This is a genomic window from Roseomonas gilardii (genome assembly GCF_001941945.1).
Classification (GTDB): Bacteria; Pseudomonadota; Alphaproteobacteria; order Acetobacterales; family Acetobacteraceae; genus Roseomonas.
Genome location: NZ_CP015584.1, coordinates 171,070 through 632,442, shown reverse-complemented (window position 1 = coordinate 632,442; position 461,373 = coordinate 171,070). Strand labels below are relative to the sequence as shown.

Here is a 461,373-nt window from a genome sequence, read left to right as displayed (position 1 = left end):
ATCATCATGTTGAATTATCGCTTTTAGGAATATAATTTACCGAAGGCAGTGGGTCCAGGCCGTGCCGGCGTGACACTCCTGTCGCCTGGGCGGTGCTCAAGCCCAGCGGATGGGGTCCGAGAAATTGCAGGTCGACCTTGCGATGTTCGCCAGGGAATCGACGACGTTGCTGGATTCCGTTCCGCGAAACATTAACGCGTAGGTGACTGCGGGGAGCGGCGGGTCAGTCGAGATGACCCACAGCCTACCCTGTTCCACCAAGCCACCGAAGCAACTCTGCGGCAGGTAGCTGACCCCTACCGCCGCCAGGGTCAGGCCCACCATGGCCATGAGACTGTTGCTGGTCAGCAGACGCGGGAACTCGACACCGTTCTCCTCGAGCCATTTGCCGAAGACCAAGCCCGAACCGGAGCGTCGCCCTTGCGTCAGGATATTGAAGCGGGCCAGCTCGCGCAGCGGTAGCATGCGACGGTCGTGAAACAGCTCTGGGCTACACATCCAGGCATTCTGCACATTGATCAGCGGCACGCGCCGCAGGCCAGGCGTCCAGAAGGTGTCCGGGACGATAATGAAGTCGAGGCTGCCCTTCCGAAGGGATTCCACGAGGTCGGCGCTCATCTCCACCTCCGGCTCCAGTGCGATGTTGGGATAGGAGGCGCGCAGCTCGCTGACGAAGGCAGGAAGCCAGGTCATGGCCGTCAATTCGGTCACTCCGAAACGCAACTGCCGCATCGCGATGGCACGGCTGGTGCCAACGGCGAGGATGCGGTCGCGCACCGATAGCAGCTCCTCGGCCAGCGTCATGATGGCCTCGCCCTTCGCCGTCAGGCGCGAGCTACGCTGCGCCCGGTCGAAAACCGGCGTGCGAAGCTCGGCTTCCAGCTCCTGGATCCGCTTCGAGATGGCGGACTGCGTGGTGTGCAGGCGCTCCGCTGCCTTCTCGAAGCTGCCCAGCGCCACGATCCAGCGCAACGCTTCCAGTTGCTTGATGGTGGGCATGTCCTGGGCACTCCCCTGCATGAGACGACCGCTGGTCCATACCATTCCCTAAAGGAATGACCTAACAGTAGATCAAATCCTTTTTTTCTGAATTCCCGCTGTGGCATCTCCCGGACATCGGAGGTACCGCCATGCCAGCCACGACCACTTTCCAGCCGATCCTGCCGCCTACCCTGACGCCGGCGGAGGACGCTGCTCTCCGTGCTCTCGCCACACCGTTGCTCAGCGACAACATGGATCGCCTCGTCGGCGCGACCGGCCTCAACAAGTATCATCGCCAGGGGATGCTGGTGGGCACGGCACTGACCGTCCGCTCGCGTCCGGGCGACAACCTCGGCATGTATCAGGCCCTGGCGCTGATGCAGCAGGGCCATGTGATCGTCGTCGATGCGGGGGGCGATCTCAACAACGCCATCTGCGGCGACCTGATGCGCGCCTACGCCGTCTCGCGCGGCTGCGCCGGCTTCGTGGTCGATGGCGCCATCCGTGACGTCGCCAGCTTCGCCAACGGCGATTTCCCTTGCTACGCGCGCGGCGTCGTCCATCGCGGCCCGTACAAGTCCGGCCCCGCCTTCCTGAACCTGCCGGTCAGCATCGGCGGTCAGGTGGTTCGTCCCGGCGACATCGTCGTGGGCGACGAGGACGGGCTCGTCTTCATCGCGCCAGACCGCCTCGCCGATACGATTGCTGCAGCACAGGCGAAGCTGCGCGCCGAGCAGGCCATCATGGCCGAGATCGAAGGTGGCGCCGAGCGCCAGAGCTGGCTGCACGGCCTGCTCGGCCAGATGGGCATCCAGGTCTGAGGAAGGCACCAGACACCATGACCGACATCACCATCGCCCGCCGTCCGGCGGCCATCAAGCCCTCGCCCAGTATGGCCGCGCGTGCCCTGGTCCTCAAGCTGCGTGCCGAAGGTCGCAGCATCGTTGACTTCACACTGGGCGAGCCGGATTTCAACACCCCCGCCCACATCACTGAGGCCGCCTTCGCCGCGGCGCGCAAGGGCGAGACGCGCTACACGGCCCCGGCCGGCACCCAGGCGCTGCGCGACGCCATCGCCGCCAAGTTCGGCCGCGAGAACGGGCTGGACGTGCCGGCGGACCGCATCGTCGTCGGCAGCGGCGCGAAGCAGCTGATCGCGACCGCCTTCGCCGCGACGCTGGACGATGGCGACGAGGTGGTGGTGCCGGCGCCGTACTGGGTCTCCTATCCGGACATGGCCGTGATGAACGGGGGCGTGCCGGTCTTCGTGGATTGCGCTGAAGCGAATGACTTCAAGCTGACGCCGGAGCAGCTTCGTGGCGCCATCACGCCGCGAACGAAGTGGCTGGTGCTGAATTCGCCCAACAACCCGAGCGGCGCCGTCTATTCCCGTGCGGAGATGGCGGCGCTCGCTGAGGTGCTCGCCGGTCATCCGCAGGTGCTGGTGATGACGGACGAGATCTACGAGCACTTCATCTACGACGGCGCCACCATGGATTCCTTCGCCGCCGTGGCACCGGCACTGGCCGGCCGGACCCTGACGATCAATGGCGTCTCCAAAGCCTATGCCATGACCGGCTGGCGCATCGGCTACGCTACCGGGCCGGCGGCGCTGGTGCGGACCATCGTCAACCTGATCTCGCAGAGCACCTCCTGCCCCTCGGCGGTGAGCCAGGCGGCGGCCGTGGCCGCGCTGACCGGCGACCAGGGTATGGTGCGCGAGGCGAATGCTCTCTACCAGGAGCGCCGCGACCGCATCGTGGCGCTCCTGAACGGGATCCCCGGCATCACCTGCCGCACGCCAAGCGGCGCCTTCTACGTCTATCCGAATGTCGGTGGCCTGATCGGCCGGCGCACGCAGGACGGCGCGGTGCTGGGCAGCGATGTCGAGATCGGGCTCTTTCTGCTGCGAGAGGCCGGGGTCGCCGTGGTCGATGGCAGCTCCTATGGCCTCAGCCCCTATCTCCGCATCTCCTTCGCCACCTCGATGGACGAGATCAAGGAAGGCTGCGACCGCATCCGGCGCGCCTGCGAGAGCCTGCGCTGAACGAGAGGCAGGCCCCGCTGCCTGCGGGGCCTGCCTCCCCCGATACCCCACCCCGTCACGAGGAACCGATCCATGCGCTTCGCCACCGTGGCTTTGACTGCCTTGCTTGTCCTTGGTGTCTCCGCCGCCCGAGCCGACCAGTTGGATGACATCCGCCAGCGCGGCACACTGGTCTGCGCCACATTGGGCACAGCCGAGCCCTTCAGCTTCCAGGATCCCGCGACGCGGCAGACCATTGGCTACGATGTCGATTTCTGCCGGCGTATCGCCGAGCATCTGGGCGTGAAGCTGGAGCTGAAGCTGCTGGCGGTGGAGGCCCGCATCCCGGAGCTTTCGCAGGGCCGGGTGGATGTGGTGGCGGCCAATCTCGGCTATACGCCGGAACGCGCGCAGCAGATCGACTATAGCCACTTCTACTATGTGGGCCAGCAGAAGCTGCTGGCCCGCGCCGGCGACAGCATCCGGGTCGCAAATGATGTGGGTGGTCGGCGCGTCAGCACCATCAAAGGCTCCACCTCGGAGCTGGCGGTGCGCGAGAGCGTGCCCACCGCCCAGACGGTGACGTTCCAGGACGCGCCCTCCGCCTTCCTGGCGCTGCAGCAGCGGCGTGTCGTCGCCTTCGCCGCTTCCGAGATCATGCTGGTCCGCTTCCGCGCCCAGTTGCCGGATGGGACGCTGACCATCCTCGAACCTTCGCTGATGCGCGAGCCCTGGGGCATCGGCGTGCGGCGCGGCGAGGCACGGCTGCTCGCCGCCGTCAACGAGGCGCTGACGGGAATGGAGCAGTCGGGCGAGGCGGCTTCGATCTTCGATCGCTGGCTCGGCGCCGGCTCGGCCTATCACATGACCCGCGAGTTCCGGATCGAGCCGCGCGGCTGACCGGGCCGTAACAGGGCGAAAGAGGGAGGATGGGCCAGATGCTCGACATGCTCAGCATCGTATCCGCGGATGGCGGCACCTGGGTCTGGATGGGGCTCGCGACGACGCTGGCCCTGACCATCTTCGCCGGAGCCATCGCCTTCGGCCTCGGCACGCTGCTCGCCGTCATCCGCGTGGCGGGAGGACGCGGCGCGGAAGCCGCGGTCACCGCCTATGTCGAGTTCCAGCGCAACGTGCCGATGCTGGTACATATCCTGTTCTGGTACTTCGGCATCGCCGCGCTGCTGCCCGACACGGTGGCGGACTGGATCAACGAGCGCGGCAGCGAGTTCGCCTTCGCCGGCATCGCCATCGGCCTCTGCATGGCAGCCTATATCTCCGAAGATCTGCGCAGTGGCCTGCGCGCGGTTCCGAAGGGGCAGTACGAGGCGGCGCAGTCGCTCGGCATGACCTATCCCGACCTGATGCAGAGGATCATCATGCCGCAGGTCTTCCGCGTGGCAGCACCCGGCCTCGTGAACCAGGCGCTGCTGCTGTTCAAGAACACCAGCCTCGCCATGGCCATCGGCGTGGCCGAGCTGACCTACCGGACGCGCGAGATCGAGAGCCTGACCTTCCGCACCTTCGCCGCCTTCGGCGTCGCGACCGCGATCTACCTCGCCGTCTCCTTCGTCATCATGGGCGCCGGCGCGATGATCGGCCGCCGCCTCGACTTCCTGCGGCGGTGAGCATGCTCGACATCCTTCGCGACAACTGGGTGCTGCTGCTGATCGGCCAGTACCCGAACGGCCCGCTCGGCGGGCTGGCGATGACCCTGATCCTGGCAGTCAGCGCCATCGCCGCGGCCTTCGTCCTCGGCACGCTGATCGCGCTGGCGCGGACGAGCGGCATCGCGCTGCTGTACTGGCCGGCCACGGCGCTGGTCTATGTCGTGCGCGGCCTGCCGCCGGTCATGGCGGTGTTCTGGGCCTATTTCGCCCTGCCGGCGCTGACCGGCCAGGCAATCCCGGGCTTCTGGACGCTCCTGGTCGCGCTGATCCTCTACGAGAGCACCTATCTCTCGGAGATCATCCGCGCCGGCATCCAGTCGCTGCCGAAGGGACAGGTCGAGGCGGCGAAGGCGCTCGGCTTCGGCTACGGCCGCATCACGCGCGACATCGTGCTGCCGCAGGTCTACCACACCATGCTGCCGAGCATGGTCAGCCAGTTCGTCTCGACCATCAAGGAAACCTCGCTCGGCTACATCATCGCGGTGCAGGAGCTGACCTTCGCCGCCAACCAGATCAACAGCCAGCTCCTGACCCGGCCCTTCGAGGTCTTCCTGATCCTGGCAGCGATCTACTTCCTGGTCTGCTTCACCCTGACCTCGGCCGCCCGCTTCCTGGAGCGGCGCGTCGCGAGGCAGCGCAACGCTCCCGCCCTGAAGGTGCAACCGGCATGATCACGCTCCGCAAGGTCAACAAGTGGTACGGCCAGTACCACGCCCTGAAGTCGGTCAGCGCGGAGGTCGCGCCTGGTTCGGTGGTCGTCGTCTGTGGTCCCTCGGGCTCCGGCAAGTCCACGCTGATCCGCACGATCAACCGGCTGGAACCGATCGGCGACGGCCAGATCCTGGTCAACGGCGAGGACGTGCATGCCGCGAAGGGCCGGGAAATCAACCGGATCCGCAGCCATATCGGCTTCGTCTTCCAGCAGTTCAACCTGTTCCCGCATCTCAGCGTGCTCGACAACGTGGCGATCGCGCCGGTCCGCATCCTCGGCCTCTCCTGGCACGAGGCGCGCGAACAGGCCCGCGCGCTCCTCACCCGGGTTGGCCTCGCGGCGCGGATCGACCGCTACCCGCACCACCTTTCGGGCGGGCAGCAGCAGCGCGTCGCCATCGCGCGGGCGCTCGCCATGAAGCCTCCGGTGATGCTGTTCGATGAGCCCACCTCGGCGCTCGATCCGGAGATGGTCGGCGAGGTGCTGCAGGTGATGCAGTCGCTGGCCGCCGAGGGCATGACGATGATCTGCGTCACCCACGAGATGGGCTTCGCGCGCGAGGTGGCGAGCGAGGTCTGGTTCATGGACCACGGCGAGATCATCGAGACCGGCAGCCCGGCCGGGTTCTTCTCCGCGCCCCGCTCGGAGCGCGCCCGGAAGTTCCTCGCCGAGATCAGGCACTGAGCCACCGCCCCGGCAACGAAGCGCAAACCGCATCAGAGGCGACAGCATGTCCACCTATTCCGGCCCCGTCTTCGAGATGGCGCGCAGCCAGTTCGAGACCATCGCCGACCATATCGGCATTCCGCAGCACGAGCGTCCGCGCATCCTGATGCCGAAGCGGGCGATCACCGTCGCCTGCCCGATCCATCGCGACGATGGCAGCATCGCCGTCTTCGAGGGCTACCGCGTCCAGCACCACCTGACCTTCGGTCCGACCAAGGGTGGCACGCGCTATGCCGCCAATGTCGATCTCGGCGAAGTCGCGGCGCTGGCGATCTGGATGAGCTGGAAATGCGCCCTGGCCGGGCTGCCCTATGGCGGCGCCAAGGGGGGCATCGCGGTCGACCCGCATTCCCTTTCGCGGCGTGAACTGGAGGCGCTCTCGCGCCGCTACATGCAGGAGATGATCCCCTTCGTCGGGCCGCAGACCGATGTGCCCGCGCCCGATATGGGTACCAATGAGCAGGTCATGGCCTGGTTCATGGACACCTACTCCATGTACCAGGGCCAGGCGACACCCGAGGTGGTGACCGGCAAGCCGGTCGCGGTGGGCGGCACGGTCGGCCGGCGCGAAGCCACCGGCCGCGGCGTCGCGCATCTCGTCGGACGGGCGATGGAGCAGCTCGGTATCGATCCCCGTGGCGCGACGGCCATCGTACAGGGCTACGGCAATGTCGGCTCCGTCTCCGCGCTGACGCTGGCCGGGATGGGCATCCGCATCCTGGGCGTCAGCGACCACACCGCGTGCTACCACGATCCGCGCGGCCTGGATCTCACGGCGATCGAGCGGCATGTCGCGGCGCATGGGGTGCTCGCCGGCTTCTCCAGCGAACTGGCCTGCGACCCGGCGGCGCTGCTGGTGCAGCCCTGCGACATCCTGGTGCCGGCCGCGGTGGAGCGGGTGATCGATGCCGATGTCGCGCGCCGGCTGCGCTGCCGCATCCTGGCAGAGGGCGCGAACGGGCCGACCACCCCGGATGCGGACCGCGTGCTGGAGGAACGCGACGACATCTTCGTGCTGCCCGACATCCTCTGCAACTCGGGTGGCGTGATCGTCAGCTATTTCGAGTGGGTGCAGGATATCCAGCGCCTCTTCTGGGAGGAGGACGAGGTGAAGAGCAGGGCCAATCAGATCCTCGACCGGGCCTTTCACCAGGTGCAGGAGCGCGTGCGCCGGGAGCGGATCTCCCAGCGCGTGGCAGCGATGGCCATTGGGGTCGAAAAGGTGTTGGACGGCAAGCGTATGCGAGGGCTGTTCCCTTGATAGCAGGCGTTTTTCGTACGGACTGACAGCCACTGCAACCGAGGGCGGAGTTTGCCAACGCAACTCCGCCCCCCTCTGTCCGTCAGGGAGCTTCGCGGAGCGAACGGAACGCTGGCTGTGGTTGATGGCCATAACCGGGCATTTCAGGAGGCGTCTGGAAATTTTATTGCGTGCTGCCAGGGCGCGCATGCAGCCGGGGCATCAACCATCTGGCTCGCATATGCACCTTACCCTAAGCGCTGTCCTGATGAGGCCTCACCTGCTGCGAGCCAAGGAACTGCTCGGCGACAAGGGTTACGACAGCAGCCGATTTCGTAAGGCCCTCATCGCCCCCTGCATCCCCTCGACCCGCAGCCGGAAGATCCCGATCCCCTACGACAAGGCACTCTGCCGCCAGCGCCATCGCATCGAGAACATGTTCGGCCACATCGACGATCGGCACCGCGTCGCCGTGCGCTACGGCCGCTGTACCCGTACCTTCCTCTCGGCTATCTGCCTCGCCGCCACCGTCCTCTTTTGGATCAATGCATCCTGAGCCTAGTCGGCGGGGCCCAGCCGGTAGCCGACACCTGGTTCCGTCCGGATCAACGTGCCGGCCTCGCCGAGCTTCTGACGCAGATGTCCGATATAGACGCGCAGATACTGCGGGCTCTCGGCGTGCCCTGGCCCCCAGACCGCCGAAAGGAGCTGGCGCTGGGTCACCACGCGGCCCGCCCCGGCCCTTGCCAGAGCAGCCAGCAGGTCCCATTCACGGGGCGTTAGCTTGATGGCTGTGCCGCTCACCGTCGTCGTCCTCGTCGCGAGATCCATCTCGATCTGACCGATACGGATCAGCGCTGTCAGCGCCTCGTGTCCGGCTGCTGCGGTGGCACGGCGAAGTGAAGCCCGGAGACGGGCGAGCAGCTCCGCGAGCGCGAAGGGCTTCTCGACGAAATCGTCCGCGCCGGCATCCAAGGCCGCCACCTTGGCCATTTCCCCGTCGCGAGCGGACAACACGATAATCGGTGCCGCGCTGAAGGCACGGAGTCTGGGAATCACGTCCTGCCCGTCCAGATCAGGCAGTCCGAGATCGAGCAGCACGGCGGACGGCGATTGCGTGGCTGCGAGATGGAGCCCTGTTGCTGCATTCTTCGCCTGCAGGGGCGCATAGCCAGATGCAGCGAGTGCCGGCCCCAGGAAGCGATGGATCTGCGGCTCGTCGTCGATCACCAGGATACGGGGGGAGGAAAGATCGGGGGCAGAATTGATCATGCAGGAAACCGTACCGTGATGCGTGTGCCGTGCCCGCCCTGAATGGGGCTCTCGGCCAGGATCGCTCCGCCCATGGCCTGGGTCAAACCCCGTGCGATGGCAAGGCCCAGGCCGCTGCCGGCCACGATCCGGTCGGTGCGCGAAGCACGGAAGAAGGGATCGAAGATCCGCGCGAGATCCTCGCGCGGGATGCCGGGCCCGTCATCCTCGACGGAGATCGATACATTCGCGCCGAGGCGCCGCGCGACAACGGCAACCTGCCCCTCTGGGCCCGAGAACTTCATCGCGTTGTCGAGCAGGTTGCCAAGGATCTGGTCGAACAGGACCGGGTCCAGGGAGGGCTCCGGCAGGTGCTCGGCGATGCGCCGCTCCACCTTGCGCCCCACCACGTGTTCCGCCCGCGCCACTGCAGCCTCCAGAGCGGAAGGCAGGTCCACCGCTTCGCGCCGCAGCGGAACCTGCCCGCTTTCCAGCCGGACCATGTCGAGGATGTTGGATGTGAAGCGGCCGAGGCGCACCGTTTCCTCCTCGGCCGCGAGGATGAGATCCACCCTGGCCGCCGGGGAAAGTGCATCGCCCATCGTCCGGAGCGTTTCCAGCGACCCCCTGATGCTGGTCAGCGGCGTGCGCAGGTCGTGGCCGAGCGAGGTGAGCAGCGTCGTTCGCAATGCATCCGCTTCCGCCCGCATGGCGCTTCGCGCCCGGTCCTCCGTCAGCTCCGCCCGTTCGAGCGCGATGGCCGCCTGGTCGAGAAGCGCGGTCAGGGTTCGCGACCTCTCGCTGTCGAGCGGTTCCGAGCGGTCCGCGAAGCGGATTCCCACCACCCCCGCGATCCCCTGCCCGCTGGGCAAGGGCTGGAACTGCCAGAGCGCCGTCGGAAGCGTATCCGTCCCCCACCCTGTCGGCTTCCCCTTGGCGTAGGCCCAGCGCGCGGCGGCCATGGAGGCGTCGTCGGGCTCGGCCGTGGACGGCACCGCCGCCCGGAGGATCAGGTCGGTATCGTCCGGCCTGCGCTCCCGCGGCAGGCCCAGACCCGGCAGGTCCTCCCCGGAAAGGGGCACGAGGACGCAACAGGAGCAGCCGGAAACCCGCCCGGTCTCTTCCGCGATCAGGGACAGCAGGGAGCCCCGGTCCATGGGGGCACCGAGACGACGGCTGAACTCCACCAGGCGCCGAAGCCCGAAGACCCGGGCCTGGGCGGTGCGGGCGGTCCGCCCGAGCCGTCCCGCCGTCCCCGCGAGCAGCAGGGCCACCAGGCCGAAGACCAGGGCGCCGAGCACTTCCTGGGGGCCGTCGATGGTCAAGGTGTAGCGCGGTTCGATGAAAAGGTAGTTCCAGAGGAGGAAGGACAGGAGCGCGGTGGCGAAACCGTGCAGGGGGCCGAACCCGACCGCCGCGGCCACCGTGGTGGCGAGGTAGACCATGCCGAGCGACCCCTCGGTCACCCGGCCATCCAGGGCAAAGGCGATCCCTGTCGCGGCCAGGACGCCGACGGCCACGCTGGCCCAGCCGAGCCAGGCGGGGTAGCCGCGCCGGTCCGCGACCGGTTTCGGACGACCCGCCTCGGCAGGGCTTGGAACAAGGTGCAGCGTGAATTCCGGGGTGCGCCGCATCAGGATCGTCGCGAAGGTGCGCCCCGTCAGGCGCCGCCAGAACGACGGCCGGCCACGACCGATAACGAGATGCGTGACGTTGCGCGATTGGGCCACCCTCAGGATGGCACGGGGCAGATCGGTCTCGACCACCGTCTCGGTTTCGGCACCGAGCGACTCCGCCAGACGCAGCGCCTGGGACGGGTCTCCTCCTGCCCTGCCCGATCGTTCGATGTGCAAGGCCACCAGGGGCGCCCGCAATGCGTCCGCTATGCGGCGGGCCTGCCGGACCACCGTCTCGGCCTCCGGCCCACCGCCCACGAGGACCATGACCCGGTCGCCTGCCGGCCAGGGGCCCGCGATGGCATTGGCCCGCATGTAGCCCGTGACGTCGGCATCCACGCGTTCGGCCGTCCGGCGGAGTGCCATCTCCCGCAAGGCTGCGAGGTTGCCTTCGCGGAAGAAGCCCTTCAGGGCGCGCGCCGTCTGGTCAGCGCGATAGACCTTGCCCTGCCGCATCCGCTCCAGCAACTCGGCCGGCGGGATGTCGATCAGCTCCACCGCATCCGCGCCGGCCAGCACATGGTCCGGGACCGTCTCGGCCACGCGCACGCCGGTGATGCGCGCCACCGTTTCCGACAGGCTCTCGAGATGCTGGACATTCATGGCGGTCCAGACCTCGATGCCGGCCGCCCGCAGTTCTTCCACATCCTGCCAACGCTTCGGATGGCGGCTGCCGGGCGCATTGCTGTGCGGCAACTCGTCGAGCACCAGGATGGCGGGATGGCGTGCGAGTGCCGCGTCCAGATCGAACTCGCTCAACATCTGGCCGCGATAGGGCAGACTGGCGCGCGGCAGAACTTCCAGCCCGGCGAGCTGGGCCGCTGTCTCCGCACGGCCATGGGTTTCCACCAGACCGACCAGCACGTCGGCACCCCCCAGGGCACGCCTGCGGGCTTCCGTCAGCATCTCGTAGGTCTTGCCGACGCCTGGCGCCGCACCGAGGAAGACTTTCAGCCTTCCCCGTTGCTCCCGCTTCGCCAGGGCCAGCAGTGCATCGGGATCGGGCCTGACAGGCTCACCGTTCGCTGCCCCCGCCTCTCTCGTCATCCGGGATGCCGGCCCGGGGAGCGTGCCGTGCCGAAGATCACTCGTCCGGCCGCGCCAGCACAAGCAGCTCGATCACGAAGCCACCCAGGACGATGGCCATTGCCACGACGGCCCACAGCATGGCCAGGCGCGGCTGGGTCGTCACCGGTGTCCGCAAGCCCATGAGCAGCGACCCGACGAAGCTCCAGGCGAAGAGCAGGCACAGGGTCGCCATCACCACCGCACCTCTGCCAAGCCATCGCGGGGAGTTGCTGGCGAGACCGGCGATGTCCTGGTGGCGGCGTGGAAACGATTCCCCGGCGAGATGCTCCGGCTCTTTCGAAATCATGGATGACATGGCGACCGTTCTTGAACCCTGGCCTCCCACCTGCCTGGGACGAAAAGTGTAAAAGCGCGATCATCCATTCCTCCCAGGGCCATAAAAAACCCATAAAAATCCTGGCCGTCCCGGTCAGTGGCCGCGCGTGTTTATGCGCTTTTTATGCGCTCCGGCGAAATCTCGGATGGCCTCTTTACGCCCGTTTTTCCATTGACTTCCCAGGTGTCGGCCGTGAGCCGACCAGGGAAGTCTGGAACATGAACGATCTCGTTGCTCTTGCCCTCGGCCTCGGCCTTTTCGCCCTGCTGGCGGCCTATGTGCGCGGTTGTGACCAGGTCTGACGCGCCATGCTCGACCTGATCCTGGGCGGCGCCGTTTCGGCCGGGCTGCTGGCCTATCTGCTATGGGCGCTCCTGCGCCCCGAGGACCTCTAATTCCATGACACTCATCGGCTGGGCGCAGATTGCGCTCGTCCTCGCATGCATTCTCGCCTCCGCGGTGCCGCTCGGGCGCTACATCGCGGCCGTTGCCGATGGCCGCGCGACCTGGCTGCGCCCCCTGGAGACGGTGTTCTATCGTGCCGGAGGCATCGATCCCGGACGTGGCCAGGACTGGAAAGCCTATGTCCTCGCCATGCTGTCGGCGAATGCCGCGGGCTTCGTGCTGCTCTTTGCCATCCTGCGCCTGCAGGGCCTGCTGCCGCTGAACCCGCAGGGCTTTCCCGGCATGTCTTCCTCGCTCGCCTTCAACACAGCGGCGAGCTTCGTGACGAACACGAACTGGCAGGCCTATTCGGGCGAGACGGCCGCCTCCTACCTGTCGCAGATGGCCGGCCTCGCCGTGCAGAACTTCCTTTCCGCCTCGACCGGCATCGCCCTGGCGCTCGCCGTCTCCCGTGCCTTCGCCCGTGGAGGTTTGCGCGAACTCGGGAACTTCTGGGCCGACTTCGTCCGTATCACCCTCTATGTGCTCCTGCCCCTGGCCATCGCGCTGGGTGCGGTCTTCGTGGCGCTCGGCGTGCCACAGACTTTCGCGGATTACGCCACGGCGACCACGCTGGAGGGCGCCCGGCAAACCATTCCCCTGGGTCCGGTGGCCTTCCAGATCGCGATCAAGCATCTCGGCACCAATGGCGGCGGCTTCTTCGGCGTGAACTCGCTGCATCCCTTCGAGGGGCCCGACGCCCTGGTCACCGCGCTGCAGATCTGGGGACAGGCCGTCATTCCCTTCGCGCTCTGCCTGACCTTCGGACGGATCGTGGGCGATATCCGCCAGGGTCGCGTGCTTCTGGCGGTGATGCTGGGCTTCGTGGTCGCCGCCACCGCAGCCATCTATGCGGCGGAGGCCGCGGGCAACCCCCTGCTGACCGCGCTGGGCGTCGATCCGGCCATGGGCAACATGGAGGGCAAGGACGTGCGCTTCGGCCTACCGCTCGTCGCGCTCTTCACCGCCACCACCACAGGCGCTTCCTGTGGCGCGGTGAATGCCATGTTCGACAGCTTCATGCCGCTGGGCGGTCTGGTGCCCCTGTTCCTGATCCAACTGGGCGAGGTGCTGCCGGGGGGCGTCGGATCGGGCCTCTACGGCATCCTGGTCTTCGCCCTGCTCGCCGTCTTCGTGGCGGGGCTGATGGTCGGACGCACGCCGGAATACCTGGGCAAGAAGGTACAGGCGCGCGAGATCAAGCTGGCGATGCTCGCCGTGCTGATCCTGCCCACGGTGATCCTCGGCTTCACCGCCGTTTCGCTGGTGCTGCCGGCTGCCATGGCCTCGATCGCCAATGCCGGGCCGCATGGGCTGACCGAGATGCTCTATGCCTATTCCTCGGCGGCCGGCAACAACGGCTCGGCCTTCGGCGGCCTCGCCGCCGATACGCCCTGGATGGACCTGACGCTTGGCATCGCCATGATGCTCGGCCGCTTCGCCTATGTCGTGCCGGTCATGGCCATCGCCGGCTCGCTGGCCGCCAAGCCGCGCGCTGCGGAAGGCGGGGGAACCTTTCCGACGCATGGTCCGCTTTTCGCGGGCCTCCTGGCCGGCGTGATCCTGATCCTGGGCGGCCTGCAGTTCCTCCCTTCCCTCACCCTCGGTCCGATCGCCGAGCACTTCACCCTGCTTGCCGGCAAGACCTTCTGAGGCACACCCTGATGCTCGACACCACCACCGGCCCGGGCGAATCCACGCGCACCCGGCCTGTTCTCCTCGACACGACGCTGCTGCCGCGCGCGGCCGCGGATGCTTTCCGCAAGCTGAACCCTGTCACGCTGATCCGGAACCCGGTGATCTTCGTGACGGAGGTTGTCTCCATCCTCGTCACGCTGCTGGCGGCCCGCGCCGCCTTCGCGGGGGAGCCATGGGCTTTCCAGGCAGGCATCGCGCTGTGGCTCTGGTTCACCGTCCTGTTCGCCACCTTCGCCGAGGCGGTGGCAGAGGGCCGCGGCCGCGCACGGGCGGAAAGCCTGCGCAGGGCCCGCACCGAGACCCAGGCGAAGCTCCTCCTGCGGGCCGATGACCGCAACCTCTGGCAGCCACGCAGCGCGGCGGAACTGCGGGTGGGCGATCTGGTCCTGGTCGAAGCGGGCGACCTCATCCCCTCGGACGGCGAGGCGGTGCAAGGCATCGCCTCGGTGAACGAGGCCGCCGTGACCGGTGAGAGCGCGCCCGTGATCCGCGAAAGCGGTGGCGACCGCTCGGCGGTGACGGGCGGAACGCTGGTGGTGTCCGACTGGATCGTGGTGCGCATCACCGCGGCGCCGGGTTCCACCTTCATCGACCGCATGATCTCGCTGGTCGAAGGTGCCGCGCGCCAGAAGACGCCGAACGAGATCGCGCTCGACATCCTGCTCGCCGGCATGACGATCATCTTCCTGATCGCCGTGGCCAGCGTGGTGGGGCTTGCGAGCTGGAACGGCGCCCCGCCCTCCGTGCCCGTGCTGGCCGCGCTGCTGGTCACGCTGATCCCGACCACCATCGGCGGCCTGCTTTCGGCCATCGGCATCGCGGGCATGGACCGTCTCGTGCGCTTCAACGTCATGGCGACGAGCGGGCGCGCGGTGGAGGCGGCGGGCGACGTGGACGTGCTGCTGCTGGACAAGACCGGCACCATCACCCTTGGCAACCGCCAGGCCGCTGCGTTCCACACCGCCCCGGGCGTGAGCACGCGGGAACTGGCCGAGGCCGCGGTGCTTTCCTCCCTGGCCGATGAGACGCCGGAGGGCCGCTCGATCCTCGCCTTCGCGCGCGAGGCGCACGGCGTGGTGCCCCCTGCCCTGCCGGCCGGGGCGAAGGTGGTGCCCTTCACGGCCCAGACCCGGATCTCCGGGCTGGACCTGCCGGATGGAAGCTACCGCAAGGGGGCGGCCGACAGCATCACGCGCGTGCTCGATGCCGAGGCGCCGTCCGCCCTGCGCGAGGCCGTGGAGCGTATCGCGCGGCAGGGCGGCACGCCGCTGGTGGTGGCCAGGGACCGCCGCCTGCTGGGTGCGATCGAGCTGAAGGACATCGTCAAGCCCGGCATGCGGGAGCGCTTCGCCGCGCTGCGCAGGATGGGCATCCGCACGGTGATGGTGACGGGCGACAACCGTTTGACCGCCGCCGCCATCGCGGCCGAGGCCGGGGTGGACGACTTCATCGCCGAGGCCACGCCCGAGGACAAGCTCGGCTATATCCGCAAGGCACAGGGGGAAGGTCGCCTCGTGGCCATGGCGGGCGACGGCACCAACGACGCGCCCGCCCTGGCGCAGGCGGATGTCGGCCTCGCCATGCAGACGGGCACCCAGGCGGCCCGTGAGGCCGGCAACATGGTGGACCTCGACAGCGATCCGACCAAGCTGATCGAGGTCGTCGAGATCGGCAAGCAGCTCCTCATCACCCGGGGGGCGCTGACGACCTTCTCCATCTCGAACGATGTGGCGAAGTACTTCGCCATCCTGCCGGCGATCTTCGTGACCCAGTATCCGGAACTCCAGGCACTGAACGTGATGCGGCTGGCAAGCCCGGAGAGCGCCATCCTTTCCGCCGTGATCTTCAACGCCCTGATCATCGTGGCCCTGGTGCCCCTGGCGCTGCGTGGCGTGCGCTACACGCCGTCCGGAGCGGCGGCGCTGCTGCGACGGAACCTCCTGATCTATGGGGTGGGCGGGATCGTCGCGCCTTTCGCAGGGATCAAGATCATCGACCTCGTACTCCAGATGCTGGGGATCGCCTGAGCCATGTCTCTGCTTCGTCCCGCCGTGACCGTGGTCGCCGGCTTCACCCTGCTCCTCGGTCTGGCCGTGCCGATGGCCATGACGGGCCTCGCGACCACCTTCCTGCCGAATGCCGCCGGGGGGTCCCTGATCGAGCGCGACGGGAGGGTGGTCGGCTCGGCCCTGATCGGGCAGAACTTCACCGGGGAACGCTATTTCCATGGCCGCCCCTCCGCCACCACCGCATCCGATCCACAGGACGGCGGCAGGACAGTGGATTCGCCGTACAATGCCGCATCATCGGCAGCCTCGCAGCGCGGGCCATCCAGCCAGGTCCTGGTCGATGGGGTGCGCGAGCGCATCGCAACGGCCGGGCCCGCGCCCGTGCCCGCCGATGCCGTCATGGCCTCCGGCTCCGGCCTCGACCCGGATATCAGTCCGGAGAACGCAGCCCGTCAGGTGGGGCGGGTTGCCCAGGCTCGCGGCATGCCGGAGGAGCGGGTCCGTGCGATCCTGCGCGAGAACACCGCGGCGCCGATCCTGGGCTTCCTTGGCGTACCACGCGTGAACGTGCTTCGCCTCAATCTCGCACTCGACGCCGCAAGCTGACCGATCGATGGCAAGGAATCCGGCGGCGGTTCCGGAAGCGGCGCTTCCTGGCGCGGACGGCGCCGCCGCCGATGGCCTGGGCCGGGATGCCGTCCGATATCGGCCATGGCCGAGCGGCACGGCGCCGGAAGCGCGTGTCTTTCCACCTTCGCCGGCAGGGGCATCCGGCCATCCATGCCATTTTAGGGCTTTAGTATTTTAGGATTTTAGTCCTTTACCCGGCTGGATGATGGCAAGGGCTTCGTCCAGCGTGGCGAATGGTGGCTGATCCGGCTTTCGCTCCGGAGGTGGTGTCACCCTGGCAGGCGGTGCGCGAGTCATCCGGCGGATCGGGGCATTTGAAAAGGTTGGTCGGAGCCATGTCCGGCTGGCCGGAGATCGCCTGGGGCCTGCTCTGGAAGCGCCTTGGATCGCGCAGTTACGGGGCCGGTTGCTGACTTTATTCCTATATCCCGGGGCGGGTGAGGAAGCAAGAGTCCTTGTTCGACTTCCCGCATTGCCGGCCGGGCCAGCGGCGTGCCGCCGCTGCGACGGCAGCACCGCCACCTGCCCCCACCGGCAGAGGCCGGCTGTGGCCAGCAGGGCCGGCGGCGTCCGGCGCCGGATGTATCAGACGGTCATCCGGTCCGGGTCTGCACGATCCACTCGTGATCGGGATCGTTGTGGAAGCGCCAGCTCCGCACCGGGCCGGCCATGACGTTCAGATAGTAGAGATCGTAGCCGTGGATCGTGGCGCAGGGATGGTAGCCCCTGGGCACGAGGGTCAGGTCCCCGTCCTCGACCAGCATGGTTTCGTCCAGGCTGCGGTCATCCGTATAGACACGCTGGAAGGCGAAGCCCTGCGGCGGGTCGAGACGGTGGTAGTAGGTTTCCTCGAGGAGGGTCTGCCGCGGCGGATCGTCCTCGTCATGGCGGTGCGGCGGGTAGCTGGAGGTATTGCCGCCGGGGGTGATCACCTCCACCACCAGCAAACCATCCGCCTCCGCCGTCTCCGGCAGGATGTTGGTGACATGGCGGGTGTTGCTGCCCCCGCCCCGCACCTCCTGCGTCACGTCATCCGGCGCGATGCGCCGGGCTGCACGCCTGCCCGGTTCGCCCGGCGCAGTGCAGACGGCCAGCACGGCCTCCTCCGGCCCCTCCCCCACCGCGTTCCAGGCGGCGCCCGCCGGGACATAGACGGAATCGGGCCGGCCTTCGAACGGCGAGGGCCGCCCCCCGACGATCCCGAAATCCTGCCCCGCGGCGGTGATGCGCGCCTTTCCGGAAACCAGGACGAGGCAGGCCTCGCGCCCCGGCTCGCCGCCCGTCGCCCCGGCACCGGACCGCAGCCGGTGGAGATCGAAGCCGACATAGGTCCAGCCGGCGGTTTCGGGCGTCACATGGAGCACGCGGCCGGAGCTTCCCTCTGGCCGCAGGCGCAGTCTGGACATGCCTTCCCTCCCTTCAGGCGGCGCGCGATGTCGCCGGCCTGGACAGGCGCGGGCCGAAGCCGGCCTCCTTCAGGAAGCCGACGAGACTGTCGAAGCCCATGCGAACATAGGTCTCCGGGGGTGCCTTCAGCGGATCCTGCTCCGCCTCGATGACCACCCAGCCGTCATAATCGGGGATCGCGCGGAAGACGGAGACGTAATCCACCGTTCCGTCGCCCGGCACGGTATAGACCCCCTCCATCACGGAACGGAGGAAGGACCAGCCTTCCGCCATGGCCCGCCCCGCGACCGGAAGGCGCACGTCCTTCGCATGGACATGGGCGATGCGGTCGCGGTGACGCGAGGCCAGGACCGCCGGATCGGCGCCGCCCCAGGTCGCGTGCCCCGTGTCGAGCAGCAGATGCACCGCCGCGCCCGTGCCTCGCATCAGCCGGCCGATCTCCGCCTCGGTCTGCACCACCGTGCCCATGTGGTGGTGATAGGCCAGGGTCAGGCCCTCCGCCGCGATCATGTCGGCGAAGCGGGTCAGCCGGGGCAGGAAGCGCTTCCATTCGGCCTCGTCCATCACTGGCCGCGCGGAAAGAGGGGTGTCTTCCAGCGGATGCACCGTGCGGGTGCATTCGCAGGCGATGAAGACCTTGCTGCCGAGGGCCTTCAGCTTCGCCAGATGCGCCTGCGCCGCGGCGAGTTCCGCCTCCGGCTCGCGCTCCAGCAGGAAGGTCGAATACCATCCACCGACCAGGGCCAGGCCATACCGGCCCAGCACTTCCGCCAGTGCCCCGGGCTCGGCCGGGAACTTGTTGCCGAGCTCCATGCCTTCCAGCCCGATCTCCCTGGCCTGGGCCAGGCATTGCTCGAGGGTGATGTGGCCGCCGATCTCCGGCTTGTCGTCATTCGACCAGCAGATCGGGTTGGCGCCGATGCGGATCATGCATGTTCTCCCTGGCGTCCGCTTCTTGCGGCGGGCGCGATGCTTGTGGATCTCAGTCGAAACGCTGGCCCTGCCGCGCGGCGTCGTAGCGGGCGCGGGCGGCCGCGACCTCCGGGCGCTGGCTGACCTCGGGCACCGCGACGTCCCACCAGTGGCCGCCCTCCCGCGTGATGATGGCGGGATCGGTGTCGATGACGATCACCGTGGCGCGGGACGCGTTCCGGGCCTCGCGCACGGCCCGTTCCAGCTCGGCCAGCGAGCGGACATGCCGGGCCTCGGCGCCCAGGCTGCGCGCATGGGCGGCGAAGTCGATCTCCGGCAGAGTGTCGTGCCGCGCATCGGCGAGCAGGTTGTTGAAGGCCGCCCCGCCGCATCCGGCCTGCAGCCGGTTGATGCAGCCATAGCCACGATTGTCCAGCAGCACGACGGTGAAGCGCAGTCCCAGCATGACCGCGCTCGCCAGCTCGGAGTTCAACATGAGGTAGGAGCCGTCGCCGACCATGACGACGACCTCCTCCTCGGGCCGCGCCAGCTTCACGCCCAGCCCGCCGGCGATCTCGTAGCCCATGCAGGAGAAGCCGTATTCGAGGTGGTAGCGGCCGGGCGCGGTCGGGCGCCAGAGCTTGTGCAGCTCGCCGGGCAGGCCGCCCGCGGCGCAGACCACGGTGGCATTCCAGTCGAGCGCACGACCGACGGCGCCGATCACCTGCGCGTCGGAGGGCAGGGCCGCATCGTCCGTCGGGGCCATGGCGCGGTCCGCTGCCGCCACCCAGTCACGCTTCAGCGCCTCCGCGCGCTCCCGCCAGGCCGGGGGGGCGGCATAGTCCGGCAACCCTTCCTCCAGCGCGGCGAGGCCGGTGGCGAGGTCGGCGACCAGGGGCACGGCATGGTGCTTGCTGGCATCGAAGGGCTGGATGTTGAGGCCGAGGATCCTCCGTCCCTCCCCTCGGAACAGGGACCGGGATCCGGTGGTGAAATCCTGCAGCCGCGTCCCGGCGGCGATGATGACATCCGCCTCCTCCGCCAGCGTATTGGCCGCTGAGGTGCCAGTGACGCCGATGGCCCCCATGGCCAGGGGGTGCCCGAAGGGCAGCGAGGACTTTCCGGCCTGGGTTTCCGCCACCGGGATTCCGTGCCGCTCGGCGAAGCCGGCCAGATCCTCCGCCGCCCCGGCATAGAGGACACCGCCCCCGGCCACGATCAACGGCTTGCGCGCGCCCCGCAACAGGGCGACGGCGCGGGCGGCCTCGGCCTCGCAAGGGCGTGGCCGCCGCCCGTGCCAGACCCGGCGCTCGAAGAACGCTGCCGGATAGTCGTAGGCCTCGGCCTGCACGTCCTGGCACAGGGAAAGCGTGACCGGGCCGCATTCGGCGGGATCGGTCAGCACCACCATGGCGCGTTCCAGCGCCGGGATGATCTGTTCCGGCCGGGTGATCCGGTCGTAGAAGCGGGAGATCGGGCGGAAGCAGTCATTGGCCGAGACGGTGGCATCGCCGAAATCCTCGACCTGTTGCAGCACCGGGTCGGGGCGGCGGCTGGCGAAGACGTCGCCGGGCAGGAGCAGCAGCGGCAGGCGGTTCACATGCGCGACGGCGCAGGCGGTGGCGAGGTTCAGCGCCCCCGGGCCGATGGAGGTGGTCACCGCCATCATGCGGCGGCGGAAGCTGGCCTTGGCGAAGGCGATGGCCGCATGGGCCATGCCCTGTTCGCTATGCCCGCGCAGGACCGGCAGGCGTTCGCGTTCCTGGTACAGGGCCTCGCCGAGGGCGGCGACATTGCCATGGCCGAAAATGGCCCAGACACCGGCGAAGAGCGGCAGTTCCCGGCCATCGACCTCGGTGAACTGGTTGGCCAGGAAGCGTGTCAGCGCCTGTGACATGGTGAGGCGGATGGTGCTGGTCATTTCCCCTCCGGATGGTCTTCCGATGTTTCCCGGAGCGGACACCTTGCTCCGGCGCATGACGTCAGGCCGCCTGTTCGTGGCGCAGGGCCTGCCAGCCCTCCACGAGCCGTCCGAAGCGCGCGGCCATCTCGGCCACGGCGTCCTCGTCGCCGATCCGGCCCGCGAGCCAGTTCTCCGCGGCTTCGGCGAAGATGGTGCGGCCGACCGCGAAGCCGCGGACAAGCCGCGACAGGCTGGCCTGCCGGAAGGACTGCATGAGCTCGGCCTCGGGCGCTTCGAGGCCAAGCAGCAGGACGCCGCGGCAATAGGGATCATTCGCCAGGATGGCCTCGTCGATGGCACGCCAGGCCGCCGGACCCTGGTTGGCTTCCAGCTTCCACAGGTCGGGCCGGATGCCCAGCGCGTAGAGGCGCCGGATCGCCGAGGCGACGGTGTCGTCGCCGAGCGGACCGGCCTTGGCGGCGATGATCTCGACCATCAGCTCCAGCCCGGCGCTGCGCGTGGCTTCATGGAGCTGGACCAGGGTCTGCTCCTGCTGCCCGCGCAACTCGGCTGGATCGTCCGGGTGATAGAAGCAGAGGCATTTGACGGCGTGGTTCACCGGCCAGGCGCGCAGGTGGCTGCCGAGATCCGTCATGCCGTCGAAGGCCAGCGGGCGCGAGCCGGGCTTCTCGACGGGCCGCCCGATCCAGAAGTTGCGCGGCACCTTCGCGAAGGCCTCGGTGCCGTAGGTGCCGTCGATCAGCACGCCATAGCCGTCCCGCCCCCCGGCGACACGGGCGGCGGCCTCGACGGCGAGCGCCTTGAACCTGTCGATGCGCTGGCGCGGCACGCCGAGGCGGTCGGCCAGGGCCTCGATCTGGGCGCGGTGGTCGCAGGCCAGGGCGAGGATGCTTTCCGATTGCGGCCGGCGGGTCGTGGCCCAGTGGATGTGGTTCAGGTCGGCATCGCGGCGCAGGGCACGGTGCGGGCTGCCGTGCCGCAGGAAGTGCTGCAGTTCCGGAAAGGTCGGGATCTCGGGGGAGCAGAGCAGGCGCGACACGGCGAAAGCGCCGCAGGCATTGGCCCAGGTGGCAGCGGTGGACCAGCTTTCGCCGCCGAGCCAGCCGCGCAGGAGCCCGGACATGAAGGCATCGCCCGCGCCCAGCACGTTGTAGACCTCGATCGGAAAGCCCTGACCGAGGATGCCGTCCTCCAGCCTGTCGCTGATCGGGCCGTCATAGACGATGCAGCCCATGGGGCCACGCTTGAGCACGATGGTGGCGGCGGAGACCGCGCGGATCGCCCTGAGGGCGGCCAGCAGGTCCTCCGCCCCGGAAGCGATCAGGATCTCCTCCTCCGTGCCCACGACCAGGTCGCATTCGGAAAGGACCGGCCGGAGTTCGGCGGAAACGCGGTCGGACTTCACGTAGCGGGCGAAGCCCTCCGCATGGCCTGCGAGGCCCCAGAGATTGGGGCGGTAATCAACATCGAGCACGACCCGCGTGCCGGCCTCCTTCGCGGCGCGGATCGCCTTCCATTGCGCCGCGCCGGTATTCGGGCGGGAGAAATGCGTGCCGGTGACAACCAGGGCACGGGCGGAGGCGATGAAGTCGGGGGCGATGTCCTCCTCGGAAAGCGCCATGTCGGCGCAGTCCTCGCGGTAGAAGATCATCGGCGAAGTGTGGTCCGCCTCCACCGCCAGCAGGACCAGCGCGGTCAATCGCTGCGGATCGGTCACGACGCCTCGCGTCTCGACACCTTCGCGCGCGAGCTGTTCGCGGATGAAACTTCCCATCTGCTCCGCGCCGACCCGCGTCACCAGGGCCGAGCGCAGGCCCAGCCGGGCCGTGCCGATGGCGATGTTGGCAGGGCAGCCGCCGACCGACTTGGCGAAGGAGGCGATGTCCTCCAGCCGTGAGCCGATCTGCTGTCCGTAGAGATCCACCGAGGAACGGCCGATCGCGATCACGTCGAGCCAGCGGGTTTCGCCTGTGTCACCCATCGTAGACGTTCCGTTCCATCCTGCTTGTTTCGGAGGGACATGACCGCAATGGGGTCATCGCCCTGAAGGATATGGAAACCCGCCAGGAGCCTTCCTGGATCAGGCGCTCCGCCGGACCTCCGCCACCATCACGGTCAGCGTCATGGCCAGGGTGAGACTGGCGGAAAGGAGGCGGAAGCCGTGGAGATCGGCTTCCACCACCTCGAACCACAGCGACGATTCCGCCACCAGCGGGCTGAAGGGACTGTCGGTGATGGCGATCAGCGGGGCCTTGCGCTCCGCCACCATGCGCGCATGGGCGACCGTGGCGGAGGCATAGGGCGAGAAGCTGATGGCCACGGCCGCGTCGCGTTCCGTGACGAAGGAAAGGGTCTCCTGGTCCGTGCCCGCCGGGGAGCCGATCAGCACGGTCTTCACGCCGAGCTTGCCGAAGCTGTAGTTCATGTAGGCGCTGATCGGGAAGGAGCGGCGCTGTGCGATCAGGTAGATCGTGTCGGCGGCCGCGAGAAGCTGGGCCGCGCGCTCGATCTGGGAGACATCGATCCGATCGTGCAACTGGGTCAGGGACCGCGTGGCAGCCTGGAAGAAGCCGTCGAGGATATTCGCCGCGAGCGAGTTCCGTCCCTCCGCCTGTTTCAGCGAGAGCAGGCGTTCGTCATAGTTCGAGACCTGGCTGCGCAGCCGGTCGCGAAACAGGAGCTGGAGTTCGGAGAAGCCGCTCAGCCCGACGGACTTGGAGAAGCGCACCAGGGTGGATGGCTGCACCCCTGCCCGCTCCGCGATCCCGGCCGCGGTGCCGAGGGCGACTTCCTCGGGTTCCGCCACGACGAAGGAGGCGACCTGAGCCAGTCGCTTCGGCAGCTTCACGCGGCCTGACAGGAGCAGGTCGCGCAGCTCCTGATAGCTCCGCGGCGGTGCCGCGGCCCCGAGAAGCGTGCCCGTATCCTCCGCAGCATCGGGTTCGTCCCGGTTCATGATGAGGTACCCGCCCGCTTCTGCATGCCCGGACCCATCGGCCACCTGCCCATCCCTTGTGCCCGTCAGACCCGCACGGGGGTCCCTGCCTGCCATGATGCCGTCGCGGCATCCGCCAGGCGCTGGGCGAGAAGACCGTCCCGCCCGGATGGCGCGGGCGGGGTTCCCGACCGGATATGCGACAGGAAGGCGGCCAGTTCCTCGCGATAGGCATCGGCATAGCGCTGGAGGAAGAAATCCTGGACCGGATCGGCCAGGAAGCCGGCGCCGGTCGCAATCTCCACGGTGGACCTGTGGATGTTGCCGGCACGCAGCATGCCCTTGGACCCATGCACCTCGATGCGTTGGTCATAGCCGTAGCTGGCGCGGCGGGAGTTCGAGATCTGGCAGATGCGTCCCCTGGCGGTCTTCATCAGCACAGCGGCGGTGTCGGCATCCCCGGCCTGTCCGATGGCCGGGTCCACCAGGGCCGACCCGATGGCATGGACCTCCACCACCTCGTCGCCGCCGAGAAGGAAGCGCGTCATGTCGAAGTCGTGGATCATCATGTCGCGAAAGATCCCGCCCGAGGAGGCGACATAGGAGGCCGGGGGTGGCGCGGGATCGCGGGAGATCACGGTCACCATCTCCACCTCGCCGGCCACGCCCTCCACGAGGCGGCGGCGTAGTTCCGCGAAGTTCGGATCGAAGCGGCGGTTGAAGCCTATCATCAAGGGCACGCCCGCTTTCTCCACCACTTCCAGGCAGGCGGCGATCCTTTCGGACGACAGGTCCACCGGCTTCTCGCAGAAGATCGCCTTGCCGGCGCGGGCGGCCCTTTCGATGCAGTCGGCATGAGTGGTCGTGGGCGTGCCGATGATGACGGCATCGACATCGGGGCCTTCGATCGCGTCATCCACGTCGCGAACCTCGGCCCTGGTCATCCGCGCGAGCTTCTCGGCCGCCGGCCGGTGCGGATCGGCCACGGCAACGAGGCGCGCGGCCGGCGAGGCCGCGACGTTCAGGCCATGGATGGTGCCGATGCGACCGGCACCCAGAACAGCGATCCTCATCCCTGGTCCCCCGTGGCAGGCTTCGTGGGTCAAGCCAGCCGTAACTTATCTTCCGTTGCAGGCACAATGGAATGAATATGCCGAATCAGCAAGCCGGAAGATGCGTACTAGATAGCCTTTCCTCGCACTGGATGGTGTATTTCCGGCCGCGGATCAATTGGGATACCGAGAAAATTCTACCGGAAGTTCTTTGGAAATAATGACTTAACTGGGTAATTTTGTCGTGTGATGAAGTTGGAACAACGGCGCCACCGTTCGACATATTTGTTCCCAAACATGGAAAAATGGAATTGACAGTCCACAAAGCCGGACGGACAGTGATGCAGAGGGAGTGCCCTGCACATCTCGGGGCCCGCGTTCATGGATGGAGAATGTCCTCATGACCCATGCGGAAACGCGGCACGATCGTGTCTTGGCCAACGACACAGCGTAAATCCGGAACCGCACACACGAACCGGCATACCAACATGGTGCTTCACGGCCGGGATCAGGCACGCACTCGCTTGCCCCAGGCGTCTTCCAGCCCGGGTTTGTTCTTCCCCGGCACCGGGAATTTCCGGACTGCATCAGAACTGCGCCTGGGCGCGCGACTTCGCCACTGAACGCAACATCACAACAGCAAAACAACCGGTTCAGAAAAAATAACTGGGAGAGACGGACAGATGCTCAAGAACACGCTGAAGGCCTTTGTCTTCCTGGGCGCGCTCACGGCGGGAGGTGGCGGTCTTCATGCCCAAAGCGGCAGCTTGGTCATGTATTGCGGCGTGAACGAGCAGTGGTGCCGCGCCGCCGCGAACGCCTTCCAGGGAGAGACAGGCATCCGCGTGGACATGACCCGGCAGAGCGCCGGGGAGATCTATGCGCGGCTGCGCGCCGAGAAGAACAACCCACGGGGCGATGTCTGGTTCGGTGGTACGGGCGATCCGCATCTGCAGGCTGCTTCGGAGGGAATCTCGGAGTCCTACCAGTCCAGGACTCTCGACCAATTGCAGGACTGGGCACGCAAGCAGGCGGAGCGATCCGGATACCGGACGGTCGGCCTGTACATGGGGGCGCTTGGCTATGGCTATAACGAGACCGAGTTGCAGCGCCGGAAGGTCGCCGCACCCAAATGTTGGGCCGATCTTCTGAAGCCGGAGTTCAAGGGAGAGATCCAGGTTGCCGATCCGAACGCATCGGGGACCAGTTGGACCATGCTGGCGACGCTCGTGCAGCTGATGGGCGAGGACCCGGCCTTTGCCTACCTGAAGAAGCTGGACGCGAATGTCGACCAGTACACCAGCGCGGGCGCAGCCCCGGCGCAGGCCACCGCACGCGGCGAGACCATGGTCGGCATCGCCTTCCAGCACGATGTCATCGATGCGGCCAAGCAGAACCCCCATGTGAAGGTGGTCTCGCCCTGCGAAGGCACGGGCTACGAGATCGGCTCGATGAGCATCATCCAGGGTGCGCGCCATCCGGAGGAGGCCAGGCGCTTCTACGAATGGGCGCTGACGCCGGCGGCGCAGAAGATCGCGGCCAGCAACGGCTCCTTCCAGGTTCCGTCGAACAAGGCGACGCCCGTTCCGCCGGAAGCCCCCGATATCAGCCAGATCAAGCTGATCAACTATGATTTCGAGAAGTACGGCTCCTCGCAGGAGCGCGGGCGGCTCCTGTCCCGATGGACACGCGAAGTCAAGAACGCACGCTGACCGCCATCATCATGGGAAAGGCGCCGATAGGAGCGCCGCGTCGCGGCGCCGCATGGTGGCTGGCGGCCCTGGCCGCCGCCCTGTTCCTCCTGCCCTGGTACGGCCTGGACAATGGCCTGCTTGGCGGCCGCTGGAGTTCGCTGCCGGCCATGGCGGAGGCTGTGCTGAAGGGCCGTGTCTGGCTGTGGCCCTTGCTGCTGCCCCTGCTGTCGGCCGCCTGGGGCATCCGGCGACGGGCGTCGGAGCCCCTGGTGGTGGCGGGTGTTGCCGGCCTGGGCTGGCTGGTCCTGGAGGCTTTCGGCCTGCGGGAGCACGGCCTGCATCTCGGCGGGCTGTCCGCGTTGCTGGAGGGAAGCGCGAGCCAGCCGGCGCTGGGCTGGGGCGCGCTGCTCTATGCCGTGGCCGCCATGATGCTCCTGGCCTATGGCCTCGCGTGGCGGGGCTGGTGCAGGGGTGAGGTCTTCACCGTCGGCGCGATCGGCCTCGTCTGCGGCTCCATCCTGGTCTTCGTGGGCTATCCGGTCCTGTCCATCCTGATTTCCGCCTTCCAGGACAATGACGGGCGTATCGACCTCATGCTCTTCGCCCGGAAGTTCACGGATGAATCCATCTGGAGCCTGGATTGCCTGGCGGGTGGCCGTAGCTGCGGCGTCGCATGGAACTCCCTGGCCCAGGGTGTCCTGGTCGGCGTGCTGAGCACCCTGCTCGGCCTGGCCTTCGCCCTGGTCGCGACCCGCACGCGCTTTCCCTTCCCGCGCCTGCTGCGCGTCATGTCCGTGCTGCCGGTCATCACCCCGCCCTTCGTGATCGGCCTGTCGCTGATCCTGCTCTTCGGCCGTGCCGGCATGGTCTCCAACCTGTTGCAGGACTGGTTCGACCTGCCACGCTCCCGCTGGATCTACGGCATGCCGGGATTGACCATCGCACAGCTCCTGGCCTTCACGCCGATCTCCTTCCTGGTGCTCCAGGGCGTGCTGCAGGGTGTCAGCCCCAGCATGGAGGAGGCCTCGCAGACCCTGCGCTCGGGGCGCTGGCGCACCTTTCGCCATGTCACCTGGCCGCTGATCCGGCCGGGCCTCGCCAATGCCTTCCTGATCGCCTTCATCGAGAGTCTCGCGGATTTCGGCAATCCGATCATGATCGGCGGCAATTTCCGCGTCCTTTCCACCTCCATCTACTTCGCCGTGGTCGGGGCCGCGCATGACCAGGGGCAGGCGGCGGTGCTGGCGATCGTCCTGCTTGTCTTCACCCTGTCCGCCTTCCTGCTTCAGCGCTTCTGGATCGGCCGCCGTTCCTACGTGACCCTTTCCGGCAAGGGGGATGCCGGGCTGCCGCTGCAACTCCCCACGGGGCTGCGGCGCCTGTGCCTGGCCGTCGTCATGCCCTGGGTCCTGCTGACGGCGGCCGTCTATGCCATCATCCTGACCGGCGGCTTCGTGAAGGCCATCGGGAACGACAACAGCTTCACCTTGCAGCACTTCCTGACCGCCTTCGCCATCCAGCACGGCGCGGCCGGATGGTTCCTCGCCGGCTCGGCCTGGAACTCGCTGCTCACGACGCTGATGGTGGCCCTGCTGGCGATGCCGCTGACCGCGGCATTGGGTATCCTGACGGGCTATCTGCTCAACCGGCAGAGCTTCGCCGGGCGGGGGGTCTTCGAGTTCCTGACCATGATGAGCTTCGCCATACCCGGCACAGTGATCGGCATCAGCTATATCCTGGCCTTCAACGTCCCGCCGCTGGAGCTTACCGGCACGGCGCTGATCATGGTGGTGGCCTTCGTGTTCCGGAACATGCCGGTGGGCATCCGGGCCAGCATCGCCAATCTGAGCCAGGTGGACCGCTCGCTGGACGAGGCCTCGCTGACGCTCGGGGCGCGTTCGGCCTCGACCCTGTGGCGGGTGATCCTGCCGATCCTCCGGCCGGCCGTGGCCACCTCCATGGTCTATTCCTTCGTGCGGGCGATCACCTCGGTCAGTGCGGTGATCTTTCTGGTCAGCGGCGAATACAACCTCGCCACGGTGTATATCGTGGGGCGTGCGGAATTCGGGGAGTACGGCATCGCCATCGTCTATTCCGCGGTGCTGATCGTCATCATGGTCGCCGCGCTGATGGCCATCCAGGCGCTGGTGGGTGAGCGCCGCATCGGACGGCGCAAGGCCGCGGAGGCAGCCGCCCCGGCACGGCCCGCAGTGGCAGGAGCATGAGCTTGAACCAGATCCGACGCGACCAGCCCAGCCGGGGGACCGGGAGGATGAGCGGGCATCCGGCCCTGGAGTTCCGTGGCGTGGTCAAGCGATACGGGCCGGTCACAGCGGTCCAGGCGGCCGACTTCGCCATCGCGCCCGGAAGCCTGGTGACGCTCCTGGGGCCGTCCGGCTGCGGCAAGACCAGCACGCTCCGGCTGATGGCGGGACTGGAGCACCCGTCGGAAGGGCGCATCCTGATCGATGGCCAGGACGTGACCCACCTTTCCGCCGCGGAACGCGACGTGTCCATGGTGTTCCAGTCCTATGCGCTTTTCCCGCACATGACGGTGATGGAGAATGTCTGCTATGGCCTGCGCGCTTCCGGCATGCGCCGTGCCGAGGCCGAGGCGCAGGCGGCGGACAAGCTGCTGGCCGTCGGCCTTTCGGGATTCGAGAAGCGGCTGCCCTCAGAGCTGTCCGGCGGGCAGCAGCAGCGCGTGGCGGTGGCCCGCGCCATCGTCCTGAAGCCGAAGGTGCTTCTCTTCGACGAGCCCTTGTCCAACCTCGACGCCAAGCTGCGCCGGCGCGTGCGTGCCGATATCCGGGACCTGCAGCAGTCGCTGGGGCTGACCGTGGTCTATGTGACGCATGACCAGGAGGAGGCGCTGGCCGTTTCCGACCGGATCATCGTCATGCGCGGCGGCGTGATCGTCCAGGATGGCGATCCGCGCGCTCTCTACGAGCGTCCGAACAACCGCTTCATCGCGGACTTCATCGGCAATGCAAATCTCCTTCCGGTGACCCTCCTGCGCCGCGACGGAGGGCTGGCCGACGTGACTCTGGATTCGCTGACGCTGGCCCTGCCGCACAGGGATCTGCCGGACGGCGGCGCCTTGTTGGCGGTTCGTCCGCAAGGTGTGGCCCTTCGCCCCGGCGCAGCCGGAAGCGACGAGTTGCCGGGGCATCTGCGCAAGGCGGCCTATCTGGGAGAACACATGGAATACGAGGTGGTGCTGGATGGCTCCGGGGCGGAGCTTCTGGTCAAGACATCGGATTGCGCCCTGGTGATCCCCGAGGGTTCCAGCGTGGCGGTGAGGATCGATCCCGCCGGGGCGGTGGTGGTGCCGGCATGACCGACGGGATCGCCCGCCGCCTGGAGGTGGCCGTGGAACTCGCACGCGAGGCCGGCGCGATCGCGCAAGGCATGCGGGCGACGCTGGGGCCGGTCGAGACAAAGAATCCGATCGACTTCTGCACCGCCGCCGACCATGCGGTGGAGGAGATGCTGCGCGCCCGTCTCACCACGGCCTTCGGAGACAGCATGATCGGCGAGGAGGACGGCGGCGAGGATTCCGACAGCGTCTGGGTGGTGGATCCGATCGACGGCACGGCGAATTACATCCACGGTGGCCCGCGCTGGTGCATCTCCCTCGCCTATCTCCGTGCGGGGCGCGTCGAACTGGGCGTGATCCACCAGCCGGGGGAGGACCGCCTGTTCACCGCACGGCGCGGACATGGTGCTTTCCTCAACGGGAAGCGTCTGGATGTCAGCCATCTGTCCCACGGCGCCGCACCGCTCGTGGAGGTCGGATGGTCGGCACGGAGGAGCCTGGCTTCCTATGGCGCCTTCCTCGGCCGGTTGACCAAGGCGGCCTATGAGTTCCGGCGGCACGGATCAGGGGCGCTCGGTCTCGCGGATGTCGCTGCCGGGCTGAACGACGCCTATGTGGAGCTTCACATCAATGCCTGGGACGTGCTCGCCGGCCTGATCCTGGTGCAGGAGGCCGGGGGCGTGACCAACGACTTCCTGGCCGGGAGCGGGTTGGCCCAGGGCAATCTGGTGCTGGCTGCCACGCCGGAGATCGGAGCGTCCCTGGCCGCGATGCTGGGGACCAGCCTCCTGCCGCGGCAGGAGCGCCGGGATCCGGCGGGCGGTGGCCCTGCCTGAAACGGGTTGCGCGGCCGCGGCGCCGAGGACCTGCTGCTGGCCGTGGTGGACGGGCTGAGGAGCTTTCCCGAGGCCATCCTGGCAGTGTTCCCGGAGGTCGTGGTGCATTTCCGCCTCCCGCGCCAAAGCCTGGGCTTCGTCGCCTACAAGGACCGCAAGGCGGTGGCCGCGGCGCTGAAGGCCGTCTGCCAAGCCGTGAATGCCGCCTCGGCCGGAGCTGGGCCGTGCCTGGGGCGAAGGGGTGCCCTTCCATGTCTTCAGCATGGAAATCCGGCACGTCCTGGACGCCACCAGTGCTATCGAGGCGCTGAACACCTTCCAGACCGGTCTCGTCAACTCCATCCCCTACGGTCTCGCTGCCGCGCTCATGATGTTCTGGAACGCGCATTCCGACCGTACCGGGGAGCGCCGCCGGCACACGGCGCTGCCGCTGCTTGTGATCGCCAGTGGGCTGGTCGGCGTAGCCTTCACCGGCAGGTCGCTGCCGCTGACCGTCGCGCTGCTCAGCTGCGTGCCCGTCGGCTACTCCTCGTTCAAGGGCCCCTTCTGGGCTTTCACCTCCGGCGCCCTCCGCCGGCACGTATAGCCTCGCCCTGCTGCCGATCGTGGCCTTGGCCTTCGCAGGCGCGCCGACCGTCCTGCTCATGGGCAGGCCGCGGGTGCCCCCGAAATCCGGCGTCGTCGCGGCCGGGTAGGATCATTGGGTGCCTGGTTTCTTCGGGCAATCGGACGCCCGATGCAAAGAGGGTTTTGACGCCGGCCAGTGCACCGGCCAAGCTCCGACCCGGTGCCGGCTCCATGACGTCACCGCGTCGTATCGGATACGCTGCCGAACAAGAACAAGCGCCCGCGACAACGGGCTCGCCCGGAGGAATCATCCATGTTAAGGCGTCAATTTCTCGGCAGCGTGTCCGCTGCCGCCCTTGGCCCTCTTGCCGCGCCCCGGATCGCCCAGGCGGAAGCGGCCAGCGTGCTGCGCTTCGTACCGTTTGTCGATCTGTCATTGCTCGATCCGATCGCCACCACGGCGACACCGACGCGCAATCACGCCTTCCTGGTCTTCGATACGCTCTATGGCCTGGATGGCCATTTCCAGCCGCAGCCACAGATGGTGGACGGCCATGTCGTGGAGGATGACGGTCGCCGCTGGACGCTGAAGCTCCGCGACGGGTTACGCTTTCACGACGGCAGTGCCGTGAGGGCGCGGGACTGTGTCGCCAGCATCCGACGTTGGGCAGTGAGGGATTCCTTCGGCCAGGCCTTGATGGTCGCCACCGATGAGTTGTCCGCCGTTGACGACAGGAACATCCTGTTCCGCCTGAAGAAGCCCTTTCCCTTGCTGCCAGCGGCTCTCGCCAAGGCATCCCCGAGCATATGCGCCATCATGCCGGAACGTTTGGCTTCCACGGATCCGGCGAAGCAGGTGAGCGAGATGGTTGGCTCCGGCCCCTTCCGCTTCCTGGCCGACCAGCACATGGCCGGCGCCCGTGCTGCCTATGCGCGGTTCGACGGCTATGTGCCCCGGCCGGGCAGCGGGCCCTCCGGCACCGCCGGTGCGAAGGTGGCCCATTTCGAGCGGGTGGAATGGACGACCATGCCGGATGTCTCTGCGGCCTCCTCGGCGTTGCAGGCGGGAGAGGTGGACTGGTGGGAGACGCCCTCGCCCGATCTGGCGTCGATGCTAAAGCGCGACCGCAACCTGAGGGTCGAGGTGAAGGATCGACAGGGGCTGACCCCCATCCTGCGCTTCAACTGCATCCAGCCCCCCTTCGACAACGTGGCCTTGCGGCGTGCCGTGTTGGGAGCGGCGAGCCAAGCCGATTTCATGCAGGCCTATAGCAGCGATCCCGGGACCTGGCACGTCAAGCTCGGCATGTTCTGCCCGGGCACGCCGATGGCCAGCGATGTGGGGTTCGACCGGCTGTTCGGAGAAACCAACCTGACCGCCGCGCGCAAGGCCGTGAAGGACGCGGGCTACAAGGGCGAGAAGGTGGCGTTCATGCTGCCGATGGATCATCCGGTGAGCGCGCCGCTGGGACAGGTCGGCATCGACCTGTTCAAGCGCATCGGCCTGAACGTCGAGGTGCAGGCGGTGGACAGCGGCACCATGTTCCAGCGACGGAACTCGCGCGAGCCGGTGGAGAAGGGCGGGTGGAGCGTATTCCCGTCCATGGTCTCGGGCCTGAACATCCTGGACCCCGCCGTGACGAGCGTGGCGCGCGGCAACGGGTTGAATGGCTGGTACGGGTGGCCCGAAAGCCCGGAAGCCGAACGGCTGCGCAATGCCTGGCTGGATGAGCGCGACCCCGCGCAGCAGAAGCATCTGGCCGAGCAGATCCAGGCTCAGGCCTGGTCCGACGCAAGTTTCATCCCCACGGGCCAGATCTTCCAGCCCATGGCGTGGCGCCGTACCATCGATGGCGTGCTGGATGGCTTCGTGAAGTTCTGGAATGTGAGGCGGATATGATGGCGATGCGTCAGGTCAGGGTCGGGCTGATCGGCTATGGCGAGGTGGGGAGCACGCTGGGCGCTGGGCTGCGAGCCCGTGGACTCGCGGAGGTTGCCAGCTACGACACAGGGGCTTTCGATGGACCCTACGCCGCCCTGATCCAGGAGCGTGCCGCCAGCGCGGGCGTCACGCTGGTGCGTTCGCCTGCCGAGCTGGCCGAGCGGGCGGATATCGTGATCGGCGTGACCCCTGGCTCTGCCTCGATCGAGAGTGCCGCGGGCTTTGCGGCGGTGCTGCGGCCGCGGCATGTGTTCATCGACATCGCCTCCGCCACGCCGAAGGTGAAGCAGGCCATGGCGGCCGAACTGGCGGGCACGGGAAGTCAGGTCGCGGATGGTTCGATCGTTGGCACGCCGCGTGACGGGCTAGGGTTGCCCATCCTGGCCAGTGGTCCTGCCGCCGAGAGGGTGAGCGAAGCGCTCGTGCCCTGGGGCATGAAGATTGATCCGGTAGGAGCGGAACTGGGCACGGCCTCTGCCATCAAGATCCTGCGTTCCGTGTTGATCAAGGGGATCGAAGCCCTGCTGGACGAGATGATGCTGGGCGCCCGTCGCTACGGCCTGGACGACGTTGTCCTGCAATCAGCCGCGCGGACGCTGATGTCACGGCCTTTCCCGGATTTTGCGGGCAACCTGATCTCCACGGGGGTCATCCACGCGCAGCGCCGTTCGGAGGAGGCCGCCATGGCCGCCGACGCCCTGTCCGATGTGGGGATCGAGCCGATCATGACGCGTTCCACCGCCGCGCGGCTGCGATGGGTGGATCAACTGGCGTTGAAGGAGCATTTCGCAGGCCGCATCCCGGAGGACTACCGGGAGGCTCTGGCGGCGATCGAGGCGCGGATGGTGCCATACTCTCCGCGCTGAGCCATGACGGTCGGATACTTCAATCAAAAGCTAAAGATACTCTGCGCAGCGCGGTGACGAAGTTGGCCAGCGGCGTCGCGGTTGCGGCGGCGAGGACGTCGTCGAGCGTCTCGCTGCTCCGCCGCCGCAGCACGGCGGCGGAGCCGCTTTGCCGCGGTGATCGTCGCGGCCAGGGTGGGCACTTCCTCCAGCAGTCGCGCGACGAAGGCCTGATCCGGCTGGACCTGGGTCTGGGCATCGGCCAGCAGGAGCCGGGCGGTGTTGTGGAAGCCCTCGGTTCAGCGGCGCTCCAGGTGGTCACTACAGGGATCGAGCAGGCTGCCGCGGCGCGGCTGCTGCCAGGTCGGGATGGTGCCGGCCCGCAGCCAGCGCCGCAGCGTCTTGCGATCGGCATCGAGATGCCAGGAGATGGCGCTGAGCGAGGCGCCTGCGGCATGCAGGCGGGCTGCCTCCTCGAACCGGGCCTGCCGGTGGACATGGGTGGCCGTGATCCGCTGCCCAGCCGTGTCGGCTGGCACGCCGACTACCTCACCCGGCGTCACCAGGTCCGGCACCTGCGTCCTCACCGCTTTGCCGGCCCGGCGAACCGCGCCGTGGTGGCGCTGCGTGCAGGCATGGACGGCCTCGCCGAGGTTGCGGAGCAGGTGATAGCGATCCGCGACCTGGACGGCACCGGGTGCACCCTGGCGCGCGCCATCCGCACAGACGCCGGCCCGGTCGCGGGCGACGATCGCGACGCCCGGGTTGACCTGCAGTCACGCCGCCTATGGCCAAATTCAAGGTAAGCATGCGTTGCGTTTTTTCAGGCGAAACATGGATTTCATCGGGGTATTAGAATCGAGACAGCGTGTAATATCCTCCATCTTATTCGGATAATTTCAGAAATACCTTTGCATTTCATTGTCTTTGTTCGGAAATTCTAGCAAATTTTGCCGCTCAGTATTTTTTACTGAACCCATAAATTCGGGCTTTAGCTTTTTCACGCAGGGTCTGGACCCCGACATAAAGCGCCGGGATCATCACCAAACCGAGCAAGGTTCCTACCAGAAGGCCGCCGAATAACGTCATACCGATGGAACGACGGCTTTCCGCCCCGGCACCACTTGCGATGACCAGCGGCATAACGCCCAGAATCGAACTGAAGGCGGTCATGACTATCGGCCGGAAACGCTGCCTCGTCCCATCCAGGGCAGCCTCCAGTATGCCCATCCCATCGTCCCGGCGTTCCTTGGCGAATTCCACGATGAGGATGGCGTTCTTCGCAGCGAGACCCACCAGCAGCAGCAGACCGATCTGGGCATAGAGATCGATCGGCCTGCCGGTCAGAGCCAGGGTGCCGAGGGCCCCCAGCACGGCGATGGCGACCGACAGCATGACGGCGATGGGGACGCTCCAGCTCTCGTACTGGGCCACGAGGAAAAGATAGGTGAAGACCGTGCCGATGACGATGATCAGGATCGTCTCCGTCCCCGCCTGCCGCTCCTGCAAGGCCAGCCCGGTCCACTCGAAGCCGAAGCCTTCCGGCAGGCTTTCCCGCGCCAGGACCTCCATGTGATCCAGCGCCGCGCCACTGCTGGTCCCGGCTGCCGCCTGTCCGTTGATGGAAACGGCGGGGAAGAGGTTATAGCGGCCGATGGCGTTCGGGCCGAGCGCGTCCGAGGTGACGATCAAGGCACGCAGCGGTACCATCTCGCCCGCGTTGCTGCGGACATGCAGGCGGCCGATATCGGCCACACGCCCACGGAAGCGCGGCTCGTCCTGAATGCGGACCTGGAACACCCGGGACAGGATGTTGAAGTCGTCCACATAGGCCGAGCCGAGATGCGCCTGCAGCGTCTCGAAGATGGCGCCCGGCGTGACACCGAGCAGTTCCGCCCGGCGCCGGTCGATCCGCAGGTAGATCTGGGGGGTGTCCGACCGGAAGGTGCTGAACACGCCGGTCAGTCCCGGCGCCTGGTTCGCGCGGAAGATCAGGCCGCGCGTCGCTTCGGCAAGATCCTCCTGGCTCTGCCCGGCGCGGGCCTGAAGGCGCATGTCGAAGCCGCCCGTGCTGCCGAGCCCGGGGATGGCGGGCGGCACGAAGGCCACGGCCGTCCCGGCCGTCATCTCCGCTAAACGGCTCCGGAGATGCGCCAGGATGCCATCGACGCTCTCGGCAGGGTCCCTGCGTTCCCGCCATGGCCGGAGCGAGGCGATGACCATGCCCGCATCGGAACCGCCGCCACCGATCAGGCTGCTGCCAGCGATGCTGATGACACCGCCGACGCCCGGCGTGTCGCGCACGGCGCGGACCACATCGTCCAAGGCGGCCTCGGTCCTGTCGAGCGAGGCGGCGCCGGGTAGTTGGAGGTTCACGAAGATGTAGCCCAGATCCTCCGAAGGGATGAAGGCTGTCGGTAGCATGCGGAACAACCCGAAAACGCCGGCCAGCACCGCCACCATGATCACTCCGCCGATGGCCAGCCGCTTCCCGAGCCGCGCCAGCAGCGCCAGGCAGCCCTGTCGTGACCGGTCGAGGGCCGTATCGAGCGCCGAGAAGAACCGGCCCTGCCGTCCGCCTGGTTGTTTCAGGAGGATCACGCAGAGGGCCGGGCTCAGAGTCAGCGCATTGACGGTGGAGAGGACGATCGTCGCCATGATCGTCACGGCGAACTGTCCATAGAGTTGGCCCGTGATGCCCGAGAGGAAGCCGATGGGCAGGAATAGCGCGGCGAGCACGAGCGTCGTGACCACGATGGGCGCGGTGACCTGCCGCATCGTGTCCAGCGTGGCCTCGGTGACGGGCAGGCCGTGCTCCCGCATCACCCGCTGAACACCCTCGACCACGATGATGGCATCGTCCACCACCAGGCTGATGGCCAGCACGATGGCGAAGAGGGTGATGGTATTGGCCGAGTAGCCCAGCGCATAGAGGATGACGAAGCCGCCCAGCAGCGAAACCGGGATCGTCAGCATGGGGATCAGCGTGGCGCGCCAGTCCTGCAGAAAGACATAGGTGACCAGGACGACGAGGAGGAAGGTGATGCCGAGCGTCACGGCGATCTCCCGGATCGTCTCGTTCACGAAGGCTGTCGTGTCGAACACGACCGTCTCCGCGAGGTCGTCCGGGAACTGGGCGGCGGCACGCGAGAGCTCCGCCCGCACGGCCCCGGCGACGTTCAGGGCGTTGGCGTCGGGGGAGGCATAGACGACGACCGTGGCGCTCGGCTGGCCGTTGAAGCGGGAGCGGATATCGTAGGATTGGGCACCGAGCTCGATACGCGCCACGTCGCGCAGGCTGACGATCGCGCCATCGGTGTTGGTGCGGATCACGATATCCCCGAACTCCTCTGGCGTCGCCAGCCGGCCTCGGGCCATGATGATCATCTGCAGCTCCTGCCCGGCCGGCGCGGGCGGCGACCCGATCAGCCCTGCGGATGCCTGGGCGTTGTGCGAGCGGATGGCCGCCGCGATGTCGGCCGCGGTGATGCCCAAGGCCTGCATGCGATCGGGGTTCATCCACACCCGCATGCTGTAGGCGGGGCCGAAGACGCCGACCTCGCCCACGCCGGGAATGCGGGCCAGCGTGTCGCGCAAGTTGACCGAGGCGTAGTTGCTGATGAATATCCCGTCCCGCGTGCCACGTGGCGAATAGACCGCGACCCCCAGCAACATGCTGGTGGACCGGCTGCGGACGGACACGCCCGTCTGCGTGACCGCGGGCGGCAGCCGGGCCGTGGCCTGGGCGACCCGGTTCTGCACGTTCACCTGGGCGATGGCCGGGTCCGTGCCCACGCGGAAGGTGACCGTCAGCGAATAGCTGCCGTTGTTGCCGCTGGAGGATGACATGTAGAGCATGTCATCGACGCCGTTGACCTGTTCCTCGATCGGGGCGCCGACACTGTCCGTCAGGACATCGGCGCTGGCCCCTGGATAGCTGGCGCTCACCTGGATCTCGGGCGGCGTGATCGGCGGGAACTGCGCGACGGGGATCATGGTGAGGGCGAGCAGCCCGGCGATCGCTGTCACGACGGCAATGACCATCGCGAAGCGCGGCCGCCGGATGAAGATGGCGGATATCATGGGCGCGGTGTTGTCTCGGGCGCCTGCCCCTGGGCCGGGTCGGCCGTGGTGTCCGGAGCCTGCACCACCCGCACCACTGCCCCGGGCCGTGCGTTCTGGAAGCCCTGGACGATGACGCGTTCTCCGCCCTTCAGCCCCTCCTCGACGATCCAGTTCTGCCCGATCTGGGCGCCGACACGGATGCGCCGCAGTTCGACCTTGCCGTCGTCGCCCACCAGGAGAACGAAGCGGCCCTCGCGATCCAGCTGCACCGCCCCAAGCCGGATGACGGGGCGCACGGACGGCGACGCGGGATGCAGCGCCAGCGTGACGAACTGTCCTGGAACCAGGAGGCCATCCGGGTTCGGGAAGCGCACGCGCACCGGGATGGTGCCTGTCCGGGGGTCGAACTCGTTCCCAAGGAACTCGATCTCGCCCTGGTGGGAATAGTCCTGTCCTGAGGACAGGACGAGCCTCGGCACGAACTCCTCGCCCCGTTGCCCTGCCAGAGATCTGCTGCGGTGTTCCAGGATGCTCTGGTCGCTGACCGAGAAGACGACGCGGATCGGATCGATCTGGACCACCCGGGCGAGCGCCCCGGAGGAGGGTGCGACGAGACTGCCGACCGCGAAAGTGGTATGGCCGATCCTGCCCGGGATCGGCGCCCGGATCGTGGTATAGTCGAGATTGAGCTCGGCGCGGCGGACTCCGGCCTCCGCCGAGAGGACATTGGCACGGCCCCGGTCGCGTGCGGCCTGGGCTTCCTCCAGGGCGGCCTGGGAAGCGGCCTGGGTTCGGCGGAGTTGCTCGCTGCGCTGGAAGCGCCCTTCCGCGTCGCGGAGATCGGCCTGTGCGCTGGCGAGACTTGCCCTGGCCGCCACCAGGGCGGCCTCGTATCCGGCGCTTTCGATCTGGAAGAGGACCTGCCCCTGCTGGACGACCTGACCCTCGTCGAAGTGGCGCGCCTCGACGAAGCCCTCGACGCGGGAGCGGATATCGACAGCGTTGACGGCTTCCACGCGCCCGAGGAAGTCAGCGCTCGGCAAAACCTTCTCGACAGACACGAGCATGACGGTCACTGCAGGTGCTTGTGCGGCAGCTTGAAAAGTCAACAGGACAAAGGGGATAAGAACGACTGGAAGCAGAGAACGGAGCCAGATGGAAAGAATGCTCATAATCATGTGATGCATTTCCGATCTTCGCGGTATTTTACCATGCTCTATCACTGCAACCTCAATAGGAAGAATTTCGGGCTCAGTAGGCAGAACCCCCGCCGCTCATCCTACCCCAACCGCTATGAAACGGCCTCTCAAACTGGATAGCGTGGCTCCCCCTATCCTCCTGGGTAAAGGAGTGGGGACAGCTCAGGGACGTGAAGTGGACTACCTGGATGGACGGCACCGGTTACGCTTTGATCAGCCGGGTCGTGATCGGTGATTTCGATGGCTTCAGTGTCAATCCGCGCTCATCCGCCTCTACCTCTGCCCTCGGATAGACCGCGCAGGCTAGCTTTCCGGTTGCGAGACGTCTTTGGCGGCTTCAGCGATTTGGCGTGCCAGGGACGATGTCGTCTGGTCCAGCGCGACCTTCGGGCATGCCGCAGGCGAGCTTGCGACGGGCCTTGAGGCGTTCGGCGACGGCCTGGTCGGGTGTCTTGCCATCGAGCACGCGCTGGCGGCGGGCGTTTTAGGCGGCGTTGAAACCGCGCAGTAGCTGCTCGAGATCGCGGTGCGACCAGATGGTGATGCCCAGCACCTCGCCGCCGATCCGGCCGTTGAAGCGTTCCACCATGCCGTTCATTTGCGGCGTCCGCGGACGGGTGTGGCGATACTCCGCCCCGAGTGCGGCGCAGGCTGTGGCGAAGGTGGGCGCGGAGGAGCGCGAAGCCGGCCCGGCCATACATCGTGCGCGTGATCATCTTGAGGCGGTTGATCTGTCCTTCGGCAGGGTTGGTAGTCCAGGGCAGGTCGAGTGCTGTCTGCACTGCCGCGAGGTCGCGATGCAGACCGGTGGCATTGGCCGAGCTCAGCACATCTTGAAGCGGATCGTCACCGTCCCGGTGCAGCACGCGGCGCCGGTGCCGCTCCGAGGCGCGGCGCGGCGAGGAGCCTGCCGTCGCCATGGGGCCTGGTCCATGCTACTCTATTGTCATGGATACCAAGCCTCCCGTTCCGCCCGCCGTCCTTGTCGGCATCCAGAAACCGGAGGTGGACGACGTGGCGCATCAGGCCAGCCTCGAAGAGCTGGGACGCCTGGTGAAGACACTGGGCTATGAGGTGGTGGGCACGGTGTCGCAGAGGCGCGAGGGCACCGGCGCTGGGGCGCTGCTCGGAAGCGGCAAGCTGGCGGAACTCGCGGCGCTCACGGGCGGCACTGGCGTGGTGGGCTCGATGGCGCCGCCTCCGCGATCCAAGGCACGACAGCGCTTCGAGGGAGCTGCGGAGGGGACACCCACCAGAGATCCGGAGGCGGCCATCGCCCCGGCCCGCAGGCCCGAATTCGTCATCGTCGACCACGAGCTCTCCCCCAGTCAGATCCGCAACCTGGAGTGGGCGACCGGGGCCCAGGTGCTCGACCGCACCGGCATCATCGTCGAGATCTTCCACCGCCATGCCAACACCCGCGAGGCGAAGCTGCAGGTGGAGATGGCTCGGCTGAAATACGTTGCCCCGCGGTTGCGGGAGTCCTCGGGTGGCGGCGGGCGCCAGCAGGGCCCGGGCGCGGGCGAGAGCAACCTCGATCTCGACCGCCGCAAGATCCGCGATCGGCTGGCGGAGCTGAAGGAGCAGCTGGAGGCGGTGCAACGCGACAGCGACAACCGCCGCGCCGCCCGGCGGGACCAGCTGCGGGTGGCGTTGGTCGGCTATACGAATGCTGGCAAGTCCTCGCTGATGCGCGCCCTCACGGGCAGCCAGGTGCTGGTGGAGGACAAGCTCTTCGCGACCCTCGACACCACCGTCCGCATCCTGCAGCCGGAGACGCGGCCGCGCGTACTTGTGTCCGACACGGTCGGCTTCATCAAGCAGCTGCCCCACGACCTCGTCGCCTCCTTCCGTTCCACCCTGACGGAGGCGCTGGAAGCCTCGCTGCTGCTCTATGTCGTGGATGCGTCGGATCCCACCTACGAGGCGCAGCTGGAGGTGAGCCGCGGCGTGCTGCGCGAGATCGGGGCGGATGTCGTTCCGTCCCGCCTGGTGTTGAACAAGATGGACCGGGTGGACGCCGCAGGGCGGGCGGCCCTGCGCGAGAAGCATCCTGACGCCATCCTGCTTTCTGCCCATGTGCCCGAGGATGTCAGCGCCCTACGGGACACCATCATCTCCTTCTTCGAGGCGGAAATGGTGGAGGATGTCTTGGTGCTGCCCTATGCGAAGCAGGGGCTTATCGGCGAGGTCTACGAGAGCGCACGGGTCCTGTCGGAGGAGTATGACGAAAGCGGCCGGGTGCTGAAGGTCCGCGGCCTGCCTGGGGCCATCGCGCGGCTGCAGCGGAGCCTTGCCGCGAGCTGAGCCGTGCCATGCCCTGGGACGTCCGGACTCACTGATCAGCGGCAGGGAAGCCGGACTCTCTCCTTCGCAATGGCCGGAGCGGTCAGTCTTCCGTAAATCCTTGAAAGGCAAGCAAGCGCCTCTGCTATCCTTGCCCTCCGGTCCCATGCGATCCGGCATCCTGACCGAAAGCGGGCGGCCCCGAACGAGGGACGCCCGCACGCCGGGCCGTCTTCGCCCGAAGGCACCGGGCGAGCTTGTTCCGGGGCGACGTGGATGTCGTCAGGGCAGGAGACCGCGCGTACTGGTACGGCGCTCGCCGCGCCTACGGACAGATGGCATGCGGTGTATCTCCTTTCATGGCGAAAGCCATTTCCGGGGCCGGATCCGGCTGCGCACCGGAAGGCTCCACGGCCCGATTCAATAGGATTTCGGCAAGCCCAGGACCTTCTCGGCAATGAAGCAGAGGATGAGTTGCGGGCTGACCGGGGCGATACGCGGGATCATGACCTCCCGCATGTAGCGCTCGACATGGTATTCTCGTGCATAACCGAAGCCGCCATGTGTCATCACCGCCTGCTGGCATGCCTTGAAGCCTGCCTCCGCCGCCAGGTACTTCGCGGAATTGGCCTCGGCGGCGCAGGAAAGCCCCTGATCATAGCGCCAGGCGGCATTCAGGATCATCAGCCGTGCCGCCTGCAGCTCCATCCAGCAAGCTGCGAGCGGGTGCTGGATCGCCTGGTTCTGACCGATGGGCCGGCCAAAGACCACGCGCTCGCCGGCATAGCGCGTGGCCCGCTCCAGCGCGACGAAGCCCAGGCCGACGGCTTCGGCGGCGATCAGGATGCGCTCCGGGTTCAACCCGTGCAGGATGTACTCGAACCCCCTTCCCTCCTCCCCGATGCGGTCTTCGACCGGCACTTCGAGATCATCGAAGAAGACTTCGTTGGAATCGACCGCTTTGCGGCCCATCTTCTCGATCTCGCGGACCTGGACGCGTGCTCGGTCGAGCGTGGTGTAGAAAAGACTCAACCCCTCTGTGCGACGCCGGACCTGCTCGACCGGTGTCGTGCGCGCGAGAAGCAGCACCTTTTCCGCCACCTGCGCCGTGGAGATCCAGATCTTCTGGCCGTTCACCACATAGCGGTCGCCGCGCCGCTCTGCCCGGGTGCGGAGCTGGGTCGTGTCCAACCCCGCATTGGGCTCCGTGACCGCGAAACAGGCCTTCTCCCGCCCCTCGATCAACGGCGGCAGCATGCGGCGCTTCTGTGCCTCAGTGCCGAAGACCACAACGGGATTCAGGCCGAAGATATTCATGTGCACCGCCGAGGCCCCGGTCATGCCGGCTCCCGACTGAGCGATCGTCTGCATCATGATGGCCGCTTCGGTGATGCCCAGCCCGCCGCCGCCATATTCCTCCGGCATGCAGATGCCGAGCCAGCCGTCGCGGGCCAGAGCCTGGTGGAAATCCGTGGGGAAGACACCGTCATGGTCACGCTGCAGCCAGTACTCGTCGTCGAAGCCGGTGCAGATGCGCGCGACCGCTTCCTGCACGGCCTCCTGGTCGGGACTCATCGCGAAGTTCATGACCGAATCTGCTCCATGCCAGTGCTCTCCGTTCCCCGAGCCGGCCGGTGCCGTTCATCCTCGCTTCCTGTAGCGGCGACACGGAAGGCGGGTGGCGGCCCAGGTGGGCCCGGCGGTGTGGCGGACCATCGGCCAAACGGCGCCGTGGTCCGAAGCAGGGAGCCATCCGGCAACGGCACCTGCCGCCAGAAGCCGGTGGCGCGCAGGTGCGGGTCCTGAAGCAGGTCCTCCACATCGTTCACCAGGGAAACGGGAATGTCCGTGGCGGAAAGGATGCGCATCCATTCCTCCGTGTCGCGATGCGACAGCGCCTCCGCCACACATCCATAGGCGTGATCGATGTTCGCCTGCCGTGCCACATGGTCGCGCAGGCGTGGATCGTCGGCCAGTTCCTGTTCCCTGCCAAGAAGGGTGAAGAACCTTTCCCAGTGCACCTGCGTGTAGAGCAGAACGGCGATCCAGCCGTTCCGCGTGCGGTAGGGCCGACGGTGCGGCGACATCAGCCGGGGATAATAGGGCCCGCCTTCCGGGGGATCGAAGCTCAGCCCGCCCAGATGGTCGCTGGCGACGAGGTCGGCGAAGGTCTCGAACATCGGAACCTCCACCTCCTGCGCCACGCCAGTCCGCGCGCGACAGGCAATGGCCGCCGCGACGGCGAAGGCGAGATGCGCGCCGACGACCCGGTCCACCAGCGTCATGGGCACATAGGCAGGGGCCTCGCCGGAAGCGCGACCCATTGTTGCGGCGAGACCGCTGGCGGCCTGGATCAGGTCGTCATAGGCCGGGCGTCCGGAGAACGGGCCGCCGGCTCCGTAGCCATAGGCGCTGGCCACGATCAACCCGGGATTCACGGCGTCCAGATCAGCCTTCCGCAGGCTCAGCCGGGCCGCGGCTTCGGGTCGCATGTTGTGCACCAGAACATCCGCCTCGGCGGCGAGTTCACGCAGATGCCGCTGCCCCTCGGCGGATTTCAGATCCACGACCGCACCGCGCTTGCTTCGGTTCAGGTGGGCGAAGATCGCACCGCCCTGGCCGGCCCGGCGCATGATGTCGCCTTCCGGTGGTTCCAGCTTCAGCACATCGGCGCCGAGATCCGCGAGCAGACGGGTCGCGTAGGGGCCCATCACAACCGTGCTGGCATCCAGGATGCGGATGCCCGAGAGTGCCGTCATTGCCGGGTCACTCCTTCTCGATCCCGGCAGCCTCGATCAGCTGCCTCCACTGGACCAGTTCCGTCTGGACGAACTGCCCCAGATCCTGCGGCGTGCCGGAGAAGGCCTCGAAGCCGATATCCCCGAAGCGCTGACGGACCTCGGGCCGCTCTATCGCACTGCGGATGGCGGCGTTGAGAGTGGAAGTCGCGGCGGGCGGCATGCGCGCGGGACCGAAAACGCCGTTCCAGGAGGTAATGTCGAAATCGGGCAGCCCGGCCTCCGCCATGGAAGGCGCATCCGGCATCAGTGTGGAACGGCTGCGGGTGCTCATCGCCAGGACCCGAAGCTGGCCGGCCTGGATGTTGGACAGGCCGGCGGCGATATCCACGAACATGCAGGTGACACGCCCTGCGATCACATCGGTCATCGCCGGCGGCGTGCTGCGATAGGGCACGTGCAGCATCTCGACGCCGCCCATGCGGGCCATCGTCGCGCCCGCCACGATTCCCGTGCTGTTGCCGCTGGCATAGGTCACTTCCCCCGGCTTGCGGCGCGCCATGGTGAGAAGTTCCTGCAGGTTCCGGACCGGCACCTGCTCGCCCACGACCAGCATGAAGGGCAGGTTTCCCACCCGCGCCACGGGCGTGAAATCCGCGACCGGGTCATAGTCGATGCGCTTCATCAGCGACGGATTGGCGGAATGCGTCGTGTTGGTCGTCACGAACAGGGCTGTGCCGTCGGGCGCGGCTCGCGCGGCGGCCATGGCGGCGATGCTGCCATTGGCGCCCGGGCGGTTATCGACCACCACCGGCACGCCGAGTTGCCTGGCCAGCAGATCCGCCAGGATGCGAGCCACCGCATCCGTGCCGCTGCCGCCGGCGAATGGCACCAGGAGCGTGACGGTGTGTGCCGGACGCCAGGCTTGCCCCCAGGCTTGCATCAGGGGAAGCGCTGCGCCGGCCGCGCCCAGAAAGGTCCGCCGGGCGATCATGCCCGCACCTCCGCGTGTCGGACGACCTTGTCGGGATTCTCGCCATAGGGCGGCGAATAGATCACCAGCACATGCACAGGGTCGTCGCTGACAACGGTGAAGACGTGCTCCTCACCTGCCGGGAAGAAGCACATCTCGCCGGGGCCGATCTCACGGCTCTGACCGGCGATCCCGGCCCGTGCCCGGCCCTGGAGAATGTAGCAGGCCTGCTCCATGCCGGGATGCGCATGCGGCAATGCGCCGCTGCCCTTCTCGATGATGCCAAGCAGCACTTCCATCCTCTCCGCGCCAACCGTTTCCGGTGCGATCAGACGGCGGTTCACAGTGCCGGTGTGGTTGGCGGGGCTGTAGGCACGTACCTCATCGGGTCGCACGAAATAATTCCGTGGCGTCGTTCCGGACATCTTTCACTCCCTGGGCGCCTCGTTCTCGGGAGGCGTCCTTGTCGTTGGATATCGAAGCCGACCCGTTGATAAATCAATTGAATATTTTTGCTCGTGTTATAAATTTTTTCTATGAGCATTACCTTGAAGGGCCTGCGCGCTTTCGTCACCGTGCTGCGATATGGCAGCTTCACGCGCGCCGCAGGTTTGCTGCACGTCACCCAACCAGCACTCACGGTCCAGATCCGGCAACTTGAGGAGGCGCTGGGTCTGAAGCTGCTCGATCGCACACCCCATGGTACCGAGCCCACGACGGCGGGGCTGGAATTCGCCCGGTCCCTGGAGCCCCTGCTGCAGGAGCTGGAGCATAGTGTCATCAACCTGCAGGACCTTGCCGCTCGGCGGCGGGGTCTCGTGCGCGTTGCAGCGCTGCCTTCCGTCGCTGCCGGCCTTCTTCCCATGGCCATGGCGCGGCTCAAGACCACACATCCCAATCTCAAGATCCGGCTACGGGAGGCAGTGACTCGCCAGGTCTACGAACAGGTCCGCTCCGATCAGGTGGATATCGGCATTGCCAGCGATCTCTCACCGGGCGAGGCGTTCACGATCGAACCTTTGTTCCGCGATCAGATCGTGGCTCTTCTGCCACCGAGGCATCCTCTGGCGCGGCGCCGAAGCATTGCGCTGACGCGCCTGGCCGAGGAGCCGCTGCTGCTTTTGGAAACGGACAGCAGCATCCGGCAATTGGTGGACGACGCCTTCGCACGCATCGGGAAACTGGTTACGCCCGTTCAGGAAGTTGCCTATTCCAGTACACTCGTCGGCATGGCGAGGGCAGGCCTCGGCATCGCTCTTCTCCCGTCGAGCGCGGCCGAGTTGCGCATGGCCCCGGAGTTGGCCGCGCGGCCGCTGGGACCACCGGCAGTTGGACGCAAGGTGACCTTGATCCGGCGGGCCGGACGTTCACTTTCCCCTGCCGCAGAGGCCTTTTCCGAGGCCCTGCGAGAGGAGGTCAGGCGGTTCGAAGGGGCCGTGCCCCTGAAGGAATGTTGATGCCGTTCCGCGTTCGCCAGCACACGGATCGGTGGTGGCCACCATGGAGGCCGGCCTTGACATGGGTTCCGTTTGGCAAGTCCAGTATTCGGGCTGAAAACCACAACGTGGCATGTCGTCTGCCGGATTTCCGGAGTGGGGATTTCCGTTGATTTTTGCTGAGAACTGAACCGTGCGGGGGTATGTCCCGCCGACATTGGCCGCGGGTCAAGTAGGCGCTTTGGCCCTCTTGGTATTAGCGGTTTGAGTCAGAAGTTCTCTTACACCTCGGCGGTCTCGGCGTGGCGCGAGCCCCAGGCGGCGACAAGGACGAGTCCTGTGTCCGAGGGGCAGTCGACAAGTTACGTGGAGAGTTCCGGTGAATCGTTCCAACCGTTACACATCACTTGAAGTAGAGCGCTGCCATCGAGCTCGGCCAATGGCTCGGTTGGACAATATTCCGGGAGGTGGTGTGTGATATGAGCACCATCAGGGCCCGGCGATGGCTATGATCACCAAGCTGACTGCACTAGAGTGATGAGTTGCATCCTAACCATCTCTTGAAGGTAGAGGTTTGTCCGATCCCGTCCTGACCCCGTCGCGCCGCAACCTGCTGGTTGGTGCTCTCGGCCTCGCCAGCCCAGTCCTGTTCGGCGATCTCGCATCGCGTCCCGCCTGGGCGGACCCGGCAACGCCGCGTGGCGTCTATACGCCGACCTTCTTCACCGGGCCGGAATGGCGTGTGCTGAATGCGCTGGTGGACCGGCTGATCCCCGCCGACGAGATGGGCCCCGGGGCGCTGGAGGCCGGTGTCACCGAGTTCATCGACCGCCAGATGAACGAGCCCTATGGCCATGGCTCAATCTGGTATCTGGAGGGCCCCTATCGCGAGGCGCCGCCGGAACTGGGCTACCAGCTCGGCCTCACGCCGCGGGACCTCTACCATCATGCGCTGCCGGAGATCGACCGGCAGGCCCGGGCGAAGCACGGCAGGCAGGTCGCGGACCTGGATGCCCCCGCGCGGGACGCCCTGCTGCAATCCCTGCAGCACGATGAGCTCCGGCTCGGGGATGTTCCTTCCGGCACCTTCTTCGGCCAGCTTCTGCAGAACACGCGCGAGGGATATTTCTGCGATCCCGTCTATGGCGGGAACCGGCAGATGGCGGCCTGGCGGATGATCGGCTTTCCCGGGGCGCGCGCCGACTTCATGGACTGGGTCGAGCAGTATGGCCGGCACTATCCCTATCCCCCCGTCTCCATCCGCTATCGCTGAGTGCCCCGCCATGGCTGATATCAGGATGCCCCACACCGATGCGGTGGTCGTCGGCTTCGGCTGGACCGGCGCCATCATGTCGAAGGAGCTGACCGAGGCGGGGCTGAAGGTCGTCGCGTTGGAGCGCGGCGAATTCCGCGACACCTATCCCGACGGCGCCTATCCTGAGACGATGGACGAGCTGGCCTATGCGCAGCGTCTCAAGCTCTTCCTGAGCCCCCGGCAGAACACCGTGACCTTCCGGCATGGAATCGACGACCAGGCGGTGCCCTATCGCCAGATCGCGGGGTTCAAGCCGGGCGTCGGCGTCGGCGGGGCGGGGCTGCACTGGTCGGGCGTGCACTGGCGCGTGCTGCCGGAGGAGCTGCACCTGCGCTCGCGCTACGAGGAGCGCTATGGCCGCAGCTTCATCCCCGAGGAGATGACGATCCAGGACCATGGCGTCCGCTACGAGGATCTGGAGCCGCATTTCGACTTCGCCGAGAAGGTCTTCGGCACCTCCGGCGCGGCCTACCGCGTCGGTGGCAAGGTGGTGAACGAGGCCCAGGGCAACATCTTCGAGGCCGATCGTTCAGGCGACTTCCCGCTGCCACCGCAGAAGGTGCCGTACCAGGCCGAGCTGTTCCGCAAGGCGGCGAAGGAGGTGGGGCTGCATCCCTTCAACCTGCCTTCCGCCAATGCCTCTGGGCCCTACACCAACCCCTATGGATGCGGCATGGGCGTCTGCAACTTCTGCGGCTTCTGTTCCGGCTATGCCTGCTACAACTACTCCAAGGCTTCGCCGAACGTGAACATCCTGCCGGCGCTGCGGCGGGTTCCGCATTTCGAGCTGCGCGCGAACTGCGAGGTGCTGCGCGTCAATCTCGACGCCACGGGAAAGCGGGCGACGGGGGTCACCTATGTCACGCCGGACGGCAAGACCGTGGAGCAGCCGGCTGATCTCGTGATCATCGGCACCTTCGCCTACAACAACGCCCGGCTCCTGCTGCTCTCCGGGATCGGGACGCCCTATGACCCGCGCAGCGGGGAAGGCGCGGTCGGCAAGAACTTCACCTGGCAGACCATGGCGACGGTCCGCGCTTTCTTTCCCGAGGGCAAGAACGTCAACCCGTTCATCGGCGCGGGCGGCACGGGCATCGGCCTCGACGACTTCAACGGCGACCACTACGACCACGGGCCGCTGGGTTTCGTCGGTGGCTCGCCCGTCTGGTGCAACCCGGCCGGGACCAAGCCGATCGGCGGCATTCCCGTGCCGGACGGCACGCCGCAATGGGGCGCCGGCTGGAAGAAGGCGGTGAAGGAGAGCTACCTCAACGCGATGGCCTTCGACATCCACGGCACCAACATGGCCTATCGCGACTGCTACCTGGACCTCGACCCGGACTACCGGGATTCCTACGGCCAGCCGCTGCTGCGCATGACCTTCAACTGGCACGACAACGATGTGCGCATGAGCCGCTACATCACGGAGCAGGTGACGGCGGTGGCGAAGGCCATGAATCCGTCCTCCGTCCAGGTCAGCGTCAAGAATTTCGGGGCGAAGGCGGATCTGCGCTCCTACCAGACCACGCATCTCGCCGGCGGAGCCATCATGGGCGAGAACCCGCGCACCAGCGTGGTGAACCGGTACCTGCAGAACTGGGACGTGCACAACCTCTTCTGCGTCGGCTCGGGCGCCTTCCCTCAGGGCATCGGCTACAACCCCACCGGGATGGTGGCGGCGCTCACCTACTGGTCCGCCAGGGCGATCCGGGGGCAGTACCTGAAGAACCCGGGCCCGCTGGTGCAGGCATGAGGAGGCCCGGCATGTCCCGCCTCCGCGCGTTGCTCAGCGCCGGAGCCGTGTTTCTCGCGATGGGCACGGCCCGTGCCGCCGGTCCGGCAGACGCCCCCACGGCCCCTTCCCTGGTCGAGCGCGGCGCCTATCTGGCGCGGGCCGGGGATTGCGTGGCCTGCCACACCGCGCCGGGCGGCAGGCCCTTCGCGGGCGGGCTCTCCATGTCGACGCCGATCGGCACGATCTATTCAACGAACATCACGCCCGACCGCGACACGGGGATCGGCGGCTGGAGCTTCGAGGAGTTCGACCGGCTGATGCGCCGGGGCATCCGGCCAGAGGGCGGCACGGTCTATCCGGCCATGCCCTATCCTTCCTATTCGCGCCTGGCCGAGGCGGATATGCAGGCGCTGTACGCCTATTTCACCCAGGGCGTGGAGCCGGTGCGGCAGGCGAACCGGGACAGCGACATCCCCTGGCCGCTGTCCATGCGCTGGCCGTTGGCGCTCTGGCGTACCTTCTTCGCCCCGTCGCCGCAGCCCTTTCAGCCACAGCCGGGGCAGGACCCGCGGGTGGCGCGCGGCGCCTATCTGGTGGAGGGGCTGGGCCATTGCGGCGCCTGCCACACGCCCCGCGCCCTGACCATGCAGGAGGAGGCGCTGACCGACGGGAAGAGCGTCTTCCTGTCCGGCGGCGGTCCCGTCGATGGCTGGACCGCGCCCTCGCTGCGCAACGAGCATGGCGGCGGACTCGCGGACTGGAGCGAGGCGGAGATCGTCGCCTTCCTGAAGACCGGCCGCAACGCGCATACGGCGACCTTCGGCGCGATGAACGACGTGGTGGTGCATTCGATGCAGTACCTGACCGACGAGGATCTTGGCAGTATCGCCGCCTATCTGAAGTCGCTGCGGCCGCACCGGCCGGAGGCGCCGCCCTACCGCTATGACGAGACAACGGCGACGGCGCTGTTCAACGGCGATGCCAGCGCGCGCGGAGCGCAGATCTATGTGGACCGCTGCGCCGGCTGCCATCGCACGGACGGAAGGGGCTATGCCAACGCCTTCCCGGCCCTGGCGGGCAATCCGGTGCTACAGACGGATAACGGGACCTCGGCCATCCACATCGTGCTGTCGGGCGGGCGGCTGCCCGGGACGCGCACGGCGCCCTCGGCCTTCACCATGGCGCCCTATGCCGGGCTGCTGAGCGACGAGCAGGTGGCCGATGTGGTCAGCTTCATCCAGACCGGATGGGGCAACCGGGGCAAGCCGGTGACGGTGGAGGATGTCCGCAAGATGCGCGAGCAGGCGGAGCCGGTGAAGGCCGAGGGCTGGACCTCCATTGCTCCGGCCACGCAGACAGCGGCCCCGCAGGGTGCGGACAGAGCCGCCAAGCCACCGCCGCCCACGCAGCGGTAGCAAAAAGAGCCCTCATGGGGTGATGGTATGGGTTTGGGAGGCGAACGGATTTTGAGGCCGTGGCAGGCGACGCTCCCTCTCACATATTGATTCAGGCGTGCCGCTGGCGTCCTGCGGCAGCGCCACCAATAGATGGCGTCCATCAAGGTCAATTCAGTGAGGTCCGAAAAATCCCCTGTGGAATTCCAGGTTCAACCGGGACATGAGGATGAGGCGGCACGGCTTGTGACACGTCTGGCCGAGGCGGTGCGGCGGGAGCCGGGAAATCTTCTGCTGCTGTCCTACCGAGGTCTGGGCCGTGGAGCCGGAGGATTTCGATGATCTGGCTCGCAGCCTGGCCAGCGGTCGGCGCGAGAGCAACGACATGTCGGGGCGTTCCATCTGCGATGCACTCGTGGCCAAGACGACGGGCGATCTGACCTTCTCGGTTGCGCAGCGCATCTTGCATGGCGTGCTCAAGGTCAGCGATGCAGAGGTCATGCAGGCGATGCATCTGGCGTTCAATGAATTCCGCATCGTCGTAGAGCCGGGCGGCGCCGCAGCTCTGGCAGCCGTCATGGCAGGGCGCCTGCAAACAGATGGGAGAGTGCTGGCCGTCCTCGCTTCCGGCTCCAATGTGGACCCGTCGCTCTTCCGACAGGTCCTCTCCTGATGGTCTGAGCTGGAACTCCCCCCGCAGAATGGTCCGACGGCGGTTTAGCCGGGATGCGATCCGCGGTCCGAGTGGTGGATGCAGATACAGGTCTCATAAGGCGGCGTTCACGGTGCGCCGGCGGCGCGGCGCGAGGTCCGCGGCCTGGCGGAGCGCCTCGACGAGGCTACCGTCATCGGCGATGCCTTTGCCCGCGATGTCGAAGGCCGTGCCGTGATCGACCGAGGTGCGGATCACCGGCAGGCCGATGGTGATGTTCACCCCTGCTTCCAGCCCCATCACCTTCACCGGCCCGTGGCCCTGGTCGTGGTACATCGCCACGACCAGGTCGAAGTCGCCCCGCGCGGCGCGGAAGAACAGCGTGTCGGCGGGTAGAGGCCCCTCGACCTGCCATCCCTTCGCGCGGCATGCCTGCACGGCGGGGATGATCTTCTCTTCCTCCTCGCCCTGGCCGAACAGACCATTCTCGCCGGCATGCGGGTTGATGCCGCAGACGCCGATACGGGGCTCGGCGATGCCAGCCTTGACCAGCGTGGCGTGGCCACGGGCGATGACGCGCTCCACCAGTCCGGGCTCGATCCGCCGGATCGCGTCCATCAGGCCGATATGCGTGGTGACGTGGATGACGCGCAGCTTCGGCGCCACCAGCATCATCGACACCTCTGGCGTGCCGGTCAGATGGGCGAGGAGCTCTGTGTGCCCCGGATACTTGTGCCCGGCGGCGTGCAGCGCCTCCTTGCTCAGCGGCGCGGTGCAGATCGCATCGGCTTCGCCCGCCTCGACCAGCCGCGTCGCGCGCTCGATGTAGCGGTAGGCGCCCTCGCCGGACAGCGGCAGGACCTTGCCGAAAGGATGCCCGGCGGGGATCAGGCCGAGGTCGATCACATCCACCGTGCCCGGCTCGTAGCGCGCGCCGGAAGGCTCGCTCAGCTCCCGCACCGCGAGGCCGGTCCGGGCGATCTCGCCTGCCTCGCGCAGCCGCACCGCCTCGCCCACCACCAGCGGACGGCACATGGCATGCACCTCCGGCCGGCCCAGGGCCTTCATGATGATCTCCGGCCCGATGCCGGAGGCATCGCCCATGGTGATGGCGATGATGGGCCGGTCCTGGGCGGTGTTGTCGTGGTTCTGGGTCATGTCCGGTTTCCGAGTAGGTCGTGCATTCTGGCGAGGCTGTTGAGCAGGCTGCGGTCGTGGCCGAAGGCCCCGGCTTTGGTCATCACCGGGATGCGCACCGCGCCCTGGGTGATGCCGAGCGGCACGCCGGGCTCCACCTCCTCCAGCAGGCGGATCCCGTGCACCCCGAGCCTGGTAAGCAAGGCGCAGGCAGTCTCCCCGCCAGTGGCGAAGAGCCCGGCCATACACGCCCCCGCCGGGGCGAGGAGCAGGGCCAGGGACTCGGCCAGGGCGGCACCTTGGCGGAGATCCGCCCCGGCGTCGGGGGCGATCTGTACCAGCGTGTCACGTCCCCGTGCCAGGGCGGCGGCGATCTCCGCGGACAGCGGCGCCCAGTCGCGGGCGGCCGGCCCAGCGCGCAGCAGGGCGGGCGCGACGGGGAAATGCGTGACCGCGTCCTCCGCCGCCAGCCGCGCGGCGGCGTCGCGGGACGCCTCGGCGACGCTGCCCACCACCAGCAGCACGCCCTGGCCGCCGGTGGGCGAGGCCGGAATGGGGGTGCGGACGGGGGCGGCCCCACCCGGCGCCATAGGCTGCGCCGCGGCCAGGGCAACGGCGATGCCACCCGAGCCGACCCAGAACACATCCTGGGCGAGCGGCAGACTGGCAAGGGCAAGGCGGTCGAGATCTGCAGGCGTCTCGGCATCGCAGACTACCGCCTCCAGCCCTTCGGCCAGCGCCTGCCGCAGCGCCCCGGCCAGGGCTGCCTCGTCCCGCAACATGGCCAGCGGCAGCGCGGTGTTCCGCAGCCCTGCCTCGTGCAGCACGGTGGGAAGATGGGCGCTGGCATAGCTGTGGTCGCGGGCCCAGAGCGACGCCCGTTCCAGCGGCCTGCCATCCAGGTGGATGCGGCCCCCGCTCGTGGTGCGGCCGGTGCCGGGAAACGCCGGGGCCACGATGGCCAGGCGTGGGCCGGAGGCCTCTCGCGACGCCTGCAGCGTTGCGGCGAGTTCGGCCACCGGCTGGCCGCGCAGGGTGGAGTCGATCTTCTTGATCAGCCCTTGCGCCGGCCCTTCACCAAGCGGGTGCAGGCGGCGGAACAGGGCCGCGTGACGGGCGGCGGCTTCCGCAGCGGGCAGGCGGCGGCTGTCGGCATCGACTGCCAACACCGCCCCGCCCGTTGGCATGTCCCAGCCCGGCGTGACCCCTTGCGGCGCCGCGCCCGCGTGCCAGCCGACCGTGGCGTCCAGCCCGCGCCGGGCGAAGGCGATGGCGCAGTCCGCCGCCCCCGTCAGGTCGTCCGCCAGGATCAGCCAGTGCATCATCGGGACCTCAATGCTCAGGCAGGGCCGACACGGAGGAGCGCGCCGGGAAGAGGCCGCTCAGCACGCGCTCGGCGACCAGGACGGCCGCTGGGACAATAGCCGCCACGTACATGTTGTCGATGCCGTAGGGGTTGTTGAGCAGGTACCAAGCCGTGGTCGCGATGGCGGAGGCGATCAACCCCATCGTCGCGCCGCGGTTGCTGCGGAAGTAAGGCAGGTAGAAGCCCATGACCGCCACGATGGAGATCGACAGGCGCAGGGCGCGGGTGAAGAAGGACAGCTTCAGGATCTCCGGCACGAAGAAGACGAAGATCAGCGGCGCGAAGCCGATCGCCAGGGAGATCCAGCGCGTCATCTGGAATTCGCGCTCCGGCGTCGGCTTCGCATAGGGGACGTAGAAGTCCTTCACGATCAGCGAGGCCATGGCGAGCGCCACGGTGCTGACGCTGACGAAGACGGACGCGACCAGCGAGGTTGTCACCAGCCCGGCGAGCCAGGGGTTCATCGCCTGCAGGAACATCGGCAGGGCATAGAGGCTGTTGCCGGAAGGCTGCAGGAACTTGGCCGCGACGCCGATCAGGCCGAGCGCGATGCCGAGCGGGAAGCACCAGGCGGCGGCATAGAAGGCGGAACGCTGCGCGGAGGCCTCGTCCTTGTTGGAGGAGATCGCTTGCATGATGAACTGCGTCGAGAAGATCGCGCCGACCGTGCCAATGATCCAGGCCAGGATGGTGGGAACGCCGATCCTGCCAGTCATGCTGAAATACTCGGGCGGCAGCGCCTCGACCATCGGGCGGATGCCTCCGGTCATGTGCAGCGCGATGCCCAGGATCAGCGAGATGCCCAGCACCTTCACCGCGCTGTGCAGGACGGTGACATAGGCCACACCCTTCAGCCCGCCGAAGACGTAGTAGAACGTGCTGACGATGGCGATGATGAACATGCCGAGGGTGAGATCGACCTTCAGCACGGTGGACAGCGCCGCCGCGCCGGAGACGTAGTTGCCGACATTCACCAGCAGCAGCGCATAGATCATGATGATCGAGACGGTGAGCTTCGTGGACCGGCCGAATTTCTGCTCGATGGCGCCGGAGATGGTGAACTCGCCAGATGCATAGAGCCGCCGCACGAAGAAGAGCCCGTAGAGCAGGAAGCCGATCGCCGCACCGATCACCGACCAGGCGGCGGCGATGCCGTAGTTGAAGGCTTCCTGCGAGGTGCCGACCGTGGATTTGGCGCCGATGAACTCGCTCATCAGCAGCACGCCGATCACCGCCGCCGGCATGGCGCGGGAGCCGACCATGAACTGCGCGCTGTTGCGGCTGCGCAGCCGCAAGGTCAGCCAGGATGTGAGAGCGATGTAGACGACGATGATCGAGATGATGATCGCGCTCTCGCCGGTGTCGAACTGGTGCATTCCTGCCTCCCATGTTGCGCTGCCCAGTGCCACCGGCGCCGGCCAGAGGATCCGAGCCCCCCGTCGGGGATGGGGAAGGCTGGCGGCATCGCGCCACCCGGCTCCCTGGCATCCCTTCCGGCGAGGCAGGTTCGTCTCCTGAGTTTCCTGTAAAGTTCGGATTGCGAACTTTAGTTCTCTCTTATACAAGCTTCATATCGGCGCCCCGGCATGGCCGTCAACAGCGCATTGCGCACCCCTTCGCCCACCTCCGGGATCGCCAGCAGCAAGAGGAGGTCACGACATGACGACAACCGTGGAGGACGCGCCGCACGCCGTCGTCACCGGCGCCAGCTCCGGCATCGGGGAGGCCATCGCTCGCCGCCTGTTGGCCACGGGCTGGCACGTGACCGGGCTGAGCCGGCGCAGCCCGGCGATCGAGGACCACCGCTTCGCGCACCGGGCGGCCGACCTGTCCTCCCGCGACGGCGTGCTGGCCGCCGTCGAGGGCCTCTCGGCGCGGGCCTTCGTGCACGCGGCCGGGCTGATGAGCACGAACCCCCTGGGCGTACTGGACCCGGAGGCAGGGGCGGCGATGTGGCAGGTGCATGTCCAGGCCGCCAGCCTCCTCGCCGACCGGCTGCTGGCGGAGATGCCGCGCGGGGGCCGCATCGTCCTGGTCGGCAGCCGCACCGCGACCGGCGCTGCGGGGCGCAGCCAGTACGCCGCCACAAAATCCGCGCTGACCGGCCTGTCGCGCTCCTGGGCGGCGGAGCTCGCGCCGCGCGGCATCACCGTGAACCTCGTCTCCCCCGCGGCCACGGACACGCCCATGCTGAACGATCCCGCGCGCCGCTCCTCCGCGCCGCGCGTTCCTCCGATCGGCCGGCTGATACGCCCGGAGGAGGTCGCGGCGACCGTGGCCTTCCTGCTCTCGGAGGAAGCCGGCGCCATCACCGGCCAGAACATCGTGATCTGCGGCGGCAGTTCGCTCTGAGCGCCGTGCGCTGAGAATGGTTGACAGGCGGCAAGCAGAAAGGTGACTGTATGATCAGACGAACACAAGTTCGCAATCCGAACAAGGGAAGCGAAACATTGGGTACCGCCCTGGCTACACAGCCCGCCATGACGGCAGCGGCCCCCGCCCCCGTGCCGAAGCCCCGCGCCGAGAACCCGAAGAACATGGTGCAATCGGCCGCCAAGACCTTCGCGGTGCTGCGCGCCTTCACGCCCGAACACCCGGAACTCACCCTGGCGGAAGTCGCCGCCCGGGCAGGGCTCGACCGCGGCACCGCCTTCCGGCTGATCCACACGCTGGAGGCGCTGGGCTACCTGCGCGGCGTGCCCGACACCCGGCGCTTCCGGCTGACCCTGCAATGCCTGGAACTGGGCTTCAGCGCGCTCTCCGCGAATGGCCTGCCGGAACACGCTGCGCCGCTGCTGCGCGAACTGGTGCCGGAAATCGGCGACGCCGCCTCGCTCGGCGCCATCGAGGCGGGCGACGTCGTCTACCTGGCCCGCGTCCAGACCGGGCTCGACCGCTACAACATGCGCCGCCACCCCGGCACGCGGGTCGGCGCCTACGCCACCGCGTTGGGCCATGCGATGCTCGCCTACCTCCCGCGCGAGGAGCAGATCGCGCACCTGGAACGGCGTGAGCGCGTCAAGCTGTCGGAGCGCACCATCACCGACCTCGACCTGTTGCTGGAGCGCCTCGCCGAGGTCCGCACGCGTGGCTTCGCCGTTTCGGACGGCGAGAACGCCTACGGCCTTCGTACCGTCGCCGTGCCGATCCTGGACGAACAGGGCCGCCCCGCCTCCGGCATCAGCCTGACCATCGACGCCGGCCGCAGCCCGCTGGACGCCTTCGTCGAAACCGGATTGCCCCGCCTGCGCGCCGTGGCCGGGGAACTGACCCGCGCCACCAGCCTGCTGCGCCGCACGATGCAGCTCCGCCCCGGCTCCGGCCAGCCGGCGGAACCATAGAAATCACCCGCGAGAAACGAGCATGAACGACCTCCTCACCCCGATCGAGACCGCCCGTCCCTCCATCATCGAATTTGGCGGCGGCTTGGTCTCCGCCACCGGCCGCTGGGCACGGGCCCGCGGCTACTGCCGCCCGCTGGTGGTGTCGGACGCCTTCAACGCCGGCCGCGTCGGTCTGCTCGACCTGCCGGGTGAGGTCGCCGTCTTCGGCGAGGTGAAGCCGGAACCCGACCTGCCCAATCTGGAAAAGGCCCTGGCCCTGGCGGAACAGGTCCGGCCCGATCTGGTGGTCGGCTTCGGCGGCGGCAGCGCGATGGACCTCGCGAAGCTCGTTGCGGTGCTCCCGGGCAGCGGCCAGTCCTTCGCCGAGGTCGTGGGGCCGGAGAAGGTCGCCGGGCGCAGGATCGGCCTGTTCCAGGTGCCGACCACTTCGGGCACCGGCAGCGAGGGCGGCACGCGCGCCCTGGTCACCGACCCGGCCACGCAGAACAAGGCCGCGGTGCAAAGCCGCCACATGCTGGCCGACATCGCCATTGTCGATCCCGACCTGACCCTCACCGTGCCGCCCGCCGTGACCGCGGCCACCGGCGTCGATGCCATGGCGCATTGCGTGGAAGCCTTCACCAGCCGCAAGGCCCATCCCCTGATCGATCTCTACGCGCTGGAGGGCATCCGCCTGGTCGGACGCTTCCTGAAGCGGGCCGTGACGGATGGCGCGGACCGCGAGGCCCGGGCCGGCCTCGCCCTGGCCTCGATGTATGGCGGCTTCTGCCTGGGTCCGGTGAACACCACCGCGGGCCATGCCGTCGCCTACCCGCTCGGCACGCGCCACCACATCCCGCACGGCCTCGCCTGCGCACTGATCTTCCCGCACACCCTCGCCTTCAACGCGCCCGTGATGGCGGAGAAGACCGCGCTGGTTCTGGAGGCGCTGGGCCTGCCGGCGAGCGCGGAGGAAGCAGCGGTGCGGGAGGCGACCCACCGTTTCTGCGCAGGGCTCGGCATCGAGATGCGGCTCTCTGCCCTCGGTGTGCCTCGCAACGATCTGGAGAGCATGGCGCGGGAGGCCCACGCCATCCGCCGCTTGCTGGACAACAACCCGCGCGAGCTGAGCCAGGACCAGATCCTGGCCATCTACGACGCGGCCTACTGAGAGACGCCGGCGATGATACGGACGAACGAGAGTGGCAGGCTTGACCTGGGCGAGGTCGGCCACGTGCGCCCCGCCGAGGGGGACCCGACAAGGCGGGAGGCCTTCCTGCCGCCCGCCACGGTACAGAGCCACGCCGCCAACCTGATGCCCCTGCCGGATGGCGCGCTGGGCTGCGTCTGGTTCGGCGGCACTCAGGAAGGCGTGCCGGATATCTGCGCCTATTTCTCCCGCCTTGAACGCGGCTCGGACCAGTGGTCGGCGCCGGTGCGGCTGTCGGAGGACCCGACCAAATCGGAGCAGAATCCGCTCCTCTTCCCCGCGCCCGACGGTACGCTCTGGCTGATCTGGACGGCGCAGATCTCCGGCAACCAAGACACCGCGATCGTCCGCAAGCGTATCTCCACGGACAACGGCCGCAGCTGGGGGCCCATCGAGACCCTGTTTGGCCCCCGCCCTGGCGGTGGTACCTTCATGCGCCAGCCGGTCGTGGTGCTCGACAACGGCGACTGGCTGCTCCCGGTCTGGATCTGCACCAGCACGCCGGGCAAGAAATGGGTCGGCGACGACGACACCAGCGCGGTGATGATCTCCTCCGACCAGGGGCGGAGCTGGACCGAGGTCGCCGTGCCGGACAGCCTCGGCTGCGTGCACATGAGCATCGTGGACCTGCGCGACGGCACGCTGGCCGCCTTCTACCGCAGCCGCTGGGCCGATAGCGTCTACGTTTCCCGCTCGCACGACAACGGGCGGAGCTGGACGGCACCGCGGCCGACCGAGCTGCCCAACAACAATTCCTCGATCCAGGTGACGCGGCTGGAGAACGGCCACCTCGCCATGGTGCTCAACGAGAGCAGCGCGGCGGACGCCACCGAGCGCCGCCTCTCCCTCTACGACGACATCGAGGATGACAGCGACGACGGCAAGATCGTGGCGCCGATCGACCACAGCCGCCGCAGCACCTTCTGGGGCGTGCCCCGTGCGCCGATGACGGTAGCGATCTCCGAGGATGGCGGCCGGACCTGGCCGGTCCGGCGCAACCTCGAAACCGGCGACGGCTATTGCATGACCAACAACTCGCGCGAGGGGCTGAACCGCGAGTTCTCCTACCCCAGCATCGTTCAGGGCCCCGATGGCCGCCTGCACATCGCCTACACCGTCTACCGGCAAGCCATCAAATACGTGACCGTCACCGAGGACTGGATCAGGAGCAACGACGCATGAGCACCACTCTCGACAAGCCCGCCACGGCCCCCGCCGGAACCTTCCGGGGGCCGACCGGCGTGTTCAGCGCCGCGCTCACACCGCTGGACGCCGACCTGGCGCCGGACCACGCAACCTTCGTCGAACATGCACGTTGGCTGCTGGAGGAAGGCTGCGACGGCATCGCCCTGCTCGGCACCACGGGCGAGGCCAACTCCTTCTCGGTCGGTGAGCGCAAGGCTTTGCTGGAGGCCGCGGTCGACGCCGGCATCGCGCCGGAACGCCTGCTGCCCGGAACCGGCGTCGCTGCCCTGACTGAAGCGGTGGAGCTGACCCGCCACGCCCTGTCCCTGGGCGTGCGGACCGTGGTGATGCTGCCGCCCTTCTACTACAAGAACGTCTCGGATGACGGTGTGTTCGCAGCCTATGCCGAGGTGATCGAGCGCGTTGGCGACGCGCGGCTGCGCGTCGTGCTCTACCACATCCCGCAGATGTCGGCCGTCCCGCTCTCCCATGCCTTGATCGAACGCCTGATCGCCCGCTTCCCGGACATCGTGGTCGGTATCAAGGATTCCGCCGGCGACATCGGCAACATGCTGGCCATGGTGGAACGCTTCCCGGGCTTCTCGGTCCTGGCAGGCGCCGACCCGTTGCTGTTGCCGCTGCGCCGCCAGGGCGGCGCGGGCTGCATCACCGCCACTTCCAACCTCGTCGCCCGGGACCTGGCCTTCATCTACCGCCATGCCCTCGACGAGAGCCGCGCCGGCGAGGTCGAATTGGCGCAGCAACGCGTGGTGGCCATGCGCAACCGCGCCTCGCGCTTCGCACAAATGGCTTCGCTGAAGATGCTCACGGCGCAGCGGACCGGTCACGAGGGCTGGGCCCGGATGCGGCCGCCGCTCCTGGCCCTCGACGCCGCGGAGAAGGCCTCGCTGCTGAGCGCCTGAAGCAGGGCGCGTCGGCACGCGCGCCCTCGCCTCCCGTGCCGCGCGGTACGGGAGGCGGACGACAACCGGCCGTGAAGGCCGGCGAGAAGAAACATCAAGACTGGAGGAAATGTCGATGAAAAGACGTGGCCTGATACTGGCCGCCGGCGCCAGCCTGCTGCGCGCCCCTGCCATCCATGCCCAGGCCCCTTGGCCGCATGGCAAGCCCATCCGGGTCATCATCCCCTGGCCGCCCGGCGCCGCCAATGACACGCTGGGGCGTCTGCTGGCGCAGCGCCTGCAGGAGAAGCTGGGCGCGGTCGCGGTGGCGGAAAACCGCACCGGCGGCGCCGGACTGGTGGGCACCAATGCAGTCCTTCAGGCGCCCAATGACGGCTACACACTGCTCGCTTCGGCCTTCAACACCGCGGTCATGCCGCTGGTGCTCAAGGGCGCGAACTTCGACCCGCAGCGTGATTTGGAGGTCGCGGCCCGTACCGCGAAGGCACCGCTGGTGATGGTCTCCTCCGGCACCCGTCCGCAGAAGACCCTGACGGAGATCATCGCCGCAGCGAAGGCGAAGCCGCGCGAGTGGAACTTCGCCATCTCCTCCCTGGGCTCCGCCGGTCACCTCGCCACTATCGAATTCCTACGTCGCACTGGGCTTGATCTCGACATGGTGACCTATCGTGGCACCCAGCCGGCCCTGACCGATCTGATGGGTGGCAGCGTGCAGTTATTGATCGACCCTTGCTTCGCGCTGCTGCCCGCCCGCGGCGACGGCAAGGTCAACGCGGTCGGCATCGCCACGGCGGAACGCTCGGGGCTCGCGGCCGACGTGCCGACCATGGCGGAGGGTGGGCTGCCGGGCTATGAGTTCCAGTCCTGGTACGGCGTCTGGGCGCCTCGCGGCACATCCGCCGACATCTGCCAGCGCATCAACACGCTGATGCAGGACACGATGCGGGAATCCGAGATGGTTCAGCGGCTGACGAAGCAGGTGCTGGAACCGGTCACAGAAAGCATCGAGAGCAGCCGGGCGTTCATCGCGAGCGAGATCCAGCGGGCGGGCGACCTGCTCCGGAGCGTGAACTATCAGCCGGAATAGGACGATCGGCGTCGGTCCCGGCCTTCAAAACCGACTTGACCAGAGCGCAAATTTGCTTCGGACCGTGCCATCATGGCTCCCGACCGGTCAAACTTGATCGGGTGGTCAGGTTAGATGTCAATATTGTGGGAAGCTGCTTGGATCCCTGACTAACGCCGTCCTGTGCGCTTCCCGTCGTCCGGCACCGTCTCCGCCACGTCCTCCCCATGCCAGCCGAGGGAGCGGCCGATCTCGGCAGCGGTGGCGCGCACCTCGCCAGACAGCACCTCCATCCGCTCCGGCTGCATATAGGGCAGCAGGCTGGACACACTGACTGCGGCGACGATCTCGCCGCCCGCATCGCGGATGGGGGCGGCGACGCAGAACAACTCCGGCTCGTTCTCCCCGAGGTCGAAGGCCACTCCTTGCGCCGCATAGAGCCGCATGCGTTCCAGCCACTCCAGCCGCGCCTTGCCGCTGACCGGTACCGGGCCAGCACGGCCACGGCCGACGAACCCTTCCCACTGTGCTTCCGGCAGGTCGAGGATCAGTGCCTTGCCCAGGCCCGTGCTCCAGACGGGATGGCGGTCGCCGGCCGCCGAGCGGATCTCGAACGGGCGGCCGCCCGGCACCTTGTCGAGGTAGAGCACGGTCCCTTCGTCGAGGATGCCAAGCTGCACCGTGTCCAGCGTCTGCGCCGCGAGCCGGGCGAGGAAAGGCTGCGCCGCCTGGTGCAGCGGAAGGGCGCGGCGGAAGCGCAACCCGAGCTCACCGAGCTTGGGGCCGAGGTTGTAGCCGCTACCGGGCGAGAAACCGAGATAACGCCGTGCCACGAGGGCCGAGGCGAGCCGGTGGGTGGTGGTCCGGGTGGTGCCCAATGCTTGCGCGAGGGCGGCGAGATCCGCCGCCCCCGCCGCCACCGCCTCCATGACGTCGAGGCCGCGGAGCAGCGTCTGCGCCCCCTCCGTTGCCGGTGTGGTCCGGGGCCTGCCGGGATGCCGTTTCTTGCCGTCCATGATTCCTTCGCCGCGGCGCGTGCCCGCTTGACACCTGCAAGCATGGGCCGTCAGATATCCCACATAATAAGTTATTATACCATATTATGGTATACAAGCAAATGGGAGCGGTCCATCCGATGCGTTTCTGCGCACGTCCCGTATCCATCGCACGCACGCAATTCGGCCTCGACCGGGGGACGGTGTGATGGCGGATGACACCCGTTTCGCCGGCCGTGTTGCGGTCGTCACCGGTGGCGCTGCCGGCATCGGCCTCGCGGTCGCCCGGCGCATCGTCGCCGAGGGCGGCAGGGTGGCGATCTGGGACCGCGACCCCGCCGCGATCGAGGCGGCGCGAGGGGCGCTCGGCCCAGAGGCGGTCGGTATCGCGCTGGACGTGGCCGACTGGCCCGAGGTGGACGCAGCGGCCCATGCGACGGCCGAGCGGCTCGGGGGCATCGACGTGCTGGTGGCGAGCGCCGGGATCACTGGGCCGAACACCACCACCTGGACCTACCCGGTCGAGGAGTGGCGGCGGGTGATGGCGGTCAACCTCGACGGTGTCTTCCATTGCGACAAGGCGGTGGTGCCGTTCATGCTGGAGAAGGGCTACGGCCGCATCGTCAACATCGCTTCCATCGCCGGCAAGGAGGGCAATCCCAATGCCCCGGCCTACAGCGCATCCAAGGCCGGTGTCATCGGGCTGACCAAGTCGCTGGGCAAGGAACTCGCGAAGACGGGGGTTACGGTGAACTGCGTCACCCCCGCCGCGGTGCGAACCGCGATCTTCGAACAGATGAGCCAGGCGCATATCGACTTCATGCTGTCCAAGATCCCGATGGGCCGCTTCGGGGCCATCGAGGAGGTGGCCGCCCTGATCTGCTGGCTGGCCTCGGAGGAATGCTCCTTCACGACGGGAGGCGTGTTCGACGTCTCGGGCGGGCGGGCGACCTACTGATCCCGTCCGCACGGGCGGCCCAACAGAACAAAAAGGAGGAAACCAAGTGTCGTCCTTAGAGATGGTCCCCGGATTTAGGACAGTTGGATAAGCTCGGTTCGGCCTGAGAAGGACGAACCCAATGACGGGGAAGCGGACGCGGTATTTAGCGGAGTTCAAGGTCAAGGTGGCGCTGGAGGCGCTGCGTGGCCTCACGGTCGCGGGTGTCGATGGCAAATGCCAAGGCAGGCGACCTCGCCGTCCCAACAGGGGATTTCCAGCCCGTCCGAGGACCAACGCAGGCGCGCGACCGGGGCGATCACAGTGTCCTCGTACGCCCGGATCGGCCGCCGGGTGCCGTGTCGCTGCAGGAGTAGCCCACCCTGCAGCATCAGCCGGTAGACCCTTTTATGATTCAGGGGCTCGACCCCCGAGGCACGATGAGTCCCCGGCGGGTGATGCCAGGATCAGACGGCGGCGAGCGGCAGGCCGGCAGAAGCGGGCAGCATGCCCCCTCCCACATGGCGCGGCGATTGAGCGTGGATGGGGCTGATGGTAGAGCATCGCCCATGTCCGCATCCCGTCCGGTCCAGAGCTTCATCGCCGGTCCCGCCGGCCAGATCCAGCTCACTACCACCATGCCCGCCATGCCACCCATCGGCGTGGTGATGATCAGTCACCCTCAACCGCTGCTCGGTGGGTCGCCGCAGCACGTCGTCCCGCACAGGGCGGCGTGGCGGCTCAGCGAAGCCGGCTGGATCGCGGTGCGGCCGAGCTTCCGCGGCGTCGATGGCTCCGAGGGCGAGTATGCCGAAGGAACCGGCGAGGCGGAGGATGGGCTCGTGATCGCCGCCCATCTGCGGGAGGCATATCCGGGATTGCCCCTGGCCCTGCTCGGCTTCTCCTTCGGCGCGCATGTCTATGCCCGCCTCGCCTGTGCCCTGGAACAGGACGAGCCCGCCGCGGCCGTCGTGCTGATGGGTCTTCCGGTCGGGCGCGTGCCCGGCGGCCGGGACTACGAGGCCATGCCCATCCCTGAACGGACCCTGTTGCTGCATGGTCAGGACGACGCGATGGCGCCGCTGCCCTCGTTGCTCGCATGGGGCCGCGCGACCCATCATCCTGTGACCGTGTATCCAGGCACGGATCACTTCTTCAAGGGGTGCCTGGACAAGGTGCTGGATGTCGTGGCCCGGCATCTGTCCGATCTGCCCCGGGGGTGAGTGACCGGCCGACGGAGGACGCGATGCAGGGCCGGCTGAAATCGCTGTGGCAGAGCGTCGCTGCCTTCTGGGCCGGCATCATCGCCGAGTTTCGCGCGCCCGAACGGATCTGGCCACGCGCGCTGGACGAGGCGGAAACCCTGGCTTCCGTGCTGCTGGCGATCCTGTTCGCGCATCTGCTGCAGGCCGAGAATGTCGGATGGGCTGCCTTCAGCGGCTACATGGTTATGCGCTCCTCCCTGGCCGAAAGCACGGTGCGGGGTGGGATGCGTATCCTGGGCACGGTGTCTGGCGCTGCCCTGGCTTGTGCGGTGGCGCTTCTGCTCGGCCATTCCTGGCTGGCCCTCAGCGTCGCCCTGTTCTTGGTCGGGGGCGTCACGCTGTATGCCGCGCTGACGCGCCAGCGGAGCTACGCCTGGCTGTTCACCGGTCTCACCTTCTGCATGGTGCTGCTGGATGCGCAGGCGCAGCCACTGCGCCACGTCGCGCATTTCGCCAGCACGCGCATCCTGGAGGTCACGGCGGGGACCCTGGCCTGTCTCGTCATTAATCTCCTGTCGCACCAGACGTTGCGGCCGAGGCTGGGCCTGCCCAATGCCATGCCGGCCATGTCGTCCGCCGCCAAGGCGCAGGAACGCGGCGATGCCGCCCGCCATGCGATGCAGGCCGGTCTGGCGCTTGCCACCGTCCCCTGGCTGATGCCCCTGCTGGACAGCGGTCGGCTCAGCCAGGCGGCCGTGACGATCATGGCGCTGATGATGGTGCCGCTCTCCAGCCTGCGCGGCAATCGCCACCTTGTCTCCGTCCGCGTGGCGCACCGCCTGGCGGGCTGCATCACCGGCTGCCTAGCCGCGACCGTGGCCTTGAAATTGTTCGGTGGCTCGGTAAGCGCCATCATCCTCTGCATGGCGCTGGGCGTGGTGGCTGGGCGCCATATCGAGAACAGCATGAAGCCCTTTGCCTATGCCGGGAACCAGTTCGTGCTGGTGTTCCTGGTTGTCCTCGTGCCAGATTCCTATGCGATGATCAGCGCGGAACCCGGGTTGGAACGTGTCGCCGGGGTATTCGCGGGCATCGTGGTCCTGCAGATGATCCGGCTGCTCTCGCGCCCGCTGTTGCATATCCCGCCGAGATAGCGGGCCAAGCCTCCGGGGCCCAGGGCGAAAGCCATTCCGCGCATCGAGGAACCGCGCGGAATGGCGATGTCCGGCGCTGGCCGCTATTGGCTTGATACGCAGGCGAAGCTGCCGGCGGCGTTCATGTCGCCCTCGCCCTGCCGCCGCGGATAGCCGGGATAGGGGCAGAGCGGACGCGCGCGGCCGGCGGTGGCTGCGTTCACGTCGCGCCCCACCAGGACGCCCGGCGTGGTGCCCTTGGTCACCCATTCGTCCAGCGCGCCGACCGCATCCCAAGACGGCACGAAGGTGCCGCGCCCATGCCCGAAGCCGGGGACCATGTAGAGGCGGAAGAAGGCATCCACCTTTTCCTGGCCGTAGCGGGCGACCTGGTCGCGGTAATAGGCCTCGGTTCCATTCGAGCTGACGGCATCGTCCGCAAGGCCCTGCAACACGATCAGCTTGCCGCCGCGCGCCTGGAAGGCCGTGGTGTCCGGGTTCATCGCTCCGATCAGGCCGGACAGCTCCACGAGGCGGTCCTGGTAGCGGCCCGGATGGGCGAGGTCGAATTCCAGGGCGTCGGTAGACATGTCGCCGGTGACGAAATAGCGCAGATAGGCGTCGCCCTGAGCATAGAGGTAGCCATGCTCGGCGCTGTTCGGCACGGGCGCGCGCGCCGCCGTGCTGCCCATCCCGAGACCACGGGCGAAATCCGCGCCCTGAAGCAGGGTGTAGCCGGGATAGCGGGTGACACCATAGGCGAGCGGATAGGGAAGGACGAGGTCATCCTCGATCGCGCGGACCGTACCGATCTCCGGCTCGGTGAGGCAGCGGGCGGTGTCGTTCGCGCCCGGCTTGCAGCGCAGCGATGCCAGGATCTCGTCATGCCGGCCACGGCAGGATGCAACGTCGCTGACCATCCCGTCGGCAGCGCCATCCTGGGCATCGCAGGCCTGCAGCACCGCCTCGCGGAGCAGGTCGAACTTCGCCGTGGAGACATAGCCGTGCGATGGGCCATAGGCCGCCTGGCCGATGCGCACGCCGATCAGCCGCATGCCCCAGAAATAGATGGCCGGTGCATTCGCGATGACGCCGTCATAATCCGCAGGGAAGCGCTGGACGACGGTCATCCCCTCCCGCCCGCCGGTCGAGGCGCCGCCGAAATAGGAGCGGTCCGGCCGGCGCCCGTAATGTGCCTCGATGAGCGCGAAGGCGGCATCATGCGTCTTCTTCAGGTGCTCGTAGGCGAAGTTCCGCAGTGCCCCGGCATTCGCCCCGAAATCGCCGCTGGTGCTGAGACCGACATGGCCGGAATCCGAGCCGTAGGTCGCATAGCCCTGGTAGAGCGGCGGGGTGGATCGGGTGAAGGACACGGAGGTGGTACCGGTCACGACCGTGCCGTTGTAGCCGCCGCCGCCCATCTGCAGGGCCTTGCCATTCCAGCGTGCGGGCAGGTTGAGCTGGAAGTTGATCTCGGGTGTGCCCGTGGTAGCCGTGGCCGCGTCGGGCGTGATCCGGCCCAGCACGCGACAATAGGAATCACCCGGTCCGCCGGTCTCACCGGTCTGCACGAACTGGGCGGAAAGCACCGTGGCCCCACCGGTCGGCAGGGCGATCGCCGAGGCGGGGATGGCCATTCCGGTGAGCTTCGCGCATTCCGTCGCGCTATCCGCCGCCGTCGCGGGGGTGGCGCCCAGGGCCAGCACGCCTCCCGCCAGCAAGACACCGAGACATCCCGGAAGGAAGGTCCGTCCCACCTTCCCGGAACCCGTCCGGCCGCCAGGGCCTTCGGAGGTCTCCGGCGCCGCCATGTCTTTCTTCACGATTGCTTTCCTCCCAGTCCGGGGCTTGCCGCCCCTGTCACACCCGGTCTGCCGTGCCGTTACGAGGCGGGCAGGCCGACGAACTCCTCGCGAATCATGCCACTATGCTCGCCGATGGCCGGGACCGGACCCAGTTCCGGCGCCAGACCGTCACGCAGCGCCGGGGGCGCGACGATTGAGGCCTCGCCCCCCGGCGTCGCGACCGGCACGCGGCGCAGCGCCGGATGGTCGGACAGGGCCGGCAGTTCGTTGACGAAGCCATAGGCCGTCTTCGCGCGGTTCAGGCGCTCCGCCGCCTGCTCGCGCGTCAGCCCCGCGAAGGCGCGCGCCACGCGGGCATCGACCTCGGGTCGGTTGGCGACGCGGGCGTTGTTGCTCTCGTAGCCCGGCTGGCGCGGCAGTTCCGGCTCCTCCAGCACCACGGCGCAGAAGGCGGCCCATTCCCGCTCGTTCTGGATTGAGATCAGCACGAGGCTGCCATCGGCCAGGGCAAAGGCGCCGTAGGGGCAGATCGAGGGATGCGCGAGGCCAACGCGCGGCGGCACCTTGCCCGTGCCTTCGTAGTAGAGCAGCGGCACGTTCATCCAGTCCGCCATGCCGTCGAACAGGCTGACCTCCAGCCGCGTGCCCTCGCCGGTCAGGGAGCGGGAGATCAGGGCCTCCAGCACCGCCGCATGGGCCGCCATGCCGCAGGCGATGTCGCAGGCGGAGACGCCCACCCGCCCCGGCCCCGCCGGATGCCCGGTGATCGAGGCGAGGCCGCTTTCCGCCTGCACCAGCAGGTCGTAGGCCTTCATGTCCTGATAGGCGTTGCCCGAGCCGTAGCCGGTGATGTCCACGGTGATCAGGCGCGGATAGCGCGCTCGCAGTTCCTCGGCGCCGAAACCGGCGCGCGCGGCCGCACCGGGCGCGAGGTTCTGGATGAAGACGTCGGCTCGCGCCAGCATGCGGTGCAGCAGGGCGGCGTCGCCAGGGTCCTTGATATCCGCGACGAGGCTCTGCTTGCCTCGGTTCAGCCAGACGAAATAGCTCGACAGCCCATGCACCGCAGCGTCGTAGCCGCGCGCGAAATCTCCCTCCGGCCGCTCGATCTTGATGACCCGCGCGCCCGCATCGGCGAGGCGGGATGAGCAGTAGGGCGCGGCCACCGCCTGTTCCAGCGAGACGACCAGCAGCCCTTCAAGGGGTTTGCGTGGGGCTGCCCGGCCGGCGAGAGGGCCCGTCATGCGAAACGTGCCTCCGCGCGCATGGCCAGCCCGCCCTGGGCATTGGTGGCCCAGAGTTGCGACGCGCCATCCGCGCCGGGCGGCGAACCATGCAGGTGCAGCGGCGCGCCGTCGAAGATCGGCGAGACAGCGCGGAAGGAAAAGGCGGCCACCCGCGAATCCGGCGCCTCGCGCCGCGTCAGGTCCAGCAGCAGCGTGGCGATCAGCGGCCCGTGCACGATCAGGCCAGGATAGCCCTCCTCCTGCGTCACATAGGGCCGGTCATAATGGATGCGGTGGCCGTTGAAGGTCAGCGCCGAGTAGCGGAACAGCAGCACCGGGTCCGGCACCAAGCTGCGCTGCCACTGCCCGGGTGGCGGTGCCTCCGGCGCGGCGCGGGCGGCCGGGGCCTCCAGGCCGCGATAGACGATGTCGTGCTCCTCGCGCAGCAGCACCTCGTCCCGGTCCGCCTCGCGGATCTCGTGGCGGACGGTGACGAAGACCAGCGGTCCCGCACTGCCCTCGCGGCGCTTCACCTGATCGATGGTGGAGGTACGGCTCAACAGGCTGCCCACGCGCAGCGGCGCGCGGAACTCCAGGCGGCCGCCGGCCCACATGCGGCGCGGCAGGTCGTTGACCGGTGGCAAGAAGCCGCCCCGCGCCGGATGACCGTCCGGCCCGAGCTGCGACTGGCGCGCATCGGGCAGAAACATCAGCCAGTGCGACAGCGGCGGCACCGCATCGCCGTCGCGCAGCGGCGGCTCCTCGCGGTCCAGCGTGGCGGCGAGGCGCTCCACCGGGCCGGCGGCGAGATAGTCGGTGCGTGCCTCGCTCCGGCCGATCCAGGATTCGAGGTCCAGTTCTTCTGCCATCCTTGTCCGCTCCCTTTCTTCGTTCCTGGTATCGCGTGCTGGGGTCGTCCGCTTCCCCGCTCAGCCCTTGCCGAGAGCGGCTTCGAGTTCCGGGACGACGGAGAAGAGGTCGCCGACGAGGCCGTAGTCGGCGACCTGGAAGATCGGCGCCTCCTCGTCCTTGTTGACGGCCACGATCACCTTGCTGTCCTTCATCCCCGCCAGGTGCTGGATGGCCCCTGAGATGCCGAAGGCCATGTAGAGCTCCGGCGCCACGATCTTGCCGGTCTGGCCCACCTGGTGGTCGTTGGGCGCATAGCCCGCATCCACCGCGGCCCGGCTCGCCCCCACCGCCGCCCCCAGCCGGTCGGCCAGCTTGTCCAGGATCGCGAAGTTCTCCGCCGACCCCATCGCCCGGCCGCCCGAGATCACCACCCGCGCCGCCGTCAGCTCCGGACGCTCGCTCTTGGCGATCTCGGCGCCCACGAAGGACGACACCCCCGGATCGGCCACCGCCGCCACGCTCTCCACCGACGCCGTGCCGCCTTCGGCCGCCACCGGGTCGAAGGAGGCCGCCCGCACCGTCACCACCTTCTTCGCATCCGCCGAGCGCACGGTTGCCAGCGCGTTGCCCGCATAGATCGGCCGCACGAAGGTTTCGGCATCCACCACGTCCGAGATGTCGGAGACCGGCTGCACGTCCAGCAGCGCGGCCGCGCGCGGCATCACGTTCTTGCCCACCGCCGTGGCCGGGGCCAGCAGGTGCGTGTAGCCCGGCGCAAGCTCCACCAGCAGCGCCGAGAGCGGCTCGGCCAGCATGTGCCCGTCGCCCTCGGCATGCAGCACCTTCGCGATGCCCGCGATCGCCGTGGCGGACTGCGCCACCGCCGCCGCCCCCGAGACCAGCAGGTGCACCTCGCCGCCCGCCGCCTGGGCCAGCTTCCGGGCCGCCGCGATCGCCGAGCGGGTCGGCTGGTTGACGTGGCTGCCGTCATGGTCGGCCAGGACCAGGATGCTCACCGGGATACTCATCTCAGATCACCCCCGCTCAAATGACTTTTGCTTCGTTGCGCAGCTTGTCCACCAGCTCGGCCACCGAGCCCACCTTCACCCCCGCCTGGCGCTTCGCCGGCTCCTCCACCTTCAGCACCGTCAGCCGCGGGCTCGCATCCACCCCCAGATCCGACGGCTTCACCGTCTCGATCGGCTTCTTGCGCGCCTTCATGATGTTGGGCAGCGAGGCATAGCGCGGCTCGTTCAGCCGCAGGTCCGTGGTCACCACCGCCGGCAGCTTCAGCGACACCGTCTCCAGCCCGCCATCGATCTCGCGCGTGACCTTCGCCACGCCGTCGGCCACCTCCACCTTGCTCGCGAAGGTCCCCTGCCCCCAGCCCAGCAGCGCCGCCAGCATCTGCCCCGTGGCGTTCATGTCGTCGTCGATCGCCTGCTTGCCCAGCACGATCAGCCCCGGCTGCTCGCGCTCGGCCAGCGCCTTGAGGATCCGCGCCACCGCCAGCGGCTCCACCGCGCCCTCCTGCTCCACCAGGATACCGCGGTCAGCCCCCATCGCCAGCGCCGTGCGGATCTGCTCCTGCGCCTGCGCCGGGCCCACCGAGACCGCCACGATCTCGCTCGCGATGCCACGCTCCTTCAGCCGCACCGCTTCCTCGACCGCGATCTCGTCGAACGGGTTCATCGACATCTTGACGTTCGCCGTCTCGACGCCACTCCCGTCCGACTTCACGCGTACCTTCACGTTGTAGTCCACCACCCGCTTCACGGGCACCAGTAGCTTCATCGTGTTTCGCTTTCTTCCCTACGGCCGCGGTCCCGCCCGGTAGCGGCAGCCCTGCCACCTGCACTCTGCCCCGCTGGCTAGAACCGCCTCAGTAGCTGCGCGGCATCCCCAGCACATGCTCGCCCAGATAGGACAGGATCAGGTTCGTGCTGATCGGCGCCACCTGATACAGGCGCGTCTCGCGGAACTTGCGCTCGATGTCATATTCCTCGGCGAAGCCGAAGCCGCCATAGGTCTGCACGCAGGCCTCGCCGGCCGCCCAGCTCGCCTCGGCCGCCAACATCTTGCCCATATTGGCTTCCTCGCCCGGGCGCTCGCCTGCCTCGAACTTCGCCAGCCCCTTGTGCACAATGGCCTCGGCGGCGCGCATCTGCGCATAGGCGCGAGCGATCGGGAACTGCACGCCCTGATTGGCACCGATGGGCCGGCCGAACAGCACGCGCTCCTTGGAGTAGGTCACAGCCTTTTCGATGAACCACTTGGCGTCGCCGATGCACTCGCTCGCGATCAGCAACCGCTCCGCGTTCATGCCGTCCAGGACGTAGCGGAAGCCCTTGCCTTCCTCGCCAACGAGGTTCTCGGCCGGGACCTCCATGTTATCGAAGAACACCTCGCAGGTGTTGTGGTTCATCATGGTGCGGATCGGCCGAATGGTCAGGCCTTTGCCCAGCACCTCGCGCATGTCCACGATGAAGGTGGACAGCCCCTCGGTCTTCTTCGCTACTTGGTCGCGCGGCGTGGTGCGCGCCAGCAGCAGCATCAGGTCGGAATGCTCGGCGCGCGAGGTCCAGATCTTCTGGCCGTTGACGATATACTTGTCGCCCTCGCGCCGGGCCACGGTGCGCAGTGCCGTGGTGTCGGTGCCGCTGGTCGGCTCGGTCACGCCGAAGGCCTGCAAGCGCAGACTGCCATCGGCGATGCCAGGTAGGTACTTTTGCTTCTGCGCCTCGTTCCCGTGCCGTAGGATCGTCCCCATAATGTACATCTGCGCGTGGCAGGCCGCGCCGTTGCAGCCCTGGTGCTGCACCTCCTCCAGGATCGCCGCCGCCGCCGAGAGGCCGAGCCCGGCTCCGCCATATTCCTCGGGAATCAGCGCACCCAGGTAGCCCGCCTCGGTCAGCGCTTGCACGAACTCGGTCGGATAGCCGCGCACCTCGTCCAGCTTGCGCCAGTACTCGCCGGGAAACCGCGCGCAAAGCTTGGCGACCTCCTCGCGGATCTCCGAATGGGAATCGATCTGCATCTCGTTCATGGCGCTTCCACCCTGTTTCCAGCGGCAACTGGCTAGGCGGCCATCATGCGCGACGGAAGACCCCCTTCCAACGATAATTCTTTTCGAACATCTATACCAAATCGCTATATCATCCCAGGAGCTTTCCCTCCCAGACATTCTCCTCGACCATCAGCGCCACCTCCCGCCGCAGGACCTTGTCGAAATGCTGCACCGCGATGGAGGCCCGACGGCCCTGTGGTAGGGCGACGACCAACTTCCGCGAGAGATGCGGGTCTACGACCGGCGATGCCGCGAGCAGCCCCGCCGAGACCTCCTGGTGTACGGAAGCGAGGGGCAGCACCGTCGAGCCGAGTCCCCGGGCCACCAACCCTTTGAGGATCTGTAGCGCATCGGCTTCCACTGGGATGCGCAAGGAAAGGCCCCTCTTCCCCGCCTCCCTCTCCAGCAGGATGCGCAGCCCGTGCTGCGGGCCGGGCAGGATGAGGTCGTGGCTGGCGAGCTGGTCGAAAGGCACCGCATGATGCGGCAGCGTTCCGCCTTCCGCGGCGGTGATCAGATAGAGATTCTCCATCAGCAGAGGTGTGAAGCGAATATTCGCGCCCTGCTCCGCCCCATAGACCACGGCGATGTCCAGATCGCCGCTGTGCAGCCATTCGAGCAGATAGCCGCTGAAGGCCGTCACCACGCGCAGTCGGACATCGGGATAGAGCCTGAGGAAGCTCTCGATCAGCCGCGTGGCAAGCACGTCACCCACGGTCGGAGGGACGCCGAAGATCACCTGGCCGCGCACCGCCTCCGCTTCTTGCAGGAGATCCGTCCGTGTCTCCTCGATCTGCCGCAGGATGCCACCGACACGGTCGCGCAACATCTCTCCCGCCCGGGTCAGCACCATGCCGCGTCCGTGCCGGATGAAGAGCGGTACTTTCAGCTCCTCCTCCAGCAGCCGGATCTGCCGGCTGAGCGCCGGCTGGGCGATCCGGAGCCGGTCGGAGGCCTTGCTGAGGCTGCCGAGTTCGGAAACATGAATGAAGGTATTGAGCTGACGGAGGTCCATGATGGATATAAATCCGCTATATCTCCTTGCATCACATTATAATTCTGTAAGGTCTACATGATCCTCTAGGAAGGCGGGAGAGAAAGGGCGCCTTCCGCCCGAGAGGAGGAAACGATGGGTTCCGAAGCGCCGGCCTGGCAGAAGGACGTGTTCGACGTCCTGAAGGCCGCGAAGATCCGGCACCTGGTCTATGTGCCGGATGCCGGCCATGCCACCGCCATCCGCATGGCCGAGGCCGACGAGACGATCCATTCCGTCGTGCTGACCACCGAGGAGGAAGGCATCGGCTACCTCGCCGGCGCCTGGCTCGGCGGCGAGCGTGGTGCACTGCTGATGCAGTCCAGCGGCGCCGGCAACTGCATCAACACCCTGGGCCTCGCGGCCTGCGCCCGCTTTCCGCTGCTGATGGTCGTGACCATGCGCGGCGACTGGGCCGAGTTCAACCAGTGGCAGAATCCGATGGGACAGGCCACCGAGGCCGCGCTGCGGCTGATGGGCGTCATGACCTGGCGTGCCGACGACCCCAAGGATGTCGCGCCGCTGCTGCGTGGTGCGGCCACCATGGCTTTCGAGGGCGATTCCTCCTGCGCCGTCCTGCTCGGCCAGCGCCTGATCGGTGAGAAGGAGTGGGTGAAATGAGCCCCGGTGGAACCCTCGACCGCCGTGCGGTCGTCAGCGACCTGCTGCAGGACCGTGGCGACCTGCTCGTTGTCACCGGCCTCGGCTCGCCCTCCTACGACGTGATGGCGGCCGGCGACCACGACCTTAACTACTATCTTTGGGCCGCGATGGGCAGCGCCATGACGGTGGGGCTCGGCCTCGCCATGGCGCAGCCCGAGCGCCCGGTGATGGTCGTGACCGGCGACGGCGAGGCGCTGATGGGCTTCGGCGCGCTGGCCACCATCGCACTGCGCAAGCCGCGCAACCTCTCCATCGTCATCCTCGACAACGGCCATTTCGGCGAGACGGGGATGCAGCCGAGCCATGCCGGCCAGGGCATCGAGTTCACCCAGGTCGCCCGGGCCTGCGGCTTCCCGCTGGTCGATCTCGTCACTGAGCGCCAGGGCGTGGAGCCGCTGCGCCGCCGCGTCCATGCGCGGGAGAGCCTGAACCTCGCCGTAGTGAAGATCGCCGCGGTGAACCTGCCGCGCGCCCTGCCGCCGCGCGACGGTGTCTATGTCAAGAACCGCTTCCGGATGGCGCTCGGCCACCAGCCGGCCTGAATCCGCCTGGGCTCGGGGGCCTGCCGCATCGGATGCCGGCGGGCCCCGGCCCCAGGTAGTGCAAAGCTGGAAACAAGGAAGGGAAAATCCGGGATGAGCGATGTCCTGCGCTACCGCAACACCGTGGATGGCAAGGCGCGCGAAGGTAGCGGCGGCGACTGGATCGCCTCGCAGAACCCCTTCACCGGCGAGACCTGGGCGGAGATCCCGCGCTGCACCGCCCAGGACGCGACGGAGGCGGTGGAGGCCGCGCACCGCGCCTTCCGCCAGGGTGCCTGGCCGGCCCTGACGGCGACGGCGCGCGGCAAGCTGCTGCGCCGCCTGGGCGACCTGATCCTGCGCGACGCGGAGACGCTGGCGCGGATCGAGGTACGGGACAACGGCAAGCTCTTCGCCGAGATGCACGGCCAGCTCCGCTACATCCCGGAGTGGTTCCACTACTATGGCGGGCTGGCGGACAAGATCGAGGGCGGCGTGCTGCCGCTCGACAAGACGGAGATGTTCGCCTTCACGAAGCACGAACCGCTGGGCGTCGTCGTTGCCATCACGCCCTGGAACTCGCCGCTTCTGCTGCTGGCCTGGAAGCTGGCGCCGGCCCTGGCGGCGGGCTGCACCGTGGTCATCAAGCCATCGGAGTTCACCTCCTGCTCGACCCTGGCGCTCATGGCGCTGATCGAAGAGGCGGGCTTCCCGCCCGGCGTGGTGAACACCGTCACCGGCTACGGCGCGGAGATCGGCTCGGCGCTGACCGAGCACCCGCTCGTGTCCAAGGTCGCCTTCACCGGCGGCGACGCCACGGGGGCCGCCGTCTACGGCTCCGCCGCGAAGGGGCTGAAGCACGTCACGCTGGAGCTGGGCGGCAAGTCGCCCAACATCATCTTCGACGACGCGAGGATCGAGGATGCGGTGAAGGGCGCGATCTCGGGCATCTTCGCTGCCTCCGGCCAGACCTGCATCGCCGGCTCGCGCCTGCTGGTGCAGCGCTCGGTCTACGAGGAGGTGGCGAACCGCGTCGCCGCCTTCGCCGGCACCGCGCGGCTGGGCGACCCGATGGAGATGGAGACCCAGGTCGGCCCCATCACCACCCTGCCGCAGCGCGAGAAGGTGCTGTCCTATATCGGCATCGCGCAGGATGAGGGGGCCCGCTGCCTGCTCGGCGGCGGCACGCCGAAGGCGCCCGGGCTGGCCCAGGGCTGGTTCGTGGAACCCACCATCTTCGCCGACGTGACCAACACGATGCGCATCGCACGGGAGGAGGTGTTCGGCCCGGTGCTGTCGATCATCCCCTTCGAGGACGAGGCGCATGCGGTGGAGATCGCCAACGACACGATCTACGGCTTGGCCGCCGGCGTCTGGACAGGCAGCACGCGGCGCGCCTTCCTGATGGCCGACCGGCTGCAGGCCGGCACCGTCTGGGTCAACACCTATCGCGCCGTCAGCTTCATGGCGCCCTTCGGCGGCTACAAGCGCAGCGGCATCGGGCGGGAAAGCGGCCAGGACGCGATCTACGAGTACCTCCAGACGAAGACGGTCTGGATGAACCTTGCCGAAGGTGTGCCGAATCCCTTCGTGCTACGCTGACAAGAAACAAGGCCAACGAGCCGGGGGGGATAGGTGGGTTCCAGCAAGATCGTGGCGCGTTTCGACCTCTGGTACCATCCGGCCATGGCGGAACGCTTCGCCGCCGAGCCGGGGCTGGAGCTCCTGACCCTGCCCCTGGCGGGCGAAGACTCGCTCGCGCAGCTTGCCAGGGCGCATGCCTACCAGATCTCCTCCGCCAAGGACGAGCTGCCGCGCCGGTGGTTCGCGGATGCGGCACTGCTGCGCGAATGCCCGCGCCTGCTCTGCGTCTCCACCAATGGCGCCGGCTACGACACGGTGGACGTGCCCGCCTGCACCGATGCCGGCGTGCTGGTGGTCAACCAGGCGGGGGCCAATGCCCAGGCCGTGGCCGAGCACACGCTCGGCCTGATGCTGGGCCTGACCAAGCGCGTCGTGGAAACGGACCGGATGCTGCGGACCGAGCGCGGCTTCTCGCGCGAGGATCTGATGGGGCGGGAGCTCGCGGGGCGCACGCTCGGCCTGGTCGGGATCGGCCATGTCGGGCGCCGCGTCGCGGCCATCGCCGCGGCCTTCGGCATGACGGTCCTCGCCACCGATCCGGGCCTCCCGCCCGAGGAGATCGGCTGCCGCGGCGCCGAGCCCGTGCTCTTCGGCGAGCTGCTGGCGCGGGCCGACATCGTCTCGCTGCACTGCCCGCGCGGACCGGAAACGCTGGGGCTGATGGACGATGCCGCTTTCGCCCGCATGCGGCCCGGCGCGCTCTTCGTCAGCACCGCCCGCGGCGGCATCCATGACGAAGCCGCGCTGGAGCGAGCGCTGCGCTCCGGCCATCTGGGCGGCGCCGGGCTCGATGTCTGGGAGGTCGAGCCGCCACCCATGGACCATCCGCTACTGGGCCTGCGCAACGTGATCGCAACCTTCCACACGGCGGGTGTGACCGGCGAGGCCCGTCGCAACATGGCGCTCTCGGCGGCGACACAGGTGATCGCGGCGCTGCACGGCGAACGGCCGCCGCATGTGGTCAATCCGGAAGTCTGGCCACGCTTCCTGGAACGACGCGACAAGGTCCTGGGGGCCTGACGCGACAAGCAGCGACAAAAACGGGGATGGAGGAAACAACATGACGGTCCAACGACGCAGCTTTCTGCAACTGCCCGCCGCATTCGCCCTCGCCGCCCCAGCGGTGGTGGCCATCACCGGCACCGCCGCCGCGGCCGATTCCTGGCCCAGCCAGCCCATCCGCTTCATCTGCCCCTTCGCGGCGGGCGGTCCCACCGACGTCGCGGCCCGGATTGTTGCCGATGCGCTGGGGCCGGTGCTCTCGCAGCGCGTTGTCGTCGAGAACCGGACCGGTTCGGGCGTGGTCATCGGCACCGAGGCGACGGCCAAGGCACCGCGCGACGGCTACACTTTCCTCTACAGCACGGTGGCGCATGCCGTGCTGCGGCCGCTCTTTCCCAATCTCAGCTTCGATCCGGTGAAGGACTTCCAGCCGGTGGCGCTGGTCGGCACCATCCCCATGCTGCTGATGGTGAACAACGACGTCCCCGCGCGGAATCTGCAGGAGCTGATCGCGTTGTTCCGCGCCTCACCCGGCAAGTACAACTACGGCAGCTCCGGCGCGGGCGGCGCGGTGCATCTGGCGACCGAGCTGTTCCTGCAGCAGGCGGGCGGGCTCAAGGTGAACCACATCCCCTATCGCGGCGCGGCGCCGGCCATGCCGGACCTGCTGAACGGCAACCTCACCATGTTCCTCAACGTCGCCTCGGACGGCGTGGCCAGCGTGCAGCGCGGCCAGACCCGCGCGCTCGCGATCAGTTCGGCCCGCCGCATGCCACAGCTCCCCGACGTTCCAACCTTCGCCGAGGCCGGGCTCGCCGGCTTCGAGGCCTATACCTGGCACATGATCTTCGCCCCGGCTGGCACGCCGGCAGAGATCGTCCAGCGCATGAACGCGGCCATCAACCGCGTGATGGGCGAGGATCGCGTGCGCAACCGCTTCATGGAAATGACCATCGACCCGAACTCCACCTCGACACCGGACAGCGCCGCGCAGTGGCTGCACGCCGAGATGGCGAAATGGGAACCGCTGGTGCGCGCGGCCGGAATCACGGCAGGCTGAGGAATTCCGGCGAGACCGGACGGCATGAAGAGCCATGCCGCCCGGCTGCGCCCAATCGAGAAACACGGGAGGTCACCCATCCATGCAAAGACGCAGCCTACTCGCCGCCCTGGCCCTCGCGCCAGCGGCCCTGCCCCGTCCCGGCTTCGCGCAGGGGGCCACCAGCGGCTGGCGCCCCTCGCGCCCCGTCACCATGCTGGTGCCCTTCGCCGCGGGCGGGCCGACCGACGTCATGGCCCGTCTCCTCGCGCTCCGCATGTCGGAGCGCCTCGGGCGGCCGATCGCAGTAGAGAATGCCGGCAGCGCCGGCGGCATCGTGGGAACCCAGCGCCTGGCTCGCGCCGCGCCGGATGGGCACACCTTCGGCCTCGGCCATATGGGCACCCATGCTGCCAACGTCTCCTTCTATCGCCGCCTCCCCTATGACCCGGTCGCGGATTTCGAGCCGGTCGGGCAGTACGCCACCAATCCAATGATCCTCGGCGTGCACCCTTCCATAGGAGGCAACGCGCAGGAGGTGTCGGCCTGGATCGCCGCTCATCCCGGCGAACTGACGGTGGCCAATGCCGGAAATGGATCCGTCTCCTATCTCGGCGCCCTGCTCTTCAACCGGGTCTTCCAGGCGAAGGCGACACTGGTGCCCTATCGCGGTGCCGGCCCGGCGCTGCAGGACACGGTGAACGGCGTCACCCATGCCGTGGTGGACCAGGCGCTGACCGTCATCCCCCAGGTGCAGTCGGGTGGGCTCAAGGGGATCTGCGTCACCGTGCCGAGGCGCTTGCCGCAGGTTCCCGACCTGCCCAGCTCGGCCGAGATCGGCAAGCCGGATTTCGACATCGCCGTCTGGAACGGCGCTTTCGTACCCAAGGGGACGCCCGCCGAGATCGTGCGCTCCCTGGCCGCGACACTGAACGAGACGCTGGAGGACCCGCTCATCCGGGAACGCTTCGCCGCCCTGGCCGTGGAGATCCCGCCCGTGGCAGAGCGCGGCCCAGAGCCGCTGCGCCGCCTGATCGCGAGCGAGATTGCTCGCTGGCGACAGGTCGCGAGCGATGCAGGCGTGGTACCGGAGTGATGGAACCGGAAGGAATGCAAAGCATGAAACTGCGCGCCCTGCTCTTCGCCCCTGGGGATTCGGAACGCAAGGCCGGCAAGGCCCTTGGCTCCACGGCGGATGCCGTAATCCTGGATCTGGAGGATAGCGTCGCCGCAGCGGAGAAGACAGCCGCGCGCGAGGCCACGGCGGGGCTGCTGGCTGGCTCGCATGCCCGGTCCGGCCGCGTCGTGCGCGTCAATGCGCGCGACAGCGGCTGGTACCTGGCCGACCTCGCCGCCGTTGTGCCGGCGCGGCCCGACGCGGTGATGCTGCCGAAATGTACCAGCGCGGAGGATCTGCGGGCCCTCGACCACCATCTCGAAGCCATGGAAACGGCGGCAGGTCTGCCGGTCGGTGGGATCGGAATTCTGCCGATCGTCACGGAGACCGCGGCCTCCCTACGCGACATGCGCTATGCCGGCATCACACTCCGACTGCGGGCCCTGGTCTTCGGGGCCGAGGACCTCGCGGCCGATCTCGGCATCGCCCCACGCGACGCGGATGGCCGACAGACGGCTGCCATCCAGGCAGCCCGCGCCTCCCTGCTCCTCGCCGCGGCGGAGGCACAGGTGCCCGCGATCGATACGCCCTGGCCCGATCCGCGCGATCCCGACGGGCTGGAGCGGGAGGCGACGGAGGCGGCGCGCGACGGCTTCGCCGGCAAGCTCTGCATCCATCCCGCGCAGATCGATCCCGTCACTGCCGCCTTCACCCCCTCCCCCGAACGCATCGCCTGGGCGCAGGCCGTGCAGCTGCTCTTCGCCGAGGCATCGGGGGCCGGCGTGCTGACGCTGGATGGGAAGATGATCGACCGGCCGCATCTGCGCCTCGCGGAACGAATCCTCGCCACCGTGGCAGTCTGATCCGGACGAGGATGACGGGGGCGTTGGCTGGTCTTCTCAGCTATCCAGGCCGGATGTCCGCCTGAGGCGGAAGCCTTGCTATGAGACCTTCCTCTCCGGAAGTTCCATGAGGCGCCTGGGCTTCTGCTATTGTCACCGCGCCGGATGAACCAAACTGACCATGGCGGCACTATCGGCCGCCATGGGATCAGTGCATCGCCATGTTGCGAGACCGGATGGACCCGGCCCGGAATTCAAACGCCCGGGATGGATCGCTTCTGAAGACCCAGGCCGGTATTCTCCTCGATCATCCCATCGCCATCCAGGTAGCCATGGCGGCTGAGGTCCGGCATCAGGCAGGCCGCGATGAAGCCCACCACCGCGAGAGCGGCAACATAGACGAAGAAGACGCTCTCGACGCCGCTGGAGCGCAGCCAGAGGGCGGTGTACTCTGCCGTGCCGCCGAAGATGGCGTTGGCGATCGCGTAGGGGAAGCCGACGCCAAGCGCCCGGATGGCCGGCGGATACAGGTCGGCCTTCACCAGACCAGAGACCGGCGTGTAGAAGGACGCGATCAGCAGGCCTGCGACCACCAGAGCGAAGGCACTGTAGGGGCCGGAGACGCGCTGGATCCCGGCGAGGATCGGCACGACGCAGAGAGCTGCCAGCCCCATGAAGAGCAGCATATGGGCCTTGACGCCGATCCGGTCGGCCAGCATGCCGAACAAAGGCTGGCAGAGCATGAAGACAACGAGGGCAAGGGTCATCACGATGCTGACGACCTCGGGATCAAGGCCGGCGGAGACCACCAGGAACTTCTGCATATAGGTGGTGAAGGTATAGAAGTAGAGGGAGCCCGCGCCGGTGAAGGCCAGCACCAGTGCGACCGCGCGCTTGTGCTGCATGAGGCCCTTGATCGAACCGGCCTCCTTGCGGTGCATATCCTTGTCGGATGCCGTCTCGGTCATTGCGCGGCGCAGATAGACAACCACGATGGAACCCAGGGAGCCGATGAGGAACGGAATGCGCCATCCCCAGGCCCGCAGTTCCTCGGGGGAGAGCGTGTGCTGCAGCACGACGACGACCAGCAATGCCAGGAGCTGTCCAGAGATGATCGTGAAATACTGGAACGAGCCAAAGAAGCCGCGCCGCCCGGGGGTTGATACTTCGCTGATATAGGTGGCACCGGTGCCATACTCGGCGCCGACGGAGAGGCCCTGCAACAGGCGCGCGGTCAGCAGCAGGATGGGCGCCGCGATGCCGATCGTCTGATAGGTGGGCAGCACGGCGATCATGAAGGAGCCGAGCGACATGATGATCACGGAGATGATCATGGACGTCTTGCGACCGCGCGTGTCCGCGATCCAGCCGAAGAGCCATCCGCCAACGGGGCGCATGAAGAAGCCGACCGCGAAGATCCCGGCCGTGGCGAGGAGCTGGCTTGTCTGGTTCCCGGAGGGAAAAAAAGAGGAAGCGAAATAGATCGCGGTGTAGGCGTAGACGAAGAAGTCGAACCACTCGACGAGGTTTCCGGAGCAGGCGCCGATCAGCCCCCGTATGCTGGCGCTCCTTCTGGCATTCCCGTTGGTATCCACGCCGGTCTCTTGGCTGCCGCCCATGTTCACGGCTTCCGGGCCTCTCATGAACTCTTTCTCCCTTTTCCTCTTCTGGTGGACACCCCGCCTCGCGGAGACCCCGATGGCCGCTTCTGCCGCTGGCGTAACATTCGTTGGAATTCGCGAATGAAAGCGCGATGGCACTCGCACAAGCACAAGTTGCTTCAGCCAGCCCGGACCCATGGAACACGCGGGCCGCAAGTCATCCGGTTTCCACCTTCGACCGGGAACTTGGCTCTAAGACAGCAATCAGCAATATCAAGCGGAGAGGCTCATGGGCCCCTTGACTTCAGCCGCAAGGAACATGTGGCACACGTTTCTTTGCCGTGTCCCGCTTCCACCACGTCAATGCAGGCAATAATCAGGATGGACACCCCGATACTGCGCTTCCGCGGCGTTCATATCCCATTTCAGTTGGCGCATGCACATGGGCTTGATTAGGCCGCATGGATGACCAAGCCTGCCGCAAGGCTCGATGCAAAGCTTGTCGGCTCCAATGCGGAAGTCTGGATAGATACCTTGTTCCCGCCTTGTCACGCCTGCCTCCCGTCCAACCCAATGACTGGACTGCTATTTGTTATATGAGTGGGGTATAGTTGGCCCCGTGCCCCAGACGCAGAACAATCCTGTTTGAACGTCTATGCCAGTTTTCTAACGCTTCGCTTCCGAGCCCAGAATGCGGCCGCAAGCGGTCCTCTGGACCGAACGCCCCACAACCCACGAGAGAGCCAGGAAAGGGGCGCACGGCCGTTGAGCCGTGATCTGGGCTGTCGAAGCGGATCAGCGCTGATCCTGAAGGAAATCGAGTGCCTCGGTGATGGCTGGGGCCAGCATCGAGCCATGGCTCTCTTCGTCGAAACGCGTGGGCATGACTTCCAGATCGAGCAGCCGGCTGATGATGTGCATCCTCTCCTCCAGTAAAACAGGATACCAGCCAGAGCGCCGCTCACTTGATCAAGCGGTTCGCCCACCCCAGAATGCGTCCACCTTGAACAGCTTCCGCTTTCTCCACGCCGCCGACCTGCATCTGGACAGTCCGCTGCGAGGCCTGGGGGCCGACGCTCCGGCGACGCGTATCCGCCAGGCAACCCGCGACGCCCTGACCAACCTCGTTGACCTTGCCATCCGGGAGCAGGTCGATTTCGTCGTGGTGGCCGGCGACCTCTACGATGGCGACTGGCCCGATTTCCGGACCGGCCAGGCACTCGTGGCCGCCTTCGCCCGACTGACCCGCGCCCGGATCCGGATCATCGCCATCCGCGGGAACCATGACGCCGAGAGCGTGCTCACCCGCTCGCTCAGCTTGCCCGAGGGAGCGACGCTGCTGCGGGCCGATCGGCCGGACACGGTGGAGTGGCCGGAGTTCGGAGTCGTCCTGCACGGCCAGAGTTTCCAGACCCGCGACGTCCAGCAGAATCTCGCCCAAGGTTACCCGACACCCACCGCGAACCGCTTCAACATCGGCTTGCTGCACACCGCCGCCACCGGCCGCCCCGGCCATGCCTCCTACGCACCTTGCACGGTCGAGCAACTGGCCTCGCACGGCTACGACTACTGGGCACTTGGTCACATCCATGCCCGCGAAGAGGTGCTGCAGGACCCCTGGATCGTCTTCCCCGGCAACCTTCAGGGCCGCCATGTCAACGAGAGTGGCGCCAAGGGCGCCAGCCTTGTCACCGTGCGGCACGGGCGCGTGGCCGGCGTGGAGCACCGGGCCCTCGACGCCGTGCGCTGGACACGCCTCACCGTGGACTGCGATGGGGCGGCCGATGAGGAGGCCGTGCTGATCCGCTGCCGCCGCGCCATGGGCGAGGCCGTGGACGCCGCCGAGGGCCGCCTGCTGATCCTGCGCCTGCGGCTGGAGGGCGCCTGTCCCGCCCATCTCGTCCTCGCCCGGGACCCGGCCGCTCTGCGCCAGAAGCTTCTGGCCGCCGCGCTGGAGGTGGCAGAGGCCGACATGGTCTGGATCGAGGACGTGCGTGTCGCCACCCGCCCCATGCAGGACATCGGTGCGCTGCGGGCGCGGGACGATGCTGTCGGGCGGCTCGTGCGGGCGATCGATTCCCTGGCCGAGGCCCCCGAGGGGGCGACCGGCCCCGCCGCTGCGGCACAGGGCTACGCCACGGCGATGCTGGACCGCGGCCTGGGCGGACTGCGTCAGGCACTCGGGCCGGATCATCCCGCTGTCCAGGCCGCAGTGGGGCGCCTGTCGCCCGAGTTGCTGCAACGGGCGCGGGACCTGCTGCTCGCCCGTCTTGCCCAAGGTTGAGGCGCCATGCGTCTGACGGGTCTCGCCCTCCGCCGCTATGGCCCCTTCGAGGACATGGCGCTCGTCTTCGATCCCACCCCGGGGCGCATCAACCTTGTCCTGGCGCCCAATGGCGCCGGCAAGTCCGTCCTGCGCCAAGCCTTCAATGACCTACTCTTCGGCATCGGCGCGCAGACGCCGATGGGGTTCCGGCACGGTTACCCGGGTATGCAGCTCTCCGCGACAGGCATCGGGCCTGACGGCGGATCCTTCGCCTTCACCCGGCGCAAGGGAAATCGGAACACCCTCACCGGCGAGGGCGACATCCCACTCGACCAGGCCTGGCTGGATCGCCTGCTGGGCCGGGCCGACGGGAAGCTCTTGTCCCAGCTCTTCGCGCTCGACACGGAGCGGCTGCGTCAGGGTGGCCGCGAACTCCTGAACTCGGGCGGCATCCTGGCCGATGCGCTGCTGGCCGCAGCCGGAGGGCTGCGGGAGGCCTCAGCACTGCACCGCGCCCTGGAGCAGGAGCGCGACGTTCTGGCACCCACGCGTAGGACGGCCTCGCGCCCCTTCTACGTTGCGCTCGACCGTTGGGCCGAGAGCCGCCGACAGCTCAAGGATAGTCTGGTGCGGCCACGGGAATGGGCCGAGCGCGAGAAAGCGCTGCAGGACGCCCAGGCTTTTCGCGACAGGAGCAACCGCGCTGCGACCGAGGCGGGCGGGCAGTTGCGCCGGCTGGAACGCGTGCGCCGCACGCGACCGCTCCTGATGGCGCATGCCACGGCCACGGCCTGGCTCGAAGCCAATCCTCATGCACCGAGGCTCCCACCGGAGCTTGCCGAGCGACTGCCGGCCGCGCGCGGCACCGTGGCCAAAGCAGGCCATATTCTGGAGACGGCCCACGCCTACCTCGCGCGGCTGGATGATGACATCGCCGGGATCGTGGCCGACGACGCCCTGCTGGCCATGACCGGGCAGATCCAGACCCTGGCCAGGATGGTAGGCCTTGTCGAGGAGGCCATGGCCGGGCTGCCGGGAGCGGAGGCAGCGCTCAGGAATGCTCGGGACCGGGTGGCGGCTCAGGCCAGGATCCTGGGCCAGGCCGATATTGCCGATCCCGCCTCGCTCGTCCCGCCGCCGGCCCTGGTGGCGCAGCTTCGTCGCCTGACGGCGGAACGGGCGGCCCAGGAGACAGCACTCGCGAGCCTTCCTCGGCGCGCCGCGGAGCAGGAAGCGCGCCGCGCCGAGGCAGAGCGGGTCATCGCCGTGCTGCCACCGCCGGAGGACGTGCGCCAGTTGGAGGAGATTCTCGGAGAGATCCGACGCGAGGGTGACCCGTCGCGTAACCTGGGGGCGGCCCGGCGTGCGGTGGAGGAAGCAGAGGCGCAACTCGCGAGCGTATTGGCCCGTCTTCCCGCTCCGCTACGCGACCCGGAAGTGCTGGCCACACTGGATCCGCCAGCAGCGGCGGAGCTGGAACGGCTCGCGGCCGCACGGGATGCCGCACGACGTCTTCTGGAGCGCCGGGATGAAGCCGTTCGCCAGGCCGGGGAAGCCCTGGCCGCGGCGAGGACCGAGCAGGCAGCACTTGAGGCGGGCGGCGTGCCGCCGACAGAGACCGAACTTCTTCAGGCTCGGAAACATCGGGAGACGGGGTGGGACCTCGTGTTCCGCCGCCTCTCCGGCGAAAGCCCCGCTCGGGAAGAGGAGCGGGTCTACGGAGGTGGTCGTTCCTTGCCGCTGGCCTATGTCGACGCCGTCAACGCCGCGGACCGGATCGCGGATGCACGTTGGTCCGATGCGGAGCGGGCAACGAGCGCCGAGCGGCTGGTGCGCGTGGTGGCTGACCGCGAGGCTGCGCTCTCGGCTGCATGGGATGGGGCGCGCCAAGCTCGGGAAGCCTTGGAGGCAGCCCAGGTAGATTGGGCCATGGCCGTTCACCCACTCGGGATGGATGGCGCGGCAGGGCTGGCCGAGGTCCAGCGTCTGCTCGCCGCCCGAGAAGCTGGACTGGCCGCGCGCCAAGCCCTTGCCGTCACCACCGCCAGCCTGACCGAAGTGCTGGTGCTGCAGGACGCTGCTGCGAACCGGTTGCTCCAGATACTCGGCGAATCCGGTCCAGGGGAGCTGTCCCTGCTCCTTGACCGGGCCGATACCGCAGTCCGGCGACGACGCGCAGCACAGGACCAGAGGCGGGAACACGAAGCGGTTGCACTGGCCGCGCGTGATGCGCTTCGGGACATCAGGCAGGAACACGAGGTGGCGTCCGAGCGTCAGGTGCGTTGGCAGGCCGAGTGGGGTGCCGCGCTGAAGCGCCTGGGGCAGGCACCGGACCTGCCGCCGCAAACCTTGGATAAGGTACTGGACGCTAGCGACGTGCTCGCGCAGAGCTTGCGGAGCGTTGCTGACCTGGAGGTTCAGGCTTCTGCATGGCGGGCGACATTGAAGCGGTTCCAGGCCGGCTACGCAGCACTCTGCGAGCGCCTCGGTGTCTCGCCCGGGGCGGATGCCCTCGGCGGGCTGCGCGAGATGGATCGCCGTCAGCGGGACGAAGCGGCCGTGGCAGAGCGCCGCGCCGCGTTGCGCGACCAGCGCGAGAGGGAACTGATCGCGCTACGCCAGCACGAGGCAGCCCTTGCTGATGCCACGGCCGCACTCCAGGCGGTGATGGCCGAGGCCGGCGCCACAACGGCAGAGGCGGCAGAGGATCGTATCCTGCTCGGTGCCGAGCGGGCCCGGCAGGAGGGGTTGCGCAGCGCCGCTGAAGCCGATCTCCTGGCCGGAGGTGACGGACTGGACTTGGACACGCTGAGGACCGAGGCGGCGGCATATTCTGCGGACGACCTGGAGTTGGCGCTACGGGAGGTCGAGGAGGCGCAGCGTGACCATGCTGTCGCAGCACAGGAGCAGGTGGCCATCGTGACGGCGCTCGAGCTGGAACTACGACAGCTCGCAGGGGACGATGCCGCCGTCCGGGCAGCCGCAGACGAAGCCTCGGCCGCGGGCCAGATCGGCCAGACGCTGGAGGACGCACTCGCCATGCAAGTCGCGGCCGGGCTGCTGGAGGCCGCACTCGGGGCTGTGCAGGAGGGCGGTGACGACGCCTTGCTCCGCCGCATCGGTGAGGCTTTCTCGGAGTTGACCGACGGCACCTATGCCGGCGTCGCGTCCCGCGAGGACGATCGTGGGATGGCGCGGCTTGTGCTGCGCATGCGTGACTTCCCCGAGGATGAAGTGGATGTCGATCAGCTTTCCGAAGGCACCAGGGACCAGCTGTTTCTCGCCCTCCGCCTGGTCGCCATCGCCGACCAGGCGGCCAGCGGCACCGTGTTGCCCTTCGTCGGCGACGATATCCTGCAGAGCTTCGATGGCCGACGTGCGGCAGCAGCCTTTCGCGCCCTGCTCCGCCTGAGCGAGACGACCCAGGTCATTCTGCTCACCCACCATGAGCACTTGCTGGACATACTGCGGGATATGGGTGCTTCGCCGGACATCCATTTCCAGCACATGGCCCGGCCATGACGTGGCCGGGCTGAGCCATGCTTTGCGCTACTCTGTGCCGAACATCATGCAGCTGCGCGGAAGACGATGCAGACCGGGCTGCCGGTGCGCGCAGCCAGCCCGTCAGCGGTCAACTGGCCGGTGATAGCGTCAACACGGAATCGCTGGATGGTGTCGTCATCCTCGTTCGCGACGAAAAGGAAGCGATCGTCGGGAGAAAGAGCGAAGAAGCGCGGCGTGCGTCCGCCCGATGGTGCCCACTGGACTGGCGTGAGCCGTCCGGTGCCTTCGTCCACCGCGAAGGCGGCAATGGTTTCGGACCCTCGGTTGGATGCATAGACGAAGTGCCCATTGGCAGAGATGGCAATCTCGGCCGCACGGCTGTTGCCGGTGAAGGTATCAGGGAGCGAGGAAACGACCTGCACCGGATCGAGTGCTCCGCTCTCGCTGTCGTAATGGTAAGCCGTGACAGTGGAATCCAACTCGTTCACCACATAGGCGAATCCCGCGCGAGGGTGTAGCACCACATGGCGCGGCCCGGAGGTTTCGCGCGCTGGCACCGAACCCTGTTCACTGGCCACCAACTTCCCGGCGTCCGCGTCCAGCCGGCAGGTGAAGACGCGGTCCAGCCCCTTGTCCGGCACGATGATGAAACGGCCCTGGCAATCGAACTCCACCTGGTGCGGCTTGGCGAAGGGCTGCTCCACCCGGTGCGGCCCGATCTTGCCGGTGAGTGTGACAAGGTCGCGCACCGGGCCGATCGTGCCTTCCTCCGGGTCGATCGGCAGAACGGCCAGGGTGGAAGTGATGTGGTTAGCGATCACCATGAATCGATTGGTGGGATCGATCGCGAGATGGACGGGGTTCTTCCCCTCCGTGGACTGGCGGTTGATGAAGGTCAACTGGCCACTTCGCGGGTCAATCCGGAAGGCACTGACCTCCGTGCCGTCGCCATGTACCGTGTAGAGAAAGCGCTGCTGCCGGTCGAAGCAGAGGAAGGACGGGTTGAACAGATCTCTCACCAGTTGCTCCTGAGTCCAGGCACCGGTCTCCGCGTCCACACGGTAGAAGCCGATGCCATCGCCACGCGCATTCCGCGCCCGCGTCGTGCGGCAGCCGACATAGGCGTGGAAAATCTTGGGGGTATTCGGCATCGCGGAAAAACCTTTGCTGGACACGGACGGTACTGCGTGGGCGGGGCCTCTTGCCACGGCAGAAGCGGCGAGCGCCGCAAGGATGGCACGCCGATGGTGCGGGATCATCCCGTGCACCTCAACGGCTCTGGCCGACGGTGTGCAGGGCGGAAGGCACCTCTTCGCCTTGCTCCGACCGCAGGCGCATCGCCATCATCATGACGAAGGAGATGAAGAGCAGCGCCGCCAAGAAGTAGAGTCCGGCCAGCGCCGATCCAGTGCTGTCCTTCACCAGCCCGATGGCATAGGGGCCGACGAAGCCGCCCAGGTTGCCGATGCTGTTGATCACGGCGATGGAGATCGCTGCCGTGGAGCGCGTTAGGAAGAGGTTCGGCACGGCCCAAAAAGGCGACTTGAAGGCATAAAGCCCTGTCATGGCCAGGGTAATCATCGCCATGGCCAGCACAGCCTGCTGGAACACCGCCGCAGCCAGCAGGCAGACCCCGGCCAGCAGCAGCGGCAGGGCGGAGTGCAGCTTGCGTTCGGCCCTGCGGTCGGAGGAACGCGACCACAGGACCATGCCCACGGTGGCGACCGCATAGGGCAGCATGGCCACCAGCCCGACTTGCGTGTTGGTCAGCGTGCCCGAGAAGCCCCTGATGATCTGCGGCATCCAGTAGCCGACACCCAGGCTACCGCACTGGTACACGAAGTAGATGGCGGCCAGCAGCAGGACCTTCGGGTTCCGCATGGCGTCCCAGACCCCGAGATGCTGCACGCCTTCGCGCCGGGCATTGTCCCGCGCCAGTTCGGTGGTTAGCCAAGCCTTCTCGCGCTCGTCCAGCCAGCGCGCCTGCTCCGGACGGTCGGTGAGGAACAGGAAGACCGCGATGCCGCCGAGGATGGCGGGCCCGCCCTCCAGCAGGATCATCCAGCGCCAGCCGGACAGTCCCAGGCCATGGACATTGTCCATGATCCAAGTGCTGAGGGGCGCGCCGATCAGGTAGGAGACGGGAATGGCGGAGGTGAACCAGGCGACGGTGGTCGCGCGTTCCTTCGCCCGGAACCAGTAGGTCAGGTAGACGATGATGCCAGGAAAGAAGCCGGCCTCGGCGACCCCTAGCAGGAAGCGCAGGATGTAGAGCTGCGTGGCGGTCTGCACGAACGCAGTCAGGCAGGCGATGATGCCCCAGGTGACCAGGATGCGCGCGATCCAGATCCTGGCGCCGAAGCGCGTCAGCATGGCGTTGCTCGGCACCTCGAACAGGAAGTAGCCGATGAAGAAGATGCCCGAGGCGAAACCGAAGGCCTCGCTGGTCAACGCCAGCTCACGGTTCATCTCCAGCGCCGCGTAGCCGATATTGGCCCGGTCGAGATAGGAGATGATGTAGAGCACGAAACAGAAGGGAACGATGCGCCAGAAGACCTTGCGCGTGGTACGGGTCTCGATGTCAGGCTGCGAGGGGTTCTGCATGGTGATGCTTCCGAGTGGGCGTGATGTCATTCCGCGGTGTTGTCACCGTTCCCGGCGATCCTGACGAATGTCATGGTCCCGGCTTCCGCGAAGGCACGAAGGGCTTCGCGCCTCCTGGTTCCGATACGCATGGCCTCTTCGGGCCTAGCCGGAAGCATGCGCGACCGGCCGCTGCCACCCTGTGGCATCGTGAGAGCATCGTTCCTGTCCTTTTCCGTCCCCTGCCGGTCGTGGCCGGCGAAACCCGCTAGGCGATGGCGGGGTACATCTTTCGACTGCGGGCCAGCGCCTGACGCAGGATCAGCGGGATCATGCCACCCGCCTGCATCAACCGGACTTCGCGCGCCGTTTCCAGCAGTGCCGTGGCCTCCGCCGGTATCGTTTCGCCCCCCACGCGTCGGAGCAGGAGCCGGACCGGCGCACGAGGGGCGAGGGTCTCGGGGTTCCAGTCGATCTCGATGGTGTCGCCCGATTGCAGGGCCAGTGCCTCAGGCCTCCAGCCCGCCGGTAGCTTCAGCGGCAGCACGCCCATGCCGACGAGGTTGGCACGGTGGATGCGCTCGAAGCTGTTGGCCAGCACGGCACGCGCGCCCAGCAGTTGTGCACCCTTGGCCGCCCAGTCACGGGAGGAGCCGGTGCCGTAGCGCTCGCCCGCCAGGATCACCACCGGCAACCCGGCTTCGGCATATCGCGCGGCGGCCTGCCAGACAGGCAGGACCTCGCCCGTGGGCGCGAAGACCGTGAGTCCCGCCTTGTGGCCGGTCCCGAGGAAGTTCGTCACTGTCCTGTTGGTGAAGAGGCCGCGCAACATGACCTCCCAGTTGCCCCGGCGTGAGGCATAGACGTTGAGGTCGCCCGGGTTCTCGCCACGCTCGACCAGCCACGCTGCGGCGTCGCTACGCGCAGGGATGGCACCGGCCGGCGAGATGTGGTCGGTGGTGATGTCGTCCCCCAGCACCAGCAGGGGGTGCGCCCGCAGCGTGCCCGGCTCCTGCGCCTCCGGGCCGAAATCCACGAAAGGCGGTGGGCGGAGATAGGTGGAGGCGGGATACCAGGGAAAGCGCGGCGTCGTCGGCGCCTGCAGTGCCGCCCAGGCGGGGGAGCGGTCGGCCTCCTGTCCGGCGAGAGCGATGTCGGCTGGGTCAGTCCCGGCGGCCACCGCTGTCTCGATCTCGGCCGGGCGTGGCCAGAGATCGCTCAGATGCACCGGGCGTCCCCCGGCATCGGTGCCGAGCGGTTCACGGGTGATGTCGAACCCGGCCCGGCCTGCGATGGCATAGGCCACCACCAGAGGCGGCGAGGCGAGAAGAGCGGATTCGATCTGCGGATGCACGCGCCCTGGAAAATTACGGTTGCCCGACAGGACAGCGACCGGCTTCAGCCCCCGTGTCTCGACGGCCTCCGCCACCGCCGGCAGCAACGGTCCGGAATTGCCGATGCAGGTGGCGCAGCCATAGCCGGCGATGCCGAAGCCCAGCGCTTCCAGGTCGTCCAGCAGTCCGGCCCGGCGCAGCCGCCGCTCGGCGGCCGGCGAGCCGGGGGTGAGCGAGGTCTTGACCCAGCCGGGCACACGCAGGCCCAACGCCCGCGCCCGGCGCGCAACCAGCCCGGCCGCGACAAGCAGGCCGAAATCGGAGGTGTTGGTGCAGGAGGTGATGGCGGCGATTGCGACCGCATCGGCCGGCATGCCCGCCACGGGGTTGCCGTCAGGGGACGTACCGGCCTCGGCCAGCGCTTCCGCCACCTGCGACAGGTCCAGCCGATCCTGCGGCCGGCGCGGCCCGGCGACCGAGGGGCACAGCGCCGACAGGTCGAGATCCAGCACCTTGGTATAGCGGGGCTCGTTCGCCGGATCGTACCAGAGCCCCTGTGCGCGGGCGTAGGCCTCCACCAGTTCGATCTGGGCTGCGCCGCGACCCGTTGAGCGCAGATAGTCGAGCGTGTGCCCGTCGATCGGGAACATGCCCGTCGTGGCGCCGTATTCAGGCGCCATGTTCGACACCACGGCGCGCTGACTGGCGGTGAGGGTGCCGACGCCCGCACCGAAGAACTCCACGAACTCGCCGGCGACGCCTGCCTCGCGGAGAAGCTGCGTCACGGCCAGGGCCAGATCGGTGGCGAAGCTGCCTTCCGGCAGGGCCCCGGTCAGGCGCACACCGTACACCTCGGGCACTCGCAGCGAGACCGGCACGCCGAACATCACCCCCTCGGCCTCGATGCCACCGACGCCCCAGCCCAGTACGCCGATGCCGTTGATCATCGGCGTATGGCTGTCCGTACCCACCAGCGTATCCGGCACGGCCCAGAGAGTGCCGTCGCGCTGCTCGGTGGCCACCACCGTGGCCAGGCGCTCCAGATTGATCGTGTGCATGATGCCGGTGCCCGGTGGAAAGACGCGGAAGCCGCTGACGCTGCCGGCTGCCCACTTCATGAAACGGTAGCGTTCGGCGTTGCGGGCCATCTCGTTGGCCATGTTCGCACCAAGCGCATCCGGCCGCGCGGAAACGTCCACCGGCAATGAATGGTCTGTCGAGGTCGCGACCGGCACGGCGGGATTCAGCAGCGCCGGATCGCCACCTGCCTCCGCCAGCGCGTCACGCATCGCGGCGATATCGACCAGGGCCGGGCCGCAGGTCGTGTCGTGCATCAGGATGCGAAGCGGCGCGAAGGGGATCTCGGCCTCGGAACGTCCGGTGTCGAGCCAGCCCAGCAGAGCCTTTTGGCCTGCCTCCCGGATCTCCGGTTCGGGCTGACGCAGCACGTTCTCCAGCAGGATGCGATGGCACCAGGGAAGACGCATGAGGACGTCCTGCCCACCTGCAGCAGCCGGCAGATCGATGGCTCGGCGTTGGCCGAAGCTGCCTCGGAGCGTGATCCAGGAAGGGCGAACGGCAGTCGGCATCGGAAACATCCCCTGACCTTTTGGCGGGCGGCAGTCATGTATCATATCGAAATATCGAACCGCAAGGATGATTTGCATAATATGACTATATAAAACCAATCACGGTCCTGGGGTTTGGCCGATATCATGCTATTCTCCTGCCATGCCCCGTCCCCCCGCCGCCGACCTGCATCGCGACCTCGCGCGCGCCATCGTCGATTACCTGCGCGCTTCGGGTGCGGAACCTGGGATCCCGCTGAGCGAGACTATCCTAGCGAAGGCGGTCGGCACCTCCCGCACGCCTTTGCGGGGCGCATTGCCGATCCTGTTGGAGCTTGAGGTGCTGGAGCGGTGTCCCAATGGCCGGTTGCGCCTCCAGCGGCTGCCAGGCGCCGGCGAGGAGATCGGTGCCGCCGATGGCGAGGCTGGCGATGCGGAGGAGCTCTACTGGCGGGTTGCCCGGGACCGCATTGGCGGCGCCCTTCCGGATGTGTTGGGAGAGGCCGAGCTGATGCGGCGCTATGGCGCGCCGCGCGGCATCGTGCATCGCGTGCTGTTGCAGATCATGGGCGAGGGCTGGATCGAGCGCGCCCCGGCAGGAAACTGGCGTTTCCTGGCGCTGATCGACGGACCGGAAAGCTACGACGAATCCTATCGCTTTCGCCGGGCCATCGAGCCCGCCGCGCTGCTGGACCCGGCCTTCTCGATGCCCCCCCTGATACTGGCGCGGCTGCGGCGGGAGCAGCAAGGCCTGCTGAAGGACCCCAACTCCGCCACGCCGCGCGAAGCGTTCGAACTGAACTCGGGCTTCCACCTCGCGTTGACGCAAGCTTCGAACAACCGCTTCTTCGCCGATGCCGGATTGCGGGTGACGCGACTACGCCGGGTCGTTGGTTATGTCATCGCGCTGGATCGAGGACGGCTCGCCACCCAGTCGGCTGAGCATCTCGCGATTCTGGAGCACATCGAAGCGAGGGACCGGGAGAAGGCGGCCGAACTGCTGGTGCGTCACCTGGATGCCGGACGCGCCTCCAAGGCGAAGCTGTTGGAGAAGGTCCAGCTGCAGGCACTGGGGCTGGCATCGATGCAAGGCGATGGGACAGCTACCTCCGTCTCCACGTCTCCACCGGACCAGGCTGCCTGAGAGCCAAGGGGCATCACCCGGTCGGACGGGCCTATCGTCATGCTGCACGTTCGCCAGGACAGGAACAGATGGCTATGCGTCGGAAGCTGCGGTGTGGCCGTCGTGCTGGCGAAAAGGCCGGGCTACACGATCTACGATGCCCTGATCCTGACGTCGCTCCGATGCGGGCTGTCTAGGGTCGAAAGGACCCCCACTCGCGTCCGGGCGCCAGGACCACACGCTTGGCAGCGGCGCTGATGCCCTATGCGACCATGCCGGCCTGTTCGCGATGCGTCCTCTCATCGGCCGGATGCTGGCGGACTGCGTGGAAGCCGAGGATCCCCGTTGCCAGCAGAAGCGTCGCGGAGAGGCCGGCACGTGTCCTGCCGGCTCGGCCCCCCCGCATAGGGCGCATCTGGCCGGGCAGCTGGTCACCCTGTCGGCCGCCGTCGTGGTGCTGAGCATGGATGCACTGACCGGTGCATTCTGCCCTTCCGCGTCAGACCTCACTGTCCATCGCAGGCACGCTGTAGACCGTTGCCAATCAGCTGCGACTGCGTACCGCGCCCGGAACTTGGGAAAGGTGCAAGCGGCCCAAGGGGGATACTCGAGCCGCCCCCCGGTGGTTGGTAACGCCCGCCGCCGAGGGTGAGGAAGCAGAAGTTCTCGAAGGGCACCGGCGGAGCCAGCGGCGGCAACCGGCCGACGCCGAACAGCGTCGCCTCGGGATAGATGTACTCGCCGATCGGCGCAGTATAGGTGCCAAAGGCCAGTCCCAGGCCGTTGCTGCCCCAGCCGGTGTTGTTCTGCCCGCCTACGATGCGCACGAGCACGTCGCGCCGCACCGCCCGCGCATTGTCCTTGGCCGGCCAGGTGTTGCGAAACCGCCCGAGCTGCGGCCCGTTGGACGGCGTGAGCCCGACCGGGCCGGTCATCGACGCTCCCATCACCGGCGGCGGTGGCACTGCTCCCGAAGGCAGCGGAGGCGATGCCGGCCGCGCGCGGTCGCTGTCCACCAGCCAGACCTCGACATTGCGGGACGGATCGGTGGTGAAGCCGACGATGCGGAAGCGCGTCGTCTCCTCCTGCGCGATGTCCGGGAAGGGCTCGCCCTTGGTGCCCTGGATCGCCTCCTCAACGAACAAGTAGGCGGGATCGACACCGGGCGAGGTGTAGATGCCCAGTTCCGCATCGAGCCCGTGCGCCGCGATGACATAGCCACGCTTCGCCGGGTCCGGGTTCTGCAAATCGGCGACAATCATGCCGACATAGGTGACATGGTCGCCGGGTTGCAGCGCCACGGGCAGGCGGGGATCGCAGGCCACTGCCAGCGCATCGGCCACGGCGGGGATCGTGCCACAGGTAAAGCGGTGTGGGTTTCCAGCCGGACGGTTCACCACCTGGCAGCGCTGCGCGTTTTGCCCGGCCCTCAGGCAGACGGGAAAGCCGGTTCGGGCGTGGACCGGGGCGTTCCCGTCATCCACCGCGAAGCGCGCATCGAGTCCCGTGCTGGGTGGCCCGAAGATCCCGGTCGGATCGTTCAGCCGCACCCGCACACCGCCGGTGCCGCCATGGATGCCGACGCGCATCTCCCCGGTCTGCGGGTCGATGGACTGGATGTAGCCGGCGCCAGCATGCAGCGCCCCCTGGCTGATACGCACCACGCCGGCGATGTGGCGCGCGCCGACCTGGTTGCCGATGACCTCGGCCTCGAAGGGCACGAACCGTGCCTGCTCGGCGGCGGATCGCGTGTCGCGCAGCGCGAGGCCGCTCTGCCCCCGCACCGTCGCGCCGAGCCCCGGCCCACGGAACAGGTCGCTCGCGGTCAGGTAGCGCCCGGGCATGGTGATGAGCAGGTTGCGCGGCAGCGTCACCGCAATGCCGCGCACCGTCATGGTCGCCTCGGACAGCGGATCGGTGGCATTGGCGAGGCTGAAGGCCTCGATATGCCCGATCAGCGTGAAGCTCGTCGTCTGCGCAGCGGCGGGCACGCCGGCGAAACCCGCCCCGCCCAGCAGCACCATGGTCAGGAAGTGGCGGGACGCCGCCCGCAAGCCGGTCGGAACGCGCATCTCAGCCTCCCTCATGCCGATGGGCGGATGGCCGCATGCCAGCCGCTTCGGGCCGGGCGGCAGGGGTCAGGTCCATCACCTCGGGGTCCCAGCCATGGCGGCGGCGCGGGGCGAAGCGCAGCGGTGCGCCGGGCAGCGCCTCGAAGGCCGTGGGAAGGGCGTCGAGCGGCGCGTGCTCATGCAGTGCCGCGCCCGCCTGGGCGAGCGTCTCCAGGGCCAGCCGCGCCGCCGCCAGGCCCAGCCGCTGCCACGGGCCGTCCGCCTCGACCAGCATGGCGGGGAAGGGCAGCACGACCTCCCAACGCCAGCCGGGCGGCAGGGTGATGCGCCCCGCCCCCGCGAGACCGGTGCCGAGGCAGCCCACAGGCCCGGTCATCTCGGCCGCGAGTGCCGCCGGAGCATCCTGCCAGGCAATCGCCATGTGGCCAGGCTCCGGCGGTGCGACCGGCATGCCGACGCGCGCTCCCTGCGGGCAGGCGTCGAGTGCGGCGGCCAGCACCGCCTGCTGCGCCCGGCGGGGCGCCAGCAGATCCGCGACCCAGGGCCCGGCCTCACTGTCCCGACGCGACAGCAGCGACCCGAGATGGGGCACACGCGCCTCGGCGAGAGCCTGCTCCGCCTCCGCGCCGTCCAGCCATAGCCCGCCCACCACCAGGAAGACCGGCTGGTCCAGCAACCGCCGTACCGCCATGGCGGGCCCGGCCGCAGCGCCATCCTCGGCCTGCAATTCGACCCGCCGGCCATGCACCACCGCGCCGGCGAGACCAGCCTGGATTCCCGCCAGCACCGCCCGCCCGGTCGGTGCGGCGGCCCCGCTCAGCGGCAGCACGGTGCCCAGGGCGATGCGGTCCTCCGCCACGCCCGGCGGCAGATCCCGCGGCGTTCCGGCAATGGTGAGATAGTCGAGCAGCGCCGCCATCTCCGCCGCCTCCAGCCGGTAGCGTGGCATGGCGGGATCGAGCGCCCGCCCGTCCCGCCCCACGCCGTCCGCAATGGCCCCGCGCAGCGCCGCGTCGTCCGCATAGGCCCCGGCGCGCCCCGCCGGACGGGCCAGCGCGGCCCAGGTGACCGGGGGTGCTACCACGCCACCCTCCCGCCGGCCCGCCGCGGCAGGGCCGTGGCAGGACGCGCAGGCGGCATAGGCTGCCGGCAACCGGTTGGCGGTCGCGTCGCGCCCGGCGGCGAAGGGCTGATGGCCCTGGAACAACGCGCGGCCGGGCGGCTCCGCCACCGCCGCGCCGCCCGCCAGCAGCGTGGCGAGAGCAAGGGCGGCGCGGTGGATCATGGTGCCATCTGCCGCAGCATGGCAGCGAGCCGATCCGGCGGCGTCAGCGCGCCGACCCGCCGCCAGTCCCGCCCGCCCGGTGCGCCAAGCCAGATCTGCGCCGCATGGTCCTCCGGCTGGCTTTCCGGCTGCTCGAAGGCGCGCCAGACGCGCAGCAGGGTGCGCGGATCGCCGCCCAGTAGCAGCCAGCCCTTGTCCAGCCCGAGTTCTAGTCCGAAGCGGCCGGCATAGGCGCGCATCGCCTCCGGCGTGTCGCCGAAGGGGTCGAGGCTGACCGATAGCAGCAGCGGCCGCGGCTCCGGCCAGCCCGCGAGTTCCTCCTGCAGCGCCTGCATCGCCGCGGTCTGCGGCGGGCAGATGGTGGTACAGCCGGTGAAGAAGAAGCTCAGCACCAGCGGCCGCTGTGCGGCGACGGCCCCGAGGTCGCGCCGCACGCCCGATTGGTCCACCAGCACCACCGGCGGCAGCCGCACCCCCTGTGCCCATGCGGGCGCCGCGACGAGCAGGCCCAGCAGGACGCGCCGCCCGATCATGGCCTGCCCACTTCGGGCAGTGGCCCGACACGCCCCGCGGCGAAGGACAGGTCGCGCGAGATGCTGGCCACCATCGCCTCGGCCCGTGCGCCGGCCGGCAGGTCGATGCGCGCGGCATATTCCCCCGCCGCACCGGCCGCGCGCATCGGCGCACGCGCCTCCCAGGCGGTACGGCGGTCGAAGACCAAGAGTTCGAGATCGGCCACACCGTCGATCAGGCGCGGCGTCTCGCCTCCGATCTCGCTCAGCCGCACCCGCAGCGTTGCCGGTCCGGCTACCTCCCGCGTCAGCCCGGCCAGTTCCACGCGCAGGGCGGTATCCGGCAGTATCGGCGCCGCTGCCGTCGCCGGCAGACGCAGCGGCACGCAGAGCGCGAAGCGCGGCGAGGCCCCGGCCAGCACCAGATCATGCGCCCCGCCGCGCAGGTGCCGGACGGAAGCGGCATAGCGTCCCGCCGCGACCTCCCGGGGCGACAGGTCGAGCGCCAGCAGCCCGACCGCGGCGCGGCGGTAGGTCGAGAAGCTGCCGATCGGCGCCATCATCCCTTCGCCGTACTGGAACACCATGCCGTCGGCCGGTGCGGCGACCAGCATGCCGCTGCCACCGGGCAGCGGCACGGCCTGCGCGGCGACGCCGGGCGTCGCATCCGGGCGGCCGAGCGTCACTTCGACCGGGTTCACCACGCCCTGGCGCAACTCGGCCAACGGCCACAGCGTCGCCCGCCCGTCGGTGAGGCTGATGCCATAGGCGAAGCGGTCGGTGACCAACAGCGCATCGGCACCGGGCAGCGTGTCGAACCGCGCCTCGACCCGCCCGGTGGCAAGGTCCACCAGGCTCGCCCATCCGCCGCCCAGCGCCAGCGCCCGCCGGCCGCCGTCGGTCAGTTCCAGCGCCCGCACCGGATGGTTAAGCTCCAGCACGCGCTCCGCCGCCGTGCCATCGGCGGAGCCGGGGTCGATCCAGCCGAGCCGCCCGCCCGCCGTCGCCGCGATGATGCGCCTGGCCTGGATGGAATGGCGCAGCATCCGTACCGGGTCATCCGCGACGACCATCCAGCGCCGCGACACGGCGGCATGCAGCGTCACCGACCCATCGGCATGGCCCGTCGCCGGGCCAGGCAGCGCCTCGGATGCCAGCAGCGCGGCCGGGGCGCGGCCGGGGATCAGCCGCAGCCCCTCGGCGGTCTGGTCGGGGCGGAGTTCGCCGAGGCCCTCCCGTCCCTCCAGCGCCACGAACAGCCGCCCCGTGGCGCCGTCCCAGGCGAGACGCGCCTGACCGCCATCCTCCGGTAGGTCGATGGCACGGGCGATGCGCGCCGATTGCAGGTCCACCGCCACCAGCCGCGCCGGATCGGCGAGCACCACCCAGGCTTCCAGCCGCTCGGGGATCGGCAGCCAGGCGCGCGGTGTGCCGCCCAACTCGACGATCGCCTCCAGCTTCGCGTTGTTGAGCGGCACGAAGGGGTTGATGACCGCGATCGTGCCATCGGCGTTCAGCGTTACCAACCGCCAGGTGTTGAGGTCGATGTCGGCGCGCTGGCCGATGCCCTGCCCCGCCAGCATCCGCACGCGGTCCGGGCAGGCAATCTCCGCATCGGGCAGCGCGGCGCGGCGGCGCTGCAGCCAGGCGGCAATGCGGCCGCGCTCGTAGCGCAGCGGTGCACTGGTCGCGTCGTCGGTCAGCGCCACCTCCAGTGTGCCAATACCGGGGTCGCCGCGCGGGGCATAGGTCCAGGCGATGCGCACGCCGTCCTGCACCGCCTCGCCGGATTGCGGCGCCGCGTCCTGCGCGGCGGCGAGGCCGGGCAGCAGCAGCGCGAGCAGGGCGAACAGGCGCCGCATCACCCCTGCACCAGCAACGTGCCGAGGGCGATCTGCCCGACCTCCCCCGGCGCCACAGGCACCAGGTCGAAGCGCACTTCCGCGATGGTGTCGCTGCCGGTCGCGCGCAGGCCGAGGAAGGGCGCACCGCGCGCCGCCGGTGGCAGCACCGGCAGCCCGGTGACGCCGGCGACCGTCACTGCCTGCTCGAAGCCAGCTTGGTCGGACAACCGCGCCCAGGCCGAGGCGGTGAAGCCGGTGCCGGCCGGCACCGCGCTGCTACCGGCGACGAAGCAGCCCACCGCCTTCACCGGCCTGGAGAAGGAGAGCCAGAGCGGCGCCTCTGCCGCCCCGGCGGGAGCTGCGGAGCGCGCCGCGACCAGCAACCCGTCGCCGGGAAACAGGTTGCATTCGAAACTGCTGCCGCAGGCCCGCAAGGCGCGGGCGAGGCCGCTGGTCGCGACCGTTACCGTGGTCTGCTGCAGCACATAGGGGAAGTCGCGCCGCAACGTGCCCACGCGGCGGGCGGATCGGCGCTGCCCGGGGATGTCGGCCGCGACCGGGCAATTCGGCGCGACGCGGTTGGGCGAGCGGTCGGGATCCTCAAGCCAATCGAGCCACCAGCAGGTGGCATCGAAATCGCTGTCCCGGAAGAGCTGCTGGATCACCGGCACGGCACGATGCCCCCCGCGGCTGGCGCCGGATCGACCGGCGGGCCTTCCACCCGCAGCAGGCCCCACAGCCCGCCGTCGAACAGGAAGCTCGCCTGGCTGCGGAGCAGGTAGTCCATGGCGACCCGGTCACAGCCGCCGGCCAGGAACCCGTAGGTCACCCCCATCATTGGCCCGAAGCCATTGGTCACCCCGACACGGAAGGAACCGGCATCGCGGCTGAACACCGGCGGGCCTTCGGGATCCGCGGGGTTGGGCATCCAGGGGAAGGCACTGAAGCCGTGCCCGCTCAGTGCGAAGCCCTGCTGGCGGGTATGGCCGCCCGGATGGACGAAGTGCAGCCGCACCTCCTCGCCGGGGCGGGCATGCAGGATCGGGGTCTCCGGATCGCAACCCGCGGACCCGGCGATGCCCTCGGCCGGCGGCGCACCGCTCGCACAGGGGCCGGCTAGTCCGTCGCGGCGGGAGCTGAGGATCGCGGCGTAGTCAGCCTCGTTGCGCGTTTCGAAGGGCACCCCGGGATCGTTGGCGCTGCGCGCCCAGAGCGGCTCGGTGCGGTAGTTGAACGCCTTGACCCCATAATCGTCGGGCTCCTCGGCGCCGCTGAGGTTCGGCATCGGCATCCCGCCGCGCGTCGCATTCACCGCGTCCTGCACGACGAGGACATGATCGACATAGCGGGTGCCGTCGGCGCGGCACATCTCCGCACTCACCCCGCCGGGGACCTGCAAGGGGCTTCCATCGGTGCGGCGCCGGGCGAAGCGGTTGGCAGCGCAGACCTCGGACCCCGCTGGGCCGATCACCAGCGCACCGACCAGCCCATGCATCGGATGCTTGATCGGATCGGCAAGGCTGCGTAGCGGCAGCGCACCGAATTCCACCGGCGCATTGCCGCTTGGGATGAAGTCCGTCGCACTCCAGAAGAAGGTGCGCATACCGCCATCGGACGGGCTCTTCCCACATTGCGCATTGTCAGGCGCGCAGGGCGGCACGAGCGAGCCCTGTGTCCACAGCGCGCCGGATGAGTCGATCTCGTCATCGATGCGCAGGCCGTTCCAGCCGAGATTGCTGCCATCGGCCAAGACCGGGTTCTGCGACAGCCGCGGCGCGGACAGCCCGACGCTGGACGACATGCGGAACTGGTTTACGTTGAAGCCGTCTGTGATCATCGGCAGGAAATTGTGATAGGCGCTGCGCTCCACGACTTGGCCGTCGGGGCCGGGGCCGTCATCCAGCACGGCCGGCAGGTGGTTGCGCAGCGTCACCTCCATGCACGCGCCGGCCGGGGCGCGCAGCACCAGCGGCTCGACCGGGCGTCCATGGGCGAAGTCTTCGCGCAATCGCGAGAGCACTTCGTCATTGGGTAGCAGTTCAGTCACTGCGCAGCCGGGTTCGGGACTGGCGGCGTCGCAGCGCTGCTCGGGGTTCAACACATAGATGATGGCGCGGTCGTCGCGGATGTCGAAGCGCCGGCTGTAGGAAATGCCGCGCTGCTGCGGCGTGCCGCAAGTGCCATAGAGGCTGCAGACCTGCACGGCCGAGACGTCGAAGCGCCGGTGCACCGCCGCCCCGCCGCACACCGCGCGCTCCTGGTCCTGGACCGCGTTGGGGCGGGAGCGCGCGTTCATCGCGGAGGGTAGCACCATGGCGCGGGCGATACGCAGCACGTCTTCCTTGGCGCGCTGCTGAACCGTGGCGTCGCCCGGTTCGACCAGCGCGCGGGCAAGGCCCGCGAAGCCCGGCGGCAGGCGGTCACGCGCGGCGGGCTGACGCATCGCGGCAGCGAGCGCGGGTACCACGATCTGCGCGGCGACATCGGCGACGCGAATGTTCTCGGGTTCGGTTGGCGCAGCGGCACCGCTAATTGCGCGCGGTGCGTCGAGTGCGGCATAGCGCAGGCGCGCCATGCGTTGTGCGATGCCGGTTTCCGCCAGCGGACGAGTGCGCGCGGTGGCGAGGAATCCTACACGCTCCGCCGGGGCAACGGCCGCGATCGGCTGGTCCGGCCCCCAGTCGGGCGCGGTCACACGCAGCACGCCCCACACCCCGTCCCAGATCTGGTCCACTGAGGCAGAGGAATAGAAGTAGTCCGGCATGGAGGAACCGAAGCCACGGGCATTGATATCCCCCTCGAAATGCTCGGAGATACCAGTCGGCTGCGCGCTGACGAAGCCGGCATGAGCGGAATCCGGCGCGCGGCGCCAGCGCACACCATTCATGGAAAAGATGTGCTGCGCCTCCTGAGCACCCTGGATCAGGCGGATCTGGATGCGGTCGCCATCATGGGCGCGCAGGATCGGCGTGACGGGGTCGCCGAACAACCGCCAGGGCTCACGCCGCTCGATGCGCGGGTCACAGGGTTCGGTGCGCTGTGCCGGCGGAGTTGCGGGATCCCATGACCCGAGCAGCATGGCCGGGTGCAGCGCGCAGAGGAAGTCACGCCGCCATTGCTCGATATCCGCAATCAGCCGATCAAGGCGCTGCGCCTCACCCGGCCGCGTGAGCAGGGCGCGCGTCGCGGCGTGCACAGAAACAGTCTGCGACTCAGTAGCCATCCGTATGTCGCGCCGTAGGTGGACGCGGCTCGAGAAGGCATTGGCGGGATCGCCGAGGCAATCCGTATCTCCCGCCGCGCAATCGCCGGGCCCGCTGGCACGTGCACGCGCCTGGCGGTAGTCGAAACCACCGAGCGCTGGATCGGGCGTCGCCTCGCTGATGCGGAGCGCGAAGGGTTCGTGGCGGTAGTTCACGAGCTGACTGCCCGGATCCTCGGAGGAGATGGCGAGCGGCCGCGGCAGGGTGCTTGCGACATGTCGCCGCCCAAAGCGCAGCGCGGTGTTGTCGCGAAAGCCGCCATCCTCGCCGAGCGGCTCGGGGTTTACCGGCTCCAGCGCGGCGGTGTAGGCGATGCCGAAATCGGCCAGAGCCAGATTGAATTCACGCCGGTTCTGCTACGCCTCGGTGCAGGGCAGCTCGGCACCCGCCCGTGGCGTGCGGCCGCGTGCCGGGACCAGATCGACATCGACGTCGTTGACGTCGCGCTGGCTGACGGAATTGCCATTGTGCACGCAGCGTGGCGCAACGATGTCGGCCAGCGTCGCGGTCGGGCCACCATCTCCACGCAGCACCAGCGGATCGCGTGGCTCCACGGGCGCGAGGAGGTGCTGCGTATCCCGCCGCAGCGCCGGCACCGTTGCGACGGTGAGGTCCGACCCGCCGATCAGCTTGCAACGCGCGCGCTCCGCGATGCGGGATGGGTCGGCCATGGGGTCATCCTCGCCGCGCGCCAGCGCCTCGGCGCGGTCTCGGCAGAACCCTTGCTCGGCGAGCGTCATCGGCGGGCGCGGTGCGGCGGGGTCCGGACCGCGCAGCGCATCGACCTCCTCGGGCGTCAGCGGGCGCTCCCCACTGCGCACCCACAGGGAATTGGCAGGCTCGACTACCAGCCCGGCATAGAGGCCGTGCTGCTGATGGGAACTCGGGCCGAAATGGTCATGGGTGAAGACGGTGCGCAGCGTGTTGTCACGCCCCGGACGCCGTGTGCTGAGGATCGGGTCCGCCCACCAGCGTTGCGTGGTGCGCTGTGCACCGCAGAAGGGGTGATCACGATTCAGCCGCTCGATGTAGAGCCTCGTCCGGTCACGCCGCCGCGTTTCGTCGTCGGCAGCATTCGGTGTTTCGTCGCCCTCACGGCCAGGACACTGGCCACGCCGGAGCAGCGTCGCATGGACAGGATCGAGCTGCGCTGCCTCGTAGATCGTGCCGCCGGGCCGGAACAGCGGATGTTCGCGCAGCGTCAGCGGGTTGGCCTGACCGGCGGGAGTGTCGTTGTAGCGCAGCACGCGTTCGCGCACCTCGTCCGGCGAGAAGGTGCCGTCCTCGTAGTTCCAGCCATTGCCGGACCCGTCCGAGGAGGTGACGTCGAACTTCACCAGATGGATGTGCTGGCCGATCGTATCGGTCGGCGTAACGATCTGGAAGTCGTCAACGTTCAGCAGGCTCGGCACCAGGTTGGTCGAGCGGAACACGATGCACTCGCCGGAATTGGCCCGGAAGAACAGTGGCTCCGGCAGGCGGGTCCGGGTGTTGGGATCGACGATGCGGTGGATGTCGTCCTCAAGGACGATGATGCGGCCCTGCGGGTCGAACCAGCCATGGCGGTTGTAGACCAGTTCGGTCTGGATGAAGGCGGCGCGGTAATGCCGTTCCGGCGCACCGGCCGGGCAGGGATTGGCGAAGGGCGCGCCGGGGGCACGTGGCAGGCCGTTGACGAAGAACAGTGCCTTGGCGTCGGCTGCGGCGGCGGGTGCGTCGAGATCGCCATTGACGCGGTCGGTGCGGTAGGCGCGCGGTCTCCACCACTCAGGCCGCGGCGCCGCAGGGTTCGCCACAGGGTTGAGCCCCGGCACGGCGAGCGTGCCTTCGTGGAAGGCTATGGCCTGCTGTTCTGCAGGCTCGCCGGCATGGGCACGGAAGGCGAGGTCGATGGTCTCCCATTCCTGCGCCAGCACTCCGAAGCTGGCGGGATCGGCCTGGCGGCGGATGCGCTGCGCGATCAGTTGCGCGGCGCCGCCGCCACGGTCCAACGCGGACTCGATCACCCGCTCCCGCTCCCGGTCAAGGGTACCCCCCCGCGCCACGTGCCGCGGCAGGCCGCCATTGACGATGGCGCCGGGTGGAGGCTCGGCGCCCGAGACAGCGATCCAGCCTGTGCCTTCGTCCACGTCCATGTCGAGCGCCGGCTGCGGCGGACGATGACCGGCGATGCCGGGGACGTAATGCGGATAGCCGGCGAACTCCGCGACCGGTAGCGGGGCAAGCGCGCTGCCCGGGATCGGCAGCAGCGCAGGCGTCGGCGTACCGGTGGCGATCTCCCCGTCCGGCAGGTTGCGCCAGCGTGGATCGTTGTCCGGCCCGGCTGGCTGGTCGGGGCGATACCAGGTCCGGCCGAAGCGGCCATCCTCGAAGGTGTCGTGGACACGCCACAGTTCCCACATGCCCTGCGCGAAATGCGGGTAGAGATGGCAGTGGAAGATGCTGTCGCCCGGCGTGTAGTTGCGATTGCCCGTGCCGCCGAAGCCGATGTCATAGCTGAAGGTCGCACCCGGCGAGATGGTCTGGGAATCGAGATAGCTGGAATCCGGATCCTGCGGGTCCAGCAGCCATTGATGGGCGTGCAGGTGGAAGACATGCGTCTCCTTTGGCCCGGCATGGAGGTTGCGGAAGCGCACCGCGTCGCCGAGGTAGGAGTGATGCACGTTGGATGGGTCGTCCGACCACCGCGCACCTGACGGCGTGTCGCCGTCGAAAGCGAGGATCAGCGCCGGATCGCCGGCAGCCCAGGAGGACAGGAAGAACTCCTCCGCACGGCATTCGCGGCAGTTCTGCAGCGGCGGCACGCCTTCGCCATGCGCCCCGCTCGCCAGCGCCAGCGAGCCCATGCCGGAGGCGCCGTAATTGATGCCCATGCCGTCGCGGATCTTCGACAGTGGGTCATTCTCGTTCTCCAGGCGGTCGAAGGCCTGCCGCGCATGGATCTCGTCGTGCAGGATCACGGTGAATTCACGGAACGACCGCGCGCAGTCGCTGGCGAAATGCGCGCAAGGCTCGGCGCCGGCCGGTAGCACGACGATCGCGTTGAGGTCAGAATGCAGGATGCGGTTGCGGTCGTCGAGCATCCGGAACAGCGGTACCGCGCTGCCGTCAGGCAGCTTTCGCGTCGGATGATCCGCTCGATAGTCGATGCCGCGATAGTCATGGTGGTCGGCGGCGGGCACCGTGGTGCCCATGCGCAATTCCTCGGCGGTCACCTGCGAGCGATACCAGCGTGATCCCGCTGGCTCGACATTGACCGAAGCGAAGAGGCCGAGGCCGATCTGCCCGCCATCCCCTTCCCCACCCACGGGCGCGGCAGCGGAGTAGGCGAAATAGGCGCCTTCCCGCTGTGCCCGCCAGCGCGTGACGATGGTCTGGCCGGGCGCCGCGAGCGAGCCGAGCGGATAGTCCCGCGCGATGGAATGCGGGGTGCCGTCGCGCACCACCAGGCCCTGATGACCAGGTCGCCCGACATTGCTCCCGTCGCCGCCGCAGGCGACACCGGCCGGGCAGTCCTCCGGTCGCATCCGAACGAGTTCGAGCCCGGTGATGTGGAAGGAGGCCGCACGGGTGCGCGGGGCGTCGATGCTGACCGGACCGGGCCGCACGCGGGGCTGACGCGGCATTTCTCCGGGGCGTGCCGCGGTATGGCCTGGCAGGCTGCCGTCGTCGTCGGGCAACACGCCACCTTCTTCCTGCCAATCGGTACGCAGCAAGTTCTGGAAGGTGACCTCAAGGCAGTCGCCCTCATTCACCCGCAGCACCAGTGGGCGCGGCCGCTTGTCCGGGCGCAACCGCACCCGGCCGGGGCGCAACTCCGTGCCGCCATCGAGTGAAACGACATCGTGGCGCAGCGCATACATCATCCCCGCCGGCACAAAGCTGCCGAAGCGGTTCAGAAGGTAGGATTGTTCGAAAGCGACAACCTCCGCCCGTACCACGCGAGGGCAGGTGGTTTCCGCAGCGGGCGGCTCGGACGCCACCGCATCGAACGAGGAGGCCCCCACGAAAACAGCAAGGAGAATGAAGAGCAGCGGATGGCTCAGAATCTTACAGCGGCTCTTCGGCATAGTAACCTCCCCTGCCGGGATTTCTGAACAGCCCTGTTATTCCGATAACGTAATGTATCGCTTGGTTACCGTCCTTGCAAGGTGAAAATTCGGTGCACAAACGCACTTGAAGAGGGCCTTTCCCCCTGTATCGGCCCCGGCTGAAGGTGATCTGGCTCCAAGTCCCATGTTTGCCGCGTCGGATAGGCCGGCCTGTCGTGCTCTCGCTCACCGAGGGTCAGCCGTGGCCGAGACCGATCCCGTCGTGCACCACGTGCGGAAGCCTCGCCTCGATGCGGCTGCTGTCTGGTGTTTCGAGGCACTGCCAACGACTACAACAGACTGCCGTAGAGGCTGCCCCTCAGGTCGGGAACCGGACATGCCAACTCAGGGCGCACCCATGTCGATACTCCGCGTTCCCAGTAAACAGTAAGCTCGTAGCTCTTCTTTTCACTATCTGAAAATCGGGTATGTAATGCTCTGATGCCCGATGGAGAGCCGATGAGCGATCCGCAGAACCGAGCCTTCCTGACCGTGATCCCGGAGGCTCATGCCGAGCTGGTCCGTGGTCTGGCATCGCCCGTGCGAATACAGATCTTGCGTCTGCTGCGGCAACACGGCCCCCTCAATGTGAACCAGATCGGCGAGCGGCTCGACCTCCCCCAATCCACAGTGGCTGCAAATGTACAGGTGCTGGAGGAGTGCCGCCTGATCGAGACCGAGGTCGTCAAGGCAAGGAAGGGCCAGCAGAAGATCTGCCATGTCCGCTTCGATGACATCGTCATACGTCTCGACGGTCCCGCCTTGACGCAGCGCAGCGACCTCGTCGAGGTCGCCATGCCCCTGGGTCTCTATACCTCCTGCAACGTGCGCGCACCCTGCGGTCTGTGCTCCCAGCGTGGAGTGATTGGCCTACTCGACGTGCCGGATTTCTTTCTCGATCCGGCGAGGGTCGAAGCAGCGCTGATCTGGTTCTCGCGCGGATTCGTCGAGTACAAGTTCCCCAACAATGCCAAGCTGATAGGAGCCCAGGTGCGGGCGCTGGAATTCAGCATGGAGCTTTCCTCCGAAGTTCCGGGCACCAGCCTCAACTGGCCATCCGACATCACGCTATGGGTAAACGGAGTGAGACTGGGCAGCTGGACCTCTCCCTCCGATTACGGCGACAAGAGGGGCGTGCATACACCGCGCTGGTGGAAGCTGGCGGGGTCGCAGTATGGCCGTCTTACCAACTGGCGCGTAACCGAGAATGGCACCTTCTTCGATGGAATTCGCCTGTCCGATGTGACGCTGCTCGACCTCGCGCTCGACGAGCATCACTCCATCCGGTTGAGGATCGGCATCGAGGAGGATGCCGCTCATCCCGGAGGGATCAACATCTTCGGCCGAGGTTTCGGCAATCACGGCCAGGACATTGTCATGCGACTTCTCCTCGCCTAGTATTCCCGAAATTCGGGTTTATATCCAAATTGTCGTTGACTTTTGTGAAGCGACGCTCCTAGCCTCCCTTCAACGATAGCCGGCAAAGCCGGCACGTGGAGGAATGGTCCATGTCGCTTAGCCGCAGATCCCTGCTGGCCACGCCGATCGTGCTCGCCGCCGCACCACTCAGCGCCCAGACGGGAAGTTCCGGTTCAGTCCCCGCCGCTCCGCCACGGCGCGAGACCCTGATCCTAGAAAACCCGGAAGGTGTGATCCGCAACGCCGGCTGGTTCAACATCTGGGCGATCAATGCCGGCAGCCAGTATAACGGGCTGCAGCAGGTCGCGATGGACACGCTCTGGTATATCGATCCGGAAAGCGGGCTGGACGGTCCCTTCGACAATTCCTTGGCGGCCGAACCACCGATCTACAATGCCGACTTCACCGAGATGACCGCCAAGCTGCGCCGCGGCATCCACTGGAGCGACGGGGTGGAGTTCACTGCCACCGATGTGGTGCATACCGTCGAGACGCAGATCAAGAACCCCGGCATGCGCTGGAGCGCGCAACTGATCCTAAACGTGGATCAGGTGTCTGCCCCCGATCCCTATACCGTGGTGTTCAAACTGAAGCGGCCTAATGCGCGCTTCCACGCCAATTTCATGGTGCGCTTCAACGCCATCTGGATCATGCCCAAGCATGTTTTTGAGAAGGTGGCGGACCCGGTACGGTTCGACTTCAACCCACCGGTCTCGCTGGGAGCCTACACGCTGCACAGCTACGATCCCGAGGGACGGCGATTCACTTGGCAGCGGCGAGAGGACTGGCAACGGACCACGCTCGGGCGCTTCGGACAACCAGCACCGCGCTACCTCTCCTATGTCGATGGCGGGCCTCCGGACAAGCGCGTGATCGCGCAGCTCAATCACGAGTTGGATGTGGTCCATGACGTCTCGCCGGAGGGCATGTTCACCCTGGCGCGGCAATCGGAGCATATCCAGGGTTGGTTCCCGCGCTTTCCCTATGCGCATCCCGACCCGACATTGCCGGCGCTGATCTTCAACACCCAGAACCCGATGTTCCAAGATAAGCGGGTCCGCTGGGCGCTGGCGTTGCTGATCGACATCAAGGCCGTCTCGATGGCCAGCTATCGCGGCGCGGCCACCATATCCGCCATCGCCCTGCCCCCCACAGGTACTCATCCCCGGGACTATCATGGGCCGTTGCAGGACTGGCTCTCAGCCTTCGAGATCGACACCGGCAAGCAGGTCATCAAGCCCTACGATCCGGGGATCGGGGCGGAGATCGCGGGACTGGTACGACCTTCCACCCCCAATGTCCCGACCGATCCCACGGAGATCACGCGTTCCCTGGGACACGGATGGTGGAAGCCCAATCCTCGTGCCGCCACGGAACTCCTGGAAGCAGCCGGTTATCGCAAGCGGGGCAACAACTGGCTGATGCCGGATGGTCGCCCCTTCAGCATCAAGGTGATGGTGGAAGGCGAAACCCGCCCTGTGATGACACGTGCGGGCACCATGATCGCCCAGAACTGGCGTCAGTTCGGCATCGACAGCCGGATCGACGTGGCACAGGGCACGACCATGTCCGATCGCCGCAACGCCGGCGACTTCGAGACCGTCATTGCCTGGAGCGTCGAGACCTATGGCGGCCATCCGGACCTCGCCTATTTCCTCGATAGCTGGCATTCCCAATATGTCGCGCCACCCGGCAAGGCGCAGCCCTGGCGCAACTGGCAGCGCTGGTCGAGCCCGGAGATGGACGCGGTCATCGAGCGCATGCGGCGGACGCCCTTCGACGATCCATCGGTGGTCGAGATCGGCCGCGACTATGCCAAGCTGATGGTCCGGGAAATGCCGATCATCCCGCTCATGGCGTATAACGTCTTCACCTCGATGGATACGACCTACTGGACGGGCTTCCCCAATTCGGAAGCACCCTTCGCCAACCCTGTGCCCAACTGGGGCAACTCTCGCTACATGCTGGTGCGCCTGAAGCCGCGCGCCGCCTGATAACCGGCTGGCGGGCGCTTTATGCCCGCCTCTCCGCAAGGCGAGGGATGTACGCATGCAGGGCTATGGCCTCCATCTGATCAAGCGTCTGATGCAGTTCCTGCTGGTCGTCTTTGTCGGCATCAACGTGACCTATGTCATCACGCATGCCACGCCGATCGACCCGGTGGAGCAGACCATCACCGCCGCCACCGCCTTTGGCACCACGAGCCCCGAAGCCATCGAGATGATGCGCCGATCCCTGCAGGATCTCTATGGCACCGGCGGCAGTCCGCTGAGCCAGTGGCTGTCTTTCTGGCGGAGGATTCTGGTCGGCGATTTCGGCCCCTCGCTTTCCGCCTTCCCGACCCCGGTCGGGACGCTGATCGGCCGCGCCTTGCCTTGGACCTTCGGCTTGATGGCGGTCTCCACGCTGGTGGCCTGGGGACTGGGCAACCTCCTTGGCGGTCTGGCGGGCTACTATCGGCGCAGCCGGCTGCTCAAGCTGGCCGGCATCGCCGCCATGGCCGTGCATCCCGTGCCCTATTACATCGTGGCCTTCGTGCTTCTGATCCTCTTTGGCTTCGTCTGGCCAATCCTGCCGATCACGGGTGCCTATGCGCAGGGCCTCCAGCCAGGCTTCACGCTGGAATTCATGCTCAGCGTCCTGCGCCATTCCCTTCTTCCGGCCCTGTCGTTGATCCTGGTTGGGATTGGTGGCTGGTTCATGGGCATGCGTTCCCTCGTCTCGAATGTCGTGACCGAAGACTACGCTGTCTATGCGGAGTTGGCCGGTGTCCGGAGGCGCACCATCCTGTCCGCCTATGTCATGCGCAACGCGCTCGCGCCGCAGGTGACAGGGCTCGCCATGTCGCTCGGGGCCATCTTCAATGGCGCCATCATCACCGAACAGGTCTTTGGCTATCCCGGGCTCGGCTCACTCCTGGTCTCGGCGGTTCACGCGGGTGACTACAGTCTGGTGATCGGCGTGACCACCATCTCGATCCTCGCCGTTTCCTCCGCGGTGCTGCTGGTGGACCTGCTCTATCCTTTGCTCGATCCAAGGGTCCAGGGGCGCTGACATGATCCGTATCCTGCGGGACCTGCTGCGCTACAACTGGGAGTTCGCTCTCGGCGGCCTGCTGCTGCTGGCCGTAGCCATCGTAGCGCTGCTGTCCTTCCTTTCGCCCTATCCTCCCCTGGATGTCTATGTCGTGCCGCCTGACATGCCGCCCTCGGCACAGTTCATCCTGGGCACCACCTCACGCGGGCAGGATGTCTTCTGGCAGCTCTCCTTCGCGATCCGGAACACGCTGCTTTTCGGCATCACCGTTGCCGTGATCAGCCGGATCATCGCGCTCACCGTGGGTCTTCTCGCCGGCTATGCCGGCGGCACTGCGGACCGGGCGCTGATGTCAATCAACGACAGTTTCATCGTGGTGCCGCTCTTCCCCATCCTGGTGCTCTTCTACTTCGTGATGCGGGATCAGATGACCTGGGCACTGCTGGCACTCGTCGCCGCCTGTCTCGGTTGGGCCTATGATGCGCGGTTGGTTCGCTCCATAGCCCTGTCGCTTAAGACACGCGAGTTCACGGCCCAGGCCGCATTCTCCGGCATGAGCGCAGCCCGGATTGTGACACGCGAGCACCTGCCCTACGTCATGCCGGTGATCTTCACCACCACCATGAACAACATGAACTGGAGCATCGGGCTGGAGGTAACGCTCTCGGTCCTGGGCTTCACCGACGTCAACACGCCCACCATCGGCGGGATGATCTACTGGGCCAACCAGCATGCCGCCCTGGTCTCAGGAATCTGGTGGTGGATCGCGGCGCCCGTGGCCCTGGTCGTCGCCGTCTTCGTGGCGCTGTTCCTTCTGGCGGTCTCGATGAACGAGTACATCGATCCACGCTCCCGCCTCGCGCGCATGGGAGGCGGCGCGTGATGCTGGCTGTCGCTCCCCCCGCCGCTCTGCCGATCCTGTCCACGCGGCCACGCCCTATCCTTTCCGTCGAGGGCCTCAAAGCGTACTACCGCGTGAATGCCTATGGCACGGTTCGCGAGGTGCGTGCCGTGGACGATATCAGCCTTGAGATCCGCCGGGATGAGATCTATGGGCTAGCGGGCGAAAGCTCCTCCGGCAAAAGCAGCCTGATCAAGACCATTGCCCGGGCGATCCGCCCACCCTTGCAGGTGGTAGCCGGGCAGATCAGGTTCGATTTCGGCACCGGACCACGCGACCTCTATGCCTTGCCGGAACTGGAACTCTCAGCCCTACGCTGGCGGAACCTGTCCTATATCATGCAGGGCTCGATGAACGTGCTGAATCCAGTGCGCAGGATCCGGCACGCCTTCGTGGACTTCGCTTTCCGCCATATGGGTCTGCCCATGCCGGAGTTCCTGCATAGGGTCCAGGCGCATCTGGCCCATCTGCATCTGCCGTCCGAGGTGCTGGAACGCTTCCCGCATGAACTATCTGGCGGCATGCGGCAACGGGTCACCATCGCCCTCGCCACCGTCTGCCGCCCGGATTTCGTGATCGCCGACGAGCCCACCACCGCGCTCGACGTCGTAGTGCAGAAAGGCGTTCTGGGGATGATCCGCAGACTGCAGCGCGAGATGGGTTCTTCCGTCCTCTTCGTCACGCACGACATGGCCGTGCATGCCAACCTCACCGACCGGCTCGGTATCATGTATGCGGGGCGGCTAGCGGAAGAAGCGCCGACACGGCAGCTCTTTCAGCGGCCGCTGCATCCCTATACGCGCCATCTGATCGCCAGCCTTCCCCGTATCGGCGACGATAGGCCGCGGCATGGGCTGGAAGGCAAGCCGCCCAGCCTGGCCGATCCGCCGCCGGGTTGCCGCTTCCATCCGCGTTGTCCGCTCGCCATGCCGGTGTGCCGGAAGGTGGTGCCGGCTTTCGAGGAGGTCCGGCCTGACCACCGCGTCGCTTGTCACGCCGTGGTCCAGGGGAGGGTATCATGACGACGCCACTCCTCGAACTGCGACAGGTTTGCAAGACCTATGGCGGCGGTCTCTTCGCGCGTCGGAAGACGCCGGCGGTGCGGGACGTGTCCTTCGTTCTGGATGCCGGGCAGCCGGAAGTCTTTGCGATCATCGGAGAGTCGGGCAGCGGCAAATCTACCTTGGCTCGCATGGTGCTAGGCATGAGCGAAACGACAGAGGGAAAGATTCTCTTCCGGGGCCTTGATATGGCACGTCTCGGAGGGCGTCGCGCCCGACTGGATTTCATGCGACAGGTGCAGCCGATCTTCCAGAACCCTTTCGAGGCCTTCAACCCGCTCGTCCGGGTGGATCGCTACCTCTACGCCACCGCCCGTAACCTCGCTGGAGCATCGGGGCAAGAAGAGGCCGAGGTGGCTTCCGACCGTGCCCTTCAACAGGTGGGTCTTTCACTCGCAGAGGTGAAAGGCCGCTTTCCGCATGAGATGTCAGGGGGGCAGTTGCAGCGTGCCGCGATCGCGCGGGCTCTGATCCCTGGCCCAGCGCTGCTCGTGGCGGATGAACCCGTCTCGATGATCGATGCCTCGCTGCGCATGACCATCGTGAACCTGTTCAGGGAGCTCCGGGATCACCTGCGGGTCTCGATCATCTACATCACGCACGATCTCGCGACAGCCTATACGATCAGCGATCGCGTCATGATCATGCGACATGGCGAGGTGGTGGAGACGGGCGATGCACGCACAGTGTTGTCGAACCCGAGGCATCCCTACGCCATCCAGTTGAAGGAATCCGTGCTCTCCATCGAGGGTGCATGGGATGACGCGCCGGAGCCGGCCGGACAACCGGCACACGGCCCATAGGAAACAGGGAAGGAACGAAGCCTTGAAGGCACAGGTGACCATCGATCGCGACGTCGCCATCGGCGATACGCATGACCGTCTCTTCGGAGCTTTCGTCGAGCATCTCGGGCGATGCGTCTATGGCGGTATCTTCGAACCCGGCCATCCAGAGGCGGATGAGAAGGGGTTCCGCAGGGATGTGCTGGCGCTGGTGAAGGAGCTGGCCCCGACCATCATGCGCTATCCCGGAGGCAACTTCGTGTCCGGGTACAACTGGGAAGACGGGGTCGGTCCCGTGGAGCAGCGTCCGCGCCGCCTCGATCTTGCCTGGATGTCCACGGAGCCTAACACCTTCGGCACGAATGAGTTCATCGACTGGTGCCGCGCCGCCGATGTCGAACCGATGCTGGCGGTCAACCTCGGGACGTGTGGTGCCGATGCAGCGCGTAATCTCGTAGAGTACTGCAATCACCCGGGTGGAACGGCATGGTCCGACCTGCGCCGTTCTCATGGCTGGGAAAAGCCGCACGACATCAAGTTCTGGTGCCTTGGTAACGAGGTGGATGGTCCCTGGCAGATGGAGCACAAAACGGCCCGAGAGTACGGCCGTGTTGCGACGGAATCCGCCAAGATGATGAAGTGGGTCGATCCATCGCTGGAGCTGGCAGCCTGTGGATCTTCTGCCCGCAACATGCCGACTTTTGGTGCGTGGGAACGGGAAGTTCTGGAGCACTGTTTCGAGCATGTCGAGTTCATCTCGCTCCACACGTATCTGAACAACTATGCCGACGATATGCCGAGCTTCCTGGCCAGTGCAGACCTCATGGATAGTTTCATCGAAGAGGTCGTGTCCATTGCCGATGCCGTGGCAGCGGAGCGCAGGTCGTCCAAGAGGCTGATGCTGAGTTTCGATGAATGGAATGTCTGGTACCGTACACGGGGGAAGAAGGAAGGAAGGACTGTCCCGGGCTGGCCGGTGGCACCGAAGATCCTGGAAGAAATCTATACGATGGGCGATGCGCTGGCCTTCGGTGGCGCATGCATCTCCCTGCTCAACCATGCTGACAGGGTGAAGGCTGCCTGCCTCGCACAGCTCGTGAATGCCATCGCGCCGATCATGACAGAAACCGGCGGTCCGGCCTGGCGGCAAACGATCTTCTATCCGTTCGCCCAGATGAGCAATCTCGGGCGCGGGCGGGTCCTGCGGTCACGCGTGGAATCGCCAACCTATGCCACCAGCTACTATGACCCGCGTGGGACGCAGGAGCATCGCTTCTCCATGCCGGAGGTCCCGTACCTGAAGTGCGCAGCAGTACATGACCGGGATGAGGGTTTCCTCACGCTTTTCCTGCTGAACCGGAGCCTGGACGACGTCCTGGACCTTCGTGTCGATACGCGAGGAATGGAGCTTCTCGGTCTCGACCGGGCAGAACAGCTCTGCGATTCAGACCTGGCCGCTGTCAACAGCCGCGAGCAGCCCGAACGAATCAAGCCATCTATCCTGGAACAGGTACGCATCGCAGATGGCCAGATCTCTGCGGTGCTGCAACCTGGTTCATGGAATATCATTCGCATGAAGATGCTCGCTGCCTAAGCTCGTGTTTGACCATCAGGAGGCGTGGCAGATGGCGTAGGCCATAGCGCGCTGAAGGGTGGGTCGAGGTTTCAAGATGTGATTGGTGCGCCGTGAGGTGAGCAAACCCTGTTCGTACCAGAAGTGACGTCGCATGGCGACGAGGATGTCATTGAAGGTAGGACGTGGTTTGCGGTGCCAAGCGCCGCTGGCCACGGCTTCTTGCTCTGTGGGCCTGAGCTGGACGGCCGAGAGGGCGGTGAGGGAGAACAGCGCCAGCAGGCAAGGCGAGGTCCGACCACTGCCGTTGGGTCCTGGAACGTGACCTCCAGCTGCCAACGCTGGACGAACCAGCCCACGATCTGATCAGGCGCGCGATGGAGGTTGGTGCACAGCAAGGCCTGCGGGGTGAACCGTAAGCGCGGCGTGACCACTCTTCTTGATCTGCTCCACTGAGCCCGCGAGGTAGGTCGTCGCGGAGGTGTGGGATGGCGCGACGGGTGAACCCGGCAGCAGCGCCTCGTAGCGTCCGGGCCGCACCGGAGCGCAGGGGGCCTGATCTCCGATGCGCAGGCACAGGGTGTAGCGCTCCAGCTCATGGTCCGGCACCACCGCGGTGCTGACTGGGCCGTTGGCCGAGATCACCGGCGCCACTGTCATGCCGCTGGAGGCCGGCCGCCACAGGAGTGGCTGGAGTCACTGACATGGTGGCGATCGGCTCACCAGCCGCCGGACTCATGCCGCGGCGGCTTTCGTTCGGCGGGATCGCCACGGGGTCCGTGGCGCAGGCCGTGAGACTCAGGCCGAGCGCGGCGAGCATCGCGAGCGCACCGATGCGGAAGGCAGGGTGGGTCATGGGCCGCCGCGGGTCTGACCCTGTCAGGCCGAGGCCCGCACCGGCCGAGGTGGCACAGGAGGCGAGGAGCCGGACGCGGGGGAAGGTCCGGTGGTCGGGGCGGGTGGACCGGAGCACGGCGTGGTTTCCAGATCGGGATGCCGAACCGGCTTACAGCTCCCTCGGGACGGAGGGCCCGAAGGCCAGCCGAGATCGTGACGATCTTTCTCCGAACCTATCTTCGGAAATTTTTCGGATTAGGATCGTCCATGCGTGGATGAGGGTTTTTGATGCCGTTGCGTGACGAGCCCGGGACCTATCGCTTCGACGAATTCCGACTGGACGCCTTGCGCGGAGTGGTCTTGGGACCCGATGGGACCGAACTGCGCCTCCGGCCCAAGACCTTCGCCCTCCTGCGGCATCTGCTGGACCATCCTGGACAGCTCCTGGGGCGGGAGGAGCTGCTCGAAGCGCTCTGGCCGGGCTTGGTGGTGACGGACGACTCGCTCACCCAGTGCATCGGCGAACTACGACAGGCTTTCGGCAGCCGCGCCGCCCAGATCCTGCGCACTGTCCCCCGGCGAGGCTACATGCTGACGGCCGCGGTGCGGCGCGACGGGCCGTCCCGGCCGGACGCCGCCCCCGATGCAGCGCCGGCGCCGAAGGCCTTGGCCCCCCCGGCCCGCGACTTCGCGGACCTCCGCCAGGACCCGATCGCCGTCCATCGCTTCGAGGCACCGGACGGCGACCTGACCTGCGCCCACTTGGCCGATGCGATGACGGGCGATCTGGTCGCGGAGCTCGCTCGGATCGAAGGGCTGCGCGTGCTGCCCGCCGCGGAGGCGGTTGCCGCGGAGGGATATCTCGTCCAGGGCGAGGTGCGCTCCGCCGGGGAGGCCCTGCGAATGACGATCCGGCTCGAGGATGCCGCGACCGGGACTGTCCTCTGGGCGGAACGCCTGGAACAGCCGCGGAAGAGCGCACCGGGCCTGTCCACGACGAGGCTGACCGCCCTCGCCGTCCACCTCAACTGGCAGGTGGAGCGGCACAGCCTTTCGGCCGCGCGCCGCAAACCGGTCGCCACGCTGACCGCGCGCGAGCTCTGCCTGATCGGACGGGACCATCACCAGCGCGTCACGCAGGCGGATACGGAGGTGGCGAGGGAGATGTTCGCCCGCGCGATCGCGGCCGATCCGGACTACGCGCCGGCCTATGCTTGGCAGGCCTACACCGTGCACCGCGCGATCACCCACGGCTGGGGCGGCCCGGGGGGACAGGCGACGCGGGACGAGGCGCTCCGGCTCGCGCGGCGTGCCGTGCAACTCCAGCCGGACTCGCCACTCTGCCTCGCCCGCCTCGCCTTCGCCCTCGTTCTGGATCAGCGCTGGGAGGAGGCAGTGGCCGTTGCGCGTTCGGCGCTGCACACGGGCCGGTCAGCCTTTGCGCCCCCTCGTATCACCGTCTGCGAGGTCCTCGTCGCCGCTGGGCACCCCGAGGAGGCAGCGGAGGTGGCGCAGGACACCATTGCGCTCGACCCGCTCAGCCCGCCGACCGCGCGGGGAATCCTCGGACGGGCGCTGCTGCTGGCAGGGAGGGGGGAGGAAGCGCTGCCGCCGCTGCGCTGGTGCGCCTTGCACCTGCCGGACTATGCGGCGACCTACGATACCCTCGTGGTGGCATGGGTGGAGGCCGGACGGATGCCCGAGGCCCTGGCGGCGCGGGGCGAGCTGTTCCGCCTCCGGCCGGACTGGACGCCGCGCAACCACACCGGCTTCTGGTACTTTCGGCGTCCTGAGGACCTGGACCGCTTCCAGGCGGCGCACCGCCGCGCGGCCGAGCCGGTCGGCGACGCAGGCGGACCCTCGATCGCTCCTGCCGCCGGCCTTACACTCCCTGACACGAGCCGCGCCGCCTTGCCGCTCGAGCCGCCCACGCGTTCGGGACCGGTGCCAAGGCCACCGTCTGTCGACGGCCTCGCGGGCCTCCTCCGGCAGGACACGCTTGTCGTGCAACCTCTGCAGGCCGCCCCAGCCGATGCCGATGCCGCGCAGGCTGCCGCCACGCTCACGCCGAACCTCATGGCCGAGCTGGTCCGTCACGCCGACCTGCGCGTCGTCGCCGGCCCGGATGAACGGGTGACGCAGGGCTTCGAGGTGAAGGGCGATGTCCACTCCGCGGGTGAGCTGCTCTGCGTCCATCTCCGGTTGGACGACCTCGCGACCGGCACCACTTTCTGGGCCCAGCGGGTGGAGTGGCCGTCGGGTCGGGCTGCCGGCTTGCCTGTCGAGGGCATCGCATCGCTCGCGGCAGCGATGAACGTGCAGATCGGGCGCAAGAGCCTGCGCCGGGCGCGGCAGAAGCCCGTGGAGCGGTTGAGCGCCCGGGAGTTCACGTTGCTCGGCCAGGAGCATTACCTCCGCAGCACGGAGGCCGAGACGTCCATCGCGCGCGGGCTGTTCGTCCGCGCCTCGGCGGCCGATCCGGGCTACGCCCCGGCTCTCGCCTGGACTGCCATCACCCTCGCGCGCATCGCGATCCATGGCTGGCGCGCGCAAGGCCACAGCGAGACGTTGGAACAGTCGATCCGGCTGGCGCGGAACGCCGTCGAACTGGATCCGGAATCCCCCCACTCGCTTGCCGCGCTTTGCCTGACGCTTGCGTTGCAGGGCCATTGGGGGGAGGCCGTCACCACGGCGCGCCTCGCGCTGCGGACCAACCGCATCGCCAACGATGCGGCACGCATCGCAAGCGGGGACGTGCTGGCCGCTGCGGGCCACCCGGAGGATGCCGAAAGGGCCTTTCGGCAGGCGATCGCCGAGGACCCGCACGGTTCGCCCGTCCTGCACGCGGTGCTCGGCCGCGCCCTCCTCCTGGGCGGCCGTCCCGAGGAGGCGATGATCGCGCTCCGCCACTGCGCGGTGCATCTGCCCGACTACGCCCTCTGCTTCCGTACCATGGTGGTCGCGGCGGTCGAGGCTGGCCTTGTCGAGGAGGCGCGCGAGGCGCTGCGCGAGGTTGCCCGTCTGCGGCCCGGCTGGGTCACGGGCACCGAGCCGATCTTCTGGTTCCTGCGCCGGCCGGAGGATGTCGAGCGATACGAGAAAGCGTTCCGCATCGCGTTGCGCCTGGGTGCCGCGGCGAATGCGGGCGGGCTACTGCGGGCCCCAACCTCGCGGGCGTGACGTGAGGCGCGGCCGGTTGCTCCTACCGGCCCAGTCCCGTCCATCGTCCGATCCTCCCTACCGTTGTCGCACCATCCGGGCCCGGTGGAGCGCGGAACCGGCATCGCGGTCGGGGCCGCGCTCATGATCCTTGGCCCGCAAACTACCCTCAGAACCTGTAGGCGATGCGGCCCATGCCGGCGTGCGAGACGTAGCCATCGCCGACATCGGCGCTGTACTGGAGCTTGAAGTCCCAGTTGACGCTGGAGAGCAGTTCCGCCCCCACCGCGAACTTGCCCAGCGTGTTCGGGATCGGCGTGGTGGCGCGGAAGCCCCGGCTGGCCGGCTGGCCGGCGAAGCGCGCAGTTGCCGCCCAGTCCCCGTTGCTGATCAGGCTGATGCCGGCGCTGGCATAGGGACGCAGCACCATCCCCTCACCCAGGTTCAGCCGTCCGCCAACCTCGATGGCGGGGGTCGCGGCGAAGCTGGTCTCGCCCTGGCCATCCACCGCCAGGTTGAAGGGCGCGGCCCCGCTCTCGGTGTAGCTGCCGCTGCGCACGTGGTTCAGGTGCAAGTCCAGGCGCGGCTGCAGGTACCAGCCCTCGAAGGGGATCTGATAGGCGATGCGGGTGTGCGCGCCGACCTGCCAGGCGCGCGGCGACGCGTTGGCCTGCTGCACGACGGAGCCAATCTCCACCGTGCGCCGGCTGTCGTACCAGCCGTAGCCGAAGTCGAGCGCGCCCGAGACCTGCCAGGGCCCATCCTGGTAACGCAGGGTGGCGCCCAGCAGCAGGCTGTTGCCGCTGACCTTGGTCAGTCCGCCATCGCCGCGGAAGTCGCTGTTCTCATAGGCGATGGAGCCGCCGAGGAACCAGTTCGGCGCGATCCGCGCCTGCCCGCCGGTCTGCAGCGTCCAGGCATCGGCGGTGTAGCCGAGCGCGCCGGAGGTGGCGTCCTGGTTGCTGTGGCGGCCGAAGATACGGGCCCAGCCACAGCTCTGATCCGCATCGGTGATGCCAGCCTGATCGTAGGTCGGGCAGCCGTCGAACATGGTGGTGACGAAGTGCTGGCTGGCGCTGTAGCGGAAGGCGGCCACCGCGCCGAGCGTCTGGCCGGAGAGGCTGTCGAGCGTGCGGGCATAGCCGGGGGCATCGGCAACGCCGGCCAGAGCGGTGTAGCCGGTGCCGAGGCTAGCGCCGCTGTCCCACAGCTCCTGCAGGTGGGCGGCCACACGCTGCTGGTTCTGGCCAAGATTGGCCGCCTGGGCCACGAACTCGGCACGGGGCTGAATCAGCAGGCTGTTGCCGCTGCCCTGGGCATCGAAGCGGAAGAGTTGGGTACGGGTGGTGGCGAGGCCGGCATCGAGGTTCACGCCGTCGGTTGCGGTCAGCACGGTGACCGCCCGGTTGGCCAGGGCGGCGGCATGCACCTCCACCGTGCCGGCGAGGTTGGCACTGCCCTGCACCTCCAGCCGGTCCGCCTGGCCGGTGGCGTGATTCGTGTCCACCACCAAGCGGCCGGTGCCGGTCTGCACCAGCGCGCCGGTCATCTCCGTCGTGGCCACCCGGCCCGTGCCGCCGATGTTGAGCGTGCCCGCATTCGTCAAGATGCCGGCCGCGCCGAGGCGCATCAGCGGACCGGTGTTGATCGTGCCCCCGGCGGAGTTGCTGACGGTGCCACCCGTGACGACGCAGCCGCCTTGAGGGCAAGAACCGCCGCCGCCGCCGTTGTCCAGGTTGACGCTACCGGTGATGTTGCCGCCGGACTGGTTGTACACGCTGGTCCAGCCGCCGGTACCGTAGATGGCGGTGGTGCCGAGCGAGGTGATGGTGCCCTGATTGTTGATGTTGTTGTTGAGTTGGCTCTGCGGGTCCTGGTTGGTGCTGCCGCCGACAATGTAGATGCCGGCGTTGTAGCCGTCGCCCGTGTTGTAGTCGTGCCCACCCTGCACCACGGCGCCCGGCCCGACGTTGATCCGCACAGCGGCGCCGCCGGTTGGGTTCGCCGGGATGTTCTTGCTCGGGTCCGCCGCGATCGGTTGGCCCACGCTCTCGGCGAAGATGCCGGGCGCGGCCCTGCCGCCCGCCTGCACCTGGCCGTAGACGTTCACCGTCACGGTGTTGCCGGCGCCGCTCCCGCCGGCCGTGCCATCATAGGCGCCGTAGCCGCTGCTCGTGATCCGCCCGCCGCCGCCGCCGATGCTCTGGGCCAGGACGACGGGGGTGTTGTCGGCGCTGGTGGAGAGGATGGCCGTCGGGTTCACGTTGACCAGGACCTGTCCGCCGTTGCCGCTGTGCGCGGAAGAGGGCGCAAAGCCCGCGCGCTGCGCCGTCAGCCCGGTATCACCGGCGAGGCCGCCACCGCCGCCGATGCTCTGCGCCAGGATGGCCACGGCACCGATGCCGGAGGTAGTGATGTTGCCCGCCGTCCCCGCCGCGCCCGTGCTGTTGCCGGCCGTCACCGACACGCTGCCGGCATCGCCGGTCATGGTGCCGGTGCCGAAGAAGTTCGTGCCGTTGGGCGTGCCGCCCAGCACCAGGCCGCCGCCGCCGCCGATGCTCTGCGCCAGGATGCCATAGGCGTCGCTGCCGAACCGCGTCCCGTTCGTGGCCACGGAGCCGGTCGTGATGCTGCCCGTGTGGTTCACCACCACGTCGCCGGCGGAACCGGCGGCCGCCTCCTTGCTCGCGTCGCAAAGGGTGCCGCAGGCCCCGCCGAAGGTCAGGTTGATGCCGTAGCTGCCGCCCGTCGCGACCGGCCCGCCGCCGGCGTTGTCGGAGGCGTCGCTGGAGCGGGTGCGGATGATGCCGCCACCGCCCGCGATGCTCTGCGCGACGATGCCGATCGCGTCATGGCTGCGCGTGACGATCGCGCCGGAGTTGTTGACCGTCACGGTCCCCGCCGTCCCGCCGCCGCCGCCATTGGCGCCGATCGCGATGGGCAGGCTGAGCACGGAGGTGTTGTCCGCGTTGTCGCCCTTGACCTTCGCGGCCGAGGTCCCGGCGATGCCGCCGCCGCCGGCGACGCTCTGCGCGACGATGCCGAGCGACTGCGCGCCGATCGTCGTGATGCCCCCGCCATTGTCCACGGTGACGCTGCCCGCGTTGCCGCCGTGGCCACCCCGGCCGCCGACACTGATCGGGACGTTCCCCTCCTTGTCATCCTCGTTGACCTTGCCGCTGGTGATGGAGGAAACGGCCGCGCCGCCCCGGCCGCCGCCGCCGCCGATCGCCTGCGCCAGGATGCCGTCCGACATCGGCCCGACCGTGCCGATGGAGCCGGTGTTGGTGACCTGGACGTTGCCCGCATCCCCGGCGGCGCCGCCCTGCCCGCCCACGTTCACGTGGACGGTGATCTTGGTGGAGGAGCTGTTGTCGCCGCTGTCGCCGCCGGATTCGCCCAGATCCTCCAGGTCCCCGGCCGGGTCGTCGCCCAGCAGGCGCGTCGCCGTGACGTTGCCGAGCGCGGCGTTGGCGACGCCGATGAGGCCGGAGATGGTGTTGTACTGGTTCACCGCGCCCTCCCCGCCGGAGGCGAAGGCGCTGTTGAGCGCGGTCATGGCGCCGTTGACGGAGCCGCTGGCCCCATTGCCGCCATCGCCGGAATTGGTGTGGTTGCCGAGCGTGCTGGCCGACTTGCCGCCGAGCCCGCCGCCGCCGCCGATGCTCTGCGCCACGACGCCCGGCGCATCGGCCCCGAAGGTCACGATCGTGCCGGCGTTCGTCAGCGTGACGGCGTTGCCGCCATTGGGCTGGGTGGTGCTGCCGCCGACGGCGCCGTTGCCGCCGACCGCGACACTCGCGGTGATCTGGCCGTTGCTCGTGCCGGCCGCGCCGCCGCCGCGCCCGCCGCCGCCGCCGACCGATTGCGCCAGGATGCCGATCGCGCCGTCGCCGAGGGTCAGCAGCGCCCCGTTGTTGGTCACGGTGACGGGACCGCCGTCGCCGCCGCTGCCACCCTTGCCGCCGAGCGTGACGCTGGCGGAGATGTTCGCCCCGTCGCCGGAGCTCTTCGCCTGGGCGTCGCCATTGCCGCCGTTGCCGCCGCCGCCGCCGATGCTCTGGGCCAGGACCGCGTCCGCCGCCTCGCCCCGGGTGAAGATCATGCCCGCCGCGACCCCGCCGGCGCGTCCGTTGGTGAGGGTGACCGGACCGCCGGAGCCGCCGCCACCAGCGCTGCCGCCGAGAGCGACCGAGGTCGAGACATTGAGCGGCGAGTCGTCGTTGCCCTTGGCGGTGGACATCGCCGAGGCGTCGCCGCCCGAGCCACCACCGCCACCGACGCTCTGCCCCGCCATGCCGACGGCACCGCCGCCCGCCGTCGCGATCAGGCCGGTGTTCTGGAGGGTGACGCTGTTGCCGTTTCCTCCCGCTCCGCCCGCGCCGCCGATGGCGACCGCGACGGAGACGGTCGGCGTCGGCACCTCCTCGGTCGCGGCACCGTACACCGTGGCGGTCGCACCGGACGCGCCGCCTGTGCCGCCGCCGCCGCCGATGCTCTGGCCGAGGATGCCGTGGGAGTTCGCCCCTGTCGTCAGAATCTGGCCCGTGCTGGTAGGAAAGGTGCCGGTCTGGCCGACCGGACCGCCGTCGCCGCCGCCGCCGGCGGTGCCGCCAAGCGACACCGACGCCCCTCCGATGACCGACACGACCTTGGAATAGGCTGCGCCGCCGTTGCCGCCGCCGCCGCCGATGGACTGCATCACGATGCCGGAGGAGTGCAGGCCGGAGGTCGTGATGCTGCCGGTGCTCGCCACCTCCACGCTGCCGCCGGCGCCGCCGCCGGCGCCCGAGCCGCCGATGGCGATGTTCAGGAAGACGTTGGTGTCGCTCGTGCTGATCGCGTTGCCGCCGTTGCCGCCGCCGCCGCCGATGCTCTGCGCCAGGATGCCCGTGGAGCGCTCGCCGGAGGTCACGATCGCGCTGGCGCCGGAGGCGTTGGTGGACTTCTCGATGGAAACGTCGCTGCCGTGGCCCGCCCCCGCGCCGTCCCCGCCGACGGCGAGCCAGCCATTCGAGTCGCCGCCGTTGCCGCCGCCGCCGCCGATGCTCTGCGCCAGGATACCGGGGGAATTGGTCCCGGTCGTGGTGATGGAGGAGACCGCGGCGCCGACGAACCCGACGGACCCGCCGCTGCCACCGGTGCCGCCGTTGCCGCCGCTGGCGCCCCAGCCACCGCCCTGGCCACCGCTGCCGCCCGCGCCGCCGAAGGACTGTGCGAGGATACCCGGGGAGTCCGCGTTGCCCGTGCTGACGCGTCCCCAGTTCTCCACGTACACGCCGCCGGCGTCGGCGCCCGTGCCCGCGGTGCCGCCGTTGCCGTCGGTGCCGCCTTTGCCCGTGCCCGAGCCGCCCTGGCCGCCCTGGCCGCCGAAGGACTGGGCGGTGATGGCGGCGCCGGTGCCCGTGGTGCTCGCCGAACCGCCGGGTGCGAGGACAACGGACACGGGGCCGCCCGCACCGCCGTTGCCGCCGTTGCCGCCCTGGTCGCCGATCTCGCCGTAGGCAGTGCCGCCGTCACCGCCGTTGCCGCCCTGGGAGAGCGCGAAGATGCCGCCCTGGGTGCCGCTGACGTTGCCCCCGAACACGACGCTCACGCCGATGGTGCCGCCGCTGCCGCCGCTGCCGGCATCGCCGCCATCGTTGTTGGAGCCACTGGCGTTGCCGCTGGTCCCCTGGGCACCGGCGCCGCCCGAGGCGCTGGCATAGAGCCCCACCGATGGCAGGATTCCGCTGTTCGGCACCCACGGCTGCGCCGTGCTTGGGTTGTTGAGCTGCCCGGTCATCGGGGCGCTCGAGGTGCCGGCCGCGATGTTGCCGGCCGTCCCGCCGTCGCCGGAGGTGGTCGCGGTCCCCTGATGGCCGCTGTAGCCGCCGACACCGCCGGCGCCGCCATCGGCCTGGATCACAGTGATCCCCCCGGTCGAGGTGCCGGGCTGCATCGTGACGGTCAGGGCGTTGCCGTCGCCACCCCTGCCGCCGTCGGCACCCGAGTGATCGATGCCGGTGTAGGTCCAACCTGTTCCGCCCTGGCCGCCGGTGGTCTGGATCACGATCTCCCCGGCCGGGTAGGCGACGCCGGGGATGTTGACGTTCGCCGCCCCGACCTGGGTGCCGGGGGTGCCGGGATTCTGGTTGTCCGGGGCCGCAGGCGGCTGCACGACGTAGTAGCAGGCATATCCTTCATAGGCGCCGCAGTCGTCGGCCCTGGCCGAGCCGTCCACTGAGGCGGAGAGCAGGACGAGCGGCACCGCCACGACGGCCGCCACCACCGCGGTGCCCGAGCAGGAGGCGAGCAGCCGCGCGCGGGGAGAGGGGCGCAGCGTGGTGGGGCGGGGCACCCAGAGCGGCGGCAAGGGCTCGCACGCCGCAATGCCGGAGGCAGAGGATTCAGGGATCGCCCGAGAGGCCACCTTGCGGATGGAGCGGATGGCAAGACGCATGGCATGGGGTTCCTGGCTGGATGCTGAACCAGGTATCGCTGACCTTCGTCCTGGAAGTCCCGAGAGGGCTCCTAAAAATGGGCGATTAATTTCCGAAACTGCCTTCAGGGTTCTTTCGGATCTGGACCGCTCGCAGGCGCGGTCGGGGGAGCACGATGGCGCTGCGGGAGAGTTCCGGAACCTACCGCTTCGACGCATTCCAGGTTGGACGTGATCCGCGGTGCCGTCCTGGGGTCTGATAGGGCTGAGCCACGGTTACAGCCACGGCCTTCACCTCTTGGCACTCCTGGATAATCCAGACCGGCTGCCAGAGTGGGAGGATCTGCTTGGGACGCCCTGGCAGGGTGGGTTGAAGACCGGTGGCTCCCCGTGACACCACTGATAGGCGGCACGATGCAGGCCACTACGGTACGCACCTGTACCCCGAGCATGCTGCGCGGCCCGAACTCGGGGCGGCGTACTGCCGGTCGTGGTTGGGCGCGCGTCAGCGCTTACCCTGTAGCTGCGATCCCCTCCGCCCTCGCGGTTCCTCCAGCAACTCGGTGACGGGCACTTCCAGGGTCTGCGCCAAGCGCAGCAGCACCAGCAGGGTGGGGTTGCGCAAGCCACGCTCGATGCCGCTGACGTAGGTCCGGTCCAGCCCCGCAGCGCCCCGCCTCCAGCCGCAGGCGCTGCTCTCCCCGGCCGCCGCGGCCTTCATCGCCTGCCTGCGCGAGACCATCGCCAAGATCACCATGCGCGGCTTCGCCGATATGCTGGACGCTGATAGCTCGCGCCGCAAAAGCGATAAGACATCTCTTCCCCGCCGCTCGTAGAAGTGCCCCCGGAGTCCATGCCGAAGCCGGGCGCCGGACGGGACAGCGGCCCCGCCCCTGGGGAGGACACGCCATGCACCCGCCGGAGCCGATCCTGGACATCGCCCATCTGGGCCATGTCGAGCTGCTGACGCCCAAGCCCGAGGAATCCCTCCGCTTCTTCACGGACGTCATGGGCATGACGGAAAGCGGCCGGCAGGGGGACAGCGTCTACCTGCGCGGCTGGGACGATTACGAGCGGTACTCGCTCCAGCTCACCGCCTCGAAGACCTCCGGCCTCGGCCACGCCGCCTTCCGCGCCCGCAGCCCGCAGGCGCTGGAGCGCCGCGTCGCCGCCCTGCGCGCGGACGGGGCGGAGGTGACGCCACAGGAGGGGGAGCTGGGCCACGGCACCGGCTGGCGCTTCCGCGACCCGGACGGGCACGTCTTCGAGATCTACTACGACACGGAGTGGTACCAGGCGCCGCCCGACCGCCGCACGTCGCTGAAGAACCAGGCGGAGCGCTACCCGGCGCGCGGGGTGAACGTGCGGCGGATCGACCACTTCAACTGCCTCGCTGTCGATGTCCGCGCCTGCCGCGAGTTCTTCCAGCGCAACCTCGGCCTGCGCTGCATGGAGCACATCGAGCTGGACACGGGCGAGGAGGCGGGCATGTGGCTCACCTCCAACAACAAGTCCTACGACTTCGCCTTCACCAAGGAGGCGCACGGCGTCCCCGGCCGCTTCCACCACGTCACCTTCTCGCTCGATAGCCGCGAGGCGATCCTGCAGGCCGCCGACGCCTTCCTGGAGGCGGGTGTCTTCATCGAGACGGGGCCGCACAAGCACGCGGTGCAGCTCGTAGCTCCGGAAGAAGCGGGCGAACTGGGCGTAGATCTCGCGGAAGCCGGTCAGCGCATCCTGGTAGTCGGAGGCAGTCAGCTCCTGCCCCTGCCGTACCATCTCCTCGTAGATCTCCCCGATCCGCCCCTTCCATTCCCTGCCCCGCAGCAACCAGGCCAGGCCGGCCGCGCCAATCTTCGGCCAGTACTCCTCGAAGATCGAGAGATCGGCCGGTAGCACGCCTTCCTCGACATGATGGCCCAGCGCCTGGAGGTTCCGTGCCGCGCGGGCGCAGGATTCCGCCACCGGCTCCTCCACCTTCCAGTTGCCGAAGCGCGGGACGTAGAGGATGCGCAGTCCCTCCGGCGCCACCGGTTCGCCCTCGGCGGCGTCGAAGAACAGCGAGGCGCGGTCCTCGTCGAGCGGCCCCTGGATGGCCGAGAACGTCATCGCCACATCGTCCACGGTCCGCGCGATCGGCCCGATGATCTCCGCATCGTGCAGGATGGTGGGCAGCCCGTTGCGGCGCGCCACGCGGCCGGTCGTCGGCTTCAGGCCCAGAAGGCCGCAATGCGCCGCTGGCCGGCGGATCGACCCGCCGCCATCCGTGCCCAGGGTCACCGGCCCCATGCCCGAGGAGACGGCCGCCGCGCCGCCGCCCGTGGAGGCCCCCGGCGTCAGCGCCGGGTTCCAGGGATTGCGCGTGGTGCCGAAGAGCGATGTGTGGACATTGCCGCGGCCCAGCGTGAACTCGGAGACATTGGTCTTGCCCAGGATCACCGCGCCCTGCGCGCGCAGGCGGGCCACGGGCGTCTCGTCGGCCTCGGGCACGAAGTCCCGGTACACCTCGCTGCCCCAGGCGCAGCGCAGCCCGGCCACGGTGATGTTGTCCTTGATGCTGACGGGAATGCCATCGAAGGCGCCGCGCGGCGTACCGGCGGCGAAGCGCGCATCGGCTTCGGCCGCCGCATGCCGCGCGCCGTCGGTATCGAGCTGGGCGAAGGCGTTCACCACGGGATTCGCCGCCTCGATCCGCGCCAGGACCGCCGCGAGCGCCTCGCTCGGCCGCAGCGTGCCGGCGCGGAAGGCCGCGGCAAGCGCCGTGGCGGAACGTTGCCAGATCTCGGTCTGCGGCATGGGACACACTCCTGACAGGCGAAGCCGGACCGCATAGCCCGGAGATGGAGCTGGAAGAGCACGGGCCGGATGGCCTTGTCGATCATGGCCATCCCGGAAACGCGCCGCGGTCGTCCACTGCCAGCGTGGTGTGCAAGGCTCACACCAGGAGGGTGTCTTCGACTGCCCAGGCAAGCGTCACGCGATCCTGCGGCCTCAGGACGACCGCATCCGCCCGGTGCTGCTGCTTCGCGATGACGGGCTCGCCGCCGGCATCGAGCTGCAGCACGCAGCGCGTCAGCTCCCCCATGAAGGTCACCTCCCGCACCGTGGCGCCCAGGCAGTTCCGCTCCGGCGGCACCGCACTGCCGGCCGGCAGGATGCCGATCTTCTCGGGGCGGATCATGCAGGCCTGGCCGGGCGTGGCGGTAGACGCCGCAACGCCACGGAGCACGGAACCGCCGAGCGAGAGGCGGCGCAAGCCGGAACCCTCCGCACCCGCATCCTCCACCGCCAGGAAGTTCGCCTCCCCCACGAAGGAGGCGACGAAGCGGTTGGCGGGCCGGTCATACAGGGTGGCGGGATCGTCGAGCTGTTCGATCCTCCCGTGATTCATCACGGCGACGCGGTCGGACATCACCAGGGCTTCCTTCTGGTCATGCGTCACATAGACGAAGGTGATGCCCAGGCGCTCGTGCAGCGCCTTGATCTCCAGTTGCATCTCCTCGCGCAGCTGCTTGTCGAGGGCCGAGAGCGGTTCGTCCATCAGCAGCACCGGCGGGTTGAAGATCACCGCCCGGGCGATGGCCACCCGCTGCTGCTGCCCGCCGGAGAGCTGCTGCGGGTAGCGGGCGCCGAACGCGGACAGGCGGACAAGGTCCAGCGCCTCCCGCACGCGGTCCACGATCTCGGCCTTGCCGGCACCGCGCTGCTTCAGGGCGAAGCCGACATTCTCCGCCACGGTCATGTGCGGAAAGAGTGCGTAGCTCTGGAACACCATCCCGATCCCGCGCCGGTGCGGGGGCAGTCGGGTGACGTCCTGTCCGGCGAGGGTGATCCGGCCGGAATCCGGGGTCTCGAAGCCGGCGATCATCATCAGGGTGGTGGATTTGCCCGACCCGGAAGGGCCCAGGAAACTGATGAACTCCCCACGCCGGATCGACAGCGAAAGCCGGTCGATGGCAGGATGGCCACCATATCGCTTGGTGATGTCCTGCAGGGTGATCTCGGCACCGGAGATCAAGGGGCGGGCGATCGCGGCATCATCTGGCATCCGGCTTGCTTGACCTCTTCCGAGTTTCGAGGATTCAGGATGGACGAGACGAAAACCGCCTGTCCAGCACCGCGGGTCAGCCGGGCACCACGGGGCTCGCGCCAGCCATGAGCCTGCCCGCGCCGACAGGAGAAGGCCTGGGGATCGCGCGCCCGGCCCGGGGATCCGGGGCTGGGGTCATGGGCCGGCCGGGCTTCGGGACACGGCACGCCATGCTGCTGCTGGTGCTGCCCCTTCTGCTCTACATGGTCGTCTTCTATGCCTATCCGCTGCTCTCCATGCTGTCGCGCAGCCTGTTCACCGAGAAAGGGCTGACGGGCGCGGTCTTCGTCTCGCTGCTCGGCGATCCGGTCTTCTGGCGCGTGCTCGGCATCACCATGCAGATCAGCCTCGTGGTGACCCTGCTCTGCCTGCTGCTGGCCTATCCGGTCGCCTATGCCCTGGCGCGCATGCGGCAGTCCCATGCGAACCTGATGATGATCCTGGTGCTGATCCCGCTCTGGACCAGCATCCTCGTGCGAACCTATGCCTGGATGGCCCTGCTCGGCCGGCGGGGCATCATCAACAACGCCCTGGTCGCGAGCGGCCTGATCGACACGCCGCTGCAACTCATGAACACACGGCTGGCGGTCTATCTCGCCATGGTGCATGTGCTGCTGCCCTTCATGATCCTTCCGCTGACCGCGACGTTGCGCGGGCTGGACTGGCGGCTGGTGCAGGCCGCCAACGGGCTGGGTGCCGGGCCACTGGGCGCCTTCCGCCAGGTGGTCCTGCCGCTCTCCCTGCCCGGTGTCGCGGCGGGCTGCGTGCTGGTCTTCGCGCTGTCGGTGGGCTTCTACATCACCCCGGTGCTGGTGGGTGCCGGATCCGACGTGATGATCGCGATGCTGATCAGCGACCTGGTGAACCAGCTCAACTGGGGGCGCGCCTCGGCCATGGCGGTGGTCCTGCTGCTGATCGTGGCCCTGGTCTTCGCCCTGCTGGCCAGGGTGGTCCCGCTCGGGCGCGTGCTGCAGGGCGGGCGCTAGATGGCCCTGCTGCGCCGCGCCCTGCTGATCGCCACGCTGGTGGCCGTGCTCGGCTTCCTGGTCCTGCCGGTGGCCGTGGTCATCCCCCTCTCCTTCTCGACCGCGCGCTACCTCTCCTTCCCCCCGCCGGGCTTCGGCCTCGGCTGGTACCGGGCCTTCTTCGGGAACGAGGCCTGGACCAGCGCCGCCCTGATGAGCCTGTGGACCTCGCTGGTCTCGACCCTGCTCTCCGTCCTGCTCGGCGTGCCCGCGGCGATCGGCCTCGCGCGCGGCCGCTTTCCGGGAAGGGGGCTGGTGCAGGCGCTGATCCTGTCGCCGATCGTGGCGCCCGGGATCGTGGTGGCGATCGGGCTCTACTACGTCTATGCCCGCTTCGGCCTGGTGGGCCGCCCGATCGCCCTGATCCTTGGCCAGACCGCACTGGCCGTGCCTTTCGTCGTCGTGAATGTGGTCTCCACGCTCAGCAGCGTGGACAGGCGCCTCGAACGCGCGGCGCTCAGCCTGGGAGCCACGCCCTGGGGTGCCTTCCGGCAGGTCACGCTGCCGTTGATCCGGCCCGGCATCGCGGCTGGCGCGGTCTTCGCCTTCGTGGTCTGCTTCGACGAGTTGCTGATCGCGCTCTTCCTGGCCGGCACCGGTGCCGTCACCCTGCCCCGCCGCATGTGGGAGCAGCTGAACTATAACCTCGACCCGACGATCGCGGCGGCCTCGACCCTGTTGATCGTGCTGACCACCGCGCTGATGCTGGGCGGGGAGTACCTGCGGCGTCGCTCCGCGCGGCTGCGCTCCGGCCATTCCAACGGATCCTGACAGGAGACGTCCCCATGAACGAACGCATTGCGAGGCTTCTTGAGCGCCTCGCCGCCGAGCCACCCCATGTGGCGGAGTTCACCCGCCGGCGCTTCATCGGCCGGGCGGCCAGCTTCGGCCTGACGGCGGCGGCGGCCTCCGCGCTGACGCAGGGCTTCGCACCGCCGGCCCTGGCGCAGGGGGTGACCCTGCCGGAGATCCGCTCCATTCCGGAGAAGCTCAAGGGCAGCGGCGTGGTCCGTGTCTGTTCCTATGGCGGCAGCCTGCAGGAGGCGCAGCGGCGCGCCTATTTCAAGCCGTTCGAGGAACTTTCCGGCATCCGGGTGGTGGAGACGGAAGGCCCCGACATCGCCAAGGTCAAGGCGATGGTGGATACCGGGAACATCGAGTACGACGTGACCGAGCAGGAAGGCGCGTCCGTGGCCGCCCTCGCCGCGAGGGGCGATTACTGGGAGAAGATCAACTACGAGCTCTTCGACACGGCGAATATCGACCCGGTGTTCCGCAAGGAGCTCTTCGTCGACATGCTGCCCTATGCGCAGATCTATGCCTACCGGACGGATGCCTTCAAGGCGGTGAAGCCCGCGACTGTGGCCGACCTGTGGGACGTGAAGAAATTCCCCGGCCCTCGCGCCCTGATGGGCGGCGGCTCGCTCAGCCCGGACCTCGAGCTCGGCGCCCTGGCGGCGGGTGCGGCGCGCGACAAGGTCTATCCCATCGATATCGACAAGGCGATCGCGAAGCTCGGCGAGCTGAAGCCCCATGTGGTGAAGTGGTGGGGCGCGGGCGCTCAGCCGGCGCAGTTGCTGAACGACGACGAGGTGGTCATGGCCACGGCCTGGAACGGGCGTATCGCCACGATCCAGGCGAGTGGCGCCCCGGTGGAGATCGTCTGGCAGGACCAACTGCTCCGCAACGACTGCTGGGCCATCCTGAAGGGGGCTCCGAACCGCGAGAACGCGCAGAAATTCGCCGCTTTCATCACGCTGGCGGCACCCCAGGCACGGCTTTCATCGCTGATCACCTATGGCTTCGTGAACAACAAGGCCGCGGAACTGCTTCCTCCCGACCGGCTCAAGCTGCTGCCCACCGCGCCGGACATCAAGGGCAAGCTGATCAATTACGATTCGGCCTGGTGGGCCGCCAACCTGGATGCGGTGAAGACCAAGTGGAACCGCTTCCTTCTGGGATGATGCGAGAATGAACGCCTTTTCTGCGCGCCCGCTGCCGCGCAGCCTCTATGCCGCCACGGCGCGGGCCCCGGTCGCCGCGCCTCCGCTGGAAGGAGAGCACCGCGCTTCGGTCGCGGTGGTGGGCGGCGGCTTCACGGGCCTCTCCACCGCGCTCCACCTCGCCGAGAGCGGGGTGGACGTGATAGTGCTGGAGGCCCATGAACCGGGCTGGGGCGCTTCGGGGCGCAATGGCGGGCAGGTGAATCCGGGGCTCAAGCACGATCCCGCCGAGGTCGAGCGGGATTTCGGGCCCGAACTCGGGCGACGCATGGTCACCATGTCCAACGCCGCGCCGGACAAGGTCTTCTCCCTCGTCCAGCAGCACCAGATCCTTTGCGAAGCGCATCAGGGCGGCACCATCCGCGGCGCTTTCCACGCGAACGGGCTGGGCACGATACGGGCGACGGCCGAGGACAATGCGCGCCGGGGCGGCCCGGTCGAGATCCTCGATGCCGAGGGCATGCGGAGGCTGACCGGCAGCGCGCGCTATCTCGGTGGTTCGATCGACCGGCGGGGAGGAAGCGTGAACCCGCTCGGCTATGCACGGGGCCTGGCCGATGCCGCGCAGCGTGCCGGGGCCAGGATCCATGGCGGCTCCCCAGCCCTGCGCATGGAGCGCCAGGGAACGTCCTGGCGCATCGCCACACCCGGCGGGGCCGTGACCGCGGAGAAGGTGGTGCTGGCCACCAATGCCTATAGCGACGATCTCTGGCCCGGGCTGCGGCGTTCCATCGTGCCCGTCTTCAGCGGGATCGCGGCGACCGAGCCCCTGCCGGACCGCATCGCCGCAACCATCATGCCGGACCGGCCGGTGCTGTTCGAGATCGCTTCGCTGACCGTCTATTATCGGCTCGACGCCTGGAACCGCCTGCTGATGGGCGGGCGCAGCATCGGGCGGGAGACCTCCGATCCCGTGAACTTCCGGCGCCTGACGCGCTACGCGCTGCGCCTCTGGCCGCAGCTCGCGGAGGCGCGGTGGGAGTATTTCTGGAACGGGCAGCTCGCCGTCACGACCGACCATTATCCGCATCTGCATGAGCCGGCGCCCGGCGTGATCGCCTGCCTCGCCTATAATGGCCGTGGCGTTGCGATGGCGACGACGATGGGCGAGCAGGTCGCCAGACGCGTCATGGGAGCGTCGCAGGAGGAGATCGACTTCCCGATCACCGACCTGAGGACCATCCCCTTTCACGGCTTCCGCCGCCTCGGTGTCGCTGCCCGGGTCACCTATGGCGCGATCCGGGACCGGCTCGGCCTGTAGCGCCGGGCCATCGCATTTCCTGGCGTGGTGGTTGAGGGAGCCCTCCGGAGATCGGGCCGGCTTGACCCCGGGGCCGCCCGCGCCCCTGCGGCCCCGGGGCGCCCCTATCGGTTCACGCTGACCTGGTACTGGAACGCCCCACCCTCGAGCTGCTTCCAGACCAGGATCTTGATCCGGTCCGCGCGGCGCGAGCGGAACACCAGGACCACCCCCGAGAACGGGTCCTGCCCCAGCACCTCGGCCGCCAGGCCATACGCCCCCTTGCGGAAGTCCACGGGCCGGGTCGCCAGCAGCACCCGCGCCCCGGACGGTAGCGAGATCATGCCTCCAGCGCCGCAGTGCCCGCAGGATCATCGTCAGCAAGGCAGCGCCCGTGTCAGGCCCGACCCACAGCACGGCACCGGTCAGCCTCACCTCCACAGACGCGGCAGGACGTCGTGCTGCCCCCGCCGCCAACCGAACACCTGCTGCGGGCAGACCTGCCAACGGCGAGCCACCTCCGCCACCACCGCGCCGGGCACCAACGCCTCCTCGACGATCCGGGCGTGGCCAGGGTTCATGGCGAGTTACGCCGTCCCGGCGTCACCCTTCTGCTGCTTTGGGAGGAATACCGGGCCACCCAGCCGAAGGGATATGGCTACAGCCGGTTCTGCGATCTGTACGCAGCATGGCGGGGGCGGTTGTCCCTCACTATGCGGTAGATCCATCCCGCCGGCGAGCGCCTATTCGCCGATTACGCCGGGCAGACGGTGGGCATCATCGACGGCGCCACGGGCGAGGTCCGCCAGGCGCAGATCTTTGTGGCCGCCCTGGGCGCGTCCAACCTGACCTATGCGGAGGCGCGCTGGACGCAGTCGCTGCCGGATTGGATTGGCTGCCACCTGGGCGCCTTCGCCGCCTTTGGCGGGGTCGCGCGACAGATGTAACCGTCGGCTGTTCCCCGCCTTGAGCTGAAGACTGGCGGCGCAGAGACCGGCAAGGCCTCCGCCGATGATGGCGACCCTGGTTCGCATGACCGCGTCTGTTTCCGGCAAGGGATGTGATCGCTGCTCCGCGCTGCGGGAGGGGCTTTCTGGGTGCGATGTGTCAACCTTTCCGCATCACCAGCCAGATGGGCGGTGAGACGAGGATCGGGACCCTCGACATGATGGCAGCCGGCAGGAGAGTGGCTCGGGCCAATGGCAACCTGCTTTCTGTGGCCATTCGTCTCTATCCTTTGTTTGCGGCGGATGGAAACAGGGTTCAGCTGGACGTTGGCGTCCTGCGAAGCCGGTTGCCGCCGGAGCGCGCGGCCGCGGTCCATGCGAGCACGGCGATGGCCAGGAGGACGGGCAGGAAGGACAGCCATAGGATTGTGTTCCAGCCATAGGAGGTCAGCAGCCCGCCTGACAGGAAGGAGCCGAAGGCCATGGTCCCGAACACGGCGAAGTCGTTGAACGACTGTACCCGCGTCTTCTCCTCCGGACGGTGGCATTCGAGCACCATGGCCGAAGCGCCCACGAAGCCGAAGTTCCAGCCGAGGCCGAGGAGGATCAGGGTCATCCAGAAATGGGCGACGTCCATGCCCAGCAGCCCGACCGCGGCGGAGGCAGCCGTCAGCAGCAGGCCGGTCACCACGATGCGGGAGGCGCCGAAGCGGGTGATCAGGCGTCCGGTGAAGAAGCTCGGCCCGTACATGGCGATGACGTGCCATTGCAGGCCGAGATTGGCGGCTTCCTGCGACAGGCCGCACAGGTGCATGGCCAGGGGGGCCGCGGTCATGACGAAATTCATCAACAGATAGGAGACGACCCCGCAGACCACGGCGGTGACGAAGCGCGGCTGGCGCACGATGACCTGAAGTGGCCGCCCGCCCGCCGTCTCGGCGGCCGTCGGCGCGGGCAGACGGACGCCGAGCAGGACAATGGCCGACAGAGCCGCCACGACCGCCTGGGCGACGAAGCTGGCCGCGAACATGTAGGGCCGCCACAGGTCCATGGTGTAGGTCACGAGCTGAGGGCCCAGGACCCCGGCGAAGACGCCGCCCGCCATGACGGCCGACAGCGCGCGCGGGCGCCGCGCCGGCGGTGCGCAGTCCGCGGCCGCGAAGCGGAAGGACAGGACCACGGCGGCATAGGCGCCCCCGAGGAAGGTGGCCACGCAGAACAGCCAGAAGGAGCTCAGCAGCACCGCCAGGCTGGCGAGCAGGCCTGCGAACACGCCGCTCCCTGTTCCCGCCAGGAAGGCGCTGCGGCGGCCATGGCGCTGTGCGATGCGGCCGGCAGGCAAGGTGCAGGCCGCCATTCCCACCACGAAGATGGAGATCGGCAGGGTGGCCAGGGCCGGGCTGGGGGCCAGGCTGTTGCCGACGATGGCGCCTGTCGCATAGACGACCGTCGAGTTCGCACCCGCGAGCGCCTGTGCGATGGACAGGCGCAGGACATTGCCGCGTTCCTCGCGGGAGGGTGCGGCGAGAGCCGTGGTCACGGGATCGGCTTGCGACATGAAGGGTTCCTCAGGCCGTGAGTTGGCCGTGCCAGGCCTTATCCCGCGGGGACGGGCGGCGGTGGAGGCGGCGGTCGAGCAGCACCCCTGCCCGGGCGGCATCGCCACCGCGCATCAAGGCGAGAAGCAGCATGTCCTCCACCAGCTCGCGCTGGGCACCGCTGCCGCCGACACGCACCACCTCGGCCGCGACCGGCTCCAGGATGCGGACGCACTCCGCATGGTTCCCATCGGCGAAGGCGAGGGCAGCCCGGCAGATCGCGGGCACCACGGGTCCCGCCGCCAGCGTCCCCGCCTCGATCAGCCCCATCAGGACGGACACGCGCCGCTCCAGCCCTGCCCTGTCGCCCGTGGCGGCGGCAAGCAGGGCCATGTGCATGTCGGCGAAGGCGAAACCCGCATCCGGGAAGGCGGGTGCGGCATAGGCCGCCGCCGCCTGCCAGAGCCCGTCCGGCACCGGGTGCCCATAGGCCTGCAGCCGCCACAGGAAGGACGCGGTGTCGCTGACCACGTTGACGGCGTTGCCGGAGGAGGCGGAGGGCTGGACGTGCGCGCCATAGATCGCGAGCGCCCGTTCGGTGTCCCCATGCTCCAACGCCGCCAGGGCCGCGTGCCATGCGATATGGCCGTGCAGGATGCCGGAGCGGTCGTAGCCCGGCAGCCAAGCCTGGATCAGTCGGTCGGCCTCGTCATTGGCGCCGCCCTCGTACATGGCATGCGACAGGGCATGCGCCGCATTGGCGTTCTGGGGGCGAAGGTCGAAGCCGCGCTGCGTCAGGTCGCGACCATAGGCCACATTGCCGTTCTCGGCGTGGGACCAGCCGCGATAGGTCAGGAACCACCAGTCATCCGACGCGAACTGCCCGGCGTGGCGTTCGCACAGATCGACCCGTGCCTGGTCGTGGTCGGCCCGACCGGAGAAAGCGAGCAGCCCGAAGGCGCCGAGCGGCAGCGAAAGCACCAGGATGTCGCGTGGCCAGGCGTCGGCATGGCCGTACACCGCCCGCAGCGCCTCCGCCGAGCGCCCATGGATCGCGAGGGAAAGGACGGCGACATGGCTGCGCTCGCGCTCGGTCCCCTGGTGGACCACGATCTCGGCGGCCCTGGCGATCCGGGCCTTGGCCTGCGCGGGCTCGGCGCGCATGGCATGCAGGCGTGCGCGGGCCGCATGGGCCAGGGCGAAATCCGGGTCGGCCGCGATCGCCTCGTCCAGAACCTCAGCCGCGCCGGGCCAGGTCGAGAGCATGAGGTCGACCCCCTCGCGGTAGCGTTCGGCCGCGCGGTCGGAGGTGGTCGAGATCGGCAGGCCGCGGCTGTCGGAACGCGCCATGCGGGATCCTCGTTCCGGAAATAGGGCAGGCGCTACGCGGGACGATTTCCTGTCGTTGCGGCCGCGAGGCAGGCAGAACCATTTTCTGCCCGGCAACGATATACCGCGACAGATTTTGTCTGTATCTCGATCAAACGACATTATATGTAGAATTCTGGTCAATATCGGGGTGAACCACATGCGGTGGGAGACGATTGCGGCACCGCCTGGCCTGGGGGCTCCCCAGCCGATGACGGTTCGCGCACAAACCATTCCGGCGCGCCACTACTTTCCCGATCACGCGCATCGCTGGCATCAGGTGGTCCATGCCATCTCCGGCGCCTTGACGGTTGCGGTCGAGGGACGGTCCTTCGTGATTTCCCCGGAGCAGGCCGTTTGGTTGCCGACGGGCTTGCAGCACCGGGTCGGCTCACTGCTCGGCGCCGAGTTCCGCAGCCTCTGGATTGCTGATGAGGTCGGCATCGGCCTGCCGGAAAGCCCCACGGTCTTCCAGGTGTCGCCGCTGCTCCAGGCGCTTATCATCGAGGCCGCCGCCATCGAGGGAGAGGATGCTTCCGATGGCTATCCCGGCCGCATCATGGGACTGATTCTCGATCAGCTCCGGCGCGCGAAGCCTCTCCCTGGCGCCCTTCCCTGGCCCCGCAGTGGTTCGTTGGGGACGGTGTGCGAGGCCATCTATGCCGACCCGGCCGATCCGCGCGGACCAGAGGCATGGGGCGCGGAACTCGGCATGTCCGGGCGGACACTTGCCCGGCGCTTCGAGGCGGAGCTGGGTATGAGCTTCCGGTCCTGGCGACGGCGCCTGCGGCTGTTCAAGGCGATCGAGCTGCTGGGCGGCGGTATGGATGTGACGCAGACGGCCATGGAACTTGGCTATGGCTCAAGCTCGGCTTTCATCTATGCCTTCCGGACCGACATGGGGTGCGGTCCCCAGACCTATATGCGTGGACGCATGATGTCACTGGTGACACGCTGACCCTCTATCTGTGGCACGGCGAAGGAATTGTTGGAGGAAGGGGCAGCTACGGCAAGCATGCCCAGTCACCGAGCCGGTGATCGTCAGATCACGTCCATTATTCCTACACCTCAACGTCGTGGGCTCGGTGTCTCGCCATGGAACCCCATCCTTCGGAAGCCCGGCATCAACAAATACGACCGCACACAGCGGGCTCTGGGCTACGCCTTCGCGCGCAAGCCCGGAGATCCGCGCCGGCGGCCTGGGCGAAGATCGGGGGCGTGTCGCCGGTCGCGCCGAAATCCACCGCACCGGCGTTCAGCGCCTCCAGCCGGTGCTGCTGGCGGAGGATCACGAGCGATCCGTTCTTCTGGTAGCCGATGCGGACCGGCGCGGCGGCGCGCGCCCGGAACGGCTTCAGGAGGGTAGGCGCCGGGACAGCCTCGATGTCACGTCCGTCTCCACGACAGGTTCAGCCTTCAAACTTCATGCTGTGGAAAGCAGAATCGATGCGCAAGAGGCCGCCCGGCAGAGTTTTCTTTCTGCACCGTCCGGGTCGCGCAGGCGGGAGGCGTTGTCCGGGCTGATGCGATACAGATCCTTCTCGCCGGGGATAGGCGTGCCGTCCCACCCTGGCTGCCGAACACCGCACCAATCGATTGCAGGAACGCCAAGATCGGATTGATTTCGGGACAATTCCTTGTAAAATACAACCATAAGTTTTTAATATTGTTAAATATGCTACCTATGAGTAAAGGACTGAGGCGTCTGATCTGGATGTTTGTCGATAGGTGGCCTGACCACCAACTGAGAAGCGTTCAGGCCAGCCACTGATACCGATCTCCTTGTCTTAAGATCCCCTGAAACAGCAGCTTGCGGCGAGTTGAGCAGCCGTTGCCGCGGCGTGTCTGACGGAGTTGTGCGCGTGGCCGACCAAACCCAGACCAGCATCCTTCCCCTCTACGCCAAAGAGGCGACCAGCGCCGGCGGCACCCATTACATTCCTCTCGATCTGGAGGACGTGACGGGCGGGCTCTATGCTCATGTGCAGGTGCTGGGCATCGCAGGGAGCAGCGTCGCGAATCCGGTGCCATCGGAGCCTTCCGCAGTCACCTCGACAGGCGTAACTCTGCCCCCGCACACGGCCGCGTTCCAGGTCGATACAGGCTCCTGGGCGACGGTGCTGCCGTCCAGCATGTTCAGCAATTTCGATGCGACGAAGTATCCGTCCGGCACCGTTACCTACACCAGCGACACCCTGGTCGAGACAGGCGTCTGGGCGCCCGTTGTCCTGGCCTTTCCCGATGCGCGGCTGCCCGACGGCTCGGTGCCTACAACGACCGTGACTGCCCTGGTCAGCACTTCGAACCAGAACGTCCACATGATGGGCATCGGCTTCGATGTGGCGCGATCACTGGAGGTGGATGCCAAGACAGGGCTGCCGCAGGTGACCGGGCACATCATGACCGCGGCCGACAATGCCTTGTTGAATCTTTCCACGATGACTGATGGCAGCATGGCACACAGCTACGCCATCACCGGCCAGGGCATCGTGCTCGGTGCCACGGCCGATCCGGGCACCGGCTGGATCACGCATCAGCTACAGGCAGGGGATGCTGCGGCGCCGAATGGCGTTCAATCGTGGCAGCTCGCGCAAGTGATGTCGTCGCTCGACGGCGTGCCGCGTGGCAGCTTCGAGTTGCTGCTCGACGTCGGGCTCAATAAAATGTTCTACGAGTTCGAAGGCGGCTCAAAGGTGGTGCGGGGCGACCACGCCATCACCATAACGCTCGACGGCCAGTACGCCAGTGGCATCAGCTACAGCTTCGACACTGCAGGCAACAGCTCACAGGAGCCGACAACCGTCACCATCGAGAGTCCGCAGCATGGGGGCAGCTTCATCAACACCGGCGTCAATGTGCTGCGCGGCTTCGACTATCTCTTCGACGCTGATACTGGAACGATCGCGCTGCGTTCTAACGGTGCCGGGCACGACACGGTGATCTCGGTGGTGGCACCACTCGATGCGGCCAGCTTTGCGGAGCTGACAGCGGGCCCAGGCGCCGATGGGGCGGTGGACGCGACCAGTCTGGTGCACGGAGCGATCCGCGCCAACCTGCCTCATCTCGCCTTCGACAATGTGGCCACCGAGGTGCATCTCGCTGACGGCGAACTGAGCCTCGGCGCCACGACTGATGCAGCCTATGTGACACGCCTTTATGACGGTCTGCTCGGGCGCGAGGCCGACATGCCGGGGCTGTGGTTCTGGAACCATGGGCTGGAGACCGGGGCAAGTCGGACTGATGTCGCCGCAGGATTCCTGGGTTCCGACGAGAGTTCCAGTCTGTTGGCCGACGTGTCGGATGCGGATTTTGTCGCGACACTCTACCGCGGTCTGCTCGACCGGACCGATGCGGCGTGGGAAAACAACTTCTGGACCGGCGTGATCAGCGCCGGCGGCAGCCGTGCCGATGTACTGGATGGCATCGCCGACAGCGCCGAGGCCCGCAGCGTCTCGGCGAGCGAGACCGCGCGAATCTGGGTTGCTGATCCCATGGCCCAGCAGGTGGGAATGGCTTACGAGACTGCACTTGGTCGGCTGCCCGAGGCGGATGGGCTGCGATTCTGGGTGCAGGCCATGCAGTCTGGCCTGACCAACAGTGGGTTTGATGCAGGAATCGTTCAGTCTGCCGAGTTCCAGGCGCTGCACGGCCAACAGAACCATGACGAACTCGTCACCAGCCTTTACCTGAACGGACTGGGCCGCGCACCCGATGCGGCCGAACTGGCAGCCGTCGCCGATTACTCGGCAGAGAGCCTGCTGACCATGATTGCGCGCTCGGCGGAAGCCTCGCAGCATTTCCAGGACATCCTCTGATGGTGGTGTCATGCCATCGAACCGGGACGCTGACGGGTTCGTAGAGGATGTGGTCCGTCGATTCCTGTTCCTGGTTTAACAAGCCTTCGGACGCCCCGCTTCCGCTCAAGTTTCACGGACGGTGCCCTGTACGCTATCGGCAGTATCCGGTCGAAAGCGGTGACATCTTCCGCTTGTGATCATTGCAGAGAGCTGGGCTCGGCTGCGTTCCAGATACTCGGCCAAACCTCTCGTGCCGGTCGTCACACGTGCCTGCTGCGTCGTCATTGTAGGGTCGGGGCAGCTCCATCCCGGCGAGCAGGGCACCATGCTCGAACGGTCTGGCGAGTGGACCGGAGCACTCCCGGCGCCGCAGCATTCCGGTCCAGGACGGGCTTGGCACTTGGCTGAGCCTGGTGTCCCGTGGGCCCACAGTAACGTTCGGAGCCTCAGCGCACTTCCAGCCCCAGTCTCTCGCAGGTCTTGGTCAGGGCCGACATGACAGTGGCAGTGTTCCCCTGCAACTTGTCGCCACGGGACAGCGCGCTTGCGGCGTCACCGAGGTCACCGGCCGACAACTCGGTGGCAGATCGCTCAGCTATACACGTGCATATCACTCCCGCCTGCCGGTCGTTGATCGCGCCTTCGCTTCTCTCAACAGCCTTCGGAAGACAGGACCGGATCAAGCCGATCACGAAGCTGTCCCTTGCTGTTCCAGTCAACATCCCGGCCGGTTGAGGGGCGCTTTGAGTTTGAGGTGACTGCTGCTGTTGAGGCTGAGCGACAGAGCTCCCGCCAGTCAGTAGCAAGACCACAAACCCTGTCCGCAGTGAGTACAAGATTTGCATGGTACTGCCTCCGGAACACGATCGTTGCAATGATATCTGTACGGTTTTGACGATGAATTATTCAGCAGTCCGAAATTTTATTTTGCGAAAGATTGGTGAACTATAACTGCTGTTTACTTTTGTGATCATATTTATACTTGGTTTTTTATGGCCTGGCCCTGTAGCCCACGATGCCCCGTTCGGCGTCGTAAAGGTAATCGAAGCCATTGAGAAAGTGGAAACTCGTGTTGATGAAGGTCGGCCCCTGGCCTGGCCTGACCAGCGTGACGCCGCGCGGCGCAACGGGATCCCCGGCGTCGTCCGCAGCAAAGCTGTAGCCCCACGGGGAACTACCGGATCTGCTGAGTTGCACTGCGATCCTCGTGCCGGGCAGCAACTGAGGCTCGCCTTTCTCCGCATGGCTGGTCACACCGTCCAGTTGTGCCAACGGAACGGTCAGGAAAGCACGATCCACGCCCGTATCCATCAGCATCGTGCCACAGGCGGGCGGGACATGGTTGGCAACGCTGATGCAGGCAGGCGGCGGCGCCCAGTCGTCGAACTGCTGGCTGCGGCTGAGTGAAACGGCGAAGAACCCTTCCTCGATCGCGTCGGGCCTGAGCCCGATACGAACGCCGTCACGGCTCACCACATAGCCGCGCCGCACCTTGCTGGCGACCGTGGCCGGCATTTGCAGGAATGGATTCCGGTCCGGCGTGCTCTGTGCCTGATGGTCACCCTGCCGGGCGAAGCCGATGCCCAGCATGGCGACGCGGCGCGGCATTTCCTCTGGCTCGCAGTTGCGCGCGTTGCTGAGACAGGAAATACGGGTGACTGCCATGACCGGCATCGGCCGCGTGGTCATGGTGTTCCCGTTCGCGCCCGCGATGGAGACCGGGGTGACGACCCAGCGCCCCTCCATGACCCGACCGGAACTTGAGTAGGTCAGCCTCGCATCGCCAAGTGACGGAAGCGTGTCCCAATGGGGTATCATAGTGGCGGCCACGAGGACGCCGGTCGATCCGGTATCCATCACCGCCTCATGGGCCTCATCGCCGAACGAGACGAGCAACTTCGGAACCTTGGCAAGTGGCTGGTGTGCGCCTGGCGCATTCATGAAGCGAAGGAAGATGGTACCCCGGAGCCCTCCATCTCGCTGTGCCGGATCCATGTCGCTTTGCCCACCGTTTGACGGGAAGCCACTCACGCCGAGCAAGAGCCCAGTTGCCAGCGCGAGACGGAACGCTGAAGCGGCGGTTCTGACCACTCGGTTGCCCACCAGCGACATCACACTGCCCTGCGGCCGGTTGCCGGAGGTCCGGGCTGGACGATCACCCTGGTTATTGCGGTGGCCAACGATGAAACGCGATCCATCCCCCGGAAGCCGGTCTGGTGACCGTCGACCCTGGTGTAATGCTTCCCGCTCTGATGCCCGGACGGCGGAACAGAGATGCATGGTGCCGCGCAGAATGGAGGTGGCACCAGCAGGCACGGCGGTGCGGCTGCATGCGCCACTTGCAGCGTGCTGGCTAAAATGCTTACTCCGCTGATTTTACGGACCATGATGATCCTGTCTCGATGGTGCTCGAAGCCTCCTTCAGCAGGAGGAGGTTTTTGCTACCATAGACTGTACGATTTTGCAATCAATGGTTGTATTCGACGGGCGATTCTGCACGGCCATTGCTGCTTCGTGCTTATTGGTAGGAGTTGCAGTTGACTTTCAACCGGCGGCCGAGAAAGGCGCAGTCTTGGATGCCTAGGAGCATGTCCTGGTAACGACCTCGACGGCGGTGCCCTGGGATGATTCACTTGGCCTATGGTCAAGGTGACTGTTTGAGAAATCAGGGATGAGCGACCCTGCGCAGGAGAAGGGCGCCTATGGCGACGTGGATCATGGCCTCGGAGACGTCGAGGCGGCGCTCATAGTCCCGGACCAGGCGCCGCCAGCGGATCATCCAGCCGAATGTCCTCTCCCCGACCCAACGGCGCGGGAGGACGTGGAACCCTTCGGATCGGAGCGTCTGACGATCTCGACCACGAAGTCGAGGAAAGCAGCCTTGTCCATCGGTTTCGTCCGGTCATAGCCCGCATCGGCAAAGAGGTGCTTGAGCCAGGGACAGCGGCGCCGGATGGCTGTCAGGATCGTCTGCGCGCCCACGCTGTCCGAGACGTTGGCGGGCGTGAGGTTGACCATCAGCAGGCGTCCGTCCGTGTCCACCGCGACGTGGCGCTTGCGGCCGGCGATCCGCCCGTGGGGCTCGCTTCCCGGCCCGCAGCCTCGCGGTCCAGCATCAGGGCCACGTCATGGATGGTGCTCAACAAGAGGCGGCGGACGAAGCGTCGGAACCACCAGTACACCGTCTGCCACGGCCCGAAGTGGACCGGCAGCATCCGCCAGCCTCCCGCACTGCGCGCCGGGTAGCGGATCGCATTCAGGATCTCACGCAGGTCGACCGAAGGCTTGCGGCCCCGCCTGGGAGGCCTGGGCATCAGCGGCTCGATCCGCGCCCACTCCTCGTCCGTCAGGTCAGACGGATAGCGCTTCGTCCTGCGGGCAACATCGGCCATCCGGCGGCGCATCTCTCGGCTCCACATCCCAGGCTTGAATCATTCCGGGCGGCCACCGCCAACCCTTTCTCAAACGGTCACCAACACAGAAAGGTATTCGTGCCGGCTGCCGAGGTTGATCAGGCTTCCATGGATGACCGATCAGCTGATCACTGGGGAGGCGATGCCACCATGCCCGTCGAGGAAGTTCCTCTGGGCTATCGAGCGAGGCGACAACCGTCCTGGGCAATGGGGTGAGGAAGGCGGTCTTCGGCAACCGCGTTGAACATCGGCTCAACTTGACATGCCAAGTATCAAGGCCGGACCGTAGCAGCCTATGTCCAGATGAAGTATCATCGCGCCTTGCAAGGCAACCAGGGAGGGCACCAAAGAGCGAGGCTTTCATCCTCCCGGAAAAATCTCAGACTCTGTCGATCCTGGCAGCAAGAGCGCGCGTCACCGTGACGACGACATTGGTACCAGGGCGCAAACCGTCCACCAGCGCGAAGTTGTCCGGATTCAGCGCGGTCATGCTCGAAACCTTGCCGCTCGGCTCACGAAAGGTTACGGTATGAGTTGCACGGTCGACGCTGATGACCTGCACCGACCAGCGTGTCTGCGTGCCAAGAATGGCGCCCGGCATCTGGCCCGGTTCCGAGCGCGCGCCGGCGACCGTGAACTCCACGCCTGTGATAGGCGCAGACATGCCCGCAACGAAGAGGTCCACTTGCGCGTGATAGGTGAGGCGCACAGTGTCGCCGGGCATGACCTGCGAGAAGTTGCGTATCTCCGGAGGCACGTCGATCGTTGCTGTGTTTCCATCAGGGCCGCGAAGCACCATCCGCCGGTTGACCTTGTCAGCCGCCACGACAATGACCTGCAGCTCGCCCGAGACAGAGGTCGTGGCCTCTGTACCAACCGGCGTCTGCGGAGCGCAGGCGGCAAGTAATGGCAGCAACAGCAATGTCAGCGAGGTCGGCAGGTTGAACCGGCACGGGATGCGCATGACGGACCTCCAGGCTTCCATAATATTATCATATCAAATCGAACATGACTTGGACAAGCGTTCCAGGCAAAACGCGCATTCGCAGATACAATCTGTCCCACACGAGGGAATTCGGCACAAGGGAATGGCGGAAGCCCTACCGAATCATCACGTGATCCAGGAAGGTCTTCTTCGACGTGAGGCACCTCGTCAGAAGCTCATGCCTATTCCAAAGGAAACACCTGTAATATTTCGGTCTGCAAAGAAGTACCGGCCGAGGAAGCGGACGCGGCTCAGATAGAGACCCATCCCGCCCATTTCGTAACGCCCGACATCGAACTCGATGCCGCCGCCGATCTTGGCGGACCAGGAAAAGCCCAGAGCATCCCGCTGATCGCCAAGGTAGGTGGATGCAGAACCGTCGATCACCCAGCGCACAGGCCGCCCGAAGGCCTCCAGTCCGGTTGGCCAGCGCAATCGGGTCCAGAGGCCAACGGCCTGTGCAGTGGAACTCCCCCGGGCTTGCGGCAGGGTATCACCAAAGGTCTCGAGCCGGATCTGCGTGTAGCGCAGCTCGACATCGATGTCCCGCTTTGGCCGGTAGTCATAGTAAGCCAGCACCATGGATCCACCGAGGCCCCAGACATTCATGTGGATGTCCCGGAACACCGAAATATCCACGCCGGTCTTGTATTTGACGAAGTCGCCAAAGAGGGATGCATCGGAAGCGGCATAGCCGAGTGAGGCATTCAGGATGGGCCGGAGCCACAGGTACTCGCCGAGCCGGATGTCATAGCCAACACCCACGGTGCCGACGACATTGTTCCACCGTAACGGCGTAAGACGCTGCTCCTCACCGCCACTGAACACGGCGCGCGGATCATAGCGTGCATAACCGAGATAGCCTTCCAGGAAGAGAGGGAAGGACTCACTGACGGTGAAGCCGGAGCCCAGCTGTCCCAATGTGAGTGTTCGATCCCCGATGCCACCGGTGACACGGCTGCGGTCCACGGTCACGGCATTCGCCGATCCATCAGGCGTGGCATTGTATCCCATGAGGCCCAGCACTCCGCCGGGTCTTGAACGAAGGCCCGAGCGAAGTTCCGCCAGACGGCTGGCGATCGTATCGCCATCCGTCTGCGCCCGAGGACCTGAGAGCGGCAGGATGCATAGGCTGGCCACGGCCAGGAAACCTGCGTGCTCGCGAATACTGATCTGGACCGTCGGTCTCATGGCGGAGGCCGGGAAGGATCTGCGGTATCTACCAGCGTGACGGGTTGCACCGCGTCCGAAACGGGGATCGGGATTCGTGGCAGAAGGTCGAATGCACCCCGCAGCTGGTCTTCGGCGGCACGCACCTGCCGGCGGACCTCCTCCTGCGAGAGATGCGAGCTCCTGATTCGCAGGAGTGCGTGACCTTCTGACAACCTTTCCAGCAAGACCAGGTAGTTGGCGCGAGCATCGGCTCTGATGGAGTAGTGCTGTATCCTTATTGCTGCCAAGTCACGAAGGGCCTGGCGTCTGAAGGTAGACGGCGCCTCTCCCTCCAGTTGTGCATAAGAAGCCGTGATCCTATCGCGTTGACCGGCCTCGGCTTTGGACAGGCTTGCCACCGTGGTTGCCAGCTCGGCAATCAGGGACTGCACGGCAGGATCAGCTTCGATGATGAAGCTGCCGGTCGCTGGTGCCTGCATGTTGGTTCGGCTGGCCCTGCGCAGCAGGCCGCCAATGGCCGCGGCTGCCTGCCCGGCGGTTCGGTTCGTGGTGGCCAACTGCGTAGAGATGAGCGCAAACGGGTCTTCCCGATAGGGCAGCACGCCGTCTGACGCCACGGTGGCCAGTGCGGCCAGATAGACCGACAACACCTGCTGCATCAGGAGGATGTCCTCCCTGATGGAGAGATCGGGCTGAACGCCAATGCTGCTCGCTCCGGTAAGCGCGGCAGCCGTGTCGTCACCTGCTTCGGCAGCCGGCGTCCCGATAGGCTCCGCAGCCGGCCAATAGGTGGTGGCCAAGCTCGCGGTCCGGCCCCAATCCCGGATGGCGGAATAATCCGGCGCGCTGCATGCGGCAAGCAGGCAGAACGCCATCCAGTGAGCGTGCTGCCTCATACGGCCGCGCCTCCGGTAGCTCGCTGCGGAGGCCACCGATTCAGGTGAGAGACGACAAGGTGGGTTGAATTGCCGGTTCATGCGATCCGCCCGCTATGGCTGTGTTCCCGTTCCAAAACCACGGATGGTCCACTCGTAGGCCATGGTACTGGTGCGAATGGATCCCACGCGCGCCGAGGCCAGGTCGAAGATGCTGACGATGACGATGGTCCACATGACCGTCAGGATCACGCTGAGCAGGCGCAGGGGCGTGCCTCGCAATCCGAGTTGGAAACCCAGGACCATCATGCCAAGCAAGGCCATCGCGATCAGCAGCCAGAAGAGCTGGGCCGGAAGCGTGAAGGCATGCGCGAAGCGCTCGGCGGTACTGGCGTCGAAGGTGTCGTTGACAGCGCTCATCAGGGAGACGGTCACTGGATTGGGATGATCCGTGATCAACGCGGTGACTTGCTTCCAGATCTGGTTCTGAAGTTCCGAGGTGCGGTTGTTCATGGCGGCGGTTGCTTCGGCCCCCAGAGGCGCGCGAACGAAATCGGCGCGGACCCGCGCGTACTGCTCCAGCAGTCTCGCCACATCCGCCGATCGCGGATCGGCAATGGCTTCGGCCCTCAGCCATGCCGTGCCGATGGCATTGGCTTCCGCCAGGGTTCCCGCCCGCCGCTCGGCGAAGCGGGTATTGGCGAAGGACAATGTCAGCGCCAGCGTGAAGGCCAGCAGACCAAGCACCGCGCCAACGAGGATCCCCACGCCTTCTCCTTGCCCTTCGGTTCGCGCCTGGTGCCGCCGTCCCAGCCAGTAGCCGAACTCTCGCACGACAAGCTGTACGAGGAACAATAGGAGCGCGAATGCCGCAAGGCTCCAGACGGCGACCTCCGCGGCCAGATCCATCGCTGCGTCCAACATGTGCCGAGGTCCATGATGATCATAGGTTCGATACGGAGACTGCCAGCGCTCCCCACTTCGAAGGTTAGCGACTGGCCGCCTGGCGAACGGCCTGCGAGAGTTCGGCACGCAGGGGCCTCGCTGCCGCGAAACCACCACCGTTTCGTGCGAGCATCTGGTTTGCATCGAAGCCGGGGCCATAGGCTGCGGTGTTCGAGGCGTCGTTCAGGCGGATGCGTGCCGAGCCGAAGCCACCGCCAGCGAAGAGACCCTTGGAGGTCTCGATGGTCAGGGCCTGCACACCGCCCGACAGGCCACCAACGCCCAGACCACCCAGTCCCCAATCGGCCAGCGCGAAGCCGCCCGATCCGCTGAACCGCCGGGAGCCATCCGGGAACTGCTGCACGGCCTGGTCGGACAGCACGTACATGATCAGCTCCGAGCGCGAAGCGCCTGCCATCCTGACCACATGCAGCCATAAGGAGAGGAGGAGCCAGCAGGCATACTCCACTCGGAATCATGCGCTTCACTTGCTCTGTCCTTGTTGGAGGAACTGTGAAGATGGTGGGACTGCCGATCAGTCATCCGGGAAGATGCGCTTCCACTCATCGCGCATGGAGACGACGCTCCAGCCTGCCTTCGGCGCGAGATCGAGCGCCTTGTCGAGCCGACCGAAAGGGCTCTTCCGGTCGTAGGCGACCTCACGCACGGCATCGTCGTGATGCACGATCAGGCCGAAACGCCGGCCACTCTCTGCGGTGACGTATTGCAGCATCTGCAGGTCGCCGTCGGAATTTCCGAAGGCAGCGATCGGACGGCGCCCGATGAACTTGTTGATGGCCACAGGCTTGCCCGGACCATCGTCGATGAAGTCCATCGCCGGCAGGCGGATCAGCTCGGGTCTGCCATCCGGTGCGATGCGGAACTCGGTCCGGATGGTCGAGCCGATCACCTGCTCGGGCGGGATTCCATAAACGCTCTCCGTGATGGCCCGCATGAACTCCACGCCGCCCCCCGAGACGATGAAGGGCGTGAAGCTCCGGTTCCGCAGTAGCGCCAGGACCTCCAGCATGGGCTGGTAGATCGTGCGCGTGAAGGGACGCTGGAATTTCGGATGACGGGCCGTGCCGATCCAGTCTGAGACGATCCTGGCGAAGTCCTGCGTGCTCATCCCGGCGTGGGTGGCCATGACCAGCTCGATGAGGCCTTTTTGCCCGGCCGACATCACGCCCGCCATGTCGCCTTCGAGAGCCCCGCGGAAGGGTTGGCGCTTGCTCCAGTCCGGGTGCTTCGGCGCCAGCGCCTTCACCCGGTCCAGCGCGAAGACGAGCTGCACAGTCGGAATTTCGCACCACAACGTGCCGTCATTGTCGAAAACGGCGATGCGCTCCGGCAGGGGCACGAAGTCGGGCGAGCCTTCCGTGGTCACGGCCTGGACGAAATCCAGGATCGCCTTCTTTAAAGGCCCCTCCCGCCAGGAGGGTAGCGGGTCGTCCGCGACCTGGGCCATGGTGCCCGTGGTTGTGGCCAGACCCGCCCCCAGGGCAAGGGCGCCAAGCCCGCGACGGGACAGCGACGGCGGACGGTTCATGGTGGGTCCTCCCTGGTTCATCTCGCCCATCCCGGCAGGGTGACGCGCGGAGCGGGACGAGCTTCGGTGCCTGGATTGAGCGCGGGCAGGCGGCCGGTGCCGTGCCGTCCCGTCGCGGCCGGGCGTCGCAAGGCATGCCGCGCCGTCCGGGCGGCACGGAGCAAGGCGTCGCCCCGCCATCCCGCTGCCGGCACCCCTGGGCCGTAGCGGCGGGAAGCCAGCGCCGCCGCTTCCGTCTCCAGCGCCGGCACGCCGGCCAGCGCCGCCAGTCGCGCGATGATGGGCGGGGCGCCGGGCGGCGAGGCCAGGGCGGCCCAGCGCAGCAGCGCGGCCATGGCGGCCGGGGCATCGCCGGCGCGACAGGTCCGGCGCAGGCCGCCGAAGGCCTCCGCTTCAGGATCGGTGGGACGCTGTTGGCGCCGCCGGAGCCACCAGCCCAGCGCCGCCGCCAGCGTGAGGCCGCCGGCGAGGCCCAGCGCCACCCGCCAGGGGCGTCGTCCGGGAGCCGTGACCGCTACCTCCCCGGGGGCGGCTGCCACGGCCTGTACGGTGAGCGGCGGCACGGCCAGCACCTGCATCCGGCCGCTATGCGGCTCGAACCATTGCAGGGTGGCGCCGGGCAGCTCGTAGCGGCCTGGCCGCTGCGGCACGAAGGCGGCGCGGTCGATCCGCGTGGCGGAGAGCACGCCGCGGTCGCTGCGGTCGGCTAGCCGTGGTGGGTCGGGATAGGCCCGCACTCCGTCCGGCACCGCCCAGGGCATGGGCGGCAGCAGCATGGCGCTGCTGTCCTCAGCGAGCAGGGTCACTGTCCGAGTGATCGCCTCGCCCACTGGCACGCGCGCCGGGTCGCCCTCCTGCGCCACGGTCAGGTGCAGCGAGCGGCTGGTGACGAGGCGCGCCGGGTCGGTGGTACCGGGCGGCAGGCGCACCTCCAGGGCCAGCGGCGCGCTGCGGGCCCGGGCCGCCGACACGTCTCCTTCCCCCGTGCCGACCGAGACGGTCATGGTGACCGGGGCGATGGCCAGGAGGCCGGCCTCGGCCGGGAAGACGTCGTAGGTGTGCTGCAGCACCACCCAGTTCTCGGCGCCGACGCGTTCCGAGCCGGGTGTGGTGGTGCCGTTGGGCAGTGCGATGGCGCGACCCTGGAAGGCCAGTTCGGGGAAGAGCGGTGAGGAGGCGAAGCGGATCGGCGTGCGGAGCGTGGCGGTGATACCGACGTGTTGGCCAAGCCAGACCGGGCCGCTGCCCTCCCGCTCCAGGCGCAATGCGAGCGAGGGTGGTTCCTGGGCGGCCGCGGTGAGCGGCGCCAGGAGCAACAGGGCAGCCCGGCGCTTCGTCATGGTGGCGCCTCCGCCTGTCGGGCGAAGCGGGCCCGCAGGAAGTCCGCCGGGCTGCCGCCGACCCGGCGCATCCACATCGCCGTGATCTCCGCGTCCGACAGGCCCTGCTGCGCCGCCTGTGGCTGCTCCGAGGGCGGGCGCGGCGGCGGGCGCGGGGCGTTCGGGTCCACGATGGTATCGTCGGGCTTCTCGTTCATCCGGTCGCTGGACTGGCGCGCCCGCTCCTCGTCCAGGGCGCGCTGATAGGCTACGAAGGCGGCGGCGAGGGCGCGGTTGGCCTTCGCCTCCGGGAAAGCCGGACGTAACGCCAGGGCCCGGTCATAAGCGGCCAGTGCCCTGTCCCAGGCGAAAGGCTGCAGCATCTCGGCATTGCCGCGGTCGTACCAGCCCAGCGCCGTGTCCGACGCCGCGAGAGCGGCCACCGCCCCGGCGAAGTCGCCCGCCCGGTACAGGGCCACGCCGCGCCACAGAGGATCGGTGAAGAGTGCCGCGGCCGTGGCGAAGTCGCCACGCCCGAAGGCCAGCCGGCCGCGCTGGTCAGGGGTCAGCCAGAGGCTGACGAACCGGTCCCGGAGACGCGCCGCCATGCCCCCATCCGGCGCGGCGGGCACCGTTGCCGGAGCCGCGGTGGCCCTGACCGGCTCCTGCGCCGAGGCAAGGCCTGACAGGGCCAGGAGCAGCGGCAGGGCCAGGAAGCCCCGGCGTGACCACAGCAGGGCCAGCGGCACCAGCAGCAGCAACACGGCATAGCCGGCATCCTGCCAGCGTAGTGTCGGATCGTCGGACGATGCCGCGGCGAAGTGGCGCTGCGCTGCGCCCATCACCGCCTGGATGTCAGCCGTATCCGGCGTGGGCGCGATCCACGTGGCGCCGCGCGCGCCGTCCAGCGCCTCCGGGGCCGTCACGCCCGGCGGCAGCACGACCACCGCATGGCGGGTGCCGACACGAGCATGGTCGAAGGCCTCGCCCTGCGCGGCCGGGATGCTGTCCGTGACCAGCAACACCGTCCCGGCACCGTCCTGCCGGTCGAGCTGACGCAATGCCTCGGCCAGGGCAGCCGGGGCGTCCCGCCCATCACGTGGCATGATCCTGGGGGAGAGCGCGTCGAGATAGGTCTCCAGCAGCTTCGGATCGCCGGTCGGCGGCAGCACCAGATAGGCACCGCCGGCATAGGCGAGCAGGCCGGTGCGCGCCCCGCCACGTGCCTCCACCAGGTCACGGATCTTGCGCTTGGCGGCATCCAGGCGCGGCTCGCCCGCGCGGGAAACATCCAGCGCCACCATCATCGGGGCCTGATCCGCGACGAAGGGGCTTGGCTCGCGCCGCCAGCTCGGGCCGGAAAGGGCCAGGGCCGCGATGGCCAGGAGCACCGCCGCGCAACGGCCCGGGCGCAGGCGTGGCGCGCGGCCCTCCGTCACCAGCAGCCAGGGCAGAAGAGACGGTGAAACCACCCCGCTCCAGCCACCCGCCTCGCGTAGCCGGGTGCGGTCCAGCCACCAGGCAGCCGCCGCCGGCAGCAGGAGCAGGAGCCACCCAGGCCGCAGCAGGTGCAGGTTGGCCAGGGCGTCGCGCACGATCAGGCGGGCTCCCTGACGGGCGGGGCCGCGGCGGGCCGGGGCCGGGCACCTCGCAGCGGCCGCGACGCGCCCAGCAGATGCAACAGCGCCGCGCTCAGCGCGAAGCCGCCCAGCGGCCAGGGGAAGAGCGGCGTGCGCGGGCGGGAGGAGATGCTGTCGAAGACCTGCGGCTCGATGCGGTCGATCTCCGCGTAGATGCCCTCCAGCGAGGCTCGGTCGGTGGCATGGAAGTGCCGTCCCCCGGTGGCCCTGGCCACCGCCTCCAGCGCCGGGATGTCCAGCGCCACCTCCCCCACCGCCTGGGGGTCCCCCATCGAGACCGTATAGATCCGCACGCCCATTCCCGCGGCGATCTGCGCCGCGCGCAGCGGCGGCACCTTGCTCCCGGTGTCGTTGCCATCCGTCAGCAGCACCAGCAGCCGCCCCTGCGCCTTGGCCTTCTCGAAGCTCTGCGCGGCCAGGCCGATCGCCTCACCGATCATGGTCTGCGGCCCGGCCATGCGCGGGGCCGTCTCGGCCAGCAGGGCCAGCACCGTGTCGTGATCGTCGGTGAAGGGGGCCAGGACGAAGGCGGCACTGCCGAAGACGATGAGCCCGATGCGGTCGCCCTTCCGCCGGGCGATGAAGTCGCGCAGCACGTCCTGCGCCGCCGCGACCCGACTCATCCGGCTGCCGTCCGGCGCAGCGAAATCCTCGGTTTCCATCGAGCCGGAGAGATCAAGGGCGAGCATCAGGTCGCGCCCGCTGGTCTGCCGGGTGACGGGAGGTTCGATCCGCACCGGATCGGCCACTGCCAGCACCAGCAGCGCCCAGGCGAGCAGTGCCAGCCCCGCCTGCCAGGCGCGCGGTCGTGGCGCGGGCGGCAAAGGCCGCGCTGCCTCGCCAGCCAGGCGCCGCAGTGCCGGCAGGCGCAGGGCACGCTGCTGGTCGCGCCAGGGAGGCAGCAGCCAGTGCAGCAGCAGAGGCAGCGGAAGCAGGAGCAGCGCCCAGGGATGGTCCAGGGCAAAGGCCCCGCCATCCAGGCCCAGCCTGTCAAACAGTCCGGTCATGGACGGGGCGATCATGCCGGGTGATCCAGCCGCGCGCGGCGGCTATGGCAACAGGGCCGGCAGCCTGGGCATCGGTCGGTCCGAGATAGGGAAGACGCGCCAGGGCCATGGCCTGCGCCTCGGACAGATGGGCGCGCGGGGCGGTGCGCCGCAGGAAGGCGGCCCAGTCGGCGCCGGTCAATCCGGCCACCGCCTCGCGCGGAAAGACGGCCAGGGCGGTGCGCTTGACCAGGGCCGGCAGGGGCGCGAACTCGCCCCGGGCCACCATCGCGTCCAGCGCACGTCGTGCCTCGCGGCGATAGGCCTCCCGCCGCCAGCGTTGCCAGCCTCGCCAGACCCCCCAGAGCAGCAACGCCAGCAGCAGCACGCCCAGCACTGCCCAGGCCGGCGTTGCCGGTGTCAGCGGAACCGGTGGCGGCAGGAGGATGTCGTGCATCCCTTGCAGGCTCGGCTGTGGCGGCAGGTCGGGGTTCATGGGAGTGGCGAAACCGTCATGGCATGCGCGCTATGAAGAGGCCGCCGCCACGCAGTCATTGCCCCGGCTGGTGAAAGCCTCGACACGACCGGCGGCGATCTCGAAGGTCACGCTGCAATCCCAGGTCTGCACGCTGGTGCCGCCACCCCAGCCTCCGCCCCAGCCCCAGCCGGGCGTGGCGTCCGCGGTGACGCGACGTCGCTCGTACTGCAGGAAACGGCGGTTCCCCGCCTCGAAGGTCCGGACCGGGACGCCGAGCGAGGCGACAAGATCGGCCTCGGGCCTGCCGACATAGGCATTCATCCGTTGCTCGAAGCCCTGTCGGGTTGCACAGGCACCGAGAAGCAGGACCCCGGCCAGCACGGACATGGCTGACCAGGAATGCGGGGGGCCGTGAAATCGCCTCATCATCGTTCCTCTCCCTGTTGCCGCGTGGTCTGTGCCTGTCCCAACAGGCGACGGAGCTGTGCGGCGGTTTCCAGCTCCGTGCCCAGTGGCAGGACAGGAATCTCGTGCCGGTGCCCGGTATGGCGCAGCATCGCGATCCGCCGCGCGAAACCGGCCGACACCGCTTCGCCCAGCCCGGAAGTGCCCGGGTCCAGCACTGCCGGCGAGCCGCCATCCGTCGCCACGCCGCGCCATGGTGCCGCCGGCAGGGCCCGTTCCAGCGGGTCGGAGATGGAGATGGCGACGACATCGTTATGCCGCGCGAGCCGGCCGGCAATCTCCGCCGTTCGGGCATCGGCGGAGAGCAGGTCGAAGACGATCAGCACCAGAGCATCGTGTTTCGCCAGCGCCTCGGCCCGCTCCAGCGCCGCGTTCAGCGCATCCGGGCTGGCAGGGGCGGGTGGGGCGGCGGGCAAGGCTGCGGCGCGGCGTACCACCGCGTCCAGCAGCCGCATCACCGCCGCGCGGCTACGGGCGGGGCGCAGCTCGTCGATGCCCTCTGCACCGGACAGCACCGCGCCCACCCGGTCCCCGGCGGCCAGGCAGCGCCAGGCGGCCAGCGCCGCGACCTCCGCCGCCGTGACGGACTTCACCACCCGCGCCGTGCCGAAGAACATGGCTGGGGAGAGATCCACCACCAACAATGTGGGGCGGTCGCGCTCCTCCGTGAAGACGCGGGTCTGTGGGCGGCCGGTGCGGGCAGTGGCACGCCAGTCCATCAGCCGCACGTCGTCGCCGGGGCGGTAGGCGCGCAGCTCCTCGAAGCTCAGCCCCCTCCCCCGGATGCGCGAGGCTCGCCGCCCTGCCAGCAATGAACGCACCGGCTGGCGCGAGCGGAAGGAAAAGCCGCGCGCCTCGTGTTGCAGCCGGATCAGGGAGTCCAGGCTGGCAGCGATCTCGGGCGGGAGGACGACCTGGGGCATCTCAGGCCACCGCCACCAGGGAGAGCAGCTTCGCGATCACCGCATCGGCAGCGACGCGGTCGGCATTGGCTTCGTAGCTGAGGACCAGCCGGTGCCGCAGCACGTCCGGCGCCACGTCGCGCACGTCGTCCGGCTCCACATGATCGCGCCCCTGCAGCCAGGCACGGGCGCGGGCGGCGCGGTCCAGGCCGATGGTGGCGCGGGGGCTGGCGCCGACCTCGATCCAGCGCGCCAGCTCCGCGTCGTAGTCGGCCGGCCGGCGCGTGGCGCAGACCAGTGCCACGACATAGTCGTCGATGGCATCCGCCACGTGCATCCGCGAAAGCTCCTCGCGCGCCCGCAGCACCGCCTCCTGCGGAACCGGCGCAGGCGGGGCTACAGGGGCGCCGGATCGCGCCGCCTGTTCCTCGCCGCGCACCAGGCGAAGCACCGACTTCTCGTCCGCATCGGACGGGTATCCCACGCTGGCATGCAGCAGGAAGCGGTCGAGTTGCGCCTCCGGCAGCGGATAGGTCCCCTCCTGCTCGATCGGGTTCTGCGTTGCCATCACCATGAAGAGAGGCGGCAGCCGGTGCGTGGTGCCAGCCACCGTGACCTGCCGCTCCTCCATCGCCTCCAGCAGGGCGGACTGCACCTTGGCCGGGGCGCGGTTGATCTCGTCCACCAGGATCAGGTTGCCGAAGACGGGGCCCGGCTCGAAGCGGAAGGTCCCGCCCTCCTGCGTCTGGTGGTAAACCTCGCTGCCGACCACGTCCGTCGGCAGCAGGTCGGGGGTGAACTGGATGCGGCGGAACTCCGCCTCCATCGCCGCGGCCAGCGACTTCACCGCCCGCGTCTTGGCCACCCCCGGCAGCCCCTCCAGCAGCACGTTGCCGTCGGCCAGCAGGGCGATCAGCAGGCGCTCGATCACCCGCTCCTGGCCGACGATGGCCGCGCCCATGCGCGCGCGCAGCGTCGCGAAGGCGTCGCGCGGCGAAGGGGCCGAGGTGGCGCCGGGGGCGGGGCCGTCCGTCATTTGCCCGTGCGCTGCGCCGCTTCGGTCAGGATCTTCAGATAGGCATCCACGTTGAAGGAGGCCGGCGCCTGCCGGGGCGGGAAGTCCTTGAAGGTGGACAGCCATCGCTGCGCCTCCTGCTGCGCAACCAGGATCAGGAAGGCGTTGGTGATCAGCCAGTGGTAGTAGTTGTTGGAATCGGTCGGCGCCCGCTCCATCGGGTCCATCTTCAGGTCGATGATGAGCGGCAGGCGCAGATGGACGAAGGGGTCCATCCAGACCCGGAAGCCGCGCGACCGCTGCTCGGCGAAGACGAACTTCCAACGGTCCTTGCGGATCGCCACCAGCTCGCCATCGTCGTTGAAGTAGAAGAACTCGCTGCGCGGGCTCGGCGTGTCGCCGGTCAGGGTGGGAAGCTGGTTGTAGCCGTCGAGATGGACCTTGTAGGTCTTGCCGCCCACGCTGTGCCCGGCCAGCAGTTTCTCCTTGATGTCCGGCACCCCGGCGGCCGCCAGCAGGGTCGGCATCCAGTCGTTGGCGCCGACGATGCCGGTGACGCGCTTGCCGGCCGGGATCTTCCCGGGCCAGCGGATGGCGCAGGGCACGCGGAACCCGCCCTCCCAGTTGGTGTCCTTCTCGCTGCGGAAGGGGGTGATGGCGCCGTCCGGCCATTCGTTGAAGTGCGGGCCATTGTCGGTGGAGTAGACGACGATGGTGTCGTTGGCGATGCCGAGGTCGTCCAGCTTCTTCAGGATCAGCCCGACATGGTCGTCGTGCTGCACCATGCCGTCCGCGTAGAAGTTCAGCCCGGTCTTGCCGTCGTAGCTCGGTGGGACGTGGGTGTAGACGTGCATCCGGGTGGCGTTGTGCCAGATGAAGAAGGGCTTGTTCACCTGGTGCTGCCGCTCGATGAAGTTGATGCAGGCGGCGGTAGTCTCCTCGTCGATCGTCTCCATCCGCTTGCGGTTCAGCGGTCCGGTATCCTCCACCCTTCCGTCGGCAAAGCTGCGGATGACGCCGCGCGGGCCCCAGCGGCGGCGGAACTCCGGGTCGCGCGGATAGTTCGGCCGCTCCGGCTCCTCCTCGGCGTTGAGGTGGTAGAGGTTGCCGAAGAACTCGTCGAAGCCGTGCTGGGTCGGCAGGAAGCGGTCCTTGTCGCCCAGGTGGTTCTTGCCGAACTGGCCGGTGGCGTAGCCCAGCGGCTTGAGCATCTCGGCGATGGTGGGGTCCTCGGCCTCCAGCCCGATATCGGCGCCGGGCGTGCCGACCTTGGTCAGCCCGGTGCGGATGGGCGCCTGGCCGGTGATGAAGGCGGCGCGGCCGGCCGTGCAGCTCTGCTCGCCGTAGTAGTCGCTGAAGGTCGCTCCCTCCCGGTGGATGCGGTCGATGTTGGGCGTGCTGAAGCCGGTGACGCCGCCATTGTTGAAGCTGATGTTCCACAACCCGATGTCGTCGCCGAAGATCACCAGGATGTTCGGCGGGCGGCCGGAGCCGGCGGCCGGGGTGGAAGTGGCTGGAGCGGGAGTTGGTGTCGCCGGACGCGGCGCCTGGGCCAGCGCCGGGCCGCCGCCGGCAACAGCCGTGGCCAGCCCGGCCACACCGCCGAGCAGCATGTCGCGCCGGTTGGTCTGGCTCTTGGCCGGTGTTCTGTCGGTCATGGCAGGTTCCTCTCCTGGGGAGTGGGTCGGCGGAGGCAGCGGAAGCCGAGATGGCTCATGGCACTGTCCACCATCTGCGGCTGCCGCGCGGCGGGCCGGTAGCGGCGGCAGTAGCTGGGCGCACAGAGGAAGGAACCGCCCTTCACCACCTTGCGCGGGATGCGGATGGCGGGCTGGCGAGGGTCGTAGCTGCCCTCAACGGGCGCGCCGCGAGGGTTCGCGGGCGCGCAGCAGAGCTTGCCCGGGTCGGCCGCGTGGCGGGCGGCGTACCAGTCCTCCGTCCATTCCCAGACGTTGCCCGTGACGTCGGACAGGCCGTAGCCGTTGGGCGGGAAGCTGCCGACCGGCGAGCTGCCGGCGAAGCCGTCGGCCGCGAAGTTGCGCCAAGGGAAAGGCCCCTGCCAGGTGTTGGCCATATGGACCCCGCCGGGGGTCATCTCCTCGCCCCAGGCGTACTCCGCGCCCTCCAGCCCGCCGCGCGCGGCGCGCTCCCACTCCGCCTCGGTCGGCAGCGCCTTGCCGGCCCAGGCGGCGTAGGCGGCGGCATCCTCGTGCGCCACATGCACCACCGGGTGGTCGTCGCGGCCATCGAGCAAGCTGCCCGGCCCCTCCGGACGGTTCCAGCAGGCGCCGGGCGTGTAGGACCACCAGTTGCGCACGTCCCGCGTATCGACCGGCCCGTCCGTCATGCGGAAGACCAGCGCGCCGGGGACCAGCAGCGCCGGGATGGCGTCGGGATAGAGGGCGGGGTCGAGCGGTCGCTCTGCCAGGGTGACGTAGCCGGTCGCGGTGACGAAGCGGGCGAAGGCAGCGTTGGTGACCGGGGTGGCATCCATCCAGAAGCCCGCCACCCGCACCGGATGCGCCGGACGTTCCTCGGCATAGTGGTGGTCGGAGCCCATGGTGAACCGCCCGCCGGGAATCCAGCGCATCCCCTCCGGTGCCGTCGCGGTCTCCGGGGCCTGGATGTCGCAGCATTCCGCCATGGGCCGCTCCTTCGGTTCAGGTCGGGAAGAGGAACTGCACGCCGAAGCGCAGGCCCCAGTCGGGTCCCTGGCTCGGCCGCTGGAGGTAGATACGTGGTCCGAAGAAGAGGCTGACCGGCATCCGGCCGATCTTCACGATCTGCGAGGCCGTGACGTTCAGCGGTACGGTGAACTGTCGCGTGGTCCAGTCGTAGGCGGTCTCGCTGGTCACGGTCAGGGTGAAGCCGCCCTCGAAATGCCGTGCCACGAAGGGTTGCACCGCGGTGAGGTTCATTTCCGGCCGCTCACGCGATGCCCCGAAGGACCAGAGGTGCGAGGCCAGCACACCAAAGGTCCACTGCGCCGTCTCCTGGACATAGATGCCGGTGGGGCCGGCGCCCCAGCGGCGGTTGCCGAGCTGGTCGTCCGTCGCCGTCGGGATGTGGATGACCGGGCCGAAGCCGAACTTCGGTGCGCCGGGCGCGGTCGGCGGGACGAAGAAGGCACTGAAGCTCGTATCGCCCAGGCCGGTGCGGTACTCGTCCCCTGTGACGGTGCTGCCGTGGTAGATGACGGGCAGGATCGTGCGGGTGATGACGCTCCAGCCGCCGCCGAGCGCGACGGGGATGACGGGCTGCACATTCAACGTGTTCTGCAGCGCGTTCTTCGGGCCGTTGCCGAAATCCATGTTGTTCTGCAATGGCACGCTGATGAGGTTGGCGATCGGGTCGGCCACCTGCTTCGCCAGCGCCTCCGCGCTCTGGCTAGTTTCCGAGGGGGGGCGCATCTGCGACCGCGCGGTGCCGGGCAGCAGGGCGGGGCACAGGGCGGCCAGCAGGATGGCCGTGCGCCGGACGGGGTGGCAGCGCATGAGATTGCTCCTCGCTGGGCCTTGCCGGGGGCGCATGGCGTCAGCCACCCGGTGGCGGCACCGCCACCCAGCTCACCGTGCCGCCCTGCATCACGGGCTGCAGCCAGTCCTGGCCGCAGCGGTCGAAGGTGATCGGTCCCCGCTTCGTCTCGCTGCAGTCGGCGAGCGGCTCCGCGAAGCGGGTGCCGTAGGCGTAGCGCACCCCCGGTGGCAGGGGAGGCTGGGCCGCAGCGGGCGCCGGCTGGGCTCCTTCCGAGACCTGGGCCGCGTCGGCGACGGCATCCTGCGCCCGCTGCGCCGATCCCTGGGCTTGGTTGGCAGCGCCTTGGGCCTGGCTGGCGGCACCCTGGGCCTGGCGGGCCGCCTGCTGCGCCTGGTCGGCGGCCTGCCGTCCCGCCGCGGTCGTGCTGCTGCCCGAGGGCTCCTGCACCACCACGGTGGTCGGCGCGGTCGTGGCCGGCCGGGTGGCGTCGACGATCGCCCCCGTCACCAGCCCGGCCGCGGCGCCGGCCACCAGCCCGCCGACGATGGCATTGCCGGCATCCCAGCCGCCATCGACATAGACGGGATAGCTCCAGCCGCCGACCGGTGGAGGCGGCGGGCGGAAGCCCGGCCCGGGAGGCGGCCGCGGGGGTGGCCCATGCGGGGCGAAGCCGGCGCCGCGGGGCAGGCGCGGGGCCCCACCGCCGGGGTGCAGCCCGGGGCGGTTGCCGCGCCCGGCCACGACGGTGTTGCCGGCATTCACCGTCACCCGGTTGCCGCCGCGGATTTCCTGGCGCTGCGACACGCGCTGGCGCTGGATATCGGGCGCCCGGCCAGCCCGTTGCGGCCGCTGGCGTGCCGGTCGTTCCCCGGCATGCGGCAGCGGGTGCTGTGCGCCGGTATGAATGCCGCCGGCTGGAGGGTGGAAGCCACCGGCCTGGGGATGGAAGTTGCCGGCCGGTGGGTGGAACCCCCCCGCGGGAGGATGGAAGCCACCGGCTGGCGGGTGGAACCCGCCGCCCGCGAAGCCGCCGTGGAAGCCTCCTCCGCCATGGAAGCCGCCCCCGCCCAGCCGCGCCTGGGCGGAAGCGGCCAGGCCGATCCCGAGCGCCAGGGAGAGAAGGCCGAAGGGTCGGCAGGTCATGGCTGCCCTCCCTGGATCACGAAGGGGATCTCCCGCGCGCCGGGCGGCGGGGTGAAGCGGAACAGGCTGTCCGCGATCTGCGGCCCCAGGCGCCACTCGTCGAAGCGCATCACCGTACGAAGCCCGCCGCGCCGCACCGCGGCCAGCAGCGGCAGCGCCGCCGGCGTCTGGTCCAGCCAGATCTCCCAGTCCACCTCGCCGCTGCGCAGCAGCAGGTGCCAGACGGGCCGGCCGGAGACCTCGGAGGGCGAGACGACCGCGCCGGAAGTCCCCTCGGCCAGTCTCGCATAGGGATCGGTGCCGAGCAGCAGCCCGATGTCGAGCGGTAGCCGCAGCCGCTCCTGCAGCAAGGTGGTCAGCCCGTCGATCGTCGGCGGCGCGTCCATGCGCGCGAAGGCGCCCTGGGCGACGGCGTGCACCGCCACCTGTCGCCCGTCATAGTAGACATCGGCCAGCACCGCGTCGCCGCGCAGGTCGGCCCGCAGCCGGTTCGGCCGGTGCAGCGCGAGCGTCAGGTCGGAGATCAGCGTCGCCACCCGCCCGTCGGCCAGCCGCACCTCGCGCAGGGAGGTACAGTCCACGGCGAGGGTGGCGGCGCGGGACAGGCTTTCCGACATGCGGCGGAGCAGCGCCTCCGCCTCCGGGGCCAGGCCGTCCGGAACGGGCTGGGCGAGGGACCGGCCGCCCGCGCCCGCCATGACGAGCCCGGCGGCGGATGCCAGGACGCGCCGGCGATGCAGGCCGATCCCATCGGGCCGGATCATGCGGATGTCGTTGCCACCCACGGCCTCCTCCCTTGCCTCGCCTTCCCGGCGCGGCATTCAGAACACGCCCGACAGTCGGAAGTAGACGGCCCCACCCTCGGGCCGGTTGCGGACGCCGAATTCCGGCGCCCAGTTCAGGTTCGCGTTGATGTGCGCATTGCCGAGCTGGAAGGCGTAGCGGGCCAGCGGCCCGACCGAGAAGGAGCGGCCGCGGAAGCCGTCGAGCCGGTTGGCCAGGCCGCCGCGATCGTCGCTGATCTGGTACAGGGCGGCGCCGAAGACGCCGAGGCCGAAGCCGCCCCCCACGTCCAGCGTGACGGAGGCGTCGAGATGTGTCACGGTCCCGCTGGTGTAGTCCGTCTTGGTGTTGCGGGTGTTGAAGTCGATGCCGCCGTTGACGGAAACATCAAGGCCAGGGCGGATGTAGCTGTAGGCGAGCGTCGGCGTGAAGGTCCAGTAGTTCAGGCCGACCACCGCGATGTCGTCCGCGTCGTATTCGCCCGTAGGGGCGAAGACGTCGAGCCGTGCCTGCGCGAAATGGCTGCCGTTATGATAGCCCAGCATGAACGGCGTCAGCACGACATCGCCCAGGCCGGACACGCTCTGGCGCAGGTTGCGCGCTCCCGCGAAGGCCTCGGCCCAGACGAAGCCGACCGGGATGTTGATACTGAAGCCAACGGTGAACGGGCCGAGATCGAGCCTGGGGATATAGACGGCACCGAAGCTCGTGCTGAACAGTTCGATCTTAAGCCCGGCGGAGAGGGTCCGGCCGATCGGCACCGACAGCGACCGGCTGGCGGAGCCGGAATAGTAGACGTTGGTGTTGAGCCAGTAGACGCCCGGCTCCGGCGGGACGACGCCTGCGGCCGGCGCGCCGAAGGCGCCGATGACATAATGACCGAAGCCGCCCTCGGTGGCATAGGCCTCACGGCCTCCTTGAACAGCGGAGCCGAGGAGCACGATGGTGAGGACACACAGATCCGGACGCCAGGAACGGTCTTTCAGCAGCATGGCGAACCACTCCATCCTTTCGTCTGGACGATCCTTTGGTGCCCCATCCCGCGAGACGGGATGCTGTGTCGGACACGGAAAGATCTAGAGGACGTCGCAGGCGGAATGCGATCAGGCTTTTCGATGATTCATCGAGAAAAATCGCCGTATTCTCGTATCAGGGTTTTACCCTGGATCAGATCGAGATGATCTTATTGCGCAGTGCATAATGCACCAGGTCGACCACCGAGTGGACACCGAGCTTGCGCATTACCGCAGCACGATGGGTCTCGATTGTCTTGACGCTGACCCCCAGCCGTGCCGCCATCTCCCTGGTCCGCATTCCCTCCGCGAGCAGCTGCACGATCTCGCGCTCTCGGGCTGTCAGCACCTCCTGTGTGCCGACTGTTCCATCAGTCGGCGTCGCCCGGAGAAAGCCTTCCAGGATGGTTTCGTTGACTTTCCAGTTGAAATAGGGTCGATGCGAAGCCAAGGCCTCGACCGCAGCGACCAGCGAGCGCCCTGTGTCGGATTTCAGCAAATAGCCTCTGGCACCAGCGGCAAGAACTTCGCGAATCAACTGCTCGCTCTCGTGCATGGTGAAGATCAGAACCTCGGTGCCAGGCGAGACCTTGCGGATCAGCCGCGTTGCCTCCAGTCCGTTCAGCAGCGGCATGAAGACGTCAAGGATAGCGATGTCAGGCGTGAGATCTTTCGCCATCTCCGTCGCGTCCTGCCCGTTCGTCGCTTCGCCGCAAACCTCCCAGCCCGGTTGTGCCTCGATCAATGCACGTAATCCGTGCCGCACCACATCGTGGTCATCGGCCACCAGGATACGCACCGGCTTTGATCTCTCCACATGCGCTCTCCCTGTCAGCGTTTCTCCAATCTTGGCAGGAGTGAAGGCAGCCCCCCTGTTTTGGACGTCATTTCCGAACGCTTTCGAGCCCTGAACTCCCCCTGGAAGAGCCGCAAGGAAGTCTTTGCAGTTTTGAATCGTTTTACCTAGTCTGAAATCCGGTAAAACCCTGAGAAGGTGCGGGAAGACACCTGAGTGATCAGTCGGAGGTCGAATTGCCGTGCCGGGACGGGAGAGACCAGAAGAAGCCAACTTTCGAGATAAAGCAGAACACACACGGAAAGGTGATTTTCTGCCTTGGGTGCGTAGCATCCGCCCCTTCCAGATCTGACCACGGCTTCGACAATACGGAAACAGTGACATGAGCGAGGAAGCCCTGTCACGCCCGGCGAGCCGCCTGTACCAAGGTGTCCGTGCCAAGCGGACCCGCGTCTGTGTCGCACTGGCCATCACGATTGCTGTGGCAGCTATCGGTTTCCATCTTGCGGCACGGCACCTATCCGATGAAAGCCGGTACTATGAGCAGGCCGGCATGATCGCACGTGATGTCAGTGCCGCTGCTGAACGTGTGATCCTGGCAAGCCGAACGCGGGTGGAAGTGCTTTCAAAGCTGGAGAGTCTGCGCCAGGAGCATTTTGCCGAGTTCGATACACAGCTACGAGACATACCTCACTCGGAGGAAAGCTGGTTCATCGTGTATGACCAGACTAGGAAAGTCCTGATCAACACACTTCGTCCTTATGGCTATCCTGATCTGCCAGATGTGACTGCGAGCAGGCCGGAAGCAAAGGAATTCATCAGCAAGTTCATCCGCAACGGTCACACAATCATTGGAAGCCTTCAGTGGGCTCCTGTTGCGCAAACCTATGCCATTTACGTGACGACGCCTGTTTCCGCCACCGGAGACCGCCACTACGGCTTGCTGGAGGCTATTCGGCAATCGGCTTTTGTCAACATTCTGCCCGATATTCGCTTTCCGGCATCCTGGTCCGGTGGAATCATCGATTGGCAAGGCAAGAACATCGCGAACTCCGGTGGCCCGGAAGTGCGGTCCGCAGATGCGGCTGTAGCGGGCCTCATCTTCGAGACCGCCACGCGCCAGGACAAGCAGCGCTTGCTGATCCGCCGCCATGGACTGCGTATCCACGAAGCTGTGCTTCATCGTTCGAGTGCGACCCAATGGATCAGCTTTGTCCAGATGAACCGATTCGATCCTACGTTGCGCCTTGTCATGTTGCTGGCAGCCTTGGCCACAGCCGGGCTCATTGCGGCCTATGCTGCCGACCTTGGCCTCGTGGTGGTCAGAAGGGAGATACTGGCCTCGGTCCAAGGACTGACGACGGCCCTGCGTGTCGCGTTGGAGCGGCATGCTGTGACAGAGCAGCAACTCAACAGGTTCTGGGACCAGTCGGCGGACGCGCTGTGCATCCTTCGTATCGCATCAGGCGGAGCCATTTACCTCGAGGCCACGAACCGTACCTTCCTCCAGTTCATGCATGTGTCGCATATGCGCCGGCGGAACCTGGATTGGGATCAAATGGATGAGGAACGTGCGACCCTGCTGCGTCGCTGCCTTGACCAACAGCTACCCCCGGGACACACGCGCCGCTGCCTACGGCAAGTGCGCGAGGAGGGGAAAATCCGCAACTACGAGATTCGCCTTTCTGCACAGAGGGCATCGGTTTTCGTCTCTATCCGAGATGTCACGGAAATTGCCCAGGCCAAATCAAACCTACGCCGAATTGGTGCCCAGCTGCTGGCGGCGCAGGATAGCGAACGGCGACGTATCGCCCGAGACCTGCATGACAGTACGGCGCAACTCTTGTCCGCAGCCAGCATGTACCTGGCAAGGGCACAAGCGGCTGTCCCGTCCCCGACAGTCCATATCTCGGATGCGCAGGAATTGATCGAGCGTAGCCAGCAGGAAATTCGTACCATCGCCTACGTCCTGCACCCTCCGCTCCTGGAGGAGCGGGGACTTGGTGCGGCACTCGGCTGGTACTCGGGACGTTTAGCGCGACAGGCTGACATTGCCATCGATGTGTTCGTCGATGACAATGTCAGCGCCGCACGACCAGCTCCGGAGATCGAGCTCGCCTTGTTCCGAATAGCTCAGGAAGCTCTGTCGAACGCGATCCGGCATTCCGGTTGTTCAGCTGTCCGTATCGCCTTGAACTCGGAGGCTGGAGGATTGCTCCTGCGCGTGAAGGACAATGGACAAGGACTGCCGCACCCGGTTGCGATGCATGACTCTGGTAATAGTGCTGTCATTGAGTTTGGGATCGGAATTTATGGTATGTCAGAGCGGATTCGGCAGCTCCGTGGTTGGCTCAACATTCAGGAAGCTAAGCCAAGCGGAACGCTGGTAGAGGCCTGGATTCCTGAACTCCAGTGATGCTGCGTGAATACGGATGGTGGATGGGCGTTGCCTGCTACTTACCGCTGAAGTGCAGGGCGAAAGACCATAATCCCTTGCGGCCAGCAAGACCAAAGGGTGCGTGCGATGATCATGGAGGCAGTCCAACGGGATTTTCCGTGAGAAACGATCAGCGCCGATTGCGGGGCAGCATCAGTGCCATGGGCATGACCGGCACAATCGAAACGAGCAAGCTCTAACTCGCTCCAAAAGCCCTGAAGCTCCTCCTCCCCGTCACCTCGTACACGATCCCGGCTTCGGCCAGCGGGGTCGGTTGCGGGCCAGACCGGCGCGGTGCCCAGGGCGGCATGCTACCGTCCGCTAATCGATATCCCGACGGACCGGCTTCATATTCCCGACATAAGGTGGCTCCGTCTGGTTTGGAAAGGGAACGCCAGAATGTTGCTCAGGGCCTATGGTGATCTGGGCGCAGTTCAGGTTCTGGGATCATACTCTCCCAGGGAAAGCTCGTACTTGCTGAGCTGGTCAGGGGGCAGGAATCGCTTCTCCAGTTCGAGGACCGCCGGAAAACCAGTCAGCTCCAGATAGGCGAAGGTGTCCTGTGGCCTGGCCTTGGCATCTGCCATGAAGTCATTGAACGCATCGGCGCCCCGTTCGCGATAATCGGACAGGAATCGCTGCATCATGATCTGCGCCACCTTGGAAATGGAGACGTTGTAGGTCGCAACGCCCATCTCTCGATACTCCGTATGCGTCAGGGGCGGCCGGACGGAGCTCGCATTGATGTAGATATCGGTACCCGGGAACGCCTCCACCACACGCCGCATCTCTTCGCGACTCTGCAGCGCCATCACCATCAACATATCCACCCCGGCCTGCAGATAGGCCTCGCAGCGCCGCAGGACCTCGTCCACGCTGCCACCAACCGCGGCGCGGGAATCGGTGCGGGCGATCACGACGACATCTGGATCCAGCCTATCCCGCGCCGCGCAGGCCGCGCGGTACTTCGCCACGGCTTCCGGGATCGGGATGACCTCGACACCCTTCGTGAAGCCACAGCGCTTCGGGAAAGACTGATCCTCCAGGAAGAAACCGGCGGCACCGGCGATGATGAACTCGTGCACCGCCCGGGTGGTGTTGACCACGTTGCCGAAGCCCGTTTCACAATCAGCAATGACCGGGATGGTCACCGCTTGGCAGACGCGGCGAATGTTCTCGGCCACCTCCGTCAGGGTCATCAGCCCGGCGTCGGGCATCCCCAGGATATGGGCTGACGCCTGAGACCCGGAGATGCCGAACAGGCGGAACCCGGCCGCTTCGGCCAGTTGCGCGTGATGTGGCGTTGCTCCGGAGATCCATGGCAGCGGACGTGGATCCTCGCGGAGCTGGCGGCGCAGTTCCGTGCTCATCCGCCCCTGGACGACGGTCTCGCGCAAATGCATGGCCCAAGCCTCCCATATAGCTCCTTCGGCCATTGTGTTGACATTTATCCCCCAAAATCAATGGTTGTTTCGGGATATCCCGAGAAAATAGCGTTCCTTCCCTTAAAAATGTTGACACATCTCGCCTACTCCACATGATGGCTCCCCAAGCTCGCCGACCGGCATCAGCCGGCGCCCGGTACAGGCAGGCAGCAAGGGAGAGGTCCATGTCCATCAGAAATCCAGCCGAGGCCGCGTTTGGCGCAGCGATGCTTCTGCTCGCCATCGCCGTCCTGGCCAGCACCGCTTCCATCCCCTCGGGCTTCAGCTACGACGCGGTCGGGCCACGCCTGTTTCCCAGCATCATGGGGATTGGCCTGCTGCTGGCATCCCTCGGGATCATCGCGGATTCCATCGGCCGGCGCAGCCGTGTCGCGACGACACCGACGGAACCGTCCGGACCGGGGGTGGACTGGAAGCCTGTCGCGGTGATCTCCGCGGGACTGCTGCTGGAAGCGGCGCTAATCGAGACGCTCGGCTGGATCCCTTTGACCGCCACATTGTTTGCCGCTGGCGCATGGGCGTTCGGCAACCGGCGCCTGTGGCTGAACCTGCTGATCGGGTTCGTCTTCGGCGGGCTGATCCTGTTCGCCTTCGATGCGGGCCTGGGACTGGACCTGCCATTGGGCGCGCTTGCCCCGTTGTTTCAGCAGGGCTGAGGACGCACACCAATGGAAACGTTCCTCGCCCTGATGCATGGCTTCAGTGTAGCCCTGCTGCCGGCCAACCTGTTCTGGGCCTGCGTCGGCGTCACGCTGGGCACCGCCATCGGCGTCCTCCCCGGCATCGGTCCCGCGACCACCGTGGCCTTGCTGATGCCGATGACGCTGGGGCTGGAGCCAGTGTCCGCCTTCATCATGTTCGCCGGCATCTACTACGGCGCGCAGTATGGCGGCTCCACGGCTTCCATCCTGCTCAACACGCCTGGCGAGGCTGGGGCCATGATGACCGCACTGGACGGCAACGCCATGGCCCGCAAGGGACGCGGTGCGCAGGCCCTGGCCACTGCCGCCATCGGCTCCTTTATCGCCGGCACCATCGCCACGGCCGGCCTGACGTTCGCAGCACCACTGCTGGTGGAAGTGGCGCTGCGCCTTACCGCTCCCGATTACTTCGCGCTGATGATCCTGTCGTTGGCCACCGTCACTGCCGTGCTCGGGCGCTCCGTCTTCATGGGCATGGCGGCGCTGTTCATTGGCCTTCTGCTGGGCGCGGTAGGGATGGATCCGCAGACCGGACAGGCACGCTTCACCTTCGGCATTGTGGAATTGTTGGATGGCATCGATACCGTGGTGGTCGCGGTCGGCCTCTTCGCGGTGGGCGAGACCCTCTATGTCGCGGCCAAGGAAGGTGGTGCGCCGGACAAGATCCATGCCCTGCGCGGTTCGATGTGGATGAGCCGGGAGGACTGGCGCCGGTCCTGGAAACCATGGCTGCGCGGCACGTTGATCGGCTTTCCCATCGGCGCCATGCCGGCGGGTGGCAGCGAGATCCCGACCATCCTGTCCTACACCACCGAGAAGCGCCTCTCACGGAACCCGCAGGAATTCGGAGAGGGTGCCATCGAGGGTGTGGCCGGGCCGGAAGCCGCAAACAACGCCTCGGCGGCCGGCGCGCTGGCACCCCTCCTGGCGTTGGGCCTGCCGACCTCCACCACCGCCGCCGTGATGCTGGCCGCCTTCCAGCAATACGGGCTGCGGCCAGGCCCCATGCTGTTCCAGAGCAACGGGGAGCTGGTCTGGGGCCTGATCGCCAGCCTTTATGTCGGCAACGTGCTGTTGCTGGTGCTGAACCTGCCCATGGTGGGATTGTGGGTGAGGCTGCTCTCCATTCCCAAGCCCTGGCTTTATGGCGGCATCCTGGTCTTCGCGACGCTCGGGACCTACAGCCTCAACGGCAATCCCTTCGATCTCGTGCTGCTCTGGGGCATCGGCATGCTCGGGCTGGTGCTGCGCCTGCTCGACGTTCCGGTGGTGCCGGTGATCCTCGGCCTGATCCTGGGCCCGATGATCGAGCAGCAGATGCGCCGCGCCCTGGCCGTCAGCCAGGGAGACTGGAGCGTCTTCGTCACTCATCCGCTCTCCGGCAGCCTGCTTCTGCTGGCCCTGATCCTGGTGCTGGCCCCGGCGGTGCTGCGGCTGCTGCGCCGGCGCCCCGCGGGGGCTATCCATCCTTGATCTTCCAGACGGAGTGCCGGGCATGACCCAACGTCGCCTTTACCGCCAACTGCTTCTCGAACGTGCCGCCCATATCGTGCCGGGCGTCTACGATGCGCTTTCCGCCCGCCTCGCCCACCGGGCCGGCTTCAGGGTGATCGGTGCTGGCGGCTACGCCGCCATCGGATCGACCCTGGGGCAGCCGGATATGGGCCAGTCGAACATGCGTGACATGGCGGAGCATTATGGCCGCATCTGCGCAGCGGTCGATGCTCCCGTAACCGTCGACGCGGATACCGGCTTTGGCGGCGTGCACAACGTGACCCAGGCCGTGCGCAGCTTCGAGGCCGCGGGGGCCGCCGGCATCATGATCGGCGACCAGACTTTCCCCAACCGCTGCGGCTACCTGCCCGGCAAGTCCGTGGTGCCCATAGACGAGATGCTGGCCAAGATCCGTGCCGCCGTGGCAGCCCGCCGTGATCCGGACATGGTGATCATCGCCCGTACCGACGCCCGGAGCGTGCTGGGGCTGGAGGAGGCCCTGATGCGCTGCCGCCTCTTCCTGGACGCGGGCGCAGACCTTGCCAAGCCGCAGACAGTGGACCGGACGGATGAGATCGCCCGCGCCATTGCCGAAGTGCCATGCCCGTTCATGGCGACGCTGTCACAGGCCGCGGGCCGTGCGCGAGTGGATATCGCCGACCTGCGCGCGCTGGGCGTCGCCGCCGTCAGCATGCCGTCGATCGGCCTCTTCGCCGCCGCACAGGCCGTCGGCACCGTGCTGGAAGACCTGGCATCGACCCAGTCCTTGGCGGCCGTCGAGGATCGGCTGATGCCGCTCGATGCCTATTATGACCTCGTGGGCCTGGATGACGTGCAGGCGGCGGAGGAGCGCTTTCAGGCGGAAGCGTCGCGTTTGCTGCGGCCGCACGCCATCGCCTGACACCACGAACAAGCAGGGAGGATACAGAAAATGACCATGACCCGTCGCACCATGCTAGGCGCAACCCTCGGTGCCACGTTCGGCTCGATTCTGGTGCGGGAGGCGCTGGCGCAGGCGATACGCGTCCTCGACGTCACGGTGCCAGGTGGCCCTGGCAGTGGGTTGGACCAGGTGGCCCGTGCCATCGAGGATGCGGTACGACACGACCATCTGGCACCGGCCGTGCGCGTCAACAACGTCCCTGGCGGAGGTGGCATGGTTGCCATCTCACAATTCGTAACCAGCAAGCGCGGCAATGCACAAGCTGTGGTTGTGCAGGGAGCGGGCACCGTGTTCTTCCCCCTGACCAACAAGACACCGGTATCGCTGGCGGATGTCCGGCCTTTGGCGCGGTTGGCTGGTGAATACGAGGTGATCGTGGTGCGGGCGGACTCGCCGATCCGCTCGTTCCAGGATCTGATCCAGCGCTTCAAGTCCGATCCCGGTTCCATCGCATGGGGCGGCGGTTCCCCAGGCTCGACGGAGAACATCTTCTTCGCGCGCATCGCCAAGATCGCCGGAGTGGACCTGAAGCGCCTGAACTTCATTCCACACCCCAATACCGGAGAGGTCGTGATCTCCGCCCTCAGTGGTCAGGTCAGCCTGGTTGGTGGCGGCATGCAGGACTTCATCACCCAGGTAGAGGCCGGCAAGATGCGGTTGCTGGCCGTGGCGGCCCCGGAGCGGCTGCCGGGGCTGGAGGCACCAACGCTGCGCGAGATGGGCTACGACATCATCTTCGCGAACTGGCGCGGGGTATCCGTCCATCCCTCCCTCACCGAGGAGCAGGCGAAGGGCCTGTCCGAATTCTTTGCCAAGCTGGTGCAATCACCACGATGGCAGCAGATCATGAAGGACCGCGGCTGGCTGGACCTCTATATGCCCGAGGCTGAGTATCAGGCCTTCATCAAGGAGGAGGCACGGCAGGCACGTGAGATCCTGAGCGAGCTGGGCATGGCCGTTTGATGAGCACAGGCGCCGTGGCTTCCTCGTGCTTGCGGAGCAGCCCGCTCCCATACGGGTTGGCGGCGCCACAGCTGCGCCGGGTCTCGGCCCCATGACGCGCAACGGCCTTCCGGCGAGCCCAGTGCATTGCTATGTCGGATCGGTGCGTTCGAGAGCCGTCCAGGAGCCTGCCTTGTCCGATCCTGCCGTCCCTTTGCCCAGTGAGGATGACGCCGACGCGCAGGGCACGCTGGCGGAACAATTGTTTCGCCGGCTGACCGAGGCGATCCTGCGCGGCGATTTGCCGCCGGGCTCCAAGATCAGCGAGCCTTTGCTGGCACAACGCTATGGTGTCAGCCGCGGCCCGTTGCGTGAGGCGTTGCACCGCTTGCAGGAGAGGCGGCTGATCACGCGCTCAGCGAACCAGGGCGCGCGGGTGGTGGAAGCGACGCCCGCGATGCTGGACAGCATCTTTGCCGTCCGCGAAGTGCTGGAGGGCCTTGCCGCGCGGGAGGCTGCCACACGCATGAGCGAACGGGAGTTCGGCATGTTGCGGGAAACCGTGTCGCGCCATGAAGCTCAGCTGGCCGGGAAGCTGCCGCCCGAGCATACGGCGCTGGGCAGCGCCGACCACGACTTCCACTTCATCATCGCACGGGCCAGCGGCAATCCACTGTTGATCGAGATGCTGTGCGAGCAGTTCTACCCGCTCTTGCGGCTCTACCGCAGCCGCAGGGATAGCCTGGCGCTTCGGACGAGAGCGCTTGTCGAACACCGCCGGATCCTGGCAGCGATTGAGGAGAAGGACGCGGAACTGGCCGAGATCCTGATGCGCCGTCACATCGCTGGGGCAAGGCGCCGGCGCAGCGAGGCACTCGATGGCGTTCAAACAGATAAAGGTGGCATGGAGATGAAAGCAACATCAGCAGCGTAATTAGGGTCTGTTAGCGTCTGAGCCAGTCGAGTGCGGCGGCGAGTTGAAGGACAGCGAGGAAGGAGGAGGCGGTCTTCTCGTATCGGGTAGCCACGGCACGCCACTCCTTGATCCTGGCCCAGAGACGCTCGACGAGGTTGCGATTGTTGTAGATCCAGTCCCGGCAGGCGACAGGGGCCTCGTTGCGCCCGGTGGCCCAGCAGCCGCTTCCACACGCTCAGGCGGCTCCAGCGAATGAAGGTCTGGGCAGTCATCCACCATGGCCCCGGCTCCTCCGGCAGCGCCCGCAACTTCGCTCCGTTGTCGTGCCGCCAGATGATCGCGCTGACCGTCCGTCGCAGGTGCTGTGGCGGCACCTTGGCGGCCGGGCGCCACGCCTCGATCAGCGGTTCCAGAACCGCCCACTGCCCATCCGTCAGCCCCATCCCGCCCTCCCTAAAGTCAGGAGAACGCCCATCCCTCGCATAGCGTTCAGGCGCTAACAGACCCTAACCTCAGCCGGACTTCTTCGGGAACGGGTTCCTCACCGTCACGCCGCGCCAGACGAAGCCGTCCTGCATATCCTCCGACAGCAGCAGGCGGCATTCAGCCTGTGCCGCGGCGGCGAGGATCACGGCATCCCAGCTGGCAAGGTGGTGCGCCACCGCCAGCTCCATCGCGTCGGCCAGCACGGCGGCGGTCGTGTCGAAGACCGTATAGGAGTCGATCCATTGCCGTGCGGCAGCCCTGGCCTGAGCCGCCGGCCAGCGTGCCTTGCGGGTCAGCACCGTGAACAGCTCCGCAACCACCTGGATCGGCAGGATCACCTCGTCGCCGACCAGTTCCCGCACCACCTGCAGGGCGGCCTGCCTGCGCTCCGGGCCGTTGACGCCCTCCGCGTAGGCCAGAACGTTGGTGTCGAGGGCGACCCGCACCCTCAGCGCTCGTAGAGGTCGTCCCGGTGCCAGGGGCCGACATCGGTCACGGACTGCGCGGCCAGCCGCTCCAGCAGAGCCGAGCGGGTCTGCTCTCGGGAGGCGTCAGCCGCGTCGAAGGGCACAATCCGCGCCACGGGCCTGCCATGGTTCGTTACGACGAACGACTGACCTGAGCGAACCTCCCGGAGCAGCTGGGAGAAGCTGCGGTTCGCCTCGGCGGCGGAGATCATCTGGTCCATGGCTGTTCTCAGGTAGTGAATATAACTACATTAACAATGACGGCGTCGTGCCGCAACGCCCTGTCCTCGGCTGAAGGTGGAGGGCGGTCATTCCCAGGCGACGATCAAGGCAGGCCCGAAACTCCCTACCGGGGCTTGAAGTCGCCGAACCAGTACGCCGCAGTGACCCCACCATCCATGAGGAAACCGCTTCCCGTGATGAAGGCTCCATCGGGGCCCAGGAGGAGTGCGCCGACGGCGCCCACCTCGTCCGGGGTACCGGCCCGTCCCGCGGCGGACAGCTCCATCACCCGACGGTAGCCCAGCCCGCGCGGCCCCCTCAGCTCGTCGTTCGCCAGTTGGGTCATGATGATGCCGGGGCTGATCGTGTTGACCCGGGCACCACGCTTTCCCCAGCGCACCGCCTCGGCCATGACACGCAGTGAGTTGCCGCGCTTGGAAAGCTGGTAGGCGTGCAGCGAGTCCCTGACCTCGCCAGGCTGCAGCATAGGCAGGGTCAGCAGCTTCTCCGTGGGCGTGGTGGCCAGCAAGGCGCTCTGCTCGGCGGAGAGCGGCGGCAAGCGGTGGCCTGACTGCGATGCGATGACCACGCCCGCGCCGCCGCAGGCGATGACGTCACCGAACAGCTCGAGCACGAGTGCCGTTCCGTAGAGGTCGACCTTGAGGATGGCGTCCGGTGGTGCCTGCGAGGGAGACACACCAGCCGCGTGGATGAGGTTTACCACCTGGCCCAGGGCTGTCGCTGTCCCGACCAGGGTGCCAACCGAGGCACGCGACGATACGTCCACCTTCGTCGTGGACACCTCGAACCCGGCGTCGGACAGGATCCGGGCAGCTGCCTTGGCGCTCTCCGCCCGCAGGTCGGCTAGCAGGAGGTGCTTGCCGGAACCTACACGACGCACGATGGCCTGGCCGATGGAGCCGGTGCCGATCAGGACGATAACGTTCTTCACGCTGCCTCTCCAGCCGGGGTTCCCACTACGGGCGCCACGGTCATCAGAGATCCTGTGCCGTGGGGCGGAACAGGATCTCGTTGATGTCCACCTCGTCCGGCTGGCCGATGGCGAAGGCGACCACGCGGGCGAAGCTGTCGGCCGGAATGGCGACCTGATCGTAGAAGTCGGCGATGCCGCGGGCCACGTCCGGCTCGTTGACGCTCTGCGGCAGCTCCGACTGTATGGCGCCAGGGGAGATGATCGTTGTGCGGATGTTGTAGGGCTTGACCTCCTGGCGCAGCCCCTCGGAAAGCATCCGCACCGCGGCCTTGGTGGCTGCGTACACGGCGCTGCCCGGCCGGACCTTGTAGGCGGCGACGGATGACACATTGATGATGTGCCCGCTTTTCTGCCGTATCATGTGCGGCAGCGCCGCCGCGATGCCGTAGAGTACCCCTTTCAGGTTGACGTCGATCGTCCGGTCCCAGTCATCGACCTTGCGTCGCTCAAGCGGTGAGTGCGGCATCAGGCCGGCATTGTTCAGCATCACGTCAATCCGGCCGTGCGTCGTGACTGCGACATCGACCAGCGCCTTCACCTGCCCGGCGTCGGTCACGTCCGTCGCCACCGCCGCCCCGGCGCCGAGGCCGAGTTCGGCCGCGAGCGCCTGGAGCCGGTCGTCCCGGCGGGCACCCAGCACCAGCTTGGCGCCCTGCACCGCCAAGTGGCGGGCAGTCGCTTCGCCAAGTCCGCTGGACGCGCCGGTGATGACGACGACCTTGCCCTCGATACCCTGTGTCATGATCCTGTCTCCCCTCGTTCAGCGGCCGACCCGGGCCTGCAGGTGCGCCGGGTAGCGGTCACCCTGGACGGTGATACCCGACAGGGCCGCCTCGATCGTCCGGAGGTCGTCGGCCGTCAGCGTGATGTTGGCGGCGCCCAGGTTCTCCTCCAGGCGGTGCAGTTTGGCGGTGCCCGGAATGGGCACGATCCAGGGCTTCTGCGCGAGCAGCCAGGCCAGCGCGATCTGCGCCGGCGTCGCCTGCCGCGCGGCGGCGATCCGCCCTAACGTGTCCACCAATCCCTGATTGGCCTGCCGGTTCGCCGCCGAGAAGCGCGGCACGAGATTGCGGAAGTCCGACTGGTCGAAGCGGGTGTCAGAGTCGATCGCGCCGGTGAGGAACCCCTTGCCGAGCGGGCTGAACGGCACGAAACCGATGCCAAGCTCCTCCAGCAGCGGCAGGATCTCTCTCTCGGGCTCGCGCCACCACAGTGAGTACTCGCTCTGCAGCGCCGCCACCGGCTGCACGGCGTGGGCACGGCGGATCGATTCCGCCCCGGCTTCGGACAGGCCGAAGTGTTTCACCTTGCCCTGCTGGATCAGCTCCCTGACCGTGCCGGCGACGTCCTCCATCGGCACGTCGGCATCGACGCGGTGCTGGTAGAACAGGTCGATGCGGTCGGTCCGCAGCCGCTTCAACGCGGCCTCCGCCACCGCGCGGATGCGCTCCGGCCGGCTGTCCTGGCCCTTGCCGGCGTCACCGTCCCGGAAGCCGAACTTGGTGGCGATCACCACCTGGTCGCGGACCGGTGTCAGCGCCTCGCCGAGCAGTTCCTCGTTGGCGCCCTGGGCGTAGGCCTCGGCCGTGTCGAAGAACGTGACCCCGTGCTCGAAGGCGGCGCGGATGAGACGGATGGCCGCTTCCCTCTCGGTCGCCGGGCCGTAGCCGTAGCTCAGGCCCATGCAGCCGAGGCCGAGGGCGGAAACCTGGAGGCCGCTGGCCCCGAGTGTGCGTATCTGCATGATTCCTACTCCGATGGTCTGTCGATTTCGGCGAAAGCAGCCCGCAGCACGGGCACCGCCGTAGAAGGCAAGATGGGTGACGAGTTCGGCCAGTTCGTCCTGCGTTACCCCGTTGGCGAGGGCGCGGCGGACATGGCCTGGCAATTCGTTCTGGCGGTAGCCGGCGACCAGCGCCGCCACCGTGAAGAGGCTGCGATCCCGCTTCGAGAGGCCGGAACGCCTCGCGCTGGACCCAACCGAGCCCGGACACGATCAGGATCGTCTGCCCGAGCGGGTGGGTGTGCCACGCCGTCCGCGCGTTTGGCTGAAGGTGACGAGTGCGCCCGAGAGCCCGCCGCTGTCAGCGAAAGGGGTGTCCGATCCGAACCGCCCCCGTGAAATACTTGGCAGGCCCCCGGGCCGAGGGTTGCGATCCGGCGCGTGTGATCTCCATGAGCGGTCCTCTATCCTCGCCGCTCACATAGGCCCGGTGCTGGAATGCGATTAGCTGTTGTAATCCGCACGAACCTATATCAACGGTTCATGAATGCGACGCGAAGACCTGTCCGACCTGGGGGCGTTCCTGGCCGTGGCCGAGGCCCGGAGCTTCACCCGGGCTGCGGCCGGGCTCGGCACGTCGCAGTCGGCGCTCAGCCACACGATCCGGCGGCTGGAAGCCCGGCTCGGAGTGCGCCTGCTCACGCGTACCACGCGCAGCGTGGTCCCCACGGAGGCAGGCGAAGCGCTTCTCGGCACGCTGGTGCCGGCGTTCGACAGCATTCAGGGGCAACTCGCCACGCTGGGCGCGATGCGCGAGCGGCCGGCCGGCTCGGTCCGCATCACCGCGTCCGAACATGCCGTGACCACCGTGCTCTGGCCGGTGCTCCACCGGCTCCTGCCCACCTACCCGGACATCAACGTCGAGCTGAGCATCGACTCCAGCCTGGTGGATATCGTGTCCGGCCGCTTCGACGCCGGGGTGAGGCTCGGGGAAGCGGTCGCGAAGGACATGGTCGCGACCCGGATCGGACCCGATCTGCGCATGGCGGTGGTCGGCTCCCCCGCCTATTTCGCCAGCCATCCCGCTCCGGCCACCCCGCAGGATCTCGCCAGGCACCGCTGCATCAACCTACGCCTGCCCACGGCCGGCGGCTTCTACGCCTGGGAGCTGGAGAAGAACGGCCACGAGATCCGGGTCCGGGTCGACGGTCAACTGGCGTTCAACAACACGACGATGGTGGTGCGGGCGGCCGAGGCCGGGTTCGGACTTGCGTTCGTGATGGAGGATCGCGTGGTCCGGCAGCTTGCCGAGGGCCGGCTCGTCCGCGTGCTGGAGGATTGGTGTCCGCCCTTCACGGGCTACCACCTCTACTATCCGAGCCGCCGGCAACCCACGCCTGCCTTCGCCATTCTCGTCGAAGCGCTTCGCTATCGGGGATGACGTGAGAGGCTTGTTCGGGTCGGAAGCTCAGGCGCCTTCTTCCTACTTCCGTAGAGGGCTGGGATTCCAGTTGCTGCCGACGGCTGGCGAGATGGTCGGTGCAGTCGGCCGCGACGGTGACGAGCAATGACCTTCGGCCTTGATCCGGTCGAATCTGGGTCGGGGGATCAGGGGCGTGTCGAAGGTCCGGCTATGCCGGCTGCCTTCGACCCAGACATCCGCGACCCGCCCGCTCACGCTGGCGGTCCGCATCAGCGCAGCCCACAGCCGTGCCGCCAGGCCGGCGGCTGGCTTCTGACCGGCCATCACGATGCCAGCCGCGTGGTCAGGTCGCGTACCCGCTCGGCCAGTTCCTCCGGCCGCATGGCGGGCGGCTCCGGCAGGGTGACGAGCCTCGCTTGCGCGAGGGTTATGCCCCGACCGAGGTGGCCACGGCCTGCGCCCCCTCCGGGCTATTGCCGGCCAGTACCTCGATCGCGGCCACCACGCGCTCCACCTGTGGCGAACGCCGCAGCCAAAGGGACGAGCCGGGGCCGGCCGGAGCAGGCGGCGCGGCTGGCGTCGTTCCGCTCTCCAGCATGGCCGTGCTCGATGTCGTAGGGGGCTCGGTTCCGGGATCGCTGGCAGGGCGCGGCACCACCACCAAGCCGGCCGCGGCGACAACGAGGCGGACCCCGATGCCGCGAACAGCGAAGGATCAATACAAAGACGTGCCGGTATGAGTGACAAGAATTATCCAGGCGCGAGCAGAGTGGTCGGCTTCAGTCCAGGTTCAAGTTCAGGCTTTTGACCACGGGGTCCCACACCGCGCGCTCGTCGGCGATGAGGCGCGCGTACTCCGCCGGGCCGCCCGTCAGCGGCTCCAGCCCGATCTCCAGCATGCGGTTGCGCACGGCGGGATCCTGCAGAGCGGTCGCCACCTTCTGGGAGAGCCTGCTGACCATGGCATCCGACGTGCGGGCCGGCGCGACGACGCCCTGCCAAGCATAGGCCTCGAAGCGAGGCAGGCCGAGCGCCTCCGTCACCGTCGGCACGTCGGGTAGGCTGGCGAGGCGCTGGGGCGCGCAGACGGCCAGGGGACGCACCCGGCCGGAGCGGAGCGTCTCGCCGCCTGCGGCGGCGTCCACCACGGCGGCTTCCAGCGTGCTGGCCATCAGGTCGTTCAGCACCGGCGCCATGCCGCGATAGGGCACGTGGTTCATGGTCACGCCCGTCTCGCGCGCCACCCGCTCCATCGCCAGGTGGTGCGGCGAGCCGACGCCGGGAGAGCCGTAGGCGATGGTGCCGGGCCGGGTCCTGGCCCGCTCCAGCAGGTCGCTTGCGTCGCGAGCCTCCGAATCCTTGCGCACCGTCAGCACGAGGTGGAAGCGTGCCATGAGGCCGATCGGCGCGAAGTCCTTCGCGGGGTCGTAGGCCAGGCGGCGGTAAAGGTTCGGGTTGAAGATCAGCGTCTCGTTCCCGGCCGTGAACAGCGTGTAGCCGTCCGGCGCCGCCCTGGCCACGGCCTCCGCCCCCACGGCCGTCGCGGCGCCGGGGCGGTTCTCGATGACGATCGGCTGGCCCAGCCGCGCGGACATGTTGGCCGCGATCAGACGCGCGAGGATGTCCGTGCCGCCACCGGCCGCGTAGCCGACGATCCAGCGAATGGGCCGCTCGGGATAGGCGGCCAGAGCCTCGCGCAGCGGGAAGGCGGCAGCCGCCAGCCCCGCGCCGAGAGCGGTGCGTCTTGCGATCATGAACGTGTTCCTCTTGGTCAGGCCACGCGGGCCGTTCTGGTTCGGTGATCTTGCCCCGGCGATCCGGGCCGCATAAGCGCCGCCCTCAGAGCGCTAGGGTGAGCTTGCACCCGCAGGCGCGGGAGCAGCAGGCCATCATGCGGCTCCCGCCCGCGCGCTCGGCGGCGCTGAGGACCTTGTCGCGATGGTCCACCTCGCCCGCCAGCACCTGCACCTCGCAGGAGCCGCAGAGGCCCTCGCCGCAATCGCTGGGCAGGTCGATGCCCGCGGCCTGCAGGGTCTGAAGGAGCGTCCGGTCGGCCGGCACCCGCAGCGAGAGGCCGGAATCCCGCAGATCCACCTCGAAGGCCGATTCGACCGTGGGATCGAGATGCGTGCCGGTCGCCGCGAAATGCTCCACATGCAGCCGGGCGGGGTCACCCGCCATGGCAGCCTCCAGCGCTGCGAGCAGCCGGTCGGGGCCGCAGGCATAGACCTGCGCGTCGCCCGGCGCCGAGGCGGTCACCGCGCGGAGATCGAAGCGCCGGCCCTCGGAGCCGGGATAGAGGCACAGCCGCGCGCCGTGGTCGCGCTCCAGCCTGTCGAGGAAGGCCATCGTGGCGCGGTCGCGGCCGGCGTAATGGATGGCGTAGCCCTTGCCGAGCCGCTTCAGCCGGTCCGCCATGGCGATGATCGGCGTGATCCCGATGCCGCCCGCGATCAGCACGTAGCGCTCCGCGCCCTCGTCGAGCCGGAAGTGGTTCTTCGGGCCGCGGACGCGGAGGATGTCGCCCGCCCGCACGGCGTTGTGGATATGCGCCGAGCCGCCCCGGCTCAGCGCCTCGAGGCGCACGGCGACCTGCAGGCGGCGCCGATCCTGTGGGTCGCCGCAGAGCGAGTACTTGCGCTCGTACTCCCCGACGACGAGGTCGACATGCGCGCCCGGCGTCCAGCGCGGCAGGTCGCGCCCGTGCGGGTCCTCCAGCACGAGGCCGAGCACGCCCTCCGCCTCCGGCCGCAGCGCGGCCACCCGCAACTGCCGCGCGACGGCCTGCCGGGCCGGGGCGCCGATGGCGAAGCTCGCCCGGCGGTCCAGCGTCGCGGGATCGCGGCGCTCGGGGTTGAGGGCGGGGTTCCAGCGGACCCGCAGGTGGTGCGGCCCGCGGAAGGACGTGTTGGGCAGGTAGGCCAGCTCCTGCTCCGGCACCAGCTCCATGTGCGGCAGGCGGCGCGTCAGCTCCTCCAGGAAGATCCGCATCTCCATGCGGGCGAGGTTCTTGCCCATGCACTGGTGGCTGCCGTAGCCGAAGCTGAGGTGCTCCGTCGTGTTGTCGCGGTAGATGTCGAGCTCGTCCGGGTTCTCGAAGTGCCGGCCGTCGTGGTTGGCGGAGGCCATGACGATCATCACCTTGCCGCCCGCGGGGATGGTGACGCCGCCGACCCGTACCTCCTCCAGCGCGAGGCGCCGCCAGGCGACGATGGAGCCGGAGAGTCGCAGGCATTCCTCGGCCGCGTTGGGAATGAGGGTAGGATCGGCGCAGATCGCGTCCCAGGCCTCGCGGTTCCGCAGCAGCAGCAGCAGCGCGTTCGCCGTCGCGTTCGCCGTGGTCTCGTGCGCGGCGACGATGCCGGCCATCATCATGGAGTGGAGGTAGGAGTCCGTGATGACCTCCGGCATCTCCTTCTGCCGGCGGATGGCGTACTCCATCCAGCCGTGGCCGGAAGGGTCCGCCCGCATCTTCTCCAGCACCCGCCCGGCATACTGCCAGAACTTGCCCACGGCCTCGGCGACCGCGACCTGCTCCTCGGGGCTCGGGCGGCCCCAGGTGTTGACGGTGTGGGCGATCGAGTACTCCCGCAGCGTGTCCATGTCCTCCTCGGGCACGCCGAGGAAGTGGAGCGCGACGGTCAGCGGGATCTCCCAGAGCATCTCGTCGACGAGGTCCACCTCGCCGCGCTCCACGAAACGGTCCACGTATTCCCGGGTCAGGCGGCGCACCATGGGCTCGTGATGCACCAGCTCCTCCGGCAGGAAGGAGTGCAGCAGCGCGCGGCGGCGCTCCAGGTGCGCCGGCTCGTCCTCGTTCACGAGGGTGCGGTTCATCCCGTAATCATAGCGGCGGAGGACGGCGTTCGCCTCCTCCGACGTCGGCGTCACCTTCTCCAGCGCGATGGAGGGGGAGAAGGCCTCGCCGTTGCGGAAGATGGCCTTCACGTCCTCGTAGCGGGTGACGACCCAGTAGCCGAGGCGCGGGCTGAAGAAGACCGGCTCCTTCGCCCGGGACCAGCGCAGCGCCTCCGCGGGATCGAGTTGGTAGGGGCCGTCGAAGGCGTCGAAGGCGGCGGCATTCGCCGAGACGGGGCAGCCGTTCGGGGCCACGGGAGCGGCCTTGTGGAAAGGGCATCCGGAGGCAGCCGGCGCTAGATCGTCCATCCCGTCCATCGCTTCCCCCTATTTACTAATATCGCACAGTATGCTTCGTTAATAGGACATTAGAATGCGCGAGGTCCGCGCGTCAACGATGCGATGCGCGGCCGTCTCGAATGCCTGTCCGCAACAAGGCGGCCGCGCGGCACGGCGGGAACCACCACCCCGTCCCCGCGCCCGGCGATCCGGCGCAGCAGCGTCGTGGCATAGCGCTCGGCGGAGACGGTCCGGCATCTAGTTCGGCCAGAGCCCGATCCTCGGAGGGAGGCGCCCCGGCCGGGGAGGCGGCGGGCTGCGAGCCTGGAGCCAGAGCCGCCCCGTCAGGCACCACGAGGCCCACCGCGGCGGTTCATCCAGGGCGCAGGGCGTCGTGTCGGCCGGGATGGGAGACCTGCTTGCCCTTCACATTCACATCCTCTGCAAGCTGGTCGAAGCGGCCACCACGCGAGGCCGGTCGGGCCTCCGGACCAGTGCACGCTACGAAGGACAGGGACGGGGCAAGCCCGTGCTGCCGTCGAGCTCGTCGGCGCACCACCCGCGCCTATGGAACTATATTTACTGATAACGCACAACAATTATCATTTATCGTGCCGCAATGAACCGAGCAGGGGAGCGTCAACATTGCCCAGTAAGGGAGCCACCGTATCAGGCGCCGCGCGCAAGGAAGCGGCCGGGACGGCGTCCGGTAACACGCTCCAGACGCTTGACCGCGGGCTGCAGGCGCTGGACCTGATCTCGCGCCAGCCCGAGGGCTTGTCCGTCGCAGCCCTGGCCGTGCAGCTGGAGGTGCACCGCGCCATCGCCTACCGACTGGCGACGACGCTGGAGAGCCATGCCCTCATCGCACGGGATTCGAGCGGTCTCCTGCACCTCGGAGCCGGGCTCCTCGTCCTCACCTCACGCTTCGAGCCACAGTTGCGCACGTTGGCCTTGCCGCTCCTACAGGAACTGGCCCGCGCCACCGGGGCGGCCGCCTTCGTATCCGTGGCACGGGGGACGGATTGCATTGCCATCGCCGTCGCGGAGCCGGAGGTGGGGCTGCTCCGAGTAGCGTACCGGGTCGGCAGCCGGCATCCCCTGTCGAAGGGCGCGGCGGGGATCGCGATCCTATCCGGGCGGAATGAACGGTCCGACGATCCGCCGGCGGTCCGGGAGGCGCGCCGGAGCGGCGTGAGCATCACGCGAAGCGAATTGCAGCGGGGGGCGGTCGGCGTTGCCAGCCCCCTGCGTGGGGTGCCGGGCGTCGAGGCAAGCCTCGGGATCGTCGCGCTGGAGGGTCTGGACGTCGACACGTCGACACGGCTGGTGATCGAAGCCACCGACCAACTTAGGAAGGCGCTATCTCGAGATGACTCCGCGCTGTCCCGTCCGATCGAGTGATACCGACGAGTTCTTGTTCCGGCCCTTTGTTGCCGATGGCCCCCAGCGGAGGTGACGCCTCCCCTGGAACCCCTCCGCCGGTGTCATGGTTCCTTAACGAAGATAATGGATCGAATGTGCGTTTTGGTTCCCAAATCAGGATAATCCGGGTCATGTGCCCACCCACCGCGATAAGAATCCAGGCCAACGGCATTGCCGTTGCTGCCATTCGTCCCGATCGGCATTGGTCAGGTGGTGATGGATGGTTGCAAGATCGTCCCGCCAGGATCCGGGGAGGTAGCGAAACGCCTGGCGCAGAATCGGCGCACCTGTGAGTATCGTTGCCGTGGCAATCATGAAGTAGCGGCTCTCCAGCGAGAGACGCACAAAGTCGACCGGACCCGGCCGTCGCCTCCACGACATGAACCAGGGATGGTCCAGGCACTCCGACGCATAGGCCTCGTAGACGAGGCGATCCGGAGCACGACGATCGGCCCGTGAAGGCCCAGAGCAGATCCTGTAAGACGACGGCCCTGCTCCAGCTTCTTCCCTGGTGCGGTCTCTTCCTGGATGCTGCCACCGTCAGCAGCGCTTCCTCGACCAGGGCCATGTCCTGGTGGAGGTGCGTGCTCATGCCCGTAGAGTCTATCTCAGGTGGAAGCGGCACTGACTTTCTTATTCCGAGCGGCTCGCCGCGGTTCACATGTGGAATAGGTCGACAAACTGCCTTCCTGTTGCGATGGCCATGTCCAGTGACAGGCCGACGAGCTGAGCCCGCTGGAGGACTGGCTGCGGCGCCGGCTTCCACGTGGCACCGCAACCAGCGACGGCATCAAGCATCAGCAAGGTCCGCGTTCTCATGGCCTTGGCTGCGCTCAACCAACCAGTCGGTCAGCTCATACCACCTGCGCCGAGAGCCAAGCTGAATCGCTTTACGCAAAAGCGATCCCAAAGTGATCCGGTGCATCGCTCATGATGAAGGGTTTCGTAATCGCGACATGCTCCGCACTCTCGGAGATCGCCTGGATGACCTCCGCACGCGAGACGCCCTTGTCCAGGAGCCCGGTCCACGTGGCAAGTCCGCCCGGATCTGCAGGACGGTTCAACGCATTGATGTAGAGAGCCTGCACGAACTGCTGGTTGCCGAGGCCACCATAGAGCGCACGGTATTCGCTGGATTCGGTAAAGGCAGCGGTCATGGTGGCCTTGGTGAACTGTCCGGCATCGAGCGCGGCGCGCCAGCTCGCCAAGCCACTCACATCAGGGAGCCGATTCAAGGCGGCATCGTAGAGCAGGGCGACGAAGGCAGCGTTCTCGTCCACATCCCATATGCCCACGGCATCCTCAGCCGCATGAGCGCGCTTGTTCTCCGGGCTTTCGCTGAACCCGATCAGCACGGAGGCACGGCTTGTGCCGGCGGCGAGGGCCGCTGTCCATGTCGCTTCGCCACCCGGATCAGGGGCACGGCCCAGCACGTTCTGATAGAGCAGCGCCACATAGTCCTGGTTGCTCGGATGGCCGTAGCGGTACCCGAACTCGGCACTGTCCAGGAAGCCGTTGGCGAGTGTCAGAAGAGGTTGCCCGGCTTCCAGTCGATCGATCCAGAAGTTGAGGCCAGCCTGTTCCGGCTCGCGCCCCAACGCTGCATCGTATAGTCGGCTTACCTGCGCCGCAGCACTGTCCACCGACAAATGGAGCCTGCCATCGACGAAGTCCACCTCTTCGACATTGCGGAGCAGGGCCGTCTGGCTACGCAGGTCCAGCCTTAGGCTGCCATCGTCGATCAGACTCGTCTCGGTGCCCCGGAAGCCACCCGCCACCGACACCACGTCGAAGCCTGCGCCGGCCTCGATCCAGCTATTGCCCGCCTCCAGCGCAATCCGGTCGTTGCTGCCGCTGGCCTGGATGAAGTGGTCGAAAGCCACGTCGGCTAGGTTCGGCGGAGAGGTCGGTGGGTCGGCGGGCGGGAAGGCCTGGGCGATGGCGATGGCGCCGGCGCCACTGAAGGTAGAGACCCAGTTCTGCGCCAGGACAGGTACCACGGCGTCCGAACCGACGAGATCGCCGGGCGCATTGGCCGTGGTGGCCACAAAGCGGACTCCCGGCAAGGTGTCACCGGGTTTCGCGCCCTGGAACAGACCGTTGTTGAGGATGATCGCAGAATCGGGCCCCAGATAGAGCGCCATCCGGCCATCCTGAGTCCGCTGGATGGCCGCGAAGCTGTTGTAGCCATAGATTGTCAGGGTATCACCCTCGGCCGGATTGAGGTCGAGGAGAAGATCGACGCCATCCCCCGCCTGCCAGACGAAAGCATCCGCGCCGCTGTTCCCCTCCAGCATGTCGCCGATGACGATCCCGGTGAGGTTGCCCTGCTGGTCGAGCGAGATACGCCCGTCATCCCTGCCGCCGATCACGATATCCGCCCCGTCGGCACCACTCAGCCGGTCGTTCCCACTGCCACCCGCAACAAGGTCGTTGCCCTGGTTGCCCGTCAGGATGTCGTCGCCAGAACCGCCGAAGAGGAGGTCGTCGCCCCCTTCGCCCTGCATGTTGTCCCGGCCGGGACCCGCGATCAGGACATCGTTGCCGTCACCGCCCTCGCCGATATCGTCGCCCTCGCCGCCGATGATAACATCGTTGCCGCTCTGTCCCTGGACATTATCGTTGCCACGGCCGCCCCAGAGCGTGTCGTTGCCGTCATGCCCGTTCAGCGTATCATTGCCGTCGCCACCGAACAGGGTGTCATTGCCGCCAAGTCCGTTGAGCGAATCATCGCCGCCTTCGCCATAGACTCGCTCGGGATTGGCTGTTCCGGGAAAGCCGTTATTGCCGTTGCCGAGCACGAGGGTCGGTGCCGTCACAGGGGTCTGGCTCAGATCCAGCACGAGGCCGGCCGTGCTGAGCAGGCTACTCCCGCCTGATGTCAGCGTGACCACAAGGCTGGAAATGCCATTGACGGCGGTGGCATCGCTGTCCAGCGCCTCAGAGCCGCCCTGGTCCTGGGGAGCGAAAGCGGTGCCGATCAGGGGTGCGAAGCCTGTCCGATAGCTGCCCGGCGCCAGTCCGGTAAAGGAATAGGCCCCGGTGGCATCCGTCACCGTGCTGGGCCCCAGTGGCTGGCCCAGGGCATCGAGGAGGCGCACGGGCACGCCCGGAAGGGTCTGCTCGCCGGCATCGTGAACGCCGTTGCCGTTGACGTCGAGCCAGACATCCCCGCCGACTGTCACCGGGCGATAGAAGCCGGCGTCGCGGCTGCTATCGGGGCCCGCATTCACGAAGACGACGGTACCGCCATTGGCGAGGGCATCGCTGTCGAGCGCGTCGTTGCCGCCCGCATCGGCCCGCGTGGCCACATAGCCTGCCGGCGCCTGGAACTGCAGGCTGTAGCTTCCACTCGGATAACCCGCGAAGAGATAGGAACCGTCCGCCGCCGTGACGGTCCGCGCAACCTCCTGTCCGCCGACATTGAGCAACCGTGCAACGACGCCCCCGAGGCCCGGCTCCCCGGCATCCTGGAGCCCGTTCCCGTTCAGATCCTCCCAGGCCCGGTCACCGATCCTCGTATCGTACCAGAAGCCCGCATCCGTATTGCGTGCTGCCTCCGCAGAGGAGAGTGTGATCGACCCGGTCGTGCCGGTGGCGTCGATATCGCTGTCGGTGAGGTCGCTTCCCACATCGCGCGGCGAGGCATGCGCTTGTGAAGGGGTGTCGAAGCGTATCCGGTAGGTACCGGGAACGAGGCTCGGGAACAGGTAGTTGCCGTTCGCGTCGGTGGTGGTGGTCTGGCCGGTCGCAATGCCGCTGGCGTCCAGCAGGGTCACGCGCAGGCCAGCGATGCCCGTATCCTCGGCATCCTGGATGCCGTTGGCGTTGCGGTCCAGGAAGACGCGGTCGCCGAGCGAGGCGGTGCGCCAGAGACCGAGATCCAGGCTGGTGACCTGGGCGCCGGAGGTGAGGGCGAAGGGCGCCGAGATCCGGCCCACGGGGTCAAAGTCGCTGTCGGTGGCATCATTGCTGCCCCGATCGAGCGGTGAAAGCAGCCAGCCTGCGGCATCGCTGGCGATGCGGTAGCTGCCGGGGATCAGATCGCCGAACAAGTAGGCGCCGCTGCCGTCGGTGGTCCGGGTGGCCACCGTGTTGCCCACGGCGTCGATCAGACGCAGCGTGATGCCGGCCAGGCCCGGTTCGCCGCCGTCTTGGATGCCGTTGGCGTTCAGGTCATGGAAGACCCGGTCGCCGATGGAAGCCGGCACGTAGAGGCCGGCATCCAGGCTTCGGTCATCCGCCCCCGCGGCCAGGATGATGCTGGTAGTCCGCCCGGTCGCGCGGTCGGCGTCGCTGTCCACTGCATCGTTGGCACCGATATTCGCCAGGGTAAACTGCTGCGCCGCCGGGCGGCCGAAGGCAACGGCATAGGTACCGGGAACCAGGTCGGAGAAGAGGTACTGCCCCGACGCATCCGTCATGGCGGCGCGCCCGGTGTCGTTGCCCGCCGCGTCCAGCAGACGCACCGCGACGCCCGCCAGGCCCCCCTCCCCCGCATCCTGCAGGCCGTTGCCGTTGACATCCACGAAGACGTTGCCGCCCAGTCGGGCTTCCACGTCCCGGACGGTGTCGGTGTCGCTCGCGCTTCCATAGGTGGTGCCAGGGGTCACGCCATAGACGTTGGCCGGCACGAAGGCTGTCAGGGTGGCGCCATTGGTCAGCAGCGCGCCATGGGCCGGGGCCGTGCCGACCCGCGCCTGGACCTCCACCACCAGGGTGTCGCCGGCGGTCACTTGGTTGTCGCCGGCATTCAGGAGCGTACCGAAGTCGAAGCCGACCTTGCGAGCCGCAGCATCCCAGGTGCCGCTTGCCCCCACCGCCAGCGACGATCCGCCGAGGCGGCCGAGCGAAACGACCTGCGAGGCGACATAGTCCAGGCCGGTGGGCAGCAGGTCGCTCAGGGTGATCGCCTGTGCGCCCTCCGCGAGGGTAGCGGTGATGCGCCAGGTCACCAACTCGCCGGGCGCCACATCGCTACCGCTGGTCGCGGCGTTGTCGGTGGCGAAGAGCACCTTGTCCACGGTATTGACGAGACTGACCGTCACCGTCGCCGGGTCGCTCGCGGTGAGGCTGGTGCCGGACGTCGGCGCGGTGTCGTAGCGCAGCGCGGCGGTGTTGGTGATCGCCTGGCCGTTGACCACGCCATCGGCCAGCCGTGCCTGGTAGGTCACCACCACCGGGGCGGCACCGATGGCAAGGCTGTCGAGCGTCAACCGCAGCGCGCCACTGGCGCTGGTGACCGTGCCGGACGTGGTGGTGGCAGATCCCGCGACCAGGACAAGGCCCGGCGCCAGGGCATCGTCGAGTTGCAGGTTGTAGGCTGGCGCCGTGCTCCCGGTGGCGTGCTTGATGACGACGGAATAGGTCACGATATCGGCGCCGTTGCCCACCACGACCGGCGTGGTCTTGTCGACCAGAAGCAGGGGCCGGACAACCTCGGCAGAAGCGCTCGCCGTGCCGCTGAGCAGCCCGGCGCCGCCCGGCCCGGAAGTGTCGATCTGCGCCGTATTGACCAGCACGCTGCCCGCGGTCAGGGCCGGGCCAGTGACGCGTGCGGTGACAAGGACGGAGAACTGGTCTCCCCCGTCCCGCAGATTGTCGCTGAGATTCGTCACCGTCCCGAAATCAAGTCGCGTCACCTGCCCGCTGGTCGTGGCGACCGGCGTCGCGAGGCCGCGGAGATTGGCACCAACGCTTTCCAGCGAAGCCCCCAGCAGCATCATGCCCACCGGCAGCGTATCGCTCAGGACAACACGCTGCGTGCCTTCGCCCAGCGTGGCCAGGAGGCGAAAGGTCACCGTTTCGCCGATCGCCAGATCGGGCAAAGCTGCGTTGAAATAGGAGCTCCCGGTACCAGCATCGCTGGTGGCAGCGACTGTCTTCGCCAGGGTCGGGCTCAGCACCACCGTGCGCGTTTCGGTATCCTGCACAACCGGCCCGGCCCGCCCGCCCGTGCCGGCGAGGTTGTCGTAGGATAGGCTGGCCGTGTTGGACAAGACCTGCCCCGGCGTGACCGCATCCGCGACCTTGGCGCGGTAGGTGATGGTCAGGGGCGAGCCATCGAGCGCGAGTTGTGCCAGCGACACGGCGATGGCGCCGTTCGTGATCGTGGCCGTTCCCGCGCTCACCGATAGGCTGCCCGCGATGAAGTCCAGCCCGCCGGGAAGCTGGTCCTGTACCAGCAGGTCATAGGCGTTGAGTTGGCTGGTCGAGGCGTGCCGTACCGTCAGCGTGTAGGTGATCTCGGCGCCCGCATCGAGTGCCGTGCCAGCCACCACGGAGGAGGCCTTGTCGATGGTCAGCCGAGGCTCCACGATCTCCACCTTGGCCGTGGTGCTGGTTCCGGCAAGGCCGTTCGCCTCGGCGTAGGCGGTGTTGGTCAGCGTGTCGCCGTTCTCGTTCGATACCGCGTCCACCACCTTCGCCTGCAGGCGGATCGTGACCCGGTCAGCCGCATTGGCGACATTGTCTGCCGCGTTGACGAGGTCGCCGAAGCTCAGGACAATCCGGTCGGCGGTCCCGTTGCCGTTGCTGTCGCCCAGGGTCACCACCGGCGTGCCGACGGCGCCCCCACCCGCCATGCTCAGATTGCCACCGGTCGAGACCAGCACCGCCGACCCATCGACATAGGCCAGCCGCCCGCCTGTCCCCGTCACCAGCGTATCGGGCAGGAGGTCGGTGACGCGGAAACTGGGGCTGCTGCCCTCGGGTAATGTCACCGTGATCTCGAAGGTCGCAGTCTCGCCGATCTTGAGGTCGGTCAGACTGGTGTAGCGCGCCCTGCCGGTATCGGCAGCGTCCGTCGCGACCACGCTCTTCACGACGCTGGGGCGAGGAACCGTAAAGCTGGCACCGTCCGAGACGGTGTAGCTTCGCTCCGCCGTATCCGCCCCGGGCAGACTCGTCCCGGTCACGCTGGCATTGCCGGAGACGGTCGTACCGGCCGCGATCGTGCTGCTGACCGCCGCCTGGAAGGTGACCGTGAGCGTTTCGCCCGGATCGAGACGGCTGAGATCGACCCGCAGTCCGGTGTCGGTGCTGCCATTGCCCGTCACGATGCTCGCCGTGGCTCCGGTTCCCGCGACCGTCACGCTGCCCGGCCGGAAGCCGGCATTGGGCGGCAGGGTCGACAGAAGGTCCGTCAGCACGAGGTCGAGCGCGGAAGCCGCATAGGTGCCGTTGGCGTTGCTGACCTTGACTGTATAGGTCAGCACGTCGCCGGCATCGGCACTGGTCCGATTGACGGATTTGTCGATGCTCAGCGAGGGCTCGACCAGCTCCACATTGACACTACCGCTCGCCGTGACGCGCTTGCCGGCCTCGTCGCCATCCGCGACGCTGACCGTGGCGGTGTTGGTCAGCAGGTCGCCCGCGCTGTTGCTGGTCATGTTCCGGGCACGCGCCACGACCTCGATGGTCAGAAGATCGTTGGCATTCTCCAGGTTGTCGGCGCGGTTCAGCACGTCACCGAGCGTGAAGCTGACCGTATCCTGCACACCGTCGCTGTCGCGATCGGTGATGGCCGGCGTGGCGGAGGTGTTGATCCCCGACAGGTTGCCGCCGATGGAAACGATGCGTGCGGACACGAATTCCAGGTCGCCATTCGTGTTCGGCAGCAAATCCTGGACCCGCAGATCCCGGCTGAGGCCTTCGGAGAGGCGAATGGTCAGACCGTAGGTCACCGTCTCGCCGATGGCGAGGTCGGTGACCGCGGCATCGCCCCGGGCAGTCCCGGTAAGAGCGGAGGAAGTGGTGACGACCGCCTTGGTAATGGTGGGCCCGGCGGTGGCGATCGTGGCCCCGTCGGCCATGTCGGCGGCCAAGCTGCTTGGAACGCGGTTGATGCCTCCCTCCAGCGCGGCGTAGTTCAGGATGCTGGCGCCGTTCAGATAGGTACTGCCCGGCTGCACCGCCGTGCCATCGGGGTTGCTGGCGAGAAGCAGGTCGTAGGTCACAACCACGATGTTGCGACCGCTGGTGGCGTCATAGGCGTCCACGCCCCCGTCCCGAAGTCCCGGGTCGGTGAGACGGAGCCCGCCATCCGTACCGAAAAGGCCACCGCCTTCCAGCGTATAGGCCAAGCTCCGCCCGGCCCCGTCCGTGACCCGCAGGTTGACGCCGCCATCCGGGATCGCGAATCCACTCGGCAGGACGTCCCGAAGCAACAGGTCGAAGGCGCCATTGAGGCCGGAGCCGCTGTTTTCGACGATGAGAGCGAAGCTGACCACGTCGCCGGCATCGACACCGGTCACATTGGCATCCAGCGCCTGGGCGCCGAGAGCCTGGCTGCTCAGCGTGCCGCTGAAGCGGTTCCCCATGCTGCCCGGTGCCGTCCAGTTGACGCCGGCCGGGCTCCAGGCCCCGCCATCCGCATCCGCGATGACGGCATGGGCATTGCTGGTGGCAATCACCGACTTGCTGATCGAGAGTGTGGGCTCGGTCAGTGTGAACTGGATGATGGCATTGTCTTCCGACACCGCGCCCGCCGAGTTCGTCTCCGTGGAGGTGACCTGGTTGGTCAGCAGCAGGCCGTCGCCGAATGGGGCGTCCACGACCCGCACGGTAAAGAGGAGGTCGATGCTGGACGCATCATAGGTGCCGGCATCCACATCGCCGAAATCGAAGAGCAGGCTGTTCCCGGCCGTGTTCCAGGTCACGGTCGGAGCGACGGAGCGGTCGCCGCTGTTGTGGAAGCTGTCAGTGGGGCCGAAGCTGGCGATCCCGACGGCAGGTGGCGTGCCGGAGACACTGTTCACGAAAGCGAAGGACGCCGCCGTGGCGGAATTCGCATCGGCATCGCCGGCCAGCAGCACCGGCAACGGCAGGAAATCGGTCAGCCGCACTTGATGCGCGCTGGTGAGCGGCAGATCGAGCTTGAGACGGAAGGTGATCTCATCGCCGGCGACGATCTGGGTCGATGCTGGGGAGATCACGCCGTTGATGGCGTAGATGGACTTCTCGACCGTGCTGACGGGCAGCGTGACCGCCGCCATGCTGCCGTCGGCGATCGGCCGGTCCGTGACGGCAACTTGTCCCGAGAACACGACAGAGTTGTCCAGCAGGTCGCCCTGATCCACGAGACCATCCGCCGGCACGGGCCCGGTCCAGGCACGCTCCACCACCGAGCGGAAGCTGACCACGGCCGTGGCCGGATTCGGGTTGCCGGCACCGCCGCCCTGCAACGCATCGTCCAGCCCGTGCGCGCGCAGCTCGGCGGAAACGTCGAAGCGCAACGTCGAGACACCTGTGACCGCGTCCCGTGCCACCGTGTACTGAGTCATCGCACCGCTGTAGACGGTAACGCCGTTCTCGCGGACGGTCAGGATCGGCTGGAAACCACCGTCGAAGTGTTGACCATCGCCGAGGCTGTCAGTGAGCAGAAGTTGGTCGACCTCGAAGTAGTTCGAGACCTGGCCCTCCAGCCGCCACTGCAGATGCCCGCCTGGCTCAGCCGCATCGACCACCGACACGTATTTCTGGACGGCGATCGACTTGGCGGTGATGACGTCCTCGGGCCCTGCCGGGTCCAGCGCCACCAGCGTCACCGGATCACGGGCATCCGAGGGCGTCCATGTGCCGGAAAGCTGCGCCTGATCCCGCATCACCCGGAAGGCGCCGGTCGCCGGATCGAGCACCGGCGAGCCGTCCGTGAGAGTCGCGCCGACATAGTAGTCGATCCTGAGGGTAGGGGGAGCGCCGCCCCCCGTCACGGTGCCGTCGAACTGTGCGGACACGTGTCGGCCGTCGGCGCTGACCGTTACCGTGCCAGTGCCGTTCACGATGCTCGCGCCAAGCAGCACGATCCCGTCCGGCAGGTCGTCGCTGAGGGTGAAGCCAGTGAGGCTCTGGCCGGGCGCGATCAGGCCCTGGACCAGCCAGGAATGCGGATAGGACGGGCCGGTGGCGGTCTCCTGCTCCGGACCGACATAGACGACATCCACCTGCGCGATCTGCGGATCGAGGCTGACCGTGGCGGTAGGGCCGCGGACCGGCGAGTCGACGCTGGGATTGTTCAGGGGATCGCGTCCATAGGCGAACCCCCCGGTCGCTGAAAGGTTCAGGGGAATGCCCAGGTCCGCCCCACCCGACACGCCGAGGCGCACGGCGATATCGGCTGGCGTCTGCGGGTCGGTGAAACTCCCGAAGGGTAGGTTGAGGACCAGAAGGGCATCGCCCGGCGTGCCGGTGACGACCAGCGCCGAGCCATCCGCCTGCTTCGCGAAGGGATGTGCGGCGTGGCCTTGCGCATCGAATTCCAGGACCGTCGCGCTGACCGGCTGTCCCAGATAGGTTGCGGCGATGAAGCTGATGCCGTCATTCGCCGGCGTATCTCCGATACCTGAGCCATCGGCGCCGTTCCGGGGAAGCAGGATGTCGAGATAGGGCGCATAGCCCACGCTTGATCCCGATGCGCCGTTACTCTGGTTATCGAAGCGGAAGGTGATCACCTGTTCTTGCCCGATCAGGGTTGGGACTATTGTCCTATTCGCAAGAACTTGGCCGTCTCGGAGAATTTCCACCACAGGATTGGCGGCCATGAAGTATCACCCCAACGTTCGATAGGATGCCAAAGGTTAACGCAACCATTAGATATAAAAAATCACATTTACACAATCTTAAGTTGTTTCTGCATCCGTTTGAGGCGCGCTGAACTTCGCCCATAGCGATCCCGGGCAGCCGATCGATGAACTGTGGCTGCGATTCTCGAGAGCGATCCGCGGTGATCCCCGTGCCGTGCCGATAGCGGCCGTCGACGTGGTGGAAATGGCTGTTGGGTCTGAGGTGGCCAGGGCTCAGGTGACTTTGGGTGGAAGTTGCGGAGTCTCGCTGCTGAGTGCTGGGTCGAGCATCTCGTCCATGACCTCGACGCAGAGGTAGGCGCTTCGCAATTCCACCCACAGCCGCCTGATCCGATGGCCACCCAAACCCTACTTCCCGGCCAGCGCCGCAATTTCCACGACTTCCACAGACGCTACCCGGCTGAATGCCCAAAGTTTGCGTTCCGCTCGGAGTGGTCTTCAATGCTATCCACATTGCTGATCCGATCCTGAGGATGGAGTGAACCAAAGCCTTTCCTTGACCAGCCTGCAGCGGCCACCGGTTCCCGCCGAAGGAGTTCCCGGGCACGGAACACGGTCTCTTCCGAGCCGAGCATCAAGATGGTGCGGGCATGAGATGCTGGGCCATTGGCACCCTCCTCCGGCGATCCTTGCCTCCATGCTGCTGCATGGGGCGGCGATCACCAGCCTTGCCGTTGCACCCCAGCACTGGTCCTGGCTGCTGCAGGGCCTCGTGGCCAATCACGCTGCGCTCGGCTTGCTCGGCATGCATCCACGCTCGAGGATGCTGGGCCGCAATCTATGGCGACTTCCTCCAGCCAGCCGGATCAGGGGCGAGGTCGCCCTTACCTTCGATGATGGGCCGGATCCCGAAGTGACCCCTCGGGTGCTCGACCTACTGGACGAGGCCGGCGCCCATGCTTCCTTTTTCGTGATCGGACGCGAGGCCCGGCGCTGCCCCGCATTGATTCGCGAGATCCGGTTGCGCGGCCATAGCGTCGAAAATCATACATTCAGCCATCCCCTCTTCCTGGCGGCGCGGGGGCCCATGGCTCATAGGCGCGAGATCCTGATGGCACAGGAAGCCATCCGCGAGGCCGGCGGCGACCCGCGCTATTTCCGTGCACCACTGGGGTTGCGCAGTCCCCTGCTCTATCCCGCCCTGGACCCGACCGGCCTACTCCATGTCTCCTGGACACATCGCGGAGCCGACGGCTTGGTGCGGAGCGCCGACCGGGTCCTGAAGCGCTTCGCGGACACCAGGGCCGGCGATATCCTCCTTCTGCATGACGGTCGGCAGCGGCATGGCCAAACTGCCGTTCTCGAAATGCTCGGTCCGCTGCTGCGCGAACTCACGGCAAAAGGCCTCAGGAGCGTGTCCCTGCCTGAGGCGTTGGGCGCGGCACAGAACGGGACGTGAGCAGCAGGCGCGGCAGACGGAACAGGAAACCGAGCATCAGGCGCAGATGCATCCAGGTCAGCAGCAAGTTGTCGCGTCCATAGCGGAAATGCGAAATCCCGCCTTCCTCAGGTTTCAGGTAGCGCACGGGGATAGGCAGGTTCACCGGCGCCACTCCGACCCAGCACAATCGCACCGATGCTTCCGCATCGAAATCATAGCGCCGCATCCAGATCTGTCGCCGCATCAACGAGGCGAGTGGCGCGATGGGATAGACACGGAAGCCGCATAGAGAATCCCCGATGCCGCGCCAAAGGGTCTCCAGATTTGTCCAGAAGTTCGAGATCCGCCGCCCTTTCACGCGCACCAGCGGCGCTTCGGGGCCGAATTGCGGCAGGCCCAGGATCATCGCTTCTGGCTGCCGTCGTGATGCCGCCATGAAATCCGGAATGCTCCCCGCCGGGTGCTGCCCGTCGGCATCCATCGCCAGAGCGTGGGTGAATCCGGCCGACATGGCCTGTTCCAGCCCATCCAGGATCGCGGCACCCTTGCCGCCGTTGCGGGGGCGCAGGATCACGCGCAGTCCCGGATCGCGCCGGGCCATGTCCTGCAGCAAGGGACCGGTCCCGTCGTCGCTGCCGTCCACCACCACCCAGACGGGGTTCCAGTGCGCCCGTGCCGCCCGCACCGTTTCCAGCACCACGGGTCCGCTGTTGTAGGACGGGATCAGGACGAGGTGTGTTCGGGAGCCTGATGTCATGGCGTTTCGGCAGATCGGAGGCTGTCGCGCAGATGCGCCTCCATGTCACGACTCAACGTCGCGGCGCTCTCGTCCGAATCGAAGCGCCGGCCAAGGCGGAGGCGATAGCGGAGCGGCAGCGCCGGCTTGCGCAGCACGGGCCAGCCCTTGCGCAGATAGGGGCTGTCGCACTCGATCAGGATCGTCTGCACCGGAGCACCGGCCTCGCGCGCGATCAAGGCAAAGGAGCGGGTGATTGGATCCAGGGGCGGATGCGCCGTGCGCGTCCCTTCCGGGAAGATCAGCAACTGCTGCCCTCCGGCAAGCGCGGCAGCCGAAGACCGGATCATGGGCCGCACTGAATCGTTCCGGATGTAGCCGGCGAGGCGCGCGCCGCCGCCGAGGAGTGGATTGTCCCAGATCGCCGGCTTGGTAATGCAGATGGCACGTGGCAGGCGGGACACGATCAGGACAGCATCCAGCAACGAGGGATGGTTGGGCGCCAGGACCAACCTGCCCTCGTCGCGCAGCGCGTCCAGGGCCGAGAGATCGCAGCGCAGCATGCCGGTGGTTCGCATCAGCCAAAGATAGAAGCGGAAGCCGTTCGAGATTCCCTTCCGGCCCAGGGGTTGTCCCCACCGCTCGGGCAGCAGGCGATGAAGCAAGGCCGCCGGCAAGCTCCAGGCCAGGCTCAGCAGCGCGAAGATGACAAGCATGAGGTAGAACGTCAGCCCTTCTGCCCAGCGGCGCAGCAGCCCCGGAACGTGGCGACCCCAGAGGCGCTCCTTCGTGGCCGGCCGTGGGCCGCGAGCATCATCGCCATACCGCGCTTCAGGGCGGTCGGAAGGAATAGCCTTCGTTCCGTAAGGATCGGTGTTCTTCATCCCCGCAGACGCTACGCTTCTCCCCAATGCGGCACCTCTAGCCGATGCAGCCTGAACTGGTCTATCGCTGTCTCAACCGCAGGCATGCGATAGATGGGGGCCACGTTGAAGGACATGTCCACCGCGACGGGCGAGGCGCCGCATCCGACCATGTCCCGCTACTATACGGAGGACAGCCAGCGCGCGGCCTTCGTACGGCAGCTCTTCGACGATACGGCCGGGCAATATGACCGCATCAATACGGTCTTCTCGCTTGGCACGGGCGAGTGGTACCGTCGCCACGCGCTCCGCCGCGCCGGGCTCGGGCGGGGCGACCGTGTCCTGGACGTCGCCGTCGGGACCGGCTTGACCGCCAGGGCCGCCGCGGCGGTGACCGGGGATGCGGCCAGGGTGGTCGGCCTGGACCCGAGCGCGGGCATGTTGGCCGAGGCGCGGCGTTCCCTGTCTTCCCCTCTCGTCCAGGGCCGCGCGGAGGCCTTGCCTCTTGCCTCGGAGAGCATGGATTTCCTCAGCATGGGCTATGCCCTGCGCCATGTGTCGGACCTTGCCATCACCTTCGCCGAATTCCGCCGCGTGCTTCGGCCTGGCGGGACCCTGGTGCTACTGGAGATCGGTCGGCCCGACCGTCCTCTCGCCCGGTGGGCGGCGCGGGCCTATCTGGGTGGGATAGTACCCTTCCTGTGCAGGCTGGCGGTACCGGGCCGGCGATCGGGGACGCTCATGGAATATTACTGGGAGACGATTGACGCCTGCGTGCCGGCGGAGCGCATCCTTTCGCACCTGCATGACGGTGGCTTCGCCAAGGTCCGTTGCGAGACAGCGCTTGGTCTGTTCCGCTCCTACATCGCGCAGCGGCCCGTCTGAGCTGGCTGGTGCGCCCCATCCGCCCTGACCACGCCGGGCACGGCCAGCCAGGCAGCGCACCGCCCGGGCTCATGGCGCTGATCCCCAGGATCGCTGCCCGCTATGCCGGCGCCTCGCGCTTTCCCCGGCACTACGTGGCTTCCAAACTGCGACGCGATCCGGCGACCGCCGCGATCATGGCCCTGGCGGTGCGCTGTGGCGGCTTCGGCAGGGTGGTCGATCTTGGCTGCGGCCTGGGGCAGTTTTCCGTCACCTTGTTGCAGGCGGGACTGGCAACCGAGGCGATCGGACTGGATCAGGACCGGCGCAAGCTCGAAGAGGCTGGTCGCGCCGCCGGCCACCAGCGCGGGGAGCCAGCCCTGCCAGCCTGCTTCCAGCAGGTGGATCTCGCCACCTCGGCTTCCCTGCCCGACTGCGATACGGTGCTGGCCGTGGATGTGCTCTACCAGATGCCGGAACCCGCGCAACGCCGTCTCCTCGAAGCGATGGCTCTGGCTGCGCGTCGGCGCATCGTCATCCGTGCATTCGATCCGGACCTCAGCTGGCGCAGCCACATGGGCTTCGCGATGGAATTCCTGAACCGGATCATGCGTGGCGATCATGGTCGGAGCATCCGCCCCTTACCTCTCGCGAGTCTGGCAGCCCCTCTGGAAGCCCGGGGTTTTCGCGTCACGATCGCCCCCTGCTGGGCCGGAACCCCTCTCCCCAATGTCCTCCTGCATGCGGAAAGTTCCGCTTGAGCCGGTGTCTCCCTCTCCTGCCCATCCTGCTCTGGGCCACCATCTCCGTCACAGTTCCCGCGTCAGCCCAAGATGTTCGCCTACCTGTTTTCGAGGTTGGGATCGGCGATGGGGCGGGCGGGGTGCCGGACTATCCGGCGGCCGGGCTGAACCACTTCCAAGGAATCCCCTTTCCCTACGCCATCTACCGTGGGGAGATCCTTCGCAGTGACGACCAGGGTGTTCGGGGCAGCCGGGTGGAGACCTTCCACGGCGCAGCCAACGGCGAGAATCCTCTGTTCAGGCGCGACTGGAATTTCAGCCTGGCTCTGGGCCTGTCCTGGTCGTTCTACCGCTCCGAGCGGACGGCCGCATCCTCCGCTGGTCCTTTCGGCCGATGTTACACTGTGTGCGAAAAAGCACACAACGAAGCCGCGAACACGGTGAGGTGGTTGAATTATAAGTCAGTTTCAGGGATGGTTCCGGCCCGCTAACCTCTCTTGTTCCTTGGTTTGCGGTGTTGGGGAGAGAGGCCGTCGTGGATTCGACAGTGACCATGGAGTCCGAGGTGGCGGCACTGATCGTCGAGGCACTCCATCTGGAGATGTCCGCCGAGGACATCGATCCGGAAGCCCCCCTGTTCAGAACAGGGCTAGGCCTGGATTCCATCGATGCTCTGGAAATAGCCCTGGCGATTTCCCAGCGTTACGGCTGTCAGCTGCGCTCGGACGACGAGCGCAACCATCAGATCTTCGCCTCACTGCGTCACCTGACGGCCTATATCCAGCAAAACCGGACACGCTAGGCCATGACGCCTCCCGTACAGGGAGCCAGGGGGCCGCTTCCGATCCCGGCCACGGCCTTCCGGAGCAGCTTTCCAGCTGCGGCCTCTCTTCCAGTCGTGCTCTGGTGCGCAGTTCCACTCGCTCTGGTCCTGGGTGGACCGGGTGTGGCGTGGGACGCCGCCACCGCCGCCGGGGCAGGAAGCCTGGCCTTCGCACTTGGTACACGCCTTTGGAGGAGGCAGGTTGGGGGATGGTTCCTGGCAATCCTGGCCTTCCTGCCGCTCCTGATCCTTCCCGAACTGGCCCAGTTGGCACGGCACCTTCTGCCGGTCCTCGGCTATGCCACCCTTTGCGCGTGCTTCTGGACGACACTGCGTTCCGGGAAGGAGCCGCTGATCGCCCGCTACACGCGCCATGATCTTGGCGGCCTGCCCACAGACTGCGTGTCCTATACCCGGGGACTGACCTTCCTCTGGGGCAGCGTCTTCGCCGTACTGGTGCTGCTGCACCTGCTGCAATGGATGCTGCTCGGCCTCCATGACTGGCCGCTCGCGACGGTGACCCCTTTGGCGCTCCTGCTCCTGTTCCTGGGAGAGCACTGGATCCGCGGCCGCGTCCTGCCACAGCATGGCCGTGCCACGCCCTGGCGAACGATGCGGGCCATCCTGGCTGAGATCCGCTCATCCTCTTCCAGTCGTGCCCATGCCTGATCTCGGTGCGGACTGGTCGCCCAATGCCTGGAATGACGGGCGGAATACGGCGCCACTGACCAGCCGGGCAACGACGGATATCGTCTTCCGCCGTCCGGAAGGACCGGTGACCTGTGGCCGTTTCCTGGCGGATGTCGCGGCGCTGGCCGCGCGGCTGCCGGAACGGAGCCATGTCCTGAACCTGTGCGAGGACCGCTACAACGCCCTCCTCGGCTTCGCGGCGGCACTGAGTCGCGGCCAGGTCATGCTCCTCTCCAGCGACCGGTCCGCGCATCGCTGCGCCGAGCTGGCGGCCGAGTATCCCGGCCTCTGCGTCCTGGCCGATCCGGGGGACGACCGACACCCGTCCGCCTTGCTGGTGCATCCGGAAGCCCGGGGCGACACTGGTCCCAACCCGGAGATCCCGCTGGGTCGCATCGCGGTGATCGGCTTCACCTCCGGGAGCACGGGGCGCCCTACCGCCCATCCGAAGCCCTGGGGTGCCCTCGTCGCCTGCGCGCGGGCGGCCGGGGAATGCTTCGGGTTGAAGGACCGGGAAGGCAGCGGGCCTGTCACACTGATCGCGACGGTGCCGCCACAGCACATGTACGGTTTCGAGACCACGATCATGCAGCCGCTGCACGCCGCCAGCACGAGCCATGCGGGCCCGAACTTCTATCCGGTCGAGGTGGCCGAGGCTCTCCGGCAAGCACCCGGCCGCCGCATCCTGGTCACCACGCCGCTGCAGATGCGGGCCCTGGTGGCTTCCGGTGTCTCCATGCCGGCACTGGAAGGCGTGATTTCCGCCACCGCTCCGCTTGCCGCGGAACTGGCCGAGGCCGCCGAGCGCGCCTGGAACACCCGGGTTCTCGAGATCTACGGGGCCACCGAGGTCGGCTCGATCGCCAGCCGCCGCACCCTCGACGGACCGGAATGGCGGCTCTATCGCGGAACCCGCTTTCGCCCGGCGAAGGATGACGGCGTCGAGGTCCTGGTCCCAGGCATGATGGCTGCCGTGCCGCTCGCCGATGCGATCGAGCAGGATGCCGATGGCCGCTTCCGCCTGCTCGGGCGTCGTGCGGACATGGTCAAGCTCGGCGGCAAGCGGACGTCCCTCACTGCCCTCAACCATGTCCTCACCACGATCGAGGGGGTCGAGGACGGTGTCTTCGTCGCCCCGGAGGATCTGGACCAGAACCCCCGCGCCCGCTTGGCGGTCTATGCCGTCGCCCCGGATCTGGAGGCGGGGGAAATCCTGGATGCCTTGCGCGAGAGGCTGGACCCGGTCTTCCTGCCCCGGCGGGTCGTGATGCTCCCTGCGTTGCCCCGCAATGAATTCGGCAAACTGTCGCGACAGGCCCTTGAGCGTCTCGGCCGGGAGAATGCGGCCCTGGCTCCTCCTGGCCGTCACGCAGCAGGGCAGGCCCGGAACAAGGCGGATGGGGGTACGGCCCATTTCATGGTGCCCGCTTCACATCCCTGTCTGCCGGGGCACTTCCCCGGACAGCCCCTGGTGCCCGGCGTGGTCCTGCTGGATGGTGTTCTCGCTGCTGTGCGACAAGCGGGACATGGCGGCGTGCGCCGCGTGCACCGGGCAAAGTTCATGCAGCCCGTCTTCGCGGAGGAAACCGTGCGCATCACCTGGCGTCCGGTACCCGGGCGGGTGGGCCGCTTCACCTTCGAGTGCCATCGCGGCGATGTGCTCCTCCTGTCCGGCGAGATCGAGCAGGCGGGGACCACTGCCGCTTGACCTGGGAACGGCAGGCGGAACGGGGCAGCGCCGGTGCGCTGCGCCTGATGGTCTGGATCGTGGATCATCTGGGCGGCGGGGTAGCCCAGTTCCTGCTCTATCCCGTTACCGCCTATTTCCTTCTGTCCGCACCCCAACGCTGGACAGCATCACGGGTGTTCCTGAGCCGCGCCCTGGGTCGGCGGGCAGGCTGGCGCGACCTGTACCGGCAGTACTTCGCGTTCTGCTCCACTTTTCTGGACCGGCTCTATCTGTTGCGAGGCCAGACCGCCGGCTACGAGTTCCGCGTCACGGGGCTGGAGCACCTCCAGGCCCTGATCGCCGAGAAGCGCGGTTGCATCCTGCTCGGCGCGCATCTCGGCAGCTTCGAAGCGATGCGCAGCCTGGCCGACCAGGGATGCCCGGTGGAGGTGCTAGCGCTGATGCAGGCCGATCACGCCGCCCGGGCAACGGCTTTCTTCGAAACGGTGGCTCCGCAGCATATGGCGACGGTGGTTCCACTGGGACGGCCTGATGCGATGCTGCGCGCGAAGGAATGCCTGGAACGGGGAGGACTCCTCGGGATCCTGGCGGATCGCGGACCGGAGGGTGCGCGGCTTTCCTATCATTCCTTTCTGGGCCAGCCGGCGGGCTTTCCTGTCGGGCCGCATGCCCTGGCGGCTGTGCTCCGGGCGCCGGTCATGCTGGCCTTCGGCCTCTGGCATGGCGCCCGTCGTTACGAGATCCGCTTCGAACCCTTCGCCGATCAGATCGCACCGGATCGGCAGAACCGTCAGGCCGATCTCGAAACTGTCATGGGCCGTTATGTGACACGGCTGGAGGACATGGCGCGGCGCCACCCCTATAACTGGTTCAATTTCTACGATTTCTGGAAACGTCCGGAGGTTCATGAAGACGCTCACGACCCGCCGCACCATGCTCCGCCTGCTGCCGATAGCCCTGTGGGCCCTGGGCACAAGCGGGGGGCGGGCGGAGACGCCGCTTGAGGCGATGATGCGGGCCATGGCCCAGGTCCGGGAAAGCCGTGCCGATTTCCAGGAGCAGAAGGCCATGCCCGAACTGGCGATGCCCTTCCCGAGTACCGGAACACTGCACTGGGTGGCCCCTGACCGGCTGGAGAAGCACACGCTCGATCCGGTCGAGGAAATCCTGCGGATCGAGGGGGACCGGTTGCTGCTGGAACGGCCGCGCGAAGGGGTGCGCCGGGAAATCAGCCTGGACCAGTCGCCGGACATCCGTCCGCTGGTGGAAATCATCCGTGCCCCCCTGGCCGGGGACCTCGCGACGCTGCGCCGCTATTACGACATTGCCTTCGAGGGTTCGCTTCGCGAGGGTTGGCGGATGCGGCTGACCCCGCTGACCGAGCGCTTGCGCGTGGCGGTGCAGTCGGTGGAACTGACGGGCCAGGGGACCGCCATCCGCACCCTGGACATCCGGGCCAGCGAAGGCGAGACGCAGATGCGGATCACGCCTGCTTCGTGATGCCGCCTCCGTCCTCGCCTGCGGGCCCGTGGCGTTTGCTGCTGGCGCTGTTCCTTCTCGCACTGATCGGAACAGGCCTCTTCCGCGCCGTGCCGCTGCGCAGCGAGATGGCGGACTTCCTTCCGCCCCCCGATACGCCTGCCGCTGCCTTCCTGCTCGACGAACTGCGGAGCGGTGTCGCCACGACGGTGATCCTGGCCGGCATCCAGGGCGCCCCGGAGGAAGAACTGGCCAAGCTCAGCCGGGCGGTGGGCGAGGCCTTGCGGGGATCGGGGCGTTTCACCTTCGTCGGCAATGGGGCACTGGATCTGGGCGACGGCGAGCGGGAATTGCTCTTTCGCTACCGCTACCTGCTTTCTCCGGCCATGACGCCGGAGCTCTTCACCGAACCCGTGTTGCGGCAGAAGCTGGAAGCCCTGATCGATGGCCTGCGCTCCTCCGCCTCGCCGCTCCTGGCCCGCTTCGGATTCGCGGATCCGGTTGGAGCCTTCTTCGCACTGCTGCAATCCTGGCTGGGCGAAAGCCGGGTGGAACTGCGCCACGGAGTCTGGTTTGCCGGGGGAAGCGGGCCGCCCCGCGCCCTGATCGTTGCTCGCACAGCCGCCTCCGGCCTGGATGTGGAGGCGCAGAGGCAGGTCATGCAGCTCTTCCGGGATGCCTTCGCGGCGGCGACGCCGGCGGCCGGGGCCCGGTTGCTGGTCAGCGGCCCGGCCGTATTCAGCGCTGAGGCCGCGGCGGCGGTGCGCGCGGATGTCGAGATGATCACCTGGCTCTCCGGCCTGCTGGTGACCGCGCTGATCTGGTGGCGCTACCGCTCGCTGCTGATGCTGGCCGTCGTGGCTCTGCCTCTCGCCGCCGGGACGCTGGCCGGCTTCGCGATGGTGGCCCTGGTGTTCGGCGCGGTTCATGGCGCGGCGCTGGGCTTCGGCATGACGATGCTCGGGGTCACGGTGGACTATCCGATCCTCCTCATCAGCCAGCGCCGCCCCGGAGAGCATCTCGCGGAAACGGCGCGGCGGATCCGGTCGACCCTGGGCCTCGCCGCCCTGTCCGCCGCCCTGGGCCTGACAGCGATGATCGGGTCCGGCTTCGCGGGCCTTGCACAGCTCGGCCTCTTCGGCGGGGTGGGCCTTCTGGTCGGGGCCGCGACCACGATCTGGCTGCTGCCCCTGTTGGTCCCGGAGGCCCGGATCGTGGCGCGGCCACTGTCCGTTCCGGTGCTCAGAGGGCTGGAGCGGGTGCGAGGCCGGCGCGGGATCGTGGTGTTGCTGGCACTCGCGGCCCTGGGCGCTCTGTCGTTCCGAGGCATTGCCTGGGAGGATGACCTGTCCAGGCTGAGCCCTGTCCCCCAGGCACAGCGGGACCTGGATGCCGAGCTTCGCGCCCAGCTCGGCGCACCCGATGTCAGCACGCTGGTGGCCATCCATGGTCCGGATGCGGAAACCGTGCTGCGCAAGGCGGAGCAGGTCGGTGCGGTCCTCGCACCGCTCGTGAGCGACGGCCGCCTGGGTGGCTTCGACAGCCCGGCCCGCTATCTTCCCAGCATGGCGACCCAGGGCCGGCGGCAGGCTGTCCTGCCATCCGAGGATGCGCTCCGGGCGCGTCTCGCCACCGCCATGATGGGCCTGCCCTTCCGCCCGACCGCCTTCGACCGCTTCACGGAAGCCGTGCGGGAGAGCCGCGGGTTGGCGCCCCTGCAGCCTGACGCGCTCGACCGGGCGCCACTCCTGAAGGCGCGTCTGGGCCCCTTGCTCAGCCGTCATGGCGCCGGATGGCAGGGGCTGGTCATACCAAGCGGCCTCCAGGATGCCGCGGCCTTCCGCCAGGCCATGGCGGAGCTTGGCGATCCCGCCATCCTACCGGTGGTGGTAAAGGCCGAGATGGAAGGAATGGTCGCCACGACGACCGGGCAGGCCCTGCGCTGGGCGGGACTGGGCGGGATCGGCGTCCTGCTGTTGCTGGCCATCGGCTTGCGGGAAGAGCCGGGGCGGGTTGGCGTCGCGGCAATGGCACGCGCGGCGGCCCCGGTGCTGGCGGCGTTGCTCGTCACCCTGACGCTGCTGCCCGTGCTGGGCGAGCGTCTCAACCCCTTCCACCTCGCGGCCCTGCTGTTGCTCGCGGGGGTTGGAATGGACTATTCGTTGTTCCTTGGTCGTTCCGATATTCACTCCCCGTCTGAGGCCAGCCGTGTCCTGGGATCCGTCCTGAACTGCACCCTGACCACCCTGCTGACCTTCGGGCTCTTGGGTTTCTGCCAGACCCCCGTGCTGCGTGGCATCGGCCTGACCGTGTCCCTGGGAGTGATCGGCGCCTTCCTCTTCTCGCTGGCCATGGCACCGGGGCACCAGCCCCGCCAGGACGCCCAGGCTTAAGATTCTCCGCACATGACCTTTGTCCTTCCTCCCCTGAGCCTGTCCGCCCTGACTGCCACGAGCGCCATGGGAAGAGGGCTCGGCGCGACCCGGGCCGCCCTGCTGGAACGCCGCAGCGGACTGCACCCCGTCCCGGCAGGGATGATCCCGGAGATGCCCGGTCTCTGGGTCGGGGCGGTCCCGGGGCTGGAGGATGTCGCGCTGCCCGAAGCGTTGCAGCGGTTCGACTGCCGCAACAACCGGCTGGCCGAGCTGGCGCTCCAGGGTGACGGGTTTGCCGATGCCGTGTCAGCGGCCCGGTCGCGGTATGGAGCCGGAAGGATCGCGGTGGTCCTCGGCACCAGCACCTCGGGCATCGAGGCGACCGAGCAGGCCTACCAGCGACGCGATGCCGAGAACCGGCTCCCTGCCGATTTCGATTATGCCGGTTCGCATGACCTCTACGCGCTGCCTCGCTATGTCCGTGCGCGCCTCGAGCTGACGGGCGGCCCTGCCTTGGCCATCTCCACCGCCTGTACCTCGGGAGCAAGGTCCTTTCTGGAAGGGGCGGTGATGATCGCGAGCGGCCTCTGTGACGCCGCGGTGGTCGGGGGGGTGGACACGCTTTGCCGGATGACGCTGCGCGGCTTCGCTTCGCTGGAACTGCTCGCGCGTGGTCCCTGCCGGCCCTGCGCGGCCGACCGTGACGGCATCACCATCGGGGAGGCGGCGGGCTTCGCCCTGCTGGAGCGTGTGGCGGACGCGCCACTCGGGGCAACGCGCCTTCTGGGTGCCGGGGCAAGCAGCGACGGGCATCACATGTCCTCACCCCATCCGGAAGGGCTCGGCGCCGTGGCGGCCATGCGCGCCGCCCTGGCTTCCGCGGGGCTGACGCCGGAGGCTGTGGATTACATCAATCTGCATGGCACTGGCACGAAGGCCAATGATGCCATGGAGGACCGCGCCGTGATGCGCTTGTTCGGAGCCCGGGTGCCGTGTTCCTCCACCAAGGGCTGGACCGGGCATACGCTCGGGGCGTCCGGGGCGCTGGAGGCCGTCATCGCGGCGATCTGCCTGGAAGACGGGTTCATCCCGGGTTGCCTCGGCGTGGAGCCGGTCGATCCGTCTTTCGGTGCGCGGGTCGCGACGGCGAATGACTACAGGCCGCTCGGCCATGTGCTCAGCAACTCCTTCGGCTTCGGTGGCAGCAACTGCGCCCTCCTGCTGGGGCGGTACGATGCCTGAGGGATTGCATTGCCGGATCGCGGGCCTTGCCTTGATCGGTCCGGGCCTTCCCGGATGGGCGGAGAGCCGTCCCATGCTCACCGGCGAGGCCGCCTGGGTATCAGCGGCGCTGGACCTGCCGCCGCCCGCCATCCTGCCGCCCACCGAGCGGCGCCGCACCAGCGCCTCCGTGCGCCTGGCCCTGGCCGCTGCTACTGCGGCGGCGGCGGATTCCGGGTTGCCTCCGGATGGGCTGGACACGGTCTTCGCCAGTTCCAATGGTGACGGAACCGTGGTTGGCGGTATCCTGGAAGCCTTGTCGCGGCCGGATGGCGTGGTGTCGCCCACGCAGTTCCACAACTCGGTTCATAACGCCGCCGCGGGCTACTGGGGGATTGCGACCGGCTCGACCCGTTCCTCGGTGAGTCTGGGCTGCCATGATGACAGTTTCCCGGTCGGCCTGATGCAGGCGGGCCTATGGGCCACAACCACTGGCGAACCGGTGTTGTTCTGTGCCTACGACGCGCCTCTGCCGCCCCCGCTGGCCGAACGGCGGCCCGTGGAGCATGCGCTCGCCGTGGCGATGGTCCTGATCCCCGGGGCGTCAACCGGGCATGGTCATGGTTTCCACCTGCATATGCTGCCGGGGCAGAGGCAGGCGGGAAAATCCTGGCCGGCCGGTCCCGTGTCCCGTGCTCTCGCCGGCAGCAATCCCATCGCATGTGCTCTGCCTCTGCTGGAAGCCCTGGCGGCAGGGCGGGTCGTGGTGCTGGATTTCGACTTGCTGGATGGCGGCTCGCTCAGATTGTCGGTGGAGCCATGCTGAAGCCGCCGCTGACGGGTGCCGCCATTGCAAGGCTGGTGCCGCATGCCGGAACGATGTGCCTGCTGGACCGGGCGGAGGCGTGGAGCGGGACCAGCATCCGGTGTTCCGCCGTTTCTCAAGCAAGCTCGGAGAACCCGCTCCGGCGCGACGGCCTGCTTCCAGCGATCTGCGGGCTGGAATATGCGCTTCAGGCGATGGCGCTGCATGGTGCCCTGACAGAGGGCAATGGTGCGCAGCGGGCGGGCTATCTCGCCAGCCTGCGTGGGATCTCACTGTCCGTGGAGCGGTTGGACGACATTCCGGGTCGCCTGCTGGTCACAGCCGATGTGCTGATGCGCAACCAGCGATCCTTCGTCTATGGCTTCGCCCTGCTTTCGGCAGGGAAGGAACTGGTTGCCGGACAGGCTGCGGTCATTCTTCCTGAGTCCACTCCGTGAGCGGGCCGCAGGAGGCACCAAGGCGGCGGGCCCTGGTGACAGGCGGCGCGAGCCCGATCGGCCAGGCGATCTCACGCCGTCTTGCCGCGGAGGGCTTCGCCGTCATCGTGCATGCCCATGCCAACCCCGACCGGGCCGAAGAGGTTGCTGCTGCCATCCGTGCCGCGGGCGGGATGGCCCAGCCTGCCGTCTTCGACCTTGCCGATGCCAAAGCCACCGGCGAGGGCATCGCGGCCCTGCTGCGGGACGGCCCTGTGCAGATCCTGGTCCATAATGCCGGACGGCATGAAGACGTGCCCATGGCCGGCATGTCGGCCGATCAGTGGCACCGGGTCATCGATGTTTCCCTGAACGGCTTCTTTCATGTGTTGCAGCCGCTGCTGCTGCCGATGATCGGGACGCGCTGGGGGCGGATCATCGCCCTTTCCTCGATCTCCGCCCTGATGGGCAATCGTGGCCAGGCGAACTACGCCGCGGCCAAGGCCGGACTGATCGGTGCGGTGCGAAGCCTGTCGCTGGAATATGCCGGGCGCGGCGTCACCGCCAATGCGGTGGCCCCCGGGATCATCGAAAGCCCCGCCGTGGCCGCGGCAATAACGCCGGAGCAGATCAGCGCGCTGGTGCCCGCCCGGCGTGCTGGACGACCGGATGAGGTCGCGGAACTGGTGGGCTTCCTGGCTTCGGACCGGGCGGCTTATATCACCGGGCAGGTCATCTCCATCAATGGCGGGATGGCTTGAGCCCGGGCCGGTTCAACGCCCCGATTCCTCGACGATCTTATCGCGGAGATTGGCGATCCAACTGTTGTAGTTCCGGTGGATGTGGGTGCCGTCATAGAGCAGGTTGGCGCTCGACAGATAGGTGATCGAGAACTGCCGTGGATCGTAGGTGATGGCCGCCGTCACCTGGTGGCTGCGCAGGTTCAGCGCGGCGCGGACCACTCCTGGCCCCTGCGGCTCCGCGACCCAGCCAAGCGAGGCGGCGGCGCGCTGGATCTGCACTGTCCGTGTCGGCAATGGCGCCGATCCGATGAAATCCACGTGCTCGGCATTGTAGATTGGGGCAGTCCGGTTGCAGGCCGCCAGGAACGATGTGCAAAGCACCGCCGCCATCGCCCTGGCGCCGATCCGAAGGGCCTGCCGGCGCACCGGGATAATCGATTCTGACATGACCGCCGCCTCCTCCAGCGGAGCGGATATTGCCCAGCGCTCATCTGCCTGCAAAGCCCTGGCATTCCATCCGGGCGGAGCGCCCCGGACAAGCGGCTCAGGCCCGTTCCGGCATCTCGGGGCCCAACCCACGCTTGTGCAGGGCTGAGAGGATGTGGAAAACCATCTTGAAGGAGAGGATCGGCAGCACCGCGCGTGGATCGCCACGCAGGTTCCCCGCCAGCATGTTGATGATCCCGTCCCGCATCCAGAAGGTATTCCGCGGGGCCATGAAGAGCGAACGCATCACCGGGTCGTTGATGCGATAGATCAGCCAACTGATCCGGTCCATTGCGCGGGCCATCTCGCGGTTCGTGTGTCGGGCCAGCTTTTGCCCTCTGGTGGGGTCATCGAGCCAGACGTCCGCCGCCCGGGCCCCCAGTTCTCCGGCTGTCATCGCCATCAGCACACCGGTGGAGAACATCGGATCGACGAAGCCATAGGCATCGCCGATCATCAGAAAGCCGTCGCCGTGCCCCTGTTGCGCGCGATAGCTGTAGTTGCCCGTGCTGTGGACCTCCGAAACCATATCGGCTGCAGCAACACGGACGGACACCGTCGGGCTGGTGGCGATACGCCGGAGGAATAGTTCACGCGGGGTGCCGTTCCGTCCTTTCCAGGCCGACTGGTTGCCGACGAAGCCAACGCTCATGAGATTTCCCGGCAAGGGAATGAGCCAGAACCATCCGTCTTCGGCGAGGTGAATGCTGATATAGCCGTCCAGTTCACCTTCGCGCCGTGAGACGCCGACGAAATGCGCGTAGACTGCGGCGGTATTGTTGTACTTGTTAGAGTTTTTCACCTTGAGCCGCGTCGCCATAAAGGTGTCACGGCCCGAGGCATCGAGCACGTAGCGCGGTTTCCATTCCAGCACCTCGCCGCCCTGGTTGCGCGCGCGGACGGTGGGGCGCTGTCCACCTCCCCCCGGTTCGATGTCGGTCACGTGGATGCCCTGCAAGCCGTCGGCGCCGAGCCGTACGGCATTCCGGAAGAGCAGGGCGTCAAGCTCAGCCCGCTTCACCTGCCAGGCATGGGTGCGATCATTGCTGAGCGCCCGGGCAAAGGGAAAGGCCACGCTACGGCCGGTACGGTCCGAGACGAACTCCGCCCCTGGCTTGTGCACACCGATGCTCCGCACCTCATCCAGCACGCCCAGGCGCTCGAAGATATCCAGGTTGCGTGGCAGCAAGCTCTCACCGATGTGGAAGCGCGGATGGGTCTCTTTTTCCAGCATCACAACATGACGCTTGGCCTTGGCGAGGAAAGCGGCGGCCGTGGAGCCCGCCGGGCCACCGCCAATCACGAGGACGTCAGGACAGCGAAAGCCTGTCTCCGCGCTCATTGCCGTTTTCATTCTGCACCAGTTCCTCGCAGCACTGAACCGCCCCGGGTTTCCCGGCCGGTGGCCGTCAACCCCTGCATCCAGCCCCCTCAGGACGCCTCGCGCAACACATAGGTGTAGAAGCGCACCTGTCCGCCCGAATCGGTTTCGCGATAGAGGCCCTGGATCTCGTTCTCGAAGCCGGGAAAACGGTTCGCCGCCCGCTCAAAGGCCTTCAGGTAGTCGATCATCGGCCGCGACGCCTCGCCCAGCCGCTCCCCGGGAATCACCGTGGCGATCCCAGGCGGATAGACCAGCCAAAGCGTGACCGCGACACGACCGAAGCACTCGTCCAACGGAACGTAGTCCACCCGGTTGCGCACCAGTTCCCGCACCGCCTCGTGCGGCGGCATCACCATGTCCGGGAAATGCCCGGCCTGGAACTGCGCCGCCTGCAGCCCGCTAACATCCTGGGCCCTGTAGAAATCATGCATCTCCGCGCAAAGCTCACGCAGGCGCAGGCCGGCATAGCGCTTCGGACGCCGAGCGACGAAGCCGGGGATGACCTCCTCCAGCGGCGCGTTCTGGTCATGCAGCTTCTTGAAGGTGACCAGATGGGACAGCAACGTCCCCGCCTTGCTGCTTTCGCTGCCTGGCGTCAGCAGGAAGAGCAGGCTGTTCAGGTCGTTCTTCTCCGGCACGATCCGGTTCTGGCGCAGGTATTCCGCCACCACGGGCGCCGGGACGCCATGCTGGGCATAGCCGCCATCGGTGAAGCCCGGCGTCAGCACCGTCAGCTTGTTCGGATCGGTCATCGCCCATCCCGCCGGCACATCGCCGAAACCGTGCCAGTCCTCGCCCGGGCGGAACTCCCAGTGCCCGGGGTTGACGGCCAGGAGATCGGTCGGCACCTCCTCCCAGGGGGTGGGGACGCCATCCAGCCGCACGGTCTTCGGCACGAAGGGCTCGAAGAACCAGCGGCGCGTCGGGTCCGGCTCCTTCTCCGCCATCTCGCGCGCGGTGAAGCGTAGCTTCTTGCGCATCTCGATGCCGAGGCGGACGGTATCGTCCCACAGCACCTCGCCGGAACGGCCCTTCATCATCTGCGCACCCACGTCGAGCGAGGCGAAGAGCGGGTAGAAAGGACTGGTGGAGGCGTGCAGCAGATACATCTCGTTGAAGCGGCGGTGCCCGACGCGACGCCGCTGCTCGCCGAGATGGCTGTCCTTCACATGGATCTGCGAGGCCTGAGAGAAGCTGGCGAGCTGCTTGTGGGTGCTCTGTGTCACCAGGATGCCCGGCGCGTCGGGTCCCAGCTTCTCCAGCCCCATGCCGAAGCGGCCGCGGAAGAGCGGGTGGAACTTCATGAAGCCCGCCCAGGCCTCGTCGAAGAGGATGTAGTCGCAGAGATGGCCGATGCTGTTCAGCACCTCCTCGGCGGAATAGATCGTGCCGTCATAGGTGCACTGCTCGATCACGGCGGCGCGGAAAGGGCGCGGCCGGCGCCAGGCTTCGGCATCACTCACCAGCGGGTTGGTGCGAATCGCCTCACGCAGACGTTCCTCCGACAGCGCGTCCTTCCGCATCGGCCCGATCAGCCCATGCGGGTTACGCGCCGTCTCCACGAAGATCGGCAGCGCACCACTGAGGAAGAGCGCGCCGTGATGTGCCGCCTTGTGGTTGTTGCGGTCGAACAGCACCAGGTCGCCCTCGGCCAGCAGGGCGTTCAGCGCGATCTTGTTGGAGGTGGAGGTGCCATTCAGCACGAAATAGGTGCGCTCGGCTCCGAAGATCTTCGCCGCCTCCCGCTGTGCCGCCAGGGCTGGCCCCTCATGCGTCAGCAGGTCGCCGAGTTGCAGCACCGAGTTGTCGAGGTCGTCGCGGAACACTGCCTCGCCCAGATGCTCGACGAAGATCCGTCCGATCGGGCTGCGGCTGTAGAACATGCCGCCATTATGGCCCGGGCAGGTCCAGAGCTGGTTGCCCTGCTCGGCGTAATCGACCAGCGCCCCGAAGAACGGCGTCTTCAGCGTCTCGGCATATTGCCGCAGCCGGGAGACGAGGTTCTTGGCGATGAACTCCGGCGTTTCTTCCGCCAGGAAGACGAAGCCGTCGACATCGTCCAGAACATCGACCGGGATGTCCTCCAGCCGCCGGCGGCGCACCAGCAGGAAGATCGGCACCTCCGTCCCCCGGCGCCGGACCAGCGAGATCAGAGCCGCCGCCTTGCCTTGAAGGCCTTTCTTTCCCCAGTCCACCACCACGCAGCCGATCGCAGCATCGGTGCGGACCACCAGCTCGGCATCCTCGTCCCGCCGCGCCCGCAGCACGGCATACCCCATGCCCTCGATCTCGGTGAGGATCTGCCGCAGCCGGGCACCCTCCAGATCGGCCTCGTCGAAAGCCGGAGCACAGACCAGGAACTTGAAACGACGGGCGTATTCCATCCGGATCTCCCTGCGGGCGGCATGGCCGGCGGGCTGACCCTGATCATGTGCGCCAGATTGGATCAAGCGGGTCGCCTATGACCCTTCCGTGAAATTGAAGCCTTCTTTCGACGGCGGCTGGCGCTCCTCCCCGTCCGGCATCGGGCCGGCATTGCCGCGAAGGTCCGTCGGTCGCCGGCCCGGGCACAACCCGGGCCGGCCAGGATCAGCCCATGGTGGGCATCACGAACTCCGCACCGGAGCGGAAGCCACCCGAGGGCCAACGGGTCGTGATGGTCTTCAGCTTCGTGTAGAAGCGCACGCCTTCCGGCCCATGCATGTGGTGGTCGCCGAAGAGCGACGCCTTCCAGCCACCGAAGGAGTGGAAGGCCATCGGCACCGGGATGGGCACGTTGATGCCGACCATGCCAACCTGGATGCCATGGGCGAATTCCCGCGCCGCCTCGCCATCACGGGTGAAGATCGAGGTTCCGTTGCCGAACTCATGCTCGTTGATGAGCTTCGCGGCGGCGGCGTAATCACCCGCGCGCACCACCGAGAGGACGGGGCCGAAGATCTCCTCGCGGTAGATCGACATCTCCGGCGTCACATGGTCGAACAGCGTTCCACCAATGAAGAAGCCGTCCTCGTAGCCCTGCATGCGGAAGTCGCGGCCATCGACCACGAGCGTTGCACCCTCCTTCACGCCGGCATCGACATAACCGTGCACCTTGTCGCGATGCTGGCGCGTGACCAGCGGCCCCATCTCGGCATCGGCCTCGGTGCCCGGGCCGATCTTCAGGGCACGGACCTTGGGCTCCAGCTTCGCGATCAAGGCTTCGGCCGTGCGCTCGCCGACCGGCACCGCCACGGAGATCGCCATGCAGCGCTCGCCGGCCGAGCCATAGGCCGCGCCCATCAGCGCATCCACCGCCTGGTCCATGTCGGCATCCGGCAGGATGACCATGTGGTTCTTGGCGCCGCCCAGTGCCTGACAGCGCTTCCCGCTCTTCGCGGCGGTCTCGTAGATGTAGCGCGCGATGGGCGTCGAGCCGACGAAGCTCACCGCACTGATGCCGGGATGCTGCAGTAGCGCGTCCACCGCCTCCTTGTCGCCCTGCACCACGCTGAACACGCCGGGCGGCAGCCCCGCCTCGGCGAGAAGCTCGGCCAGGATCAGGCTGGTGGAGGGATCGCGTTCGGAGGGCTTGAGGACGAAGCAGTTGCCGCAGGCCAGGGCGACCGGGAACATCCACATTGGCACCATGGCCGGGAAGTTGAACGGCGTGATGCCTGCGACCACGCCCAGCGGCTGGCGCAGCGAATGGCTGTCGATGCGGGTGCCGACATTCTCCGTCACCTCGCCCTTCAGCAGTTGCGGCGCGGCGGTGGCGAATTCCACGACCTCGATGCCGCGTGTCAGTTCGCCCTTGGCATCGGAGAGGACCTTGCCGTGCTCGGCAGTGATCGCGGCGGCGATGCGGTCGGCATCCCGCTCCAGCAGGGCCAGGAACCTGTTCAGGATACGGGCGCGGCGCAGCGGCGGGGTCGCGGCCCAGGCCGGAAAGGCCTTCAGCGCCGCCTTCACCGCGGTATCGACGTCGCGGGTACTGGCCAGGGGAACCTCCCCCGTCTGCTCGCCGGTGGCGGGATTGTAGACTGGAGCCGTGCGGCCGCCGCGGCCCTCGAAGCTCTCGCCGCCGATGAAATGCGGAATCCAGGTGGCCATGCGTCTCGTCTCCCATTCTCCCGGCGGAACGGCGTGGCGCCACCGGCGCATCCTGCGATAAGGCTCGACCGGGCGCACAGCAATGGTCAGAATTGCACCCTGGATGTGCAGAGATTGAAGTCACCCATGAACTGGGATCGTATCCGGATCTTCCTGGCCGTGGCACGCGCGGGGCAGATCCTGGCCGCGGCCCGGGAATTGAAGCTGAACCACGCCACCGTGGGCCGGCAGATCACCGCCCTGGAGCGCGAACTCGGGACCAAGCTGCTCGATCGCCGGAACCAGGGTTGCGTGCTGACTGGTGCCGGGGAAGCCTTGCTTGCCACGGCGGAACGAGCGGAGTCCGAGTTCCTGCGGCTGAACTCCCAGCTGAACAGCATGGAAGGAGCCGTCAGCGGCACCGTCCGCATCGGGGCACCGGACGGCCTCGGCAACTACGTGCTGGCGGGGCAGCTCGCCGGTCTGGCGGAACAGAATCCCGGCCTGGTCATCCAGCTGGTGCCCCTGCCCCGCACCTTCTCCCTGTCGCGGCGCGAGGCGGACCTGGCCGTCACGCTGGAGCGCCCCGAGCAGGGCCGGCTGATCGTCACCAAGCTCACCGACTACACCCTCAGCGTTTATGCCTCGGAAGCCTATCTCGCGCGCACCGGACCGGTCACCCGGCCCGCGGAACTGTCTGGCCGCCTCTTCGTCACGAATGTCGAGGACTATGTGTACAGCCGTGCCCTGGACTATGCCGCCGCCCTGCGCCGCGTGATCGGGGCCCGCTACGAGTGCGGCAGCGTGGTGGCACAGATGGAGGCTGTCCGGGCCGGCCATGGCGTCGGCATCCTGCACGACTATGCCGCCGCCACCTTTCCCGAACTGCGGCGCATCCTTCCAGAGGTCCGCTTCCTGCGGAGCTACTGGCTGGTCTCCCATCCCGACACGCATGACACGCAGCGGGTCCTGCTCGCCCGCCGGCACATCCTTTCGGGCATCCGCGCCGAAGCCGCTCGGTTCGTGCAGCCGGGCCCGCCCGCCATCCCGACTCACGCACAGGTCTGTTGATCCCAGGGAAAGGCGTCGCACCCGGTCCCTTCCCCCCCTGCGGCGATCTGATCTAGAGCCTGGACCCGCCTTTCAACCGCCACGGATAGCCTGATGCCCATCGGATCCATGTACGAGATGCCCGGCCACCTGATCCGGCGGGCACATCAGATCTCTGGCGCCATCTTCACGGCGCGACTGGCAGGCTTCGACATCACCTCGGTGCAGTATGCCGCGATGGTGGCGATCGCTTCCCAGCCGGGGATCGACGCGACGCGGCTTTCGGACCTGATCGCCTTCGACCGGGCGACGCTTGGCGGCGTGCTCGACCGGCTGGAGGCCAAGGGCCTCATCGCGCGCCAGCCATCACGTCAGGACAGGCGCATCAAGACCATCGCCCTGACCAGCGATGGAAACGCCTTGCTGGACACCGTGGAGGGCCTTGTTCTGGCGGCCCAGGCGGAGATGCTGCAGCCCCTCTCGGAAACGGAGCGGGCACAGTTCATTGCGTTGCTCAAGAAATTCGTCGGCCGACCCTCGGACGATGATTGACAGCATACATACTTTATGTATCCATTCTTTCCATGAGATAAGCCACACGGGAGGGGCCAGGGCGCCGTTCCGCGATGCCAGCCGGCATTCGGTGCAGCTCGTCCCCCGCCGGATTGGCCGTCCAGGGAGGAGTAAGAATGCAGTTCCATCTCAATGGCTTCCAGGCGGGTGACCCGGAGACGGCCAGGGTCGATCCCCCTACCCCCGGTGCCACGCCGGCACCCCTGCCCGGGACGACCGATGTGCTGATCGTCGGCTGCGGTCCGGCCGGCCTGACACTGGCGGCGCAACTGGCTGCCTTTCCGGGGATCTCGACGCGCATCGTGGAACAGAAGGCCGGTCCCCTGATGCTGGGCCAGGCCGACGGCATCGCCTGCCGCACGATGGAGATGTTCAACGCCTTCGGCTTCGCCGAACGCGTGCTGCGCGAGGCGTACTGGGTCAACGAGCTGGTGTTCTGGAAGCCTGACAGCACCCGGCACGACGCTATCTTTCGCAGTGGCCGCATCCGGGACACGGAGGAGGGACTCTCGGAGTTTCCGCATGTCATCCTCAACCAGGCCCGCGTTCACGACTTCTACCTGGAGACGATGCGGCGCGGCGCTTCCCCCATCGTGCCGGACTACCACCGCCGCCTCATCGGTCTGGAGGTCGCGACGCGGCCGGATGTCTCCCACCCCGTCACGGCCCGCTTCGAGCGCCTCGATCCCGGGCATGAGGGAAAGGTGGAAACCATCCGGGCCCGCTACGCGGTCGGCTGCGACGGTGCCCGGAGCGCCGTGCGCCGCGAGATCGGCCTCAGCCTGGAAGGCGCCTCCGCCAACCAGGCCTGGGGCGTGATGGACGTGCTCGCGGTCACCGACTTTCCCGACATCCGCCTGAAATGCGTGATCCATTCGGCGGCGGGAAACATGGTGATCATCCCGCGCGAGGGCGGCTATCTCGTGCGGCTCTATATCGAGATGGACAAGCTGGCGGAGAACGAGCGCGTCACCAGCCGCAAGATCACCATCGATGACCTCGTCGCCGCCGCGCAGCGCATCCTGAACCCGCACAGGCTGGAGGTGAAGGAGGTTGCCTGGTGGTCCGTGTATGAGATCGGCCAGCGCATGTGCGAGCACTTCGACGATGTGCCGGAGCGGGAAAGGTCCACCCGCCTGCCCCGCGTCTTCATCGCCGGCGATGCCTGCCACACCCACAGTCCCAAGGCGGGACAGGGGATGAACGTCTCCATGCAGGATGCCTTCAACCTCGGCTGGAAGCTGGCCGCGGTGCTGCGGGGACAGGTCGATCCCGCTCTGCTCGCCACCTATTCGGTGGAGCGCCATGCCGTGGCGGGGGAGCTGATCGCCTTCGACCGGAAACTGGCCCTGATGCTGTCCCTCCCCCCCAAGGACCCCCATGACCCGGACAGCACGGGCGTCGATCCGGCAGAGTTCCAGCAGTACTTCGTGCAGCAGGGTCGTTTCACGGCCGGCACCGCGATGCGCTATGCGCCCTCCGCGATCACCGGAGCGACGACGCACCAGCCTCTCGCGGAAGGCCTCGCCATCGGCATGCGCTTCCACTCGGCGCCGGTCATCCGGCTGGCGGATGCCAAGCCGATGCATCTGGGGCACACGGTGCAGGCTGATGGTCGCTGGCGCCTCTTCGCCTTTGCCGCGGCAGAGGACCCATCGGACCCGTCATCCCGCATCCAGACGCTCTGCAGGTTTCTGGAACAGGATGCGGCCTCGCCGGTCCGGCGCTGCACCCCGGTGGGAGAAGACATCGACGCGGTGATCGACCTGCGGGCGATCTTCCAGCAGCCGCACCGGGACCTAGCCTTCGGCGCCATGCCCGCCCTGCTGCGCCCGGCGAAGGGACGCTATGGCCTCGTGGACCACGAGAAGATGTTCTGCCCGGTCATGGTGGAGGGCCAGGACATCTTTGACCTTCGCGGCATCGACCGTGGGCGTGGATGCGGGGTGATCGTCAGGCCGGACCAGCATGTGGCGCATGTCCTGCCGCTGGAGGACCATGCGGGGATCGCAGGCTTCTTCGAGGCCTTCATGCTGGATCACCAGCAGGCAACGCACCGCCCGGATGCCGCGAGCAGGCCGCTCGAGCAGCCGGCCCTCTAGTCGCGAGCCCGGGGTTGGGGTGGCCATGCTCGTCATGGCCACGGGCGGGGAAAGGGATCGGCCGGCGTGCCCTTCTCCGGACCCAGTGGCAGGATGTAGGCTTCCCGGATGCCGATGGACCGCACTGTGGAGGCTTCCATGTCCGATCCCACGATCCGCCTGACCGAACTCGCTCATGGCGGCGGTTGCGGCTGCAAGCTCGCCCCGGCGGTGCTGCGGGAGCTCCTGTCCGAACAGCCCATGGCCGGCCCTTTCCAGCAGTTGCTGGTCGGGACCGAGACCTCGGATGATGCCGCCGTCTGGCAGGTGAACGAGGATCTGGCGGTGATCGCCACCACCGACTTCTTCATGCCGATGGTGGACGATCCGGAGGATTTCGGGCGGATCGCCGCCACCAACGCCCTGTCGGATATCTATGCGATGGGCGGCCAGCCGATCATGGCCCTGGCCATCCTGGGCATGCCGATCAACAAGCTGGAACCGGCGGTGATCCGGCGGATCCTGGCGGGTGGCGCCGCGGTCTGCGCCGAGGCCGGAATCCCGGTGGCCGGAGGCCATTCCATCGACTCGCTTGAGCCGATCTACGGGCTGGCGGTGATCGGCCTCTGCCATCCCGCCCAGGTGCGCCGCAATGCCGGGGCCCGGCAGGGCGATGTGCTGATCCTGACCAAGGGGCTGGGCGTCGGCATCTATTCCGCCGCCATCAAGAAGGGCGCCCTGCCAGAAGGGGCCTATGCCGAGATGCTGGCCTCCACGACCCTGCTGAACCGGATCGGCGCGGAACTGGCGAAGGACCCCGCCGTGCATGGCATCACCGATGTCACGGGCTTCGGCATCCTGGGGCACGCGTTGGAGATGGCGCAGGGCTCCGGCTTGCGCCTGACCCTGCGGCTCGATGACCTGCCCTGGCTCTCCCATGCCGCCGCGCTGGCCGAACGTGGCTTCATCACCGGGGCGTCCGACCGCAACTGGGCCAGCTATGGCGACAGGATCACGCTGCCTGCGGGGCTGCCGGACTGGCGTCGCCGACTGCTGGCCGATCCGCAGACCTCCGGCGGCCTCCTCGTCGCCTGCGCGGAGGCGGAGGCGGCCCGCATTCTGTCCGGCATCCGGGGGGCGGGTTATCCCTCCGCCCGCATCGTTGGCCGTGCGGAAGCGGGCGAGGCGCGGGTGGTGATCTCCTGACGGGATCCGGCGCCTTTCGTGTGGGCCTGGGGCAAACTCGGCGGTCCTCCGCACGCTTTCTTCTCGACGCTGGCCGAAAGCGGCTTGGTCCGCGCGTCCGGACAGACGAGGCACGAAGCAATTCGAGGGAAACACGGCCCCGCCTGGCGCGGTCGGCCCCTGGCAATGGGAGAGTGACGATGCGTTCAGGAGCATTCTGGATCACCGGGAGCCTGATCCTCGGCCTCGGTACGGCAGCCATGGCCCAGCAAGCTGGTGCGCCGCCCTCGAAGCAGAGCCTGGACAGCAACGGGGGATGCCAGGGCGAAGCCGAATCCCATCCGGCAACGCAGCCGGCGACGGGCAGGGCCGACAGCACCGCCCCTGGGAATGCCGGCAACACGGGCTGGAGTGGGGGAACCGGCGGCTCCTTCATCGGCACCCAGTCCAGCGGAAAGACGCCGCAGTCGCGCACCTGGCAGCCGGCGACGGCCCGGGGCCTTGACCCGATCAGCGCGCCGAAGAAAGCCGTACCGAAGTGCTGACCGGCCCCGGGTCCGGCCCTGACCTACGCGTCGCGGCGGAAGGGAAATCCGCCTGACGCCATCGGCCCAGCGACCTCAGATCGGGTCCAGCCGCAACCGCAGGCCTTCGGCATTGAAGAACTCGCCGTCGCGGATCAGACCACGGTCCTCATGGAGCTTGCGCGTCAGGGAGGCGAGGCGGGCCTTGGCTTCCCGGTCCTCGACGAGCCCTTCCCGACCGGCCCGGAAGAAGACCACCGCATCCCAGGACACGCGGGCGCCGGCAAAAAGCGAGACCATCTCCGGCCAACGCGTCTCGTCGCCCACGACATGGAGATAGGCCGAGCGAAGAGGCTCCACGGTGCCCTCGGCGACCCGCAGCAGAACGAAGAGCATGGTGAAGGAACCGGCCTCGCCATGGGTGGCGATCAGCCAGTCGTCGAAATCGGTGCTGGCGGGCATGGTCATGGCGGGCTGGTCATCCGTGATTTCGGCCCGGGCGGGGAAGCGGGCCCATTCATGCTTCCGGCCGGTGGCGCTTCCCCCGCATAGGTCCGGAACAGGTCGTTCCTATGAGGGTTGATGCGGCGCAGATCGCCCCGGCGCAGCGTCACGCCATGACGGTCCAGGAAGTCCAGGATCTGGATAGCGACCTTCCGGCCATTGTCCATCCGGTTGCGGAAGGCCGCGGCGGTGATGGTGCCGTCGGATGACCGAGCGGCGACGTCATGCGCGATCTCGACCATCTCGGCCGTCGTGGCCCGCAGGAAGAAGTGGTCATGGGCGATCTGGTCCACGCGGCCGAGCCGAGTGCAGAGCTTCATCAGGCGCCGGATCTGCGCCTCCTCCGCGCCGACCATCGGAACGAGATCCCGCACCCTCGGGGGGCGGAAGCGATGGGAGCCGCCGATCAGGGGGGCGATGCGGGCGAAGAGATCCTCATCCTCCGGACCCAGGCGCACCTCATGGCCGGGAAGGCGGAGGAAGGCGCCCTCCAGCACCAGCCGCCCGGCCCTGGCTTCCTCTTCCAGGACGGCACGGAAGACCGGCACCGGCAGCCGGGGCTGCAGAAGCATCCGCAGCCGCTCGCGGCCCGTTCCCTGCAGGTCGGGATTCTCCTCGTGGAAGCGTGCCAGCTCGGCCAGCAGCGAAGCCTGGAAGGCCTGCCACCTGTCCTGAGCCATCACGACATGCAGATCGCCAGCCTCGATGCCGGTCAGTCCCGGCAGGGCCGCCAGTGCCTCGCCCTCCGCGGCGGAAAGGGCGCGACCCCTTACGAAGTCGGACAGTTCCACATGAAACGGCGGCAAGGCGAGCAATCGCCGGAGCGCCTCGGCCGGTTCCGTCTGCGCCGCGGCATCGAGCTGCTCCAGGCGCTCGGTTGTCCGCCGCTTGCGCGCGGGGCCCCGCAGGTCGAGGAACCGCCCTCCCCCGATCGTCCGCTGTGCCGAGGCATCGCGCAGAATGAAACGGTCGCCCACCGCGGCGGCGATGGGCCGCTCCAGCATGAGCTGAATCCGGCCCTGGCCGCCGGGAGGGATGGCTCCCTCCAGCGGCACGAGGCGCACTCCGACCTCCGCGCTCGCGTGGTGCAACCGGGCCGTCAGCAGGTTGCCGACCGGCTTCGGTTCGTTGTCCAGGAGACGCAGCCGGGCGTCGATCCGGGTCGTGGGGGCATGCAGGGCCGGGTCCAGGATCATGTCGCCGCGCGAGACGACGTCCCTGGATATCCCCTCCCCTGTCAGGTTCAGGGCGCAGCGTTGTCCCGCCACGCCGCGTTCGGCGGGCTGGTTCTGGGCATGGATGGAGCGTATCCGGGCCGGCAGGCCGGCGGGGCTGACAACCACCGTATCACCCACGGCCACCGCACCCGAGAGGACCGTTCCCGTCACCACCGTCCCGGTCCCCGCCAGGATGAAGCTGCGGTCTACCGCCAGGCGGAAGGCACCGGTCTCCCCGCGCGACGCCGTGTCTGCCGCCGCCTGCCAGAGCATATCCCGGAGGCGGTCCAGCCCCTCGCCGGTCACCGTGGAAACCGGCAGGATCTTCGCCCCCGCCAAGCCGGTCGGCGCCAGGAGATCTCGGATTTCCGCCGTCACGGCATCCCGCCTCGCCGGATCCGCCAGATCCGCCTTGCTGAGCGCGACCATCCCGCGCCGCAGGCCCAGCAGGTCCAGGATGGCCAGATGCTCCAGCGTCTGGGGCATCGGTCCGTCATCGGCGGCCACAACCAGCAGGGCGAAGTCGATCCCGCTCGCGCCGGCCAGCATGGTGTGGACGAAGCGCTCATGGCCCGGAACATCGACGAAGCCGATGCTGTGTCCGGCCTCTGCCAGATAGGCGAAGCCGAGCTCGATGGTGATGCCCCGCGCCTTCTCCTCCTTGAGGCGGTCGGTCTCCACCCCGGTCAGGGTCCGCACGAGGGCGGTCTTGCCGTGGTCGATATGGCCGGCGGTTCCGACGATCATCCCACACCCCCGGTGACGAGCGGCAGCGGCTCGGAGGAGAGGGCCAGGGCCTGGGACAGTTCCGCAGGGGTCAGCGAGGCGCGGACGGCAGGCAGGAAAGGTCGCGCCAGGGTGCTGCCGCCGCGCGTCGCGCGGAGCAGCCAGACCATGGCCGCCAGGGGGTCCGGCGCCACGCCCGCCCCCAGATGCAGGGCGGCCCCGAACATGGCCTGACCATCCGCCTCGCCCCGGAGGGCGGCGCCCTGCCACCACCGTGCGGCTTCCGCCACATCGCGCTCCACTCCCTGGGCATTGTGATAGAACATGCCGAGGCGCATCATGGCCGGGGCGATCCCGGCCTCGGCGGCCGCCAGTGCCCAGCGGCGCGCCTCCGCGACATCCACCGCCACGCCATCCTGCCCCTCCAGCAGTATCAGGCTCCAGACATCCTGCGCGATGGCATCCCCACCCTCCGCCGCCGCCCGGTACAACTGCGCCGCCCGGCCGGGATCGGCCTCCACCCCTTCGGCACCCTGCCGCAGCAGCGCCGCCAGTTCACGCCGCGCCACGGCATGACCCCCTGCCGAAGCCAGGGAAAGCCACTTCTCGGCCAGGGAAGGATCGGCTGGAACATCCAGACCCCGCAGGAAACAGAGGCCGATCCCCGCCTGGGCCTCCGCGGCGCCAGCCCGGGCGAGAGGCTCCCAGATCCCCAGCGCCGTCCCATACTCGCCACGGTCGAAAGCGGCCCTGGCCTCGGTCATCGGATCGGGTGCCGGCGGTGCGGCAGGCCGACAGAGGCGCCTAAGCCAGTGCATCGGCGGGCATGGCGGCGAGGCTGGCCAGGAAGCCCGGCTCGTCCTCCAGGGTCCGGAGATCGAGCACGAGGGCTCCATCGCGCAGATGGCCGATCACCGGCCTTGGCAGATCGCGCAGGGCGGCGGTGAGACGGTCCAACCCCTCGCTATCCGGCGCGGAGAGGCGCAGCCCGGCGCTCGGGATGGTTTCCGCCGGCAGGGCGCCGGAGCCGATCTGGCTGCGGCAGGAACAGGCTTCGGCCGTGAAGCCCGGTGGCAGAAGCCGCGCCAGTGCCGGAAGCAGGCGTTGGGCTTGGGCCTCGATCTCCGCCACCGGGCGGGCCAGGAAGCGCAGCGTCGGCAGGCGTTCGACCAGGCGGTCGGGGTCGCGGTACAGCTTCAGCGTCGCCGCCAGGGCCGCGAGGCGGATCTTGTCCAGGCGCAGCGCCCGCTTCATCGGGTTGCGGTTGATCGCCGCGATCAGGTCCCGGCGCCCGACGATGAACCCCGCCTGAGGGCCCCCCAGCAGCTTGTCGCCGGAGAAGGTGACGATATCCGCGCCTTCGGCCACCGCCTCCCTGACCGTGGGCTCCTTCGCGAGACCGAGGTGCGACGGGTCTACCAGCGTGCCCGAGCCGAGATCGTTCAGCATCGGCACCCCGGCCGCCCGGGCGATGCCGGCGATCTCCGCTCCCGCCACCGCCTTGGTGAAGCCCTCGATCCGGTAGTTGGAGGGATGCACCTTGAGGATCAGGCCGATCTCGGGCGAGAGCGCATCCTCGTAATCCCGGAGATGGGTGCGGTTCGTGGTGCCCACCTCCACCAGCCGGACCCCGGCACGGGCCATGATGTCGGGCATGCGGAAGGCGCCGCCGATCTCGATCAGCTTCCCGCGCGAGACCAGGGCCCCTCGCCCGGCCCCGAGCGTGTTCAGGGCGATCAGCACGGCGGCGGCGTTGTTGTTGACGACCGTGGCGTCCTCAGCGCCGGTCAGTTCGCGCAGCAGGCCCCGCAGGTGGTCGTCACGCTCGCCGCGGCGGCCCGACCCGAGATCGAATTCCAGCGCCACCGCGTCCCGCATGGCCGCCACTGCGGCCTCGATTGCCGCCTCGGCCAGAACCGCGCGGCCGAGATTGGTGTGCAGCACCGTGCCCGTCAGGTTGAAGAGCGGGCGCAGGTTGGAGCGGTCCCGTTCGGCAAGTCGGGCTTCCGCCAGGGCCAGCACCGTGGCTGCCTCGGGAGCACCCGAGGCCGGCGGATCCTGCCGCAGGCCGGCCAGAACCGCCCGCACTGCTTCCGTGACCTCGGCCCGGCCGAAACGCCCGACGGTCGCCCCGGCCAGGGAAAGAACGCGGTCCACCGAGGGGAGCGAACGCAACACCGCCTTGTCGGACATGGATCAGTAGCCCAGCAGGAAGGGATCGAAGCCGGCGCGACGGTAGCTGGTGTCCCGCATCAACAGGTCGAGGCCCAGGCTGGCCACGTCGTCCGCCATCGGTTCCAGCGCTGGGTTCCGGTTCTGGTAGAGGATCTTCACCCAGCTACGGCAGGAATCGCAGGTTTCCGCCTTCACGGTGGCTTCTTCCTCGCCCTCCGGTGCCATGTAGCCGACACCCTTCGTGGAGCCGCAGGCGAGGCACTTGATCCGCACCTCGTTCCACTGGGTCCCGCAGAAGGCACAGGCGGCATAGCGGGCCCCTTCCGCCCCTTGATGCCCGACCACCATCGAGGAAACGGGAGGGCCGCCGCAACAGGGGCAGAGGCCGGTTTCCACCGGCACGAGCTGCTTCGGGTCGAGCAGGGAGGCCAGCCGCGCGCCATGGACCTGTACGGCCGCGGACAGGAACAGGTGCTGCGGCAGGGCGTCGGCGGGGGTGGAATCCGCCAGGACATCGCCGATCATCCGGTCCAGCGTCCCGCTCTCCGCCTCCCGCAACTCAGCCAAGGCAGTCGCCGCGGGCGCGGGCATAGGGAGAACCGCCACATCGTCCATGAAACGCTGCGCCAGGGTGCGCAGCCCCACATCGCCGGCCAGGGAGGCGCGATCCAGCGGAGGCATGCGGTTTTCTCTCGCGCGCTGGACCTGTTCGGCGGGGATGGCTTCGGCGGGGGGAAGCGCCTCGGCCAGATCGGCCTGGAGGCGGCTCAACCCGGCCAGGAAACCCAGATAGGCGGCCAGAGGGTTGTCCCTCGCCAGAACCGAGAAGCGTTCCGCCCGCTGACGGAACAGGGCCGCCGGGTCGGGCATGATGGCGAAAGGCGGCTTGAGCATGCGCCCGATCATGGAGGGATCGGGCTGGAGACCGTGAAATCCTGACATGAATCCTCCGCGGACCGGACCGGCCACGCGTTGTCGGTGGTTACTCGGCAGGGCCAACCTTACGTTGGCCAGCCAGTTCCTTCAGCCATTTCCGGTGATGCCGCCAAGCCCAGCCGCCCGTGACGGAGCCGCGGGTCATGGCGCGCAGCGTGCCTCGCGTCCAGATCGCCGCATAGACGTGCAGGATGAAGACGCAGATGATCAGCACGGCCGCGATGGAATGCGCCAGCACGGCGACCCTCCGCGTCGGGATCGAGGTGTAGGACGCGAAGTACTGCTCCCAGATCGCCAAGCCGCTGACGATCAGTACCAGGATCAGTCCGGTCATGGCCCAGAAGATGAACTTCTGACCGGCATTGTACTTGCCGAGTTCGGGCAGTTTCTCCTCGTTGCCGCTGACCACGTCCCTGATCCGCGACAGCCAGACGAAATCCACCTTTGCCGGCAGGTTCGCCCGCCAGAGCTGGAAGAAGAAGATGAAGAAGCTGAAGAACAGGACCACGCCGATCCAGGGATGGATCGCACGGGTGTTCTGCCCGCCGCCGAAGAGGTTGGTCAGGAAGAACAGCGAGGGCCAGAACAGGGCCAAGCCGGAAACCGCCAACAGGATCAGGCTGCAGGCCGTCACCCAGTGGTTGAGCCGGGCCAGAGGACCGTAGCGGTCCACCGTGACGGGCTTGCCCGGGTGGATGGCGTCTCCCGGCTGGATGTGCTCGGTCATCTTGGATGCTCTTCCGGCTGCGGCGGGGCGGTCACGCTGGTTTCCACCAGCTTCTCTGCATTCTCCTCGTCTTCCTCGGAAACCCGGTTGGGCCGTGCGAAGACACCGTGGATCACGCTGCCCACCGCCATGACGCTCATCGCGGCGAGACCCACATACTTGGTCACGCCCTTCCAGGTCTGCACCAGGGGCGAGATGCGGGGATTGTCCGGCAGGCCGGCATAGATATGTGGCCGATCGTTGTGATGCAGGACATACATCACATGCGTGCCGCCGACGCCGGGCGGGTCGTAGAGCCCTGCATTGGCATAGCCGCGCGACTTCAGGTCGGCGATGCGTTCCTCGGCATGCTTCTTCATATCCTCCTTGGTGCCGAAGACGATGGCCTGGGTCGGGCAAGCCTTGGCGCAGGCAGGCCCCTGCCCCACCGCGACGCGGTCAGAACAGAGGGTGCACTTGTAGGCGCGCCGGTCCGCCTTGGAGATGCGGGGAATGTTGAAGGGGCAGCCCTTCACGCAATAGCCGCAGCCGATGCAGTTCTCGTGGATGAAGTCCACGATGCCGTTGCTGTACTGGACGATGGCGCCGGGAGCCGGGCAGGCCTTGAGGCAGCCCGGGTCGGCGCAGTGCATGCAGCCATCCTTGCGGATGAGCCATTCGAGGTTGTCGGTCTCCGGATTCACCCATTCCGTGAAGCGCATCAGGGTGAACATGTTCTCGGTGAGGTCATGGGGGTTGGTATAGACCCCATGGTTCTCCTCGATCTCCGGATGGGTGTCGTTCCATTCGACACAGGCCGACTGGCAGGCCTTGCACCCGATGCACTTGGAGACATCGATCAGCTTGGCCACCGGGGTGAACTGCCGCTGCGGCGGCGGCAGGCTTTCCGTCGCCGAACGGCGAACCAGATCGGCCTCGCCGAACTGGCTGGCCATCGGCTGGGTCGGCGGGTTGCTGACCGCCGTCCGCGGGCTGTCCATCATGCCGGCGCTCATGCCACGGCCCCTCCTGGCGGCGTGCTGGGCTCGATATTGACCAGGAACGCCTTGTACTCCGGGGTCTCGATATTCGCCTCACCCACGAAGGGCGAGAGCGAGTTCGGGCCGAAGCCCTTCCGGGCCGCGCCAACGAAGCCCCAGTGGAGCGGGATGCCCACCACATGCACCTCTCGCCCGTCGCAGATCAGCGGGCGGATGCGCTTGGTGACCAGGGCCTTGGCCTTGACCGAGCCGCGCTTGGACCAGACCCGCACCCAGCTTCCGTTGTCGATCTTGCGGAGGGCGGCAAGCTCCTCCGAGATCTCCACGAAGAACTCGGGTTGCAGGGCCGCATTCACCCGGTTGTGCTTGGTCCAGTAGTGGAAGTGTTCCGTCAGCCGGTACGAAGTCGCCGCGAAGGGGAACTCGTCCGAATTGCCGAACTGGGACACGTCGTTCTGGAACACGCGCGCCACCGGGTTTCCCCGCATGCGCGGGTTCAGCACGTTGGGCACCGGGGATTCGAAGGGTTCCATATGCGTCGGGAAAGGCCCGTCGCGCATCATGCCCCGGGAGAAGAGGCGGGAGACGCCTTCCGGATTCATGATGAAGGGCATCACCGCATCCGGCTTTGCCGTGGGCGCGATGTCCGGCACGTCATAGCCGGTCCACTTCGTCCCATCCCATTCCAGCAGCTTGCGGCTCGGGTCCCAGGGCTTACCCTGGAGATCGGCCGAGGCGCGGTTGTAGAGCGTCCGGCGGTTCAGAGGCCAGGCGAAGGTCCAGCCGAGATAGGCACCGGTCTCGTCGGGATCGTGGTTGTCCCGGCGGGCCATGTTGTTGCCGGCCTCGTTGAAGCAGCCGGAATAGATCCAGCAGCCGCTCATGGTCGAGCCGTCATCTTGCAACTGCGAGAAGTTCAGCACCTGCTTGCCGGCCGGCACGATCACCTTGGTTGGATCGTTCGGGTCGCGCACATCGGTCAGGGCGCGGCCATTGATCTCCTTCGCCAGTTCCTCCGGCGTGGGCTCCGTCGGGTCCTGGTACTCCCAGGACAGGTTCAGGATGGGATCGGGGAAGGCCCCGCCCTCCTTCCGGTAGAGCTCCCGCATGCGCAGGAAGATCTGCGCCATGATCCAGGTGTCGTGCTCCGCCTCGCCCGGCGGCGAACCTCCGGCCCAGTGCCACTGCAGCCAGCGTCCGGAGTTGGTGAGCGACCCCTCCTCCTCCGCGAAGCAGGTGGTGGGAAGCTGGAACACCTCCGTCTGGATGGAAGCGGTGTCCACGGCGTTGAAGTCGCCATGGTTCTCCCAGAACCGGGCCGTTTCCGTCTCCAGCGGGTCCATGGTGATCAGGAACTTCAGCCTGGACAGCGCGGAGACAACCTTGCCCCGGTTGGGGAAGGCCAGCACCGGGTTGAAGCCCTGGCAGATATAGCCATTGACCCGGCCGTCGTTCATCAACTCGAACATGCGCAGGACGTCATAGGAGGGGACGTCCAGCTTGGGGATATAGTCGTAGGCCCAGTTGTTCTCGGCGGTGGCCTTGTCGCCCCACATGGCTTTCTGGAAGCTGACCATGAACTTCCGGTAGTTCTGCCAGTAGCTGGTCTGGCCCGGCTGCAGCGGCTTGAACTGCCGCGACTTCATATAGGTCCCGAAGTCTGTCTCGGCCTCCGTCGGCATGTTCAGATAGCCGGTGAGCAGGTGCGACATCAGGCCCAGATCGGTCAGGCCCTGGATGTTCGAATGCCCACGCAGCGCGTTCATGCCGCCGCCGCGCACGCCAATATTGCCCAGGATGAGCTGGAGCATCGCCATGCCGCGGATGTTCTGGGCGCCATGCGAATGCTGCGTCCAGCCCAGCGCGTACATCGAGGTCATCGTCTTGGTCGGCGACGAGCACTCAGCGATCATCTCGCAGACGCGAAGGAACTTGGCCTTCGGCGTGCCGCAGATGCGCTCCACCATCTCGGGCGTGTAGATCGAGACGTGCTGCTTCAGGAGATTCCAGACGCAGCGAGGGTGCTGGAGCGTCGGGTCGGTGACAGCGTAACCGTCCTCGCCGATCTCGTATTCCCAGCTCGACCGGTCGTAGTCGCGCTTCTCCTCGTCATAGCCCGTGAAGAGCCCGTCCTGCCAGCCGAAGCCCTCCTTCACGATATAGGCGGCGTTGGTGAAGGCCTTGGTGTACTCCCACTGGATCTTGTCGTTCTCGATGCAGTAGCGGATCACGCCCATCAGGAAGGCGATGTCCGAGCCCTGCCGGATCGGCGCATAGAAATCCGCCACCGAGGCCGTGCGGGTGTAGCGCGGGTCCACGACGATGAGCTTGGCGCCCCGGTGGGCTTTCGCTTCCGTGACCCATTTGAAGCCACAGGGATGCGCTTCCGCCGCATTGCCGCCCATGACGACAACGAGATCGGTGTTCTTGATATCGGTCCAGGCGTTCGTCATCGCGCCACGGCCAAATGTCGGGCCCAAACTGGACACCGTGGGGCCGTGTCAGACGCGAGCTTGGTTGTCGAATCCTACGATCCCGAGGCCCTTGGCGACCTTGAAGGTGCACCAGGCGGTCTCGTTGGTGGTGGCCGAGGCCGCGAGCATGCCGACCGTGGTCCAGCGGTTGACCGGCGTGCCAGCGTCGTTCTGGCTGAGGAAGTTGGCGTCGCGGTCGTCCTTCATCAGACGGGCGATGCGGTCTAGCGCCTGATCCCAGGAGACCGGCTCGAAGCGGTCCGATCCGGGGCGGCGCACCATCGGCTGCTTCAGCCGGGTCGGCGCGTGGATGAAGTCCTTGAGTGCCGCGCCCTTGGGGCAGAGCGTGCCGAGATTGGTCGGATGGTCCACGTCGCCCTCGACATGGATAATCTCGGCCTTCTCGCCCTTCCGGACATCACCCTTCGAATAGAGGATGACGCCGCAGGCCACGGAGCAGTAGGGACAGGTGTTGCGCGTTTCGGTGGTGTTCGCGAGCTTCAGTGGCCGGACATGGGCGGCGACGGCGGCTTCCGCCTCCCCGAAACCCATCGATGCCAAAGATGTCGCCGCGACACCCGCGCCGGCAGCCTTCAGAAGGCCGCGCCGCGAGATCTGCATGGTCACAGAAGCCTCCTCGGGCCATTCAGGCCTCGTATCCGGAAAGAGTTAGTTTCCGTCTTGATCGCGGTCAAGCAACAGTGGGTGGTGAAGCGGGGCGCCGGCGTCGCCCTCACGGCACCTTGCCATCATAATCCGGAGAGTGACGCCGAAGCGGTTCCAATGCGCGGCATATATCCGATATCGCAACATTTTGCTGCCCTGCACTACAACCAAGCGGTTCTGACGTCAGAACGCCGGCCGGAACTCACCCCACCTGGAAGCCATGGGCGTAAGGATCGCGGTCGTCGATGAAGATCGTGTTGTAGCCCGTGGTCCTCGCCCAGCCCGCGATGGAAGGAATGATTGCGGGACGTCCTCCAAGGCCAACGGCTTCTTCCACCCGGCCCCGGAACAGCGAGCCGATGATGCTTTCGTGCACGAAGGCGTCGCCGGAGCGCAATCTCCCCTTCGCGGCCCATTGCGCCATCCGCGCCGAGGTTCCCGTGCCGCAGGGCGAGCGGTCGATCGCCTTGTCCCCATAGAAGACGGCGTTGCGCGCATCCGCTTCCGGATGCTTCGGTGCGCCGGTCCACAGGATGTGACTAAGGCAACGGATCTCGGGCTTCTCCGGATGCACGAAATCGTAGCGCTCGTTCAGGGCGTGTCGCAGCAGCGGGCTCATCTGCACCAGTTGGGAGGCAGAGAAGTCGGCCATGTCGCGGAAGTTCTGCTGCGGATCGACGATAGCGTAGAAGTTGCCGCCATAGGCGACATCGACACGGATCGTCCCCAATCCGGGACAGTCCACCTCCAGACCTTCCGAATGGAGGAAGGAAGCGATGTTGGTGATCCGCACCTCCTCCACGAAGCCGCCTTCCTGCCGGTAGGTGGCGGTGACGACGCCGGCCGGCGTGTCCAGGCGCAAGAGGCCGGGCTGCTTCGGTGTCACGAGGCCATGTTCAAGGGCCATGGTGACGGTGCCGATGGTTCCGTGCCCGCACATCGGCAGGCAGCCCGAGGTCTCGATGAACAGGATGGCGATGTCGCAATCCGGCCTGGTGGGTGGATAGAGGATCGAACCCGACATCATGTCGTGCCCACGTGGCTCGAACATCAGGCCGGTGCGGATCCAGTCGTATTCCGCGAGGAAATGGGCACGCTTCTCGATCATGTTGGCGCCGGCGAGGATCGGCCCGCCGCCACTGACCAGACGCACCGGATTGCCGCAGGTATGGCCATCGATGCAGAAGAAGCTGTGCCGTGCCATGGGGATGCCTCGTCGTTCCGTGCCTGACGGAGCATAGCGCCTGATCACCCGCCGTCACGCCCGACCCGCAGCATGGTACCGGTCAGAAGCGTCCGGCGCGGAAGGGCGCGGGATCAAGGGGCGGTTCCTCGCCGGTGATCAGGTCGGCGATCAGGCGCCCCGTCGCAGCGGACTGGGTCAGGCCGAGATGACCATGGCCGAAGGCATAGAGGATGCGCGGGCTGGCCCGGGAGGGCCCGATCACGGGGAGACTGTCGGGCAGCGAAGGGCGGAAGCCCATCCACTGGGTCCCGCCCGTGGTGCGTAGCTGGGGCAGGAAGGTGGCCGCCTTGTCCAGCAGAGCCTGCGAACGTGCGTAGTTCGGTGGGGCCAACAGGCCGCCGAGCTCCACAGCGCCGCCGACGCGTACGCCGCCGCCGATCGGCGTCACCACGAAGCCATGCGCCCCGAAGGTCAGCTGGCGTCGCAGATCGAAGGCGCCGGGCGGGAGGGTGGTGTTGTAGCCGCGCTCCGTCTCCAGCGGAATGCGGTCCCCTAGCGCCAGGGCCAGGGGCCGCGACCAGGCGCCGCAGGCAATCACCGCTCGGGATGCCGTCAGCTCAGTGCCGTCGGCCAGATACACCGATACGCAGCCGTCTTCGTCCGGTCGTACGGCCCGGACCTCCGCCTGCCGGAAGATCAACCCCTGCTCCTGCAACCGGGCAGCCAAGGCCTGCGCGAAGAGATGCGGATCGGTGACGGTCTTCCAACCCGGTACGAAGGTCGCGACGCGGATGCGAGGAGACAGGCCCGGCTGCAACGCGGCGATCTCCCCGCCCCGCAGATGTCGGAACGCGATGCCATGGGCGGCGCGGAGATCCCATCCCGACAGGGAGGCGCGCCATTCCTCCTCGCTCTCGTACAGCTCCAGGGCCCCGTCGGCATGGACCATGGAGGCCAGCCCGTGCCGTGCGACCAGAGCGGACATCTCCTGCTCCGCCAGCCGCATCATCGCCACCTGCGCCAGGATGCTGTGCCGGACCCTGTCCGGGCGGCTGGCGCGCCAGAAGCGGAAGAGCCAGGGCGCGATGCGCGGCAGGTGGCGGGGCGGGATGGCGAGAGGGCCGAGGGGGTCCAGCAGCCAGCGCGGCGCCTTGCGCATGATTCCGGGCGAGGCCAGGGGCATGACGTCGGAAAAGGCGAAGGCGCCAGCATTGCCATAGCTGGCTTCCAGGGCGATGCCTTTCCGGTCCAGCAGCAGGACCGGCCGGCCACGCTCCTGCAGGCAGGAGGTGATGGCCAGACCGATGATGCCGCCGCCAATCACCACCGTCTCGGTATCATGGCGGTCCGGCCCCGGGACGTTCATCCTGGGACCGTCATGTTCCGACCGGTGGGCGCCCAGCTCTGGTGGTTGAGCGGAACCACCGTCGAAACAGGCCCAGGCGGGCTATCCACCCGCAGCGGTCTTGGCCAGTGCAGCCGTCGTGACGTTCGAGGCCAGCCGGCGCCGGGCGGATTTCACCGCATGGGTGGTAGCGCGCTCCACATTCACGAAGCGGTTCGGGCTTTCGCTTCCCGAGGCGACGCGCAGACGCTCCTTGCTGTCCGCCACCAGGGCATCGGCGCGACGGATGTCCTCCATGAAGCCCTGCGTCGGCACGATGTCGAAAGCCACGTCGGCCTTCTTGCGGCCGTCCTTGATGACGCGCATCCCGTCCGCGCCGAGATCTTCCAGGAGCCCGTCCCGGACCAAGACCTCCACCGCTTTCGTCACGTAGCGCAGCGTGTCCCGCGGCCGCGAGCGTGCCGCCATGGGGCCGTCCCGGGCGATCTCCATGGCCGTCATCGAGATCAACGGGCTCTCTCCCGGCCGCACCTCGGTGATGGTCTGGCACAACTTCAGATAGAGCCAACGCGACAAGGGATGCGAGATCCGCATCAGCCAATCGTAGTTGATCCGGCGGTAGTGGAGGTTCTTGATCGCGTTCTCGACCAGCGGGTTGAATTCGAGATAGGCACTCTCCTGGTCGTCCTTCCGGCGCAGGGCGAGCACGGGGAAGGAGGAGGAGGAAAGCACCATCTGTCCCTTGCGGTCCGTGCGGGTGATCTCGACCACCGCCGTGTGTAGGACCGTCAGCGCGTCCTTGATCTCATCCAGGCTGTAAAGGTGCCGGACCTTCCGCAGTTCCTCGCGGATCTCATAGAGAGAGAAAGAGAGGCGCACCTTCTCGTTCTCCACGCTCAGCCGAGCGCGGTCGCTGGCAATGCGCTGCATCACCGCCTCCACGATCTGCTCGCGCTCGCCGGGGAATTCCTCCCGCTCGGCCCCGTCCGCACGGACCAGGCGGCCAGGACGAAGCAGCAGCTTGTAGGTAATGCCGGCATGCTCGAACTCACGGCGTATCGAGCGCAGGTAGCCGCCCTCCGCCCGGCTGTCTGTGTAGAACACGAAGCGAGGCGCGATATCGTAGAGATTGATCGTGTTCGTGTAGCGCTTGTCATCCGCATCCGAGTTCTCGAACAGGATGAGCTGCAATGGGGTCGGCTGCTTCAAAGCGGCCCTCTGCTCCGACATGATCCCCTTTCCGCCCGCGTCCGGCGCATTTGGCGGGCTCTGGCCCCGCTCATCAAGCGCCTGTTGCACCCGTGATGAAGGGGAAAGGCGCGGATCGTGACGGTGATCGACGCTCTTATGAAGGGGAAAGGCGCGTTTGCCCGCCGGCTCCGGCGATGCTCCGGCCGAATCGCCCGGTCAGACGGATAGCAAAGCGCGCGTTTTCCCTACAGCCATCGGCCAAACGCGCGCTTTCCCTACAGCAGTCCGGCATTCAACCGTGCTCCAGGGGGCTGGTATCCCGAGAAGCCTATAGGGGAAGCGCGCGTTTCCGCCGCTGCCGCGAGGAAGGGGTATAGGGAATTGGCGCGTTTCGCACCTTCCAGCCCTCATAGGACCTGAAACGCGCCGATCTCCTATATTCATGTCGCGCTATCCGAGGGCCCGCAGACCCTTCTTTGCGGAAAGTGCGCGGAGTTCCTACATCCGCAGGGATGAGGGCAAAGCTCCGTTCAAAGGGATGGCCACCGGAGGATGGGACCGTCGCGGACGGTGCCTCTGGGAGCCCCTGCGCACCCATGTGACCGCGCGTTTGCCCTCCATATTCGCGCCAAATCCCGGCTGGAATCGGAGTCGCGGGACCGTCACGAACCGGCGCGCCGCTGTCCTATACAAGAGCGCCGTTTCCCATCCGCTTGCGCGGGCTTTGCCTTCCGAAGCGCGCCGAGTTCCTACAGCGCGATCCGAGTCAGAGTTTGACGTGGGCCAGGGAGGGGCTTCCGGATGCCGCCGACTCACGCAGGCGGAGGTTCCGGATGGCATCGAATGCGTCCCTCGATCAGGTGACCCGGTGGGGGAAGATCCCCGCCTGGTGGCTGCTGCATCCTGCCGTGGATGCGGACCGGTTGGCCGTGATGGCCGCCCTTTGCACCTATGCTGACGAAGCCGGGTTCTGCGAGCCCTCACAGGCGACGCTGGCGCGGCGGCTTGGCCGCAGCCGCCCCTGGGTGAACCGGGTGATCGCGGATCTCGCCACAGCCGGGCTGATCCGCAAGCAGGCCCGCTCGCGCCAGAACGGCGGCACCACGAGCTGCCGCTACCAGCTCGCCCAGACGCCGGAACAGGCGCGCAGCTTCGTGCAGGATGGCCCGCCGCCTGTCATGGGGGAAACAGGGCTTTGTCCGAACAGGGACAGGCCCTGTCATCCGGCTGACACGAGTCACGCTATTCCTGAACAGATTCAGGACACGCACACCATGCCCGCGCAGCCAGGAGCCGACACACCGGTGGAATGCCAGGACCCCGAACGGCCGGCGAGACAGGGCTCCGCCCTGAGGGAACCGCCCCCTGACTGGTTGCCGTCGCGCGACATCACCGAACGCGCCCGGCATCTCCATCCGGATGCGGCGCTGGAGCACCACACGCTCCGCTTCGTCACACGCTGCCGTGCCAAGGGCTACCGCTACGCCAATCTCGACGAGGCTTGGCTGGAATGGCTGATTGCCGACCAGGTGCAACCTCGCCGCCTATCGGCCACACGACCGGAGGTGGCGAGCCGGTCGGCTCCGCCCGCCGGAAAGCGGCAGGCGGAGCACCGTCTCCATCGCTTCGATGCCTGGGCGGCGGCGGCCATGTCCCCGCCCGGCCATGTCAGCCCTTGCTGAACCGGAGGACCCAAACCGTGCAGATCGATCATCGTACTTCCTTCCCCCGACGGGAGGACCGGCCCGTGGGCAGAACTGGAGGGCGCGACACGTCCCTTCTACAAGCAGCAAGGGAGCCCTTGCCGTCACCGCCCGCGCCCGTGGCGAGACTTCTGGAAAGTGGCATTCAGGAGCGGCGTTTCCTGTTTCCCGACAACGGCACAGTCCGGATCACGGAAACCTGGCAACCCCCAGCGGAGATGGAGGACGGCGTGGCCGGACTGGCCATGCAGCATCTTTCGGAACTGGAGGCGGCGCTGCGGCCCGCGGAAAGAGGAGTGCTCCTCGCACGCATTCTGGCCCTGTTGTCGCATTTCCGCGCCGAGCCGAACCCGCCGCAGGTCGAGCAGATGATCGCGGATGACTGGGCTGAGGATCTGGGGGAGTTCCCGATATGGGCCGTGGAACAGGCCTGCCGGCAGTGGCGCCGCACACGCAAATGGCGGCCGCAGATCTGCGAGATGGTGGCGCTTTGCCGGGAAGCGGTCGCCGAGCCGGAAACGCGGCGGCAGAGGCTGCAGGCTCTGCTGCACCGTGCGGCGGCGAAACGGAATCCCATGCTTCATCGGATGGAGGAACTGACCCAGGGCACCTTCCGGCGTGTTCCGGCCTGATCGTCTCATGCCTACTGCCAACCGGCCACATCTCGCAGCGGACGGACGGGTGATGTTCTGATGTCCGAACCCGAAGCAACCATCAACCTGAGGGTTGATTGGGTTGATGATCTGTTGCAACGTCCCGGCCGCCGATGGGGCCAGGCATGCCGGGGGGCGAAGCATGGATTCGCAGATGTTGAAGGAGGCGAGGCAGCAGCTTCGCCTCAGCCAGGTCGAGTTGAAAGATATCCTCAACAGGCGCATGGGCCGCGCCTATGACAAGTCCAAGGTCAGCCGGTGGGAGAATGGGCGCGAGCCCATCCCGCGGGAGGTCGCGGTGGAAATCGCGGCCATTGCCCAGGCACGACCCGCCAATGCCCGCATCCTGGCCTTCGCCAACCAGAAGGGTGGCGTCGGCAAGACCACCAGCGCGCTGAACGTCGCGGCTTCCCTGGCAGCTCTGGGACGGCGTGTGCTCGTGATCGACATGGACCCGCAGGCCACGGCCACGGCCGCGGTGCTGGCCGGTGGCGGGGTCGAGGCCTATCGGCAGGGCCGCACCACTGCCCACGTCATCCTGAACGGCCGCCCCCTCGCCGAGGCCATCGTTCACGCCGGCGACGCGCTGGCCGATACGGCGGGCCAGGGGCGAGTCATTCCCTTCGACCTGGTCGCCAGCCATATCGAGCTCTCGGACACTGACGGGCGCCGAGAACCGGGCTTCGACGCCGCCTTGCGGGAGGCTGTCGCACCGATCCGCTCCAGCTACGACTGGATCGTGCTCGACTCGCCGCCCAATCTTGGCATGCTGACCTGGATGACCCTCGCCGCGGCGACGGAGGTGATCGTACCTGTCCGTACCGAACCCTATGACGCGATGGGGGTGGGCCTCATCCTGGCCACCGCGAACAAGGTGCAGCGCCGACTCAACCCGGACCTGCGGATCATCGGCGTCCTGCCGACCCAGTTCAGCCAGCGCCGGGCCGTGGATCGGGAGGTGCTGAGCCACCTGTCGCAGGCGATGCTGGAACGGGTGCCGCTGCTGGAGCCGATCCCCGCCAGCGCCGCCTTCGGCCATGCCGCGCGAGACGGGCGGATCGCGGTTCCGGCCAGTCATGGCCAGAGTGGCGCGGCAGCCGGTGCGGCCTATCTGCGGCTGGCCGAGGCGCTCAGCGATGGCAGGCCCCTGCCGCGCGCGGAGGTTTCCTGACATGGCCGTGTCCCGCAAGCGCCGTCCCTCTCCCCTGCTCGGAGCCGTGGCGAACTCGATCGGGGAAGCGACGAACTCGCTCGTGACGCCCGCGAGCCGCTTTGCTCATACCTTCGAGGCGCCGCTGGACCGGGTCTTGCCGGACCCGGACCAGCCCCGCAAGAATTTCGACCCGGAGGGCTTGGCTTCCCTGGCCTCCACCATGTCCGACCAGGGACAGTTGCAACCCATCCTCCTGCGCCGTGACCCGGAGCGACCCGCGGACTGGGTCATCGTGGCGGGAGAACGGCGCTGGCGGGCGGCGAAGCTGCTCCGCTGGACCTCGATCCTGGCGATCGAATGGAAGAGGCAGGATGGCGCCGGAGCGCTGGCCCTGCTGGAGAACCTGCAGCGGATCGACCTGACGCCGGTTGAGGAGGCGCGGGGCATCCAGCGGCTTCTGGAAAGCCAGGGCTGGACCCAGACGCGCGTCGCCGAGGTGCTGGGCCGGACCAAGGGGGAGGTCAGCGCCTCGCTGCGGATGCTGACGCTGCCGCCCTCCTTCGTCATGGACCTGGAGAACGGCAAGCTCGACCTGCCACGCAACATCCTGGTGGAACTCGCGCGCCTCCCAGCAGGCCGGATGCGGGATGCCCTGATCGCCCATGCCTATGCCGGGCGGATCACGGTTCGCGCCCTGCGGGCCGCGAAGATGGCGCATGAAGCACCCGCCGAGGCGGAGGAGCCGTCCCCCAGAGCCGTCCGCAAGGCGCCGAAGCCTGTCGCGCTGTATCGTTTCGACAAGTGGCTGCAGGATCTGGTGGCCCGCAGGCGCGCCCCGTCGAAGCTGGAGCGGGAAAGGCTGGTCGAGGTGCAGGAGCGTATTGCGCAGATCCTGTCGCAGCAGGACTGAGAAGCCAAGGGCAGGGGTTCTGACGTCAGAACCTCTGCCTCTCCAGCTGGCAGGAGTGGCGGACCTGCGAGACCAGGGAACTGCCGCCGCAATCGATTTTTACATCGCACCATTCTGCGGTGCCCGATATGCGCCCTATGCCGGTTGCTCATAGCGACCGAGGGAAAAGCGATACGACAAGGCCTCCTCGTGCGCCTAGGGTCCCCGCGCCTGTTTGGTGACGGGAGGAAGAAGAATGGCACGAGCCGGTCAACGAGGCACGCCGCGCGCTGCGGAACGTCCCCTCGCAGCCACTCCCATGCCGTGATCTCGTATCGGTCGCATGGTGGCCAAGCCGATGTCCTGCATCGGCCAGAGGCACGGGTGAGCAGGCCCGAACCCGGCACGGAGGAAGGGCTCGCCGTCTCGACCGAAAGGCGCCCCATCCTGTTGCTGCATATCGTGGAGAGTCTGGCATGAGCCTGGTCCGCCGTAACCCACCCCGAGTTCCTCCCGAGATCGCCGCCCGGTTCGCACCCTATGGTGTCGCCACGATCCACGAGGCGCAGGGGCGCCGTGGCCTTCTGGGCGCCCATATGCGGCCGATCTATCCGGGCGCGCACGCCGTCGGCACCGCCGTGACCGTGTCGATCGCGCCAGCTGACAACTGGATGATTCATGTGGCCGTGGAGCAGTGCCGCGCCGGCGACATCCTGGTGGTTTCGCCCACCTCGCCCTCCGATGCAGGCTATTTCGGCGAACTCCTGGCCTGTTCGCTGAAGGCCCGCGGCGCGGCCGGTCTGGTGATCGAAGCCGGCTGCCGCGACGTGGCAGCGCTCCGGGAGATGGGCTTCCCCGTCTGGTCGAGGGCCGTCTCGGCCCAGGGCACCGTCAAGGAAACGCTTGGGGACGTGAACCTGCCTGTCGTCTGCGCCGGGCAGCTCATCCACCCGGGCGATCTGGTCGTGGGCGACGATGACGGGGTGGTCGTGGTCCGGCGCGGGGAGGCCGAGGCCGTACTGCGCGCTTCCGCCGCGCGGGAGGAAAAGGAAGCCAAGACCCGGGCGCGCCTGTCCGCCGGCGAACTCGGGCTGGACATCTACGGGATGCGCGAGACGCTGGCCAGGAAGGGACTGCGCTACGAGGACGCCGATGACTGACCCGACTGTCCTGCACTCGGCCATCGGGCGCTATCCGCACAGCGCACCGGTGCTCGATGGCCAGGTCACCTCGCCGCTTCTCCGGCTGCAGGATGCGGGGATCAGTCCGGTGAGTCGTGCCTTTGCGCCCATGGTGCGGGAAGGACGCTTCGAGGTCAGCGAGATGGCCATCGCGACCTTCCTGATGGCCAAGGCCGCCGGCAAGCCGTTGGTGCTTCTGCCCGTGGTGATGGCGGCGCGCTTCCAGGAGGCCGCGCTGCTCTGTCGGGTGGGCGGCTCCGTCACGGGACCGGCCGACCTCGCGGGCCGGCGCCTCGGGGTGCGCGCCTATAGCCAGACCACGGGAATGTGGTTGCGGGGCAGCCTGCAAGAGGAGTTCGGCCTTCGGCCGAGCGATCTGCACTGGGTGACCTTCGAGGACGCTCATGTGGCCGAGTACCGCGACCCATCCTGGGCGGAGCGCGCCCCGGCTGGGTCCGACATGATGGCCATGCTGGAGAAAGGCGCGCTGGATGCGGTGATCGTCGGCAATGACGTGCCGGACAACCCGAACCTGCGCACGGTCTTTCCCGATCCCGCTGCGGCTGGCGAGGCATTCCGCGCGAGATATGGCTTCAAGCCGGTGAACCATCTGCTGGTTATGCGCGGCGATGTCATCGCACAGCGGCCGGATCTGGCGGCTGAGTTCGTCCGTCTCTTCCAGGACGCGCCGATGACCGGTCGCGCGGCGCTCGATCCTGCCCTTCTCCTCGCCAGCCGATTCTGCGCGGAACAACAGCTTCTGCCGGCGCCACTGACATTGGAGGAAATCTGGGACGGGCTCCCAGCCGGGATCGGATAGGAACGGGCCCTCGGTGGCCTGCAAGGGAGGAAAGAAGAAATGCCAATGACACGCCGCGGGATCACCGCGGGAATGCTGGGCCTCGGCGCCCAGCTTGCGACGCGGAACGCTGGCGCACAGACGCCCCGCTGGCCCGAGCGTCCGGTCCGAATCGTTGTGCCTTTCACGCCGGGCGGTTCCACCGACATCCTGGCCCGCGCCTTGGGCGCCGAGCTACAGGAGGTCCTCGGCCAGCCTTTCGTCGTGGAGAACCGCGGCGGTGCGGGCGGGACCATCGGTACGGAGGTCGTCGCCCATGCGCCGCCCGATGGCCATACGCTGATGATGGGTCATATCGGCACGCTCGCGGTAAACCCGGCCCTCTATCATAACCTGTCCTTCGACACGGCCACCGCCTTTGCGCCGGTCGTGCTCGTCGCCATCGTGCCGAATGTGATGGTGGTCAACCCGAAGCTCCAGGCCAAAACGGTGCCGGAACTGGTCGCGCTCGCCAAGGAGAAGCCGGGCGGGCTCACCTACGGTTCCGGTGGCAATGGATCGGCCGCGCATATCGCCGCCGTCGCCTTCAGTCTCGCGGCGGGTATCGAGATGACGCATGTGCCCTATCGCGGCACTGGCCCGATGATGAACGACCTGATCTCGGGCGCCATCGACCTGACGCTGACAGGTGGCCCTCCGGCCCTGCCGCCGGTTCGTAGTGGGCTGCTGCGTGCCCTGGGCGTCTCCTCGTTGCAGCGCCTGGCGGCCGCGCCGGATATCCCCACCATCGCGGAGCAGGGCATGCCCGGTTTCGAGGCCGTGCAGTGGTATGGTCTCGTCGCCCCGGCCCGGACACCGCCCGCGATCATCGCGCGCCTGAACACAGAAAGTGCCCGCATCCTGAAGGGGGAAAAGCTGCAGCCCCGGCTGGAGGCGGAAGGCGCGGTGGCCTCGCCCGGCACGCCGGAGGAATTCGGCCGCTTCATCACGGCGGAGCGGGAACGCTGGGGCGACGTGATTCGCCGCACCGGTGTCCAGGCGAACTGAACCAGAGAGGGAACGCATGACCGATCATCCGGCCATCACGCGCCGAACCGGGCTTCTCGGCATGGGGGCGCTCCTGGGGGCACCCATCCTGGCGGTGCCCCGCATCGCCCGGTCGCAGACCCGCTTCCCGGATCGGCCGATCCGCGTCATCGTGCCCTTCGCGGCCGGTGGGGTGGCGGACCTCACCGTGCGGGCCGTCGCCAACCCCCTTGCCGACCGGCTGGGGCAGCCGGTGGTGGTGGACAACCGGCCCGGGGCCGGTGGCATTCCGGCCGCGCAGCAGCTGATGAACGCTCCGGCGGACGGACATACGCTGATGGCAGCGACCAACGGGACGGCGATCAGCCGCTCCCTCTTCCACTCGCTGCCCTTCGATCCGTTGCGCGACCTGGCGCCGATCGTGACGCTGGGCAGCTTTCCCATCGCGCTCATCGTGGCGCCCGGTTCCCCCATCAAGAGCTTCTCCGACCTTCTGGACCGGATGCGGCGCGAACCGGGGGCCCTGAACATCGGGACGATCAATGCCGGAAGCACACAGAACCTTTCGGCCGAGCTTTTCAAGATCAGGGCGGATGTGAAGGCGGAAACCATTGCCTTCCCGGCCACGCCGCAGCTTGTCACCGCTCTGCTGCGCGGCGACGTGGACGTGGCGTTCGAGATCACGGCGCCGCTGCTCGGCCAGATCCATGATGGGGCCATAAGGCCCATCGCGGTCACCTCGACGAAGCGTGCGCCGAGCCTGGGCGACGTGCCGACGCTGACCGAACTCGGCGTGAAGGACTACGACGTGACGTCCTGGAACGCCCTGGTCGCCCGGTCGGGCACGCCCGCCCCGGCTATCGCCGCCATCAACGAGGCGGTGAATGCCGTGCTGAAGAGGCCTGCCGTACGCGACATCCTCACCCAATCGGGGGTGGAGCCGCAGGGCGGCACGGCCGAGGCCATGGGCAAGCTCCTGGCGGCCGATACGGCACGCTGGGCCGAAGTGATCGAGAAGGCAGGAATCCCGCGCCAGTGACGAAGACACCGCCCCCTCGCGACATCCCGACCTGCAAGGGCCCGGACCCGGACACGCGGACGCCCCGCTATCGCGCCCCGCCGGGCGCCTGCGACGCGCATTGCCACATCTTCGGCCCGGATGCCGTCTTCCCCTATGCGCCGGACCGCGCCTACACGCCGCCCGACGCGCCCTTCGAGGGCCTCCGCCGCCTGCATGGCATCCTGGGCATCGAGCGCGCAGTGATCGTCCATGCCTCCTGCCATGGCAGCGACATGCGGGTGACGCTGGACGGCATCGCACGCTCCGGCGGCGCCTATCGCGGCGTCGCCGTGGTGGACCCTGGCGTGAGCGACGTCGAGCTGGCGCGTCTGCACGAAGGCGGCATTCGCGGCGTGCGCTTCAACTTCGTGCGCCATCTTGGCGGGATGCCGGATATGGCCTTCTTCGAGCGGGTGCTGGAGCAGATTGAGCCCCTCGGTTGGCATGTGGTGCTGCATCTGGACGCGCAGGACGTGACGGAACTGGCGCCCCGCATCGCCCGCATCCGTGTTCCTTTCGTGATCGACCATATGGGCCGGGTGAAGGCACGTGGCGGGTTGGAGCAGCCGGCCTTCCGGAGCCTGCTGGAGCTGATGCGCAACGACAGGGCCTGGGTGAAGATCTGCGGCGCCGAGCGCGTCTCCTCCGAAGGGGCTCCCTTCCACGACGCGCTTCCTTTCGCGCGCGCCCTGGTTTCCGTGGCACCGGACCGGGTGCTTTGGGGCACGGACTGGCCGCATCCCAACATCGCCGGGGACATGCCCAATGACGGCGACCTCCTGGACCTTCTGGCCGAGGCGGTGACCCACGAGCCGACGCGCCGGAAGATCCTGGTGGACAACCCGGCCCGCCTCTACTGGAGCGAGGAGCAGACGGCATGAGCGTGCGCATCGCGATCATCGGCTATGGCGAGGTCGGCAGCATCTTCGCGCGCGACCTGCGCGCCGCCGGCGTCACCGAGATCGCCGCCTTCGATCCCGCCTTCGCCGACCCGGACAGCAAGGCGTCGCGGAACGCCGGCCAGGCAGGGCATGCGCCGGCCTCCACCCCACTGGAAGCGGTGCGGGGGGCGGATCTGGTCATCGTCGCGGTGACGGCCGGTTCCGATCTGGACGCCATGCGCTCCATCGCGGCGGGCCTGGGCCACGCTCCCTTCGTCCTGGATGTGAACTCCGTGTCCCCCGGCACGAAGCGCGAGGCCGCGGCGATCATGGAGGCCGCCGGCGGCCGCTATGTGGAGGCTGCGGTCATGACCAGCGTGCCGCCCAAGGGTCTCCGCTCGCCCATGCTGCTGGGTGGCCCGCACGCCACGGCCTTCGCCGCGAGCATGGCGGCTTTCGACATGGCCCTGACGGTCTTCTCGGAAGAGATCGGCCGCGCCTCCTCGGTCAAGATGTGCCGCAGCGTGATGATTAAGGGCCTAGAGGCCCTGACCACGGAATGCCTCCTGGCCGCGCGGCGCTATGGTGTGGAAAAGGAGGTCCTGGCCTCCCTTTCTGACACGCTGCCGCATCCCGACTGGCGGGGGCTGGCGCGCTACGTGATCAGCCGTCCCCTGATCCATGGCCGCCGCCGGGCCGAGGAGATGCGCGAGGTGGCCCGCACCGTGGCGGAAGTCGGCGTGCCGCCGATCCTCAGCGGTCCGATCGCGGAGCGGCAGGATTGGTCCGCCGACCAGGGGGCGCGTCTCTCCTCCCAGGAGCTGGCGACCGAGGATCTCGACACGCTGCTGGATGCCGTCCTGGCAAGGCTATGATCCGCCCTCCGGCGGGAAGGCCGGCCCGGCTGGGATTGGCGGCCCCGGTGGGGCATAATGCTCTACCGGGGCCGTGCCTTCGGACGGTGGCATCCTGGCGCGCTCCGTCCCGGGCGCTTGCGCCAGGGCCCCGGGGAGGAAGGAATGCCGAGGCACCTCGATCAGCAACTCAAGCTGCGGCTTCTGCGGGCCGTCGATGCCATCGGGGCGCATGGAAGCATCCTGGCTGCCTCCCGGGCCTTGTCTGTCACGCAGCCCGCCCTGACCCGCAGCCTGCAGGAAACCGAGGCGTTGCTGGGGCTGCAGCTGTTCGAACGCAGCGGACGCGGCGTGCGCGCGACACCGGCGGGGGAGGTGGTGCTGCAATCGGCCCGGCGCCTGCTGGGCGAACTGCGCCGCCTGGATGAGGAGCTGGACCGGCTGGTCGGGCGGATGAAGGCCACGATCATGCTGGGCGCCCTGCCCGTGGCCGCCGCCGGCGTGCTTCCGGGCCTGCTGGGACGGCTGCGCAGCCAGCACCCGGAACTCGTGGTCCAGCTTGTCCAGGGCAAGACGGAAGAGCTCCTTCCCAAGCTGGAGGGCGGGGAGCTCGATCTGGTCATCGGGCAACTCTATCCGCCCGATAAGCCGGATGGGCTGATGCGGGAGGCGCTGTACGAGGAACCGATCTCGGTCCTCGCGCGCACCGACCATCCCGTCTTCGAAGCCCCCATCACGGCGGAGGCGCTGCGTCGCTGGGAACTGGTTCTACCGACGATCGGCCAGCGCGTCGGGCAGGAGATCGATCAGCTCTTGGCGACGCTGGGCCTCGCCCCGACCACCTCGATGCGCTCGACCTCCTATGGCTTCATCCGGGAGATGCTGCATTCGACCGATTTCATCTCGGTCATGCCCAATACCATGATGGCCGGCGACCTGCTGCGGGGAACGATCCGTGCGGCACCGCTGCCCGCTGTCTCCCGGCCGCGTCCGGCGGGCTTCATCCGGCGCGCCGACACACCGCTTTCACCGGCCGCCGAGGTCCTGGTGGATGGGCTGCGGCGCTATGTCGAGGAGATCGCGGCGCAGGGCCGGCATCCGGGGCAGGCCGGGGAGCGGGCTGGGGCCGGCGCTCCCTATGTCGGCCCGGCATAACATGCGCCGAAGAAGCGATAACGCCTTTTCCACTCCGCCAGTCTAGCTTCCTCCTTCAAGAGCCCGCCCCCTGTCGTCTCGACGAAGGGCCGGAACGCGGGCGCGGATACGGGGAGAAAAGTCTTTGGCTATGCGCAGCCGACAACTCGATCCCGGGCGCCTGCCCGCCGGCACCTACCTGAACACGGGGGTGGCGGCCACCAACGCGCTCCGGTTGAACCGCTTCTGCTATGACCTGCGCCATCCGTCGAAGCGGGATGCCTTCATGGCGGACCCGGAGACAGCGATGGCGCCTTACGGTCTCGATCCCGAGGACCGCGCGCTGGTCCTCGCGCGCGACTGGATCGGCCTGGTGCGGCGTGGCGCGAATGTCTTTCCGTTGCTGCGGCTGTCGCAGCTCTGCGGAGATGGCCTGGCGGCCACGGGTGCGCAGATGCGCGGCGAGACGCTGGAGGAGTATCTCGCCAGCCGCCATGCCGGGAAGGGAGCATCCTGATGGCCCGGATCATCGGCGGCCTCGGTTCACCGCATGCCCCCTCCATCGGGGCGCTGATCGACAAGGGCGCTTGGCGGGAGCCGGGATGGGAGAAGCTGCTCGACGGCTACCGCCCCATGCAGGACTGGCTGCGCGAGCGCAAGCCGGATGCCGCGATCCTCATCTACAATGACCATGTCACCTCCTTCTTCTTCGACCGCTATCCGACCTTTGCCCTGTCCGTCGCGGGCGAGCATCCGATTGCCGACGAGGGCTTCGGGCCGCGCCCCCTGCCACCCGTCCGGGGCGATGCGGAATTCGCCTGGCATGTCGCGCACAGCCTGGTGGATGACGAGTTCGACCTGACCGTCTGCCAGGACATGCCGCTCGACCACGGGGCGCTGACGCCGGTCTCGGCGCTCTGGCCGGATCACGCGGAGGGCTGGCCCTGTGCCATCCTGCCGCTCGCCGTGAACGTGCTCCAGTTCCCGGTGCCGGGGCCTGGACGGCTCTTCCGGTTGGGAAAGGCGCTGCGGCGGGCTGTCGAGAGCTTCCCCAGAGACATGGATGTGGTCGTGCTGGGCACAGGAGGCTTGTCGCACCAGTTGCATGGCGAGCGCTTCGGCTATCAGAACCAGGACTGGGACATGGAGTTCCTCGACCGGCTGCAGGACGATCCGGAGCATCTGGCCGGGCTGCGGCTGCAGGACTTCATCGAGCGCGGCGGCGCCGAAGGGGCGGAGGTGATCATGTGGCTTGCGATGCGCGGCGCCCTCTCCACGCGCGTGCGCTGCCTGCACCGGAACTACCACGCACCGCTGCACACCGGCTTCGCCCAGGTGATCTACGAGGACATGCCGCATGTCGCATAGGGATGAGCGCCGCACGGTCGTGCTGGTGCCTGGCCTGCTCTGCGATGCCTCCGTCTGGGCGCCGCAGCGGCATAGCCTGGAACGGGACTACGATATCCTGGTGCCGGATCTCTGGGGGTTCGATTCCATCGAGGCGATGGCGGCAGCGGTCCTGGATGCCTCTCCGCAGCATTTCGCGCTGGCGGGGCATTCCATGGGCGCGCGCGTTGCCCTGGCGATCCTGGATCGTGCACCGGAGCGGGTCGAGCGGCTGGCCCTGCTCGATACCGGCGTGCATCCCCGCCGCCCGGGCGAAGCCGAGAAGCGCCAGGAACTCGTTGATCTCGCCCATGCGCAGGGCATGGCAACCCTGGCCGAACGCTGGCTGCCGCCCATGGTGCATCCGCAGCGCGCCAGCGATCCTGCGCTGATGCGCCCACTGAAGGAGATGGTGTGCCGGGCCACGCCCGAGATCTTCGAGAAGCAGGTCAGGGCGCTGCTGAACCGGCCCGATGCGGCGGCGGTCCTGCCGCGCATCGGCTGCCCGACCCTGGTGGCCTGCGGACGGCAGGACGGGTGGAGCCCGCTGTCGCAGCATGAGGAAATGGCGGCCGCTATCCGTGATGCCGAACTCGCGGTGATCGAGGATAGCGGCCATATGAGCACGGTCGAGGCACCGGCTGCCGTAACAGGCGTGCTGAGTGCCTGGCTGCGCCTGGGAGTGATGGCATGACATCCCTTGAAACCGCAGAACCCGTGATGGACCTGGCCCATCTCGGGCATCTGGAACTGCTGACGCCCAAGCCGGAAGAGAGCCTGCGCTTCTTTGTCGATGTCATGGGCATGACGGAGAGTGGGCGCCAGGGAGATTCCGTCTATCTCCGGGGATGGGATGACTACGAACGTTACTGTGTGAAGCTGACGGCGGCGCGCCATTCCGGCATGGGCCACATGGCCTTCCGGGTCAGGAGCCCACAGGCTCTGGAGCGCCGTGCCGCCGCGCTGCGCGCGGGAGGGCACGACGTGTCGTGGCATGATGGCGACCTCGGCCATGGCCGCACCCTCTGCTTCCGGGACCCAGATGGGCACCTGATCGAGCTCTACTACGAGACGGAGTGGTACGAGGCACCGCCCGAGCTGCGGCCGGCGCTGAAGAACCAGGCCCAGCGCTTCCCCGGGCGCGGCGTGAACGTGCGTCGCCTCGATCACATCAACTGCCTCGCCGCCGACATCAAGGCGAACCGCGAATTCTTCGAGCGGTGCCTCGGGATGCGGCTGACGGAGCAGATCGTGCTGGACACCGGCGTCGAGGCCGGCATGTGGTTCACCTGCACGAACAAGAGCTATGACATCGCCTATTCGCGCGAGAGCAACGGTCGCCGCGGGCGCTTCCATCACCTCACCTTCGCCCTGGACAGCCGCGAGGAGATCCTGCGGGCCGCTGACATCTTCCTGGAGAACGGCGTCCATATCGAGACCGGTCCGCACAAGCATGCGATCCAGCAGACCTTCTTCCTCTATGTCTATGAGCCGGGCGGCAACCGCGTGGAACTGGCCAATGCCGGCGCGCGGCTGATCCTGGCTCCGGACTGGAAGCCGATCCGCTGGAGCGAGGCGGAGCGGCGGAAGGGCCAGGCCTGGGGCCTGAAGACCATCGAGAGCTTCCACACCCATGGCACGCCGACCCTGGAGGAGATGGACGCGGAAGGGATCGTGTACTGATCGGGGGGTAGGAGGCTGGGGCCGGTCCGGCCCCGCGTCTTTGTTCGGGAGGAAAGAACCGTGAGAAGAAGAGACTTTCTGGCTGCCGGGACCGCCATGGCCCTGCCACTCGCCGCGCCGCGCCTGTCGCGGGCCGCGGAGCCGCTCAAGATTGGCCTGATCCTGCCGATGACGGGGCCTTTCGCCTCGACCGGGCGGCAGATCGAGGGCGCCGTGCGCCTCTACATGCAGCAGAACGGCAGCGAGGTCGCCGGGCGTGCGATCGAGGTGATCATCCGCGACGATGCCAATGTCGCGGATGCGACGCGGCGGCTCGCGCAGGAGCTGGTGGTGAACGACAAGGCCGCCGTCCTGGCGGGGTTCGGCCTGACACCACTGGCCCTCGCCGCAGCGCCGATCGCGACCCGCGCCAAGGTGCCGCAGGTCGTGATGGCGGCCGCCACCTCCAGCGTCACCGAGGCCTCGCCCTTCGTCGTGCGCACCTCCCAGACCGTCCCGCAGGTGGCCCTGCCCCTGGGGCGCTGGGCACCGGAGAACGGCATCCGCAAGGTCGTCACCGTGGTGTCCGACTATGGTCCCGGCATCGATGCCGAGAAGTGGTTCAAGGAGCCCTTCGTGCAGGCTGGCGGGCAGGTGCCGGAATCCCTGCGCGTCCCTCTGGCCAGCCCGGATTTCGCGCCCTTCCTGCAACGGGCGCGCGATGCCTCGCCGGATGCGGTCTTCATCTTCGTGCCGTCGGGCGCCGGTTCGGTTTTCATGAAGCAGTTCGCGGAACGCGGGCTGAAGGAGGCCGGCATCCGGCTGATCGGGCTGGGCGACGTCCTGGACGACGATCTTCTGGGCAGCATGAGCGACCAGGCGCTCGGGGTGATCACCTCGCAGCACTATTCCGCCGCGCATGACAGTCCCCTGAACAAGAGCTTCGTGAAGGCTTTCAAGGCTGCCAACAAGGACATGCGGCCGAACTTCATGGCGGTTGGCGGCTATGACGGCATGGCGCTGATCTACAAGGCGCTGGAGAAGACCAAGGGTGCTTCCGGCGGGCCGGCTCTGCTGGAGGCGATGAAGGGCCTGTCCTGGGAAAGCCCGCGGGGACCGATCTCCATCGACGCGCAGACCCGCGACATCGTCCAGAACATCTACATGCGCCGCTGCGAGCGCGTGGATGGCGAGCTGTATAATGTCGAGTTCGCCACGATTCCGGCTGTCCGGGATCCGGCCAAGCCGGCCTCGGGCTGAGGGGAGGGGGCGGCGATGCTGACCGTTCTGTTCGACGGCGTGGCCTATGGGATGGTCCTTTTCATCCTCGCCTGCGGTCTCGCGGTGACACTGGGCCTGATGAACTTGGTGAACCTGGCGCATGGCGCCTTTGCCATGGCCGGGGGCTATGCCGCCCTCGTTCTGGTGAATCATTGGGGCGTGCCTTTCCTGGCCGCCCTGCCGCTGGCCTTCCTCTTCTCCGCCCTGCTGGGAGCATTGCTGGAGCGGACGCTCTACATCCATGTCTATGCGCGCAGCCATTTCGACCAGGTCCTGTTCTCGATCGGCTTGGTCTTCATGTCCGTGGCCATCGTGGACTACGTGGCGGGGTCCTCGCAGCAGTTCATCGCGATCCCCGACATGCTCCGTGCCCGCTTCGAGTTCATGGGCATCAGCATGGGGGCCTACCGGCTGCTGATCATCGCCACCTGCGGCGTGATCGCGCTGGCCCTGCATCTCGCCCTGTCGCGCACGCGCTTCGGCAGCCGGCTCCGCGCCGCAGTGGACGATCCGCGCGTGGCGCGCGGGCTGGGCATCAATGTCGGGGCGATCTTCGCGGTGACCTTCGCCATCGGCTCCGGCCTCGCCGGGCTGGGCGGCGCGCTGGGGGCGGAGATCCTGGGGCTGGACCCCAGCTTCCCGCTGAAGTTCATGATCTACTTCCTGATCGTGGTGACGGTGGGCGGCACCAGTTCGATCTCCGGGGCTTTCCTGGCTTCGCTCCTACTGGGGATCGCCGATGTCGCCGGCAAGTACTACGTGCCGGAGTTCGGCGCCTTCGTCATCTACACGGTGATGATCGCGGTGCTGATCTGGCGGCCTCAGGGCCTCTTCGGCCGGGTGGCGACCCGATGAACGGCCCCGGCATGAACCTTCCGCAGCAGGCATCTGCCCAACTCGCGCGCCTGTCCCGCTGGCATCCCGGGGAGTACCTCGCCTGGGCGGCGATCGTGGCGGCCTTCCTGCTGTTTCCCGACCGCTACCTGCTGATCGCGGAGATCGCCGTCACGGCCCTCTTCGCGCTCTCGCTGGACCTCATCCTCGGCTATGCGGGCATCCTGTCCCTGGGCCACGCGGCCTTCTTCGGCCTCGGCGCCTATGTCGCCGGCATCGCGGCGGTGCGGGGCGTTTCCGACCCGCTCCTGGGCCTCGGGCTGGCCTGGGTGGCCGCGACCCTGCTGGGCGGCGCGACCAGCCTGCTGGTTCTCCGCGGCAGCGACCTGACGCGCCTGATGGTCACCCTCGGCGTGGCCTCAGTCCTCTACGAACTGGCCAACCGGCTGAGTTGGCTCACGGGCGGAGCTGATGGCCTGCAAGGGATGGAGGTCGGTCCGCTCCTCGGCCTCTTCGAATTCGATCTGAGTGGGCAGGTAGCGGCTGTATACAGCCTTGTCGTCCTGTTCCTGGCTTTCGTGGTGGTCCGGCGGATCGTGCATTCCCCCTTCGGCTGGTCCCTGCGGGCGGTCCGGGGAAATCCGTTGCGCGCCGGGGCGATCGGCATTCCCGTCCGGGCCCGGCTGGTGGCGGCCTATACGTTGGGGGCCGGGCTGGCCGGGATCGCCGGGGCCTTGCTGGCGCAGTCCACGCAGTTCGTTTCCCTGGACGTGCTCGCCTTCCATCGCTCGGCCGATATCCTCCTGGTGCTGGTGATCGGTGGCGTCGGCTGGCTCTATGGTGGGCTGCTCGGTGCGGTCCTGTTCAAGCTGATGCAGGACGTGCTTTCCAGCATCACACCGCAGTACTGGCAGTTCTGGATCGGCCTGGTGCTGGTGGCGCTGGTGCTGATCGGCCGGGACCGGATTGCCGGCTGGCCCGCCCTGTTCCGCCGGCGCAAGCCTGCCGCCGCCAGCCATGTCCCGGAGCCGGCCGAATGAGTGCGATGCTGCAGGACCTTTCCCCGCCCAGGCCCGATCCCGGGCCCGGCCCGGCGCTGCAGACGCTGGGCCTGAACAGGCATTTCGGTGGGCTGCACGCGACGCGGGACGTCAACCTCTCGCTGGCCCAGGGCAGCCGCCACGCTCTGATCGGCCCGAACGGGGCCGGCAAGACGACGCTCATCAACCTGCTGACCGGCGTGCTTCGCCCAAGTTCTGGCCGGATCCTGCTGGATGGCGAGGACATCACGGCACTGCGCCCCGATCAGCGCGTGCGCCGCGGCCTAGCCCGGACCTTCCAGATCAACCAGCTCTTCCCCGCCATGACGGTGCTGGAAACGGCGGGCCTGGCCATTTCCCAGAGGCTCTATGGCGGCCGCTCCTGGTGGCGGTCCGTGGGCAGCCGCCCGGCCGTGGTGGAGGAGGCGGTGGCCATCCTCGAACGGTTCCGCCTATCCGGGGTGATGGGGGAGCGTGTGGTCAACCTGCCCTATGGCCAGCAGCGCCTGCTGGAGATCGCCCTGGCCATCGCCTGTCGCCCCCGTGTGCTGTTGCTGGACGAGCCGGCGGCCGGGGTGCCCGAGGCGGAGCGCGAGGAGATCCTCGACCGCATCGCGGAACTGCCCAGTGATGTCACCGTGCTGCTGATCGAGCACGACATGGATCTGGTCTTCCGCTTCGCCGACCGGATCTCGGTCCTAGTGCTGGGCGGCGTGCTGATGGAGGGCAGCGTGGCGGAGGTCGCCTCGGACCCACGGGTGAGGGAGGTTTATCTGGGGGAGGGCGAGCATGGCTGACATCCTGGCGGTGGAGCATCTCGCGGCGGGCTATGGGCAGGCCGCGGTGCTGCACGATGTCTCGCTGCGTCTTGCCGAAGGCCGCTCCATGGCCGTGCTGGGACGCAACGGCATGGGCAAGACCACGCTCCTGAACAGCATCATCGGGGTGACTCGCCGTTTCGGCGGGACAGTCCATCTTGACGGGCGGGACATCACCAACCTGTCCCCGGACCGTCGGGCCCTGGCGGGCATCGGCTGGGTGCCGCAGGAGCGCAACATCTTCCGCTCCCTGACTGTCGAGGAGAACCTGACCGCTGTGGCGCGGCCAGGGCCATGGGATCTGCGCAAGGTCTTCGCCATGTTCCCCCGGCTGGAGGAAAGGCGCCGCAACATGGGGGACCAGCTTTCCGGCGGTGAGCAGCAGATGCTGGCGGTGGGACGGGCGCTCGTGCTGAATCCGCGCCTGCTGCTGCTGGACGAGCCGACCGAGGGCTTGGCGCCGATCATCGTGGAGGAACTCCTGTCGGCTCTCCGCCGGATCATGCGGGACGAGGGTCTTTCCGCCCTGCTGGTGGAACAGCACGCGCAGAAGATCCTGGGCGTCACGGACGAGGCAGTGATCCTGGAACGCGGCCGGATCGTGCATGCAGCCCCGAGTTCCGTACTGCGCTCGGAAACGGAGGTCCTGGAACGCTACCTGGGCGTATCCCGGAAGGGGGTGGTGCTTCCCGCCATGTAATGGACATGGGGTCTCCGTCCTTCGGATCGGTTCCGCGCGTCAGGAGATATAGAAGACAAAAGACTTGGCGTATTGGTATCCAGCTTGTATACAGGGCGCCAGGAAACGATCCATGTGGAGGCCCCCATGGGCAACAAGACCCCGACCTTTCCCCTGAATGCCTGGTACGCAGCCGCCTGGGATGCGGAAGTGAAGCGGGAACTCCTGGCCCGCACGATCTGCAACAAGAAGGTCGTGCTCTACCGCACCCAGGACGATCGCGCCGTGGCGCTGGAGGATGCCTGCTGGCACCGCCTCGTCCCGCTCTCCATGGGCAGGCTCAAGGGTGACGAGGTGCAGTGCGCCTATCATGGCCTGCGCTTCAACGCGCGTGGGCGCTGCACTTTCATGCCGTCCCAGGATACGATCAATCCTTCCGCGAATGTGCGGTCCTTCCCCGTGGTGGAGAAGCATCGCTTCATCTGGATCTGGCCGGGCGACCCGGCCCTGGCCGATCCGGCGCTGGTGCCGGACCTGCACTGGAACCATGACCCGGCCTGGGCCGGCGACGGCAAGGTGATCCACGCCGCCTGCGACTACCGCCTGATCGTGGACAATCTCATGGACCTGACCCATGAGACCTATATCCATGGCAGCAGCATCGGCAACGATGCGGTGGCGGAAGCGCCCTTCGACGTCACACATGGCGAAAGGACGGCGACGGTCACGCGCTGGATGGTCGATATCGAGCCGCCGCCCTTCTGGCGCGCCCAACTCGGCAAACCCGGCAATGTGGACCGCTGGCAGATCATCCGCTTCGAGGCGCCCTGCACGGTGGCCATCGATGTGGGCGTGGCTCCGACCGGGACCGGCGCGCCGGAGGGGGATCGCAAGGAAGGCGTCAGCATGATCGTGATCAACACGATCACTCCCGCGACCGACAAGACCTGCCACTATTTCTGGGCCAATGTGCGGGACTACCGCATCCACGAGCAGCGCGTGACAACCGATATCCGCGATGCCATAACCAAGGTCTTCCGGGAAGACGAGATCATCGTCGAAGCGCAGCAGCGCGCAATCGACGAGCATCCGGACCATGTCTTCTACAACCTGAACATCGATGCCGGGGCGCTCTGGGCACGGCGACTGATCGACCGCCTGATCGAGGCCGAGACGGGTGGCGCACCTTCCCTGCCGGTCGCGGCCGAGTAGCCACGATGTCGCAGAGCGTCGCGGCCCTGCTGAAGCTGCGGGAGGTGATCCTGAGCGGCAGCATGCCGCCTGGGGAGCGGCTGTCGGAGAACGGTGTCGCCGAGCGCCTGGGCGCGTCGCGCACGCCGGTGCGGGCTGCGCTGGCGCGGCTGGCGGAGGAAGGACTGCTGGAGCCCATTCCTTCCGGCGGCTTCATGGTGAAGGCCTTTACCGAACGGGAGATCCGCGACGCGATCGAGGTCCGTGGCACGCTGGAGGGGCTGGCGGCGCGCTTCGCGGCCGAACGCGGCGCCTCGCCGGAAGGGCTGGCCCATCTGCGCGACATCCTGGAGGGCATCGATGCCGTCCTGGCACGTGACTCCACAGGCGGAATCGACTTCACCGAATACGTGACGCTGAACGAGCATTTCCACCAGCTCCTGCTGGAACTGGCGGACAGCCCGGTGCTGGCGCGTAAGGTTGGGCAGGCGGTGGCGCTGCCTTTCGCATCCCCCAGCGGCTTCGTCATGGCACAGGGCGCGCTGCCCGAGGCGCGGGTGATCCTGACCGTGGCTCAGGAACAGCATCGCAGCGTGGTCGAGGCGATCTCGCTGCGGGAAGGGGCGCGGGCCGAGGCGATCATGCGCGAGCACGCCCGCCTCGCCCATCGCAACCTCGCTTTGGCCTTGCGCCAGGGCAAGCTTCATCTGGTCCAGGGCGGCGCCCTGATCCAGCGCCGCCTGCCGGCCTGAGCGCGCGGCGCAGGGGAGGAACAAGAAAGATGCGGTTCGACGGACAATGGATCACGGCGGTGGTTCGCGGCACGCGTGACCTGACGCCGGGCATTCGCGAGTTCACCCTGGCGCCCGAGGGCGGTGCGACACCCTATGCCACCGGCAGCCATCTCTGCTTGCGGGTGATGGTCGATGGCAGGACGGATCTGCGCCGCTACTCCCTGGTGGGCGACCAGCCGCGGGACGGCTGCTGGCGCATCGCCGTGAAGCGCGAGGAGCCGGGGAGGGGAGGCTCGCGCTACATGTGGTCGCTGCCCGTCGGGGCACGTCTCGAGGTCACGGCGCCAGACAGCTTCTTCCAGCTCTCCGGTGACGCGCCCGAGTATCTGCTGGTCGCGGGCGGGATCGGGATCACGCCGATCCGTGGCATGGCGTCGGCCCTGCGGCGGCGTGGCGCGCGTTTCCGCATGCTGTATGCGGGGCGTTCCCGTGCCGAGATGGCCTATCTCAGCGAACTGGAGACGGAACTCGGCGCGCAGCTCGAGATCTTCAGCGAGGCCGAGGGACGAAGGATCGACCTGAACCGGGCCTTCTCCTCCCTCGAACCCGAGGCCGAGACCTATATCTGCGGCCCCATCGGTCTGCTGGAGGCGGCGAAGCGCGAATGGGCCGCTGCGGGCAGGCCCCGCGCCCGGCTGGTTTTCGAGACCTTCGGTTCCTCCGGCCGCCATCCGACCGAGGCCTTCACCGTCCGGCTTCCTCGCCTGGGCCTGGAGGTGCGGGTGCCGGCCAACAGCAGCATGCTGGAGGCGCTGGAGGCCAGCGGCGTCGGGGTCCTGTCCGACTGCCGGCGTGGCGAATGCGGCCTGTGCGCGATGGACGTGCTGGATGCCGATGGCATCGTGGATCATCGCGATGTCTTCTTCAGCGACCATCAGCACGAGGAAGGCCGCAGGATCTGCGCCTGCGTCTCCCGTGTGGTCGGCGGCGTCATCACCGTGGACACGGCCTTCCGTGGCGACGAACGGCTCCGTTCCGGTCCGGAACTGCAGATGCTGCGCCCCTGAATCAGCCCGCTCACCGGCTTTCAACGAATCTTCACTCTGGGTAGGTGGGGCAGACCCTATACCGGCGGCACAACGGGCTACCGGGCATCGGATGCAACAGACATTCGCGAGGCGCCACCGGCTGATCGTGCAGCCGGTGCCTGCCTGATGCAGCGGACGCCCGGCGCGCCCAGCCAGCTCCCCTCGGCACCCGCGCGCATCCTGATCGTCTCGGATGCCTGGGAACCGCAGGTCAACGGTGTCGTGCGGACGTTGCGGACCGTCGCCGATCTCCTCCGGCGCGACGGCGACGTGGTCGAGGTTCTCGGCCCCGACCGTTTCGCCTCCCTGCCCATGCCCTCCTATCCGGAGATCCGGCTCGCCTGCTTCTCCCGCGCCTCGGTGGAGGCCCAGGCGGAAGCCTTCCGGCCGCAGACCATCCATATCGCCACGGAAGGACCGCTGGGCTGGATGATGCGAGCGGCCTGCCGCCGCCGTGGCTGGCCTTTCACGACCTCCTTCCACACGCGCTTTCCGGACTACCTGCACCTGCGGGCGCGCGTGCCGCCAAGCTGGTCCTGGGCCGTCCTGCGCCGCTTCCATGCCGCTTCCGCCGGCACACTGGCCGCGACTCCCTCCCTGTTGCGGGAGATGGAAGGCCGTGGCTTCCCGAACCTCCGGCTCTGGACTCGCGGGGTGGATCTGGAACGCTTCCGGCCAGGGCTACGGGGCGGCTCGCTTGACCCTTATGCCGGGCTTCAGCGCCCGGTCTTCGCCTGCTTCGGCCGGGTGGCGGTGGAGAAGAACATCGAGGCTTTCCTGAGCCTCGATCTCCCGGGCTCGAAGGTGGTAGTGGGCGACGGACCGCGACGCGCGGCGCTTCAGGCCCGCTTCCCGGATGCACACTTCCTGGGTCAGAAGCACGGAGAGGTGCTGGCGGCCTGCTACGCGGATGCGGATGTCCTGGTTTTCCCCTCCCGCACGGACACCTTCGGCCTGGTGATGCTGGAGGCCCTGGCGAGCGGAACGCCCGTCGCCGCCTTCCCTGTCCCGGGCCCCCTGGATGTGCTGGGCGGTGCGCCGAATCCCGTTGGCGCCATGAACGAGGACCTTCGCGTTGCCTGTCTCGATGCCCTCGCCATGGACCGTGCGGTTTGCCGGAGCCATGCGGAGGGCTGGTCATGGGCGCGATGCAAGTCGCTCCTCCGCAGCGCCCTGGTCCCCATCCCCCAGCTCGGCTGACACCGGGCTGGTTGGTGCGAGTCCACCTGGGATCGCCGCCGGTGATGCTCCGCATTCCGGCCAGACTGGTCGCCTGCAACGGGCGGCTATCCGGACCATGTAAACCGCTTCCGAAATGATGTATGTTGGTGGCGGACACGTCCTGGCCCGGCCCTGGCCTAGCCTGGCTACGGGCAGCATGGGTCTGGAGTAGGAGATATGAACCGTGTGAGCGCGAACGCTCCGGTGCATCACACTGGTCCTTCCATGGTTGGACCAGCGGGAGTGGAGCGGCATGCCTCGCCGCCCCCCGCATCCCACGGAACAGACCCATCCCCGCTTCAGCCGGTGATCTTCTCGACCGATCTCGTCGAACCGCGCAGCCGTCTCGACCTGTGGCAGAGCACGTACAAGTCCTTCAACACCATCGTGCCGACGGGGAGCCCGGGTCCGGGCTTCTCCGGCCGCAACGTGATCTGGTCCTTCGGCGCCCTCGCCCTGAGCCGCAACACGGCACCGGGCGTGTCGATCGAACGCAGCGCCCGTCAGATCCGTCGCGACTCGATCGATCACTGGGTGCTGCGCGTGGCCCGGACCGGCACGTCCCGGTACCGCTCCGCATCGGCCTGTTTCGTCACAAGCCCGGAGGTGCTGGCCCTGTTTTCGCTCGGCGAGCCCTCCGAGAGCGACCGGACCAACGCGGACTGGCTCTCGCTCTATATCCCGCGCGACGCTTTTCCGGAGCTTTCCATGGGTCTGGCCGCGCTCGGGGCCGGCGTTCTCGAAACCCCCGGCGCGGCGCTTCTGGCGGACTACCTGCTGCTGCTGGAACGACGCCTGTCGGCGATGACGCCGGAACAAGTGCCGGTCCTGGCCTCGGCGACACGTTCCATGATCGCGGCCTGCCTCCTCGCCGGCATCGCACCGGGGACCGTTTCGCCTGCGGACAAGGCGACCGCCCGGATGGAACGGATAAGGCATGTGATCCGGCAGAATATCGGCCGTGCCACGCTCGACCCGCAGAGGATCTGCAGCCTGGCGGGTGTCTCGCGATCGAACCTCTACCGGCTCTTCGAACCGCATGGTGGCGTGGCTCACTACATACAGGGACAGCGCCTGCGCATGGCGCATGCGATGCTCTCGGAGCCCGGCTGCCATACCTCGGTGGCCGAGATCGGCGAGCAGTTGGGCTTCTTCGATGCCTCCGCCTTCAGCCGGGTTTTCCGGCGGGAGTTCGGCTACACGCCGGGCGAGGCGCGTGCGGCCAGCCGACAGGGCCTTCGGGCCATCGGGGCGGAGACCATGCATTCCGCGTCCTGCGACCTTGACTTCGGCGGCCTGCTCCGACGGCTAGGTGCCGGGAACAGGCGTGGGGCCGTGCCGCCCGCATGACTGCCAGCGGCCCTTCCGCTGCGCTTTTGATCCATCCTGGGACGGGGTGCACAGCGGCGGCATCCATGGCCTATGGCCGCCAGCCGCCGAAAGAATTAGCCTTCCTCGACAGTTAGCTTCTCGCCCCCCCCTTCGTCGTAGCCGGGCCGGCGGGAATCGCCCGTCGAAGGTCCGGATCGCGGAACCGCCACCGGTTGGAACGGCAACCCCTGCCGAAGCCTCGTGGGTTTCCGTTCGGTCTGCGGGGAGGGAGGCGGAATGTCCACGAATACGTTGGATCAGGTCCTGGCACGCATCGACTCTGACCTGGAGGCGAGCCTGGAGCGGCTCTTCGCCCTGCTCCGCATCCGTTCCATCTCCACGGACCCCGCCTATGCAGACGACTGCCGGTCCTGCGCGGACTGGCTGGTGCAGGACCTGCGGAGCATCGGCTTCGAGGCCGCCGCCCATGGGACACCCGGCCACCCTATCGTGGTTGCCCGCACAGCAGGAGAAACCACCAGCCAGGGCGGCACCTCGGCTCTCTTCTATGGCCATTACGATGTCCAGCCCGTCGATCCGCTGGAATACTGGGAGCATGATCCCTTCGACCCCCGTCTGGAAACCCGGCCCGACGGCAGGCGGGTGATCCGGGCGCGCGGTGCCTCGGACGACAAGGGGCAGGTCATGACCTTCATCGAGGCATGCCGGGCCTGGAAGGTCATCCACGGCAACCTGCCGATCGCCGTCACCCTGCTGATCGAAGGCGAAGAGGAATCGGGCGGCGCGAACCTTCCTGCCTTCCTGCGTCAGCATGCTTCGGAACTGAAGGCCGATATCGGCCTGATCTGCGACACGAACATGTGGGCCCCTGGGATTCCCGCGATCCAGACGATGTTGCGGGGCCTTTGCGGCGAGGAGGTCATCATCCACGCCGCCGACCGCGACCTGCACTCAGGTTTCTACGGTTCGGCGGCCGCCAATCCGAACCACATCCTGGCCCGGATCCTGGCCGATCTGCACGATGCCGAGGGCAGGGTCACCCTGCCCGGCTTCTATGACGGCGTGCCAGAACTGCCCGAGACCCTGCGGCAGCAATGGGAGAGCCTGGGTTTCGACACCGCAGCCTTCCTGGGTGCGGTCGGGCTTTCCGCGCCGGCCGGCGAGAAGGGGCGCAGTGTCCTGGAAATGGTCTGGTCACGTCCGACCTGCGAGGTCAACGGCATGGGAGGCGGGTATCAGGGCGCGGGGTTCAAGACCGTGATCCCCGCCACCGCCTCCGCGAAGGTTTCCTTTCGCCTCGTCTTCGACCAGGATCCCCATGCGGTCCGACAGGCATTCCGCGACTTCGTCCGTGCCCGGATCCCGGCGGATTGCCGGGTGGAGTTCCTGGAGCATGGCGCCGGCCGGGCGATCCGCTTCCCTATCGACGATCCGGCTTTCGCGAAGGCGCGAGAGGCCCTGACCGCGGAGTGGGGCCAGCCCGCGGTTTTCATCGGTGGCGGCGGTTCGATTCCCGTCACGCATGAACTGAAACAGGCCTTGGGCATGGATGTGGTCCTCGCCGGCTTCGCGCTGGAGGACGACCGCATCCACAGCCCCAACGAGAAATACGATCTCGAAAGCTTTCACCGGGGCACACGTTCCTGGGCCAGGATACTCCATGCTCTCGCCACACGCTGAACCGGACTATCCGCACGCGGCTCCTCCCGGCGGGGAACGCCCGCTGGAAGGAGCCGCGCCGGAGCACAAGACCTTCATGCAGAAGACGCTCGACGTCGTCGAGCGGATCGGCAACCGTGTCCCGCACCCGGTGATGATCTTCGTGATCCTGATCGCGCTGGTCATCCTGCTGTCCTGCGCCCTGTCCTTGTTGGGTGCGCGGGTGTCCTATCAGACCTTCGACCTGGAAACGGACGAGCTGGTCGATCACACCGTGTCCGCGCGCAACCTGCTGAGCATCGACGGCATCCGGTTCATGTTCACCGGCATCGTCCAGAACTTCATGAACTTCAATGCTGTGGGGGTGATCATCATCGCCATGACCGGCGTCGGGGTGGCAGAGGAATCCGGGCTGATCCAGGCACTGATTCGAAAGCTGGTGATCGTCGCCCCGCCTGCCGCGCTGACCTATATCCTGGTCTTCATCGGCATCCTCTCCTCCATCGCGGCGGATGCGGGCTACCTCGTGCTGATCCCGCTCGCCGCCGCGGCCTTCATCAGCGTCGGGCGGCATCCCCTCGCCGGGCTGGGCCTGGCTTTCGCAGCGGTAGCTTCCGCCTTTCTCGTCAACATCATGATCGTACCGACCGATGGAATCCTGACCGAGATCACCAACGACGCGATCCACCTGGTCAACCCGAATATCTCGATCGATCTCGCCGCCAATCTCTGGTTCTCGATCGGGTCAGTCATCATGCTGACCGTGCTGATCTCCCTGGTCAACGACCGGATGATCGAGCCGCGGCTCGGCGCATACAAGGGCAGCTATACTGTTACCGAGGATACAGGTCTGTCCGAGGATGAGCGCCGCGGGCTGCGCTACGCCCTTTATGCCTTGATCGGTGTCACCGTGCTGCTGGGATTGCTGACCCTGCCACCCGGGGCGCCCCTGAGGCATCCGGTGACAGGCGCGATCGTCGGCAACTCCCCCTTCATGAACAGCCTGATCGTCTCCATCGCGCTGATCTTCCTGGCCAGCGGCGCCGCCTATGGGATTGGTGCGCGAACCTTGAAGGACACGAACGCGGTCATTGCCGCGATGCAGAAGGCGATCGGCAACCTCGCCGGGCTGATCCTCCTGCTGCTGGTGATCAGCCAGTTCATCGCCTTCTTCAACTACACGAACATGGCAACCCTTGCCGCCGTCTCGCTGGCGGATATCCTGCAGCGGGCCAACCTGGATGCGCTGTGGTTGCTGGTCGGCTTCGTGATCGTCACCTTTCTCCTGGACCTGATCCTGACGGGTGCCGTCGCGAAATGGGCCATCTTCGCGCCGATCTTCGTACCGCTGCTGATGCGTCTCCAGGTCGATCCCGAGGCCGTGCTGGCCGCCTACCGGGTCGGGGATTCGCCTATCAACGCCATCACGCCGCTCAACGCCTATTTCGCGATGATCGTCGTCTTCTGCCAGAAGTATCAGGAAGATGCGGGCATCGGAACGGTGATCGCCCTGATGCTGCCTTATGTGCTCGTGCTCTGCGTGATCTGGACGCTGTTCTTCGCGGGCTGGTTCCTGCTGGGCCTGCCCTGGGGGCCGGGCTAACCGCCCGGCACGGAAGCCCGGCATCGCTTCCTGGCATCGCGCGGGACACGGGCAGACAGCGGCGCCAGCCATCCCCCAGCGTGCCTCTCCATCCGCAGAGATCTTCCATGACGTCTTCGCTCGCCGCCATCCTTCTTCTTCTCGTCGCGGCCATCGTGATGTTCGTGCTCAACCGCCCCCGGATGGATGCGGTGGCCCTGATCATGATGGCTGCCATGCCTTTCACGGGCGTGGTGACGGTGAACGAGACGCTGGCCGGCTTCGCGGACCCGAACATCGTTCTGATCGCCGCGCTGTTCGTGATCGGGGAGGGGTTGGTCCGGACCGGAGTGGCGCGGCGCCTGGGCGACTGGCTCAATGCCAGGGCCGGCAGCAGCCCGACGCGCCTGCTCGTCCTGCTCATGCTGGTGGTCGGCGGCCTTGGTTCATTCATGAGTTCCACGGCCGTGGTGGCGATCTTCATCCCCGTGGTCCTGCGCATCTGCCAGAACACCGGGACACCGCCGCGCCAGCTCATGATGCCGCTCAGCGTCGCGGCGCTGATCAGCGGCATGATGACACTGGTCGCCACGACCCCGAACCTCGTGGTGAATGCGGAACTGATGCGACAGGGCGCCGGGGGCTTCCACTTCTTCAGCTTCACGCCGTTCGGCCTGCCGCTCCTGATCCTGGGCTTCGGCTATATGCTTTTCGCGCGCCGCCTGCTGGCTGGCGGGCCGGAGACGGCAGTGGCCCGGCCGCGTGTCAGCCTCCGAGACTGGATCGACCAGTACGGCCTCGCGGAGCGGGAGTACCGTGTGCGTGTCTCCCCGGAATCGCCCCTGATCGGCAAGAAGCTGGAGGAGCTTTCGCTTCGCGATTCCGGCATCAACATCCTGGCGATCGAGCGCGGCGGGCGCTTCTCAACGGAGGTGCTCCGGCCCTCGGCCCAGACCGCGCTACAGACCTATGACGTCCTGCTGATCGATGTCGTGGCGTCCCACGTCGAGATCGACGAGCTGAGGCACCGTTTCCATCTTCGCCGGATGCCGCTTTCCGATGGCGCCTACTTCCTGGACAAGTCGCAAGAGATCGGCATGGTCGAGGCGATGCTGCCGCCCGAATCCCCCTTGATCGGCCAGAGCATCCTCAAGGCCCGTGTCCGCGCGACCTATGGGCTGACCGTCATCGGCCTGCGTCGCGGCCAGAAGATCTTCGGACAGAGTCTGCTGGAGGAGAAGCTGAAAGTCGGCGACACGCTCCTCCTGATCGGCTTCTGGGGCGATATCCGCGAGCTACAGCGCAATGCTTCCGACCTGATCGTGCTGACCCAGCCCGCCGAGATGCAGGAGGTGCTGCCCGCCGCGAAGCGGGCGCCGCAGGCCGTCCTGATCCTGGCCCTGACGGTCGGCCTGATGGTGAGCGGCCTCGTGCCCAACGTCCATGCCGCGCTGATCGGCTGCCTGCTGATGGGACTGTTCCGCTGCGTCGACATGAGCAGCGCCTATCGGTCGGTGAGCTGGCAAAGCCTGATCCTCATCGTCGGCATGCTTCCCTTCTCGCTCGCGCTGCAGCGCACGGGCGGTGTCGACCTCGCCGCCGATGCCGTGCTGGCGCTGACCGGGAACGCTGCCCCCCGCACGGTGCTGGCCATCCTTTTCGTCATCACTGCCGTACTAGGCCTCTTCATCTCCAACACCGCCACAGCGGTGCTCATGGCACCGGTCGCCCTGGCGGTCGCGAAGGATCTCGGTGCGTCGCCCTATCCTTTTGCCATGACCGTGGCACTTGCGGCCTCCGCGGCTTTCATGACGCCAATCTCGTCGCCGGTGAATACGCTGGTGGTCGGTCCGGGGAACTACACCTTCGGCGATTTCGTGAAGATCGGCGTTCCTTTCACGATGGTGGTCATGATGGTGAGCCTCCTGCTGGTGCCCTGGCTGCTCCCCTTCCGCTGATCCGGGCCCCCATGCGGGCGGCACAGGGAACGGATAGTTCCGGACCACGCCGTTCTGGGATCTTGGGCATAGTACCGGGACTGTCCGCACATCATCCAGCTGAAGGACGGGCCTATCCTGCTGGCTCGGCCCAATCGTTCTGTGGTGGCTCCTGGGCCGGGCAGGATCCAGTCGGATCCGGACCTTGTAAGGCCTTTGCCGCCGGAGGGACGGTTCCTCGTCATTCCCTATGGCAGGTGGGCTCCAACGAACGGAAGGATCTCGGTCATGAAGTTACGCCAGGCAACGCTTCTCGCTCTTCTGATCTCGGCTCCCGTACTTCCGCATTATGCCATGGCACAGGGCTCGCCGGCTTATAACCAAGCTCTGCTGGCCGAACTGAGCCCGGAGAAGCGGGCCGAGGTGCAGGCCCGCGCCACCCAGGGCAATTCGGTGCAGGAGGTTCTGGAAGTGGACCTCCTGAACAACATCAAGGCTCGCTATCCGGCGAACCGGATCGTGGCACTGGATTTCGGGCGCGGCGTCGCCGTGGTGGAACTGCCGAGCAATGGCGGCACGCGGATGGTGCGTTTCAACAAGACGACGCTCGCCATTCAGGACTAGCTTCGTCAAGGGTTCCTGGCTTGGCCATGCGAACGAATGGATGCGCGTCCCTGCCGTGGGGCGCGCATTTCTTGCTGTCCGTTTTTACACTCGCGCAGAATGTATTCCTACCGGATGAACCAAAGGATTCAGGATTGTGTCCGATCTCCTCGTGATAGCCTTCCCTGACGAAGCGGTTGCGGAGAAAGTGCGGTCCCACGTGCTCGCCATGCAGAAGGAGTACCTGATCGAACTGGGCGATGCGGTCGTCGCCGTGAAGCGCGCTGACGGAAGCGTGAAGCTGAACCAGATCTTCCAGCCGGTGGCGAGCGGCGCCGCGAGGGGTGCTCTCTGGGGCTCCCTGATCGGACTGATCGTGATGATGCCGTTTGCCGGGGCGGCGATCGGCGCCGCCTCGGGCGCGCTGGGCGGCAAGCTGACCGATCTCGGGATCAGCGACCCCTTCATGAAGGAAGTGGCGACAACCCTGGATTCGGGGCAGGCTGCGCTCTTCCTGCTGATTCGCAAGATGACCGCGGATAAGGTCATGGCGGGACTTCAGGGCGTCGGTGGCAAGATTCTTCGTTCTTCCTTCGATGAAAGCAAGGAGGAGGTATTGCAGGAGGCACTGGCCGGAGCCTGCGAAGCCGTCCGACCCGCAGCCGTCTCTTAGGCGATTCTGCGCTGCGGCAACGCCAGGGAGTTTGGGTGGGATGTACAAGGAACTGTTCGGCGAGGAATCTCGGGACCAGACCTCGGTCTCCACGGGACACCTGCCTCCGCCCGAGAGGGTCGATGAACTTCTGGAGGAAGCGCATCATCGTTTCCGGAGCAACGATGACGGCGTGGTTGCAGACTACATTCCCGCCTTGGCGAAGGTGCCGAGGGATCTGTTCGGCCTGTGCGTGGTCGAGGCCGACGGGGTCGTCCATGCTGTTGGCGATGTGGACCATGCCTTCTCGATCCAGAGCGTCTCCAAGCCCTTCGTCTTCGCCCTGATCTGCCAGGCCATGGGGGCCGAGCCCGCTCGGGAGCATGTGGGCGTGAACGCGACCGGCCTGCCTTTCAACTCGGTGATGGCGGTGGAGCTGAACGCCGACCGCACCATGAATCCGATGGTCAATGCCGGTGCCATCGCGACCACCAGCCTGGCTCCTGGCGATACGGCCGAGGCGAAGTGGCGCTTCATCCAGGAAGGCCTGTCCCGCTTTGCGGGGCGCGAACTGCAGATGGATGCGGAGATCTATGAGTCGGAAGCCGCCACCAACCTTCGCAACCGTGGGATCGCCAAGCTGCTGGAAGGCTATGGGCGCATGTATTTCGACGCCCTTGAGGCCACGGATATCTACACGCGGCAGTGCTCGTTGCTGGTCACGGCTCGCGATCTCGCGGCGATGGGCGCGACTCTGGCCGATGGCGGGGTGAACCCGATGACGGGGGAACGAGTGATCGACGAGGAGCACTGCAGGCGCATCCTGGCTGTCCTGGCAACCGCCGGGCTCTACGAGGAATCCGGCGACTGGCTCTACGAGGTCGGCTTGCCGGGCAAGAGCGGGGTCAGCGGCGGCATCGTCACCATTGCTCCGGGTAAGGGCGGGCTCGGCACCTTCTCTCCTCCACTGGATGGAGCAGGCAATAGTGTCCGGGGACAACTCGCCACCAAGTTCCTGTCGGAGCGGCTCGGCCTCAATCTCTTCGCCTCACGGCCCGTGAACCGGGGTTCGTAGGAAAGAAATGTCCATGGACAACTCGTCGACGCCATTGAGCGACACGCTACCCGAGGCCCGGGAATCCTGGGTGCCGATGATTGCCATCGCCCTCGGCCAGGCCATCATGTCCTTCAACGTGGCCTCGTTGCCCGTTTCGCTGGCGGGCATGGTGAACAGCTTTGGCGTGCCGCCGACCACGGTTGCCACAGGCATCGTGATGTATTCCCTGGCGGTGGCAGGCTTCGTGATGCTGGGTGCGAAGCTCGTTCAGCGCTTCGGCTCCACCCAGGTTTTCCGCATCGTCGTGGCCCTGTTCGGCGTGGCGCAGGTGCTGATGGTGGTAAGCCCGGTGGCGACGGTGATGCTGCTGGCCCAGCTTCTCGCCGGGTTGGCGGCAGCGGTGATCGTGCCTGCCCTCGTGGCGCTCATCGCCAACCATTATCATGGACAGCAGCAGGCAACGGCTGTCGGTGCGCTGGGTTCGGCGCGGGCCGGGGCAGGGGTGGCGGCCTTCCTGATCGGGGGACTGCTCGGCACCTTCATCGGCTGGCGGCCCGTCTTCGGTATCCTGATTGCAGCCTCGGCTCTGGTGTTCTTCCTGAGCTTCCGCCTGAAGCCGGAGGAGCCGAGGCGCGAGGTGAAGATCGATGCGGTCGGTGTCATCCTGGCTGCGGCCTCGATTGTCATGATCGTCTTCGGCTTCAACAATCTCAACCGCTGGGGCCTCGGCATCGCCCGGCCCGGTGCGCCTTTCGATCTGATGGGCCTTTCGCCCGCGCCGGTGATGATCGTCATCGGCATCGTGCTCCTGCAGGGGTTCATCCTCTGGACGCGGCGGCGTCAGGCGGCCGGGCTGACACCCCTTCTGGATCTCCGGGTCATCACTTCGGGGCAGGAACGGGCCGCGGTCTACGCCATGTTCGCCGTGGTGGCGCTGGAGGCGATGCTGAACTTCTCGGTGCCGCTCTACATCCAGATCATCCAGGGCCGCACGCCGATCGAGACGGCGATCGCGATGCTGCCCTTCAACCTGACTGTCTTCTTCACTGCCATGCTGGTGGTGCGCCTGTACCCCATTCTGGCACCGCGCCAGATCGGCCGTCTCGGCTTCATCCTTTGCACCCTGGCGCTGCTCTGGCTCGCCTGGGTGGTCCGCAACGACTGGTCCGCCGTGGCGGTCATGTTCGGACTGATCGCCTTCGGCATCGGCCAGGGGGCGCTGGTGACGCTGGTCTTCAACGTTCTGGTCACCGCGGCGCCCAAGGATCTGGCGGGCGATGTCGGATCACTGCGCGGCACGACGCAGAACCTGGCCGCCGGCGTCGGCACCGCGCTGTCCGGCGCGCTGCTGGTCGGGTTGCTGAGCAGCGCCATCCTTTACCGTGTGGCGGAGAATCCGCGTCTGCCCCCAGTGGTGGTGTCGCAGATCGACCTCGACAGCATCAATTTCGTCAGCAACGATCGCCTGTTGGAGATCATGCAGCGCACCGGCGCGGCCCCAGAGGTCGTGCAGGAAGCCGTAAGGATCAACACAGAATCCCGCCTCCGGGCCCTGAAGATCGGCCTGCTGGTGATGGCCTGCGTCTCGCTTCTCGCCATCTTCCCGGCGGGGCGGCTTCCGGCCTATCGCCCTGGCGAGATTCCGGCGCATCCGCCTGTCCCCGCCCCCGGTGCCACCACGGCGGCGATCAGGGAGGACGAGGAAGCCACCGCATGAGCCTGCCTCGTCTGTTGGTCCTGTCCCTGGGCGGCACCATTACCATGGTGCCGGGAGAGGGGAGGGGCATTGCGCCGAAACTGGGAGCGGCCGATCTCGTGGCCGCGGTCCCGGCCCTTGCGGGGCTGGCGGAGATCGAGGCCCGCTCTCCCCTGCGTCTGCCCAGCCCTTCCCTGTCGCTGGAGGATCTGCTGGCGGTGGCAAGGGATATCGACGCCGGCTTCCAGGCTGGCTTCGATGGCGCGGTGGTCGTCCAGGGCACGGACACGATCGAGGAATCCGCCTTCCTCCTCGATGTGCTTGTGCCGGGTGACAAGCCGGTCGTGGTCACCGGCGCCATGCGCGGCGCTGGTGCGGCTGGCGCCGACGGCCCGGCGAACCTGCTCGCTGCTGTCCAGGTGGCGGTTTCATCGCAGGCGCAGGGCCTCGGGACCTTGGTCGTGCTGAACGACGAGATCCACGCGGCGCGCTTCGTGCAGAAGGCCCATACCGCGCTGACCTCGGCCTTCTCCTCCCTGTCCGGAGGGCCGCTGGGGCTGGTGGCGGAAGGACGGCCGCACTTCTACGCCCGTGTGCCACGCCTTCCCTGCCTGGATATGACGGCCGGGGCGCCCGTGCCGGTGGCACTGTTCCGCGTGGCGATGGGCGAGGATGGCCGGTTTCTGCGCTCGGTCCCCGGCCTCGGCTATGCTGGCCTCGTGCTGGAAGGCATGGGAGCGGGCCATGTCCCGGCCGGCATGGCACCCTTGCTGGAATGGATCGCGCAGGAGGTGCCGGTGGTGCTGGCAACGCGCGTCGCCTCGGGTCCCGTCTTCACCGGCACCTATGGCTATGCCGGAGCGGAGATAGACCTGATCGATAAAGGGCTGGTGCCAGCCGGATTCCTGACCGGCCTGAAGGCGCGTCTGCTGCTCGCCCTTGTCCTGCGGTCAGGGACAGGGCTCCGCCCTGACGATGCCTTCGCGCCCTATCGATAGGACCTTTGAATCGGCCGGGAAGCCCACGCTGCCGGATTGCCGGACCAGACGCAATGCGTCCGGGGGGGCGGGGGTTCGAGCGTAGATCCCGGCGAGACACGATGCCCGTCGGACGACGTGCTGCACGACATGAGGCGCGGCGGACTGGAGCTTTCATCTCGACATCACATTCAGGACGCCTCAACGCATGTGCAGCATATTTACGTTTCAGTTTCTTACCGATAAGTCTGACATAGCCAACGGACTCGCTGCGCCTGGCGACTGTCATCCGCTGGCACGGCAGGATGGTTTCTTGCCCATCGCAACATTGGCCGGTGCGAACGGTGCTGGCTGGTGACATCGCTATGCCTCTACGGCATTTACACCGGAGACGCTTCAGGATGCCGCAAGCAACCGAACCCGCCACCACGACGAGGTTGCTGCGGCAGGGTTTGACACTCACCGGCCTCCTGGCGCTCTTCGCCTGCGGCCCGGCCGAGCCGCCACCGCCGGAGCCACCGCGGCCCGTCCGCGCCATCACGGCATTGCTGGAGCCGGGTGGCGAGACGGTGACACTGACCGGTCAGGTGGAGGCGGCCGAGGAAGTCGGACTGGCCTTCCGTATCGGTGGGCGGATGATCGAGCGCCGCGTGAACATCGGCGATCAGGTTCGCGCCGGCCAGATCATCGCAAGGCTGGAGGACAGCACGCCCCGCGACAACCTGCGCGCCGCCCGGGCATCCACCGCGGCGGCGCGGGCGGCGCTGGTGCAGGCGCGCAACCACTACGACCGGCAAAACCAGCTGCTGCGCAGCGGCTTCACCACCCGCGCCAATTACGACGATGCGGTCCGCCGGCTACAGGCCGCGCAGTCCCAGGTGGATGCCAGCCTGGCGCAGGAAAGTATCGCCGAGACGACGCTCGCCTATACGGATCTGGCAGCGGACTCCAACGGCGTCGTCACGGCCCGTGGCGCCGAGCCGGGCGAGGTCGTGGCGGCAGGCCAGCGGATCGTGACCCTGGCCCGTGAAGGCGGGCGCGACGCGGTGTTCGACGTGCCCGCCCGGCTGATGGAGCAGTCGGAGCCCGACCCTCTGGTCACGGTGTCGCTGAGCAGCAACCCATCGGTCAGGACGACCGGGAGGGTGCGGGAGATCTCGCCGCAGGCCGATCCGGTGACGCGGACCTTCCGGGTAAGGGTCGGGCTGATCGACCCGCCGGAGGCCATGCGGCTGGGCTCGACGGTCAATGGCGGCATCCAGATCGGCGGGGTGAGTGGCATCGAGGTTCCGGCCTCCGCCCTGACCCGGGGCAGCCAGGGGCCGGCGGTCTGGGTGGTGAACGGCCAGGATTCCACTGTCGCCCTGCGCCCGGTCGAGGTGGCGCGCTACGACGCCGCACGGGCCATCATCGCCGGCGGGCTGCAGGAGGGCGAGGTGGTGGTGACCGCGGGAGTGCAGACCCTCCGGCCCGGCCAGAAGGTCCGGGTGCTCGGCAACGGGCAGGCTGCCCCTCAGGCCGCGGCCAGGGACGGTGCGCGGTGAAGCCTTTCAACCTTTCCGAATGGGCGCTGAACAACCGCTCCATCGTCGTCTACCTGATGATCGTGGCGGTGCTGGCCGGCACCCTGTCCTTCCTGCGGCTGGGCCGCGCGGAGGACCCGGTCTTCACGATCCGCACCATGATCGTGCAGGCCAACTGGCCCGGCGCCTCCATGGAAGACACGTTGAACCAGGTCACCGAGCGGCTGGAGCGCCGGCTGCAGGAGACACCCAACCTGAACCGGCTGCGCAGCTTCACCCAGCCCGGCCAGAGCCTGATCTATGTGGACCTGCTGGGAAGCACGCCGGATGCCAAGGTCGCGGACACCTGGTATCAGGTCCGTAAGAACATCGGCGATATCCGCCATACCCTGCCGCCCGGCATTCAGGGCCCCTTCTTCAACGACGACTTCGGCGATACTTTCGGGATCGTCTATGGCTTCACGGCGGACGGCTTCACCCATCGCGAGCTGCGCGACCATGTGGAGGAGATGCGTTCGGAACTGCTGAAGGTCCCCGACGTCTCCCGGATCGAGCTCATCGGGGCCCAGGACGAACGGGTCTTCATCGAGTTCTCGATGGAGAAGCTGGCGGGGCTGGGCATCGACCGGAACGCCTTGATTGCCGCGTTACAGGCGCAGAACCTGATCTCACCCGCCGGCACCATCGAAGGTGGGCAGGAGCGGCTGCTGCTGCGCGTCTCCGGCTCCTTCGAATCCGAGGACGACATCCGGGCGACGAACTTCTCCCTGGGCAACCGCATCCTGCGCCTGAGCGACGTCGCGGAAGTCCATCGCGGCTATGCCGACCCGCCCCAGCCGATGTTCCGCGTGAACGGGCGGGAGGCGATCGGCCTTGGCATCTCCATGCGTGACGGCGGCGACGTGCTGCAGCTCGGCCGCAACATCGATGCGGCGGCACGGCGCGTCATGGCCGACATGCCGGTGGGGATCGAGATGCATTCGGTGGCCGAGCAGCCGCGGACGGTCGAGCTTGCCATCGCCGACTTCATGGGCTCCCTCTGGCAGTCCATCGCCATCATCCTGGTGGCAAGCTTCGTCAGCCTCGGCGTGCGGCCCGGCGCCATCGTCGCCCTGGCCATCCCGCTGACGCTCGCCATCGTCTTCCCCATCATGCAGGTCGCCGGCATCGACCTGCAGCGCATTTCCCTGGGCGCGCTGATCATCGCCCTGGCGCTCATGGTGGACGACGCTATGACCACTGTGGACGCCATGATGAACCGGCTCGCGGCGGGCGACAGCAAGGAGGCGGCAGGCACCTATGCCTTCCGCGCCCTCGCCTTCTCCATGCTGACGGGCACGTTGGTGACCATCGCCGGCTTCGTGCCGGTCGGCTTCGCCCGCAGCTCGGCGGGCGAATACACCTTCTCCATCTTCGCGGTTGTCACCATCGCCCTGTTGGTGTCCTGGCTGGTCGCGGTGATCTTCGCGCCCCTGCTCGGCGTGCTGATCCTGCGGCCGCCCAAGCCCGGCACCTCCAACGAGCCCGGGCGGCTGGTGCGGATCTACCGTTCCTTCCTCGCAGGGGCGATCCGTTGGCGATGGGTGACCATCGCCGCGACGGTGGGGCTCTTCGCCCTGTCGGTCTTCGGCATGCGCTTCGTCAGCCAGCAGTTCTTCCCGTCCTCGGACCGCTATGAGCTGATGGTGGACCTGACCCTGCCGCAGAATGCCTCGATCCGCGCGACCGATGCGACGGCGGCCCGGCTGGAGGCCATCCTGGCCAAGGACCCGGATGTCGAGCGCTGGAGCACCAATGTGGGCCGCGGCGCCATCCGCTTCTACCTGCCGCTGGACGTGCAGCCGCCGAACAACTTCTTCGCCCAGCTCGTGGTGATCACCAAGGGCCTGCAATCCCGCGACCGGCTGGAGACGCGGCTGGAGCAGGTGCTGCTGGAGCAGTTCCCGGATGTGGTCGGCCGCGTCTATCCGCTGGAACTGGGCCCGCCGGTCGGCTGGCCCATCCAGTACCGCGTCTCAGGCGGCGATCCGGACAAGGTGCGCGATCTGGCGATGAACCTGGCCAAGGTGGTGGCCGCGCATCCCTCCACGCGTGGCACCAGCTTCGACTGGATGGAGCCCGCCCGCCAGCTCCGTGTCCGGGTGGACCAGGACGAGGCCCAGCGCCTTGGGTTGAGCTCGGCGGCGGTGGCCAGCGCCCTGAACGCGGCGATCTCCGGCACCACGGTGACGCAGATGCGTGACGGCATCTACCTGATCAACGTGGTGGTGCGGGCGGTCGAAGCCGAACGGATGTCGGTCGATGCCCTGCGGACCCTGCAGATCCCGATACCCGGGGGGCGAACGGTGTCGCTGAGCCAATTCGCCACCTTCGACTACGAGCAGGAGTATCCGATCATCACGCGCCGGAACCGCATACCGACGCTGACGGTCCAGGCCTATCTGCCGCGTGGCGTGCTGCCCAACGACGTGGTGGACGATCTGGCGCCGGGGATCGCCGCGGCGGTGGCGGCGCTGCCGCCCGGATACCGGATCGAGACGGGCGGCATCGTCGAGGAAAGCGCCGACTCCCTGGCCTCGGTGAAGGCGGTCGTGCCCATGATGCTGTTCATCATGCTCACCGTGCTGATTTTCCACCTGAGGAGCTTCTCGCGGCTTTTCATCGTGCTGAGTGTGGTGCCGCTGGGCCTGATCGGTGTGGTGGCCGCCCTGCTCCTGTCCAGCAGCCCGCTCGGCTTCGTCGCCATCCTGGGCGTGCTGTCGCTGATGGGCATGATCGCCAAGAACGCGGTGATCCTGGTAACGCAGATCGAGGCCGAGCGGCGGGCGGGGCGAGGCGTCGCCGAGGCGGCGCTGGAGGCCAGCACCTCCCGCTTCCGGCCGATCATGCTGACCGCGATCTCCACGGTGCTCGGCATGATCCCGATCACGCCCACGGTGTTCTGGGGGCCGATGGCCTTCGCCATCATGGGCGGCCTCCTCGGCGCGACGATCCTCACGCTGATCTTCCTTCCGGTGCTCTACGTGACCTGCCTCGAAGGGCGTGGCGCAACACGACCGGGTTGATCCGGCCACACTCGGTCAACCTGCCGAACAGCCTTCCCGCCTGTCCCTACACCGGAAAGCATGGAGCCCAGTATGAGCGAGACATCCGACACACCGTCCCCTTCCCGGGAAGGAACGGCGCAGCAACCCGGCGGCGCCCCGAAGACCCGTCCGCGCGATCCTGTCGCCGTCGATCTCGGCCTGCAGGGCGGCGGCTCGCACGGGGCCTTCACCTGGGGCGTGCTGGACCGGCTGCTGGAGGAATCCTGGCTGGAGATCGACGCGATCAGTGGCACCTCGGCCGGGGCCATGAACGCCACGGCGCTGGTGGCGGGTTACCATCAGGGTGGACGTGACGGCGCGAAGGCGGCGTTGGAGCGCTTCTGGGGTGCCGTGGCGCGGGCAGCTCTGTTGAGCCCCCTCAAGCGCGGTCCTCTCGACATCCTGCTGGGCCGCTGGTCGCTGGACAGCTCGCCGGCCTTCCTGGCGATGGACATGATGGCCCGGCTGGTCTCGCCCTATGACATCCACATGACCGGCGGGAACCCGCTGAATGCGGTGCTGGCCGAAACCATCGACTTCGGACGCCTGGCCCATGCCAAGCAGCGTCTCTACGTCACCGCCACCAATGTGCGCACCGGCCGGGGCCGGGTCTTCCGCAATGCCGAGGTCACCCCCGAGGCGCTGATGGCTTCGGCCTGTCTGCCCACACTCTTCCGGGCTGTGGAGATCGATGGCGAAGCCTATTGGGATGGCGGCTATGCCGGCAATCCGACCATCACCCCGCTCGTCCGCAATGGCGGCTCGGCCGACGATCTCCTGCTCGTGGCCATCAATCCGGTGGAACGGCCCGGCACGCCTCGCTCCGCGACCGAGATCCAGAACCGGCTGAACGAGATCTCCTTCAACGCCACGATCATCAAGGAGCTCCGCATGATCGCCCTGCTGCAGCAGGTCGTCGCGGAGAGCGGCGCGAAGCTGGACAGCAGCAAGGTGGAGGGCGCGCGCTGGGCCAGCTTCCGTGTCCATCTCCTTTCCAGCCCCGTGATGATCGATCTCGGCTATTCCTCCAAGCTGAACGCGGAATGGGAGTTCCTCACCTTCCTGCGCGACGAGGGCAGGCGGACGGCGGAACGTTTCCTGGCAGAGAACGGCGAGAATATCGGCCGCCGCTCCTCCGCCGACCTGAACAAGCTGTTGGAGGGCGTGTGATCCCATGGGACTTCTCGGAATCCTTCTGGGACTGGCACTCCTCATGGGGCTGGCCTTCCGGGGCTGGAGCGTGCTCCTCCTCGCGCCGGCCGCGGCCCTCATCGCGGCAGGCTTCGCCGGCGAACCTCTGCTCGCGAGCTGGACCCAGACCTTCATGGGTGGCGCCGCAGGCTTCATCGCGCAGTTCTTTCCGCTTTTCCTGCTGGGTGGGGTCTTCGGTAAGCTGATGGACGACAGCGGGTCGGTCACCGCCATTGCCAACGGCATGACGGCCCGGCTCGGCACGAAGCGGGCCATCCTGTCCGTGGTGCTGGCCGGCGCGCTCGTCACCTATGGTGGCGTGAGTCTCTTCGTGGCTTTCTTCGTGCTCGCCCCGATGGCGCATGCGATGTTCCGGGCGGCGGATATCCCGCACAGGCTCATGCCGGGCGCAATCATGCTCGGCGCTTCGACCTTCACCATGTCGGCGCTGCCAGGCACGCCCGCCATCCAGAACGCCATCCCGATGCCCTTCTTCGGTACGTCACCCTGGGCCGCACCTGGGCTCGGCATCATCGCCGCGATCGTCATGGCGGCTCTCGGGCTCTGGTGGCTGGATTACCGCGAGAAGCAGGCGCGCAAGGCCGGGGAGGGCTACAACCTGTCCGGCGCGGATGGGCAGGAGGCCGAGACCCGGACAGTCGGTGATTCCGTGGTCCGCGAGTACGCGGCGGTCTCGGGAGAGTTCGACCCTGCCGAAATCCACCGCGGTGAACACGGCCGAAACGAGCCGGGCTTCTGGATTGCCCTGGCGCCGATCGGCGTGGTGCTGGTGGTCAACCTGCTGATGACAGCGGCCGTCCTGCCTCGCATGGATACGGGCTTCCTGGCCGAGCTTCGCTGGGGCAACACCGCGATCGAGGCGGTTGCGGGTGTCTGGTCGGTAGTCGTGGCGCTTTTCGCGGCCTGCGTGGCGGTGATGCTGCTGAACCGCGCCAATCTCCCCTCGTTACGTGCGACACTGGATGCGGGTGCCAACTCGGCCGTCCTGCCGGTCCTCGGCGTCGGCAGCCTGGTCGGCTTCGGTGCGGTGGTGGCTTCCCTGCCTGCCTTCGACATGGTGCGCGACCAAGTGCTCGGCATCGGTGGAGGACCGCTGGTTTCCCTGGCCGTGGCGACGAACGTGCTGGCGGCATTGACGGGATCGGCCTCGGGCGGGTTGACCATCGCGCTCGACACACTGGGTCAGACCTATCTCAGTATCGCTGCGGAACAGGGCATCGATCCCGGCCTGCTGCACCGTGTCGCAGTGATCGGCGCCGGTACACTGGATGCCCTGCCGCATAATGGAGCGGTGGTGACGCTCCTCGCGGTTTGCAGCACCAATCACCGGAGCAGCTACCTGGATATCTTCATGTCCAGTGTCGTCAGTGCCCTGGCGGCCCTGGTGGTCGTGATCGTGTTGGGAAGCCTGATCGGCTCCTTCTGAGCCGTCCAGAGCGGTCCGGCGCGGCACCGGGGAGAACATCCCCGGCGCCCCCTCGCTCCAGAGCACCATCGACCCGTGCGAGCGGAGGTGAGATCCTGATGAACCTGCCTCGGAAACACAGTTGACATTGGTCTTATGTAAGACATAGGCTTTAACTAATACGTATTAGGGACGAGAAACATGGTCCAGGGGAGGCTGCAGGAACATCCCCGCCGCACTGGCGCCGCGACCAGCCTGGATGTGGCGCGCCTCGCCGGCGTGTCGCAGACCACCGTTTCCCTGGTGCTCAACGGTGCAGGCCGAAAGGCCGGCTTGTCGGAAGCGACGCAGCAGCGCGTACGGGACGCGGCGCTGCAGCTCGGCTACACGCCCAATTCCGTTGCCCGGAACCTGCGGCGGCGGCGCACCAACACCCTGACCTTCATCTGCCCCGACCTCAGCAACCCTTATTTCGCCGAGGTGATCGGCGCGGCGCAGCAGGCGGCGCAGGAGAAGGGCTACCTCCTCGACATCCTGGCCGCGCAGGACGAAGCCGCCAAGCTGCGGGCCGTTGCGCGCATGCGCGGTGGCGTATCGGATGGCGTCATCACGTCGGCGCCCACCCAGGCGATCTGGGAGGAGCTGAAATCCCTGACCCGTCAGGGAATTGCCTGCGTGACTCTGCAGGATCAGGGGCAGGACGCGTCCATCCCCTGCGTCGGAGTGGATCTCGAAGCCGGCGGACACATGGCGACCCGGCATCTGCTGGACTGCGGCTATCGGCGGATCGGCCATGTCTCCGCCCACCAGAGCCACCCCTTGCGGAAGCAGGAGCGCGTGCACGGCTACCGCCGTGCTCTGCTTGAGGCCGGGCTGGAGCATCGCCAGGCCTGGGAGATCGAGGTGCCGAACAGTCCCGAAGGTGGGGTCGAGGCGATAGGGCGCCTGTTGGCGCTGCCCTCACCGAGGCCGGAAGCGCTGTTCGTCTTCAACGACCTGATGGCGATCGGCGTGCTGCATGCCCTGCGTCGCCAGGGACTTCGCGTGCCGGAGGACATGGCCGTGGTTGGCTTCGACGGCGTGGCGCTGACAGGTTTCAGCAGCCCGACACTGACCACGGTGGAGCATCCACGACAGGAACTCGGCCGGCAGGCTGCCACGAGCCTCATCGAGCGCCTGGAAGGGGCCGAGCGGCCGGAGACGCACAGCCTCCTGCCGGGACGGCTCCTGATACGCGAATCCTGTGGCGGCCTGAAACGAAAGGGTCTCCGGGAGAACGTGGCCGCCTAGCGCGGCACCGAGTGACGAGCCGCGGAAAGCGGCCAAAAGAGAGGGACGGACCATGAAGCAGACATATGCGACGGGATGGCGGCCGGGCCGCCGGGGCCTGCTTGGGGCCGGCATCGCGCTGGCCGGCGCGGCGGCGCATCCGGTGCGGGCACAGGGTGCCGTGAACCTCAACTTTGCCGTCTGGGGCAACCGGGCGGAGGAAGAGGCCTTCCGGCGGCTGATCGCGGGCTACACCGCACAGCACCCGAACGTCTCCATCCGGCTGGAGCTGAACGGCTCCTCGGCGCAGCTCTACCAGCAGGTGGATACGCGCCTCGCCGGCCGGCAGGCACCGGACCTCATCCGGATCCAGTATCAGCAGGTAGGCCGCTACGCGAAGGCCGGAGCCATCGTCGATCTGAGCGGACATCTGGATGCCGGCATGGACGGCCAGTTCGCGCCCGCCCTGTGGAAGGCGGTGACCTATCGCGGCAAGTCCTTCGCCATACCGCACCATACCGATACACTGGCCGTCTATTGCAACATGGAGATGTTCCGCCGCATTGGCGTCGAGCTCCCTTCCAGGCTGGAGGATAGCTGGCGCTGGGAGGAGTTCCTCCGTATCGCGCGGCTGCTGAAGGAGAAGGCCGAGGCGCCCTTCGGCTTCGCCTGCGCCTGGCAGAACACCGCCGCCTATCGCTTCCTGCCCTTCCTCTACCAGCATGGCGGCCGGCTGCTGGATGCGGATCTGCGCCAGCCGCAGCTTTCGTCCCGCGAAGGCATCGAGACCCTGGCCTGGACCCAGTCCTGGTTCACCGAGAAGCTCGTGCCGCCCACCACCTCGATCAAGAGCAATGAACAGACACAGAACCTCTTCGCCAACGGCACGATCGGCATGTTGGTGCATGGGGACTGGCAGATCCCCTTCCTCCAGGAAGCAATGACGCGGGCGGAGTGGCGGGTCACCTATATGCCGCGCGACCTGGGCATGGCATCCGACCTCGGCGGGAACTGTCTGGCCGTCACGCGTGACAGCAAGAACCGCGACGTGGCCATCGATTTCCTCCGCTTCGCCACCAGCGAGGCCAATATGCGCGACTTCTGCCAGGCAGGCGGCTTCCTGCCGGTGCGCAAGAGCCTGATGGAAAGCACGCTCGACTACCCGCTGCGGCCCGATGCCATGAAGGTCTTCGTGGAGCAGTCGCGCACCATCCCGGACCATCTGGCGGCCACGGTGACGCTTCCGGATTTCAGCCGCATCAACGCGAAGCTCGCCGAACAGCTGGATCTCACCTTCACCTCCGGCCAGGCGCCGAAGGAGACCGCCGAGAACGTGGACAGCACCATCCGCGGCGTCCTCAAGGACTGATCCCCTCCGCGATCCGCACCCTCCTGCCGAGAGGCGAACCATGCCTAGCAGCCTGGTCCTGACAAGCGCCGCACACCCCTCCGCCGCGGCACGGGCGCGCCGGTCCTTCCGGCGCCCCTGGATGACGGCCTATGCCTTCATCAGCCCCAACCTGGTGCTGTTCAGCGCCTTCAGCTTCTTTCCGCTGCTCTATGCCTTCTATATCAGCTTCCATGACTGGAGCCTGATCGGCGACGCCGAGTATGCGGGGCTGGCCAACTACCGCCGACTGCTGGGAGACACCCAGTTCTGGCACGCGCTGCTCAACACAGCGGCCTATGCCCTGGCCTCCGTTCCGACCACCATGGCAGGCGGCTTGCTGCTGGCGGTGGCGCTGAACAGGCGTTTGCCAGGGCGGGTCTTCCTGCGCAGCATCTACTTCCTGCCCGTCGTCGTCTCGGCCGTCGCCACCGGCATCATTGCCGCCTGGCTGTTCAACGAGCATTACGGCGTCATCAATTCCCTGATCGTGCGCCTGGGGGGCGACCGCATCCCCTGGTTGTCCTCACCAAGCTGGGCCCTGCCCTCGCTCGTGCTGGCGACCTTGTGGGTGCGGGTGGGCTTCTGCATGGTGGTCTATCTCGCCGCCCTGCAATCCATCCCCGCCCTGTATTATGAGGCCGCGACGATGGATGGTGCCTCGCCCTTCCGCCAGTTCTGGAAGATCACCCTCCCGCTGCTGCGGCCGGCCACCTTCCTTCTCCTGGTGCTGAGCGTGATCCATTCCTTCCAGGTCTTCGACCTCATCTACGTCATGACCGGCGGGGGCCCGGGCTTCTCCACCACCATGCTCGTGCAGTACATCTACCAGTCGGCCTTCACGACCTCCGAGATGGGCTATGCCAGCGCCATCGGCGTGGTGCTCTATGCCATCGTGCTGGGCTTCACCATCATCCAGTGGCGGATGAGCCGCCAGTCGGAGAACGTGTTGTGAGCGGCGTGGCCCTGGAAGCCGCCGCACCGCGCCCCGGCCATCGCCGGACCGGCACCGTGCTGATCTGGATCGCCCTGGCGCTGGGGGCGGTGGCCATGGTTTTTCCGCTCTACTGGATGCTCGCCACGGCCATCCGCCCGCGCTCGGAAGTCTTCCAGCCCGTCGTCAGCCTCATCCCGCAGGTCCTGACGCTGGAGAACTTCCGCAATATCTGGGAGCGGCATCCCTTCCTGACCTGGACGTTGAACTCCACCTTCATCGCGGTGGTGGCGGTGGCGATCACGGTCTCCGCCAACCTCCTCTGTGGCTATGTCTTCGCCAAGTTCCGCTTTCCCGGCCGCAACACCCTATTCTTCGCGATCCTCGGCGCACTGATGATCCCGATCCAGGTGATCCTGGTGCCCGAATTCCTCGTGGTCTCCTGGCTCGGCCTGCTGAACTCGCCCTGGGGCGTCATCCTGCCACGGGCGGCAGAGGCCTTCGGCGTCTTCATGGTGCGCCAGTTCATGGTCAGCATCCCGGACGAGTTGCTGGAGGCCGCGCGTCTGGATGGCGCCGGCGAGATGCGGATCTTCCTGCGGATCGTGCTGCCCCTCTCCAAGCCCATCATCGCCGTGCTGGTGATCTTTACCTTCATGTGGCGCTGGAACGACTTCGCCTGGCCGCTCGTGGTGCTGACCGACCAGGACCTCTTCACCCTGCCGCTCGGCCTGAACCTGCTGCGCGGGGAGGCCAATCCGGACTGGGGCGGCGTCATGGCGCTGGCCCTGATCTCGCTCCTGCCGATGCTGCTCATCTTCCTGATCTTCCAGCGCTATCTCGTCCAGGGGATCGCCAGCACCGGCCTAAAGTGAACCCGTCCCGACCCTCATCATCCGAGAAGAGAACATGACCAAGATCGCCATGATCGGCGCCGGCAGCGTCGTCTTCGTCAAGAACCTGCTCACGGACATCCTCAGCCTTCCCTCGATGAAGGAATGCGAGATCGCCCTGCACGACATTGATCCGGAGCGCCTGGAAACGGCCGGGATGATGGCGCGCTGGACCTCCGGGCAGTTCGATGCCAGGGCTACTGTCACCGAGCATGCTGACCGCCGCCGCTGCCTGGAGGGCGCGGACTTCGTGATCAACATGGTGCAGATCGGCATGCATGAGGCGACCCTGCTGGATTTCGACATCCCGCGCCGCTACGGCCTCAAGCAGACCATCGCTGACACGGTGGGCATCGGTGGCATCTTCCGTGGGCTGAGGACTATTCCCTTCATGGTGGACCTCGTGCGCGACATGCGCGCGGTCTGCCCCGGCGCCTTGCTGCTGAACTACACCAATCCGATGAGCATCCTGACCTGGGCGGTCTACAAGGCCTTTCCGGAACAGCAGGTGGTCGGACTCTGCCACAACGTGCAGCACACGGCGCGGGACCTCGCCTCCTATCTCGGCGTGGAACGCTCGCGGCTCAGCTACGATTGTGCCGGCATCAACCACATGACCTGGTTCCTTCGCCTGGAGATCGACGGCAAGGACGCCTACCCGCAGCTTCGGCGCGCGGCGCGGAACCCGGAGATCTTCGCGAAGGACAAGATCCGCTTCGAGCTGATGGAACATCTCGGGCGCTTCATCAGCGAATCCAGCGAACACACCGCGGAATATACCCCCTATTTCCTTCGCCGCGAGGACCAGATCGCGGAGTACGACGTGCCGGTGGACGAGTATGTCCGCCGCAGCGAGCGCAACCTGCGGCGCTATGCCGAGACGCGGCGGAAGCTGCTGGCAGGCGACAGCTTCCCGTTAGAGCGCAGCGACGAGTACGGCGCCGCGATCATCAACGGCATGGTGACGGGCGAGCCGCAGCTCATCTACGGCAATGTCCGGAACACCGGGCTGATCGAGAACCTACCGCGCGACTGCTGCGTCGAGGTGCCGGTGATCGTGGACCGCAACGGGCTGCGTGCCTGCCACGTCGGGACCCTACCCCCGGAACTGGCGGCCCACTGCGCGCCGCATGTCTTCGTGCAGGAGCTTACGGTCCGCGCCGCGCTGGAAGGCGACCGGGATGCGGTCTATCGCGCCGCGGTGCTCGATCGCCATGCGGCGAGCGTGCTGTCGCTGCGGGAGATCCGCAGCATGGTGGATGACCTGATCGCGGCGCATGGCCCGGCCATGCCCCTAGGGGTCCGTTCGGAAGCGATGGCAGCTTGAGGACCATTGCGGGCGGGTCGGAAAGGCTCGCCCCGCCCATGGCAGAATGCACGAAGGGGAGGGATGGATGAGCTGGCTGGCCCTGGAACATGTCCACAAGCGCTTCGCCGAGCATGCGGTGATCCAGGACGTGAACCTGTCCGTGACCAATGGGGAGTTCGTGGTCTTCGTCGGCCCCTCGGGCTGCGGCAAGTCCACCCTGCTGCGCATGATCGCGGGGCTGGAGAGCATCAGCGAAGGCGCCCTGCGCATCGATGGGGAGGTGATGAACGATGTGCCGGCGGCACAGCGTGGCATCGCCATGGTCTTTCAGTCCTATGCGCTTTATCCGCATATGAACGTGTACAAGAATATGGCCTTCGCGCTGGAAACGGCCCGGATGCCGAAGCCGGAGATCGATGCGCGCGTGCGCCGCGCCGCCGGGATTCTGCAGCTCGATCACCTGCTCGACCGCAAGCCGAAACAGCTTTCCGGCGGGCAGCGGCAGCGCGTGGCCATCGGCCGGGCCATCGTCCGGGAGCCCAAGATCTTCCTCTTCGATGAGCCCCTCTCCAACCTCGATGCTGAGCTGCGCGTGCAGATGCGCGTGGAGATTGCGAAGCTGCACCAGCAGCTCGGCAACACGATGATCTACGTGACCCATGACCAGGTCGAGGCCATGACCATGGCGGACAAGATCGTGGTCCTCCGGGGCGGCCGGGTGGAACAGGTCGGGTCGCCGCTCGAACTCTACAACAATCCGGTCAACCGCTTCGTGGCGGGCTTCATTGGTAGCCCCAAGATGAACTTCCTTCAGGCGATCTTGCGGCCCGGGCGGGATGGCAAGGCGCAGATCGCGCTGGGCGACACGGTGCTGCCCTTGCCGCACCTCCCCTGGCAGGGCGAGGCGGATTGCAGCTTCGGGATCAGGCCCGAGCACTTGCGGCTCGGCGGTGGTGGAACTCGCCTCGGCGAAGCCAGGGTCCAGCTCGTCGAACAACTGGGCGGCTCGTCGCTGATCTATGGGACCCTGGCCGACGGGCAGCCCATCACGGCCCAACTCGAAGGCCAGCAGAGGCCCAGGCCCGGTGAGAGCGTACCCTTGCACCTCGACCTGTCGCTGACGCACCTTTTCCGTCCGGACGGGGAGCAGATGGTGCCGCGGTCCCCTTGATCCGAGCCGCGACGTGCCGGCGGCGGGTCCACCAACTCGGATCGCCAAAGCTGTCACGGAACGGTAGCCAGGAATCTCCGATCCATCCTGTCCGCTGGAGCGCGGAGACGGTAAGTCTCGCTGGGCGTGGCGATAGGATGGAGCGGTGATTCGAGAAGACCGGAGGCTGCATGCAACTGGACTGCGGGGCGGCTGGTGGTCCGCGCTCGGCTGCTGTCTGATGCTCGGCCTGCTGGCTGCCTGTGCCTCGCCGGTGGCGGTGGAGCGGATCGATCAGCAGACGGATTACCGGACCTTCACCCGCAACACCATGTCCTCCGATCGGTTGAGCGAGGACAGCCGCAACATCTTCCGCCAGCTCTCGGTGCTGGATGCTTTCGGCCGTGACCCGGTCGCGACCCTGTCGGTGCTGCACAAGCGCGTTGCCGCCGGGGTCGCGGAACCGCAGGAACTCTTCGCCTTGGCGGAGGCTTCCTATCTCGTCGGCCGGCGTGGGGGAGGCCGGCCGTACTTCCTGGCTTCAGCCCTTTATGCCCAGGCCTTCCTCTTCCCGGAGAATGGCACCGAGGCGCCTGGCGCCTTCGACCCGCGCTTCCGTCAGGCCTCCGACCTCTACAACCTCGCCCTTTCCGAAGCCTTGATGGCGGAGGACGGGGTGCATGTCGCGTTGCGCAGCGGCCGTTACGACCTGCCCTTCGGCACCATCGACATCGCCCTCGACGATGCCAGCCTCGAATGGGGCCAGGCGAGGTTGTCGGACTTCCTGCCCGGCACCCGTATGGGCGTGCGTGGGCTGAACAACGTCTATCGCCATGCGGGGCTGGGGGCACCTCTGGCCGTGGCGACCCCGGCCCCCGTCACGGATGTCGAAGGCGGCGACGATCCCCGGGCATTGCCCGCCGCGCAGGATGGCTCGGCGGCATTGCGCCCCGGCCAAGTGGCACGCGGCATCATCCGCGGGCGTTTCCGCATTCCGGGGACGGCGCTGCTCAGCCTGGATGCGCCTGCGGAGCAGATCAGGAAGAAGCAGCTTCGTGGACGCCTCAGCCTGCATCTGCTCTTCGACGAGGAAGCCGTGCAGGTCCATGGCCGGACGGTGCCGCTGGAATACCGGCAGAGCGCCGCACTGGCGCAGGGCCTGCAGGAGGCCAATCTCTGGCGACAGGAATTCCGGGCCTTCCTGTTCGGCGACCTGCTCAACGGATTGCCGGCGCGGCTGGCCGCGCTGACGGAACACCGGAACGGCCGCATTCCTGTCGTGCTGATCCACGGGACGGTGTCCAGCGAGGCGCGCTGGGCGGACATGGTGAATGATCTGATGGCCGACCGGCAGATCGCGCAGCACTATGAGTTCTGGTTCTTCTCCTACGCCACCGGCAATCCCATCGCCTATTCCGCCATGCAGCTCCGGGAAGCCCTGAACGCCTCCATCCAGCGCCTTGGAGGGGCAGCCTCGGACCCGGCGCTGGGGCAGATGGTGCTGATCGGCCACAGCCAGGGCGGCCTCCTGGCGAAGATGATGGCCGTCGATCCCGGGGATCGGCTCTGGGCACCGATCAGCCACCAGCGGCCGGAAGACCTCCAGCTCAGTGCGGCCAGCCTGGACCTGATCCGCCGGTCCTATTTCTTCCGCCCGGTGCCGGAAGTGCGGCGTGTGGTCTTCATCGCCACGCCGCATGGTGGAAGCTTCCTGACGGAGTTCGCCGTGACCCGCCTTCTTTCGCGGTTGATCACCCTGCCGCTCTCCGTGGCCGAGGCCAGTGCCGAGGTCCTTTCCGGCAATGCCGATGCCGTCATGCTCAATCTGCAAGGCGCCCGGTTGGGCAGCCTGAACGGGATGACGCCCGGCAGTCCCTTCATCCGTTCCTTGCGAGCCCTGCCGCTCGCGCCCGGCGTGACGGGGAATTCGATCATCGCGGTCCGGGGCGACGGACCCCCTGAGAGCGGCAGCGACGGCGTGGTAAGATTCGAGAGCGCACATCTGCCGGACATGGAATCCGAGCTCGTCGTGCGTTCCGGCCATTCCACGCAGAACAACCCGCAGACCATCTCCGAAGTGCGTCGCCTGCTGCTGCTCCACTGGCGGAATGCCTGTCCCACCATGCGCCGCGATACGAAAGTCGCCTGCTGAGTCTCCGCTCGCCGGGGCTGGACAATATCGCCGGCCCGGCGCTGAAGATGGGCGCACCCGCGGCGAGTGAGCGCGCCCAAAGCCCTTTATCATCGCTCGGCGCTACGCACCCGCACGGGTCCGGCGCCAGGAGTCATGGTATCGGAGCCGTGGCGGGATGGAACCTCCGGGGTCAGAGGGTGATCCGTGCCACGCTCTCCTTCTCCTTGATCTTCTCGAAGGGGATTTTCACCGAGACGAAGACCGCGCCGGTCTTCTCGTCCAGTGCCAGGCTGTTGGGATGCGGCGGCAGCGGCACGGTCTCGGCGACGCTGTGGCGGCCTGTGTCGAGCACGCTCACCGAGCCGGAACCGCGGTTGGTGACGAAGAGGCGCTTGTGTTCGGCATCGAGGCGCAGTGCCACTGGCCCTTCGCCCACCGGTGTCTCCCACAGCAGCTTCCCGCTCTCCGGCTCCACTGCCACGACACGGTTGCCGGGGTTTTTCGACTTGAAGCCCGGGATCATCTTCTCCTTGTAGCGGGTCAGGCTCTCCATGCCCTGGTCCACCGCCAGCACGGCGCCGCTGGCGGCGTCATAGGCGATGTTCAGCGGCTGCTCGGCGCCACCGGCCTCCACCGCGTGACGCAGTTCCTGTGTCTTCCGGTCGATGGTGCAGAGCTGGCCCGCCAGCGTCGAGACGAACAGGCGATCCTTCGCCGCATCCAGCGCGATGCCGGTCGCGCCGGGGCCGATGCCGGTGATCGGCTTCTCCGCCACGAGGTCCTTCGTGCCGATGACATAGACGAGGCTGTCCTTCAGGCCGAGACCGGGCAGGTAGAGGCGCTCCCCGGCGGGGTCCAGCAGCAGCTCCCGCAGCTTGTAGGGATACTCCTCCTTGCCATCCTCGCCCTTCACCTTAGTGGCGAGGCGCAGCGTGCCGAGGACACGGTTCCCGCCGATATCCACCGCGCTGACGGCGGCATCCAGGCCATGACCGACATAGATCCGGCCGGCCGCGTCGTCGAGGGCGATGCCGAAGCCGCGCAGCGGCAACTCCAGTTCCGACTGGATGGCGAGGCTCTGCGGATCGAGGCGCAGGAGCCGGCTCGCCGGTGCGTCCGCGGCGAAGCCACCCGCCGAGAGCACGAACAGGGCGTTCCGCGACGGGCTGAAGGCCAGTTCGTACAAGGCCGGCGCCACCTCGGCCCGTGCGACCTTCGTCGCGGCCTGCGTGGGACGCATTACAGCCAGGGAAATTCCCCCCGCCAGCAACCCCAACGCCATGCGGCGGGGCATCGCGGTCATGTCCGGACCTGGGCAAACGCGTGTGTGCATGTGTTCCTCTTCTTCTGTGGCAGGTCGATAAGGCCGCGAGGCGGCGTCGGGATCGGGGTGGTCGGCGACAGCCCCACCGACTCCCCCAGGGCCGCATCAGCAGAATTCGCATGTGATTATCATTATCAAATGAGGTCAGGGCAAGGCCTGCCGGGTCCACCGCTGGGGCAGGGATGTCCGAAGGGTCTCCCCCCTGATCGCCAGACTTGCGTACCCTCGCGACCGCTCTCGCCCGACATCGTGGCTTGACCTCCGAAACGTTTCGGATCAGCGTCTCGGCCAAGAGGAACAACGTCCAAGCACTATGTCGCTTGCCCGCATCGCCAGCACCCTGCGGCTGTCCGTGACCACCGTGTCCCGGGCACTGGGCGGCCATGGCGACGTTGCCGAGACCACCCGTCTCCGGGTCCAGGTGGAAGCCGACCGGATCGGCTATCGCGCCAATGTCTCCGCGCGTCGGTTGAAAGGCGGCGTCAGCGATGCCGTGGCGGTGATCCTGCCCACGGGACCGGGGCAGTTGGAGGACGCCTTCTTTCTCCGCCTGCTGGGAACGATCGGGCCGCGGCTGGCAGCCGCTGGGCTCGACCTTCTGGTGGGTGCGGCCCGCCCCGGTGCCGAGGAGATGGCCCTCTATCGCCAACTGGCCGAGAACCGTCGCGTCGATGGCTTCCTCCTGGCCCGCACGAGGCGGCAGGACCCGCGCGTCACCTACCTGATTGACCAGGGCCTGCCCTTCGTCGTGCATGGCCGCACGGCGGAGACGCGGCCGCATGCCTCGGTCGATGTCGATGGCACCGTCGCCTTCCGACAGGCGGTCCGGCGGCTGCTGGGCTTCGGCCATCGCCGCATCGGGCTGATCAACGCGCCCGCGGCCTACAGCTTCGCCCATCACCGCGAGGCCGGTTGGCGGGACGCCTTGTCCGAGGCCGGCCTGGCGCCGGGACCGCGCGCCGAGGCCGAGGCGACCGAGGAGAACGGCTTCCGCTCCATGCAGGCGATGCTACAGGGCGGCGCACCGCCCACGGCGGTGCTCTGCGCCACGGACCGGCTGGCGGTGGGCGCACTGCATGCGGTCGCGGCGTCCGGACTGCGGGCCGGGCAGGATGTCTCTGTCATCGGCTACGACAACCTGCCGGTCGCCACCTTCACCGATCCGCCGCTGACCAGCTTCGAGCCGATGGTGGACCGCAGTGCGGAGCGGATGGTGGCGATGCTGCTCTCCCTGCTACGGGGTGCCTCGCCCGACGGCATGGCGGAGCTTCTGGATGCGCGGCTGATCGCCCGTGCCTCGGACGGCCCGGCCCCTGCTTCACAGGGGCGCCGTCGCATGCCGCGTGGTGACGGATCAGGCCTTGAGGGAGGAACGAAGAACCATGGACGTGACCGCAAAGCCCGGCTGGAAGACTGATCCGGCCATCCTGACCCGTCGTGCCGCGGGGCAGCTCGGCCTCGGGGCCCTGCTGGCCGCCGCCCTGCCGCGCGCGGGTGCCCGGGCACAGGGGCAAGAGATGGTCTTCCTGTCCACGCAGCTGAGGCCGATCGAGGCGGCGCAGGCCATGCGGCAGAAGATCCTCTCCGGCTTCGGCCAGCCCGTGAACTTCGTCACCGAGCAGCCGCCGCAGCTCGGGGTGCGCGTGCGGGCGGAGCAGCAGGGCGGCCGCCATACGACGAGCCTGATCGGCGGTCTGCATGGAGAGCTTCTCCCTCTGATGTCCACGAACGCGTTGGCGCCGCTCGACGACGCACTGGCCGGGCTGCGGCAGCGTGGTTTCAACGCGGCGATGCTGGAATCCGGCAAGCTCGGTGGTCAGCAGCAGCGCTACATCCCCTGGATGCAGGCCACCTATCTGATGGTGGCCCACAAGCAGGCATTGCCTTTCCTGCCGGCGGGCGCGGACATCAACGCGCTGAGCTACGAGCAACTCGGCCAATGGGCGACGGCGATCCAGGAGAAGACTGGCCAGCGCCGGCTGGGCTTTCCGGCCGGCCCCACCGGGCTGATGCCGCGCTTCTTCGAGGGATATCTCTATCCGTCCTTCACCGGCGGCGTGGTGACGACCTTCCGCTCCGAGGCGGCGGAGGCGATGTGGGGCCAGTTCCGCGATCTGTGGAAGACGGTGCATCCCAACTCGACCAATTACGGCTTCATGCAGGAGCCGCTGCTGAGCGGCGAGGTCTGGATCGCCTTCGACCATGTCGCGCGGCTGATCGACGCCCTGAACCGCAAGCCGGACGAGTTCGTGGCCTTTCCTGCACCATCGGGGCCGAAGGGGCGCGGCTTCATGCCGGTGGTCGCCGGGCTTTCCATCCCCGCCGATGCCCCGGACCCGGCCGGCGCGGCGAAGCTGATCGACTACCTGACCCGGCCAGAGGTGCAGATCGCCACGCTGCGCGCCACGGCCTTCTTCCCGGTGGTGAAGACCGACCTGCCGGCGGACCTGGAACCCGGACTGAAGCTCGCGGCCGATGCCATCGCGCGGATGTCGTCGGCGCCGGATGCGCTGGTGAGCCTGCTGCCCATCGGCCTCGACCAGAAGGGCGGCGAGTTCGACAAGGTCTTCATGGACACCTTTCAGCGCGTGGTCCTGCGTGGCGAGAAACCCCGCGCCGCGCTGGACCGGCAGGCCGAGGTCATGCGGCGCATCATGACCGAGACCGGCGCGCCCTGCTGGCGGCCGGACCCGCCCTCCGAAGGCGCCTGTCAGGTCGGCTGAGGAGATCGCCTTGGCCCATCGCCGCAGCGCCGCTCTGCCATATCTTCTGATCGCGCCCTCGGTGCTCTTCCTGGGGGCGCTCTTCCTGGTGCCACTGTTCCAGACGGCAGTACTGGCCTTCCAGTCGGGCGGAAGCTGGTCGATGGAGAACGTCCATCGCATGGTGGACGACATCAACTTCACGGACGCGGTCCGCAATACCTTCTCAGTGGTGCTGCTGGTGGTGCCGCTGCAGCTCGCCCTGGCGCTTGGCATGACCATGATGCTGCGGCATGTGCGACGCGGGCGAGACCTGATCCTGTGGGTCTGGTCCATTCCGCTGGGCATCTCCGACCTCGCCGCCGGCCTGGTCTGGCTGGCGCTGCTGACCGATCTCGGCTGGGTCAACAGCCTGCTCTTCCGCCTCGGCCTGACGCAGGGACCGCAGAGCTGGCTGACCTATGAGACGCCCTGGGCCCTGCTCGCCGCCATCGTGGTGGCGGAGCTCTGGCGGGCGACCGCCATCGTCTTCGTTATCCTCCTGGCCGGGGTGCAGCTTCTGCCGAAGGAGTACGAGGAGGCGGCGGAGGTCTTCGGCGCCTCCCCCTGGCGACGCTTCGTCAAGGTGACGCTGCCGCTGCTCAGGCCCTCCATCCAGACGGCGCTGATCCTGCGTACCGTGCTGGCCTTCGAGATGTTCGCCATGGCCCTGGCCCTGGGCGGGCGGAATTTCCCCGTGCTGGTGAGCGAGGCCTTCAACTGGCAGTACGGGAGCCAGGACTACGGCGTGGCCGCCGCCTATGCGGTGCTGGTGATGCTGATCTCGCTGGCGGCCACCGTGCTCTACCTGCTGTTGCTGCGCGTCCCGGCGGAGCAGCGTTCGTGAACGCCGCGCGGCCTTTCCGTCGCTTCCTGCTGCTGGGCGGGGTGACCGGCCTCTGCGCCTGGACACTGATCCCCATCGCCCTGCTGGCGCTCGGGGCCCTGGGTGGACGGGACTTCGTGTCCCGTTGGCCGAAGAGCCTCGGCGCCAACGATTTCTCGCTGGAGACCCTGCGGGCATTCCTGGCCATCGACGGCGTCTGGGCCGCCACCTGGGTCAGCATCCAGGCGGCGGTCCTGTGCATGTTCATCGCCCTGCTCTTCGGGGTTCCGGCGGGCTATGCGCTGGCCCGCTTCGCCTTCCGCGGCGCGGGGGCTTATCGCGTGCTGATCCTGATGACCCGCGCCTTCCCCGTGGCGATCCTGGCCCTCCCGTTGACCGTGGGCTTCATCCGCCTCGGGGTCTACGACACGCCCTTCGGTGTGGCGTTGCTGCATGCGGTGCTGGCGACCCCCTTCGCTACCTTGGTCTGCGCCAGCCTGTTTCAGGGCATCCCGGTGGAGCTGGAGGAGGCCTCCTGGGTCTTCGGCTGCTCCCGCTTGACGGGCTTCGTGAAGGTGGTGCTGCCGCTCGCCCTCCCGGGCATCGCGGCAGCCTCGATCTTCGCCTTCGTGCTGAGCTGGAACGAGGTCTTCGCGGCCTCGGTGCTGACGGTGCGGCACCGGACCCTGACGGCCTACCTGCTCTCCGTCCTGTCAGAATCGCCGCTGCATGTGCAGTTCGCCGGCGGGCTGATCCTGATCATTCCCTCCATCCTCTTCATCTTCCTGGTACGCCGCCGCCTCTTCGCGATGTGGGGCATCGGGAACCGATGAGCGCGGCGACCGGCGCCCATCGCGCGTGAGACCGGACAGGACATCATGGCGACCATCGAGATCGACGGCATCCGCAAGAGTTTCGGCGCCGTCCAGGCCCTGCAGGCGGTGGATCTGCAGGTGCGGGACGGCGAGTTCCTGGCACTGCTGGGCCCCTCGGGATGCGGTAAGACCACGCTGCTGCGGATCATCGCCGGGCTGGAGAGCCAGACGGGAGGGCGCGTCCGCATCGATGGCCGCGACGTGTCCGACCTGCCGCCAAGGCGGCGGGGCCTCGCCATGGTCTTCCAGAACTACGCGGTGTTTCCGCACCTGACGGTCTTCGAGAATGTCGCCTTCGGTCTGCGGATGGCGAAGGCGCCGAAGGAGCGCGTGCAGCGCCAGGTCGAGCGCGCGGCGGCCCTGCTGCACATCGAGCCCTATCTTTCCCGCCATCCCGGCCAGCTTTCCGGCGGGCAGCGGCAGCGCGTGGCGGTGGCGCGGGCCCTGGCGGTGGAGCCCGAGGTGCTGCTGATGGACGAGCCACTTTCCAACCTCGACGCATTGCTGCGCCTGGAGATGCGGGCGGAGCTGAAATCCGTGCTGGCGGAGGCGGGAACGACCACGATCTACGTCACCCATGACCAGACCGAGGCGATGGGTCTCGCCGACCGGATTGCGGTGATGCAGGCCGGGCGCATCGAGCAGATCGGCAGCCCCTCGGAGATCTACCACCGTCCGCGCTCGCGCTTCGTCGGCGGCTTCGTCGGCAGTCCGCCGATGAACTTCCTCCGCCTGCCCGTGCGGGACGGACAGGTGATGCTGGCGGAACTGCCGCTCCCGGCGCCGCAGGGTGCAGAGGAGGAGGTGCTGCTGGGCCTTCGCGCCGAGGACCTGACGCCCGTGGCGCAGGGCCAGGGCTTCGGCTTCACCCTGAGGGTGGCTGAACCGCTCGGCTCGCATGTCCTGCTGACGGGCCATGCGGCGGGGCAGCCGATGCGCGTGGTCGTCCCTTATGAAACCGGTGGACCGGGGGCGGATCTCTCCCCTGGCCGCGTTCTTCACCTGCGCCCGCATCCGGAGCGCTTGAACTGGATGGATGCGCAGACAGGCCAGTCCCTGGAGGGAGCATGATGGACCGGAGCGAGGCGGCGCGGCGGGTGCTGCGCGACAATGACCGGGGCGGCTACACCGTACCGACGGACCGACTCTATCCCTTCCAGTGGAACTGGGATTCGGCCTTCGTCGCCATGGGCTTCGCTACCTTCGACACGGGCCGCGCCTGGTCGGAGATCGCGTGGCTGCTGCGCGGCCAATGGGAGGACGGGCTGGTCCCACAGATCGTCTTCCACGCACCCTCCGATGACTACTTCCCCGGCCCTGAGGTCTGGGGCATCCGGCGCGACCCGCCGACCTCTGGCATTACCCAGCCGCCCGTGCTGGCCACTGCCGCGCACCGGGTGCTGGCGGCGGATGCGACGGAGGCGGGCGAGGCGCGGATGGCCGCGATCTACCCGCGCCTGCGCGACAGCCACCGCTGGTGGGCCGCCGCGCGCGATCCGGCGGGCACGGGACTGGTGGCGACGCTGCATCCCTGGGAGACGGGGATGGACAACAGCCCCGCCTGGGACCGGGCGCTGGACCGGGTGCCGGTGACGACGCGCACGGAGATCCGGCGCCGCGACACCAGCCATGTCGATCCCGCCTTCCGCCCGCGCGCCATCGACTACCAGCGCTTCATCCATCTGGTGGAGGTGTTCCGCGATGCCGGCTGGGAGCCGGGGCGGATGCTGGCGGCCTCGCCCTTCCGCGTCGCCGATGTGGGCACCAACGCCATCCTGCTGCGCGCCGAGCAGGACCTGCTGGAACTCGCTGCCCGCTTCGGCACGCCGGCGGAGGCGGCTGAGATCGCCGCCCGCATCGCCCGGATGGAGGCGGCGCTGGAATCGCTCTGGGACGAGGGGAGGGGTTGTTACCTGCCACGCGACCTGATCTCGGGTGAGTCCATCCCGTTCCGCGGCTCCGCCGGCTTCCTGCCGCTCTTCGCCGGGCAGGCGCGGCACGCGGCGGCGCTGGCCGGGACGCTGGAGGGCTGGGGCAAATCGGTTCGGGCGCTGGTGCCCTCCACCGATCCGGGCGACGCGCTGTTCGAGCCGCTGCGCTACTGGCGCGGGCCGATCTGGGCGGTGGTGAACTGGATGGTCGCCGAGGGCTTCCGCCGCTGTGGCCAGGAGGCGATGGCCGGGCGCGTGGCGGGCGACACGCGCGGGCTGATCGCGGCGGAAGGGTTCAGCGAATATTTCGACCCGCTGACCGGGCAGGGCATCGGCGGTGGCACCTTCTCCTGGACCGCCGCCATCTGGCTGCTGTTGGGGGGAGGGGAGGCATGATCCCCACCGGGGCCATCGACTGCGACATCCACCCGGCAGTGCCGTCGCTCAAGGCGCTGTTGCCGCATCTCGACCCGCTCTGGCGCGACATGGTGGCGGAGCGCGGGGTGCATGAGCTGGACACCATCGCTTATCCGCTGCGGAGCCCGCTGACCGCCCGGCCCGACTGGCGGCCCGCGACGGGCAAGCCGGGTTCCGACCTCGTGCAGCTTCAGACCCAGGCGCTGGACGGGTTCGGCACCAGCCTCGCCATCTGCAACGTGCTCTACGGCGTCACCGTGCTGTTCAGCGAGGATATGGCCGCCGCCTTCGCCCGCGCGGTGAACGACTGGATGGCGAAGGAATGGCTGGACCGCGACCCGCGCCTGCGCGCCTCCATCACCGTGCCGGTGCAGAACCCGGAGCTGGCGGTGGCGGAGATCGAGCGTTGCGCCGCCGACCGCCGCTTCGTGCAGGTGCTGCTGCCCGCGATGCACGACGCGCCCTGGGGGAAGCGGCAGCACTGGCCGATCTACGCGGCGGCCGAGAAGCACGGGTTGCCCATCGGCATCCATGCCGGCTCCGCCTACCGCCATCCGGTCACGCCGATCGGCTGGCCCTCCTACTACACCGAGGACTACGTGAACCAGGCGCAGGGGATGCAGACGCAGCTCACCTCGCTGGTCTGCGAGGGCGTCTTCGGCCGCTTCCCCGGCCTGCGTGTGGTGATGATCGAGAGCGGCTTCACCTGGCTGCCCGGCTATCTCTGGCGGCTGCACAAGTACTGGCGGGGCCTGCGGATGGAAATCCCCTGGGTGGACCGCCCGCCGCCGGAGATCATCCGCGAGCAGGTGCGCTTCACCCTCCAGCCGGTGGACGGGCCGCCCGTGGCCTCCGACCTGCTTCGGGTGATCGAGCAGATGGGATCGGAGGACCTCCTGCTCTTCTCCACCGACTACCCCCACTGGCAGTTCGACGGCGACGACGCCCTGCCGGCGGCGCTGCCGAAATCCCTGGCGCGCAAGATTGCGGTGGAGAACCCGCGCGCCACCTATCCTCGGTTGGAGGAGGCTTTCGCATGAACGTCGAGCTCCGCGACCCGGTGGCAGGAGCCGCCCCCCAAGGGAAACTGGTGAGCAAGCCGGCCATCGCCGATTGCGACATCCATCCCTGCCTAGCCCAGGCGCGGGACATCCTACCCTACCTATCCGAGCGATGGCGCAGGCACATGGACACCTTCGGGATGCTGCCGCGCCATGGCTATCAGTCCGGCCCGGCCTATCCGAAGGGCCAGCCGGACGCGGCGCGGCGGGATTCCTGGCCGCCCGGCGGGCGACCGGGCAGCGACCTGGGCTTCATGCAGGCGCAGCACCTCGACCCGAACAACGTGGCGCTGGGCGTGCTGAACGTGATCGCCCCGGCGGCCGCGGCGGCGCAGAACCTGGATTTCAGCGCGGCGCTCTCGCGGGCGCTGAACGAGTGGCAGGTGGCGGAATGGACCTCGAAGGACCGCCGCCTCAAGGCCTCCGTCGTCGTTCCCTACGAGGACCCACAGGCGGCCGCGGCCGAGATCGCGCACTGGGCGGGTCATCCGGACTTCGTGCAGGTCCTCCTCCTCAGCCGCACCGCCGAGCCGCTGGGGCAGCGCCGCTACTGGCCCGTCTATGCCGCCGCGCAGGAGGCTGGCCTGCCCATCGGCGTGCATGCCTTCGGCTATGGCGGCTACCCGGTGACCGGCGGCGGCTGGCCCTCCTTCTACATCGAGGAGATGGTCGGCCATGCCCAGTGCTGCCAGGCGCTGCTGACCAGCATGGTGATCGAGGGCGTCTTCGAGCGCTTCCCCCGCCTGCGCCTGGTGCTGATCGAGGCCGGCTTCGCCTGGCTCCCCGCCCTCGCCTGGCGGCTGGACAAGCACTGGTCCCGCCTGCGCGAGGAGGTGCCGCACCTGACCCGCGCCCCCTCGGAGGTGATCCGCCGTCATGTCTGGCTGACCACCCAGCCGATGGAGGAGCCGGAGCGGCGCCACCACCTGAACGAGGTGATCGACTGGATCGGCATCGACCGGCTGCTCTTCGCCACTGACTACCCGCACTGGGACTTCGACGCCCCGGAATGGTCACTGCCAGTGCGCCTGGAGGAGTCGGCCCGGAACGCGCTGTTCCTGGGCAATGCACGAGCGCTCTACGGGGCGGCATGATGACTCGCTACCTGGTCGCCCCAGTCACCGCCTTGCCGCCAGGGGGGCGCCTGCTGGTGGAGGCAGCGGGGAAGAAGATCATCCTCTTCAACCTGGGGGGCGATCTCTTCGGCCTGCTGAACCGCTGCCCGCACCAAGGAGGCGAGTTGTGCCATGGGACCGCGCTGGGGCTCGTCGAGGCCGATCCGGCAGAGCCCGGCCAGATGCGCTATACGCGGGAGGGCGAGATCCTGCGCTGCCCCTGGCATGGCTGGGAGTTCGACATCCGTACCGGCCTGTCCAGGGCCGAGCCCCAGAAGCTGCGGACGCGCAGCTATCCCGCGGGGATCACGGGCCGGGACAGCTTGGTCGAGAGACCACCCGCGACCACGGTCCCGGTCGGGACGACGGATGAGGGCCAGATCTACGTGGAGGTCTGAAGCTCCTCGACCGGAGCCTTCGTGCAGGTGGTGCCATTCCCGCATGGCCTCCCGGATTTGCATCGCCTGAGGAACCCTGTCCGGGGCCGTGGGCAGTCGTCTCTGCCACGACGACCTCGCCGGTCCTCAGCACGGGGCTGACTCATGTCCCCCATCATCCGAGGGCGATCACCCGCCGCTCGATTCACCGATCTCGGCTTCGAAGGCGACCAGATTCTCGAAGACACGCACGAGATCGCGCTTCAGCCGCTCCGACTCCTCGCGGGTGAAGCCGCGTAGGGCCAGCGCCTCGTGCTGGACGGCCAGGGGCATCAGTTCTTCCACCAGGGTCCTGCCCTGCGCCGTCAGGTTGATCTCCACCGCGCGGCCATTGTCCTCCGGTCGTTGGCGGGAAACGAGCTTCTTCGCCACCATCGCGCTGATCAGACGCGAAAGGGTGGACATTTCCACCGATGTCACCTCGGCCAGATCCCCCAGCCGCTGGTCGCCCTGCATCCGGAGCGCGGCCATCACACGATACATCGGCAGGGTCACGTCATAGGCTTCCAGCCGACGGGAAAAGACCTCCCCCACCCGCACGCCCACGCGGTTGACGAGATAGGGGAAGGATTCGGTCAGCCGGTACATGCGAGGCCCTCGGCGTTAAAAACATGCAATAGCAAAATTTGCATTTGCAAATATCAAGGCGATGCAGTTAGCGTGCGTGCCGGAAAGACCTGCGCCAAGCAAGCATTCCGGAGGAAGATATGACGTCCCCTGTTGCCACGCCCCCTGGCGTGCACGCTGCCTTTCGCGCTGCCATGCGGCGCTTCGCATCCACGGTGACGGTCGTCACCGCCTGCGACCATGCGCGCCGGCACGGCATGACAGCCACCGCTGTCACCTCGCTCTCCATGGAGCCTCCATCGCTGCTGGTCTGCATCCACCGGCAAACCCTGTTGCATGACATCCTGCTGCGGGCACCCCGCTTCTGCGTCAACGTGCTGCACAGCAGCCAGGGCGACGTCTCCGCCGCCTTCAGCGGCGGTGTGCCGCCCGAGCGTCGTTTCGATGGGGATGAATGGCAGAACAGCGAGGACGGCGTGCCCTTCCTTCGCGGCGCACAGGCCAACCTGTTCTGCCGCAAGGCCGCCGCCGTCCCTTACGGCACGCATCTCATCCTCGTCGGCGAAGTGGAGAAGGCGGAGCTGTGCGAAGGCAGCTCGCCCCTTCTCTACCACGATGCCGGCTATTGCGTCACCGCGCCCGCCGCCTAGCGACCGGAGAAAGCCCCCCATGAACCAGATCTCCCTCGCGCCCCGCGCCCTGCACGAGCAGGCGGGGAACACCCCTACCGTGCTGAAGGCCGCCATCCGCCATCTCCTGCCGGAGATCCGCTCCCGCGCAGCGGAAGCCGAACGGCGGCGCCAGATTCCGGACGAGAACGTCGCAGCCCTACGCGAGGCCGGGCTGTTCCGCACCGTGCAACCGCATGCCTTCCACGGCTTCGAGCAGGACTTCGCCATCCTCGCCGATCTCATCATGGATGTGGCGGGTGCCTGCCCTTCGACCGGCTGGGCTTGCGGCCTGCTGGCTGCGCACCAGTGGCTGATCGCGAGCTTTCCCGAGGAGGCGCAGCGCGATGTGTGGGACGGAAACCCCGATGCCACTGCCTGCGCCTCCTATGCACCCACCGGTAAGGTGCGGCCTGTCGAGGGTGGCTTCCGCCTGACGGGCCGCTGGGCCTTCGCCAGCGGCTGCGACGCCGCCGACTGGGCCATCTGCTCCGTGCTCGTCCCTGACGGTGCCGAGGGCGAGCCGCCTGTGCTCTCCTTCCTGCTGGTGCCGAAGGCCGATTTCACCATCGATGACACCTGGCATGCCGTGGGCCTCGCCGGCACCGGTTCCCGTACCGTAGTGGTGGAGGATGCTTTCGTGCCCGCTCACCGCGTGCTGCGGGTGCGGGATACCGGCACCGGCAGGACCCCCGGCCGCGACTTCCATGACGTGCCGCTCTACGCGATGCCGATGCTCTGCAACATCCCGTCCTGTCTCGCCGCCACGGCGGTCGGGGCTGCCGGCGGGGCGCTGGAAAGCTATCTCGACATGACGAGCCATCGCATCACGCGGGGCGCCGTGGCTGGCGGCGGCAACCGCATGGCGGAATTCCCCACCATCCAGCTGCGTGTCGCCGAAGCGGCCGCTTCGGTGGATGCCGCCCGGGAAATCCTGTTGAGGGATCTCCGCGCCCGCGCCGAGACTGCCCGGTCCGGCGAGGAGATCTCGGTGGAGGACCGCATCGCGAGCCGCCGGGGCCAGTCTTTCGCCACCAGCCTCGCACTGCGTGCGGCGGAGGCGCTGAACGCCTCCACCGGCGGCCAGGGGCTGGACCTTTCCAATCCGGTGCAGCGCGCCTGGCGCGACGTCAACGCGGTCGCCCGTCATATCAGCCTGAACTGGGACGCGGTGGGCAGCATGGCCGGGCAGCTCGCCCTGGGCCTTGAGCCGAAGGGGCAGTACTGACATGCCCTTCGCCTCCATCCGCGGCACTCGCCTGTATCACGAAGTTCTGGGTGAGGACGGTCCCTGGGTCATGCTTTCCCCGGGCGGCCGCCGCAGCCTGGACGAGATGCGCGGCATCGCAGCCGTCGTGGCCGATGGCGGCTGCCGCGTCCTGCTGCACGACCGCCGCAACACCGGCCGCTCCGGCGTTTCCATCGAGGACACGGCGAGCGAGTTCGAAGTCTGGGCGGACGATGCCATGGCGCTGCTGCGGGAGCTGGGCGCGGAGCGGGCCATCCTCGCCGGCTCCTCCTCTGGCTGCCGCATGTCGATCCTGATGGCGCTGCGCTATCCGGGCATTGCTCGCGCCCTGTTCCTGATGCGGCCGACCGGGGGAGAATTCGCCGTCCGCCGCCTGGCACGACGCTACTACACGATCTTCATCGAGGCGGCGGAGCGCGGCGGCATGGCCGAGGTCATCCGCACCGACCATTTCCGCGATCTGGTCGAAGCGGAACCTGCCCGCGCCGAAACGCTGCTCGCGATCCCGCCCGAACGCTTCATCCGCGTCATGCGCCGGTGGCGCGACAGCCTGGAGCAAGGCTTGCACACGCCCATCCTGGGTGCGACGGAGACGGAGCTGCGACAGCTCGATCTACCCACCTGCATCGTGCCTGGCAACGACAACACTCACTCCCGCGCCACGGGCCTGCTGCTGGCCGGCATCATGCCGGATGCGGAACTGGATGAGCTGGAGACCCGGCACCAGGACGTGGACATCGTGCCGATGACGGACTGGCTGGATGCCGGGACGCTGGGACGCTCACTGCTGGGCTTCGTGCGCCGCCGCGCCCTGGCCGGGGAAGCCGTGACATGAATGCCGCCTGGAAGAAGAACGAGAGGAACACAGGAATGATTCTGATCTCCAATGGAGGCGAGAACGCGCATCGCGTTGCCTCTCCCGGCGGCAGCATGGCCATCGGCACGGTCGATGGCGTCTTCCTGCTGGAGAGCAAGAGCGCCCAGAACTGGTTCCTACGCGGCCGCGCGCTGGAGGGAATCTTCGTCAGCGGACTGACGCAGCTCGAAGACGGCCGGCTCTTCGCCGCCACCCACGGCTGCGGCATCGCGCGCAGCGACGATGCGGGGCGGAGCTGGCGCTTCGTCAACAACGGCATCACGCAGTTCGACGCCTGGGCCATTCGCAGTGGGCGCCTGCGGGGCGAGGAGGTGCTGATCGCCGGCACCATGCCCGCCGCGCTGTTCATCAGCCGCGACGGCGGGGAAAGCTGGTCGGAACTGACCGCGCTGCGCGAGGTGCCCGACGCGCATCGCTGGTTCTTCCCTCCGCCGCCGCACCAGGGCCATGTGAAGGAGATCGTCATCCAGGGCGACCGCCTCTATGTCGGCATCGAGGTGGGCGCGCTGCTGGTCTCCGAGGACGGCGGCGGCAGCTTCCGCGCCCTGCCGGTGGACCCAGACCCGGCCGAAGTGGACATGCACCGCATCGCCGTGCATCCCGATCGGCCCGGCCGGATCATCGTCTCCAATGGTTTGGTCGGCATGATGGAAAGCCATGACGACGGTGCCACCTGGCAGCGGAACGCCTTCGCCGCGGAGCTCGACTACCCCGAGCCGATGGTTGCGCATCCCGATCAGCCGGACCTGATCTTTGTCGGCGGCGCGGTGGGCTGGCCGCCGCACTGGTACAGGCTGGGCCGCGCCCGGGGTCGCATCGCCCGCAGCACCAATGGCGGAAAGAGCTGGACGACGCTGCTCGGGGGTCTGCCGAACGGACAGCGCGCCATGTGGGGCGGGCTGACGCTGGAGGCCTGGACCGACGGCTATGCCCTCTATGCCGCCGATACGGATGGGCAGGTCTTTGCCAGCCGCGACGGTGGAGAGACCTGGTGCATGATCGCTGAGGTCGCACCCGTGTCGAAGGGCGATTTCTACCGCGGCCTCGCCAAGGGCCGCCCGCGCATCGCGAATGTGGACGACATGATGTTCTTCGATGCGGCTAAGGATCGCATGGGCAAGGTCGAGGTCTGACGACACCAGCCGCGCCCGTCATCCGCCGTAGAGCGGAGCGGGCGCGGTCATCCGCAAGAAAGAACCAAAGGGAACGGACATGTTCAAGGAAGGAAGCAACCGGCGCGGATGGAGCATCGCGCTGGCCTCGGCGCTGGCTTTGATCGTTGGCCAGGGCTCCATCAACGTCTTTGCCGCCGGAGTGTTCCTCAAGCCCGTCTCGCAGGAGCTGGGTTTCGGGCGCGGCACCATGGCGGCGGCCATCGGCGTCTCCAACCTCATGGCAGCGCTGGCCACGCCCTTCTTCGGCCGGTTGCTCGACCTCCATGGCGTGCGGCGCCCGCTGCTGGTCTCCATCGTGCTATTCGCGGCCGCCACGACAGCGATGTGCCTTCTCAACGCCTCCCCGGCCATGGTGTTCTTCCTCTATGCCCTGGCTGGCTTGTGCAGTGTCGGGCAAAACCCGACATCCTACTCCAAGGTGGTCACGCGCTGGTTCGACCGGCAGCGCGGCCTGGCTCTCGGCGTCACGCTGGCGGGCGTGGGAATGGGCACGGCGCTGGTGCCCATGGCCTCCGAATTCATGATCCGCAGCCTGGGCTGGCGGCTGGGCTATGTCGGGCTCGGCGTCGGCATCATGGTCCTGGCCTTCCTGCCAGCTCTGCTGGTGGTCCGCGAACCGACGGCAGCGGAGGCACCGCATATGCATGGCGCGGGCAGTTCTGGCACCAGCTTCGCCGAGGCGGCGCGGATGTGGCGCTATTGGGCCATGGTCGCGGCTTTCTGCATCGCCGCCTTCGTCATCAACGGCACGCTGGTGCATGTGGTGCCGATGCTGACCGATCGCGGCATCCCGCCCGCCATCGCGGTGACCGCCATGACCGGGGCAGGGCTGGCGCTGATCGTCGGGCGTCTCTTCGCCGGCTGGCTGATGGACCGCATCTTCGCCCCTTATATCGGCGTCTTCTTCCTGCTGTGCCCCCTGGCTGGGTTGCTGCTCCTGGGCAGCGAGGCCGCCTATCCTTGGCCCCTGGTAGGAACAGTGCTGCTGGGCCTTGGTATCGGCGCCGAGATCGACCTGATGTCCTTCCTCATCGGCCGCTACTTCGGCACACGTGCCTTCGGGGCGCTGCACGGTACGATGTTCTCCTTCGTCATGCTGGGGCAGGCGGCCGGGGCGGGCGCGCTGGGCTGGACTTTCCAGGCATTGGGTTCCTACGAGACAGCCTTCGTCGGGCTTGAGGTGCTGCTGATCGCCGCTTCTGCACTGCTTCTGGTGCTTGGGCCTTACATCTACCCGCCTCCGGCACGTATTCCGCAGACCGACGGGGCCATTGCTCCGCAAGGCCTGTCTCACTGAGCAGCTCAACTACTCGGTCATGGCCGACCATGGGGTCGGCTATGACAGGGATGAGCCAGTCCAGCCGAGTAGAGTGCTGCGGGTATGGGCGCAGGAACCCTGGGCATGGACAGCAGGAATGGACAGGCTGCCGACGCCCAAGGCGCCGGCAGCCAGGAGCTAAGGCGCGCCTCTTCGTTGGAAGACCTCCCGGATGATCTGTTTGTATCCCGCCATGGCAGTCTGTGTGAGGAAATCTAGACTCACCGGACGTGGTTACGGTCATCGCCGGAGATCACGGCTGCTCAGATGCCGAACGCGATGCCCTCCCGCCGGTAGATGTCCTTCACCAATTGCAAAAGCAGGGCGATCTCTGGCGAGCGGTCGCCTTTGCGTGTGCTCATGATCACCGGCGAGACCGCCTTCTCCTTGATCGGGCGATAGGCGACGTTGTCGCGCCGCAGCGTCTCGACCGAGGCCGGGACGAGACAGATGCCGCTTTCCGCTGCGACCAGCCCCAGCGCCGTCTGCAATTCCCGCATCTCGTGCACCATGGCGGGGCGCAGCCCGTGGTCGCGGAACAGTGCCAGAACCTGGTCGGCAAAGCTGGGCCGGGGCGTCTTGGGATAGACGATCAGCGGCGCCTCAGCCAGTTCCGAGAGGCGTAGCGGCCGTTCGAGCAAACTCAGCGGATGGTGGAGCGGCAGAGCGGCCACGAGCCTCTCGTTGCGCAGCACCGTGCGCTCCACGGCTGGCTCGTCGAAGGGGATGCGTCCGTATCCGACATCGATGCGCCCGTCCTTCAGGGCAGCGATCTGGTCCAGAGTGTTCAGCTCCAGCAGCGTGAGCTCCACCTGCGGGCGCGCGGCGCGATAGGCGCGGATCACCTCCGGCAGCCGGCCATAGAGGGTCGAGGCCACGAAGCCGATGCCGAGGCGCAGCTTCTCCGCTTCCTGCAGGCGGCGGCTGATCGCTTTCATCTCGTCCACGACCTCAAGCACCTGCACCGCCTGGCCGAAGAGCACCCGTCCCGCATCGGTGAGCCGGACCGGCCGCGTGCCACGCTCGAAGAGCACCACGCCCAGCTCATCCTCCAGCTGCTGGATCTGCCGGCTCAGCGGCGGCTGCGCGATGTGCAGCAGCTCCGCCGCACGGGTGAAGTTCCGCTCGCGCGCCACGGCCACGAAATAGCGGATCTGCCGGAGTTCCAGTTGATACCTCCTGGGTATGGTGAAGACTGATTCAGTCTTGGATTGCTGCGCTGCACACGGTGAATAACTGCCGAAGCAGGAGGAAAATAATGGTCCAGGTATCGTCCGGAAAGCCGCCATCGCGTCTTCGGCCCACTTTCCGCCCCGACATCCCGCATCCCCCCATCCCGGCCTAGCACTCCCATGCAGGCCTCGGCGTGCGACCGGGAGCCGCCGGCGACATGACGCCCGCACTGGGCATCCGGGATCAGAACCAGAACATACAAGGAGGCAAACGATGCTCGATTCCGTGCAGCAAGTGATCGATACCGCCCTGGAAGACGATGCCGCCGCCGGTACCTACCGTGTGGCACGGGACATCTTCACGGACCCCGCCCTCTTCGAGCTGGAGATGCGGCACATCTTCGAGGGAAACTGGATCTACCTGGCGCATGAGAGCCAGATCCCGAACAAGAACGACTACTTCACCACGCATATGGGGCGGCAGCCCATCTTCATCGCTCGCAACCGCAATGGCGAGCTGAACGCCTTCATCAATGCCTGTTCCCATCGTGGCGCCATGCTGTGCCGCCACAAGCGGGCGAACAAGAGCAGCTTCACCTGTCCCTTCCATGGCTGGACCTTCAACAACTCCGGCAAGCTGCTGAAGGTGAAGGACGGCGAGGGCGCAGGCTATCCCGAGAGCTTCAACAAGGACGGCTCGCACGACCTGACGAAGGTGCCGCGCTTCGAAGCCTATCGCGGCTTCCTCTTCGGCAGCTTGAATCCCGATGTCCTGCCGCTTGCCGATCATCTGGGCGAGGCGGCGAAGATCATCGACATGATCGTGGACCAGTCCCCGGACGGACTGGAGGTGCTGCGCGGCTCTTCCTCCTACATCTATGACGGCAACTGGAAGTTGCAGACGGAGAACGGCGCCGACGGCTACCATGTCTCCTCGGTCCATTGGAACTACGCGGCCACGACGCAGCAGCGCAAGCAGCAGGAACAAGGCGACAAGGTGCGCGCCATGGATGCCGGCGGCTGGGCGAAGCAGGGCGGCGGCTTCTACTCCTTCGAGCACGGCCACCTGCTGCTGTGGACGAACTGGGCCAATCCGCAGGACCGGCCGAACTGGGAGCGGCGCGAGGAGCTGGCGGCGCAGTACGGCCAGGCGCGCGCGGACTGGATGGTGCAGCGTTCGCGCAATCTCTGCCTCTACCCGAACGTCTACCTGATGGACCAGTTTTCCTCGCAGATCCGCACCTATCGACCGATTGCCGTGGATAAGACCGAGGTCACCATCTACTGCATCGCGCCGAAGGGGGAGGCGCCCGAGGCGCGTGCCCATCGCATCCGCCAGTACGAGGATTTCTTCAATGCCTCCGGCATGGCGACGCCGGACGACCTGGAGGAGTTCCGTGCCTGCCAGATGTCCTACATGGCCCGCAACGCCCGCTGGAACGACATGTGCCGCGGCGCGACGCATTGGATCCAAGGTGCCGACGAGGCCGCCGACGCGATCGGGCTGAAGCCGCTGATGAGCGGCCTTCGCACGGAGGACGAGGGCCTCTTCGTGCTGCAGCACGAATACTGGCGCGACGAGATGCGCAAGGCCCAGGCCCAGGCCCAGGAAGCGGCGAAGGGCTGAGGAGGAAACCATGTCCATCACGCTCGAAGCTCCGTCCGCCACGGAGCAGAAGACGCTCTCCGCCGAGGATATCCGCCAGTTCCTGTATCGTGAGGCACGCTGCCTGGACGATCGCGACTGGGATGGCTGGCTCGCCCACTATGCGCCGGATGTCGAATTCTGGATGCCGGCCTGGGATGACGACGACGAACTGACCGAGGACCCGCAGTCGGAGATCTCGCTGATCTGGTACGGCAACAAGGGCGGATTGCAGGACCGCGTCTTCCGCATCCGCACGGAACGTTCCAGCGCCACCAGCCTGCCGGAGCCGCGCACCTCGCACAACATCAGCAATGTGGAGATCCTGGAGCAGACGCCGGGCGAATGTCGCCTGCGCTTCAACTGGGTGAATCTCAGCTTCCGCTACAAGACGACCGACACCTATTTCGGTACCTCCTTCTATACGCTCGACACCAGCGGCGCGCAGCCGCTGATCACCCGCAAGAAGGTCGTCCTGAAGAACGACTACATCCACCACGTCGTCGATATCTACCACATCTGAATCGAAGGGGAGGACATGATGAGCAACAGGATCGCCCTGAACTTCGAGGATGGTGTCACCCGCTTCATCGATTGCGGCACCGGGGAGACCGTCGCGGATGCTTCCTACCGCGCCGGCATCAACATCCCGCTCGATTGCCGCGACGGCGCCTGCGGCACCTGCAAGTGCCGCGTGGAAGCGGGCACCTATGACGGCGGCGACTATATCGAGGATGCGCTGACCGAGGAGGAGGCGGCGGAGGGCCTGGCGCTGGCCTGCCAGATGCGGCCGAAGAGCGACTGCGTGGTCGGCATCGCCGCCTCCTCGGAAGTCTGCAAGACGGCGGGCCAGCGCTTCGAGGCGAGCCTGGCGAAGGTGGAGCGCCTGTCCGACACCACCATCGCCTTCTCGCTCGAAGGCGCCGGCAGCATCACCTTCCTGGCCGGCCAGTACGTGAACGTGCAGGTGCCGGGAACAGAGGAGCGCCGCTCCTATTCCTTCAGCTCCACCCCGGGATCGGACGTCCTCTCCTTCCTCATCCGCGACATCCCGCAAGGCCGGATGAGCACCTTCCTGCGTGAGCAGGCGCAGCCCGGCATGCTCATGGACATCGTGGGCCCTTCGGGGAGCTTCTACCTGCGCGACCTGCGCCGGCCTGTGCTCTTCCTGGCAGGCGGAACCGGCCTGGCGCCCTTTCTGGCCATGCTGGGGCGGCTGGAGCAGACCGGGACGGGCGGACATCCGGTGCATCTCGTCTTCGGCGTGACCAACGATGCGGACTTGGTGGAGCTGGGCCGGCTGGAGGCCTATGCCGCCAGCATCCCCGGCTTCACCTTCGCCACCTGTGTCGCGGCCGAGGCCAGCGCCCATCCGCGCAAGGGCTATGTCACGCAGCACATCGAGCCGGAGCGCCTGAACGACGGCAACGTGGACATCTACCTCTGCGGCCCGCCACCGATGGTGGATGCGGTACGTGGCTGGCTCACCGAGCAGGGGATCACACCCGCGAACTTCTACTACGAGAAGTTCTCGCCCAGCGGCGCCGTGACGGCGACCGGCGAATCGCATCGGAAGGCGGCCTGAGATGGGAACGCGTGTTTACGAAGGCCGCTTCGCCAGCAAGGTCGCCGTCGTCACCGGCGCGGCGCAAGGCATCGGCCGAGCCACGGCGCTGCGGCTGGCACGGGAGGGCGGCAGCGTCGTCCTCGTGGACCGTTCCGAACTGGTCGCCGAGCTGCGGCAGGAGATCGAGGCCGAGGGCGGCAAGGCCCTGGCCGTTACCGCGGATCTGGAAAGCTATGCCGGTGCCGCCTCCGCCATCGAGCGGGCGCAGGAGCGCTTCGGTCGCGTCGATATCCTGATCAACAATGTCGGTGGCACGATCTGGGCCATGCCCTATGCCGAGTATGGGGAGGCACAGATCGAGGCGGAGATCCGCCGCTCGCTCTTTCCGACGCTCTGGTGCTGCCGTGCCGTGCTGCCGGCCATGATCGCGGCGAAGGGCGGGGTGATCGTCAACCTCTCTTCCATCGCCACGCGCGGCGTCAACCGCGTGCCCTATGCGGCGGCGAAGGGCGGTGTGAACGCCGTCACAGCCTGCCTCGCCATGGAATATGCCGCGCACAACATCCGCGTCTGCGGCATCGCTCCCGGCGGCACCGAGGCGCCGCCGCGCCGCATCCCGCGCAACCCGCAGGAGATCGGGGAGCAGGAGAAGGCCTGGTTCCGCGAGATCGTGGAGCAGACCCTCTCCTCCAGCCTCATGCACCGCTACGGCACGACCGAGGAGCAGGCCGCCGCCATCCTGTTCCTGGCCTCGGACGATGCCTCCTACATCACCGGCGTCACCCTACCCGTCTCGGGCGGCGATCCCGGCTGACACATCCCCAACCCCGTCGCCGCTCCGGCGGCCAAGCAGGAGGAAAAGAACCATGACCGACAGCGTGATGAAGATGCCTGAGGTGCAGACGCTACTGACCAAGCTCAGCGGCTTCGAGCAGGCCAACGGCGATGCGCGGATGAAGAAGATCATCAACCGCGTCGTCGCCGACGTCTTCAAGATCATCCAGGAGTTCGACGTGCAGCCGGACGAGGTCTGGTCCGCCGTCGACTACCTGACCCGGGTGGGTCAGGCGAACGAGGGCGGCCTGCTGGTGGCTGGGCTCGGGCTGGAGACCTTCCTTGACATCCGCATGGACGAGGCCGAGCGCAAGGCCGGCATCGAAGGTGGCACGCCGCGCACCATCGAGGGGCCGCTCTACATTGCCGGTGCGCCGCTCTGCAAGGGCGAGGCCCGGCTCGACGACGGCAACGAGCAAGGCGAGGTCCTGTTCATGGACGGCCAGGTGCGGGACGCGGAGGGCAACCCGGTGGCGGGCGCCATCGTCGATGTCTGGCACGCCAACACCCTGGGCGGCTATTCCTTCTTCGATCCGTCGCAGGAGAAGTACAACCTCCGCCGCCGCATCGAGACGGATGCCGAGGGCCGCTACCGCTTCCGCTCCATCCTGCCCTCGGGCTACGGCCTGCCGCCGGAAGGACCGACGCAGGAGCTGCTGAACCATCTCGGCCGCCACGGCAACCGGCCGGCGCACATCCACTTCTTCGTCACTGCGCCTGGCTTCCGCAAACTGACGACGCAGATCAACATCGACGGCGACAAGTACCTGCACGACGACTTCGCCTTCGCCACGCGCGACGAGCTGATCCCGCCGGTGCGCCGCATCGACGAGCCGGCCGAGGTGCACAAGCGCGGCCTGAACGCGCCCTTCGCCGAAATCACCTTCGACTTCGTGCTCAACCGCGACGCGGTGGCCGCGCCCAGCACGGAGATCCACCGCGTCCACGCCGAAGCCGCGTGATGCCGCCGCCCGGCCGTCCCATCGTGGCGGCCGGGTCCCCACGGCCTTCCCCATCCAAGGTTATGCCCATGCTCGACAGCCCCATCACCGCCCCGGCCGACCTGCGGCGTGACCTCGCCATCGCCTCGATCCGCAGCACCATCGTGGATGTGCCCACGGTGCGACGGCACAAGCTCTCCTCCCTGTCCGTCACTGCCCAGAGCTATGTCATCGTCGAGGTGAAGCTGGCCAACGGCGTCACCGGCATTGGCGAGGCCGCGACTCTCGGTGGCCCACGTTGGAGCGAGGAAAGCGTCGAGAGCATCAAGGCGAACATCGACACCTATCTTGCCCCGGCCATCGCCGGTCTGCCGGCGGACCGCTTCGAGCTGATCGGCATTCAGCTCGATGCCGCCGCCAAGCGCAACACCGCCGCCAAATCCGCCATCGAGACGGCGCTGATGGATGCGGTGGGCAAGACCCTCGGTATCCCCGCCGCGCTGCTGCTGGGCGGCGTGGTGCGCGACCGGGTGCCCGTACTCTGGACCCTGGCCTCGGGCGACCCCGTGCAGGAGGCCGATGAGGCGGAGCGGAAGATCGCCGCGCGCCTGCACAACACCTTCAAGGTCAAGATCGGCGCGCAGGCGCCGGAGACCGACCTGGCCCGGCTGCGCCATCTCCGCAAGGCACTGGAAGGCCGCGCGACGCTGATCGTCGATGCCAACCAGGCCTGGGACGAGACCACGGCGCTGCGCTGCCTGCCGATGCTGGCGGAACTCGGTATCACGCTGGTGGAACAGCCCGTGCCGGCCTGGGACCTGGACGGACTGGCGCGGCTGCGCCGCCGTTCCACCGTGCCGCTGATGGCCGATGAATGCGTCTTCTCGGCGCATGACATGTTGGCCGTGGCGCAGCGCGGCGCGGCCGACGTGGTCTCGCTGAAGCTGGTCAAGCATGGCGGCCTGCTGAACACTCGCAAGGTTGCCGCTGTCGCCGAGGCCGCCGGGATCGGCCTCTATGGCGGCTGCTTGCTGGAAAGCTCCGTCGGCGCCGCGGCGCATCTGCAGGCCTTCGCCGGACTGCGCAGCCTTGCCTGGGGCTGCGAACATTTCGGGCCGCAGATCCTCACCGACGACCTGGTGACGGAGCCGCTACGCTTCGAGGACTTCCACATCCATCTTCCCGCCGGTCCCGGCATCGGCGTCACCCTCGATCAGGACAAGCTGCGCCGCTACGCACGCGCCTGAACCACACAAGGACGGTTGCCATGCTCTACTGCGTCCAGATGGACATCCACGTGCCGCACGACGTGGACAGGAACGATTTTGAACGCCTGAAGGTCGAGGAGAAAGCCGTCTCCCAGAAGCTGCAGCGCGAGGGCAAGTGGCCGCATATCTGGCGCGTCACCGGCCGTTACGCCAATGTCAGCATCTTCGACGTGGCCGATCACGACGAGCTGCACGCCATCCTCTCCGGCCTGCCCCTCTTCCCCTTCATGCAGATCACCGTCACGCCGCTTGCGAGGCATCCCTCCTCGATCGCGTGACGTCCCCCGCGCCGTCGCCTCCGTTTGCGGAGTGGCGGCGTGGCCACTGCCGGTTGCGATGACAACGATAATCCCCAAACAGGAGGACTTCCGGTAATGACCACCGCACGATCCATCGACGTCCAGGATCTCATCAACACCCATCCCGTCTCGCGCTTCCAGGGGATGGTCATGACGCTCTGCTTCCTCGTCGTGGCCATCGACGGCTTCGACACGGCGGCCATCGGCTTCATCGCTCCGGCGCTACGCGCGCAATGGGGCGTGACGCCGGCGCAGCTCGCCCCGCTCTTCGGTGCAGGGCTGTTCGGCCTCATGGTCGGCGCCTTCCTCTTCGGCCCGCTGATGGACAAGATCGGGCGCAAGCGCGTGCTGCTCGGCGCCACCGCCTTTTTCGGCGCGGCGACCCTGGCCTCCTGCTTCGCCACCTCGGTCGAATCCCTGGTGGCGCTGCGCTTCGTCACCGGACTCGGCCTCGGCGGCGCCATGCCGGCCGCCATCACCCTCACCTCGGAATTCTGCCCCGAGCGCCGGCGCTCCACGCTGGTGACGCTGATGTTCTGCGGCTTCACCATCGGCTCCGCCGCCGCGGGGCTCGCCGCCTCGCATATTGTGGCGGCCTATGGCTGGCAGGGCCTCCTGGCGCTGGGCGGCCTCCTGCCGCTGCTGCTCGTGCCGGTGCTCTGGGCGCTGCTGCCGGAATCGCCGCGCTACCTGGTGCTGCGGGACGCACCGGCCTCCCGTGTCGCCGCCATCCTCGCCCGCATCGCGCCCGGCGCCCCGCTGGATGGCGCCGTCTTCACCGGCATCCGTCGGCCCAAGGGCTCGCCCGTGGCGCAGCTCTTCCGTGGCGGGCTGGCCACGGGCACGCTGCTGCTCTGGCTGGCCTTCTTCATGAGTCTGCTCGTCTTCTACCTGCTCTCCTCCTGGCTGCCGCTGCTGATCACCACGGCGGGCTTCTCGGTCGCCAATGCCTCGCTGATGGCCGCCACGCTGGCGACCGGCGGCACGGTGGGCGCCATCATCATCGGCCGGCTGATGGACCGCTTCGAGCCGCACCGCGTGCTGGCGGCCTCCTATCTCCTGGCCGGCTGCTTCGTCGCCCTGCTCGGCAGCACCACGGCGCAGCCCGCCCTGCTGGTCTTCGCGATCTTCGGCGCCGGCTTCGGTGTGGCCGGGGCGCAGGTCGGGCTCAACGCCCTCTCCGCTGCCTACTACCCGACCGCCAATCGCGGCACCGGGGTGAGCTGGGCCAATGCGGTGGGGCGGATCGGCTCCGTGCTCGGCTCCATGGTGGGTGGGGTACTGCTGTCCCTGGGCTGGGGCCTCGACACGGTGTTCAGCGTCGCCGCCGTGCCGGCCTTCATCGCGGCCCTGGCCATGCTCACCATGGCCTCCGTCAGGGCCCGCGCCCCCGCCGCCGCGGTGACGGTCAGCCCCGCGGCCTGAGCCCCGCCAGCCGATGCGTCGCGTTCCGGCCCGATCGGGACGCGGCGCGGTACCTCATGGAAGGAAGCCTCCCCATCATGGCTCAGAAGCACCCTCGCATCGCCATCGTCGGTGGCGGGATCGGCGGCCTGACCCTGGCGCTGGCCCTGCGCCAGCGTGGGCTGCGGGCCGAGGTCTACGAGCAGGCCCAGTTCCTGGCCGAGATCGGCGCGGCCGTGGCGCTGTCCGCCAATGCCACGCGGGAACTGGACCGGCTGGGGCTGATGCCGGCGCTGAGCGCCGTGTCCGCCGAACCGACGGAGTTGATCTACCGCGACTGGCACGACGGCCGCCGCATCGCCGCGCATCCGGTGTGCGAGGGCGGTGCCTACCGCGCCCGGTTCGGCGCCCCCTATTTCGGCGTCCACCGCGCCGACCTGCAGAAGGTCCTGAGCGGCGCCCTGGGCGGGGAGGGACTGCATCTGGGGTACCGCCTCACCTCGGTCGAGGAAGCGGGGCCCGTGCTGCGCCTGGGCTTCGCCAACGGCCACGTGGCCGAGGCGGATCTGGCGATCGGCGCCGACGGCGTCCGTTCGGTCCTGCGCCGCTGGGTCACGGGGCGCGAGGAGACCCTCTATTCCGGCACCAGCGCCTTCCGCGGCATCGTCCCGGTGGACCGCCTGCCTTCACTGCCGGACCCGCGGGCCATACAGTTCTGGATGGGGCCGGCGGCGCATCTCCTGCACTACGCGATCGGCGGCGACGGCGGGCATGTCAACTTCTTCGCCGTGACCGAGGGGCCTTGCCCCTGGCCGCGCCGCGACGCTTGGCTGGACGAGGCCTCGCGGGAGGAGGCGCTGGCGGCTTTCCAGGGCTGGCACCCCGCCGTGATCGAGATGATCGGTGCCGCCACACACCACGCGCGTTGGGGTCTCTTCGTCACCCGGCCGCTGCGGCGCTGGTCGCGCGGGCGGGCGGTCCTGCTGGGCGATGCCGCGCATGCCATGCTGCCCCATCACGGACAGGGCGCGAACACCACCATCGAGGATGCGCTGACCCTGGCGGAGCTCCTGGGCCGTAGCGAGGCGATGGAGGCGGTCCTGCCGCGCTACGAGGCGCTTCGCCGGGCACGCACGCGCAAGATCCAGCGCAGTTCCTGGGTCACCAACGCGCTGCTGCACCTGCCCGACGGGCCCGGCCTGGCGGAGCGCGACCGGCGCGTGGCGCGCTTCCCCCAGGATTTCGGCTGGATCCACGGTTTCGACGCCCTGCGATCGGTGGACGGGCCGTCCGGACCTTCCCTGTCACGGGCCAGGGCGGCGTGAACCGGCTCGACGGCATCGCGCCGCTCCTCTTCGTCGGTATCTGGGCCACCGGCTTCGTGCTGGCGCGTTTCGTCGGCCCCTATGCGGAGCCGCTGGCCTTCCTGACCCTGCGCTTCGCCCTGAGCGCCGTCGTCTTCGCCCTGCTGGCCCTGGCCGCCGGCGCCCCATGGCCCCGCTCGGCACGCGCCTGGGGTGCCGCGCTGCTGTGCGGGGTGCTGATGCAGGGCGCCTATCTCTTCGGCGTCTTCTGGTCGGTGCGCCACGGCCTGCCGGCGGGGATCGCCGCGCTGGTGGGCGGCCTGCAGCCACTGCTGACCGCCGCGCTAGCCATTTCCCTGCTGGGTGAGGCGGTCGGGCCGCGCCGCTGGCTCGGCATCGGTCTCGGCTTCGCGGGGGCGGCACTCGTCCTCGCGCCGGGCTTGGCCGTGACGGGTGACGGTGGTCCCAGCGGGTTGCCGCTGCTGCCGCTGGCGGTCTGCCTGGGCGGCACCCTGGCCATGACCCTGGGCACGATCCTGCAGAAGCGCACCGGCGCGGGCGGCGACCTGCGGGCCGGCGCGGCCGTCCAGTTCCTGGGCGCCACGCTGGCCATGGCCCCCATCGCCGTGGCGGCCGGGGAATTCCATTTCAACTGGGCTTGGCAGGCTTGGGCAGGGCTGGCCTGGGGTGTCCTCGGCCTCTCGGTCGGCGCCATCGGCCTGCTATTGCGGATGATCCGGCGGGGTGCCGTGTCCGGCGTGGCCTCGCTGTTCTACCTCGTGCCGCCGGCCGCCGCGCTGATCGCCTATCTGGGGTTCGGTGAAAGCCTTGGGCTCCTCCAGATCGCCGGGATGGGCCTCGCCGGCCTGGGCGTCGCTCTGGCCAGCCCTGCCGCCCCCGCTTCTGCTCCCCGCGTCGCCCAGGCCCCCAACCGGTCCGGAAGGGCCGCTCCGGCCTCCCTCTCAGGACGATGACCATGCAGCGCCGTTCCCTCTTGCGCGCCCTCCCGGCCCTCGCCATGGCCACCTGCGGGCCGGGCTTCGCCTTCGCCGAGGCCGCCTGGCCCACTCGCCCGATCCGTCTCATCGTGCCTTTCCCGCCGGGTGGGGCCATCGACGCCATGGCGCGCCTCCTGGCCCCGACCCTCGTCGGCACGCTCGGCCAGCCCGTGGTGGTCGAGAACCGCGCCGGCGGCGGCGGGACGATCGGCACGGCGGCGGCGGCGCAGAGCACGGACGCGCATACGCTGCTCATGGTCTCCATGGCGTATGCGGTGAACCCGGCGCTCTCGCCTCATCTTCCCTATGACGGGCTGCGCGACTTCGCCGCTGTGGCCCCGGTCGCGGTGGTACCGAACCTGCTCGTGGTGCCGCGGGACAGTCCTTGGGAAAGCCCGGCCGATGTCATCGCCGCCGCGCGCCGCGCCCCGGGCGTGCTGACCTATGCTTCCGCAGGCAGCGGCACCTCGATCCATCTCGCGGGTGCCCTCTTCGCGGCGCTATCCCGAACCGAGCTGACCCATGTGCCCTACAAGGGTTCCGGTCCGGCCCTGTCCGATCTCGTCACGGGCCGGGTCGACATGATGTTCGACAGCCTGACCTCGGCGGCGCCGCAGCTCGCCTCGGGCCGGCTGCGGGCCCTGGCGGTGACCACCGGCCGGCGTATCGCCGCCCAGCCCGACCTGCCGACACTGGCCGAGGCCGGGGTCGCTGGCTACGCGCTCGATCCCTGGTTCGCCATGCTGGCCCCGGCCGGCCTGCCGCTGGAGGGGCGGCGCAGGATGGAAGCCGCCGTGACAGGCGCCCTGCGGGACCCCGCCATGCGCGACCGCCTCGCCGGCATCGGCGCCGAGCCCATGGATGGCGACGCCGAAAGCCTCGACCGCCTGCTGCGCCAGGAAACCGCGCGCTGGAAGGATCTGGTGCGGGAACTGTCGATCCAGCCCGACTGAACGATCCGCCCCCGACAACACCTAATTGCAGGGAGAAACGAATGCTCGCGAGACAGATGACGATTCAGGAACTGATCGACGCGGAGCCGATAGGCTGGCGCCAGTGGAAGGTGTTCGCTCTTTGTTTCCTGGTCGCCGCGCTGGATGGCTTCGACACACAGTGCATCGCCTATACCGGCCCGGCGATTGCCCGGGCCTTCGGCATGACCTCCGCCGACATGGGCTACATCTTCATTTCCGGTACGCTGGGCATGGCGCTGGGCGCGATGCTGCTGGGCACCCTCGGCGACCGGATCGGCCGGCGCATGGCTATCATCGGCGCGATGCTGCTCTTTGGCCTCTTCTCCTTGGCCATCGCCTTTGCCGGCGCACCCTGGCAGATCGTGGTACTGCGCTTCCTCACCGGCCTCGGCATGGGTGGCGCCACACCGGTCCTGCTGGCCCTGGCCGCCGAGTACAGCCCGGCCCGGATACGCGGTGCGGTGCTGACCGGCGTGCTGTTGGGACTGCCGGGCGGCGCCGTGCTCGGGGGCCTGCTCGCCTCGGGCTGGATGCCGCTCATCGGCTGGCAAGGCATCTACCTCGTCGGCGGTGCGCTTCCACTGGCGCTGGCGCTGCTCTGCCTCGTCCTCTTGCCTGAATCGCCGCAGTTCCTGGTCGCACGGGGCCGAGACGGCGATGCGGAGAAGAGCCGGCGGCTGGTGCAGCGCCTCCTCGGCCGACCGCTGCCGGAGCGTACCTCCTTCGCCGTCCAATCCAAGGGAGAGCGTGGCTCGGTCCGCAGCCTCCTGGTCCCCGCCTACCGCACAGCGACCCTCGCGGTCTGGACCACTTATCTCTTCAACTGGATCGCCTGGTTCATGCTGCTGCTCTGGCTACCCACGGTGCTGACGGCGTCCGGCCTGCCGGCGGAGAGGGCCGCGATGGGAACGGTGGTGGTGAACACGGCTTTCATCCTTTTCGCCATCCCGCTGTCCTTCATCCTGCCGAAGATGGATGCAAGGCGCATCCTTCTCGCGATGTTCGTTCTCGGCATCGCCCTATGCGTCGGCCTGGCTGCAAGCGGCGAGAACTGGACGCTGGTCTTCATCCTGATCGCCATGGCGGGCTTCGGCATCGGAGGGCAGCAGATCGCGCTGAACTATCTCGTCTCCGGGATTTATCCCACGGAGTTGCGGGCCACCGGGACCGGATGGGCCATCGGCATCGGTCGCTCCGGCGCAATCATCGGCTCGGCGGCAGGCGGTTGGCTCCTCCAGGTTGGTGGGCCTTCCGGCTACTATCTCGCACTCGCGTTGCCGCTGGTCGTTGCCGCACTCGCCGTCGCGATCATCCAGCCGCGCCACGCCCCGGCACGGTCGAGTGGTGTCTCCGCCGCGCACTGACAAGCACCCTGCCTCCTCATCGCGCATGATATTGCGCGGCGCGCGGCATCACGTTCCAGGTCCGGAAACCCGTCGCCCGGTCCTGGACAGCACGACCTGCTGTCCATGGAATTCGCCTCGGCGGGCTGTGACGCGGAGCCGCAGCCCGCCGTCCTCGCACCATGGTAGGGCAACGGCCCAACCTCCGTCGCTCCGGTGCGGCTTAGGCGGGCCACCCCGCCTCAGACGGTCCTCTGGCCGGGCTCCTACTGCATAAACCAGCCGTGGCTTACCACGACCGACTGCCCGGTCAGTGCATTGGTCGGGAACCCGGCCAGGAACACCGCCGTCCGCGCCACGTCGTCCACCGTGGTAAACTCGCCATCCACCGTGTCCTTCAGCATCACGTTATGGATGACGTCATCCTCGCTGATGCCGAGTTCCTTTGCCTGCTCGGGGATCTGCTTCTCCACCAGCGGCGTCCGCACGAAGCCCGGACAGATGACGTTGGAGCGCACGCCGTGAGCCGCTCCCTCCTTGGCGACCACCTTGGCCAGCCCCACAAGACCGTGCTTCGCCGTCACATAGGGCGCCTTGAGCTTCGAGGCCTCCTTGGAATGCACCGAGCCCATGTAGATCACACTGCCACCGCGCCCCTGCGCGTACATGTGTCTCAGGCAGGCACGGGTGGTCAGGAATGCCCCATCAAGGTGGATCGACAGGAGCTTCTTCCAGTCCGCGAAGGCAAACGTCTCGATCGGCGCGACGATCTGAATGCCGGCATTGGACACCAGCACGTCGATGCCACCGAACTTCTCGGCCACCGCATCGATCCCGGCATCGACCTGTGCCTCATCCGTCACGTCCATCTGCACACCCATCGCACGCAACCCATCCGGGTCGAACTCGGCCGCCGTGGCGCGTGCTGCCTCGCCATTCAGGTCTGCAATGGCGATCCGGGCACCGTCAGCAAAGAATTGCCGCGCAATTTCCTTGCCGATGCCACTGGCGGCGCCAGTTACCACCGCGACCTTATCCTGCAGGCTCATGTTGCTTCCTTCTCTGACTTGGCAGACGCCGCACGCGCGCGGCTGGGATGGAGGAAATCATAGGTCGCGACGCCGCCCGGGTCGTCCGGCAAGGTCATCACTTCCGGATGGGCCAACGTCGTCAGGGCATTGTCATAGCCCGAGCGCCAATGCTCCTCCATCGTTCGTCGTGAGAACTCGTAGTCCTTGGACTGCCCCTCGTAGGTCGGGGAACGATAGATCAGTTGCACGATGTTGTAGCGTGCCGGATCGGCGATCTCGGCGAGCGTTTTCGCTTCCGGCGTGTCCCTGAGACTTTCCGGCAGTTGCCTTTGCAGGACATGAAAGGCGGCGCGCAACCGCTGCTTGGCGCGGAACTCGTCTGTCGCGGCACGTGTCCGGCTCGAATACTGGATCTCCTTCATCCGCACCGCGACGCTCATCAGGTCTCCCGGCAGCGCCCCTTCGGCGCTCCACAGATCCACCTGGAAGACCAGCGTGTCCAGTTCGGAGGGTGCCGAGAGAACCCAGTCGAGCGGCGTGTTCGATACCATGCCGCCATCCCAGTAATGTTCCCCGTCGATCTCCACGGCAGGAAAGCCCGGAGGAAGGGCACCGGATGCCATCACATGCTCGGGTCCGATCCGGTCACTCGCATTGTCGAAATAGGCGAAGTTGCCCGTTCGCACGTTCACGGCACCGATGCTCAATCGCATCTCCCGCCGGTTGATCCGGTCGAAATCGACCAGATGCTTCAGCGTGTTCCTCAAGGTGCCGGTGTCGTACCAGCTCGTGGCCCCGGGGGTTCCGCTGGGCTGCAACGGAGGTGGCAGCAGCCTGGGGCTGAAGAAGCCTGGGACCCCGCGCGCCAGTACCTCACCGGCCGAGAGCTGGTTCACCGCGGCACGGAGGCTGACAGCCAGCGGGGTATGCGGCAACCAGCCGCCCCATATGGCAGATCCCGTGGTCACGCTTTCCCAGAATTCACGTAGCTTTGCGACGCGTTCCCCGGCTGGATTGCCCGCAATGATCGCGCTGTTGATCGCTCCGATGGAAATGCCCGCGATCCAGGTCGGCTCGATCCCATGTTCGGCCAGGGCCTCATAAACCCCTGCCTGATAGGCTCCCAGTGCCCCCCCGCCTTGCAGCAGCAAGGCGATGCTCTGGAATGGTGTGTTCGTGGCGCAGGCCGAAGCGGCCGGAGCCCTTGCGCCTGCCGTCCTAGTCACGTTCCGGGACCGGGACGTTGAAGCCGTTCAGCGTCGTGGACACGAGACTGTAGAGACCGACCAAATAGATGAGCTCGTTGGTCCCATGTTGACCGAAGCTGTCGACCGCCAACCTGTAGACTGGCTCCGGCAGCACACCACCTCGTACCAATGCATGGGAGAAATCATAGACCACGCTCTCCTGCGGCGAGAAATCCACCGGCTTCACGCCCGCTGCAAGGCTCGCAAGCCGCTCGGGCTTCATGCCCTCCTTCTCCGCCACGGCGATATGCGCATAGAGCTCGTAGGCAGCCTTGAAATGAGCCCCTACCACCAGGATGGCGATCTGCCGCAGGTTGTCGGGCAGGCTCGCCTCGGCGGTCAGGGCGAGGGTGAGTTCCCAGATCGCCTTTCCGATACGTGGCTCGTGCAACCAGGGGTTCCAGGGCCCCATCAATGCGCCGTCCTCCCGCTTCACCTGAAAGGCGTTGAAGTTGCTGGAGATACCCTTGAGCATGTCCTCATAGAGAGGTTTCTGCTCTGCGTTGAGGTCGTTCGGTGGAATCAGGGGAAGTCGCAAAGCTGGGTCTCCTTGTGCCGCTGCTACCGCCCTGCACATTGATGCTGCGGTGCCGCATATCCATTTTCCCGGAACGCTCAAGCTCTATTCCCGTTTGACGATCGTGACATTGACTCTGTGTCATGTCAGCCCGTCGCCGTGCCGTCGGGAGCGGTAGCGGGCCCTGTTCGCTGCGTCGTTGGCTGCGCTTCCGTTGGCTGCGAGAGGTGACGAAATAAGGGGGGCTTCTGCAGCCATGGCGGCTTCAGCCCCACCGTCCGCTTCACCACACCGGCATTGGGCTTCGTCAGACCAGCACCATGATGCCCAACGTGGTCTTGCCGCAACCGCTGGATCCCGCGAGATGGTCAGGACTCCCCGCCAGACATCCTCTCTCATCTGGAAGCATCCACGTCCGTAACATCCTCCAGGCCCTGCTCACCCCGTGGTCCGGCCGCCACAATGCCATCCGTGGAGGGCCATGCCGCTTGCAACTGCGCCATCTTCGCTACTTCGTCGGCATCGTGGAGGCGGGGAGCTTTTCGCGTGCAGTGGCGACCATCCATGTCGCCCAGCCCGCGCTCAGCCAGCCGCTTTTCCGGCAGCGCCTTTTCCTCGTGTGCCGGCAAGGGGGGGCACCGATGACGGCAGGAGGCGTGGCCCTGCGCGAACTGGCGGCAGTGCCACTGGTATTTCCGGCGCCGCCGAACACCACGCGCGGCCTGCTGGACCGTGCCTTCCTGCTTGCCGGGGTGAAGCCGTTGATCGCGGCGGAGACGAACACGCTTTCCAGTATGCTGATCGCCGTGCAGATGGGCCTCGACGACTGGGCTTGGCGTCGTGGACGTCGCTACGGAACCATTCTCGTTGATCTCGAGCGCAATCGGGTCGTCGACCTGCTGCCCGATCGTCAGCCCGATACCCTCGCCGGCCGGCTGCGCCAGCATCCCACGACAGCCTCCTCGACCCGCATGCGGCATGGCTGGAGCGGCGCTGGGCCGAGGGCTGCCACAACGCCGCGCGGCTTTGGCGTGACCTGCGAGCCTGTGGCTTTGCCTGTGGCATGAGCATGGTGCGCGACTGGGCCTTGGCACGCAGGGCGGAATCGTGGCCGCAAGCGCCGGCGGCGCCGTCATGGCGGGCACCGGAAGGTCGCGGATTGGCCCGCCTTATGAGCATGGAACCGGAGGCGCTGCCCGAACCCGAGCGCCTGCTTGTCGCGCAGGTGGCGGCCGAGCTTCCGGCAGTGGGTCAGGCGCTCGCGGTGGCGCGACGCCTCCGTCGCGTGCTGCGCCGGGACGGTGACGATTCGCTTCAGGATGTGCTGGGCGCGGCCAATGCCACCCTTCTCGCGGGCTTTGCCACCGGCCTGCATCGCGACCTCGCCGCGGTGCAGGCAGCATTCGACCTACCCTAGACCTCCAGCCCTGCCGAAGGACAGATCAACCGCCTCAAGATGATCAAGCGCACCATGTATGGCCGGGCGGGCTTCGCTCTCCTCCGCGCCCGTGTTCTCGCCGCTTGATGCCCAAACATCAGCACGGGAAATGCGGAAGATTCAGTATTCAGGCGGCGCCTACAGGCATAGGCGTCGTCGACATAGACATCCGTCCATCCGACCGGCGGTGCACCCGGAATGCCATCGAGGCGCAGGCTGGAGATGCGCCACCAGGAATTGCCCTCCGGGCGCCCGGCCTTGCCAGACGCTGGCCGTAACGAATCACGGCCGAACATCAGCCACCGCCGGGGTTTTCAGCAGTCCACCAAGAGTGCTATGATTGCCGGCGCCCCTCGTCAGTCCTGCTTCTTCGCCCGGGCAAAGACCCTTCTGGTGACATTGTTCCGCCACAGGTCCACCGGTCGCAGATAGCCCAGCGCGACCTCGACGGAGCAGTGCCGGGTCCGTCACATCACCTGGGCGAGGTCGGCACCCTGCTCGCCGGCGTCGCTGGGGAGGCAGGCGGGGCAGGGGCATCCGAGGGCGGCGGGGCGTCCATGGGGCGCGAGGCTAGCTGGCCCTCGCGCGAAGCTGTTGTGCCTCGAAAGTGACTTTGCCAGACGGAATGTCGAAAGATTGCCGCTCCTGGGCCATCATATCCAGCCTGCCGAGATCCACTTTAGCGGAAGAAGCAGCCATCCGTTGGCAAAGCGCGGAACCAAGCAGTACTGCGCGATATAGGCCTCTTCATCCCCTGTCGCGGTGGGTCTTGGCGAAGGCGTTGGAAGGACGCGTCAGACCCAGATTCTCCCGCAGCGTGCGGCCTTCATACTCCGTACGGAAGATGCCACGGCGCTGCAGTTCAGGAATCACCAGTTCCACGAACTCCTCCAGCGGCTGCGGGTAGTAGTTGCAGATCACGTTGAATCCATCCGCTGCCCCGGTTTCCAGCCATTCCTGCATCTGATCGGCCATGTACTCCGGCGTGCCGACCAGCATGCGGTGCCCCTGGGCTGCGGAAACGCTGCGCGCCACCTCACGCAGAGTCATCTTCTCCCGTCGCGCCATGGTCATGATCAGATCGCGCCGCGCCTTGGCCGCATTGGTCTCGGGCAGCTCCGGCATGGGACCATCCATCGGATACTGCTCGATATCCATGCCGCGCGTGAAGCGGTCCAGGGACGAGAGGGCGACATCGTCCGGCAACAGGTCCTGCAGCCTCTGGAACTTCGCCTGCGCCTCCTCCATCGTGCGGCCGACGATCGGCGAGAAGCCGGGCATGATCTTCATCTCGTCCGGGTGCCGACCGTACTTCGCCATGCGCCCCTTCACATCAGTGTAGAAGGCGCGGGCATCCTCGATTTCGGTCTGTGCCGTGAAGACGATGTCAGCGGTACGTGCCGCGAGTTCGCGCCCCGGCTCCGAGGAGCCGGCCTGTGCCACCACCGGACGGCCCTGCGGCGTGCGGGAAACGTTCAGCGGCCCCCGCACGGAGAAATGCTTTCCCCGGTGATGGAGGAAATGCATCTTCGCCGGGTCGAAATATCGGCCGCTTTCCTTGTCGTGCAGGAAGGCATCGTCCTCCCAACTGTCCCAGAGGCCGGCGACCACGTCATAGAACTCCGTGGCGCGCTCGTAACGCTGCGCATGTGCCATGTGCGGATCGGCGGTGAAGTTACCCGCCTCGTCCTCGATCTGCGAGGTAACGAGGTTCCAGCCGGCACGGCCTTTGCTGATATGGTCGATGGTCGCGAAGCGCCGGGCGATGTTGTAGGGCTCGTTGTAGGTCGTGGTCGCCGTGGCGATCAGCCCGATATGCGTGGTGCCGACGGCCAAGGCAGCCAGCGTCGCGGTCGGCTCCAGCTTCACGATCCGGCAGAGCTTGGTGCGTGTCGGATTTCCCTCCGCCAGCTTGTCGCTGCCACCGACCGCGACCGTGTCCTGGAAGAAGATCGTGTCGAACTTCCCGTGCTCCGCCAGTTGGGCCAGGCGCATGTACCAGTCGAAATCCATATCCGTCTCAGTGACGGCGTCCGGATGCCGCCAGGCGGCGAGGTGGTTCCCAGGCACGCTGAGAAAGGCACCGAGCTTCAGTTGCTTCCTGCTCATGGCGAGTGCTGCACCCTGTCCGTGGTTGCGCCGACCGAGATCGGGATCTGTCAGGCCGGGCCTGCCGGTGGCCGCGCCGCATATCGGCTCGGCGGTGCGGGGATCCCCAGCTTCTCCCGCAGCGTGGGGCCCTCATAGGCCGTGCGGAACAGGCCGCGCCGCTGCAGCTCCGGCACCACCAGCGAGACGAAGTCCTCCAGCGGGCGCGGATAATACGGAAAGAGCAGGGTGAAGCCGTCGCAGGCCCCATTCTCGAACCATTCCTGCATCACATCGGCAATCCGCGCTGGCGAGCCCACCACCATGTTGTGACCGAGCGAGGTGGCCATGTAGCGGATGACCTGCCGGATGCTCAGGCCTTCCCGCCTCGCCTTGTCCACGATATGCGCCTGCCGCGCCCGGGCGGCATTGCTGGGAGGAAGGTCCGGCAAGGGCCCGTCGAGCGGATGGTCGCGAATGTCGAGGTCGCCGCAGAGCCGCGCCAGGAGGGGCAGGGCGGCGGCATCGTCCATCAGCCCGGTCAGGCTGTCATAACGTGCCTCGGCCTCGGCATCGCTCTCGCCAGGGATGACGAGCAGGCCCGGCATGATCCGCACATGGTCCGGGTCACGGCCATGGGCGGCCGCCTGCGCGCGGATGCCGCGGTAGAAAGCCTGCCCCTCGGGCAGGACGCTCTGCGCGGTGAAGATCAGATCGGCGATGCGGGAGGCGAGGCGCATGCCGGCCTCCGAGGAGCCGGCCTGAGCGATCACCGGCCTCCCCTGCGGACAGCGCGGCAGGTTCAGCGGGCCACGAACCCTGAAATGCTCCCCCCGGTGATCGAGGATATGGGCCTTGTTTGGGTCCAGGAAGACACCGCTGGTCTTGTCGCGCGGAAAGGCGCCCTCGTCGAAACTGTCCCAGAGCCCGGCGGTGACATCGAAGAACTCCTCGGCGCGGCGGTAGCGTTCGGCATGATCCGGATGGCGTTCGAAGCCGAAGTTCAGCGCCTCGTCCTCGATCTGCGAGGTCACGAGGTTCCATCCGGCACGCCCGCCGCTCAGATGGTCCACCGTGCCGAAGCGCCGTGCGATGGTATAGGGATCGCCATAGGTGGTGGTGGCCGTCGCCACCAGCCCGATCTGCTCCGTGACCGGCGCCAGGGCGGCGATCAGCGTGGCGGGCTCCGGAAAGACCTGCCGCCCGGATGCGGGACGCCAGGGGGAGCCGCCATGCAACGCGGCGCTGCCGTTCACCGCTGCGGTGTCCTGGAAGAAGAGGCAGTCGAGCAGGCCCCGCTCGGCGGTCTGTGCCATGCGGACATAATGGGCGAAGGACATGTCCGTCTCCGGCACGGCCTCCGGGTGGCGCCAGCCCGCGGCATGGCTGCCAGGTGTGAAGAAGAAGGCCCCCAGATGCATCCGGCGGCGGGAGACGAAGGGGCTCATGGGGTGTCCTGACGGGGCGTGTCCTGACGGCTGGGCCAGGATGTCTCCCCCAGATCCCAGAAGACCCCGGCGGCGATCTCCAGCCCTTCCCGCACCAGGGGCAGCAGCGCGTGCTCGTTCGGGGCGTGCTGCGAGCAGCCGCTATAGGAATGCGGGATGTAGATGGTGGGCAGGCCCAGCGTGACGGCGAAGCTGTCATTCGGCAGGGAACCGCCGGCATTGGGCACGATCATGGGGGCCCGCCCCGTGGAGCGGCGGATGGATTCCGCGACCAGCCTCGGCCATGGGCCGTCCGGGTCCATGCGCGTGGCACGCCATTCGGCGCCGCTCTTCACGGCGTGGATGGTGACGTCGGAAAAACCCTTCGCGTCGAGGTGACGGCGGATGGCGGGCAGGAAAGTCTCGACCTCGCGATCCACCGTGTAGCGGATCTGGCAGGCCGCGAAGGCCTCGGGCGGCACGGCATTCACGGGGACCTCCGGATTGCCTGTCCGGAAGGCCAGGACCTCGAAGGTGTTCCAGCCGAAGACCTTCTCGGCGGCGGACAGGCCGGGCTCGCCCCACCAGGGATCGATCGCCGGCCCATCCGCGCCGCCATCGACGCGGCATTCGGCCAGGGCGCGGCGGATGTTGTCGGGAATGCGTTCCGGCACGAGGTCGCGCAGCAGCACCTGCCCTTCCGGCCCGACCAGGCTGGCGATGGCATGGGCCAGCCGTATGCCGGGATTGGCGAGCAATCCGCCCCAGTTGCCGGAATGATGCCCGCCCTCGCGATAGGTCACGCGAAGATCGAAGTTGATGGCGCCCCGTGTGCCGAGGGTGAGGGTCGGCACCTCGGGCACGAGGCGCGGCCCATCCGAGGCGATCAGTACGTCGGCGGCCAGAAGCTCGCGCCGTTCCCGGCAGATCTCCTCGATGCCCGGGGAACCCACCTCCTCGCTGGTCTCCAGCAGCAGCGTGACATTGTAGCCGAGGCGTCCGCCCCGGACTTGCCGCACCGCCTCCATCGCCATCAGGTTGGCGGTGTGCTGGCCCTTGTTGTCCACCACGCCTCGGCCATAGAGGCGCTCGCCACGCCGGGTCAGCACCCAGGGGGAAAGGCCCTCTTCCCAGCGCCCTTCCATGCCCAGGACGGTGTCGCCATGGCCATAGGTCAGCAGCGTCGGCAGGGACGAGTCCTCGATGCGTCTGGCAATCAGGAAGGGTCCGCCCTGGCCGGTCGGATTGGCGAAGATGCTTCCCTCGAAGCCCTGCGCCTGAAGGTCGGGCAGCATCTCCCCCGCCAGATAGGCATGCAGATGCGGACCACTCTCCGGGTCCTGGCTGGCCGTGCGGAGCGCCACGCGGCGGGCCAGCGTGTCGAGATAGCGGCCGTCCTCCAGCAGGTCGCGGGCCGCGGCGAGGGCGTCCTCGCGGCTCACGGCGTGTCCCCCTCCCGGTCGCGCTCCAGGATTAGGGCGCCGCAGGCATCCATCCGCCCCTGCCAGCCCGGCGGCACCAGCGTGGTGGCGTCGAGCTGGGTGACGATGGCCGGCCCGGCGAAGCGGTCCCCGGCGCCCAGGGCCGAGCGATCGTAAAGCGCAGCCTCCCTCGTGCCGCCGGCGAAATGCACGTTGTGCCGGCCATAGGATTCCGCTCCCCGGCCCGGCGGTAGCGGCGCCGTGATGCCGCCTCCCAGCCGTCCCGCCGCCTCGACGCGAAGAGTCACCAGCTCGACCACGGCCCCGGGAAGGTCGAAGCCGTAGAGGGCGCGGTGCCGCCCGGCGAAACCCTCGGCGGCGGCCTCCCGTCCGCTGGGCCAGGGCACGGCAAGTTCGCCCCCCTGGCCGGCATAGCGCATCAGTGCCACGCGGCTGGTTTCCCGCCGCTCCGGCGGCACCTCCTCCTCGTCAAACCAGGCGGCCGACTGGGCCTCCAGCGCTGCGAAGCCTTCCTCCACCGAGGCCACATCCTCGCCGCCGCGCAGGCTGCGGCTGAACTCCGCGCGCAGATCGGCAGCGAGCAGGCCCTGGGCGCAGAGCACGCCGGGTGAGGGCGGCACCAGCACGGTGCGGATACCCAGGAGATCGGCGAGCGCACAGCCATGCAATGGCCCGGCGCCGCCGAAGGGGACCAGAGTGAAGTCGCGCGGATCATGCCCGCGTTCCACGGAGACCACGCGCACCGCACCGACCATGTTGGAATCCGCGATGGCGAGGATGCCGCGCGCCGCCGCGTGCAGGTCGATGCCCAGTGGCTCCGCGACATGCCGCTGCACCGCCGCCGTCGCCGCCGCCACGTCGAGGCGCATGCGGCCACCCAGCAGGCTCGGCGGCAGATGGCCCAGCACGACATGCGCATCCGTGACCGTGGCCAGGCCGCCCCCTCGTCCGTAGCAGGCCGGGCCGGGTTGCGCGCCGGCACTCTCCGGCCCCACGGCGAGGGCACCTTCGGCCACGCGTGCCAGGGAGCCTCCTCCGGCACCGATGGTGACCATGTCCACCATCGGCAGAGGCAGCGGCCATTCGCCGACCTTGCCGTTCTGGGTCAGTCCGACGGTGCCATCCTTCATCAGGCAGATATCCGCGCTGGTGCCGCCGATATCGACGGTGATGATGTCCGGAAGACCCGCGGCGGCGGCCACCGCCTGTGCCCCGACCACCCCCGCGGCCGGACCGGACAGCGCGGTCACTGCCGGGGCGCGGCGGATCGAGGCTGCGCCCGCGACCCCGCCATTGCTCTTCATCAGCAGCAGCGGCGCGGCGATTCCCTCCTCCGCCAGACGTTCCTCCAGCCTGCGGACATAGGTGGAGATGGCGGGCATGACCTGGGCGTTCAGGATAGTGGCCAGCGAGCGTTCATACTCCCGCACCACCGGCAGCACGTCGGAGGAGGCGGTGACGGCCACGCCGGGCAGCGCCCCGCGCAGGATCTCCACCACGCGGCGTTCATGCTCCGGCTTGGTGAAGGCGTGCAGCAGGCAGACCGCCACCGCGTTGACGCCAGCCGCCCGGCAGGCCTCGGCCGCGCGCCGGACCGAGTCCTCGTCCAGGGGAAGCAGCACCGCGCCATCCGCCGCGATGCGCGCCGACACCTCGAAGACGCGGGATGGCGGTACGGGGCGGCGCGGCTTCACCCAGGCATGGAGGTTGACGGGGCGCGGGATGTCCTGCCGGCCGATATCCAGGACGTGGCGGAACCCCCTGGTGGTGACGAGCGCGGTGCTCGCCCCCTTGCCCTCCAGGATGAGGTTGGTGGCAACCGTGGTGCCATGCAGCACGCGGCCGACCGCGGCAGCATCGCCCCCGGCCAGTTCCAGTGCCAGGCGGACGCCGCCGAGGAAGGCCTCCGATGGATCATGGGGTGTGGAGGGTGTCTTGGCGGTCCAGGCGCGCCCGGTCGCGCCGTCCTGGATGGTGATGTCAGTGAAGGTGCCCCCAATGTCCACCGCGACGGAAAGGGAACGCGGCGAGGCGTCAGTCGAGGACATTTGCATAGCTCCCCCGGTGGAAGGCGGCGCCAGCAGGCCGTTGCGCGCGGCGCTCGGCGGTGGCGAGCAGGTCGGGCACGCCATCCCGCACCATGACCCCATAGTCGCGCTCCGCGGCGGCCTCGCTCACCATGCCGCCCAGCACGTCGGCCAGGACCAGTTCGGGCGGCCGGTCGAAGGGATGGCCGCGCCCGCCGCCCCCGCCCGTCTCGATGCGCAGGACCTCCCCTTTCACGACGCGGTTGCCATCGGAGAGCGGGCGCAGGACCCGCTCCCGCGGCGTGCCGGGATTAACCACGACGCGGCCGGGCCCGCCGGACATGCCGCCCTCGGCACCCCAGGGAGGGTTCTCCACCCCGTCGATGCGGATGGCCAGCATCGCCTCCTCGGCCAGGATCTCGTATTCGCGGACGATGCCGCAGCCGCCGCGCCACCGCCCCGGCCCGCCGCTGTCGCGGTTCAGACCGTACTCGCGCAGACGCACCGGGTACTCGCCCTCCAGGAACTCGACCGGATAATTCTCCTGCGCCACGAAATAGACCGCGTCATTGCCATCGGCGAAGCTGCGTGCGCCATAGCCGACACCGATCCCATCGCTCATCAGGAAGTGCTTCCCCCCCGCCATCCCGCGCAGCAGCATCACCACATAGGCGGCATGGGCGGCGGGAGCATTGCCCCCGGCCACGGCGATCAGCCCGTTCATCGCCGCCAGCATGCGCATCATGGTCAGGCCCCGCATGCCGAGCGCCGCCGGGAAGCGCGGCTGCAGCAGCGAACCATCGCGCAGCCGGACCTCGTCCAGCGCGCGGGGCGCCCCGGCATTCATCACCTGGTTCGGATCGCCCCCCAGGAAATAGAGTCCCAGCGCCATGCCCGGCACATCCGGGTTCATCAGGAAGTTCACCGGGCCGGGCGACTGGTCGTCCGTCTCCGTGGCATCGAGGATGAAGCGGTCCTCCTCCGTCCGCGTCAGGGCGAAGCGCAGCCGCAGCGTGCCGGAACCGTGCCCATCGCCGTCGATGCGGTCGGTAAAGCGGTGGGTGCCGACCGGAAAGGTCTCGCGCAGCTTCGCGCGCACCAGTTCCCGCGTCCGGTCGAGGAGCTGGGCCAGCGCATCGGCCAGCACATCGGCGCCGAAGCGGCCGGCGATCTCGCGCATCCGCGCCACGCCCAGATTCACCGCCGCCATCATGGCCCGCGTGTCGCCCCGTGCGCTGTCCGGATAGCGGGAATTCCGGAAGAAGATGTTCAACGCCGCGGCATTGGTCTCGCCCGCCGCGATCAGCTTCGTCGGCGGCACGATGATGCCTTCCTGGAAGATGTCGGTCGCATCGGGGCTGATCGATCCGGGGCGCATGCCGCCGATATCGGCGAAATGCGCCCAGCCCATGACGAAGGCCACGCGGCGCCCGTCCAGGAAGACGGGCGCCAGGAAGACCTGGTCATTGGAATGGCTGACCGCGCCGCGTGAGCCATAGCAGTCGCTGTACCAGTAGAGATCGCCGTCCCGCATCGTGTCCGGCGCGAAGTCCCGGAAGACCGGGCTCGTGATGTCGCCGAAGATCGGGTTGTTGGAACAGACCGCCATCACGCCCTCGGCATCGAAGAGGGCGGTGTAGAAATCCTTCTTCTCCCGGATGAAGGCTGACATCGCGGTGCGCTCGATCAGCGCCTCCATCTCCGCCTGCGCCGCGCGGATCGCGCCCCGCACGATCTCCAGCGTGACCGGATCGCAGAGTCTGGATGGGGTGTCGCTCATGGCTGGGTCTCCATCGGGCAGATGCCGGTCGTGGTCCCGCGCGGCGGATGCCCGGCCGGAACGGTTGGGGTGCCGGGCCGAATCACGCCGCCGCGTCCCGCCAGCCCAGGCGCGCCGAGACATCGCCCGCCGCGTCCAGGACGATCCGGACATAGAGACGTTCCAGGTCCTCGTTCAGGCGCGACTGCGGCCCAGCGACCGAGATGGCGGCGATGACCTTGCCGGCATGGTCCCGGACCGGCGCGGCGACCGAGAAGGCGCCGGCATCCTGGTCCCCATGGCTCACATTGTAGCCCTGGGCGCGGATGCGGCCGAGGCGCTCGCGAAGCCGCTGCGGGTCGGTGATGGTCTCCGGCGTGAAGCGGTCGAGCGGCGCGGCGGCCACGGCATCCTGGATCTCCGCCGGCGCATGGGCGAGGAGGAGCTTCGGAGCGCCACCCACATGCAACGGCCCCTGGCGGCCGAGCTCGGCATACAGGCGGATCGGCTGGGGCGACTGCCGGATGCCCACGCAGACGGACTGCTGCCCTTCGCGCACGAACAGCGAAACATTCTCCCGCGTCCGGGCCACGAGATCGTCCAGCACGGGATTCGCGACCCGCAGCAGAGGCATCTGGTGCTGCATCTTCTCGCTCAGCAGCAGCGGCTTGTGACCCAGCGTATAGCCGCGCGTCTCGCTGTCCTTGTGCAGGTAGCCGCGGCCCTCCAGCGTCGTCGCCATGCGGAACACCATCGTCTTCGTGTCCCCGCTCAGCCGCGCGAGATCGCTGATGCCGATGCCAGGATGCTCCGCCACCAGTTCCAGCAGCGCCAGCGCGCGGTCCACGGCCGCGATCGTGTAGTCCATGACGGTGCCCTCCCGATCCACCTCGTTGTCACGCCGCATGCAGATGGCACGCGGCGCGGTGGCCCGGCGCGATCTCGGTGAGGGGAGGTTCCTCGGCGGCGCAGCGCGCGAAGGCGTGTGGGCAGCGATGGCGCAACCGGCATCCGCCGCCGGGCTCCACCGCATCGCCGAGCGTGCCATGCAGCGGCAGGGCATCCCGCGGCTGCGCCACCTGCGGCCGCGGCACCGCGCGGATCAGCGCGGTGGTATAGGGATGCGCCGGGCTGGCGATCACCCGTGCCGTCGGTCCATCCTCCACCACCTTGCCGAGATACATCACCAGGGTCCGCTCGCAGACATACCGCACCAGGGTGAGATCGTGCGAGATGGCAAGGGTGGTGAGGCCCAGCCGGTCCCGCAGCTCGCGCAGCAGGTTGAGAATTCCGGCACGCACCGAGACGTCGAGCATCGAGACCGGTTCATCCGCCACCAGGAAACGCGGATGGAGCACCAGTGCGCGCGCCAGCACGACGCGCTGGAGCTGTCCGCCCGAAAGCTGGTGCGGCATGCGGTCGAGCAGGCGCGCGGGGTCTCCCAGATGCACGGTGCGCAGGCTCTCGGCCACGCGCGCGGCATGCTCGGCCTTCGGCACGCCGGTGTTCAGCAGGGGCTCCGCGATGGTGCGGCCGATGCTGAAGCGCGGGTTCAGCGCATCGAAGGGGTTCTGGAAGACAAGCTGGGCCCGCTGGCGGAACAGCCGCATGCCCCGGCGATCGAGGCGGGCGAGGTCCTGACCCTCGAAGGCAAGCTGCCCGGCGCTCGGTTCCGTCAGCTTCAGCAGCAGGCGGCCGATCGTCGTCTTGCCGCTCCCCGACTCACCGACCAGGCCGACACTCTCGCCGGGGCGCAGGGTCAGGTCCACGCCATCCACCGCACGCAGCATGGGCCTCTGGCCCCGCAGCGCCTGCCGCAGGCTGCGCGAGGTGGGATAATGCTTCGACAGTCCCCAGGCCTCGACGATCGGCTTTCGATGGACGGAGGAATCCGCGAGCGGCGAGGCATTCATGCACGTGGCTCCGCGACACCCTGCCAGGTCGTTGCCACCCGCGCCAGTTGGCGCAGCGCGGATGCCTGTTCCACGCGATGGCAGGCTGCCCAATGGAGGCCGGAGGGTGCGTCATCCAGGGTGACGGGTTCGGGGCTGGTCGTCTTGCAGACCGGCATCGCGAAGGGACAGCGCGGGGCGAAGCGGCAACCCGGTGGCGGGCTGGAGAGCGGTGGTGGCGCACCTTCGATGGAGGCGAGGACGGCTTCCTCGCTCTCCAGGTCCGGAAAGGCGTTCATGAGTCCCATCGTGTAGGGATGCGCCGGTCGTTCCAGGACCGTCCCGGTGGGGCCATGCTCCACCACGCGCCCGGCATACATCACCGCGACCTGCTCGCAGAGATAGGCGACCACGCTGATATCGTGGGTCACGATGATGGCGGAAAGCCCCAGCTCCGTGCTCAGCGAACGGAAGGTGTCGAGGACCTGGCGCTGCACGATCACGTCCAGCGCGGTGACCGGCTCGTCGGCGATCACCAGCTTCGGCCTCAGCGCCAGCGCCAGGGCGATGGCGGCGCGTTGGCGCATGCCACCGCTGAACTGGTGCGGATAGTCTGCGAGGCGCTGCGGATGCAGGCCGACCGCCCGGAACATCTCGGCCGCCCGTGCATCGGCTTCGGCACGGGAAAGCCCGCCGCGGTCGCACAGCACCTCCCGCATCTGGTCGCGCAGGCGGTAGACCGGGTCCAGGGCGCTCATCGCGGTCTGTGGCACGAAGGCGATCTCCCGCCACAGGCGGGCGCGCCGCTCCGTCGCCGGCAGGGCCACGAGGTCCGTGCCGTCCAGCAGGATCTCCCCGCGGGTTACCGCCGCCCCGGCCGGCATCACCCCCATCAGGGCGCGGGCCAGGGTGGTCTTGCCACAGCCGGACTCGCCGACGAGGCCCAGCATAGCCCCCTGCGCCACCGAGAGGCTGGCGCCATCCACCGCATGTACGGCGCCGCCACCATAGGCGACCGCCAGGTCGCGGACCGCCAGAAGCTCGCCCATCACTCGTCCCTCAGCTTGGGAAAGAGCAGTTCCTCGTAGCCCCGGCTGAGAAGGAACCCCGCCAGGACGACCAGGACGATGCAGAGCCCCGCCGGCAGGAACCAGGCATACTGCCCCCGGTCCAGCGCCTGCGAGGCATAGGCGTCCTGCAGCATCGTGCCCCAGGAGATCGTCTCGCTGCCGCCGAAGCCGAGAAAGGAGACGCTGGCCTGCACCATGATCGCCCAGCCGACGGCGAAGGCCCCGTAGAGGGCGGAGAAGGGCAAGACGCCCGGGGCGACATGGACAAAGAGGATCCGCCATTCGCTGGCACCGGTGACGCGGGCGGCCTCGACGAATTGCCTCTGGGACAGGGTCAGGACCTGGCTGCGGATCACCCGGGCCGCGTTCGGCCAGAGCAGCAGCACCACGGCCAGGACGATGTTGCGCAGTTCCGGACCCAGCAGGGCGGTGACGACGATCACGAAGGGCAGAAAGGGCAGGCCCAGGATCAGATCCACCAGCCGCATCAGGACCTGATCGATCCAGCCGCCGAAATACCCGGCCAGCAGCCCGACGGCCGTGCCGATGGTGGCCACCGCGACGGCGGCCGAGAGCCCGACGATCAGGGAGGGCCGGGTGGCCATCACGAGCTGCGAGAAGATGTCCCGCCCGAGATTGGTGGTGCCGAGCCAGTGCTCCGCGCCGGGCGGCAGGGCGGCGGCCAGGTTGCCGTCCGGGGCGAAGAGGATCTCCATCGGATCGTAGGGGGCGAGCCAGTCCGCACCGAGCCCGACCGCCACGAAGACGAGGTAGATGGCCAGGCCGGCCAGCGCATAGGGATCGCGCCGCAACTGCCGGAAGGCACGCCAGGCGCCGGTGCGCGGGGTGTCCGGTGCCAGGGCAGGCAGTGCCGCCACGCCCGCCTCAGCCCCGGCCATGGGACACCCGGGGGTCGAGCAGACCATAAAGGAGATCGGCCAGGAAGTTCATCAGCACCAGCACCAGCGCGATCAGCAGGAAGGCGCATTGCGCCAGGGGATAGTCGCTGGCCGCGATCGCGTCGGCCAGCAGGCGGCCGAGGCCGGGCCAGGAGAAGACGTTCTCCACCACCACGTTGCCGCCGACGGACTGGCCGAAGCCGAGGGCGAAGGCGGTGACCAGCGGCAGCAACGCGTTGCGCGCGGCATGGCGCATCATGATCGAGCGTTCGGAGAGGCCCTTCATGCGCGCCATGGTGACGAACTCCTCGCGCATCACCTCCAGCATCGAGGAGCGCATCAGCAGCGCCGGCAGCCCTTGCAGGTAGATGGCCAGCGTCAGGGCCGGAAGAGCGAGATGGCGGAGATAGTCGAGCGAGAGGACACGCGACCACTCCGAGCCGTACTGCGCCCCGGCCGTGTTGGCGCCGCCCGACGGGAACCAGCCAAGGCCGAAGGCGAAGACCGCCAGCATCACCATGCCGACCCAGAACTCCGGAGCCGCCCGGGTCGCCAGCACCACCGGCACCGCGACCGCCTCGAAGGCCCCGCCACGCCGCCAAGCCATCAGGGCCCCCAGCACCGTGCCGATCAGATAGGCGACCAGCAGCGCGCTGACCGTCAGCAGCAGGGTGTTCGGCAGGACGTCGAGGACAAGGCCCAGAACCGGCTGACGCTGGCGAAAGGAGAGCCCGAACTCGCCGCGCAGGAGATTGCCCAGATAGACGAGGTATTGCTCCGGCAGCGGCCTATCCAGCCCGAACTGCGCCCGGATCTCGCGCTGCTGGTCCTCAGTGAAGGTGGGATCGATGAAGGCCGTGCTCGGATCGCCCGGCATCAGGCGGAACATCAGGAAGACGACCGTGGCGATCGCCCAGAGCACGAAGACCATGTGCAGCAGGCGCCGGATCAGGTAGGGCACGACGCTCAGCCTTCCGTCTGCGTTTCCTTCACTCCGGCGGGGTAATGCAGCTTGCCAGCGGCGATCACATAGCCCGCCTCCTCCAGCAGCTTCTTCGCTTCGGCCATGTTCGGCTTCAGATCATCGATGCCGGGCTTCGCCCAGAACTGCAGGGCCGGCGAGACAAAGGAATTGGCAGGGGCCGCGAAGCCGTTCCAGGCAGCCGCCACCATGAGCTGGCGGTTGATGGCGAGGGAAAGGGCGCGTCGGAAACGCACGTCGTCGAAGGGCGGGCGGCGCGCGTTCGGCGCCACGAAGCGGAAACCCATATCCGTGGTAGCGACGACCTGGATGCTGGGATTGTTCCTGGCGAGATCGGCCAGCAGCTTCGGATCGCCCCGGTAGTCGGTCAGGAAGTTGATCTCGCCGCGCGGCAGCATGCCGAGGGCGGCACCGGTATTGGTGATCACCCGCAGGATCCAGCGATCCATCCGGGGCTTTTCCCAATGCGCCGGATTGGCCTCCAGCACGATCTCCTCGTTCAGCTTGAAGCGGGCCACCTTGAAGGGGCCGGAGCCGATCGGGCGCTCCTCCTGCACCGTCTCGGCATTCTGTGGCTTGTTCGCCAGATCGGCCAGGATCGGGCTCCAGACATGCTTGGGCGTCAGGTTGATCTTGGCCAGGGTCGAAGTCATGAAGGCCGCGCTCGGCGTCTTCAGCACGAAGCGGACGGTATGCTCGTCCACCGCCTTCACCGAGGCGATGTTCTCCACGAAGGGCTTGTACATCGGCGACTTGTCGCTGGTCGCCGGCGCCTCGAAGGAGAAGACCACATCCTCCACGGTGACGGGCTTCCCGTCATGCCAGGTCTGGCCCTGGCGCAGCACCACGTCGATGGTGGCGGGATCGACCTGCGTCACCGTCTCCGCCGCCCAGGGCTGCGGCAGGCCGTCGGGGCCGACCCGCATCAGCCGGTCCCAGATCAGTTCGGTCACCCAGCTGTCGATGGCACCGCTGATATAGAGCGGGTTCAGAGCGATCAGCGATTCGGCGGCGTTGCAGACCATGTCCTTCTTCGCCCCGGCCGGTTCCGCGCGCAGGAAGGTCCAGAAGTTGCGGATGCCGATGCCGCTCTGCTCGACGATGCTCTCCGCCTTCCAGACGGACTTGTCATAGGCAAGGACATTCTTGGGATAGACCAGGAACAGATAGGGCTGGTCCCGATTGATCATGTCCTGCGCTTGGTACAGCAGCTCACGGCGTTTTTCCGGATCCGGCTGCGCCCGCTGCGCCTCAGCGAGCTTCTGGAAATCCGGGTTGTTGTAGGCCACGAAGTTGTACCCGGTGGCGATGGTGGCCGGGTTGTACAAGTTGAAGGTGAACTCGTCGGGATCGCTCCGCTCTGGCCGACCGACCATGCGCCACATCGTGGTGTCCCACTTCGTCCGGTTGTTCCAGACGACATCCGAGAGTTGCGGCCGCGGCAGGCCCTTGACCTCGACATCGAGGCCAAGCTGCCGCCATGCGGCGGCGATCAGCTGTGCTGCCTGGAATTCCTGCGGGTCGCTGGCCTGCGCAGCGCAGAGCAGGGTGATCTTGCGGATCTTGTCCCCCGGCGTGGCGGCGAGGGCGCTGCCCATCGCGAGGATGGGCAACAGGAAAAGGCTGGAACTGGCGAGCAGGGCGCGGCGCGAGAGCTTCGGGGCGGTCACGGCGGCATTCTCCAGGGCTTGTCCGGCACTGGAGGCTAAACCGGCGTTTCAGGAATCGGGAGAAAACTTGAGAGGCATTCGAGCATAATGCGCCCCTCGGGAAGAAGAATGCGGCTGTGTTGGCCTGGATGATCAATCCGAAATCATCAATCGAGCATGAATGAGGCTTGCGCGTGTCCGTGGAGGTCCAGGAACGGCTTCCAGAAACATATCGAACAGGCAATGGAACATCGGTTCATCTGTCACAACACCTGCTGGCGGGAAGACCGGCCATGTCCGCGATCGATGTGGACCGTCGTTTCCATGACCTCATCGGCCAGCATCCGCCCCTCGGCTGGCGCCCTGACATCACAGCCAGGGGCACGGCCTGTGATCCGGCCAGGCGGCCGCCGATGCGGTCCCGGGACCTGCCCTAGGTCCGCAGCGAGAGCAGAAGCAGCCCGGCAGCCACCACCGCGATGAGGCGGATCAGCTTGACGACGCGGCCCGGCTCGATCCTGGGCCGTAGCGTGAAGCCGCAGCCCGCCCCGATGAGACAGGCGGCGATCAGGCTCCACAGAATGCCAGCCCCCGTGGCACTGGTGGTGGGCAGGCCGGTGACCGCGAGGGCCACACCATACCCCACGCAGGAGACCGGCTGCATGACGCGCCGCACCTCGTTGCCGGAACGCCCGGCGCGGGCCAGCGCGACGGGGGTCACCGGGCCGGGGCTGGCGGTCCAGAGGGTGAGCATGCCTGTCACGACGCCGGCTCCGGCGATGCCCTTCCAGCCCTGATCGGAGGCGGGCGCGGCGCCGCGCGCCGGCCGGCGCGGCAAGGCGGCCAGGAGCAGGACGGCGGCTGTCATCGCCTTCAGCGCGGCCTCGGGGATTGGCGGCAACAGGGCAGCCGCCGCGCAGCCCAGCAGGATCGAGCCCGATGCCAGGGCCACATCCCCCCAGCGCAACCGCACCCCGCCGAGGGCAGTGCCAAGGATGGAGACGAGGAGGTTGAGCAGCAGGAGGACCGGCACGCCGGCGCCGGTGCCGAGCCAGAGAAAGAGCGCGGCGCCGCAGACGATGCTGAGGCCGGCACCGACCGCGACCTGGATCGCGGCGCCGGCCGCCACCAGCGCGATGCAGGTCATGACGAGGAGCATAACGATCCCTGGGGGCGGTCAGTGCGTGCCGCTGGCCGCGGCGGCGCGATGGGCTGCCGAGAGCGGGTGGATCTTGACGATCGGCGAACCGGCGACGGCGGCCCCGGCGCGGGCCGCCACCTCCCGCATGGCCGCACGCGCGTCCCAGTCCAGGGGCCAGCCGTGCCAGAGCCGGAGGCGGCCCGCGACGAAGACAGCCTCGATCTGGTCGCGGTTGCCGAAGCGGGTCAGTTCCCACATCAGGTCCCGCGACGGCACGAGTTCCGGTACGGCGAGGTCCACCAGAAGGAAATCGGCCGCGAGGCCCGGCGCGACGCGGCCGGTGACAGCGCCGAGGCCGAGCGTGTCCGCCGAGGCCGCGGTGGCGTGGACCATCCAGGGCCAGCCGCCACCGCAGGAGAAGTCGCCCTGCGGGATGCCATAGGCAAGGCGCTGCGAGGCTTCCGCCGCGTCGAGCAGGCGGAAGGCATCGCTCCGGGTGGCGTCGGTGCCCAGCGCCAGCGGCACGCCCATCTCCAGCATGGCGGTGGCGGGCGCAACGGCGTTCCCCTTCCACTGCGAGGCAACGGGGCAATAGGCCACCGCGGCGCCGCTGTCGCGCAGCAGGCCGATCTCGCGCGGCGTGACCAGGGTCGCATGGGCCAGGAGCGCCGATGCGTTCAGCGCGCCGGCGGCCCGCAGATGCTCCACCGGCCGAAGCCCGCGCGCGACGAGCGAGCGCTCCACGGCGACGAGATGCTCATTGGCATGGGTCTGGAACGGCACGCCCGCCTCGGCGCAGAGGGAGGCGACCCGGTGCAGCATGGCATCGGTCGCCACCTCCGGGATGGAGATGGCGAGGGAGGGATGGACCAGGCTGTCCTGGCCCCAACGGGCAAGGTGCCGCTCCGCCCGCGCGAGAATCGGGGCCGGATCGGCCGGCTCCGGCCCCGCCGCATCGTTGCAGATCAGGCCGAGCACGGTGCGGAGCCCGGCCTCCCGGACCGCCACGGCGATGGGATCGAGATCGCCCTCGTGCCGCGTCCCGGCATCCACCACGGTCGTGAAGCCGCCGCGCAACGCCTCCAACGCCGCGAGCTTCGCGGAGAGCCACGCCATCTCCCCGCCCAGATGGGATTCCATCGGCACCCAGATGCGGCGGAAGATCTCGGAGGGCTCCCCGAAGGCGAGCGACTTGCCGATGGCCTGCGTCAGATGATGATGCGCGTCGATGAAGCCGGGCATCAGCGCATGATCCGGCAGGTCGATGGGGACGAGGTCCGCATTCGCGGCGAGGATCGCGGTGGCCGGGCCGACCGCGGCGAAGCGGCCATTCTCCACCAGGACGGCGATATCCGCCGCGAAGCCTTCCGGCAGCAGGACCTGCCCCGGCCGCAGCAGCAGGCGGGGCGCGGACAGGATCTCGGGCGAAAGGGACGGCATCGATCAGCCCAGGGTCACGCGATCGGGGCTCACGGCGCGCAGCGGCGCCTCCGCGATCGCCGCGCGGAAGACAGCGGGGTCGGCGGAAGCGCCACGGGCAGCCCCGGTCTCGGCCAGCCAGCGGCCCTCGCGCTCCATCAGGTCGAGCAGCGGCCGGTCGAGGGTGATCCTTGCATCGTAATCGGGCCAGGCCGCGCGCACGGCCTCCAGGTTCTGCGCCCGGCCCGCCAGCTTCGCGACCGCCGCCTGCGCCGCCTCGGTCTCGGTCGCCATGGCCGCCTCGGCCCTGAGCAGGGCGGAAAGGAAACGGCCTGTCACATCGACGTCCCGGGCGAAGGGCTCGGAGGCGACGAGGAGATAGGTCGGCTGGTAGGTCGTGACGGGAATCTCGGCATAGTCGGCGCCCAGCGCGCGGCGCGCCCCGGCATAGGCGTTCGGGAAGGGGGCCGCCGCATCCACATCGCCGCGCGCGAGGGCCGCGATGAGGTCGGGCGGGCCGATATTGACGATCTCGGCCCGGATGCCGGCCGCAGCCAGTTCCGTCATCAGCATGAAATGCGTGTTGGTGCCCAGCGTGACGCCGAATTTCCGACCCGCCAGCGAGGCCAGCGTGGGGGCCGCGCCGTCCCGCTTCTTCGTGACGATGCGCATGCCCTTGTAGCGGGACAGCGTGCTGACAACGCCGAACTTCTGCGCGCGCAGTGCCCCGACCACGACAGGCAACTCCGCCATCATCGCGAGATCGACCTGGCCGCCGATCAAGGCCTCGAAGGCCTCCCGCCCGGTGGGGAAGTTGGTGACGGCCGGAGCCAGGCCCGCAGCCCCGAACAGGTTACGCTCCTGCGCCAGCGCGAATTGCGGCGCCTCGGCGAAGAGGCCGCCGCCGACCCGGACGGGCCGCGCGGCCTGGGCACGCGCCAGGCCGGGGATGATCGCGGGGGCGAGGAGGAGGGAGCCGGCAAGGGCTCGGCGTGTGACGCGGGTCATCGGTCGGTCCATCGGGATAGGGGTCAGGCCGCCTCGGCCGGGGACGCGTGGCGGAGGAGACTCATGATGCGGTTGCGCTGGGCGAGATATTCGGGACCCACCTCGGCGCCGACCCGGGCGGCACGATCGCCCAGCTCGATCGTCTCGATGATCCGGCCGGGGCCGGCCGCCATGACATGGACACGATCCGCTAGCACCAGCGCCTCGTCCACGTCATGCGTGACGAAGAGCACGGTGGTGCGGTGCGCCTCCCAGACGCCGAGCAGCAACTCGTGCATCGAGGCCCGGGTCTGGGCGTCCAGCGCCCCGAAAGGCTCGTCCATCAGCAGCACCTTGGGCCGCGCCGCCAGGGTGCGCGCCAGCGCCACGCGCTGCTTCATGCCGCCCGAAAGCTGGCCGGGATAGGAATCGCCCCGTCCGGCGAGGCCGACCTCCGCCAGCGCGCCATCCGCCGTCCGGCGCCGGTCAGCGGCGGAATGGCCGAGCCGCTTGAGCGCGAATTCCACATTCCCGCGCGCGGTGAACCAGGGGAACAGCGCATATTGCTGGAAGACGACGCCGACCTCAGGGCCAGGTCCGCGGATGGGGCGGCCATCCAGCGTCACCACGCCGCCGGACAGGGGCGCGAAGCCGGCGATGGCGTTGAGCAGGGTGGACTTGCCGCAGCCGGAGGGGCCGATGAGCGCGGTGAAGGAACCCGGCCGCAGAAGCAGGTCCGTGGGGGCCAGCGCCTGTACCGGCCCGCGGCGGCCCATGAAGAGGACCTCGGCCGCGGTCGCGCGGACTTCGCCGACGGAAAGCGGGGCGGTGCTCACATGACCTCCCAGTGCACGAGGCGGCGGCTGGCGGCGACGAAGGCAGCATCCAGCGCCGCCCCGAGCACGCCAAGGAGGATCAGGTTCACGAACATCACGTCGGTCTGCATGAACTGGCGCGCCTCCTGGATGCGGAAGCCGATGCCGGAGGAGGCACCCGTCAGCTCCGCCGCGACCAGGGAGAGGAAGGCCAACGCCGCCCCCATGCGCAGGCCCGCCACGATATGCGGCGCGGCGGCGGGCACCACGACCTCGAAGAACTCCCGCAGATGGCCGGCGCCCAGAGAGCGGGAGGCGCGGATATAGGTGCCCGCGACGGAGGAGGCGCCGTGATGCGTGCTGAGCCAGACGGCGAGGAAGACGGTGTAGGCGATCACGAAGTGCTTCGATCCCTCCCCGATGCCGAACCAGACGATGGCGAGCGGCACGAGGGCGATGGCGGGGATGGGCCGCAGCAGCATCAGCATGGGCGTCACGGCATGGCCGATCAGGCGCGTGCGCGATGTCAGCAACCCCACCAGCACGCCCAGGATGGAGCCGATGGCGAAGCCGATGGCCGCGCGCCCGAGCGAAACGCGCAGGTCGCCAAGAAGGGTCCCGTCCTGCCACAGCTCGACGAAGGCACGGGCGACGGCAAGTGGGTTCGGCAGGAAGACGGGATTCACGCCCGGCAAGGCGCTGAGAACCCACCAGATGAGCACGGCGCCCGCGAGGGCGGCGGGCACGCGGCCGGCGCGGCCGAGCATCCTGATCAAGTGAGGCTCCCATTGTCTCTCAGCGGATGCCACGTCATAACTAGTCATATCTCGTCATAACAGAGGAAATCCTGTAAGAGATGGGCAAAAAGATCCCTCGGACGAACTGACCTGCATAGAAAGGCAGCCATGTGACGACAGAAGGAGCAGGCGGCGATACGGCCTACCCCCGGCCGCTCTATGACGTGATCCGGGATACGCTGCGGTCGGATATCGCCGCCGGCCGGCTGAAGACCTTCGACCAACTGCCCTCCGAGGCAGCCCTGCAGTCGCGCTTTTCCGTGTCTCGCATCACGGTCCGGCGGGCCGTCGGGGAGCTGGCGCGGGAAGGCCTGGCCTTTGCGGTGCCTGGCAAGGGCTGGTTCGTCGCGCGCCCGCGCGCGGTGCAGCCGCTCCATGCGTTGCAGGGGCTGGCCGAGGCCATGGCCGCGACGGGGAGGAGCATCCGCAACCGCGTCCTCCATGTGCGGGAGGAGCCGGCGACGGCCTATGCTGCCGAGCGGCTGCATCTGCCGGAGGGCACTCCGGTGACGGCCATCCGTCGCCTGCGGCTGCTCGATGAGGCGCCCCTCTCGGTGGAAGACACCTGGCTCCCCTCGGCTCTCGGCCAGCGGCTCGCCGACATGGATCTGGAAAGCCGCGATGTCTTCGCGATGCTGGAGGGGGATCTCGCCGTGCGGCTGGGCCGGGCCGATCTCGTCATCGGTGCCATCGCGGCGGCCCCGCCCCTCACCACCCTGCTAGAAGTGACGGAAGGAGCGCCCCTCCTGCGGATCGAGCGCCTGACACATGATGCGGGCGGCACGCCGATCGATGCGGAGCAGCTCTACTACCGAGCCGATGCGTTCCAGTATCAGGTCAGCGTGAACCGATAGGGTTGGACCGGGGACCGCAGGCGCGCGGGCGGCACCAAGGTCAAGCCAGGCCGATCTCCGGGATCGGCGTTGGCAAGTTGCTGGGCGGTAGTCGGGACGGTCGAGCCGGGTCAGCCTGACGAGATGACGTCAGACCCCGCCACCTATCCTGGATACCGCTTCCCGGCGGAGATCATCAGCCATACGGTCTGGCTTTATCACGTGTTCAGCCTGCGCCTGCATGATGTGGAACTGATCCTGGCGGAACGGGACATCGCCGTCCGAAGCCGGGCGCCACTTGGCACCTCGATAAGGTGTTTCTGCGCATCAATGGCGTGCTGCACTATCTCTGGAGGGCGGTGGCTTGCCTCGGAATCACCGGCTGGCATCCGTCGGAATACGCAGGCTGCTCGCCATCGGTATCACGGCGCTGGCTGGGTGGCTGGCCTTCACGCTGGCGGAATTTGCTCTCCGGCCCGTGGAGCGGCTGTGGGGCGGCGACACAGAAACATCTCCAGCTCGTTCTCCCCAGGGTCGGAAGCTCCCCGCTCGTGCTGCATAGAGCCGCATGTGCTCCAGCCGCGCCTTGCCGCCGACGCGCACCGGGCCTGCGCGGCCACGGCTGACGAACTCCTCCCACTGCGCTTCCGGCAGGTCGAGGATCAGTGCCTTGCCTAGGCCCGTGCTCCCGACGGGATGCCGGTCCCTGGCCATCGAGCAGATTCTCGAACGGGCGGACGCCGGGCCTGATTCAGCGAAGCGACGGGGGAGACGCTATAGAGCCGGACATCGGCCGAGATCGTCATTCCCGACCGAGATCCCACCTCAGGGCTTTCTTGGTCGCTCGGCTGGACATCCTGCTCCGGCGCCCCGACCCAGCAGAACGCTAACCGATCAGCGTCGCTTCAGGCTGATCGGTTTGTTCACAGCCGACTACTTCGGCGCCATTGCCGCTGCGCGGCCGGCCGCCGCATACAGGTTGAGGCGGGAGTACACGCCGAACCCGGAGCCATCGTCCAGGAAGCCACCGCCCGGACCTTCGGTTTCCGTCAGGATCTGGTTGGCTTGGTCCAGCGACAGATAGGGGAAGGCGACGGTAAGCAGGTATCCGGCCTCCGGCGCCACCTTGCCCACGTCCTCGATCTTGCCAGCCGTTTCCGGGTACACGACCGGCAGGCCATAAGTCTGGGTCGCGGTGTAGGCAGCGGCATTGAGGGCTGGGTCGCTGAAGCGGCCGGTATCCTCCTGAGCGCAGGCATCCACCTTCTTGCCACAGGCGGCTTCCAGCACGACCGTCAGCTCGTCGCGCGCGCTCGTGATGGCGGCCCGGTAGTCGGCAATGGTGTTGGAAGGTGGCGACACCGCCCCCTGGGGCGCAGGGTCACTCAGCAGGGGGCGATTGACGTATTTCGGGTCGTTGGCCAGCAGATGTGCCAAGTCGTAGAGGGCAAGAGTGCGGCCACCGAGCACGTCCATCGTATAGTGCGCGCCCATCAGGATGCGGTCGTTGCCGTACTCCGCCCCGCGCGCGATCATCTGCTGGTAGCGCTGCGGCACCAGCACAGCCAGCACCAGCGAGCCCATGTAGCCGTAGGTCGTGTGCCCACTGGGATAGGACGGGCTGTCCACCAGGTTCATGGTCGGCCCGCGGTTGTACACCACGTTATCGGACGGGGCGTTGAAATAGTCCGGCCCGATGATGGGCAGCACCACCGGCTCCGTCTGGAACGGACGGGAGTTGCCGAATGCGTTCGAACCCGGCGAGCCACCCGGCCGGCTATAGCTGGTGCCGAACGGGTCGGACAGACCGCCGCGGGCCTTCAGCATCTCCGCTGCCTCTGCCGACGCTGGCGTTTTGCCGTCGGTGGTGAGGTTGGCGAAGAAGTACTTGCCCGAGTTGGAATCCTGCCCGGTGGTGGCATTGGTGTAGGCAATCAGATTGGCGATGGCAGGCGAGATGCTGGTGAAGTGGTTGCGGTCGACGTAGTGTGCCCGCGCCTGGTATGCTGCGCCCAGCGTGGTGCCCAACCCCTCGGCGAGCTGCGCCAGGTTGCCGTCGGTGATGAAGGCGTCGCGCAGCGCCTGCTGCTGCTGGCTATGGAAGGGCAGCTGCGTGGTCTGGGGCAGGCTACCGGTCTGGATCGCCCCCGTCATCGCCAGGTTGGACGATAGGGCCGCACGGCCGGCATGAGTCTTCGTCATGGTGGCAACCGGCGCGAGGCCCTTTAGTGCCTCCAGGTTGACGGGCGTCTGGGCCATGCCCGGCGAGGACGCCAGTGCAAAAGCGATGGCGAGTGCAATCTTGGTCTCAGCTTGCATGGTGTGATCTCTACTCCCTGTCCCCGTTCGAGCGCGGGCATTCCTGGCTTGCGCTGCATCGTGTCGTGTCTGCCCCGAGCAGACAAGTTCGAACCCTCGGTGCAGGCGATCTGGAACTGGGTTGCCCAGACCGACCGCGTAGAGGGCTGTCGGTCGTTCGCCTCGCAGGACCGAGCCTGCATGGCTGTGTCCTCCTTCATCGAGAGCTTCTACAATGCCAAGTGCTTACACTCCGCACTTGGCTCCCGCACGCGGCTTCTCTCTGGCCCCCTCTCCAGTCCCGGTAACTCCACTCCAATGCCATGCAAACCCAGCATCGGCTTCACTGAGTTGACAATGCTGAATTTGGTGATACCGGGACAGTCGTTCTCACCTCATCCGCAGTAGCGAAGAATAGTTGCGGCGATGTCCTGCGCGGCCTCGACGACGCTTTCCACAATCACGTACTCGTCCGGCCCATGCGCATTCGCGCCTAAAGGACCGTACACCACGCCAGGAATGCCACGCGCCGCGTAATGCGCGGCATCGGTCACCCCCAGCATGCCTTCCAGCTGCACCGGCAGGCCTACCGCTTTCCGGCTTTCCACCAGCGCCTCGACCAGCGGATGATCGACCGGGGTATTTACGGGCGGGAAGTGCAGGCCGTAGAGATCCCACTGCACATGCGGCGGATGTTCGGCCAACCAGGGGTCGGTGGCGGCAAACCGCAGGAGCGCTTCCTCGAATTCCCGCCGGATGGTGACCGGATCCTCATGCGGCAGGAACTTCAGGTCGAAATCCAGTACGCAGGTGTCCGGCACGATGCCCGGGTTATTCAGTACGTTGGGCAACCCGTCGGCGCCCATGCCCACGCCCGCGATCATCATGCCGGGCGAGATCGTGTTCATCCCAGCAGGCAGATAGGGGAAGCGCTTCTCCCGACCCCATTGCACCTCCAGCGCCTGCACCGCAGCCAGCACCCGCGCACCGAGTTCGAGCGCGTTGACGCTGCGCACGGGAATGCCCGCCGCGGCCTCCGACGGGTAGATAGAGGCGAAGCGGCGCGAGGAATGCCCGTTGCGGCCACGGACCGTCACCCGCACCCAGTCCAGGCCGCCGACCCAGGGCCGGACCGCGTTGCCACTTCCTTCCGCCACCAGCACGGCCGAGGGGCGCGGCTCCCGCGCCGCTGCCGCCATGGCGCCGAAGCCACCAGCCTCCTCATCTACGACCGCATGGAACTCCAGGCGTCCCGAAAGCGGGATCTCCAGGGCGCGAAAGGCCCTGCAGGCGGCGAGGCAGGCGACCAACCCGGCCTTCATGTCCACTGTGCCGCGCCCGTACATCCGGCCATCGGCGACCTCGGCGCCGAAAGGCGCATGCACCCAGACCGAGGCATCGCCCACCGGCACGACATCCACATGGCCGCATAGGGCCAAGCTGTTGGCCTGCCCGCCTGGCCACAGGCCGATCAGGTTCGGCCGCCCCGGGAGCGGCTCCTGCCGACTGGTGGCGAAGCCCAGTGCCCGCAACTCCTCCTCCAGAATGTTCTGGACCTCTGCCTCCCGGTTCAGGGCCGGATCGGCCTCGAATTTCGGGTTCACGCTCGGCGTCCGCACCAGCTGCGCAAGGAACGCCTGCATCCAGTCCGTATCCGCGGCCACGGCGGCCCGCACCGCTGCTTCCTGGGTCATGGTGTGTGCTCCCCGATATTGGCGACCGCATCGCGCATCAGCGGCGCCAGCCGGTCCGCCCAGGCCCTCGCATCGGCTTCCGTCGTGATCAGGTCCTGCCGGATCTCGATCAGAAGGGCAGGCAGGCCACGCGCCTCGCCGTGCACGGGCACCGTGTAATCCTCCGCCGGATCGATCCGGTAGGGCTCGTTGTCGCCCACCTCGAAACCCTGGGCGTGAAGCCCGTCCATGAGGGGCGCCGCGAGCCGACGGGCACTGGCATAAAGGAACCCCGCCTCCCAGGGCCGCGTCTCACCCCGGTAGTGTGGTGTGAAGCTATGGACGCCCATGACGCAGCGCCGTTCCCCATGCGTATCCAGATGCAGCGCGACCGCGTTGTGGAAAGGCAGGAAGAGTTCGTCCCGCCGCGCGGCCCGATCGGCCGGGGAAAGGCCGAGATTGCCGGGGATGACCGTATCTTCGCTGCGCTCGGGGATGGAGGAGGGCGCTTCGAGCGGCCGATTGCAGTCTATGACCAGGCGGGAATATCCCGTGGAGAAGAGTGCCGCATCCAGCAGTCGCGACAGCCGGCGCGCCATGACGAGCGCGCCGATATCCCAGCCGATATGCCGTTCGATCTCGCCGGCGGGCAGGCCGAGATCGCCCAGCGCCTGCGGGATCCGGCGGCTGGCATGCTCGCAGAGCAGCAGGCATGGAAAGCGGCCGCTGGGATTCTCCACGGTGAAGGCCGGTGGCTCCCCGGGCTGAAGCAAGGGCATCAGTACACCGCCCGGTAGCGTTCGCAGAGCGCGGCTGGGTCAAGCCCGTGCACCAGTGACATCTCCTTGCGCTTCACCGAGAGCAGGCAGCCCGCCAGCAGCGGTGGGACCCAGCCCATGAGGACCGGATCCGCCTGGAACGCCTCCAGCGCCGCTGGCAGGTCTCCCGGAAGGCGGCGCACGCCTCGTTCCGCAAGGGTCTCGGGGGACAGTTCCGACGGATCGGCATTGACCAGCGCTGGCTGCGGCAATTCTTCCGCCAAGCCAGCGAGGCCGGCGGTGATCAGGCCAGCCAGCGCCAGATAGGCGTTGGCCGTGGCATCGGTGGCGCGGAACTCCACGTTCATCTGCTTCGCCGCATCGCCGCCGCCCAGGGTGGCGACGGGACAGATTCGCAGACCCGCTTCGCGGTTGCGCTCGCCGAGACAGGCATAGGCCGCACTCCAGTGATGCGGCTGCAGGCGCAGATGGACTTGCTTCGAAAAAGTGGAGGGTTCCTGATGAGGCAAGAGGAACTCCATGACGCAGCCGAGACGGTTCACGAAGGAATTTGAGGACGAGGCAGTCCGGCTGGTCCGGACGAGCGGGAGGAGCCAGCGTGAGATCGCCGAGGATCTTGGGATTGGTTTGTCGACGCTGGTGCGGTGGATCAGCCGGAGCCGGGACCGGCAGATCGATGCGCCGGACCGCTCGGGTCAGGAGGACGTCGCGGCCGAGTTGAAGCGGCTGCGGCGGGAGAACGAGATCCTTCGCCAGGAGCGGGACATCCTCAAGCGAGCCACGGCTTTTTTCGCTCGGGAGGGAAGTCGGTGAGGTTCGCGCTCATCGATGCGGCGAAAGAGGAGTTCCCCGTGCACCGTCTCTGCTCCGTTCTTGGCGTCAGCCAGAGCGGCTACTTTGCCTGGAGGGGCCGCCCGGCCTGCCGCCGCCAGCACGAGGACATGGTGCTGCTGGCCCATGTCCGTTCGGCGTTTACGCTGTCCAACGGCACCTACGGCAGCCCGCGGATGACGCGGGAACTGCAGGACAGCGGCTTGGCTGTCGGGCGCCGCCGGACGGCCCGCCTGATGCGGGAGAACGGCCTCCGCGCCCGGCAGAAGCGGCGGTTCAAGCGGACCACCGACAGCCATCATGCCTGGCCGGTCGCGCCCAACCTGCTGGACCAGGACTTCTCGGCGGAGGGTCCCAACCAGAAATGGGGCAGCGACATCTCCTATATCTGGACCTGCGAAGGCTGGCTGTATCTGGCCGTGGTCATCGACCTGTTCGCGCGCCGCGCCGTCGGCTGGGCCATGGCGGATCGGCTGCATCGGGAGCTGGCCCTGACCGCCCTCCGCAAGGCCCTCATCATGCGCCGCCCGACGCCAGGGCTGATCCATCACGCGGACCGCGGCAGCCAATATTGCTCCGCCGACTACCAGGCCGAACTCCGAAAGCACGGCATCCTGATCTCGATGTCGAGCAAGGGAAATTGCTACGATAACGCCATGGTTGAGACGTTCTTCAAGACACTGAAGTCGGAACTCGTCTGGCGCACCATGTTCGAAACACGCCAGGATGCCGAGCAGGCTATCGGCCGCTACATCGATGGTTTCTACAACCCTGTCCGGCGCCACTCCGCGCTCGACTTCACAAGCCCGGCCCAGTTCGAGAAGATGGCCGCCAGCTGATCCAACACCTCTCCATTAAACCGGAGCAAGTCCACGAGAAGCCTGTACCAGTTGTTCGCAAGGTCGGCGGAAATACAGTCGGCACCACCACGTAGAGCACCGTGATGGATGTGTGCAGGAAGAACCCGAGTGCCAGGGCTGCCACGAGAAGCAGCATCGCATCCGCTGGCAGCACTCCGAACACGAGCGTCATGACACTCAGACCTACCATGAAGCACACCGCCAGCCGCCGCACACCGAAGCGTTCCGCGTAGAAGCCGTACAGGATGCATCCCGCCGTGCCACCGACGTTCATCAGGAGGGACCCGGAAATGCCGCCGCTCACGCTCAGCCCGAGATCCGTCAGGAGCTTCGGGGTCCAGCTCAACAGGAAGTAGCAGGTCGCCATGACAGAGAAGTAGAGGAAGCTGCTGACGATGGTGCCTGCCCGCATCGGGCTCCGGAAAATCGCCAACACATCGCGCGACATGGACTGCTCGCTGGAGAGAGGGAGAGCCGGCAATGTCGCCATCGGCGCGCATCCGAGCCGCGCAAGGATGCGATTAACCCTCTCCAGCGCATCGGCGGGGCGTCGAGCCCGGAGGAACGACAAGGATTCCGGTAGCAACCGCATTGTCAGGGGGATCAGGATCAGTGCCACGAGACCACCGAAGGCATAGACTGAACGCCACCCCCAGATCTGGATCAGATAAACCGCCGCCATTCCTCCCAGCGTTGCCCCGATCGGATAGCCCACCGACATAAGGGCAACGCACAGCCCGCGCCGGCGCTCCGATGCGTATTCGGCCACGACGACATTGATGTTGGCCAGAACACCTCCGATGCCCAATCCAGTGAGGAAACGCAGCAGGGCCAGTTCTCCGATGTCGCGAGCAAAGGCAGATGCCAGCATGCCAGCGAGCAGGATGCCAAGGCAGAGGAGCACGGTCGGGCGGCGGCCGAGCCTGTCGCCCAGCGGCGCGATCAGGAGTGCTCCAAATCCCATGCCCGCGAGACCTGCACCGAACAGGACGCCAAGTGTAGCAGGATTCAGCGCCCATTCCTTGGCGATGGCCGAGGCCGTGAAGGCTGCCACCAAGACGTCGAAGCCATCGAGACCAGCGATCGCAACGCAGAGTGCGACAATGCCAATCTGAAAGCGGGTCATTGTTTCCGGCATCAGCGCGATCGGTGCGCGCGCAACAACGTCCATTCCATCCTCCCGACCATGACGTCCGCAGCAACGTCTGAACACGCTGCCTACATGTAAGCTGCTGATCTTTCTGGGCCGGCCCAACGATGATCGGGAGCGATAGTCTCCGGCAGCATCATCTCTAGAGACCTGCGGATGAGTCGGGTCATGCAGGTTATGGAAGAAGCATTGCGAATTCCGGATAATCCTTTGCTGCTCGGTATAGGATCAGATCCGGCGGCACTGCCCGGCTACGATCCGGTCCCGGACCCCGGTCAGAATGTCCAGAAAGGCCTGTTGCGCTTCCGTCAGGTGCTGATGCCTGCGGACGGTCAGGCCGATCGGGCATATGCCACCCGAAAGATCGAGGGGCAGGATCCTCAATTCCCGCCTGAGAGCGTTGCGCCTGCGCTCCGAATAGGTGAGGAGACCAACGGCATCGCTGTGTATGATCATCTGTTCGGCGAGATGAAAGGTGATGATCTCGCAGGTCTGTGCCGGCGGCGTGAGGCCCTCTCGCAGGAGGAGTTCCTCGAAGTACCGGCGGCTGGGAGTGCCATGCGGCGCCACCACCCAGTTCTCGTTCACGAGATCGCACAGGGCGGGTTTGCCCTGGGCCAAGCGGTGGCCTTCTCTGACGACAATGGCGAAGGCCTCATCATAGAGGTGGATCTCCTCGAATGCGTCGAGATCCGGCTGGCGGCGCAGCACGCCAAGGACGAAGTCCAGTTCGCCCTTCCGCAAGCCATCGGTCAGAGCGGCATAGCTGCCGGTCACGGCCTGCAGGCGGACATGCCTATGACGCCGGAGAACCTCCCCGAACGCCGTCGTGACGACATCCTGCTCCGAGAAGGGGAGAAGGCCCACGGCGACACGGCCGGTCACCTCCTCCGTCAGGGCCGCCAGGAGTTCGGGCATGGTCACCGCATCGGCCACCAGCCTGCCATAGAGGCCAGACAGGATGTCGGCATCGCCGGTTGCCGCCATGCCGGCACGGCTCCGCCGGAATGGTGACCGGCCGATCGCGGCGGTGAGTTTCCCGAGAGCACGGCTCACGTCAGGCTGAGACCACCGAAGGTACTGTGCGGCCCGAGACACGCTTCCCTGCGCCCTCACGGCATCGTTGGCTTCGAGCATTTCCCAGGTGAGGTGGTGCCCGAGATCCGCGACCCGGGCGCCGCCCGACTTGATCGCGGCCTGCGCGTCCTCGATAGCCAGCACCATGCGACGGCAATGGGCAATGGCAATCTCACCCTGGGACGTCGGCTCCATACCTGTCCATCCCCTCTGGAACAGAGCCTGCCCCAGAACACGCTCTGCCTCGGCGACATAGCGCGAGAGACTGCTCTGGCTGACATTGAGATGCTCGCTCGCCTGACCCAGGCTGGCATGATGGGCCACGGCATTGATGGCCCGTACCTGCCTGATTGTCAGAAGGGTTTTCGGCTTCATCGCGGGGCTTCCGGCAACGAAAGTGCTCACCTTCCCAGCAATATACGGAATTCGCAATGCTTGTTTCACTGTATGCATAAGTAGTTGTGTCCAGCCTGCGCCTATCTAGATCCCGCAAGGCGGCTCCCCGGCTGGTCAACAAGGCAGAGCGAATCGCCGCAGGAGGAAAAATGCACAGCAAGTATTTCGACGCTGTCGTGCTCTCGCGGCGCGCCCTGACCGACCGCATCGCCGAATTCCAGATCGGCGCAGCCAATGGCAGGCGCTTGCCCATGGTCGAGGCCGGCAGCCATATCGAGCTGCGCTTCGGTGGGGAAGACGGGCAGTTCCTGCGACATTATTCGGTGGTCGGTCCCCTACATTCAGACGACATGCAAGAGGGCTTCTGGCGGATCGCGGTGCAACGCGAGAACCGGCCTCGCGGTTCCGCTTTCATCCACGACAGCTTCAAACCCGGAACGCGCCTTCGGGTCTCGCACCCTATCAACGCGTTCCGCCTTTCAAGGAGCCAGCCTCATACCCTGCTCGTGGCCGGTGGCATCGGCATCACGCCGATCTTCGCGATGGCGCGCTCGCTGCAGGCTCGCAAGGCATCCTTCTGCGTGTTCTACGCCGGTCTCGAACGCTCATCGATGGCTTACCTCCCCGAGCTCGAACGGCTTTGCGGGGATCGCCTGATTATGCACGAATCGAAACGCAACGGTGTCCCGGACCTCGCTGCGCTGCTGGCCAAACAGGCTGAGGAAACCACGGCCTATATCTGCGGGCCGGGGGGAATGATCGAGGCACTCAGGAATGCCGGCACCCGCCTGGGCTGGAGCCGGGAGCGCATCCGCTTCGAGGTGTTCAACTCCGCACATCGGGCAGATGACGAGGATTTCGAGGTGCGGCTGAAGTCCGGCCGCGTGATCAAGGTCGGCGCTGGCACGACCATACTGGATGCGCTGGAATCCATTGGCGTCGATACGCTGTCCGATTGCCGCCGTGGCGAGTGCGGACTGTGCATCACGGATGTCATCGGATGCCGCGACGGCCTGGATCATCGCGACCGCTACCTCAGCAAGGAGGAACATGATGCAGGAAGGCAGATCACCATCTGCTGCTCCCGCATCAAAGGGCGTGTTCTGGAACTCGACATCTGAATGCACAGGGAGGGTTAAAGCCATGGATATGATCGAACTGCCTCACGCTGAGCTCCCACATCCCACGGATAACGCGATCTTCACTGCTATGGAGCCGCACGATCCTGGAAGCTTCGCCAATCACGCGACCCCTCTCATCTACAACTGCTGGTACGTTGCCGGTCGATCGTCGGAATTTGGCCGCGTACCGCTCGCCCGCCGGCTGCTAAGCGTCGATGTTGTGCTTTGGCGCACGCAAGCGGGGGCCCCGGTGGCTATGCGAAACCGGTGTCCACACCGGTCCTTCCCCCTGGCGCGCGGCAAGCTTATGGGCGACCGGCTGGTCTGCGGCTATCATGGAATGGAGTTCGGCGCGGACGGTGTCTGCGCCCATATGCCCGCGCTTTCCCGTGCCCCGTCCACGGCGACGGTGCGCACCTTTCCTACCGTCGACCGTGGTCCCCTGACCTGGATCTGGATGGGTGCGCCGGACCTTGCCGACGAAGCGCTGATCCCGGACACGTCATGGCTCGACAACCCGTCCTGGGGCACGGTCACCGGAAGCTTCCACATCAAGTCCGACTATGTGGCGATGCACGAGAACCTGATTGACCAGACGCATTTTCCGTTCCTGCACCCGGATACGGTCGGCACCCCGGAGTATGCGCGCTCAAAGCTCACGGCCTCGACCGAGAACAACCAGGTCGTAATCAGGCGCGAGCTGAAGGCTTCGGCGCCCCCGGGTGTCTATGGCAAGCCTGCGAATATCATGCACAAGCGAGTCGATCGAACCTCCGAGGCTCGCTTCGTCTCACCGGCGCTTCATACGGCTTTTGCGCAGGTGCGTGTTCTCGAACCGGATGCTGGACAACCACCGCTCTACCGTTACAACATCACCCACGCCTTTACGCCGGAGACAAACAACTCGATCCATTATTGGTGGTTCAACTCGCGTGACTACCTTCCCGGCGATCCGGCGATCGACAAGTTCATGGTCGAGGCCCATTCCCAGGCCTATTATGAGGATGTGGAGGCCCTCGAATGGATCAACGAGGTTGTTCGCACGGATGGTGAGGATCAGTTCGACCTGAGCTTCGCCCCGGACAAGCCGGGTCTGATGGCGAGGCGGATCATGTATCGCCTGGCCATGAAGGAAGCCCGTTAATCCCGTCCGGAACCAATGACGGATGATAACCACCGCAGTTCTGGACTGCGATGGTAAGTTCAAGATCAAGCAAGACAAAATCGGGGATGGAAGCGGAATGCATAGGCGTACGGTGCTCGGCGGCCTGTCGACGGCGGCACTCTGGTCAGCGCGAGCCAGGGCACAGACGGAAGAACCCGTCCGTGTGGGGTTGGTAATCCCGCTGACCGGCCCATTCCAGACCAATGGCCGGCAGATCGAGGCCGGGATCAAGACCTTCATCGACGCGCATGGGGACCGTTTCGCCGGACGGCAGGTGCAGATTATCACGCGCGACGATGCCGGCGTCGCGGACAATGCACTACGCCTATCGCAGGAACTGGTGACGCGTGAGCGTGTCCATATCTTGATGGGCTATGGCAACACACCCTCCGCCGTGGGGGCGGCACAAATTTCGGCCCGTGGCAAGGTACCACAGGTCATCCTCGTGGCCGCGACTTCCTCCATCATGGATCGCTCGCCTTACATGGTACGGGTGGCGCAGACCATTCCGCAGATTGCCAGCACCATCGGGATCTGGACGGCGCGGCAGGGCGTCCGCAAGGTAGTCACGCTCGTAAGCGACTATGGCCCCGGTCTCGATGCGGAGGAATGGTTCTCGCGGATGCTGGAAGGGGCCGGCGGGCAGATCTCTGCGAAGTTGCGGGCACCACTCGTCAGCCCGGATTTCGCGCCCTTCCTGCAGCGTGCGGCCGATGCGAATCCGGAAGCGGTCTTCGTTTTCGTTCCCACTGGCGTCGGCTCCATCTTCATACGCCAGTTCGTGGAACGAGGCCTGGATCGAAGCGGGGTCCGGATCATCGCCATGTCGGATGTGACGGACGATGACCTCCTGAACAACATGGGCGATGCCGCCTTGGGAGTGATTTCCGGGGGGCCTTATGCCACGCACCACCAGTCCGAGGAGAACCGAACCTTCGTCGCCCGCTTCCGGCGGCTGAATCCTGGTATGCGGCCGAATGTCGTCGGAGTCTCCGCCTGGGATGGAATGACGCTTCTGAAGCGTGCTCTCGAGGCTACGAATGGCAGGAGTGGTGGTGATGCTCTGCTGGCAGCCATGAAAGGGCAGTCCTGGGAAAGCCCGCGTGGCCCGGTGACGGTGGATGCCGGTTCACGGGACATCGTGCAGAATATCTACATGCGAAAGGTGGAGCGTGTGGACGGCGAGTTGCACAACGTGGAATTTGAAACGATCCCTGCCGTGCGCGACCCGGCGCGCTGATCGGAGGCCGAACATGATCGGAACATCCCTGCTCCGTGCCGATACCGTCGGCAGCTTCCTACGTCCGCAGCGCCTGCATCAGGCGCGATACGCCCATGCCCAGGGCAAACTGGATGCAGCCGGGCTGCGGCGTGTGGAAGACGATGCAATCCGCGAAGTGGTACGCCTTCAGGAAGAAATCGGTCTGCCCGTGGTGACGGATGGCGAGTTCCGCCGCGAGAACTGGTGGATCGACTTCGTGAGCAAGCTTCGCGGTATCGACATTCGGGAGGGTGACGACGCCGCCTTCAGTCAGCCAGGTAACAGCCACGGACACGATCACGGCTATGTCCCGAAGAAGGTCATCACCAGCGGGCGCGTCAGTGCGGACGGCCCTGTCACGGTGAAGGATTATGCCTTTACGGCAAGTGTGGCGCGTCTCCCCGCCAAGATCACCATCCCATCCCCTACACGCCTGCACTTCCACGGTGGCCGTGGCGTTGTATCGCAGGCTGCCTATCCCGATATCGAGATCTTCTTCGCCGAGGTGGCGGCAATCTACCGTGCGGAGCTCGCTGCGTTGGAGGCCGCCGGTTGTCGCTATATCCAGATCGATGATCCGATCCTCGCCTATTTTCTGTCACCCGAAATGCAGGAAGGTGTGCGACGGGAGGGTGACGATCCGGAAGTACGACTGCGCCGCTACGTTGCCTGGGTGAATGATTGCATTCGCGGCCGTTCCGTGGAGACGCGGGTCGCGATCCATATCTGCCGGGGCAATGCTCGCGGCCTCGCCGCCTCCGAAGGGCCGTATGACGGGTTAGCGGAAGTCTGCTTCACGGGTCTCGACGTGGATCGCTTCCTTCTTGAGTATGATGATCCCCGCTCCGGTGGTTTCGAACCTCTCCGCCTGATCCCCGACGACAAGGAGGTGGTCCTCGGCCTTGTCACCACGAAGCGTCCTGATCTCGAAAGCAAAGACGATCTGAAGCGCCGAATCGAACAGGCATCACGCTATGTGAACCCGGATCGCTTGGCCATTTCCCCGCAATGCGGCTTTGCCAGCGTGGTCGAAGGAAACGAGATCACGGAGGCCAATCAGCGAGCGAAGCTTCGTCTTGTTGCTGAGACGGCGCAGGAGGTCTGGGGTTAATTCCAAGTCACTGTGAGGCCTCACGAGGAATTCTCATTGCGGCGCCGCGTGATTCAAGGTGGCGAACGGTTTGGAGTTCGCCATGGCGTCCGCGATGGAGCGCCGGGATGATCCGGGAGACCTGATGTGCCAATTTCCCCCACTCCGGCCGTGTCCTATGCTCTCTGCTGGCCTGGGCCAGTCTCACCATCTATCGGTTCAACGACCAGACTGATGACGGCCAGTGCCACGAGCGAAGAGGCGGCAAGGAACAGGAACACCACATCCCAGTTGTAGCTGTCGAGAATCAGGCCGGTGACGAAGGGAAGCAGCGCGCCGCCAGCCTGTCCACCCGTGTTAACGACCGAGACCGCCAGGGGATAGGCTTCCTTGGTCGTCAGCCCGGCCGGATAGACCGTGAATGAGGAATATCCCAGGTTCAGCAGAAGCCCCGTCACAAAGAGCAGCGCCGCGAGCGCGATCGGGTCGTTGGGTGCATAGACCAGGGCATACATCATGAAGACGCTGGACAGGGCGGTGATGATGATCGTCGGCTTGCGTCGCTTGTCCACCATGCGGTCGGAGAACACTCCCCCCAGCAGGTTGCCGAGAACAGCTCCCAGGAAGGGGGCAGCCGCCACGAAGCCCACATTCATGATCGAGAGCTTCTTCACCGTCGTCAGATAGGTCGGCAACCATGCGAGGATGACGTTGATGATACCGGTCATGAGGAGGTAGCCGATGGCAAGCCCCCAGATGTTCGCGGATCTGAAGGTCTCCGATGCCGTCGCGATCGGCCGCACCCGGCGCGCCCGGATCAGCCGGTCGAGCCAACCGAGGTCGCGCGTCGGCTTGGCCGGTCCTCTGCCAGCCACCGCTGCCGGCGGGGTCTTGGCCTGGATGTGCAGGACCTCCGCTTCAGTGGTGAAACGGCTCTGCGAAGGATCGTTTGCCACGAGGACGTACCAGAGGACGGCGAACAGCAGTCCGGGCGCGGCGCAGATATAGAAGATGTAGCTCCAGCCGAGCGAGGCGATGATCAGCGCGCCCAGCGGCGGCACCAGGACCGGCCCGAATTTCGCCGCGGCGAGGAAGATGCCGACCGCCGTTCCCTTTTCCGCCGGGGGGAACCAGCGGTTCATCGTCGACAGCATGGCAACAGGCAGCGGCGCCTCGGCCAGACCCAGGGCAAGGCGGTTCAGCTTCAGGTGAAAGGCGCTGGAAGCCGTTCCGAGAAGGCCCGTGAAGATGGAGGTGAGGATCATGAAGAACGGAAAGACGGTCCGCACTCCGAAGCGTCGGACCAGGAAGCCGGCCGGTATCTGCGCCACGGAATACCCGATGAAGAACAGGCTGACGACGGCACCCGCTTCTGTATTGGTCATCTGGAATTCCGCTTTCAGGAACGGAAGAACGATGCCGATATTCGCCCGGTCCGCCGCGGCAAGCGTATAGACGATGAAGATCAACCCCATCACGACCCAGCGGAAGCCTGATCGGCGGGTTGTCACGGCAGGGACGCTTTCTGCCATCGGTCGGGACATGTTCGGGCTTCCTGCTGCCTACCGGAGACTTCTTCCTGGCACTTCTGATTCGTCACCACCTTCTACGACGATGATTGCGTCATCTTGCGCTCGATGGCTGCCAGCGCCTCTTCCGTGGTGGCAGGGACGACGCCGTTGAAATGGTCCTTCAGCCCGAGGCTCTCCTTCCAGCGCAGGCGCTTCACGATGGCCTCCGCCATGGTGGGCTCGATCCCGGCATCGCGCACCGCTTCGGCCGACATCTCCAGTTCTTCGGCCCGGCGCTTCGCATGGATGACGCCGGACGGGAGCAGGCTCTGGACCGTGTCCGTCCAAGGGCGTGCCAGGGTCTTCGAGGCGGAGGCCAGGACACGGTCGGCAACACCGTACCGGCGCGCCGCGAGGAGCATCTCGTCGTGCAACGCCTCGATGCCCTTGATCAGCACGGAGCGCAGGATCTTGATCCCCGAAGCCGTACCCAGTTCCTCGCCCACGAACTCGATCTTCATGCCCCAGGGATTCAGATGGTCGCGGATCCTCGCCCCGGCTGGTCCGCTCGACAGCATCGTCATGCTGTAACCCTGAAGCGGCGTGCCCTCGATGGACCCATCGCCGAGCAAGGCGCCGGTGCTGGCGAGCCTCTCGGCAACCGTCTGCTTGATCTTCGGAGTGGCCGACGCGAAATCGACGAACACATGGCGGGTGGTCAGGCAGTGAGCGAAGGACGCAGCGCTCGCCACGGATGCCGAGCCCGGCGTCGCGCTGAAGATGACGTCCGCGGCATCCGCCAGTTCCTGGTTCGAGCGAACCAGGACCACGCCTGACTTGCGCGCACGCTCCTGGATCAGTTCCGAGAACGGCCCGTCGAATGCGAACTTGTCATAGGCGGCCACGGATTCCAGGCCGGCATTCCGCAGTCCCGATCCCACGGTGCTTCCGATCTCACCGAAGCCGACGAGACCGAACCTGAACTGTTGTCTTGAGCTATTCATCGCGTGTTTCCTACCAGGGATGGCCGGATCTGGTGGTGCTACCTGGCGTAGGCACCCACGTAACGGCCCTCGGCGATGCTGCGCAGGACCTCGGCCTCGTGAGCTTCCTGACCCTGCACAGCCTTCAGCAGATCGGCTGCGATGGCAGGCGGAAACGCGACGACGCCGTCCTCGTCGCCCACGACGATATCTCCCGGATGAACAACCATCCCGCCAATGGTGACAGGGACGTTCGACTCACCCGGGCCGTTCTTGTACGGCCCGCGATGGATGGCGGCGCGGGCGAAGCACGGGAAGTCGGACCGGGACAGGGCCTTCGCGTCGCGGATGGCACCATCGATCACCATTCCTGCCGCTCCGCGAGACTTCGCGATCGAGGCCATGATCTCTCCGACCAGGGCACGGCTGGTATCGCCACCCCCATCGACAACCACCACGTCGCCTGGCTGAATAAGTTCAAGAGCTTTGTGGATGGCGAGGTTGTCGCCTGCGGCGGTGCGGACCGTCAGCGCCCTGCCCACCATCGTGCCGCCTCGATGGAACGGGCGCAGGCCGACGGCACCCGGAAGCCGTGCGAGGTTGTCGCTGATCACTGCGGTGGCCGCTGTTCCGAATGCGGCGAGGATCTCGGGCGAGACCGGCGTCGCAGAGTGGCTTGCGGTCGTATCGTCCATGCCTGTTCTCCTGAGCCGGCGGAATCTGGTGTTCTAAATGAGGTAAGAGTTCATATTGATCGTTACAAACGATAAAAATTGATCCAACAACATCGCTAAATGGAATGTAGGCCGGTGCCATGGTCACCTTGAAGCAGCTTGAGGCCCTTCACTGGATCGCGGAGCTCGGATCGTTCGAGCGCGCCGCTACGCAGCTCAATACGACCCAGTCGACCGTCTCCAAGCGTATCCAGCAGCTTGAGGTCGCCATGGGCAAACCATTGTTCGACCGCACGCAGCGTGGCGCCAGACTGACGGAATGGGCAGAGCAGTTGCTGGTGATCGGACGCGAGATGCTGGCACTGCAGGACCAACTCTCCGAACTTCGTAACGGTGGCCCGATGCCGGCCCGGCGCCTGCGTCTCGGCGTGACGGAACTCTGCGCCATCACATGGTTGCCCAAGCTGATATCGGCTCTGAGCGAAACCTACCCCGCAGTCACAATCGAACCGGAGGTGGACCTGAGCCGGAACCTCCATGAAAGACTTGCCGATGGCAGCATGGATCTGATCATCGCTCCGGAAGGGCTGGCGGATGTGGACATGGTGGCCGCGCATCTCGCCGACGTGCAGAACGTCTGGATGGCGCGCCCTGGCCTGGTGACCCGGACAGACCCTATCACCATGCAGGACCTCTCCAGCTATCCGATCCTGATCCAGGGACGTGGCTCGGGGTCGGGCCTGTTCTTCGAGAAGTGGTTTCGTTCGGAAGGCTTCCCCCTGAAGCGGACGCTGGCCACGGACAGCCTGATGGCCATGGTGGGGCTGACCGTCGCGGGACTGGGCATCAGCTATCTCCCGCAGCAATGCTTCGGTTCCCTGGTGCGGGACGGCAAGCTGGCCATCATCACGACCAAGCCGCCATTGCCGCCGGTTCCCTACGCGGCGATCTTCCGGGCGGACCGGCCGAATGCCTTCATCTCCTCGGTTGTCGAGGTGGCCCGTAGTGTCTGCGACTATGCGCGCTACCTGCACGACTGAGGCATGGGCCGTGAACGGATGGTCCCTGGACTTCCTTCCTGAAAGGCGAGGGTAAGTTCAGGGCGACCGAGGGCGGTGGGCACGACCCCCGTCGTCCCGGCCTTCCCTATCATCGCCGCTTATAGAGGCAGGTTATAGAGGCAGGGTGACTTCGAATGGTTCGGGCGCTTGGGGACAAGCCTTGCTCCGAGCATGCTTCGCCCAGGCCGGCGATGTGCTGGCAGCGACAAGGGATCACTCATGGACCTCCTCGCCGGGCTGCGTATCGTCAGTTTCAATCATTTCCTCGCTGGCCCCCTCGCCGCGCAGATCCTGGCCGATCTGGGCGCCGACGTGATCGCGCTGGAGCCCCCCGAGGGCGCATTCCACCGGAACTGGGCGGTGGCGAACCATTTCGTGGGCGGGCAGAGCGTCAACTTCCTCTCCACCGGCCGGAACAAGCGCAGCCTGGCGGTGGACCTGAAGAGTGCCGCCGGGCGCGAGGTGGTCTCGCGGCTGATCGGCACGGCCGATGTGGTGATGGAGAATTTCCGCCCCGGCACGATGGAGCGCCTGGGCTTCGGCCACGAGACGCTGCGCGCGGCCCATCCCCGGCTGGTCTATGCGGCGGCCAGCGGCTTCGGCTCCTCCGGCCCCTATCGCGACCGCCCGGGCCAGGACCTGCTGCTCCAGGCCATGTCGGGCCTGGCCAACCGCACAGGGCGGGCCGAAGGTGGACCGACGCCGGTGGGCGCGGTGATCGTCGATCAGCACGCCGCGATGATCTACGCGATGGCCATCCTGGCGGCGCTGGTGGCGCGGGAGCGCACGGGCCAGGGGCGGCTGGTGGAGGTGAATCTCTTCCAGGCTGCGCTGGACCTGCAGACCGAGGCGCTGACGGCCTTCCTGAACGGCGCCCGCTCGGAATCGCCGCGCGCGCCGGGCGGCATCGCCTCCTGGTTCAGCGCCGGTCCCTACGGCATCTATGCCACGGCGGATGGGCATCTCGCCCTCTCCATGTCGCCCCCGGCGGCGATCGGCCGGGCGATCGGCGTTGCGGCGCTGGAGGGGATCGCGGAAAGCGGGGCCTTCACCCGGCGCGAGGAGATCGCGCGGCTGGTCACGGACAGGCTGCGCACCCAACCGACCGCAGCCTGGCTGCCGGGGCTGGAGCGGGAGAAGATCTGGCACGCGCCGGTGCAGGACTATGCCGACCTGCCGCGGGACCCACAGCTGGAGCATCTCGGGGCCTTCGCCACGCTGGATGGCGTCACCGGCCATCCGGTGACGCTGGTCGCGCATCCCGCACGCTATGACGGCAAGGCGCCCGGGATCAGGCTGGCGCCACAGCCGCTGGGGGCCCAGACGCGCGAGATCCTGGCCTCCCTGGGCTACGCGCCGGCCGAGATGACGTCGCTGCGGGAGGCGGGCGCCATCGCCTGGCCCGATGACCGGCAGGGAGAGCCCACATGATCGACTTTTCCATCCCCGAGGACATCCGACTGCTGAAGGAGACGGTGCGCCGCTTCGTCACGCAGGAGGTGCAGCCGCTGGAGGCGGAGGTCGAGAGTCTCGGCCACATCCCGCCCGAGAAGCTCCGCGTGTTGAAAAGCAAGGCGCAGGAGCTTGGCCTCTTCGCCATGAACATGCCGGCCGAATGCGGCGGCGGCGGGCTCTCCACGGTGGAGATGTGCCTGGTGGAGGAGGAACTGGGCCAGACCTCCGACGCGCTGATCCGCCGTGTCTTCGGGCAGGTCTATCCCATGCTGCTGGCCTGCCGTGACGAGCAGCGGGAGCGCTACCTCCTGCCCACGGTGCGGGGCGAGAAGATCTGCGCCATGGCCATCACCGAGCCCGGCGCCGGCTCCGATGCCGCCTCGATCACCACCACGGCCCGGCTGGATGGTGACGTGTGGGTGCTGGACGGCACCAAGCACTTCATCAGCGACGGCGACATCGCCGACTACACCATCGTCATGGCCGTGACCGACCGCGAGAAGCGGGCGCGCGGCGGCATTACCCTGTTCCTGGTGGACCGGGACACGCCCGGCTTCTCGATGGCCCGGCGGCAGCCGATGATGGGGCATCGCGGCTACGGCCATGCCGAGCTGAGCTTCGAGGGCTGCCGCATCCCGCGCGACGCGGTGATGGGCGAGGTCGGTGGCGGCTTCAGGCTGATCATGAGCAGCGTCTCGGCCATCCGGCTGGGCCATATCGGGGCGCGCTGCGTCGGCATGGCCTCCCGCGTGCTGGAGATGATGCGGACCTATGCCACGGAACGGCGCCAGTTCGGGCAGCCGATCGGCGACTTCCAGATGGTGCAGCAGATGATCGCGGATTCCGCGGCCGAGATCTTCGCGACGCGGATGATGGTGCTGAACACCGCCTGGGAGATCGACCAGGGGCTCGACCCGCGGGACAAGGTCTCGATGGTGAAGTTCACCGCCTCGGAGATGCTGGGCCGCGTGGCCGACCGCGGCATCCAGCTTTTCGGCGGCGCCGGATACAGCAAGGACCTGCCGCTGGAACGCATCTACCGCGATGCCCGCGTCACGCGGATCTATGACGGAACCTCGGAGATCCATCGCATGCTCGTCGCCCGTGGCGTCATGAAGCACGGACTGCCGCTGTGAGCGCCTCATCGGACACCGGGGTGGAAACCCCGGCACCCGGCGCCCGGATCGCCTTCCGCAAGACCCTGACCTCGGCGGAGCAGGCCTTCTTCACCGGCATTTCCGGCAATCTCGGGCCGCTCTATGTCGATGCCGTGCGCGCCCGGGCGGAGGGCACGCCCGGGATGGTGGCCTTCGAGCTGATCCTGGGCGCCCTGGCCAGCACCTGCCTGGCGCGGCTGGGCGGACCCTCCCGGCGGATCGGCCGGCTGGACCTGCGCTTCCTCGCTCCGGTGCCGGTCGGTGGCAGTGTCGAAGCCTCGGCCGAGGTGATCGCGGTGGAGGGACAGGCCCTGCGGCTTCGCCTGGCCGGGATGCTGGACGGGTACGGCCCGGTCATGGAGGGCGAGGCCGAGCTCCTGCCGGTGCGGGCGGAGGCATAGGCGGTGTACGACCCGAAGCCCTTCGACAGCCTCGCCGTCGGCGACCGCGCCGTGGTGAGCAAGACCGTCACCGAGGCGGATGGCGCCCTCTACATCGCCGCCACCGGCGATTTCGGGCCGGTCCATGTGGATGAGGGCTATGCCGCCGGCACGCGCTTCGGCCGGCGGCTGGCGCCCGGGATCATGGTGGCCGGCCTCTGCACCAGCGTCCTGACCGCGGAACTGGCGGGAACCATCGGCGTCTCGGTGGAAGACCGCTTCTGGTTCACCGGCCCGGTCTTCTATGGCGACACCATCACCATCGAGGTCTGGATCGCCGAGCGCCATCCCGAGACCCGGAGCCTCGTCTGGGAGGCCAGCGCCCGCAACGAGGCGGGGCTGGAAGTCCTCAAGGCCCGCGCCACGCTGAAATACCCGCGTCCGAAGCCGGCGCCGGCGGCCGCATGAGCGCGAACCGCTTCCGGGGCCTCTATGCCTCCATCATCTGCCCCATGCATCCGGATGGCGCCCTCGACGCGCCCGGGCTGGAGGCCCATGCGAGACAGGTCCTCGCCTGTCCGGGGCTCGGCGGCCTGCTGGTGAACGGCCATGCCGGCGAGAATGTCCTGCTGGAGCGCGAGGAGGCCCGGCAGGTTGTCCGGATCGCCCGCCGCGCCGCCGGGGATGCGCTGATCGTGGCCGGGGTGGCCGCCGAGAGCAGCGCCGCCGCCGCCCGCCTGGCCCGGGACGCGGCGGAGGAGGGCGCGGACGCGATCATGATCTTCGCCCCCTTCTCCTGGGCGCCGGGGGTCGATCCCAGGGTCGTGCTGGCGCACCACCGCGCGGTTCACGACGCCACCACGCTGCCGCTCTTCCTGTTCCAGGGCTCGGTGCGTTCGGGCGGGCTGTTCTTCCCGCCGGAGGTGCTGGCGGAGCTGTTCCGCCTGCCCCGCGCCGTGGCGATCAAGGAGGGAAGCTGGGAGGCGGATGCCTACGACACCACGCGGCGCCTCGCCGCGCGGCTGCGTCCGGAGCTGGCGGTGATGGCCTCGGGCGACGAGCATCTTTTCGCCTGCTTCGCCCTGGGGTCCGCCGGCAGCCTGGTCAGCCTCGCCGCCGTGGTGCCGGAACTCGTGGTGGCGCTGGACGAGGCAGTGCGGCGACACGACCTGCCCGCCGCACGGGCGCTGCACGAGCGGCTGGCCCCCCTGGCCAGGGCCATCTATGGCACCGCGCCGCCGGGTCTCGCCACGCCCAGGCTCAAGGCCTGCCTGCACCTCCTGGGGCGCCTGTCCTCGCCCGCCTGCCGCGCCCCGCTGCCGGCGCTCGGGGAGGCGGAGTACGACGCCCTGCGGGAAGCCCTGGGGCAAGCCGGCATGGAAGGATTCGCATCATGACCGAGGATCGTCCCTGGCTGCATATCGTGCGGGTGGATGTGGCCCCGGAGGTCGAGGCGGAGTTCAACCGCTGGTACGAGGAGGAGCATATCCCCGACCTGCTGGGCTGCCCCGGCTGGCTCTCGGCCCGGCGCTTTGTCTCGGACGATGGCGGGCCGCGCTATGCCGCGGTCTATGAGATCGCCGGGCCCTGGGTCTATGACACGCCGGAATTCGCCGCCGTGAAGGGCTTCCGGCACCTCACCCCGCATATCCGCAACTTCCAGCGGCAGGTCCTGGCGCCGACGGGGCGCTGAACGGCGTCCTGGCGCGATTTCTGCTTGTGCCGCCACGACCCCCGCCATCCCGGCGCGGGGAGGGCGGAGGCGGCGGCATGTTGAACCTGCGTCAGCTCGAAGTGCTGCGGGCGGTGATGCGGCTGCGGACGACGGTGGGCGCGGCCCGCGAGATCGGCATGTCCCAACCTGCGGTGAGCAATGCCATCCGCAACATGGAGGCGCATCTCGGCTTCCGGCTCTTCGACCGCGTCAACAACCGGCTGATCCCGACCGAGGAGGCGACGAGCCTCTATCTCGACAGCGAGCCGCTCTTCCTGATGTTCCAGGGCATCCGACAGAAGGCGGGCGACCTGCGCAGCAGTCGTATCGGCCGGGTGAGGGTGACCACCACGGCGGAACTCTCGGAATCCCTCCTGCCGCAGGCGCTGCGCCTCTTCGTGCCGAAGCATCCGAAGGTGGCGCTGTCGATCGAGACCCGTTCCATGACGGAGATGCTGGACGCGCTGGAGGCCGGGATCACGCATGTGGGCCTCGTCATGGAGCCCGATCCGCGCCCCGGCATCGAGCTGAGGCCGCTGGCGCAGTTCGAGATGGTCTGCGCCGCGCCCGCCGGCAGCCCGCTCTCGCCGCTGCCCTTCGTCACGCCGCAGGATCTGGGGGATACCGCGCTGATCGCCGCGCCTGCCGGCACGCGGATCCATGCGCTGGTGGCCGATGCCTTCCACCGGGCCAGGCACCCTTTCGCGCCTATGATCGAGGTGCGCTTCATGAATGTCGGCATGCGGCTGGTGGAGCAGGGGCTCGGCGCCATGGTGGTCGATCCGCTGACGGCGGCGGCCGGTGGCAATTCGCTCGTCGTGCGGCCCTTCCGCCCCGCCGCGCCGATCACCGTCTATGCCGCGCTGGCCCGGGACAAGCCACCCTCGCGGCTCGTGCAGTCCTTCCTGCAACAGGCGCGCCTGGCGCTGCGGGAAGTGCTGCCCGTGGTACAGGAGGGAGCCTGAGCGCCGTCCCTATTCGCGCGGTGCATAGTGCGGGCCTCTGTTCTGATAGAGCGCGCGCTTGGGCGCGCCGCATCCCGCAACGTAACCTTGTCCATCATACGCGGACCGCGGCCGGCCCCGCCGCGGCGCGAGGAACCGGAGACATCATGCTGAGATCCCGCACGCGACGCCACGTCGCCCGCGTCATGCTGCTGGCCTGCGCCGCCGCACCGGCCCTGTTCCTCGCACCCGGCGCCGCCCGCGCCCAGGGCTGTACGCCGGCGATGGCGGTGCAGCCGAAGCAGCTCGTGGAAGCCGGCAAGCTGCAGCTTGCCATCAACCCGACGCTGCCGCCGCAGCAGTTCGTGGACAGCAAGGGCGAGCTGCAGGGGCTGAATGTCGATCTCGGCAACGAAGTCGCGAAGAAGCTCTGCCTGCAGATGGCCTTCGTGCGCATGGACTTCCCGCCGATGATCCCGGCCTTGCAGGCCAGCCGCTTCGACGGCATCCATACCGGCATGTTCTGGACCGAGGAGCGCTCGAAGCTCTTCTACATGGTGCCCTATTCGTTGCAGTCGATCAGCATCGCCGTGCCGCCGAACAGCGGGCTGAAGCTGTCCGGTCCGGACGACCTTTCCGGCAAGGCGGTGGTGATCGAGGTGAACACCTATCAGGAACGCTGGCTGCGTGCGCAGAGCGACGACATGGTGAAGCGCGGCAAGGCGCCGATCACCATCCGTGGCTTCACCACCGCGACCGAGGCGATGGGGGCGTTGCGGGCCGGGCAGGGCGATGCGGCCGCGTTGCTGGACTACATGGCCGTGGACATGACCAAGCGCGGCATGGTCCGCACCGAGCTGTTCCGCCTGGGCGGCGCGCCGAGCGCCATGGCCTTCCGCGACAAGGGCGTCGCGGAGGCGGTGGCCGCCGCGCTGACGGCGCTGCGGAAGGAGGGCTTCTACGACAAGCTGTTCGAGCGCTACGGCATGACGCCGATCCCGGCCGACCAGCCCTTCGCGATCCGCGGCACCGGGCCGGCCTGAAGCCGGCCGGGCGTCGCCCTGTCCGCAGTGGGAGGAAGGCGAGGGGCCTTCCTCTCCGCGAGCCGCTTCGGGCTTTAGCATTTTAGAGTTTTAGGATTTTAGCCCTTTATTCGCCCGAATGGGCGCGGAGCCCCTGCCCCCGCGGCGAGCGGGTGTTGCTTCTGCCTTCGCCTCGGAAGCTAAGGACGTTACGTTGCGATGGGTGTTGATTTTATTCCTATAGTCCGGGCGGGGGGCCGGAAGCAAGGGGTGTTTGGGGGCGTGTTTCGATCCGTGCGGCGGCGGGATGCGTGGCCCGGGGGGAAGGCTCCGCCTTCGCCCCCGATACCCCCCATCTGCCAGGACGCTGCGCGCCCTGGACCCGGTTCGTTGGCGCCTGTTGAGGCTGGAGCGCGCCGGAGAGCGATGCTCTCCGGCGACGGCGGGTGCCACGCGCGTGGGCGGGGTGTTTTTCCTTTTTTCCGGTGCTGCCGTCCGGGCCGAAGGGCTGACGTTTCGGCTGATGGTTGCCGCGAGTGGCAGCTCATCGGGTCCAGGGTGCGCAGCATCCTGGCGGAGAGGGGGTCCGGGGCGAGAGGCGGAGCCTCTCACCCGGGGCTGGCCATGAAGCGCGACGCCGGAGCCTCGCACGCCTCAGGGGTTGCTACGTTCCGCCGGCCGGATCAGATGGCGAGGCGAAGCGATGCCACGATCTCGCGCGCTTCCGCGTCGCGCGGTGCCGGCAGGGGCAGGCGGGGCGGGCGCGGTGCGCCGACGGGCAGGCCCATATGGCCCAGCAGGGCCTTGGTCCCGGCCACGTAGTAATGGCCGCCCACGAAGCTGATCAGCGGCAGGTAGCGCAGGTAGAGTTCGCGCGCCTCGCGGATGCGCTCCTCGTCGGCCACCAGGGTGAAGAGGCGGGCCAGCGGACCCGGCGCGAGGTTCGAGGCCACGGCGACCCAGCCCTCGGCGCCCTCCACGAAGGATTCGAAGCCGAGGATGCCGCCGAACACCGTCATCCTGTCGCCGCAGAGGCGCAGGATGTCGCGGATGCGCGTGACCTCCAGCGTCGATTCCTTGATGTAGCGGCAGTTGTCGATGCGCGAGAGGCGGGCCACCACCGGCGGCGTCAGGTCCACATTCGCCGTCGCCGGGTTGTTGTAGAGCATGATCGGCAGGCCGATCGCCCCGGCGATGGTGCTGTAGTGGTGGAAGAGCTCGTCCTCCGTGGGCGTGGAGTAGAAGGGCGGGATGATCATCACCCCGTCGGCGCCCAGGCGCTCGGCGCGGCGGCTGAGGCGCACGGCCTCGCGCGTGTCCTCCGCCCCGGTGCCGATCAGCACGGGCACGCGGCCGGCGGCCTGCCGGATCACCGTCTCGGCCACCGCTTCCTGCTCCTCGTCGGAGAGGGAAAGGAATTCACCCGTGGAGCCCAGCGGGATCAGCCCGTGGATGCCCTGCTCGATCTGCCAGTCCACGAAGCGGCGGAGCGCCGGCAGGTCCAGCGCGCCCTCTGGCGTGAAGGGCGTGATCATCACCGTGTAGGTGCCGCGGAAGGTCTTCATGATGTCCCTCCGCTCTCAGGCCGCTTCCGCGGCGCGCATCAGTCCGGAGGCCAGGAGGGCCTGCCGGATCTCCTCCCGCTCCGCCGGCGTGATCGGCAGGAGGGGCGGGCGCGGATCGGGATGCGGCAGCAGGCCCAGCAGGTGCAGCGCGGTCTTCATGCGGTTGTGCATGTCGAGGCCCGGCCGGCGGTAGAAGACCCGGGTGAGCGGCAGCAGCCGTTCCTGGACCCGCCGGGCCGTGGCGACGTCGCCACGCTGGCTGGCCGCGAAGAGTTCCGCCAGCAGGCCCGGCGCGACGCTGCCGATGCCCGAGAGGATGCCGTCGCCGCCATAGGCGAGCGAGGCCATCAGCCAGCCGTTGTTGGTGGTGAGCACGGTGACCGGGCGGCCGAGCCCGCGCAGGGCATGGAGGTTCGCCTCGTAGGTGGCGGGGATGTCGCTCCCCTCCTTCACCGCGATGATCGACGGCACCTCCCGGCACAGTTGCAGCAGCAGGTCCGTGGAGTAGCCGAGGCCCGAGGCCATGGAGAGCTGGAAGAGCACGATCGGCAGGGGGGTGGCCTCGGCGACCGCCTTGACGAAGCGCAGCACCATCTCCGGCCGCATCGCCGCGCCCTGGGCGAAGAGCAGGGGAGGGAAGAGCAGCAGGGCATCCGCCCCGGCCTCCGCGGCATCGCGCGCCAGGGTGCAGGCGCCCCGCGTGTCCTCCGCCACGATGCCGGCCACCACGCCCACGCGGCCGCTGGCCACCTGGCGGGCGATCTGCACCACTTGGCGGCGTTCCGCGCGGTCGAGCGAGGTGGCCTCTCCGGCATGGCCGTTGACCACGAGGGCGCGCACCCCGGGCGTTCCGGCGAGCTGGGCCAGATGACCGCGAAGCGACGCCTCGTCGATCGCCCCATCCGGCGTCCCATTCGGGGCGAAGGGGGTGAGGGAGGCGGGCCAGACGCCGCCGATGCCAGTCAGATCCATGGTCATTCCGGGAAAATGCCGCAAACGTTTGCGGTCGCATTAAAAGTCGGCAGGGACCGGAAGGTCAAACCCTATTTGCCGTAAATTTGGGCTTGTCACTGCAAACGTTTGCGGAGCATGTTCCGGCCATGCAGACCACGGTCACGCTCCGCGATGTCGCCCAGGCCGCCAGGGTGTCGGTGAGCACCGCCTCCCGCGCGCTGGCCGGCGGCGGGCTGACCAGCCGCGGCACCGAGATCCGGTTGCAGCGCATCGCGGCGGAACTCGGCTACCGCCCCAACACGCTGGCGCGCGGGCTGAAGACCCGGTCGTCGCGGCTGATCGGGCTGGTGGTGCACAACCTCGCCAACGCGTCCTTCCGGGTGCTGGCGGAAGTGGTGCAGTCGAGGCTGCGGGCCGAGGGATACCGGGCGATCCTCTGCATCACGGCCGACGATCCGGAACAGGAGGCGGAAACCATCGCCACGCTGCAGGAGCAGCGGGCGGATGGGGTGATCATCTGCCCCACCGGCCGCAACGGCACCCTGCTGGCCGCGCTGGACCGTGGCGGCACCCCGGTGATCGGCGTCATCCGGCGCGACGAGGCGGCGGAGCTGGACTGCATCCTCGCCGCCGATCCGGAGGGCGCCTATGCTGGGACCAACCACCTGCTGGAGCTGGGGCACCGCCGCATCGGGCTGATCGTGGGGCGGCAGGAGACGACCTCGGGCCGGGAGCGCCTGTCCGGCTACCGCCGCGCGCTGGAGGAGGCCGGCCTGCGCTTCGACCCGACGCTGGTCCATGCCGGCCGGTACGAGCCGGAGACCGGCCTCGCCGGATGCCGCCAGTTGCTGGACCGCCCCGATCCGCCCAGCGCCATCTTCGTCGCCAACCACGAATCCTCGCTCGGCGTGCTGCGTGGCCTGGCCGAGCGCGACATCGCCGTGCCGGACCGGATCTCGCTGCTCTGCTACGAGGACATGCCCGGTTTCGCCTGGCAGCGCCCCGCCATCAGCGTGGTGGACAGCGGCGCGGGCGCCCTGGCCGAGCTTGCCGCCGAGCGCCTGCTGCAACGCCTGCGGCCGGGCGGTGCCACGCCCTCCACCACGGCGCGGGAATTCCGCATCGGCGCCCGGCTGATCCAGCGCCAGTCCTGCGCCGCCCCGTCGTTTCAGGAAGCCTGATCCCCATGCCCTATGTCGAGGTCCTCGCCCCTCCCTTGCCTGCCGAGGCCCGCGCCAGGGTGGCGCGCCATGTGACCGAGGGGATCTGCGATGCCTTCTCGGTCGGCCCGCAGACGGTGACGATCTATTTCCTCGACGTGGCCGCGACGCATTACGCCCATGCCGGCATCCATGGTGCAGGGGGCGCCGGGGAGAGGCCGCAGCGGATCTTCGTGAAGGTCCATGCCTATCGCCGGGGCGTGGAGGAGCGCCGCCGCGCCGCCCTGGCGCTGACGGCGCCGCTGGCCGAGGCCTATGGCGTGCCCGCCGCGACGCTCGCCGTCTATTTCTTCGACCGTTCCCGGGACGAGGTGGCGCATGGCGGCCAGCTTTCCTGCGATGCCGACCCGGCCTGAGAGGGGCACATGCACCGTTTCCTGACCGAAGAGCAGATCGCCCTCCGCGACACCGCGCGCCGTTTCGCCGAGCGCGAGATCCTGCCACGCGCCGCCGCGATCGATCGCGACGACCGCTTCGACCGCGAGCTGTACCGTGGCCTCGCGGAGCTTGGCCTGTTCGGCGTGGCGCTGCGCGAGGAGGCCGGGGGAGCAGGACTGGGCGCCATGGGTGCCTGCATCGCCATGGAGGAGCTGGCGCGCTGTTCCGGTGCGGTGGCCAATGCCTTCGCCATCCCGGTGGAGGCGGCCCTCTTCCTGGATCATCATGGCAATGCGCGGCAGCGCGCCATGGTGCCGGGCATATTGGATGGCAGCATCATCCCCGCCACGGCCGTCACGGAACCCGACCACGGCTCCGACGTGGCCGGGATGCGCAGCACGGCCCGGCGCGAGGGCGAGGGCTGGGTGCTCAACGGCACCAAGGCCTGGGTCACGCTGGGCGGCGTGGTGGATGCGCTGATGGTCTTCGCGCGCACGGGCGCGGAGGGCGGGCACAAGGCCATCTCCTGCTTCCTGCTGGACGGGCATTCGCCGGGCATCCTCCGCGGCAAGAACGAAGAGCTCCTCGGCATGCACGGGCTGGAGGATTGCCAGATCACGCTGGACGGCGTGCGCGCCCCGGCCGATGCGCTGGTCGGAGCGGAGAACGGCGCCTTCAAGATGGCCATGGGGAACTTCAACTTCTCCCGCCTCATGATGTCGGCCATGGCGCTCGGCATCGCGCAGGGTGCCTTCGAGGATGCCGTGGCCTATGCGCGGACGCGCAAGCAGTTCGGCGGGCCCATCATCGGCTTCCAGGCGGTGCAGTTCATGCTGGCCGACATGTCCACCGACATCGCTGCCGCGCGGATGCTGATCCACCATGCCGCGCGCCTCTATGACATGGGCCAGCCCATCGCCAAGGAGGCCGCGCAGGCCAAGCTCTTCACCACCGACATGGCGATGAAGCACGTCTCCAACGCTTTGCAGATCCATGGCGGCAACGGCTATTCGCGCGAGTACCGGATCGAACGCCTGTTCCGGGACGTGCGGCTGGCACAGATCTACGAGGGGACCAACCAGATCCAGCGCCTGATCATCGCGCGGCAGGTCGAGAAGGAGATGGCCTGAGATGGTGGCGTCGAGGCCCAGGATCGTCGCGGCCGAGGAAGCCGCGTCGCTGATCCAGGACGGCGATTTCCTGATCATCGGCGGCAATGGCGGCACCGGCGTGCCGGAGGTGCTGATCGAGGCGGTGGAACGCCGCTTCCTGGAGGGGCGCGGGCCGCATGACCTGACGCTGTTCCATGTGACCGGCCTGGGTGCCACCACCGAGCACGGGATGTGCCACTTCGCGCATCGCGGCCTGGTGAAGCGGGTGATCGGCGGGCATTACGGGCCGCAGGTGCCGTTCATGGCGCTGATCGACGGCAACCATATCGAGGCCTACAACTTCCCGCAGGGCGTGATGAGCGGGCTGTGCCGGGCCATGGCCTCCGGCCAGCCCGGGGTGCTGACGCATGTCGGCCTGCAGACCTACATGGACCCGCGCCTCGGCGGCGGCCGCATGAATCCGCGCACCGAGGAGCAGTTGGTCGAGGTCGTGCATCTGCGGGACCGCGAGTGGCTGCTGTACCGCACGCCGGGCCTGCCGAGGGTGGCCATCATCCGCGGCACCACGGCGGACGAGGACGGCTATGTCAGCATGGAGCACGAGGCGACGACGCGCGAGGAGCTGTCGATCGCCCAGGCGGTGCGCAATGCCGGCGGCATCGTGATCTGTCAGGTCGAGCGCCTGGCGCGGCGCGGCGCGCTGCATCCGCAGATGGTCAAGATCCCCGGCTATCTGATCGACTATCTGGTGGTCGATCCGGACCAGATGCAGACCTTCGGGACGCGCTTCGACCCGAGCCGCTGCGGCGAGACGCGGGCGCCGCTCTCGGCGATCGTGCCGGACCCGCTGAACGAGCGGCGCATCATGGCGCGGCGGGCCGCCATGGAGCTGCGGCCGGGCGATGTGGTCAATCTGGGCGTCGGCGTCTCGGCCATGATCCCGAACGTGGCGGCCGAGGAGGGGATCGAGGAGCTGATCACGCTGACCGTGGAGGCGGGCGTGATCGGCGGCGTGCCGGGCCATGCCCGCGAATTTGGCACGGCGGTCAATCCGCGCGCGATCATCGACCAGGGCTACCAGTTCGACTTCTACGATGGCGGCGGTCTGAGCTGTGCCTTCCTCTCCTTCGCCGAGGTGGACGCGCAGGGCAATGTCAACGTCACGCGCTTCGGCAACCGCTTCGCCGGGGCGGGGGGGTTCATCAACATCACCCAGAACACGCCCAGCCTGGTCTTCAGCGGCACGCTCACGGGCGGCGGGCTGGATATGGGGGTGGGACCGGACGGGCTGACGCTGCGGCGCGAGGGGCGGCTGCGGAAATTCGTGCCTGCCGTGGAGCAGGTGAGCTTCAGCGGCCCCCTGGCGCGCGAGAAGGGCCAGGACGTGACCTTCGTCACCGAGCGCGCCGTCTTCGAGATGACGGCGGAGGGCGTCATGCTCACCGAGATCGCGCCCGGGATGCGGCTGAGAGAGGATGTGCTGGACCAGATGGGCTTCGAGCCGCTGGTGAGCCCGTCGCTGAAGCCCATGGACAAGCGGCTGTTCCGCGCCGGCCCGATGGGCATGCATGAGGAATTCCAGATGCGGGCACCGCGCCCGAAGGCGGCACGGTGAGCACCGTGTCCGAGATGCCGCTTGGCCCGGCCAGTCCGGCACCGGCACGCAGCCTGTTTCTGGAGGACATCGTCGTCGGCGAGGAATGGCGCAGCGCGGCGCACGCGATCACCGCCGAGCAGATCGCCGGCTTCTCGTCACTGACGCGCGACCATCATCCGCTGCACACGGATGCGGCTTACTGCCGCAAACGGGGCTTTCCCGCCGTGATCGCGCATGGGCTCTATGGGTTGTCGCTGATGGAGGGGTTGAAGACGGAGCTGTGCCTTTATGAGAGCACCTCCATCGCCTCCCTCGGCTGGGACAAGGTTCGTTTCCGCCGCCCGGTCCTGGCGGGGGATGTCGTCCAGCTCCGCTTCCGCTTCGTGAGCAAGCGCGAGAGCCGGCAGCCGGACCGTGGCGTGGTCATCGAGGCGCTGGAACTGGTGAATGGCGGAGGCGAGGTGGTGATCGAGGCCGAGCATGCCTCCCTGATCCTCCGCCGCGAGGTGGAGGCGGGCTGAGGCACGCTTCTTGCTCGGCATACTTGTCGTTCTCCGTTTCGAAGTGACGGCCGACGCTTCCTGGCCGGGCCTGCAACTCCTGTGACGGAACATCCCATGATGCGAACGAGACGTTTCCTCCTCGGCCTGGCCGGCGCGCTCCTGCTCGGCGGCGCGGCCCAGGCCCAGAACTGTCAGGCCAGGCTTGGTGCCACGGATCTGCTGGAAGCGGGTAAGTGGCAGATGGCGATCAATCCGACCCTGCCGCCGCAGCAGTTCGTGGACAGCAAGGGCGAGCTTCAGGGGCTCAATGTCGAACTGGCGAAGGCCATGGCGGCGAAGATGTGCCTGGAGCCGGTGTTCCTGCGCATGGATTTCCCGCCGATGATCCCCGGCCTGCGCGCCAACCGCTTCGACACGATCAACACCGGCCTGTTCTGGACGGAGGAGCGCTCGAAGCTGTTCTACATGGTGCCCTATGCCCAGCAGGCGATCAGCGTCTACACCCTGCCGGGCAGCAAGTTCGAGATCACGAAGTTCGACGATCTCGCCGGCCATGTGGTGGGCATCGAGAGCGCGACCTACCAGGAGCGCAAGTCGCGCGAGGTCAATGCCGAGATGGTGGCGCGCGGGCTGAAGCCGATCGACTTCCGCACCTTCTCCACCGCCAGCGAAACGGTGGCCGCGCTGCGCGCCGGGCAGTTGGAGGCGGCGATCAACATCGACGAGACGGCCAACGACTTCGTGCAGAAGAAGGTGGCGAAGATCTGGCTGCATGGGCTGTTCGGGACGGACATCACCTTCGCCTTCCGCAACCGCGCCGTGGCCGATGCGGCGGCGCAGGCGCTGAACGAGCTGAAGGCCGATGGCACCTATGACCGGCTGTTCGACAAGTTCGGCATGACGCGTCTCGCCGACGCGCGCTTCGCCATCCGCGGCCCCGGCCCGAACTGAGACGCAGGAGGATCCGGCCGATGTTCGACGTCCACGCTTTCCTGTCCTACCTGACCAATGCCTATCTGTTGCAGGGCGTGCTGGTCACGGTGGGACTGACCATCGCCACGATGATCGTCGGCCTGATCCTCGGCACGGCGCTGGCCCTGATGCGCATGTCGCAGAACCTGGCGCTGACGGGCTTCGCGCGTTTCTATATCTGGATCTTCCGCGGCACGCCGCTGCTGGTGCAACTCGTGCTGATCTATACCGGCCTGCCGCAGGTCGGGATCAAGCTCGGTGTCCTGCCGTCGGCGCTGCTGGCGCTGAGCCTGAACGAGGCGGCCTATCTGTCGGAGACCATCCGGGGCGGCTTCAAGGGCGTGGCCAAGGGCCAGGTGGAGGCCGCCAAGGCGCTCGGCCTTTCGGTCTGGCAGACGCTGCGCCTAGTGCAGATGCCGCAGGTGGCGCGGCTGATCATCCCGCCGCTGGGCAATTCCCTGAACGGGTTGCTGAAGGCGACCTCGCTGGCCTCGGTCATCTCGCTGGAGGAGCTGATGCGGCGCAGCCAGGTGCTGATGCAGGAGAGATTCGAGGTGCTGGAGCTCTACTGCGTGGCGGCCGTGTACTACCTTGTGCTGACCACGCTGTGGAACCTCGTGCAGGTCCGGCTGGAAGCCCATTACGGCCGCGGCTATGCCGAAACCGCCGTCACCGGCAAGGGGCAGCCCGTCCTGCCCAGGCCGGCGGAAGCGACCTGAGCACCTTCTTCCGGGTGGCCTTCGCGCCGCCTTCGTGGCGAGAGGATCGACGATGGCCTATCAGGTGGAACGGGACTTCGTGGGCTATGGCGCCCGGACGCCGGGCCCGCGCTGGCCCGGAGGCGCCCGGGTGGCGGTGAACTTCGTGATCAACTACGAGGAAGGCTCGGAGCCTTCCATCGGGGACGGGGACGGCGCGACGGAGACCGGCGTTTCCGATGCCAGCGGACCGGGGCGGGGCATCCAGGGCCGTGACCTCGCCGCCGAGGGCATGTTCGAGTATGGCAGCCGCGCCGGCTTCTGGCGGTTGATGCGGATCTTCGCGGAACGCGGCGTGAAGCCCACCATCTTCGCCTGCGCCCTGGCGCTGGAGCGCAACCCCGAGGCGGCGCGGGCCATCCGCGAGGCGGGGCTCGACATCTGCTGCCATGGCTGGCGCTGGGAGAACCATTTCCATCTGACCGAGGCGGTGGAGCGCGAGCGTATCGCGCGCGCGGTCGCGTCGCTGGAACAGACGCTCGGCCACCGGCCGGAGGGCTGGTACTGCCGCTACAGCCCATCGGAGAACACCCGGCGTCTCGTGGCCGAACACGGCGGCTTCCTGTACGACAGCGACAGCTACGCCGATGACCTGCCCTTCTGGACCACCGTGGACGGCAGAGGGCATCTGGTCGTGCCCTATTCCCTGGCCACCAACGACAGCAAGATGCAGGGCGCGCTGGCGAGCCCCAGGGCCTGGGCGGAGTTCCTTTGCGACGGCTTCGACCTGCTGCGCCGGGAGGGGGAGGCCGGGGCGCCGAAGATGATGTCGGTCGGCCTGCACATGCGCATGATCGGCCACGCCGCCCGGGCGCCGGGGCTGGAGCGCTTCCTCGACCATGTCCTGGCCGCGGGCGATGCCGCCTGGATCGCCCCGCGCGCCGCGATCGCCCGGCACTGGGCCAGCACCCATCCTTACCCCGGGGCCTGAAACCATGTCCGGAAATCCGGAACCTGCCTTGTCGCTGCGCGAGGCCTTGCGCCAGGGGCGCTCCATGCTGGGCCTGGCGGCCTGCGTGCTGCGCGGGCCGGAGATCGTGCTCGTCACGCGCAGCGCCGGCTTCGACTGGCTGCTGATCGACACGGAGCATGCGCCGATCGACCTCGCGGAGGCCAGCCGCATGGCGGTGGCGGCCCAACTGGCCGGCCTGCCGGCGCTGATCCGGACCCTGGGACCGGACGTGCCCGATCTGGCACGGATGCTGGATATCGGCGCCGAGGGGCTGGTGGTGCCGCATGTGGACAGCGCCGCCCAGGCGCGGAGGATCGTGGAGGCCTGTCGCTTCCCGCCCCATGGGCGGCGGTCCGTGCCCGGCCCCTTGCCCAGCTTCGGCTTCGACATGCCGCCGGTGCCGGAGATGATGTCGCGTGCCGAGGCCCGGACCTCGCTGGTCGCCATGGTCGAGAGCGTGGCCGGACTGTCGGAGATCGAGGCGATCGCCGCCGTGCCGGGGATCGATGCCGTCATGATCGGCGCCAATGACCTGGCCACGGATCTCGGGCGGCCGGGGGCATTGGAGCATCCGGATGTCCATGCCGCCTTCACCCGGATCGCGAGGGCCACGCAGTCCGCGGGCAAGGTGTTCGGCGTGATCGGCCTGCCGGAAGCCCTGCTGGCATCGCACGGGGTGTCCCTTGGGGCACGGCTGATCCTGGCGGCCAATGACATCAACCTGTTGCTGGATGGGGCGACTTCCCTGTCCGGACGTTTGCGGCGGCTTGCCACCGTGACGCCGGATCACTCCCCCTGACACGGGTTGGCCCCGAAGGGGGGCAAGCCGGGGGTGCCAGTCGTGGAGTGGACGAGGTGCTGCCATTCGCCAGGGAGGCCAGACCTGCTGGCGTCGCGGTTCTCCGGCGGCCTTCCCTCCGGTAGAAGGCGGCCATGGACAACAGCATGGCCGCCAAGCCCTACAGCCAGCTCAAGGGCGACCCTTACCGCGCCTATGAGGAACTGCCGGTCGAGGTGCGCCGAGCCTTGCAGGAGGCCCTGGTGGACTGGTGTCCTCTGCGTGCCCGCGAGTGGCATCTTCACCTGCTGCGCCAGCAACGGCTGAGGCCGGCGCAGGCGGCCTACGTCCTCGTTCAGACCATCCGCAGATACGATCACGCCGAAGTGGCCGCCTTCGCGAGGACATGGCCGAAAGGCGCGAAAACCTATCCGCATCTTGCCGCTGACGCGACGCTTCAGCGCTATGTCGGGACGGACGGTATCCCCGCCGCCGAGCCCGTTTCCATGGCACCGGGCAAGAAAGTGCCGCCCAAGGCACGGACCAAGCGCCCGGCAGGCCGCCGCTCCCGGCGCCGAGGCTAGAGCGTGGTCTTCTCGCGCGGGAGCCTATTGGAGTTGGGTGGACAGGGCGCTGCCCTGCCGCTGAAAGCGGTCCTGGCCGCCCTGCCGCAGCCCATCCAGGAACACATCGGCCAGGCGTAGGACCTTGGGCTGCCAGTCCGGCCCATCCTGCATGTAGCAGATCCCGACCAGCGCCCGCAGGATGTCCTCGGCGCCGACATCGCTTCGGGTCTGCCGCTCGGCCGCAGCGCGCCGCAACAGGCTGTCAAGTGCCTGCACCATCTGCTCCAGCATGCACTGCGCCAGCTCGGAGGAGCTCTGCGCCACGACGGCCAGTGCTGACGACATGCCTTTCTTGATCGCGATGAAGCCCACCAGCGCATGCACCCAGCGCCGCACCGCATGGAGGGGGGAGGGGTCTTCCTGCAACTGCTCCGCCAGGATGACAAGCTGTTGCACCTCGCGGCGGTAGACCGCCTCGAACAAGGCCTCGCGCGTCGGGAAATGCCGGTACAGCGTGCCGATACCGACGCCTGCCTGTCTGGCTACCGCTTCCAGGCTGGCGTCGGCCCTGCCCAGGTTGAAGACCTCGCTCGCCGCTTCCAGCAGGCGTTCGCGGTTGCGTGCCGCATCGGCCCGGGGCTTTCGCGCCCTCCTTGCAAGTTGATCAACCACCATCCTGCGCCTGCCCTCCACCCCTTGATAAGCGGAGGGACCCTCCGTATAAATGTCTCAGATCCTGCGCCGACGCTGCGACAAAAGCCGGCGGAACTCAATCTTCCCTGATCCGGACGAAGTGCGTCAGCAAGTCCGGACGTCTTCGTCTGCCCTGAACCTGTCCGTGCCACAGTCCTCGTCGGAGGCCCGCATGCGTCTGTCCTTGTCCATGACCATCAATGGCACGCCTCGCCGCATCGAGCTGGATGACCCCCGCGTCACCCTGCTGGACCTGCTGCGCGAACGGCTGCACCTTACCGGTACCAAGAAAGGCTGTGATCGAGGACAGTGCGGCGCCTGCACTGTCCTGCTGGACGGCCAGCGCATCAACGCCTGCCTAGCCCTGGCCGCGAGCTGTGACGGCAGCACCGTCCAGACCATCGAGGGCGTGGCGCAGGGGGATGTCCTGCACCCGGTCCAGGCTGCCTTCATCGAGCATGACGCCTTCCAGTGCGGCTTCTGCACGCCGGGGCAGATCATGAGTGCCATCGGCCTGATCCAGGAAGCCCAGGCCGGCAACGACCCGGAGCGGGTGAAGGAGGCCATGAGCGGCAACCTGTGCCGCTGTGGAGCCTATGCCGGCATCGCCGCCGCCGTGCTGGACGCCCAGGCGCGCATGGACGCCCCATCCCGGAGTGAGGCGGCATGAAGTCCTTCGACTACATCCGCGCCGGAAGCGTCGCGGAAGCGGTGGCCGCTGGCGCCGTGCCCGGTACGGCGATCCTGGCGGCCGGGACCAACCTGCTGGACCTGATGAAGGGCGGCGTCAGCGTCCCGGACCGGGTGGTGGACATCACCCGCCTGCCGGATCTGGACCGCATCGAGGCCACCGCCGATGGCGGCCTCCGCATCGGTGCGCTGGTGCGCAACGCCGCCCTGGCGCATGACCGTGCCTTTGCACGTGCCTATCCCGCCGTGGCGGAGGCCCTGCTGTCCGGCGCATCGGCGCAGCTTCGCAACGCGGCGACGGTGGGCGGCAACCTGCTGCAGCGCACGCGCTGCGCCTATTTCTACGACCTCGCCAGCACCTGCAACAAACGCCATCCTGGCAGCGGCTGCGACGCGCGCGGCGGCGAGAACCGGCTTCACGCCGTGCTGGGCTGGAGCGATAGCTGCATCGCCACGAACCCGTCCGACTTCTGCGTGCCCCTGGCCGCGATGGGCGCGGTGGTGGAGATCGCCGGTGTGTCCGGTGTGCAGGACGTGCCGCTGGAGAAGTTCCACCTGTTGCCCGGCGACACGCCGCAGCGCGAGACGGTGCTGCGGCCGGGCGAGCTGGTGACCGCCATCCGCCTGCCGGCGGACGCGGCGGGCTTCGCCAGCCACAGCCGCTATATCAAGCTGCGGGAACGCACCTCCTATGCCTTCGCCGTGGTATCGGCAGCGGCCGCGCTGCGCATCGAGGGCGGCGTGATCGCCGAGGCACGGCTGGCGCTGGGTGCCGTGGCGCTGAAGCCCTGGCGCGCCCATGCGGCGGAACAATCGCTGGCCGGTGCGGCACCGGGTGCCGAAGCCTTCCACCGGGCGGCCGCGCTGGCCCTGGAGGGCGCAGCCCCGTCGGGCGGGAACGGCTTCAAGATCGAACTGGCCCGGCGCATCGCCGCCCGCGCCCTGTTGCTGGCCGCGGCCGGCACGCCCGAGCGCCTGCCCCCGCTGCCGGCTTCCCCCTTGTCCCACCCGGCCGGAGTGCCGCTGCATGCGTGACATCGCCGTTACCCAGGCGCCGGTCCATCTCCGGCAGGGTTCCAGCATCGGCCAGCCGCTGACCCGGCGGGACGGCATCCTGAAGGTCACGGGCGCGGCGCGCTATGCCGCGGATAACAACCCGGAAGGCATGCTGCATGCGGTGATGGCCGTCAGCAGCATCGCGCGTGGGCGTGTCGTGGCGCTGGATGTCATGGCGGCCAAGGCGCATCCCGGCGTGGTCGAGGTCATGACGCCCGGCAACCGCCCGGCGCTGGCGGCCGATCCGGACGAGAAGACCAACCCCTTCACGTTCCGCCTGGATCTGCTGCAGGACGACCGTGTCCGCTATGCCAACCAGCCCATTGCCGTGGTGATCGGCGAAACGCTGGAAGCGGCGGCCGAGGGTGCGCGCCTGCTGGCGCCACGCTATGAGGCCCAGGCGCCGCGCATGTCGCTGGACGCGGAAGAGAGCTTCGTGCCGAAGGCGGTCGGGGTCGGCAATCCGCCGGACGTCCGCAAGGGCGATGTGGAAGCCGGCCTGATGGGCGCGGCGCGACGGGTGGAGGCCACCTACGACACCCCTGCGCAGTTCCACAACGCGATGGAGCCGCACGCGATCGTGGCGTCCTGGGACGGCGACCGGCTGCTGATCGACACGCCCAGCCAGGGCCTGGCCATGGCGCAGATGCGCGCGGCGGAACTGCTCGGCATCCCGGCGGAGAATATCCATATCCGCAGTCCCTTCCTGGGCGGCGGCTTCGGCTCCAAGGGCCTGCTGGCGGGGCCGCAGATGCTGGGCATCCTGGCCGCGAAGCTGGTGGATCGCCCGGTGAAGCTGGTGCTGCGGCGGGAGCACATGTATGGCCCGGTCGGCCATCGTGCCGCGACCCGCCAGACCTTGCGGCTGGGTGCCGACGACGCCGGCGCGCTACAGGCCATCAGCCATCATGCGCGGACCTATTCTTCCACGTTCGACGACTTCTTCGAACCAGCGGCCGATATCGCGCACACGCTCTACGCCAGCCCGGCCATCGCCACGACCTATGACGCGGTGCGGCTGGACACCGGTACGCCGCTGTTCATGCGCGCACCGGGCGAGGCCACCGGCAGCATCGCGCTGGAAAGCGCCATCGACGAGATGGCCTGGGTCTGCGGCATGGACCCGCTGGAGTTCCGCCTGAAGAACTACGCGGAGGCGGAGCCGATCTCCGGGAAGCCCTTCTCCTCCAAGGCGCTGCGTGAGTGCTACGCACAGGGCGCGGAGCGCTTCGGCTGGAAATCCCGCCCCCTGGCGCCGCGGCAGATGCAGGACGAGGCCGGGCTTCTGGTGGGCTGGGGTGTCGGCACGGCCACTTTCCCGGCCCTGATGTTCCAGGGACATGCCCGCGCGGTGCTGCGACAGGATGGCGGCGGCCTGGTGGAGACCGGCGCGCATGACATGGGCCAGGGCGCCTGGACCGCCCTGGCACAGATCGCCGCCGATGGGCTCGGCCTGCCGCTGGAGCGCGTGGAGTTCCGCGCCGGCGATTCCAGGCTGCCGGATGCCGGCATCGCCGGTGGGTCCGCCCATACCGCGACCGCCGGTATCGCCATCCATGCCGCGGGAGCCGACGTGATCGCGAAGCTGGCGGCGCTGGCGACGGGGGACGAACACTCGCCCCTGTTCGGTGCGGGCAATGCCGGCGTCATCGCCCGCGCCGGGCGGCTGCATCGTCGTGACGACGAGAGCCGCAGCGAAGGTTTCGGGGAGATCCTCGGACGCGCGGGACTTTCCGAGATCGAAGGCCGCGGCAGCAGTGCATCCGACCCCACGGCGCAGGAAGCCCATGCCATGCACGCGCATGGTGCGGTCTTTGCCGAGGTGAGGGTGGACCCGGAACTGGGGCAGGTGCGCGTCGCGCGGTTGGTGGGGGCCTTTGCGGCCGGCACGATCGTCAATCCCCGCATGGTGCGGAGCCAGTATTACGGCGGCATGATATGGGGCATGTCCTTCGCCCTGCACGAGCATGCGGAGATGGACCGGCGTACCGGCCGCATCATGAACAGCAACCTGGCTGACTACCACGTGCCCGTGAATGCCGACGTGGCTTCCATCGAGGCCATCCTGGTCGAGGAGCATGACCCCTATGTCAATGCACTCGGCATCAAGGGTGTCGGCGAGATCGGCATCACCGGATCGGCCGGCGCGATCGCCAATGCTGTCTGGCATGCGACCGGAAAGCGCGTGCGGCACTTCCCGATCACGCCGGATAAACTCCTCTGACATGGGACGTCCGTGACATCTTCGCAAAACGGCTCCGGAGATGCGCCAGGATGCCATCGGCGCTCCCGGCAGGGTCTATGCGCTTCCGCCATGGCCGGAGCGAGGCGATGACCATGCCCACATCGGGACCGCCGCCGGCGGCGACCTGATCAATCCGGCGGAGGCCTGGGCATCGTCTGCATTTACCGTAACCAGATCATGGCGCAGGCGAGGTGGACGAAGCCCATGAAGGCTTGGATCGTTTTCTCGCGGCGCAGAGCCTTTGCGCCGCTGTTTTTCCACCGGGGTTGGCAACACGCCGAGGTGCTGCCGGTCGGGGGCCGGTTCAGCTCCGGATGAATTCGAGCAGGTCGGCGTTGACCTGGTCCGCATGGGTGGTGGGGATGCCGTGCGGTGCGCCCTTGTAGGTCTTGAGCGTACCGTTCCGCACCAGCTTGGCGGACATCGGCCCGGAGTCTTCGTAGGGAACCACCTGGTCGTCATCGCCGTGGATCACGAGGACGGGTATGCCGATCCCCTTGAGGTCCTCGGTGAAGTCCGTCTGCGAGAAGGCGACGATGCCATCGTATTGGGCCTTGGCGCTGCCCATCATGCCCTGCCGCCACCAGCTGAGGATCACCGGCTCCGAAGCCTTGGTGAGCAGGCGGTTGTAGCCGTAGAAAGGCCCGGCCGGAACGTCGTGGTAGAACTGCGCGCGGTTGGCGGCGAGCTGCTTCTGGAAGTCGTCGAAGACCTCCTTGGGCGTGCCCTTCGGGTTGCTCTCGGTCTTCACCATCAGGGGCGGCACCGCGCTGATGAGGACCGCCTTGCTGACCCGGTCCTCGCCATGCCGGGCGATGTAGCGCACCACCTCGCCGCCGCCGGTCGAATGGCCGACATGCATCGCCCCTCGAATGCCCAGGTGCTCGACCACCGCGGCGACGTCGTCGGCGTAGTGGTCCATGTCGTGCCCGTCCCACACCTGCTCCGACCGCCCATGGCCACGGCGGTCATGCGCGACGACGCGGAAGCCCTGATTGACGAAGAACAGCATCTGCGCATCCCAGTCGTCCGCGCTCAACGGCCAGCCGTGATGGAAGAAGACCGTCTGCCCGTCGCGGGGCCCCCAATCCTTGTAGAAGATCTGAACCCCATCCTGGGTGGTGACGTAGCCCATGCCGCATCTCCTTGATTTACGGCGAGAACGGTGTTGGAGGGATGCCGGCCTCGCCTGTTTCCGATCTGGCTGGAACGAAGCATGGTGGCTCTGAATGCCATGATCGTCACCGACGATAGCCCTTGGGTGTGGTGGAAGGTCAATGTGTCAGGGAACCGGCCTCGCCACGCCGCGTAACCGCTTCGATGAGTCGGCGGGATTGCTGCGTGCCATCGAGCAGAGTCCCGGCGGCTGTCTGCGATCGGGAACAGGCCCGGAAAGGTCGGGTGCATCGCCAGCCACGCCAGCGGGCCTGGACGGTTTCGGCCGGCTTCAGCGCGGGCCTGCCCCCGCCTGGGGCGCCTCGTCATCGGGCCGGCGCTGGTAGACCTGCCGCATGTGCCGGCCCACGGGAACTTCCAGGACCTTCCGGTAGTGCCGGCCCAGCTCGTCTGCCACCGCCGCGACGCTGTCCGCGCTGTTGCGGGGCTGCATCCCTTCCCAGGTCACCACGATGCCGGGATGCGTCGCGAAGATCCGGTGGATCTCGGTGACCTGATCGACCCCGATGGCGCCTGCCTCCTTCTGGTCGCTGAGGTGGCTCGGGAAGGCGTAGCGGGTCGGGATGCAGCTTCCCGTGAGGTGGTACAGCATCGGCTCCCCGTCGAAGACGTAGAGGCATCCAGCCAGCCGGGGCCGGATGAAGGACACGATCTTCCGGATCTCGGTGCCGTCACCGCGCTGCCGCACATGCTTCGTGACGAGGACGAAGCTCGCGACCAGCCCGAACAGGCCCACCAGCAACGCCGCGGGCACGCGGGGTGCCCTGGCTCCACGGCCCAGCTTCAGCCCGGTCTGTCGCCAGGCGCCGAATGCCGGCGCGGCCATGGCCGAGAGCGGCACCAGGAGCGGCAGCGCGTAATGCGTGTAATAGGTCCCGAAGGCCAGGAAGCCGGAGAGGGCCGCAAGCGACCAGGCCATCACGAAGTCCTGCGCCGCCATGGCGTCCTGGCCGCCACCGGGCCGCATCAGCCGCCTGGGCCTGCGGCTCAGGGCCGCGACGAGCAGCAGTGGCAGAAGCAGAAGGACGATCGGTCCCAGCCGGATGAGGACCGAGCCCTCGCCGTAGGTGCTGCGCTCGAAGACCGACAGGAAGTTCGCGTAGAGAAAGGCCTCGCCCTGGCCCCGCAGCACGTAGAAGGCCAGGGCTGCCACGGTGGGCAACAGGCCGCAGGCGATCCAGGCAGCCCCCTGGGCCACGAGCATCGCGGGACGGGTCCCGGCGCGCCAGCCCTGCCAGAGCAACACGCAGCCGAGAAACATCCCCTCGAACACCGCCGTGTACTTCGTCTGGATGGCCATGCCTGCGAGCAGCATGGCGCCACAGCCCAGGGCAAGCCGCGCGCCTGGCGGACGGCCTCTGGCACGAAGCGTCACCCAGGCCGCCAGGACGACGAACAGGTTGTAGAAGACCGGGGACTGCCCGCCCACGCCTTCGAAGGCGCCGAGGAAGGCGAGGTAGACCAGACCGGCGCAGACCGCGCCGGCGCGCGTCGCGAAGGTCGCGGCGACCACGGCGATCATCCCGGCCGTCGCCGCGGCGAAGAGCGTCGCGACCATCTGGTACTGGAGGACGCCCTCGCCCCCGAGCAGGCGGATGGCGGCGTAGATCAGGAAGAGGCCGACAGGCTTGCGATCCCACAAATCGGCAAAGGGCAGGGCGCCGTGCAGAATCCGGTCGCCGACCAGGAGATAGAAGGTCTCGTCCACGCTCACGACGGGGTTGCCGAAGACCGGGGCGCGGATCGCGAAGGCGAACAGCAGCAGGATGGCCGCGCAGAGTGCGAGCGGCATCTCGCTTGCGCCATCCTCGCCCTTGGCTGCCCCCCTGGCCGACGCGGTCATGGAAGGCGTCGGGGAAGCGGGCAGGTAGGGCAACGGCAGGCGCGCGGGGTCGGGCATGATGTTGTCCCCCTTGAAGCTGAAGGCTTCTCCCAGCCCATCAGGGCGAAGGCAATCCCGGCCACCCCGGACGGGGCGGCGTGGCCCCGCGCCGCATCATCGAAGGCGATGATGCGATGATGGCCGCGCTGCCGCCGGAAAAGGATGTCCCGTTCGCCCCTCCCGCGACACGATCCGGCTCGGGATGGTTCCGCATTTTTGGAGGACGGGCGAAAAGAACTTTCCGGCCAAGTCGAAGGGCAGTTGCCAGACCATCTCAGGAATGAATAGGCTTCCATACAAGCCCGGCGAAACGGGAAAGCTAGGGAGGTCCGAAAGATGCGCCATGGCGTAAACGGGTATCCACGTCCGCATGGTGCCAGCTGACTGATGGCGACGGTCGATATTCGCGACGTCCGCAAGAGCTTCGGCAGCACGGCCATCCTCCATGGTGTCAATGTCGGGATCGAGGATGGCGAGTTCGTCGTCCTGGTCGGGCCATCGGGCTGCGGCAAATCCACCTTGCTGCGCATGATCGCGGGCCTGGAGAACATTACCGGCGGCGAGGTCGCCATCGGTGGGCGGGTGGTGAACAACCTGCCACCCAAGGACCGGGACATCGCCATGGTGTTCCAGAACTATGCCCTCTATCCGCACATGACGGTGCGGGACAACATGGGTTTCTCCATGTCGCTCGCGAAGGCGCCGAAGGACGTCATGGAGAGCGAGGTGACCCGCGCCGCCCGCATCCTGGGCCTGGAGGCGTTGCTCGATCGCTATCCACGCCAGCTTTCCGGCGGCCAGCGGCAGCGCGTCGCCATGGGCCGGGCCATCGTGCGCCACCCGCAGGTGTTCCTGTTCGACGAACCGCTGTCCAACCTGGACGCGAAGCTGCGCGTGCAGATGCGCGCCGAGATCAAGGACCTGCATCAGCGGCTGAAGACCACGACCATCTACGTCACCCATGACCAGATCGAGGCCATGACCATGGCCGACAAGATCGTGGTCATGCATGGCGGTCACGTGGAGCAGATCGGCGCGCCGCTGGAACTCTACGACCGTCCGGCCAATGCCTTCGTGGCGGGCTTCATCGGCTCCCCGGCCATGAACCTCCTGCCGGGCGTCGTGCTCGACGGCGCCTTCCATCCCGATGGCGGAGCGACCCCCTGGCCGCTGCCTCCGGGCCTGGGGGCACCCGAAGGGCAGCGCGTGATCTACGGCATCCGGCCGGAGCATCTGGGTCTGGCAACGACCGGCGTGCCGCTGGTGCTGACGCTCATCGAGCCTACAGGTTCCGAGACCCAGGTCAGCGGGCGCAGTGGCACGGCGCAGGTGGTGGGCGCCTTCCGGGAACGCGTCTCCGCCCGGGTGGGGGAGACCATCCATGTGCAGCCGGACCAGTCGCAGGTGCACCTGTTCCACGGGGATACGGGACAGCGCCTCGGCGGCTGACTTCACAGAGGGCGCCACGGAAGAAACCGCGCCCCAGCGAGGAGGACGACAAGAATGTACGACCTGACCCGACGCGGAGCCCTCACGGCCGGTGCCGGTGCGCTGGCGGCCGGCCTGCTGCCGGGCGGACGCGCCCGCGCGGCCATCCCCACGGCCAATGTCCAGCCCCCGGATGTGAAGATCGAGAGCGGCGCGACTTTGCGCGTGCTGCGGCCGACCAAGTTCGTGGAGGCGGACGAGACGATCTTCCGCGAGAACACCGCGAAGTTCACGCAGCAGACCGGCGTGCAGGTGCGCGTCGATTTCGCCGGCTGGGAGGATCTGCGCCCGCAGACGGCCGTCGCCGCCAATACCGGCGCCGGCGCCGATGTGGTGGTGGCCTGGGCGGACGATCCGCATATCTACGCCGACAAGGTGCTCGACCTGACCGAGCTGGCCGGTTACCTCGGCCGGAAATACGGGGGCTGGCTGGCCCTGCCGCAGCGCTTCGGGAAGAAATGGGGAACGGACCAGTGGATCGCCCTGCCGATGGGCGGTTCCGGCGGTCCTTGCGTCTACCGCATCTCCTGGCTGAAGGAGGCGGGCTTCGACAAGTTGCCTTCCGACCATGCGGGCTTCCTCAAGGCCTGCCAGGCGCTGAAGAAGAATGGCCATCCGGCGGGCTTCGCGCTGGGGAATGCCGTGGGCGACGGCAACGCCTATTGCAACTGGCTGCTCTGGAGCCATGGCGGCATGGTGGTGGACGAACAGGGCAAGGTCGCCATCAACAGCCCGGAAACCATCAATGCCCTGAAATACGCCAAGGAGCTCTATCAGACCTTCATCCCCGGAACGCTGTCCTGGGGCGACGTCAACAACAACCGCGCCTATGCGGCGGGTGAGATCGGGCTGACGCAGAACGGCGTCTCCATGTACTTCTCGCTGAAGAACGACCCGAAGACCGCCCCTATCGCCGAGGATACCGGCATGGCCCGCATGCCCTTCACCTCGGATGGCAGGATGGCGGAGAACGTGCTGCTGCTGAACGCCCTGGTGTTCAAGCACAGCCGCTATCCCAATGCTGCGAAGGAGTACCTGCGCTTCATGATGGAAGCGGAGCAGTACGACCGCTGGCTGGTCGGCTGTGGCGGCTACTGGTCCCATCCGCTTGCTGCCTATGCGGAAAGCGAAGTGTGGAAGAGCGATCCGAAGCTCGCCGTCTATCGCGATACCAACACGGTGGAATTCTGGTCCGGCTACAAGGGGCCGATCAGCGCCGCGTCCGGCGCCGTCGCGGCCGACTATGTCGTGGTGCAGATGTTCGCCGCTGCCTCTTCAGGCCAGGCGACGCCGGAGGAGGCCGTGCGCGAGGCCGAGCGCCGTGCCCGCCGCTATTACCGCTGAGCTGAGCGGCCATGGGGGAAACCCCATGGCCCGCCTGGAGGGAACCTGAACCATGTCCGTGAGCACGACCAAGCCCACGACTGGGCCCACGACCAACTGGCGCCGCCCCCAGGTCACGCAGGGGTGGCTGGGGCGCCTCCTCGATTCCAAGCCTTTCCTGATCGTCGCCTGCCTCACGCCCGCCCTTGGCCTGCTGACGGTCTTCCTGACCTATCCGCTGGGCCTGGGCATCTGGCTCGCCTTCACCGATACGCAGATCGGCCGCACCGGGGTCTTCATCGGGCTGGAGAACTTCGAATCCCTCTGGTACGACCGGGTCTTCTGGGGCGCGGTCTTCTACACGGTGTTCTACACGGCCGTGGCGACGATCCTGAAATTCGGCCTCGGCCTGTGGCTCGCCCTGCTGCTCAACGAGAACCTGCCGTTCAAGTCCCTGCTGCGGGCCATTATCCTGCTGCCATGGATCGTGCCGACCGTGCTCTCGGCCATCGCCTTCTGGTGGATCTTCGACGCCCAGTTCTCGATCATCTCCTATGTGCTGGTCGATAAGCTGGGCCTCCTCGACCATTACATCGACTTCCTCGGCACGCCCTGGGCGGCGCGCTGGTCGTTGGTCGCGGTCAATGTCTGGCGCGGCATCCCCTTCGTCGCCATCAGCCTGCTCGCCGGCCTGCAGACCATCTCGCCTTCGCTCTACGAGGCCGCGCTCCTCGATGGCGCCTCATCCTGGCAGCGTTTCCGGCGCATCACCGCGCCGCTGCTGATGCCCATCCTGGCCGTGGTGCTGACCTTCTCGGTGCTGTTCACCTTCACGGATTTCCAGCTCGTCTATGCCATCACGCGCGGTGGTCCGATCAACTCCACCCATCTGATGGCCACGCTGGCCTTCCAGCGCGGCATTCCGGGCGGCCATCTGGGAGAGGGCGCCGCCATCGCCGTCTCGATGATCCCCTTCCTCGTCGTCGCCACGCTGTTCAGCTATTTCGCGCTGGCGCGCCGCAAGTGGCAGCAGGGAGAAGACAATGAGTAAGGCCGCCACCCTGCCGGACGATGCGCTCTCCTGGCAGTCCCGCCAGCGGCGTGTGGTCACGGTTTATCTGCCGCTGCTGTGCTTCGTCTTCGTGCTGCTCTTCCCATTTTACTGGATGACCGTCACGGCCATCAAGCCGAACGCGGAGATGTACAACTACAAGGAGTACAGCCCCTTCTGGGTCGCGAACCCGACGCTGGCCAACATCAAAAAGTTGCTCTTCGAGACGAGCTATCCGAGCTGGCTGTTCAACACCATGCTCATCGCGGTGTGCTCCACCGTGCTGTCCCTGGTGGCCTCGGTGCTGGCGGCCTATGCCATCCAGCGTCTGCGCTTCCGGGGCTCGGCCTATGTGGGCCTGGCCATCTACATCGCCTATCTGGTGCCGCCATCCATCCTGTTCATCCCGCTGGCGACCATGGTCTTCCGGCTTGGCCTGTTCGACAGCCCGCTGGCGCTCATCCTGACCTATCCGACCTTTCTCATCCCCTTCTGCACCTGGCTGCTGATCGGCTACTTCAAGTCCATTCCCTATGAGCTGGAGGAATGCGCCCTGATCGACGGCGCGACGCGCCTGCAGATCCTGCGCCGGATCACCCTGCCGCTCGCCGTGCCGGGGCTGATCAGCGCCGGGATCTTTTCCTTCACGCTGTCCTGGAACGAGTTCATCTACGCTCTCGCCTTCATCTCCTCCTCGGAGAACAAGACGGTCCCGGTGGCCATCCTGACGGAGCTGGTGCAGGGCGATGTCTATCAATGGGGCTCGCTGATGGCGGGCTCCCTGCTGGGGTCGCTGCCGGTTGCGATCTTCTACTCGTTCTTCGTGGACTACTACGTGTCGTCCCTGACCGGTGCGGTGAAGGAATAGCCGGCGGGAACGCCGCGCTCCTCGACCGATGCCACCCTGGCGCCCTTCCGGATGCGGAAGGGCGCCTTTTCCCCGCTAAAGCACCTTGCCCGGATTCAGCAGTCTCTGCGGGTCCAGCGCCGTCTTCAGGCGCTGCATCAGCTCCAGTTCGGCATCGGAGCGGACATAGCCCAGCCAGGGTTTCTTGGAGAGCCCGATGCCATGTTCGGCGGAGATGGTTCCACCGAAGCGGCGCACCATGTCGTAGACAACCTCCTGGATCACCCGCTTGGGCTGGGTCGCGGCGCCAGGAAGGAAGGAGACGATGTGCATGTTGCCGTCGCCGATATGCCCATAGAACAGGGCGACGACGCCCGGCAGCCTTTCCTCCAGCGCCGCCTTGCAGGCCTGGACATAGTCATCCATCCGGGCGACAGGCAGGCCGATATCGAAGGATTCGTGTGGCCCCAGCACCTGCACGAACTCGGCACATGCGTCCCGCACGCCCCAGAAGGCACGGACATCGGCCAGGGATTGCGAGACGGCGGCGTCGGTCAGGATTCCGGCTTCGGCCTGGGCTTCGAGCCAGGCCTGGAAACGCGGTGCGTCGATCGCCTCGTCCATGCCCTGTGCCTCCACGAGGACATAGGAAGCGTGCTCCCCCGCGATGGGATTGCGGACGCCGGGGACCTGCTGTGTCACCACCTGCCAGTAGTCCGGCCACATTACCTCGAAGGCTGACAGCAGGGGGCCGAGGCCACGGCGGGCCGCACCGAGAAACCGGACCGTGCTGTCGTAGCTGGGCAGGGCGCAGAGCGCCGCCATGGTGCAGCCGGGCTTCGGGAACAGGCGCAGGACCGCGCGCGTGATGATGCCCAGCGTGCCCTCGCTCCCCAGGAAAAGCTGCTTCAGGTCATAGCCCGCATTGTTCTTGAGCATCTTGTTGAGGCCGCGGATGACGGTGCCGTCCGGCAGCACCACCTCCAGCCCCAGCACCATGTCGCGCGCCATGCCATAGCGGATGACGCGGTTGCCGCCGGCATTGGTGGACAGGTTGCCGCCGATCGCGCAGGAGCCGCGCGCACCGAGATCGAGCGGCATGAAGAAGCCCGCCTCGTCCGCTGCCTTCTGGACCGCCTCCAGCGGCGTGCCGGCCCGGACCGTCATGGTCGCGGCCGCCGGATCGATCTCCTCGATCCCGGTCATGCGTTCCAGGGAGAGCGCCACGCAGCCCTCGACGGGCAGGGCCCCGCCGCAAAGCCCCGTCAGCCCGCCCTGCGGCACCACCGGTACGCCGAAGCGCTGGCAGAGCCGCATGGTGGCCGAGACTTCCTCCGCCGTGACCGGCCGCACGACGGCGAGGGGCCGGACAGGGGCCAGGGTGCTCCAGTCCTTCTCGTTGCGGACCGGAATGGCATCCCCGCTGAGGACGCTGCGTGGCCCGAGCTCGGCCAGGAGGGCCGAAAGCAGGGCATCCTCCGCCGGAACCGTTATGGCGTCGGTCAGTTTTGCACCTGGGGTCATTGGGGTCAGCCTCGTGGCCAGGATCGGATGACGATGCCCGCATCATCCGTGCCGGATGGGCCTGGGAATGCGGGCCCGTCTCGTGACATCGGCGGGTCATGACTGCTCTACACCACGATGCCGGGAGCACAAGGCGTTTGACGAGCGGATCGCCGCAGCGGGCGGCTTCACGCACATCCCTGCACCGACGCCATCGCGCGCGGCCATTCATCCGGCCGGGACCCGGCCACAGCCCGGCTTGGGCCATGGATGGAGAGAACGATCTCCCCCGGCGGGTCGCGGGGAGTGGAACGTTTCCAGGTGGCGGCGAATTAGGGACCAGCATGCTTTTGACTATGAGAAATAGTGATTCTCTAATTAACCCGAGAATCAATGATGTTTATCGAGGATCGGATGTTGCCGGATACTCCCGCCGAACAGGCCCGAAACAGGCTTTCCACTCGGCTGCACCGAAGGGGCCTGCTCGGCGCCGCTGGCCTTGCCGGCCTCTCCTTGCCGCTGATGGGGTTCTCCCCCCGCGCGGGCGGCCCGACCGCCGAGCTCGACGCGCTGCTCCGTGACACCCCGATCTGCCGTGCCAGCGCGCCGGGCGCCGCCCCCGGTACTGCCCCCGACACCCCTCTGCGCAAGCTGACGCTCGCCTGGAACGCGACCGCCATCTGCACCTCGCCTGTCGCGGTGGCGCAGAAGCAGGGCATCCTGGCCAGGCACGGGCTGGAGGTCGAGTTCGTCAATTTCGGCTCCTCCACCGAAGCGCTGCTGGAGGCGATTGCGACCCGCAAGGCGGATGCCGGCGTCGGCATGGCGCTGCGCTGGCTCAAGCCGCTGGAAATGGGCTTCGACGTCAAGATCACCGGCGGCACGCATGGCGGCTGCATGCGGCTGATCGGCGACCCGAAGGCGGGTGTCACCGGCGACGTCGCCTCGCTGCGCGGCAAGACCATCGCCACGGCCGACATGGGCGGCGCGGACAAGAACTTCTTCTCCATGCTGCTCAAGCGCCGCGGCATCGACCCGGACCGCGATGTCACCTGGAAGGTCTTTCCCGCCCATGTCTTCGGCCTGGCGCTGGAGCGTGGCGAGGCACAGGCCGTTGCTGGCGGCGACCCGATCGCCTGGCTGCTGCAGCGCGACCGGAAGCTGGTCGAGGTCGCCACCAATCTTTCCGGCGAATGGGCCAGCCGCGCCTGCTGCATCATCGGCGTTAGCGGCGCCCTGGTCAAAAACGAACCGCAGGTGGCCGCCGCGCTGACGCGCGCGTTGCTGGAGGCGCAGGACCTTGCCGCCCATGACCCGTCCGTGGCGGTGGACACCTTCCTCACCTATGCCCCGGCCAGCACCAGCCGCGATGACCTCATCGCCATGATGCGCAGCCACACCCACGGCCATCATCCCGCCGGCCTCGCGATCCGTCAGGAGATCGAACTCTATGCGGAGGAGCTCAAGTCGGTCGGTGTGATGCGTGCCGGCACCGATCCGAAGCGCTTCGCCGAGCGCGTCACCGCCAACGTGCTGGGGGCGTGATGAGCGGCGCCGCCATTGCTGGGGCAGGAAGCGCCCCGATCGAGGCCGGCAGGGCCGGGTTCCTGGGAAGCGGCCTCCTGGCCGGCTTCGCCTGGATCGCCGCCGCCGCCGTCATCGCCGTGCCGGAGGACGCGATCGAGGTCGGCCGGACGCGCGAACTCGCCCTGACCGCCGCGCTTCTGGGCGTCGCGCTGCTCTTTTCCGCCCTGCTGTCGCCACGGCTCGGCAGGCTGGGCGAGAAGCTGCGCGTGGCCGGGCCCTGGCTCACCGTCCTGCCGTTGGCCCTGATCGCCTGGGAATTGCTGACCGCCAAGCTCGCCCTGCTCCCGCTGCCCTTCTTCGCCTCGCCGCAAGGGCTGCTGGAAGTCTATCTGGAGGACTGGCCGCGCCTGGGCGAGAGCGTGCTGCGCTCGCTCTGGCTGCTCGTCAGCGGCTATGCCATCGGCGCCGCGGCGGGGTTCGTGGCGGGCGTGGCGCTCGGCTGGTCGCGCGCCATCGGTTACTGGGTGCATCCGGTGCTGCGGCTGATCGGGCCGTTGCCCGCCACGGCCTGGCTGCCGATCGCCTTCTTCGCCTTCCCGACCAGCGGCAGCGCCAGCACCTTCCTGGTCGCGCTGGCGACCTGGTTTCCGGTGACGGTGCTCACCTGGTCCGGCGTCTCGGGTGTCAACAAGGCCTATTACGACATCGCCCGCACGCTGGGCGCCAGCCAGAGCTTCCTCGTGCTCAAGGTCGCCGTGCCGGCGGCGCTGCCGCAGGTCTTCGTGGGCCTCTTCATGGGGCTCGGCGCCTCCTTCTCCGTCCTCGTGGTGGCGGAGATGCTGGGCGTGAAGGCCGGGCTCGGCTGGTATCTGCAATGGGCCCAGGGCTGGGCCGCCTATGGCAACATGTACGCGGCGCTGCTGCTGATGGCGCTGATGTGCTCCACGCTGGTGACTCTGCTCTTCAAGGGCCGTGACCGGCTCCTCGCCTGGCAGAAGGGGACGGTGCGGTGGTGAGCGCGGCGCTTCGCGAGGCTCCAGCGACGGAGCGGAACCAGGGCATGGCGGTGGAGATCCGCCATGCCAGCCAGGCCTTCCAACTGGAGGGCCAGCCCCTGCCGGTGCTGGACAACGTCTCTCTCTCCGTGCGTCCGGGCGAGTTCGTGGCGCTGCTCGGCCCCTCGGGCTGCGGCAAGTCCACGCTGCTGCGGCTGCTGGCCGGGCTGGACGCGCCCGTCTCCGGGCAGGTGCTGGGCGACGGCGTGCCGATCGCCACGCCCGATCCGTCCCGCGTCCTGGTGTTCCAGGACCCGACGCTCTACCCATGGCGCACCGTGCGGGCCAATGTCGCCCTGGGGCTGGAGGCACGCGGCCTGCTGCGCCGCCAGGGCCACCGGGTGCAGGAGGCCATCGACCTCGTCGGGCTGACGGGTTTCGAGAGCGCCTATCCGCACCAGCTTTCCGGCGGCATGTCGCAGCGCGTCGCCCTGGCACGCGCCCTGGTGAACGACCCGCGCCTGCTTCTGCTCGACGAGCCGCTGGGCAAGCTCGACAGCCTGACCCGCCTGTCGATGCAGGCGGAGCTGGTGCGCCTGTGGCAGCGTTCCGGCCTCACCGCGCTGCTGGTGACGCATGATGTCGAGGAGGCGCTGATCCTGGCGCAGCGCGTGGTGGTCTTCAGCCCACGCCCGGCGCGCATCACGGCGGAGCTGGTGGTGGACCGCCCCTATCCCCGGCATCGCGACGACCCGCATCTCGTCTCCCTGCGGCGCGAGGCGCTGGGGCTGCTGGGGCTGGAGGGGTGACGGTGCGACCCCGAAGGAACAGTGCCCCGGGGAGAACCGCGATGATCGGCATCGTCTGGCGCAGCCTCCTGCTGCTCGGCCTGTTCCTCACGGGCCTGAACCTCCTGGGCCTCATCCCCGGCGAGGCTTCCCGCCCATCGATGGTGGCCGAGCGGTGAGCCCAACCTTGCTCCTCCTCCGGACGGGTCGCGCCATCGCACCCTGTCCGCGATGTCGGTGCGGCCGCCCCGGCTGACGGCCAGACGGCCCCGTAGCCCGGGCGGTCCATAGCCCTGCCGGAAGGCGCCCCGCCATCGGGCGGCATCCCGCACGGCCACCATCGCACCGCCACGCCTCACGAGGACATCGCAGTATGAGCGTACACATCACCGGCATGATCTGGGCCCGCCCGACCTCCGACCTGGAGGTGACGGACGGCCCGGCCGTGCAGCCCGATTTCATCGAGCGCATCACCCTGGCGCATGAGGAGGCCGGCTTCGACCGCGTCCTCGCCGGATACTGGACCAATGCCGCGGACGGCTTCCTGGTCCTGGCCCATGCCGCCTCGGTGGCCAGGCGCATCCATTTCCTGCTCGCGCACCGGCCGGGTTTCGTTTCCCCCACCCTGGCGGCGCGCAAGATCGCGACACTGGAGAATCTGACAGGCGGCCGGCTGGCCCTGCATGTCATCTCGGGCGGCGAGGATGCCGACCAGCGCAAGGATGGCGACCACGCCAGCCATGCCGAGCGCTACCGCCGCACCGACGAGTTCCTCGAAGTGGTGCAGAAGACATGGACCGCCACGGAACCCTTCGATCATGTGGGCGAGTTCTATTCGGTCGAGCAGGCCTGGTCCGACGTGCGGCCGATCCAGCCGAAGCTGCCGGTCTTCTTCGGCGGCGCCTCGGATGCCGCGATCCGCGTCGCGCAGAAATACGCCGATGTCTATGCCCTGTTCGGCGAACCCCTGACCGAGACCGCGGCCATGCTGGCCCGGCTGCGTGCCTGCCTGCCGCGCGGGCGGGATCTGGCCTTCTCCTGGTCCAACCGCCCCATCCTGGGCGCCACCGAGGCCGAGGCCTGGGACCGCGCCCGCCATATCCGCGAGCGCGCTCTGGCCAAGCTGGCGCGGGCCGGCGGGAGCGGGCTGATCCCGGCCGGCCAGGCGGTGAACTCCCGGCGCCTCGTCGCCCTGTCGCAGCGTGGCGAGGTGCTGGACGAGAGGCTCTGGACCGCCATGGCCGGGGTGCTGGGCGGGCGCGGCAACAGCACCGCCCTGGTCGGTACGCCGGAGCAGGTCGCGCGTTCCATGCTGCGCTACCGCGAACTCGGGGTGAGCCACTACATCCTGCGGGGCTGGGACCCGCTGCTGGACGCCGTCGAGTACGGGCGCGAACTCATCCCGCTGCTGCGGGAACTGGCCGAGGCGCAGGACCGGCGCCGCGTGAGCGTTCCGGTCCGTACCGTGGCGGCAGAGTGAAGGGCGAAGACAGAATGACCACATCCCGCCGCGGCCTCATCGCCGCCACCGCCGCCCTGCTGGCCGCCCCCGCGGTGCCGCGCGCCGCCCCGGCCGCCACGCTTCGCGCCGGCAGCCAGAAAGGCGGTCTGCAATCGCTCTTCGAGGCCTCGGGCGTCGCCCGCGACCTGCCCTATCGCATCGACTGGAGCGAATTCTCCGCGGCCCAGCCGCTGCTGGAGGCCCTGAATGCCGATGCCATCGATATCGGCTCGATGGGCGACCTCAACTTCTTCTCCGTCTATGCCAATGGCGCGCCGATCAAGGCCATCGGCGCCACGCGCTCCGACGGCGCGTCGCAGAACATCGTGGTGCGGGGCGATGGGCCGATCCGCAGCGTCGCCGATCTTCGTGGCAGGCGTGTCGCCGCGGCGCGCGGCGGCTGGACCCATTACTCCCTGTTCCGGATCCTGGAGGCACATGGCATCTCGCCGGAGGAGGTGAAGATCGCCTGGCTGCTGCCGGCGGAGGCGGCGCTGGCCTTCCGCTCCGGCGCGATCGACGCGTGGTCGGTCTGGGAACCCTTCACCTCGCTGGAGGTGTTGCAGTTTGGCGCCCGGGTCCTGGCCGATGCGCGCGGGCTGACCCCGAGCGCCAGCTTCCTGGCCACCAGCGAGACCGCGCTGCGCGACAAGCGTCCGCTCCTCGCCGACTTCGTCGCGCGCAACCGCCGCGGCTGGGCCTGGGCCGGCGGCAACCTGCGGGAATATGCCAAGGTCACGGCCCGCCTGACGCGGCAGCCGGAGGCGGTGGTCGAACGCGCCTATACGGTGAACGACACGCGCGCGGTGCCGCTCGACGACGCCCTGCTGCGCGAGTTCCAGGAGGCGGTGGACCGCAGCGTCACCTACGGCATCGTTTCCCGCCGCTTCGACGTCCGGCAGGCGATCGACACCAGCCTGACCCCTCCCACCCAGGGCTGAAGGAGATCCCGATGTCCGAACCTTCCCTGCATCCCGACACCCTGGCCCTGCATGGCGGCTGGCGCGCCGATCCCACCCATGGCGCGGTGGCGGTGCCGATCTACCAGACCACCTCCTATCAGTTCGAGAGCAGCGAACATGCGCGCCGTCTCTTCGGGCTGGAACAACTCGGCTACATCTATTCCCGCACCGGGAACCCGACCGTCGATGCGCTGGAGCAGCGCCTCGCCGCGCTGGAGGGCGGCGTCGCGGCCCTGGCGCTCGGCTCGGGGCAGGCGGCTTCCGCCTTCTCGGTGCTGGCGCTGGCGCGGGCGGGGGACAACATCGTCTCCTCGACCGATCTCTATGGCGGGACCTGGAACCTCTTCGCCAACACCCTGTCGCGCTTCGGCATCGAGACGCGCTTCGTCGATCCCACGGACCCGGAGAACTTCCGCCAAGCCACCGACGAACGCACGCGCGCCTATTATGGCGAGACCCTGCCCAATCCGAAGCTGGTCGTCTTCCCGGTCGCCGAGGTCGCGGCGATCGGCCGGCCGCTCGGCATCCCGCTGATCCTGGACAACACGGCGGCGCCGCTGCTGGCGCGGCCGCTGGATCACGGTGCGGCCATCGTGGTCTATTCCGCCACCAAGTATCTCGGCGGCCATGGCACCAGCATCGCCGGTGCCGTGGTGGATGGGGGACGGTTCGACTGGCTCGCCGTGCCGGAACGGCAGCCTTCCCTCAACACGCCCGATCCGAGCTATCACGGGACGGTCTGGACCGAGGCGGCGCCGCGTCTCGGCGTCCCGCCCTATCTGGCGGCGCTGCGCTCCTCGATCCAACGCGACCTCGGCGCCCCGCTCTCGCCCTTCAACGCCTTCCAGATCCTCCAGGGCGTCGAGACGCTGCCCCTCCGCATCCGGCGGCACAGCGAGACGGCCGCCGCGGTGGCGCAATGGTTGTCGCGCCGCCCGGAGGTGGCGCGGGTCATCCACCCGTCGCTACAGGGCGGCGAAGCCCGCGTCCGGGCCGAGCGCGTCCTGCGCGGTGGCTTCGGCGGCCTCGTGGGGGTGGAGCTGGCGGGGGGCCTCGATGCCGGGCGCCGCTTCATTGATGCGCTGAAACTGTTCTACCATGTCGCCAATATCGGCGACGCACGCAGCCTGGCGATCCATCCCGCCAGCACCACCCACAGTCAGCTTTCGCCTGAGGAGCAGGCCCTGACGGGCGTGACGCCGGGCTATGTGCGGCTCTCGATCGGGCTGGAACATCCGGCGGATCTCCTGGCCGACCTGGCGCAGGGCCTCGACGCCGCCGGCCGGCTGGCCGAAGCCGCCTGACAGAGACAAGGGAAACGCGAGATGTCCTTCACAGACGACGTTGTCACCGTTCCAGCCGTTCCCCGGCCGGACCTGCCTCTCCTCGACCTTCGCCGCCTCGACGGCACGCCGGAGGAACGCGCCGCCTTCCTCACGGAGCTGCGCCATGCGGCGCGGGAGGTGGGCTTCTTCTACCTCTCGGGGCATGGTGTTTCCGAGACGCTGGAAGCAGCGGTGCGCGACATCTCCCGCCGCTTCTTCGCCTTGCCGGAGGCGGAGAAGCTGAAGGTCCAGATGATCCACTCGCCGCATTTCCGCGGCTACAACCGCGCCGGCCTGGAGCTGACGCGCGGCCGTCCGGACTGGCGCGAGCAGTTCGACGTGCATTCCGAGCGCGAGGCGCTGCCCATCGGGCCGGACACGCCGCCCTGGGCGCGCCTGCAGGGCCCCAACCTCTGGCCCGACAAGGCCCTGCCGGAGCTTCGCCCCTTGCTCCTGCAATGGCAGTCGGAGCTGACGCGCGTGGCCATCCGCCTCGTGCAGGCCTTCACGGAGGCGCTGGTCGGCGATCCGGACGCCCTGGCGCCGATCTATCGGGAAAGCCCGAACCAGACGATGAAGATCATCCGCTATCCGGCCCGGCTGACGGATGACGCGTCGCAGGGCGTGGGGCCGCACAAGGACAGCGGGCTGCTGACCTTCGTGCTCCAGGACGACACGGGCGGCCTGCAGGTGGAAACGGAGAAGGGATGGGTCGAGGCCGTGCCGCGCCCCGGCACCTTCGTGGTCAATATCGGCGAGCTGCTGGAACTCGCCTCCAACGGCTACCTGAAGGCGACGGTGCACCGTGTCGTCAGCCCGAAGGTGGGGCGGGACCGCTATTCCGTGGCCTTTTTCCTGGGCGCGCGGCTGGATGCCACGGTGCCGCTGCTGGACCTGCCGGCGGAACTGGCGGCGGAGGCGAAGGGACCCGCGAGCGATCCGGACAACCCGCTTTTCCGCAATGTCGGCGCGAACTACCTCAAGGGGCGGCTGCGCTCCCATCCCGACGTGGCACAGCGCTACCACGCCGACCTGCTGAAGCCCGCCTGACCGACCGGCCCGCGCGAAGACATCGTCGCCGTCGGGAGGGAGGAGGGCAGGGGAGCCGGCACATGCGGCGAGCATCCGTCCAAGGATGCTCGCCGCGGTTCCTCACGCCATCTCCCAGCAGGTGCCTTCATGTCGATGCCGACCGCGGGCCGCTTTGATGTTCACGAATCGTTCTCGTTTGGTCTAACCTGCGGCCATGAGCGATGCCCTGACCCCGACCAAGCCCGATGACCTTGCCCGGTCCCTTCGCTATGCCCTGCAGCGCGACGAGCGCGGTCAGCCGCTGACGCCCGAACGCCGGGAGAATCCCGATTTCATGGCCGCCTGGCTGATCCGCCACCTGGAACGCAGCGGCTACCTGGTCCTCAAGCGGCCCGCGGCCCTGTTCACCGGCGAGCGGGCGGACGGCGCCGATGTCCGGCGCCTGCTGGTGGACTGACCCCGCTCGCCGCCGAAAGGCCGAAAGGAACATATGGCGGGGCGCTGCGGCGCAAGCAACGGTCCTATGGAACCTCGCGGGTGTCGAGCGTGAGCTGCATGAAGACCAGGTCCAGCCATCCGCCGAATTTCGTGCCGACCTCCGGCAGCCTGCCGACCTGAAGGAAGCCGAGCTTCTCGTGCAGCCGGATCGAACCCGCATTCCCGGCTTCGATCCCCGCGACCATGACATGCTTCCCGATCTTCCGCGCCCGCTCGACGAGGGCGCGCATCAGGTTCTCCCCGATGCCCCGGCCCCGCTGGTCCACCCGGACATAGACGGAGTGCTCCACCGTGTGGCGATAGCCCTCGAAGGACCGCCAGTCCCCGAACGAGGCATAACCCAGCACCTGCCCGTCCTCGGTGGCGACCAGCACGGGATAGCCGAGGCGTTGCCGGTCGGCATGCCACGCGACACGGTTGGCGACGTCCACCGGTGTCTCGTTCCAGATGGCCGTCGTGTTCGCGACCGCGTGGTTGTAGATGTCGGTGATGCCCGGGATGTCTTCGGGACGGGCGTCGCGGATCTCCACCATAGCCTCCAGATTGTTACCATAGTGTCTTATGGAGTTACTATGATGGAAATCACGGGGCAAGGGTTCCGGGTATGGGACCTTGTGCGCCGTACCCGGTTCAAAGGGGTTCGGGATCGGCCGGGATGTCCAGTTCCAGCATCAGGGATGCAAGGCACTTGCCATGCGCGTCGAGGGCGAGGGACCGCGTGACGCCACCGCCCAGCGCACCTTCCAGGACGAAGTTCAGCGCCCCGATCCCGGGCAGCTCGTGGCGCCGCACCGGACCCTTCGCGATGCCGGCGAAATGCGCCGCCACGCGCTCCGCCGTCACCGCCCGGGCCAGCCGGGGATAGTCGGCCATGTCATAGGCGATGACGGAGATGCAGGAAATGTCGCCCTTATCGCCCGTGCGGGCATGAGCGAGTTCGCGCAGGATCATGGCTATGCCTCCACCCAGGTGATCTGCGGGACGGCCGCGGCTTCGGGGATGAGGCAGGAACGGATGCCGACGACCTCCCGTGCCGATTTCGTCACCCCACCGCCGCTCGCCGGTCCGTTGAGATAGAGGGATTCCACCTCGTTCCCGATGCGGATGGCTTCCGCCATGCTGTCGGTCCGGCCGACGACCCTGACCCTGACCTCGCGCGGCTCTGCCGCCTCCGCCGCGGGCTTCGCCCCGAGGATGGAGTCGACGCCGATCAGGTCGAAGCGGGTCTCGCTCGTTTGCACGCCCGTCATCCGCAGCCGCTCGGCGACGATCTCCAGCGCCAGCCGCCCGCGCGCCACGGCACCCGGCCCGGCATAGGAGATCTGTCCCTCGCCGACATAGCTGTCCACATAGCCCACCGAGACCTTCAGCATGCCCGTCCGGGGCCGGCCATCGCCGCCCTCGATGCGCACCCTGTCCGGCCCGTCCTCCGTCACCCGGACACCGGAAAAATCGGCCACGACATCCGGCTGCAGGTAGCGGGCGGGATCATGCACCTCATAGAGCAACTGTTCCTTGCAGGTGGCGGCGGTCACCATGCCGCCCGAACCCGCCACCTTGCCGATCACGGCCGTGCCGTCCGCCGACACCTCGGCGATCGGGAAGCCGAGCCGCGCCAGGTCCGGCACGTCCTTGCGGCCCGGGTCGGCGAAGTAGCCGCCGGTGATCTGCCCCGCGCATTCCAGCAGGTGCCCGACGAGGGTGCCCTGCCCGAGACGTGTCCAGTCCTCCATGGACCAGCCGAATTCATGCACCAGCGGCGCCAGGAACATGGCCGGGTCCGCGGCGCGGCCGGTGACGACGACATCGGCACCGCCCGCCAATGCTTCCACGATCGGGCCGGCGCCGAGATAGGCATTGGCGGAGACCAGCCGGTTGCCGAGCGAGGCGACGGTCTCGCCCGTCTCGTCGAGCCTGTGGTCGCCCGCCCGCACGGCGCCGAGCACGTCGTCGCCGGTCACCGCCGCGACACGCAGCCCGGACAGCCCGAGGCCGCGCGCGACCTCCACGACCTTCCGGGCGGCGGCGACCGGATTGGCCGCGCCCATGTTGGTGATGACCGTGATGCCCCGGGCGCGGCAGATGCCGAGCACCGCCCGCATCCGTTCGGCCAGGAGCGGGTCGTAGCCCTGCGCGGGGTCCTTCATCCGCGCCTGCTGGGCGAGGGCGATGGTACGCTCGGCCAGGCACTCGAAGACGAGGTAACGCACCCCGCCCCGCTCGGCCACCTCCACCGCCGGTTCGATGCGGTCGCCGGAGAAGCCCGCGCCCGCGCCGATCCTGACTGTCTTCATGGAACCTTTCTCCGCATGGCGGCCTGCGCCGGTGATGGGCCTCATCCCAGGAGGACGCCGGTCGCCAGGGCGACCGCAGTCATCACCAGCGTGGTCCCGAAAGCCCAGGGAAAGATGAAGCGCTGATGGTCCCCGAGATTGACCCCGCTCAGGCCGACCAGGATGAAGGTCGAGGCGGTGAGGGGACTCAGCGGGAAGCCGGTCGTCATCTGGCCGAGGATGGCGCCGCGGCCGATCAGGACCGGATCGACGCCGAAGCTCGCCGCAGCCTGCGCCAGCACCGGCAGCACGCCGAAGTAATAGGCGTCCGGGGTGAAGACCAGGCTGAGCGGCATGCTGGTCACCGCCACGATCAGGGGCAGGTAGCCCGCCAGGCTTTCCGGGATCACCGAGACCGCGGCGCCCGCCATCGCCTCGATCATCTTCGTGCCGGTCAGGACACCGGTGAAGATGCCGGCGGCGAAGATCATGGTGGAGACGGTCACGACACTGCCGGCATGGGACACCAGGTGCTTCTGCTGCTCCTCCCAGCCCGGGTAGTTGACCGGCAGGGCGATGGCGAAGGCCAGCACGAAGAGGATCGGCAGCGGCAGCAGCGACATCAGCAGCGCCGCGATCAGGACGACGGTCAGGGCGGTGTTGAACCAGAACAGCCAGGGCCGTTCGAGCGCGATCCTGCGCTCGCCCGCCTTGGCATCGGCTATCCGGTCGGACATGTCCTCCCCGGCTCCGGGCACGGCGGCGGAAAGCGAGGCGGGGCGCGGAGCGGTGGCCGGCAGGGCATCGAGCGTGGCAACGCCGAGGCGGGCCCGTTCCCGCCGCCCCAGGACATAGGCGACCACGAGCACCCAGGCGATGCCGGCCAGCATGGCAGGCACCACGGGGTTGAAGATGGCGGAGGAATCGGCCTTCAGCGCCGCCATGGCGCGCACCGTGGGCCCACCCCAGGGGAGGATGTTCATCACCCCGGCGCCAAGGGCGACGACACCCGAAAGCACCAGCCGGTCCATGCCGAGCCGCTGGTACAGCGGCAGCATCGCCGAGACCGTGATGAGGAAGGTGGTGGCGCCATCGCCGTCGAGCGAGACGGCCATGGTGAGGATCGCGGTCGCGAGCACGACCTTCAGCGGATCGCCCTTCACGAAGCGCAGCAGGCGCCGGATCATCGGGTCGAACAGGCCGACATCGAGCATCAGGCCGAAATACAGCACGGCGAAGATGATCATCACCCCGACCGGCGCGACCCGGGCGATGCCGTCGAGCATCATCTTGCCCAGTTCCGGTCCTGCGCCGGCGAGCAGCCCGGCGACGGTGGGGATGAGGATGAGGGCGACCAGCACGGACATGCGCCTGGTCATGATGGCGAACAGGAATGCCGCGATCGTCGCGAAGCCCAAGATGGCCAGCATGCTTCCTCTCAGGCCGCCATTCTCAAGGGGGGCGGTCCATGGCGAAGCAATCGTCTATGACGAATGACGAAGGCAACCTATATATCTATAACCCATGCGCATAAATCCGAGCCTCCAGCAGCTTTCCGCCTTCCTGCGGCTCGCCCGCGCCGGCAGCTTCAGCGAGGCCGCGCGGCAGTCGGGCGTGTCGCAGCCGGCGCTCAGCCGCATGGTGCAGCAGATGGAGGAGGCCATCGGCGCGCGGCTGTTCGACCGCACGACCCGCAGCGTGGCTCTGACGCCGGCCGGGCAGGATCTGCTCCCCATCGCGGAACGTCTGGTGGCGGAGTTCGACAGATCCTTCAGCGAACTGGCCCGCTTCATCGAGGGCCGGCGCGGGCGTGTCGCGGTGGCGGCCTTGCCTTCCATCGCCGCGGTCCTGCTGCCGCCCGCCATCGCGCGGTACCGCCAGGGGCATGCGGAGGTGGAGGTGGCGGTTCTGGACGGCCTCTCGGGCTCCGTGCTGGATGCGGTGACCGAGGGCCGCGCCGATATCGGGCTGACGATCCGGCCCGGCCCGCAAACGGTGCTGTCCTACCGGCCCCTGGTGTCGGACGAGTTCGGCCTGGTCTGCCGCCCCGGCGAGGCGCTGGCGGGCGAGGACTCGCCTCTGCCCTGGTCGGTCTTCGAGGGCAGGCCCTTCGTGGCCATGGCACCGGGGAGCAGCGTCCGGCAGATGACCGATGCGGCCTTCCTCCAGGCCGGCCTGGCGATCCCGCCGCTCTACGGCTGCGCCTTCCTGGGCACCACCGGGCATCTGGTCGCGTCGGGGCTGGGCATCACCGCCCTGCCGCGGCTGACGATGCCGCTGCTGGGGCGGATCGACCTGGTCTGGCGCCGGCTCGAACGGCCGGTGATGCGGCGGCAGATCGGCGTCGTCACCCAGCCCAGGCGGAGCCTCTCACCTGCCGCGCAGGCCTTCCTCGCGGTGCTGGAGGAGCAGGCCAGGATGCAAGGCTGATGCCGGGGGCGGCATCACTCGGCGGCGGAGAAGAACGTCTGCAGATCCGGCAGCGGCTTCGAGAAGACCGACTTGATGACGATGTAGGAGAAGTACTTCTCCACGCCGATGTTCAGGGAGAGCACATACTCCATCGTGTCCTGGTAGTGCTGGATGGAGCGCGCCATGAACTTCAGGAGGTAGTCATAGCCTCCGCTTACGAGATGGCACTCGATGACCTCGTTGATCGAGCGGATACGCGTCTCGAACCGCACGAAATCGCTGCTCCGGTGGTCGGAGAGGGTGACCTCGGTGAAGATGGTCACTGTGTCGCCGAGCTTCTGGATGCCGATATGCGCGCCATAGCCGGTGATGTAGCCGGCCTTCTCCAGCCGCTTCACACGCATCAGGCAGGGGCTGGGGGAGAGTCCCACCTGGCCGGCCAGGTCCAGGTTGGTGATGCGGCCGTTCTGCTGCAGGCAGGACAGGATGTTCAGGTCGATGCGGTCCAGCTTTGGAGTGCCTGGCGCCATGTATGCCGTCCGGGAGTGGCTTCCTGTCGAGTGGGCCAGGCACAGCCGACCGTCGAACTCGGTGCGACATTAGAGAGGCGCCTTGCCAAGCGCAACCCGACCGGCCGGAGGCGGCAAGGCGGCCCGTTCCGCGCCCCGGTGACTGCCGGATATCCGCCGGAGCGGAGTGCCGCGCAGCGAATGATGCCGCGACACCTGCGCTCCGCCGCGATATCTGCGGGGGCCGGGGGGTGCGGCTGGTGATTCATTGCAGCCCGGCCGGGCTATCCTCGGGGTATCGGACGCCCTCGCCGTTCAGCAGGAGATGCTTTCCCATGCGCCTTACCGACTTCAAGGTTCTCACCTTCGACTGCTACGGAACCCTGATCGACTGGGAAAGCGGCATGATCGAGGGCCTGCGGCCGCTGACCGCGAAGGTCGGCCGCCCCCTCGGCCGCAACGAGATCCTGGAGGCGCATGCCTTCCACGAATCCACCCAGCAGATCCAGACACCGGCCCGTCCCTATGCCGAGCTGCTCGCGATCGTCTACAAGCGGCTGGCGGAGCAATGGGGCGTGCCGGTCACCCTGGAGGAATGCGTGGCCTACGGGCGGTCCGTCGGCAACTGGCCGGCCTTCGAGGATTCGCCCGGCGCGCTGCAGTACCTGAAGAAGTTCTACAAGCTGGTGATCCTGTCCAACGTGGACAATGCCAGCTTCGCCGCCAGCAACAGGCGCCTGCAGGTGACCTTCGACGCGATCATCACCGCCGAGGATGCTGGCTCCTACAAGCCGAGCCCGCGGAACTTCGAGTACATGCTCCAGCGCCTCGGCGCCGGGCTGGGTGGCGAGACGATCGGCAGGGAGCAGATCCTGCATACGGCCGAGAGCATGTTCCACGACCATAAGCCGGCGAACGAGTTCGGCCTGGCCTCCTGCTGGATCTATCGCCGCCACAAGGACCAGGGCTTCGGCGCGACCATGAACCCCGGCACGATGCCGCACGTGGATTTCCAGTTCAACAGCATGGCCGATCTGGTCAAGGCGCATCAGGAACAGCTTCGCGGCTGAACCGCTTTCTCCGAGCGAATTCCAGACGATCCCGGGGCATGGCCGGCGGCCGCGCCCCGGCCCGGACAAGAGGAACCCCCATGACCGATGCCGCGCAGGCCGAGGCCAGGCCGCTGGCCGAATACGACGATTTCGCGAAGCTCGACATCCGCGTCGGCCGGGTCGTCGAGGTGCAACCCTTCCCGCGTGCGCGCAACCCGTCCTACAAGGTCGCCGTCGATCTGGGCGATCTCGGCATCCGCTGGTCCAGCGCGCAGATCACGAGCTATGCGCCGGACGAACTCGTGGGCAGCAGCGTCGTGTGCATCTGCAACTTCGCGCCGCGCAACATCGCCGGCTTCTCGTCGCAGATCCTGATCCTCGGCGCGCGCAACACGAAGGGGGAGGTGATCGTCCTTTCGCCTCGCTCCGACGTGCCGGTCGGCAGCACCGTCTTCTGACGCACCACGCGCTCGCCGCCATCAACCGGACATGAGTCGGCGATAGCGGAGCTGGTCGGCATGCATCTGCTGGAACACGGCGTATTTCCGGGCATGGTATTGCTGCACCGGGTCGGATGAGGGCGCGATGGTGCCGCCGGCGCGACTCATCGCCGCCATGGCCGCCGGAAGATCGGCCTGCACATTCCCCGCGACGGCGCCGAGCATGGCGGCGCCCAGCAGGATCGCCTCCGGCTCCCCGGGCAGCACGATCCGGCATCCGGTGGCGTCCGCATGTTCCCGCAGGAAGACCGGGTTCTTCGTGCCGCCGCCACAGGCCAGCACGGTATCGATGGCATAGCCCTCGGCGTTCAGCACCTCGACGATATGGCGTGTCCCATAGGCGATGGCCTGGATCGTCGCGAGATAGAGCAGCGCCAGGTCGTCTTCCGTCGCGGAAAGGCGCAGGCCCGAGACCATGCCGCGCAGCGAGGCATCGGCACGGGGCGAGCGGTTGCCATGGAAGTCCGGCATGACGTGCAGCCCCTCGGTCAGCAGGGCGGGGAAGGGCAGGGGAGCCGCCAGCGCGTCGAGGCGCTCGTTCAGCCGCTGATAGACCGTGACCCCCGCCTGCCGCGCCGCTTCGGCCAGCGTGGGATAGCCGGCGTGCCCGGTGATCACATGGTCGATCAGCGCTCCGGTGGCCGATTGGCCGCCCTCGTTCAGCCAGAGGCCCGGCTGCATGGCGGAGAAATAGGGGCCCCATATCCCAGGCACGAAGCGCGGCGTCTCCGACACGGCCATGTGGCAGGAGGACGTCCCGCCCACCAGGGCGAGGCGATGCCGCAGCGCCTCCGCATCCGGGGGCTCGCCATCCAGCGCGGCCCCGATCACCCCCAGGCCCCCGGCATGGGCATCGATCGCCGAGGTGCCGACCGGCGTGCCCGGCGGCAATCCCAGCTCGGCGGCAGCCCTGGGGCTGAGTCCCCCCGGCACGGGCGCGCCGACCGGGAGGATCGCCGTGCCGATGCGGCGGAAGCCCTCTTCCGCGAGATCCTCCAGGCCGATGACCCGGAAGAAGCCCTCGTCCCAACGCCCTTCCTCGCCACGATAGGTCCATTTGCAGACGGTGGAGCAGAGGGAGCGCGTCAGGCTGCCGGTGGCGCGCCAGGTCAGGAAATCCGGCAGGTCCAGGAAATGCGCCGCCCGCTGCCAGCAGCCCGGCAGATGGCGCTTGAGCCAGAGCAGCTTGGGCACCTGCATCTCCAGCGAGATGCGGCCGCCGACATGGCGCAGGACCTCGTGAGGGTCCGCGTTGATCGCCTCGGCTTCCGCCGCGGCGCGATGGTCCATCCAGACGACGACATCCTGCTCCGCCTCGCCATCCGGGCTGACGGAAACCGGCCCGCCAGCGGCGTCCAGCACCACGAGCGAGCAGGTGGCGTCGAAGCCGATGCCACGGACACGGAACTCCGTCCGCTCCGCCAGGACTTCCCGCACCACCCAGCAGACAGCGGACCAGATATCCGCCGAGGACTGCTGCGCGAAATCCGGCCGGGGCCGCCAGAGCCGGATCGGGTGCACGGCCTGGGCCAGCATCCTGCCGTCCAGGGTGAAGGCACCGGCCCGGGCGCTGCCCGTGCCGACATCCACGCCGATGACGATGTCCTGCATGGCGAAACTCATGCTCCCCGTTCAGTCCCCGGCCAGGTCGAGGCGAGCCCCGGCCCGGCGCAGGGCATCCGCCGCCGCGGCCTCGCGGGGCGGGTTGGTGACGATCCGCTCGAAGGCGGCAAGCGGGGCGAAGCCGGCGGGCTTGCACGCGCCCAGCTTGCTGTCATCGACCACGAGGATGGCGCGCCGGGCGCTGGCGATGGCCGCCTGCTTCACCGGCACCTCATGGGCATGGGCGCAGGAGGCCCCGAAAGCCGCCTCCACGCCGCCGGCCGAGACGAAGGCCTTGTCGATCCGCGACCGGCGCAACCCGGCCAGCACCTCGTCCGAGGCGAAGCTGGCCGAGGCCGGGTGGAACAGCCCGCCAAGCAGCAGGAGCTGGGTGCGGGGCCGATGGCTGAGCAGGTTGGCGATGTTCAGCGCGTAGCAGAACACCGTCAGCGCCAGATCGGGCGCCAGCGCTTCCACCAGATGCGGCGTGGTGGTGCCACAGTCGATGAACAGCGTGTCCCCGTCCTCCACCAGCGAGGCCGCATGATGCCCGGCCAGGCGCTTGGCGGCGGCGTGGCTGTCCTGTTCGCGCTCCAGCGCGTAGGGACTCTCGCCGGGCGGGCCGCCCTGCAGCAGCACGTGGCCTCCCAGCAGGGCGAGACCGTGTCGCGGCTGCGAAAGATCCCGCCGTAGAGTCATGGTCGACACGGAAAGGGCGGCGGCCGCATCGCCGAGCCGCATCGGGCCTGTGCGCCGCAACATCCCCACGAGGCGCCACAACCGGTCCTGCCGGCGCGCTTCGCCCATCGCCGTGTCGCCCTGGATCATGCCTCTCCCCATGGGGAAGCCTTGACACCCGACCCCATGATGTGACGATTTTAACAAAATTCAGAAGACTGACAAATACGGGACCGACTCGGCCTGACTGGCACCCGGCCCGGAGGACGCAGATGTGACGACACAGCCCACCGCCCTGCCCAGCAGGCCCCAGGACCTCGCCCCGCTGATCGACCACACGCTGCTCCAGCCCGGGGCCGGCGAGGCCGACCTGCGACGCTATTGCGAGGAGGCGCTCCAGCACCTCTTCTGCTCGGTTTGCGTCAACCCGGTGAACGTACCGCTCGTGGCGCAACTGCTGCGCGGCAGCGCGGTGAAGACCTGTTCCGTGGTCGGCTTCCCGTTGGGGGCCACGACCTCCTGGGACAAGGCCGCCGAGACGGCGAATGCCGTGCATCACGGCGCCGACGAGATCGACATGGTGATCAACATCGGCGCGTTGCGGGACGGACGGCTGGACGCGGTGCGCGACGACATCGCCGCGGTGCGCAAGGCCTGCGAGGGACGGGTGCTGAAGGTCATCATCGAGACCTGCCTGCTGACGGACGAACAGAAGCGCACCGCCTGCCGGCTGGCCGCCGAGGCGAAGGCCGATTTCGTGAAGACCTCCACCGGCTTCTCCACCGGCGGCGCGACAGTGGAGGATGTGCGGCTGATGCGCGGGACCGTTGGGAGCGCCCTGAGCGTGAAGGCTTCCGGCGGCATCCGCGACTGGGATACGGCGCTGGCGATGATCGCCGCCGGCGCCAACCGGATCGGCGCCAGTTCGGGCGTGGCCCTGGTCACGGGCGCGCCGGCTTCCGGCACCGGCTACTGACGCAAGAACGAGAACAGGAGAGGAAGCGATGAACGGAATCAGCAGGCGCCATTTCGGCGCGATGGCGGCGGGCGGGCTTCTGGCCTCGGTCGCCGGTGGCCCGGCCTTCGCGCAGGCCGCCGCGGTGGATGCGGGCAAGGTGGCTGCCGACATCAACGCCAGGGCCGGCAAGAAGCGCAGCATCGCCACGGTGGTGAAGGTGGACGGCATCGCCTGGTTCGACCGGATGCGCGTGGGTGTCACGCAATTCGGCAAGGACCAGGGCCACGACACCTGGATGGTCGGCCCCAGCCAGGCGGATGCGGCGGCGCAGGTGCAGCTGGTCGAGAGCCTGATTGCCCAGGGCGTGGACGCGATCTGCATCGTGCCCTTCTCGGTCGAGGCGGTGGAGCCCGTGCTGCAGAAGGCACGCCGCCAGGGCATCGTGGTGATCTCGCACGAGGCCTCGAACCTGCAGAACACGGATTACGACATCGAGGCCTTCGACAACCACGCCTATGGCGCCAAGCTGATGGAGGTGCTGGGGCGCGACATGGGCGGCGAAGGCAAGTATGTCGCCACCGTGGGCAGCCTGACCTCCCAGTCGCAGAACGAATGGATCGACGGCGCCGTCGCCTACCAGAAAGAGCACTTCCCGAAGATGCAGGAGGTGACGAAGCGCATCGAGACCTATGACGATGCGACCACCGACTACAACAAGCTCAAGGAAGTCCTGACCGCCTATCCGGACCTGAAGGGCATCCTCGGTGCGCCCATGCCGACCTCGGCGGGCGCAGGGCGGCTGATCGCCGAGCGCAACCTGAAGGGCAAGCTCTTCTTCTCCGGCACCGGTCTCGTTTCGGTGGCCGGGCAATACCTGCGCAACGGGGACATCAACTACATCCAGTTCTGGGACCCGGCGGTGGCCGGCTATGCCATGAACGTGATGGCGGTGATGGCGCTCGCGAAGAAGGATATCAAGGCAGGCACCAATCTCGGCCTCGCCGGCTACGAGAGCCTTCAGGCGCCCGACGCCAAGCGGCCCAACCTGCTGGTCGGCCAGGGCTGGGTCGGCGTCACCAAGGATAACATGGCCCAGTACAACTTCTGAGCCGCATCCGGGCCTGGAACCCGCCGGGGGCCCCGTGCCTCCGGCTCCCTCGTGACGCCTGTGGCGACGGATGGGCATGACCGCTCCGCTGATCGAACTCCGCCATATCGGCAAGAGCTTTGCCGCCGTGCGCGCCCTGGACGACGTTTCCCTGGCTATCGGCCGGGGCGAGATCCACTGTCTGGCCGGTGAGAACGGTTCGGGCAAGTCCACGCTGATCAAGGTGATCTCGGGCGTCTGGCAGCCGGACCAGGGCGAGATCCTGATCGACGGGCAGAGGATCGAGGGCATGACCCCGCGCTCCGCCATCGCCCGTGGCGTGCAGGTGATCTACCAGGACTTCTCGCTTTTCGGGAACCTCACGGTCGCCGAGAACCTCGCCCTCAGCACCGAGTTGCAGGCGCGGCGCGGCCTCGTCTCCTGGCGCCGGGTGCGCGCCATCGCCGAGGCCGCCACCGCCAGGCTGGGCGTCGAGCTTGACCTCGATGCGCTGGTGGAGACCCTGCCGACCGCGGGCCGGCAGCTCGTGGCCATCGCCCGCGCGCTGATGTCCGACCCGCGCCTGCTGATCATGGACGAGCCCACCACCGCGCTCACGGGGCGGGAGGTCGAGGCGCTGTTCCGCGTGGTGCGCGACATCCAGTCGCGCGGCATCGCCGTCCTCTTCGTCAGCCACAAGATGCGGGAGATGCTGGAGATCAGCGAGCGGCTGACGGTGATCCGCAGCGGCCGCGTCGTGGCCGCCGGCCCCATCGCCGAGTTCAACGAGGCCGCCATCACCCGCGCCATGACCGGGCAGGACATCGCCACCGAGGGCTATCGCTGGGCCGGTTCCGCGGCGCCGCCGGTGCTGGAGGTCCATGGCCTCGGCATCCCGGGGCAGCTCCGGGATATCAGCCTGCGCGTCATGCCGGGCGAGATCGTCGGCATCTCCGGCCTGCTCGGCTCCGGCCGGACCGAGCTGGCCCTGGCGCTGTTCGGCATGAAGCCGGGCCATGCCGGGGAGATCCGCCTGAACGGCAGGCCGGTGCGGCTGGACAGCGTGCAGGCGGCCATCGCCGAGGGCGTGGCCTATGTGCCCGAGGACCGGCTGACCGAGGGACTGTTCCTGACCCAGACCATCGACCGCAACATCCTCGCCACCTCGCATGAGCGGCTGAGCCGGCTGGGCGTGATCCGCCGCGATGCCGCCGCCCGCGACGCGGCGGCCACGATCCGCGAGATGGCCATCGCCACGCCGACCGGCGACCGGCCGGTGACGCAGCTCTCCGGCGGCAACCAGCAGCGCGTGGTGATCGGCCGCTGGCTGCTGAACGACCCGAAGCTGCTGATCCTGAACGGTCCGACCGTCGGCGTCGATGTCGGCTCCAAGGCCGGCATCCACCGCAAGATCCGCGACCTGGCACGCGAGCGCGGCCTGGGCGTGCTGATGATTTCCGACGACCTGCCCGAGCTGGTGGACAACTGCAACCGCATCCTCGTCCTGCATCGCGGGCGCCTGGTGTCCGACCTGCCGGCCGAGGCGACCGACGAGGGCCGGTTGAGCGCGATGCTGGGGGAACTGGCATGAGCCGCATCGCCGCGCTGCTGCGCCGCCACCCGGAATTCATGGTCGGCGCCGTCCTGCTCGCCGCCGTGCTGCTGATCGGCACGGTCAACCCGGTCTTCTGGCAGCCTGCCAACCTCTTTTCGCTGCTGCGGGCCAGCGTCATCTCGGGCATCCTGGCTCTCGCCGTGTTGATGGTCATGCTCTCGGGTGGCATCGACGTCTCCTTTCCCGCCTTCGCCATCGCGGCGATGTACCTGACGGTGAAGGCGATGATCGCCTGGGGCTTCGACGGGGTGGTGCTGCCCTTCCTGATGGCGACGGGCATCGGCCTGCTGCTGGGCCTCGTGAACGCGGTCTTCGTCCATTACCTGCGGATGATCCCGCTGATCGTCACGCTCGGCACCGGCACGGCGGTGCGCGGCTTCATCCTGGGGGTGGTCGGCACCAGCCAGATCAACATCGACCAGATGCCGCCGCTGCTGATCGGCTTCGCCCGGGGCGAGTTCCTGCATGTCACCCAGGCGGATGGCAGCCAGGCCGGGCTCTCCTCCATGGTGCTGGTCTATGCGGGCATCGCCCTGCTGGTGCATCTGATGCTCCGCCACACGATGATCGGCCGCGGCATCTACGCGCTGGGCGGCGGCGAGGAGGCGGCGCGCCGCGTCGGCTTCAACACCCGCCGCATCACCTTCTTCATCTACGGCCTGGCCGGGGCGCTGGCGGGCTTCGCCGGGCTGCTGCACGGGGCGATGATCTGGACGGCCAATCCGCGCGACATGGTGGGGCTGGAGCTCGACGTGATCGCGGCCGTGGTGCTGGGCGGCGCCAGCATCTTCGGCGGACGCGGCAGCGTCGCCGGCACGGTGCTCGGCGTGCTGACCCTGGTGGTGATCACCAACAGCCTCATCATCCTGGGCGTGGACACCACCTGGCAGCGTGTCGTCGTGGGCCTGATCGTGATCGCCGCCACGGCCGCCACGGCTTGGCGCGACCGCCGGCGCATCGCCTGAGCGGGAAGGAAGACACCGCATGAACGGCCTGACGAAGCGCCTCCGCATCGACAGCAACCTGCTTCAGCTCCTCCTGCTCACGGTGCTGATCTTCGCCGGCATGGCGGCGCTGAACCCGGAGCGCTTCCTGCGCCCCTATGTCTTCGAATCCATCACCTTCGTCGCACCGGAGCTGGGGCTACTGGCCATCGCCATGATGGTGGCCATGCTGACCGGCGGCATCGACCTCTCGGTGATCGGCATCGCCAACCTCTCCTGCATCCTGGCGGGCCTGTTCTTCCACGCCGTCGGCGCCCCGCGGGGACCGGAACTGGCGAACCTGCCCCTGCCGATGGTCGGGCTCGGCGTGCTGCTCGCCCTCTGCACCGGCATCCTGGCGGGCGCGGTGAACGGCTTCCTGATCACGAAGCTCCGGATCACCCCGATCCTCGCCACCATCGGGACGGGGCAGGTCTTCACCGGCATCTGCCTCGTTCTCACCGGCGGCCCCGCCGTGGTCGGCTTCCCGGCCCTTTGGGGGCAGATCGGCAACGGCACGCTCCTGGGCATCGCCGTGCCGCTCCTGGTCTTCCTCGCCGTCTCGGTTCTGGTCTGGTTCCTGCTGACCCGCACGGGCTTCGGCATCGACCTCGCGCTGATCGGCACGAATGCGCGTGCCGCGGCCTTTGCCGGGATCCGGACGGGACGGCGCATCTTCTTCTCCTATGTGCTCACCGGCGCGCTCGCCAGCCTCGCGGGCATCCTGCTGTCGGGCCGTACCAATGCGGCGAAATCCGACTACGGTGTCTCCTATCTCCTCCAGGCCGTGCTGATCGCCGTGCTGGCCGGCACGAACCCGGCGGGCGGGCGTGGCAATGTGGTGGGGGTCGGCCTTGCCCTCCTGGCGCTGATGCTGCTGTCCTCCGGCCTGCAGATGATGCGTTTCAGCAACTTCCTGGTGGACCTGATCTGGGGCGGCTTCCTGCTGCTCTCGATCGCCCTGGCCGCCTGGCGCAACCGGGTGCGTTGAGCATGACCACGATCATTCCCCTCCATGAAAGCCTCGCCGGCGCGGCGGAGCGCGAGATCCTGGCCGGGGAGGGTCTGCGCGCCAGCCTCTTCCGCTTCCGTACCGGCATCGCCGCCCTGCGCCTGACCAACGCCCGGGGCGAGGTCGTGGTCCTGCCCTGGATGGGCGGCATGGTGTGGTCCGCGAATTTCGACGGCGTGGACCTCGCCATGACCAGCGGCTTCGACGCGCCCCGCCCGGCGCGGCAGATCGCCGAGACCTATGGCTGCTTCGCCTTCCACAGCGGGCTGCTGCACAACGGCGTGCCCGCGGCGGAGGACAGCCATGCCGCGCATGGCGAATTCCCCTGCGCACCGATGGACGACGCCCTGTTGGAACTTGGCGAGGATGCGGAGGGGCGCTTCCTGCGCCTGGTCAGCCGGCGCGACCATGTCATGGGCTTCGGCGCGCATTACCTGGCGCATCCCTCGCTGACCCTGCGGCCGGATGCGACGCTGTTCGACATCGGCCTCGCGGTGGAGAACCGCTCCGGCAAGCCGATGGAGCTGATGTACATGTGCCACATCAACTTCGCCTTCGTCGCGGGCGGCCGCATCCGGCAGCCGGCGCCTTTCACGCCGGATCGCACCCTGGTCCGCCGCGCCGTTCCGGCGCATGTGGTGCCCGATCCGGCCTATCTCGCGCTGATCGACGAACTGGCCGCGCATCCGGAACGCATGGAGGTGCTGTCGGAGCCTGGGCGCTACGATCCGGAACAGGTTTTCTACCTGCACGGCCTCGGCGCCGATGCGGAGGGGCGGACGCATCTGATGCTGGAGCGGCCGGAGGGGGACGGCTTCGCCGTCTCCTACGCCACGGCGGAATTCCCGCAGACCGTGCGCTGGGTGCTGAACGATCCGGACCAGAAGGTCGCCGCCTTTGCCCTGCCGGCGACCTGCTATCCGGAGGGCCATGCGGCGGCACGGCGGAGCGGCCAGATACGCTCCCTGCTGCCGGGCGAGACGGCGCGCTTCACGGTCCGTGCCGGCTATCTGGATCGCGAGGCCACCCTCCGGACGACCGCCCTGGTCGCATCCCTCGGATAAGCCGTGCCGCCTCGCACGGCACGGTCACCGGGCCGGTCAGGTGCCCGCCGGGCCGCCGGGTTCATGGATCGGGCAGCGGTTGAAGCGTTCGCGGAATCCGGCGGAATGCTTGTAGGCCTCGCGCCGGGCGCGGTTGATGTTGCCCAGCGGCTGGTGGGCGGCCAGGCCCGTCCAGATCATGAAGTGCATCTCTTCGTTCACGGCCTGCACGCGGGCGGTGTCCCAGCTATCCTGGCGCGGCACGGTGATGGTGGCCACCGTCCGGAAGGGTGCCTTCTCCTCGTCCCAGGCAACGGTCGGGTCCTCGACAGGCTGTTCCTCCAGGTCGCGGCATAGCTGCACGCGGAACTCCCAGACACCGTCGATGCCCTTCATCTCGCCCTGTATCGTCTCGCGGATCGCATCCGGCCGGCCGGAGGCATCGATCTCCTTGCCCTTCAGGGCCAGCAGGTCCGGGGCGACGGGAACGAGGCTGAACTTGGCGATGTGATCGCCATAACGGAATGGCGTGACGCTGTAATAGGTCTCGCCCAGCGGATCGACATTGGGCGCGCCACCCAGGGACTGGACCTTGGTGCTCTCGATCCCCACAGCCTCCAGGGCGGTGTTCACCCCACGCAGCATGGAGGACATGACCTTCTTGGTGCCCTCCAGCCGGTCGGTGGTCTTGGCCAGCATCTTCAGGTTGCCCAGGAACTGATCCGCGGTTCTGGTCTGGAAGACCGGACCATTCACCATGATGAAGTCCTGGGTCTTGCCTTCGGCACCGGGCAACCGCTCGCCCTCCACATCCAGCACTTTCAGCGCCATGCCGCGCGGGAGGGAGATCGCGTCCGGCAGGATGTCGCCCGCATTGGTCGAGATCCGCATATAGACCTTGTGCTCGCCCGGCCTGGCGAAAAGGCCCTGCGCCAGCTCCGGCGGAAGACCATCGGCAATCACCATTCGGCCTTCGAGAATGCCATGTGCCTTGGCATGGACGGAGCGGACGGCATGCCCGTAATCCTTCGCCGTCGTTTCCAGGATGGTGTCGAAGGTGTCGTTCAGGCCCCGGATCGTATCCTGTTCGTCGGGCTGGATCTCCTCGACGGCGGGGGTGTAGCGGACCGGGGGGCGAAGGCTCATCGTCGGCTCTTTTTCTGGTTCCGGGCCTGTCCCGGCCATCCGCGCGACGCCGAGGCGAAGCGAGGAGGAACGCCGGGACTGCCGGGAACAGGTTTTGTTCCGCAACTAAGCCGCCACGACCCGCAAGGTTGCGGCGTACCGCATGGGCCGCGCCGCGCTGCCGGAACCGGCCAATAACCAGAATGGGAGGGGAGAAGATTATTCCAATAAACACGGTGAATTCGATGAAGTTATTCTCCCGGCGCCCATGCGAAAGAGGATATTCCAAGATAAAGACGTTCCGGACCTTCAACATTGTGCCAGGGCCGTGGACGCCTTTGCCGCACGGCCTATAACCCGGCGCCGAACCAACGACTTTCCCAGATCCTCTTTCTCAGGCTCCCGGGGGCGCGGCGCCATATCGATGCGATGATCCGTTGCCGGCCACCGGCCATGCGACGCCTCATCCCAAGCCTGGCGACCCCGCCGCCATCTCCGCTGTCCTGGGATCGAGACCGGAGTATCCATGATCCCACGTCGGACGCTTTCCCTGGCTCTTTGCGCGGCGGCCTCCCTCCTGGCGGCCCATGCCGCAAGCGCCCAGCCCGCCGAAGGCGGACTTCCCTATCGGACCGCCTTCGAGGTCAAGCCCGACCCGGCCCTGGCGGCCAAGGTGCCGCAGCGGTATCGCCAGGCCGGGACGCTGGCCGTCGCCACCAACCCCAACACGCCCCCCACCGTCTATATCACCGAGGACAACCGCACCCTGGCGGGGCGGGAGATCGATGTGATGAGCGCGGTCGCGCACCGGCTCGGGCTGGAGCCGCGCTGGGTCAACGCCGGCAGCTTCGGCAACATCGTCCCCGGCCTCTCCAGCGGCCGCTATGACGCGGCCCTCGCCAATCTGAGCGTCACGCCGGACCGGCTGAAGCAGGTGGATTTCGTCTCCTACTTCGACAACAACCGGCTCGGCCTGGTGCGGGCGAAGGACGGCTTCGACGGGAAGCCGGCCACGGATCTGATGAGCCTGTGCGGCGAGACGATCGGCGCGGGCTCCGGCACCACGAATGCGGAGGTGGTGCTGCGCCAGAGCGAGGCCTGCGTGGCGGCGGGCCGGAAGCCCATCACCGTGCCGCTTTTCCCCGGCCGGCCGGCCGGCGTGCAGGCGGTGCTCAGCGGCCGGATCCCGGGTTTCGTCGGCCCCTATGAAGGGCTCGTCTACATGGTCTCGGCCTCGCAGGACAGGCTCGCCCTCGCCGGCATCTTCACCGTGCCGGGGGATTTCGTGGGCATCGGCCTGCAGAAGGACAGCCCGCTGACGCCGGTGGTGGCGGAGGCGCTGAACTCGCTGATCCAGGACGGCACCTATTCCGCGATCCTGAAGAAGTGGGATCTCGACTACGGCGCCCTGCCGGAGGCGCGGCAGAACGGCGCCATCCTCGAGGCGCCGCGCAAGGCCGCGAGCGGCGGATGAGCGCGACCGCCCTGACGCCTGCCGCCAGCCCGTCCACAGCGCCGGTCCTGGTTCCGCGCCGGCATGTCGGGCGCTGGATCACCGGCGCCGTGGCGCTGCTGGTGGTGGGCCTCCTGCTGTTCTCGCTGGCGCAGAATCCGCGCATGCAATGGGATGTCGTCGCCCGCAACCTGACCGCCCCCTCCATCCTGTCCGGCGTGCTGGTCACGCTGGAGCTGACCGCCATCGCCGCGGTGGTGGGCTTCGCGGGCGGCGTCGCCCTGGCGATCATGCGCCTGTCCGGCAACCCGGTCCTGGCGGCGATCAGCTGGGGCTTCACCTGGATCTTCCGCTCCGTCCCGACCCTGGTGCAGCTCTTCTTCTGGTTCAACATCGCGGCGCTCTACCCGACCGTCAGCCTCGGCCTGCCGGGTTTCGGCACCTTCTGGTCGGCCCAGACCAACAGCCTGATCGGCACCTTCGGCGCCGCGCTGATCGCCCTCATCCTGCACGAGGCCGCCTATGCCGGCGAGATCGTTCGCGCCGGCATGATCGGGGTGGGGCAGGGGCAGACGGATGCGGCGCGGGCGCTGGGCTTCACGCCGCTGCGCACCACCTGGCGCATCATCCTGCCGCAGGCGATGCGCACCATGCTGCCGCCGGCCGGCAACCAGATCATCTCGCTGCTCAAGACCACTTCGGTCGTCTCCGTGATCGCGCTGGAGAACGTGCTCTACTCGGCCCAGGTGATCTATGAGCGCACCTACGAGGTGATCCCGCTGCTGGTCGTCGCCGCCCTCTGGTACATCGTGATGACCTCGATCCTCTCCGTCCTGCAGCAGTATGTCGAACGCCGCTTCGACCGCGGCGCGAGGGCCGGCCGATGAGCAGCGACGTCATGATCGACGGCGTCGGCAAGTCCTTTGGCGGGCGCCGCGTGCTGGACGATGTCACGCTGCACATCCCGGCGGGGCAGGTCTGCGCCATCATCGGCCCCTCGGGCTCCGGAAAGTCCACGCTGCTGCGCTGCATCAACCATCTGGAGCGCGTGGACAGTGGCACCATCCGCATCGGTGGCGAGATGATCGGCTACCGCCTGAGCGGCGACCGGCTCTACGAGCTGAGCGAGCGGCAGATCGCCCGGCAGCGCGCCCGCGTCGGCATGGTCTTCCAGAGCTTCAACCTCTTTCCCCACCTCACCGTACTGGGCAACCTGACCGAGGCGCCGGTGCAGATCCTGGGCCGGCCGCGCCGTCAGGCGGAGGAGAAGGCGCGCGCCCTGCTCGCCCAGGTCGGCCTCGCCGCCCGCGCCGGCGACTGGCCGCAGACCCTTTCCGGCGGGCAGCAGCAGCGCGTGGCCATCGCCAGGGCCCTGGCCATGGACCCCGGCGTGATGCTCTTCGACGAGCCCACCTCGGCGCTCGACCCGGAACTGGTGGGCGAGGTCCTCCAGGTTATGAAGAACCTGGCGCGCAACGGCATGACCATGGTCGTCGTCACCCATGAGATCGGCTTCGCGCGCGAGGTCGCCGACCAGCTCGTCTTCATGGAGGATGGCAGGATCGTCGAGTCCGGCGATGCGCGCGATGTCATCGCCGCGCCGCGCCAGGCCCGCACGGCCGAGTTCCTGGCCAGCGTGATCTGAACGCGCGGCCCACCACCCCTGGCGCCGCTGCCCCGAATTCCCCGGCGCGGCGCCAGCCCATGCTTCAACGATCCCGGCAGGACACACCGACCCTCGCCGTGGCAAGATCAGGATCGATCCGACCGTGACACGCCAGATGCATCTCGGAGTCTTCGTCCAGGCCGCCGGCCACCACGTGTCCGGCTGGCGCCTGCCCGGCGCCGAGGCCGGCGCGGAGAACCTCGACCTTCTCCAGCGCATCGCGAAGACCGCCGAGCGCGGGCTCTTCGACATCTTCTTCCTGGCCGATGGGCTGACCAGCGGCACCGACGCGCATCCCTCCACGGTCGTGCGTTTCGAGCCGCTCACCCTGCTCGCGGCCCTGGCGATGACGACCAGCCATATCGGCCTCGCCGCCACCGCCTCCACCACCTATGGCGAACCCTACCAGACCGCCCGTGTCTTCGCCTCGCTCGACCATCTGAGCGGCGGCCGCGCCGCCTGGAACGTGGTGACGACGAGCTACGCCCGTTCCGCCGCGAACTTCACCCGCGGCTCGCACCCGGAACACGACGCCCGCTACGAAATCGCCGAGGAATTCGTCGATATCTGCAAGGGCCTCTGGGATAGCTGGAGCGATGGCGCCATCCGGATGGACAAGGAGAGCGGCGTCTTCGCCGATCCGTCGCGGATGCATGTGCTCGACCACAAGGGCAAGCATTTCTCGGTTCGCGGGCCGCTGAACGCTTCCCGCCCGCCCCAGGGCCATCCGATCATCATCCAGGCAGGCTCCTCCGGCCCGGGCCAGGATCTCGCCGCCCGCACCGCCGATGTCGTCTTCACCGCCCAGGGCGATCTCGGCGAGGCCCAGGCCTTCTATCGCAGCCTCAAGGGCCGCCTGGCGCAGTATGGCCGCCCGCCGGAGGCGATCGCCGTCATGCCGGGCGTCTTCACGGTGATCGGCCGCGACTGCGCGGAGGCCGAGGAGAACTACAACCGCCTGCGCGCGGTGACGGACCTGAACGGCGCGCTGGCCCTGCTCTCCGACCGGCTGGGCCATGACGTGCGTGGCCTCGACCTCGATGCGCCGCTGCCGGACCTGCCGATCTCGGACCAGCTCCGCAGCCGGGCGGAGCTCCTGACGGCCCTGGCGCGGCGCGAGAACATGACCGTGCGCGAGCTCGCCCTGCATGCCGGCATGGCGCGTGGCCACGGCGTCGTGCGCGGCACGCCCGAGGAGATCGCCGACCGCCTGCAGGAATGGTTCGAGGGCGAGGCGGCGGACGGCTTCAACATCATGCCCCCCTGGTTCCCGGGGCAGTTCGACCTCTTCGTCGATCATGTCGTGCCGGTGCTGCAGCGTCGCGGCCTGTTCCGCACCGAATATGCCGGCCGCACCCTGCGCGAGAATCTCGGCCTGCCCCGCCCCGCCAACCGCTTCGAAGCCGCGTGAGGGTGACCGGCATGAGCCAGGATCTCACCCATCGCTACGCCATGCTGATCGCCGGCAGCCGGCCGGGGCCTGCCGCCCTCGCCGCCGCCCGGGATGGCGTGCTCGACTTCCTTGCCGCCGCCGTGGGCGGGCTGGAGGATGGCGGCTACCTCAAGGTGAAGCGGGCTCTGCTCCCCCTGGCCGGCCAGGGACTGGCAAGCGTCATCGGCCATCCGGGCCGGGTCGATGCACAGACCGCAGCGTTGCTGAACGGCACGCTTGGCCATGCGCTGGACTATGACGACGTGCAGGCCGGCGTGCGCGGCCATCCGAGCACGGTGATCCTGCCCGCGCTGCTGGCCATGGCGGAGGAAAGCTGCGCCGGCGCGGAGGCCCTGCTGGCCGCCTATGTCACCGGAGTCGAGGCGATGGCGCGGCTCGGACGCGCCATGGGGTCGCGCCACTACGAGACGGGCTTCCACAACACCGCCACGCTCGGGCCGGTGGGGGCGGCGGCGGCGCTGTCGCATCTGCTGGGCCTTTCCGCCGGGGATACGGCGAATGCGCTGGGCATCGCCGCCACGCAGGCGGCGGGGCTGCGGCTGCAGTTCGCCAGCGAGGTCAAGCCGCTGCATGCCGGCCTCGCGGCCCGTTCCGGTGTCCTGGCCGTGCTGCTGGCCCGTGCCGGCCTGCAGGGTAATTCCGCCTTCCTCGACGGGCGGCTGGGCTTCCTGCAAGTGCTGGGCCTGGGCGGCGCGTCGCCGGAACGCGCCGTCGCCGGCTGGGGCGAGGAATGGGAGATCCTGTCCCCTGGCCTGGCCTTCAAGGCCTATGCTTGCTGCGGCGCCAGCCACCTTCCCGCCGATGCCATCCTCGACCTCATCGCTGAGCACGGCGTGGGGGCGGAGGATGTGGCGGAGGCCGTCGTCACCTTCCCGCCCGGGGGCGAGGCCGCGCTGGTGGTGACGGAGCCGCGCTCCGGCCTCGATGGCCGCTTCAGCGTCGAGTATGTCATCGCCGCGGCGCTGCTTGACGGGCGGCTGGGGGTCGCCACCTTCGCCGACCGGCCGCTGCGGGCGGACATCGCCGCCCTGCTGCCACGTATCCGCCGGCAGGTTGACCACGCCGTCCCCTCGATCGGCGAAGCGCCGGAGAAGCGCTTCGCGCGCGTCGATCTGCATCTGCGGGACGGGAGAAGGCTGAGCCGCACGGCCATGAAGGTGCGCGGTGTCGGCGATCTCGGCGGAAAGTTCCTCGATGCCGCCTCCGGCCTTGCCGATGCGGCGGCGATTCCGGAGTTCGTGGGAAGCATGCGGACGGAGCAGGATCTGGCGCGACTGCTCCAGCGCCTTCGCGAAATCGGCGGCAGGGAGTCCTGAGCGGAAAAGGAACCTCTCCTCGCCCTGGCTTCGGCGATGGCCTTGTGTCCCGCGCAAGGCGCAGTTTGAAAACCGCTTCCCTTGGTTCGATCACGGCATCCGACTAGGCTCCCGGGAATGAGGAAGCCATTCCACGGGACCAGCGCCGCTCCTTCCGCCCCACCGGGCCGGTGCCCGTTCGCGATCTGTATCTAGCCGGAGCGCCGCTCCGGCCCTCTCACGCAACGCCCGCAAGACCACGTCGCCCCGCCATCGCGGGCGGCGATCGTGGAACCATGTCCGCACCAGCCGGAGAAGCCGTTCCCGTGAACCAGATCACCCCGCTGCCGAGAAACCTCCGATACGACTTCGGCGCCCTGCTGCGGGACGAACAGCCCCGCCGCAGCATCGAGGAGGAGCGGCTGCACCGCCAGCAGTCGCTCGCCGTCACCTTCCGCCTCTTCGCGCGCCTGGGCTTCGACCAGGGGCTGGCCGGACACGTCACCGCGCGCGACCCGGAATTCCCGGACGAGTTCTGGGTGAACCCGCTGGGACAGCATTTCGGCCGGATCAGGGTCTCCGACCTGATCCGCGTGAACCACCATGGGGAGGTGGTCCATGGCGACCAGCCGGTGAACCGTGCCGCCTTCGCCATCCATGCCTCGATCCACGCCGCCCGCCCTGATGTGGTGGCCGCCGCGCACACGCATTCCACCCATGGCAAGGCCTGGGCCTCGCTGGGCCGCAGGCTGGACCCGCTGACGCAGGATGCCTGCGCCTTCTTCGAGGATCATGCCGTCTTCGACGATTTCACCGGCGTCGTGCTCGACCGGTCGGAAGGCGACCGGATCGCCGAGGCCCTCGGGGCGCACAAGGCGGTGATCCTCCTGAACCACGGCATCCTGACGGCCGGGCCCACGGTGGAAGCGGCCGCCTGGTGGTTCATCGCGATGGACAACGCCGCCCGGACCCAGCTCCTGGCCGAGGCCGCCGGAACGCCGCGTCCCATTCCGGCCGAGACCGCGCGCCTGACCGCGACCCAGGTGGGAAGCGCCCGTGGCGGCTTCCTCTCCTTCCAGCCCCTGCGCGACTGGATCCTGTCCCAGGAACCGGACCTGCTGGATTGAGCGACATGCCCGATCGCATCGAGACACCGGGCCGCAGGACGGTCATCGCCGGCCTGCTCGCCCTGCCGGCCCTCCATGTCGGGCGCGCCAGGGCACAGGAGGCGGGCACCCTGCGCGTGGGCGACCAGAAGGGCGGCAACCAGTCGCTGATCCTTGCCTCGGGTGTCCTGCGCGAAAGCCCGCTGCGGGTGGAATGGGCGCAGTTCGCTGCGGCCGCTCCGCTGGCGGAGGCCCTGAACGCCGATGCCATCGACATCGGCGGGATCGGCGACGCCCCCTTCGCCTTCGCCCATGCCGCCGGCGCGCCCATCAGGGTCGTCGGCGCGACCCGTTCGAGCGGCCGCAGCACGGCGCTCCTGGTGCATGGCGATGCGCCCTACCGCCGGTTCGCCGACCTCAAGGGCAAGCGGATCGGGACCGGGAAAGGGTCCGTCGGGCATTTCCTCGCCGTCGCCGCGCGGGAACAGGCGGGGCTGGGCCGGCGGGACGTGCAGATCGTCTTCCTGTCACCGGCCGAGGCCAAGTCCGCCTTCGCCTCCCGCCAGATCGACGCCTGGTCGAGCTGGGGCCAGTATGTCTATCTCGCCGAGGCGCAGGACAAGGCGAGGATCCTCCTGGACGGCCGGGGCCTGATGAGCGGCCTGAGCTTCCAGGCGGCCACGCAGCCGGCCATCGCCGGGAAGCGGGCGGAGATCACGGAATTCCTCCGCCTCTGGGCCGAGGCGCTTCGCTGGGGCGACCGGAACCTGGACCGCTACGCCCAGTCCTGGGCCCGCGAGACGGGCGTGACCGAGGAGGTGGCACGCCGCACCCTCGATGCCCGGGGCTTCCTGCCCGTGCCGGTGGACGAGCAGGTCATCGCCACGCAGCAGCGCACGGTGGACCTTTACACGCGGGAAGGTCTTCTGCCGGCGGGCGTGGATGTGCGCGGCAGCTTCGACCCGTCCTTCAATGCCTATTCCAGCTGAACCGCAGGGGAGACCAGCATGAGCGTCGAGTTCATCGGCTATGTCGGCCACTTCAACTCGTCCGAGACCATCCGCCGGAGCGGCCCGGCCCTGGACATCGATTTCGTGGAAGCCTCGGCCAAGGCGCAGGAGCTGGGCGGCTTCGACCGCGTGCTGGTCGCCTTCCACTCCACCTCCGCCGAGAGCATCCTGATCGGCCAGCACATCGCCAGCGTCACGGAGCGGCTGGGGCTGATGATTGCCCACCGGCCCGGCTTCACCGCGCCGACCCTGGCGGCACGGCAGTTCGCGACGCTGGACCGGTTCTCGCGCGGGCGCGCGGCGGTGCACATCATCACCGGCGGCAACGATGCCGAGCTGGCGCAGGATGGCGACCGTCTGACGAAGGATGAGCGATACGCGCGCACCAGCGAGTATCTCGACATCCTCCGGCAGGAATGGACCTCGCCGCAGCCCTTCGATTACGAGGGCCGCTACTACCAGGTGCGGCGAGGCTTCGGCGACGTCAAGCCTGTGCGGCCGGATGGCATCCCCGTCTATTTCGGCGGCGCCTCGGCGGCAGCCATCCCGGTCGCCGGCAAGCATGCCGACGTCTATGCGCTCTGGGGCGAGACCTACGACCAGGTGCGGGAGATCGTGGCACGCATCCGCGCCGCCGCGGCCCCCTTCGGCCGGCAGCCACGCTTCAGCCTGTCCCTGCGCCCGATCCTCGCCGAGACCGAGGAGCAGGCCTGGGCCAAGGCCGATGCCATCCTGGCCCGGGCCCAGGCCCTGAAGGAGGGCGGCGGCGACCGGCGCGCGCCGCAGAACGAGCGGCATGGCAAGATCGGGGTGGCGGCGCCCCCCAACGAAGGCTCGCGCCGCCTCCTGGCCGCGGCCTCGCAGGGCAGCCGCCTGGACAAGCGCCTCTGGACCGGGATGGCCGCGCTCACCAACGCGTCGGGCAACTCCACTTCGCTGGTCGGCACGCCCGATCAGGTGTCCGAGGCGATGCTGGACTACTACGACCTGGGGATCTCCACCTTCCTGATCCGTGGCTTCGATCCGCTGGTGGATTCCATCCAGTACGGCCGGGAGCTCATCCCGCGCGTCCGGGCCCTGGTCGCCGCACGCGACGCTGCGGGCCATTCCGCCGTCGCCGCGGAATAGGCCGTGACAGGGAAGGGGGGGCGGTTCACGGGAACCGTCTCCTTCCGCCGTGAAGGCCCCGCGACCTTTCGCGGGAAGCGGGGCATGAGGGACCGTCCCGCTCAGAAGCGGAGCTGCGTCCCGACATAGAAGGTCCGCCCCTGGCCGTTCCCGCTCGTGCTCAGGAAAGGCGTGTACTTCTCGTCCAGCAGGTTGGAGATGCGGCCGTTGATCTCGACATTCTCGGTGATCTTCGCGGTGGCGAAGAGCCCGACCAGATGGTACGGCTCGCCGCTCTGCGCGACGGCCGGGCCGGTGAAGCTCGCGTTGTAGCCGGACACCAGCCCGCCGGAGACGTAGTCGTAGCGTGCCCCGACCACCAGCTTCTCGTCCAGGAAGCGGGCGCCCGCGCTGACGGAGACGACGTCGTCCGGCATGTACTGGCTGGCCCCCAGCCCGGGCATCTGGCTCGGCAGGTCGGAGTCCGAATGCGTGTAGCTCAGGCTGGCGAAGACCAGACGGGCATCGTAGTTCGCCTCCAGCTCCACGCCCTTCACCTTGGTCGTGCCATCGACGTTCTGGAACTGGAAGGCGCGCGAGGCGCTGACATAGCGCGCGGCGATATAGTCCTCCACATCCATCATGAAGTAGCTGGCCTTGGCGGTGAAGCTGTCATTCCCGCGGATGATGCTCTGCGCGCGGATGTTCGCGCCGAACTCCCAGCCCTGCTGCGTTTCCGGCTTCAGGTCCGGATTGGGGACATAGGAGTTCGAGACCGAGCCCGGATGGTTGCCGCCCAGCATGGTCTCCTGCAGCGTCGGCGCCCGCATGCTGCGGGACCAGGTGACATAGGGCTGCAGCCAGCTCGTGACATTGGCCGCGAGCGTGATCCGCGGGTCCAGCGAATCCTTCGAGATATCGACGTCGTAGGCGCCGTAGCGGCTGCTCAGATAGCCCGACCCGTCCAGCGCGTAGTGGTTGTAGCGCAGCCCCGGTGTCAGCTCGAAGATGCCATAGCCGAAGGTCGTGTTGTTGAACACGCCCAGCATCGAGGCATTGCCGCTGCCCGGGTTCACGCCGCCATCGCGGCCGCTGACGGAGTCGTGGAAATACTCCACGCCGCTGACGCTGCGCGCGGAGACGGGGCCGAGCGAGAAGCGCGAGGTGTTCGAGACATCGAAGCCAGCACCCTCGTCCTCGATGAGGCGGCCGACATAGGCGCCGGTGCCGCCGGTGTATTTCATGGTCAGGTCGTTGTAGTAGCCGTTGACCCGCAGATCGACCCACTGGTTGCCGGGATTGTAGCGGTAGTTCGCGGTGAAGGTCTTGTTGTTCACCGTCTGGTCATAGGAATTGGCGTAGAAGTCGTTGTCGTAGAAGACCGCGCCCAGGCCCAGGCTATGGCCGCCCCCCATGTCGATGCGCGTCTTCAACAGGCCGGAAAGCAGGTCCTGCCCCGTCCCGGGCACGGAGTTGCCGCTGCCATCCTGGTAGTTGCGGGAGCTGCGGTGGCTGATGGCACCCACGAGGCCGACGCCGTCGATGCGCGCCGCACCGGCCACCATCTCCTGGAAATCCACCCCGTTGCTGCCCCAGCCCAGGCGGGACAGCGCCCCCACCTTGCGCCCCGGCATCAGCACGTCGTCCACGTCGAGGGTCCGGAGATTCACGCTGCCGGCCAGGGCGCCGCCGCCGACCCCCGTGACCGCCCCGCGGGAGACATCGATCCCGGCCAGGAGGTTCGGATCGACATAGGTGAAGCCGGCCGCGTCGTGGCTGGTGAAGCGGAAGTTCTGCCGCACGCCGTCGATCATGGTGTTCACGCGGCCGGAGCCTTCGAAGCCGCGGATGTTCACCGCCACGCCCGGCTGCTGCACGTTCTCGCGCGTGAAGACCCCCGGCACGGTCCGCAGCACGTCGTCCAGCCGGTTCGCACCTTCCTGCCGCAGGCGCTCGCCGTCGATGGTGGTGGTGTTCTCCTGGGCTTGGTTGTTCTGGGCCCAGACATCCACCTGGGGCAGGCGAACCGCCGAGGAATCCTGGGCGAGGGCGGTGCAGGAGACGGAAAGCAGGCCTGCCATGGCGGTACTGGCCATGAGGTGATGCAGGAAGCGGGGCATGTGACAGTCCTTTGCGGGAAAGCCGTGATCCGACTCACGGCAGCGTGATTCTCGGGAGTTATATGAGAATGAATCTCATTATCAAATAGGAGTTCCGCCAGACCCGGCCCCTCCGATCCGTCAGGGACCGGCCAGACTGCGTCCGGAGCTGAAGAGGTCTGGGAGAGCCGTCACCCCGACAGGTGGATGCCCGGCATTTCCTCGCGATCCATGTCGCCGTAATCCGGCATCAGCATCGGCCCGGCTTCGTGGAAGGGCAGGCCGTAGACACGCCGCAGCAGATCGGGCCGCAGCACTTCCGTAGCCGCGCCCGCCGCGACCAGCCGGCCCGCCTGGAGCATCGCGACATGGTCCGCCACGAACCGGGCCTCGTTGAGGTCGTGCAGCACCAGCAGGATGCCGGTCCCCTCCCGCGCGGCGAGGCGTCGGAGCAGGCGCAGCAGCGCCGCCGCATGGCCCATGTCCAGGCTGGCGGTCGGCTCGTCCAGCAGCAGCATCCGCTCGCCGCGCATGGAGGCAAGCTGCGCCAGAGCGCGCGCGATCTGCACGCGCTGCTGCTCGCCGCCCGACAGGCTGGCGTGGTCGCGCCCGGCGAGTTCCCGCACGCCGGCCAGCGCCATGGCTTCGGCGACCGCTTCCGCATCGCCGCGCATGGCCTGCGTGCCATTCCAGGGCTGCCGGCCCAGTGCGACGATCTCCCCGGCCCGCATCGGCATGGCGAGGCTGTGGCGCTGGCTCACCACCGCGCGCCGGCGCGCGAGGTCGCGCGGCGGCCAGGCCGCGAGCGACCGGCCGGCGAAGAGCACCTCGCCCTGGCTCGGCCGAAGCTCGCCCGAGGCGAGCCGGAGCAGGCTCGACTTGCCCGCGCCGTTCGGCCCCACGATGGCGGTGACGGAACCCGGCGGCACGGTGAGGTCGATATCCCGCAGCAGAACGGCCTTGCCGGCCCGCAGCCCGCATCCACGGAAGACGATCATGCGATCCGGCTCCGTCGCAGCAGCCACAGGAAGAAAGGCGCGCCGAGCAGAGCGGTGACCACGCCCAGCGGCAGTTCCGATGGCGCGGCGAGGCTGCGCGCCGCGAGATCGGCCAGAAGCAGCAGCGCCGCGCCCAGCAGGGCGGAGCCCGGCAGAAGCAGGCGATGGTCGCTGCCGCCCGCCAGCCGCACCAGATGCGGCACGACGAGGCCGACGAAGGCAACGAGCCCCGTCAACGCGACCCCCGCCGAGACCGTGATGGCCGCCAGGGCGATGGACAGCCGCTTCACCGCCTCCACGCGCAGGCCCAGATGGAAGGCCTCCGCCTCGCCGAGCAGAAGCGCGTTCAGCGGCCGCGCCATGGGCAGCAGCGCCAGGCCCGGCAGCAGGATCAGCACGATGGCCACCGGCACCTGCTCCATGCGGGCGCCCGCGAGGCTGCCCAGCGTCCAGAAGGTGATGTCCCGGACCTGCCGCTCATCCGCCATGAAGACCAGCAGGCCCGTGCCGGCGCTGCACAGCGCGTTCACCGCGATGCCGGCCAGCAGCAGCGTGGCGATCCCCATCGCGCCCGATCTGTGCCCCAGCATCAGGATGCAGGAGGTCGCGGCCAGCCCGCCCAGGAAGGCGACGACCGGCAGGAGCCACAGCCCCAGAGTCCCCGCGGCCAGCGAGCCGCCGAAGACGATGCAGGCCACGGCGGCCAGGGCGGCGCCGGCGGAAACGCCGATCAGCCCCGGATCGGCGAGCGGGTTGCGGAACAACCCCTGCATCACCGCCCCGGCGATGCCCAGCCCGGCGCCGATCATGGCGGCCATCAGCGCGCGGGGCAGGCGGATGGCCGCCAGGATGGCCGCGTCGCGCCGATAGGCCTCCGGCAGCGGCGCCAGATGCAGCGCATCGGCCAGCGTGGCCCAGAGGCTGGCGGGCGCGATCCGCGCCGGACCCAGCAGCAGCCCCGCCAGCAGCGCCAGCAGGAACAGCAGCGCCACGGCCGGAAGAAGCAGGCCCCGGGGCGGCATCACTCCCGCGCCCAGGCCCGTGCCGGCAGTTCCGGCCAGTCGCGCTCCGGATGGAGCTGCACCGCCAGCTTGCGCCGCGCCTGCGCCGCGCGCGGGCCGAAGGCGAGGTCGGTGCTGCCGATGGACAGGATGCGCCGCGCGGCCCCGGCCGGCGTCAGGGCGAGGCCCGGCAGGACCGCGACCGCCTCGGGGCCTCCGGCGCTCCGCAGGCTGTGTTCCATCATCACCACGGCATCCGGCTGCAATCCGGCGGCCGCTTCCGGCGAGAGCGGGCGGTAGCCCGCGAAGTCCCGCAGCAGGTTCCGCCCGCCGGCCGCGGCGATCAGCGCGTCGGCATGGCTCCCCCGGCCCGAAACCAGGGGAACCCCGCGGTCGAGCGACAGCACGAACAGCACGCCGGGGCGGCTGGGCAGCGCCGCCACCGGCGCGTCCAGGAGGCGCCAGTCCGCCGCCACCGCGTCGCTCAGGGCCGCGGCGGCCGCGCCCAGTTCCAGCGCCTCGCCGATGGCGGCGATCTTGCGCGACACCGCCTCCACCCCGGCGGCGCCATCGGGGATCACGGCGAGCCTCAGGCCAGCCGCGCGCAGCACGTCCACGGCCTGGGGCGGCCCGGCATCGGAGGAAAGCAGGACCAGGTCCGGCATCAGGGACACGATCCCCTCCGGCGGCACCGCGCGCATATAGCCGATCTGCGGCAGGCTCGTGGCCGCCGGCGGGTAGAGGCTGGTGCTGTCCACGGCGACCAGGGCGTCGCCGGCTCCCAGGGCATAGACGGTCTCCGTCATGGCGCCGCCGACGGAAACGACGCGCCGGAACGGCGCGGCGCGGCCCGTCCGGGGGGCCGAGGCCGCCAGGGCCATGCTGGCGGCCAGCAGTTGGCGGCGGGCGATCATGGGACGGCCATCTCCCCCACCACGGCCCCCGCCACGGCCCCGACCAGGGCGCGCCATTCCGCCTGCTCCGGCTGGCCCGGCTTGCGGGCGCCGAACAGCATGGCCACGGTCCCGCCCTCGGCATCCAGCAGCTCGACCGAAGTGACCGGCCCATCGTCGGTGGGCTTCACCACCCGCCAGGCCTCGGCCACGCCGCTTTCGCGCAGATGCAGATTGAAGTCCGGGTCGAGGATGTTGAACCAGCCATGGCTGTCGGCCACACGCCGGACCGGGCCGGTATGGATCTGGATGGCATGGGCATTGCCCACGAAGACCATGATGGACATCCCGCTGGACGCCGCCCTCCTCAGGGTCTCCGCCCCGGCGGAGGGGGGCAGGCGGAGCGCCAGATCCTCGCCCGCCAAGCGGAAGGCCTGCCGCCGGCTGGCCCCGTGCCGGCGCAGCAGCCCGAAGAACGCGTGCGTGTCGCGCAGGGCCAGCCAATCCGCGCGCAGGGCCGCCGCATCAACCGGCCGTTCGGCCTCGGCGCCGGGCCGCGCCGGGGCCATCGGCGGCGGCTCGCCGGGGCCGGCGAGCCGTGCGACAGCGGAGTCCCAGGCTGCCAGGTCGGTCTCGCCGGTCGCGTGGACCTTGTGCACGGCCGAGCCGTCCCGCGCGAAGATCTGTATGGAAGGCCGCTCGCCTCCCAGCGCATAGGCATGGGCCCAGCCGCCCGGGAAGAGCCTCAGGTCGATATCCGGCCCGAGCACCAACAGTGCCCGGTCACCGCCCTGAGGTGGGTGATAGACGCCCTTGCGCTCATGCACCGCATGGTCGTTGCGGGTCAGGGCCATCACCCGGCCGAGCGAAGGGAGGGCGGCGAGCAGCGCCTTCCAGTCCGGCCGCAACGGCGTGACGGGGCCGAGCGCACCCGAGGCCAGCAGGGCCGCCTCGGTGGTTTGCAGTTCCGACGCTGCATCGCGGGCGCGCAACCCTGGCCGGGCCTCCCGCAAAGCAGCGAAGGCGGCCACGAGAGATGCGGGCGTGGCGTCCGGAAGGATGGAAGGCGATGCATCAGACATCATGAAATCCCGCCCTTACGGGATGCATTCCTGATACTGATAATGATTCGCATATACATGCTGCGCTCCGCAGGGCCGGCGACGGGAATTCTACCACAGCCAGAATGTTTCGATGTAAAATGAAAGTATTTCTTGAGAATTACATTGGAATTCCGGAGATTCCCGAAATGTTATGAAAATCCATAACCCAGGTTTAAGATATTCCAGAGAGTGACGAAAGAAGGCATTTCAGTGTGACCAAGTATCCTCCAGAGAACCTGTTGGCGCCCGCTGCCCTGGCCTTGCAGAGCAGCCTGGATGATTGCCGCCGCGCCCCACGCCGGCCGCACCCCTCGACGGTCACCTGCCCGATCCGGGAGACGCTCGATTTCCTCGGCAGCAAATGGACCGTGCTCATCGTCATCGCCCTGAGCGGACAGGTCCGCCGCTTCAACGAGTTGCGGCGCGAGATCCCGGACATCTCCCAGCGCATGCTGACCCAGACCCTGCGGGACCTGGAGCGGGCCGGGCTGGTGGAACGGACGATCCATCCCACCATCCCGCCACGGGTGGATTACAGGCTCTCGCCGCTCGGCATCTCGCTGCTGGAGCCCCTGGCGCGGATCGTGGACTGGGCCGCCCGGAATGGCCGGACCATGCACCATGCCATGCTGGCCTTCGACGCCGGGGCGCGGCTCCCGGAGTTCTCCGCCGCGACCCCGGAGCCCCAGGACGTGCCGGGGCGCTGTCCCGGGCGATCGTAAGCGAGCCGCCGCCGCTTCAGGAGGATGTCCCGCCGCGACGGCTGCCGTTCATGTCACCGGCCCATGCGGGAGGAGCCGCTCCGCCGGCTCCGCCCCGGACCAGATCCGTTGCAACTGGTCCAGGATGACGGTCCCGAAACGTTCGTAGGGAACACGAACGGATTCCAGCCAGGGCGCCAGCCAGGGGTTGAGGGAACTCCCATCGATCCCCACCAGCCGGCAGTCCTGCGGCACGCGTAGCTGCGCCTCGCGGGCCGCGCGAAAGGCACCATAGGCCACCTGGTCACTGACGCAGAGCAGCCCCTCCGGCCAGGCGGCACGCAGCCCGATGGCCCGGGCGGCGTGATAGCCGACCTCCACATGCGCCAGGCCGGGCGCCTGCCATTCGGGGATCGCCGCGGGGTCGAGGCCGAAGGAGGCATAGCGGGCACGGAAGCCTTCCGCGCGCTCGCGGGTGGCGGGGGAGCCCTCCAGCGGCGACAGGATCCCCGGCGCCCGGATGCCGGCATTCCAGAGATGCTCGGCCACCAGCGACCCGGCCTGGAAGTTGTCGATTCCCACGAAGGCCCCCCCGCCACAGGGATTTCGGCGGCCGACGAAGACCATGGGCGTCCTGCGTGCCACCACCTCGGCCAGCCCGGGGCTCGGCCGCGCCACCACGAGGATGTAGCCCTGCACGACCTGCGCCCGCATGGCCGCCAGATACTCGTCCTGCAGTTCCGCGCGGTCATGCGTGTCGCAGAGGATCATGATGTAGCCCGCCGCGCGCAGCGCCGCCTCGGTGGAGGCCGCGACGGTCGCCATGGCGGGGTTGTCGAGATTCGCCACCAGCATGGCCACGAGCCGGCTCTCGCCGCTGCGCAGGGTCCGGCCGACGGAGTTGGGACGGTAGCCGGTGGCCTCCACCGCCTCCCGCACCCGCTGCACGGTTTCCGCCGAGGCGCGGCGGGTTTCCCCATTGACGATGCGCGAGACCGTCGAGATCGAGACCCCGGCGGCGGCGGCGACCGTCGCCAGGGAAACCGGCCGGTTATCGGAAGGCGGGCCGCCATCCCTGTCATTCACGCATCCTGCCTCCGCTGTTCGTCGTCCCGTTCAACCTGGGCTCTTATGACTTTCATAAAACCCTTTGACAGGTTAGGCAAACGTTTGCCAAATACCGTCCCGACCGATGAGGCGCCCGTTCGAGCGTGCCCGGAGGTCGGACCAGGGAGGAAGTTCATGAAGGTGTTCGCATACGCTTTCGCGGCCGGGCTGAGCCTCGCCGCGACGGCCTTCGGGCCGGCGATGGCCCAGACCACCCTCCGCATGGCCTGGTATTCGGACGGCAACGAGGGCGAGGTCATGAACGACCTGCTCCGCCGCTTCGAGGGCAGGAACCCCGACATCCGCGTGGTCCTGGACCAGGTGCCGTTCAAGGCGATCAGCGAGAACCTGCCGGTGCAGCTCGCCTCCGGCCAGGGGCCGGACATGGCGCGCGTCGCCGACATGGGCGGGCTGGCGCGCTACGGGCTGGACCTGCGGCCCTATCTGAAGAACGCGGCGGCCTGGGAAGCGGGCTACGCGCCGTTCCTGCCCTGGATGCGGGTCGCCGGCGACACGAGTTCCATCCCCGGCTTCATGACCCAGCTCACCGTCACCGGGCCCTTCGTCAACAAGACGCTTTTCGAGCAGGCGGGCATCGCGATGCCCGGGCCCAAGGCGACCTGGGAGCAGTGGGCGGAAGCGGTCAAGGCGGTGGCGGCCAAGGTGGACGCGCCCTTCCCCCTGGCGCTGGACCGTTCGGGACACCGATTCTTCAGCCTCGCCGTCTCGCAGGGCGCCACCGGCATCGACGAGGCCGGCAAGCCCGCCGTCGTGGATGAAGGGTTCAAGCGTGCCGCCTCCCTGGTCGTGGACTGGCACCGCCGGGGCATCATGTCCAAGGAGATCTGGGGCTCGGTGGCGGGGTCCGCCTATCGCGGCGCCAATGACGAGTTCAAGAACGCGCAGGTCGTGATGTACCTGTCCGGCTCCTGGCAGATCGCCCAGTTCGACAAGACCATCGGCGATGCCTTCGACTGGGTGGCGGTGCCGACGCCCTGCGGCCCGGCCAACTGCTCCCCCATGCCGGGCGGGGCGGCGCTCATGGCCTTCAAGTCCAGCAAGCACCCCGCGGAGGTGGCGAAGGTCATGGAATACCTCGCCAGCGAGGAGGTGATGGCCGAATTCTACAGCCGCGCGCTCTTCGTGCCCGGCCATGTCGGGATCGCGGCCAAGGGCGTGGAGTACAAGTCCGGCTCCGAGGCGGCGCGGGCGGCGCTGAAGGTCTTCACCGAGGAGGTGCAGCAGATCTCGCCGGCCGCCTATCGCCTCCAGGGCTATTCCGGCTCCCGCATCATCTTCAACGCCGCCATCAGCCGCCTCGGCCAGGCCGTGGCCGGCGAGATCGGGCTGGACGAAGCCTATCGCCGCATCACGGATGACGTGACGCAGCAGATCGCCGAGCGCGACAAGAAGTAGTCCTCCCCGAACCGGGATCGCCAGAATGAGCTCCGTCGATACCGCCGTGCCCCCCGCGGGCACGGCAACCGCCCCGGCTGTGCCGCGCCTGGAGGAAAGAAGCGCCCTGCACGCGCTGGGCTGGGCCGCCGCGCTGCCTCTGCGCCTTATCGACGCGCCGATGCGGGGCGTGCAGAAGCTGATCGGCGAGCGGGGGATGCCCTATGTCTTCATCCTCCCCAACGCCGCCTTCTTCGGGCTCTTCGTCTTCCTGCCGCTGGCGATCAACCTCTGGTTCTCGCTGACCGGCGGCGCCGCGCTGTTCCCGTCCGAACGGCCCTATGTCGGGACGCAGCAATACGCCTACCTGCTCGACTGCGGCTCCTTCATCGACCCCGGCTCCTGCCGCGAGGACCATTTCTGGCGTGGCGTCGCCAACACCGGCACCTTCACGCTGTTCAACGTCGTGGGGACGGTGCTGGCCTCCCTGGTCACCGCGCTGGTGCTGAACCGCAAGATCCGGGCCCGGGGCTTCTTCCGCGCGGTCTTCTTCTTCCCCGTGCTGCTCTCCCCCGTGGTGGTGGCGCTGATCTGGAAGTGGATCCTCCAGCGCGACGGCCTGCTGAACGCCATCATCATGGGGCTGGGCGGCGACCGCATCCTGTTCCTGAACGAACCCGGCTGGGCGATGTTCTGGGCGATCTTCGTGTCCGTCTGGGCCCATATGGGCTTCTACACGCTGATCCTGCTCGCCGGGTTGCAGGCCATCCCGTCCGATCTCTACGAAGCGGCGGCGATGGACCGCACGCCCACGCACCGCATCTTCTGGCGCATCACCCTGCCGCTTCTCTGGCCGAACATGATCGTGGTCATCGTGCTCGCGCTGATCAAGGGCGTGCAGACCTTCGACGAGGTCTTCGTGCTGACCGGCGGTGGCCCAGGCACGGCGACGTTGATGGTGGTGCAGTACATCTACGAGACCGCCTTCGCGAACCAGGTGCAGAATTTCGGCCTCGCCGCCGCGGCCTCGGTGCTGCTGGGCGCCGTGCTCTTCATCCTGACCCTGATCCAGCTCGGCGTCGCCGGGCGGCGGAGGAACTGACCATGGTGGCCAACCGCGCCCTGCGTTTCCTCGCGCGCCGCCGCAATCCCGGGCAGCCGCTGCACTGGACCGACGTCGCCAGCTACCTCTACCTCGCCCTCGGCACCCTGCTGATGTTCGGCCCGGTGCTCTGGCTGCTGCTGTCCTCCTTCAAGACCCCGGCGGGCCTGCTGGAATTCCCGCCCACCCTGCTGCCGCTGTCGCAGGTCGAGGTGACGGTGCCGGGGCAGCCCAACCCACTGCCGCTCTTCAAGGTCACCCTGCCGGACGGCAGCGTGAAGGAGATGGCGCAGCTCCGCCGCGTCGGGCTGCAGGCGCAGATGGTGGACCCGGCCGATCCGGGCCAGACCGTCCGCGTGCCGGTGGACCGGCGCGAGCCGGTGCGAGCCTTCTCGCTGGCCGTCTCGAACTACATCGAGCCGCTGCGGCAGTTCGACTTCATGAGGTTCCTCGGCAACTCGGTCTTCGTCACCGTGGTGGCGACGCTGATCACGCTGCTGATCAACTCCATGGCCGCCTACGCCCTCTCGCTCTACGAGTTCCGTGGCAAGGGCCTCGCCGTCCTCGCGGTGATCGGCACGCTGATGATCCCGATCACCATCGTGCTGGTGCCGGTCTATCTGGTCATCACCAAGCTCGGGCTGGTGAACTCGCTCTGGGCGGTGATCCTGCCCGGCGCCGCTACGCCCACCGGCGTCTTCCTGCTGCGCCAGTACATGCTGACCCTGCCGCGCGACCTCGTGGAAGCGGCGCGCATGGACAAGGCCTCCGAATGGCAGATCTACTGGCGCATCGTCATGCCGCTGACGGCACCAGCCCTGGCGGTTCTCGGCATCTTCTCGGTCATGTGGCGGTGGAACGAGTTCCTCTGGCCGCTCGCCGTGCTGACCAAGACCGAGAGCTACACGCTCCAGATCGGCCTCAACGCCTTCCAGGGCGAGTTGCAGACGCAGTGGCACTACCTCCTCGCCATGACGGTCGTGACGCTGCTGCCGGTCGCGCTCGTCTTCGTCTTCCTTCAGCGCTTCATCACGACCGGGATCGGTTCGACGGGAATGAAATGAGCATCGGGAGATCCGTCCATGGCTGAGCTCAGGCTCCGCAACGTCACCAAGAGCTTCGGTGACACCTCCGTGATCCGCGGCGTGGACCTGGAGGTCCGCAACGGCGAGTTCATGGTCTTCGTCGGCCCCTCCGGCTGCGGCAAGTCCACCCTCCTGCGCCTGATCGCGGGGCTGGAGATGGTCACCGACGGGCAGGTGCAGATCGACGGTCAGGATGTCACGCGCCTGCCGGCCTCCGATCGCGGCCTGGCCATGGTGTTCCAGTCCTATGCCCTCTACCCGCATATGAGCGTGCGGCAGAACATGGGCTTCGCGCTGGAGAACATGCGCCTGCCGAAGGCCGAGGTCACCGCGCGGGTCGAGCGCGCGGCGCAGATGCTGCAGCTCGCGCCCTATCTCGACCGCAAGCCCCGTGCGCTGTCCGGCGGGCAGCGCCAGCGCGTGGCCATCGGCCGTGCCATCGTGCGCGATCCGAAGATCTTCCTCTTCGACGAGCCGCTCTCGAACCTCGATGCCGAGCTGCGCGTCGCCACCCGCAAGGAGCTGGCCGCGCTGCATGCGGAGATCGGCGGCACCATGATCTACGTGACGCACGACCAGGTGGAGGCGATGACCCTGGCCGACCGGATCGTGGTGCTGCGCGGCGGGCTGATCGAGCAGGTCGGCACGCCGCTGGAGCTCTACAACAACCCCGCGAACCTCTTCGTCGCGGGCTTCATCGGCTCGCCCAAGATGAACGCCCTGCCGGCGCGCGTGTCGCGGGCCGGCAGCGACGGCGCCCTCGCGGTGGAGGGGCGGGAGATCCGCCTCGACCTGCCGGGCGGATTGCGGGAGGGCGAGCCGGTGACCTTCGGCGTGCGGCCGGAGCATCTGGAGCCCACCGGCGAGGGCGGCGATATCGAGGCGCATGTCGATCTGCTGGAGCAGCTCGGCTCCGAAACCTATCTCTACGCCTCCGCGCCCGGCCTGCCGCAGATCTGCGTGCGCCAGGAAGGCCAGCTCGGCCTCGCGCGCGGCGACACGGTGCGGCTGCGCGCCCGCCGCGACGCCATCCACCTCTTCAACAGCGACGGCCTCGCGCTGCGGGCCATGCAAGGGACCGGACATCTCGCATGAAGGCTTTGACCAAGGGCCGCTATATCGGCCGGGACGGGCACTGGGCGGTCTTCGAGGTCGCCGAGCGGCTGGGGCGGCTGTCCGCCCAGATCCGCATCGCCATGCCGGAGCGCGACATGGGCCGCGTCGCCCTGAAGGGCGCCGAGGGCTACCGCCTCGACCGCGGCTGGTCGATCGCTCCCGGCGGGCTGGAGCCGCCCTATGAGGGCCGCCCGCGCGAGGATCTTTCCGGCTTTTCCTGCCCTCCTGTCACGGTGGAGGAAGGCGAGGGGAGCGTGGCGCTCTCCGCCGAAGGCGGCCTGACCGCCCGGGTCACCCTGGAGCCCTTCGGCATCGCCTGGCACCGCCCCGGCGAGGCCGAACCCTTCCTGGCCGACCGGCCGACCCAGGCCTATGCCGTCTCCCCCCGCACCGGCGCCCTGCAACACTTCATGCTGCGGCACGAGGGGGAGGGGCATTACGGATTGGGCGACAAGGCCGGTCCGGTGGACCACACCGGCCGCCGCTTCCGCATCGATGCGGTGGACCCCTGTGGCTTCGATGCGGAGCTGAGCGACCCGCTCTACAAGATGGTGCCGTTCTTCATCGTGGACGGGCCGCGCGGCGCGCATGGCGTCTATTACGACAACCTCGCCGTGGCCGAGGTCGATCTCGGCTGCACCATCGACAACTATCACGGCCTGTTCCGTTCCTACGCGGCGCAGGACGGGGATCTCGACTACACCGTCCTCGCCGGCCCCGGCGTGCCGGACGTGGTGCGGCGCTTCTCCTGGATGGTGGGCGGGCAGGCCTTCCCGCCGAAATGGACGCTGGGCTTCGCCACCACCTCCATGGCCATCGCCGATGCCGACGACGCGGACGCGCAGATCCAGGACTACATCGACCGCTGCCGCGAGGAAGGCATCGCCTGCTCCAGCTTCCACTTCGGCTCGGGCTATACCTCGATCAACGGCAAGCGCTACGCCTTCAACTGGAACCGCAGCAAGTTCCCCGATCCCGCCGCGACCATGCGCCGGCTGAAGGAGGCCGGCATGCAGCCGGTCACCAACCTCAAGCCCTGCCTGCTGGACGACCATCCGCGCCTCGCGGAAACGCTGGAAGGCGGCTTCCTGGTGCAGGACGGCGACACGGGGCAACCCGCCGTGGCGCAGTTCTGGGACGGGCTCGGCTACCATCTCGACTTCACCCATCCCCAGGGCCGCGCCTGGTGGCGGGACGGGCTGGAGACGGCGCTGCTCGACTACGGCGTCACCACCGTCTGGAACGACAACAACGAATACGAGATCTGGGACGAGGACGCGCTCGTCGATGGCGACGGGCGGCCCTACCGCCAGTCCCTGGCGCGGCCGGCCCAGGCCCTGCTGATGACCAAGCTGTCGCACGAGACGCAGCAGGCGCGCACGCCGGACAAGCGCATCTATGCCGTCACGCGCGGCGGCTGCGCCGGCATCGCGCGCTATGGCCAGAGCTGGACGGGCGACAACGAGACGGCCTGGAAGACGCTGCGCTTCAACCTGGCGCAGGGCATCACCATGAGCCTGTCCGGGATGTACAACACCGGCCACGACGTGGGCGGCTTCCACGGGCCCAGCCCGGGGCCGGAGCTGTTCTGCCGCTTCGTCGAGTTCTGCTCGCTCTGGCCGCGCTTCGTGATGAATTCCTGGAACACCGACGGCATCGTCAACCTGCCCTGGATGCATCCGGAGGTGCTGCCGCAGGTGCGCGAGGCCATGGCGCTCCGCTACCGCCTGATGCCCTATCTCTACACGCAGATGTGGCGCGCGGCGGCGGAGAACGAGCCGGTGGTGCGGCCGACCTTCTACGACTTCCCCGGCGATCCGCGCTGCAAGGGCCAGGACGACGTCTTCATGCTGGGCGCCGACCTGCTCGTCGCCCCGGTGCTGGAGGAAGGCGCGGTGTCGCGCCGCCTCTACCTGCCGAACCATCCCGGCGGCTGGCACGACTTCCGCACCGGCGAGGCCTTCCCGGGCGGCGAGGAGATCACGGTGGAGGCACCGCTGGGCCACCTGCCGGTCTTCGTCCGCGCCGGCGCCATGGTGCCGGTCAGCGGGCAGCTCGACCGCGTCGATCCGGCCAGCGACGCCGAGCGCAGCCTTCTCGTCTTCGGCGAAGGGGAAGGCGAGGCCGTCCTCTACGAGGATGACGGCGACACCATGGCCTGGCGCGAGTCCGGGCTGCGGCTGCATGTGTCCCGCCGCGAGGAAGGCGGCGAGACGGTGCTGGGCCTGCGAACGGAAGGCAGCCACCGCCCCGCCTTCACCGAGGTCAAGCTGCAGAGGGTCGGTCCCGGGACGCCGATCCGCGCATCGGGCGGGGAGGGCAGCCTCCGCCTCTGAGGCGTGTCCGCCCCACGGCGTCGGGGGCCGTGCCAGTCACGGCTCCCGCGTCAGCCGGGCGTCACCCCTGTTCCGCTTCAGCGGACGCGCAGCCTCGCGCTCGACGAGGCGCCGTCCGCATCCAGCACGGAAACCCGGTACAGGCCGGGGCCCGACGGCTCCCAGGCCACATCCCGGCGCGCCGGCTGCCCTTCCAGTGGGGTGCCATCCACTAGGAAGGTCAGCGGCCGCCGCCCGCCCGTGGCGCGCAGCCGCATCGGTCCCGCGCTGACCTCCAGGACATCGCCATCGGCGGGAAAGACCAGCCGGAGCCGGACCGATGGAGCGCCCGCCGAAGGGGAGGGGGCAGGCCGCGCCGCCGGCTCTCGCGGCGCGGCGGGCAGCAGGGCGAAGATCCGCGCCAGCAGCGGCAGGGCCAGCGCCGTCCCCGTGGCGCCGCCCGTGCCCACCACCATCGGTGCGCCATCCGGTCGCCCCACCCAGACTCCCGCCACATGGTCGCGGTCGAAGCCCACCGCCCAGCCGTCCCGCCCGCCCCAGGAAGTGCCCGTCTTCCACGCCACCCCGGCCGGGCCGCCGCCGGGGAAGGGGTGGGTGAGGATCGCCGCCACCTCCGCCGCGGCCGCAGGCGCCAGAACCGGCCCGGCCTCCCGTGCATCCTCCCCGGCCCGCCAGCGCGGCGTCCCGGCCCGTCCGCCATCGCCGATCATCGCCGTCACGCCCACCAGCTCCCGCAGCGTGACGCCGACGCCGCCCAGGGCCAGGGGCAGCGAGGCCCCGGCCCCCGGCGGCAGGCGGGGCACCGCTCCGGCCTGCTTCAGCAGCGTGGCGAAGCGCAGCGGCGTCACCCGCTCCAGCAGCGCCACGGCCGGCAGGTTCAGCGAGCGCCGCAGCGCCTCCGCCGCCGTCACCCGCCCGGCGAAGCCCCGGTCGAAGTTCTCCGGCGCATAGCCGCCGAAGGCGGTGGGCACGTCCTCCAGCAGCGTCCCCGGCCGCGCCACCCCCTCGGCGAAGGCCAGCCCGTACAGCGCCGGCTTCAGCGCCGAGCCGGGCGAACGCACCGCCCGCGTCAGGTCCAGCGCCCCGGCCCGCGCCTCCTCGCCCCAGGCGCCGCCATCCAGCGCCAGGATCTCCCGGCTCCGCAGATCCGCCACCAGCGCCGCCGCCGAGGCCCGCGCCGGCAGGCCCGCCCGCGCCCCGGCCAGCAGCGCTTCCAGCGCCCGCTGCAACCCTGCTTCCAGGGTTGTGCGGCTTCCGCCTTCGCGCACGACCTCCCGCGCCAGGTGGGGCGCCAGGCGCGGCATGGCCTGCCGTGATGCCGGCACCGCCAGCGCCAGCCCCGCCCGGTCCTCCGGCCCGGTTCCCTCCGCCCCGGCGGCACGCACCAGCATCAGCCGCTCCCGCGCCAGCCGCGCCGCCTCCGGATGCCGGTCTGGCCGCAGCGCCTCCGGCCGGCGCGGGATCGCCACCAGCAGCGCGGCCTCCGCCGGGGCGAGCAGCCGCGCATCCCGCCCGAACCAGGCCAGCGCCCCGGCCCGCACCCCCTCCAGATTGCCGCCCATCGGCGCCAGGGTCAGCCAGATCCGCAGCACCCCCGCCTTGCCGTATCGCGCCTCCAGCTGCACCGCGCGGGCCATCTCGATCAGCTTGGCGCGCAGCCCGCGCGGACGTGGCTCCAGCAGACGCGCCGCCTGCATCGACAGGGTCGAGCCGCCCGACACCACGCGCCCCGCCCGCGTCCATTGCACCGCGGCCCGCGCCAGGGCCAGCGGGTCCACCCCCGGATGCCAGCGGAAGCGCGCATCCTCGGCTGCCACCAGCATGGCCACCAGATGCGGCGGCACCTCCTCCTCCCCGGCCGGCAGCCGCCAGAACCCGCCCGGCGCCGGCAGGACAGAGAGCAACCGTCCCGCCCGGTCCGTCACCACCGGCGACGCCGCCTCCAGCCGCGACAGGTCGGGCGGGAAAAGCCGGTCCAGCACCAGCGCGAGCGCCAACAGGCCGGCCAGGGCCAGGACGGCGGCGCGGAGGGCCTTCACGGCGGAAGGCCCCGGCCCGCCCGGGCAAGCACCGCCCGGCCCGCTCACTCGGGTGGCAGCACGCTGATCCGCCCGCTGTTCTGCCGGGCGAAGACGGCGGGGCGGTACATGTCCTCCACCTGCGCGCCGGGCAGCTCGAAGCTCCCCGGCGTCACCGCCCGCAGCACCACGGCGAAGCGGGCGACGGCGTCCTGGGGCGAGAGATCTGCCACCACGGCGAAGCGGTCGTCCAGCGCCGCGACGCTGGCCGGCTCGCTCAGCTCGCCGAGGAAGGGCATGGCGGCCACGGTCCCGGCCGGCAGGCGGCGGTCGATCTCCCAGCCGGCGGGCAGGCCCTGCTGGATCAGCGCGCGGTGGCTCTCTCCCGTCTCGGCCCGTGCCTCGATGAGCAGGATCAGGCTCTGGTTCTGCCGCAGCGTGTCGAGGTTCAGGTCGCTGCCATCGGGCGCCAGGAAGCGGCGGCTGATCCGCATCCCGGACCGCGCGGCGGCGAGGGGCTGGGAGGGCAGGCCACGGGTGGCGACGGACTGGATCACCGCCCGGTCGCCGGCATTGCGCGCCGTGGCGGCGCCCGGCGCCAGCGCGAGGCTGACCACCGGGGCGGGGGGCAGGGCCTTCCCGTCCAGCACGATGCGCGCTGGCGTGCCGTCCCGGCCCAGTGCCGCGGCGAGCAGCACCGCCCAGGCCTGTTCCTGGGTCGAGCTCGTGTCGGGCGACAGTTCCCGCGCCCCGGGCAGGCGGGCGAGGCTGGCCTGAAGCTGCGCCGGCAACAGTCCGCTCTCCCGCAGCAGCAGCGTCACCGCCAGCACGTCGCGCGTGGCGGTGCCGTAGTCGTGGAACCAGGGCTTGCGCGCCGGGTCCGCCAGGGCGGCGGCGAAGGCAGCCTCGGCCCGCCCCTGCTGCCCGATCCGCGCCAGGGCGGCGCCGAGCTGCGCGCGGGCGATCGGCGTGGGCAGGCGGGCGAGCTGCTCCGACAGGCGCCGCGTCGCTCCGGGCAGGGGCCGCCCGGCCAGCGCCAGCACATGCAGGCGATAGGCCTGGTCGGCGAATTCCTCCGGCTTGTCCGGCGCGACATCCTCGGCATCGCGGGCGAGGCCCGCCAGGGCGGAATCCAGCGCCGCCTGCGGCACGGTGGCGCCTGAGTCGCGGGCGCGCAGCAGCGCCTCCGTGGCATAGGCGGAAATCCAGGGATCGGCCTCGCCATTCGCGCCCCAGAGCGAGAAGGCGCCGTCCCAGCGCTGCTTGTCCAGCAGCGCGGCGATGGCTCCCGCCAGCCGCGCCTCGCGCTCCGCCGCCGCAGGGAACAGCCCCGGCGCGGTGGCGAGCGCCAGTACCCGCGTCGCCGACTGCTCGGCGCAGAAGAGCGGGAAGTCCAGCGCCCGCCGCGCCAGGGCCAGCGGGTCGTAGCGCACCGGCTGCCCCCAGCTCGCCTCCACCCGCGCCGTGCCGGCCACGAAGCGCGACAGGTCCGGCGCGATCCGCACCTCGCCGCCGGGCGCGAGGTCGGACACCGCGACCTCCTCCAGCCGCGGGCGGGAGGAGCGGATGGCGATCCGGCTTTCCCGCTCGGCGCGGAAGCCGCCGGGCCCGGTGATGGCGAGATGCACCACGCCTTCCCCAGCCCCGGTGGCGCGCAGCGTGGCGAAGGGCTGGGCGCGGGCGCCGGTTGCGAGAGTGGCGGCGAGGCGCGCGAGCCCGTCCAGCGCCAGCGGTCCTTCCAGACGGATCTCCGCCGCCACCTCGCCCGCCGGCAGTTCCAGATTGTGCAGCAGCACCGGCATCCGCGCCGTGTCGCCCGGCGCCAGGAAGCGCGGCAGCAGCGCCTCCGCCACCACCGGGTCGCGCACCGTCACGTCGCGCCCCGCGCTGCCGATCCGCTCGCCCGACCACGCTACCGCCATCAGCCGGAGTTCCCCGGCGAAATCCGGCAGGTCCAGCGGCACGCGCGCCACCCCGTCCGGCCCCGCCGCGACGATGCCGGAGAAGAGCGAGACGACGCGCTGCGGCGGCTGCACCGCGTTGCCGGAATCCGCGTCGCCGCCCTGGCGCAGCGCCGCCGCCTCGCCCTCCGGCACCGGGATCAGCCGGCCGTAGTCGTCGCGGATATCCGTGCCCAGCCGCCGCCGGCCCAGGAAATGCGCGACCGGATCGGGCGTTCGGAAATCCGTCAGCCGCAGCACGCCCTCATCCACCGCCGCGAGCGTCAGATGCACCGGCCCCGCCGCGTTGCCCCCCTGGGCTGGCCCGATGCTGACCGGGATCTCCACGCGCTGGCGCGGCCGCAGCAGGTCCGGTGCCCCGATCGCCACGTCGAGCCTGCGCGGCGCCGGGTCCAGCGCCACCCAGGCGAGCCCCAGGGCACGGCGCGGCTGCCCCTCGGCGGCCTCGCCGGGGCGGAAGACGGTGACCGCGACATAGGCTCCGGCGCCCCAGCCCGCCTCCACCGGCACCTCCAGCTCCGCGCCGCCCTCGGGGATCTCGGCCTCGCGCACGGAGACCAGCCGGTCGGTCAGCACCGCCACGCTGACCCGCCCGGCGAAGGGCGGGCTGACGCGGATGCGCGCCCGGTCGCCGGCGGCATAGGCCGGGCGGTCGGCGGAAACATCCACCTTGTCCGGCACCTCGGCGCTGTCGGAGCCGACCCAGCCGGAGCGGAAGCGCAGCGCGGCGATGGCCAGCCCGCCGGGCTGTACCGCCTCGATCCGGTAGCGCCCGAAGGGCAGGCTGCGGGCGAAGCGCGCCGGTCTGTCCGGCGCCGTCGCGAGCGTGGCGGTGTCCACCACCTCGTCGCGCCAGACGGTCTGGTAGCGCGCCACCCCGCCGCGCGTGACGATGCGCCAGTCCGGCCGCTCGCGCAGCAGCCGCACCTGCACCGGACCGGCCAGCGCCGCGCCCTCGGGCGAAACCAGGGCGATGTCGAACGCGGCCTCGGCATTGGCATCGACGCTGCCATTCGCGAAACCCGGCCGGATTGCCAGGAAGGGGTTCGCGCCCCGCACCGGCAGGTCGAGCGTGGCGCGGTTCGGGCGCCCGTTCGGATCGCTCAGCGCCAGCACCAGCGCGGCGCGCAGCGGGCGGCTGGCATCCGGCACCGAGGGCAGGTCGATCCACGCCACCCCGCGCCCCTGATCGTCCGTGACCAGTTCGGCGCCGGGGATCACGCCGCCCTCCAGCGGTTCCTCCGACAGGCCGAAGCGCCAGCCCTCCCAGGGGCTGCGCCGCCGTGTGCCGTCCGCCGCATCGGGCGCGAAGGGGGCGGGATCGACGCCGAGCGTGCCTTCCACCTGTCCCTCCAGCCCCGCGGCCGGGGCGCCGTAGAGGAAGCGCGCCTCCACCGGCACGGCCAGCGGCGTGCCGGGCACCAGCGGGCCCGGCGCCGGGCCGAGCGTCACCGCCAGCCGTTCCGGCACGAAGGCATCGACCCGGAACTCCGCCACGCCGACCGGCGGCTGGCCGGGCTCAATCCGGGCCTCCACCCGCCAGACCCCGGCGGCCGCGCCGCCGCCCAGCGCCACCGGCCAGGCGATCGCCGCATCCGGCCCGCGCTCCGGCACCGCCTCCGCCGCCACCTGCCCGTTGGGGCGGACCAGCCGCAGGCGCAGCGGCAGGTCGCGCGGCCGCCCGGCGGCGTCGCGCAGCAGCGCGGTGACGTTCACCGTCTCGCCCGGCCGGTAGATGCCGCGTTCCAGCCAAAGGAAGGCATCCAGCGGCCCCGGCTGCGCCAGCCCCTCTGCCCCCCGGTCGGACAGGTCGAAGGCCGCCGCATCCAGTTGCAGCGCCACGAGGTCGTCGCCCAGCGCGGCGTGCAGCGCCACGGGCGCCACCGGTCCCTCGCCCCGCAGCAGCGGTGCGTCGAAGCGCACCACCCCGTCCGCGTCGCTTTCCGCCTCGGCCAGGATGTCGTTGTTGCGCGCCACCAGAGCCACCTTCGCCCCGGCGCGCGGCTTCGCGTCGCCCAGGCCCCGGAGCTGCGCCGCCAGCCCGCCCGTGCCGCGCCAGGCAGTCAGGCCGAGATCGGTGCTGACGATCTGCAACCCCGTGGCCGTCTCGCGGCTCGACGCGCTGTCGGCCGGCCCGCCCGTATCCTCGGCGGCGAGCAGGACATAGCGCCCCGGCCCGGCCTTGCGGACCTCCTCCGGCAGCGGCAGGGCAAAGCGCGCCGGCAGGTTCTCGCGGAAACCCGGCACCGCCGCCTTGCCCTCCCAGACCGTGCGGCCCCAGCGTTCCGTCACCCCGTCCGCGGCATAGGATTCGATTGCCTCCGTGGGGCTGAAATCCTGGCTGAAGGGTTGCAGGTTGCGCTCGGTGATCCGCACCAGCCGCAGGCGCAGTTGCCGGATGTTCACCGTGCTCAGCCCGACCCGCGCCACTTGCCCGCGCGGCAGGATGAAGCGCGTGGCGTCGAAGCCGATGCGTGGGGCGCGGTCGGGCATGGCCACCGCCACCGGCGTGTCGGCGCGCAGATTGGCGCCGCCCGCTCCGGGAAGCCCGGCGCGCAGCACGAGCCGCGTCGTGGCGCCCCAGGGCAGGCCGGCGATGCAGAGCTCCTGCCCCTCCCGCGTCACGGCGAGATCCGGCAGGGGCGGCTCGGCTTTCACCCAGTCGCCCGGCTGCCAGTCCGGTGCCGGGGAGAGCCGCCCAGTGAAGCCCAGGCAGGCCCGCGTGGGCTCGGCCTCCGGCTCGGTGCGGACCCGGCGCAGCAGCAGCCCGGCCTGCTGCCGCGCCGCCTCCAGCACCTGCATCGCCGCCGCGTCGTCGGGCGCGCGCTCCACCACCGCTTCCAGCACCGCGATGGCGGGGGCCCAGCGGTCCAGCCGTTGCAGCGCCTGTGCCATCACCTGGAGGGCCGGGATTTCCGGCGCCCCGGCGGCGACGCCGTTGAAGTTCTGCCAGGCGGCCTGCAACGCCCGCGCGGGCTGCGGCGGATTGCGGAGGAGCTGCGCCCGCGCCAGGGCCAGCCACTGCTCCGGCTTCGCCTCCGGCATGCCGAGCCGCTGTTCCCAGGCGGCGGCCGCCGCGTTCCAGTCCCCCCGCGCCTCCGCCTGCCGGGCCTGTGCTTCCGCCTGGGCACGCTGCTGCACCGTGGCTCCGGCCGGGAAACGCCGCGCCAGATCGCGCGCATAGCCCGCCGCGTCGCTCTGCACCCCCGGCAGTTCCGGCAAGGTCTGCGCCCCGGCCGGAAGGCCGCCGGCCGTCAGGCTGCCCAGCACCGCCAGGGCCAGGAGGGAAGACCGGAAGGGGAGGCGGAGCGTCATGCGGGCAATCCCCGGCTGGGCATGTCGTTATTGGGCATGGTGGCACTGGGCTGGGTGGCGGAACCGCTTCCCGCCATGGCGGGAGGCCATGGGCGGGGGCACGGGACTCGCCGGGTCGCGCGGCGAGGATGCCCGCTGCGGCGCCAGGGATCGAGACATTCTGCCCAGCGCCGAGGCAGGGGCGGTGCTCCACGGCATCCCTGACGGTCGAGGCAGTCGGAATTCCATATCCGGAAGTCATGACCTCCGCGCCTCACTTCCATGGACGCGCCCCTCATCCGCTTCCAATCTGCGGGCGGGCAGGGAGATCGCGCATGCCGGTTCTGGTCGGGGTGGATATCGGCGGCACATTCGCCGACTTCGTGGCATTGGATCCGGGCGATGGCCGCATGGCGACGCTCAAGGTCCTGACCACCCCGGACAATCCCGGCCAGGATGTCGCGGCGGGGCTGCGGCGCCTCGCGGAGGAGGGGATGGACCTCGGGGCCGTGGAGCGCTTCGTCCATGGCACGACCGTAGGGGTGAACACCATCATCCAGCGGCGCGGCGCCCGGCTCGCCCTCTTCACCACGGCGGGCTTCACCGACATGCTGGAACTGGCGCGCCTGCGCATGGCGGACCCGTACAGCCTGTTCTGCGAACGCCCGGCGCCGCTGATCCCGCGCGAGCACGTCTTCGGCATCGGCGAGCGCATGAGCGCCGATGGCAGGCCACTGCACGTCCCGGCCGAGGACGAGGTGGCCGCCGCGCTGAAGGCCGCGCGGCGGATCGGCTGCGACGGGGTCGTCGTCTCCTTCCTGCATGCCTGGCGCAATCCCGCGCATGAGGAGCAGGTCGCCGGGCTCATCGCCCGGCTGGAACCCGGGATGACGGTCTTCCGGGGCAGCGAGGTCTGGCCCGCGATCCGGGAATACGAGCGCACCACCACGGCGGTGCTGAACGCCTATGTGCATCCCCGCATCTCCCGCTACCTGGACCGCGTGGCGGGAGAGCTGTCGGAGGCCGGCATCCCCGCGCCGCTGCTCCTTACCACCTCCGCGGGCGGCACGATGACGGCCACGGCCGGGCGGCGGGACTGCGTGGGCATGCTGCTCTCCGGCACGGCCTCCGGCGTGGTGGGGGCGGGTGTCGTCGCGAAGGCCGCCGGCGAGGCGGCGGTGCTGACACTCGATATCGGCGGCACCAGCGCGGACATCGCGCTGCTGGAGGACGGGCGGCCCTCCTTCGCCACGGGCCATGCGATCGGCGAGTTCCCGCTCGCCATCACCACGGTTGCCGTCACCTCCTCCGGCCAGGGCGGTGGCTCCATGGTCTCCGTGGATGCGCAGGGCGTGCTGCAGGTCGGCCCCGAGAGTGCCGGCTCGACGCCCGGCCCGGCCTGCTTCGGGCGGGGCGGCACGCGCATGACGGTGACGGACGCGGCGCTCCTCTGCGGCATCCTCGGGCACGGGGCGCTGGGCTTCGGCGCGATCGCCCCGGATGCCGCGCTCGCCGGGGAGGTGGCGCGCCCCCTCGCCGAGCGCCTGGGCCTGGATGTCGCGACCCTGTCGGAAGGCGTGCTGAGCGTCGCGATCAGCGGCATGCTGGTGCCGATCGAGCAGTTGCTGGCCCGCGCCGGCATGCATGCCAGCGAGCTGACGCTGATGCCCTTCGGCGGCGCCGGGCCGATGCTGGGCGCCCTGACCGCCGAGGCGGCCGGGATCGCGCGCGTGCTGGTCCCCGCGGCGCCGGGCACGCTCTGCGCCCTGGGCGCGCTGGCGGCCGCGATCCGGCGGGATACGATGCGGACGGTCCTGCTGCCGCTGGAGGACGCGTCCTGGCCGGAGATGCGGGCCATGCTGGAGGAACTGTCCGCCGAGGCCTCGGCCGCCGTCGAGGGCATGGCCGGCCCGGGCGAGACCACGGTGATCCGCGCCGCCGACCTGCGCTACCGGGGGCAGTCCTTCGAGCTGACCGTGCCGCTGGAAGCCGGGACGGATGCCGCCGGGCTGGCCCGGCTCTTCCACGCGGCGCACGAGAAGAATTTCGGCCATGCCGAGGAGGCCGCCCCGGTGCAGGTGGTCAGCCTGCGGGCCTCCGCCTCCCGCGCCGCGCCGCCGATCGCCATGCCCAGGGCCGAGGCGGTGCCGCATGCGGCGCCGCCGCAGGGGCGGACCCGGCTCTTCATCGGCGGGCAATGGCGGGAGGCCGCGCTGTTCGAGCGCGACGGCCTGGACCCCGGTGCCGCTTTCCAGGGTCCGGCCATCGTCACCCAGGCCGATTCCACCATCCTGGTCCCGCCCGGCTGGCGGGCCGAGGCCGACGGATGGCGGAATATCGTCATGCACCGCGATGCGAGGGAGCAGGGCTGATGCGCACCAACCCCGTGATGCTGCAGGTCCTGCGCAACCATGCCCGGGCGGCGGCGGAGAGCATGGCCACGACGCTCTACCGCACCGCCCATTCCACCTTCGTCAAGGAGACGGAGGACTTCACCATCCAGCTCCTGGACGCCAGCGGGAAGTCCTGCGCCGTGCCGATCGATCTCGGCGCCACCTGGTATCCCGGCCTGGACTACGAGGGCGCGCTGGGGCTGGTGCCGGGCGGCTACGAGCCCGGCGACATCGCCATGACGAACGACCCCTATTCGGGCAACCTGGCGACGCATTCGCCGGACATCGTCATGTGGAAGCCGGTCTTCCACGAAGGGCGGATCATCGCCTTCGCCGGCGGCCATATCCACAATGTCGATGTCGGCGGCGCGGTCCCGGCCAGCCTGTCGCGCACGCTGACGGAGGTGCACCAGGAAGGCATCCGCATCCCGCCCTCCAAGCTCTACCGCGCCGGCGTGCTGGATGAGGGGCTGGTGCGGGTGATGCTGGCCAATGTGCGCGTCCCGGACCAGAACTGGGGCGACCTGAAGGCCCTGGTGGCCGCCGTGAATACGGGGGAGCGCCGGGTGCTGGACCTCGTGCGCCGCTTCGGCGTCGAAACGGTGGTGGACGGGCTGGCGGACCTGCTGGACTATGCCGAGGCCCAGGCCCGCGCTGTGCTCGCCGGCATCCCGGATGGCGAGTACGACTTCACGGAATACGCCGACGAGGACGCCGCGGGCGGCAACCCGCTCCGGCTCTGCCTGAAGCTCACCATCCGGGGCGATTCGGCGCTGATGGACTTCAGCGGCACCGACCCGCAGACGCTCTCCTCCCTGAACGTGCCCACGGGCGGGCATCCGCGGCATTCGCTGCTGCTGGTCGGGGCCTACTACGTCCTGTCCGCCCTGCATCCGGGGATCACGCTGAACTTCGGCACCACCCGGGCCTTCACCTGCCACGTGCCGGAGGGCAGCGTGCTGAACCCGCGCTTCCCGGCAGCGGTGGGCATGCGCTCGCTCACCTGCGGGCGGCTGCGCAGCCTGATCTACGGCGCCTTCGTGCAGGCGGCGCCGGAGCGGCTGCCGGCGGCGCCGGCCGGGGCCACCTGCATCGTCAACATGGCGGCGGAGGACCCGCGCACGGGGCGGCGCAGCATCTCCGCCATCCAGCCCATCGTCGGCGGCGGCGGCGGGATGCCGCACCGGGACGGCACGGACGGGGCCGGGGCGGATGCCGCCTATCTCAAGAACAGCCCGGTCGAGATCACCGAGGCCGAGGCCCCCGTCCGCATCCTGCGCTATGGCCTGATGCCGGATACGGGCGGGCCGGGTGCGCACCGGGGCGGCATGGCGCAGGTGATGGAGTTCCGCACCACCGCGCCGGATGCCTTCGTCACCGCCCGGAACCGCGACCGCAGCCTGTTCCAGCCCTGGGGCGTCGGCGGCGGCCAGCCGGGCAGCGCCGGCAGCTTCACCCTGAATCCGGGGACGGAGCGGGAGCAGGAGCTGGGCAACACCGATGCTCTGCGCCTGACAGCGGGCGACACGCTGCGCATCGTCTCCCCCGCTGGAGGCGGCCGGGGCGATCCCTTTACCCGCGACCCGGCGGCCGTGCTGCGCGACGTGCGGGCCGGGCTGGTGACGGTTGAGGGCGCGCGCCGGGATTACGGCGTGGCGATCCTGGGGAATGTGGTGGACGAGGCCGCCACCGCCGCCCTGCGGGACGGGGCCGCGACACCCCCGGCCTTCACGCCCGGGCGGTTCCGGACGGAGCACGAGGCGCGCTGGACGACCGCCGCCTATGCGGCCATGCACGAGCTGCTGGCAACCCTGCCGCCGAGCTGGCGGGCCCCCATGAAGGGCACGCTCTTCGCCGCCGTCCGCGCGGCACCGGAACAGCCGGCCGAGGAGGTCATCCGCAGGACCTTCGCCACCCAGACGGCACAGCAGGGCTAGCGGCATGGACATCTTCGCCGAGGGCTTCTCCACCGACCCCTGGTGGTGGCAGGGCTTCCGCCCGCCCGAGGCCGGTGGGGAGGACCTGCCCACCCGCGTGGGCACGCTGGTGATCGGCGCCGGCTATGCCGGCACCGCCTGCGCCCTGCGCCTGGCGGAAGCGGGCGAGGAGGTCCTGGTCCTGGAGGCCGGGGCGCTGGGGCAGGGGGCCAGCACGCGATCGGGCGGGCAGGTCTCGGGCGGCGTGAATGTCGGCAAGGGGGCCTCGGGCCGCCCGGTGCCGGCGCATCGCAAGGCGGCCCTGCTGCGCGACGCCGCGGCGGGCTTCACCCTCTTCGAGACCCTGCTGGAACGGCACCAGATCCGCTGCGGCTACCACCGCACGGGGCGGGTCAACGGGCTGTGGTCCCCGGCCCATGCCGCGGGCTGGCGGGCAAGGCTGCCGGAGCTGAACGAGCATGCCCTGTCCGAGGCACGGCTGATCGACCGCGACGAGACGGCGGGCCGGCTCGGGACCTCCTTCTACCACGGCGGCGTGCTGATCGGCCGGGCGGGGCATGTCCAGCCGGCGGAATTCTATGGCGGCCTCCTGAATGCCGCTCGGCAGGCCGGGGCGCGCTTCATCGGCATGACACCGGTCCGCGCCGTCACGCGGCTGGCGGGCGGCTTCGGCGTGGACACCGCGCGCGGCACGGTGCGGGCGGATCGCGTGGTCTTCGCCACCAATGCCTATACCGGCAGCACGGCGCGCGGCGTCGCACCGGACCTGCGGCGCGGGCTGGTGCCGGTCACCACCCATATGATCGCGACGGAGAGGCTGCCGGAGGATCTGGCGCGCTCGATCCTGCCCGCCGATCACGGGGTGTCGGAGACGCGGCGGGTGATCAGCCACTACCGCCTCTCCCCGGACGGGCGCCATCTGCTCTTCGGCGGGCGGGCCAGCTTCTTCCCGCTGAAGGAGCGCCGCACGGCCGCGATGCTGTACCGTGCCATGGTGGCGCGCTTCCCGCGGCTGAACGGGGTGCGGATCACCCATAGCTGGGGCGGGCGCGTGGCGATGACGCTGGACCGTCTGCCGCATATCGGCGGCGGGGAGGGGCGGTATTTCGTGGCCGGCTGCCAGGGCAGCGGCGTGACCATGATGACCTATCTGGGCCACAGCCTCGCCGGGAAGATCCTGTCCGGCGGCGAGGCGCCGGTGAACGCCTATGACGACGGCCTGCCGCCGCAGCATCCGCTGTATGATGGCACGCCCTGGTTCATGCCCGCCCTCGGGAGCTGGTACCAGTTCCAGGATGCGCGGGACCGCCGGCCTGCCTGACCCGATGTGCCTCCAGCGCCGCGGTCAGTCGTTCCAGGAACCGGTTGGCGAGGCGTGAGGTCGGCCGCATGGTCGAGGTGATGACATTCACCGGCAGCAGGACCTGCGGCACGAAAGGGCGCCAGACGATGCCGGGAAAGCCACTGCCCTCCATGTAGCGATCGACGAGCGCGACGCCGGCGCCTTGCAGGACCAGGGCCGGGGCCTGGATCGCCGTGATCAGCTCGATGGCGGTATGGCGCTCCATCCCGTCCTTCGCGAAGGCATCGTCCAGCAACTGGCCGAAATAGGTGCCGGAGCTGAAGGAGATCAGCCTCTCCCCCATCAGGTCGCGTGGCCGGATCGCCGGGCTGGCCGCCAGCGGATGATCGGGATGGATGGCGCAGACCATGGGGACCGTGGCGAGGCTCTGCGTCACGCTGCCGGGATTGCTGACCGGCGAAAGGCACAGCCCGACATCGACATGGTTGCCCACCACGAGCTCCGCCGCCGTGGTGGCCGGCACGAAGTGGGACACGATCTTCACCTTCGGGAAGGCCCGGGCGAACTCCGCCACGGCCAGCGGAACGACCGAGATTCCCAGCGAGGCCGAGGCCGCGATACGCAGCAGCCCGGCCTCGCCGTCCCGAAGCTCCGTCGCGGAGCGTCCGAAGCGGGCGATCTCCTGCATGAGGCGCGCGCTTTCCGGGAACAGGTTCTCCGCTTCGAGCGTGGGATGCAGCCTCCCCTTGATGCGGCGGAACAGCGGCATGCGGAGCCGGTCCTCCAGCCGCTTCAGCGCCTTGCTCAGTGCCGGCTGGGAAATCCCCAGTGAGGCTGCCGCCTCGGTGAGCGAGCGGGAAGACATAATGGCATGGAAGATTTCCAGCTCGCGCGACGTCATCGGCTCCGACCCTGCCCCATGACACCATAACCGGAAGGCATGGATGGGATAAGCATAAAGGCTCGACAGGCGCCGAGAACGGGCCGGAGACTGACGTGCACCGCCCAGGGGAATCCGCGCATGACATCCCGTCCGATCCGTCTCGCCATGCTCCTTGCCCTCGGGGTGCTGGCCGGGGGGCCGCCATCCCCGCGCGGGCTGCGGACCTGCGGATCGGGACGCAGAACGTCCCCACGCTCGATCCGCATTTCCTGCTGCTCGATTCGAACATCGCCTACAACCAGCACATCTACGGTGCGCTCACCGACACCGATGAGCATGGCAAGCTCCGCCCGGACCTGGCGACCTCCTGGACATCGGACGGCAGGAACACCTGGCGCTTCAACCTCCGGAAGGGCGTGACCTTCCACGACGGCACGCCCTTCACCGCGGATGACGTGGTGTTCAGCCTCGACCGGGTGCCGAACGTGCCCAACAACCCGTCACCCTACAGCGGACAGTTGCTGGGGGTGACGAAGATCCTGAAGGTGGACGACCACACGGTCGATATCGTCACGGACGGCTTCGTGCCGTTGCTCCCCGCGCAGATCGCCAAGCTCTCGATCCTGTCGAAGAAGGCGATGGAAGGGCGTTCGACGGAAGACCTGAACCAGGGTCGCGCGGCGATCGGCACCGGCCCGTACCAGGTGGTCCAGGTGCAGGGCAAGGAACGCATCCAGCTCCGGCGCTTCGAGGGCTACTGGGGCCAGAAGCCGGATTGGGAGCGGGTGGAGTTCCGCATCCTGCCCAGCGACGGCGCCCGCAGCGCCGCCCTGCTGTCCGGCGATGTCGATCTGATCGAGTTCGTCCCGCTGCAGGACGCGGCGCGGCTGGCCAAGACGCCGGGCATCGTGGTGCATAGCGGGAACTCGGCGCGGGTCATGTATCTGGGCGTCAATGTCGATCCGAAGCTCGAAGTGCCAGGCGGACGCAGCCCGATGCAGGACCCGAAGGTGCGGGAGGCCATCTCGCTGGCGATGAACCGGCAGGGACTGGTGCGGAGCACGCTGGAAGGATACGGGCGCGTCGCGACTCAGGTCGGGGTTCCGGGCATGCTCGGCTATCTCGACGACGTGCAGGCCGACCCCTTCCGGCCCGACGATGCCCGCAAGGTTCTGGCCGAGGCGGGCTATCCCGACGGCTTCGCGACCAGCCTCGTCTGTCCCAACGGCCGCTATGTCGCCGATGCCCAGACCTGCCAGGCCATCGGCCAGATGCTCGCCCGCATCGGCATCAAGGCCAGTGTCGAGACCATGCCGGCTTCCGTCTTCTTCAGCCGGATCAAGACAGGATCGAACCCGGCGCCACTGTTCCTGACGGCCTGGAGCAACGTCATGGGCGATGCGGGCTATACGCTGAACAACCTGTATCACAGCTTCGACCGCGAGGCGAAGATGGGCAGCACCAACCGCTCCGGCTACTCCGACGCCGAGACGGACCGGCTGATCGATGCCGCCCTGCGCGAGCCGGATGCGGCACGGCGCCTCGAACTCCTGAAATCAGCCAACCGGCGCGGGCTGGAGGCGCGCGTTCTGCTGCCGCTGTTCTCGGCGCCGGTCGTGCTCGCCTCCAAGGCCAGCATCCGCTACGACGTCGGCGACAGCGGCAGTTCCGAGATGACCTCGGCGATGCGGGCGCATCCGCTCCGCTGAGGGCGCCCGGCACCGCCTGCCCGCCGGCCCCTGCGCCGGCGGGCAGGCGGTTTCATTCGGCCGGCTGCAACTGGCCGTAGATGTCCGGCATGCGGCCGATATCGTGCCGCTGGATGCCTTCCGGACGGACCAGCTCATACTCGTGCCGGCCATCCGGATGCAGGGCGTGCATCACATAGCCCTGCACCTTCTCGCCGAACGGTTTGCCGTCGGCCCAGTCATCGCCGACATGGAAGGCAACCGCCGGGGCCCAGATCTGCCGGATTCCCTCGCAGAGGCCACGGTCGCGCCACTGGTGCACATGACCGGAGGCAACGAAAGCCGGGGGATGCACCCGGAACATCTCCACCATCCGGCGGCGCGGCGCCTCCAGCACATGCCAGTAGCTGCGGCCCGCCTCGTCCAGTGCCTGTTCGCAGAGCGGCTTGTGCAGGAAGATCGCGATGCTGCGCCCCTGCGCCCCCGACAGGGCATCCTGCAGGAAGTCGAACTGCTCCTCGGCCATCTCCGTCGCGGTGATGAGGGTGTCCAGCCCGATCAGCCGCCAGCCCGGCACGTCGCGCAGGAAGCGGTCGGCGCCGAAGATGCCGTTCCAGCGCCCGACGCGCTCGGCATCCGCGCCGTCGCGCCTGGCGATGGCCGGGTCGTTGCCCACATCGTGGTTGCCGGGGATGGCCAGCCAGTCGAGCCCCATCTCCTGGTGCCGGGCGAAGGCATGCTCCAGCTCCGCCTGCCCGGCCTCCCCGCCCAGCTCGCCATGCGCGGAGATGTCGCCCGTATGGACCACGAGATCCGGCCGGTCGGCCCGCAGCCGCTCCGCCACCACCGCATGGTTGCGGTCGAAGACGGGATGGCGCGGGGAAAGATGCGTGTCGCTGATCTGCGCGAGACGGAACACCATGGGTTCAGCCCTTCCGCGGCAGCAGGCGGCGCACTTCGGCCACCATGTCCGGGAGGACCTGCTCCGGTGTCGCCTTCTGTTCCACCACCCGGGCGATGTTGTCCACCATCGTCTGGGTCACGCGCACGCTGTTGCTGCCGGGGAAGGCGTACCAGGGCACGGAGATCGGGATCTGGCGCACCGCCGGCACGAAGAGCGGGTTCGCCTTGTAGAAGGCCGCCAGATACTGTGGGTCGTCGATCGCGATCTGGTTGCAGGGCAGGTAGCCGGTGTTCTTCACCATCATCGCCTGCCCCTCCGGGCTGGTGGAGAAGCGCAGGAACTTCCAGGCGGCGGCGCGCTTCGCCGGGTCCTTCGCGGTCAACATGCCGGCGGCGCCACCGGTCGGCAGGCGGCCCTTCTGCGCGTCGATCACCGGCATCTCCGTGGTGCGCAGCGTGAAGTTCTCGCCCGCCGCGGCGACCGTGCCGCGCACCAGCGCCGTGGTCTGGAAGATCATGCCGAGCTTGCCCGCGCCGAAGGCCTGGCGCGCCGCGGCGGCGGTGAGGTTCGGCATGCCGCCCTCCTTCACCATCCGGTCGATCAGGCGCAGCGCGTTCAGCCCTTCCGGCCCGCCGAAGGCCACGTCGCGCTCATCCGGCGTCAGCATCCGCCCGCCGGCGCCGAAGAGCAGGGCGGAGAACATCCAGTCATCGCCGTTCCAGGTGTACCACATGCCCTCGATGCCATCGCCGAGGCGGTGGATCTTGCCGGCCAGCTCCAGGACGCCGTTCCAGTCCTTCGGGAAGTTGTCGGGATCGCCGCCGGCCCGGCGCACCAGATCAGCGTTGTAATAGGTCACCGGATTGGAGGCGGCATAGGCCAGCCCCGCCTGGATGCCGCCGAACTGGCCCAGCGCCAGCATGTTGGGCGTGTAGCCCGCCTTGGCCGGGTCGCCTTCCTCCCGCAGCAGCGGCGTCAGGTCCTGGGCGATGCCGCGCTCGGCGAAGACGCGCAGGCGGTTGAAGCCCTGGTAGCTGAGGTCCGGGAGCTGCCCGGTGCCGGCCTGGCGCAGCAGGAGCTGCGCGCCTTCCTCGTAGTTGGGGGTGTTGATGAAGTTGACCTTGATGCCCGGCTCGCGCTTCGCGAACTCGGCCATGATCGCGTCGTAGCTGTCCTTGTAGATGAAGGGCTGGGCGTAGTGGACGGTGATCTCCGTCTCCGCGGCGCGGGCGATGCGCGGCGCGGCAAGAGGAGCGGCCAGGGTGGCGAGCGGCAGGGCCAGCGCCTTGCGGCGCCCGAGGGTGAAAGTCATGGCTCTATCTCCGGATACGGTTCTTGTCGGGGTCAGCCCTTGAGCCCCGTGGAGGCGATGCCCTCCACGAAGCGCCGCTGGGCGAGAAGGAAGGCGATCACCAGGGGGGCCGTCATCACCACGGCGGTGGCCATCAGCGCGCCGTAGTCGTCGCCGGCATCCACCGAGCGGAAGAACAGCACGCCCAGGGCGGGCGTGGCGCGATCCGGCCCGCTGACCACCAGCAGGGGCCAGAACAGGTCGTTCCAGTGCGCCACCACCGAGAAGATCGCGAAGGCGGTCGCCGCTGGCCACGCATTGGGCAGGACGATGCGCCAGACGATGGCCATCTCGCCCATCCCGTCCAGCCGGGCGGCATGCAGCAGGTCGTCCGGCAGGGAACGGAAGAATTGCCGGAACAGGAAGACCGCGAAGACCGAGATGGTGAAGGGCGCGATCAGCGCGGCATAGGTGTTCAGCCAGCCGAGCGAGGCGAGGGTGACGTAGATCGGCAGGGCAGTGGCCTGGACCGGCACCAGCAGGCCGAGCATCACCGCGCCGAACAGCACCTCCCGCCCC

At 68.0% G+C, this 461,373-nt stretch carries 378 protein-coding genes and 9 pseudogenes (1 of these 387 only partly in view); 229 read left to right on the top strand and 158 right to left on the bottom strand.

All coding sequences use genetic code 11. The features are described from left to right. Positions 1-96 precede the first annotated feature (96 nt). The gene (locus tag RGI145_RS22265) at positions 97-999 is read right to left on the bottom strand and encodes a LysR family transcriptional regulator (RefSeq protein WP_075800813.1); all 903 of its coding nucleotides are present in this window, start codon (positions 997-999) and stop codon (positions 97-99) included. 131 nt (positions 1,000-1,130) lie between these two features. Between RGI145_RS22265 and RGI145_RS22260 the strand changes: the two genes are divergently transcribed. The 8 genes from RGI145_RS22260 to RGI145_RS22225 all read left to right on the top strand — a co-directional run bounded on the left by RGI145_RS22260 (position 1,131) and on the right by RGI145_RS22225 (position 7,911). Continuing rightward, positions 1,131-1,802, top strand: a complete 672-nt coding sequence (locus RGI145_RS22260; RefSeq protein ID WP_075800691.1) for an RraA family protein — start codon at positions 1,131-1,133, stop codon at positions 1,800-1,802. Positions 1,803-1,819: 17 nt separating this feature from the next. After that, positions 1,820-3,028, top strand: coding sequence for an aminotransferase class I/II-fold pyridoxal phosphate-dependent enzyme (locus RGI145_RS22255; protein ID WP_075800690.1), 1,209 nt, complete (start codon positions 1,820-1,822; stop codon positions 3,026-3,028). A 72-nt stretch (positions 3,029-3,100) separates the two neighbouring features. Then, a complete protein-coding gene (locus tag RGI145_RS22250; RefSeq protein WP_075800689.1) occupies positions 3,101-3,907 on the top strand; it encodes an ABC transporter substrate-binding protein in 807 nt (268 codons plus the stop codon). A gap of 38 nt (positions 3,908-3,945) precedes the next feature. Continuing rightward, positions 3,946-4,635, top strand: a complete 690-nt coding sequence (locus RGI145_RS22245; RefSeq protein ID WP_208864024.1) for an amino acid ABC transporter permease — start codon at positions 3,946-3,948, stop codon at positions 4,633-4,635. A gap of 2 nt (positions 4,636-4,637) precedes the next feature. After that, positions 4,638-5,348, top strand: a complete 711-nt coding sequence (locus RGI145_RS22240) for an amino acid ABC transporter permease (protein ID WP_075800687.1) — start codon at positions 4,638-4,640, stop codon at positions 5,346-5,348. Further along, complete coding sequence (locus tag RGI145_RS22235; protein ID WP_075800686.1) at positions 5,345-6,073, top strand: amino acid ABC transporter ATP-binding protein; 729 nt, start codon at positions 5,345-5,347, stop codon at positions 6,071-6,073. Before RGI145_RS22240 ends, RGI145_RS22235 begins: the two co-directional genes overlap by 4 nt. 46 nt (positions 6,074-6,119) lie before the next feature. Beyond that, the gene (locus RGI145_RS22230) at positions 6,120-7,376 is read left to right on the top strand and encodes a Glu/Leu/Phe/Val family dehydrogenase (protein ID WP_075800685.1); all 1,257 of its coding nucleotides are present in this window, start codon (positions 6,120-6,122) and stop codon (positions 7,374-7,376) included. A 247-nt stretch (positions 7,377-7,623) separates the two neighbouring features. After that, complete coding sequence (locus RGI145_RS22225; RefSeq protein ID WP_167668402.1) at positions 7,624-7,911, top strand: transposase; 288 nt, start codon at positions 7,624-7,626, stop codon at positions 7,909-7,911. A 2-nt stretch (positions 7,912-7,913) separates the two neighbouring features. Here RGI145_RS22225 and RGI145_RS22220 read toward each other — a convergent pair whose 3' ends face one another. The 3 genes from RGI145_RS22220 to RGI145_RS22210 are packed head-to-tail and all read right to left on the bottom strand — an operon-like array spanning position 7,914 to position 11,666. Further along, positions 7,914-8,627 (bottom strand): response regulator, encoded by a 714-nt coding sequence (locus tag RGI145_RS22220; RefSeq protein ID WP_075800683.1) that lies wholly within the window; start codon positions 8,625-8,627, stop codon positions 7,914-7,916. Continuing rightward, positions 8,624-11,329 carry a sensor histidine kinase gene (locus RGI145_RS22215; protein WP_075800682.1) on the bottom strand — a complete coding sequence of 902 codons (2,706 nt, stop codon included), beginning with the start codon at positions 11,327-11,329 and terminating at the stop codon, positions 8,624-8,626. The genes RGI145_RS22220 and RGI145_RS22215 overlap by 4 nt, the downstream gene beginning before the upstream one ends. A 37-nt stretch (positions 11,330-11,366) precedes the next feature. Next, entirely contained in the window at positions 11,367-11,666 is a 300-nt protein-coding gene (locus tag RGI145_RS22210) for a hypothetical protein (RefSeq protein WP_075800681.1), read from the bottom strand. Positions 11,667-11,677: 11 nt separating this feature from the next. Here RGI145_RS22210 and RGI145_RS25275 point away from each other — a divergent pair, with 11 nt between their 5' ends. The 5 genes from RGI145_RS25275 to kdpC are packed head-to-tail and all read left to right on the top strand — an operon-like array spanning position 11,678 to position 16,444. Continuing rightward, positions 11,678-11,989 carry a hypothetical protein gene (locus RGI145_RS25275; RefSeq protein ID WP_156878729.1) on the top strand — a complete coding sequence of 104 codons (312 nt, stop codon included), beginning with the start codon at positions 11,678-11,680 and terminating at the stop codon, positions 11,987-11,989. Positions 11,990-11,995: 6 nt separating this feature from the next. After that, positions 11,996-12,082 carry a K(+)-transporting ATPase subunit F gene (kdpF, locus tag RGI145_RS26275; protein WP_075800680.1) on the top strand — a complete coding sequence of 29 codons (87 nt, stop codon included), beginning with the start codon at positions 11,996-11,998 and terminating at the stop codon, positions 12,080-12,082. Positions 12,083-12,086: 4 nt separating this feature from the next. Further along, entirely contained in the window at positions 12,087-13,784 is a 1,698-nt protein-coding gene (kdpA, locus tag RGI145_RS22200) for a potassium-transporting ATPase subunit KdpA (RefSeq protein ID WP_075800679.1), read from the top strand. A gap of 11 nt (positions 13,785-13,795) precedes the next feature. Further along, positions 13,796-15,856, top strand: coding sequence for a potassium-transporting ATPase subunit KdpB (gene kdpB, locus RGI145_RS22195; protein ID WP_075800678.1), 2,061 nt, complete (start codon positions 13,796-13,798; stop codon positions 15,854-15,856). A gap of 3 nt (positions 15,857-15,859) precedes the next feature. Next, positions 15,860-16,444, top strand: a complete 585-nt coding sequence (gene kdpC / locus RGI145_RS22190) for a potassium-transporting ATPase subunit KdpC (protein ID WP_075800677.1) — start codon at positions 15,860-15,862, stop codon at positions 16,442-16,444. 617 nt (positions 16,445-17,061) lie between these two features. Here the strand turns inward: kdpC and iolB are convergent. The 6 genes from iolB to iolG all read right to left on the bottom strand — a co-directional run bounded on the left by iolB (position 17,062) and on the right by iolG (position 24,719). Next, complete coding sequence (iolB, locus tag RGI145_RS22185; protein WP_075800676.1) at positions 17,062-17,874, bottom strand: 5-deoxy-glucuronate isomerase; 813 nt, start codon at positions 17,872-17,874, stop codon at positions 17,062-17,064. A gap of 13 nt (positions 17,875-17,887) precedes the next feature. Next, positions 17,888-18,805 carry a myo-inosose-2 dehydratase gene (iolE, locus tag RGI145_RS22180; RefSeq protein WP_075800675.1) on the bottom strand — a complete coding sequence of 306 codons (918 nt, stop codon included), beginning with the start codon at positions 18,803-18,805 and terminating at the stop codon, positions 17,888-17,890. A gap of 52 nt (positions 18,806-18,857) precedes the next feature. Continuing rightward, positions 18,858-20,708, bottom strand: coding sequence for a 3D-(3,5/4)-trihydroxycyclohexane-1,2-dione acylhydrolase (decyclizing) (gene iolD, locus RGI145_RS22175; protein WP_075800674.1), 1,851 nt, complete (start codon positions 20,706-20,708; stop codon positions 18,858-18,860). A gap of 61 nt (positions 20,709-20,769) precedes the next feature. Then, positions 20,770-22,692: a bifunctional 5-dehydro-2-deoxygluconokinase/5-dehydro-2-deoxyphosphogluconate aldolase gene (locus tag RGI145_RS22170; protein WP_075800673.1), complete on the bottom strand. Its 1,923-nt coding sequence runs from the start codon at positions 22,690-22,692 to the stop codon at positions 20,770-20,772. A gap of 99 nt (positions 22,693-22,791) precedes the next feature. After that, positions 22,792-23,667 carry a MurR/RpiR family transcriptional regulator gene (locus RGI145_RS22165; protein WP_083671462.1) on the bottom strand — a complete coding sequence of 292 codons (876 nt, stop codon included), beginning with the start codon at positions 23,665-23,667 and terminating at the stop codon, positions 22,792-22,794. A gap of 65 nt (positions 23,668-23,732) precedes the next feature. After that, on the bottom strand, positions 23,733-24,719 hold the full coding sequence (gene iolG / locus RGI145_RS22160; protein WP_075800672.1) for an inositol 2-dehydrogenase: 987 nt from the start codon (positions 24,717-24,719) through the stop codon (positions 23,733-23,735). Positions 24,720-25,381: 662 nt separating this feature from the next. Between iolG and RGI145_RS22155 the strand changes: the two genes are divergently transcribed. The 9 genes and pseudogenes from RGI145_RS22155 to RGI145_RS22120 all read left to right on the top strand — a co-directional run bounded on the left by RGI145_RS22155 (position 25,382) and on the right by RGI145_RS22120 (position 34,707). Further along, positions 25,382-26,410: an ABC transporter substrate-binding protein gene (locus tag RGI145_RS22155; protein ID WP_075800671.1), complete on the top strand. Its 1,029-nt coding sequence runs from the start codon at positions 25,382-25,384 to the stop codon at positions 26,408-26,410. Continuing rightward, on the top strand, positions 26,380-28,617 hold the full coding sequence (locus RGI145_RS22150) for an ABC transporter permease (protein ID WP_156878728.1): 2,238 nt from the start codon (positions 26,380-26,382) through the stop codon (positions 28,615-28,617). The genes RGI145_RS22155 and RGI145_RS22150 overlap by 31 nt, the downstream gene beginning before the upstream one ends. Before the next feature lie 2 nt (positions 28,618-28,619). Further along, positions 28,620-29,732, top strand: a complete 1,113-nt coding sequence (locus RGI145_RS22145; RefSeq protein WP_237183330.1) for an ABC transporter ATP-binding protein — start codon at positions 28,620-28,622, stop codon at positions 29,730-29,732. After that, entirely contained in the window at positions 29,729-30,547 is an 819-nt protein-coding gene (locus RGI145_RS22140; protein ID WP_075800669.1) for an inositol monophosphatase family protein, read from the top strand. Before RGI145_RS22145 ends, RGI145_RS22140 begins: the two co-directional genes overlap by 4 nt. A gap of 42 nt (positions 30,548-30,589) precedes the next feature. After that, positions 30,590-30,700 (top strand): annotated as a pseudogene (locus tag RGI145_RS26270) (hypothetical protein); the annotation flags it as partial. 46 nt (positions 30,701-30,746) lie between these two features. Next, positions 30,747-31,133, top strand: a complete 387-nt coding sequence (locus RGI145_RS22135) for an MFS transporter (RefSeq protein WP_075800668.1) — start codon at positions 30,747-30,749, stop codon at positions 31,131-31,133. Between the two features lie 294 nt (positions 31,134-31,427). Continuing rightward, positions 31,428-33,014 carry an ABC transporter substrate-binding protein gene (locus RGI145_RS22130; RefSeq protein ID WP_075800667.1) on the top strand — a complete coding sequence of 529 codons (1,587 nt, stop codon included), beginning with the start codon at positions 31,428-31,430 and terminating at the stop codon, positions 33,012-33,014. A 5-nt stretch (positions 33,015-33,019) separates the two neighbouring features. Then, on the top strand, positions 33,020-33,922 hold the full coding sequence (locus RGI145_RS22125; protein WP_237183329.1) for an NAD(P)-dependent oxidoreductase: 903 nt from the start codon (positions 33,020-33,022) through the stop codon (positions 33,920-33,922). 53 nt (positions 33,923-33,975) lie between these two features. Next, on the top strand, positions 33,976-34,707 hold the full coding sequence (locus RGI145_RS22120) for a hypothetical protein (protein ID WP_075800665.1): 732 nt from the start codon (positions 33,976-33,978) through the stop codon (positions 34,705-34,707). A 151-nt stretch (positions 34,708-34,858) separates the two neighbouring features. Here the strand turns inward: RGI145_RS22120 and RGI145_RS22115 are convergent, their stop codons facing one another. From RGI145_RS22115 to RGI145_RS26265, 3 genes and pseudogenes are all read right to left on the bottom strand, one after another. Next, entirely contained in the window at positions 34,859-37,984 is a 3,126-nt protein-coding gene (locus RGI145_RS22115) for an efflux RND transporter permease subunit (RefSeq protein WP_075800664.1), read from the bottom strand. Continuing rightward, positions 37,981-39,033, bottom strand: coding sequence for an efflux RND transporter periplasmic adaptor subunit (locus RGI145_RS22110; protein WP_208864022.1), 1,053 nt, complete (start codon positions 39,031-39,033; stop codon positions 37,981-37,983). The genes RGI145_RS22115 and RGI145_RS22110 overlap by 4 nt, the downstream gene beginning before the upstream one ends. Positions 39,034-39,649: 616 nt before the next feature. Continuing rightward, positions 39,650-39,814, bottom strand: a pseudogene (locus RGI145_RS26265) (integrase core domain-containing protein); the annotation flags it as partial. A 299-nt stretch (positions 39,815-40,113) separates the two neighbouring features. On the opposite strand from RGI145_RS26265, the gene hflX reads away from it, so the two are divergent. Further along, positions 40,114-41,472: a GTPase HflX gene (gene hflX / locus RGI145_RS22100; RefSeq protein ID WP_075800662.1), complete on the top strand. Its 1,359-nt coding sequence runs from the start codon at positions 40,114-40,116 to the stop codon at positions 41,470-41,472. A 399-nt stretch (positions 41,473-41,871) separates the two neighbouring features. On the opposite strand, the gene RGI145_RS22095 is transcribed toward hflX, so the two are convergent. The 4 genes from RGI145_RS22095 to RGI145_RS22080 are packed head-to-tail and all read right to left on the bottom strand — an operon-like array spanning position 41,872 to position 45,587. Beyond that, entirely contained in the window at positions 41,872-43,026 is a 1,155-nt protein-coding gene (locus RGI145_RS22095) for an acyl-CoA dehydrogenase family protein (protein WP_237183328.1), read from the bottom strand. A gap of 8 nt (positions 43,027-43,034) precedes the next feature. Next, positions 43,035-44,210, bottom strand: a complete 1,176-nt coding sequence (locus RGI145_RS22090; RefSeq protein ID WP_237183327.1) for a CaiB/BaiF CoA transferase family protein — start codon at positions 44,208-44,210, stop codon at positions 43,035-43,037. Positions 44,211-44,217: 7 nt separating this feature from the next. After that, positions 44,218-45,183 (bottom strand): Bug family tripartite tricarboxylate transporter substrate binding protein, encoded by a 966-nt coding sequence (locus tag RGI145_RS22085; RefSeq protein WP_075800660.1) that lies wholly within the window; start codon positions 45,181-45,183, stop codon positions 44,218-44,220. Then, positions 45,180-45,587 carry a cupin domain-containing protein gene (locus RGI145_RS22080; RefSeq protein ID WP_075800659.1) on the bottom strand — a complete coding sequence of 136 codons (408 nt, stop codon included), beginning with the start codon at positions 45,585-45,587 and terminating at the stop codon, positions 45,180-45,182. The genes RGI145_RS22085 and RGI145_RS22080 overlap by 4 nt, the downstream gene beginning before the upstream one ends. 111 nt (positions 45,588-45,698) lie before the next feature. Between RGI145_RS22080 and RGI145_RS22075 the strand changes: the two genes are divergently transcribed. From RGI145_RS22075 to RGI145_RS22055, 6 genes are all read left to right on the top strand, one after another. Beyond that, a complete protein-coding gene (locus tag RGI145_RS22075; RefSeq protein WP_075800658.1) occupies positions 45,699-46,619 on the top strand; it encodes a LysR family transcriptional regulator in 921 nt (306 codons plus the stop codon). Positions 46,620-47,172: 553 nt separating this feature from the next. Further along, the gene (locus tag RGI145_RS22070; RefSeq protein ID WP_075800657.1) at positions 47,173-47,871 is read left to right on the top strand and encodes a gluconate 2-dehydrogenase subunit 3 family protein; all 699 of its coding nucleotides are present in this window, start codon (positions 47,173-47,175) and stop codon (positions 47,869-47,871) included. A gap of 10 nt (positions 47,872-47,881) precedes the next feature. After that, positions 47,882-49,666, top strand: a complete 1,785-nt coding sequence (locus RGI145_RS22065) for a GMC family oxidoreductase (RefSeq protein ID WP_075800656.1) — start codon at positions 47,882-47,884, stop codon at positions 49,664-49,666. 11 nt (positions 49,667-49,677) lie between these two features. Further along, a complete protein-coding gene (locus RGI145_RS22060; RefSeq protein ID WP_083671376.1) occupies positions 49,678-51,063 on the top strand; it encodes a c-type cytochrome in 1,386 nt (461 codons plus the stop codon). A 132-nt stretch (positions 51,064-51,195) separates the two neighbouring features. Further along, complete coding sequence (locus tag RGI145_RS26260; protein WP_156878726.1) at positions 51,196-51,384, top strand: putative quinol monooxygenase; 189 nt, start codon at positions 51,196-51,198, stop codon at positions 51,382-51,384. Next, positions 51,329-51,715, top strand: a complete 387-nt coding sequence (locus RGI145_RS22055; RefSeq protein WP_083671373.1) for a pyridoxal-phosphate dependent enzyme — start codon at positions 51,329-51,331, stop codon at positions 51,713-51,715. The genes RGI145_RS26260 and RGI145_RS22055 overlap by 56 nt, the downstream gene beginning before the upstream one ends. A gap of 93 nt (positions 51,716-51,808) precedes the next feature. Here RGI145_RS22055 and pdxA read toward each other — a convergent pair whose 3' ends face one another. The 3 genes from pdxA to RGI145_RS22040 are packed head-to-tail and all read right to left on the bottom strand — an operon-like array spanning position 51,809 to position 55,573. Further along, positions 51,809-52,852, bottom strand: coding sequence for a 4-hydroxythreonine-4-phosphate dehydrogenase PdxA (pdxA, locus tag RGI145_RS22050; RefSeq protein ID WP_075800653.1), 1,044 nt, complete (start codon positions 52,850-52,852; stop codon positions 51,809-51,811). After that, the gene (locus RGI145_RS22045) at positions 52,849-54,156 is read right to left on the bottom strand and encodes a four-carbon acid sugar kinase family protein (protein ID WP_075800652.1); all 1,308 of its coding nucleotides are present in this window, start codon (positions 54,154-54,156) and stop codon (positions 52,849-52,851) included. Before RGI145_RS22045 ends, pdxA begins: the two co-directional genes overlap by 4 nt. Positions 54,157-54,163: 7 nt before the next feature. Continuing rightward, a complete protein-coding gene (locus RGI145_RS22040) occupies positions 54,164-55,573 on the bottom strand; it encodes a sodium:solute symporter family protein (protein WP_075800651.1) in 1,410 nt (469 codons plus the stop codon). A gap of 283 nt (positions 55,574-55,856) precedes the next feature. On the opposite strand from RGI145_RS22040, the gene RGI145_RS22035 reads away from it, so the two are divergent. From RGI145_RS22035 to RGI145_RS22010, 6 genes are all read left to right on the top strand, one after another. Beyond that, on the top strand, positions 55,857-56,549 hold the full coding sequence (locus RGI145_RS22035; RefSeq protein WP_075800650.1) for an SDR family NAD(P)-dependent oxidoreductase: 693 nt from the start codon (positions 55,857-55,859) through the stop codon (positions 56,547-56,549). Between the two features lie 128 nt (positions 56,550-56,677). Continuing rightward, positions 56,678-57,538: an IclR family transcriptional regulator gene (locus RGI145_RS22030; RefSeq protein ID WP_075800649.1), complete on the top strand. Its 861-nt coding sequence runs from the start codon at positions 56,678-56,680 to the stop codon at positions 57,536-57,538. Between the two features lie 22 nt (positions 57,539-57,560). Then, on the top strand, positions 57,561-58,691 hold the full coding sequence (locus RGI145_RS22025; protein ID WP_075800648.1) for an iron-containing alcohol dehydrogenase: 1,131 nt from the start codon (positions 57,561-57,563) through the stop codon (positions 58,689-58,691). A 12-nt stretch (positions 58,692-58,703) separates the two neighbouring features. Further along, entirely contained in the window at positions 58,704-59,912 is a 1,209-nt protein-coding gene (locus RGI145_RS22020) for a sialidase family protein (protein WP_075800647.1), read from the top strand. Next, positions 59,909-60,838, top strand: coding sequence for a dihydrodipicolinate synthase family protein (locus RGI145_RS22015; protein ID WP_075800646.1), 930 nt, complete (start codon positions 59,909-59,911; stop codon positions 60,836-60,838). Before RGI145_RS22020 ends, RGI145_RS22015 begins: the two co-directional genes overlap by 4 nt. Before the next feature lie 115 nt (positions 60,839-60,953). Continuing rightward, positions 60,954-61,925 (top strand): Bug family tripartite tricarboxylate transporter substrate binding protein, encoded by a 972-nt coding sequence (locus tag RGI145_RS22010; protein ID WP_075800645.1) that lies wholly within the window; start codon positions 60,954-60,956, stop codon positions 61,923-61,925. A 149-nt stretch (positions 61,926-62,074) separates the two neighbouring features. Here the strand turns inward: RGI145_RS22010 and RGI145_RS22005 are convergent, their stop codons facing one another. Continuing rightward, complete coding sequence (locus RGI145_RS22005) at positions 62,075-62,920, bottom strand: IclR family transcriptional regulator (protein WP_075800644.1); 846 nt, start codon at positions 62,918-62,920, stop codon at positions 62,075-62,077. A 187-nt stretch (positions 62,921-63,107) separates the two neighbouring features. Here RGI145_RS22005 and RGI145_RS22000 point away from each other — a divergent pair, with 187 nt between their 5' ends. The 3 genes from RGI145_RS22000 (at position 63,108) to RGI145_RS21990 (ending at position 66,195) form a co-directional block, all read left to right on the top strand. Continuing rightward, on the top strand, positions 63,108-63,857 hold the full coding sequence (locus RGI145_RS22000) for an SDR family NAD(P)-dependent oxidoreductase (RefSeq protein ID WP_075800643.1): 750 nt from the start codon (positions 63,108-63,110) through the stop codon (positions 63,855-63,857). A gap of 548 nt (positions 63,858-64,405) precedes the next feature. After that, positions 64,406-65,059: an alpha/beta hydrolase gene (locus RGI145_RS21995; protein ID WP_075800642.1), complete on the top strand. Its 654-nt coding sequence runs from the start codon at positions 64,406-64,408 to the stop codon at positions 65,057-65,059. A 23-nt stretch (positions 65,060-65,082) separates the two neighbouring features. Then, positions 65,083-66,195, top strand: a complete 1,113-nt coding sequence (locus RGI145_RS21990; RefSeq protein ID WP_075800641.1) for an FUSC family protein — start codon at positions 65,083-65,085, stop codon at positions 66,193-66,195. Positions 66,196-66,278: 83 nt separating this feature from the next. On the opposite strand, the gene RGI145_RS21985 is transcribed toward RGI145_RS21990, so the two are convergent. The 7 genes from RGI145_RS21985 to RGI145_RS21955 form a co-directional block, all read right to left on the bottom strand. Then, positions 66,279-67,895, bottom strand: coding sequence for a tannase/feruloyl esterase family alpha/beta hydrolase (locus tag RGI145_RS21985; protein ID WP_208864021.1), 1,617 nt, complete (start codon positions 67,893-67,895; stop codon positions 66,279-66,281). Positions 67,896-68,056: 161 nt separating this feature from the next. Beyond that, on the bottom strand, positions 68,057-69,223 hold the full coding sequence (locus tag RGI145_RS21980; protein ID WP_075800640.1) for a CaiB/BaiF CoA transferase family protein: 1,167 nt from the start codon (positions 69,221-69,223) through the stop codon (positions 68,057-68,059). Further along, the gene (locus RGI145_RS21975; RefSeq protein ID WP_075800639.1) at positions 69,220-70,074 is read right to left on the bottom strand and encodes an HTD2 family dehydratase; all 855 of its coding nucleotides are present in this window, start codon (positions 70,072-70,074) and stop codon (positions 69,220-69,222) included. Before RGI145_RS21975 ends, RGI145_RS21980 begins: the two co-directional genes overlap by 4 nt. Before the next feature lie 60 nt (positions 70,075-70,134). Then, positions 70,135-71,073, bottom strand: a complete 939-nt coding sequence (locus RGI145_RS21970; RefSeq protein WP_075799822.1) for an electron transfer flavoprotein subunit alpha/FixB family protein — start codon at positions 71,071-71,073, stop codon at positions 70,135-70,137. 28 nt (positions 71,074-71,101) lie between these two features. Further along, positions 71,102-71,851: an electron transfer flavoprotein subunit beta/FixA family protein gene (locus RGI145_RS21965; RefSeq protein WP_075797346.1), complete on the bottom strand. Its 750-nt coding sequence runs from the start codon at positions 71,849-71,851 to the stop codon at positions 71,102-71,104. A gap of 88 nt (positions 71,852-71,939) precedes the next feature. Then, positions 71,940-73,103 (bottom strand): acyl-CoA dehydrogenase family protein, encoded by a 1,164-nt coding sequence (locus RGI145_RS21960; RefSeq protein ID WP_208864020.1) that lies wholly within the window; start codon positions 73,101-73,103, stop codon positions 71,940-71,942. Between the two features lie 109 nt (positions 73,104-73,212). Beyond that, entirely contained in the window at positions 73,213-74,139 is a 927-nt protein-coding gene (locus tag RGI145_RS21955) for a LysR family transcriptional regulator (RefSeq protein ID WP_075800638.1), read from the bottom strand. 114 nt (positions 74,140-74,253) lie between these two features. On the opposite strand from RGI145_RS21955, the gene RGI145_RS21950 reads away from it, so the two are divergent. The 7 genes from RGI145_RS21950 (at position 74,254) to RGI145_RS21920 (ending at position 81,006) form a co-directional block, all read left to right on the top strand. Beyond that, positions 74,254-74,778 (top strand): thiamine pyrophosphate-binding protein, encoded by a 525-nt coding sequence (locus tag RGI145_RS21950; RefSeq protein ID WP_075800637.1) that lies wholly within the window; start codon positions 74,254-74,256, stop codon positions 74,776-74,778. After that, positions 74,775-75,362 carry a thiamine pyrophosphate-dependent enzyme gene (locus RGI145_RS21945; RefSeq protein WP_208864019.1) on the top strand — a complete coding sequence of 196 codons (588 nt, stop codon included), beginning with the start codon at positions 74,775-74,777 and terminating at the stop codon, positions 75,360-75,362. Before RGI145_RS21950 ends, RGI145_RS21945 begins: the two co-directional genes overlap by 4 nt. A gap of 93 nt (positions 75,363-75,455) precedes the next feature. Continuing rightward, entirely contained in the window at positions 75,456-76,943 is a 1,488-nt protein-coding gene (locus tag RGI145_RS21940) for an aldehyde dehydrogenase (protein ID WP_075800635.1), read from the top strand. Between the two features lie 33 nt (positions 76,944-76,976). Beyond that, complete coding sequence (locus tag RGI145_RS21935) at positions 76,977-78,005, top strand: hydroxyacid dehydrogenase (protein ID WP_075800634.1); 1,029 nt, start codon at positions 76,977-76,979, stop codon at positions 78,003-78,005. Positions 78,006-78,045: 40 nt separating this feature from the next. Then, positions 78,046-79,047, top strand: a complete 1,002-nt coding sequence (locus RGI145_RS21930; protein ID WP_075800633.1) for a Bug family tripartite tricarboxylate transporter substrate binding protein — start codon at positions 78,046-78,048, stop codon at positions 79,045-79,047. A gap of 82 nt (positions 79,048-79,129) precedes the next feature. After that, on the top strand, positions 79,130-80,122 hold the full coding sequence (locus RGI145_RS21925; RefSeq protein WP_167668401.1) for a Bug family tripartite tricarboxylate transporter substrate binding protein: 993 nt from the start codon (positions 79,130-79,132) through the stop codon (positions 80,120-80,122). Between the two features lie 23 nt (positions 80,123-80,145). Continuing rightward, positions 80,146-81,006, top strand: a complete 861-nt coding sequence (locus tag RGI145_RS21920; RefSeq protein ID WP_208864018.1) for an HpcH/HpaI aldolase/citrate lyase family protein — start codon at positions 80,146-80,148, stop codon at positions 81,004-81,006. A gap of 233 nt (positions 81,007-81,239) precedes the next feature. Here the strand turns inward: RGI145_RS21920 and RGI145_RS21915 are convergent, their stop codons facing one another. Both RGI145_RS21915 and RGI145_RS26035 read right to left on the bottom strand, forming a co-directional pair. Then, the gene (locus RGI145_RS21915; protein ID WP_083671364.1) at positions 81,240-82,628 is read right to left on the bottom strand and encodes an MFS family transporter; all 1,389 of its coding nucleotides are present in this window, start codon (positions 82,626-82,628) and stop codon (positions 81,240-81,242) included. A gap of 753 nt (positions 82,629-83,381) precedes the next feature. After that, positions 83,382-83,507 (bottom strand): hypothetical protein, encoded by a 126-nt coding sequence (locus tag RGI145_RS26035; RefSeq protein ID WP_257787117.1) that lies wholly within the window; start codon positions 83,505-83,507, stop codon positions 83,382-83,384. Positions 83,508-83,589: 82 nt separating this feature from the next. Between RGI145_RS26035 and RGI145_RS21910 the strand changes: the two genes are divergently transcribed. Both RGI145_RS21910 and RGI145_RS21905 read left to right on the top strand, forming a co-directional pair. After that, positions 83,590-84,870 (top strand): metallophosphoesterase family protein, encoded by a 1,281-nt coding sequence (locus RGI145_RS21910; RefSeq protein WP_075800631.1) that lies wholly within the window; start codon positions 83,590-83,592, stop codon positions 84,868-84,870. Positions 84,871-84,876: 6 nt separating this feature from the next. Further along, positions 84,877-88,374 carry an AAA family ATPase gene (locus tag RGI145_RS21905; RefSeq protein WP_075800630.1) on the top strand — a complete coding sequence of 1,166 codons (3,498 nt, stop codon included), beginning with the start codon at positions 84,877-84,879 and terminating at the stop codon, positions 88,372-88,374. A 44-nt stretch (positions 88,375-88,418) separates the two neighbouring features. Here RGI145_RS21905 and RGI145_RS21900 read toward each other — a convergent pair whose 3' ends face one another. From RGI145_RS21900 to acnA, 3 genes are all read right to left on the bottom strand, one after another. Next, positions 88,419-89,615, bottom strand: coding sequence for a lactonase family protein (locus RGI145_RS21900; RefSeq protein WP_237183326.1), 1,197 nt, complete (start codon positions 89,613-89,615; stop codon positions 88,419-88,421). Positions 89,616-89,625: 10 nt separating this feature from the next. Continuing rightward, entirely contained in the window at positions 89,626-90,960 is a 1,335-nt protein-coding gene (locus RGI145_RS21895; protein ID WP_075800628.1) for an MFS transporter, read from the bottom strand. 247 nt (positions 90,961-91,207) lie between these two features. Beyond that, positions 91,208-93,862, bottom strand: a complete 2,655-nt coding sequence (acnA, locus tag RGI145_RS21890; RefSeq protein ID WP_083671358.1) for an aconitate hydratase AcnA — start codon at positions 93,860-93,862, stop codon at positions 91,208-91,210. Positions 93,863-94,004: 142 nt separating this feature from the next. Between acnA and RGI145_RS21885 the strand changes: the two genes are divergently transcribed. Further along, positions 94,005-94,985, top strand: coding sequence for a GntR family transcriptional regulator (locus RGI145_RS21885; protein ID WP_075800627.1), 981 nt, complete (start codon positions 94,005-94,007; stop codon positions 94,983-94,985). Between the two features lie 485 nt (positions 94,986-95,470). Here RGI145_RS21885 and RGI145_RS21880 read toward each other — a convergent pair whose 3' ends face one another. The 7 genes from RGI145_RS21880 to RGI145_RS21850 form a co-directional block, all read right to left on the bottom strand. Then, on the bottom strand, positions 95,471-97,036 hold the full coding sequence (locus RGI145_RS21880; protein WP_075800626.1) for a hypothetical protein: 1,566 nt from the start codon (positions 97,034-97,036) through the stop codon (positions 95,471-95,473). Between the two features lies 1 nt (position 97,037). Then, complete coding sequence (locus RGI145_RS21875; RefSeq protein WP_075800625.1) at positions 97,038-98,321, bottom strand: ABC transporter substrate-binding protein; 1,284 nt, start codon at positions 98,319-98,321, stop codon at positions 97,038-97,040. Beyond that, positions 98,318-98,854, bottom strand: coding sequence for an SCO family protein (locus tag RGI145_RS21870; RefSeq protein WP_075800624.1), 537 nt, complete (start codon positions 98,852-98,854; stop codon positions 98,318-98,320). The genes RGI145_RS21875 and RGI145_RS21870 overlap by 4 nt, the downstream gene beginning before the upstream one ends. Next, positions 98,851-100,695: a YncE family protein gene (locus RGI145_RS21865; RefSeq protein ID WP_075800623.1), complete on the bottom strand. Its 1,845-nt coding sequence runs from the start codon at positions 100,693-100,695 to the stop codon at positions 98,851-98,853. The genes RGI145_RS21870 and RGI145_RS21865 overlap by 4 nt, the downstream gene beginning before the upstream one ends. Further along, a complete protein-coding gene (locus RGI145_RS21860; protein ID WP_075800622.1) occupies positions 100,695-101,348 on the bottom strand; it encodes a hypothetical protein in 654 nt (217 codons plus the stop codon). Before RGI145_RS21860 ends, RGI145_RS21865 begins: the two co-directional genes overlap by 1 nt. Next, the gene (locus RGI145_RS21855) at positions 101,339-104,095 is read right to left on the bottom strand and encodes a hypothetical protein (protein ID WP_156878723.1); all 2,757 of its coding nucleotides are present in this window, start codon (positions 104,093-104,095) and stop codon (positions 101,339-101,341) included. Before RGI145_RS21855 ends, RGI145_RS21860 begins: the two co-directional genes overlap by 10 nt. A gap of 201 nt (positions 104,096-104,296) precedes the next feature. Next, on the bottom strand, positions 104,297-108,010 hold the full coding sequence (locus RGI145_RS21850) for a cupredoxin domain-containing protein (protein WP_075800620.1): 3,714 nt from the start codon (positions 108,008-108,010) through the stop codon (positions 104,297-104,299). Between the two features lie 480 nt (positions 108,011-108,490). Here RGI145_RS21850 and RGI145_RS21845 point away from each other — a divergent pair, with 480 nt between their 5' ends. From RGI145_RS21845 to arfA, 7 genes are all read left to right on the top strand, one after another. Next, positions 108,491-109,429: an ArsR/SmtB family transcription factor gene (locus RGI145_RS21845; RefSeq protein WP_075800619.1), complete on the top strand. Its 939-nt coding sequence runs from the start codon at positions 108,491-108,493 to the stop codon at positions 109,427-109,429. 110 nt (positions 109,430-109,539) lie between these two features. Then, positions 109,540-111,444, top strand: a complete 1,905-nt coding sequence (locus RGI145_RS21840; RefSeq protein ID WP_075800618.1) for an ABC transporter substrate-binding protein — start codon at positions 109,540-109,542, stop codon at positions 111,442-111,444. Positions 111,445-111,499: 55 nt separating this feature from the next. Beyond that, positions 111,500-112,504: an ABC transporter permease gene (locus RGI145_RS21835; protein WP_075800617.1), complete on the top strand. Its 1,005-nt coding sequence runs from the start codon at positions 111,500-111,502 to the stop codon at positions 112,502-112,504. A 1-nt stretch (position 112,505) separates the two neighbouring features. Continuing rightward, positions 112,506-113,369, top strand: a complete 864-nt coding sequence (locus RGI145_RS21830) for an ABC transporter permease (RefSeq protein WP_075800616.1) — start codon at positions 112,506-112,508, stop codon at positions 113,367-113,369. Between the two features lie 128 nt (positions 113,370-113,497). Beyond that, complete coding sequence (locus tag RGI145_RS21825; protein WP_237183324.1) at positions 113,498-114,409, top strand: ABC transporter ATP-binding protein; 912 nt, start codon at positions 113,498-113,500, stop codon at positions 114,407-114,409. After that, positions 114,406-115,251 carry an ABC transporter ATP-binding protein gene (locus tag RGI145_RS21820; RefSeq protein WP_075800614.1) on the top strand — a complete coding sequence of 282 codons (846 nt, stop codon included), beginning with the start codon at positions 114,406-114,408 and terminating at the stop codon, positions 115,249-115,251. The genes RGI145_RS21825 and RGI145_RS21820 overlap by 4 nt, the downstream gene beginning before the upstream one ends. 22 nt (positions 115,252-115,273) lie before the next feature. Next, positions 115,274-116,824: an arabinosylfuranosidase ArfA gene (arfA, locus tag RGI145_RS21815; RefSeq protein WP_075800613.1), complete on the top strand. Its 1,551-nt coding sequence runs from the start codon at positions 115,274-115,276 to the stop codon at positions 116,822-116,824. Positions 116,825-117,169: 345 nt separating this feature from the next. Here the strand turns inward: arfA and RGI145_RS25250 are convergent, their stop codons facing one another. Continuing rightward, positions 117,170-117,448, bottom strand: coding sequence for a hypothetical protein (locus RGI145_RS25250; RefSeq protein WP_156878722.1), 279 nt, complete (start codon positions 117,446-117,448; stop codon positions 117,170-117,172). A gap of 480 nt (positions 117,449-117,928) precedes the next feature. Between RGI145_RS25250 and RGI145_RS21810 the strand changes: the two genes are divergently transcribed. Continuing rightward, on the top strand, positions 117,929-120,820 hold the full coding sequence (locus RGI145_RS21810) for a winged helix-turn-helix domain-containing protein (RefSeq protein WP_075800612.1): 2,892 nt from the start codon (positions 117,929-117,931) through the stop codon (positions 120,818-120,820). 148 nt (positions 120,821-120,968) lie between these two features. On the opposite strand, the gene RGI145_RS21805 is transcribed toward RGI145_RS21810, so the two are convergent. Together RGI145_RS21805 and RGI145_RS21800 are read right to left on the bottom strand one after the other, a co-directional pair. Further along, on the bottom strand, positions 120,969-127,241 hold the full coding sequence (locus RGI145_RS21805) for an autotransporter outer membrane beta-barrel domain-containing protein (protein ID WP_075800611.1): 6,273 nt from the start codon (positions 127,239-127,241) through the stop codon (positions 120,969-120,971). Between the two features lie 484 nt (positions 127,242-127,725). Further along, positions 127,726-127,977 carry a helix-turn-helix domain-containing protein gene (locus tag RGI145_RS21800; protein ID WP_237183323.1) on the bottom strand — a complete coding sequence of 84 codons (252 nt, stop codon included), beginning with the start codon at positions 127,975-127,977 and terminating at the stop codon, positions 127,726-127,728. A gap of 152 nt (positions 127,978-128,129) precedes the next feature. Between RGI145_RS21800 and RGI145_RS25495 the strand changes: the two genes are divergently transcribed. Continuing rightward, positions 128,130-129,116: a VOC family protein gene (locus RGI145_RS25495; protein WP_167668417.1), complete on the top strand. Its 987-nt coding sequence runs from the start codon at positions 128,130-128,132 to the stop codon at positions 129,114-129,116. Here the strand turns inward: RGI145_RS25495 and RGI145_RS25895 are convergent. Further along, positions 129,075-130,016, bottom strand: a pseudogene (locus RGI145_RS25895) (amidase); the annotation flags it as partial. The gene RGI145_RS25495 and the pseudogene RGI145_RS25895 overlap by 42 nt on opposite strands. Before the next feature lie 139 nt (positions 130,017-130,155). Next, positions 130,156-131,268 carry an ABC transporter ATP-binding protein gene (locus tag RGI145_RS21790; protein WP_075800609.1) on the bottom strand — a complete coding sequence of 371 codons (1,113 nt, stop codon included), beginning with the start codon at positions 131,266-131,268 and terminating at the stop codon, positions 130,156-130,158. A gap of 212 nt (positions 131,269-131,480) precedes the next feature. On the opposite strand from RGI145_RS21790, the gene RGI145_RS21785 reads away from it, so the two are divergent. Genes RGI145_RS21785 through RGI145_RS21770 form a run of 4 tightly spaced genes read left to right on the top strand, consistent with a single transcriptional unit; the run spans position 131,481 to position 135,599 of the window. Further along, entirely contained in the window at positions 131,481-132,296 is an 816-nt protein-coding gene (locus RGI145_RS21785) for an ABC transporter permease (RefSeq protein ID WP_083671451.1), read from the top strand. Next, entirely contained in the window at positions 132,297-133,106 is an 810-nt protein-coding gene (locus tag RGI145_RS21780; protein WP_075800607.1) for an ABC transporter permease, read from the top strand. Positions 133,107-133,120: 14 nt separating this feature from the next. Further along, positions 133,121-134,299: an ABC transporter substrate-binding protein gene (locus tag RGI145_RS21775; protein WP_075800606.1), complete on the top strand. Its 1,179-nt coding sequence runs from the start codon at positions 133,121-133,123 to the stop codon at positions 134,297-134,299. Between the two features lie 7 nt (positions 134,300-134,306). Next, positions 134,307-135,599 (top strand): NAD(P)/FAD-dependent oxidoreductase, encoded by a 1,293-nt coding sequence (locus tag RGI145_RS21770; RefSeq protein WP_075800605.1) that lies wholly within the window; start codon positions 134,307-134,309, stop codon positions 135,597-135,599. A 104-nt stretch (positions 135,600-135,703) separates the two neighbouring features. On the opposite strand, the gene tnpB is transcribed toward RGI145_RS21770, so the two are convergent. Together tnpB and RGI145_RS24805 are read right to left on the bottom strand one after the other, a co-directional pair. Beyond that, positions 135,704-135,922, bottom strand: coding sequence for an IS66 family insertion sequence element accessory protein TnpB (gene tnpB, locus RGI145_RS21765; RefSeq protein WP_075800604.1), 219 nt, complete (start codon positions 135,920-135,922; stop codon positions 135,704-135,706). Positions 135,923-136,009: 87 nt separating this feature from the next. Then, positions 136,010-136,159 (bottom strand): transposase, encoded by a 150-nt coding sequence (locus tag RGI145_RS24805; protein ID WP_083671352.1) that lies wholly within the window; start codon positions 136,157-136,159, stop codon positions 136,010-136,012. On the opposite strand from RGI145_RS24805, the pseudogene RGI145_RS25890 reads away from it, so the two are divergent. After that, a pseudogene (locus RGI145_RS25890) lies at positions 136,139-136,510 on the top strand (IS21 family transposase); the annotation flags it as partial. The gene RGI145_RS24805 and the pseudogene RGI145_RS25890 overlap by 21 nt on opposite strands. Positions 136,511-136,841: 331 nt before the next feature. On the opposite strand, the gene RGI145_RS21755 reads toward RGI145_RS25890, so the two are convergent. Both RGI145_RS21755 and RGI145_RS21750 read right to left on the bottom strand, forming a co-directional pair. Continuing rightward, positions 136,842-138,083 (bottom strand): MFS transporter, encoded by a 1,242-nt coding sequence (locus RGI145_RS21755; RefSeq protein ID WP_075800603.1) that lies wholly within the window; start codon positions 138,081-138,083, stop codon positions 136,842-136,844. A 10-nt stretch (positions 138,084-138,093) separates the two neighbouring features. Beyond that, on the bottom strand, positions 138,094-139,413 hold the full coding sequence (locus tag RGI145_RS21750) for a tetratricopeptide repeat protein (RefSeq protein ID WP_075800602.1): 1,320 nt from the start codon (positions 139,411-139,413) through the stop codon (positions 138,094-138,096). A gap of 229 nt (positions 139,414-139,642) precedes the next feature. Here RGI145_RS21750 and RGI145_RS21745 point away from each other — a divergent pair, with 229 nt between their 5' ends. Together RGI145_RS21745 and RGI145_RS21740 are read left to right on the top strand one after the other, a co-directional pair. Further along, the gene (locus tag RGI145_RS21745; RefSeq protein ID WP_208864016.1) at positions 139,643-140,389 is read left to right on the top strand and encodes an AraC family transcriptional regulator; all 747 of its coding nucleotides are present in this window, start codon (positions 139,643-139,645) and stop codon (positions 140,387-140,389) included. Between the two features lie 904 nt (positions 140,390-141,293). Beyond that, positions 141,294-143,246: a DUF4214 domain-containing protein gene (locus RGI145_RS21740; RefSeq protein ID WP_075800600.1), complete on the top strand. Its 1,953-nt coding sequence runs from the start codon at positions 141,294-141,296 to the stop codon at positions 143,244-143,246. Positions 143,247-143,674: 428 nt separating this feature from the next. On the opposite strand, the gene RGI145_RS25245 is transcribed toward RGI145_RS21740, so the two are convergent. The 24 genes and pseudogenes from RGI145_RS25245 to RGI145_RS21625 all read right to left on the bottom strand — a co-directional run bounded on the left by RGI145_RS25245 (position 143,675) and on the right by RGI145_RS21625 (position 166,188). Beyond that, positions 143,675-143,920 (bottom strand): hypothetical protein, encoded by a 246-nt coding sequence (locus RGI145_RS25245; protein WP_156878721.1) that lies wholly within the window; start codon positions 143,918-143,920, stop codon positions 143,675-143,677. A 104-nt stretch (positions 143,921-144,024) separates the two neighbouring features. Further along, a complete protein-coding gene (locus RGI145_RS26255) occupies positions 144,025-144,138 on the bottom strand; it encodes a YgiT-type zinc finger protein (RefSeq protein WP_390889910.1) in 114 nt (37 codons plus the stop codon). A gap of 80 nt (positions 144,139-144,218) precedes the next feature. Then, on the bottom strand, positions 144,219-145,340 hold the full coding sequence (locus RGI145_RS25240) for a hypothetical protein (protein ID WP_156878720.1): 1,122 nt from the start codon (positions 145,338-145,340) through the stop codon (positions 144,219-144,221). Between the two features lie 553 nt (positions 145,341-145,893). After that, a pseudogene (locus RGI145_RS21725) lies at positions 145,894-146,647 on the bottom strand (IS5 family transposase). Between the two features lie 373 nt (positions 146,648-147,020). After that, a complete protein-coding gene (locus RGI145_RS21720; protein ID WP_075800598.1) occupies positions 147,021-147,605 on the bottom strand; it encodes a hypothetical protein in 585 nt (194 codons plus the stop codon). Positions 147,606-147,794: 189 nt separating this feature from the next. After that, complete coding sequence (locus RGI145_RS21715; RefSeq protein ID WP_075800597.1) at positions 147,795-148,817, bottom strand: hypothetical protein; 1,023 nt, start codon at positions 148,815-148,817, stop codon at positions 147,795-147,797. Beyond that, positions 148,814-149,599 (bottom strand): hypothetical protein, encoded by a 786-nt coding sequence (locus RGI145_RS21710; RefSeq protein WP_156878719.1) that lies wholly within the window; start codon positions 149,597-149,599, stop codon positions 148,814-148,816. The genes RGI145_RS21715 and RGI145_RS21710 overlap by 4 nt, the downstream gene beginning before the upstream one ends. Positions 149,600-149,788: 189 nt before the next feature. Beyond that, a complete protein-coding gene (locus RGI145_RS21705) occupies positions 149,789-150,583 on the bottom strand; it encodes a bestrophin-like domain (RefSeq protein ID WP_075800802.1) in 795 nt (264 codons plus the stop codon). Positions 150,584-150,662: 79 nt separating this feature from the next. Further along, on the bottom strand, positions 150,663-151,037 hold the full coding sequence (locus RGI145_RS21700; RefSeq protein ID WP_257787121.1) for a YSC84-related protein: 375 nt from the start codon (positions 151,035-151,037) through the stop codon (positions 150,663-150,665). Positions 151,038-151,154: 117 nt separating this feature from the next. Continuing rightward, the gene (locus RGI145_RS21695; protein WP_075800801.1) at positions 151,155-152,168 is read right to left on the bottom strand and encodes an HAD family hydrolase; all 1,014 of its coding nucleotides are present in this window, start codon (positions 152,166-152,168) and stop codon (positions 151,155-151,157) included. Positions 152,169-152,185: 17 nt separating this feature from the next. After that, a complete protein-coding gene (locus RGI145_RS21690) occupies positions 152,186-153,508 on the bottom strand; it encodes a BatD family protein (protein WP_075800594.1) in 1,323 nt (440 codons plus the stop codon). Further along, complete coding sequence (locus RGI145_RS21685; protein ID WP_075800593.1) at positions 153,505-155,082, bottom strand: VWA domain-containing protein; 1,578 nt, start codon at positions 155,080-155,082, stop codon at positions 153,505-153,507. The genes RGI145_RS21690 and RGI145_RS21685 overlap by 4 nt, the downstream gene beginning before the upstream one ends. A gap of 2 nt (positions 155,083-155,084) precedes the next feature. Next, the gene (locus RGI145_RS21680) at positions 155,085-156,134 is read right to left on the bottom strand and encodes a vWA domain-containing protein (RefSeq protein WP_075800800.1); all 1,050 of its coding nucleotides are present in this window, start codon (positions 156,132-156,134) and stop codon (positions 155,085-155,087) included. Beyond that, positions 156,118-156,609: a DUF4381 domain-containing protein gene (locus RGI145_RS21675; RefSeq protein WP_083671343.1), complete on the bottom strand. Its 492-nt coding sequence runs from the start codon at positions 156,607-156,609 to the stop codon at positions 156,118-156,120. Before RGI145_RS21675 ends, RGI145_RS21680 begins: the two co-directional genes overlap by 17 nt. 30 nt (positions 156,610-156,639) lie before the next feature. Next, positions 156,640-157,020: a hypothetical protein gene (locus RGI145_RS21670; protein ID WP_156878718.1), complete on the bottom strand. Its 381-nt coding sequence runs from the start codon at positions 157,018-157,020 to the stop codon at positions 156,640-156,642. Then, on the bottom strand, positions 157,017-157,979 hold the full coding sequence (locus RGI145_RS21665) for a DUF58 domain-containing protein (RefSeq protein ID WP_075800590.1): 963 nt from the start codon (positions 157,977-157,979) through the stop codon (positions 157,017-157,019). The genes RGI145_RS21670 and RGI145_RS21665 overlap by 4 nt, the downstream gene beginning before the upstream one ends. Position 157,980: 1 nt before the next feature. Continuing rightward, positions 157,981-158,994, bottom strand: a complete 1,014-nt coding sequence (locus RGI145_RS21660) for an AAA family ATPase (protein WP_075800589.1) — start codon at positions 158,992-158,994, stop codon at positions 157,981-157,983. After that, positions 158,991-160,631: an arylsulfatase gene (locus tag RGI145_RS21655; RefSeq protein WP_075800588.1), complete on the bottom strand. Its 1,641-nt coding sequence runs from the start codon at positions 160,629-160,631 to the stop codon at positions 158,991-158,993. Before RGI145_RS21655 ends, RGI145_RS21660 begins: the two co-directional genes overlap by 4 nt. Further along, positions 160,628-161,617: a formylglycine-generating enzyme family protein gene (locus tag RGI145_RS21650; protein ID WP_075800587.1), complete on the bottom strand. Its 990-nt coding sequence runs from the start codon at positions 161,615-161,617 to the stop codon at positions 160,628-160,630. The genes RGI145_RS21655 and RGI145_RS21650 overlap by 4 nt, the downstream gene beginning before the upstream one ends. Before the next feature lie 16 nt (positions 161,618-161,633). Next, a complete protein-coding gene (locus tag RGI145_RS21645; RefSeq protein ID WP_075800586.1) occupies positions 161,634-162,467 on the bottom strand; it encodes a transporter family protein in 834 nt (277 codons plus the stop codon). Between the two features lie 40 nt (positions 162,468-162,507). After that, positions 162,508-163,593 (bottom strand): hypothetical protein, encoded by a 1,086-nt coding sequence (locus RGI145_RS21640; RefSeq protein ID WP_075800585.1) that lies wholly within the window; start codon positions 163,591-163,593, stop codon positions 162,508-162,510. Next, complete coding sequence (locus RGI145_RS21635) at positions 163,590-164,378, bottom strand: DUF2092 domain-containing protein (RefSeq protein WP_167668398.1); 789 nt, start codon at positions 164,376-164,378, stop codon at positions 163,590-163,592. The genes RGI145_RS21640 and RGI145_RS21635 overlap by 4 nt, the downstream gene beginning before the upstream one ends. A gap of 36 nt (positions 164,379-164,414) precedes the next feature. Further along, positions 164,415-165,368, bottom strand: a complete 954-nt coding sequence (locus RGI145_RS21630; protein WP_167668396.1) for a SphA family protein — start codon at positions 165,366-165,368, stop codon at positions 164,415-164,417. Between the two features lie 175 nt (positions 165,369-165,543). Continuing rightward, on the bottom strand, positions 165,544-166,188 hold the full coding sequence (locus RGI145_RS21625; RefSeq protein ID WP_237183322.1) for a response regulator: 645 nt from the start codon (positions 166,186-166,188) through the stop codon (positions 165,544-165,546). Between the two features lie 379 nt (positions 166,189-166,567). Here RGI145_RS21625 and RGI145_RS21620 point away from each other — a divergent pair, with 379 nt between their 5' ends. After that, a complete protein-coding gene (locus RGI145_RS21620) occupies positions 166,568-168,601 on the top strand; it encodes a histidine kinase (protein ID WP_083671338.1) in 2,034 nt (677 codons plus the stop codon). Between the two features lie 455 nt (positions 168,602-169,056). Here RGI145_RS21620 and RGI145_RS21615 read toward each other — a convergent pair whose 3' ends face one another. Next, a complete protein-coding gene (locus tag RGI145_RS21615) occupies positions 169,057-170,025 on the bottom strand; it encodes an isocitrate lyase/PEP mutase family protein (protein ID WP_075800580.1) in 969 nt (322 codons plus the stop codon). Between the two features lie 206 nt (positions 170,026-170,231). On the opposite strand from RGI145_RS21615, the gene RGI145_RS21610 reads away from it, so the two are divergent. The 5 genes from RGI145_RS21610 to RGI145_RS21590 all read left to right on the top strand — a co-directional run bounded on the left by RGI145_RS21610 (position 170,232) and on the right by RGI145_RS21590 (position 175,081). Next, entirely contained in the window at positions 170,232-170,723 is a 492-nt protein-coding gene (locus RGI145_RS21610) for a tripartite tricarboxylate transporter TctB family protein (RefSeq protein WP_167668394.1), read from the top strand. A gap of 12 nt (positions 170,724-170,735) precedes the next feature. After that, entirely contained in the window at positions 170,736-172,241 is a 1,506-nt protein-coding gene (locus RGI145_RS21605) for a tripartite tricarboxylate transporter permease (RefSeq protein WP_075800578.1), read from the top strand. Positions 172,242-172,263: 22 nt separating this feature from the next. Next, on the top strand, positions 172,264-173,163 hold the full coding sequence (locus RGI145_RS21600; protein ID WP_075800577.1) for an isocitrate lyase/PEP mutase family protein: 900 nt from the start codon (positions 172,264-172,266) through the stop codon (positions 173,161-173,163). A gap of 36 nt (positions 173,164-173,199) precedes the next feature. Further along, entirely contained in the window at positions 173,200-174,168 is a 969-nt protein-coding gene (locus RGI145_RS21595; protein ID WP_167668392.1) for a Bug family tripartite tricarboxylate transporter substrate binding protein, read from the top strand. 172 nt (positions 174,169-174,340) lie between these two features. Beyond that, positions 174,341-175,081 carry a GntR family transcriptional regulator gene (locus RGI145_RS21590; protein WP_208864015.1) on the top strand — a complete coding sequence of 247 codons (741 nt, stop codon included), beginning with the start codon at positions 174,341-174,343 and terminating at the stop codon, positions 175,079-175,081. Positions 175,082-175,091: 10 nt separating this feature from the next. On the opposite strand, the pseudogene RGI145_RS24790 reads toward RGI145_RS21590, so the two are convergent. From RGI145_RS24790 to RGI145_RS21555, 6 genes and pseudogenes are all read right to left on the bottom strand, one after another. Beyond that, positions 175,092-175,506, bottom strand: a pseudogene (locus RGI145_RS24790) (transposase). A 69-nt stretch (positions 175,507-175,575) separates the two neighbouring features. Beyond that, on the bottom strand, positions 175,576-175,995 hold the full coding sequence (locus RGI145_RS21575) for a PIN domain-containing protein (RefSeq protein ID WP_075800574.1): 420 nt from the start codon (positions 175,993-175,995) through the stop codon (positions 175,576-175,578). A 2-nt stretch (positions 175,996-175,997) separates the two neighbouring features. After that, positions 175,998-176,237 carry a type II toxin-antitoxin system Phd/YefM family antitoxin gene (locus RGI145_RS21570; RefSeq protein WP_075800573.1) on the bottom strand — a complete coding sequence of 80 codons (240 nt, stop codon included), beginning with the start codon at positions 176,235-176,237 and terminating at the stop codon, positions 175,998-176,000. A 125-nt stretch (positions 176,238-176,362) separates the two neighbouring features. After that, on the bottom strand, positions 176,363-177,190 hold the full coding sequence (locus RGI145_RS21565; protein WP_075800572.1) for an SDR family oxidoreductase: 828 nt from the start codon (positions 177,188-177,190) through the stop codon (positions 176,363-176,365). Positions 177,191-177,233: 43 nt separating this feature from the next. Next, complete coding sequence (locus tag RGI145_RS21560; protein WP_075800571.1) at positions 177,234-177,974, bottom strand: SDR family oxidoreductase; 741 nt, start codon at positions 177,972-177,974, stop codon at positions 177,234-177,236. Positions 177,975-177,992: 18 nt separating this feature from the next. After that, a pseudogene (locus tag RGI145_RS21555) lies at positions 177,993-179,183 on the bottom strand (aldo/keto reductase); the annotation flags it as partial. 319 nt (positions 179,184-179,502) lie between these two features. Between RGI145_RS21555 and RGI145_RS21545 the strand changes: the two are divergent. Next, positions 179,503-180,396 (top strand): LysR family transcriptional regulator, encoded by an 894-nt coding sequence (locus RGI145_RS21545; RefSeq protein ID WP_075800570.1) that lies wholly within the window; start codon positions 179,503-179,505, stop codon positions 180,394-180,396. Between the two features lie 409 nt (positions 180,397-180,805). On the opposite strand, the gene RGI145_RS25235 is transcribed toward RGI145_RS21545, so the two are convergent. The 3 genes from RGI145_RS25235 to RGI145_RS21535 form a co-directional block, all read right to left on the bottom strand. Beyond that, positions 180,806-180,976 (bottom strand): hypothetical protein, encoded by a 171-nt coding sequence (locus RGI145_RS25235; protein WP_156878717.1) that lies wholly within the window; start codon positions 180,974-180,976, stop codon positions 180,806-180,808. A 181-nt stretch (positions 180,977-181,157) separates the two neighbouring features. Further along, positions 181,158-182,132, bottom strand: coding sequence for a Bug family tripartite tricarboxylate transporter substrate binding protein (locus RGI145_RS21540; protein ID WP_075800569.1), 975 nt, complete (start codon positions 182,130-182,132; stop codon positions 181,158-181,160). Positions 182,133-182,217: 85 nt separating this feature from the next. Continuing rightward, on the bottom strand, positions 182,218-184,491 hold the full coding sequence (locus RGI145_RS21535) for a cytochrome P450/oxidoreductase (protein ID WP_237183321.1): 2,274 nt from the start codon (positions 184,489-184,491) through the stop codon (positions 182,218-182,220). A 669-nt stretch (positions 184,492-185,160) separates the two neighbouring features. On the opposite strand from RGI145_RS21535, the gene RGI145_RS21530 reads away from it, so the two are divergent. Then, the gene (locus RGI145_RS21530; RefSeq protein WP_237183320.1) at positions 185,161-185,919 is read left to right on the top strand and encodes an IclR family transcriptional regulator; all 759 of its coding nucleotides are present in this window, start codon (positions 185,161-185,163) and stop codon (positions 185,917-185,919) included. Positions 185,920-186,830: 911 nt separating this feature from the next. Here the strand turns inward: RGI145_RS21530 and RGI145_RS21525 are convergent. Then, entirely contained in the window at positions 186,831-196,481 is a 9,651-nt protein-coding gene (locus RGI145_RS21525) for an SdrD B-like domain-containing protein (RefSeq protein ID WP_083671319.1), read from the bottom strand. 679 nt (positions 196,482-197,160) lie between these two features. Between RGI145_RS21525 and RGI145_RS21520 the strand changes: the two genes are divergently transcribed. Further along, positions 197,161-197,922 carry a polysaccharide deacetylase family protein gene (locus tag RGI145_RS21520; RefSeq protein ID WP_208864013.1) on the top strand — a complete coding sequence of 254 codons (762 nt, stop codon included), beginning with the start codon at positions 197,161-197,163 and terminating at the stop codon, positions 197,920-197,922. Here the strand turns inward: RGI145_RS21520 and RGI145_RS21515 are convergent. Together RGI145_RS21515 and RGI145_RS21510 are read right to left on the bottom strand one after the other, a co-directional pair. After that, a complete protein-coding gene (locus RGI145_RS21515; protein ID WP_075800565.1) occupies positions 197,870-198,661 on the bottom strand; it encodes a glycosyltransferase family 2 protein in 792 nt (263 codons plus the stop codon). The two genes, RGI145_RS21520 and RGI145_RS21515, sit on opposite strands and share 53 nt — an antisense overlap. Further along, positions 198,658-199,524 (bottom strand): lysophospholipid acyltransferase family protein, encoded by an 867-nt coding sequence (locus RGI145_RS21510; RefSeq protein ID WP_156878716.1) that lies wholly within the window; start codon positions 199,522-199,524, stop codon positions 198,658-198,660. Before RGI145_RS21510 ends, RGI145_RS21515 begins: the two co-directional genes overlap by 4 nt. Before the next feature lie 93 nt (positions 199,525-199,617). Between RGI145_RS21510 and RGI145_RS21505 the strand changes: the two genes are divergently transcribed. The 12 genes from RGI145_RS21505 to fabG all read left to right on the top strand — a co-directional run bounded on the left by RGI145_RS21505 (position 199,618) and on the right by fabG (position 211,391). After that, a complete protein-coding gene (locus RGI145_RS21505) occupies positions 199,618-200,388 on the top strand; it encodes a class I SAM-dependent methyltransferase (protein ID WP_237183318.1) in 771 nt (256 codons plus the stop codon). Between the two features lie 71 nt (positions 200,389-200,459). Next, positions 200,460-201,128, top strand: a complete 669-nt coding sequence (locus tag RGI145_RS21500; protein WP_075800564.1) for a class I SAM-dependent methyltransferase — start codon at positions 200,460-200,462, stop codon at positions 201,126-201,128. A gap of 496 nt (positions 201,129-201,624) precedes the next feature. Continuing rightward, the gene (locus RGI145_RS21495; protein WP_269466560.1) at positions 201,625-201,912 is read left to right on the top strand and encodes a phosphopantetheine-binding protein; all 288 of its coding nucleotides are present in this window, start codon (positions 201,625-201,627) and stop codon (positions 201,910-201,912) included. Positions 201,913-202,056: 144 nt separating this feature from the next. Continuing rightward, positions 202,057-202,602: a COG4648 family protein gene (locus RGI145_RS21490; RefSeq protein ID WP_156878715.1), complete on the top strand. Its 546-nt coding sequence runs from the start codon at positions 202,057-202,059 to the stop codon at positions 202,600-202,602. Next, a complete protein-coding gene (locus RGI145_RS21485) occupies positions 202,595-204,331 on the top strand; it encodes an AMP-binding protein (RefSeq protein ID WP_075800561.1) in 1,737 nt (578 codons plus the stop codon). The genes RGI145_RS21490 and RGI145_RS21485 overlap by 8 nt, the downstream gene beginning before the upstream one ends. Beyond that, entirely contained in the window at positions 204,328-205,317 is a 990-nt protein-coding gene (locus RGI145_RS21480; RefSeq protein WP_075800560.1) for an LpxL/LpxP family acyltransferase, read from the top strand. The genes RGI145_RS21485 and RGI145_RS21480 overlap by 4 nt, the downstream gene beginning before the upstream one ends. Further along, entirely contained in the window at positions 205,220-205,813 is a 594-nt protein-coding gene (locus RGI145_RS21475) for a LolA family protein (RefSeq protein ID WP_156878713.1), read from the top strand. The genes RGI145_RS21480 and RGI145_RS21475 overlap by 98 nt, the downstream gene beginning before the upstream one ends. Positions 205,814-205,848: 35 nt before the next feature. Next, complete coding sequence (locus RGI145_RS21470) at positions 205,849-208,185, top strand: MMPL family transporter (RefSeq protein WP_075800558.1); 2,337 nt, start codon at positions 205,849-205,851, stop codon at positions 208,183-208,185. A 12-nt stretch (positions 208,186-208,197) separates the two neighbouring features. After that, positions 208,198-209,409 carry a beta-ketoacyl-[acyl-carrier-protein] synthase family protein gene (locus tag RGI145_RS21465; RefSeq protein WP_075800557.1) on the top strand — a complete coding sequence of 404 codons (1,212 nt, stop codon included), beginning with the start codon at positions 208,198-208,200 and terminating at the stop codon, positions 209,407-209,409. A 73-nt stretch (positions 209,410-209,482) separates the two neighbouring features. Continuing rightward, a complete protein-coding gene (locus RGI145_RS21460) occupies positions 209,483-210,214 on the top strand; it encodes a beta-ketoacyl synthase chain length factor (RefSeq protein ID WP_167668391.1) in 732 nt (243 codons plus the stop codon). Further along, positions 210,208-210,651 (top strand): hotdog family protein, encoded by a 444-nt coding sequence (locus RGI145_RS21455; RefSeq protein WP_075800555.1) that lies wholly within the window; start codon positions 210,208-210,210, stop codon positions 210,649-210,651. Before RGI145_RS21460 ends, RGI145_RS21455 begins: the two co-directional genes overlap by 7 nt. Continuing rightward, entirely contained in the window at positions 210,648-211,391 is a 744-nt protein-coding gene (fabG, locus tag RGI145_RS21450; RefSeq protein WP_075800554.1) for a 3-oxoacyl-ACP reductase FabG, read from the top strand. Before RGI145_RS21455 ends, fabG begins: the two co-directional genes overlap by 4 nt. A 12-nt stretch (positions 211,392-211,403) precedes the next feature. Here the strand turns inward: fabG and RGI145_RS21445 are convergent, their stop codons facing one another. The 4 genes from RGI145_RS21445 to RGI145_RS21430 form a co-directional block, all read right to left on the bottom strand. Beyond that, positions 211,404-211,820 (bottom strand): hypothetical protein, encoded by a 417-nt coding sequence (locus tag RGI145_RS21445; protein ID WP_083671308.1) that lies wholly within the window; start codon positions 211,818-211,820, stop codon positions 211,404-211,406. A gap of 97 nt (positions 211,821-211,917) precedes the next feature. Further along, positions 211,918-213,201 (bottom strand): NAD(P)/FAD-dependent oxidoreductase, encoded by a 1,284-nt coding sequence (locus RGI145_RS21440; RefSeq protein WP_075800553.1) that lies wholly within the window; start codon positions 213,199-213,201, stop codon positions 211,918-211,920. Between the two features lie 89 nt (positions 213,202-213,290). Then, the gene (locus RGI145_RS21435) at positions 213,291-215,627 is read right to left on the bottom strand and encodes an Orn/Lys/Arg family decarboxylase (RefSeq protein WP_075800552.1); all 2,337 of its coding nucleotides are present in this window, start codon (positions 215,625-215,627) and stop codon (positions 213,291-213,293) included. A 205-nt stretch (positions 215,628-215,832) separates the two neighbouring features. Then, positions 215,833-217,335, bottom strand: a complete 1,503-nt coding sequence (locus tag RGI145_RS21430) for a CoA-acylating methylmalonate-semialdehyde dehydrogenase (RefSeq protein ID WP_075800551.1) — start codon at positions 217,333-217,335, stop codon at positions 215,833-215,835. Positions 217,336-217,461: 126 nt separating this feature from the next. Here RGI145_RS21430 and RGI145_RS21425 point away from each other — a divergent pair, with 126 nt between their 5' ends. The 5 genes from RGI145_RS21425 (at position 217,462) to RGI145_RS21405 (ending at position 222,748) form a co-directional block, all read left to right on the top strand. Then, positions 217,462-218,385 (top strand): LysR family transcriptional regulator, encoded by a 924-nt coding sequence (locus RGI145_RS21425; RefSeq protein WP_075800550.1) that lies wholly within the window; start codon positions 217,462-217,464, stop codon positions 218,383-218,385. A gap of 93 nt (positions 218,386-218,478) precedes the next feature. Further along, positions 218,479-218,916, top strand: a complete 438-nt coding sequence (locus RGI145_RS21420; RefSeq protein WP_075800549.1) for a MarR family winged helix-turn-helix transcriptional regulator — start codon at positions 218,479-218,481, stop codon at positions 218,914-218,916. A 137-nt stretch (positions 218,917-219,053) separates the two neighbouring features. Next, positions 219,054-221,039, top strand: a complete 1,986-nt coding sequence (locus RGI145_RS21415; protein WP_075800548.1) for an FAD-binding monooxygenase — start codon at positions 219,054-219,056, stop codon at positions 221,037-221,039. Between the two features lie 138 nt (positions 221,040-221,177). Continuing rightward, positions 221,178-222,224, top strand: a complete 1,047-nt coding sequence (selD, locus tag RGI145_RS21410) for a selenide, water dikinase SelD (protein ID WP_075800794.1) — start codon at positions 221,178-221,180, stop codon at positions 222,222-222,224. Between the two features lie 179 nt (positions 222,225-222,403). Then, on the top strand, positions 222,404-222,748 hold the full coding sequence (locus tag RGI145_RS21405; protein ID WP_156878711.1) for a hypothetical protein: 345 nt from the start codon (positions 222,404-222,406) through the stop codon (positions 222,746-222,748). A 75-nt stretch (positions 222,749-222,823) separates the two neighbouring features. On the opposite strand, the gene RGI145_RS21400 is transcribed toward RGI145_RS21405, so the two are convergent. The 11 genes from RGI145_RS21400 to RGI145_RS21345 form a co-directional block, all read right to left on the bottom strand. After that, a complete protein-coding gene (locus RGI145_RS21400) occupies positions 222,824-223,195 on the bottom strand; it encodes a hypothetical protein (protein ID WP_083671305.1) in 372 nt (123 codons plus the stop codon). Beyond that, on the bottom strand, positions 223,192-225,195 hold the full coding sequence (gene selB, locus RGI145_RS21395) for a selenocysteine-specific translation elongation factor (RefSeq protein ID WP_075800546.1): 2,004 nt from the start codon (positions 225,193-225,195) through the stop codon (positions 223,192-223,194). Before selB ends, RGI145_RS21400 begins: the two co-directional genes overlap by 4 nt. Then, positions 225,192-225,938 (bottom strand): tetratricopeptide repeat protein, encoded by a 747-nt coding sequence (locus tag RGI145_RS21390; protein WP_237183317.1) that lies wholly within the window; start codon positions 225,936-225,938, stop codon positions 225,192-225,194. Before RGI145_RS21390 ends, selB begins: the two co-directional genes overlap by 4 nt. A 40-nt stretch (positions 225,939-225,978) precedes the next feature. After that, entirely contained in the window at positions 225,979-227,367 is a 1,389-nt protein-coding gene (gene selA / locus RGI145_RS21385) for an L-seryl-tRNA(Sec) selenium transferase (protein WP_075800544.1), read from the bottom strand. Positions 227,368-227,370: 3 nt separating this feature from the next. Beyond that, positions 227,371-228,291 carry a formate dehydrogenase accessory protein FdhE gene (fdhE, locus tag RGI145_RS21380; RefSeq protein ID WP_075800543.1) on the bottom strand — a complete coding sequence of 307 codons (921 nt, stop codon included), beginning with the start codon at positions 228,289-228,291 and terminating at the stop codon, positions 227,371-227,373. Between the two features lie 40 nt (positions 228,292-228,331). Further along, positions 228,332-229,012 carry a formate dehydrogenase subunit gamma gene (locus RGI145_RS21375; RefSeq protein ID WP_075800542.1) on the bottom strand — a complete coding sequence of 227 codons (681 nt, stop codon included), beginning with the start codon at positions 229,010-229,012 and terminating at the stop codon, positions 228,332-228,334. Continuing rightward, positions 229,009-230,007 carry a formate dehydrogenase subunit beta gene (fdxH, locus tag RGI145_RS21370; RefSeq protein WP_418314513.1) on the bottom strand — a complete coding sequence of 333 codons (999 nt, stop codon included), beginning with the start codon at positions 230,005-230,007 and terminating at the stop codon, positions 229,009-229,011. Before fdxH ends, RGI145_RS21375 begins: the two co-directional genes overlap by 4 nt. Then, on the bottom strand, positions 230,004-233,087 hold the full coding sequence (gene fdnG / locus RGI145_RS21365) for a formate dehydrogenase-N subunit alpha (RefSeq protein WP_156878746.1): 3,084 nt from the start codon (positions 233,085-233,087) through the stop codon (positions 230,004-230,006). Before fdnG ends, fdxH begins: the two co-directional genes overlap by 4 nt. 247 nt (positions 233,088-233,334) lie before the next feature. Beyond that, a complete protein-coding gene (locus RGI145_RS21355; RefSeq protein WP_075800539.1) occupies positions 233,335-234,336 on the bottom strand; it encodes a 4-hydroxyproline epimerase in 1,002 nt (333 codons plus the stop codon). A gap of 82 nt (positions 234,337-234,418) precedes the next feature. Continuing rightward, positions 234,419-235,684 (bottom strand): NAD(P)/FAD-dependent oxidoreductase, encoded by a 1,266-nt coding sequence (locus tag RGI145_RS21350; RefSeq protein ID WP_075800538.1) that lies wholly within the window; start codon positions 235,682-235,684, stop codon positions 234,419-234,421. An 81-nt stretch (positions 235,685-235,765) separates the two neighbouring features. Beyond that, entirely contained in the window at positions 235,766-236,893 is a 1,128-nt protein-coding gene (locus RGI145_RS21345) for a hypothetical protein (protein ID WP_145144729.1), read from the bottom strand. Between the two features lie 794 nt (positions 236,894-237,687). On the opposite strand from RGI145_RS21345, the gene RGI145_RS21340 reads away from it, so the two are divergent. From RGI145_RS21340 to RGI145_RS21125, 44 genes are all read left to right on the top strand, one after another. Beyond that, positions 237,688-238,536, top strand: coding sequence for a helix-turn-helix domain-containing protein (locus tag RGI145_RS21340; protein ID WP_075800536.1), 849 nt, complete (start codon positions 237,688-237,690; stop codon positions 238,534-238,536). A 17-nt stretch (positions 238,537-238,553) separates the two neighbouring features. Beyond that, positions 238,554-239,189, top strand: a complete 636-nt coding sequence (locus RGI145_RS24785; RefSeq protein ID WP_156878710.1) for a hypothetical protein — start codon at positions 238,554-238,556, stop codon at positions 239,187-239,189. Positions 239,190-239,352: 163 nt separating this feature from the next. Continuing rightward, positions 239,353-240,381, top strand: coding sequence for an AAA family ATPase (locus tag RGI145_RS21330; RefSeq protein WP_075800534.1), 1,029 nt, complete (start codon positions 239,353-239,355; stop codon positions 240,379-240,381). Position 240,382: 1 nt separating this feature from the next. Continuing rightward, the gene (locus RGI145_RS21325; protein ID WP_075800533.1) at positions 240,383-241,273 is read left to right on the top strand and encodes a ParB/RepB/Spo0J family partition protein; all 891 of its coding nucleotides are present in this window, start codon (positions 240,383-240,385) and stop codon (positions 241,271-241,273) included. Positions 241,274-241,728: 455 nt separating this feature from the next. Next, entirely contained in the window at positions 241,729-242,412 is a 684-nt protein-coding gene (locus tag RGI145_RS21320) for a 4-carboxy-4-hydroxy-2-oxoadipate aldolase/oxaloacetate decarboxylase (RefSeq protein WP_075800532.1), read from the top strand. Next, on the top strand, positions 242,405-243,253 hold the full coding sequence (locus RGI145_RS21315; RefSeq protein WP_075800531.1) for a substrate-binding domain-containing protein: 849 nt from the start codon (positions 242,405-242,407) through the stop codon (positions 243,251-243,253). The genes RGI145_RS21320 and RGI145_RS21315 overlap by 8 nt, the downstream gene beginning before the upstream one ends. A gap of 39 nt (positions 243,254-243,292) precedes the next feature. Further along, positions 243,293-244,279: a Bug family tripartite tricarboxylate transporter substrate binding protein gene (locus RGI145_RS21310; RefSeq protein ID WP_237183315.1), complete on the top strand. Its 987-nt coding sequence runs from the start codon at positions 243,293-243,295 to the stop codon at positions 244,277-244,279. Positions 244,280-244,295: 16 nt separating this feature from the next. Continuing rightward, positions 244,296-245,297, top strand: coding sequence for a Bug family tripartite tricarboxylate transporter substrate binding protein (locus RGI145_RS21305; protein ID WP_075800530.1), 1,002 nt, complete (start codon positions 244,296-244,298; stop codon positions 245,295-245,297). Further along, on the top strand, positions 245,294-246,199 hold the full coding sequence (locus tag RGI145_RS21300; RefSeq protein ID WP_208864011.1) for an amidohydrolase family protein: 906 nt from the start codon (positions 245,294-245,296) through the stop codon (positions 246,197-246,199). Before RGI145_RS21305 ends, RGI145_RS21300 begins: the two co-directional genes overlap by 4 nt. Next, positions 246,196-247,074, top strand: coding sequence for an NAD(P)-dependent oxidoreductase (locus RGI145_RS21295; protein ID WP_075800529.1), 879 nt, complete (start codon positions 246,196-246,198; stop codon positions 247,072-247,074). Before RGI145_RS21300 ends, RGI145_RS21295 begins: the two co-directional genes overlap by 4 nt. 144 nt (positions 247,075-247,218) lie before the next feature. Beyond that, a complete protein-coding gene (locus RGI145_RS21290; protein ID WP_075800528.1) occupies positions 247,219-248,208 on the top strand; it encodes a LysR family transcriptional regulator in 990 nt (329 codons plus the stop codon). 130 nt (positions 248,209-248,338) lie between these two features. Beyond that, complete coding sequence (locus RGI145_RS21285; RefSeq protein ID WP_075800527.1) at positions 248,339-248,704, top strand: hypothetical protein; 366 nt, start codon at positions 248,339-248,341, stop codon at positions 248,702-248,704. Further along, the gene (locus RGI145_RS21280; protein WP_075800526.1) at positions 248,704-249,555 is read left to right on the top strand and encodes a class III extradiol dioxygenase family protein; all 852 of its coding nucleotides are present in this window, start codon (positions 248,704-248,706) and stop codon (positions 249,553-249,555) included. Before RGI145_RS21285 ends, RGI145_RS21280 begins: the two co-directional genes overlap by 1 nt. Then, positions 249,545-250,267 carry an alpha/beta fold hydrolase gene (locus tag RGI145_RS21275; protein ID WP_075800525.1) on the top strand — a complete coding sequence of 241 codons (723 nt, stop codon included), beginning with the start codon at positions 249,545-249,547 and terminating at the stop codon, positions 250,265-250,267. The genes RGI145_RS21280 and RGI145_RS21275 overlap by 11 nt, the downstream gene beginning before the upstream one ends. Further along, entirely contained in the window at positions 250,264-251,256 is a 993-nt protein-coding gene (locus tag RGI145_RS21270) for a catechol 2,3-dioxygenase (protein ID WP_075800524.1), read from the top strand. The genes RGI145_RS21275 and RGI145_RS21270 overlap by 4 nt, the downstream gene beginning before the upstream one ends. Before the next feature lie 60 nt (positions 251,257-251,316). Then, positions 251,317-252,495, top strand: a complete 1,179-nt coding sequence (locus RGI145_RS21265; protein WP_237183314.1) for an ABC transporter substrate-binding protein — start codon at positions 251,317-251,319, stop codon at positions 252,493-252,495. Between the two features lie 15 nt (positions 252,496-252,510). Continuing rightward, positions 252,511-253,371, top strand: a complete 861-nt coding sequence (locus tag RGI145_RS21260; protein WP_075800522.1) for a branched-chain amino acid ABC transporter permease — start codon at positions 252,511-252,513, stop codon at positions 253,369-253,371. Between the two features lie 11 nt (positions 253,372-253,382). After that, complete coding sequence (locus RGI145_RS21255) at positions 253,383-254,390, top strand: branched-chain amino acid ABC transporter permease (protein WP_075800521.1); 1,008 nt, start codon at positions 253,383-253,385, stop codon at positions 254,388-254,390. Next, positions 254,387-255,187: an ABC transporter ATP-binding protein gene (locus RGI145_RS21250; RefSeq protein WP_167668389.1), complete on the top strand. Its 801-nt coding sequence runs from the start codon at positions 254,387-254,389 to the stop codon at positions 255,185-255,187. Before RGI145_RS21255 ends, RGI145_RS21250 begins: the two co-directional genes overlap by 4 nt. Further along, positions 255,180-255,908: an ABC transporter ATP-binding protein gene (locus tag RGI145_RS21245; protein ID WP_075800520.1), complete on the top strand. Its 729-nt coding sequence runs from the start codon at positions 255,180-255,182 to the stop codon at positions 255,906-255,908. Before RGI145_RS21250 ends, RGI145_RS21245 begins: the two co-directional genes overlap by 8 nt. Before the next feature lie 126 nt (positions 255,909-256,034). Next, entirely contained in the window at positions 256,035-257,099 is a 1,065-nt protein-coding gene (locus tag RGI145_RS21240) for an aromatic ring-hydroxylating dioxygenase subunit alpha (protein ID WP_075800519.1), read from the top strand. A 5-nt stretch (positions 257,100-257,104) separates the two neighbouring features. After that, positions 257,105-257,830, top strand: coding sequence for a GntR family transcriptional regulator (locus tag RGI145_RS21235; protein ID WP_075800518.1), 726 nt, complete (start codon positions 257,105-257,107; stop codon positions 257,828-257,830). Positions 257,831-257,859: 29 nt separating this feature from the next. Continuing rightward, the gene (locus tag RGI145_RS21230) at positions 257,860-258,879 is read left to right on the top strand and encodes a PDR/VanB family oxidoreductase (protein ID WP_075800517.1); all 1,020 of its coding nucleotides are present in this window, start codon (positions 257,860-257,862) and stop codon (positions 258,877-258,879) included. A 147-nt stretch (positions 258,880-259,026) separates the two neighbouring features. Next, positions 259,027-260,100 carry a glycosyltransferase family 4 protein gene (locus RGI145_RS21225; protein WP_075800516.1) on the top strand — a complete coding sequence of 358 codons (1,074 nt, stop codon included), beginning with the start codon at positions 259,027-259,029 and terminating at the stop codon, positions 260,098-260,100. A gap of 327 nt (positions 260,101-260,427) precedes the next feature. Next, positions 260,428-261,471: an AraC family transcriptional regulator gene (locus RGI145_RS21220; protein ID WP_075800515.1), complete on the top strand. Its 1,044-nt coding sequence runs from the start codon at positions 260,428-260,430 to the stop codon at positions 261,469-261,471. Between the two features lie 258 nt (positions 261,472-261,729). Next, positions 261,730-263,133, top strand: a complete 1,404-nt coding sequence (locus tag RGI145_RS21215; RefSeq protein ID WP_075800514.1) for a M20/M25/M40 family metallo-hydrolase — start codon at positions 261,730-261,732, stop codon at positions 263,131-263,133. Next, positions 263,114-264,715 (top strand): AbgT family transporter, encoded by a 1,602-nt coding sequence (locus RGI145_RS21210; protein WP_208864010.1) that lies wholly within the window; start codon positions 263,114-263,116, stop codon positions 264,713-264,715. The genes RGI145_RS21215 and RGI145_RS21210 overlap by 20 nt, the downstream gene beginning before the upstream one ends. Before the next feature lie 80 nt (positions 264,716-264,795). After that, positions 264,796-266,652, top strand: coding sequence for an SLC13 family permease (locus tag RGI145_RS21205; protein WP_257787115.1), 1,857 nt, complete (start codon positions 264,796-264,798; stop codon positions 266,650-266,652). Positions 266,653-266,919: 267 nt separating this feature from the next. Next, positions 266,920-267,255 carry a hypothetical protein gene (locus tag RGI145_RS21200; protein ID WP_075800512.1) on the top strand — a complete coding sequence of 112 codons (336 nt, stop codon included), beginning with the start codon at positions 266,920-266,922 and terminating at the stop codon, positions 267,253-267,255. Between the two features lie 136 nt (positions 267,256-267,391). Next, positions 267,392-267,907 (top strand): DUF1269 domain-containing protein, encoded by a 516-nt coding sequence (locus RGI145_RS21195; RefSeq protein WP_075800511.1) that lies wholly within the window; start codon positions 267,392-267,394, stop codon positions 267,905-267,907. A 40-nt stretch (positions 267,908-267,947) separates the two neighbouring features. Beyond that, positions 267,948-268,961, top strand: coding sequence for a glutaminase A (glsA, locus tag RGI145_RS21190; protein ID WP_075800510.1), 1,014 nt, complete (start codon positions 267,948-267,950; stop codon positions 268,959-268,961). A 13-nt stretch (positions 268,962-268,974) separates the two neighbouring features. Continuing rightward, the gene (locus RGI145_RS21185) at positions 268,975-270,660 is read left to right on the top strand and encodes an MFS transporter (RefSeq protein ID WP_237183313.1); all 1,686 of its coding nucleotides are present in this window, start codon (positions 268,975-268,977) and stop codon (positions 270,658-270,660) included. After that, the gene (locus RGI145_RS21180; RefSeq protein ID WP_075800508.1) at positions 270,657-271,637 is read left to right on the top strand and encodes an asparaginase; all 981 of its coding nucleotides are present in this window, start codon (positions 270,657-270,659) and stop codon (positions 271,635-271,637) included. Before RGI145_RS21185 ends, RGI145_RS21180 begins: the two co-directional genes overlap by 4 nt. A gap of 380 nt (positions 271,638-272,017) precedes the next feature. Continuing rightward, the gene (locus RGI145_RS21175) at positions 272,018-273,160 is read left to right on the top strand and encodes an efflux RND transporter periplasmic adaptor subunit (protein WP_156878709.1); all 1,143 of its coding nucleotides are present in this window, start codon (positions 272,018-272,020) and stop codon (positions 273,158-273,160) included. Then, a complete protein-coding gene (locus RGI145_RS21170; RefSeq protein ID WP_075800506.1) occupies positions 273,157-276,204 on the top strand; it encodes an efflux RND transporter permease subunit in 3,048 nt (1,015 codons plus the stop codon). The genes RGI145_RS21175 and RGI145_RS21170 overlap by 4 nt, the downstream gene beginning before the upstream one ends. Positions 276,205-276,276: 72 nt before the next feature. Continuing rightward, on the top strand, positions 276,277-277,395 hold the full coding sequence (locus tag RGI145_RS21165) for a patatin-like phospholipase family protein (protein WP_083671295.1): 1,119 nt from the start codon (positions 276,277-276,279) through the stop codon (positions 277,393-277,395). A 4-nt stretch (positions 277,396-277,399) separates the two neighbouring features. Beyond that, a complete protein-coding gene (locus RGI145_RS21160) occupies positions 277,400-278,863 on the top strand; it encodes a GntP family permease (protein WP_075800505.1) in 1,464 nt (487 codons plus the stop codon). Positions 278,864-279,043: 180 nt separating this feature from the next. Then, positions 279,044-280,132: a LacI family DNA-binding transcriptional regulator gene (locus RGI145_RS21155; RefSeq protein WP_075800504.1), complete on the top strand. Its 1,089-nt coding sequence runs from the start codon at positions 279,044-279,046 to the stop codon at positions 280,130-280,132. A 52-nt stretch (positions 280,133-280,184) separates the two neighbouring features. After that, positions 280,185-281,480, top strand: a complete 1,296-nt coding sequence (locus RGI145_RS21150) for an ABC transporter substrate-binding protein (protein WP_075800503.1) — start codon at positions 280,185-280,187, stop codon at positions 281,478-281,480. A gap of 40 nt (positions 281,481-281,520) precedes the next feature. Then, positions 281,521-282,453, top strand: coding sequence for a carbohydrate ABC transporter permease (locus RGI145_RS21145; RefSeq protein WP_075800502.1), 933 nt, complete (start codon positions 281,521-281,523; stop codon positions 282,451-282,453). Further along, entirely contained in the window at positions 282,450-283,307 is an 858-nt protein-coding gene (locus tag RGI145_RS21140; RefSeq protein ID WP_075800501.1) for a carbohydrate ABC transporter permease, read from the top strand. Before RGI145_RS21145 ends, RGI145_RS21140 begins: the two co-directional genes overlap by 4 nt. 34 nt (positions 283,308-283,341) lie before the next feature. After that, positions 283,342-284,652: an alpha-glucosidase/alpha-galactosidase gene (gene melA / locus RGI145_RS21135; protein WP_075800500.1), complete on the top strand. Its 1,311-nt coding sequence runs from the start codon at positions 283,342-283,344 to the stop codon at positions 284,650-284,652. Between the two features lie 67 nt (positions 284,653-284,719). After that, complete coding sequence (locus tag RGI145_RS21130) at positions 284,720-285,805, top strand: ABC transporter ATP-binding protein (protein ID WP_075800499.1); 1,086 nt, start codon at positions 284,720-284,722, stop codon at positions 285,803-285,805. A gap of 220 nt (positions 285,806-286,025) precedes the next feature. Then, complete coding sequence (locus tag RGI145_RS21125; RefSeq protein ID WP_075800498.1) at positions 286,026-287,936, top strand: esterase/lipase family protein; 1,911 nt, start codon at positions 286,026-286,028, stop codon at positions 287,934-287,936. 172 nt (positions 287,937-288,108) lie between these two features. On the opposite strand, the gene RGI145_RS21120 is transcribed toward RGI145_RS21125, so the two are convergent. Continuing rightward, complete coding sequence (locus RGI145_RS21120) at positions 288,109-289,158, bottom strand: YncE family protein (protein ID WP_237183353.1); 1,050 nt, start codon at positions 289,156-289,158, stop codon at positions 288,109-288,111. Positions 289,159-289,555: 397 nt separating this feature from the next. On the opposite strand from RGI145_RS21120, the gene RGI145_RS21115 reads away from it, so the two are divergent. From RGI145_RS21115 to RGI145_RS21075, 9 genes are read left to right on the top strand one after another with little or no spacing between them, the layout of a single operon-like run. Next, positions 289,556-290,659, top strand: coding sequence for a substrate-binding domain-containing protein (locus RGI145_RS21115; protein WP_075800496.1), 1,104 nt, complete (start codon positions 289,556-289,558; stop codon positions 290,657-290,659). Then, the gene (locus RGI145_RS21110) at positions 290,625-291,965 is read left to right on the top strand and encodes an extracellular solute-binding protein (protein ID WP_083671292.1); all 1,341 of its coding nucleotides are present in this window, start codon (positions 290,625-290,627) and stop codon (positions 291,963-291,965) included. Before RGI145_RS21115 ends, RGI145_RS21110 begins: the two co-directional genes overlap by 35 nt. 10 nt (positions 291,966-291,975) lie before the next feature. Next, the gene (locus RGI145_RS21105) at positions 291,976-292,830 is read left to right on the top strand and encodes a carbohydrate ABC transporter permease (RefSeq protein ID WP_075800495.1); all 855 of its coding nucleotides are present in this window, start codon (positions 291,976-291,978) and stop codon (positions 292,828-292,830) included. Then, entirely contained in the window at positions 292,827-293,642 is an 816-nt protein-coding gene (locus tag RGI145_RS21100; protein WP_075800494.1) for a carbohydrate ABC transporter permease, read from the top strand. Before RGI145_RS21105 ends, RGI145_RS21100 begins: the two co-directional genes overlap by 4 nt. Before the next feature lie 45 nt (positions 293,643-293,687). Then, on the top strand, positions 293,688-294,755 hold the full coding sequence (locus RGI145_RS21095; RefSeq protein ID WP_075800493.1) for an ABC transporter ATP-binding protein: 1,068 nt from the start codon (positions 293,688-293,690) through the stop codon (positions 294,753-294,755). Beyond that, entirely contained in the window at positions 294,752-296,011 is a 1,260-nt protein-coding gene (locus RGI145_RS21090) for an MGH1-like glycoside hydrolase domain-containing protein (protein ID WP_075800492.1), read from the top strand. Before RGI145_RS21095 ends, RGI145_RS21090 begins: the two co-directional genes overlap by 4 nt. Further along, positions 296,008-297,072, top strand: a complete 1,065-nt coding sequence (locus RGI145_RS21085; protein WP_075800491.1) for an amidohydrolase family protein — start codon at positions 296,008-296,010, stop codon at positions 297,070-297,072. Before RGI145_RS21090 ends, RGI145_RS21085 begins: the two co-directional genes overlap by 4 nt. Beyond that, the gene (locus RGI145_RS21080) at positions 297,069-298,187 is read left to right on the top strand and encodes an amidohydrolase family protein (RefSeq protein WP_075800490.1); all 1,119 of its coding nucleotides are present in this window, start codon (positions 297,069-297,071) and stop codon (positions 298,185-298,187) included. The genes RGI145_RS21085 and RGI145_RS21080 overlap by 4 nt, the downstream gene beginning before the upstream one ends. Next, complete coding sequence (locus RGI145_RS21075; RefSeq protein WP_237183352.1) at positions 298,184-298,606, top strand: Rieske (2Fe-2S) protein; 423 nt, start codon at positions 298,184-298,186, stop codon at positions 298,604-298,606. Before RGI145_RS21080 ends, RGI145_RS21075 begins: the two co-directional genes overlap by 4 nt. 168 nt (positions 298,607-298,774) lie before the next feature. Here RGI145_RS21075 and RGI145_RS21070 read toward each other — a convergent pair whose 3' ends face one another. Beyond that, entirely contained in the window at positions 298,775-299,233 is a 459-nt protein-coding gene (locus RGI145_RS21070; RefSeq protein WP_075800489.1) for a MarR family winged helix-turn-helix transcriptional regulator, read from the bottom strand. Between the two features lie 119 nt (positions 299,234-299,352). Between RGI145_RS21070 and RGI145_RS21065 the strand changes: the two genes are divergently transcribed. The 5 genes from RGI145_RS21065 (at position 299,353) to RGI145_RS21045 (ending at position 304,478) form a co-directional block, all read left to right on the top strand. Then, positions 299,353-299,862, top strand: a complete 510-nt coding sequence (locus RGI145_RS21065; RefSeq protein WP_075800488.1) for a flavin reductase family protein — start codon at positions 299,353-299,355, stop codon at positions 299,860-299,862. 19 nt (positions 299,863-299,881) lie between these two features. Next, entirely contained in the window at positions 299,882-301,108 is a 1,227-nt protein-coding gene (locus RGI145_RS21060; protein ID WP_075800487.1) for an acyl-CoA dehydrogenase family protein, read from the top strand. Between the two features lies 1 nt (position 301,109). After that, positions 301,110-301,964, top strand: coding sequence for an alpha/beta fold hydrolase (locus RGI145_RS21055; protein ID WP_075800486.1), 855 nt, complete (start codon positions 301,110-301,112; stop codon positions 301,962-301,964). Positions 301,965-301,999: 35 nt separating this feature from the next. Then, positions 302,000-303,139 carry a WD40/YVTN/BNR-like repeat-containing protein gene (locus RGI145_RS21050; protein ID WP_167668387.1) on the top strand — a complete coding sequence of 380 codons (1,140 nt, stop codon included), beginning with the start codon at positions 302,000-302,002 and terminating at the stop codon, positions 303,137-303,139. Positions 303,140-303,218: 79 nt separating this feature from the next. Continuing rightward, on the top strand, positions 303,219-304,478 hold the full coding sequence (locus tag RGI145_RS21045; protein WP_075800484.1) for an MFS transporter: 1,260 nt from the start codon (positions 303,219-303,221) through the stop codon (positions 304,476-304,478). 284 nt (positions 304,479-304,762) lie between these two features. Here RGI145_RS21045 and RGI145_RS21040 read toward each other — a convergent pair whose 3' ends face one another. Continuing rightward, positions 304,763-305,788 carry a LysR family transcriptional regulator gene (locus RGI145_RS21040; RefSeq protein ID WP_418314514.1) on the bottom strand — a complete coding sequence of 342 codons (1,026 nt, stop codon included), beginning with the start codon at positions 305,786-305,788 and terminating at the stop codon, positions 304,763-304,765. Between the two features lie 157 nt (positions 305,789-305,945). On the opposite strand from RGI145_RS21040, the gene benA reads away from it, so the two are divergent. The 12 genes from benA to RGI145_RS20980 all read left to right on the top strand — a co-directional run bounded on the left by benA (position 305,946) and on the right by RGI145_RS20980 (position 318,269). After that, positions 305,946-307,298: a benzoate 1,2-dioxygenase large subunit gene (gene benA / locus RGI145_RS21035; protein ID WP_075800483.1), complete on the top strand. Its 1,353-nt coding sequence runs from the start codon at positions 305,946-305,948 to the stop codon at positions 307,296-307,298. A gap of 10 nt (positions 307,299-307,308) precedes the next feature. Next, complete coding sequence (benB, locus tag RGI145_RS21030; RefSeq protein ID WP_075800482.1) at positions 307,309-307,839, top strand: benzoate 1,2-dioxygenase small subunit; 531 nt, start codon at positions 307,309-307,311, stop codon at positions 307,837-307,839. An 18-nt stretch (positions 307,840-307,857) separates the two neighbouring features. Beyond that, the gene (gene benC, locus RGI145_RS21025; RefSeq protein WP_075800481.1) at positions 307,858-308,901 is read left to right on the top strand and encodes a benzoate 1,2-dioxygenase electron transfer component BenC; all 1,044 of its coding nucleotides are present in this window, start codon (positions 307,858-307,860) and stop codon (positions 308,899-308,901) included. A 1-nt stretch (position 308,902) separates the two neighbouring features. Then, a complete protein-coding gene (locus RGI145_RS21020; RefSeq protein ID WP_075800480.1) occupies positions 308,903-309,697 on the top strand; it encodes a 1,6-dihydroxycyclohexa-2,4-diene-1-carboxylate dehydrogenase in 795 nt (264 codons plus the stop codon). Between the two features lie 52 nt (positions 309,698-309,749). Next, entirely contained in the window at positions 309,750-310,679 is a 930-nt protein-coding gene (gene catA, locus RGI145_RS21015) for a catechol 1,2-dioxygenase (RefSeq protein WP_075800479.1), read from the top strand. Positions 310,680-310,747: 68 nt separating this feature from the next. Beyond that, a complete protein-coding gene (locus RGI145_RS21010; protein ID WP_075800783.1) occupies positions 310,748-311,905 on the top strand; it encodes a muconate cycloisomerase family protein in 1,158 nt (385 codons plus the stop codon). A gap of 20 nt (positions 311,906-311,925) precedes the next feature. Continuing rightward, positions 311,926-312,204, top strand: a complete 279-nt coding sequence (catC, locus tag RGI145_RS21005; RefSeq protein WP_075800478.1) for a muconolactone Delta-isomerase — start codon at positions 311,926-311,928, stop codon at positions 312,202-312,204. 96 nt (positions 312,205-312,300) lie between these two features. Beyond that, a complete protein-coding gene (locus RGI145_RS21000) occupies positions 312,301-313,650 on the top strand; it encodes an MFS transporter (RefSeq protein WP_075800477.1) in 1,350 nt (449 codons plus the stop codon). 77 nt (positions 313,651-313,727) lie between these two features. Beyond that, complete coding sequence (locus RGI145_RS20995) at positions 313,728-314,954, top strand: FAD-dependent monooxygenase (RefSeq protein ID WP_075800476.1); 1,227 nt, start codon at positions 313,728-313,730, stop codon at positions 314,952-314,954. After that, positions 314,951-315,907, top strand: a complete 957-nt coding sequence (locus RGI145_RS20990; protein WP_075800475.1) for a DMT family transporter — start codon at positions 314,951-314,953, stop codon at positions 315,905-315,907. Before RGI145_RS20995 ends, RGI145_RS20990 begins: the two co-directional genes overlap by 4 nt. Positions 315,908-315,909: 2 nt before the next feature. Beyond that, entirely contained in the window at positions 315,910-316,884 is a 975-nt protein-coding gene (locus RGI145_RS20985; protein ID WP_237183349.1) for a Bug family tripartite tricarboxylate transporter substrate binding protein, read from the top strand. Between the two features lie 56 nt (positions 316,885-316,940). After that, the gene (locus tag RGI145_RS20980) at positions 316,941-318,269 is read left to right on the top strand and encodes an MFS transporter (RefSeq protein WP_208864043.1); all 1,329 of its coding nucleotides are present in this window, start codon (positions 316,941-316,943) and stop codon (positions 318,267-318,269) included. Positions 318,270-318,514: 245 nt separating this feature from the next. On the opposite strand, the gene RGI145_RS20975 is transcribed toward RGI145_RS20980, so the two are convergent. From RGI145_RS20975 to RGI145_RS20965, 3 genes are all read right to left on the bottom strand, one after another. Beyond that, complete coding sequence (locus RGI145_RS20975; RefSeq protein ID WP_075800472.1) at positions 318,515-319,297, bottom strand: 3-hydroxybutyrate dehydrogenase; 783 nt, start codon at positions 319,295-319,297, stop codon at positions 318,515-318,517. Further along, positions 319,294-320,430, bottom strand: coding sequence for a patatin-like phospholipase family protein (locus RGI145_RS20970; protein ID WP_237183348.1), 1,137 nt, complete (start codon positions 320,428-320,430; stop codon positions 319,294-319,296). Before RGI145_RS20970 ends, RGI145_RS20975 begins: the two co-directional genes overlap by 4 nt. Before the next feature lie 67 nt (positions 320,431-320,497). Next, complete coding sequence (locus RGI145_RS20965) at positions 320,498-321,064, bottom strand: carboxymuconolactone decarboxylase family protein (protein ID WP_075800470.1); 567 nt, start codon at positions 321,062-321,064, stop codon at positions 320,498-320,500. Positions 321,065-321,363: 299 nt separating this feature from the next. Here RGI145_RS20965 and RGI145_RS26250 point away from each other — a divergent pair. Continuing rightward, positions 321,364-321,804, top strand: a pseudogene (locus RGI145_RS26250) (LysR family transcriptional regulator); the annotation flags it as partial. A 587-nt stretch (positions 321,805-322,391) separates the two neighbouring features. Beyond that, positions 322,392-322,568, top strand: a pseudogene (locus RGI145_RS26245) (ISL3-like element ISAzs13 family transposase); the annotation flags it as partial. A gap of 660 nt (positions 322,569-323,228) precedes the next feature. Here the strand turns inward: RGI145_RS26245 and RGI145_RS20950 are convergent. The 16 genes from RGI145_RS20950 to RGI145_RS20875 all read right to left on the bottom strand — a co-directional run bounded on the left by RGI145_RS20950 (position 323,229) and on the right by RGI145_RS20875 (position 342,845). Beyond that, the gene (locus RGI145_RS20950) at positions 323,229-324,590 is read right to left on the bottom strand and encodes an LLM class flavin-dependent oxidoreductase (RefSeq protein ID WP_075800468.1); all 1,362 of its coding nucleotides are present in this window, start codon (positions 324,588-324,590) and stop codon (positions 323,229-323,231) included. A 50-nt stretch (positions 324,591-324,640) separates the two neighbouring features. Beyond that, positions 324,641-326,017 (bottom strand): LLM class flavin-dependent oxidoreductase, encoded by a 1,377-nt coding sequence (locus tag RGI145_RS20945; protein WP_075800467.1) that lies wholly within the window; start codon positions 326,015-326,017, stop codon positions 324,641-324,643. Then, positions 326,014-327,438 carry a M20 family metallopeptidase gene (locus tag RGI145_RS20940; RefSeq protein ID WP_075800466.1) on the bottom strand — a complete coding sequence of 475 codons (1,425 nt, stop codon included), beginning with the start codon at positions 327,436-327,438 and terminating at the stop codon, positions 326,014-326,016. The genes RGI145_RS20945 and RGI145_RS20940 overlap by 4 nt, the downstream gene beginning before the upstream one ends. Next, complete coding sequence (locus RGI145_RS20935) at positions 327,435-329,486, bottom strand: hydantoinase/oxoprolinase family protein (RefSeq protein ID WP_075800465.1); 2,052 nt, start codon at positions 329,484-329,486, stop codon at positions 327,435-327,437. The genes RGI145_RS20940 and RGI145_RS20935 overlap by 4 nt, the downstream gene beginning before the upstream one ends. Beyond that, entirely contained in the window at positions 329,473-331,245 is a 1,773-nt protein-coding gene (locus tag RGI145_RS20930) for a hydantoinase B/oxoprolinase family protein (RefSeq protein WP_075800464.1), read from the bottom strand. The genes RGI145_RS20935 and RGI145_RS20930 overlap by 14 nt, the downstream gene beginning before the upstream one ends. A gap of 82 nt (positions 331,246-331,327) precedes the next feature. Next, on the bottom strand, positions 331,328-332,131 hold the full coding sequence (locus tag RGI145_RS20925; RefSeq protein WP_083671282.1) for an IclR family transcriptional regulator: 804 nt from the start codon (positions 332,129-332,131) through the stop codon (positions 331,328-331,330). Further along, complete coding sequence (locus tag RGI145_RS20920) at positions 332,121-333,137, bottom strand: ABC transporter ATP-binding protein (RefSeq protein ID WP_075800463.1); 1,017 nt, start codon at positions 333,135-333,137, stop codon at positions 332,121-332,123. Before RGI145_RS20920 ends, RGI145_RS20925 begins: the two co-directional genes overlap by 11 nt. After that, on the bottom strand, positions 333,134-334,165 hold the full coding sequence (locus RGI145_RS20915; RefSeq protein ID WP_075800462.1) for an ABC transporter ATP-binding protein: 1,032 nt from the start codon (positions 334,163-334,165) through the stop codon (positions 333,134-333,136). The genes RGI145_RS20920 and RGI145_RS20915 overlap by 4 nt, the downstream gene beginning before the upstream one ends. Beyond that, entirely contained in the window at positions 334,165-335,085 is a 921-nt protein-coding gene (locus RGI145_RS20910; RefSeq protein ID WP_075800461.1) for an ABC transporter permease, read from the bottom strand. Before RGI145_RS20910 ends, RGI145_RS20915 begins: the two co-directional genes overlap by 1 nt. Continuing rightward, positions 335,072-336,046, bottom strand: coding sequence for an ABC transporter permease (locus RGI145_RS20905; RefSeq protein WP_083671276.1), 975 nt, complete (start codon positions 336,044-336,046; stop codon positions 335,072-335,074). Before RGI145_RS20905 ends, RGI145_RS20910 begins: the two co-directional genes overlap by 14 nt. A 5-nt stretch (positions 336,047-336,051) precedes the next feature. Further along, positions 336,052-337,737 carry an ABC transporter substrate-binding protein gene (locus RGI145_RS20900; protein WP_075800459.1) on the bottom strand — a complete coding sequence of 562 codons (1,686 nt, stop codon included), beginning with the start codon at positions 337,735-337,737 and terminating at the stop codon, positions 336,052-336,054. Positions 337,738-338,149: 412 nt separating this feature from the next. Next, positions 338,150-338,875, bottom strand: coding sequence for a hypothetical protein (locus RGI145_RS20895; RefSeq protein ID WP_075800458.1), 726 nt, complete (start codon positions 338,873-338,875; stop codon positions 338,150-338,152). An 18-nt stretch (positions 338,876-338,893) separates the two neighbouring features. Continuing rightward, positions 338,894-340,297, bottom strand: a complete 1,404-nt coding sequence (locus RGI145_RS20890) for an amidohydrolase family protein (protein ID WP_075800457.1) — start codon at positions 340,295-340,297, stop codon at positions 338,894-338,896. Positions 340,298-340,300: 3 nt separating this feature from the next. Further along, positions 340,301-341,284 (bottom strand): ABC transporter substrate-binding protein, encoded by a 984-nt coding sequence (locus tag RGI145_RS20885; protein WP_075800456.1) that lies wholly within the window; start codon positions 341,282-341,284, stop codon positions 340,301-340,303. 23 nt (positions 341,285-341,307) lie between these two features. Further along, complete coding sequence (locus RGI145_RS20880; protein WP_237183347.1) at positions 341,308-342,099, bottom strand: ABC transporter ATP-binding protein; 792 nt, start codon at positions 342,097-342,099, stop codon at positions 341,308-341,310. Next, a complete protein-coding gene (locus RGI145_RS20875; RefSeq protein WP_237183357.1) occupies positions 342,096-342,845 on the bottom strand; it encodes an ABC transporter permease in 750 nt (249 codons plus the stop codon). Before RGI145_RS20875 ends, RGI145_RS20880 begins: the two co-directional genes overlap by 4 nt. 140 nt (positions 342,846-342,985) lie before the next feature. Here RGI145_RS20875 and RGI145_RS20870 point away from each other — a divergent pair, with 140 nt between their 5' ends. Beyond that, entirely contained in the window at positions 342,986-343,729 is a 744-nt protein-coding gene (locus tag RGI145_RS20870; RefSeq protein ID WP_075800454.1) for a GntR family transcriptional regulator, read from the top strand. Positions 343,730-344,641: 912 nt separating this feature from the next. Here the strand turns inward: RGI145_RS20870 and RGI145_RS20865 are convergent. The 4 genes from RGI145_RS20865 to RGI145_RS20850 all read right to left on the bottom strand — a co-directional run bounded on the left by RGI145_RS20865 (position 344,642) and on the right by RGI145_RS20850 (position 349,000). After that, positions 344,642-346,027, bottom strand: a complete 1,386-nt coding sequence (locus RGI145_RS20865; protein WP_075800453.1) for a phosphatase PAP2 family protein — start codon at positions 346,025-346,027, stop codon at positions 344,642-344,644. 374 nt (positions 346,028-346,401) lie between these two features. Then, on the bottom strand, positions 346,402-347,700 hold the full coding sequence (locus RGI145_RS20860) for a M20 family metallopeptidase (protein ID WP_075800452.1): 1,299 nt from the start codon (positions 347,698-347,700) through the stop codon (positions 346,402-346,404). Continuing rightward, positions 347,697-348,458 (bottom strand): N-formylglutamate amidohydrolase, encoded by a 762-nt coding sequence (locus RGI145_RS20855; protein WP_075800451.1) that lies wholly within the window; start codon positions 348,456-348,458, stop codon positions 347,697-347,699. Before RGI145_RS20855 ends, RGI145_RS20860 begins: the two co-directional genes overlap by 4 nt. After that, positions 348,458-349,000, bottom strand: a complete 543-nt coding sequence (locus tag RGI145_RS20850) for a glutamine synthetase (protein ID WP_237183346.1) — start codon at positions 348,998-349,000, stop codon at positions 348,458-348,460. The genes RGI145_RS20855 and RGI145_RS20850 overlap by 1 nt, the downstream gene beginning before the upstream one ends. Between RGI145_RS20850 and RGI145_RS20840 the strand changes: the two genes are divergently transcribed. Continuing rightward, positions 348,978-350,128, top strand: a protein-coding gene (locus RGI145_RS20840; RefSeq protein WP_156878705.1) for an IS3 family transposase whose coding sequence is annotated in 2 segments (ribosomal slippage) — positions 348,978-349,242 and positions 349,242-350,128 — 1,152 coding nt in all. Because the reading frame shifts where the segments join, the coding sequence is not laid out codon by codon here. The genes RGI145_RS20850 and RGI145_RS20840 overlap by 23 nt on opposite strands. On the opposite strand, the gene RGI145_RS20835 is transcribed toward RGI145_RS20840, so the two are convergent. Continuing rightward, positions 350,088-351,320, bottom strand: a complete 1,233-nt coding sequence (locus tag RGI145_RS20835; protein ID WP_083671265.1) for an MFS transporter — start codon at positions 351,318-351,320, stop codon at positions 350,088-350,090. The genes RGI145_RS20840 and RGI145_RS20835 overlap by 41 nt on opposite strands. Positions 351,321-351,527: 207 nt before the next feature. After that, on the bottom strand, positions 351,528-352,751 hold the full coding sequence (locus tag RGI145_RS20830; protein WP_075800448.1) for a LysR family transcriptional regulator: 1,224 nt from the start codon (positions 352,749-352,751) through the stop codon (positions 351,528-351,530). 86 nt (positions 352,752-352,837) lie between these two features. On the opposite strand from RGI145_RS20830, the gene RGI145_RS20825 reads away from it, so the two are divergent. Genes RGI145_RS20825 through RGI145_RS20810 form a run of 4 tightly spaced genes read left to right on the top strand, consistent with a single transcriptional unit; the run spans position 352,838 to position 357,430 of the window. Then, entirely contained in the window at positions 352,838-353,893 is a 1,056-nt protein-coding gene (locus RGI145_RS20825) for a PDR/VanB family oxidoreductase (RefSeq protein ID WP_156878704.1), read from the top strand. A gap of 22 nt (positions 353,894-353,915) precedes the next feature. Continuing rightward, positions 353,916-355,037 carry an aromatic ring-hydroxylating dioxygenase subunit alpha gene (locus tag RGI145_RS20820; protein ID WP_208864042.1) on the top strand — a complete coding sequence of 374 codons (1,122 nt, stop codon included), beginning with the start codon at positions 353,916-353,918 and terminating at the stop codon, positions 355,035-355,037. Positions 355,038-355,059: 22 nt separating this feature from the next. After that, complete coding sequence (locus RGI145_RS20815; protein WP_237183345.1) at positions 355,060-356,298, top strand: ABC transporter substrate-binding protein; 1,239 nt, start codon at positions 355,060-355,062, stop codon at positions 356,296-356,298. Positions 356,299-356,311: 13 nt separating this feature from the next. Beyond that, positions 356,312-357,430, top strand: coding sequence for a 5-methyltetrahydropteroyltriglutamate--homocysteine S-methyltransferase (locus RGI145_RS20810; protein WP_075800444.1), 1,119 nt, complete (start codon positions 356,312-356,314; stop codon positions 357,428-357,430). Positions 357,431-357,585: 155 nt separating this feature from the next. Here the strand turns inward: RGI145_RS20810 and RGI145_RS20805 are convergent, their stop codons facing one another. The 3 genes from RGI145_RS20805 to RGI145_RS20795 form a co-directional block, all read right to left on the bottom strand. Then, positions 357,586-358,953 (bottom strand): MFS transporter, encoded by a 1,368-nt coding sequence (locus RGI145_RS20805; protein ID WP_208864041.1) that lies wholly within the window; start codon positions 358,951-358,953, stop codon positions 357,586-357,588. Positions 358,954-359,015: 62 nt separating this feature from the next. After that, positions 359,016-359,924 carry a DUF1932 domain-containing protein gene (locus tag RGI145_RS20800; RefSeq protein ID WP_075800442.1) on the bottom strand — a complete coding sequence of 303 codons (909 nt, stop codon included), beginning with the start codon at positions 359,922-359,924 and terminating at the stop codon, positions 359,016-359,018. A gap of 38 nt (positions 359,925-359,962) precedes the next feature. Beyond that, positions 359,963-360,598 carry an RraA family protein gene (locus tag RGI145_RS20795; RefSeq protein WP_075800441.1) on the bottom strand — a complete coding sequence of 212 codons (636 nt, stop codon included), beginning with the start codon at positions 360,596-360,598 and terminating at the stop codon, positions 359,963-359,965. 119 nt (positions 360,599-360,717) lie between these two features. Here RGI145_RS20795 and RGI145_RS20790 point away from each other — a divergent pair, with 119 nt between their 5' ends. The 9 genes from RGI145_RS20790 to RGI145_RS20750 all read left to right on the top strand — a co-directional run bounded on the left by RGI145_RS20790 (position 360,718) and on the right by RGI145_RS20750 (position 368,331). Then, the gene (locus tag RGI145_RS20790; RefSeq protein WP_075800440.1) at positions 360,718-361,617 is read left to right on the top strand and encodes a LysR family transcriptional regulator; all 900 of its coding nucleotides are present in this window, start codon (positions 360,718-360,720) and stop codon (positions 361,615-361,617) included. 240 nt (positions 361,618-361,857) lie between these two features. Continuing rightward, on the top strand, positions 361,858-363,069 hold the full coding sequence (locus tag RGI145_RS20785) for a CaiB/BaiF CoA transferase family protein (RefSeq protein WP_075800439.1): 1,212 nt from the start codon (positions 361,858-361,860) through the stop codon (positions 363,067-363,069). Then, positions 363,066-364,229, top strand: a complete 1,164-nt coding sequence (locus RGI145_RS20780) for an acyl-CoA dehydrogenase family protein (protein WP_075800438.1) — start codon at positions 363,066-363,068, stop codon at positions 364,227-364,229. The genes RGI145_RS20785 and RGI145_RS20780 overlap by 4 nt, the downstream gene beginning before the upstream one ends. Next, positions 364,226-364,651, top strand: a complete 426-nt coding sequence (locus RGI145_RS20775; RefSeq protein ID WP_208864039.1) for a MaoC/PaaZ C-terminal domain-containing protein — start codon at positions 364,226-364,228, stop codon at positions 364,649-364,651. Before RGI145_RS20780 ends, RGI145_RS20775 begins: the two co-directional genes overlap by 4 nt. Positions 364,652-364,654: 3 nt before the next feature. Continuing rightward, positions 364,655-365,098: a MaoC/PaaZ C-terminal domain-containing protein gene (locus RGI145_RS20770; protein WP_075800437.1), complete on the top strand. Its 444-nt coding sequence runs from the start codon at positions 364,655-364,657 to the stop codon at positions 365,096-365,098. After that, positions 365,095-366,027, top strand: coding sequence for a dihydrodipicolinate synthase family protein (locus RGI145_RS20765; protein WP_075800436.1), 933 nt, complete (start codon positions 365,095-365,097; stop codon positions 366,025-366,027). The genes RGI145_RS20770 and RGI145_RS20765 overlap by 4 nt, the downstream gene beginning before the upstream one ends. After that, positions 366,024-366,323, top strand: a complete 300-nt coding sequence (locus RGI145_RS20760) for a DUF4286 family protein (protein WP_075800435.1) — start codon at positions 366,024-366,026, stop codon at positions 366,321-366,323. The genes RGI145_RS20765 and RGI145_RS20760 overlap by 4 nt, the downstream gene beginning before the upstream one ends. Before the next feature lie 77 nt (positions 366,324-366,400). Beyond that, positions 366,401-367,309 (top strand): LysR family transcriptional regulator, encoded by a 909-nt coding sequence (locus tag RGI145_RS20755; protein ID WP_075800434.1) that lies wholly within the window; start codon positions 366,401-366,403, stop codon positions 367,307-367,309. 146 nt (positions 367,310-367,455) lie between these two features. Continuing rightward, positions 367,456-368,331, top strand: coding sequence for an ABC transporter substrate-binding protein (locus RGI145_RS20750; RefSeq protein ID WP_208864038.1), 876 nt, complete (start codon positions 367,456-367,458; stop codon positions 368,329-368,331). Positions 368,332-368,993: 662 nt separating this feature from the next. On the opposite strand, the gene RGI145_RS20745 is transcribed toward RGI145_RS20750, so the two are convergent. Together RGI145_RS20745 and RGI145_RS20740 are read right to left on the bottom strand one after the other, a co-directional pair. Continuing rightward, positions 368,994-369,875 (bottom strand): dihydrodipicolinate synthase family protein, encoded by an 882-nt coding sequence (locus RGI145_RS20745; protein ID WP_156878703.1) that lies wholly within the window; start codon positions 369,873-369,875, stop codon positions 368,994-368,996. Positions 369,876-369,890: 15 nt separating this feature from the next. Then, the gene (locus tag RGI145_RS20740) at positions 369,891-370,847 is read right to left on the bottom strand and encodes a dihydrodipicolinate synthase family protein (protein WP_167668386.1); all 957 of its coding nucleotides are present in this window, start codon (positions 370,845-370,847) and stop codon (positions 369,891-369,893) included. 128 nt (positions 370,848-370,975) lie between these two features. On the opposite strand from RGI145_RS20740, the gene RGI145_RS20735 reads away from it, so the two are divergent. From RGI145_RS20735 to RGI145_RS20690, 10 genes are all read left to right on the top strand, one after another. Continuing rightward, the gene (locus RGI145_RS20735; RefSeq protein ID WP_075800431.1) at positions 370,976-372,010 is read left to right on the top strand and encodes a LacI family DNA-binding transcriptional regulator; all 1,035 of its coding nucleotides are present in this window, start codon (positions 370,976-370,978) and stop codon (positions 372,008-372,010) included. A 5-nt stretch (positions 372,011-372,015) separates the two neighbouring features. Further along, positions 372,016-372,405: a tautomerase family protein gene (locus tag RGI145_RS20730; RefSeq protein ID WP_075800430.1), complete on the top strand. Its 390-nt coding sequence runs from the start codon at positions 372,016-372,018 to the stop codon at positions 372,403-372,405. A 9-nt stretch (positions 372,406-372,414) separates the two neighbouring features. Beyond that, entirely contained in the window at positions 372,415-373,557 is a 1,143-nt protein-coding gene (locus tag RGI145_RS20725; protein WP_075800429.1) for an acyl-CoA dehydrogenase family protein, read from the top strand. A 1-nt stretch (position 373,558) separates the two neighbouring features. Then, the gene (locus tag RGI145_RS20720) at positions 373,559-375,154 is read left to right on the top strand and encodes an acyl CoA:acetate/3-ketoacid CoA transferase (protein ID WP_075800428.1); all 1,596 of its coding nucleotides are present in this window, start codon (positions 373,559-373,561) and stop codon (positions 375,152-375,154) included. Next, a complete protein-coding gene (locus tag RGI145_RS20715) occupies positions 375,151-375,657 on the top strand; it encodes a MaoC family dehydratase (RefSeq protein WP_208864037.1) in 507 nt (168 codons plus the stop codon). Before RGI145_RS20720 ends, RGI145_RS20715 begins: the two co-directional genes overlap by 4 nt. Positions 375,658-375,753: 96 nt before the next feature. Beyond that, on the top strand, positions 375,754-376,590 hold the full coding sequence (locus tag RGI145_RS20710; protein WP_208864036.1) for an ABC transporter substrate-binding protein: 837 nt from the start codon (positions 375,754-375,756) through the stop codon (positions 376,588-376,590). A 20-nt stretch (positions 376,591-376,610) separates the two neighbouring features. After that, on the top strand, positions 376,611-377,330 hold the full coding sequence (locus RGI145_RS20705; protein WP_075800427.1) for an amino acid ABC transporter permease: 720 nt from the start codon (positions 376,611-376,613) through the stop codon (positions 377,328-377,330). Between the two features lie 52 nt (positions 377,331-377,382). Further along, a complete protein-coding gene (locus RGI145_RS20700; RefSeq protein ID WP_075800426.1) occupies positions 377,383-378,300 on the top strand; it encodes a polysaccharide deacetylase family protein in 918 nt (305 codons plus the stop codon). Between the two features lie 28 nt (positions 378,301-378,328). Then, positions 378,329-379,120 (top strand): HpcH/HpaI aldolase family protein, encoded by a 792-nt coding sequence (locus RGI145_RS20695; protein WP_208864035.1) that lies wholly within the window; start codon positions 378,329-378,331, stop codon positions 379,118-379,120. Between the two features lie 134 nt (positions 379,121-379,254). After that, a complete protein-coding gene (locus RGI145_RS20690) occupies positions 379,255-379,683 on the top strand; it encodes a DUF6525 family protein (RefSeq protein WP_075800425.1) in 429 nt (142 codons plus the stop codon). Between the two features lie 24 nt (positions 379,684-379,707). On the opposite strand, the gene RGI145_RS20685 is transcribed toward RGI145_RS20690, so the two are convergent. Beyond that, positions 379,708-380,340, bottom strand: coding sequence for a TetR/AcrR family transcriptional regulator (locus RGI145_RS20685; RefSeq protein WP_075800424.1), 633 nt, complete (start codon positions 380,338-380,340; stop codon positions 379,708-379,710). Between the two features lie 190 nt (positions 380,341-380,530). Here RGI145_RS20685 and RGI145_RS20680 point away from each other — a divergent pair, with 190 nt between their 5' ends. The 3 genes from RGI145_RS20680 to RGI145_RS20670 are packed head-to-tail and all read left to right on the top strand — an operon-like array spanning position 380,531 to position 384,328. Continuing rightward, complete coding sequence (locus RGI145_RS20680; protein ID WP_075800423.1) at positions 380,531-381,028, top strand: (2Fe-2S)-binding protein; 498 nt, start codon at positions 380,531-380,533, stop codon at positions 381,026-381,028. Further along, complete coding sequence (locus tag RGI145_RS20675) at positions 381,025-382,083, top strand: FAD binding domain-containing protein (RefSeq protein WP_075800422.1); 1,059 nt, start codon at positions 381,025-381,027, stop codon at positions 382,081-382,083. The genes RGI145_RS20680 and RGI145_RS20675 overlap by 4 nt, the downstream gene beginning before the upstream one ends. Next, positions 382,076-384,328 (top strand): xanthine dehydrogenase family protein molybdopterin-binding subunit, encoded by a 2,253-nt coding sequence (locus RGI145_RS20670; protein ID WP_075800421.1) that lies wholly within the window; start codon positions 382,076-382,078, stop codon positions 384,326-384,328. Before RGI145_RS20675 ends, RGI145_RS20670 begins: the two co-directional genes overlap by 8 nt. Before the next feature lie 325 nt (positions 384,329-384,653). Here the strand turns inward: RGI145_RS20670 and RGI145_RS20665 are convergent, their stop codons facing one another. Together RGI145_RS20665 and RGI145_RS20660 are read right to left on the bottom strand one after the other, a co-directional pair. Next, positions 384,654-385,484, bottom strand: coding sequence for an alpha/beta fold hydrolase (locus RGI145_RS20665; protein WP_075800420.1), 831 nt, complete (start codon positions 385,482-385,484; stop codon positions 384,654-384,656). A 312-nt stretch (positions 385,485-385,796) separates the two neighbouring features. After that, the gene (locus RGI145_RS20660; RefSeq protein WP_156878702.1) at positions 385,797-387,425 is read right to left on the bottom strand and encodes an ArnT family glycosyltransferase; all 1,629 of its coding nucleotides are present in this window, start codon (positions 387,423-387,425) and stop codon (positions 385,797-385,799) included. A 369-nt stretch (positions 387,426-387,794) separates the two neighbouring features. On the opposite strand from RGI145_RS20660, the gene RGI145_RS20655 reads away from it, so the two are divergent. The 4 genes from RGI145_RS20655 to RGI145_RS20640 are packed head-to-tail and all read left to right on the top strand — an operon-like array spanning position 387,795 to position 392,137. Further along, a complete protein-coding gene (locus RGI145_RS20655; RefSeq protein WP_075800418.1) occupies positions 387,795-388,856 on the top strand; it encodes an ABC transporter ATP-binding protein in 1,062 nt (353 codons plus the stop codon). Positions 388,857-388,910: 54 nt separating this feature from the next. Then, positions 388,911-390,239, top strand: coding sequence for an ABC transporter substrate-binding protein (locus RGI145_RS20650; RefSeq protein WP_075800417.1), 1,329 nt, complete (start codon positions 388,911-388,913; stop codon positions 390,237-390,239). A gap of 52 nt (positions 390,240-390,291) precedes the next feature. After that, positions 390,292-391,269 (top strand): carbohydrate ABC transporter permease, encoded by a 978-nt coding sequence (locus tag RGI145_RS20645; RefSeq protein ID WP_075800416.1) that lies wholly within the window; start codon positions 390,292-390,294, stop codon positions 391,267-391,269. Continuing rightward, the gene (locus RGI145_RS20640) at positions 391,262-392,137 is read left to right on the top strand and encodes a carbohydrate ABC transporter permease (protein ID WP_075800415.1); all 876 of its coding nucleotides are present in this window, start codon (positions 391,262-391,264) and stop codon (positions 392,135-392,137) included. The genes RGI145_RS20645 and RGI145_RS20640 overlap by 8 nt, the downstream gene beginning before the upstream one ends. Before the next feature lie 75 nt (positions 392,138-392,212). Here the strand turns inward: RGI145_RS20640 and RGI145_RS20635 are convergent, their stop codons facing one another. Beyond that, positions 392,213-393,640: an FAD-binding oxidoreductase gene (locus tag RGI145_RS20635; RefSeq protein WP_075800414.1), complete on the bottom strand. Its 1,428-nt coding sequence runs from the start codon at positions 393,638-393,640 to the stop codon at positions 392,213-392,215. A gap of 501 nt (positions 393,641-394,141) precedes the next feature. Between RGI145_RS20635 and RGI145_RS20630 the strand changes: the two genes are divergently transcribed. The 8 genes from RGI145_RS20630 to RGI145_RS20595 all read left to right on the top strand — a co-directional run bounded on the left by RGI145_RS20630 (position 394,142) and on the right by RGI145_RS20595 (position 402,206). Beyond that, positions 394,142-395,164 carry an ABC transporter substrate-binding protein gene (locus RGI145_RS20630; RefSeq protein ID WP_237183356.1) on the top strand — a complete coding sequence of 341 codons (1,023 nt, stop codon included), beginning with the start codon at positions 394,142-394,144 and terminating at the stop codon, positions 395,162-395,164. After that, the gene (locus RGI145_RS20625; RefSeq protein ID WP_075800412.1) at positions 395,164-396,162 is read left to right on the top strand and encodes an ABC transporter permease; all 999 of its coding nucleotides are present in this window, start codon (positions 395,164-395,166) and stop codon (positions 396,160-396,162) included. Before RGI145_RS20630 ends, RGI145_RS20625 begins: the two co-directional genes overlap by 1 nt. Before the next feature lie 44 nt (positions 396,163-396,206). Next, on the top strand, positions 396,207-396,950 hold the full coding sequence (locus RGI145_RS20620; protein ID WP_156878743.1) for an ABC transporter ATP-binding protein: 744 nt from the start codon (positions 396,207-396,209) through the stop codon (positions 396,948-396,950). 352 nt (positions 396,951-397,302) lie between these two features. Next, complete coding sequence (locus RGI145_RS20615; RefSeq protein WP_075800410.1) at positions 397,303-398,409, top strand: LLM class flavin-dependent oxidoreductase; 1,107 nt, start codon at positions 397,303-397,305, stop codon at positions 398,407-398,409. 14 nt (positions 398,410-398,423) lie between these two features. Further along, on the top strand, positions 398,424-399,371 hold the full coding sequence (locus RGI145_RS20610; RefSeq protein ID WP_075800409.1) for an ABC transporter substrate-binding protein: 948 nt from the start codon (positions 398,424-398,426) through the stop codon (positions 399,369-399,371). 11 nt (positions 399,372-399,382) lie between these two features. Beyond that, on the top strand, positions 399,383-400,696 hold the full coding sequence (locus tag RGI145_RS20605; RefSeq protein WP_075800408.1) for an O-acetylhomoserine aminocarboxypropyltransferase/cysteine synthase family protein: 1,314 nt from the start codon (positions 399,383-399,385) through the stop codon (positions 400,694-400,696). A gap of 21 nt (positions 400,697-400,717) precedes the next feature. Beyond that, the gene (locus RGI145_RS20600; protein WP_075800407.1) at positions 400,718-401,767 is read left to right on the top strand and encodes an isopenicillin N synthase family dioxygenase; all 1,050 of its coding nucleotides are present in this window, start codon (positions 400,718-400,720) and stop codon (positions 401,765-401,767) included. Positions 401,768-401,963: 196 nt separating this feature from the next. Next, entirely contained in the window at positions 401,964-402,206 is a 243-nt protein-coding gene (locus RGI145_RS20595) for a hypothetical protein (RefSeq protein WP_075800406.1), read from the top strand. Between the two features lie 64 nt (positions 402,207-402,270). Here the strand turns inward: RGI145_RS20595 and RGI145_RS20590 are convergent, their stop codons facing one another. The 4 genes from RGI145_RS20590 to RGI145_RS20575 all read right to left on the bottom strand — a co-directional run bounded on the left by RGI145_RS20590 (position 402,271) and on the right by RGI145_RS20575 (position 405,950). Further along, positions 402,271-402,780 carry a GNAT family N-acetyltransferase gene (locus RGI145_RS20590; protein WP_156878701.1) on the bottom strand — a complete coding sequence of 170 codons (510 nt, stop codon included), beginning with the start codon at positions 402,778-402,780 and terminating at the stop codon, positions 402,271-402,273. Between the two features lie 97 nt (positions 402,781-402,877). Continuing rightward, positions 402,878-403,198, bottom strand: coding sequence for an AtuA-related protein (locus RGI145_RS20585; protein WP_075800405.1), 321 nt, complete (start codon positions 403,196-403,198; stop codon positions 402,878-402,880). Positions 403,199-403,200: 2 nt separating this feature from the next. Continuing rightward, the gene (locus RGI145_RS20580; RefSeq protein WP_075800404.1) at positions 403,201-404,541 is read right to left on the bottom strand and encodes an acyclic terpene utilization AtuA family protein; all 1,341 of its coding nucleotides are present in this window, start codon (positions 404,539-404,541) and stop codon (positions 403,201-403,203) included. A 41-nt stretch (positions 404,542-404,582) separates the two neighbouring features. Continuing rightward, positions 404,583-405,950: a CitMHS family transporter gene (locus RGI145_RS20575; protein ID WP_075800403.1), complete on the bottom strand. Its 1,368-nt coding sequence runs from the start codon at positions 405,948-405,950 to the stop codon at positions 404,583-404,585. A gap of 94 nt (positions 405,951-406,044) precedes the next feature. On the opposite strand from RGI145_RS20575, the gene RGI145_RS20570 reads away from it, so the two are divergent. Beyond that, positions 406,045-406,950 (top strand): LysR family transcriptional regulator, encoded by a 906-nt coding sequence (locus tag RGI145_RS20570; protein ID WP_075800402.1) that lies wholly within the window; start codon positions 406,045-406,047, stop codon positions 406,948-406,950. A 14-nt stretch (positions 406,951-406,964) separates the two neighbouring features. Here the strand turns inward: RGI145_RS20570 and RGI145_RS20565 are convergent, their stop codons facing one another. After that, a complete protein-coding gene (locus RGI145_RS20565) occupies positions 406,965-407,462 on the bottom strand; it encodes an Lrp/AsnC family transcriptional regulator (protein WP_075800401.1) in 498 nt (165 codons plus the stop codon). Positions 407,463-407,776: 314 nt separating this feature from the next. Between RGI145_RS20565 and RGI145_RS20560 the strand changes: the two genes are divergently transcribed. Then, a complete protein-coding gene (locus tag RGI145_RS20560; protein ID WP_075800400.1) occupies positions 407,777-408,511 on the top strand; it encodes a haloacid dehalogenase type II in 735 nt (244 codons plus the stop codon). 80 nt (positions 408,512-408,591) lie between these two features. After that, on the top strand, positions 408,592-408,951 hold the full coding sequence (locus tag RGI145_RS20555) for a tRNA-binding protein (RefSeq protein ID WP_075800399.1): 360 nt from the start codon (positions 408,592-408,594) through the stop codon (positions 408,949-408,951). 21 nt (positions 408,952-408,972) lie between these two features. On the opposite strand, the gene RGI145_RS20550 is transcribed toward RGI145_RS20555, so the two are convergent. Both RGI145_RS20550 and RGI145_RS20545 read right to left on the bottom strand, forming a co-directional pair. Next, positions 408,973-410,616, bottom strand: a complete 1,644-nt coding sequence (locus RGI145_RS20550) for an FGGY-family carbohydrate kinase (protein ID WP_075800398.1) — start codon at positions 410,614-410,616, stop codon at positions 408,973-408,975. A gap of 9 nt (positions 410,617-410,625) precedes the next feature. Continuing rightward, a complete protein-coding gene (locus tag RGI145_RS20545) occupies positions 410,626-411,423 on the bottom strand; it encodes a DeoR family transcriptional regulator (protein ID WP_156878700.1) in 798 nt (265 codons plus the stop codon). Between the two features lie 124 nt (positions 411,424-411,547). Here RGI145_RS20545 and deoC point away from each other — a divergent pair, with 124 nt between their 5' ends. The 6 genes from deoC to RGI145_RS20515 all read left to right on the top strand — a co-directional run bounded on the left by deoC (position 411,548) and on the right by RGI145_RS20515 (position 417,992). Further along, positions 411,548-412,249, top strand: a complete 702-nt coding sequence (gene deoC / locus RGI145_RS20540) for a deoxyribose-phosphate aldolase (RefSeq protein ID WP_075800396.1) — start codon at positions 411,548-411,550, stop codon at positions 412,247-412,249. A 28-nt stretch (positions 412,250-412,277) separates the two neighbouring features. Beyond that, entirely contained in the window at positions 412,278-413,339 is a 1,062-nt protein-coding gene (locus RGI145_RS20535) for an autoinducer 2 ABC transporter substrate-binding protein (RefSeq protein ID WP_075800395.1), read from the top strand. A 76-nt stretch (positions 413,340-413,415) separates the two neighbouring features. Next, positions 413,416-414,909, top strand: coding sequence for a sugar ABC transporter ATP-binding protein (locus RGI145_RS20530; protein WP_075800394.1), 1,494 nt, complete (start codon positions 413,416-413,418; stop codon positions 414,907-414,909). Further along, positions 414,906-415,898, top strand: a complete 993-nt coding sequence (locus RGI145_RS20525) for an ABC transporter permease (protein WP_075800393.1) — start codon at positions 414,906-414,908, stop codon at positions 415,896-415,898. Before RGI145_RS20530 ends, RGI145_RS20525 begins: the two co-directional genes overlap by 4 nt. A 19-nt stretch (positions 415,899-415,917) precedes the next feature. Next, the gene (locus tag RGI145_RS20520) at positions 415,918-416,907 is read left to right on the top strand and encodes an ABC transporter permease (RefSeq protein WP_075800392.1); all 990 of its coding nucleotides are present in this window, start codon (positions 415,918-415,920) and stop codon (positions 416,905-416,907) included. Between the two features lie 2 nt (positions 416,908-416,909). After that, positions 416,910-417,992, top strand: coding sequence for an aldose 1-epimerase family protein (locus RGI145_RS20515; RefSeq protein WP_075800391.1), 1,083 nt, complete (start codon positions 416,910-416,912; stop codon positions 417,990-417,992). Between the two features lie 36 nt (positions 417,993-418,028). On the opposite strand, the gene RGI145_RS20510 is transcribed toward RGI145_RS20515, so the two are convergent. After that, positions 418,029-419,117, bottom strand: coding sequence for a catalase family protein (locus tag RGI145_RS20510; protein ID WP_075800390.1), 1,089 nt, complete (start codon positions 419,115-419,117; stop codon positions 418,029-418,031). Positions 419,118-419,622: 505 nt separating this feature from the next. On the opposite strand from RGI145_RS20510, the gene RGI145_RS20505 reads away from it, so the two are divergent. The 8 genes from RGI145_RS20505 (at position 419,623) to RGI145_RS20470 (ending at position 428,207) form a co-directional block, all read left to right on the top strand. Next, complete coding sequence (locus tag RGI145_RS20505) at positions 419,623-420,570, top strand: ABC transporter substrate-binding protein (RefSeq protein WP_075800389.1); 948 nt, start codon at positions 419,623-419,625, stop codon at positions 420,568-420,570. Next, entirely contained in the window at positions 420,567-421,436 is an 870-nt protein-coding gene (locus RGI145_RS20500; RefSeq protein ID WP_075800388.1) for an amino acid ABC transporter permease, read from the top strand. The genes RGI145_RS20505 and RGI145_RS20500 overlap by 4 nt, the downstream gene beginning before the upstream one ends. After that, entirely contained in the window at positions 421,433-422,194 is a 762-nt protein-coding gene (locus RGI145_RS20495; protein ID WP_075800387.1) for an amino acid ABC transporter ATP-binding protein, read from the top strand. Before RGI145_RS20500 ends, RGI145_RS20495 begins: the two co-directional genes overlap by 4 nt. Positions 422,195-422,318: 124 nt before the next feature. Then, the gene (locus tag RGI145_RS20490) at positions 422,319-423,626 is read left to right on the top strand and encodes an LLM class flavin-dependent oxidoreductase (protein ID WP_237183344.1); all 1,308 of its coding nucleotides are present in this window, start codon (positions 422,319-422,321) and stop codon (positions 423,624-423,626) included. A gap of 11 nt (positions 423,627-423,637) precedes the next feature. Then, a complete protein-coding gene (locus tag RGI145_RS20485; protein WP_075800385.1) occupies positions 423,638-424,984 on the top strand; it encodes an MmgE/PrpD family protein in 1,347 nt (448 codons plus the stop codon). 305 nt (positions 424,985-425,289) lie between these two features. After that, a complete protein-coding gene (locus tag RGI145_RS20480; RefSeq protein WP_237183343.1) occupies positions 425,290-426,090 on the top strand; it encodes a class II aldolase/adducin family protein in 801 nt (266 codons plus the stop codon). A gap of 5 nt (positions 426,091-426,095) precedes the next feature. Next, positions 426,096-427,058, top strand: a complete 963-nt coding sequence (locus RGI145_RS20475) for an ABC transporter substrate-binding protein (RefSeq protein WP_075800384.1) — start codon at positions 426,096-426,098, stop codon at positions 427,056-427,058. An 18-nt stretch (positions 427,059-427,076) separates the two neighbouring features. Continuing rightward, on the top strand, positions 427,077-428,207 hold the full coding sequence (locus RGI145_RS20470) for an LLM class flavin-dependent oxidoreductase (protein ID WP_075800383.1): 1,131 nt from the start codon (positions 427,077-427,079) through the stop codon (positions 428,205-428,207). A gap of 101 nt (positions 428,208-428,308) precedes the next feature. Here the strand turns inward: RGI145_RS20470 and RGI145_RS20465 are convergent, their stop codons facing one another. From RGI145_RS20465 to RGI145_RS20445, 5 genes are all read right to left on the bottom strand, one after another. After that, a complete protein-coding gene (locus RGI145_RS20465; protein WP_075800382.1) occupies positions 428,309-430,306 on the bottom strand; it encodes a TonB-dependent receptor domain-containing protein in 1,998 nt (665 codons plus the stop codon). 170 nt (positions 430,307-430,476) lie between these two features. Next, positions 430,477-431,283, bottom strand: a complete 807-nt coding sequence (locus RGI145_RS20460) for a heme ABC transporter ATP-binding protein (protein WP_075800381.1) — start codon at positions 431,281-431,283, stop codon at positions 430,477-430,479. Beyond that, positions 431,280-432,305 (bottom strand): FecCD family ABC transporter permease, encoded by a 1,026-nt coding sequence (locus RGI145_RS20455; protein ID WP_075800380.1) that lies wholly within the window; start codon positions 432,303-432,305, stop codon positions 431,280-431,282. Before RGI145_RS20455 ends, RGI145_RS20460 begins: the two co-directional genes overlap by 4 nt. Next, positions 432,305-433,198 (bottom strand): heme/hemin ABC transporter substrate-binding protein, encoded by an 894-nt coding sequence (locus RGI145_RS20450; RefSeq protein ID WP_075800379.1) that lies wholly within the window; start codon positions 433,196-433,198, stop codon positions 432,305-432,307. Before RGI145_RS20450 ends, RGI145_RS20455 begins: the two co-directional genes overlap by 1 nt. After that, a complete protein-coding gene (locus RGI145_RS20445; protein ID WP_208864033.1) occupies positions 433,195-434,169 on the bottom strand; it encodes a hemin-degrading factor in 975 nt (324 codons plus the stop codon). The genes RGI145_RS20450 and RGI145_RS20445 overlap by 4 nt, the downstream gene beginning before the upstream one ends. Positions 434,170-434,519: 350 nt before the next feature. On the opposite strand from RGI145_RS20445, the gene RGI145_RS20440 reads away from it, so the two are divergent. Then, entirely contained in the window at positions 434,520-435,002 is a 483-nt protein-coding gene (locus RGI145_RS20440; protein WP_237183342.1) for a winged helix-turn-helix transcriptional regulator, read from the top strand. A gap of 48 nt (positions 435,003-435,050) precedes the next feature. On the opposite strand, the gene RGI145_RS20435 is transcribed toward RGI145_RS20440, so the two are convergent. Then, on the bottom strand, positions 435,051-436,067 hold the full coding sequence (locus RGI145_RS20435) for a LacI family DNA-binding transcriptional regulator (protein ID WP_075800378.1): 1,017 nt from the start codon (positions 436,065-436,067) through the stop codon (positions 435,051-435,053). Positions 436,068-436,223: 156 nt separating this feature from the next. On the opposite strand from RGI145_RS20435, the gene RGI145_RS20430 reads away from it, so the two are divergent. From RGI145_RS20430 to RGI145_RS20410, 5 genes are read left to right on the top strand one after another with little or no spacing between them, the layout of a single operon-like run. Further along, positions 436,224-437,504: an ABC transporter substrate-binding protein gene (locus tag RGI145_RS20430; protein ID WP_075800377.1), complete on the top strand. Its 1,281-nt coding sequence runs from the start codon at positions 436,224-436,226 to the stop codon at positions 437,502-437,504. A 25-nt stretch (positions 437,505-437,529) separates the two neighbouring features. Continuing rightward, complete coding sequence (locus RGI145_RS20425; RefSeq protein WP_208864032.1) at positions 437,530-438,585, top strand: carbohydrate ABC transporter permease; 1,056 nt, start codon at positions 437,530-437,532, stop codon at positions 438,583-438,585. Between the two features lie 2 nt (positions 438,586-438,587). After that, entirely contained in the window at positions 438,588-439,649 is a 1,062-nt protein-coding gene (locus tag RGI145_RS20420) for a carbohydrate ABC transporter permease (RefSeq protein WP_027281232.1), read from the top strand. 18 nt (positions 439,650-439,667) lie between these two features. Next, the gene (locus tag RGI145_RS20415) at positions 439,668-440,765 is read left to right on the top strand and encodes an ABC transporter ATP-binding protein (protein ID WP_075800376.1); all 1,098 of its coding nucleotides are present in this window, start codon (positions 439,668-439,670) and stop codon (positions 440,763-440,765) included. Beyond that, positions 440,762-443,122, top strand: coding sequence for a glycoside hydrolase family 31 protein (locus tag RGI145_RS20410; RefSeq protein WP_075800375.1), 2,361 nt, complete (start codon positions 440,762-440,764; stop codon positions 443,120-443,122). Before RGI145_RS20415 ends, RGI145_RS20410 begins: the two co-directional genes overlap by 4 nt. Positions 443,123-443,199: 77 nt before the next feature. Here the strand turns inward: RGI145_RS20410 and pbpC are convergent, their stop codons facing one another. Then, positions 443,200-445,161 (bottom strand): penicillin-binding protein 1C, encoded by a 1,962-nt coding sequence (gene pbpC / locus RGI145_RS20405; protein ID WP_075800374.1) that lies wholly within the window; start codon positions 445,159-445,161, stop codon positions 443,200-443,202. A gap of 44 nt (positions 445,162-445,205) precedes the next feature. Then, the gene (locus tag RGI145_RS20400) at positions 445,206-450,416 is read right to left on the bottom strand and encodes an alpha-2-macroglobulin family protein (RefSeq protein WP_075800373.1); all 5,211 of its coding nucleotides are present in this window, start codon (positions 450,414-450,416) and stop codon (positions 445,206-445,208) included. Positions 450,417-450,730: 314 nt separating this feature from the next. On the opposite strand from RGI145_RS20400, the gene RGI145_RS20395 reads away from it, so the two are divergent. Genes RGI145_RS20395 through RGI145_RS20385 form a run of 3 tightly spaced genes read left to right on the top strand, consistent with a single transcriptional unit; the run spans position 450,731 to position 456,046 of the window. After that, positions 450,731-452,767 carry a hydantoinase/oxoprolinase family protein gene (locus RGI145_RS20395; RefSeq protein ID WP_075800372.1) on the top strand — a complete coding sequence of 679 codons (2,037 nt, stop codon included), beginning with the start codon at positions 450,731-450,733 and terminating at the stop codon, positions 452,765-452,767. Then, positions 452,767-454,725 carry a hydantoinase B/oxoprolinase family protein gene (locus RGI145_RS20390; protein ID WP_075800371.1) on the top strand — a complete coding sequence of 653 codons (1,959 nt, stop codon included), beginning with the start codon at positions 452,767-452,769 and terminating at the stop codon, positions 454,723-454,725. Before RGI145_RS20395 ends, RGI145_RS20390 begins: the two co-directional genes overlap by 1 nt. Before the next feature lie 4 nt (positions 454,726-454,729). Beyond that, positions 454,730-456,046, top strand: a complete 1,317-nt coding sequence (locus RGI145_RS20385) for an NAD(P)/FAD-dependent oxidoreductase (protein ID WP_075800370.1) — start codon at positions 454,730-454,732, stop codon at positions 456,044-456,046. Here RGI145_RS20385 and RGI145_RS20380 read toward each other — a convergent pair. Next, complete coding sequence (locus RGI145_RS20380) at positions 455,985-456,929, bottom strand: LysR substrate-binding domain-containing protein (RefSeq protein ID WP_075800369.1); 945 nt, start codon at positions 456,927-456,929, stop codon at positions 455,985-455,987. The genes RGI145_RS20385 and RGI145_RS20380 overlap by 62 nt on opposite strands. Before the next feature lie 95 nt (positions 456,930-457,024). Between RGI145_RS20380 and RGI145_RS20375 the strand changes: the two genes are divergently transcribed. Beyond that, positions 457,025-458,620, top strand: a complete 1,596-nt coding sequence (locus RGI145_RS20375) for an ABC transporter substrate-binding protein (RefSeq protein ID WP_075800368.1) — start codon at positions 457,025-457,027, stop codon at positions 458,618-458,620. Positions 458,621-458,672: 52 nt separating this feature from the next. Here the strand turns inward: RGI145_RS20375 and RGI145_RS20370 are convergent, their stop codons facing one another. The 3 genes in view from RGI145_RS20370 to RGI145_RS20360 are tightly spaced (at most 32 nt apart) and all read right to left on the bottom strand, a layout consistent with a single transcriptional unit that may run on beyond the window. Beyond that, positions 458,673-459,521, bottom strand: coding sequence for a metallophosphoesterase family protein (locus RGI145_RS20370; protein ID WP_075800367.1), 849 nt, complete (start codon positions 459,519-459,521; stop codon positions 458,673-458,675). 4 nt (positions 459,522-459,525) lie between these two features. After that, entirely contained in the window at positions 459,526-460,815 is a 1,290-nt protein-coding gene (locus RGI145_RS20365; RefSeq protein WP_075800366.1) for an ABC transporter substrate-binding protein, read from the bottom strand. Positions 460,816-460,847: 32 nt separating this feature from the next. Continuing rightward, positions 460,848-461,373, bottom strand: the 3' portion of a protein-coding gene (locus tag RGI145_RS20360) for a carbohydrate ABC transporter permease (RefSeq protein WP_075800365.1). 317 nt of this gene lie beyond the right edge of the window; only the last 526 of its 843 coding nucleotides appear in the window; its start codon lies beyond the right edge, outside the window; its stop codon occupies positions 460,848-460,850.

What these genes read in the sequence shown, in the direction of transcription:
- RGI145_RS22265 (WP_075800813.1), bottom strand. Translation starts at nt 999, where the DNA reads ATGCCCACCATCAAGCAACTGGAAGCGTTGCGCTGGATCGTGGCGCTG.
- RGI145_RS22260 (WP_075800691.1), top strand. Translation starts at nt 1,131, where the DNA reads ATGCCAGCCACGACCACTTTCCAGCCGATCCTGCCGCCTACCCTGACG.
- RGI145_RS22255 (WP_075800690.1), top strand. Translation starts at nt 1,820, where the DNA reads ATGACCGACATCACCATCGCCCGCCGTCCGGCGGCCATCAAGCCCTCG.
- RGI145_RS22250 (WP_075800689.1), top strand. Translation starts at nt 3,101, where the DNA reads ATGCGCTTCGCCACCGTGGCTTTGACTGCCTTGCTTGTCCTTGGTGTC.
- RGI145_RS22245 (WP_208864024.1), top strand. Translation starts at nt 3,946, where the DNA reads ATGCTCGACATGCTCAGCATCGTATCCGCGGATGGCGGCACCTGGGTC.
- RGI145_RS22240 (WP_075800687.1), top strand. Translation starts at nt 4,638, where the DNA reads ATGCTCGACATCCTTCGCGACAACTGGGTGCTGCTGCTGATCGGCCAG.
- RGI145_RS22235 (WP_075800686.1), top strand. Translation starts at nt 5,345, where the DNA reads ATGATCACGCTCCGCAAGGTCAACAAGTGGTACGGCCAGTACCACGCC.
- RGI145_RS22230 (WP_075800685.1), top strand. Translation starts at nt 6,120, where the DNA reads ATGTCCACCTATTCCGGCCCCGTCTTCGAGATGGCGCGCAGCCAGTTC.
- RGI145_RS22225 (WP_167668402.1), top strand. Translation starts at nt 7,624, where the DNA reads ATGAGGCCTCACCTGCTGCGAGCCAAGGAACTGCTCGGCGACAAGGGT.
- RGI145_RS22220 (WP_075800683.1), bottom strand. Translation starts at nt 8,627, where the DNA reads ATGATCAATTCTGCCCCCGATCTTTCCTCCCCCCGTATCCTGGTGATC.
- RGI145_RS22215 (WP_075800682.1), bottom strand. Translation starts at nt 11,329, where the DNA reads ATGACGAGAGAGGCGGGGGCAGCGAACGGTGAGCCTGTCAGGCCCGAT.
- RGI145_RS22210 (WP_075800681.1), bottom strand. Translation starts at nt 11,666, where the DNA reads ATGTCATCCATGATTTCGAAAGAGCCGGAGCATCTCGCCGGGGAATCG.
- kdpF (WP_075800680.1), top strand. Translation starts at nt 11,996, where the DNA reads ATGCTCGACCTGATCCTGGGCGGCGCCGTTTCGGCCGGGCTGCTGGCC.
- kdpA (WP_075800679.1), top strand. Translation starts at nt 12,087, where the DNA reads ATGACACTCATCGGCTGGGCGCAGATTGCGCTCGTCCTCGCATGCATT.
- kdpB (WP_075800678.1), top strand. Translation starts at nt 13,796, where the DNA reads ATGCTCGACACCACCACCGGCCCGGGCGAATCCACGCGCACCCGGCCT.
- kdpC (WP_075800677.1), top strand. Translation starts at nt 15,860, where the DNA reads ATGTCTCTGCTTCGTCCCGCCGTGACCGTGGTCGCCGGCTTCACCCTG.
- iolB (WP_075800676.1), bottom strand. Translation starts at nt 17,874, where the DNA reads ATGTCCAGACTGCGCCTGCGGCCAGAGGGAAGCTCCGGCCGCGTGCTC.
- iolE (WP_075800675.1), bottom strand. Translation starts at nt 18,805, where the DNA reads ATGATCCGCATCGGCGCCAACCCGATCTGCTGGTCGAATGACGACAAG.
- iolD (WP_075800674.1), bottom strand. Translation starts at nt 20,708, where the DNA reads ATGACCAGCACCATCCGCCTCACCATGTCACAGGCGCTGACACGCTTC.
- RGI145_RS22170 (WP_075800673.1), bottom strand. Translation starts at nt 22,692, where the DNA reads ATGGGTGACACAGGCGAAACCCGCTGGCTCGACGTGATCGCGATCGGC.
- RGI145_RS22165 (WP_083671462.1), bottom strand. Translation starts at nt 23,667, where the DNA reads ATGAACCGGGACGAACCCGATGCTGCGGAGGATACGGGCACGCTTCTC.
- iolG (WP_075800672.1), bottom strand. Translation starts at nt 24,719, where the DNA reads ATGAGGATCGCTGTTCTGGGTGCCGGTCGCATCGGCACCATCCATGGC.
- RGI145_RS22155 (WP_075800671.1), top strand. Translation starts at nt 25,382, where the DNA reads ATGCTCAAGAACACGCTGAAGGCCTTTGTCTTCCTGGGCGCGCTCACG.
- RGI145_RS22150 (WP_156878728.1), top strand. Translation starts at nt 26,380, where the DNA reads ATGGACACGCGAAGTCAAGAACGCACGCTGACCGCCATCATCATGGGA.
- RGI145_RS22140 (WP_075800669.1), top strand. Translation starts at nt 29,729, where the DNA reads ATGACCGACGGGATCGCCCGCCGCCTGGAGGTGGCCGTGGAACTCGCA.
- RGI145_RS22135 (WP_075800668.1), top strand. Translation starts at nt 30,747, where the DNA reads ATGCCGCCTCGGCCGGAGCTGGGCCGTGCCTGGGGCGAAGGGGTGCCC.
- RGI145_RS22130 (WP_075800667.1), top strand. Translation starts at nt 31,428, where the DNA reads ATGTTAAGGCGTCAATTTCTCGGCAGCGTGTCCGCTGCCGCCCTTGGC.
- RGI145_RS22125 (WP_237183329.1), top strand. Translation starts at nt 33,020, where the DNA reads ATGCGTCAGGTCAGGGTCGGGCTGATCGGCTATGGCGAGGTGGGGAGC.
- RGI145_RS22115 (WP_075800664.1), bottom strand. Translation starts at nt 37,984, where the DNA reads ATGATATCCGCCATCTTCATCCGGCGGCCGCGCTTCGCGATGGTCATT.
- RGI145_RS22110 (WP_208864022.1), bottom strand. Translation starts at nt 39,033, where the DNA reads ATGCTCGTGTCTGTCGAGAAGGTTTTGCCGAGCGCTGACTTCCTCGGG.
- hflX (WP_075800662.1), top strand. Translation starts at nt 40,114, where the DNA reads ATGGATACCAAGCCTCCCGTTCCGCCCGCCGTCCTTGTCGGCATCCAG.
- RGI145_RS22095 (WP_237183328.1), bottom strand. Translation starts at nt 43,026, where the DNA reads ATGAGTCCCGACCAGGAGGCCGTGCAGGAAGCGGTCGCGCGCATCTGC.
- RGI145_RS22090 (WP_237183327.1), bottom strand. Translation starts at nt 44,210, where the DNA reads ATGACGGCACTCTCGGGCATCCGCATCCTGGATGCCAGCACGGTTGTG.
- RGI145_RS22085 (WP_075800660.1), bottom strand. Translation starts at nt 45,183, where the DNA reads ATGATCGCCCGGCGGACCTTTCTGGGCGCGGCCGGCGCAGCGCTTCCC.
- RGI145_RS22080 (WP_075800659.1), bottom strand. Translation starts at nt 45,587, where the DNA reads ATGTCCGGAACGACGCCACGGAATTATTTCGTGCGACCCGATGAGGTA.
- RGI145_RS22075 (WP_075800658.1), top strand. Translation starts at nt 45,699, where the DNA reads ATGAGCATTACCTTGAAGGGCCTGCGCGCTTTCGTCACCGTGCTGCGA.
- RGI145_RS22065 (WP_075800656.1), top strand. Translation starts at nt 47,882, where the DNA reads ATGGCTGATATCAGGATGCCCCACACCGATGCGGTGGTCGTCGGCTTC.
- RGI145_RS22060 (WP_083671376.1), top strand. Translation starts at nt 49,678, where the DNA reads ATGTCCCGCCTCCGCGCGTTGCTCAGCGCCGGAGCCGTGTTTCTCGCG.
- RGI145_RS26260 (WP_156878726.1), top strand. Translation starts at nt 51,196, where the DNA reads ATGGCGTCCATCAAGGTCAATTCAGTGAGGTCCGAAAAATCCCCTGTG.
- pdxA (WP_075800653.1), bottom strand. Translation starts at nt 52,852, where the DNA reads ATGACCCAGAACCACGACAACACCGCCCAGGACCGGCCCATCATCGCC.
- RGI145_RS22045 (WP_075800652.1), bottom strand. Translation starts at nt 54,156, where the DNA reads ATGATGCACTGGCTGATCCTGGCGGACGACCTGACGGGGGCGGCGGAC.
- RGI145_RS22040 (WP_075800651.1), bottom strand. Translation starts at nt 55,573, where the DNA reads ATGCACCAGTTCGACACCGGCGAGAGCGCGATCATCATCTCGATCATC.
- RGI145_RS22035 (WP_075800650.1), top strand. Translation starts at nt 55,857, where the DNA reads ATGACGACAACCGTGGAGGACGCGCCGCACGCCGTCGTCACCGGCGCC.
- RGI145_RS22030 (WP_075800649.1), top strand. Translation starts at nt 56,678, where the DNA reads ATGACGGCAGCGGCCCCCGCCCCCGTGCCGAAGCCCCGCGCCGAGAAC.
- RGI145_RS22025 (WP_075800648.1), top strand. Translation starts at nt 57,561, where the DNA reads ATGAACGACCTCCTCACCCCGATCGAGACCGCCCGTCCCTCCATCATC.
- RGI145_RS22020 (WP_075800647.1), top strand. Translation starts at nt 58,704, where the DNA reads ATGATACGGACGAACGAGAGTGGCAGGCTTGACCTGGGCGAGGTCGGC.
- RGI145_RS22015 (WP_075800646.1), top strand. Translation starts at nt 59,909, where the DNA reads ATGAGCACCACTCTCGACAAGCCCGCCACGGCCCCCGCCGGAACCTTC.
- RGI145_RS22010 (WP_075800645.1), top strand. Translation starts at nt 60,954, where the DNA reads ATGAAAAGACGTGGCCTGATACTGGCCGCCGGCGCCAGCCTGCTGCGC.
- RGI145_RS22005 (WP_075800644.1), bottom strand. Translation starts at nt 62,920, where the DNA reads ATGGACGGCAAGAAACGGCATCCCGGCAGGCCCCGGACCACACCGGCA.
- RGI145_RS22000 (WP_075800643.1), top strand. Translation starts at nt 63,108, where the DNA reads ATGGCGGATGACACCCGTTTCGCCGGCCGTGTTGCGGTCGTCACCGGT.
- RGI145_RS21995 (WP_075800642.1), top strand. Translation starts at nt 64,406, where the DNA reads ATGTCCGCATCCCGTCCGGTCCAGAGCTTCATCGCCGGTCCCGCCGGC.
- RGI145_RS21990 (WP_075800641.1), top strand. Translation starts at nt 65,083, where the DNA reads ATGCAGGGCCGGCTGAAATCGCTGTGGCAGAGCGTCGCTGCCTTCTGG.
- RGI145_RS21980 (WP_075800640.1), bottom strand. Translation starts at nt 69,223, where the DNA reads ATGACGGGCCCTCTCGCCGGCCGGGCAGCCCCACGCAAACCCCTTGAA.
- RGI145_RS21975 (WP_075800639.1), bottom strand. Translation starts at nt 70,074, where the DNA reads ATGGCAGAAGAACTGGACCTCGAATCCTGGATCGGCCGGAGCGAGGCA.
- RGI145_RS21965 (WP_075797346.1), bottom strand. Translation starts at nt 71,851, where the DNA reads ATGAAGCTACTGGTGCCCGTGAAGCGGGTGGTGGACTACAACGTGAAG.
- RGI145_RS21960 (WP_208864020.1), bottom strand. Translation starts at nt 73,103, where the DNA reads ATGAACGAGATGCAGATCGATTCCCATTCGGAGATCCGCGAGGAGGTC.
- RGI145_RS21955 (WP_075800638.1), bottom strand. Translation starts at nt 74,139, where the DNA reads ATGGACCTCCGTCAGCTCAATACCTTCATTCATGTTTCCGAACTCGGC.
- RGI145_RS21950 (WP_075800637.1), top strand. Translation starts at nt 74,254, where the DNA reads ATGGGTTCCGAAGCGCCGGCCTGGCAGAAGGACGTGTTCGACGTCCTG.
- RGI145_RS21945 (WP_208864019.1), top strand. Translation starts at nt 74,775, where the DNA reads ATGAGCCCCGGTGGAACCCTCGACCGCCGTGCGGTCGTCAGCGACCTG.
- RGI145_RS21940 (WP_075800635.1), top strand. Translation starts at nt 75,456, where the DNA reads ATGAGCGATGTCCTGCGCTACCGCAACACCGTGGATGGCAAGGCGCGC.
- RGI145_RS21930 (WP_075800633.1), top strand. Translation starts at nt 78,046, where the DNA reads ATGACGGTCCAACGACGCAGCTTTCTGCAACTGCCCGCCGCATTCGCC.
- RGI145_RS21925 (WP_167668401.1), top strand. Translation starts at nt 79,130, where the DNA reads ATGCAAAGACGCAGCCTACTCGCCGCCCTGGCCCTCGCGCCAGCGGCC.
- RGI145_RS21920 (WP_208864018.1), top strand. Translation starts at nt 80,146, where the DNA reads ATGAAACTGCGCGCCCTGCTCTTCGCCCCTGGGGATTCGGAACGCAAG.
- RGI145_RS21915 (WP_083671364.1), bottom strand. Translation starts at nt 82,628, where the DNA reads ATGAGAGGCCCGGAAGCCGTGAACATGGGCGGCAGCCAAGAGACCGGC.
- RGI145_RS26035 (WP_257787117.1), bottom strand. Translation starts at nt 83,507, where the DNA reads ATGCACATCATCAGCCGGCTGCTCGATCTGGAAGTCATGCCCACGCGT.
- RGI145_RS21905 (WP_075800630.1), top strand. Translation starts at nt 84,877, where the DNA reads ATGCGTCTGACGGGTCTCGCCCTCCGCCGCTATGGCCCCTTCGAGGAC.
- RGI145_RS21900 (WP_237183326.1), bottom strand. Translation starts at nt 89,615, where the DNA reads ATGATCCCGCACCATCGGCGTGCCATCCTTGCGGCGCTCGCCGCTTCT.
- RGI145_RS21895 (WP_075800628.1), bottom strand. Translation starts at nt 90,960, where the DNA reads ATGCAGAACCCCTCGCAGCCTGACATCGAGACCCGTACCACGCGCAAG.
- acnA (WP_083671358.1), bottom strand. Translation starts at nt 93,862, where the DNA reads ATGCCGACTGCCGTTCGCCCTTCCTGGATCACGCTCCGAGGCAGCTTC.
- RGI145_RS21885 (WP_075800627.1), top strand. Translation starts at nt 94,005, where the DNA reads ATGCCCCGTCCCCCCGCCGCCGACCTGCATCGCGACCTCGCGCGCGCC.
- RGI145_RS21880 (WP_075800626.1), bottom strand. Translation starts at nt 97,036, where the DNA reads ATGCGCGTTCCGACCGGCTTGCGGGCGGCGTCCCGCCACTTCCTGACC.
- RGI145_RS21875 (WP_075800625.1), bottom strand. Translation starts at nt 98,321, where the DNA reads ATGATCCACCGCGCCGCCCTTGCTCTCGCCACGCTGCTGGCGGGCGGC.
- RGI145_RS21870 (WP_075800624.1), bottom strand. Translation starts at nt 98,854, where the DNA reads ATGATCGGGCGGCGCGTCCTGCTGGGCCTGCTCGTCGCGGCGCCCGCA.
- RGI145_RS21865 (WP_075800623.1), bottom strand. Translation starts at nt 100,695, where the DNA reads ATGCGGCGCCTGTTCGCCCTGCTCGCGCTGCTGCTGCCCGGCCTCGCC.
- RGI145_RS21850 (WP_075800620.1), bottom strand. Translation starts at nt 108,010, where the DNA reads ATGCCGAAGAGCCGCTGTAAGATTCTGAGCCATCCGCTGCTCTTCATT.
- RGI145_RS21845 (WP_075800619.1), top strand. Translation starts at nt 108,491, where the DNA reads ATGAGCGATCCGCAGAACCGAGCCTTCCTGACCGTGATCCCGGAGGCT.
- RGI145_RS21840 (WP_075800618.1), top strand. Translation starts at nt 109,540, where the DNA reads ATGTCGCTTAGCCGCAGATCCCTGCTGGCCACGCCGATCGTGCTCGCC.
- RGI145_RS21835 (WP_075800617.1), top strand. Translation starts at nt 111,500, where the DNA reads ATGCAGGGCTATGGCCTCCATCTGATCAAGCGTCTGATGCAGTTCCTG.
- RGI145_RS21830 (WP_075800616.1), top strand. Translation starts at nt 112,506, where the DNA reads ATGATCCGTATCCTGCGGGACCTGCTGCGCTACAACTGGGAGTTCGCT.
- RGI145_RS21820 (WP_075800614.1), top strand. Translation starts at nt 114,406, where the DNA reads ATGACGACGCCACTCCTCGAACTGCGACAGGTTTGCAAGACCTATGGC.
- RGI145_RS21810 (WP_075800612.1), top strand. Translation starts at nt 117,929, where the DNA reads ATGCCGTTGCGTGACGAGCCCGGGACCTATCGCTTCGACGAATTCCGA.
- RGI145_RS21805 (WP_075800611.1), bottom strand. Translation starts at nt 127,241, where the DNA reads ATGCGTCTTGCCATCCGCTCCATCCGCAAGGTGGCCTCTCGGGCGATC.
- RGI145_RS21800 (WP_237183323.1), bottom strand. Translation starts at nt 127,977, where the DNA reads ATGGTGATCTTGGCGATGGTCTCGCGCAGGCAGGCGATGAAGGCCGCG.
- RGI145_RS25495 (WP_167668417.1), top strand. Translation starts at nt 128,130, where the DNA reads ATGCACCCGCCGGAGCCGATCCTGGACATCGCCCATCTGGGCCATGTC.
- RGI145_RS21790 (WP_075800609.1), bottom strand. Translation starts at nt 131,268, where the DNA reads ATGCCAGATGATGCCGCGATCGCCCGCCCCTTGATCTCCGGTGCCGAG.
- RGI145_RS21785 (WP_083671451.1), top strand. Translation starts at nt 131,481, where the DNA reads ATGCTGCTGCTGGTGCTGCCCCTTCTGCTCTACATGGTCGTCTTCTAT.
- RGI145_RS21780 (WP_075800607.1), top strand. Translation starts at nt 132,297, where the DNA reads ATGGCCCTGCTGCGCCGCGCCCTGCTGATCGCCACGCTGGTGGCCGTG.
- RGI145_RS21775 (WP_075800606.1), top strand. Translation starts at nt 133,121, where the DNA reads ATGAACGAACGCATTGCGAGGCTTCTTGAGCGCCTCGCCGCCGAGCCA.
- RGI145_RS21770 (WP_075800605.1), top strand. Translation starts at nt 134,307, where the DNA reads ATGAACGCCTTTTCTGCGCGCCCGCTGCCGCGCAGCCTCTATGCCGCC.
- tnpB (WP_075800604.1), bottom strand. Translation starts at nt 135,922, where the DNA reads ATGATCTCGCTACCGTCCGGGGCGCGGGTGCTGCTGGCGACCCGGCCC.
- RGI145_RS24805 (WP_083671352.1), bottom strand. Translation starts at nt 136,159, where the DNA reads ATGAACCCTGGCCACGCCCGGATCGTCGAGGAGGCGTTGGTGCCCGGC.
- RGI145_RS21755 (WP_075800603.1), bottom strand. Translation starts at nt 138,083, where the DNA reads ATGTCGCAAGCCGATCCCGTGACCACGGCTCTCGCCGCACCCTCCCGC.
- RGI145_RS21750 (WP_075800602.1), bottom strand. Translation starts at nt 139,413, where the DNA reads ATGGCGCGTTCCGACAGCCGCGGCCTGCCGATCTCGACCACCTCCGAC.
- RGI145_RS21745 (WP_208864016.1), top strand. Translation starts at nt 139,643, where the DNA reads ATGACGGTTCGCGCACAAACCATTCCGGCGCGCCACTACTTTCCCGAT.
- RGI145_RS25240 (WP_156878720.1), bottom strand. Translation starts at nt 145,340, where the DNA reads ATGTCGCTGGTGGGCAACCGAGTGGTCAGAACCGCCGCTTCAGCGTTC.
- RGI145_RS21720 (WP_075800598.1), bottom strand. Translation starts at nt 147,605, where the DNA reads ATGCGCATCCCGTGCCGGTTCAACCTGCCGACCTCGCTGACATTGCTG.
- RGI145_RS21715 (WP_075800597.1), bottom strand. Translation starts at nt 148,817, where the DNA reads ATGAGACCGACGGTCCAGATCAGTATTCGCGAGCACGCAGGTTTCCTG.
- RGI145_RS21705 (WP_075800802.1), bottom strand. Translation starts at nt 150,583, where the DNA reads ATGGATCTGGCCGCGGAGGTCGCCGTCTGGAGCCTTGCGGCATTCGCG.
- RGI145_RS21700 (WP_257787121.1), bottom strand. Translation starts at nt 151,037, where the DNA reads ATGGCAGGCGCTTCGCGCTCGGAGCTGATCATGTACGTGCTGTCCGAC.
- RGI145_RS21695 (WP_075800801.1), bottom strand. Translation starts at nt 152,168, where the DNA reads ATGAACCGTCCGCCGTCGCTGTCCCGTCGCGGGCTTGGCGCCCTTGCC.
- RGI145_RS21690 (WP_075800594.1), bottom strand. Translation starts at nt 153,508, where the DNA reads ATGACGAAGCGCCGGGCTGCCCTGTTGCTCCTGGCGCCGCTCACCGCG.
- RGI145_RS21680 (WP_075800800.1), bottom strand. Translation starts at nt 156,134, where the DNA reads ATGACCGGACTGTTTGACAGGCTGGGCCTGGATGGCGGGGCCTTTGCC.
- RGI145_RS21675 (WP_083671343.1), bottom strand. Translation starts at nt 156,609, where the DNA reads ATGAACCCCGACCTGCCGCCACAGCCGAGCCTGCAAGGGATGCACGAC.
- RGI145_RS21670 (WP_156878718.1), bottom strand. Translation starts at nt 157,020, where the DNA reads ATGATGAGGCGATTTCACGGCCCCCCGCATTCCTGGTCAGCCATGTCC.
- RGI145_RS21665 (WP_075800590.1), bottom strand. Translation starts at nt 157,979, where the DNA reads ATGCCCCAGGTCGTCCTCCCGCCCGAGATCGCTGCCAGCCTGGACTCC.
- RGI145_RS21660 (WP_075800589.1), bottom strand. Translation starts at nt 158,994, where the DNA reads ATGACGGACGGCCCCGCCCCCGGCGCCACCTCGGCCCCTTCGCCGCGC.
- RGI145_RS21655 (WP_075800588.1), bottom strand. Translation starts at nt 160,631, where the DNA reads ATGACCGACAGAACACCGGCCAAGAGCCAGACCAACCGGCGCGACATG.
- RGI145_RS21650 (WP_075800587.1), bottom strand. Translation starts at nt 161,617, where the DNA reads ATGGCGGAATGCTGCGACATCCAGGCCCCGGAGACCGCGACGGCACCG.
- RGI145_RS21645 (WP_075800586.1), bottom strand. Translation starts at nt 162,467, where the DNA reads ATGCGCTGCCACCCCGTCCGGCGCACGGCCATCCTGCTGGCCGCCCTG.
- RGI145_RS21640 (WP_075800585.1), bottom strand. Translation starts at nt 163,593, where the DNA reads ATGACCTGCCGACCCTTCGGCCTTCTCTCCCTGGCGCTCGGGATCGGC.
- RGI145_RS21630 (WP_167668396.1), bottom strand. Translation starts at nt 165,368, where the DNA reads ATGCTGCTGAAAGACCGTTCCTGGCGTCCGGATCTGTGTGTCCTCACC.
- RGI145_RS21620 (WP_083671338.1), top strand. Translation starts at nt 166,568, where the DNA reads ATGAGCGAGGAAGCCCTGTCACGCCCGGCGAGCCGCCTGTACCAAGGT.
- RGI145_RS21615 (WP_075800580.1), bottom strand. Translation starts at nt 170,025, where the DNA reads ATGCATTTGCGCGAGACCGTCGTCCAGGGGCGGATGAGCACGGAACTG.
- RGI145_RS21610 (WP_167668394.1), top strand. Translation starts at nt 170,232, where the DNA reads ATGTCCATCAGAAATCCAGCCGAGGCCGCGTTTGGCGCAGCGATGCTT.
- RGI145_RS21605 (WP_075800578.1), top strand. Translation starts at nt 170,736, where the DNA reads ATGGAAACGTTCCTCGCCCTGATGCATGGCTTCAGTGTAGCCCTGCTG.
- RGI145_RS21600 (WP_075800577.1), top strand. Translation starts at nt 172,264, where the DNA reads ATGACCCAACGTCGCCTTTACCGCCAACTGCTTCTCGAACGTGCCGCC.
- RGI145_RS21595 (WP_167668392.1), top strand. Translation starts at nt 173,200, where the DNA reads ATGACCCGTCGCACCATGCTAGGCGCAACCCTCGGTGCCACGTTCGGC.
- RGI145_RS21570 (WP_075800573.1), bottom strand. Translation starts at nt 176,237, where the DNA reads ATGGACCAGATGATCTCCGCCGCCGAGGCGAACCGCAGCTTCTCCCAG.
- RGI145_RS21560 (WP_075800571.1), bottom strand. Translation starts at nt 177,974, where the DNA reads ATGACACAGGGTATCGAGGGCAAGGTCGTCGTCATCACCGGCGCGTCC.
- RGI145_RS21545 (WP_075800570.1), top strand. Translation starts at nt 179,503, where the DNA reads ATGCGACGCGAAGACCTGTCCGACCTGGGGGCGTTCCTGGCCGTGGCC.
- RGI145_RS25235 (WP_156878717.1), bottom strand. Translation starts at nt 180,976, where the DNA reads ATGCTGGAGAGCGGAACGACGCCAGCCGCGCCGCCTGCTCCGGCCGGC.
- RGI145_RS21540 (WP_075800569.1), bottom strand. Translation starts at nt 182,132, where the DNA reads ATGATCGCAAGACGCACCGCTCTCGGCGCGGGGCTGGCGGCTGCCGCC.
- RGI145_RS21525 (WP_083671319.1), bottom strand. Translation starts at nt 196,481, where the DNA reads ATGGCCGCCAATCCTGTGGTGGAAATTCTCCGAGACGGCCAAGTTCTT.
- RGI145_RS21520 (WP_208864013.1), top strand. Translation starts at nt 197,161, where the DNA reads ATGCTGCTGCATGGGGCGGCGATCACCAGCCTTGCCGTTGCACCCCAG.
- RGI145_RS21515 (WP_075800565.1), bottom strand. Translation starts at nt 198,661, where the DNA reads ATGACATCAGGCTCCCGAACACACCTCGTCCTGATCCCGTCCTACAAC.
- RGI145_RS21510 (WP_156878716.1), bottom strand. Translation starts at nt 199,524, where the DNA reads ATGAAGAACACCGATCCTTACGGAACGAAGGCTATTCCTTCCGACCGC.
- RGI145_RS21505 (WP_237183318.1), top strand. Translation starts at nt 199,618, where the DNA reads ATGGGGGCCACGTTGAAGGACATGTCCACCGCGACGGGCGAGGCGCCG.
- RGI145_RS21500 (WP_075800564.1), top strand. Translation starts at nt 200,460, where the DNA reads ATGGCGCTGATCCCCAGGATCGCTGCCCGCTATGCCGGCGCCTCGCGC.
- RGI145_RS21485 (WP_075800561.1), top strand. Translation starts at nt 202,595, where the DNA reads ATGCCTGATCTCGGTGCGGACTGGTCGCCCAATGCCTGGAATGACGGG.
- RGI145_RS21475 (WP_156878713.1), top strand. Translation starts at nt 205,220, where the DNA reads ATGAAGACGCTCACGACCCGCCGCACCATGCTCCGCCTGCTGCCGATA.
- RGI145_RS21465 (WP_075800557.1), top strand. Translation starts at nt 208,198, where the DNA reads ATGACCTTTGTCCTTCCTCCCCTGAGCCTGTCCGCCCTGACTGCCACG.
- RGI145_RS21460 (WP_167668391.1), top strand. Translation starts at nt 209,483, where the DNA reads ATGCTCACCGGCGAGGCCGCCTGGGTATCAGCGGCGCTGGACCTGCCG.
- RGI145_RS21455 (WP_075800555.1), top strand. Translation starts at nt 210,208, where the DNA reads ATGCTGAAGCCGCCGCTGACGGGTGCCGCCATTGCAAGGCTGGTGCCG.
- RGI145_RS21445 (WP_083671308.1), bottom strand. Translation starts at nt 211,820, where the DNA reads ATGTCAGAATCGATTATCCCGGTGCGCCGGCAGGCCCTTCGGATCGGC.
- RGI145_RS21440 (WP_075800553.1), bottom strand. Translation starts at nt 213,201, where the DNA reads ATGAGCGCGGAGACAGGCTTTCGCTGTCCTGACGTCCTCGTGATTGGC.
- RGI145_RS21435 (WP_075800552.1), bottom strand. Translation starts at nt 215,627, where the DNA reads ATGGAATACGCCCGTCGTTTCAAGTTCCTGGTCTGTGCTCCGGCTTTC.
- RGI145_RS21430 (WP_075800551.1), bottom strand. Translation starts at nt 217,335, where the DNA reads ATGGCCACCTGGATTCCGCATTTCATCGGCGGCGAGAGCTTCGAGGGC.
- RGI145_RS21425 (WP_075800550.1), top strand. Translation starts at nt 217,462, where the DNA reads ATGAACTGGGATCGTATCCGGATCTTCCTGGCCGTGGCACGCGCGGGG.
- RGI145_RS21420 (WP_075800549.1), top strand. Translation starts at nt 218,479, where the DNA reads ATGCCCATCGGATCCATGTACGAGATGCCCGGCCACCTGATCCGGCGG.
- RGI145_RS21415 (WP_075800548.1), top strand. Translation starts at nt 219,054, where the DNA reads ATGCAGTTCCATCTCAATGGCTTCCAGGCGGGTGACCCGGAGACGGCC.
- selD (WP_075800794.1), top strand. Translation starts at nt 221,178, where the DNA reads ATGTCCGATCCCACGATCCGCCTGACCGAACTCGCTCATGGCGGCGGT.
- RGI145_RS21405 (WP_156878711.1), top strand. Translation starts at nt 222,404, where the DNA reads ATGCGTTCAGGAGCATTCTGGATCACCGGGAGCCTGATCCTCGGCCTC.
- RGI145_RS21400 (WP_083671305.1), bottom strand. Translation starts at nt 223,195, where the DNA reads ATGACCATGCCCGCCAGCACCGATTTCGACGACTGGCTGATCGCCACC.
- selB (WP_075800546.1), bottom strand. Translation starts at nt 225,195, where the DNA reads ATGATCGTCGGAACCGCCGGCCATATCGACCACGGCAAGACCGCCCTC.
- RGI145_RS21390 (WP_237183317.1), bottom strand. Translation starts at nt 225,938, where the DNA reads ATGACCGAGGCCAGGGCCGCTTTCGACCGTGGCGAGTATGGGACGGCG.
- selA (WP_075800544.1), bottom strand. Translation starts at nt 227,367, where the DNA reads ATGTCCGACAAGGCGGTGTTGCGTTCGCTCCCCTCGGTGGACCGCGTT.
- fdhE (WP_075800543.1), bottom strand. Translation starts at nt 228,291, where the DNA reads ATGTCAGGATTTCACGGTCTCCAGCCCGATCCCTCCATGATCGGGCGC.
- RGI145_RS21375 (WP_075800542.1), bottom strand. Translation starts at nt 229,012, where the DNA reads ATGACCGAGCACATCCAGCCGGGAGACGCCATCCACCCGGGCAAGCCC.
- fdxH (WP_418314513.1), bottom strand. Translation starts at nt 230,007, where the DNA reads ATGAGCGCCGGCATGATGGACAGCCCGCGGACGGCGGTCAGCAACCCG.
- RGI145_RS21355 (WP_075800539.1), bottom strand. Translation starts at nt 234,336, where the DNA reads ATGGCACGGCACAGCTTCTTCTGCATCGATGGCCATACCTGCGGCAAT.
- RGI145_RS21350 (WP_075800538.1), bottom strand. Translation starts at nt 235,684, where the DNA reads ATGAACGTCCCGGGGCCGGACCGCCATGATACCGAGACGGTGGTGATT.
- RGI145_RS21345 (WP_145144729.1), bottom strand. Translation starts at nt 236,893, where the DNA reads ATGTCGGAGCAGAGGGCCGCTTTGAAGCAGCCGACCCCATTGCAGCTC.
- RGI145_RS21340 (WP_075800536.1), top strand. Translation starts at nt 237,688, where the DNA reads ATGGCATCGAATGCGTCCCTCGATCAGGTGACCCGGTGGGGGAAGATC.
- RGI145_RS21330 (WP_075800534.1), top strand. Translation starts at nt 239,353, where the DNA reads ATGGATTCGCAGATGTTGAAGGAGGCGAGGCAGCAGCTTCGCCTCAGC.
- RGI145_RS21325 (WP_075800533.1), top strand. Translation starts at nt 240,383, where the DNA reads ATGGCCGTGTCCCGCAAGCGCCGTCCCTCTCCCCTGCTCGGAGCCGTG.
- RGI145_RS21320 (WP_075800532.1), top strand. Translation starts at nt 241,729, where the DNA reads ATGAGCCTGGTCCGCCGTAACCCACCCCGAGTTCCTCCCGAGATCGCC.
- RGI145_RS21315 (WP_075800531.1), top strand. Translation starts at nt 242,405, where the DNA reads ATGACTGACCCGACTGTCCTGCACTCGGCCATCGGGCGCTATCCGCAC.
- RGI145_RS21310 (WP_237183315.1), top strand. Translation starts at nt 243,293, where the DNA reads ATGCCAATGACACGCCGCGGGATCACCGCGGGAATGCTGGGCCTCGGC.
- RGI145_RS21305 (WP_075800530.1), top strand. Translation starts at nt 244,296, where the DNA reads ATGACCGATCATCCGGCCATCACGCGCCGAACCGGGCTTCTCGGCATG.
- RGI145_RS21295 (WP_075800529.1), top strand. Translation starts at nt 246,196, where the DNA reads ATGAGCGTGCGCATCGCGATCATCGGCTATGGCGAGGTCGGCAGCATC.
- RGI145_RS21290 (WP_075800528.1), top strand. Translation starts at nt 247,219, where the DNA reads ATGCCGAGGCACCTCGATCAGCAACTCAAGCTGCGGCTTCTGCGGGCC.
- RGI145_RS21285 (WP_075800527.1), top strand. Translation starts at nt 248,339, where the DNA reads ATGCGCAGCCGACAACTCGATCCCGGGCGCCTGCCCGCCGGCACCTAC.
- RGI145_RS21280 (WP_075800526.1), top strand. Translation starts at nt 248,704, where the DNA reads ATGGCCCGGATCATCGGCGGCCTCGGTTCACCGCATGCCCCCTCCATC.
- RGI145_RS21275 (WP_075800525.1), top strand. Translation starts at nt 249,545, where the DNA reads ATGTCGCATAGGGATGAGCGCCGCACGGTCGTGCTGGTGCCTGGCCTG.
- RGI145_RS21270 (WP_075800524.1), top strand. Translation starts at nt 250,264, where the DNA reads ATGACATCCCTTGAAACCGCAGAACCCGTGATGGACCTGGCCCATCTC.
- RGI145_RS21260 (WP_075800522.1), top strand. Translation starts at nt 252,511, where the DNA reads ATGCTGACCGTTCTGTTCGACGGCGTGGCCTATGGGATGGTCCTTTTC.
- RGI145_RS21255 (WP_075800521.1), top strand. Translation starts at nt 253,383, where the DNA reads ATGAACCTTCCGCAGCAGGCATCTGCCCAACTCGCGCGCCTGTCCCGC.
- RGI145_RS21250 (WP_167668389.1), top strand. Translation starts at nt 254,387, where the DNA reads ATGAGTGCGATGCTGCAGGACCTTTCCCCGCCCAGGCCCGATCCCGGG.
- RGI145_RS21245 (WP_075800520.1), top strand. Translation starts at nt 255,180, where the DNA reads ATGGCTGACATCCTGGCGGTGGAGCATCTCGCGGCGGGCTATGGGCAG.
- RGI145_RS21240 (WP_075800519.1), top strand. Translation starts at nt 256,035, where the DNA reads ATGGGCAACAAGACCCCGACCTTTCCCCTGAATGCCTGGTACGCAGCC.
- RGI145_RS21235 (WP_075800518.1), top strand. Translation starts at nt 257,105, where the DNA reads ATGTCGCAGAGCGTCGCGGCCCTGCTGAAGCTGCGGGAGGTGATCCTG.
- RGI145_RS21230 (WP_075800517.1), top strand. Translation starts at nt 257,860, where the DNA reads ATGCGGTTCGACGGACAATGGATCACGGCGGTGGTTCGCGGCACGCGT.
- RGI145_RS21225 (WP_075800516.1), top strand. Translation starts at nt 259,027, where the DNA reads ATGCAGCGGACGCCCGGCGCGCCCAGCCAGCTCCCCTCGGCACCCGCG.
- RGI145_RS21215 (WP_075800514.1), top strand. Translation starts at nt 261,730, where the DNA reads ATGTCCACGAATACGTTGGATCAGGTCCTGGCACGCATCGACTCTGAC.
- RGI145_RS21210 (WP_208864010.1), top strand. Translation starts at nt 263,114, where the DNA reads ATGCTCTCGCCACACGCTGAACCGGACTATCCGCACGCGGCTCCTCCC.
- RGI145_RS21200 (WP_075800512.1), top strand. Translation starts at nt 266,920, where the DNA reads ATGAAGTTACGCCAGGCAACGCTTCTCGCTCTTCTGATCTCGGCTCCC.
- glsA (WP_075800510.1), top strand. Translation starts at nt 267,948, where the DNA reads ATGTACAAGGAACTGTTCGGCGAGGAATCTCGGGACCAGACCTCGGTC.
- RGI145_RS21185 (WP_237183313.1), top strand. Translation starts at nt 268,975, where the DNA reads ATGGACAACTCGTCGACGCCATTGAGCGACACGCTACCCGAGGCCCGG.
- RGI145_RS21180 (WP_075800508.1), top strand. Translation starts at nt 270,657, where the DNA reads ATGAGCCTGCCTCGTCTGTTGGTCCTGTCCCTGGGCGGCACCATTACC.
- RGI145_RS21175 (WP_156878709.1), top strand. Translation starts at nt 272,018, where the DNA reads ATGCCGCAAGCAACCGAACCCGCCACCACGACGAGGTTGCTGCGGCAG.
- RGI145_RS21165 (WP_083671295.1), top strand. Translation starts at nt 276,277, where the DNA reads ATGAGCGAGACATCCGACACACCGTCCCCTTCCCGGGAAGGAACGGCG.
- RGI145_RS21160 (WP_075800505.1), top strand. Translation starts at nt 277,400, where the DNA reads ATGGGACTTCTCGGAATCCTTCTGGGACTGGCACTCCTCATGGGGCTG.
- RGI145_RS21155 (WP_075800504.1), top strand. Translation starts at nt 279,044, where the DNA reads ATGGTCCAGGGGAGGCTGCAGGAACATCCCCGCCGCACTGGCGCCGCG.
- RGI145_RS21150 (WP_075800503.1), top strand. Translation starts at nt 280,185, where the DNA reads ATGAAGCAGACATATGCGACGGGATGGCGGCCGGGCCGCCGGGGCCTG.
- RGI145_RS21145 (WP_075800502.1), top strand. Translation starts at nt 281,521, where the DNA reads ATGCCTAGCAGCCTGGTCCTGACAAGCGCCGCACACCCCTCCGCCGCG.
- melA (WP_075800500.1), top strand. Translation starts at nt 283,342, where the DNA reads ATGACCAAGATCGCCATGATCGGCGCCGGCAGCGTCGTCTTCGTCAAG.
- RGI145_RS21130 (WP_075800499.1), top strand. Translation starts at nt 284,720, where the DNA reads ATGAGCTGGCTGGCCCTGGAACATGTCCACAAGCGCTTCGCCGAGCAT.
- RGI145_RS21125 (WP_075800498.1), top strand. Translation starts at nt 286,026, where the DNA reads ATGCTCGGCCTGCTGGCTGCCTGTGCCTCGCCGGTGGCGGTGGAGCGG.
- RGI145_RS21120 (WP_237183353.1), bottom strand. Translation starts at nt 289,158, where the DNA reads ATGCGTCCCACGCAGGCCGCGACGAAGGTCGCACGGGCCGAGGTGGCG.
- RGI145_RS21115 (WP_075800496.1), top strand. Translation starts at nt 289,556, where the DNA reads ATGTCGCTTGCCCGCATCGCCAGCACCCTGCGGCTGTCCGTGACCACC.
- RGI145_RS21110 (WP_083671292.1), top strand. Translation starts at nt 290,625, where the DNA reads ATGGACGTGACCGCAAAGCCCGGCTGGAAGACTGATCCGGCCATCCTG.
- RGI145_RS21095 (WP_075800493.1), top strand. Translation starts at nt 293,688, where the DNA reads ATGGCGACCATCGAGATCGACGGCATCCGCAAGAGTTTCGGCGCCGTC.
- RGI145_RS21090 (WP_075800492.1), top strand. Translation starts at nt 294,752, where the DNA reads ATGATGGACCGGAGCGAGGCGGCGCGGCGGGTGCTGCGCGACAATGAC.
- RGI145_RS21085 (WP_075800491.1), top strand. Translation starts at nt 296,008, where the DNA reads ATGATCCCCACCGGGGCCATCGACTGCGACATCCACCCGGCAGTGCCG.
- RGI145_RS21080 (WP_075800490.1), top strand. Translation starts at nt 297,069, where the DNA reads ATGAACGTCGAGCTCCGCGACCCGGTGGCAGGAGCCGCCCCCCAAGGG.
- RGI145_RS21075 (WP_237183352.1), top strand. Translation starts at nt 298,184, where the DNA reads ATGATGACTCGCTACCTGGTCGCCCCAGTCACCGCCTTGCCGCCAGGG.
- RGI145_RS21070 (WP_075800489.1), bottom strand. Translation starts at nt 299,233, where the DNA reads ATGTACCGGCTGACCGAATCCTTCCCCTATCTCGTCAACCGCGTGGGC.
- RGI145_RS21065 (WP_075800488.1), top strand. Translation starts at nt 299,353, where the DNA reads ATGACGTCCCCTGTTGCCACGCCCCCTGGCGTGCACGCTGCCTTTCGC.
- RGI145_RS21060 (WP_075800487.1), top strand. Translation starts at nt 299,882, where the DNA reads ATGAACCAGATCTCCCTCGCGCCCCGCGCCCTGCACGAGCAGGCGGGG.
- RGI145_RS21055 (WP_075800486.1), top strand. Translation starts at nt 301,110, where the DNA reads ATGCCCTTCGCCTCCATCCGCGGCACTCGCCTGTATCACGAAGTTCTG.
- RGI145_RS21050 (WP_167668387.1), top strand. Translation starts at nt 302,000, where the DNA reads ATGATTCTGATCTCCAATGGAGGCGAGAACGCGCATCGCGTTGCCTCT.
- RGI145_RS21045 (WP_075800484.1), top strand. Translation starts at nt 303,219, where the DNA reads ATGTTCAAGGAAGGAAGCAACCGGCGCGGATGGAGCATCGCGCTGGCC.
- RGI145_RS21040 (WP_418314514.1), bottom strand. Translation starts at nt 305,788, where the DNA reads ATGGCGGCTTTCCGGACGATACCTGGACCATTATTTTCCTCCTGCTTC.
- benA (WP_075800483.1), top strand. Translation starts at nt 305,946, where the DNA reads ATGCTCGATTCCGTGCAGCAAGTGATCGATACCGCCCTGGAAGACGAT.
- benB (WP_075800482.1), top strand. Translation starts at nt 307,309, where the DNA reads ATGTCCATCACGCTCGAAGCTCCGTCCGCCACGGAGCAGAAGACGCTC.
- benC (WP_075800481.1), top strand. Translation starts at nt 307,858, where the DNA reads ATGAGCAACAGGATCGCCCTGAACTTCGAGGATGGTGTCACCCGCTTC.
- RGI145_RS21020 (WP_075800480.1), top strand. Translation starts at nt 308,903, where the DNA reads ATGGGAACGCGTGTTTACGAAGGCCGCTTCGCCAGCAAGGTCGCCGTC.
- catA (WP_075800479.1), top strand. Translation starts at nt 309,750, where the DNA reads ATGACCGACAGCGTGATGAAGATGCCTGAGGTGCAGACGCTACTGACC.
- RGI145_RS21010 (WP_075800783.1), top strand. Translation starts at nt 310,748, where the DNA reads ATGCTCGACAGCCCCATCACCGCCCCGGCCGACCTGCGGCGTGACCTC.
- catC (WP_075800478.1), top strand. Translation starts at nt 311,926, where the DNA reads ATGCTCTACTGCGTCCAGATGGACATCCACGTGCCGCACGACGTGGAC.
- RGI145_RS21000 (WP_075800477.1), top strand. Translation starts at nt 312,301, where the DNA reads ATGACCACCGCACGATCCATCGACGTCCAGGATCTCATCAACACCCAT.
- RGI145_RS20995 (WP_075800476.1), top strand. Translation starts at nt 313,728, where the DNA reads ATGGCTCAGAAGCACCCTCGCATCGCCATCGTCGGTGGCGGGATCGGC.
- RGI145_RS20985 (WP_237183349.1), top strand. Translation starts at nt 315,910, where the DNA reads ATGCAGCGCCGTTCCCTCTTGCGCGCCCTCCCGGCCCTCGCCATGGCC.
- RGI145_RS20980 (WP_208864043.1), top strand. Translation starts at nt 316,941, where the DNA reads ATGACGATTCAGGAACTGATCGACGCGGAGCCGATAGGCTGGCGCCAG.
- RGI145_RS20975 (WP_075800472.1), bottom strand. Translation starts at nt 319,297, where the DNA reads ATGAGCCTGCAGGATAAGGTCGCGGTGGTAACTGGCGCCGCCAGTGGC.
- RGI145_RS20950 (WP_075800468.1), bottom strand. Translation starts at nt 324,590, where the DNA reads ATGAGCAGGAAGCAACTGAAGCTCGGTGCCTTTCTCAGCGTGCCTGGG.
- RGI145_RS20945 (WP_075800467.1), bottom strand. Translation starts at nt 326,017, where the DNA reads ATGAGCCCCTTCGTCTCCCGCCGCCGGATGCATCTGGGGGCCTTCTTC.
- RGI145_RS20935 (WP_075800465.1), bottom strand. Translation starts at nt 329,486, where the DNA reads ATGTCCTCGACTGACGCCTCGCCGCGTTCCCTTTCCGTCGCGGTGGAC.
- RGI145_RS20930 (WP_075800464.1), bottom strand. Translation starts at nt 331,245, where the DNA reads ATGAGCGACACCCCATCCAGACTCTGCGATCCGGTCACGCTGGAGATC.
- RGI145_RS20925 (WP_083671282.1), bottom strand. Translation starts at nt 332,131, where the DNA reads ATGCGGCGTGACAACGAGGTGGATCGGGAGGGCACCGTCATGGACTAC.
- RGI145_RS20920 (WP_075800463.1), bottom strand. Translation starts at nt 333,137, where the DNA reads ATGAATGCCTCGCCGCTCGCGGATTCCTCCGTCCATCGAAAGCCGATC.
- RGI145_RS20915 (WP_075800462.1), bottom strand. Translation starts at nt 334,165, where the DNA reads ATGGGCGAGCTTCTGGCGGTCCGCGACCTGGCGGTCGCCTATGGTGGC.
- RGI145_RS20910 (WP_075800461.1), bottom strand. Translation starts at nt 335,085, where the DNA reads ATGGCCGGGGCTGAGGCGGGCGTGGCGGCACTGCCTGCCCTGGCACCG.
- RGI145_RS20895 (WP_075800458.1), bottom strand. Translation starts at nt 338,875, where the DNA reads ATGCTCCTCGTCATGACCTGCATCGCGCTGGTGGCGGCCGGCGCCGCG.
- RGI145_RS20890 (WP_075800457.1), bottom strand. Translation starts at nt 340,297, where the DNA reads ATGCCGTCCCTTTCGCCCGAGATCCTGTCCGCGCCCCGCCTGCTGCTG.
- RGI145_RS20885 (WP_075800456.1), bottom strand. Translation starts at nt 341,284, where the DNA reads ATGACCCGCGTCACACGCCGAGCCCTTGCCGGCTCCCTCCTCCTCGCC.
- RGI145_RS20875 (WP_237183357.1), bottom strand. Translation starts at nt 342,845, where the DNA reads ATGCTCGGCCGCGCCGGCCGCGTGCCCGCCGCCCTCGCGGGCGCCGTG.
- RGI145_RS20865 (WP_075800453.1), bottom strand. Translation starts at nt 346,027, where the DNA reads ATGCAAGCTGAGACCAAGATTGCACTCGCCATCGCTTTTGCACTGGCG.
- RGI145_RS20860 (WP_075800452.1), bottom strand. Translation starts at nt 347,700, where the DNA reads ATGACCCAGGAAGCAGCGGTGCGGGCCGCCGTGGCCGCGGATACGGAC.
- RGI145_RS20855 (WP_075800451.1), bottom strand. Translation starts at nt 348,458, where the DNA reads ATGCCCTTGCTTCAGCCCGGGGAGCCACCGGCCTTCACCGTGGAGAAT.
- RGI145_RS20835 (WP_083671265.1), bottom strand. Translation starts at nt 351,320, where the DNA reads ATGGACGTTGTTGCGCGCGCACCGATCGCGCTGATGCCGGAAACAATG.
- RGI145_RS20830 (WP_075800448.1), bottom strand. Translation starts at nt 352,751, where the DNA reads ATGAAGCCGAAAACCCTTCTGACAATCAGGCAGGTACGGGCCATCAAT.
- RGI145_RS20820 (WP_208864042.1), top strand. Translation starts at nt 353,916, where the DNA reads ATGGATATGATCGAACTGCCTCACGCTGAGCTCCCACATCCCACGGAT.
- RGI145_RS20815 (WP_237183345.1), top strand. Translation starts at nt 355,060, where the DNA reads ATGATAACCACCGCAGTTCTGGACTGCGATGGTAAGTTCAAGATCAAG.
- RGI145_RS20810 (WP_075800444.1), top strand. Translation starts at nt 356,312, where the DNA reads ATGATCGGAACATCCCTGCTCCGTGCCGATACCGTCGGCAGCTTCCTA.
- RGI145_RS20805 (WP_208864041.1), bottom strand. Translation starts at nt 358,953, where the DNA reads ATGTCCCGACCGATGGCAGAAAGCGTCCCTGCCGTGACAACCCGCCGA.
- RGI145_RS20800 (WP_075800442.1), bottom strand. Translation starts at nt 359,924, where the DNA reads ATGAATAGCTCAAGACAACAGTTCAGGTTCGGTCTCGTCGGCTTCGGT.
- RGI145_RS20795 (WP_075800441.1), bottom strand. Translation starts at nt 360,598, where the DNA reads ATGGACGATACGACCGCAAGCCACTCTGCGACGCCGGTCTCGCCCGAG.
- RGI145_RS20790 (WP_075800440.1), top strand. Translation starts at nt 360,718, where the DNA reads ATGGTCACCTTGAAGCAGCTTGAGGCCCTTCACTGGATCGCGGAGCTC.
- RGI145_RS20785 (WP_075800439.1), top strand. Translation starts at nt 361,858, where the DNA reads ATGGACCTCCTCGCCGGGCTGCGTATCGTCAGTTTCAATCATTTCCTC.
- RGI145_RS20780 (WP_075800438.1), top strand. Translation starts at nt 363,066, where the DNA reads ATGATCGACTTTTCCATCCCCGAGGACATCCGACTGCTGAAGGAGACG.
- RGI145_RS20765 (WP_075800436.1), top strand. Translation starts at nt 365,095, where the DNA reads ATGAGCGCGAACCGCTTCCGGGGCCTCTATGCCTCCATCATCTGCCCC.
- RGI145_RS20760 (WP_075800435.1), top strand. Translation starts at nt 366,024, where the DNA reads ATGACCGAGGATCGTCCCTGGCTGCATATCGTGCGGGTGGATGTGGCC.
- RGI145_RS20755 (WP_075800434.1), top strand. Translation starts at nt 366,401, where the DNA reads ATGTTGAACCTGCGTCAGCTCGAAGTGCTGCGGGCGGTGATGCGGCTG.
- RGI145_RS20750 (WP_208864038.1), top strand. Translation starts at nt 367,456, where the DNA reads ATGCTGAGATCCCGCACGCGACGCCACGTCGCCCGCGTCATGCTGCTG.
- RGI145_RS20745 (WP_156878703.1), bottom strand. Translation starts at nt 369,875, where the DNA reads ATGAAGACCTTCCGCGGCACCTACACGGTGATGATCACGCCCTTCACG.
- RGI145_RS20740 (WP_167668386.1), bottom strand. Translation starts at nt 370,847, where the DNA reads ATGGATCTGACTGGCATCGGCGGCGTCTGGCCCGCCTCCCTCACCCCC.
- RGI145_RS20735 (WP_075800431.1), top strand. Translation starts at nt 370,976, where the DNA reads ATGCAGACCACGGTCACGCTCCGCGATGTCGCCCAGGCCGCCAGGGTG.
- RGI145_RS20730 (WP_075800430.1), top strand. Translation starts at nt 372,016, where the DNA reads ATGCCCTATGTCGAGGTCCTCGCCCCTCCCTTGCCTGCCGAGGCCCGC.
- RGI145_RS20725 (WP_075800429.1), top strand. Translation starts at nt 372,415, where the DNA reads ATGCACCGTTTCCTGACCGAAGAGCAGATCGCCCTCCGCGACACCGCG.
- RGI145_RS20720 (WP_075800428.1), top strand. Translation starts at nt 373,559, where the DNA reads ATGGTGGCGTCGAGGCCCAGGATCGTCGCGGCCGAGGAAGCCGCGTCG.
- RGI145_RS20710 (WP_208864036.1), top strand. Translation starts at nt 375,754, where the DNA reads ATGATGCGAACGAGACGTTTCCTCCTCGGCCTGGCCGGCGCGCTCCTG.
- RGI145_RS20705 (WP_075800427.1), top strand. Translation starts at nt 376,611, where the DNA reads ATGTTCGACGTCCACGCTTTCCTGTCCTACCTGACCAATGCCTATCTG.
- RGI145_RS20700 (WP_075800426.1), top strand. Translation starts at nt 377,383, where the DNA reads ATGGCCTATCAGGTGGAACGGGACTTCGTGGGCTATGGCGCCCGGACG.
- RGI145_RS20690 (WP_075800425.1), top strand. Translation starts at nt 379,255, where the DNA reads ATGGACAACAGCATGGCCGCCAAGCCCTACAGCCAGCTCAAGGGCGAC.
- RGI145_RS20685 (WP_075800424.1), bottom strand. Translation starts at nt 380,340, where the DNA reads ATGGTGGTTGATCAACTTGCAAGGAGGGCGCGAAAGCCCCGGGCCGAT.
- RGI145_RS20680 (WP_075800423.1), top strand. Translation starts at nt 380,531, where the DNA reads ATGCGTCTGTCCTTGTCCATGACCATCAATGGCACGCCTCGCCGCATC.
- RGI145_RS20675 (WP_075800422.1), top strand. Translation starts at nt 381,025, where the DNA reads ATGAAGTCCTTCGACTACATCCGCGCCGGAAGCGTCGCGGAAGCGGTG.
- RGI145_RS20670 (WP_075800421.1), top strand. Translation starts at nt 382,076, where the DNA reads ATGCGTGACATCGCCGTTACCCAGGCGCCGGTCCATCTCCGGCAGGGT.
- RGI145_RS20665 (WP_075800420.1), bottom strand. Translation starts at nt 385,484, where the DNA reads ATGGGCTACGTCACCACCCAGGATGGGGTTCAGATCTTCTACAAGGAT.
- RGI145_RS20660 (WP_156878702.1), bottom strand. Translation starts at nt 387,425, where the DNA reads ATGCCCGACCCCGCGCGCCTGCCGTTGCCCTACCTGCCCGCTTCCCCG.
- RGI145_RS20655 (WP_075800418.1), top strand. Translation starts at nt 387,795, where the DNA reads ATGGCGACGGTCGATATTCGCGACGTCCGCAAGAGCTTCGGCAGCACG.
- RGI145_RS20650 (WP_075800417.1), top strand. Translation starts at nt 388,911, where the DNA reads ATGTACGACCTGACCCGACGCGGAGCCCTCACGGCCGGTGCCGGTGCG.
- RGI145_RS20645 (WP_075800416.1), top strand. Translation starts at nt 390,292, where the DNA reads ATGTCCGTGAGCACGACCAAGCCCACGACTGGGCCCACGACCAACTGG.
- RGI145_RS20640 (WP_075800415.1), top strand. Translation starts at nt 391,262, where the DNA reads ATGAGTAAGGCCGCCACCCTGCCGGACGATGCGCTCTCCTGGCAGTCC.
- RGI145_RS20635 (WP_075800414.1), bottom strand. Translation starts at nt 393,640, where the DNA reads ATGACCCCAGGTGCAAAACTGACCGACGCCATAACGGTTCCGGCGGAG.
- RGI145_RS20630 (WP_237183356.1), top strand. Translation starts at nt 394,142, where the DNA reads ATGGGGTTCTCCCCCCGCGCGGGCGGCCCGACCGCCGAGCTCGACGCG.
- RGI145_RS20625 (WP_075800412.1), top strand. Translation starts at nt 395,164, where the DNA reads ATGAGCGGCGCCGCCATTGCTGGGGCAGGAAGCGCCCCGATCGAGGCC.
- RGI145_RS20620 (WP_156878743.1), top strand. Translation starts at nt 396,207, where the DNA reads ATGGCGGTGGAGATCCGCCATGCCAGCCAGGCCTTCCAACTGGAGGGC.
- RGI145_RS20615 (WP_075800410.1), top strand. Translation starts at nt 397,303, where the DNA reads ATGAGCGTACACATCACCGGCATGATCTGGGCCCGCCCGACCTCCGAC.
- RGI145_RS20610 (WP_075800409.1), top strand. Translation starts at nt 398,424, where the DNA reads ATGACCACATCCCGCCGCGGCCTCATCGCCGCCACCGCCGCCCTGCTG.
- RGI145_RS20605 (WP_075800408.1), top strand. Translation starts at nt 399,383, where the DNA reads ATGTCCGAACCTTCCCTGCATCCCGACACCCTGGCCCTGCATGGCGGC.
- RGI145_RS20600 (WP_075800407.1), top strand. Translation starts at nt 400,718, where the DNA reads ATGTCCTTCACAGACGACGTTGTCACCGTTCCAGCCGTTCCCCGGCCG.
- RGI145_RS20595 (WP_075800406.1), top strand. Translation starts at nt 401,964, where the DNA reads ATGAGCGATGCCCTGACCCCGACCAAGCCCGATGACCTTGCCCGGTCC.
- RGI145_RS20590 (WP_156878701.1), bottom strand. Translation starts at nt 402,780, where the DNA reads ATGGTGGAGATCCGCGACGCCCGTCCCGAAGACATCCCGGGCATCACC.
- RGI145_RS20585 (WP_075800405.1), bottom strand. Translation starts at nt 403,198, where the DNA reads ATGATCCTGCGCGAACTCGCTCATGCCCGCACGGGCGATAAGGGCGAC.
- RGI145_RS20580 (WP_075800404.1), bottom strand. Translation starts at nt 404,541, where the DNA reads ATGAAGACAGTCAGGATCGGCGCGGGCGCGGGCTTCTCCGGCGACCGC.
- RGI145_RS20575 (WP_075800403.1), bottom strand. Translation starts at nt 405,950, where the DNA reads ATGCTGGCCATCTTGGGCTTCGCGACGATCGCGGCATTCCTGTTCGCC.
- RGI145_RS20570 (WP_075800402.1), top strand. Translation starts at nt 406,045, where the DNA reads ATGCGCATAAATCCGAGCCTCCAGCAGCTTTCCGCCTTCCTGCGGCTC.
- RGI145_RS20565 (WP_075800401.1), bottom strand. Translation starts at nt 407,462, where the DNA reads ATGGCGCCAGGCACTCCAAAGCTGGACCGCATCGACCTGAACATCCTG.
- RGI145_RS20560 (WP_075800400.1), top strand. Translation starts at nt 407,777, where the DNA reads ATGCGCCTTACCGACTTCAAGGTTCTCACCTTCGACTGCTACGGAACC.
- RGI145_RS20555 (WP_075800399.1), top strand. Translation starts at nt 408,592, where the DNA reads ATGACCGATGCCGCGCAGGCCGAGGCCAGGCCGCTGGCCGAATACGAC.
- RGI145_RS20550 (WP_075800398.1), bottom strand. Translation starts at nt 410,616, where the DNA reads ATGAGTTTCGCCATGCAGGACATCGTCATCGGCGTGGATGTCGGCACG.
- RGI145_RS20545 (WP_156878700.1), bottom strand. Translation starts at nt 411,423, where the DNA reads ATGATCCAGGGCGACACGGCGATGGGCGAAGCGCGCCGGCAGGACCGG.
- RGI145_RS20535 (WP_075800395.1), top strand. Translation starts at nt 412,278, where the DNA reads ATGAACGGAATCAGCAGGCGCCATTTCGGCGCGATGGCGGCGGGCGGG.
- RGI145_RS20530 (WP_075800394.1), top strand. Translation starts at nt 413,416, where the DNA reads ATGACCGCTCCGCTGATCGAACTCCGCCATATCGGCAAGAGCTTTGCC.
- RGI145_RS20525 (WP_075800393.1), top strand. Translation starts at nt 414,906, where the DNA reads ATGAGCCGCATCGCCGCGCTGCTGCGCCGCCACCCGGAATTCATGGTC.
- RGI145_RS20520 (WP_075800392.1), top strand. Translation starts at nt 415,918, where the DNA reads ATGAACGGCCTGACGAAGCGCCTCCGCATCGACAGCAACCTGCTTCAG.
- RGI145_RS20515 (WP_075800391.1), top strand. Translation starts at nt 416,910, where the DNA reads ATGACCACGATCATTCCCCTCCATGAAAGCCTCGCCGGCGCGGCGGAG.
- RGI145_RS20510 (WP_075800390.1), bottom strand. Translation starts at nt 419,117, where the DNA reads ATGAGCCTTCGCCCCCCGGTCCGCTACACCCCCGCCGTCGAGGAGATC.
- RGI145_RS20505 (WP_075800389.1), top strand. Translation starts at nt 419,623, where the DNA reads ATGATCCCACGTCGGACGCTTTCCCTGGCTCTTTGCGCGGCGGCCTCC.
- RGI145_RS20500 (WP_075800388.1), top strand. Translation starts at nt 420,567, where the DNA reads ATGAGCGCGACCGCCCTGACGCCTGCCGCCAGCCCGTCCACAGCGCCG.
- RGI145_RS20495 (WP_075800387.1), top strand. Translation starts at nt 421,433, where the DNA reads ATGAGCAGCGACGTCATGATCGACGGCGTCGGCAAGTCCTTTGGCGGG.
- RGI145_RS20485 (WP_075800385.1), top strand. Translation starts at nt 423,638, where the DNA reads ATGAGCCAGGATCTCACCCATCGCTACGCCATGCTGATCGCCGGCAGC.
- RGI145_RS20475 (WP_075800384.1), top strand. Translation starts at nt 426,096, where the DNA reads ATGCCCGATCGCATCGAGACACCGGGCCGCAGGACGGTCATCGCCGGC.
- RGI145_RS20470 (WP_075800383.1), top strand. Translation starts at nt 427,077, where the DNA reads ATGAGCGTCGAGTTCATCGGCTATGTCGGCCACTTCAACTCGTCCGAG.
- RGI145_RS20465 (WP_075800382.1), bottom strand. Translation starts at nt 430,306, where the DNA reads ATGCCCCGCTTCCTGCATCACCTCATGGCCAGTACCGCCATGGCAGGC.
- RGI145_RS20460 (WP_075800381.1), bottom strand. Translation starts at nt 431,283, where the DNA reads ATGATCGTCTTCCGTGGATGCGGGCTGCGGGCCGGCAAGGCCGTTCTG.
- RGI145_RS20455 (WP_075800380.1), bottom strand. Translation starts at nt 432,305, where the DNA reads ATGCCGCCCCGGGGCCTGCTTCTTCCGGCCGTGGCGCTGCTGTTCCTG.
- RGI145_RS20450 (WP_075800379.1), bottom strand. Translation starts at nt 433,198, where the DNA reads ATGATCGCCCGCCGCCAACTGCTGGCCGCCAGCATGGCCCTGGCGGCC.
- RGI145_RS20430 (WP_075800377.1), top strand. Translation starts at nt 436,224, where the DNA reads ATGAAGGTGTTCGCATACGCTTTCGCGGCCGGGCTGAGCCTCGCCGCG.
- RGI145_RS20425 (WP_208864032.1), top strand. Translation starts at nt 437,530, where the DNA reads ATGAGCTCCGTCGATACCGCCGTGCCCCCCGCGGGCACGGCAACCGCC.
- RGI145_RS20420 (WP_027281232.1), top strand. Translation starts at nt 438,588, where the DNA reads ATGGTGGCCAACCGCGCCCTGCGTTTCCTCGCGCGCCGCCGCAATCCC.
- RGI145_RS20415 (WP_075800376.1), top strand. Translation starts at nt 439,668, where the DNA reads ATGGCTGAGCTCAGGCTCCGCAACGTCACCAAGAGCTTCGGTGACACC.
- RGI145_RS20410 (WP_075800375.1), top strand. Translation starts at nt 440,762, where the DNA reads ATGAAGGCTTTGACCAAGGGCCGCTATATCGGCCGGGACGGGCACTGG.
- RGI145_RS20400 (WP_075800373.1), bottom strand. Translation starts at nt 450,416, where the DNA reads ATGACGCTCCGCCTCCCCTTCCGGTCTTCCCTCCTGGCCCTGGCGGTG.
- RGI145_RS20395 (WP_075800372.1), top strand. Translation starts at nt 450,731, where the DNA reads ATGCCGGTTCTGGTCGGGGTGGATATCGGCGGCACATTCGCCGACTTC.
- RGI145_RS20390 (WP_075800371.1), top strand. Translation starts at nt 452,767, where the DNA reads ATGCGCACCAACCCCGTGATGCTGCAGGTCCTGCGCAACCATGCCCGG.
- RGI145_RS20385 (WP_075800370.1), top strand. Translation starts at nt 454,730, where the DNA reads ATGGACATCTTCGCCGAGGGCTTCTCCACCGACCCCTGGTGGTGGCAG.
- RGI145_RS20380 (WP_075800369.1), bottom strand. Translation starts at nt 456,929, where the DNA reads ATGACGTCGCGCGAGCTGGAAATCTTCCATGCCATTATGTCTTCCCGC.
- RGI145_RS20370 (WP_075800367.1), bottom strand. Translation starts at nt 459,521, where the DNA reads ATGGTGTTCCGTCTCGCGCAGATCAGCGACACGCATCTTTCCCCGCGC.
- RGI145_RS20365 (WP_075800366.1), bottom strand. Translation starts at nt 460,815, where the DNA reads ATGACTTTCACCCTCGGGCGCCGCAAGGCGCTGGCCCTGCCGCTCGCC.